This is a genomic window from Amycolatopsis sp. PSD-21, from assembly GCF_055561455.1.
Genome location: NZ_CM145712.1, coordinates 3842004 through 4303376, shown reverse-complemented (window position 1 = coordinate 4303376; position 461373 = coordinate 3842004). Strand labels below are relative to the sequence as shown.

Here is a 461373-nt window from a genome sequence, read left to right as displayed (position 1 = left end):
TGCGCTGGATCCGGGGGCGCCCGTCGGCGGCGGCGCCCGGGAACACGTGCGGCAGCGCGGCCGCCCGGACGGCGGCGACGGCGGTGTCCAGCCGTCCGGACACGCAGTTCTTCATGCCCACCGGCATCGGCAGCCACGACGCCAGCTGCCGGTGCGGCTGGCTGGCGACGGTCCGCGCGCCGATCGCGCCCCAGCTGATGGTGTCCGTGAAGTACGGCGCGAGGAACGGGTCGACGAACTCGTACGCGAGCGGCAGCCCGGTCGCGGCGGCGTCGTCCAGGAACCGCCGACCGATGCGGACACCGGCCGCGAGATCGCCCTTGCCGTCCAGGGTGGGGTCGGGCACCAGCCCGGTCCAGCCGGCGATCGTCCGCGGTTTCTCCAGGTAGGCGCGCAGGACCACGACGAGGTCGTCGGAGAGCCGGCGGGACGCCTCCGCGAGCCGATTCGCGTACTCGAGCGCTCCGTCGGTGTCGTGCACGGAACACGGGCCAACGACGACGAGCAGCCGGGAGTCCCGGCGGGCGAGGACGTCGGCGACGGTTTCCCGGTGCCGGGTGATCTCCTCCGGGACGAACCCGGTCGTGGCCACCTCGGCCGGGCTGGGCAGCTGGTCAAGCATTCGCATGACCTCTCTTCTTGTCGGGGGCGGCCCGGGGCAGCCGCGTCGCACCGGCCACCGCCACGACGGCGAGGCCGAGAACACACCAGAAGGCGTCGGCGAAGGCCGCGGCGACGTCCGGGCCGCGGGCGGCCAGCCGGGCCTGCAGCACCACGGCCAGCACCGCGGTGCCGATCGAGCCGCCGAGCATGTTGAGCAGGTTCAGCGCCCCGGCGGCGCGGGGCAGCCGGGCGGGTTCGACCCGGTGGTAGACGATCGTCATCACCGGCGCGCCGATCATCGCCGCGCCGAAACCGCGCAGCAGCAACGAAATTACGATGACCCAGTCCGGAAGACCCGGGCCGAGCTGGGTGAAGGGCGCGGTGCCGAGGGCGACCAGCCCGATCCCGCTCAGCACCAGGGTGCGCGGCGAGATCCGGTCGACAAGGCGGTTCACCAGTACGGAACCGGCCGCCGCGCCGATCCCTTGGGGCACCAGCAGCAACCCGGTGTCCCAAGCGGACAGTCCGGGGCCGCGCTGCAGGTAGAGCGGGAGCAGGAACATCGTGCCGAACACCGACGCGCCGAGCAGGACCAGAGCCAGCGCGGCGACCCCGAACGGCGGACGCGTGAACAGGCGTGGATCCAGCAAGGGCGCTTCGGCGCGCAGACCGTGCCGGACGAACGCCGCGAGCATCACGACGCCGAGCGCGACGGCGATCCCGGCGACCATCGGCGTTCCCTGCTCGAACCAGGTGAGCCCGAAGACCAGGACGGCGAGCCCCGGCGAAAGCAGCATCGCGCCCCGGAAATCGAAGCGCTCCCCCTTGCCACCGGGTTCGCTCGCCGGAACCCAGCGCCGGGCCAGGATCACCGCGACCACGCCCACCGGGAGGTTGACGTAGAACAACCACGGCCAGTCCGCGACCGCGAGGATCGTGCCGCTCGCCATCGGGCCGAGCACCGGCGACAGCAGCGGTACGAGACCGACGACGCTGATCACGCGTCCGATCCGGTCCGGTCCCGCCGCCCGCGCCAGGAGCGCCTGGCCGGTCGGCGGGAGCAGACCGCCCGCGAGCCCTTGCAGGACGCGGAAGGCGATGAGCGCGGGCAGCGTCGGCGCCAGCGCGCACAGCAGGGACGCCAGCAGGAACACGACGACGGCGGTGAGCCAGACGCGCCGTCCGCCGAAGCGGTCGGCGAGCCAGCCCGACGCCGGCACCGCCGTGACCACGGCCAGCAGATATGCCGTCGTCACCCATTGGACGCCGGTGACCGGCGCGCCGAACTCGTCGGCGAGGGTGTCGACGCCGACCGACACGATCGTGCTGTCCAGGGTCGCCATGAACGTGCCGAGCACCAGCACGGCGGCCGTGCGCCACAGGGCGGCGTCGATCGGGCGCGCGGTCACCGCTCCCCCACGAAGCCGGCGGCGTCGCCGTCGAGCCAGGACGGCAGCTTCCGGAGATACCCGGCCAGGTCCTCGGCCAGCGACCGGGCGTCGGCCTCCCTCGCGTACAGAACGCCATCCCACCCGTGCTCGCCCGGGACGACGGTGACGCTCACCGGGTGATGCGTGCGTTCACGGAACCTCGTCCCGGTGACTGTCAGGCCGGGCGCGGGTTCGCGCAACTTCGCCGGGTCCACCGGGTAGTTCTCGAACACGAGCAGGCTGTCGAACAGGCGCTCGCGCCCGGCCAGCGAAGCGAGTTCGGGCAGGCCCATCCGGTGGTGCGCGGTCATCGCCTGCTGCCGCGATTGAAGGTCGGCGAGCGCCTCGGCGACCGTTCCGGTGAACCTGGCACGGACCGGGACACTGTTCGCCAGCAGGCCGATGATGTCCTCGACACCGTCCACATCGGACGTCCGGTTCGAGGTCATCACCCCGAAGGTGACGTCCCGTCGTCCGGCGTGCGTCGCCAGGACGGCCGCCCACGCACCCTGCAACAGGGTGTTGACGGTCAGCCCGCGTGAGGCACCCAGCCTGGTCAGTTCAGCGACCACTGCACTGTCCACAGTGAACAGAGCGGGTTCGGCGGACCCACCGGTACGCGGCAGGTGGTCGCCTTCGGGCAGGCCGTCGAGTTCCCTGCGCCAGGCCCGGACGTCGGCCGAGTGATCGGCCGCGGCGAGCAGGCGGGTGTACCGGGTCGGCGGCACCGGCTCGGGTAACGGCTTGCCCGCGTACAGCGCGAACAGCTCGCCGAGGATGCGCGGCGCCGACCAGCCGTCGGACAGCAGATGGTGACTGGTCAGCACGAGGGTCTGACGGCCTGATCCGTGCCGCAGCACCGTGACCCGCCACAAAGGACCGTGCGCCAGGTCGAACGGCTCCGCGAGTTCCTCGTCCAGGGCCGTGTCCAAATCGGACACTTCGCGGACACTGAATCCGGCCCGCGGCTCGGCGGGGATCAGCTGGACCTCGTGCGACGCCGGGAACACCGCGCCCAGGTTCGGTTGCCGTCGCACCAGCGCCGCCGCCGCGGCCCGCAGGGCCTCGACGTCAAGGTCACCGGACAGCGTGAACGCGGCCTGCACCGGATACGGATCCTCGTCCGCCGCGCGGGACTCGCGCAGGATCACCTCCTGCAACGGGGTCAGCGGCATGATCTCGCCGGGCCCCGGCGCGTCGGCGGCGAGAGCGTCCAGCTCACGCCGGAAGTGCTCGCCCAGCACGACGATCTCGTCTTCGGTGAACAGCGCGGACGGCCAGGTGAAGCGGACCCCGAGAGTGCCGCCGTCGGGGACCATCGCGTTCACCGTCAGCGCGTACGGCAGTGGCATCTCCGCGCCACCACCCGAACCGAGCGGCTCGGCGTCCGGCGGGCGCTGCCACAGGGTCTCCTCGGCCGGGGCCTCGGGAAACCGGCCGAGATAGTTCCAAGCGATCTCGGGCCGCGGGCCTTTGACCTCGAGAATCCCGTGGCCAAGGCCATCGCCTGCCGCCCGGAGGTGATCACGGACCGCCCGCAGCGCGTCCGGCAACGGCCCGGGCGGCGGGGCGATCCGCGCCGGATGCACGGCGGTGAACCAGCCGGCGGTCTGCGCCAGATCGACCTTGCCCGTGAAGTCCGGCGTGTGTCCCGGACGTCCGTGGCTCTCGACGGCGACGACCAGATCGGCGCCGGTCCCGCGCCAGGCGGCGACGGCGCGGGCGAGCGCGGTCAGCAGCACGGTGTCCGGGCCGGTGCGATACGCCGTGGGCAGCGCGGTGAGCACGGCGTGGGTGGTGTCCTCGCCGATGTCGAGCCGGTGATGCCGGGCGGTCGCCACGGTGTCGCGCGCCGGATCGAGCCGGGTGCGGCCGAGCGTGGTCTCCGGCGCGGTGGTGATCCCGTGCCAATACCGCGTTTCGTCCTCTCGATGCGGAGCGGCGGCGCGCAGCGATCGCGCCCAGCCCAGGAACGACTGCCCGCGCCGGTGCAGGGTCTTGCCGTGGAAGGCCTGTTCGACGTCGTCGAGCAGGACGCGCCAGGTCACCGCATCGGCGACGAGGTGGTGCGCCACCAGCAGCAAGCGTCCGGGACGGTCGCCAACGTCGGCCAGCACCGCCCGCACCAGCGGTCCGGTGCGCGGGTCCATCCGCGCGACGATCTGCTCGACGTGGGTGTCCAGCGCCGCGCGCGGCTCACCGGTCACACGGATCGCGGTGAGCACGTCGGCACCGGTCACGGCGCCGACGTCCGGAACCCGAAGCGCGTCCTCGACCAGATGCGCGCGCAGGACGTCGTGGCGGGCGAGAACGGCGTCGAGCACCGCGGTCCAGCGAGGAATGTCGTCCGCCGACGGCACGCAGATCTCGACCCACTGGCAGAACCCGTCGGCCGCCTTTCCCGCGCGCCGCAGCAGATCGCGCATGATCGGCGTGAGCGGGGCGTCGCCGACAGCGTGGGCTTCCTCGGCCTGTTCGGGTTCGCCACAGCGCGCGGCGATCCCCGCGGCCGTGCCGCCTTCGAGGACGTCGCGCGCGGTCAGGTGCAGCCCTTCGCGGCGGGCGCGGGAGACGACCCGCAGTGAGGCGATGCTGTCGCCGCCCGCGTCCAAGAAGCCGTCGTCCAGGCCGATATCGGGACCGAGCAGCTCGCGGACCACCCGAAGCAGCACCGCTTCCGCCGGGGTGGCGGGTTCCCGTCCGCCGTCGGAGCGGGCTTCCGGCGCGGGCAGCGCGGCGCGGTCCAGCTTGCCGCTCGGTCCGAGCGGAAGCCGGTCCAAGGGCACGAACGCGGTCGGCACCATGTACGCGGGCAGTTCGGCGGCGAGGTACTCGCGCAGTGCGGCCGGATCGGGTTCGGCTCCGTCCACGGGGACGACATAAGCGACCAGCCGGTCTTCACGGACGATCACCGCGGCGGCGCGCACGTCGTCGTGCGCGGTCAGCGCGGTCTCGATCTCACCGAGCTCGATCCGGAATCCGCGCAGTTTGACCTGGTGGTCGGCGCGGCCGAGGAACACGATCTGCCCGTCCGGGCGCCAGCGGACCAGGTCGCCGGTGCGGTACATCCGCTCCCCCGGCGGCCCGAACGGGTCGGCGACGAACCGTTCCGCGGTCAGCGCGGCGCGGCCGACGTAGCCCTGTGCGAGCTTCGGCCCGGCCAGGTACAGCTCGCCGGTGACGTTCGTCCCGACCGGGAGCAGCCCGCCGTCGAGCACATACGCGCGGACCTCCGGGTCCGGGCGGCCGATCGGGAGCGGCCCGGGGTCGGCCGGGTCGTAGTGCCAGGTCACCGAGTTGATGGTGACCTCGGTCGGGCCGTAGGCGTTGAACAGCGCCCGCCGGTTCCCCCAGCGCCGCGCCAGTTCCGGGTCGAGCCGTTCGGCGCCGACGACGAAGAACACGTCCGGGTCGACGGTCGCGTCGTCGGGCATCGCGGAGAGGAACGAGGGCAGCAGGTTGAGCCCGGTGATCCGGTGTTCGGCTGCGTAGGCCAGCAGGTCGTCGCCGGAGGTCCGCACCTCCTCCGGCGCGATCACCGACGTGCCGCCGGACAGCAGCGGCAGCATGAACTGCCAGAACGCGACGTCGAAACTGGTCGAGGCGAAATGCAGGTACCGCTCGGCGGTCCCGATCCCGACGATGTCCTCCTGCAGCGCGATCAGGCTCGGAACGCCGCGATGCGGTACTGCCACGCCCTTCGGCTTGCCCGTCGTGCCGGAGGTGTAGATGACGTACGCGATCGCGTCCGCACACAAGGACACGCCCGGATCGGTGTCCTCAGTGGACAGAGAAGCCGGGTCGATCACCGGCAGGCCGTCGACGTCCGAAGTGGACACGACGGCGGCGGGCGCGATGTCGTCCAGCATGTACGCGAGCCGGTCGGCCGGGTAGTCCGGGTCCATCGGCACGTGCACGGCGCCCGCCTTGACGACACCGAACAACGCGACCACGAGGTCGACGTCGCGGCGCAGCAGGACCGCGACCGGGTCCTGCGGTTTCACTCCCGCGTCGATCAGGGTGTTCGCGAGCCGGTTGGCGCGGCGGTCCAGTTCGGCGTAGGTCAGGCTCCGGTCCCGGCACACGACGGCTTCGGCGTCCGGGGTCTCCCGGACCCAGCGGCCGAACTCCTCCAGCATGCCGCCGCGTTCGCGGTTGGGTTCCGGGCCTTCGCCGAGGCGCAGCATCGCGCGTTCTTCCTCGGCGTCGAGCGCGCGCAGCCGGGAGACCGGGCGCGCCGGATCGGCGACGATCTCGTGCAGCACCGCGCGCAGCCAGCGGCCGTAGGCCTGGGCCTCCTCGCGGGTGAACGCCTGGGGCTGGTAGCCGAGGCCGACGGTGAACTCGTCGCCGGGCAGCACGATCACCGTGAGCGGGTAGTGCGTGGCGTCGGTGATGTCGACGCCGACGAGGTCGAGACCGGGGGCCAGCGTGGTGCGGGCGCGGCTGGAGAGCGGGAAGTTCTCCATCACCAGCATGGTGTCGAACAGGTCGCCGACGCCGGCCGCGCGCTGGATGTCCGGCAGCCCGGCGTGATGGTGATCGGTGAGCCGGACGCTTTCGGTGTGCACACGTTCGAGCACGGTGGCCGCCGTGTCGGCGGCGTCGAAGCGCACGCGCACCGGAATCGTGCTGCCGAGCTGGCCGATCATGCGCTCGACGCCGGGGACGTCGGCCGGGCGGCCGGAGACCGGGCAGCCGAAGACCACGTCACGCCGGCCGGTCAGCCTGGCGAGCAGCACTCCCCAGGCGGTCTGGAACACCGTCGTCGGGGTGATCCCGCGTTCGCGGGCGAAGGCGCGCAGCCGTTCGCTGAACTCCCCACCCAGTTCCACGGTGACGCGTTCCGGGCGGTCCACAGTGGACTCGATACTCGCCGGGGCGAGCCGTGTGCCCTCGTCGAGCCCGGCCAGCGCCTCGCGCCACGCCTCCAGTGCCGCGTCCGGGTCGCGTTCGCCGAGCACGCGGTGGTACTCCGAAAGCGGGGGCGCGACCGGGGCCACCGGGCCGCCGCCGAGTTCGGCGTAGGTCGCCAGCAGGGTGCGGCCGACCAGCGGCATCGACCAGCCGTCGAGCAACGCGTGGTGATTCGTGAGCACCAGGCGGTGCTCGTCCGGGCCGAGGGTCAGCAGCAGGAACCGGATCAACGGCGGGGTCGCCGGATCGAAGGGCCGGGCCAGTTCGGCGCGGCACTCGGCCTCGACCTGCTCAGGTGAGACCTGCGCGAACCGCCAGTCCAGCGTGACTTCGGCGGGGACCACCTGGACGACCTCGCCCGCATCGGTGGTGTGCAGGTGGACACGCAGCGCGGGATGCCGCCGCAGGACCTCCTTCGCGGCTTCGCGCATGCGGTCCGCGTCGAGCGCGCCGCTGAGCAGCGTGACGGCCTGCACCACGTAGACGTCGGTGTCCTCGGTACCGCGTGCCAGGGTGTGGAACGAAAGCCCTGTCTGCAACGGGGTCGCGGGCAGGACGTCCTCGACGCGGCCGAGGCTTTCGAGTGCGTCGATGTCGGCCTGGTCGAGGCCGACCAGCGGCAGATCCGACGGCGTGAGACCGCCGCCGTCCGGTCCGATCCAAGTGGCGTGCGCGGTCAACTCCTCGAGGGCGAGTGACCACGCTTCCTGGAGCGCCTCGACGCTTTCCGGCGGCAGGACCTCGCCCGCCGCGGTCCACTCGACGGCGAGCCGGGGACGGCCGTCCTCGCGGACGAAGCAGTTCAGCGCCAGCACTTGTTCCAGTGACTTGTCGTCCGGTTCGGTGACCGCGAACGGGTCTTCCTCCGGCAGCCGCCAGCCGGTGCCCGGCAGTGCCGCGAAGCGACCGAGGTAGTTCAGGACGACGTCCGGCGGCGGGACGGCGGCGAGTTCGTCCATGGTCAGCGGGTCGAGATACCGCAGGACGCCGAAGCCGACGCCGTTGTCCGGGACCGCGCGTTTGGCCTCCTTGGCGGCTCGCAGCAGCCTTCCGGCCTCCGCTACGCCAGAGGGAACGCGCAACGGATACTCGGCGGTGAACCAGCCGACGGTGCGCGAGAGGTCCAGGCCGTCTTGGTCCCGGCCGTGTCCTTCGATGGACACGGTTTCGGCCTCGACCGGCGCGCCACGCCACGAGCGGAGGGCGAGCACGAGCGCGGCGAGCAGCACGTCGTCCGGTCCGGCGCGGTAAGCCGCGGGCAACGCGGTGAGCACCGCGTCGGTCTGCTCCGGGGTGGCGAGGGTGACCGAACGCCGCGCGGTCGCGACCGTGTCGGCGGTCCGGTCGAGCGGACGGTGGCCGAGGCGCGGACCGTCGAGCGCGGCGCGCCAGTGGCCGAGTTCACCGCGCCTGGCACCCGAAGTGCCTTGTTCGGCAAGGAGAAGCGCGTGCCGCCGCCAGGAGGTGCCGACCGGTTCGAGCGGCTCACCGGCGCACGCGGCGCGCAGATCCGGCAGGAGCACCCGCCACGAAACCCCGTCGATCGCCAAGTGGTGAACGACGATGACGAGGTGGTCGGGAAGCAACGCGACCTTGAGTACCCCGATCCGGAGATCAAGGGACTCCGCGAGTTCCGCCGCGACCTCGGCCGGTTGACCGGTCGTCTCGACCACGACGTCCGACGCCTTCACCGTGCCGCGTTCCCGGACCCGCATTTCGTCCTCTAAACGCAGACGGAGGACGTCGTGGTGGTCCAGGAGCGTTTGGACGCCCTCGATCAGCAGGGTGGGCGGAAGATCCTCGTCGAGCCGGAGCGCGGTCCACTGCGTGTACCCGGCGATCGTCGCGACGTCCGGATGCGGGTCGAGCAGGGCACGGACGATCGGCGGCGCGGGCACCACGCCGACTGGCTCGTCCGGCGGAGCGGCCGGGGCGCCGATCTCCGCGCTCGCCGCGGCCAGCGCCTCGAAGCTGCGGCGGGCGAGCAGGTCACGTGGGCGCAGGTCGAGGCCGTGCGCGCGCAGCCTGCTGCTGACGCTGATCGCGGTGATGCTGTCGCCTCCCAGCGCGAAGAAGTCGTCGTCGACCGCGACTTCTTCGACGCCGATCACCTCGGCGATGGTCGCGCACAGCAGCCGTTCGCGTTCGGTGGCGGCGGTCCTTCCGGCCGCCGCGCGCGGGGCGGGCAGCGCGGGACGATCGATCTTTCCATTGGAGGTCAACGGAAGTGCGTCGAGAACGACGACCGCGGCTGGCACGAGATGCTCCGGCACGCGCGCGGCGAGCTCCGCACGGACGTCGTCCGGGACGACCTCGCCGACGACGTAGCCGACGAGCCGTGGCCCGCGCACCGCGGCGGCGGCCGCCCGCACTCCGGGAACGGCGGCCAGCGCGGCCTCGACCTCGCCGAGTTCGACACGGTGACCGCGCACCTTCACCTGGCCGTCGCGGCGGCCCAGATACTCCAGACCGCGGCCAGGCACCCAGCGGGCCAGGTCGCCGGTGCGGTACATCCGGTCGCCGGGCGCGCCGAACGGGTCGGCGACGAACCGTTCGGCCGTCGCGCCGGGGCGTCCGAGATAGCCGCGCGCGAGATGCGGGCCCGCGAGGTACAGCTCACCCGGTGTTCCCACCGGCGCGGGACGCAGCGCGGCGTCGAGCACCCGGACCGCCGTCCCCGGCACCGCGGTGCCGATCGTCGGCTCGCCGTCGTCCAGCCAGGATCCGGCACCGTCCACAGTGGCCTCGGTCGGGCCGTACATGTTGCGGGCGCGGACACCCGACTCCGCGACCTTGCGCCAGAGCGCGGGCGGAGTCGCCTCGCCGCCGAGGACGAGCAATACGGGCGGGTGCGGGCCGTCGAGCAGTCCGGCGTCGACGAGCGGCGCGGCCATCGACGGCGTGGTGTCGACGACGTCGATCCGGTCGCGGGCGAACGCAGCGAGGAGTTCGTCGGCGTCCCGGGCGACGTCGGTGCCGTAGACGTGGAGTTCGTGCCCGAACAGCAGCCACATCAGCTGGTCGAGCGCGGAGTCGAAGGCGAACGAGTAGGTGTGCGCGACGCGCAGCCGCCTGCCCGCGGCGCGTTCGGTCTCGGCGACCGTGGTCGCGCGGTGGTGGCGCAGCAGCGTCGCGAGCCCGCCGACCCGGCCCAGCACGCCCTTGGGGCGGCCGGTGGAGCCGGAGGTGAAGATGACGTACGCGAGATGTTCCGGATGGCGGGGAATGTCCAGCGGCGAGGAGTCCAGTGTGGACAGATCGGTCTCGCCGAGCACCAGCTGGGGGCCAGGCACGATTTCCGGGTCGTGGGTCACGGTGAGCACCGCGCCGGCTTCGGCGACGAGTTCCCGCAGCCGTTCGACGGGATGGGCGAGATCCAGCGGCAGGAAGCCGGCCCCGGCGTCGAGCACCGCCAGCAGGGCGACGACGAGATCCGCGGACCGCGGCAGGGCCAGCGCGACGACGTCGTCGGTCCCGGCACCGCGTGCGCGCAAGGCGCGGGCGAGACGGTGGACGCGCGTGACGAGTTCGCCCGCGGTCAGCCGTTCTTCACCGAAGACCAGGGCGGTCTGTTCGGGATCGAGGCGGTCGAGAAGTTCAGTTACGCCAAGGAGTTCGGCGTCAGGCGCGGGTGTCGACCACGCTTCGAGGAGCGTGTCCCGCTCCCCCGGCGGCACCAGGTCGGCGGCGGCGATGGCCGGGCCGTCCGGTTCGGTCAAGGCGGTGATCAGGCAGCGCAACGCGGTCAGCTTGGCGTCGACGGCGGCCTGGTCGTGGGTCCGCGCGTCGACCTCGAAACCGAGCAGCAGCCCACCGTCGGAGGTCGGCAGCACGGACAGGCCCATGTCCTCCGGCGGTCCGCCCGCGACGTTGCGCATCGTGCCGTGCGAGCCCGCGAAGTCGAGCTTCAGGTCGAACGCCTTGAGGTTGATACCCCGCCCGTGCAGCAGTGCTCCGGCGCCGGGCACCGCGAGATCCTGGGGCAGGTCCTCACCGCGATATCGCTGATGCGTGCGCATCTCCTTCAGCGCGCCCGCGACCCGTGCGGTCAGCTCGGTTCCGGTGTCCTGCGGCAGCACGCCGACCCGCAGCGGCAGCACGTTGACCGCCATCGCCGGAGTCCGCAGCGCCGCCCCCTCGCGGCACATCAGCGGCATCGCGAACACGACGTCGGTCCAGCCGAGCACGCGGTGCAGGAAGGCGGCGTAGCAGGCGATCAGCGCGTCGCCCCAGGTCGTCCCGGCACGTTTTCCCAGCTCGCGCAATCGGGCCACGTCCGTAGCGGGCAGGACCGCGCGTGCGGTCACGGTGTGCTCGGGCGGACCCGACGCGCCTCCGGCGTCGTCGAGCTCCGGCAAGGGCGTGAACCGCTCCCGCCAGTACTCGCGGTCCTGGGCGAACCGCTCGCTCTCGCGGTAGGCCTGGTCGGCCTCAACGAGATCGGCGAACCGGGCGAACGTCGAGGGCGGCACTTCCTTGCCCTGGACCGAAGCGGTGTAGCGGGCGGCGGTCCGGCGGGCGAGCATCGCCGCGGTGTAACCGTCGAACACCAGGTGGTGCCCGAGCTGGGTGAACCACACTTGCGAGTCGGACAGCCGCAGCACGAGGTGGGCGAACAACGGCCGCTCGACCATGCCGCGGCAAGCCTCGGCGACGCGGCGGCGTTCGGCGTCCACCCGCGTGTGCGCGGCGGCCACCGGATCGGCCTCACCGCGCAGATCCACGATCTCCGGCAGCGGCATCTCGTCGTCCGACACCACCTGACGTGGCCCGTCCGGCGTCTCGAAGACCCGCAACCGCAGGCTGTCCGCCTCTTCGGCGGTCGCCCGGATCGCCTCGGTCAGCGCGGCGACGTCGACCGGCTTTTCGCCGGCGATCTCGATCACGTCACCGACGACGTAGTAGGGCGAGTCGGGTTCGAGGCGTTGCGCGGTCCAGATACCCAGCTGGGCACCGGTCAGGTTCAGCATGTGGGCACCACCATCGGGGTTCCGGTCACCGGGTCGGGCACGACGACGCTGGGGAGATCGAAGACCTCCTTCATCAGCTCGGCGTCGACGATGTCGGCGGGCGCTCCTTCGGCGACGATCCGGCCGTCCCGCAGCGCGACGAGGTGGTCGGCGTAGCGGCACGCCTGGTTGATGTCGTGCAGGACGGCGATCACCGTGCGGCCTTCGTCGCGCAGGCGCGCCAGCAGGCTCAGCAGCTGGTACTGGTGCGCGATGTCGAGGAACGACGTCGGCTCGTCGAGCAGCAGGTACGGCGTCTTCTGCGCCAGCACCAGAGCCACCCACACGCGCTGACGCTGCCCGCCCGAAAGTTCCTGCACCGGCCGGTCGGCCAGCCCCGCCACCCCGGCCGCGGTCATCGCCTCGATCACCGCGCGTTCGTCCTCTTCGGACCACGACGCGAACAGCGACTGGTGCGGGAACCGGCCGCGCGCGACCAGCTGCCGGACGCGGACGTCCTCGGGTGCCACCGGATCCTGCGGCAGGAACCCGAGTTCCCGCGCCAATCCCTTGCCGGGGAAGGAACCGACGTCCTTACCGTCGAGCAGGACTTCGCCGTCCGACGGGCGCAGCAGCCGGACGAACGCGCGCAACAACGTCGACTTGCCACACGCGTTCGGTCCGACGACGGCGGTGAACGCGCGGTCGGGCACGTCGAGGCTCAGCCGGGTCGACACGACCCGGTCGCCGTAGCGCAGGGTCAGATCCCGGGCGGTCAAGCGGGCACTCATGTGCGCCGCACCTCCTTGGTGAGCAGCCAGATCAGGTAGCCGCCGCCGATCACGGTGCTGATCACACCGACCGGCAGCGCTTCCGGCGCGAGCAGCATCTGGGCGGCCAGGTCGGCGCTGGTCAGCAGCACGGCGCCGGTGAGGGCGGCGGGCAGCAGGGAAATCCCGGGCGTGCGGGCCAGCCGCCGCCCGATCTGCGGGGCCGCCAGCGCGATGAACGCGATCGGACCGGCGACGGCGGTGACCGTGGCCGTGCAGCCGACCCCGATCAGCACGAGCGCCAGCCGCAGCCGGTCCCAGCGGACGCCGGTGGTGACCGCCAGCGCGCCGCCGAGCGCGGCCTGGTGCAATGCCGGCGCCCTGGTGAACAGCACGACGAACAGCACCGCGAGCACACCGAACGGGATCGCCACGTCGTCCCAGCCGATCCCGTTGAGGGAACCGGCGTTCCAGCCGACGGCCGCGATCGCGATCTCGAGTTCGGCGCGCAGCACGATCCACGAGTTGAGCGCCGTCAACATCGCGTTGATCGCGATGCCGATGACGATCAGCCGCAGCCCGGACAGCCCGCCGCCGAGTGACAGCGCGTACACGATCGCCGCCGTGAGCACGCCGCCGAGCACCGAACCGACGGTCAACTGCGTGGACGTCCCCGAAAGCACCGTGATCGCGAACAGCGCGCCGGTGTACGCGCCCGCGTCGAGGCCGATCACGTCCGGGCTGCCGAGCGGGTTTCGGGTGATGTTCTGGAAGATCGCGCCCGCCAGGCCGAGCGCGGCGCCGAACACCAGCCCCGCCATCACCCGTGGGAGCCGCCATTCGCGGATGACCACGCCGGGGCCGCCGCCGGAACCGGTGAGCGCGGCGAACACGCGGGCGGGACTCGCCCACGCCGCGCCGTAACAGAGCCCGAGCAGCGTCAGGCCGGCGATGACCACGAGCATCGCCACGAGGAAGACGAGGGTGCGGCGTTCGATCCGGGCGGAGAACCTCCCGCGCCGCAGGACGAGTGTGCTCATAGCGGCGCCGCCCCGTATTTGCGCACGGCCCAAATCAGGACGGGGCCACCGAGGAACGCGGTCACGATCGCGACCGGGACCTCGCCGGTCGGCAGCAGGATCCGGGAGCCGACGTCCGCGGCCAGCATCAGGACCGGGCCGAGCAGTGCGGCGAACGCGATCAGCCACGGGATCGACGCGCCGGCCACCCGCCGGGCCAGATGCGGCACGATCAGCCCGACGAACAGGATCGGCCCGGCCAGCGCGGTCGCCGCGCCCGCCATCAGCGTGATCAGCAGCAGGGTGATCGTCCGGACCCTGGCGACGTTCGCGCCGAGCGTGTGCGCGACCGTCTCGCCGAGCGCGATCGCGTTCAGCTGGCGGCTCACCGCGAACGCGCCCAGCAGGGACAGGCCGATGATGATCAGCGGGACCGTGGTCGGCGCCTGTTCACGGCCCGCCAGGGAACCCACCGACCAGAACCGGTAGACGTCGAAGGTGTCGGGGAACAGCAGCCGCAGGCCGAGGGTGAGCCCCAGCAGCACGGCGCTCAACGCGGTACCGGCGAGCACCAGCCGCAGCGGCGACTTGCTACCGACCGCGTACACCAGCGCCGAAGCGCCGAGCGCGCCCACCACCGCCAAGCCCAGCTCCACGGGCGCCGACGCGGCGAGCCCGAACGAGGACCCCACCGCGATGGCGAACCCGGCCCCGGCGGTCACGCCGAGCACGCCGGGTTCGGCCAAGGCGTTGCGGGACAAGGCCTGCACGAGCACACCGCCGACGGCGAGCGCCGCGCCGACGCCGATCGCCAGCACCGCCCTCGGCATCCGGATGTCCAGGACCACGGCCCGGTCACTCGGATTCCCGTCGCCCAGCAGGGCGCGCACGACCTCGCCGGGGGCGATGGCGTGCGCGCCGATTCCGACGCTCAGCACGGCGACCACGACGAGCCCGAGCAGTGCGGCGCCGAGCAGCGCGGACCGCCCGGTGGTGGTCACTTCTTCAGCAGCGGCGCGAACGCCTGGTCGACGGCGTCCAAAGTGGACGTCGCGGCCCGGTAGGTGGCGGCCTCGGTGTAGCGGAACGGGTAGACCTTGCCCGCCTTCACCGCGGGGAGTTCCTTCCACAACGGCGAGTCGAGGACGTACTTGACCGGCGCGGGCACGGAACCGTCGGCGGCGACCGAGTAGGTGATCGCGTCGGCCTCCGCGAACGCGGTCGGCAGCTCTTCGATCGACGGGTACTCGCTGACGTCCTTGGAGCCGCCGCCCTTGACCTTGACCTGGCCGTAGTAGGTGGCGCCGACGTCCTGCGCGATGTTGGTGCCCCAGGAACCGTTGAACTCACGCTGGAAGTTGCCCTTGGCGACCTCGCCGTAGGCACCGACGTGGCCCAGCTTCAGCTGCGGCAGCACGGCCTTGTACTTCTCGGCCAGTCCCTTGGCCTTGGTGTCGTACGCGGTCTTGAGCGCGTCGAACCCGGCGATGGCGCCGGCGGCGTCTGCCTGCTTGCGGGACAGCTCTCGCCACATCGACGGCACCGACGGGCCGATCGCCACGACCGGCGCGATCGCTTCGAGCCGCTTGATGTCGATGTCGGCGAGCACCGGCTTCGGCACGCCGATGACGATCAGGTCCGGATCCGCCTGCGCGATCGCCTCGTAGTTCGTCTCCGCCGCCGATTCGCCCGCGACCTTCGCCAGCTCGTCGTACTTCTTGCGCTCCTGCTCGTTGAACAGCGGGATGCCGCGCTTCCAGCTGGACACCCCGACCAGCGGCGCGCCCGCTTCGAGAAGGGCGGGCACGGCGTAACCGGTGGCGATGACCCGCTTCGGCGAGACCGGGATGGTGATCTGGCCGTTGTCGGCGGCGAACACCCGGGTCGGACCGCCGTCCGCCTGCCCGGCGTCGCCGGAGCCACAGGCGGTGGCCGCGGTCACGACCGTCAAAGCGAGCGCGAGCGCTCCGGCGAGACGGCGGGTTCTGGTGGTGCGCATGGATTTCCTCGTTCTTCGATGAGTGGGGATCAGTGGTCGTGCTCGTCGTCGAAGTCCGCGACGCCGCGTTTCCAGTAGCCGGTCACGTCGTGGTCGTCCTTGCCGAGCCCGAGGTCGTTCTTGAGCCAGCGGCGCAACGGCTTGATCTGCCCGGCTTCACCGGCGACCCAGGCGTAGAGCCGTTCACCGGCGGGGACCTCGATCGTCATGACCGCGCGCGCGAGCATGTCCGAGGCGCCCGGCGCGACGTCGCCCCGGTGCAGCCAATGCACCTCGACGTCTTCGGGCGCGGACAGCTCGATCTCCTCGCTCGCGTCGGCGACCTCGATGAACGCCCAGCCCGCGGCGGTGCGCGGCAGCTCTTCGAGCCAGCGCGCGATCGCGGGCAGCGCGGTGAGATCACCGGCGAGCAGGTAGCGGTCGTAGGTGTGCGGCACGATCAGCCCGCCGGGCGGACCGGCGACGTGCACCGGGGTGCCGGGAGTGACCTTCTCGGCCCAGCCGGAACCGAGGCCGCCTTCGTGCAGTGCGACGTCGAGGTCGAGTTCCCCGGAAGCCGGGTCGTACCGGCGGACCGTGTACTCGCGCGACGTCGGAGAGGGCTTGGGCCAGCGCAGCATGTCGCCGTCCTGGACCGGTAGCTTCGGCTCGGGATCCAGCTCGGGGAACAGGACCTTCACGTGCTCATCGGGCGAATGCGCCTCGAAACCCGCGGTTCCCGGCCCGCCGAGGGTGACGCGGAGCAGTCCGGAACCGATCATCTCGGTGCGCACGACCTCGGCCTGCCGGACCCGGATCGGGTACGGGACCTTCTCCGCGTGCGCTCCCCCGCGCACCTCGGCGATGCGTTCGAGGTGCCGGTGGCGATGGTCGGCGCGGCTCACGCGGTGCTCCCGGTGAGGACCTGCGTCCAGTGGCCGAGGGTCGGTTGTTCGGCGAGGTCGGCGAACTCCAGGGTGTCGGCGCCTTCGGTGCGCCACTGCTCGACGAGGCCCATGATCCGCATCGAGTCGAGTCCGAGGTCGGTGAGATCGGTCTCCGGCTTCAGCTCGGCCGGATCGCAGCCGAGCAGCTCGGCGACGTCGGCGTGGATCTTTTCGACGGTGAGGCTCATGAGCGCGCTCCGGCGTGGATCGGGGCCAGCGCGGCGAGCGCGGCGGCCGTGGTGGTCAACGCGCCGCAACGCTGGGCGACGTACTCGCAGGCCTGGTCGTGGCGCTCGCGGGAGAAGTCCGCGACCGCGTCACCGACGAGGAACGGCTGGATGTCGCGCATGAAGGCCTCGACCGCGGTGGCCTGGCAGCCGATATGCGCGTAGACACCGGTGATCAACAGCTGGTCCCGGCCCGCTTCGGCGAGCTGCTCGGTGAACGTGCTGCGCTGGAACGCGCTGTAGCGCCACTTCGTCAACACCTTGTCCCCCGGCTTCGGGGCGAGCTCGGGCACCACATCTGCGGCGGCGGGGTCTTCGTCGATGACCGCGCCGATACCGTCGCCCCAGAACTCGGTGAGCAGTCCACGATCCTCGGCGGCCTGATGACCGGGCTGCGCGGTGTAGAACACCGGGACACCCGCGGCGCGGGCGGCGTCGGCCAGCGCGGCGATGTTCGCGACCATCTCCGGCACCGGGGATCCCGCGTACGGCGCGAGGAAGTACCGCTGCGCGTCGTGCACCAGCAGCGCGGCGCGCGCGGAGTCGGGCTTCCAGCCGACCCGGCCGGCGGGCAGCTCGGCCTCCGTCGGCAGGGCGTACGGCTCGATCTTGGGCAGTGACACGTTCACTTCTCCTTCGCCAGGGCGGCCAGTGCCGCCCGCAGCTCGCGTTTGCTGGTCTTGCCGACCCCGGTCACCGGGAACTCCGGCACGATCTGGACCAGATCGGGCACCTTGAACGCCGCGACCCCGCGCTCGCGGACGAACCGGCGCAGCTCCGCCGCGGCCGGCTCGGCACCGGCCGCGGGCACGACGTAGGCGCAGGTGCGCTCGCCCAGGTACGGGTCCGGCACCGCGACGACGGCGGCGTCGAGCACGCCGGGATGGGCCATCAGGTGGTTCTCGACCTCTTCCGCGGCCACCTTTTCCCCACCGCGGTTGATCTGTTCCTTGGCCCGGCCGACGACTTCGAGGTGTCCCGACGGGTGCTGCCGCACGAGATCCCCGGTGCGGTAGAAGCCGTCCTCGGTGAACGCGGTCTTGTTGTGCTCGGCGGCGCGGTAGTAGCCGCGGATCGTGTACGGGCCACGGGTCAGCAGCGCGCCGACCTCGCCCGGCGCGACCACATCGTCCGAAGTGGACAGAGGGTCGTCCGGGTTCACGACGCGGACCTCGTCGTCCGGCGAGATCGGCCGCCCCTGTGTCGCGAGGACGTACTCGTCCGGATCGTCGAGCCGGGTGTAGCAGACCAGTCCCTCGGCCATGCCGAACACCTGCTGCAGACGGCAGCCCAGCGCGGGCCCGATCTTCTCGGCAAGCTCGCGCGCGCATTTGGCGCCGCCGACCAGCAGGACGTCCAAAGAGGACAGATCACGGGTGGTCCGCCCGGCCGCCTGCGCCCACGCGGCGGCCAGCGGCGGCACGAGCCCGGTGATCGTCACACCCTCGGCCTCGATCAGCCGGAACGCGGTGTCGGCGTCGGGACGCGGCGCGAACACCGTGGCCGCGCCCGCGTGCAGCGCGCCGAGCAGACCCGGCGAGCTGAGCGGGAAGTTGTGCGCCACCGGCAACGCGGCCAGGTACACGCTTTCCGGGCGCAGGCCACAGATCCGCGCGCTCTCCCGGACGCTGTAGAGGTAGTCGTCATGCGTGCGCGGGATCAGCTTGGGCAGTCCGGTGCTGCCGCCGGACAGCTGGAGGAACGCGACCCCGGCGGGATCCGGATCGGGCAGGGCACGCGGGGTCGCCGCTTCGAGCACGGCGAACTCCTCCGTGCCGACGACGAAGACGTTGCGCACCGATGGGATTTCGGCCGCGACCGCGCGTGCCATGGCGGCGTGGTCGAACCGTTCGTGCTCGCCGACGGTCAGGATCGCCGCGGCCTCGCTCTGCCCGGCGAAGTGCCGCAGCTCGCTGGCGCGGTGCGCGGGCAGCGCGAACACCGGCAGCGCGCCCGCCCGCCACAGTCCGAACACGACGGACGCGAACTCCGGCACGTTCGGCAGCTGCACGACGACCCGGTCGCCCGGGTGGATCCCGGCACCGGCGAACCCGGCCGCGAGCCGGTGCGCCCGCTCGTCGAGTTCGGCGAAGGTCCAGCGAGCGTTCTCGCCGATCACGGCGGGGCGCTCGGCGTACGCCTCGGCGAGGCTGGTCAGCAGTTTGCCGAAGGTCTGGCCGCGCCAGTATCCCGAAGCCCGGTAGCGCGCGGCGGTTTCGGGCGGCCAAGGCACGTGATCGGGATTCATACCGCCCCCTCCAGGCCGAGCGCCCGCAGCATGGTGCCGAACTTCGCGCCGGTCTCGGCGAGTTCGGCCGCCGGGTCGGAACCCGCCACCACGCCCGCGCCGGCGAAGAGCCGCACGGTGCGGTCGCGGACCTCGGCGCAGCGGATGGTGACGACCCATTCGCCGTCCCCGTCCTGGTCGGTCCAGCCGACGAGACCCGCGTAATAGCCGCGATCCTCGGGTTCGAGCGCGGCGATGGTGTCGCGGGCGAGCGCGGTCGGGACGCCGCAGACGGCGGGTGTCGGATGCAGTGCTTCCGCCAGCCCGAGTGCGGACGAACCGGCGTCGCCCGGGTCGGCGAGCCGTCCGCTGATCCTGGTCGACAGATGCCACATCGTGGGGGTGCCGATCACCTCCGGTTCGCCCGCGACGTCGAGGTCGTCGCAGAACCGGCCCAGCACCTCGGCCACCTGCGCGGCGACGTGGGCGTGTTCGGCACGGTCCTTTTCGGACGCCAGCAGATCCTCGACGCGGCGGGCGTTTTCGGCGTCGTCGGCCACCCGCGGCCGCGATCCGGCCAGCGGGTTCGCCGTCACCACCCGGCCGCGGCGGGAGACCAGCAGCTCCGGGCTCGCGCCGACCAGGGTGCGCGGTGCGGGATCCCCCGGTGCGCTGACGTCGACCGCGAAGGCGTGGGCCGCCGGGTCCGCGTGGACGAGACGGGCCAGCAGCCGCGGCACGGCGATGGGGTCTCCACCGGTGACGTCGAGGCAGCGGGCCAGCACGATCTTGCGCAGGTCACCGTCGCGGATCTCGTCCAGCGCCTTGGCGACGGCGGTGGTGTAGACCTCCGGCGCGGGCCGCGGCGAGACCGACCAGTCCCCGCCGCCGAGCGGGGCGACCGGACCACTCGCCATCGGTGGTCCGGCCCGGCGCACCACGGCGGGGACCACCAGGCTGCTCGGCGCGTCAGGCCGGAAGCCGATGGCCCCGGCCACCACCGGTTCGGTCACTCCCGCCACGAGGGCGGCGTCGAGGACTTCGGCGGCGGCACGGGCGCGTTTGCCCGGCACCGCGTGGACCGGGGAATACACGCCGTCGGCGAGCAGCGATCCGCGAGCGGACGAGTAGTAGAACGATCCCGGCAGGTACGCCGCCAGCAGATCGGCCGCCTGGTGGACCGGCCTTGGCCGAGCCGGTGCAGGTGAGGACACGACTGGATTCCCTTTCGCGAATACTACTGACCGAACAGGCGCTGGTGACACCCCAGTACGCAAGCGCCGACCACGACTTTTTGGTTAGCCTAACCTAATCGTACGGACCCGAAAAGTCTTCGTTGCGTCATCGAGATCACGCACGGAGCGTGGCCCCGCCGTCGACGTACAGGTTCTGCATCGTGATATGCCGCGCGCGATCGGAGACCAAAAACAGGACGGCATCGGCGATATCGGCGGGCTCGGCTATCCGGCCCAGTGGTATGCCGACACGATATTGCTCCGGATTCCCCGCGATGACACGGTCCGCGCCGTTCTCGTCCGTCCACAGTAGACGTTGCATGTCGGTGTCGGTCGAGCCGGGAGAGACGATGTTGCAGCGGATGCCGGAACCGGCGAGTTCGAGCCCGAGACAGCGGGTCAGCATCGTCGCGGCCGCCTTCGAGGCGGCGTACGCGGCCATCCCGCTGCGCGGGACTCCCGCCGCGTTCGAACCGACGGTCACCAGCACACCGCTCCGACGGGGCGCCATCCGGCGAGAGATCTCGCGGAGCACGGTGAAGACACCGGTGGAGTTGACCGCGAAGGTCGCCGCCCAGTCTTCGTCGCTCGTGTCGCGGACGGATCCCGGCTTCAGTACACCCGCGACGGAGGCGCCGATCCCGATCGGCCCGAGTTCGCGTTCGACCTCGTCGACGACCCGCGCGACGGCCACGGGATCCCCGACGTCCGCGACGAACGAGGTCACTCCGTCCCTGGAAGCGCTTTCGGCCAGGTCCATCGACGCCACGGTCGCACCCGCCCGGGCGAGCCCGTCCACGACGGCCGCCCCGATCCCGCGCGCGCCTCCGGTGACGAGTGCGACCTTGCCCTCGATCCCTTCCACGCCACAACCACCCCCGTCTCATTTGCTTAGCCTTGCCTAAGCTAGCGGTCGGATCCGGACAAAGCGAGGGACCGACACCGGTGATCCGGGACACTTCCGGTGCGGACCGTGCGGGTAAAAATGCCGTGGTATGTGCCATCCATGTGTGCTGCCCCAGAACCGAGTGGGTCACCGTGGTCGTGAGTGGCGTTTCGTGTTCTAACCCGAAACGCCACTCACGACCACGGTGACCCACTAGCCGGGCAAGGGACACGACAGCGGACCACGCACGGTTCCCTCACCCCGCAACGTGATCTGCGCGCTCCCGCCGAGCGAATCCCGCGCGGTGCACACGATCTGGTCCACCGCGCGCGCCGACAACCCGGCGACGCCGACCGAGAGGGTCACCGTGACCCCGTTCGGCGCCGGCGTCTGGTCCAGGACCGCGGTGCCGGGCGGGACTTCCGTGGTGTACTGCCGTTCCCGCTCGCTTTCGTCCGGTCCGGCGGCGAGCAGATCGACGGGGCTCGCCGGCGGCAGTTCCTGCGCCAGCGGGCGCAACACGCGGACCGGTTGCCCGCCGGACAGGAAGTAGAGCACCGCGCCGTTGGCGGGCCCCGACGGCGCGGGCGCCCCGGAGATCACGGCGCTGGGCCGGACGCCGCAGCCCGCGACCACGGCGGCTATCAGGAACATCGAAATCCAGTTCTTCCTCATGCCGTCACTCCCAGCCGGGGCAGGCGCAGCGTGAAAACCGCGCCGCCGTCGACGCCGTTGGCCGCGCTCAAGTCACCGCCGTGCAGCCGGGCGTTCTCCCAGGCGATCGCCAGCCCGAGTCCGCTGCCGCCGGACCTCGCCCTGGCCGAATCCGCCTTGTAGAACCGGTCGAACACGTGCGGGAGCACCTCGGGCGCCAGCCCGGGCCCGCGATCCGAGACCTCCAGCGTGATCTGCTCCCCCGCTTCGGTAAGCCGGAGCGAGACCGGCTTTTCCCCGTGCCGCAACGCGTTCCCGACCAGATTCGCCACGATGACGTCCACCCGCCTCGGATCCCACTCGGCGAAGATCCCGGCGGGCAGGTCCTTCTCCACCTCGCCCGTCCAGCCCCGGATACGCAGGCTCGCCGTGACCACCTCGGCGACATCGACTTCCTCCCGCGCCAGCGCGGCCGCCCCGGCGTCGAAGCGGGAGACCTCGATGAGGTCGTTCACCAGCCGCGTCAGGTTGTGCGTCTCCTCGATGCTCATCTTCGCCGCGCGACCGGCGTCCCCCGGCAGCTTCGACGCCTCCTGCTCCAGCACGTCCGCGACCGCGGTCATCGCGGCGAGCGGGGTGCGCAGTTCGTGGGAGACGTCGGCGACGAACCGCCGCGCGTCGGATTCCATCCGCTCCAGCTCGCCGACGTGCCGCTCCAGCGATTCGGCTGTCTCGTTGAACGTGCGCGCCACCCCGGCCAGCTCGTCCGAACCGCGGACGCTGATCCGCGCCCGCAGATCACCCTCACCCAGCCGCCGCGCCGCGTCGCCGAGTTCCCGCACCGGCCGCAGCACACCGCGGGCGGCCAGCAACGCCAGCCCGATCGCGAAGACGAGCGCCACCCCGCCGATCAGCCAGGCCCGGGTGGCGAGTTCGTCGATGCTCTTCGCCTCCGGCGCCATGCTGCGCGCGACGTAGGCCTCGATGCCCGAATCCCGTTGCTGCCCACCGGGGAGCACGACGGTGAACCTGGTGCCCACCACCAGCATCGGTGCGCCCCGCGAGTCGACTCGCTGCCAGGCGACGTTTCCCGACCGGACCCGCTCGCGAAGCTCGGGCGAGATCAGCGACCGCATCTGCTCGCTCCCGCTCGCCTTGTCCTCGTACAGGACCAGGGAGCTCAGGTCGCGGTCGGACAGCTCGCCGCTGATCCGGCTCAGCGTCCCCTCGCCCGGCGGCAGCGGGCCGAGCGGGAACAGCGCGGTGGCCTTGTCGACCAGGACGCGGGCCGTGGCGTCCTGCGCCTGCTTGAGGATCACGGTGCGGGACTGGACGTAGGCGCCGCCGGCGACCGTCGCCGCGGTGATCACGACCAGCAGGCTGAACGCCAGGAGCAGCCGGGTGCGCAGGCCACCGAGCTTCACAGTGGCCCGAAGCGGTAGCCGAACCCGCGGACCGTCTGCACGTACACCGGCGCGGACGAGTCGTCCTCGATCTTCGCGCGCAGCCGCTGCACGCATGCGTCCACGACGCGCGAGTCGCCGAAGTATCCGTGCTCCCACACGCTTTCCAGCAGGTACTGACGGCTGAGCACCCGGCCGGGGACCTGGGTGAGTTCGAGCAGGAGCCTCAGTTCGGTCGGGGCGAGGGCGACGGGCTTGTCCCCCTTGGTCACGGTCAGCCCGGCCCGGTCGATGCCGAGGTCGCCGTGCCGCTCGATCTCGGCAGGCGTGGGCACCGACGGCGCGGGTTGCCCGCTGCGGCGCAGCACCGCGCGGATCCGTGCCTCCAGCACCTGGGCCCTGGCGGGTTTGACCACGTAGTCGTCCGCGCCGGCGGCGAGGCCGGCCACCACGTCGATGTCCTCGTTGCGCGCGGTGAGCATGATGATCGGCAGATCCCCCGCCGCCCGGATCCGGCGGCAGACCTCGAACCCGTCCAGTCCGGGCAGCATCAGGTCCAGTACGACGATGTCCGGCGGCCGGGACGCGAGCCGGGCGAGGCCTTCCTCGCCGGTGGCCACCGCGTCGACCGCGTGGCCACGGCCGCCCAGCGCCATGCTGAGCCCGTCACGCACGGCTTGATCGTCCTCGATGAGCAGCACCCTGGGCATGCCGACGACTATCGCAGCGCCGGACGGAATCCGCTCGTCCATGACACGCCATGGTGCCCGTCCCGTTTCCGCGGAACGTCCACGGAATGTCATCGTTGCGTCACGACGTCCTCCGTGCGGAACGGTGACATTTTCGTCGGCGTCCGCGCACGTCGCCGCGATCGGGTTCGCACAGGCGTCGGCGAAGGTCGACGGCATGAAAGAACTCGTGCTCGCGGCGATCACCCGCGTCCTCGCGATACTGCTGCTGATCCCGGCGTGGCTGCGGTGCCCCGGCCAGGCCCGGCGGATCGCCTGCGGCTGGGCGCTGTCACTGCGGTTCCCCGCCGAAAACCTCGCCGGGCTCACCGCCGGGACGCTCGCCGCGTTCACCGCCGCCAGGACCGAGGCGTTCTGGCGGCACCGCACGCTCCTCGGCGTCACCTCGGGGCATCGGGACGCCGCCGAACAGCATCGGCTGTACCTCGCTGAGACCGCCCGCGGCGGCAAGCGTGTCCTGCCGCCGCAGGATTCCGCACACGTCGGCGGTACCGCGCTGGACGTCCGGCCGCGCGAAGGAGCGCAGTGGCTGGAGGACCACGGCGCCCGCTTCGCGCTCTACCGGATCTACGACAACGAATGGTGGCATTTCGAGTACCGGCCCGGGGATGTTCCGCCCGCCAGGCTGCCGCATCCGGGCTGGCGGGCCGGTGTCACCCCGTGACGGTGATCCGCGGCGCCAGGGCCGCCAGGAAGTCGGCCGCGTCGAAGACCTCGCCCGCCGAAACGACCCCGGTCGCCTTGGTCCGGCCGTCGAGCACTCGCTGGACGGCCTCCACCACCAGCGGAGCCGTGATCGCGTAGATATCCTGCCCCCGCGCGACGATCCGCCGTTCTTCGCCGCCGGATCGCACCACGACGTCGACCACGAACTCCTGCGAGGACGGGCCGTCGGCGGGAGGCGCGGGGGTCTCGGGTGTCACGACCTCGCGGGCCGCGTTCACGGTCATGTACGTGGTCACTTCGGGAATGTCGAGGTGACTGGGGACGGTGACGACGTCGGCCATCGTGAACTCGCCGAGCACGGCGCGGGTCCCGAACGGTGCGGGGAAGTCCCAGTCCAGCTCCGGCAGCGCGTCGTCACGGTGTTCGATCCGGCCGCGCGCGAAGCGGATCCGCTTTCCGTCGCGCCGCTCCCGCGAGACCTTGCCCGCCGCGCGGGTCCCTTCCGTCGGGTACCAGCTGCTCAGCCCGTAGGCGACGTGTGCTTCGTCGGCGGACGTCCAGTCCCCCATCGCGGCGGTGACCATCAGATCGCCGAGGCCGCCGAAGAACGCCATCGCCGGGATCACCGTCGCTCCCGCGGCGCGCTCGCCGAACTGAGCGAAAGTGTCGATGTTCGCTTCGAGCTCCGCGGCCACGTCGAGGTACGGGACGCCCGCCCGCAGCGCCGCTTCGATCACCGGAGCGGCAGTGTCGGCGAACGGCCCGGCGGCGTTGATCACCGCGTCCGCGCCCGCGAACGCGCGGTCGAGCGAAGCCGGGTCGTCGACCGACGCCTGCCGGACGTCGAGATCGGGCAAAGGCAGGCCGCGCAGTTTCGCCTCGTCGCGTCCCACGGCCAGCACACCGAATCCGCGTTCGCGCAACTCCGCCACCACGAACCGCCCGGTGTGCCCGTAGGCCCCGAACACCGCGACGTCGTACGTACCCATGGTTTCTCCTGCCCTCGGTCGATCCACTGTGGACCATCCTGTCGGCCGATCCGGCCGATCGACAGTGTCCGGAACGCCATCATGCGTACACTTTCGGACATGAGTACGGTCGCCCTCGCCGCCACGGACGGGATGCTGCAGTTCGAGCTGTCCATCGCCCACGAGGTCTTCGACACCGGCCTGTACGAATTCGGCGTCTACGGCTCGAAAGCGGTGAAGGTCGGGCGATTCCTGCTCGAACCGGACCACGGGCTCGACGAGCTGAAGCGCGCCGGCACCGTCATCGTCCCCGGCTGGGCGGACATCGACGTCGATCCGCCGCCGGATCTGGTCGAGGCCGTGCGCGCCGCCCACGAAGGGGGCGCGCGGGTGGCGTCCCTGTGCACGGGCGCGTTCGTGCTGGCGGCCGCCGGGCTGCTCGACGGCCGCCGGGCGACGACACACTGGGCGCACACCGACGTCCTCGCCGCCCGGTTTCCCTCGGTGGAGGTCGATCCGGACGTCCTCTACGTCGACAACGGCAGCGTGCTCACCTCCGCGGGCAAGGCCGCCGCGATGGACCTGTGCCTGCATCTGGTCCGGTCCGACCACGGTTCGGCGGTCGCGAACACCATCGCCCGCCGCCTCGTCGTCCCGCCGCACCGCGCGGGCGGGCAGGCCCAGTTCGTCACCGCACCGGTGCCCGATCAGGACGACCACCCGCTCGGCGGCCTGCTCCCCTGGGTCACCGAGCGGCTCGACCGGCCGCTGACCGTCGAGGACCTCGCCCGGCACGCGAACATGAGTTCACGCAATCTGGCGCGGCACTTCCGGTCGGCGACCGGTACGACCCCGCTGCGCTGGCTGCTGACCCAGCGCATTCGCCGCGCTCAGGAACTGCTGGAGCGGACCGACGACAGCGTCGACCTGATCGCGGAGGCCACCGGGATGGGCACCGCCGCCACGCTGCGGCGGCACTTCAACCGCACGGTCGGAGTGCCGCCGGACAGCTACCGCCGTACTTTCCGCGCGGCTGTCGGTCGGTAAGGCCAAGCGGCGGGCCGGGTGTCGCGAAAGCCACTTTCGCGACGTGTGATGTCCCGAAAGTGGCTTTCGCGACACGGTCGGCCGCCCCGCGCCTCTCAGGAGTGCAGCCGGGCCGTGACCAGGTCCGCGACGGCCGCCATCCCGGCCTCGTTCGGGTGGTACGGCACGCGTCCCGGCGCGGCCACGTACCGCTCCATCCACGGGACGGTGGCACAGGCGTCGTGGTCCGCGCTGATCGCGGCCGCCGGGACCAGGGTGGCCCGTTCGGCGCGGGCCGCCCGCCGGGTCGCCGCCGCGAGACGGTCCGCGACCTCGCGTTCGAAGACCAGCTGCTCCGGGGTGAGGGGAACGCCGTCGCAGGCGGGCGCCGTGCGCGGCACGATCGTCAGGTAGTCGACGACCAGCACCCGCGCCCGCGGCGCGCGCCGGTGGACCTCCGCGACGACGGCGCCGATCTTCTCGTGCACCGTGCTCAGCGCCGCGCGGACGGCGTTCTGGTCGACCTGGCCGCAGTTCGCGCCGCCGGTGTTCTGACAGCCGTAGGTGAACAAGCTCCCGACGTAGCCGACGTCGTTGCCGCCGATGGTGACCGTCACGAGCCGGGTGTCCCGGGTGACGGCCTCGATCTGCGGCGGCTGGCCGGCCTGCCCCGAGGTGAGGATGTTCGCCGTGGTCGCGCCACTGCAGGTGACGTCGGTGAGGGCGAATCCGCGTTCCGCGGCCACGAGAGTCGCGTAGTTCTTCGTCGAACGTCCGCAGGCCGCGGGGGTTCCGGGCTGCTGCGGCGGGATTCCCGGCCCCGCGGCGAAGGAGCTGCCCATGGCGACGTAGCGGGCGGCCCCGGCGGCTTGGCCGGGCGGCGTGACCAGGAGACCGAGCGTGACCGCGGCGAGCACCGCGACGGACATCCGCTTGAACATGTCGAACCCCTTATCTCAGGAAGGTGACCGGTTCCGGTCCCGCGATGCCGTCGATGACACCGAGGGCGAGCAGATCTTCGGGACGTGGCTTCAGCGCGTCGGCGAGGGCGGGGATCTCTTCGGGACCCCGTTTGAGGATCCCGGCCGCCAGTTCCGGGGCGATGACGGAGAAACAGGCGTCCGGGGTGAGCCAGATCCGGTCCGCCGAGCAGAGGGCGAGCGCGCCGCCCGAGCCTCCTTCCCCGATGACGAGAGTCGTGACCGGCACCTCCGCCGCCGCGATCGCGCCGAACAGTTCGGCGATGGCGTTCCCCGCCCCGGCCGTTTCCGCGGCTGGATCGGCGGCCGCGCCCGGGGTGTCGACGAGGGTCAGCACCGGCAGCCCCAGCCTGCCGGCGAGGCGGATCAGCCGGGTCGCCGTCCGGAAACCGCCGGGCGTGGTGGCGGTCCCGTTCTGCGCCGCGAAAGCGATCGGCCGCCCGCCCCTGTTTCCGAACCCGCAAAGAATTCCGTCGTCGGCGCCGCCCCGGAGGGTGACACGGGTGTCGAAGTAGTCGTCGAGGTAGGCGTCCGCGCGGGGCCGGTCCGCCGACCGCGCGCGCTGGACGGCTTGCCAGCCGTCGGCCGCGGAGTCGAGGGCGCCGAGCGCGCGGGGCAGATCCGCCGGGCGGTTCCGGGAAGCACCGGTCAGCAGCCCGAGCCAGACCTCCAGCCGGTCGGCGATCGCGTCCTCGGCCACGAGTTCGTCGACATATCCGGCCGCGTACTGGTTTTCCGCCGTGTACGCGGGATCGTCGGCGTACCGCTCCGGCCGCACCCGGCGTCCGGCGAACCCGACTTGAGCTCCGGGGACGGCGAGCACGACGTCGGCGTCGGCGCCGAGGGACGCCCACACCCCGCCGGTGGTGGGGTGCCGTGCGACGGTGATGTGCGGCAGCCGCTCTTCGCGCAGCAGTGCCAGACCGCGCGCGATCCGCTGCAGTTGCCGCAGCGCGGGAACGCCCTCCTGCATCCGGGTCCCGCCCGTGGACAGCAGCGAGACGACGGGAAGCCGGTGCGAGCGCGCCTCGTCGAGCGCCCGCTCGATGAGCGCGCCGGTGCCGGTCCCGACCGAACCGCCGAGGAAGCCGAACTCGAAGCGGATCACCACGACCTCGTGGCCGCCGATCTTCGTGCGTTCCCAGACCACCGACTCGTCCGCGCCCGTGCGTTCCCTGGCGCGTGCCAGGGAAGCGGCGTAACCGTCCCAGCCCAGCGGGTCAGTCATGGAGAGCCCGCTTGAGGACCTTGCCCATCTCGTTGCGGGGCAACGCTTCCAGGTAGTGCACGACCCGCGGCCGCTTGTGCGGGGACAGCAGTCCGGCGACGTGGTCGGCGAGTTCTCCCGGCGATGGCCTGTCCCCGGCGGGGACGATCCAGGCCACGATGCGCTCGCCGAGGTCTTCGTCCGGCTCCCCGGTGACCGCAGCCTCCGCGACCCCCGGATGTTCCAGGAGCGCGTTTTCGATCTCGCCCGCGCCGATCTTGTAGCCGCCGCTCTTGATCAGGTCGGTGGCCCGGCGGCCGACGATGCGCACGTAGCCGTCCGGATCGCGGATCGCCATGTCTCCGGTCTTGAACCAGCCGTCGCGCAACGCGGCTTCCGTGGCGTCCGGCCGGTTCAGGTAGCCGAGGAACAGGTTCGGGCCGCGGACCTCGATCTCGCCGACGGACTCGTCGGAGAGCGGTTCTCCGGCGTCGTCGACGATCCGCAGTTCGACGCCGGGCACCGGCGGGCCGACCGCACCGGGCCGCCGGTCCCCCGTGACGCGGACACCGCAGTTCATCAGCGTTTCGGTCATGCCATAGCGTTCGACGACCCGTTGCCCGGTCGCGGCGGTGATCCGCTCGTGGTCGGTCGCGGGCAGGGCCGCCGAACCCGAGACCAGCAGCCGCGCCGCGCCCACTCCGGCGGCCAGCGCGGGATCGGCTTCGCAGTCGGCGGCGAGCCGGTGGTACATCGTCGGGACACCGAAGAGCATCGTGCCCGCGCCGGCTAGTTCCTTCGCGGCCGCTTCGGTCGAGAACCGGCCGAGGTGGTGCAGCGAGCCGCCCCGGCGCAGCGGGCCGACCACGCCCAGGATCAGGCCGTGCACGTGGAAGAGCGGAAGGGCGTGCACGAGGACGTCGGCGTCGGTCCAGTCCCAGATCTCCGCGAGCGCGTCGAGATTCGACGCCACCGCCCGGCGCGGGAGGAGGACACCCTTCGGCGGTCCGGTGGTGCCCGAGGTGTAGATGACGAACGCCGGGCTCTCCGGATCCGGTTCCCCGCCTCGCCACGGTGTGCCCGAGGTGTCCAGCTCGACCGGGAGCCGCGGCAGCACATCGAGTTCCGGCGGCAGCTCCGCGTCCGGTGCGGCCAGCACCAGGTCCGGCACGCTGTCGGCGACGATATGCGCCAGTTCGCGTGATCCGGCCTTCGGGTTGATCGGTACCACGGGGACGCCGGCGGCCAGCGCGGCGACGATCGCGACACAGGTCCGCAGGGTCGGTGTCGCCCACACCGCGACGCGCGGGCGTCCGGCCAGCCTGGCGGCGAGTGGTCCCGCGACGCACGCGAGTTCGCCGTAGGTCAGGGATTCGTCGCCGAACCGCAGGGCGACGCGGTAGCTCTTCCCGGCAGTCAGTCCGGACAGCATGGATCTCCTCCTCAACCCCAGTTGGGCACGACGAACACGAGCCAGGCGACCAGCGGCACGACGGCCACCACGAGCGCCCCGTAGACCAGAAGTTGTTTGAAGAACTTGTCGCGGTCGACGTCCTTCGCGTTGGCGAGGACGAGCGCGCCGTTGGTGGAGAACGGACTGACGTCCACCATCGTCGCCGAGACGGCGAGGGCGGCGATCATGCCGACCGGCCCGATCGTGCCCTGCGCCAGGAACGGCACGGCGAGCGGGATGAGCGCACCCATCAGCCCGACCGACGACGCGAAGGCGGACACGACACCGCCGATGTAGCAGAGCAGAAGCGCCGCGAGCAGCGGGATCCCGACGGTCGTGACCGCGTTGCCGACGTAGTCGATGGTGCCGATCTCCTTCAGCACCGCCACGTAGGTCAGCACGCCGCAGATCAGCAGCACGGTCGGCCAGGTGATCTCGGAGACGGCGGAGCGGCTGGTCTTGGGCCACGCGACGCTCAGCAGGACGGCGACGGTGATGGCGGTCAGGCCAGGGTCGAGGTCGAACACGAGGGTGCCGACCACGAGCGCGACCAGGCCGGTCAGCGTCACGATCTTGGGGCCGTCCAAGGGAATCCGCTGTTCGTGCGGCAGCGGTTCCTCCTCGGTCTCCGCTCCGCCGGCGCCCGCCGTCACGAGCTGGCGGCGACGCAGTTTGGTCCCGCCGAGTACGACGAACAGGACGCCCGCGATGGCGAGGTTCATGCCGAGGCTCGCGAGGAACAGCACCACGGGGCTGCCCGCGATGTGGTTGCGTTCGACGATGCCGTTGACGATCGAGCCGTAGACGCTGATCGGCGAGAATCCGCCGCCCTGCGCGCCGTGCACCACCATCGCGCCCATGAGCAGCGGACTGATCTTGTAGCGGGCGGCGAAACCGAGCGCGATCGGCGCGACGATCGCGCAGGCCGCCGGGCTCACCGCGCCGATCGCGGTCAGCGCGCCGGTGACCACGAACATCACCCACGGGATCAGCGCGATCCGGCCGCCGACCAGGCGCACGGCCGCGGCGACCAGCCAGTCGGTGGTGCCGTTGGCCCTGGCGATGGCGAACAGATAGGTGACGCCCACCAGCACCACGAAGATGTCGCCGGGGAATCCGGCGAAGATGCCGTCGGTGTCCAGGCCACCGGCGAGGGTGCCGACGAGGAACGCACCGGCGAAGGCGAGCGCCCCCATGTTGATCGAACGGGTCGTGGCGAGAGCGAAGATCACCACGAGAACGAGGATCGAGATCAGCTGGGCGGACATGACCGTCCTCCTTGACGGCGGGAGCCCCCTGGCGAGTGGCCGAGTGGACTAGTGGCTGAGCCACTTTCCCTGTGACGGCGACCACCTGTCAAGCCATGAGTGGTAAATTGGCTAAGCCACTTGTCCAGTCGTGGGAGGGGACCGAGTGCCGGAGGCGTTGAGCCGGTTGAACCGGGCGAAGCTCTACGAGCAGGTCGTCGAGCGGATCAAGGCGCACGTCGAGGAGTCCGGCCTGCACGCGGGCGACAAACTCCCCAGCGAACGCGACCTCGCCGAGCGGCTCGGGGTCAGCCGCGCGTCGATCAAGCAGGCGATCGTCGTGCTCGAGGTGCAGGGCCTGCTCGAGTCCCGGCACGGCGGGGGCACCTACCTGCGCAACGATCACCTCGACGTCGAACCGGTCGACGAACTGGTCGCCCGCCGCAAGCGGCTTCCGGAAGTACTCGAAGCCCGCGAGGCGATGGAGACCAAGCTCGCGGAGCTGGCCGCGTCGCGACGATCCGACGCGGATCTCGCCGCCATCGACGCGGCACTGGAGTACATGAAGACCGAGATCGAGGACGGCGGGCACGGCGCCGAAGGCGATCGCCGGTTCCACGAAGCGATCACCGCCGCCGCGAACAACGCCATCCTCGCCGAGTTCATGCGGTCGATCGACACACAGATCGCGGAAAGCCGCAACGAGTCCTTGCGGCAGCCCGGCAGGCCGTGGCGTTCACTGAGCCAGCATCACAACATCGCCGAGGCCATCCGGAACGGCGACCCGAAGGCGGCCGCGAACGCGATGCGACGGCACGTCCAGACCGTCAGCAAGGTCCGGCTGCTGACCTGGGACCCGCAGGCCGACTAGCGCTTCAGCAAGCCGTTCGCGGCGATCCCGGTCGCCGCGGCGAGCAGGGCACGCAGCTGTGCTTCGTCGCGACGCAAGGCGTCCGGCCGCCAGCCGAGGCTGATGATCCCGTTCCACGCCGCCCACAGCACGGTCGCGGTCTCTTCCGGGTCGACGTCCCGCAAGTCGCCGGCCTCCACCCCTTCACGCACGGCGCGCACGAGCCGCGCGTTCTGCTCGGCGACCGACCGGGCGAGCCGTTCCGCGAGTTCGTGCCCCGCCGCGTAACCGCCGGGCTCGCGGGGGAACGCCAGCATCCGGAAGTAGTCGGGGTTGGCCAGATAGAACGCCAGGTACTCGTCGGCCGCGGCGTAGATCTGCTCGATCGGCTTGCGACCGGGGACATAGGCGCGGTCCATGTACTCGCGATCCGCCTGGAGCGCGCGCTCCACCACCGCCGCGTGCAGGCCCGCCTTCGAGCCGAAGTGGTTGTAGAGGGAGCCGACCGAGACCTTCGCCCGCTCGGCGATCTCCTCGACCGTGACGTCGTCGGCCGGACGTTCCCGAAAGACCTCGTCCGCGGCACGCAGCAGCGCGGCGATCGTCCGTTCCTTGCGCGGGTCCACCCTGGAAGCCTAGCGGTTCTTGTAACCATTGCAAAAACCACGCTACAGTTCTTGCAACGGTTACAAGAACTATCCCGGCGAAAGGCGGCGGGCATGACGAACTGGGCGGGCACCGGCTGGCGGGATCCCCGGCTCGGCGCCGCGAAGGAGGCCGAACTCCCCTCGGGAACCGTGCGCTACCACGAGAGCGGGACCGGGCCGACACTCGTGTTCGTCCACGGCTACCTGGTGAACGCGAACCTCTGGCGCGCGCTCGTCCCGTTGCTCTCCCCCGCTTTCCGTTGTGTCACACCGGATTGGCCGCTCGGCGCTCATCTGGCCCCGATGCGCCGCGACGCCGACCTGACCCCGCCCGGGATGGCCGCCGTGATCGCGCAGTTCCTCGACGCGCTCGACCTGACCGACGTCACGCTGATCGGCAACGACTCCGGTGGCGCCTACAGCCAGATCACCGCCACGACGTATCCCGGCCGCATCGCGCGACTGGTCCTCAACAGCTGCGAAACCCCGGAATGCTCTTGGCCGCCGGAACCCGGCGGTTTCGGGCTCCTCAAGGCGACCGCCGCCCATCCCGCGACCTACCGCGCGCTCTATCAGGCGTTGCGGATCCGCCGAACGTGGCGTTGGCGCAACACGTATGGGTGGCTGGCCAAGTACCCCGTCGACGCACGGGCCATGGAGAGCTACATCGGCCCGGTGCTGACCGATCCGGCGATCCGCCACGACGGCCGCAAGGCCATCGGCAGTGTGTCGGCGCGGTACAGCCGCGAGGCAGCCGCCCACCTCGCGGCCGGGTTCGGCAAACCGATCCTGCTGGCCTGGGCCGCCGAGGATCGCGTGTTCCCGCTCGCCAACGCCCAACGGTTCGCCGAACGACTGGACGCGCCCTTGAAGACCATTCCCGACAGTTACGCGTACACGGCCGAGGACCAGCCGGTGAAGACGTCAGCCGTGATCACCGAATGGGCGCGGCAGCTTCTTTGAGAGGCCTCGCGTGACCGGATGGACGACACGCGTGATCAGGCGGACGACACGCGTGACCGGCCGGACGGCACACGTGATCAGAGGGACGGCACACGCCCGCGGCCGGTCCGCCGCGTGTCGTCCATCTGGACACGCGTGTCGTCCGTCGGATCACGTGTGTCGTCCCTTGAGACACGGTCGGTTCCAACCCGCATCGCCCCTCGCGGCCGGGCCGGTACGAGACCCCGGACGACGCTTACCTCACTGCGCCAGCGCTTTGCCCAGCCGCCGCAAACCCTCGGCGATCGTCTCCGGCGCGTGCGTCGCGAACGACAGCCGCAACGCCGACCGATCCGGCTCCCCCACCTGGAATGCCGAGCCTGGCACGAAGGCGACGTCCTGCCGCAGCGCCTCGGGAAGCAACCGGTCCGTGTCCGCGCCGCCGGGAAGGGTGACCCAGACGAACATCCCGCCGTCCGGGTCGGTCCACGTCGTCCCGGGCGGGGTGATCGCGGGCAGCTCGGCCAGCATCGCGTCACGGCGCACGCGGTATGTCGCGCACAACTTCCGCACGTGCGCGTCGAGATCCGCGATGGCCAGATATTCGGCCGCGGCCGCCTGATCGACGGTCGAACTGTGCAGATCGGTCGCCTGCTTGAGGATCGTGACGCGGCGCAGGAGGTCCGCGGGCGCGCGGAACCAGCCGAGCCGCATCCCCGGGGCGATCACCTTCGAGAAGCTGCCGAGATAGATCGTGCGCCCGGCGAGTTCCGGACGGGCCGACAACGGTTCCTCGCGTTCGCCGCGATACCGCAGCTCGTGGTACGGATCGTCCTCGACGAGCCAGAACCCGTGGCGCGCGATCACCTCAGCGAGCGCACGCCGTCGCTCCGGGCCGATCGTGCGCCCGGACGGATTCGAGAACGTCGGGACGAGGTACAGCAGCGCAGGCCGTTCCCTGGCCGCGATCTCGTCCAACGCGGCCGGGTCGATCCCCTCCGCGTCGCCGGGGACGGGCACGACGCGCGCCCCGGCGAGCTGGAAGCATTGCAGCGCCGACAGGTACACCGGTTCCTCCACCAGCACGGTGGCTCCGGGATCGAGCAAGGCGGTGCTCAGCAGTTGCAGGCCCTGCTGTGAACCCGTGGTGATCAGCAGATCGTCCACAGTGGTCGCGAGCCCGCGACCGGACAGGCGCCGCGCGAGCAGCTCGCGCAGCCGCGGATTCCCTTCGGTGGGCGAATACTGCAACGCGGACTCGTCGGCGAGCGCCCGGCCGAAGGCGGCACGAAGGCCGTCCACATCGAACAGTTCCGGCGCGGGCATGCCACCGGCGAACGAGATCACGCCAGGGCGGGCGGTGAGCGCGAGCAGGTCGCGCACGGGAGAACTGGTGACGCCGTCCATACGACGGGCGAGGGGAAGAGACATGAAGGCTCCTCGGGAGAAACGTGCGGCTCCAGTGCAGCAGCCGGGGATCTTCCCGCGCGAGCAAGCAACTGCCGCCACGATAGCAGTTTCGCCCGCCCCTAGGCTTGTGCCGTGCCTCTCGTGGAAATCACCTACGCGCCCCATCTTCCCGATGCCAAGCTGCGTGAGCTCGGCTCGGTTCTCCCGCATCTCGTGTCCGTCGCCGTGGAGTGCCCTGAGGAGCCGTACGACGGCGACCTCCAGCCGGGCGACGTGGAACTGCGTTTCCGCGCACCGGGACCGTTCGACCGCTTCGGGCTCGATCTCCTGGTCGAGGTCCGGTCGAAGTGGTTCCCGAGCCGGGCGGACAACCGCCAGGAGCGGGCAGACCTGCTGCGCACGAGTATCGAGGCCGAGACCGGGATCGACGACGTCGGCGTGTACCTCTCCCTTCCCGTCGCGGCGTGGTCGCAATCGGACTAGCTCTCCCCGAACACGTGCCGCCGGGCGAACGGGTTCCGGAACTTGCCGTCCGGGTCCAGTTCGTCGGCGAGCGCCCGGAAATCGGCCAGCTTCGGGTAGTCCGCGCGCGGTGGAAGAGCTTCCCCCAGTGCGGCCGGACGTCGAACGGGGCGAGCCGTTCCTCCATCACGGGTAGCAGCTCGCGGACCGCCTTCTCGTCCGGCAGCCAGGTGAAGTGCAGCGCCAGCCGGTCGCCCCCGTGGAACGGGCTGAGCCACAGGTCGTCCCCCGCGACCGTGCGGATCTCCGAAGTGAGCAGGACGGGTGCCAGCCGGTGCCCGAGTTCGCGCATCGCCTCCATCGCCGCGACGGCGTGCCGGATGGGCACGAAGTACTCGGTCTGGAGTTCGTTCCCGATGCTGGGCGTGAAGTCCAGGCGGAAATGCGGAATCCGTTCGTGCCACGGTCCGGTGATTCCGAGCTGCCGCGTGCAGTTGTCCGCCGGGATACCCGCCGCGTGGGCCGGATGCCGTGGCCCGTCCGCCGCCGTCGCGCCGAAGAAATCCTCGCCAGGCTGTCCCGGTCCTTTGACCCAGACCTGGTCGACCTCGTCGCGGGCCCAGTTCGTGAACAGGCTGACGCTGTACCCGGCGTCCTGGATCTCGTCTAAGTGCTCGTACACCGCTTCCCAAGCCAGGCCGTCGAAGACGTCCTGCCGGAGGTCGAACGACGGCACCAGGTCGAGGGTCAGCCGGGTCACCACCCCCAGCGCGCCGAGGCCGACGACCACGCCGTCGTGCCGGGAGAACGTCTTCAGCTCGCCGTCGGCGGTCACCAGCTCCAAACCGGACACCGCCGACGCCAGGCTCTGGTTGCGCCGGCCGGAACCGTGGGTCGCCGTCGCGACGGTGCCCGCCACCGTGCAGTGCGGCAGTGACGCGAGGTTGGCCAGCGCGAACCCGGCGGCGTGCACCTGGACGGCGATGTCGCCGTAGCGGGCCGCCGCGGGCACCGTGACCGTCGCCGACTCCGTGTCGAGGCCGGCTTCCACGTCGAGCGTGGACAGATCGAGCAGGACGCCACCCGGACTGTCCGCGATGTCGTTGAAACAGTGCCTGCTGCCGAGCGCCTTGACCGCGCTCGCGCCGGCGACGGCCTCCTGCACCTCCCCGATCGTGCGTGGCCGGAGGATCCGCTCCGCGGAGAAGGTCTGATTTCCCGCCCAGTTCGTCTCTCGCACCAGGCCCAGCCTAGATTGCCGACGTCGGCTTCATCCGGAGGAGGTTCGCCCTGACAGGCATTCCCGGCGAGATGGTGTCCATCGCGCTCTTGCTGGTCGTCCTGGCCTTCGCGGTGATCCGGCCACGCGGTCTCCCGGAGGCGGTCGCCGCCGTCCCCGCCGCGGCGATCGTCCTGGTGACCGGAGCGATCTCGTTCCCCGACGCCCTCGACGAGGTGACCAGGCTCGCCCCGGTCGCCGGCTTCCTCGCCGCGGTGCTCGTCCTGGCCAAACTGTGCGACGACGAGGGGCTGTTCCAGGCGGCCGGGACGCTCATGGCGCGGTTCAGCCGGGGACGGCCGCGACGGCTGCTGCCCGCGGTGTTCGTCGTCGCCGCGGCGGTCACCGTGGTGCTCAGCCTGGACGCCACCGTCGTGCTGCTGACCCCGGTCGTGTTCGCCACCGCCGCGCGGATGGGCGCGCGGGCCAAACCGCACGCCTACGCCTGCACGCATCTGGCGAACTCGGCCTCGCTGCTGTTGCCGGTGTCCAATCTGACCAATCTGCTCGCCGTCGCCGCGACCGGCATCTCGTTCCTGCGGTTCACCGCGCTGATGGCGTTGCCCTGGCTCGCGGCGGTGCTCACCGAATACCTGGTGTTCCGCCGGTTCTTCGCCGCCGACCTCGCGGCCCGGCCGCGGGGCGGGAAAGCGGTCCCGGCCGGGAAGGTGCCGACGTTCGTCCTCGTCGTCCTCGGCCTGACGCTGGCGGGATTCGTGCTCACGTCGCTGCTGGACGTCAGCCCCGCGTGGGCCGCGTTCGCGGGCGCCGCGGTCCTCGCTTGCCGTGCCCTCGTGCGGCGGCGGACCTCTCCCGCCGCGATCGTGCGGTCGGCGAGCATCCCTTTCGTCGCTTTCGTGCTCGCGCTGGCGATCGTGGTCCGCGCGGTCGTCGACAACGGACTGGACGAGGCGCTGAGCCACCTGGTGCCGACCTCCACCTCCTTCCCAGCCCTGCTCGGCGCCGCCGCGGTGGCGGCCGTCCTCGCCAACCTGATCAACAACCTGCCCGCCGTGCTGGTGCTGCTGCCGCTCGCCGCCGCCGGCGGGACACCGGTGGTGCTGGCCGTGCTGATCGGGGTCAACCTCGGGCCGAACCTCACCTACGTCGGCTCGCTGGCGACGTTGTTGTGGCGGCGGATCCTGCACCGCCACGACACCCGGCCGGAGCTGGGCGAGTTCACCCGGCTCGGGCTGCTCACCGTCCCGGCGTCCATCGTGCTCGCCGTCGGCGGGCTGTGGCTCGGGCTCGCCCTGACTTCCACTCAGTGAGAAGATGGGCGGATGTCCGGGAATCTGTCGACACCCGGCGCCAGCGTCACGTCGCGGGCGTTCGCGCTGCTCGGCGCCTTCGACGTCGACCATCGTGAGCTTTCGCTGACCGAACTCTCGCAGCGGGCCGGCCTGCCACTGCCCACCGCGCACCGGCTCGCCCGCGAACTCGTGGGTCTGGGCGCGCTGGAGCGGCGCGAGGACCGGTACGCCGTCGGCAGACGGCTGTGGGACCTCGGGCTGCTCGCGCCCGTCCAGTTCGAACTGCGGCAGGTCGCCGCGCCCTTCCTCCAGGATCTCTACGGCGCGACCGGCGCGACGGTGCATCTCGGCGAGCGTGACGGCGACCAGGTGCTCTACCTCGACCGGCTCTCCGGTAACGCGTCCGTGCCGGTGGTCAGCCGGATCGGAGGACGCCTGCCGCTGCACGCCACCGGGATCGGGAAGGTCCTGCTGGCCTGGGCACCGGAAGACGTTCAGCGGCGAGTGCTCGCCTCGCTGACCCGCGTGACGCCGTACACCATCACGCAGCCCGGCCGCCTGCGCGAACAGTTGCGCCGCGTCCGGCGGGAGGGTTACGCGCAGACCGTCGAGGAGATGAGCCGGGGCGCCTGCTCGGTCGCCGTCCCGATCCGGCCGTCGGGCGGCGACGTCGTCGCGGCGCTCGGCCTGGTCGTTCCCGATCTGAGCCGGGGCCGGGCCCGGCTGATCTCCGCGCTCCAGGTCGCGGCCGCCGGTATCGGCCGGAGCCTGTCAGTTTCACTGAGTGGAAGCGACCGCTAGCGGTCCGGCCGACGGGCGACCAGACTCCGGTCATGCGTACCCCAGTCGCCATCGTCGGCGCCGGCCCCGCCGGACTGCTCCTGTCGCATCTGCTCGATCTGGCGGGGGTCGAATCGGTGATCGTCGAGACCCGCTCGCGCGAGTACGTCGAGGCGCGGATCCGGGCGGGCATCCTCGAACAGTCCACAGTGGACCTCCTTCGCGAGACCGGACTCGGCGAGCGGCTCGACCGCGAAGGCGACGAGCACCGCGGTATCTACCTGCAATGGCCCGAAGAACGGCACCACCTCGACTTCGTGGACCTGGTGGGCCGAAGCGTCACCGTGTACGGCCAGACCGAGGTGACGAAGGATCTCGGCAAGGCGCGCGCGGCGGCCGGGCAGCAGATCCACTACGAAGTCACCGACACCGCCGTACACGACATCGAGACCGAGCGCCCCTACGTCACCTTCTCCGACGCAGACGGCGTACAACAGCGGCTGGACGCCGATGTCGTCGTCGGCTGCGACGGCTCCTTCGGCCCCTGCCGCACCGCGATTCCCGACGCCGCCAAGCAGACTTGGGAACGCACTTACCCGTACTCGTGGCTCGGGGTGCTCGCCGACGTCGCCCCGTCGACCGACGAGCTCATCTACGCGTGGCATCCCGACGGTTTCGCCATGCATTCGATGCGTTCGGCGACGGTCAGCAGGCTCTATCTCCAGGTGCCCAACGGCACCGACATCGGCGACTGGTCCGACGACCGGATCTGGGAAGCGCTCGCGGCGCGGCTCGGCCACGGGCAGCACGGCTGGACCCTCACGCCGGGGCCGATCACCGACAAGAGCGTGCTGCCCATGCGCAGTTTCGTGCAGCAGCCCATGCGGCACGGCCGGCTGTTCCTCGCCGGCGACGCCGCCCATATCGTGCCGCCCACCGGCGCGAAGGGGCTCAACCTCGCCGTCGCCGACGTCGCCCTCCTCGCCCCCGCCCTGGCCGCTTTGCTGCGGGACAAGGACTTCGCGCTCGCCGACGCCTACTCCGACACCGCGCTGCGCCGGGTCTGGCGGTGTACGCACTTCTCGTGGTGGATGACGACGATGCTGCACCAATCCGGCGACCCGTTCGACCGGCAGTTGCAGCTTTCGCAGCTGCGATGGCTGGCGCGGAGTGAGGCGGGACGGGCGGGTCTGGCGGAGAACTACGCGGGTTTGCCCATCGGCTTCTGAGGATCGCCGTTTCGCGGCGACATGCGAGGCCGGCCGTCGATCCACCGGCCGAGCGGGCCACGGACGTCGGCTGGATCCCTTCGCCACGGAATTCGCGCGGGATGACCGCGGCCGCCATTTTTCGGTGACGATGAAAGTCTCGCGACCTTCGGACACTTTCCGGCAGGCAACGATACCTTGATCGTCCTGTAGCATGGAGCCGACGCCGCGACGAGGGGTTGATCGCATGGTCTATTCCAGACAGCCCGGCCACCGGATACTGCTGGTACTCGACGTGGAGGGATTCGGCAGCGCCGAACGCCAACGGAACCCCGTTCAAGAAGCCGTTCGCGACGGACTGTATCAGGTTTTGCGCTGGGCACTCAACGCGGCGAATATTTCCTGGGAAGACTGTTATCACGAGGATCGCGGCGACGGTGTCCTCGTACTGGTGGCACCCCAGGTGCCCAAGGCGCCGTTCGTCGAATCGCTGCCGCAGATGCTCATCAAGGCTCTACTGCAATACAACGAAAGCGCTGCACGGCCCGAAGAACGCATCAGGCTCCGCATGGCTCTGCACGCTGGCGAGATCAAACACGACCCTCAGGGCGTCACCGGGCCGTCGATCATTCGCGCATTCAGGCTGATCGAAGCACCCGCGTTGAAAACATCGCTCGCGCAGTCGCCGGGCGTGCTGGCGTTCATCGTATCCGACTGGTTTTTCGAGGAAGTCGTCCAGAACAGTTCGATTGACGATCCCAGCCGCTATCAGCCGGTGACCGTGAAGGTAAAGGAGACGAACACCCGCGCCTGGATCTGCCTTCCCGACCATCCGTACCAGCGCGAATCCGAACAATTGACGGAGATTTCCGCACCGAGGCAGTTGCCAGCCAGATCGGGACTGTTCACCGGTCGCATTCGTGAGCTTGCCGAACTGACCGCTTCGTCGATCGTCGACGCCGAGTTCAAGGGCACCACGCCCATCATGGTGGTCAGCGGCATGGGCGGAATCGGCAAGACCTGGCTGGCGTTGGAATGGGCGCACGAGAACATCGACCGGTTTCCGGACGGGCAGCTCTACGTCAACCTGCGCGGCTACGACCCGTCCGGTGCGCCGGTGGCGGCCGAGGTCGCCATCCGCGGTTTCCTGGATGCCCTGTGCTCCTCACAACGGGACATCCCCGTCGGTACCGCCGCGCAGGCCGCGCTGTACCGGCGCAAGGTCGCCGACCGGCGCATGCTGATCCTGTTGGACAACGCCCGCGGTGGCGCTCAGGTGGTACCGCTGCTTCCTCAGAGTTCCAGCTGCACCGTGCTGATCACGACCCGGCACCAGCCCACCGAACTGATCGTCGCCCACGGCGCACGACCGCTGAGCCTGGGCACCCTGAACGACGCCGAAGCACGCGAACTGCTGACCAAACGTCTCGGACCGCACCGCGTCGAGGCCGAGCCCGCCGCGGTGAAGGACCTGGTGGGCTACTGCGCCGGGCTGCCGCTGGCGCTGAGTATCGTCGCCGCCCATGCGGCCGCCCACCAGGACTTCCCGCTCGCGGCGCTCGCCACGGACCTGGGTGATGCCTCGGCCCGGCTGGACGCGCTGGACGGCGGTGGGCTCTCCGCGAACCTGCGCACCGTCTTGTCCTGGTCCTATCAGACGCTCGACGCGCAGACGGCCGAGGTGTTCCGGATGCTCGGGCTGGCCCCGGGCCCGGATATCGGCGAGGTCGCCGCGGGGGTGCTCACGAATCTGAAGACCGACCAGGCACGCAACCTGCTGAGGCGGCTGGAGGAAGCGCACCTGTTGCAGCGGTACTTGCCGACCAGGTACCGCATGCACGACCTGGTCCGCCTCTACGCCGCCGAATGGGCTGGGCAGGACGACCAGGCAATGGGCAAGCTGCACAGGCTGATCTCGTACTACATCCACGCCGGCTACGCGGGCGAACGAATGCTCTACCCCGACCGGAAGAAGGTCGAGATCGGCGACGCTCCGGTCGGGTTCGAGCTGCCATCCTTCACCGACGACAGCTCCATTCTCGCTTGGTTCGACCAGGAACACCCGTGTCTCATCGCCGCTCAAACGACCGCCGAACGACTTGGCTGGCAGACGCAGGTGTGGCAACTGGCGTGGATCCTGCACGGATATCTGTGGCGACGCGGCCACCTCCACGAACAGCGGACCACCTGGGAGGCCGGGCTGGCCGCCGCACGCGCGCTGGAAGACGCCACGATCGAAGGACTGGCCCACCGGCTGCTGGGTCAGGCATACGCGCGGTCGCAGCGGCTCACCGAAGCCTTGGAGCACCTGTACCGGGGGCGCGAACTGGCCAAGGAGACCGGTGACACACACGGCGAGGCTCGTTCGTACTACGACCTGATCATGGTCTGGCGGCTGCAGAACAACGACCAGCTCGCGCTCAACCACGCGAAAGAGGCGTTCCGGTTGTTCGAGCCCCTGGACAACCTCGTGTGGAAGGCGGAAGCACTCGATCGAATGGGGTGGCACCAAGCGCGGCTCGGTCAGTACGACGAGGCCCGCTCCTCATGTGAGCAGGCACTGGCCTTGTTCCGGGACGCCAGCAATCGGCAGGGCCAAGCAGTCACCCTGGACACACTCGGCTACATCGCCCACCATTGCGGCGAATACGATCTGGCGCTGGACCACTTCCACGAATCCTTGGAACTGTGCCGGGACCTGGGGGCGACGTACTACGAAGCCGACACCCTCGAACATCTCGGCCAATCCTTGGCAGCGCTTCGGCGCCGAGCCGAGGCTCGCCTGGTGTGGCAACAGGCTCTACGGCTCAACCGGACCCAGGAACGAACAGCCGACGCGGACCGCGTCGCGCAGCAGCTCGCCGCACTCGACGACGAGTCCGTCAGCTGACGCGGCCCCGGCCGAGGTTCAGCGCGTCAGGCTGAGCCGCCGTTCCCGATGCGCGGTCATGTACACCGGCGTGTTCACGACCCCGTATCCGCGATACCCGCCGATCCGTTGCACGACCTCGAAGAACACCCGCGAGCCGACCAGTTCGGTGCAGAAGTGCAGGAACTCGCCGGACGAGTCCCGGTCGTACAGCACCGAATTCTCCCGCAGGGCGGCCGAAAACGGCAGATCGAACCGCGCGTCGAGGTCGTCGTAGTAGTTACCGGGGATCGAAAGCAGTGGCGCACCCGCCTCCCGCATGGCCCTCGCGACGGCGATCGCGTCGTCGCACGCGAGGGCGATGTGCTGGGGCGAGGGCACTCCCGGTGCCCACTCCCCTCGCCGCACCAGGGCACTGTCCAAGGTCAGGCGGACGTCCCGGTTCCCGACCGCCCGGCTGCGCACGAGCCCGAACGGCGCCGCGAATTCGGACACCGGCTCAGGCTCCAGGCCGAGTACCGAACGGTAGAACAGCGTCGCCTCGTCGAAGTGGTCGAAAGGCTGGGTCAGGGCGACGTGGTCGATGCCGGTGATCCCCGTCCCCGCCGGGGCCGCTCCGGTGGGAACGAAGTCGCGAAGCCATTCTTCGTTGCCACAGAAGAAGATCTCGGTCCCGTCCGGGGCGGCGACGGCGGACAGGTCCGCCTCGTCCGGGCCGTGTTCGCGTGGCAGCACCGGCGCGAGCAGGTCTTCCGCGCGCCGTGCCGATCCGGCCGGGTTGGCGCTGGTCAGGCCGAGCGCGCTGATCGTGCCCTCCGCGGCGGCTTCGTTCACCAGCAGCCGCGCCGATCCCTGTCGCCACAAGTGGACCGGTTTCGAGCGATGCGTTCCGACGTGCGTGAAACCGAGTTCCGCGAGCACGGCGCCCGGAACCGCGAGCTCCGCGAAGGCGTGCCCATCCAGCCGGGGCGCCTCGGGAACCGCAAGGGCACCAACGGATTCGCGCAGAGCCACCAGTGATCGCATCGCGTCGACGGCCGCGGGCCGCGGATCCGCCTGCCGGAAGACGTCGTTGAACACCTCCAGCGAGAGCGGCCCTCGATATCCCGCCGCCAGGACGTGGCCGGTGAACGTGGCCAGGTCGAACGCGCCTTGTCCCGGGAAGAGCCGGTGATGCCTGCTCCAGTGCAGCACGTCCATGTCCAGCAGAGGCGCGTCGGCCAGTTGCAGGAAGAAGATCTTCTCCCCCGGGATCGTCCGGATCGCGCGGGGATCGCTGCGCCGCGACAGGATGTGGAAGCTGTCGAGGCAGACTCCCAACGCCGGATGGTCGGCCCGCCGCACGATCCGCCACGCGTGCTCGTAGGTGTTCACGAACCGGCCCCACGCGAGCGCTTCGTAAGCGACGCGGATTCCGCGCGACGCGGCCAGCGAAGCCAGCTCGTGCAGTTGCTCGGCGGCGAGATCGTCGTCGTCGACGGCGTCGGGCGAGACCGACGAACACACCAGGACGGTGTCGGCCCCGAGTTCGGCCATGAGGTCGAACTTCCGCCGTGCCCGGCGGAGATTCGCGCGGAGCACGTCCGGCGGCACCGCCTCGAAATCGCGGAACGGCTGGTAGAGATCGATCGTGAGGCCGAGGTCGGCGCACAGCCGCCGGATCTCCGACGGCGTCCGCCGGGACGCGATCAGGTCGTTCTCGAAGATCTCGACGCCGTCGAAGCCGGCCGCGGCGGCCGCGGCGAGCTTGTCCTCGAGCGTGCCGGAAAGGCAGACGGTCGCGATGGCGGTGTCACCGGACATGGGCGGGTTTCCCTTCCAGCGCTTCGAAATGCCGGAGCATCCGGTCGGCGTCCGGCTCCGCGCCGGTGAACAGGCGGAACGAGTCCGCCGCCTGGAAGACGACCATTCCGCCACCGTGCAGCGTCCGGCAGCCCCGCTCCCGCGCCTGCTTGAGCAGCGCGGTCTCCAACGGGCGGTAGACGATGTCGGCCACCCACATCCCTGGGCGCAGCGACTCGGCGGGAACGGGCGAACCCGGATACGCGGCCATCCCGGTCGGCGTGGCGTGGACGAGGCCGTCGGCGACACGGATGTCATCGAGGGAACCGGTGAGGGCCCGGTCGTCGCCGAACCGCCGCAGCAGCGCGGAGACCAGGGTCCCGGCACGCGCCGAGTCGACGTCGTGGACGATCAGCCGCCCGGCCCCCAGTGAAAGCAGGGCGTGTGCCACGGCCGCGCCCGCCCCACCCGCGCCGAGGAGGACGACCGTGTCCATCTCGGCGTCCGGCAGGCCCTGGATGAGGTTGCGGGCGAAACCGGTCGCGTCCGTGTTGTGCCCGGTGGCGAGCCCCTCGCGGAACACCACCGTGTTGACCGCGCCGAGTGCCGCGGCGTCCGGCGCGACCTCGTCGAGATACGGCAGCACCTGTTGTTTCACCGGATGCGTCACGTTGAGACCGTCGAAGCCCGCGGTCCGCGCCGCGGCCAGCACTTCGCCGATCGGCCGCCTCAGCACGTCGAGGTCGAGCCGCCGGTAGAGATAGCGCAGCCCGAGCTCGTCGGCTTCCCGTTCGTGCAGCGCCGGGCTGAGCGACGGCCCGATACCGGTACCGACCAGGCCGATGAGGTAGCTGGTCACCAAGATCCTCCGTTAATGTACGAACTAGTGAGTTCACTGTAGCGCGGACCGGTCGGCACGAGAAGGGCTGCGCTAGAGTGAGGCCTCCACCAGCGGTTCGGAGGGAGTCAGGTGGCCGCACCGTCGTCCGAGGTCGAGCGCCAGCGCGACAAGGAACGCACCCGCGCCGAAATCCTCGCGGTGGCCACCAGGGAATTCGCCGACAAGGGCTACGCCGGCGCCAGAGTGGACGAGATCGCCGCCCGCACGAGCACCACCAAGCGGATGATCTACTACTACTTCGGCGGCAAGGAACAGCTCTACGTCGCCGCGCTCGAACGGGCGTACGCGACCATCCGCGCCCTCGAACAGGATCTCGACGTCGACCATCTCGAACCCGAGGACGCGATCCGCCAGCTCGCCGAGCTCACCTTCGACCACCACGAGGCGAACCCGGACTTCATCCGCCTCGTGAGCATCGAGAACATCCACCACGGCGAGCACATCGCCCGCTCGGAAGCCCTGTCCGGGATGGCGAACCCGGCACTGGACGTGCTCACCCGCATCCTCGACCGCGGCCGCGAGGCCGGCCGGTTCCGCGACGACGTCGACGCGCTCGACGTGCACATGGTGATCAGCTCGTTCTGCGTGTTCCGCCTCGCGAACCGGCACACCTTCTCCGCGATCTTCGGCCGCGACATGCTCGACCCGGCGCGCCGCGATCACTATCGCCTGATGCTGGGCGACCTGGTGATCGACTACCTGACGGCCTGAAATCCCGGCTCTTGACAACCCGGGCACCGTCTCGCAGGCTGTATTAACTAACTAGATCGTACATTGCTGGATCGCACCTTGGAGCGTCGACGTGGCCTCTCCCTCCCCTGTCACGCAAGGCATGCCCCGCAAGGCGGCGTTGGCCGCCTGGATCGGCAGCGCCTTGGAGTACTACGACTTCTTCATCTACGGAACCGCCGCCGCACTGGTGTTCAACAAGGTCTTCTTCCCCGCGTCCTCCCCCGCCACCGGAACACTGCTCGCGTTGGCGACCTTCGGCGTCGGCTACCTCGCCCGCCCGGTCGGCGCGTTCGTGCTCGGGCACGTCGGCGACCGGCTGGGCCGCAAGACGGTCCTGGTGTTCACGCTGGTGCTGATGGGCGTCACGACGTTCCTGGTCGGCTGCCTGCCGACGTACGCCTCAGTCGGGGTGCTCGCGCCGGTCCTGTTGGTGATACTTCGCCTCCTGCAAGGGCTTTCGGCCGCCGGGGAGCAGGCGGGCGCCAACTCGATGTCGCTGGAGCACGCACCGTCCCACCGGCGCGGCTACTACACGAGCTTCACCCTCAGCGGCACCCAGGCAGGCCAGATCCTCGCGACCGCGGTGTTCCTGCCGATCGCCGCACTCCCCCAGGAGCAGCTGCTCACCTGGGGCTGGCGGATCCCGTTCTGGTGCAGCGCCGTCGTGGTGGTGGTCGGCTTCGTGATCCGTCGCAAGATCGACGAGACCCCGGTGTTCCAGCAGAACCGGGCCGACGTCGCCAAACTGCCCGTCGCCGTGCTGTTCCGGACGCACTGGAAGGACGTGCTCCGCGTCGTCGTCGCGGCCACCATCGCCTCCGTCAGCACGATCTTCACCGTCTACGCGCTGAGCTACGCGGTCAACACGGTCGGGCTGGAACGCGGGCCGATCCTGTGGGTCGGCGTGCTGGCCAACGTCGCCGCGCTGCTCGCGATCCCTTTGCTGGCTGGGCTTTCCGACCGGATCGGCCGCAAGCCGGTGTTCATCGCGGGCTGTCTCGCCTGCGCGGTGCTGATCTTCCCCTACCTGTGGTCCATTTCGGACGGTTCGTATCCGCTGATCTTCACCGTCGGCATCCTGCTGTTCGGTGTCGCCTACAGCGCCGTTAACGGGGTGTGGCCGTCGTTCTACGGCGAGATGTTCAGCGCCAGGGTCCGCCTTTCGGGGATGGCGATCGGCACGCAGATCGGGTTCGCCATCGCCGGGTTCGCCCCGAGCGTGGTCGCCGCGATCGGTTCGGGGAAGGACGACTGGCTCGGCGTCGCCGTCTTCACCGCCGCCGTCTGCCTGCTCAGCGCCGCGGCCGCGCTCACCGCACGCGAAACGCACCGCGTCCCGACCGAGGAGCTCGGCGAGACGCACGTTCGGTGGGCGAAAGAGCCCGCTTCCGCTACGCGTGGCGGGTGAATCGCCCCTGCTCGCCGGCACCGCGCTCGCCGCCCGATCATGGGCGGCGAGCGCGGACCTCATACGGTGACGTCGGTCGAATCCGGTGTGGACCGGCCACGGGACCGCAGGCCCAGCAGCAGGTCGATCACCAGGAACGCGAGCAGGCTGATCCCGAGCAGCGGCACGAACCATCCGATCGCGGCGGCGGCGACGAGCAGCCCTGCCACCAGGGCGAGCGGGGCCTTGCGCCACTGACCGCGCGGGATGGGCCGCCCGAAGGTCAGCCCGGTGGCCCGGGTCGGCCTGCGCCGCCACCACATGCGGTAGCCGAGCACGACCAGCGTGACCAGACCGGCGCCGAGCAGGAGCAGCACGATCTGGTTGGGCCAGCCGAACAGCACGCCCATATGCGCGTCGATCCCCCAGCGCGCGAGCTTGGCCATCAGCGGATAGTCGTCGAACCGCACCTCGTCCAGGATCTGCCCAGTGGTCCCGTCGACCGCGACGGCGTCGACCTGGGTCGGCCAGCCTCGCTCGATCTCCGCGACCTGCCAGGGAGCGCCGGGTTTCGCGGGCAGCCCGATCTCCACCGAGGACGCGTCGATCCCGGCGGCGCGGGCCGAAGCGAGCATCGCGTCCACGCTCTCGGGCTTCGCGGCGGGAATTTCACCGTGACCCGAGTGCCCGGTGTGTCCGGCGTGCTCGTCGGCACCGGTCACCTTCAACGCCGGAGTGGCCCAGCCGAGGGATTCTCGCAGCGCCGAGACGTTCTCACCCGCGTACGCCGACCACGTCAGCCCCGTCGCGGAAAGGAACAGCGCGCCGAGCAGCACCCACAGGCCGATGGATCCGTGACGGCGCACGGACTTCCCACGCTCGGACTCGGCCTTCTCGTTCCGGCGGGCGCGGCGGCGGCTCACCCACAGCACCAGACCGCCCAGCGCGACCACCCACAACCAGGACGCGGCCAGCTCGCTGTAGAGCCGTCCCGGCTCGCCGAGCATCAGATTCCGGTGCAGGTGGTCGAGCGTGGTCCGGAACGGCAAGGCACCGCTCGAGCCGTACGCGACGAGATCCCCGCGCACCTGCGCGGTGGCGGGGTCGACGAAGATCGCGCGTCGTTCGGACTCGCCGAGCCCCTCCTCGGCGAAGAGCACGCGGGTCGTGTCGCCCGGTTCGGGGGCGGGCCGGACGGCGACCAGGTCACCGCCGGGGTTGGCCGCTTGGGCCGCCTTGACCTGGTCGGCGAGGGAGACCTGGTTCAGCCCGACGGGTGCCCGGAGCTGATCGGCGTAGATCCAGGACTCCATCTGCGGCGTCGCCGCGTACAGAACGCCGGTGAGCGCGGCGATGAGGACGAAGGGGCCGACGAGGACGCCGGCGTAGAAGTGGAGACGGAGGAAGAGTCCACGCCAGCCCGACGCGCGCGGTGGGCTGGTGGTCGATTCGATTCGCGTTGCCATGGGGAACTCCTGAGGCGTCGGTGGGGAGGCGTGCGCCTGCGCCGCGCGCCGGGGTGGTCACGGCACGCGTGCTGAGCCCTGCCGCGACAGGGTGTCTCGGCAGGGTTTCGGGGTCAGGCGAACGTCACCGGCGGGCCGCGCCGCGAAAGCACGTTTCGCAGGAGCGCCTCGGTCGCGGGGAACTCCACCGCGAGCGGGACGTGGATCCGCAGCGGCGCCGTCGCCGGCCGCGGGGTCAGGCGGCGCGGAAGGACCGAAGCGATCAGAGCCGTGAGCGCGAACACGACGTGCTCGGCGCCCGCGAGCACCATCGCCACCACGAGGGTCGCGGCGGCGTGCCCGGCGGCCATGGCCAGGCCGTTGCCCGGGGTTTCGGCGTGATGGGCGTGCGACTGCCAGGTCAGGAAGGTCAAGCAGGCGTGCATCGCCAGCTGCCCGCCCGCCACCAGGCACAGGATGGCGAGCGGACCGCGACGGCGTCCGGCGAACGCGTACGCCACCCAGCTCAGCAGGGCGACGAGCAGCACGACCACGCCGAGGTCGGGGACGCGTCCGCTGGTCCCGGCGTGGGCACCGGTCGCCAAAGTGCCGGTCAGGACCCCCACGGCCCCGCCGCGGAGGCGCCTGACCGGGCCCCGGGACGAGGTCGGCGTGCGCACGGGAGGCAGAGTAGAGCGCGACGGGGCCCGTTGTCTCTCCTTGCTATCGTCACCCCGGTGTTCCGCAGCCTGTCGTTCCTCCGGCTCTGGACCGGGAACACCGCCTCCGGGCTGGCGACCTGGGCCCTGCCGTTCATCCTCGGGCTCGCGGTACTGGAACGGTCGCTTTCGGCCGTGGACCTCGGCATCGTGCTCGCCGCGCGGACCGCGGGATTCCTCGTGGCCGTCCCGGTGGCGGGGGTACTGGCCGACCGGTACTCACGGCGCGGGGTCGTGCTGTGGGCCGGTCTCGTCGCGGGTGCCGCCACTCCCCTGATCGCGGCCGGGATGGGCCGTTCGGTCCTGGTGACGGCCGCCGCGGCCGCCGTCGTCGGCGTCGGGCAGGGTGCGTGCCGCCCGGCGTTCCAGGCACTGACCGCGGAAGTGATCGCCGGGGACCGGCGTCAGCAGGCCAACGCCGCGATGACGCTCGCCGTCCGGGTCACGACCCTGGTCGCGCCCGGGCTCACCGCCTTGCTCTCCCAGTTCGCTTCGACGTCGGCTCTGGTCATCGCGACCGGGGTGCTGTGGCTGGGCGCGGCGCTGATCCCGCCGCGGGGAACGTTCGCGCCCGCCCCGGCCACGACCAAGACCCGCTTCTTCGGCGAGTTCGCCGACGGCCTCCGCGAAGCCCGCCGCCACCCGTGGTTCCTGGCCGGGCTCGGCGCGCTGACCGCCGTGATCGCGACCGGCTATTCCGCCACCGGCGTCGTGCTGCCCTTGGTCAGCCGCGACCGCTACGACACCGAAGCCGTCCTGGCCGCCGGGCTCACCGCGTACACGCTCGGCGCGCTCGCGGGCGCGGTCGTCATCGCACGCTGGCGCCCGGAACGGCAGGGCTGGGCGGCGCTGATCGGGCTCGGCTGCTACGGCTTCGCGCCGCTGAGCCTGCTGTTCCCGGTTCATCCGGCCTTCGTCGTCGCCGCCTACGCGATCGCGGGGATGGGCATCGAACTGTTCAACGTCCCGTGGTTCACCGCGACCCAGCGGGAGGTCGAGCCGGGGAAGCTCGCGCGGGTGTCCTCTTTGGACTTCCTGTTCTCCTACGGCCTGGCGCCCGCCGGGCTCGCGCTCATCGCTCCCGCGATCGACCGGTTCGGGGCGACGCCGGTGCTGGCGGCTTGCGCGGTCGTCTGCTTCGCCGCCCCGGCTGCCGCCGCCCTAGTTCCTTCTTCGCGGGATTTCCGGGCCGCCGCACCGATCAAGAGTGTCTAGTTCTTGCGCTCGCTTGCGGTAATGTTTCACCCATGACGCGTCGTCTTGCCGAAGTCGCCCGCAAGGTCGGGGTCAGTGAAGCCACGGTCAGCCGGGTTCTCAACGGCCGGTCCGGGGTCTCCGCCGGCACCCGGGCCGCCGTCCTCACCGCGCTGGACGTGATGGGCTACGAACGGCCGACCCAGCTGCGCGGGGATCGCGCCCGCCTGGTCGGACTGGTCCTTCCCGAACTCCAGAACCCCATCTTCCCCGCGCTGGCCGAGATCATGGGCAACGCACTGGCCCAGCAGGGTTTCACCCCGGTGCTGTGCACCCGCACGGCGGGCGGCGTCTCCGAGGCGGAGTACGTCGAGCTGCTGCTGCAACAGCAGGTGTCCGGCGTCGTGTTCGCCGGCGGGCTCTACGCGCAGGCCGACGCGGTGCACTCCCACTACCACCATCTCGCCGAGCGCCGCCTGCCGACGGTGCTGATCAACGCCGCCGTCGACCATCTCGGGCTGCCGCAGATCTCGTGCGACGACGCGGTCGCCGTCGAGCAGGTCGTCGGGCATCTGAGCTCGCTCGGGCACGAGAAGATCGGTCTCGTCCTCGGCCCGAACGACCACGTGCCGTCGCAGCGCAAACTCGAGGCGTTCCGCGCCTACGCGGCGAAACTCGGGCTCCCGGTCCTGGACGAACTCGTCGAACACGGCATGTTCTCCATCGAAGGCGGGCACGCGGCCGCGGCCAGGCTGTACCCGCGCGGCGCGACGGCCGTCCTGTGCGCGAGCGACCTCCTGGCCCTGGGCGCGATCCGCGCGGCCCGGCGGCAGGGCTTGTCGGTGCCCGAAGACGTCTCAGTGGTGGGCTACGACGATTCGGCCCTGATGAACTGCACCGACCCGCCGCTCACCACGACCCGCCAGCCGATCGAGGCGATGGGCCGGGCCGTGGTCGAACTGCTGGTCAAGCGCATAAACGGTGGTGAGGTCGCGGCCGAGGAGCTGCTGTTCGCCCCCGAACTCGTCGTCCGGGGCTCCACCGCCCGCCGCACTTAGCCGGCCAACTGCGGGATCCCCCAGCGCGTGAAGGCCCCCTTCCCTCGGCTGAGCCGAGGGAAGGGGGCCTTCACGCGCTTGAGGCACCTCCGGACAGTGCCTGTCGAAAAGTTGCAAGTTCTCATCCAGTTATTGCGTTGATCCGGGGCTTCACTTTAGAGTGACCGCAATCACGTGACAGCCGTCGCGATCCCCGAGATGAGGCTTGAAGATGAGCAGCACTTGGTCCCCCACCGTGCGCCGCCGGATGTTCTGCCTGCTCCTCGCGGGTGGACTCACCCTGGGGGTGGCCGCCTGCGGTTCCGGTTCCGGTGAAAGCACCGGGGGCAAGGTCAAGATCACCGTGACCGGCCAGCCCCCGACCAGCCAGCCGTTCGAGCGCGGCGTGTTCGACGCCGACGTCAAGGAGTTCGAGGAGTCCCACCCGGACATCGACATCGAGCCCCACGAGGGGTTCATGGATCCGAAGACGTTCTCCGCCAAGCTCGCCGGCGGACAGCTCGAAGACGTCTACTACGTCTACTTCACCGACCCGGCGCAGATCATCGCGCGCCGTCAGGCCGCCGACATCACCGAAGCGGCCAAGGGCCTGAAGAACTTCGGCGACATCAAACCGGAATTACTGGACAACTTCCGGGACGCCGACGGCAAGCTCTACGGCCTGCCGACGATGAACTACAGCATGGGCCTGGTCTACAGCCGCCCGCTGTTCCAGAAGGCCGGGCTCGACCCGAACAAACCGCCGCAGACCTGGGACGAGGTGCGTGCGGCCGCGAAGAAGATCGCCGCGCTGGGCAACGGCACGGTCGGATACGCCGACTACAGCAAGAACAACCAGGGCGGCTGGCACCTGACCGCGTGGCTCTACTCGATGGGCAGCGAGGTCGCCCGCAAGGACGGCGACAAATGGGTCGCCGCGTTCGACAACGACAAGGCCAAGGCCGCGCTGGACCAGCTGCGTGCCATGCGGTGGGAAGACGACACGATGGGCAGCAAGCAGCTGCTCGAAGCCCAAGACGTCCAGCGCATGATGGGCGCGGGCCAGCTCGGCATGTACATGGCCGCCCCGGACAACGTGCCGGTGCTGGTCAAGCAGTTCAACGGCAAGTACGAGGACTACGGCGTCGCCGGGATGCCGGGCGGACAGGGAACCCTGCTCGGCGGCGAGGGCTACATGATCAACCCCAAGGCCTCGCCGGAGAAGATCAAGGCCGGCCTGGAATGGGTCCGCTGGAAGTACCTCAACCCGGAGCGCTTCGAGAAGCACGTCCAGCAGTACGTCGACGGGAAGCAGCCGGTGGGCCTGCCCGCCGAGCCGACCCCGGACGTCTGGCAGGGGGCCGTCCGTGACCAGCAGCTCGCGATCAAGGCCAAGCACGCCAACGTTCCCGCCGAGAACTATCAGTCCTATGTGGACGCAAGTTCGCGGATCAAGGGCAGTATCGAACCGCCGAACGCGCAGCAGGTCTACGCCATCCTCGACAGTGTGATGCAGGCGGTGCTCACCGATCGGAACGCGAATATCGATCAGCAGCTGTCGTCGGCCGTGTCGAAGGTCAACAGTGTCCTCGCCCAGGTCAAGTAGCGTCCTCGACTGGCCCGCGACAGCGTCGTCGCGGGCCGGTCGCCCGGTCGCTTCGGCCGCCGAACGCCGCCGGAACCGGTTGCGCCGCAAGCTCAAGGAGAACCTCACCGCGTACGGCCTCTTGTGCGCCGCGCTCGTGGTGTTCGCGCTGTTCTCCTGGTACCCGATCGTGCGCGGGGTGCTGCTGAGCTTCCAGCAGGTCGACTTCGTCAACCCGCCCACCTGGGTCGGGTTCGACAACTTCACCCGCCTGTTCGAAGACCCGCTGTTCGGCGTCGCCTGGCGCAACACGCTGTTGTTCACCGTGCTCGCGCTGGTCTTCGGGTTCGTGGTGCCGTTCGTGACCGCCGTGCTGCTCAACGAACTGCGGCACGCCAAGGCGTTCTTCCGGCTCGCCGTCTATCTGCCGGTGATGCTGCCGCCGGTGGTCACCGCCCTGATGTGGAAGTGGTTCTACGACCCGGGCGCCGGTCTGTTCAACTCCGCGCTCGGCGCCGTGGGCCTGCCCGGCGGCCAATGGCTCGATTCGAGCGACACGTCGATGCTGTCGCTGGTGTTCGTGTCGACGTGGGCGAACATGGGCAGCACCACGCTGATCTACCTCGCCGCGCTCGGCACCATCCCCGGTGAGCTCTACGAAGCCGCGGAACTGGACGGCGCCGGACTGTGGAAACGCCTGATCCACGTCACGCTGCCGCAGACCCGGTTCGTGTTGCTGGTGCTGCTGTTGCTGCAGGTCGTCGCGACCATGCAGGTGTTCACCGAGCCGTACGTGATGACCGGCGGCGGCCCGGACGACTCGACCGTGACCGTGCTCCTGCTGCTGTACCGCTACGCCTTCGTCTACAACGACTTCGGCTCGGCCAGCGCGTTGAGCCTGCTGCTGTTCGTCGCGCTCGGGGTGTTCTCCGCGCTGTACGTGCGCCTGACCCGGAAGGCGGATCAGTCATGAGGACGCTCGTCTCCCCCAGCACGCTCCGCAGCCCCGGCGGCAAGATCGGGTACGCCGTGATCTTCGGCTGCACCCTGCTCCTGTTCGTCATCGCGTTCCTGTTCCCGCTGTACTGGGCGGTGACCGGCGCGATGAAGTCACCGCAGGAACTGGCGCAGACACCGGCGACGTTCATCCCGAACGAATGGCATCCGGGGACCTTCGCCGACGCCTGGGACCAGCTGAGCCTCGGCAAGTACTTCCTCAACACCGTCGTCGTCGCGGGCGGCGCCTGGCTGGCCCAGCTGGCCATCGACGTCCCCGCGGCGTTCGCGTTGTCGAAGCTGCGGCCGAAGTTCGGCAACGTCGTGCTCGGGCTGATGCTCGTGACGTTGATGCTCCCGGCGGCGGCGCTGCTGGTGCCCACCTACGTGACGATCACCGACCTGCCGCTGCTGAACGTCAATCTGATCAACTCGCCGGCGGCGGTCTGGCTGCCCGCCGCGGCGAACGCGTTCAACATCTACCTGCTGAAACGGTTCTTCGACCAGATCCCGGACGAGCTGATCGAGGCCGCTCGGCTCGACGGCGCGGGACCGGTGCGCACGCTGTGGCGCATCATCCTGCCGATCTCCCGGCCGATCCTCGCCGTGGTGTCGATCCTCGCGGTGGTGGCCGCGTGGAAGGACTTCATCTGGCCGCTGCTGGTGTTCCCGGACACCGAGAAGCAGACGCTGTCGGTGATGCTGCAGCGGGTGGCCATCGACATGCCGCTGAACGTGCTCGTCGCCGGCATGGTGCTGGCCAGCCTGCCGATGGTGGCGCTGTTCCTGGCGTTCCAGCGGCACATCCTCGCCGGGCTCACCGCCGGCAGCCTCAAGGGCTGAATTCTTCGCCGCATTTCGGGGTATCCACGAACAACTGAGGAGGGCACTTCCGTGACCGCATTGGGGCAGTCCGCCGGATGGTGGCGGAGCGCGGCGATCTACCAGGTCTACATCCGCAGTTTCGCGGACGGGAACGGCGACGGTGTCGGCGATCTCGCCGGCGTCCGCGCGCGGCTGGACTACCTGGCCGAACTGGGGATCGACGCGATCTGGTTCACCCCGTGGTATCCGTCGCCGATGGACGACGGCGGCTACGACGTCGCCGACTTCCGGGAGATCGACCCGCTCTTCGGCACGCTCGCCGAAGCGGAGGACCTGATCGCCGCGGCCCACGCCAAGGGGATCCGCGTGATCATCGACATCGTGCCGAACCACTGCTCCGACGAGCACCGCTGGTTCAAGGACGCACTCGCCGCCGAGCCGGGATCACCGGAGCGGCAACGGTTCTGGTTCCGGCCGGGGCGCGGGCCGGACGGCTCCGAGCCACCGAACAACTGGAAGTCGCGCTTCGGCGGCTCCGCGTGGACGCGGGTCCCGGACGGCGAGTGGTACCTGCACCTGTACAGCTCGCGCCAGCCGGACTTCAACTGGGACAACCAGGACATCCGCGCCGATTTCGAGGACGTGCTGCGGTTCTGGTTCGACCGCGGGGTCGACGGCTTCCGCATCGACGTCGCCGACGGGCTGGTGAAGGACCCGCGGCTGCCCGACGTCGATCCCGGTGACGAGACGCCGTTCTCGGATCAGGAAGGCCTGCACGAGATCTACCGGTCGTGGCGCAAGATCGCCGACAGCTACCCGGGCGACCGGGTGATGGTCGGCGAGATGTGGCTGCCGGACATGTCGCGGGCCGCTCGATACCTGCGCCGCGACGAACTGCACGCGGCGTTCAACTTCGACTTCCTGGTGTGCCCGTGGGATTCCGCGCGGTTCCGCGACGTCATCGAGCGGACGCTGGCGGCGCACGACGAGGTCGGCGCGCCCGCGGCCTGGGTGCTGTCGAACCACGACGTCACCCGGCACGTGACCCGGTACGGCCGCGAAGGCGACACCGGCTTCGCGTTCGCCGACCGGCTGCACGGCACGCCGGTGGACCGCGAACTCGGGACCCGGCGGGCACGGGCGGCGGCGTTGCTGACCATGACGCTACCCGGTGGTCTGTACGTCTACCAAGGGGAAGAGCTCGGGCTGTGGGAGATCGAGGACATCCCGGACGGGCTGCGCCAGGATCCGGTGTGGACCAGGACGAACGGCGCCGATCCCGGCCGGGACGGCTGCCGGGTCCCACTCCCCTGGTCCGGTGACGCGCCGCCGTTCGGTTTCGGCGCCGGCGGGGCGTGGCTGCCCCAGCCCGCAGAATGGCGCTCCAGCACGGCGGAGGCGCAGGCGGCCGATCCGGCGTCGATGCTCCGGCTCTACCGCGACGGCCTGCGCCTGCGGAGTGGACTTCCCGCGCTCGGTCCTGGCGAACTGGAGTGGCTGGCACTGGGCGACGGCGTGCTGGCGTTCACCCGGGAGCCGGGTTTCACCTTCGTGCTGAACTTCTCGGACAAGCCGGTGGCGTTGCCGCCGCACCGCGAAGTGCTCATGGCCAGCGGTCCCGTCGAGGGCGGACTCCCGACGGACACGGCGGTGTGGCTGCGCACCTGATCAACGACCGGCCGTGACCCGGCTGATCCGGCCGCGTATCCGCGCGCGGCCCGCCGGGTCACGCCACCGGAGGTGGTGGTCGAGCGCTTCGCGGAGCACACCGCCGAGGACGAGGCCGTGGGTGGCGGTCTCGACGCAGGGGTGGTCGCGGAGCCAGTCGAACAGCTCCGACGACCGTCCTCCCGGCAGCACGGACCGGAGGAGGTCTTCGGTGGTGTGCTCCGCCTGCGCGCACACATAGAGCGCCCACCGGTGTGCCTCCGTCGGCGGATCACCGGCAAGATGCGCGTACACCGTGTCCACCACGTAGCGTGCCGCGTCGGACCGCGGTGACCTGCCGATCTCGGCGGCCAGCGAGAGCGCGAACGGGTTGCCCGCCGCGAAGTCCACAATGGACTTCCGCCGGGCGGGGTCGACACCGCGTGCTTCGAGCAGCGCCACGGACTCGTTCTCGCTCAAGGCTTCGAGCTTCCGGATCCGGATCCTCCCCGCCCACGCCGGATCGACCAGCAGTGTGGCGTCCGGCCCGCTCCGGCCCGCGATCACGACCGTGACGTCTTCGGGCAGGCGGCGCAGGACACCCGCCGGATCGTCGAGCCCGTCGTACAGCCGCACGGGCTTGCCCATGGTCGCCGCGTCGTCGGCGAATTTCCGCAGCAGGGTCGACTTCCCGATGCCGGGCGGTCCGGTCAGGAACAGGATCTCGGCGCCCATGGCCGGGTCTCGCGCGAGCAGCCGCCGGAATTCCGCGCGTTCGCGCTCGCGTCCGACGAACAGCGGCGCCGGGTCGCGGAGCCTTGGCGCCGGATCGTCCTCGGCGCGCAGCACCTTCTCGTGCAGCGCCCGCAGTTTCGGCCCCGGCCGGATCCCGAGTTCTTCGTCGAACAGGTCGTGGATCGAGCGGTAGAGTTCGAGTGCCTCGGCCCGGCGCCCGCCTCGATGAAGGGCGAGAAGGTAGATCTCGTACAGCGGTTCTTCGAGACGGTTCCGCTCGATCAGCACGGGCACCTCGGCCAGCACCTCGTCGTGTTCCCCGAGTTCGAGGCGCAGCCGGAGCAGCTCCTGGGTGGCGATCAGTTTCAGTCGTTCCAGGCGCGCACGCTCCTGTTCGGCCGCTTCGCCGGGGACGCCGGCCAGCGCCGTTCCGGTCCAGAGACCGAGCGCGCGTTCCAGCAGCTTCGCCGCCGTGCCCACGTTGTGCGCCTGCCGCGCACTCTCGATCAGCCCGGCGAATTCGACGGCGTCCACCTCGAACCGATCCGGGTCCAGCCGGTAGCCGCCGGACCGCGAGACGATCGCCGAGCCGAGCCCCTGCAAGGAGAGCAGCCGCCGGAGGCGGGAGATGTAGGTGCGGATGACGGCCTCGCCGGTGGCTGGGGCCCGCTCGCCCCAGAGGCCGTCGATCAGCTCACCGGTCCGGACGAAACTGCCCGCGTTGGCCAGCAGCAGCATCAAGACGGCCTGCTGCTGCGGCGAGCCGAGGTCGAGCCGGGTGCCGCCGCTGGTGAAACCGGGCGGGCCGAGCACGGTGAAGCGATACCGGAATTCCTGCGGCAGGCTGGACATGAACGGGAAAGTAGGCGGGCGCGCGGGACGGCCGCGAGCGTCGGACGACGTCATCGGCGTACGTCGTCCAGCCATGACGTACAGGGATGACGTCATCCGACGGTCGCCGCCGTCAGGCCGGGATTCCTACGGTTGCGGCATGTCTGAAACCACGTACACCGCCGTCGCCACTTCGACCGCGGAAGGCCGCAACGGCGGCCGGGCGACCTCCGACGACGGCGTGCTCGACGTCGGCCTCGCCGTCCCCAAGGCCTTCGGCGGCTCCGGCGACGGCACGAACCCCGAGCAGCTGTTCGCCGCGGGCTGGGCGTCGTGCTTCGTCGGCGCCGTCCGCCGCGTCGCGGGCGTCAAGAAGGTCAAGCTGGAGGACCTCGCCGTCGTCGCCGAGGTGACACTGCACCACGACACCGAGGCGGGCGAGTTCCACCTGAGCGCCGCGCTGCACCTGGAGGCCACCGGTATCGACCAGGCCACAGCCGACGAGCTGGTCCAGGGCGCGCACCAGGTGTGCCCGTACTCCAAGGCGACGCGGGGGAACGTCGAGGTCACCCTGGACGCGACGGTCGCGTGACCCATCGCTCTCGTGAGTGGTAAGCCCTGGGGGTCTGGAGGCGGTGTCGCGAAAGCCACTTTCGGGACGTCTGATGTCCCGAAAGTGGCTTTCGCGACATGCTCACCAGGACGGTGCCGGGCCCGGCCACGGCCGACGTTGCGAAGGCCACTTTCGCAACGTTGAAGGTTGCGAAAGTGGCTTTCGCAACCCGGGCCAGGCCCACCACCCGGCAGACCCCCGCCCGCCGAGTACATGAAGGTCCCCTTCCTTGCGCCTGGCGCAAGGAAGGGGACCTTCATGTACTGCCGTGGCCTTTGCAGGCTGCCAGGCCAGAGCTGTCCGTGAAGGCCCCGAATCAAACCTCAGCCGGAAGCCAGTAGGTACCTGAGACACCCATGGTCCTAACCGTCTTTACCATTCACGAGGCCCAAGGCTTTCTTGAGTTCAGCCCGCGAACTCACCCCGAGCTTGGGGAAGATCCGGTGCAGATGCGTGCCGACCGTCCGGTGCGACAGGTAGAGCCGCTGCCCGATCTCCCGGTTCGTCAGGCCCTCCGCGGCCAGCTGCACGATGCTCAGCTCGTGCGGCGTCAGCTTCTCCCGCGCGTCGGGGCCACGGTGGGGGCTGGACTCCCCCGCGCTCCGCAATTCCCGGCGCGCGCGTTCGGCCCACGCGGTCATACCGAGCGCGTCGAACGTCTCCCGCGCGGTGCGCAGATGCGCCCGTGAGTCCACGGCGCGCCGCTGCCGCCGCAGCCATTCGCCGTAGGCCAGGTGCAGCCGCCCGCGTTCGGCGGGCCAGCCGTCCAGCTCCGCCCCCAGCGCGGTCTCGAACAGTTCGTCACTCGGGTCGAGCACGGCGCGGGCGAAGCGCAAACCGATGTGCAACGCGGGCGCCGGGGTCTTGAGCGCGAGCTGTTCCATCTCCGCGACGATCTCGCGCAGCGCGTCGACCTGGCCCGCCCGGATCGCGACCTCGGTGAGCTCCGCGACGAAGTACACGCGCAACGCCTGCTGGAAGGCGGGATCGGCAGGGTCGAACAGTCGCCGCAGATCAGCGAACGCGTCGTCGAAACGGCCCTCGCTCGACGCGGCGATCCCCCTGGCGAGCTGCACGGTCGCCAGCACCGGCCGGGCACCGGCGGCGAGCGCGGTCCGCTCGGCCTCGTCGGCCAGCGCCTTGGCCTGTTTGTGTTCACCCCGCAGTGCGGCGATCTCGGCCTGGACCGCGGTGGCGAAGCCGTACATGAACGGCTGCCCGGTCTCCTTGGCGAATCTGGCCGCTTCCGCCGCGACCGGCACGGCCGCGGCGAGGTCACCGAGCCGCACCCGGCTCCACGCCTGGACCGCCAGTGCCCGCGGCAGCAGGCCCAGCCTGCCCTGTGCCCGCAGCCCCGGCGCCGCGGCCGCCGAGAACCGGGCCGCCAGATCGACCGCGCCGACCTGCAGCGACGCGCTGCCGAGGAACCGGTCGGCCTCGGGATCGGCGCCGGCGCCGGCAGCCAGTTCACGCAGCTCCCCGAGCACCGATCCGGCCCGGTCGAACGGCGCCACATACGCGGCGACGGCGACCAGGCGCGGGTCCGAGTTCTCGACCGGGAGGCGGTCCACGACGGACAGCAGCGTGCGCCGCGTGTCCTCGCCGGGTTCGGCCCAAAAGCAGCGCATGGCGGCGCCCCACAGGACGCGCATCGCCGGATCCGGCTGCCCGTCCTCCGCGACCGATTCGGCCAGCCGCGCCAGTTCCCCGATCCGCGACAGGTCTTCGCGGACACCGTCCTCGAACCCGCTGAGCAACCAGCTCGCGGTCGCTCGTTGCCGCGGCGTCAGCTCTCCCGCGCGTGCGTCCCGGACGAGCCGTTCCGCCGTCTCGCGGCCGCCGGATTCGACGGCCAGCTCGGCCGCGCGCAGTAATCGGTCCGCCCGCCGTTCCGGATCGGCGCTCATCAGCGCCGCTTGTTCGAGTGCGGCGACGGCCGCCGTCGCTCCGCCGCGCTGCCGGGCGCGATCGGCGGCGTGCTCCAGTTCGCGGGCCACGTCCTCGTCGGCGCCGGTCGCGGCGGCCGCCCGATGCCAGGCGCTGCGATCCGGCTGCCCGCGGAGAACCTCGGCGAGGGCCAGGTGCGCACGACGCCGTTCCTCCGACGGGACCGAAGCCGGAATCGCCGAGCGCATCAACGGATGCCGGAACGAGACTGCCCTGGCTTCGAGGTCGATCAGCCGGGACTCGGCGGCCGGTGCCAGCGCCGACGGCTCGACGTCCGCGCCCAGCAACGCGCCCGCCGCCGCGAGTGTCTCGGCGAGCGAGCCGGTTTCGTTGAGGGCGGCGACCAGCACGGCCGTGCGGGCCGGTTCGGGCAGCGCGGTGAACCGGGCCCCGAACGTTCGCTCGAGCCGTTCGGTCAGCGGCGGCACGGGTTCGGGCGCCTCGGTCACAGCCGATGGCAGCTCTGTCAGGGCCAGCGGGTTCCCGGCCGCCTCCGCGAGCACCCGGGACCGGACGGGCGAGGAAAGACCGGGGGCGACGGAGTCGAGCAATTCGGCCGCCACGTCGCCGGGAAGACGCTCCAAGTCCATTGAGGACAGTCCCGCGTCACGCAGCGGCGACGGCTCACCATCCCGGACGGTCGCGACCAGCACGATCGGCTCCGTCTCGATCCGCCTGGCGACGAACGCGAGCGCGTCGGCGCTCTCGCGGTCCATCCAGTGGACGTCCTCGGCGACGACGAGCAACGGCTTGACCGCCGCTTCGTCCGACAGCAACGTCAGCGCGGCGAGCCCAACCAGGTACGCGTTGGGCTCGTCCGCTTCGGCGAGCCCCAGCGCCGCCCAGAGCGCGGAACGCTGCGGCGCGGGCAGGTTGTCGGCACCGGCGCGGACCGGATGGAGCAACTGGTGCAGGGCGGCGTACGCGAAGTTCCGTTCGGCCTCGACGCCGGTCGTGCGCAACACCCGCAGGCCCCCGACCGTCGCCGCGGCCACCGCCTCCGCCACGACGGCGGATTTGCCGATGCCAGGTTCGCCCTGGATCAGGACACCACCGCAGCCCGCGGCCGGCCCGTCGACGAGCTCGGCCAGGTCCTTCAGTTCGGCTTCCCGTCCGAAAAGCGGCATGGTGCGGCATTCCTCCCGTCGGCCGTGGGCGGCCGCCCGTCCGACGATACCCAAACGGTCCCATTAGGACTCCCCGGCGGCGTCCACAGGATGTAGACGGCGTGTCAATACGATCGACCTAGCTTCGGCGAAGTGATCAGACGTAAGAAGTTGTTCCTCGCGGCGGCACCGCTGGCCGCCCTGCTGCCGCTGGTGCTGACCTCGGTCACGCAGACGGCGCCCGCCCAGGCGGCGACGTCGTGCGCGGCGGTCCCCGTCTCGGCGCCCGAAGGCGCGCGGATCGAATCCGTCCGGGCCGAGCCGAAACCCGGCGGGACCGTCACGTTCCCGCCCACCCCGTTCTCGGCCCCCGCCGCGATCACGGACGTGCCCGCGTACTGCGAAATCACCGTCACGCTGACCCACGGCAAGGCGGGCGACCACGTCAAGGTGGCCGTCGCGCTGCCCCGGACCGGGTGGACCGGCAGGCTCCAGGCGGTCGGCGGCAGCGCCTACACCGCCGGTGACTTCGGTGCCCCGCTGGTCCAGGCCGTCAAGGACGGCTACAGCGGCGTGACGACCGACGCCGGTGTCCCCCTGACCTTCCTCGACACCTCGTGGGCGCTCACTCCCCATGGCGAGATCGACAAGACCCTGGTGACGAACTTCGCGACCCGTTCCGTGCACGAAGCCGCCCTCGTCGGCAAGGACGTGACACAGAAGTTCTACCAGCGGGAAGTCAGCTACTCGTACTGGAACGGCTGCTCGACCGGTGGCCGTCAGGGCTACTCGGAAGCGCAGCGGTACCCGGGAGACTTCGACGGCGTACTGGCGAACGCTCCCGCCGTGCACTGGGCGGAGTTCGCGGTCGCGACCCTGTGGCCGCGGGTCGTGATGAACCAGGAGAAGACCTTCCCGGCGACCTGCGTCTTCACCGCCTTCCAGCAGGCGGCGATCAAGGCCTGCGACGGCCGGGACGGGGTCACCAACGGCATCGTGGACCGGCCCGACGAATGCGGTTACGACCCTCGATCGCTGATCGGCACGAAGGTGCTCTGCGGTGGCAAGGAGGTCACCGTCACCGCGGCGGACGCCGAAGTCGTCCGCAAGATCTGGGCCGGGCCGGCCGACGAGCACGGACGACGGCTCTGGGCAGGTCTCCCCAAGGGCGCGGACTTCGGCCCGGTGACCAACGCGCCCGGTTTCCCGGTGGCCGTGGGCTGGGTTCAGACGTTCTTGAAGAAGCAGCCCGGATTCGACACCGAGAAGATCACCTATCGCCAGTTCGCCGACCTGTTCCGACAGTCGGTGCGGGAGTACGACGACGTCATCGGGACCTCGGACCCCGATCTGTCGGCGTTCCGCCGGGCCGGTGGCAAGCTGATCACCTTCGTCGGCTCCGACGATCAGCTGATCCCGCCGGGCGGCACGCTGCAGTACCGCCGCGAGGTCGAGCGCGAGATGGGCGGCCCGAAGCGGGTGAACGACTTCTACCGGCTGTTCCTCGCGCCGGGTGTCGCGCACTGCTCCGGCGGCGCGGGCGCCGCGCCGACGAACGCGCTGGGCGCGCTCGTCGACTGGGTCGAACGCGGCAAGGCACCGTCGACCCTGCCCGCGGCGAACGGCGACAAGACCGTCACCCGCGATCTCTGCCCGTATCCGCAGGTGTCGCGATACCGCGGCCACGGTGATCCCGCGGTGGCCACGAGCTATCGCTGCACCGGCCACTGAGGCCACGCACACCAGTGCCCGTCGTGCCGTCGCCCCCTCCGGCACGACGGGCACTTCCCCACAGTGTGAGAACTTCCGGCGTTCTCTTTGCCAGACCCCTCAAAAGTACGGTATTGACGACAATGGACACCGGATCGCGAGCCGGCGCCACCTTTCTCCCGGCAGCGACTGAACCGTTGCACCGCAACGAAAACGCCTGCCGGATCCGCACGGACCACCGCCATATCACCCCACGTTCCAGCCGGGCGATATGACCAAAATGGTATGTACCAGTTGCGTGATCCGCCTCGTACGGTCGGGGACGAATCCCCCTCCCCCGCCCGTTTCGAGGAAAGCGTCGAAATGAACAGAAAGATCTTAGCCGCCACAGCCGCGGCGATAACCGGGGCCGGCCTGGTCACCGCCATCGCCCTCACCCCCAACGCGAGCGCCGGTCAGCAGGCCACCGCCGGTGACCAGGCCCAGTCCGAAATGCTGGCCGCGATGGCCCGCGACCTGAAGCTCACCCCGGAGCAGGCCAAAGTCCGGATGGCGAGCGAACAGCGCGCCGCGGTCGCCGACAACACGCTGAAGAAGCAGCTCGGCACGTCGTATGCCGGGTCGTGGCTCGACGGCAGCGGGACCACGCTGACCGTGGCGGTCACCGACGCCGCCGTGGGCGACCTGGTGCGTGCCGCGGGCGCCATCCCGAAGACCGTCGCCCGCAGCGCCGCCGATCTCGACGCGGCGAAGCTGCGGCTCGACGCCAAATCCGCCAAGGCGCCGAAGACCGTGCCGGGCTGGTTCACCGACGTCACCACCAACTCGATCGTCGTACTCGCCAACGCCGGTGGCGAAGGCGCCGCGAAGTCGTGGGCGGCCGAGTCCGGCGTGCCGTCCGACCTGGTCCGCGTCGAGGCCAGCACCGAACAGCCGCGCGCGCTGATCGACATCATCGGAGGCAACGCCTACACCTTCGGCTCCGGCCGCTGCTCCATCGGTTTCGCCGTCGACGGCGGCTTCGTGACCGCCGGACACTGCGGCAGGACCGGCACCCGCACCTCGAACCCCAGCGGGTCCGTCGCCGGTTCCAGCTTCCCCGGCAACGACTACGCCTGGGTCCGCGCCGACGCCGGCAACACCCCGCGCCCGCTGGTGAACCGCTACCCCGGCACCGTGCCGGTCGCCGGTTCGACCGAGGCCCCGGTCAACTCGTCGGTGTGCCGCTCCGGCTCCACCACCGGCTGGCGCTGCGGCACGATCCTGCAGAAGAACACCTCGGTCACCTACCCCGAGGGCACCATCACCGGCCTGACCCGGACCAACGCCTGCGCCGAGCCCGGCGACTCCGGCGGTTCGTGGCTCACCGGCGACCAGGCGCAGGGCGTCACCTCCGGTGGCTCCGGCAACTGCACCTCCGGCGGCACCATCTACTTCCAGCCGGTCTCGGAGATCCTGAGCGTCTACAACCTGCGTCTGACGGTCAGCGGCAACCCGCCGTCCAGCACCACCACGACGCCGACCACGCCCACCACCCCGACCAGTCCGACGACGTCGAACCCGCCGGGCGGCACCTGGGCGCCGTACACGTACTACGGCTCCGGCGCGACCGCCAGCTACGGCGGCAGCAACTACCGGGTCATCCAGCCGCACACCTCCATGCCCGGCTGGGAACCGCCGAACGTGCCCGCGCTTTGGGAACTCGCCTGACCTGGACCGCCCCCGGCGACCTCACCTCGCCGGGGGCGGCTCCTCCCCCTGACGACGGCGCGCTGACGGCGGATCTCGAGTCTCTCGTCCCGCGCGCCCGCGGCGGCGACCCCGCGGCGACGAACGAGCTGATGAACATCGTCCAGCCGGTGGTCGCGGACTACTGCCGGAGCCGGATGGACGGAACGGACGCGGACGACGTCGCGCAGGAGACCTGTCTCGCCGTGCTCACCGCACTGCCCGCCGCGCGCGCCACCGGCGGTTCCTTCCTCGCCGCCGTCCTGGGGATCGCCGCCCGGAAGGTCGCCGCTGCCTTCCGGAGGCGAGCCCGGGACCGGTCGGAGCCCACGCCCGATCCGCCCGACCACGCGACGCCCGAACCCAACGAACCCGAGTGGCAGGCCCTCGCGGCCGATGGTCACGACCGGTTGACACGGCTGATGAGCAGCCTGCCCGATATCCAGCAGGAGATCCTGCGGCTGCGGATCACGGTCGGCATGACGGCGCCCGAGGCGGGCGCGGTCCTGCGGGTGAGCCCCGGCCTGGTACGGGTCGCCCAGCACCGCGCCCTGCACAAACTCCGCACGCTCATCAACGAGGACGACCTGTGATCAGCCCCCTCATCGGTCCCGGGGACGGCCACACCTGGCCGGCGGAAGTCGACGTCCGGCATCTGCGCCTGCTCGACGCGATCGCGTCGGCGGGCAGCATCGCGAACGCCGCGACCGCGCTCGGGCTCTCCCAGCCCGCGTTGAGCGCGCAGCTCCACCGGGTCGAGCGGGCACTCGAACGGACGGTGTTCGAACGCGACCGGCACGGCGTGCGGCCCACCGAGCTGGGTGAGGTGCTGCTCGACCACGCGCGCCGGGTACTGGTCGCGGCGGACGACCTCGAACGCGCGATCCGCCGATTTCGCGGCGCGCCCTCCGAGGGACTGCTCCGGATCGGCGCGTTTCCGACCATCTTCGCCGAACCGCTGAGCGGCGTGGTCGCCGCGGCGGCCCCCGGCCGTCCGGTCGAGCAAGTGGCGGTGACGAGCCGGGCGGCGTTGTTCCCGGCGCTGCTTGACGGCACCGTGGAATTGGCGCTGTACGTGGACCATCCGGGACAGGAGATCGTCCCGCCCGAGGGCGTCCACCTGCTTCCCGTCGGCACGGAGCCGGTCTTCGTCGTCGTGTCACCGGACCATCCCGCCGCCGGACTCGGCGAGGTGTCCCTCGCCGAGCTCGACGGCTCGATCTGGCTGCTGCCGGCGGGCGAGGACGACGAGTTCCACGACCACCTGACCGACCAGTGCGCCCGCGCCGGACTCGGTGCGATCACCGTACGGACGCTGGACCCGAAGGCGTTGCGCCGGACCGTCCGGCACGAACCCCGCGCGGTGGCACCCGCCCGCTCCCTCGATTCCGGTTCCACGATCCCGGGCACGCTGGTGGCGCTGCGGGGCGTGCCGCTTCGGACGCGTCATCTCCTGTTGTGGCGCGACGGTTCGCCCGTCGACGTCCCCACTGTCCGAAGTGGACTGACGCACTCCATCGCCGAGTCGGCCGTGATCCGGCATCGGCTTCCCGAGTGGGCGGCGGCCAACCCCGGCTGGCTCGGTACGTGACCGGATTCAGCGCTGGATGCAGTCGAGGCCCAGCCCGAAGGCCGTGAGCACGTACTGACAGATGTGCGTCGCGTGCTCTTCGTCGGTCTCGAGGCACCCCACCGGGACGCCCAGCAGATCGACCGCGCAGGACGCGTAGAACTGGTTCGGGCTGCCGGGCACCGGGTCCGCCATGGCGGGCGAGGCCGTGACGGCGCCCAAGAACGTGACCGCGGCCGCCACTGCGGCGATTCGAGTCTTCATCGTGCACTCCTTTTCCGTCGATGCCCCCGGATTCCCCGGATCCGGCCGGTTCACGGGGGTGATCACCGGAAAGTGTCATGGTGACGTACACCGATGACGTCGTCCGACGGGCGCCGCGGCCCCTTCCGCGGTCCTAGCGTGCATTCATGCCCGCATTTGGGAAAGCCGCTCTCGCCGCCGTTCTGCTCACCGCCGCCTGTAGTGCTCCCCCGCCCGCTCCGCCGGCGCCCGCTCCCCCTGCCGCCGCGTCCGCCGCCGGCTGGACGCCCGCTCCCGTGGTGCCCCTGCCGTCCCAGCCGCCGCCGTCGCTGATCGTGGACGAGCCGCTGCCCGAGCAGCTCGCGATGGGCCTGGTCGTGTTGCGGTACCGGGCGGAAAACCTCCGGATCGTCCCGGTGTACGGCCCGGCCGCCCTGGACGTCTCACCCCGGATCGGCCACATCCACGTGACCGTCGACGACGCGGCTTGGCACTGGGCGGACGGCAGCGGGGAACCGCTGATCATCCAGTCGCTGCCCGCGGGACCGCACAAGGTGTGGATCGGTCTCGCCGACCCGACGCACAAGATCCTCGACCAGAAGACGGTGAACCTCGTCGTTCCCGCCAACGCCGGACACCACTGAAAGGCACGTCCATGACACTGGATCAGTACTACCTGCTCGGCCGCTCCGGCCTGCGCGTCAGCCGGATCGCGCTCGGCACGATGAACTTCGGTACCGGCGGGTTCCACGCCGCGTACGGGAAATCCGAGGACGAGGTCCGCCCGATCTTCCGCAGGTACCTGGAGGCGGGCGGGAACTTCATCGACACCGCGGACTTCTACACCGCGGGCGAAAGCGAGACCATCCTCGGCCGCCTCGTCGCCGAGGCGAAGGTGCGCGACCGGGTCGTGCTCACCACCAAGTACACCAACAGCGTCGACCCCGGCGATCCGAACGCGGGCGGCAACGGGCGCAAACATCTGATCCGGGCGCTGGAAGGGTCACTGCGACGGCTGGGCACCGACCACGTCGACCTCTTCCTGCTGCACACCTGGGACCGCGTGACCCCGGCGGAAGAGGTGATGCGCACGTTCGACGACCTGGTGCGCGCGGGAAAGATCCGCTACGCCGGGCTCTCCGACGTACCCGCCTGGTACGCCGCACGGGCGCAGAGCTTCGCCGAGGCGAATGCGCTCACCCCGGCCGTCAATCTCCAGCTGCCCTACTCGCTCGTGGAACGGACGATCGAGACCGAACACGTGCCGATGGGGCGGCATCTCGGGCTCGGCATCACCGCGTGGAGCCCGCTGGCGGGCGGGTTTCTCACCGGCAAGTACCGCCAGACCGGCGAGACGCCGTCCGGTGAGGGCAGGCTGAGCGATCCGGGCAACCCCGGGAAGTCGTGGACCGACCGCGACTGGGCGCTGCTGAAGCCACTGGAGAAGGTCGCGACCGAACTCGGCGTCACGATGGCGCAGGTAGCGATCAACTGGGTCGCGACCCAGCCGGGCGTCGCGGCCGCGATCGTCGGGGCGAGCAGCGCGGACCAGCTGGGCAAGAGCATGGCCGCGCTGGACTTCGAACTGCCGCCGGACCTGCGCGCGCTCCTCGACGAGGCGAGCGCCGTGCCGCCGGAGTCGGTGTACCGGATGTTCACGCCGGAGTACCAGAACTGGGTGATCTCGCCGGGGGTGAAGGTCGGGGACAAGCCGGAGGGGTATGCGCCTGTGGTGCGGAACTGGTGACTTTTCCGCTGGTGGTCGCGGTCTGTTGCCGTTTTGTGGCGACGGGCCGTGGACGTTGCCGCGGAGGGTCTCACACCCGCCGATCGGCGTCGCCGTTTCACGGCAACTGGGCACCAGAGACCAGGTCGCGTCGCCGACCGATCCCGCCGCCATCCGTCGCCGTTTCGCGGCAACGGGCCGTAGGCGTTGCGAACCGACCTTAGCGTCGCCGATTCCCGGCGACAGGCCATCCGTCACCATGCCGCATGGCCGCCCGATCTCACCGCCATCCGCGAGCCGTCGCCGTTTCGCGGCAACGAGGTGGGGTCACTCAGATCGTCGCCGTTTCGCGGCAGCAGACCGTGGGCGTTACCGAAACTGTTCCCGGCACCCGAACCGTCGCCGGTATTCGGCGACCACCTCCACCGGCTTGTCGCCGAATACCGGTAAGACCACCGGCAGGTGGTATAGGTCGTTATACGGCCAGCTCCGCGAGACCGTCCCACGGGGCGGCGCTCACCCGGTCGTAGATCGCCCGCAACCACGGCTGCCGAACGGCCGGGAGCCGCGCCAAGGTATGTAGGAATACGTCCGGCGCGGGGCGGAAAAGGTCGCGCGGGCGCTTCGGCAACGGATCGTCGCGCAGGACACCCGTCGGCATCGCGCCGGAGACCGGGGCCGTCACTGGGTCGTGGCCGAAAGCCAGCCACGTCCACACCTCGGCGGCGACCGGCACCACGTCGGCCGCGCCGGGGTGCGGCCACGACCGTCCGGTCACCGGATCCCGCGGCACGAGCGCGATGTCGTCGGTTTCCGGCAATCCGGGGCCCGCGAGCGCCAAGTTCCGGCGCGGTGGTCCGTGCGGAAGCAAGGCGAGCGCGGGGCGGAACATCTCGGCGACAAGGCCGTCCTCGAGGGCGATCGCCCTCCCGCAGGAAACCGCGAGCAGATGCGCCAGCGCCTCGGCGATCGCCGCCTCCCAATACAGACTCCACGCTCCCTCGGGCCCGACCGGCGGCACACCTTCGACGGTCTCGTCGAGAGTCCCGGAAGTTTCCTCGCGCCGCACGGCATCCGGCAGGAGCCGCACTGCCTGCCAGAGCGAGCAGTCGTCGATCCGGGTCCCCACCTCCAGGCCACACCGGGCGCAGGCGAGATTGGAGCCGTCACGACCGTCCACTCCGTAGCAGTCGCCGTCGCATCGCTCCGGGATCAGCACGGTTCCCCGGGTGTCACCCGGCGCGACCACGATCGTTCCGGAGGGCCCGTACGAAAGCGAGCCGAGAGGAGCGAACAGTCCACGGGCTTCACCCTCTGCCTCGTCCCAGGGCCGCCAAGGCGGACCGAACGGCTCGGGATCGACGGCATGAGTTCCCGCCCGCATGAGCGGCGGAAGCAGGACGTGTTCAAAACGGCTATGAGCATGCACAGGGAGAGCGACCCGGGAAACCGGCACGGTCAGGTCAGCGGCACACCCCGCACAGGTGAACACGGCCACCGGTCCTCCCCCAAGCCAGGACGCTCAGATTACGCCGGCCCGAGCAACTCCCCGCCACCGCCGCGAACTCCTCCGGCCACACGATGCCCCGCGTCCTCGATCGTCACCAGGCGGCAGCCCAGGATCAGTCCGCGCATCCGCTCCAGCGACTCCCCGAGTGACATGACTGGACGGCCCGCCGCCGACCAACAGGGGCGTCGCGGCGAGCCGGACCCGCCAGCCGGGGTCGGGCGTCCGCAGTTCAGCCATGATCGGGTCGACCAGCCACCGCAGTCGCTGGGCGAGCAGCACGGCGACCCGGCCACCCCAGCGAATGACCGACCAGATCCACCCACGCCCCAACCACCCAAGGCGTGCAGCAGGACCACGGGCACACCGGTCCGCGAGCATCAAGCCCGCAAGTGTGCCCGATCTGGCGCGACAGCATGCTCCAGCGGCTCCCCGAGCACGAACCGCCGCAGCTCCGCCGCCACCAGCTCGCCCATCCGGGCACGTTCGGCGCCCAGCGCGCCCGCCAGGTGCGGGGTGAGCACCACGTTCGGCAGCGTGTACAGCGGCGAGTCCGGTTCGGGCGGTTCGGGCCAGGTGACGTCCAGGATCGCCGTGAGATCGGGGCGTTCGCGCAGCACGGGGACCACCGACGGCTCGTCGACGACGGCGCCGCGAGCGGTGTTGATCAAGGTCGCGCCGATGCCCATCCTGGCCACCAGCGTCCCGTCGACCAGCCCTTCGGTCTCCGGGAGCAGTGGCGCGTGCAGGCTGACCACGGGACACGTGGCGAACAGTTCGTCCAGGCCAACCAACCGCACGCCGAGACTTTCCGCCGTCGCCGGGTCGACGACGGGGTCGCTCGCGAGCACCTCGACGTCGAAACCGCGCAAATGCGACGCGACGAGAGCACCGATCTCGCCGAGGCCGAGCAGCCCGACCCGGGACCGGTAGGCACCCGCGACCCGCGGATCCGGCGGATAGGCCCGCCGCTCCCGGATCTCGCGGGAGATCCGGTGCACCTGCTTGAGTCCTAAGAGGACCTGGGCGAGGGTGAACTCGGCGACCGGGACGGCGTTCGCGGCCGCGGCCGACACGATCGGCAGTTCTCGCGCCCAGAACTCGGGCGTGGTCAGCGGCCGCACCGAGCCGGCGGCGACGAGCACGGCCCGCAGGTCCCGCGCGTGTCCCAAGAGGACGGAGTCCAGCACCGGGGCACCCCAGCCGGACAGCAGGATTTCGACGCCTTCCAGCGCCGCCGGGTCCTCCGCCAGTCGCTCACGGGTGAGCGGCTCACGCAGGTCCGCCAGCGTGCCGATCTCCTTCAGCACCGCCTCGGGGTAAACGTCGTCGCGGCGGCGCTCCTCCATCACGAGAAGGGCCGTCGGCCGGTGTTGCAGCTCGGTCATTCCTACCTCCGGCGGCGACCATACATCGGATGCCTGAGCCGGTCCACGCACGGCGACTCCCGAACAGAGGCAAACACGGGAGATTGAAATTCGTAATGATCGGACCATTGACCGGAGACCGGGAAAGCGCTTACCGTCCCCTCCGAGGTAGACAGCGTGGTCCACAGTGAACAGGAGAAGCGATGCGGAAATCGCGGTGGATCGGCGTGGGACTCACTGTCTCAGCGCTGGTCCTTTCGGGCTGCTCGGCAGGCCCCGCCGGAACGAACGTCGCGCAGGACACCAAGGCGCCGTTGGAACTGTGGACCCGGACGACCCCCGGCGGCGCCGGTGAGCAGGCCACCAAGCGGCTCGCCGAAGCCTTCGAGAAGGCCACCGGGTTCAAGGTGCAGGTCACCGCGATCTTCGACGACTTCGAGACGAAGCTGGCCCAGCGCGCCGCCCAGCGCGACCTGCCGGACATCGTGATGAACGACCTCACACAGCTGGGCACGATGAAGACCCAGGGTCTTCTCCGCGAGGTCGAGCAGGGCAAGATCAAGCACGCCTCGGAGCTCACCGAGCGGGCGCTGAAGTCGAGTCAGACCGCGGACGGCAAGCTGTACAGCCTGCCCTTCAGCGCGCAGGCATCGGCGCTGCTGATCCGCAAGGACTGGCGGGAGAAGCTCGGCAAGGGCGTCCCGCAGAGCTGGGCCGAGCTGGCGGACCTCGCCAAGGCCTTCACCACCGGCGACCCCGACGGCAACGGCAAGGCCGACACCGCGGGCCTGAACGCGACGCTGTCGACCAAGCGGGGTTACGCCTCCTGGTACTTCTCGAACTTCCTCTGGGCCGCCGGCGGCGACTTCATCTCGGAGACCGGGGGCGGCAAGTACAAGCCCGCGATGAGCACGCCCGAATCCGTGGCCGCGGTGCAGTGGTTCCGCGACCTCGGCTGCAAGGAGAACGTCATCCAGCCCGGTTCGGTCACCATGCCGACCCCGGCGACCAACGAGACCTTCGAAGCGGGCAAGGCCGGCATGTACGTCGTCGGTCCGTACCTGCTGCCGCGGTTCGACAAGGCGCTCGGCAAGGACAAGTACGAGGTCGTCCCGATGCCGAAGGGTGCCAAGAACGCCGACGTCCTCGCCGAGGGCGCGTCGATCTACCTGATGGCCGGTTCGCCGAACCAGGCCGGGCAGGACGCCTTCGGTGACTTCGCGATCTCCGCCGAAGGCCAGAAGATCGGCATGGAGGGCGAGACCGCCTTCATCGTGCAGCTCCCGGTGAACAAGAACGTCGACATCGCCCAGGTCCGCCCCGACCCGCGCTGGAAGACCTACGCCGAGATCTACGCCAAGTCCGGCCACTACACGCCGTCCATCCCGAACTGGACGCCGGTCCGCCAGGACACCGCCGACACGATCAGCGCGCTCGTCGCCGACTGCAAGCTCGACCTCAAGGCGGAACTGTCCAAACTCGACACCAAGCTCACCGCGACGTTGCAGCAACAGGGGATCAGCGCGTCATGACCGTAGATCACGCCAAGCCGGCGGTCGTCGGCGCGGACCGTCCCGCCGTCGAGCGGACGCCCGCGCCGAAGGCCCGCAGGCGCAGCGACCGCGACGGGAAGTGGTGGACGCCGTGGCTGTTCCTGGCGCCCGCCCTGATCCTGTTCGTGTACTTCAAGTTCATCCCGATGTTCACCGCGGTGACGATGTCCTTCCAGGACGTCCAGCCGTATCTGGGCAACACGTGGGTCGGCGGGCAGAACTACAGCACCGTCCTCGGTGACGAGGCGTTCCACTCCGCGATCTGGCACACCGTCGTGATCGCGGTCGGGCAGACCGCGGGGTCGATGATCATCGGCCTCGCGCTCGCCCTGCTGATGGAGGGCCAGAGCAAGCGGCTGAAGTTCCTGCGGTCGGCGGCGTTCCTGCCGGTGGTCGTGCCGATCGCGGTGGTCGCCGAACTCTGGCGGATCATGTACCACCCGACCGAGGACGGGATGCTGAACTCCATCCTCGGCCTGGTCGGGCTGGGCCCGTCCGGCTTCATCAACGATCCCGGCAGCTCGATGATCTCGGTCATCATCACCGGGATCTGGCGCGGTGCCCCGTACGACATGATGATCTTCCTCGCCGGTCTGGCGGGCATCGACCGTGGGCTCTACGAAGCGGCCACTGTGGACGGTGCCTCGCGCTGGCGCAAGATCCTCCACGTGACGCTGCCGGGCCTGCGGTCGGTGTTCTCGATCCTGTTCGTCCTCGCGGCGATCCGCGGCCTGCGGGTGTTCACCGAGGTGTTCCTGCTGACCAACGGCGGGCCGAACGGCTCGACGGAAGTGGCGATGACCCTGATCTACAAACTCGGCCTGGAACAGAACCGGCTGGGCGTCGGCGCGGCGGGCGCGGTCCTGCTGTTCCTCGCGACGCTCGTGCTGACCTTGTTCGTCCAGGTGCTCCGACGGAGGCGAGACGCATGACCGCGGCCAACGATTCCGCACTCGGCCTCGACGCCGTCAAATCGCCGGGCGGACGGATCCTGAAGTTCGTCCTGTACGCCCTGCTGCTCCTGGTGTTCGCCGGGCCGCTGCTGGCACTGCTGGTCAGCGCGTTCAACAACGTCTCCGACCCGACGGCGCTGAGCGTCGTCCCGTCCAGCCCGACCCTGGACAACTTCGGCATCGCCTTCGACCTCGGCGTGGGGATGTATCTCCTCAACTCGTTCCTGGTGGTCGGCTTCGGCCTGCTGCTGCAGGTCGTCGTCTCGGTGCTGGCCGGATACGCGCTGGCGCGTAAGAAGTTCCGGTTCATGACCTTCGTGCTGGTCGCGATCCTGGCGACGCTGATGCTGCCCGAGGAGATCCTCGCGATCCCGCTTTCGCTGATCCTGTCGGATCTGCCGGTGGTGCATCTGAACCTGATCGGCAGCCTCGCCGGGATGATCGTGCCGCTGGGCGCTTGGGCCTTCTCGATCCTGGTGATGACCGAGTTCATGAAGGACGTCCCGCGCGAACTCGAAGAGGCCGCACGGATCGACGGGGCCGGCGACCTGCGGATCTTCGCGCAGATCATCCTCCCGATGTGCAAGCCCGCGCTCGGCGTGATCGGCGTCTTCGGCTTCACGATGATCTGGGATCAGTACCTGCTGCCGTTGCTGGTGTCGACCGACGCTTCGACCTACACCCTGCCGCTGGCCCTGCGGACCCTGCGGATCGACACGGACGTCACGCCCGGTGTGATCATGGCCGCGTCGCTGCTGGCGCTGCTCCCGTCGGTCGCCGCGTTCCTGTTCTTCCAGCGTTCGTTCGTCCGCGGGCTTGCCTCGGGCGCGCTCAAGGGCTGAGTCACCAAAGAAACCAAGGAGCGATCCTGCAGTGAGTTCCACCGCCTGGTTCACCCACGACCGGTTCGGGATGTTCGTCCACTGGGGACTGTATTCCCTCGCCGCCCGGCACGAATGGGTGCAGAACCGCGAAAAGCTGACCGACGAGCAGTACCGGGCGTACTTCGACCACTTCGAGCCGGACAAGTACGACCCGCGGTCCTGGGCACGCGCCGCGAAGGCCGCGGGGATGACCTACGTCGTGCTGACCACCAAGCACCACGACGGTTTCTGCCTGTGGGACAGCGACCTCACCGATTTCAAGGTGACGAACACGCCGTACGGCAAGGATCTGCTCGGACCGTTCGTCGACGCCTGCCGCGAAGAGGGTCTGAAGGTCGGCTTCTACCACTCGCTGATCGACTGGCACCACCCGGCTTTCCCCGTCGACGGCACCCATCCCCGCCGTGACGACGCGGAGTACATCGCGGCGCACCAGTACGCCGACATCGCCGAGTACCAGCTCTATCTCCACGGTCAGGTGCGCGAACTGCTCACCCGCTTCGGCACGATCGACTACCTGTTCTTCGACTTCTCCTACAAGGGCCGCAAGGAATGGTGGGGCGGCAAGGGGCCGGACGACTGGGACTCCCCCGGCCTGCTCGCGCTGGTCCGCGAACTCCAGCCCGGCATCCTGGTCAACGACCGCACCGGGATCCCCGGCGACTTCATCACCCCGGAGCAGTATCAGCCGTCCGGCCCGATGACCCGCGACGGCGTCCCGGTGGTGTGGGAGGCGTGCCAGACGCTGAACGGCAGCTGGGGTTACGACCGCGACAACCTCGATTACAAGAGCCCGGAACTGCTGATCCGGATGCTGGTCGACGGCGTCTCCAAGGACGGAAACCTGCTGCTCAACGTCGGGCCGAACGGCCGGGGCGAGATCGACCCGCGGGCGCTCGAGGTGCTCGCCGAGATCGGCCGCTGGATGGACCGGCACGAACGCTCCATCCGCGGTTGCGGCCCCGCCGAGTTCACCGCGCCCGCCGACGGCCGCTACACCCGGCGCGGCGACCGGCTGTACCTGCATCTCTTCAGCTGGCCGATGAACCACGTCCACCTGCCGGGGCTCGCCGGGCGGGTGCGCTACGCCCAGCTGCTCGACGACGCCTCGGAAATCCGGCAGGTGCACACGGATCCCGGGCAGACCGCGCAGAACACCCAGATGGGCGGGCAGCCGGAAGGCACGCTCACCCTCAAGCTCCCCATCCGGAAACCGGACACCCCGGTCCCGGTGATCGAGTTGTTCCTCAGCACCGAAAGCCCCGCCGCCGCAACCCTCCCCACCGATTGAGCACGGAGGCATCATGGATCGCAGAAGGTTCCTCAGCGGCGCCACCCTCGGCGCCGCGCTGGTCACCGTCCCCTGGGTCACCGCGGGCACGGCGTCGGCCAAACCGAAGAGGCTGTGCGCCCAGAACGTCAGTTCGCTGACCGAACTGCAGAACGCGATCAACCAGGCCGGTCCCGGTGCCGTCATCACCGTGAACAACGGCACCTACACCGTGCCGACGGGCAAGCCGATCAGCATCAAGGGCAGGCGCGGCACGAAGGACCAGCCGATCACCATCGTCGCGCAGTCCCGTGGCGGCGTGACACTGAACGGCGAGCAGAGCTTCGTCTTCGACGACTCCACCGGCGTCACGATCAGCGGGTTCAAGTTCCGCCAGAGCACCACGCTGGAGATCCCGGCGAACTGCTCGCGGATCCGGCTGACCCGCAACGATCTCCAGTTCGCCGACCTCCCCGACCTGCACTGGGTGATGGTGCGCGCCGACAACAGCAAGATCGACCGCAACCACTTCCACCACAAGACGACGCTCGGCGTCATGCTCTGCATCGAGGGTGCGGACGAGGACAAGATGGCGGCGGACGTCGAGGTCTTCCGGAACTACTTCTCCGACCACACCTTCCCCGGCGACAACGGTGGCGAGCCGATCCGGCTCGGCGTCAGCCCGCGCGCGCTGACCACCGCCGGCGCCAAGATCGAGTTCAACCTCTTCGAACGCGCGAACGGCGACCCGGAGGCGATCTCGGTCAAGTCGTCGGGCAACTTCATCCGCAACAACACCATCCGGAACAGCCTCGGCGGCATCGTGCTGCGCCACGGGAACAAGTCCGTCGTCGAATCCAACTTCATCCTCGGCGGCAAGGAGGGCATCCGGATCTACGGCAACGACCACAAGATCGTCAACAACTACGTCGCCGGGGTGTCCGGCACCGCGCTGGTCGTCGGCAGCGGCTCCGTCCGGGACCACTTCCCCGGTGAATCGAAGGAATCACGGCGCGGCAACGACGCGGCGGACCGCGTGCTCATCGCGCACAACACGCTGCTGAACAACGGCGGCACGCTCGCCGGCGAGACCAAACGGACGATCGAACCGCGCGACTGCACGATCTCCGACAACATCTTCGTCGGCGGCAACGGCGACCTGGTCGCGATGAGCACCACGGGCAACTTCACCTGGTCCGGCAACATCCTGTGGGGTGCGGGCGGGAACGGGAACATCCCGGCGGGCACCTTCCGCCGGGTCGACCCGAAGCTCGTGCAGGGCAGCGACGGGGTCTCGCGGCTCGCCGCGGGCAGCCCCGCGATCGACGCGGCGACCCTGTCGACCGCACCGGTCACCCTGGACCTCGACGGTCAGGCCCGCGGCAGCCTGCGTGACGTCGGCGCCGACGAGTACTCGACGGCCGCCATCGCCAACCGGCCGCTCACCACCGCGGACGTCGGCCCCGGCGCTCCGTAGTGAAAGCCGGGCTCACGCCGGCGGCAGCCCCCGCCGGCGTGAGCCCACCGCACCACCGAGGAGGAACCATGGCGCAGCGCGCCGCGGGTTCGGCCACCCTGGCCGACGTCGCCCGCGAGGCCGGAGTGTCGCTCGCGACGGCGTCGAGGGCGCTCAACGGCGGGACCAGACAGGTCAGCGTGACCCTGCGCGAATCGGTGCTGCGGGCCGCGGAACGGCTGCAGTACACGGCGAACGTGCCCGCGCAGGCGATGGCCCGCGGCCGCGGCAACGTCGTCGGACTGCTGGTGCACGACATCGTGGACCCGTACTTCTCCTCGATCGCGTCGGGCGTGATGCGCGTGGCGGCGCGGCACGGGCTCACGGTGACCATCGCGAGCACCGAGAACCATCCGGAGAAGGAACTCGAGTACGTCACGACGTTGCGCGGGCAACGGGCGCGAGCGGTCATCCTCGCCGGGTCGCGGAACGAAGACAATGCCCTGCAACGGAATCTGACCAAGGAACTCAAGGCGTTCGAGGCCGCCCACGGTCAGGTCGTGGTGATCGGCCAGCGGAAACTCCCCTTCGACACCGTCATGCTGGAGAACCGGGCCGGAGCGGCGAATCTGGCGGAGAACCTCGCCGCGCTCGGGCATCGCGACTTCCTCGTCCTCGCCGGGCCGCCCGGCCTGCTGACGTCGAGGGATCGCGTCCTCGGCTTCCGTGACGGACTCGCCCGGCACGGGCTCCCGCTGCCCGAGAACCACGTGCTGCGCGCGGAATTCACCCGCGACGGCGGCTACGCGGCGATGGTGCGGGCGATCGAGAGCGGCTTCCGCGGCTGTGTTTTCGCGGTCAACGACGTGATGGCCGTCGGCGCGATGGCCGCCTGCCGCGACCACGGGCTGCAGGTCCCCGCGCAGATCGCGATCGCCGGGTTCGACGACATCATCACGTTGCGGGACATCAGGCCTTCGCTGTCGACTGTGCGCGTGCCGATCGAGCGCATGGGCGAACAGGCCCTCGACTTCATCCTCGACGCCCGCGCGGCCGCTCCCCGGGTCAAGCCGATCACCGGAGAGGTCGTGCTGCGCGAAAGTACCCGACCGTTGGAGGGAAAATGATCCGCCCGGGACTGTGTTCGGTGACGCTGCGCCGGCTGGACGCCGACGAAGTCGCCCGCCGCGCCGAGAAGGCGGGCCTGCAGGTGATCGAGTGGGGCGCCGACGTCCATGTGCGCCCCGGTGACGACTGGGCGGCCGAGCGCGCGTTCGAGGCCATGGCCCGGCACGGGCTGACGTGCGACTCCTACGGTTCCTATTTCCGCGCCACCCCGGTCGAGGCCGGGAAGTTCGGCGAGATCGCCGCCACCGCGGTCCGGCTCGGTGCCTCGCGGATCCGGGTGTGGGCGGGCAAAGCGGGCTCCGCGGACGTCGACCCCGACGAACGCGAGCAGGTCGTCGCCGGTCTCCGCGAGGCCGCCGACGTCGCGAACGAACACGGTCTGGAGGTCGCGCTGGAGTTCCACGGCGGGACGCTGACCGACACCGCGGAATCGACCGTCCGGCTGCTCGAAGAGGTCGGCCGCGACAATCTCGGCACCTACTGGCAGCCGCCGCAGGACCTGCCGGACGAGCAGGCGCTGGCAGGCCTGGAACTGGTGCTCGACCAGGTGCGCGCGGTGCACGTCTTCTCGTGGTGGCCCAGCAACGAGCGGCATCCGCTGACCTTCCGGACGGAACTGTGGACGAGGGTGTTCGCCCTCCTCGCGAAGGCCGGGCGGCCGCTCGACGCGTTGCTGGAGTTCGTCCCTGGCAACGATCCGGACCTGCTCCCCGGCGAGGCCGACTCGCTGCGGAAGCTGATCGAGGCGGGCGCGTGAGGTTCACCGAAGCCGACAGGCTGCTGTTCGCCGGCGACTCCATCACCGACTCCAGCCGTGACCGCACCGACCCCGCGTCGCTGGGCAAGGGCTACGTCCGGCAGATCGCGGATCTCCTCGGCGACGGGCCGGAAGTGGTCAACCGGGGGATCAACGGCAACCGGATCTACGACCTCGAAGCCCGGTGGGCCACCGACGTCCTCGCGGCGCGGCCCACGGTGCTGACGGTGAAGATCGGCATCAACGACACCTGGCGGACCTTCGATCGCGGCCTGTCCAGCCCGATCGGGAAATTCCGGGCCGCCTACTCCCGGCTGCTGGCCGGTGCGCGGGAGCACCTCCCGGCCGAGTTGTACGTGATCACGCCGTTCCTGCTGCCGGTGGAGCCGGAACAGCAGGAGTGGCTCGGTGATCTGGCGCCCCGCGTCGAAGCGGCGATCGACGTGGCGACCGAGTTCGGCGCGCGGCTGGTGCGCGCGGACCTGTTCATGCCGCGCGCGGCGGCCGAGCACGGGGCGGCGACACTGGCCCCGGACGGCGTCCACCCCAGCCCGCTGGGTCATCGGCTGCTGGCCGAAGCCTGGCTCGCGGCCGCCGGGGCGCCGGTCGAGGAGGCCAAGCTCTCGTAGCGGATACAGTTGCCCGGTGAACCGGAACGCCATCATCGCCGGTCGTTACCGGCTGGAGCACAAGGTCGGCCGGGGCGCGATGGGCGTGGTGTGGCAGGCGCGGGACGAGCGGCTCGACCGCACGGTCGCGGTCAAGCAGTTGCTGCCGGACAAGTCGCCGGGCGACGCGCCGTTCCGGTCGATCGTGCGCGCGATGCGGGAGGCCAGGGTCGCCGCGCGGCTCAAGCATCCGCACGCCGTCACCGTCTACGACGTCGTGGAACAGGACGGAACCCCGTACCTGATCATGGAGTTCCTGTCGTCGTGGCCGCTGACGGAGCTCCTCGCCGACGACGGCCCGCTCCCCGCGGGCCGCGTCGCGGAACTCGGCGCGCAGATCGCCTCCGCGCTGGCCGCCGCCCACGAGGACGGCATCCTGCACCGGGACGTAACACCCAACAACATCCTGATCACCGAAGACGGCCAGGCGAAGATCGCCGACTTCGGCCTGTCCCACGTCACGGGCGAAGGGACGATGACCGGCGATGGTCTCGTCGTCGGTACCCCGGCGTACCTCTCCCCCGAGGTCGCCGACGGTGAGGAACCCGGCTACCCGTCGGACGTGTTCTCGCTCGGCGCCACGCTCTACACCGTGCTGGAAGGTGCGCCGCCGTTCGGCACCGACGGCAACCAGATCGCGCTCCTCAAACGGGTCGCCCGCGGCGAGATCACGGCGCCGAGGTCCACCGGCCCGCTCACCGACGTCCTGCTGCGGCTACTCCGGCGGGATCCACTGGAACGGCCGGACATGGCAGAGGCGGAGCGGATGCTCGCCGCCGTCGCCGACGGCCGCCCGGCGATCCTGTCCGGCACCAAACGGCTTCCCGCGCCCACCCGCCGTTCGCGGTTGCCGTTCGCCATCGCGGGCGGGGTGGTCGTGGCGGGCGGCGTGCTGGCGGGGGCCCTGCTGTTCGACGGCGACCCGCCCGACGCCACCGCCCCGGCGCCCGCGCCGCTGCCGTCGGCCACGAAACCAGTGTGCGAAGCGCGGTACGAGGTCGCCAACCGCTGGCCCGGCGGCTCCGAGATCCGCGTGTCCGTCCGGAACGCCCAGGACACCCGGCTCACCGGCTGGGAGGTCAGCTGGACGCTGCCGCAAGGCACCCGCATCGCCAACCTGTGGAACGGTTCCCTGGCACAGGACGGCGACCGCGTACGAGTGTCCGAACTGGACTGGAACGCGGTACTGCCCGCCGGCGGGACGACCGCCTTCGGGTTCATCGCGACCACCGAGGACGACGGCGGGGCCGTGCCGGTCGCGGCGTGCCGGAGTTCTTAGCGAGCGGTCGATTCCCGCGCGTTCAGCCGCACGGGGACTTCGATCCGGCGCGGCTCGCCGCCGGACGCCTTTCCCTCGACGAGGTCCATCAGCGCCGTGGCCGCGCGGCCGCCGACCTCGCGCGGATGCACGAACATCCCGGTCACCCGCGGCGAAACGAGCTGGAGCGAACCGCTGTCCACCGCACTGCAGATCCCGAGCTCGCCGGGTACCGCGAGCCGCCGGCGGCGGGCCTCGTGGAGGACACCGAGGGCGAGGTTCTCCGATGTCGTGAACACGGCGTCCGGGCACACGCGCCGGTCGAGCAGCCTGCCCAGCGCTTCTGCCGTGCCTTCGGTGGTCGGCGGCTCGTCGATCTCGACCACCACCGGCTCCAGCCCCCGCTCGTCCATCCAGCCGGTGTAGCCCGCGACCAGATCGGCCGCGTAGGAGCGGGCGGTGTCGGTGGTGATCATCGACGGCCGCTCGTAACCGTTGTCCGCCAGGTGATCCAGCATCTGCCCGGCGGCCGCGACCAGGTCGTTGTCGACGACGACCGGCACCGGGCACGGCGCCGCCATCGGACGTCCGACGGTCACCAGCGGCCGGTCCTGACACCATCCGGTCGCGAAAAAGGGCTCATCTCCACGGGGATCCACCAGAATCGCGCCATCGACGGCGAAGGCGTTCAGCCGGTCGAGGTCGGCGTCCGTCGGGGTCAAAAGCAGGGCGTACGAGCGTTTCGAGGCGGCTTCGGCCGCGCCGTTGAGGACTTCGAGGAAGTAGTCCGAATTGGGCACGAGCGCGCAGGCGCTGCTCGCGTCGACCGAGTTCGCGAGCTGGATCGCCAACGTGCGGCTGCGCCGGGTGACCAGCTGCTGCGCGTGCACGCTGGCCTGGTAGCCGAGTTCGGCCGCCGCCCTCGCGACGCGCTGCCGGGTCTCCTCGGAGATCCGGCCCTGGCCGCTGAGCACATGGGAAACGGTGGTGATCGAAACCCCCGCGGCGGCGGCGACGTCACGGATGGTCGGCGACACTCAAGCCTCCACAGGCGGTCCCCAAACGCGGTTCGGCCGGTCGGTGTCCAGCCGATAGTCGGTGACATGGGCGTCGCCCAGCCTACGGCCGAGGTCCGCCGCGGCCTCCAGCGGCCGCGCGGGATCGCGTTCCACCTCGCCCCGGCTGTTGCCGACGCCGACCACGATCCCGGCGAGATCCTGACGCAGGTATCGCGTGAGCTCCTGGAACTGGGCCTCAAGACCGAGTGTCGCGCCCCGATAGCTCTCCTCGCACGAGATCAGCACCGCGGCGCGTTTGTGCATCAGCCCCGGCACGACCTCCGCGGTATGCGGGGAACTGCCGGAGGTGTAACAGAACAGCCGGTCGAAGAAGGACTTCAGCCGTCCGGTCATGCCGTACCAGTGCAGCGGTGTGGCGTAGACGATCGCGTCCGCCGGGAGCACGTGGTCGAACAGCAGGCGCTCGTAGCCGTCGCCGATGCCGCAGGACCGGTCGCTCAGCCGGCAGTCACGGCAGTCCCCGAGCGGCGACTCGACGAAATCGGAGAGGCGGACGAAGCCGACCGTGTGGCCCGCTTCCTCCGCCCCCTTGGCCAAAGCCTGCGCGAGCGCCCAGGAGTTGCCTTCACGACGCGGGCTCGAATCGAGCACCAAGACCTTCACGTGATTCTCCCCGGAGAGACTGCCAAAACGTTTTAGCAGTCTCTCCGGGGAGGGTTTCACCTGTCAAGCGACCTTGGCCGCCGCGGCGAGGAGAACCTCCGCGACGACGTCCGGCCGCGACACCGAGACAGCGTGCGAAGCGTCGACCCTGGTGATCTCCGAACCGGCACGCTCGGCCATGAACGCCTGCGCCGCGGCGGGGATCGCGTGGTCCTGCTCGGCGATCAGCGCCCACGAGGGCAGGGTCTTCCACGCCGGCTCGCCGTCGAACGGGGTACCGAGCGCGCGCTCGGTGACCGGACGCTGGGTGACCGCCATGACGTCCGCGGTCTCCACCGGGACGTCGGCCGCGAACACGTCCGAGAAGTGCTCGGGCTTGATCGACAGCTCACCTTGCGCGGCCAGGACGTTCGTGGTGTCCGGGCCGAGCTTGCCGCCCTCGAACCGGCCCGACAGCTCGAACACGCTCTCCCCCGCCTCCGGCTGGAAGGCGGCGATGTAGACGAGCGCCTTGACGTTCGGCGCGGTGGCGGCCGCGCGGCTGATCACCACGCCGCCGTAGGAGTGCCCGGCCAGCACGACCGGGCCGTCCACGCCGTTGACGACGTCGGCGACGTAGTCCGCGTCGGACTCGATGCCACGCAGCGGGTTCGAAGCGGCCAGCACGCGATAACCCTGCTCACGCAGCTTCGGGACGACGCCGTTCCAGCTCGACGAGTCGGCGAAAGCGCCGTGGACCAGGACGATGGTGGGCTTCTGGTTGCTCATGATGACTCCTTCAGGCTCAGGGAGAACGATCGGTCTTTCTGCCTGAACAATGCTCGTCCGGGAGCCCTTCCGCAACGTGACGAAGGCAACCTGGTGGAATGACCGTTCTTTCTCTAAGGTTGAGAGATGCCGACTGTCGACCGGGACGTCCACCCGAAGATCCGGCTGCTCGAGACAGCGTCACGGCTCTTCTACGCCGAGGGCATCCATGCCGTCGGCGTGGAGCGCCTGGTCTCCGAAGCGGCCGTGACCAGGGCGACGTTCTACCGCCACTACCCCACCAAGGACGACCTCGTCGCCGCCTACTTGAGCACCACGAGCGAACAGATCCGCGCGGGTGTCGGCGCGGCGACGCAGGGAAAACCCCCACGCGAAGCCCTGCTCGCCGCACTGGGCATCGTCGGCGACCGGACGCTCGACGACGACTTCCGCGGCTGCCAGTTCCTCAACGCCGCGGCCGAATACCCCGATCCCGCACACCACGTGCGCCAGGTCATCGACGACCACCGGGACTGGTTCTTCGGCGTGCTCCGCGACTTGGCCCGCGACGCCGGTCACCCCGATCCCGAGCACGCCGCCCGCACCCTCGTCCTCCTCCGCGACGGCGCGCTACACGGCGGCAACCTCGACGACGCAGAGACCGTGCGCGCCACTTTGCGCCGCGCCGTGGCCGAACTGGTTCCCTGAGGTTCATCGCGTCTTCTCGACGGTCGTAACGAGTGCTACCTTCGCGAAGGGGGCACGGCCGGACCGAGGAGCGGCGACGATGAGGCTTTCTCCCAGCGCGCATGTCGACCCGTTCTGTCGTGAGCGTCTGCCGCCCGCCGATCAGTGGCCGGAGTTCGTGTTCGATCTGCCGGAACTCCGGTATCCGGACCGGCTCAACGCCGCGACCGCGTTGCTCGACGACACCGCCGCGCGGCTCGGCCACGACCGGCCGTGCCTGCTCTCCCCCACCGAAACGTGGATCTACGGCGAAGTTTTGGCCCGCGCGAACCGCGTCGCCCACGTCCTGGTCTCCGATTTCGGCGTGGTTCCCGGCGACCGCGTGCTCTTGCGGGGCACCAACACGCCCTGGCTCGCGACGGCGTGGCTGGCCGTGCTCAAGACGGGCGCGGTGGCCGTCACGACCATGCCGATGCTGCGGCGTGCCGAACTCGACAAGATCGCCGGCCGTGCGAAACCCGCGGTCGCGATCTGCGACGAACGACTGCTGGACGAACTCCCGCCCGATCTCCCCGTGGTGTCCTACGGACCCGAACTCGCCGCCCGCGCGGACCGGTATCCGGCGACGTTCGCCGACGTCCCGACCGCGGCCGACGACGTCGCCCTGCTGGCCTTCACCTCCGGCACGACGGGATCCCCGAAGGCGACGATGCACTTCCATCGCGACCTGCTCGCGATCGCCGACACGTTCTCCCGGCACGTCGTGCGCCCGACGTCCGACGACCTCTTCTGCGGTACACCGCCCCTGGCCTTCACTTTCGGACTCGGTGGCTTGCTGGTCTTCCCCCTGCGCGCGGGCGCGGCGACACTGCTCGTCGAACGGGCCACTCCGGCGGAACTCGCCACCATCGTCGCCGAAAAGAGCGTCACCGTCCTCTTCACCGCCCCGACCGCGTACCGGGCGATCCTGAACGCCGGCGACGGACGACTGCTCGCCGGAGTACGCCGGGCCGTGTCGGCGGGCGAGTCGCTTCCCGCCCCCGTGGCCGAGCAGTACCGGGAAACCGTCGGGCGGCCGCTGATCGACGGGCTCGGCAGCACCGAAATGCTGCACGTGTTCATCTCCGCCGCCGACGATGACGCGCGCCCCGGCGCCACCGGCAAAGTCGTGCCCGGTTATCAGGCGGCCGTTCTCGATGTCGACGGTTCGCCCGTTCCCGACGGCACTCCCGGTTTCCTCGCGGTGCGAGGGCCCACCGGCTGCCGCTACCTCGAAGACCCGCGCCAGCAGGATTACGTCCGCGGTGGCTGGAACTTCACCGGCGACACCTACGTCCGCGACGCCGATGGCTACTTCCGGTTCGTCGCGCGCAGCGACGACATGATCATCTCGTCGGGGTACAACATCGCCGCCCCCGAGGTCGAGGAGGTCCTGCTCACCCATCCGGATGTCGACGAATGCGCCGTGATCGGCACGCCGGATCCCGATCGCGGCTCGGTCGTGACGGCGTTCGTCGTCCCCCGGCCCGGTATCGAGCCGGACGCGGATCTGGTGCGGGCATTGCAGAACCACGCCAAGGCGACCGCGGCGCCGTACAAGTATCCGCGGCGCGTGCGGTTCATCGAGGCGTTGCCGCGCAATGCGAGTGGGAAGTTGCAGCGGTATCTGCTGCGGGAGCTGTGAGGAGTTCGGCGGCGCGCGCCGACAAGGTCCCCTCCAGCAAGGAGCGAGGAACGTCCGCTCGTCCCGCCTTCGCCGATGTTGCGAAAGTGGCTTTCGCAACCCGCTTCGTTTGCCTTACCCGTGAATAGCCGCCGAAACACTTCCCCGGTAGATGAAAGCGATTCCAGAGCAATTTTCATATTCGCACACCTGTTCGATTCATGGTATTCTTGCGGGGTGTCCAGTCAGCGAATCCTCGAACCGCCGCACGAGTTGTGGCGCGCCGGTGCGCGTGAGCTCGCGCACGGTGTGGTCGAGCGGTTGTCGGTGGCACGGCAGGCGTTGGCGGAGGTCGGACAGTTCCTGGTCGAGATCGAATCGCGCGGCCCGATGGAACTGTTCGGGCACGGATCGACGGCGGGTTGGTTCGCCGAAACCGCTCGCATCAGCCCCAAAGAAGCCGGCGACACCGTGACACGGGCGCTGGCGCTGAACGAGAGCCGAAACCTCGACGGCTCCCCCGCTCCGGCGTTCGCGCCGATCGCCGGGGCCGCCGCCGCGGAAGGCGACCTCGGGCACCAGCAACTCGACCCGATCCTCGCCGTGCTGAAGAACATCCCCGCCGAGGTGTCGGCCGAGGACCGGTCCGGCGCGGAACAGATCCTGGTCAACCTCGCCCGCCACGCCGGGCCCCAGGAGATCACCAACGTCGGCGCCGACCTCCTGGCGCACATGGATCCCGACGGCAACGAACCCAAAGACGAAGACTTCAAACCACCCTCACGCGAGGTCCACCTGCGGAAACGCGACGACGGCTAGTGGCGATTGAACGGCCTGCTGGACCCCGAATTCGGGGCCCGGGTCAACGCCCTGTTCGACACCTGGGGACAACGAAGACCCATCGACGAAGACGGCAACCGCGACCCCCGCACGCCGGGCGAGCGCAATGGCGACGCGTTGTTCGACGCCATCCACTACGCCATGACCAACGAGAAGGCGCCTACGTTGTCCGGGGATCGTACGACGGTGGTGGTCACCATTCCTCTGGAGACCCTGACCTCCGGACTCGGAGCGGCCTGCGTTGACGAGGTTTCGCAGATCACCGCACGGCACGCGCGGATGCTGGCCTGCGACGCGAGAATCATTCCCGCGGTCCTCGGTTCCGAGAGCGAGCCTCTCGACATCGGCCGCGCCACCCGGTCCGTCAGCCCCGCCCAACGCCGCGCCCTGAACCTCCGCGACCACGGCTGCGCCTTCCCCGGCTGCCACCGCAAACCCAAACACTGCGAAGCCCACCACATACTGCCGTGGGGCCAACTCGGCGACACCGACCTGAACAACCTCTGCCTACTCTGCCGCTACCACCACATGGTCATCCACGGACAATCCGGCTGGAAAGTCCAAATCACCAACGGACGACCCGAATTCATCCCACCCCAATACCTCGACCCACTACAAACCCCACGCCACAACCACCGCTGAAACCGAAGAGCCCGCCGCACACCACCGGCGACGGGCCCTTCGGCATGCCCACGTGCCAAGAAACCGACGGCACTGCCTGTCACCTCGTCGCGGGCCGTCCGGACTGGGCCCCGAGACAGGTCGCGAAAGCCACTTTCGGGACATCTAACGTCGCGAAAGTGGCTTTCGCGACAGGCCTCGCCACACGTGGGAGCACACCGCCCTCGCCGAACCTCCGAACAAGGTTCCGCCGTCCGTCCACTCTGGACTCAACGCCGACTTCAGCGAATCCCCCGCCGCCGATTCGCCGCGACCAGCGCGACGATGCTCAGCGAAGCGGTCGCCAAAAGATAGTAACCGGGCGAAACCGGGGATCCGGTTGCCGCGATCATCGCGGTCGCGATGGTCGGCGTGAATCCGCCGAAGATCCCGACGGTGGCGTTGTAGGCGAACGAAAGCCCCGTCGCCCTGGTGTGCGCCGGGAACGCGTCCGCCATCACCGACGGAAGCGCGCCGAAGTAGGTCGCCTTCAGCAGCCCCAGGATCGTCATCGTGATCGTGAGGGTCAGGAACGACGGCGACGTGGTGACCCACAGGTACAGCGGCACCACGCCGGCCCCGATCACCGCCGCGGCGCCGATCATGATCCTGATGCGGCCGTGCCGGTCGGTGAGCAGTCCGACGATCGGCGTCACGACGGTCAGGATCGCAGCGGTGATCATCAGGGCGACGAACGACAGCGAGTCGTCAAGGCCGAGGTTCTTGATCGCGAACGTCGGCAGCGACTGAAGGATGAAGTTCAGCGAGGTCGAGACGACCAGCGCACCTCCGGCGATCAGCAGGCCGCCCCACTGGAAGCGGAACAGCGTCCGGACCGGCGTGGACTTCGGCTGTTCCTCCTTCGTGGTCTCGGGTTCGTCGACGTGGCGCCGGATGTAGTAGCCGACCGGGCCGACGAGCAGCCCGAAGACGAACGGGATCCGCCAGCCCCAGGACGTCATCGCGTCGGCACTGAGCGAGGCGGTCAGCCCGGCGGCGAACCCGGCGGACATCAGGGTCGCGAAACCCTGGCTGGCGAACTGGAAACTGCCGAGGAACCCTTTTCGGCGATCGTCCTGTTCGATCAGGAACGACGTGGCCGCCCCGAATTCGCCGCCCGCGGCGAAGCCCTGGATCAGCCGCGCCACGATCACACCGACCGGGGCGAGGAAACCGATCGTCGCGTAGCTCGGCATCACCGCGAGCAGGAACGTCCCGGCGACCATCAGCCAGATGGTCAGCACCAGCGCCTTCTTGCGGCCGAACCGGTCGGCGTAGGCGCCGAGCACGAGACCGCCGAGCGGACGCACCAGGAACGTGATGCCGAAGACCGCGTACGCCTGCACAAGCTGGACGGCGGCGTTCCCGCCCGGGAAGAAGGTCTTGCCGATGTAGGCGGCCATGAGCGCGTACACGCCGAGGTCGAACCATTCGAGCGCGTTGCCGATGGTCGCGGCGGCGATCGCGCGCCGAGTGGACGACGGCGTGCGCGGCCTCGCCACCGTCCGCTCGCTCATCATTCCTCCCCGCCGCGCCGTCCGAGCGCGTGGAACAGTGCCGCGGCCAGGACGATCCCCTCGCGGGCGATGGGCGCGAGCAGGTGTTCGTCGGGCGCGTGCTGCAGGCATCCGGGATAGGAGTGCGGCAGCCACAGCGTCGGCAGGCCGAGGAGGTCGGTGAACACGTGGTTCGGCAGTCCTCCGCCGAAGCTCGGCAGGATCGCGACTCGCCGGTCGGAAACCTCGTCGAGGACGCTCTTCGCCCAGCCCACCCACGGGTCGTCGACCGGCGTGCGGCTGGCGCGGAAACTGCCCTCTGCGGTGACGTCGACCATGGAAAACCCTTGTGCGGCAAGGTGTTTCGTGATCGCCCCGCCCACCCCGTCGACGTCGGTGCCCGCGACGTAGCGCAATTGCAGCATCGCCCGTGCGCGGCCGGGGATGGCGTTGACCGGCCGGTCGATGTCCGCGGCGCCGAGCGAGAGGACTTCGAGAGTGTTCCAGCCGTACAGCCGCTCCGCCGCGGTCAGCCCGGTATCACCCCAGTTCGCGTCGAGCGCCGGGTCGCCCGGCTTGTCGCCGATCTCGAGTTCGGCGAGCGCCGCGCGGACGCTGTCCGGGAGCTCGGGCGGCAGGAGTTCCGGCACCTGGACGCGGCCGTGCCCGTCGACGAGACAGGCGATCGCCCCGGCGAGGGTCGTGGCGGGGTTGCGCAGCACACCGCCCCAGTTCCCCGAGTGGTAGGCGTCGGGGCGGAGGTCGACGTCGAGGGCGATCCGGACACTGCCCCGCGCGCCGAGGAACAGCGTCGGCGTCACCGCGTCCAGGCGTGGGCCATCGGACGCGATGAGGACGTCGGCGCTCAGTGCCTCCCGGTGCGCCGAAACGAACTCGTCCAGGCCCGGCGAGCCGATTTCCTCCCCGGTCTCGAACAGGAACTTGAGGTTGAACCCGAGCGAACCCTTCTCGGCGAGGAGCAGCCTGAGCGCGGTCAGGTTGATCAGGTGCTGCCCCTTGTTGTCCGCCGAACCGCGGCCGTACCAGCGCTCGCCGTCGGCGGTCAGCGTCCACGGGTCCCGGCCGTCGCTCCACCGGCCCTCGTGCCCGTCGACGACGTCGGCGTGGCCGTAGCACAGGAGTGTCGGCAGTTCGGGCGACTCGACGCGGGTACCGACCAGGAACGGGCCGCCGTCCGGGTCAGGATTCGGGTACGTCTCCACGGAACAGCCGAGCGCGGTGAGCGCCGGAGCCAGCACTTCGTCCAGGTATGCCTTGATGGCAACGCGACCGCTCGGATGATCACTCACGGTCGGATACCGGACGAGCTCGGCGAGTTCGGCGAAGAACGCTCCGGAATCGACGTGCTCGCGGGCTTTCGCGACCAGTTCTGCAGGGATCACCGCGTTGTCTCCCGATTCGCTCGACGGGTGTCCAGTGGAGCGTAAGTCGGTTTGCGCACCCTGACCATTGCCGTTTACCGTGCTCCGCGTTCTCATTGCGGCAAACCTGCGGAGATCTGATGCGACTACTGCCGATCGCGTTGACGTACTTCCTCGAAGTCGCGCGCACCGGCTCGGTGTCCGAGGCGGCGACGGAACTGACGGTGGCGCCTTCGGCGATCAGCCGCCAGATCGCCAAACTCGAAGCGGGTCTCGGGGTGCCGTTGTTCGTCCGGCATCCCCGCGGCATGGTGCCGACCGAGGCCGGCACCCGGCTGCTGGACCACGTCCGGCGCAGCGAGGCCGAATCGGCCGTCCTCGTCGACGAGCTCCGCACCGGCCGCGGCCTGCACGCCCGGTCCCTGACGGTCGCCTGCTCCGAGGGGTTCGCCCGCCGCGTGGTCCCGCAGGCGGTCGCCGCCTTCCGGCGCGACCACGACGTCACGTTCCACATCGACGTCGTCACCAGGGACGAGGCGACCCGGCGGGTGCTCGAGGGCGCGGCCGACGTCGCCGTCACGTTCGCGACCGGGCCCCAGCACGGGGTGCGGGTCGAGAGCGCGGTCGTCGTCCCGGTGTACGCGATCGTCCCGCTCGATCATCCGCTGACCGGCCGCGAGTCCGTCGGGCTCGCCGAACTGTGCCGGCATCCCCTCGCGCTCCCGGCGCCCGGCCAGAGCCTGCGGGACCTGTTCGACATCGCCGCCCGGATCGAGAATCTCACCGCCCAGCCGGTGCTGGAGTGCAACGAACTGAGCCCGAAGTACGAGTTCGTCCGCTGCGGCGGCGGGATCGCGCTCGTCGGCGGCCTGGGTGACATCGAGCAGGACGCGGCCACCGAAGGCGTCGCCTACGTACTGCTCGACAACGCCGTGTTCCGCAAACGCGAAGCCCAGGTGCAGACCATGGCGGGCCGGACGTTGTCGTTGGCGGCCATGCGGTTCACCGCGTTGCTGACGTCGTTCGTCCGCCCGCCGGTCAGCCGATCAGGACTCCGGGATTGAGGATCCCGGCCGGGTCGAGCGCGGATTTGGCGGCGGCGAGCGCCGCGGCGAACGGTGCCGGACGCTGCCGGTCGTACCAGGGCCGGTGATCGCGGCCGACGGCGTGGTGATGGGTGATCGTGCCACCGTGGCAGGCGATCGCTTCGGAGACCGCGACCTTGATCTCGTCCCATTGGGCGACCGTGCTCCCCCAGCGCCCGGCGGCGTAGATCCCGTAGTAGGGCGCGGGACCGTCGGGGTACACGTGGCTGAACCGGCACGTGACGACACCGGCGCCGCCGCACACGTCGTCGATCGCGGCGCGTGCCGCCGAAATGATCGCGTCGTGGAACTCCGGGAAGTCGTCCCAGGTGCAGGCGGTCTCGAAGGTCTCCACGATCAGCGACCGGCGGGCGAGCGCGTCACGTTGATAGGGCATCCGCAGGAACGACGACCGCCACGTCGAAGCGCTGTCCTTCCCCGTGGATTCCTTGCCGCGCCTGGCTTTCACGACACCGCCGTGACCGGCGGTCAGTTCCAGCGCGCGGTCGAGCCAGATGTCGACCGGGTGATCGGCGGATTCGAACGCGACCAGCAGGAGCCCTCCGCCCACACTCGCGCCCGCGTTGATGAACGCCTCCGCCGGGTCGAGCAGCCGGCAGTTCGACGGATGGAGCCCGGACTGCGCGATCGCGCGGGTGGCGGCGACCGCGGCCTCCTGCCGTTCGAAGGCGACGGACGCGGTCACCTGCCACACCGGCCGGTCCTGGAGGCGCATCCAGGCTTCGGTGATCACGCCGAGCGTGCCCTCGGAACCGAGGAACATCCGGTCCGGCGAAGGTCCGGCACCCGAGCCCGGCAGGCGTCGCGATTCACTGATCCCGGCGGGTGTGACGACGCGCAGCGATTCGGTGAGATCGTCGATATGCGTCGCGAGGGTGGCGTAGTGCCCGCCCGCGCGGGTGGCGAGCCAGCCGCCGAGTGTCGAATGGGCGAACGACTGCGGGAAATGCCGCAGAGTCAGCCCCAGCGGACGGAGGCGGTCTTCCAGAGCCGGCCCGAAGATCCCGGCCTGGATCCGCGCCGCGCGGCTGACCGTGTCCACTTCGAGTACGTCGCCGAGGCCGGCCAGATCCATCGAGACCGCCGGGCCGTCGAACCGCGGCTCGACCCCGCCGACCACGGAACTGCCGCCACCGTAAGGAATCAGCGGCGTACCGGAAGCGGTGCACCAGTCGAGGAGGTCGACCACGTCCTGCTCCGTACGCGGACGCGCGACCAGATCCGGGACATGGTCGAGCTGCCCCAGCAGATTGCGGACGACGTCGCGGAACGCCTTGCCCCGGGCATGGGACAGCCGGTCGGCCGGTACGTCGCTGCACAACGCGGCGAGTGTCGCGGGCGGGCGGATCCGCGATGCCGGGACGCCGAGGTCCGCCGGGTCGGGCGGGGCGTGGTCGGTGAAGTCGTGACCGGGCAGCACACCGGAGGTGCGGGCCACCAGCGCGTCGGACTCCTCGCGGGACAGTGCGCCGTCGAGGGTGCCCCAGCCCCACCATGACCGCTCTTCGGTCGGCATCGTCGCCTCCGGTTGATCTGACTCCCCAGTAAGTTACTTATCGGTCAGTTACCGTGTCAACGAATACCGCTAACGTGTGCCGTCGTGGCACCAGGCCCGCTGATCTACCTCGACGTCGATGGCCCCCTCATTCCGTTCGGGCTGGAACCTTCCCGCTACCCGTTGTTCGACCCCTCGCCGCGGAATGACGAAAATCCGCTTCTCGGCAGGCTCGACCCCTCGCACGGTGCGCACCTGAAGGCACTCCCCGGAGAACTCGTCTGGGCCACGACCTGGCTGCACGACGCCAACGACTCCCTCGCCCCGAGACTCGGCCTGCCGCGCTTGCCGGTGCTGGACTGGCCCGAGCCGTCCGACACCGATGAGGCCGACGCCCGCATCGGCCTGCACTGGAAGATCCGGCCCCTGCTGGAGCACGCCCGGGGCCGTCCGTTCGCCTGGGTCGACGACGAGATCTCCGAGATCGATCGCGAGTGGGTGGCCTGCCACCACGCCGGGCCCGCCCTGCTGCTCCGCGTCGATCCCCGGCGCGGCCTGACCGGCGCCGACTACCGCGAACTCGGCGAGTGGCTGCGGGAATCCCGCCACACCTGACACACAGGACAGCTCTCCCGCCCAGGACCGATTCGAGGCCTTCGACGCTTTACAACGTTGTATCAACGATGTAAAAACATCCTGACGGCCCGCCGTGGCCCGGCTCACACCGGTTCCCCCCGGCCACGGGGTCGTGGTTTCACGCCTGCACAAGTCCAGTGGGAGGCGCACCTCCGCCGAGGCGGCCGCCCCCGGAGAAGGGTGTCGAGCAGATGTTGCCAACGTTGTCACAACGTCCCCGGAGGCCGAGACGCTTCCGGAAGCCCCTGACCGCCGCGGTGGTCGCCATAACCGCCCTGGCGTTGACGTCGGGGGCCGCGACGGCCGCGGAGAGCGGCTGGAAGATGGGCAAGCCACGCCTGACCACCCCGTGGACGAACCAGGTGTCGCCCACCAACGCGTTGCCCGAGTACCCCCGCCCGCAACTGGTGCGCGAGAACTGGCAGAACCTCAACGGGGTCTGGGAGTTCGCCGGCGCCGCGCCCGGCGAGGTCCCGCCCTTCGGGGAGAAACTCGCCGAGAAGATCCTGGTCCCCTACCCCACCGAATCGGCGCTTTCCGGGATCCAGCGGCACGAGGACTTCATGTGGTACCGGCGCACGTTCACCGTGCCCCGGCACTGGAACGTCGGCAGGGACAACACGCTCCGGATCAACTTCGGCGCCGTCGACTACAAGGCGAAGGTCTACGTCAACGGCAAGGAGGTCGCCGCGCACCAAGGCGGCTACGGCGCGTTCTCCGCGGACGTGACCTCGGCGCTGAAACCCCATGGCGAACAAGAGATCATCGTCGGCGTCGAGGATCGCGCCGACGCGACCTGGCAGCCCGTCGGCAAGCAGCGGCTGGTTCCCGACCGGGGGATCTTCTACGAGGGTGCCTCGGGCATCTGGCAGACGGTCTGGATGGAACCGGTCGCGGCGAAGCACATCGGCACGCTCGGCATGGTGCCCGATCTCAAATCCTCGACGCTCAAGCTCACCGTCGACACCGGTGGGAACTCCGGGCTCACCGTCGAGGCCGTGGTGCGCGACGGCAGGAAGGTGGTGAGCCGCACCAAGGCGTCCGCTGGCGGGACGATTTCCCTGCCCGTGCCCAAGGCGAAGCTCTGGTCACCGGATTCGCCGTTCCTCTACGACCTCGACGTCGAACTGAAGGACGGCCGCCGCACCGTGGACAAGGTGTCGTCCTACTTCGGCATGCGCGAATTCGGCACCGCCAAGGGCGCCGACGGCAAGCTCCGCTTCACCCTCAACGAAAAAATCCTCTTCCTCCAGTCCACTTTGGACCAGGGTTACTGGCCGGACGGCATCTACACCGCGCCGACCGATCAGGCGCTCCGCTTCGACCTCGAACAGCACAAGGTCCTCGGCTTCAACACCGTCCGCAAGCACATCAAGACCGAACCCGACCGCTGGTACCACCACGCCGACAAACTCGGTCTGCTCGTCTGGCAGGACATGCCGTCGATGCGCACCGGCGGACGGCCGCCCGCCGACGCCCAGCAGCAGTTCCAGGTAGAGCTGAAGGAACTGGTGGAGCAGAAGAAGAACTGGACCTCGATCGTCGGCTACGTGCCGTTCAACGAGGGCTGGGGCGAGTGGTCGCGCGAGACCACCGGCAAGATCGCCGACGACGTCAAGGCCCAGGATCCGACGCGGCTGGTCAACGCGCACAGCGGCGTCAACTGCTGCGACTCGCTCGGCGACTCCGGCAAGGGTGACGTCATCGACTGGCACGCCTACCCCGGCCCCGCCAAGCCGATGCCCGACGCCAAGCGGATTTCGATCGACGGCGAACACGGCGGCTACGGCCTCGAAGTCGAGAACCACATGTGGTTCGGCGAAGGCCACGCCTACGAGATGGTGAAGGACCAGGCGACGCTGAACAGCCGCTACGTCCAGAACCAGCGCGATGTACTCGCGTCGGCGCAGAGCTGCGGTATCAGCGGCTCGATCTACACGCAGATCACCGACGTCGAGCACGAGGTCAACGGCTTCTTCACCTACGACAGGCAGGTGAAGAAGATGGACTTCGCGCAGGTGCGCGCGGTCAACCAGGCGATCATCCGCAACGCCGACGGCAGCGGCTCCGGCGCTCCGGACCCGGGCCCCGGCACCCCGGGGATCGACGGCGTGCACGCCTACAAGTTCGACGAGGGCACCGGATCCAGCGCCAAGGACTCGGTCGGCACCGCGCACGCCACGCTGACCAACGCGCAGTGGGCAGGCGGCGTCCAGGGTGGCGCGCTGGCCTTCACGGGCAACGGGCAGGCCGACACCGGGACGAACCTCGTGAACACGGCCGGCAGTTACTCGGTTTCGGCGTGGGCCAAGCTGGATGAGGCCGGCGGCGCGTTCCAGACCGTCGTCAGCCAGGACACCGGCCGCGACAGCGCGTTCTTCCTGCAGTACTCCGGACAGGACCAGCGGTGGGCGATGAGCTTCATCGGCCTCCGTGCCCTGTCCCCGGAGAAGCCGGAGGTCGGCCGCTGGTACCACCTGACCGGCGTCCGCGACGCCAAGGCGGGCACGTTGTCGCTCTACGTCGACGGCAAGAAGGTCGCCGCGCAGAACGCCTGCTCCGCCGCACCGAGCACCGGGCACACGGTGATCGGCCGCGGCCAGTACGGCGGTCAGCAGGTCGACTTCCTGCGCGGCGCGGTGGACGACGTCCGGCTCTACGACCGGCCGCTGACCGACGCCGAAGTCGCGACGCTCGCGAAGCGCGACTAAGGCAGGACACGCGGCGCCGGGGTCACTCCCGGCGCCGCGTGCCGTCCACCCACTCCCGCACGATGTCGCCGAGCACGGGAAGCGGCACCTGCCCGTTCCTCAAGACGACGTCGTGGAAATCCCGGATGTCGAAGGCCTCGCCCAGCCGCTCCTCGGCGAAGGCGCGTAACCGCTGGATTTCCAACCTGCCCGTCATGTACGACAGGGCCTGACCGGGCCATTCGATGTACCGGTCGGTCTCGGATCGCACCTCCACATCGCTGAGCACACAGTGTTCGGCGAGGTAGTCCACGCACTGCTGCCGGGTCCAGCCCAGCGCGTGCAGTCCGGTGTCCACCACGAGCCGCGCCGCGCGCAAGGAGTCCTCGGCGACCATGCCCAGCCGCATGACGTCGTCGGAGTAGAGACCCATTTCGTCGGCGAGCCGCTCGGTGTAGAGCGCCCAGCCTTCGTCGAAGGCCGAGAGCGGGACGAGTCTGCGCAGCCGGGGCACGTCCTCCAGCTCGTAGGACACACAAGCCTGGAAATGGTGCCCTGGAACGGCTTCGTGGAAGGCGACCGACTCGGCGATGAACCGGAACCGTTCGGTCACCCGGTAGGTGTTGGTGGAGTAGACGCCGGGCCGGGCGCCGTCGGCCGACGGCGGCATGTAGTACGCCTGCGCGGCCGAGGGCCCGTCGGCTTCCGGCACGGCCCGCACGACGCATTCGGCCGAGGGCACCCGGCGGAACCAGGCGGGCGCGGCGGCGGTGGCCCGCGCGACCGCTTCCGTCGCGGTCGTGATCATCTCGTCCGCGTCCCGCCAGCACAGCGAAGGATCGGTGCCCATCCGTCGCCGGACCGCGACGGGGTCGTCCTCGCCGAACACGGCCGCACCGAGCCGCCGGTACTCGTCGTCCAGCGCCCGGCCGAGTGCGAGACCGGTCTCGTGCAGTTCCTCGGGCGAGATCCCGGTGGTGGTGTGCGTCTTGACCAGGCCCGCGTAGCTCTCCTTGCCGCCGTCCAGCCAGCAGAGACCCGGCCGGTCGTCGGGACGGCCGTGTCCGGCGATCTCGCGGGCGAGCACCTCGCGATAGGCGATGAGCGCCGGCCGCACCTTCTCGGCGAACAGCCGCTCTCGTCGCTGCGCGCGGTCGCCGGTCAGCGGCGGGACGAGCAGCGGGTTGGGCTCGGCGGCCAGGAACCGGTCGACGTGGCCGATCGCGCCGCGCACCGCCCGTTCCACCGGGGTCCGGCCCGCCGCGACCCCGGCGCGGTGGCGGTCGGCCAACGCCGCGAAGAACTCCGGGAACGCCGCCAGCCTGGCCAGGTAGTCCTCTTCCGCCTGCTCCCCCGAGGGCGCGAGCTGCGGAAGCCAGGACAGCACCCCGGTCCCTTCCGCGGTCATCTGGTCGGCGAGGACGAACTCGGTCAGCCGCGAGTCGAGCCTGGTCAGCAACGATTCGGCGTGGTGGGCGATCACCGCGAGGGTGATCCGGTCCGGATCCGCGGACCGGGCGGCCTGCCCGGCGATGCGGACGGCTTGCTCCCTCAGCCGGTCGTCACCCGCCTCCGAGACGTCCCGCAGCTCGTGATCGTGTCCCGGGACGTTGTCGAAGGTCGCCATCAAGGGCATCTCGGCCGCGAGGACGTCGAGAAGTTCGTCGGCAAGCTCCGCCGCTGTGGGCTGTTCGCTCATATCCGACGACTACCAGAATCAGCGCGTCGTCCGCCCGCAGATGTTCGCACTCGCAAAAACGAATCGGCGTCGAGAGCGTCACGACATCTCATCGGTCACGTATGCGGGTAACCCCTTCTCCGGATACGCCGACCTCTTCGCAGGGAGGCACCGATGACCACAACGAATTCTTCCGTACGTCCGCGCGATCTCCGCCTGGCCCTCTGTATGCGTGGCGGTGTCAGCCTCGCCGTATGGATGGGCGGCGCCTGCCGGGAAATAACGGCACTCCGCTCCGCCGACAGTTCCCAGGCGGCGCCGGACGCGGTGACCGCACGGGATATCACCCAGCGCGCCATTTACCGGAAAATCCTCGCGGTCGCCGATTACGAACACGTCGATGTCGACGTCATCGCCGGGACCAGCGCGGGCGGGCTCAACGGCGCCCTGCTCGCCAGCCATCTCGTCTACGGAATGCGTTTCGACGACGGAATTCGCGACATCTGGCTCAAGCTGGGCGATCTCGAGTTGCTCACCCGGCATCCAGGGCACGGGATACCGCCGTCCCTGCTCGACGGCGACGGCGGTTTCTACGCGAGGCTCTCGGAACAACTGAAACAATTGCTCGACACCTCGACGTGCCGCCGCTTGCGCACCGACGACTCTCCCCGTCTCGTCCGCCTGATCCTCACGGCGACGAGATTGTTTCCCCGCAACGAATACCTGCGTCCTTCCGTCGGGCAGGCCCTGCTGGCGAGCTGGTCACAGGCCCACCTCGCCTTCCGTCACTACCGGACCGAATGCGGTGTCGCGCACCCGATCTTCAGCGATTTCCCCGCCGGTTCGACGGCGCATCTCGACCGGCTCGCCTATGCCGCGCGGACGACGTCGTCGTTCCCCGGTGCCTTCGAACCGGCGAGGCTGACGGTGACCGGGCCCGAGATCGTCGACGACAAGCCGTGGCTCGACGCCGTCGGTACCTGCAGCGAGACCGGCGTACCGGACGCCGGCGGTACGCAGGCGCAGCTGATGGACGGCGGAGTCCTCGACAACATCCCGCTCTCCTGGGCCATCCGCGCCGTCGCCGGTGCGCCCGCGCAGGCACCCGTCGACCGCTGGCTGCTCTATCTGCAGCCGGTTCCCCCGACCCCGGCCAAACTTCCCGCCAACAGCAAGGAACAGGGCTCGCTCGCCCGGCTGGCGCGAGTGGTCAAAGCCTTGATCCGGACCAAGATGAACAGCGAGACCCTGCTGGACGACGCGGCCGAACTGAGCGACGCCTGGACGTCCGCGCAACGGCTGCACGGCACCGCCGGAGGCCTTCCCGGCGACCCGGGCCTGACGAACCTTCCCGGCAAGAGAGCCCGCCGGAAGCTGATGCCCCGCTATGCCGATGCCGTGGCGTCCGTGGAGGCCGACCGCCTCGCGAGGCTGGTCGACGACCCGATCTCCCTGACCGGTCCCGATCCCCTGCCGATCCCCGACAGCCGCACGTTCACCTCCGGCCAGGCCGCGGCTCCGATCCTCGAACTCCTGCGGGGTCCCGCCGTCGCCGACCTCGTCTGCGTGCCCGGCGCGAACAGGCTCACCGTCTCGTGGTTCCGCTCCCTGCTGGCGCCCGCCCGCGCCGTCGCGCTGGTCCTGGACTGGGTCCAGGCCATCGAAGCAGGGCAAAGCCTGGACCCGGTCCAGGAGACCGCTCTCAGTACGATCCGCGACAAACTCTATGAGACCCGCTTCGCCTGTGAAGTCCTCCTCGCCTGCCGGGATCGGCTGCTGCTGCGAGGCGGCTCACCGGACTTCGAGGTCTTGCCCTGGGTCATGGCCGCCTGCCGGCGGCTCTCCGGCTTCATCACCGCCGCGGGAGGGCTCCTCCCTGGCAAGAACTGGTGCTGCGTCATCGCCGACGTCGCCGAACACGCCGTCCAAGCGGACCTGCTGCCCGTCGAACCGGACTTCCCGGAGCCGTTCCTCACCCCGATCTGGAACCGGGTGGGGGAACTGGCCGGTGACCTGGTCGCCGAACTGGGCGAACGCGCGAAGGTCCCCGGGTTCACCGCGCTCTACGAGGCGGCGTGCATCGACCTGGCCAGGACGCTCGACGTCTTCGCCGTGGCCGAGATCCTGATCGGCCCGCTCCGCCCCGATCCGCTCTCCGAACCGAGCCGGATCCGGGTGCACGCCATGTCGGCGATCGCCAAGAGCCCGTTGGAGCCGATCCTGCTGGCCGAGGAGCCGGTCGACGACGTCCAACGCGTCGAGCGCAAACTCAGCGGCAACCAGTTGATGAACTTCGCGAGCTTCCTGTCCTCGCGCTGGCGGCTCAACGACTGGACCTGGGGCCGTCTCGACGCGGCCTGCTCGCTGGTCGACGTCGTCGCCAGGAGCGAGCGCCTGCAGGCGAAAGGGGAAGCCGAACTCGTCGAGTGGCTCCGAGAGCTCTACGCCGAGCACTACGTCCATGTCTTCGGCAAGACCTCGGACGATCTCGACGCGCCCCGAACTGGCGAGTCTCATCGGCCCCTGGGAAGCACTCGGCGTGACCCCGGCGAACGTCCGGCACAAACTCCCGATCCTGCTCACCACCTGGCTGCACTGGAACATCCTGCAGCAGGAGATCCCGCTGCTCACCGGACTGGCCGACCTGCGGAACAACGGTGACGTCCCGCCCACCGCCGAGCAGCTCAAGGAAGCGACCGGGACCTCGGTCGCCCGGCTCTCGGACAAGGCACAGGTGCTGGGGAAGGTCGGCGCGGAAACGGTGCGCGTGCTCTTCAAACGCCCCCATCTCCGGCGGGCAGGGCTCCGCCTCGGCCTGGTCACCTGGCGCGCGATCCAGCCGGCGGGCACGAGCAAGGGCGCCAAACTGGGGCGGACGCTGTTCGCGCTGGCCAAGCCCATGGTCGTGCCACCGCTGCTGATCGGCTTTCTCGCTCCCTTGCTGAGCGTCGCCGCCGGACTGCTGGCCTGGGGCGCGGTGTCCGTCGCCACGGACGAGTGGTTCAGCATGCCCGGTCACCTCTTCCTGGCGATCGGGATCGGCTTCGCGGGCGGGTACTGCTGCTGGCACTACCTGACCGACAAAGGCGGCGCTACCCCGTTCCGCAGAGTGGCCACGTTCGCGCTGGGCTCGCTCCTGTACCTGCTCGGCCTCGGCCTGCTCCTGCGGGGCGCCGATTTGCCGTGGGAATTCGGGCCCTGGGCACGGGCCGTCTGGGTCGGCGTGCTGAGCGCTTCGAGCGTCCTGGTCTCCTTGTGGGGTGTCACCGCCATCAGCATCCGGAGCGGACGCGGACGGCGGCTCACCTTCGTCGGGCTCACCGTGCTCATCCCGGCGCTCCTCGCCTCGACCTTGACCGCGCTGGCGTCCGTGCAGTTCTGGCCCGGAGATCCGCTCACCGGCTGGGCGGCGGCGGGGATCCTCTACGCCACGATCGCTTGGGAGACGATCATGCTGACCAGGTTCTTCCCTGATCCGCCGTCCGCGCAGTTGTCCGAGGCCCGGCGCGAACGCTGAGGCGTGCGCCACAAGCTCCACATGGTCGGACTTCCGACTTTTAGGGTGGCTTCGTGAACGACGTCCAATTCCTCGTCGAGAGCGGAATCGGCCGGATCACGCTGAACCGGCCGCGTGCGCTGAACTCGCTGAACCACGGCATGGTCCTCGCCATGCTCGACCACCTCGAAGCGTGGCGCACCGACCCGGGTGTCCGCGCCGTGCTGATCGACGGCGCCGGTGATCGCGGGCTCTGCGCGGGCGGCGACATCCGCGCCATCTACGAGGATGCCCGAGGTGGAGGCACCGCGTCCCTGCGGTTCTGGGCCGACGAATATCGCCTCAACACCGTGATCTCGCGCTATCCGAAGCCCTACCTCGCGCTGATGGACGGGCTCGTCATGGGTGGCGGGGTCGGCGTCTCCGCGCACGGCAGCCATCGGATCGTCACCGAACGCTCCCGGGTCGGCATGCCCGAGACCGGGATCGGCTTCGTCCCGGACGTCGGCGGCACGTACCTGTTGTCCCGCACGCCCGGCGAACTCGGGACGCATATGGCGCTCACCGCCGGCGCGATCTCGGGGCCCGACGCGATCCACTGTGGACTGGCCGACCATTTCGTGCCCAGCGAACGGATCCCGGACCTGCTCGACGCGCTGGCTGCCCGCACACCGGACGACGCGCTGGAGCTGATCGCCGAACCCGCGCCGCCGAGCACGCTGGCCATGGACGCCGGCTGGATCGATCGGTGCTACGCGGCGGACACCGTCGAGGAGATCCTGGCCAGGCTCCACGCCGAAGGTGACGCCGCGGCCACAGCGGCCAAGGAGATCGAGGCGAAGTCGCCGACCGCGCTGAAGGTGACCCTGCGGGCACTGCGGTCGGCCGCCGCGATGCCCGATCTGGAAACCGCGCTGGCGCAGGAACTCCGGATCTCGACCCACGCGCTCTCGACCGCCGAGTTCGCCGAGGGGATCCGAGCGCAGATCATCGACAAGGACCGCTCCCCGAAGTGGTCCCCCGCCACGCTGTCCGAAGTGGACGACGAGCTCGTCGGCGCCTACTTCGCCTGACCGGTGATCGCCCGGTAGAGCGGCCGCAGCAGGGCGGTGACCGAGGTTCCGTCCACTGTGGCCTTCAGTGGCGGGACCTCATCGAGCAGTCCCAATGGGTCCCCGGCCCGCGGCCGTCGCGTGTTCGTGACGTCGCCGGCCGGGCCCCAGCCGAAGAAGTCGTCCATCACCTCGTCGAGCGCTGGGGTCTCGGCCTCCGCCGGCGGGGCGGTCACCCGGGCGCCCGCCTGCCGCCCGATCTCTTCGAGCAAGGCCGTGCGGTCGCGTCCGCGGAGCGCGAAGATCGCGAACGGGTCCGCCTCCTCCTCGAGCGCGATCAGCCCGGCGACGAGGTGATCGCAGGGAACGCGGGTGCCGGGGCAGGTACAGTCCAGCGACAGCTCCCACGCCGCCTCGGGGAACAGCGGCACCTGCTCGGCGGCGAAGAAGCGATCGATATCGTCCGGGACCCGGCCGTCGAGCAAGGCCGTCTTCGCGGCCTCGTCCGCGACGATGGCGGCGGCGACCGCCGTCCACACCTGCTTGCCGAACGTCGGCAGCCCGATGCGGACGTCGTAGAACCGTTGCCGGGTCACCCGGACGACCGCGACCGCGGCGCCGGGACCGATCGTGAGCGTGTCGACCCGGCAGGGCGGCACAAGTCCTTTGTGGACACCCAGTTCGCCGAGCGCCCGGCGGAATCCGTCAGTCATCGGCCGCCTCCCGCCCGAGCGCGAAGACCTCGCGCAGCGAATCGGTGGACAGCTCCGTGAGCCAGTCCTCCCCGTCGGTGACGACGAGGCCTGCCAGTGCCTCCTTCTTCGTGATGACGGCGTCGATCCGTTCCTCGATGGTGCCGGGGCAGACGAACTTCCGCACCTGGACGCTGTGCCGCTGGCCGATCCGGAAGGCGCGGTCGGTGGCCTGCTCCTCGACCGCCGGATTCCACCACCGGTCGAGATGCAGGACGTGGGTGGCCGCGGTGAGCGTCAGCCCCGCTCCCCCGGTCTTCAGTGACGCGAGCAGGATCGACGGGCCCTCGCCCGACTGGAAGTGCTCGACGATGGAGTCGCGGCGCCGCTGCGAAAGGCCGCCGTGCAGGAAGGCGATCTTCGCGTTCAGCCGATGCGAAAGATGCGGTACGAGCAGGTGCCCGAATTCCGCGAACTGAGTGAAGCACAACGCGCGATCACCGGCGTCCAGGATCTCCGCCAGCAGCTCTTCGAGCCGGTTGACCTTGCCGGAGCGGTGCCCGATCGGCGAGCCGTCGTGCAGCAGATGCGCGGGGTGGTTGCAGATCTGCTTGAGCTTGGTGATCGCCGCCAGGATGTTGCCGCGCCGTTTGACCCCGGCGCTGTCGGCGATCTTGGTCATCATCTCGTCCACGGTGGCGCGGTACAGCGTCACCTGCTCGCGGGTGAGTCGGTACTCCTGGAGTATCTCGATCTTCTCGGGAAGATCGGCGAGCACGGTGGGATCGGTTTTGAGGCGCCGCAACAGGAACGGCCGGGTCAGCCGGCGCAATTCGGTGGCCGCGGCGAGATCGCCCCGGCGCTCGATGGGCACCTCGAACCGCTCGCGGAACTCCTGCCTGCCCCCGAGCACACCGGGGTTGAGCAGATCCGAAAGCGACCACAGATCAGCGAGCCGGTTCTCCACCGGGGTCCCGGTCAGCGCGATCCGGTGCCCGGCGGGGATCCGGCGCAGGGCCTGCGCGGGCCCGGTGTTCTGGTTCTTGACCGCCTGCGCCTCGTCGAGCACGAGCCGGTGCCATCGGATGGCCGCGAGTTCGTCGGCGTCGCGGGCGGCGGTCGAGTAGGTGGTGACGACCAGGTCCGCGCCCTCGGTCCGCACGCGTCCGCGATCCGCGCCGTGGTGGATGTGCACGCGTAGTTCCGGCGCGAATTTGGCCGCTTCCCGTTGCCACGTCCCGAGCAGCGACATCGGGCAGACCAGGAGGGTCGGCCGCCGGTCGCCCAGTGCCCGCTCGATCGCTTCGAGTGCGAGCAGCTGGACGGTCTTGCCCAGCCCCATGTCGTCGGCGAGGCAGGCCCCGAGCCCGATCGACGTCATGAACGAAAGCCAGGCGACACCGCGGCTCTGGTACGGCCGCAGGGTCGCCAGGAATGTCGGCGGCGGCTCGACCGGCTCGATCGTGCGCTGAACTCGGCCGGCGAGGAAGTCGTCGATCCAGCCGTCGGTGGTGACCTCGGTGACCGGCAGCGGTGTTTCGAAGCCGCCGCGGAGCAACGCCAGCAGGTCCGCCGGGGTGGGCAGCGGCGGCTTCTCGCGATCCGGGTCGCGGCGGAGGTATTCGAGGCCGGCGCGCAGCAGTTCGGGGTCCACGCTCACCCAGCGGCCGCGCAACCGGACCAGTGACGACTTCGCGGCCGCGAGCCCGGCGAGTTCTTCGTCGGTCAGCGCGTCCTCCCCGACCGCGAGCGCCCAGCGGTAGGAGGCGAGCTGGTGACGCCCGAGGCGGTGCACGGCGGCCTGGTCGACCGGCGCGCCGCGGACCGAGAGCTTGAGCGCGAGCTTGCGCCTGCCGCCCCAGCTCGCCGGAAGCTGGACGTCGAATCCGGCCGCCACCAGCCGGTCCGCGCCGCCGTCGAGGAACTCCACGGTTTCGGCGACGGTGAGGTCGTAGCTGCCCGGCTTCTCCACCTCGACCGCGGGGCCGAGCAGCGGCAGCACGCCGGCGGCGCGCTCCAGCTCGGCGCTGAACAGGCCCTCGGGATCGGTGAACTTGGCACCGGCCCTGCCGGACCAGACGTCTTCCGCCGGGAGCAGGAGGCTCGGGTCGGCGGTGGAGCGCAGGAGGAACCGCAGCTGCCACTTGGTCCCGTCGCCGGTTTGGTCGTCTGGGTCGTCGGCCGGGCCGTGCAGCGTGGGAACCTCGTCGAGCCGGAAGCAGACGGTGCCCTCGGTCAGATCGGTGTCGCCGACGGCGTCCCAGGCGGTGATGCCCTCGGCGACGATGCCCATGCGCCCCGGCGCCTGGCCGATCCGGTCGTCCGCGCTCTTCAGCGCGTGGAGCCACGACCCGAACGGGCCCTCGCGGCCGTCGCTTTCCGTGACGTGCCCGGCGGCGGCGAGGCGATCGCGGACCGCGGCGTCGACCAGGGTGTGGAGCGCGTCGGTGACGAGCGCCGCCGGATCCGGCCCGGGATGTTCGGCCCGGCCGACCGGCGGCGTGGCCGCGATCAGCGCCCGGACCGCGACCGCGTCACCGCCCCTGGCGACAGGCCGCCAGCGCGCCCGCGCCACGATCTCGTCACGCACGAGCGTGGGCAGCACCCGGCCGCGGCGTACCAGATCGTCCGCCAGCCGGACGACGGCGCGCAGATGGCGGACCGAGGTGCCGTAGCCGACCGTCTCGGCCAGGTCCTCCAGCTCCGACGGGTCGACCAGGAGCGCGGGCACCGACCAGGGTTCCAGCGTCAGTTCCTGTTGCGGACGACCGCGGACGCCCAATTCGGGCGAGGCGACCGGGCCGCCGCGCCGCGACGGAAGCAGCAGGACGGCCGACGCCGGTTTGCCGGGGTGCAAGGCGGTCAGGTCCGCGACCGACGCGGCGAACGGATGCGGCCGGGCCGCGCTCGACGGCCGCATCGACGTCGTCGCCGGACGGTCGCCGTGCTCGCCCCAGAGCACGATCCCGCGGCCGCGGGACCACAGGCCGTGCACGACGAGTGGCGACATGGTCCTCCTTCCGCGGTCTGGTCCCTCCAGCATGCCCGGGACCGATCAGCGTCCGGTCAGCGAGGGGTTGGGCCGACACTTTAGAGTTCTCCGGTGACCGTTCTGAACGCGATCGATCCGCGTGAAGCACTGACGATCCTCGGCTGTTCGAAGGGTAAGAACCGAGGTGGGGAGGCCGCTGGAACCGGGACCGCCTGGCCGGAACCGCTGCTTCGCGCCCGGGCCGATGTCCTGGTGAAGTCGAAGGTCGACAGCGGTGGCTTGCGGCCCGCGTGGCTCCGGTACAGCGGGAACTTCTATCGGAATGTCGGCAGCGCACTGGGCGAGGCGGTCGAAAACGGGCGAACGCTGATCCTCAGCGGCGGCTACGGGATCCTGCGTGCCGACGAGCCGATCTTTTACTACGACCGGAAGCTGAAGCTCACCGACTGGCCGTCCGGTGTGCTCGAAGACGCAGTCATCGAGGAGGCTCGCCGGATCGGTGCGACGAAGGCGGTCACGTTCGTGTCCGCCAGCGCCGACTACGCGAAGCTGATCCGGCGAATCCCTTGGGCCGCCGCGGAAATCGATGCCGTGCTCGTGACGATCGACTTCCACGGCGGTGGCGCACAAGTCGAGGTGCCGCGACGGCTGGCACAGGCTTTCAGCGCGTGGTGGCGCCAGTCACCGTCGGACTATCCGGCCGGAATGGTCGTCGAGGAACTGGGATGAGGGACGCGGATCTCGCCGAGTTCTACGCCTTGCTCGGCAGGTTGGGCACTCCACGACGGCTGCACGGGGCGACCGCCAAAGACGGCTGGCCGAGTCACGGCGTCTACTTCTTCTTCGAGGACGGCGAGCTGCGCACCGACGGGTCTCCGCGGGTGGTGCGCGTAGGCACGCACGGCCTGGGCAGCGGTAGCCGGACGAAGCTGTGGCAACGTCTGGCCCAGCATCGCGGCACGCTCAAAGGCAGCGGAAACCATCGCGCGTCGATCTTCCGCCGTCACGTCGGAACGGCGTTGATCAAGCGCGACCAGGGGTCCGGCGATCTGCTCACCGCGTGGACCGGCAAGCGCCGTCTGCCCGAGTGGGCCGCGGCCGAAACCGAGATCGAGCGGCAGGTGAGCGAGTACGTCGGTCGAATGCGGTTCGTCTGCCTGGCAGTACCCACCGAAGCTGACGGCAGCAGCCTGCGCGGCGACATCGAACGGAACAGCATCTCTTTGCTCTCGAACCGGCGTGACCCAACCGATCGCCCCAGCGCAGGATGGCTCGGCCAGTACGCGACAAGCGAGAAAGTCCGCGCGTCTGGACTGTGGAACATCAACCACGTCGACGAGGACTACGAACCGGAGTTCCTGGCGTCGTTCCGGGCGTTCACAAGCCGCTGACTCACGGCCACTCGGCTTCGGACAGCACACGCGCGGCGCGAAGGAAGGCTTCGCGATCGGCGGCGGGCAGCTGTCCGAGCAGCCGCTCCTCCTGCTCCTGGATCTTCGACTGGGCCGACCTTCGCGCGGCGCGGCCGGCTTCGGTGATCCCCAGCAGCCGGACCCGGCGATCCTTCGGGTCCGGCTCGCGGGTGATCAACCCGTCCTCCTGGAGTTTGTCGAGGGTGCCGATGATCCGGGTCTTGTCCGCCCCGATCGCCTTCGCGAGGGCGGCCTGCGTGCGGACGGGGCCGTCGTCGAGCGCGCTCAGCACCACGTAACCCCACATGGACAACCCGTGCCCGGCCAGCACCGGCGTCTCGGCGTTCATCAGCCGTCGCATCAGCCCGCCGAGCATCGCCGCGAGATCCGGCCTCCCCTGCTCCGCCATGCGCAGACCATACCGACCCCGTTCGCGAAACCTGTTGACGAACTCGTAAGCACATGTAGATGATATGCGCATGCCTATCGATGAACTTCGCATCCTCGACGCCCTGGTGACCCGCACCAGCCTCGACCTCGTCAGCAAGATCACCCCCGCGGATCTGGTCAAGCCGACCCCGTGCAGCGCTTGGACCCTGCACGGCCTGCTGGCGCATATGACCACTCAGCACCACGGCTTCGCCGCCGCGGCCGAGGGCGAGAGCCACCTCGACCATTGGCGCCTGCTCCCGCTGGGCGACGATCCCGTCGCCACCTACCGCGCCTCGGTGAACCGGGTCCTGAACTCCTTCGTCCCCCACGACCTCGCCGATCGGAGGTTCGCCCTTCCCGAGTTCTCCACCGAAGTCACTTTCACCGCGGAGCAGGCGCTGGGCTTCCATTTCGTCGACTACCTGGTGCACTCCTGGGACGTGGCCAAAACCCTCGGCCTGCCACTCGAGTTCCAGCGAGAGGTACTCGACGCCGGACTGGGTTTCGCCAAGGCGATCCCGGACGGGAAGAACCGGACGGCTCCGGGCGCCGCCTTCGGCCCGGCCGTCGACGCGACCGGACAGTCCGATTTGGACACGATCGTCGCACTGCTCGGCCGTCCGCCGTCATGGCCCGATCAGGTGGCCGCGGCCTGAACACATCCCGGGTGCGACGGCCGAACACCGGTCGTCGCACCTCAGGCCCCAATACTCATCGGCACCGGAAAAGCCTTCGCCCGGCCGGACACCGCCGGTGACGGGCCTCCGCGCCCGCCCCGCCGATCCACTCACAGGAGCCTCATTTCTCGCCAAGGGTGAGTGGTTCTTGCTCTTTCAGTGCGACAGGGACCGGCATCGGTGTGATGACCGGTGACACGTTGGCCGAGGTACCTCACCGTGAAAGGATGGATCATTCGCTGGACGCGCTCCGCGGGCGCCTGTTGATCCAATGCAGGTCGACCAAGGTGGATTCGATTCTCGATATCGCCGACAAGGCACACGCGGGCATCGTCCTCACCGGCACCTCTCCCGAGTCCACCGTCCTGCGCCTCCGTGATCAAGGATTCCGCGGCCCGATTCTGTGCGACGCGGATCGATACTCCGGCAAACGAAGGGTCACAGCACGGCGTGGAACCCATCCTGCCTGGATCCGCCGTCAGCGAGACCTCGGATTGATGCCGCTCACCGACTCCGGATACCTCGCACCACGTGATTGGCCTGGACTGAGAACGATCCTCAAGGCTGCAGCAAGGGAAACCGCGCCGGTCGTCGCCGTACTTCCCCTCGCCACGAAATGGTTCTCCAGTCCACCGGTTCACGTGGCGATCACAAGGGAGATCAACAAATACGGAGTGCCGGTCGCGTTCGTCTTCGAACACGACAAAGATCCCTTCGGGGTCCAGTACCTTCTGACGGGATTCCTCCAGGTATTGGCCACTGCGAGTGTTCCCGTTTTCCTGTTGCGGTGCGACGTTTCCGCCATCGGCGCACTCTGCCATGGCGTACACACCGCTGCCGTGGGCACGAGTAGTTCACTTCGCCATCTCTACCCGGCAACGGCCCGCCGCTCCCCACGACCGCCTGGCGTATCGGCCTTCGTGACTCGACTACTCAGCTACCACCGGCTCGAGACCTGTGAACGTATCTTCGCCGGCACACCGGACATCCACCATTTCTGGTCCTGCGAGTGCACCGTCTGCGAAGGCGCCACCCCGGCCCGACTCGACGCGGCCGGACAACCATGGCTCGCGGCATCCCGGCATTCACTCTCTTGCCTGCTCAGGCTCTACGCGGAGATCTTCCGCGGCCTGCGAACGCCCGACCAACTCGTCAGTTCCTGGCATGAGACGGTCAGTCACGCCCTCTACGTCCACGATCAGGTCGCCGAGACCGCCGAGCACTGGCGGAAACCGGCCAACCTCCGCGCCTGGTACGCGATCACCGAGGATCCCTTGCCGCATCGCGGCGAAATCCCCCGCCAGCCGGCAGATCACCAGCCGAGAGTCACGATGCCGCGTCGGCGTGATGCGCGGCCTCGAGGATCCGGGCGGTGACCAGCTCCGGTTTCTCCAGGGAAAGCCCATGAGTCGTCTTGGGCACGACTTCGACCTCGATGTGCGGGCTCAGTGAGCCGAGCCGGGCCGCCACCTCGCGGGCACGGTGGATGACGCTGCGTTCGGCGACGATGATCCGGGTGGGCACGTCGATCCTGGACAACTCTTCCGCGCCGAACAGGTGCATCTCGGGTAGCCGCTGTTTGTACTTGAGCGCGGCGAACAGCAGGGGCCGCACGGTGTGCCGCACGTCCGGATCGCCGGACGCCACCAGCCGCAGGACCCACTTGGGCAGGAACCAGAGGAAGATCTCCCGGAAGCTCCACCAGATGAAGCTCCGGTCGATCACGCCGAATCCGGCGGCTTCGATAGCGACCACACCGGCGATCCGGTCGGTCGTCCGGGTGGCGAGGTTCAGGGCGAGCCAGCCGCCTCGCGAAACGCCGGCGAGGTGGACCTTTTCGTGGCCGGTTCCCGCGAGCACCCCGTCGACGATCTCGGTGAGCCAGTCCGCGCAGTCCTCTGTGGACTCGATGGGCGCGGTCTGGATCGACCGCCCCGGCTCGCCGATCGAGTCGACGGCGTGGATCCGGTGCCGGGCGGCCAGTTCGGCGATATGCGGGTACCAGGACAGCGACGTGCCCATTCCCCCGGAAAGCAGCACGATCGGCGGACCGTCTTCCGGCCCGCAACTACGGACCCGGGTCGGGCCGAATCTCGTCGCGACGTCCAGTTCCTCGGCGGGGAGCGGCCACTTCCGCAGGATCGCGTCATAGGTCGCGAAGAACCGCTCTTCGGCTTTCTTGTCGACGAATTCCCCCAGCATCGGACCTCCTCGAAGTTTTATGGTGCACTTGCACCATAACAGCGGGTGGTCGTTCCGGCCACCCCTCGCCGACATGGCAGAGTGATCGCGTGCCGAAACGTGTCGACCACCAAGAGCGCAGGCGCGAGATCGCGGAGGCCCTGTTCCGGATCGCCGCCGCCCAAGGCCTGCAGGCGGTCACCCTGCGTGCGGTGGCCGCGGAGGCGGGCATCTCGATGAACCTGGTCCAGTACTACTTCCCGACCAAGGAGGAGATGCTGCGGTTCGCCTGGCAGCGGGTCGTCGACCTGACCGCCGAGATCGCCGGGAAGAGCATCGGCGAGGCGATGAAGACCGGGGACGAACGCGCCATCGTGCGCGCCTACCTGACCGCCGTCCTGCCGGACGGTGAGCGCCGCCGCATGCTGGCCGCGGTCCAGATCGCATACTTCGCCGTCGACGTCACGCGCGGGAGCCAGGATCCGGATCAGGAACCGCTGCTGCCCCACCTGGTCCACGCGATCGCCGGCCTGCTCCAGGCCGCCCAGGAGAAAGGTGCCGTCCCCGCCCACCTCGACGCCGGACTCGAGGCGGACGCGCTCGCGACGATGTCCGCCGGCCTCGTCACGGGGATCATGGTCGACGCCTACACGGCCGAGCGCGCGGCGGAGATCGTCGACTACCGCCTCGACGGGTTGTTCACCGGCGTTCGATGAGCGCCTCGATACCGTCCAGGATGCGACCGAGGCCGAATTCGACGTCAGCCTCCTCCATGCCCTCTTCGCCGTACGACTCACCGGAAACCACGGCGGCGACGCGCGCATAGCCTCGTCCTTCGAGGCGCGGGCCGAGAAAAGCGCTCAGCGCGCGGACCTGATCAGGCGGGCTCGCGTTCACGTCCCGAAGCAAGGAAGCGGTACTGCGCACCCAGCCGTCGACCAGGACGGCGCAGCCGGTCACGTCCTGGACACCCAGACCCGAGCTGGCCATCCCCTCCAGGAAGTTCTCCAGCCACCCCAGCAGATTCGGCGTACTCGGCACACTCCGGACCGGCAGGTCGATCAGCCACGGATGGCGACGGCAGCGTTCCAGGAGTGCGCGCGCCCAGGCGGTGACCGCCGCGCGCCAATCGCCGGCGGCCGGCTCCGGCGGCGGACCCCACGCCGCCTCGGCCACCAGGACGAGTAACTCCTCTTTGGAGTTCAGGTACCGGTAGAGCGCGTTCGCGGTGATACCGAGCCGTTTGGCGATCGACGGCATGGACAGCGCCGCGTAGCCCTCCGCGTCCGCCTGCGCGATGGCCGCGTCGACGATCTGTTCGAGGCTGTATCCCGGTTTCGGCCCGCGCCGGGGCGCCGGGGTGCGCCCCCACGCCAGCACGGTGCCCGGCGGCAGCAGCTCGATCTCGACGTCGTCCATGGCCGCATTGTTGCACCCAAAACAGGTAAAGGCATACACTGTTTATGGCATACACAGTTACTTGACGATCTGGGGGATCGACCATGACCGAACCGACCAGGCGGAACGTGCTCCGCGGGGCGGCCGCGCTGGCCGTCGGCGGAGCCGCCGCGACCTTCGCGAGCAGCGAATCCGCCTTCGCCGCGCCGAATCCGCGCCACCCGTTCGTCGAAGGCGCCTTCGAGCCCGTGAAAGAGGAGGTGACCGCGTTCGGCTTGCCGGTCACCGGCCGGATTCCCCAGGATCTTTGCGGGCGATATCTGCGCACCGGCCCGAACGTGCTCGGGCTCGAAGACCCGCGCGCCCACCACTGGATGCTGGGCGAGGGGATGGTGCACGGCGTCCGGCTGCGCGACGGGAAGGCCGAGTGGTACCGCAACCGCTGGGTGCGTTCGTCCGGCGTCGCGGCGAAACTGGGCGAGCGGTACCCGTGGCCGGTGCCCGCCGAGGACTTCGCGCCGAACACGCACGTGATCGGTCACCATGGCCGCATCCTCACCCTTCAGGAGTCCGGCGCACCGCCGTACGAGCTCGACGGCGAACTGAACACGTTGGGGCCGTTCGACTTCGGCGGTTCGCTGCAGGGTTCCTACACCGCGCACACCAAGCTCGACGCCCGCGCCGACGAGCTCCACGCGGTGACCTATCACCCGACGTGGGATCACGTACGGCATCTGATGGTCGACCGGACCGGCCGCGTCGTGCGCACCACCCGGATCCCGGTCAGCGACAGCCCGATGATGCACGACTTCGGGCTCACCGAGAACTACGTGGTCGTCTTCGACGTGCCGGTCACCTTCGATCCGCGGCCGGGAAAGGTGGTGCCGTACAAGTGGAACCCGGACCATCCGGCCAGGGTCGGGGTGATGAACCGCGACGGCGGCCCGGTCCGCTGGTTCGGGGTGGATCCGGTCTTCTACTCGCACACGCTCAACGCCTACGAACGGGGCTCGACGGTGGTGATCGACCTGACCACGATGCCTGCCCCGTTCGAAGTGGCGGGCAAGCAGGGCTTCGGCGGCCCGTCGGCGTCGGGCCCGCCGGTGTTGGAGCGCTGGACGATCGATCTCGCGCGGGAACGGGTCCGGCGCCGTGTCCTCGACGACCGGCCGCAGGAATTCCCGCGGGTCAACGAAAGCCTGGTGTCGCGGCGGCACAGGTACGGATACTCGGCCTCGCCCGGCGAACTGTTCGACGTCTACCTGGACAAGCCCTCCGGTTCCTTCGGCAACGCGCTGATCAAGCACGACCTGCGGAACGGGCGGTCAGAGGTGCACCGCTTCGGCCGGGGCGCCGACGCGAGCGAAGCGGTGTTCGTGCCGTCGTCCCGCAGCAAGTCCGAGGACGACGGTTACGCCCTCGCCTACGTGAACGATCCCGACCGCAACGCCTCGGACCTGGTGATCCTCGCGGCACAGGACTTCACCGCCAAGCCACTCGCCCGCATCCACCTGCCGAGGCCGGTGCCGCTGGGCTTCCACGGCAGCTGGGTCGCCGACTGACGGATCGGGCGGTCGCCGGACATCCGGCGACCGCCCTCGGGTTCACACTCCGGTGAGCACCTCCTCCAGCGCGGCGGCGGACTCCGGATACCGCTGGAGCAGCGCCAAGCCGGCGGGCACTGCGCTCCCCCACGGCTCCTCGCAGCCCAGCAAGCCCGCCACGGCGTCGCAGGAAGCCGGATGCGCTGCGAGCAAAGCGAGGCCGCCGCCCCCGCTCTTCCTCGTCACCGCACGGGGTTCCGGCTGGTCCTTCCACGGCGGGACCCATTCGTCGAGAGCCGCGAGCCTCCCGGGGAAGATCCGGCCCGCCTCACGCACGAGCAGCGGCACCAGCTCCGCGCCGCGGGACCGCAACGTGGTGATCAACGTCGGCAACCACGGCAGCAGCAACCTGTCCGGTAGCTCGGCGAAAGCGTTCGACACCGCCTCGACGACGAAGTCGGCCAATCCGGGCGCCGGTTCCAGCGCGTGGACGAAACCGCTCAGGTAACGCGGATAGGCGGGCAGCACCATCGGGTTCGCCAGCAGTCCGGCGCACCGCTCACGCAGTTCGGCACGCGTGAGGCGGCCGAGCTGGACCTGCGCCGCCCACAACAGCGCCACCTTCGACGGCTCCTCCGGATGCGATCCGGCGATCGCCAGCTCCAGCTGCGTACGGTCGCACCCCAGCGACAGGGCGAGCGACTCCATGCTGAACAGGAAGCCCAGCATCGCGGCGACCTGCTCGACGCCGGCCTCCTCGTCGGCGAAGGCGGCCGGGAGCAGCGTGCAGTAGTGCGCGTACCCCGTCCTCACGAACTCCTCGATCCACCGCGGCAGCACCGGCTCGCTGGTCCGGTAATGCGCCAGCAGCCTCCGCACCCGTCGCAGCACTTCCGGGGCGCCGTCGACGGTGCGTTCGGTGGCCAGGACCTCCAGGGCACGTGTGCCCAGCTCCCCCGCCAGCCGGGCGCTGCGAAGGTAGAGCGTCGCGTCCTCGACCGCGCCGAGCACCTTCGCGGCGGTGGCCTGCGGATGGTAGGCCGCTCGCCGAAGCCGTTGCTCCAGCACCTGTTCGACGCTGACGCCCTCGTAACCCAGCTCGATGAGGGCCCGCTGGTGAGTGCCGAGCGCCAGATCCCACGACTCCTGGATCGGCCGTTCGCCGAGCCGCCGCTCCCCCATGATCGGCCGCGCCGCGCCGCGCGGCATCAGGTAGCGCAGCATCCACAGGAGATCGGAGCAGGGCTCCAGCTCCGGTCTCGACGCGATGTCGAGCAGCGCCCGCTGCACACCTCGTTGCTGCAGCTTGAGGTTCAGCGGCTCCAGCCTGTCGTGCACGTCGCGCGCCAGCGGCGGCAACGCGTCGTAGCCGACCTGGCCGATCCGGTCGCCGCCCATCATGATCTCGACGAGACGGCGCACGTCGCGCCTGCCGGGCACGACGTCCTTTTCGATACAGGTGACCGCCGCGTCCTGGAAGTCGTACGGCGTCGGCTTGGCCCGGTCGCGCAGGCCCGCCAGCAGGATCGAGGTCTCGAACACCGCGATGGCGTCGGCAGTCGAGGCCAGGTACCCGTTGCGGCGCGCCGCCCGGACGATCTCGACCGACCAGCCCAGCAGTTCCGCCTCGTCCAGCCGGTCGAGCACCGGAGGTCGTTGCAGGAAGCCGGAAAGCTGGTCCGATGGATCCACTGCCACCGGATCCGGCGCCGGCGCGGGCAGCGCCGCGGCCTTCTTCCGCTTCGGCCCGCCTACCTGACCTTCGAGCTGGAACTGCTTCACCTTGGTGCGCTTCAGGTTCTTCGCCCACTCGGTCGCGGCGATCGACACCGATCCCCCGGCGAGCCCGAACTGTGCCTCGATCGAGGCATGGCTCGACGGGATGAGCCCGTACTGCCACGTGCTCTCGCTGCGCGGGCTGATCACGAAGCCGTCCGTGCCGTCGACACCGAACTCCGCGACCCGGCTGGCCGCGTGGAACGCGCCGCAGATGTAGAGACAGTCCGCGGGATCCGCGCCCGAGGCGGCGAGGTGCTCGCGCATGCGGGTCCACATGTAGCGCTCGCGGTCTTCGTCGACCCGGACGCGCCGGGTGTCGCCCGGCGCGAGACGGCGGAACAGGCTGCCGATCAGGAACATGACCTGGCGGTAGGTGTCGTGGTCGCTGTCGCCGAGCGGCAGCTCGACGTACTGGTGCCACCACTCCGACCAGTGCCGCACCCGCCCGTGCCGCAGCAGGTGTTCCTCGAGTTCGGCGAACCGGGGCCGGAGATCACCGATCTCGACGCCGACCGCGTCACCGTGCAGCGCGGCCTCTTCCTCGGCGGGCGGCGTGTCCGGGTCGGAGGGCGGCTCACGCTCGTCCCACTGGAACACGTGATCCGCCGACCGATCGACGAGGACGAGCTCGACACCCGGGGTGTCGAGGGCGTACGCGATCGCCTGGTACTCCGCCGACGCTTCGGTGATCGGCGCGACCACGGACAAGGGCGCCCACTCCGCGGGGAATCCCTTCACGTCCGTCGCGAAGGCCTGGACCGCCACCGGGAGACGGCAGTTGCGCAGCTCGGTCAGCAACGGCGCCATGTCTTCGCACAGTTCCAGGTAGACGACCTTCGGCTGCTTCTCCCGCAGGCGCCGTGCCATCGCCACGGCCGACGCCGGGGAATGGTGGCAGACCGGGAAGATCTCCAACGGCTCGCGCACCGCGCGATCGACGTCGTCGACGAGCCCGAGGAGGATGCCCTCCAGTGCACCGGGCCCGTCGGCGAAGGCGGCCGCGGCCTCCTGCAACTGGCCGCGCAACGCCTCGAAGGCGCCGCTCACGAGAGGGAGGCGATCGCGTCGCGGCCGCCGTCGAGGAACCCGGGCCAGTCACCGCCCTCGTCCTTGCTGCGCGGCTCGACGACGCCGTGCAGGTACTTGTTGAGGATCGCCAGATCCTCCGGCTCGCGACGGGCGAGCGAACCGACCAGCGAGGACGCCAGCGTGCGGGCGGTCAGCTCGCGTTCGCCGAAGAAGTTGCTGTGCAGCACCGCGTCTTCGAGTACGCCGATCTGCTCGGCGGTGGACAACGCGGACTCCAGCTTCTCGTCGTCGCTGCCCGCCGACGCCGCCGCGGCACGCAGGTCGCCGAAGCTGCGCAACAGTACGTCGAGCAGCGTGGGCGGCACGTCCAGCTCGATCTGGTGGCGGCGCAGGAGTTCCTCGGTGCGGAAGCGGACGATCTCCGCCTCGCTCTTCTTGTTGGTCACCACCGGGATCCGGACGAAGTTGAAGCGGCGCTTGAGCGCGGACGACAGATCGTTGACGCCGCGGTCACGGCTGTTGGCGGTGGCGATCACGGAGAACCCGGGTTTGGCGAAGACGATGCCGTCGCTGTCCAGCTCCGGTACCGAGATGTACTTCTCCGACAGGATCGAGATCAGTGCGTCCTGCACGTCGCTGGTGGAACGGGTCAGCTCCTCGAAACGGCCGATCGAGCCCGCCTCCATCGCGGTCATGATCGGCGACGGGATCATCGACTCGCGGGACTGGCCCTTGGCGATGACCATGGAGACGTTCCACGAGTACTTGATGTGGTCCTCGGTGGTGCCGGCGGTGCCCTGCACGACGAGCGTGGAGTTGCGGGAGATGGCCGCGGCCAGTAGTTCGGCGAGCCAGCTCTTGCCGGTGCCGGGGTCGCCGATCAGCAGAAGGCCGCGGTCCGAGGCGAGCGTGACGATGGCCCGCTCGACGATGTTCCGGTCGCCGAACCATTTCTGCGAGATCTCGCGGTCGAGGCCGTCGGCGCGCTCGGAGCCGAGGATGAACAGGCGCAGCATCTTCGGGGACAGGCGCCAGGCGAACGGCTTGGGGTTGTCGTCGACCGACTCCAGCCAGTCCAGCTCTTCGGCGTACTTGATCTCGGCGGGGGCGCGCAACAGGTCGGACATGTCTTGCCTTTCGGGAGGTTCAGGAGGTGAGGAAAGTCTTGAGTTCGTGCACGAGCTTGGTGATGTGCCCGGAGATCACCGGCGTGCCGAGATCCTTGAAGCGTTCGCGGAACCACGGGTTCACGCTGCCCCGGCCGGCACTGGTGACCGAGCCGACCGGGATGAACTTCGCCCCGGACCGGTGGATCGCGGCCATGCTCTCGAAGAGCTGCTCGACGCGGGTCTCGTAGAAGTCGGAGATCCACACCACCACGGTGTTCGCCGGTTCGGCGATCTTCGGCTGGGTCAGCGCCATCGCGACCATGCCGTCGTTGCCGCCGCCCAGGTTCGTGCGCAGCAGCGTTTCGAACGGATCGTGCACCCACGGTGTGAGGTCGAGCGCCTGCGTGTCGTAGGCGATCAGGTGAACGTCCACTTTGGGCAGTCCGGCGAAGATCGAGGCCAGCACCGCGCAGTTGACCATCGAGTCCACCATGGAGCCCGACTGGTCGACGACCGCGATGAGCCGTTGCGGCGTGGTCTTCTTCGCGGTCTGCTTGTAGTAGAGGCGATCGACGTAGAGCCGTTCCTCGTCGGGGCTCCAGTTGGTGAGGTTCTTCCAGATGGTGCGATCGAGGTCGAGGTTGCGGAACACGCGCTTCGGCGGGACCGAACGGTCCACCTTGCCGGTCGAGGCCTTCTCGACCTGGGTCCGCAGGACCTCCGCGATCTCGTCGACGTAGCGGCGGATGAGCGATCTTGCGTTGGCCAGCGCCACTCCCGACAGGTTGTCCTTGTCCCGCAACAGCTGTTCGATGAGCGACATGCTCGGGCTCAGCTTCGCGGCGAGCGCCGGGTCGGCGAGGACCTCACGCAGATGCATCCGTTTGACGAGGTCCGCCTCGATGCCGCCGAGCTCCGGACCGATCGCCGGGAGCAGGGTGCTCAAGTCCGGCGCGGCGCCACCGCCGGTGCCGCCGAGGCCGGTCGGGGCGCCGCCGGGACGACCTCCGCGCAGCTCGCCCGGGCGGCACCCCAGCGCACGCTCGAGCCAGCCCGCGTCGGCCTGCCAGCGGGACAGCTGCCCCGCCGTCACCGTGGGCGGCGCCGGAGCGAAGACGTTCAGCAGCACCTTCGACACGAGCGCCGCGCGCCGCACTTCCGCGGCCTTGTCCCGGCCGTCCTCGGCTTCGGGGACCATCAGCCCGTCGAACTCGGCGGCCAGCTCCGGATGACGCTGGACGACCGAATCGACCGCGACGTTCGGATCCAGCACCGCGGAGGGCAGGCCGATGTCCTCGACCACGGCGACACTCGCCGATTCGAGCGTGGCCTGTTCCTCGGCGTCGAAGAGCCGGGCGAGCAGCCGCCAGTACAGGACCTGGCGGCGGTTGTCCTCGGGTTCGGTCATTTCCGCAACAGCCTTCCGGCGCGCTCGCGCAGCACGGCCGCGGCGTCGGTGGCGGCCTTCTCGGCTTTCACCCCGGCCTTGTCCGTGGTGCCGCCTGCCCAGGCTCCGGCGTGCACGGCGGTGGTCTTCTTGCGCACGGTGGTCTCGACGGCGAGCGGCTGGAGGCGGAATCCGCCGTCCCACCGGAACAGGCCGATGCACGCGCTCGAACCCGCGACCGCCTTCGGGGTCAGCGGACCGGCGGCCGGAATGCGATCGGTCTCGACGGAGAGCCGATTCCCGGCGAAGGTGAACGTGAGCGTGTCTTCGTCGCCCTCGACGCCGTACCCCTCGAGGAAAACAGGAACGGCGAGCCGCGCCGGGTGCCGATCCAGCGGCGCGACCGTCGGCGTGACGGCCTTCGGCAGAGCGACACGCGCCGTGGAGAACGCGTCCGCGGGCTCTCCTGGACGAGCGTGTTCGTCTCGCCAGAGCAGGTCGCCCTCCGCGGTGACCGGCATGCCGGCGAGGTCCATCGAGCGGCCCTCACCGATCGCAGTGAGCAGCGAAAGGTGCGGGCGCAGCAACTGCCAGATCCCGGCGCCGATGATCGTGTCCGGCTTCGGCACGGTCACGTTCGCGCGCACGAGCCGCGGGGTGGTGCCGTCATCGGGCTCGAATACGGCGTGGACCTGGGCCTGCGCGGCCGTCGCATGTTCCAGGAGGTCGACACCGATGGGCAGCAGGCGGCCGGTGACCGTGCCGATCGCCGGCGTCGCCGCCGCCCCTGGCAGGGTCAGCAGCATGCCGCGCGACCACAAGTCGCCCCAGCGCCGGGCGGGGATCCGCTCCAACGCCGCGCCGGGACAGGACGCCGCGAGTTCCGCGGCGAAGCCGTCGAGCAGGACAGCCAACCTGCGCAGACTCGGTTCCGCTAGCAGCGCGGAGATCACCTGCGCCGAGGCCGAGATCAAGTCGTGGTCGATACCCTGCCAGCCCGCGCGGGCCAGATCGGCCAGCCAGGACCGTGCGGCGACCAGAAGATTGGGCGATTCCGCCTCGGCGGCCTGCCCGGCGGAGTCTTCGCCCAGCGGACGACCGGTCGCTTCGACGAGCCGCGTGAGAACCGCGTCGTGCACGGAGCCGAACACCGCTATCCTCGCCGCCGCAAGGGAAACGAAGTGCTCCTCGCCCGCGGCACCGGCAGCGGTCTTCTCCGCTGCCTCCGCGACCCGCGCCGCCAGCGGTGACCCGGCGACGGAATCGGCCAGCTCGGTCAGGCCGGCGATCCTCTGTGGACGGAGCAGGCCGGTGACGAGCACGTCGTCGAAGGCGTCGACGACCGCCAGCGCCTCGTCGAGACCGGCGATGGGATCGGTGAGCAGATCGACGCGCATCAGACCACCGCCCTCGTCGGCGGGAACCACTGCAGCTCCGGCACCGGTGCCGTCGACGGCTCGAATTCGAGATAGGCCAAGTGGCGCAAGAACTGGCTGAACACGGAGGCGGCGGCGGTGCTGTCGCCTTGAGACGGACGCGTCGCGCTCATGGTCTGGGAAATGACCTGCGCGGTCGGCTCCGCCACCTCGACGCGCAAGTACCGCGCTACCCGCTCGGCACCGTACTGAAGGGTGGATTCGTTGATCAGGGCGAGAATATGGTTGCAGAACATGCCCCGCGCCCCGCCACAAGGCCGGTTGTTGTTGGTGCTGCAGGAGAATTCGTACGTGCTCGCCGCGACCGACGAGACGTACACCCGGCCGATGTCCGATCCGCTGGACACCACGCCCTGCACCCGTCCGTCGGCCAGTTCGACGAACGGGACCTTCGCGAGCTTGCGCGGGCGAGCGGGTGGCAACACCCTGGCCGTGCTTGCTCTTTCCCAGTCTGACAACGCATCTTCTCCTTGAGGGGTGCCTCGGTGGGGACTGGGATGAACCTAGCGGGAGGCACCGACAGTTTTGCTCACATCCGCGGTTTTGCGAGCTGAACGGCCAGATCGGCGAGTCCGTCGGCCTGGAGATCGAACCGGTCCGCCGCCGAGGGCGGGTCACCGACGGGCCGGGCGACGTACGCCGTCCGCAGGCCGACGCCCTGTGCACCCCTCAGGTCCCACGCGTGGGCGGCGACCATCAACAGCCGATCCGGCGGTGCACCTGAGGCCGTGACGGCCAGCTCGTAGACAGCCGGGTCGGGTTTGTAGGTCCGCGCCTCCTCGGCGGAGAGCGCCTGGTGCCAACGGAGACCGGCGTGGGCGTTGATCCGGAGCAGGCTCGACCGGCCGGCGTTGGATAGCCCGATGATCGGGTACTGCTCGGCAAGCCTCGCGAGTCCTTCGGCAACGTCAGGCCAGGGCTCGAGCTTCGGCACCACGTCCGTGTTAGTGATGAGCTGAGCCGCTTCGCGGTCGAGGACGTCACTCGGGGCGTACGGCCGCTCCCCCGCGACGATGCGCCGCTGCTCGGTCTCGACGTGGCCCAGCCACCGGTCGGCCAGCTCATCCGCATCGGCATCCGGCGCGGCTCGCCGGACCGCGTCGCGAATCCCGGCCGGTTCGTCGACGAGCGTGCCGAGTATGTCGAACACCAGGGCGTCGATCTCCACGGACAACCTCCCGGTAAGGGTTAAAGTGACGGTTAACCGCGAACGTACGAGAGGTCGGTAAGGGATGCAAGTAGCTTTGGACGATTACGTCTGGGCGGCGGGTGTCGCTACCGACCTGGTCAACACCGCCCCAGAGGTCTGGCGCGGCGAAGACAAGCTGTCCGACCTGGCGTCTCTCGCCGCCTTCGCCGAGCTTCGCTCATTGCCCGAGCCCACCCGGCCCGGGGATCTTCGCGCCGTTCACCGGCTACGCGTCACGGTGCGCGATCTGGTCGACCACCCGGACCAGGCGCGCCTCGTCGCCGGAGCCACCGCGCTCACCTCTTCGGTCGGCGACGTCACCCTTCTGACCGGCAGCGCACGGTGGGCCGTTTCGGTCCGGCCTGGCGCGAAAGTCGCGGATTCCCTGGCGCTGGTTTGCGGCGTCGGAATACTCGGCGTCGTCCAGTCCCTCGGCGTGGAACGGTTCCGCGCCTGTGGCGCGCCTACCTGCCGGGGCGCGTTCATCGACACGACACGCCCAGGACGGCGTCGCTATTGCATGCCGGGGTTATGCGGAAACCGCGTCAATGTGGCGAACCATCGGGCACGCAAGCTTTCCCAAGAGGGTTTCGAGACGTCGTAGGCGAAATGCCGTAGCACCGGTTCGCGAATTCGGCCCATCAGCGAATGGTGTCCGCTGCGAAGTATGATGCACGAGAGTGAACTTTCTCGACAGCGGCCGGTCCATGTCGGAAAATCGTATGCGCGCGACACCCTGCAGCCAACTCTTGCCGCGTGCAGTTCCCTTACTCCCATCATTCGGCGAAAAGGAACCCCATGCATGACGATGATGAGCCAGTAGGCCGGGTACTCGGCAGGCGACAGGCGTTGATCCTCCTCGGCGCCGCCGGCGCGACACTCGCCGCCGCCGGATCCGCCACCGCGAGTGCCACCACCTCCAGCCCGGGCGCACCCGATATCTGCACGCTGGACTGCGTGGTCAAGCCGGAACAAATGGAGGGCCCGTACTTCGTCGACGAACGGCTCAACCGCTCCGATATCCGCAGTGAGCCGTCCACCGGGCAACTGGTTCCCGGCACCGCGCTGGCGATCAATTTCACCGTTCAGCAGATCCGTCAGCAGCAGTGCACGCCGCTACCGGGAGCCATGGTCGACCTCTGGCAGTGCGACGCGTTCGGCCTGTATTCCGACATTCCGTCCCAGGGAAGTCGTGGCCGCCGTTTCCTGCGCGGTTATCAGAACACCGACCAATCGGGAGCGGCCCGGTTCACCACCATTCTTCCGGGGTGGTATACGGGACGCACGCTGCATATCCACGTCAAGATCCGGACCGTCGGCACGAACGGCAGGCCGTACGAGTTCACCTCGCAGCTCTACTTCACGCCCGAATTCGGCGCGGCCTATCTGCGGACCGACCCGTACCGGCGGAAAGGCCCGGCCGACACGACCAACAGCCGGGACGCCATCTACCGCAACGGCGGGGCACAGATGCTGCTGCGTCCCCAGCAGACCGGAAGCGGCTACACGGCCGACTTCGCGATCGGTCTCGACCTGTCGAACACCCAGGTCGGTCGTCCCGATTAGGGAAACCCCCAAAGGGTCCTCCCCGGCAACCGCCGGGGAGGACCCTTTGGGGATTTCTACGACAAGACAAACCCGGCGTGTCGCGAAAGCCACTTTCGGGACGTCTGGTGTCCCGAAAGTGGCTTTCGCGGCACCTTCTGCCTCAGACCCCGGCGATCTGCTGGATCCAGGGCCGGTACCGCGTGATGTTCGTGTACGCGGTCGTCGTCTGCCGGTCGCTCGTCGACGCGACGCCGACCTGACGGCCGGAGGCGAACATCGGGCCACCCGAGTCCCCGCCGGCGGTGATGCCGTCGCCGCGGCGCGCGCACACCGCGATGCCGCCGTTGTAGTCACGGCAGGACACCGACGTGACCGACACGTTGGCGACCTTCAGGTAGCGGGACTGGCAGTTGATCTCCGAGCCGCACTGGCTGGTCGCGCCCCAGCCGTAGACCTGGACGGTCTGCCCGACCGAGACGTTCGCGGTGGTGCCCAGCGGCGAGTACGTGGCGTTCACCGGCGCGGTGAGCCGCACGATCGCGAGGTCCGCGCTCGGGTGGCGGGTGACGGTGGAGCCGGTGGCCATGGTGCCGCCGCTCTGCTGGTCGAGGCTGCCGATCCGGAAGGTGAACGTGCCACTGCTGGCCACGCAGTGCTTCGCGGTCAGGATGTACTGCGGCGCGATGATCGTCGAAGTACAGGTCTGCCTGCCGTTGGCGAAGAGCCTGGCCGCCCACGGCCCGCTCGTCGCGTTCTGGCCGCCGATGATCATCGGCTGGACGTCGGAGGACGGTTCCGCGGCGGACGCCACGGGGGCGGTGACGCCGAGCAGCGCCGCGAAGGCGGTGCCGGCGATCAGGGCGAAGGAGCGCAGTCGCATGGTTCCGACTCATTTCTGCGGCCCGGGTTCGGCCGCGCGATGGGGACGGGTGTGCTGATTCTGGGGCGCCGCAAGAGGAACCTGACACCGACGAAAGTCGTGCAGTGGATACCTATCTCCACGCCGCGACGACCACTAAGTGGCGCTCTGGGTACCGGAAACGCCCGCCGGTTACGACGACCGGTGTCCGTCCACTTGAGACAGACGGCGGCATAACCCCGGGGACATAACCCGGCTCCGGGGCTTTCCGAAATCCGGGTCCACCGCCAGAATCGCAGCATGACCACAGCACAGTGGACCCCGACCTACGGCGACCCCTTCGAGCCGGTGCCCTACCGTCCGGCGCGTGTGTCCGCGGAAGAATCGCTGGCCACCGCCGCCGAGTTGCGCCGCCGCATGGACACCCGCCGCACCGTGCGGATGTTCTCGACGGACCCCGTGCCCGAGCAGGTGGTGGTGGACGCCATCGCGGTGGCGGCGACGGCACCCAGCGGCGCGCATCAGCAGCCGTGGACGTTCGTGCTCATCAGCGACGCCGAGACCAAACAGCGGATCCGGGAAGCCGCCGAGGAGGAAGAACGCGTTTCGTACGAGGGCAGGCTCGGCGAGGAGTGGTTGTCCGCCTTGCGCCCGCTCGGAACCGACGCCGTCAAGACCCATCTCACCGACGCCCCGTACCTCATCGTGGTCTTCCAGCAGCGTTACTTCCTCGACGAGGACGGCACCAAGCACAAGCACTACTACGTCGACGAGTCGGTGGGCATCGCGGTCGGCATGCTGCTCACTGCGCTGCACCTGTCCGGGCTGGCCGCGTTGACGCATACGCCGTCGCCGATGCGGTTCCTCGGCGAGCTGCTCGGGCGGCCGCAGAACGAGAAGGCGTTCGCCGTCATCCCGGTCGGCTATCCGGCGGACGACTGCGTGGTGCCGAACCTGGTGCGCAAGTCGATCGACCAGGTGCTGATCCGCCGGTGACCGTCGGCGCGGCCCGGGTGTACGCGCACCCGGGCTGCGCGAAACACCCAGGAACACGCACTCAAACTGCTCATTAGTGCAGTTTACTGCGCACTTTGGCGCATCTCTTGACATATCCGGCGGCGATTGGACAAGGTCTGGGCACCGAAGGCGACACGAAGGAGTGTTCTTCATGGCCGACCTGCCCTCAGTCTCCCGGCGGACACTGTTCGGTGGCGCGCTCGCCGCCGGGGCGCTCGCCGCGATCCCCACGAGCGCGACCGCCGCGGAAGAGGCGGAAAGCGCGCCCCGCCGTCCCGGCCAGCGCAGCATGATCGGGGTCCCGTTCGAACGGCACCAGACCGTCCGGATCGCGCTCATCGGTCTCGGCAACCGCGGCATGTCCATGATCGGCGGGTGGAGCGCCGTACCGGGCGCCGTGGTCACCGCGGTCTGCGACATCCGCGCCGAGCGCGCGAAGGCCGCCGCGGACAAACTCGCCGCCGTCGGGCGCCCGCGCCCGGCCGAGTACGGCGGATCCGCCGACGCCTACCAGAAGATGCTCTCCCGCGACGACATCGATCTCGTCTACATCGCCACCCCGTGGGAGTTCCACTACCCGCAGGGCAAGGCCGCACTCCTGGCGGGCAAGCACGTCGGCGTCGAACTGCCCATCGCCACCGAGCTCGACCAGCTGTGGGATCTCGTCAACACCAGTGAGCAGACCCGCAAACACCTGTTCCTCGCCGAGAACTGCAGTTACGGCCGCAACGAACTGGCGATCCTCAAGATGGCGCACGCGGGTGTCTTCGGCGAGGTCACCAACGGACACGGCGGTTATCTGCACGACCTGCGCGAACTGCTGTTCTCCGACACGTACTACACCGACGCGTGGCGCCGGAAGTGGCACACCCGCAGCACCGCGAGTTTCTATCCGATGCACGGTCTCGCGCCGATCGCCGCGTGCATGGACGTCAACCGCGGCGACCGGTTCGCCACGCTGCGCGCCACAGCGACCGAGCCGAAGGGGCTCGCCGACTACCGGAAACGCCACATGCCGCCGGGTCATCCGTCGTGGAAGGAGACCTACGTCAACGGCGACCTGGTGACCTGCCTGATCGAAACCGAGCAGGGGCGGATCATCCGCGCCGAGCACGACGTCAGCTCGCCGCGTCCGTACAGCCGCATCAACAGCCTTGCCGGCAGCCGCGGCATCGTGGAGGACTACCCCGCCCGCATCTACGTCGAGCCCGACCACAGCGGCCACGCGTGGAAGGACTTCGGCCCGTATCGCGAACGCCACGACCACTGGCTGTGGAAGAAGCTCAAGGACGACCCGAACCTCGGCGGGCACGGCGGCATGGACTACGTGCTGCAGTGGCGGATCGTGCAGCAGATGCGCGCCGGGCTGGTGCCGGACATCGACGTCTACGACTCGGCGGCCTGGTGCTCCCCGGTGCCGTTGAGCGTGGTCTCCCTCGCTCGCGGCGGGAAGCCGGTCGCGGTGCCGGACTTCACGCGCGGTGGCTGGACGAAGCCCCGGCCGGGGCTGGACTCACAGCCCTCGGAGATGCCCGGCTAGGAGTGCGGCCATTCGTCGGGTAAGGCAGCGGTGGCACGTTGCGAAAGCCACTTTCGCAACGTTGAAGGTTGCGAAAGTGGCTTTCGCAACGTCTGCGGGGACCGCGAGAGCGACGGCGCGTGTCCCGAAAGTGGGCTTTCGCGACGCGGCCTCACCGCGATCCGACACGTTGCCTTAGCCCTCAAGACAACACGACTGACCACTCACGAGGAGTACCGAGGCACGACCCGGTAGACACGGAGGTCCTTCGGGGTCCCCTTGGCGCGGAAACTCCGGCGCGGTCGCACGATGACCGCGCCGGGGTCCAGCTCGTCGACGACGCTTCCGCTGGCCAGCACCTCGTCGCCGTCGGCGGCGGCCATGATGCGGGCGGCGATGTTCACGTCGACGCCGAGGTAGTCGTCGCCGACCCGCCGCGGATTCCCCCGATGAAGCCCCGCGCGCAGATGCGGGAGATAGCCCTCGGCCTTGATCACACTGACGGCGGAGCACGTCTCGTAGGCGGCGTTCACCGCCTCGCCCGGATCGGCGAACACGGCCATCACGCCGTCGCCGAGTCCCTTCACGATGCTGCCGCGATGCCCGGTGACGACCGATTCGGTCACCTCGGCGACCGAACGCAGCAGCTCCAGCACGCGCTCGTCCCCCGCCTGCAACGCCCAGGTCGAGAAGCCGACCAGATCGGTGAACAGCACCGTGATCCCGTCCGCGGACACCGGCGGCGCGCCGGACCGGCGGACGGCCTGCCAGGCCTGCACGGCGGCCAGGCCCAGCTCGCGGGTGGCACTGGGCCGATCCGCGCCCGCCTCGGCGAGCAGCCGGGCGAGCCGGTCGGACGAGCGGCCCGTCGACGGCGCCAGCGGGTCACCCGGGACCAGCCCGCGGAGGAACCGCGCCCCGCGCACCAGTTCGCCGCGCTGATCCGTCGCGCGCAGGAACCTGCGGGTCCGGCGGTGCCACGGCTCGGGTCGTTCGGTCACGATCAAGACACTAGCCCGCTCGCCTCGCGGCCGTCGCACCTGTCACCGAGGTGACAAGAATGCCGCCGGAATTTCCCTTTCCGCCTCCACGTGACAATTACCGAACTAGCCATTCCGCCTATACATGACAAGATCGAAGCGTAAAGAAAACGCGAGAGATCTTTTCCTTTCCTCGTTGGTGACTTTCCACCTACATTCGGTTTCGAGCCCATTCAACGACGAAAGGACCAGACATGACGAAAACCCTCGTACGGAAGGGTGTTCGGCGGTTCTGCGCGGCCGGGATCGCGGCCGCGGTCGCCGGGACGGTCATGCTCGCCGCGGCGGGAACCGCTGCCGCCGTCGAAAAGAATCTCACGTACAAGGGCGGCTTCCCCATCATCGGCGACCAGAAGGTGGCGGTGGTCGTGAAGGCGGAAATCCCGGCGGCCGCGAAAGCCGGGGAGCCGGTTTCGGTGCCGTTCACCCTCGACGTCGACGCCGGTCAGGCCGCGGGCGACGGGCTCCGGCTCGTCGGTGCCAAGAAGCTCTCCGGCACGATCAGCTCGAAGGTGAACATCGCGCTCGGCGAGCAGAAGATCTCGATCCCGATCGAGCTGCCGATCCCGGACACCGAGGTACCCGCCGAAGGACCGCTGAAGTTCACCGCCCAGGGCAAGGTCGACTTCACCGTCCCCGCGGGCACCCCCGCCGGTGAGGCGACCAGCAGCGTGGACGCCGCGGCGACCTCGCATATCGTCACCGACAGCTCGCTCGGCGAGTTCGACGTCCAGCTCGCGCTCGACCCGCCCGACCAGGACGCCGTGCTCGGCAAGACGACCATCAGCTGATCCCCGCGTCTTTCCCCCGGCTCGGCGAGCCGGGGGAAAGACGCGTCTTGACCTCCAGCGCACTGGAGGTCGCAAGCTGTCGATCATGTGGATTTGCGACAGGTGCGGTATCGAACATCCCGCCACCCCCGAGCCTCCCCGGTGCGTTCTCGACCGCGGCGAGGTCGGCATCGAGGAAGCCGGCGACCTAGGCGCGCACACCGGCCGCTGGTGGACGCACGAGGAACTGATCTCCGCGCCGCACAAGACCGTGCACCGCGATCACGGACGCGGCTTGCACAGCATCAAACGGGAGCCCAACTTCGCGATCGGGCACTGGTCGTTCATCGCGGTGACCCCGGCGGGCACCCTGCTGTGGGATCCGCCGTCCTGGTTGGACACCGAGGTGCTCGACGTCGTGCGCGGGCTCGGCGACGTCGCCGTGATCGCCACCAGCCACCCGCACATGTTCGGCGCCCAGCTCGGCTGGAGCCGCGCGCTGGGCGGGGTCCCGGTGCTGGTCAACGAACGCAACCGCGAATGGCTGCCCGCCCCCGATCCGGCGTTCGAGTTCTGGGACGAGCACGTGGAACCCTTGCCCGGCCTCGAACTGATCCGGCTCGGCGGGCATATGCGCGGCAGCGCCGTGGCCAGGACGCCGGACGGCAGCATCCTGGCCGGGGACACGATCTCGGGCGGGCTCGCGCCGGACTGGGTGTCGTTCCAGCGCAACTTCCCCAAGCACATCCCGCTTTCGGGGGCCGTGGTGCGACGGATCGTCGACCGGCTCGACGAATTCGCCTACGACCGCCTCTACACCCTCGGCGGTGACACCATCGACCGGGACGCCCGCGCGGTGGTGCGCCGAAGCGCCGAAACCCATATCCGGTGGGTGAACGGCGACTTCGACCACCTCACTTGATCGCGCGTTTGTCCTTCCCGCGGAAGGTCAGCGCGATGACACCCGCCATCGCCATGAAGAACGCCACGGCCCACATCCCGGCGCGGAAACTCCCGGTCAACCCCTGCAACCAGCCGGTGAGGTAGGGGCCGACGAAGCCCGACAGGTTGCCGAAGGAGTTGATCAGGCCGATCCCGGCGGCGGCGCCGACTCCGGTCAGGAAGGCGTTGGGCAGCTGCCAGAACACCGGGATCGCGGTGAACACGCCGACCGCGCAGAGGGTCACCGCGATCATCACCCACAGCGGCGAGCCGAGATACAGCGCGCCGGCGATCGCGACCGCGCCGACGAACGCGGCGATGGCGACATGCCCGGCCCGTTCGCCGGTGCGGTCGGAATGGCGGGCCCACAACACCATGGCGACGGCGGCCACGGCGTACGGGATCGCCGTGATGAGCCCGATCTCCACGATGCTGTAGTTGGTCTGGAACTGTTCCTGGAAGCCCTTGATCACCTGCGGGAGGAAGAACGCGAGCACGTAGAGACCGAAGATGATCCCGAAGTAGACGGCGCTCAGCGCGAGCACGCGCGGGTCGGTCAGCGCCGATCGGGTGCTCACCTCCTTGCCGACCTCACGGACGTCTTCCGCGTCGATGGCCGACTGCAACGCCGTGCGCTCCCCCGGGGTCAGCCACTTCGCGTCCTTCGGTTTGCTCGGCAGCAGGAAGAACACCGCCACGCCGAGCAGGATCGAAGGCACCCCTTCGGCGAAGAACATGAAGCGCCAGCCGGCGTCGAAGCCGAGGACACCGTCGCCGTGCTTGATCAGCAGGGAGGAGACCGGGCTGCCGATGACCGACGAGAGCGGCACCGCGAGGAAGAACAGCGCGACGATCTTGGCTCGCTGCTTACGCGGGAACCAGTAGGTCAGGTACAGGATGATGCCGGGGAAGAACCCGGCCTCGGCGATCCCGAGCAGCACCCGGACGATGTAGAAGCTGACCTCGCCCTGGATGAACGCGGTGGCCGAGGCGACGATGCCCCAGGTGACCATGATCCGCGCGATCCAGATCCGGGCGCCGACCTTGTGCAGGATCACGTTGCTGGGCACTTCGAAGAAGAAGTACCCGACGAAGAACAGGCCCGCGCCGAGCCCGTAGGCGGCCGAGCTGATGCCGAGGTCGGCGTTCATGGTGAGCGCCGCGAACCCGACGTTGACCCGGTCCAGATAGTTGAGCAGATAGAGCAGCCCGAGTAACGGGACCAGCCGGATCATCGCCTTGCGCACCGCCGGGGCGGTGGACACCTCTGCCGTCTGTTCGTCCATCCGCGGGAGTGTAGAGGGCGATCAGAACAGCGGAGGCAGGAACGCACCGAAGTTTCCTCCGGCGGCCCGATCGGCCGGATCCGGATCCACCTGGACCGTGTCGGGATTCCGCGGGTCGTAGGTGACCTTCACCGTCGAGCCGCGGGCGGGGGCCTGCAGCGGCGGGGTGATCATCGTGGTCACGACGGTCCGCTCGCCGCCGTCCGTGGGGAACCGGACCCGCACGGTGAACCGCGGATTCCCCATCACCCAGACGTTCGTGAACTCGACGCCGAGCACCTCTCCGAGCACCTGCCTGCCGGTCTGAGCGAGTGCCTGCGCGCGGTCGTCCGCCTCCGCCTTGGTGACGAACGCCCGCCCCAGCACCATGATCATGACCAGCGCGGTCACCCCGGCCACCGCCGGGACCAGATACGGCTCGTAGTAGACGATCCAGTCCACTTCGGTCCATGGTTCGGACGGCAGCCGCTTCCCCACCGCCTCGGGTGGCGTCCAGGACGGGATCGCGACGCCGCTGCCCAGCGCGATGCCGAGGGACGCGGCGAGGCTGCTCGCCCGGAAGCCGACACCCATCCCCCGCAACGACATCCCGCCGCCCCACAGCATCGCGAACCCGAGCGACGAAGCGACCGTGATCGAGACGCTGAAGAACAGGACGAGCGAAACCGCCGGGCCCGCGTCGGGCCCCCACGCGTCGACGCGGTTCAGCGACATCAGCCGGAAGCCGTCCAGCAGCCCGAGTGCGCCCGACCAGCCGACCGCCGCCCAGGCGAGCGTCGTCGGCACGCCGAGCAGCCACAGGCGCAGGCCGGGACGGCGGTTCTGCCGGGGGTCTCCCGGCAGGCCGAACTCGAAGGTCCCGAACATCGCGGTCACCTACGCGATCGGGCCGAACACGGCGACCTTCGCCGGGTCGGCGGGGTCGACGCGGGCTTCGTGGCGGGTGCCCGGCGCGTACTGCTGGATCGTCGCCAGCGGCGTGATCAGCTGCGTCACGGTCCGGTACGTGGTGCCGTCGGCGCGGGTGACCTCGAGTGTCGCGGTGTACTGCGCCTGCCCGGCGATCTTCCGGCCGGTCGGCTCCAGCTCGCGGATCACCAGGGTGGCGGGCTCGCAGGTGTCGTAGAGCCGCCGCAATTCGGTGCCGTAGGCCTGGAGTTCCTGCTGCTGACGCAGTTGCTCGTCCATCGGCAGGGCCAGGAACGCCGCCATGTCCGGGTCGGCGTTCAGGCTCCGGAAGGCCTGCGCGGCCAGCTGCGGGGTCGGCAGCTGCGGGGTGATGTCGTGGCCCTGCGCGGCGGCCGCCTGCCGGAACTGCTCCGCGTGGCGCTGGAAGTCCTGCGCGCCCCGCGCCATGCCCTGCTGCGTCGCGTCGTTGATCTTGTCGCGGATCTTCTTGAACATCGGGTGCCGCCTCTCGCCGTGTCGTTCGTGCTGGACACAGCTTCGGCGGACCGGTCCGCTACCGAACCCAGGTTTTCCCGTCGTCGGTCGCGTCGAGGCAGGTCAGCGCCGCCCAGAAGACCGGCGAGGCCGCGGGTTCGGGCTTCTCGCGCCAGCGGGCGAGCCGGGACCGCTGCCAGGCGCACAGTTCGGTGACCGGATCCTCGCCGGCGAGCGCGGTGTCGACGGCGATGACGAGTTCGGACATCGGGTCCGAACCGGGCACGGCGGCGGAGGTCGGCAGCGCCCAGACCGTGGCGGCGACCAGTCCCGCTCCGGCGGCGACGGCGGCGAGCAGTACTCCGAACGGTTCGGCCAGGCCGAAATCGCTCGCGCTGGCGCAGCCGATCAGCGCCACCCGTGCGGGCATGGTGTCCATTTCGGACAGTGCGAGATCGGCGGCGGTGAACGGCCGGTGCGTTCCGATCGGCGCGGCGGTGCCGGGAAGATCGGCGGAACAGGACAGATGCAGCGCGGTCTGCGCGCCGTACTCGTCGCGGACCCGGCTGACGTGCCCGACGAACACCAGCCGCGAACAGGGGCCGGCGAGGAGTTCGGCGAGCAGACGGCGGTCGGTGTCGGTGCGGCGGACCAGATCGAGCCCGCGTCCGGCGGCGGGCAGGACGGGGCCTTCCGCGAGCCGCGCGTCGAGGTGGCAGATCAGTGGCGACGCCGGCTCCTGCTTGCCGAGCACGGAACCCAGCTCGCCGAACGCACTCTGGCCCGGGATCCGCGGGTCGAGCAGGTAGATCGGCGGGCCGTCGGCGGCGGGCGGACGGCGCGGGATCGCGGCCGGGGCGAGCAGCGAGACGTCGGCGACGTCGAGAACGCGCTCGTCACCATCGAAACAGAGGCCGATCTCGTCGATCTCCAGCACGTGGCCGGCCCGCCGGTCGGGCAGGGCCAGCAGTCCCCACGGGACACCGGCCAGGCTCGGAGACGGCTGGATCCGCAGGAGCGGGCGGGTTTCGGCGCGCCGAAGCCTCTCGACCAGGTCCGCGGGCAGAAGGTTGAGGGCGAGGACACGCGCCAGGCGTTGCTCACCGGCGAAGCTGCCGAAGGCGTCTTCGCTCAGTGAGCGGCGGACGGCGTCGGCCACGCTCTCGCCTTCCCGCGGTGTGGGGGACGCGGCGTCCAGGCACTGGCGAGCAGTCGCGACCAGGGCGAATTCGATCGGATGGGTGTGGACGGTGTCGAGGTCCTCGGTGGTCCGCCAGGTGAGGAAAGTGTGGCCAGCGTCGGCGTACCGCAGGAGGAACGTCTCGCGTCCGGGCTTCGCGGACGGCCAGGTCTCGACGGTTTCGGCGACCGCGCGCGGCAGCCGATACCGCTCGGCGGCGAGCCGGAGCCACGGGTCCAGCTCCATGGGCGACGAAGGTGACCAGCGCAGCGCGGGTGGCGGGGCGAGCCGCAGCGGAAGCGACGACGTCACGGAACCCAGTGCCGCCAACGGAAGTCCTTCGGCGACCGGACCCACTTCGAGAGCCGGCAGTCCGCCGGTGAGATCGAGCGAACGACCCTCCACGCCCGTGTACGCCCCGACGGCGCAGGTGCGCTCGATCAGCTCGGCCGCCAGCCTCGGTTCCTGGAGCCGGGCCAGCAGCGCCATCAGCATTTCGGTCGCGGGCCCGGCGACGTCGCGAGCCCAGGCCGCGCGTGCCTGCGGCGAGGTGAACTCGAACCGGTACTCCGCCGCCGCGAGCGCCAGCGGGAGCAGCAGATCCAGCACGGCCGGGAGGTCTTCGCCGTGGGCGAAGCCGATCGTGGCCGCCACGAAATCCGTGTGCAGGCGGTCCGGCCAGTCCCCCGACGTGCGCGTCGACTCCCGGGCCCGGGTCACATGGTCGTTCGCCCTCGCCCAGTCGCCTTCGGCCATCGCGCAGCGGGCCAGCGCCACGTCGAGACGCCGCAGGCCCGGAACGTCGGCGTTGGCCGTCCAGATCTTTCCCGCGTGCTCGAACTGCGCTCTGGCCTGCGCGACGTCACCCGCCATCAGGAGCAGGGTGCCCAGCGCGTGGCTCGCCTCCGCGACATCTCCGTTCAGGCCCGCGTCCGCGAGTTCGTCGCGGGCGGCGACGATCGCGGCGACCGCTCCGGGGAAGTCACCTCCGAAGGCCCGGTCGGCCGCCAATTCGATACTCGCCCTTGCGGCCAAGGGACGGCCTTCGTGCTGCGCGCTCAGCCGCAGAAGATCCGCGCGCGCGTCGGCGTCTTCGCCACCCGCTTGCCGGACACGGGCCCGCTCGGCTCGTGCCATCGCCTGCAGCGCCGCCACTTGCCCGCGGACCTCGTCGATCTCCGCGATGGCGTCCAGCGCCGCCAGGATCTCCTCGATCGCGGCCCGCGCGCTCGCCATGTCCCCGGCGGCGATCTGGACGCGCACGTCGAAGATCCGCAGCTCCAGTTCGTCCGCGCCGTGCACGTCGAGCAGCTCGGGCGGGTACTGGTCCGGCCCCTCGGCCTTGCGCAGCGCCGCCCGGTGGCGTTGCCCGGCGATCAGCTCACGCGCCTTGGCGACGTCACCCTCCTCCGTGCACAACGAGATGAGCACGCGCTCGGCGACCTCCCGGGAACCTTCGATCATCCGGAGTTCGACATACTGTCCATAGTGGACAATGGCGGTGGTGCTCACCTTGAAGGCCTGGAGGACGGCCTCGGCACACTGTCTCGCGTTGCGGAGGTCACCCGCCGAATAGCAGACGGTGGCCAGGTCGCTGACGGCGGCGAGGTCCAGATCCGTCCGGTCGAGCCGCTGCGCGATCTCCCGCATCTTGCCGTACGCCCGGTGCGCGCCGGCGACGTCCCGGGTGACGGCGAGTCGTTTGGCCTTGTCCTGGAGCTTGACCGCGTCGACGAGCAGCTTCCGGTACTGGCGTTCCGACAGCGAGCACGCGGGCAGCTCGCCGTACGGTGCCGGGTCGAGCCCGAAATACCGCGCGACACAGCGACAGTTGTAGCCGTGCGAGGTCGCCGGACCCAGCTCTGGCGGGAGCGGCCGGTCCGGCCGGTTCCGGGGCGGTGGCATGCCGACGAGCACGTCAGAACTCCTCGTCGGCGGAAGCGGCCGCCGCCCGTTCGGCGAGCGTCCTGGCCGCCGGAGGACGCGCCCGGACGAGCGCGACCACTTCGGCCCGGTCTTCCACCGTGGTCCCGGCGACGCCCTCGTCCGCGACGCCGACGGCGACCGTGATCTGTCCACTATGGACTCCGGCGGCCAGCCTCGTCGCGGTTTCGTCCAACTCCGCCGTGCCGGAGAAACGCCCCGGGCCCAGCTCCAGCGGCACCTCGGCGAACAGCTCGCCCGCGTGCCTCGCGAACGCGGTGATGGCCGCGTCGGCGAACGCGCCCGCGACGACGACTTCGAGCCTGGCGGCGGCCGCGGCGGCGACGATCCGCCAGGTCACCGTGTCCTCGCCGGCGTCCAGGATCCCGGGTGGGACCCGCGCCCAGTCGATGCTCGCGTGTCCGGCCGCCAGTACTCCTTCGCCGGGTGCGAGCGGATCGAGACCCGCGGCCAGCGCGTACGCGCGTTGGCCGGGTGTCGCCTTTTCCAGCCGTGCCGACATTTCCGCCGCGGCCTCGGCGCGCACGACGTCGTCCTCGCCGTCGAACCAGGCGGCGAGACGGGCGCACAGTCCCCGGACTTCCTCTGCGACCGGCGAGGCCGCCGCCAAGAGGGCGTCCTCCGCGATCGCCGCGTCGAACAACTCGGCCGGGGAAGCTTCGAACCCGTCGAGAAGACCTTCGGCCAGGTCCTCGACGTCGGCCGTCGCGACCGCCGTTTCGAGGTCCAGCAACGCCGGGTCCAGCGAAGGAATCCCGAGCGACGGGCCGGCGGGCCACCAGCGACGGAGCCACAGCAGCAAGGCGAGCCTGCCGAGTTCCGGCCGGGCGGCGACTTCCGCTTGGCCTCGGCCGAGTGCGACGAGAGTGGCTTCCGGGCCGACGAGCCGGGTGAGCCACGGTTCGGCGACCCCGGCATCTGTGAGTTCGACGTGCATCGTGGCGGTACGGCCGGCGAGGAGGTCGGCCAGGGCGAAGCGGATGAGCGCTCCGTCGGCCGCGATGACGGGTGTGTGCACCGGATGCGTCACGACACGGCCTCCAGATCCGGCAGCCGGGCCATGAGCGCGCGCCGCACCTTCGTCCGCAAGTCCAGCGAGGTCGAGCGGACCACCCCGGTGACGAGGTCGCGTACGTCGGAGGCATCGGCGGGCAGATCGCCGCGGACGTCGAAGCCGTGCAGCCGGACCCACAGCCTGCCGAGGAAGTGCTTGGCGAACTCGCGAAGATCGCGCAGGAGTTCGGCGTCGGGCCGCGGAGTGAGCGGCGTGGCACCGGCCAGGGCTCGGCGTGCGTGCAGGACGTACCCCTCGCGGGCGACCTGCGCATTGAGCTGCCGCGCGAATTCGGGAACCTCGGCGGGAGCCGTGCCGTCGAGCGGCCGAAGCGCGGGCGCGAGGACGACACCGAGCGCGAAACACGCGGCCAGCGCGGGTAAACCGAGCCCGAATCCGGCGGCGACCCTGGTGAGTTCGTCGTCGACGAGGTCTTCGACGGAAATCCGCTCGTCCGGCGGAAGACGGCGCAGGGTCGCGCGTACCCGCCGCTCGACACTGCGCTCCAGGAGTTCGGTGCCGATTTCGCCGCTGCGGTTCAGCGGCGGGACGGCGGTGCGATCCCCGCGCTGCAGACCGAGATCCGGTGTGCGCCGCCCGGAAATCCCTTGGACGACTTCGCTCAAGGCGCGGGCTCCGCCCGGCTCCCGCAACATCAATCCGAGAGCGTGCCCGGCGGCCGAATCGGCGAGAGCACGCCAGGTGGAGTCGGAAAGCCCGTCGACGAACGCCCGGAGCGCGGTGATGTCCTGTGGTACGGCGGTTTCGGCGTGCCAGCGGCGCCGCAGTTCGGCGGTCAACCCAGCCGAGTGCCGCGGATCGGCGAGGTACGCGGTGAGCTGATCGACGCCTACCGCGCCGCCCTCACCGTGCAGGTCCCGCAACGCCGCCGCGGCCGTCTCCGCCGCGTCCGGTCCCGGCGACCCGAACCCTGTCGCCAATTCGTACGCCAGCGGGAAACACACGTCCTGGACGTTGCCCGCCGTGATGCGCAGAGCGCGGCGCTGCCGTTTGAGGTGGGTGAACCACGCGGCCGTCGCGCGCAGCCTGTCCGCGTCGGCCAGCAGCATTTCCGTCAGCTCGGCCGCCGTGGCCGGATCCAGCACCGGGCGGCCGAGCCGGGGCCGCGCTGCGGTGCGGATCACCAGCGGGTCGATGATCTTCTTGATCGTCCGGGTCAGCGGGCCGCCGTCGGCCGAGGACAGGACCTCGACACCGCCGATGCGTTCCCAAGCCTGCGCGAGAACGGCCGAACGCAGCCGGGACTCGTCCGATCCCCTGGTCACTCGCCCTCCCCACGCTCCGGCCGCAACTCTAGCCGAGGGACCGTTCGGACTAACTTTCGTCCGTTCTGTACACACTTTCGTTGACTTCAACCGAAAGTCCTCTTAGGTTCAGCGTCGTCACAGAGTGCTCCGCCGCCGACCCGAGGAGCAACGATGCTTCCGTCCGTCCGCAAGCGCTTCAGCCGGTCCATCGTCGCCTCGCTGGCGCTGGTCACGGCAGTGTCCGGGCTGGTGACAGCCCCGGCACAAGCGGCCATCCCACCCCAGCAACCCGGTGTCACGCTCCGCACGTACGACCTCCAGCGCGAGCTCACCAAGCTCTGCGCGATCAAATCCGGCCAGACACCCAACGTCGACAAGCTGATGCCGACGATCAACTGGACCGCCACCGCCGACTTCGGGCTCAACGAGCAGTTCGTCTCCGAGGTCATCGGCAACATCAACATCGCCACCGCCGGGCAGTACGAATTCCGGCTCACCAGCGACGACGGCTCCCGGCTCCGGATCGACGGCCAGACGGTGATCAACCACGACGGCCTGCACGGCGCGACCCCCGCGACCGGTTCGGTCCAGCTGGGCACCGGGTATCACGCGCTGCGGATCGACCATTTCGACAACCTCCACGACCAGCAGGTCACCCTCGAATGGCGGCCACCGGGCGCGGCGGACTTCGCGCTGGTGCCGAATTCGGTGCTCAGCACCGACGCCGACGTCGTCCGGGTGACCTCGCCGGGGCGCAAGGAATGCGAGGGGGCCACGGATTCGCCCGGTGACGGTCTGCCGCTGAACGGCGTCCACCCCGGTTTCACCCTGACGAATCTGCGTCCCGAGGGTTTCCAGCCGCAGGTCACCGGCATGGACTGGCTGCCGGACGGACGGCTCGCCATCGCGACGTGGGGCGGCTCCGACAAGGTCCTCGGCGAGGTCCACCTGCTGAGCAACGTCAGCGGGAACACCGACCCTAGCAAGGTCCGCACCCAGCGCGTCGCCAGCGGGCTGAAGGAACCGATGGGCGTCAAGTACGTCGACGGCAAGCTGTATGTGTCGGAGAAGACGCGGCTTGTCGAACTGAACGACACCAACGGCGACGGCGTGACCGACGACTACCGCACCGTGGCCACCTGGCCGTTCGGCGGCAACTTCCACGAGTTCGCGTTCGGCCTGCTGTACAAGGACGGCTTCTTCTACGCCAACCTTTCCGTGTCCATCAACTACGGCGGCGCCACCACCGACCCGCAGCCCGCGCCGAACCGCGGCACGACGATCAAGGTCGAAAAGGCCACCGGCAAGGTTTCCTACATCGCCGGCGGGCTGCGTACGCCGCACGGCATCGGCTGGGGACCGGAAGGCGACGTCTTCGTCACGGACAACCAGGGCGGCTGGCTGCCGGTGAACAAGCTGGTGCGGGTCAAGCAGGACCGGTTCTTCAACCACTACACCAATCCCCCTGGCCCGTTCGACTCGAAGCCGGTCACCGCGCCGGTGTTGTGGTTGCCGCACAACGAGATCGCGAACTCACCGAGCAATATGGTCCTGTTGTCGCAGGGTCCGTTCGCCGGGCAGATGGTGTACGGCGACGTGACCTACGGCGGGCTTCAGCGAGCGTTCCTGGAGAAGGTCAACGGCGAGTATCAGGGTGCCGTTTTCCGCCTCACGCAAGGGCTCGAGTCCGGTGTCAGCCGGATCAGCCTCGGCCCCGACGGCGCGATCTACACCGGCGGGATCGACGGCGGCGGCAACTGGGGCCAGCCCGGCAAACTCGCCTACGGCCTCCAGAAGGTGACCCCCAACGGCACGAACGCCTTCGACATCCGCGCCATGCGGGCCGTCGCGGGCGGGTTCGAGCTGGAGTACACCCAGCCGCTGTCGGCCGAGACCGCGCAGAACCTCGCGGCGAAGTACCAGGCCCAGCAATGGCGCTACCAGCCCACTTCCGCGTACGGCGGACCGAAGATCGACGAGCAGACCCTGTCCGTCACGTCCGCGAGCCTCTCGGCCGACCGCAAGAAGGTCACGCTGCAGATGTCGGGATTGAAGGCAGGGCACGTGGTCCACGTGCGGTCGCCGCGCCCGTTCGCGGCGGAATCCGGTGCGGCGCTGTGGAGCACCGAAGCCTGGTACACGTTGAACTCGCTGGTCGGTGGACCGGCGGCGAGCACCACCTACGAGGCCGAGCGGGCCGCGCTGAGCGGTGGCGCCGGGACGAACACGAACCACGCCGGCTACACGGGCACCGGATTCGTCGACGGCTACTGGAATCAGGGCGCCGCGACGACGTTCACCGTGAACGCGCCGAAGTCCGGGGCCTACAACGCGGCCTTGCGCTACTCGAACGGCCCGGATCCGGCGCCGGGGACCAAATCGGTGACCGTCTACGTCAACGGGACGAAGGTGAAACAGGTCCGGCTCGCCAGTACCGGCAACTGGGACACCTGGAACACGCAACCCGAGACGCTGAACCTGAAAGCCGGGTCGAACACGATCTCCTACCGCTACGACACGGGCGACGCGGGCAACGTCAATCTCGACAGTCTCACCGTGACCGAGTCCAAGCGGATCCAGTTGTTCAAGGGCACCGATCTGAACGCGTGGGAGAAACGCGCGGGCGGCGCCGCGACCTGGCCGGTGACCGGCGGTGCGATGGAGTCGTACGGCGGGGACATCCGCACGAAACAGCAGTTCGGTGATTTCCGGCTGCACGTCGAGTGGAACGAACCGAACTATCCGCCCGAGGTCACCGGACAGGCCAGGGGCAACAGCGGCGTCTACCTCCAGGAACGCTACGAGCTACAGGTGCTCGAATCCTTCGGGGACACCACGCTCGCCAACAACGAAGCGGGCGCGATCTACTCGAAGAAGGCACCTGACCGGAACATGGCGACGGCTCCCGGAACCTGGCAGACCTACGACGTCACCTTCCGGGCCGCACGGTTCGACGGTGCCGGGAACAAGACCGACAACGCCAGGGTGACCGTGGTCTGGAACGGCGTCGTCGTCCACAACGACGTGGCGATCGACGGCGGGACGGGCGACAGCATCCCGGAAAGCGCGGCACCGGGCGCCATCCGGCTGCAGGATCACGGGGATCCCGGCGAGAACCCGCGGTTCCGCAACATCTGGATCGAACCCATCGGCTAGGACGTCCTGATCCGTGAAGGCCTCCTTCCCTACCGTGAGGGTAGGGAAGGAGGCCTTCACGACGGTGCGCGGATGGCGCTATCGCGTGACTGACCGGATCACGCGTGTCGTCCATCCAGTCACGGGACAACACCTGCTGGACCTCGTGAGTGGTCCGGGTCGCTGGAACGACCCGGATCACTCACGACCAACCTGCCTCAGCGGCGGCAGGGGCCGAGGTCCACTCCGCCGGTGGTCTGCCCGGCGATGACCGGAATCGGTGTGGCGGAAGCGAAATCGGCCGCGTCACGGTGCCAGCATTCGCGGTCGGTGTAGTACCTGATCTTGACCTTCTCCGTGGTGAGGCCGTTGACGGTGTACTGCCCGTTCGAGTCCGGCGTGGTCCAGTCGACGATGTCTCCGGTGCGCGCGTTGTAGGTGTACACGTACCCGAAGGTGGGCTTGCCGTCCGCGCCGAGGATCCGCCCGGTGACCGAGCCGTTCGGCACGAGCGCGGCGTTCTCGGTCACCGTCGTGCCGGGCCGCACCCGCACCGGAGAGGCGGCGAACCGGTCCGCGGCGCCTCCCGACCACTGCCACGCATAGTCGCCTCGGGACGACGCGAACTCGAGCGGCCACTTGTACGGTCCGAGACCCTTGATCGTGTAGGTCCCGTCGCTCCGGCTGCAGTTGACGTCGAAGCGGAAGCCGATCCGGGGGTCGACCGCGTACGGATAGACGCAGACGCCGCCCACCGGAGCCGCCGTGGCGCGATCGGTGACCTTGCCGGTGATCGTCCCGGCGGGATCCATCCTGATGTCCGGCGTCGTGACCACCTTGCCGAGTTCGGCGGTGACCGTGCGGGCCTGCCCGATGTCGCCGGTGCCGCCGTCCGTCCCGGCCCACTGCATGCCGTACCGCTCGTCCAGCGACTTGACCAGCAGCTTGTACGCGCCGGGCTCGATCGGCCCGATCACCAGCTTCCCGTTCTCGTCGCTGCAGTGGTACAGGTAGTCGGCGTCGAGGACACCGACGACCGGAAGGGCGTAGGTGTCGACGCAGACCCGCGCCAGCGGTGCCTTGGTCTTCGCGTCCCGCACGGTGGTCACGATCGAAGCGGCGGGTTTCATCGACGCCCGGAATTCGGTCGTCTCCCCCGGGGCCAGATCGACCCGCTCCCCGTTCACCGGCTGGTAGGAACCGTCCGGCCCCCAGACGCTCAGCGTGTAGTAGCCGAACGGCGGCATGTCCTCGTAGAGCATGACACCGTCCGCGCCGGCGCATTTCCGCAGCTGCGGCGGGTGCCCTTGTTCGACCTGCGAGCACGCACCCGCGACGGGCGCACCGGTCTTCTCGTCCGTCGCGACGACCCGGAGCTTTCCGTACGGTGCGATGGCCTCGTCGACGACGGCGACCTGGTCATCGGCGACGGTGAAGGTCTCCGCCTCCGGGAAGCTCGCCTTCTGCCGGATCCATTGCGTGCGATCGCCGTAGGTGATCGCCATGGTGTAGGTGTCCGCCTTCACGCCGCTGAAGGAGTACGTGCCGTCCGCCGCGGTGAGGACCGTCGACCACCACCGCTGGTTCTGGTCGGTGAGGCTCACCGACGCGCCCGCGGCGGGCTTTCCCTGGTCGGTGATCTGCCCGCGAACGGTGGCCGTGCCCTTCCGCAACCCGAAGTCCAGTCCGTGCGGCAGGTCCAGCACCTCCGCGGCGAGCGCGCTTCCCTTGTTGTAGGCCCAAAGTTCGGCGTATCCGGCGGCGGTCGCGCGTGCCTTGTACTTGCCGGGAACGACGCCGGGGATCTCGTAGCGGCCGTCCGTGCCCGCGCATCCCGAGCCCGTCTCCTTCAGGTCGAGATCGAACAGCGTCACGCAGGCTCCGGCGATCGGCTCTCCGGAGTCCGCGGCTTTGACCACCCCGGACACGACTCCTTCGACGGCGACGGCCGGACCGGTCGTCAGCAGGGCCGCGATCGGTATGGCGGCGGCCAGGAACAGTGCTCTCTTCATCGGAAGCTCCCCTCAGTGTCCGCCAAACGATGGCGCCGGGGAGCCGCGGTGTCTGCGTCATCTGACACAGACGAAGCTCAGTCCGCCTCCGCCGCGAGGACCTCACGGGCGACGAGCACGCCACCGACGAAGCCCACCGGCATCACGATCAGCGCGGCGAACGGGATCAGGCACAGCAGCGACACCGGAAGCCCCAGCCCGAGGGCGAGCGCGCGGTGCCGTCGCAGCAGCGGCCGCCGCTGCTTCAAGCCCATCCCGCGCCGGTAGAACGGCACGGCGATCAGCTCCAGCGCGAGGAACCACGCCGTCACCAAGGCCAGCAGGACCGGCACGACCGTTTGCCCCACCACGGGGATGAAGCCCGCGATCAGCAGCGGGATCGTGAACAGCAGCGAGCGGAGCACGAGCGCGAGGCCGTCCTTCAGGCCCAGCACCAGCAACCGCCACCACGAGAGGTCCACCGCGCCCGGCACGCCACCGAGATCGTCCTCGACCTTTTCCGCGATGTGCTCGTAGAACGGACCGCCGACGGCGAGGGTGATCGCCGTGAACCCGATCATGGCGATGGCCAGCACCGCCCCGAACACCGCGACGCCGACCGCCACCCGGATCGTCGTCTGCCAGCCCGGCGACCAGTCGTCGGCGAACGGGGTGATCAGGAGCGAGAGATCATCGATCCAGAACGCCAGCGCGACGATGCCGCCGATGAGCAGCAGCGTGGTCAGCAACGCGGGCAGCGCGCCGATCAGCAGCAGTCTCGGCGACCGCAGAAGGATGCCCAGGCCTTGCCCGAACATCCGGAAACCCCTGAAGAAATCCCGCATCGGACATTTCTACCAGTGGCCGCGGACCTCAAGGCACCCGCAGGCACTGGCCGGGGTTGAGCAGGTTCCCCGGCGCGTACCGGGCCTTGGCACCGGCGAGTTTCGGCCAAGCCTCGCCGAAGTGCGCGCGCCAGTCCTCTGTGGACATCGGCAGCGCGTTCGACGGGTAGACCTTCCCGCCGAGGTCGCGTGCCTTCCGGTAGAGGTCCACATTGAGCTCCAGCAGGCGTGCGTTGTGCAGCGGATCGCGGGGCGAACCGACGCGCAGCGGAGAGAACAGCCAGGAGATTTCCCCCGGCGGCACGGCGAACAGCGGAGTCTTCAACCGGTCGTTCCGCACCGGGTAGAGCAGGACCAGCCCCGTGGCACCGAGTTCGCGTTCACCGGTGGCGGCGAGAATTTCGGCGACGAACCGCTCGACCGTGTCGTCGGTGAGGAACACGTTCAGCCACGGATGCGGATGGAACCAGCTTCCTTCCGCACGCAAGGCCGCCTCCCCGTCCGCCATCCGGTTCAGGAAGTCGAAATACCCCGTGTCCTCGGCTTCGGATTCGCCGAAACCGAGCGAGTCCAGCAACGCGGCCTCGTCCGGCCCGGCGGGCGGCGAGTAGTAGGCGACCGCCTCCAGCATGTACCGCCACCCGTCGCCGACGGGGATCAGCTGGCCCTCCACGTAGTCGAAACGGCCGTCACGGACGACGGCGCGCTGGTCCGCCAAGAACGCCGGAAGCAAGTCGTAGTAGAGCTTCCACCGCCGGGCCCGCGCCGGGGCCGGGGTCAGCCGCAGGGTCGCGCGGGTGATCACCCCGCATTGCCCCAGGCCGCCGAGGACCGCGTCGAACAGATCCTCGTCGCTCTCGCGTGAGCAGGTGATCACCTCTCCGGCACCGGTGACGACCTCCAGCGCCTCCACGCCGTCGGTCTGCGTGCCGTGATGGTGGGTGGCGCCGCCGATCCCGCCGACCACCAGCGTGCCGGCGACCGTCAGTTCGAGGTAGTCGGTGAGCACCGGAGGTGCCAGCCCATACGGCAAGGTCGTCTCGAGCACTTCCCGCCAGCGGGCGCCCGCGTCCACCGACACCAGTTCGCCGGTGACCACCCGGTGCGGCGGCAGCGAAGTCATGTCCAGCAGGATCCCGCCCTCGACCTGTCCCTGCCCGTACGGCGAATGCCCGGCTCCGCGAGCGGCGACCCGCAGTCCTCGCGCGGCGGCGAACCTGAGCACGACGGCCACGTCGGTCACCGAGGCCGGCCTCACGACCAGCCCCGGCCTGGTGTGGATCAGGTTCCCCCAGTCCTTTCCCGCGACGGACAAGGCGGCTTCTCCGGTGAGGATCTCTCCGGCGATGGCGGGCAGGATCTCGTCGGTCATGCCCGCACGCTACCGAGGGCGGGCGGACATAGGCGATTTTCACCGACGCGAACCCCGGTGTCCCGCTGCGAGATTGATGGCGTGACGAACACCTTGGCGCCGACGCGGCGAGCCCGCGGCACCGTGCTGGCCGCGGCACCGCTGACCATCATGGCCGCGGCGATCATCGCGCCCAGCCTGCCCGCGATGCGGGAGGTCTTCTCCGGTACACCCGGTTCCGATCTTCTCGTGCGGCTGACGCTGACCGTGACCTCCCTCGCGATCGCGATCAGCGCGCCGCTGTCCGGGATCGTCGCCGACCGCGCCGGACGCCGCCCCCTGCTCTTGACGGGCCTCGGCCTCTACGCGATTTCAGGTACGGCCGGATTCTTCGTCGACGACCTCGTTCTGCTGCTGATCACCCGGGTGGGGCTCGGTTTCGCCGTCGGCGGGATCATGACGGCGGTCAGCACCCTGATCACCGACTGGTTCTCCGGCGAGCGCCGCGCCTCGTTCCTCGGGTTGCAGCAGGCTTTCGCGAGTCTCGGCGGGGTCGTCTTCCTCCCCTTGGCGGGAGTCCTGGCCACCGTGAGCTGGCAGGCGCCGTTCTGGATCTATTCGGTCTCGGTGATCGTGGCGATCTTCGCGATCACGTCCCTGCGCGAGCCGGTCCGGAGCGCTCCAGCGGTCGGTGAGCGCGAGCGGACCCGGCTGCCCGCTCGCGTCATCGGCGTCTACGTCCTCGCGTTGGTGGTGACGCTCGCCTTCTACATGGCGCCGACGCAGTTGCCCTTCCTGCTGGAGGCGTTCGGCAGCGGTCCCGCCGTCGTCGGAGCCGTGGTCGCCGGGAGCACGCTGACCAGCGTCGCCGGTGCCCTGGTGTTCCCTCGCCTGCGTGAGCGCTTCAGCCCCACGGCGATCACCACGGCGAGCGTCGCACTCATGGGCGCGGGCTGGCTGGTGATCGGCACGGCGGGCACCGTCGGCCAGGTCGTGGCCGGGCTCCTCGTCGGAGGCTTCGGGGTCGGCCTCGTCGTCCCGAACCTCAACCTGCGCCTGGCCGACCTCGCCCATCCCGCGCACCGCGGCCGCGTGCTCAGCGGCCTGGTCGCCGGGATCTTCCTCGGGCAGTTCCTGTCCCCTCTCGTCGTCCAGCCACTCGTCCAGGGCATCGGCATCGCCGGCGCGTTCACCTGGACCGGTGCCGCCCTGGGCGCCGGAGCGGCACTCGCCGCTCTCCTCCCGAACCGGAACAACGGAAAGGAAACACGATGATCTACCACGGAAACCGTTTCACCCTGCGCCCCGACGCTTCCCCGGAGCAGGTCGAAGAAGCCTTGGAAAGCCTCCGCAACCAGGGCCGGGTCATCCCCTCGGTGAAGTCCTTCGTCGTCGGCCGCGATTTCGGCGGCGACTACGAATGGGGCGCCGTCTTCGCGATCGAAGACCTCGACGGGTACTGGGAATACCTCATGCACCCGGCGCACCGGAACACCGACCGGGTCGGGCTGCCGCTGGTCGACCGGTTCGCTTCCTTCGACGTCACCGACGACCCGGATCCCGAGATGGGCGCGAAGATCGCCGAACTGCACCAGCGCCGCTACGACAACGACGCCGAGCTCACCTCGCTGATCTCCGATCTCGGCGAGTACTCGGGCAGCGCGGCGCCGGGAAAGCACGGAAAGGCTTCAGCCACCATCCGCGAGTGAGCCACTGCCGTCGGGGCCGGTCACGATCACCCGGGTGCTCACCGCGGTGCCGAACGGGACGATCGTGACCTGCCACGTCCGCGGTTCCCCGACGTCGATGGTCTCGTTCGCCCGGCGCACCAGTGCGGGGACGCGGTCGGCCTTCAGCGCGCGGAGGTCGAACCGCGGCACCTGGGCGCCCGTCGGCGCGAAGACCACGGTCAGCCGCCGGTCCTCGACGACCGCGGTGATCACCTGCGATACGTCCGCGGCCTGCGCCAGCGAGTCGATCACCCGGCTCAATTCCCCTTCGCCCAGCAGGGATCGGCCGACGTCGACGGTCGCGGATCCCGACGAGGAGGTGGTCACGCCGGGCTGGGTTTCTTCCGCCCGGGCAGGCTCTTCCGGCGCGAACAGCTCCACACGGAACAGGAACAGCACCAGCGCCGCGCCGAACAGGAACCCGAGGATGGCGAGCGCGGCGAACCCGCAGCCCTCCGGCGGTTCCTGCACCAGGCTGGACTCCGGAGCGGATTCGATCGTGGCTTCGGCCGCGCGCCGTTCCCACGACGGTGACGGCCGTTCCACGACCTCCGCCTTCCACGGCCGGTCCGGCGGGTACCGGACGACGAGGAGGTCGCCCGGCCGGTAGTTGGGGATGTCGACCAGGTTGATGTGGTGGGCGACCTTCAGCCGGAAGGTCGCCATGTCTTCGGGGGCGACGGTGAAGACGAAGTCGACCGGGATGTCCCCGGTCTCCGTGCCCCCAGCACGGAGGCTTTCGATCTTGGCGAGTGCGACCACCGGAACGATCTTCGCCTCGCGAGCACGTCGCGGGGCTCCGGCGAGGTGGAGCAGGATCCCGTAGACGATCGGGAGTCCGACGCCCGTGACGATCAGCGGAACGTACTCGATGACGATGCCGGCGATGAACGCGCACAAGGTCGTCCCGCTGATGATCCCGGTCAGGAATCCTCGGACAAGGGTGAGCGGCATGAACACTCCAGTTCAGTTCGCGGGCAGCCAGTCGCTGAGGGCGGGGTGGCGGCGCAGCGCCACGAAGATCTTCTTGTCGTCGCCGGGAGCGGCGGGGTCGAACAGCACTTCCGCGCCGGAGATCGCGGTATCGCCGGTGCGGCGGGTCACCCAGTGCCGGACGCCCGCGAGGTCGGTGAACGACACCGTCACGTCCGCGCCGACGACACGGGTGCCCGACTCGTCGCCTCCCCTGCGCACCTTCACTTCGACGATCGCGGCGGGCACCCGGCAGCCGTACCTCAACAGCCTTTCCCTGGTACGCGCCAGTTCGGCTTGGTGCCGCGAAAGCCGGATGGCGTACCACAGGACCAGCGATGTCAGGACGAGCAGGACAGCGGGCGCCCAGCTGTCGGCGTAGTACAGGAACCACGCCCAGATCCCCCACTTTTCGTCTTCGTGGAACACGGGGTCGACCGCCGTGCCGACGGCGAGCGGCGGAAGCCACCCTCGTGACGATTCCCAGAAGCCGAGCGTGCCGGCCGCGAAAGCCAGCACGGCCGGGAAGGCAGGCCCCGACCGCCGCCCGTGGTAACGCCGCATCGCGGCACTTGCGAGGTTGCCCGCCGCGAGACAACCGAGCAGGCCGAAGGTCCCCCAGATGGGGCCATACGGCGGCTCGCCGTCACCGCGGTCGTCGAAAACACTGTCGATCGCCATCGTGCGGAACTGCTCGAAGAGCGCGCCGAACCCGTGGCCTGCCAGGAAGCCGCAGGCCAGGGTGACCACCGAGGCAAGGATCGCGCCCACGAGCAGGCGGCGATCTCCCCGCCACCGTTCGAGCCGGTCATGCCGGGCCTTGGCCGGGTCCACCGTGTTCATCACGTCCACCTCCGTTCGTCCCGGCCCCAGCCTCCTTCGACCCCGGCGCTACCGAACCCACGTTTCGGCTTCCTAATTGCGTTAGGCAATTCCCAAATGGACTATGGTAAGGTGGTGACCATGGCGCGAGCGGGACTGACGACGGAACGGGTGATCCGGGCGGGCGCGGAGCTTGCCGACGAAATCGGCTTCGAGCACGTGACCCCGACCGAGCTCGCGAAACGATGCGGCGTCAAGACGGCCAGCCTGTATTCGCACGTGAAGAACGCCCACGAACTGAAGACCGAGATCGCCCTGCTGGCCCTAGCCGAGCTCGCCGATCTCGCCGCCACCGCGGTGGCGGGCCTGGCGGGCAAGGACGCGCTGATCGCCTTGGCGAACGTCCACCGCGACTACGCCCTCGAACACCCCGGCCGGTTCACCGCCGCGAGGTTCCGGCTCGCACCGGACAAGGCGGCCACCAGCGCCGGCGTCCGCCACGCCGAAATGACGCGGGCGATCCTGCGCGGCTACGACCTCGCCGAACCGCATCAGACGCACGCGGTCAGGCTGCTGGGCAGCGTGTTCAGCGGCTTCGTCGGCTTGGAAGCGGCCGGCGGTTTCAGCCACAGCACCCCCGGCTCGCAGGAGAGCTGGACCGAGATCCTCGACGCGCTCGACGTCCTGCTGCGCGCCTGGCCCCGAACGAAATGAACGGAAGAATGCTCACCACCCCGATCACCGCCGACCTCGTCCGCGGCGCGCTCGACCTCGAATCCACCGGACGCGGCGTGCTCCCCCACCGGCTGCCCGCGCGGGCCAGGCGGCAGATCCCCGACGGCCAGCTGACCATGGCGGAGTCACAACCTTCGGGCGTGCGGCTGGTCTTCCGCACCACCGCCTCCCTCGTCGAGCTCGACGTGCTTGCCACCAAACGGGTCTTCGCCGGCACCCCGCCCCGGCCCGACGGCGTCTACGAACTGCTCGTCGACGGCAGGCTCTCGGGGCAGGCGAGCGTGGCCGACGGCGACACGATCAGCGTCGACCTGGCCACCGGTGCCGCCCGGCACGAACCCGGCCCCGTGCGCACCCTGCGATTCGACGGCCTGCCCGGTCACGAGAAAACCGTCGAAATCTGGCTGCCGCACAACGAGACGACCCGCCTGGTCGCGCTGCGCACCGACGCGTCCGTCCACAGTGCACGGTCGAACGGCCGGAAGACCTGGTTGCACCACGGCAGCTCCATCAGTCACGGTTCCAACGCGGCGACCCCGACCGGGACGTGGCCGGCCACGGCCGCGGCCCTCGCCGGGGTGGACCTGGTCAACCTGGGCTTCAGCGGCAGCGCGCTGCTCGATCCGTTCACCGCCCGCGCGATGCGGGACACACCGGCCGACGTCATCAGCGTCAAGATCGGCATCAACGTCGTCAACGCCGACCTGATGCGGCTGCGCGCGTTCGGCCCGGCGGTGCACGGTTTTCTCGACACCATCAGGGAAGGCCACCCCGCCACGCCGTTGCTGGTCGTCTCGCCGATCCACTGCCCCATCCACGAACACACGCCGGGGCCGGGCGAATTCGATCCGGACGCCCTGCGCGAGGGGAAAGTGCGGTTCAGGGCCACCGGCGATCCGGCGGAGACCGCCTCGGGAAAGCTGACGCTCACCGTGATCCGCGACGAACTCGCCCGCATCGTCAAGGAACGGAGCGCGGCCGACCCGAACCTGCGCTACCTCGACGGCCTCGAACTGTACGGCGAGGCGGACCACGCCGAGCTGCCGCTGCCCGACGCCCTCCACCCGGACGCGGCCACGCACCGGCTCATCGGGGAACGCTTCGCCCGGCTGGCCTTCGACACCGCACTCACGTGATCAAAGGCGTAACTCGCGTGATCAAAGGCCGCACACCCGAGTTCCGCGGCCGATCACGTGAGTTACGCCCCTGATCACGCGAATGACGCGTCTGAGCACGCGAGTCGCGCGTTTGCTGTGCGCGTATCCGTCGGTAGCCCGAACGGCGGGTACCTATTTTTCTTCCTGTCCAACGAAAGTCGGTATCCGCCACCGGGGCGGCGGATCACCATGATCGGCACCGGATCACCGGCGCCGGGTCGCCTTGGCCGTGCCCGGCTACCCCACCGTGTCCAGCGCGGCCATCCCTCGCGCTGGATGTCCCCTCGCGAAAGTGAGACACCGGTATGCGCACAAACCCCTTAGCCCGTACCGCCACGACACTGGTGGCCGCGGCCGCGGTCGTCGGCTTCCTCGCCCCGTCCACGGCCACCGCCACCACCATCGCGGGCTACTCCCCCACGGTGCAGCACGAGGCGGTGACCTCCCTCGCCGCCGAAGCCGGGATCAGCCAGGCCGCCGCCGTCGAGTTCCTCCGGACGCAGACGGCGAGCGTCGAGAAGCTGCAGCAGGTCACCGCTTCGCTCGGCTCCCGTGCCGCGGACGGGTATCTCGACGACTCCGCCAAGCCGGTGGTGAACGTCCTCGACCAGGCCGCCGCGGACCAGGTCACCGCGACCGGGGCGCAGGCCCGGATCGTCAAACACTCCAGTGCCGCGCTGGCGGGGGCGCAGAACGCCCTCCAGGCGCTGCCGTCGGTCGCGCACACGTCGATCGGCCTCGACCCGAAGGCCAACCAGGTGGTCTTGACCATCTCCGACGCGGCGAAAGGCACCGAAGCCCTCGTCAAAGCCGCCGAAGCACTCGGCGACCGCGTGCGCGTGGAGCGGACCACCGGCGAAATGCACACCGCGATCTACAACGGTGAGGCCATCACCGGCGGCGGCACCCGGTGCTCGGTCGGGTTCAACACCAACCGCGGCGGCCAGAACTACATCCTCGACGCCGGTCACTGCACCCGCGCGGTCTCGCAGTGGAACGTCGGACCGTCGCAGGGAGCCAGCTTCCCGACCAACGACTACGGCCTGATCCGCAACACCACCGGCAGCGCCCCCGGCGCCGTCACCCTGTGGAACGGCTCCACCCAGCGGATCGCCTCCGCCGGTACCGCCACCGTCGGGCAGCGGATCAGCAAGAGCGGCAGCACCACCCGCCTCACCTCGGGTTCGGTGCAGCGGCTGAACGTCACGGTGAACTACGCCGAAGGCTCGGTGTACCAGCTGATCCAGACCAACGCGCTGGCCAACCCCGGCGACTCGGGCGGCTGCCTGTTCTCCGGCAGCGTCGGCCTCGGCATCACCTCCGGCAAGGGCAGTGGTACCTCGTACTACCAGCCGATCGGCGAGGCACTGAGCGCCTACAGCGTCACGCTCAACCCGTAAGCGCGCCCCACCGGGCCCCGGTCACCTCGACCGGGGCTCGGCCCGCGCGAGGAAGTGGCCGACCAGGTGATCGCGGAACCGTTGGGCGGCAACGGAAAGGTACGTGTCTTCGCGCCACGCGACGCTGAGCACGCGGCGGCAGTCGGGATCGTCGACGTCCAGCCAGACCACCGCCGAACCGGTGACGGCGCGCAGCCCCAGCGAAGGCACCAGCGCGATGCCGAGCCCCGCGTCGATGAGCTGGAAGAGCACCGCAGCTTCGTCTCCCTCGCAGACGACGTGCAGTTCGAGCCCGGCCTTCGCGAACAGCCGGTCGACGAGCGCACGCTGCCAATAGCCGGGTCGCGTGGTGAGGAACGGCTCGCCCTCGAGATCCGCCAGGCCGACGCGGCCACGGTCGGCGAGCCGGTGGCCGGCGGGCACGCAGAGCATCACCGCTTCGTCGAGAAGCACGCGGCTGCGGATGTCGTTGCCCGTCAAGGGTTGCGAGGTGACGCACAGGTCGACGTCGCCGGCTCGCAGCTTCTCCGCCATCCCCTCCCCCGACGCCTGGGAAAGCCGCACGTCCACCAGCGGATGGCCGGGGACGAAGGTGCGAAGCGGTTCGGTGAGGACGAGCAGGCTTTCAGCCGCGACGGCGACGGTTCCGCGTTCGAGCCCGGCGGCGTCGTCCAGTTCCTGACGGGCGTCGTCGAGTTCGGCCAGCGCCCGGTCGACGCGGCGGAGGAACGCGGTGCCGAACCGGTTGAGCCGGATCCGGCGGCCGTGCCGGTCGAACAGCGGGACGCCGAGCTCGTTCTCCAGCCTGGCCAACGTCCGGCTGAGCGACGGCTGCGCGACACGCAGCTTTTCCGCGGCGCGGCCGACGTGTTCGAGCCGGGCGACCGTCTGGAAGTACCGGAGCGCCAGAAGATCCACTGCTGATACCCCACCTGTTATGAACAGATAACCGATCTTGTCTTGGACAGCATAAGGCGTCGGCTCCTACGTTCGATCACGTGAGTGAAACCCTGACCAGCCCGAGCCGGAAGGCGAACGGGACGCTGGTGGTGAACCGGGTGCTGGTGAGCGCCCACGCCGTCGCGATCATCGGCCAGCCGGTGTTCGCCGGCGGCTATCTCGGCGGCGATTACGACATGCTCTGGCTGCACCGCTGGGGCGCCGACGCCGTGTCGTACCTGGCGTACGCGCAGATCCTGGCGGCGCTGGTCCTGTGGCTGGTCCGCGGACCGCGCTGGCTGTTCTGGATCAGCCTGCTGCTCGCGCTGGGCGAGACCGGGCAGTACCTCGCCGGGATGACGGGCGCGCTCGACCTGCATATCCCGCTCGGCGTCGCGCTGGTCACCGCGACGGTGCTGACGACCATCGCGGTCTGGCGGCCCCAGACCTGGCGGGTCGACCGATGAGCGGGCGACTGCCCCGCCGGACCTTCCTCGGGCTCGCCGGCGGTGCCGGTGTCCTCGTCGCCGCGGGGATCGCGGCGCCCCGCCTGCTTGCGCAGGGCGCTCCGGGGACCGGCGAGTTGCTGCGCAGCGCACTCCCGTTGCCGGAGCCCTTTCGCGTACCGCTGCCGATCCCGCCGGTCCTGCGTCCACAAAGGACCGCCGACGCCGATCACTACACCATCACCCAGCGAGCGGCGACGGCCGAGATCCTGCCCGGCGTCCGGACACCGATCTGGGGCTACGAAGGGATCTTCCCCGGTCCGACGATCGAGTCGCGGCGGGACCGGACGGTCGTGGCGCACCACCGCAACGAACTTCCCGTGCCGACCGTGGTCCATCTGCACGGCGGGCACACCCCCGCCGACTCCGACGGCTATCCGACCGACCTCGTCCTGCCGCGGTCCGGCTGGACCACCGCGCACACCGGGCACGGCATGGCCGATTCCCGGGCGCGGATCTCGAACGGGGAACGCGACTACGTCTTCCCTCTGCGGCAACGGGCCGCGACCCTCTGGTACCACGACCACCGCATGGATTTCACCGGTCCGGCCGTGTACCGGGGACTGGCCGGGTTCCACCTGATCCGCGACGACGAGGAGGACTCGCTCGGGCTCCCGTCCGGGGAGCGCGAACTGCCGCTGATGATCGCCGACCGGTCCTTCGACGAGCACGGCGCCTTCGCCTATCCCTCACTAGACCGGACCCTGCGGACCACGCCGGGAGTGGAAAGTGCTTACGTCGAAGGCGTTTTCGGCGACGTCGTGCTGGTCAACGGCGCGCCGTGGCCGGTGCACGAGGTGGCGGCCGTCAAGTACCGCCTCCGGGTACTCAACGGCTCCAACGCCCGGCGCTACGACCTGGCGCTCGACCCGCCACCGCCCGGCGGCGGCGGTTTCGTGCAGATCGGCGCCGACCAAGGCCTGCTGGACGCGCCGCGCGAACACGACCATCTCCCCATCGCGCCGGCGGAACGGTACGACCTCGTCGTCGACTTCGGCCGGTATCCGGTCGGCACCGAGGTCACCCTCGTGAACCGGCTCGGGACCGGGTCGACCGCTCAGGTCATGCGGTTCGTCGTCGCGCGCCGCGCGGCGGACGACAGCCGGGTTCCGGCGAAACTCAGCGAAATCGCGCCGCTCACTCGCGAACAGGCCACGACCACGCGGGAGTTCTCGTTCCGGGCGGGTACCGTCCACGGCCGCGCGGGCTGGGTGATCGGCGGGGAGCCGTTCTCGCCGGACGTGATGTCGGCGAGCACGCGCCTCGGCGACACGGAGATCTGGCGGTTCGTCGCCGACATCCACCATCCCGTTCACCTGCACCTGGTGGGCTTCCGGATCCTTTCCCGCGGCGGGCGTCCGCCGGGGCCGTTCGACGGGGGCGTCAAGGACACCGTGGACCTGGCCCCCGGCGAGTCGGTGGAGGTCATCGCGCGGTTCGACGGCTACCGCGGCCGCTACGTCTTCCATTGCCACAACGCCGAACACGAGGACATGGCGATGATGGCGAACTTCGAGGTCGTCTGAGCGAGGCCGGGAAAGGGCCGTTCGGAACGGCCCTTTCCCGATCCGTCCGGACCGGCTCAGCTCACGCCGAGCAGGGCCGCGAGCGCCTCGACCAACGACGCGGACAGGCCGGCGATGGTGCTGTCGAGATACTCGGCGATCGGCGTGAGTTCCGCCGCCGACGCCGAGCCGCCGAAGACGGCGAGCATCGGCACCGCCAGCAGGCCGGCCGCCAGGCCCCGCTTCGTCCAGCGGCGGGTGGTGCTCTGGGTGTCGCGCATGGTGTACATCCTCTCGGCTGTGGATGTGCGGACAGGGACCGCACGCCGAGGAGGCTGCCTTGATCACCGAAGGCCGGACAAGGCGGTTCACCGCCATTTGACGATCATGAAACAGCGGTCGCTCGTCCGAGTGAAGCCCGTTAACCCGAGCGACTACCCGCGAGTAACACCGCGTTCACCAGGTGAGCGGTAGGTCACTTGATATCTCGTTGGACTTTCCGTCCAGGGCTTATACAGTCAGTCTCGTGACCAACGAGCATCCGTATCCGCCCGCCTTCCGCAGCGGCGACCTGGTTTCCGTGTCCGGGCGGCTCGGCGTGACCGAGACCGGCGCGCTGGTGCCCGGCGGCTTCGACGCCGAATGCCCGCAGGCCTTCGCCAATCTCGACGCCGCGCTGCGTTCGGTGGGTGCGACGAGGGCCGACGTGGTGAAGGTCGTCGTCTACCTGACCGACATCGCCGACCGCGACGGCCTCAACCGGGTCTACGAAGAGTTCTTCGCCGAGCCCCGGCCCGCCCGGACCTGTGTCGGGGTCGCGTCCCTGCCCTACGGCGGCGTGGTCGAGGTCGAGGCCCTCGCCCGAGTACGCGATGTCTGAGCAGGACGCCATCCTCGACGCGCTCGCCCCGGTCGCCGACGGCATCGCGGCGACGCTCGGCTCGTTCTGCGAGGTCGTGGTGCACGACTTCCGCCGTCCGGAGCGGTCGGTGGTCGCGATCGCAGGCTCGGTCACCGACCGCACCGTCGGCGGATCGATGAGCGAGATCGGCATGAGCCTGCTCGCCCGCGGCGACGACGCCGAAGACCAGCTGAACTACGTGACAAGGACAGCGTCGGGGAAACTCGTGAAGTCGTCGACCATGCTGCTGCGCGACAGCGGCGGCTCGGTGTTCGGCGCCTTGTGCGTGAACCTCGACGTCACCGCGCTGGGTCAGCTGCGGACCCTGGTCGGCGAACTCGCCGACGTCGGCGCCGCCACCGAAACGCCGACCACCACCTTCGGCGACGACGTCGACGCGGTGGTGGACGCGATCGTCGACGAGCATCAGCTCCGGCTGAACAAACCGTGGGCCGCGCTCAGCCGCGACGAACGGCTCGACCTGTTCCGCAGCCTGCACGCGCGCGGTGTCTTCGCCGTGCGGCGGGCCGTGCCGCAGGTCGCGGCGCGGATCGGGATCTCCCGCGCCTCCGCTTACAACTATCTCGCCGAAATCCGTGATCAAGGAGCATCATGACCGCCCCCGTGACCATCGACGACATCCGCGACGCGGCCGCCCGCCTGGCCGGGGTCGCCCACCGGACCCCGGTCGTGCGTTCCCGTACCCTCGACGAGCTCGTCGGCGCCGAGGTCTTCGTCAAGTGTGAGAACCTCCAGCGCGTCGGGGCTTTCAAGTTCCGTGGCGCGTACAACGCCGCTTCGCGTCTCTCGCCGGAACAGCTGGCCAAGGGCATCGCCGCCTACTCGTCGGGGAACCACGCCCAGGCCGTCGCGCTCGCCGCGCGGGAACTCGGGAGCAGCGCGGTCATCCTGATCCCGGAGGACACCCCGCAGTCCAAAAAGGACGCCACCGCGGGCTACGGCGCCGAGATCGTCACCTACGACCGGTACACCGGCGACCGCGTCGCGATCGGCGAGGCGCTGGCGGCCGACCGCGGTCTTGCGCTGATCCCGCCGTACGAGCACCCGCACGTGATCGCCGGACAGGGCACCGCGGCGCGAGAACTGCTGGAGGACACCGAATCCCTGGACACCCTCGTCGTCCCGGTCGGCGGCGGTGGCCTGATCGCGGGCAGCTCGACCGCCGCGAAGGCCGTGCGGCCCGGCATCCGCGTGATCGGCGTCGAACCCGCCGAGGGCGACGACACCAAGCGCTCGCTGGACGCCGGGGAACGCGTGTCGATCCCGGTGCCGCGGACCATCGCCGACGGCCAGGCCGCCTCCATCCCCGGCGAACTGACCTTCTCGATCAACCGGCGGCTCGTCGACGACATCGCGCTGGTCACCGACGACCAGGTCCGCGACGCCATGCGGTTCGCGTTCGAACGGCTGAAGCTCGTCATCGAGCCGAGCGGGGCGACCGGGCTCGCGGCACTGCTCAGCGGCCGGGTGCCCGCTTCGGGACGGGTCGGGGTGATCATCAGCGGCGGGAACGTGAGCCCGGAACGCTTCGCCGAACTGATCGCCGGCTGACCTCACCGCATTTAGCCCCTCTCGATGCGGTGCCCCGTGGACGACCTGCGGTGCGCTGGCGTCGCGAAAGCCACTTTCGGGACGCCTGATGTCCCGAAAGTGGCTTTCGCGACACCACCCGGCAAGCGCTGACATCTCGTTTCGCCACCGCGCCCACCGGCCGACGTTGCGAAAGCCACTTTCGCAACGTTGAAGGTTGCGAAAGTGGCTTTCGCAACGCCTTGCGAGGGTCTAGCGCGTGACTCGCGTGATCAGACGCCGCACTCGCGTGTTTGGAGACGTAACTCGCGTGATTGAAGGCGTAACTCGATGTGCGGCCTTCAATCACGCGAGTTACGCCCCCAAGCACGCGAGTTACGCCTCTGATCACGCGAGTGCGGCGTTCGGTCACCTCACAGGCCGAGCCCGCCCGCCAGGACCGGCCAGGAGTTCCGCAGCGCCCGTTGCCAGTAGGGCCAGCTGTGCGTCCCGTCGCCGTAGTAGTCGACGGTCGCCGGAATCCCCCTGGCCTTCAACCGATCCGTGAAACTCACCGAGGAGGCCAGCGCCTGGGGCTCGAAGATGTCGGACTGCCCCGGCGGGTCGAGCGGGCCGGTCTTCCCGTTCCCGCAGGAGATGTACAGCGCCGTGCCGCGAAGGCCGTCGACGTTGTCGTACGGGTTGTTCGCCGTCCAGATCGGCCGCATCCCCCAGCTGTCGCCCCAGAGTTCGAGGTAGTTGAAGATCCCAGCGCGGGCCAGGATCCCCTGGATGAACAGCGGAGCCCCCTGGTTGAGGGTGTTCGGCACCCCGCTGTAGGACGCCGCCGCGGCGAACATCCCCTTGTGCTTGTACGAGTACGCGAGCGCGCCGTAACCGCCGATCGACAGGCCCGCGACCGCCCGGCGCGTCCCCGCCCGGTACCCGCGTTCGACGATCTGCCGCACCTCCAGGGTGTGGAAGGTGTCCCAGTCGGGAGTGCTCCGGAGCCCGAAGTTCCACCACTTGGTGTACATCCCGGCGGGCCCGCCGGTCGGCATGACGACGAGGGCGTCCTTGTCCGCGGTGAACGCCTTCACGTCGGTGAACTGGTCCCACGACCGGTAGTCGACCGGTTCGCAGCAGCCGTGCAGCAGGAACAACGTCGGCCAGGTCCGCGTGGGCTGCGCGGCCCACCCCGCCGGGACCAGCAGGCGGACCATGCCCGTGGTGCCGAGCGCGGGCGAGCTGATCTTGAGGTCGACGGTGCGCGCGTCCAGCCAGGTCTCCTCGACGACCTTGGCGCCGTTGTCGGCGGTGACCGGCGCGGGCGCCGCGCTCGCGGGGACCGGGCTTCCGAGCAGGGTCACCATGGCCAGCGCCAGCAGACCCCACCGCCGGGTTCGCTTCATCGTTTCTCCTTGCTCACAACGGGATGTTTCCGTGCTTCTTGGCCGGGAGGGTCTGCCGCTTGGTCCGCAGCGCGTGCAACGCCCGTGCCACCTGAAGTCGGGTTTGCGACGGCGCGATGACCTGATCGACGTAGCCGCGTTCGGCCGCGAGGTAGGGATTCGAATGCCGTTCGCGGTACGCCTCGGTGAGCCGTCGCTGTTCGGCCGACCGCTGTTCCGGGGGCAGGGCGGCGAGTTCGTGCCGGTGCAGCACCCGCACCGCGCCCTCGGCGCCCATCACCGCGATCTCCGCGGTGGGCCAGGCCAGGTTGACGTCCGCCCCGAGATGTTTCGACCCCATCACCGCGTAGCCGCCCCCGTAGGCCTTGCGGATCACCACGGTCACCTTCGGCACCGTCGCTTCGGCGTAGGCGTAGATCAGTTTGGCGCCGCGCCGGATGATCCCGTGCCGTTCCTGTGTCTCGCCGGGCAGGTACCCGGGGACGTCGGCGAGGGTGAGGATCGGGATGCCGAAGGCGTCGCAGAACCGCACGAACCGCGCGGCCTTCTCCGAGGCGTCGATGTCGATCACGCCCGCCTGATGGCGCGGCTGGTTCGCCACGACCCCGATCGTGCGGCCCCGCATCCGGCCGAACGCGCAGATCATGTTCGGCGCGAAGCCGCTGTGCACCTCCATGAAGTCGCCGTCGTCGACGAGACGGACGATCACCTCGGCCATGTCGTACGCCTGGTTCAGCGCGTCGGGCACCAGCCGGTCGAGTTCGAGGTCGGCGGCGGTGAGTTCGGGCGCGGTCTCGTCGGCGTATTCCGGGACGGTGTCGAGGTTGTTGGACGGCAGGTAACCGAGCAGGGTCCGCACCCAGTCGATGGCGTCGTGTTCGTCGGTGGCCCGATGGTGGGCGTTCCCGGACACCTCGCTGTTCACCGCGGCGCCGCCGAGCCGCTGGGCGGTGACGCGTTCGCCGCTGACGGCGTGCACGACGTCCGGCCCGGTGACGAACATGTGCGCGGTCTCGTCCACCATCACGGTGAAGTCGGTGATCGCCGGCGAGTAGACCGCCCCGCCCGCGCAGGGGCCCATGATCAGCGAGATCTGCGGGATGACACCGGACGCCAGCGTGTTGCGCCTGCCGAGTTCGGCGTAGTAGGCGAGCGAGACGACGCCTTCCTGGATGCGCGCGCCGCCGGAGTCGTTGATCCCGACCACGGGGCAGCCCAGCGTCATCGCCAGGTCCATCACCTTGAGGACCTTCTCGCCGAAGACCTCGCCCATACTGCCGCCGAACACGGTGAAGTCCTGGGAGAACACGCAGACCTGCCTGCCGTCGACGGTGCCGTGCCCGGTCACCACGCCATCGCCGTAGGGCCGGTTGGCGTCCATCCCGAATTCGGTGCACCGGTGCCGGGCGAACTGGTCGAGTTCGACGAAGGAACCCTGGTCCAGCAACAACTCGACGCGTTCGCGCGCGGTCAGTTTCCCCTTGGCGTGCTGCCGGTCGACGGCCCGCTTCTCCGCGGTCCGCAGATCCTCCCGGCGGGCGGCGAGGTCGGCGATCCGGAACGCCGTCGTGTCGGTCACGGCCGCGCCGCCTTGGGCGCCCCGAGCCGGGCCGCGAGTGCCGCGGCGACCCTCTCGACATGCGGCGGGTCGATCATCGACAGGTGATCGCCCGGCACCCGCACGACCTCCAGATCCGGGCAGAAGGCGTCCCAGCCGAGAGCGTCGTCGGTGCGCAGGTAACGCGGATCGAGGGAGGTGGTCAGCGGATGCGGCTCCTGCGCGCGCAGCAGCAGTACCGGCCCGGCATAGGATTCCGGCTCGTACCGTTCGGCGACCCGGGCGTCCACATAGGACTCGTACTGGTGCCGCAGGACGCCGTGCCCCAGCTCGGGAACCCGCGCGGCCAGGTGGGCGATCACCAGCCGGATCTGTTCCTCGTCGCCGAGCCTGGCGAGCTCTTCACGCGGGATGTCGAGCGTGACGCCGTAGGTGCGCTCGATGTGCTCCGCGAACCGCTCGAACCGGTCCAGCAGGATCTCCTGGGCCGGTTTCCCCGGCGCGGGCAGCGGCAGGATGCTGTCGATCAGGAACACGAGAGCGACGCGCTCCCCGGCCGCCGTCAGCCGCCGCGCGGTCTCGTAGGCGAGGCAGCCCCCGAACGACCAACCGCCCAGCCGGTACGGGCCCCGCGGCTGGATTTCCCGGATCAGCTCGAGATAGCACTCGGCCTTGGCCTCGACGGTGTCCTCTTCGTCGATCCGTTCGAGCCCGTAGACGGCTCTGCCCTCGGGCAGCAGGCGGACGAGTCCCTCGTAGACACTCGTCGGACCACCCGCCGGGTGGAACAGGAACAGCGGGTCCGTGCCGCCTTCGCGCAACTGCCGGACAGGGCAGCCTCCGCGTCCTTCGATGTCGTCGCGCAGAAGGTCGGCCATCGCGGCGATCGTCGGTGTGGCGAAGAGCCGTTCGGGAACGGCTCCCAGCTGCCCGGTGAACACGGCCCGCAGCCGATCGGCCGCTTCGGCGTCGCCACCGGCGGCGAAGAAGTCTTCGTGGACGCCGGGTTCCGCGCCGCCTAGCTGCGCCTGCCAGTGCCGGGCGATCCAGCGTTCGGCCGGATCGCGTGGGCCGACGGCCGTCACCGGTGCGGTGGGCCGGGCTTCTCCCGCACCGAACCCCGCCTGATCGGCGAGATGATCCGCGATTTCGGCCAGGCCCGCGCCCCGCAACAGCAGCGGGATGGGCAGTTCCAGGCCGAAGTCCCGTTCCACGACTCCCTTCGCACGCAGGGCGGCGAGCGAATCCAGGCCGAGCCGGGTGAGCGGGGTCCGCCGGTCGATCTCGTCCGCGGCGAGGCCGAGCATCCCGGCGACGAGCCCGGCGAGGTAGTCGGCCAGCATCTCCCGGGCGGCCTCCGGGAGGACCGCCCGCAGCGCGTCCAATCCGTCCCAAGTGGACGGTCCGGCGGGCTGCTCCTCCCCCGGTACCAGGATTTCGAAGAACGGCCGTCCGGCCAGCCGGGGGAAGAGGGCGAGGACGGTCCCGGCGTCGACCCTGGCGATCCCGGTCGACACGCGGTCACGGCGCAGCACGGCGTCCATCGCCGCCAGCGCCTCCTCCGTGCCGAGTGGTTCGAGGACGGGGTTGCGGCTGCCGACGGCCGCGCCCGCTTCGCCCCAGGCTCCCCAGCCGATGGTCGCCGCAGGCAATCCCGCGGCGCGGCGCCACGCGACGAGGGCGTCCACCCACGCGTTCGCGGTGGCATAGGCGGTCTGGCCCGGCGATCCGAACAACGCCGCCGCCGAGGAATACGTCAACCACCAGTCGAGTTCGTGTCCGGCCGTCGCCTCGTGCAGTCGCCATGCCCCCAGCGCTTTCGGGCGCCAGACCGCCTCGACGGCGTCGGTGTCGAGGCTGACGGCGGCCCCGTCGGACAGCACGCCGGCCGCGTGCAGCACCCCGCGCAACGGCAGGCCGCCTTCGGTCGCCGCAGCGACCAGCGCTTCGGCCGTCCCCGGCTCGGCGATGTCCCCCGTCACCACGCGGACGTCGGCTCCCTGCTCACGCAGATCCGCCAGAAGCGGCTCGACGGCAGGGCTCGCACCGCGCCGTCCGGAAAGGACGAGCCTGGTCGCGCCGCGCGCCGCCAGCCAGTCCGCCGCGACCAGGCCGAGGCCGCCGAGACCACCCGTGATCACGTATGCGCCGTCACGCACCACGGTTTCGTGGCGAGGTTCGCCGAGCTTCGGCCGGGCCAGCAGCCTGGTGTACCGGACTCCCTCGCGCCACGCGATCTCGTCGTCGGGCGCGTCCGCGCGGATCTCCGCCACCAGCCTGACGGGGTCCGGTTCCGCGTCGAAGTCCACCTGGCTCGCCCGCAGTTCGGGGTGTTCGAAAGCGAGGACGCGGACCAGTCCACGCAGCCAGGCCTGGCCCGGATCGCCGCGCTCACCGGGTTCGGCGGCCCAGGCATCCACGCTGACGAGCCACAACCGCGGCGCGGTCTCGACCAGTTCGGCGAGGACACCGGACAACTCGGTGACCCGCCGCGCCGCGCTCATCGGATCCGGCCCCGAAGTGCCGGACCATACGAGGACTCCCGCCACCTCGCGGGAACTCAGAGCGCCCGCGAGGGTCTTCCGGTCCCCGGGCCGGACCGTCACCAGCTCGTCCCCGGCCTCGGCGAGCCGGTCACGCAACGCCGTCAGCCACGGCACGTCGTCGTGCAGGACGACCCAGCAGCGTGAGCCCGCCGCCGGGGCGGGCAGCCCGGCCTCCCGCCAAACCGTTTCGAACAGCAGGTCCGCCATGGGCACCGGCAGCGCCGAACGCTGGAACCGGCGGCAGTAGACCTCACGGAACTCGACCAGGACGACGCCGTCCGCGTCGACCAACTGGACACCACCGACCAGGCCATCGCCGGCCGGATCAACCGAATCGAGGACCGCGTCGACCCGGACACCCCGGCGCGGATCACCGGCGAGGACGACTTCGCCCAAGGTCAGCGGCAGGAACACGCCGTCGGCTTCGCGGAGCGCGTCCCCGGCCGCGGCGGCGAGCGCGTGCAGGCAGGCGTCGGCGATCACCGGGTGCAGGACGTAGGCCGGATCGTCGGCGGGCAGGGCGATCGACGCCGAAGCCCGGCCCGGCGCGGCCAAGACGTCGCGCAGCCCACGGAAAGCGGGACCGTAGCTCTGCCCCGCGCCGGCCAGCACCTGGTAGAGGTCGACCGGCCGGGCGTCGTCCCCGACCGGGCCGAACGGCACCACCGCGGTGTTCCCCTCGCGGACACGGGCGGTGGCGTGCCGTACCCAGCCGCCGTCCGCGGACCGCGCGTACACGTCCACGCTTCCAGCGCTCAGGCTGGTCGTCACCTCGGTGTGCGCGGCGAGCGGGAGGACCCGGTGCAGTTCGAGACCGCCGATGCGCAGCAGTCCGGGACGCAGCACCGTTTTCGCCGCCGAAAGCGCCAGTTCCAGGAACCCGGCGGCGGGGAACAACGGGACACCCATCGCCGCGTGGTCGGCCAGCCACGGCAGTACCTCGGTCCCGACGTCCGCGTGCCACAGGTGCCCGCCGCCGGTCGGCTGTTCGATGTGGACACCCAGCAACGGATGTTCGCCGGCCGTCCGGGTCGCCGGGCGCCGCGGCCAGAACCGCCGGTGCCGCCAGCGCGGGCCGGGCAGGTCGACCGGAAGCGGACGGGGACCGCCGTCGTCGAGCAGGACGGGCAGCCCGAGGGTGTGGAGCCGGGCGAGCGTGGTCAGGAACGCCACCGCCTCGTCGCTCTTGCGGCTCGCCGTCGGAAGCGCGAGCGAGGCGGTGCTCTGCTCGATCGCGGCCAGTGCCACCGGATGCGGGGAGATCTCGACGAACACGCCGTATCCGTCGGCGGTCGCCGCCGCCAGTGCCTGGCTGAAGCGCACGGGACGGCGCAGATTCGCCGCCCAGTACTCGACGTCGAACACCACCGACCTCTGTGGATCGTCGAGAACGCTGCTGTAGCAGGGAATCTCCACCGGTCGCGGGGAAAGGCCGCCGAGCTCGGCGCGGAACCGGCCGAGAACGGCGTCGACGGCTTCCGAATGACCCGCGCCCCCGACCGGCAGCCGCTTCGCCAGCCTGCCCATGCTCTCGACGTGCGACACGAGCGCCTCGACCTGTTCGGCGCCGCCGCTGACAGTGCACTGGACCGGCGAGGCGTAGACCGCGACGGTGATTCCGGGGAAGTCCGCTTCCAGGTCGGCGAGTTCGGCCGGGGACAGCTCGACCACGGCCATCGCGCCGTCGCCGGAAGCGTCGACCTCGGCCAGCAGCCGGGCGCGGGTGGCCATCACGCGCAGGCCGTCGGCGACGTCCAGCGCCCCCGCGACGACGGCGGCCGCGACCTCACCCATCGAATGCCCGAGCACCGCGGCCGGGACGACGCCGTGCGCGCGCCAGAGCCCGGCGAGAGCCAGCTGCATGCCGAACAACGCGAGCTGTGTCGCCGCGAGATCCGGAAGATCGCGCGTGCCGGAGAACACCTCGCTCAGCGTGAAGCCCGCTTCGGCGCGGAACACCGGATCGAGTGCTTCGACCTCGGCACGGAACGCGGGCTCGGTGCGCAACAGGACGCGTCCCATCCCGGGCCACTGGGAGCCGTAGCCGGAGAAGACGAACACGACATCGGAGACAGGTCTGGCCTCGCCGAGGACGGCGGCACCACCAGCACGTCCGGCGGCGAGTTCCCGCAACGCGGCGGCCACCCGGTCGCGTTCCTCCGCGACGACCGCGCCACGGACGGGCAAGTGGTCGCGGCTCCTGGCCAGTGTCGCGGCGACCGCGTCCAGCGGGACCGTCCGGTGGGCGGGGTCTTCGAGCCAGTCCGCCAGATCGGCGGCCCGCGCCCGGAGCACCTCGGCCGACCGCGCGGACAGCGCGAAGATCCGCGGCCGCCCGGTCTCCGTCCCGCGAGCGGCGAACGACGCGGCGGGCCATTCTTCGAGAACGACGTGGGCGTTGGTGCCACCGAAGCCGAACGCGGAGACCCCGGCGCGCACGACGTCGGAGTACCGCGGCCAGTCCGTCCCGGTGTTCACGACCCGGAGGCCGAGACCGGCGAAATCGACGTGCGGGCTGGGTTCGTGATGATGCGGGGTCGGCGGCAGCCGCCGGTGGACCATCGCGAGGACGACCTTGATCAGCCCGGCCATCCCGGCCGCGCCCTCGAGATGGCCAAGGTTCCCCTTCACCGAGCCGATCAGGAGCGGGCGGGCGGGTTCGCGTCCGGCTCCGAGCACCTCGCCGAGCGCGCCCGCCTCGATCGGATCCCCCACCGCCGTCCCGGTCCCGTGCGCCTCCACGTAATCCACAGTGGACGGATCGACGCCCGCCGCCGCGTACGCGTCCCGCAACAGGTCCGCCTGCGCGCCGGGATTGGGCGCGACGAGACCGTTGGACCGGCCGTCGGAATTGACCGCGCTGCCACGGATCACCGCGAGCACCCGGTCCCCCGCACGGCGGGCGGCCTTCAGCGGTCTGAGCACGATCACGCCGCAGCCCTCGCCGCGGGCGATGCCGTCGGCGGCGGCGTCGAACGGTTTGCAGTACCCGTCCGGGGCCAGCACCCCGGCCCGCTGGAAGGAGGCCGTGACCGCTGGTGAGAGCAGCAGGTTCACCCCGGCGGCGAGCGCCGTCCCGCATTCGCCGCTGCGCAGGCTCTGCACCGCTTGATGCACCGCGACCAGCGAGGACGAGCACGCGGTGTCGACGGTGAGGCTGGGCCCGCGCAGGTCGAACAGGTACGACAGCCGGTTGGCGGCGATACTCGTGGCGGCACCGGTGGCGGACCAGACGTCGACGGTGGCGGGGTCGGCCATCGTCAGGTGGCCGTACTCGCCGGCCGAAAGCCCGACGAACACCCCGGTCCGGCTTCCCCGCAGCGTGGACGGCGGGATCCCGGCGTGCTCCAGCGCCGCCCAGGTCACTTCGAGCAGCATCCGCTGCTGGGGATCCATCGCTTCGGCCTCGCCCGGCGTGATGCCGAAGAACTCGGCGTCGAAACCGGCGACGTCGCCGAGGAATCCGCCACGCGCGGGGATCTCCCAGCGATCCTCCGGAACCTCGCGGATACCGTCGCGTCCGGCGTCCAGGAGCCGCCAGTAGCCCTCCGGGGAGTCCGCGCCTCCGGGCAGGCGACACCCGACGCCGACGATCGCGATCGGTTCCTCCTCGCGGCCTTCGCCGCTCACGACCGTGGATTCCTCCACTGTGGACAGACGGGCGGCGAGGGCGGTGATCGTCGGATACTGCCACACCAGGGTCGGCGGCAACGGACGGCCGACGTACCGGCCCAGCTCCGCCGCCAGTTCCATCGACTCCCGCGAGGAAAGCCCGCTTTCGTGCAGCGGCCGGTCCGGATCGACGTGGTCCGCGGGCGAGCCGGTCACCTCCGCCACCCGCGCGATGAGCCAGGCACGGATCTCCGCGGTCACCCGAGCCGCCGCGCGGTCAGCGAACCGTCCGAATAGGACTTCCGGCACAACGCACGGCTGATCTTGCCGCTGGAGGTGCGCGGCACCTCACCCGGGGCGACGAACACGACGTCGTGCGGCCGCAGACCGTGCGCGGCCGAGACCGCCCTCCGGATCTCCGCGGTCGCGACGGCGAGGTCGGCCTCGGCGCCCTTCGCCCGCTCCACCAGCACGACCGCCGCTTCACCGTCTTCGCGCTCGATCGCGAAAGCCGCGGCGGAATGCGGCCGGACCGCGGGATGCGTCTCCACGGTCTGTTCGATGTCCTGCGGGTAGTGGTTGCGGCCGTCGACGATGACGAGGTCCTTGAGCCTGCCGGTCATGAACAGTTCGCCCTCGTACCGCACGCCGAGGTCCCCGGTCGCGAGCCAGCCCGCACCGGAGTCCGGATCGATCGGGGGCAGGCCGAAGACGCCCTCGGAAGCGGCGGGCCGCCCCCAGTAGCCAACGCCGACGTTCGGGCCGTTGACCTGGATCTCTCCCACCCGGCCCGGTTCGACCAGCGCGCCGGTGGCCGGATCGGCGATGCGGATCCGTTGCCCCGCCGGGAATCCGCAGGAGACGAGCGTGGTGGACGCCGCGCCGGGCAATGCGGGCGTCGCGAGTCCGGCGGCGAGCCGGTCGCGGTCGAAGGCGACCTGCCGTGGTGCCTTGCCCGCTTCGGTGACGGAGACGAGCACCGTGGCCTCGGCCAACCCGTACGAGGACCGGTGCACCTCCGGGCGCAGCCCGCATTCCTCGAAGGCGCCGTGGAACTTCGCGATGGTCGACGGAAGAACCGGTTCGCTGCCGTTGATCAGCGAGACGACCCGGCTCAGTTCGAGATAGCTCTTCTCGGCCTCGGTGACCCGGGAAGCGGCGTAGGCGTACGCGAAATTGGGTGCCGCGCTGATCGCGCCCGGGCTGGCCGAGAGCGCGCGCAACCACCGCGACGGACGTTCCAGGAAGGCGTGGGGATCCATCAGGACCGACGCCGCACCCGCCGCCAGCGGCGCGCCGATCCCGAGGATCAGGCCCATGTCGTGGAAGAGCGGCAGCCAGCTGACAGTGGAGGTCGTCGCGGTCTCGACCGCGTAGGCGTCACACGCTTGACGGGCGTTGGTGAGCGCGTTGCGGTGGGTCAGCAGCACGCCCGCCGGCGTTCGCGTGGAACCGGACGTGTACTGCAGGTACGCCACTTCGTCCGGTTCCGGTCGCGGCCAGGAGCGATCACCGGCCGCGACCGGAGCTGTGGTGTCGACGGCGAGCACGGCGGGGCGCTCGAAATCCGTCGAGGCGAGGAAACCGGCGGCGTCGTCGAGTCCGTCGGTGGTCGTGAGCACGACCCTCGGTGCGCAGTCGGCGAGCACGGCGGCCAGCCTTCCCGCGTGCCCGGGGAGACTCGGGGAGAACAGCGGGACCGCGATCAGCCCGGCGCGGATCGCGCCGAGGAAGGCGACGACGTAATCGACGGACTGCCGGGCCAGGATCGCGGCCCGGTCACCCGGGCCGGTGAACCCGGTCAGCCGGGTGGCGAGCGCGTCGACCCGGTCGTCGAGTTCGCGCCAGGACAGGGTGATCGCCCGGCCGTCGGCCCCGGCTCGATGGTCGAGGTAGGTGACCGCGACGTCGTCGCCGAGCCGCCACGCCCAGTACCTCAGCAGCGTCGCGAACGACTCCCCGCCGCGTGCGTCGTCCGGCCCGTGGACGGCGACGACCGATTCCGAAATGGTTTCCATGGCCCCTCGTTGTGACGATTCGTACAGGAGCGGGTGAATTCGGAACGGCGCCGTTGCCGAAAGCGGATTCCATTCCGGAGACCGTTCTTTATCTGACCGGAACTGTATGGACGTCGCGGGAAGAGTGTCAATGAAAGGATGATGGAACGCCGCCGGAAGCGCGGACGTGCTCACGGGGACGTGAGAAAGGGGGCACTCCCCTTGTCACTTCGGCACGAACTTCGGGGGTTCAGGAGCCGGAGCGCGAGGAGCGCTCCGGCGAGTTGCAGCGCCGCCGCGGTCAGCAGCCCCGCCGTGTAGCCGTCGGCCAGCGCGGCCGGGGCGCCCTCGTCGAGCCGGGCCGTGCGGACCGCCGACAGCACGGTCCCGATCAGCGCGACCCCCAGCGCGCTCGACAGTTCACGGGACGCGGTGAGCAGGCCGGAGGCGGTGCCCGCGTGCCGTTCCGCGACGATTTCCAGCGCGTACGAGGTCAGCGGCGTGGTCAGGGCCGATCCGGCGCCGATCAGCACCAGCCCGGGAATCCTCGGCGGCACTTCCGGCAGGTGGTTGACCGCGGCGATCGCCAGCAGTCCGGCGGCCACCGTGACCAGCCCGGCCGCGACTGTCCGATGTGGACCCCATCGTGGTACTGCCCAGGGCACGAGCGGCGTGGCGGCGACGACCGCGACGGCCACCACGACCAGCGGTAGTCCGGCGAGCATCGGCCCGAGGCCGAGGGATTCCTGATGCAGCAACGGTGTGAAGAAGAAGACCCCCGAAACCCCCAGTCCCCACAGCAGCTGCACGGTGAGCGCGCCGGTGAAGACCCGCGTTCTGGTCAGCTCCTTCGGCATCAGCCGCACGCGCGCGCGTCTTTCCCTGAACAGGAACCAGATCGCGAAGGCCGCCCCCACCGCACCGAGCACCGCGCTCGGTTCGACCACGGCGGCGGTGATCAGGACCATCGCGGTCGTCACCACCAGCATGGAGCGCACGGCAGGTCGTCCGGCCGCCGGGTCACGCTTCGCGAGGGCGACCTTCCGTACCAGCGCCAGCATCGCCGCCACGAAGGGGAGATTGACGAAGAAGATCCAGCCCCAGCCCAGATATTCGCTCAGCGCCCCGCCGAGCGTCGGGCCGAGCGCGAGGGCGGCCGCCAGGCAGGCTGTCCAGACCGTCGCTCCGAAAGCCCGTCTTCGCGCGTCGAGATCGGTGCGGAGCAGGCTGAGCAGGGCCGGGACCAGGAACGCCGCGGCGGCACCCTGCAGCACCCGCGCGGAGATCACGAGCCACGCCGTCGTGGCGAACCCTCCGGCGGCCGCGCCGGCGCCGAACGCGAGCAGCCCCGCCCGCAGGGTCGCGGCCTGGCCCCAGCGGTCCACCAGCGTTCCCGCGACCGGCAGCAACCCGGCGAACGGAAGCATGTAGCCGATGCTCACCCATTGCAGCGTGGGAAGATCGAGCCCGAGTTCGCGGGCGAGCGAAGGCGCGCCCGCCGCGACGATCGTGTTGTCGAGGGTGGTGACGAAGGCCCCGAGCCCGATCATGAGCAGCGTCGCTCTCATTGTCCATCCTCGTGAGTGGCAAAGACGGTTCTAACCGTCCTTACCACTCACGAGACGCGACCCCCCACCCACGTGACAATTCCCGCCCGCCCTCTTCACACTCGCGCTACAACCAGCCCTGGCGCGAAGCCTGCGCTCCGAGCTGGAAGCGGGTCCGCGCGCCGAGCAGTTCCTGCAACCGGCTGATCCGCCGCAGCACCGTGCGCTCGCTGATGCCGAGCTCGCGCGCGATCGCCTCGTCGGTCAGGCCTCCGCTCAGCAGCGCGAGCAGGCGGCGTGTGGCGACGGTCGGTTCCTGCGCCGCTTCGGCGTCGTCCGGGCCGCCCGCCCGCACGGGCACGGCCATCCGCCAGAAGGATTCGAACAACTCGATCAGCGCGCTCAGCAGCATCGACGGATGGATCAGCAGGGCGAGGACGTCACCGGCGTCGGAATTCGGGACCGCGATCAGCGCCCGGTTGCTGTCGGCGATCACCAGCTTCAGCGGCAGCCCGGGGAACACCCTGGCCTGCTCCCCGAGCGCGATACTCGACTGCACCTGGGCGAATCCGTCGTCGTGCTGCAGCACGGACGAGTCGTAGACGACGCGGTACGCGATGCCGCGCGCCATCGAACCGGGCTGCACCGTGCTCACTTCGGCCTTCGGGCTCATGTACGACCCCGGGTCCAGCGCGACGATGTCGGCGCCCGCCTGGGTCTGCATGGCTTCGAAGGTGGCGATCACCTCGTCGCGGCTGCGCAGCACCTCGACGAAGTCCGCGTCCCGGCCCGTGCGCAGCGAATAGGCGGCGCCGAGCACCTCGGCCGCTTCCCGCGCGCGGATCGCCGCGGCCTCGTGCTGCGCCGCGAACGCCGACAGCGCCGCACGCGGCGGGCACACCTCGACCCCGGACGCGCCGGCCCGGATCAGGCCGAACCGCTCCAGCTCCGCCAGCTCGGCGCCGGGCGTGATCGGACGCCCGTCCAGCAGGGCCCGGTACAGCTGCTCGGCCTCCATCGACAGGCCCCGCGACTCGGCGAGCATGACGCTTCTCCTCCCCCACCCCAGGATCGATCGACGTGACATCGATGTCACGGCTCATGGTTCTTGAGCGGGAAAACGGCCGGATCGTGCGCCTGGACCGATAACGAAACCGTCACAGATCATGACGGAGAGGCTCCCGCGAACCGCGGGAGCCTCTCGTCGACACCATCCGAGACTAGGCGTTGGCGGGCATGCCCTTCTCGTCCGCTTCCGGCGTCGCGGTGCCTTCCAGCAGCTCACGGACGATCTCGTTCGCCTTGCGCACCTGGGGCGTGATCATCTTGATCTTGATCTTCCCGTCGTGCCCGAGGTGACCGCCGACCTCGACCGTCTTGTCCTCACCCGGCAGCGGGAGACCCTGGCAGCCGGTGAACTTCTTCTTCGGCGTGAGCCCGGTCTGGAAGTAGGCGACGATCGGGTCGTCGACGCAGTCGGTGTTGTACGGGAAGATCCCGTGGCTGCCTTCGTTGTCGACGCTGATCATCTTGGCGCCCGGCAGTCCGTTCGCGGTGGCCAGCGCGCCCTCGTACGGCGTCGCCGCGTCGAGTTCGGTCTGCGCGATCAGCACCTTCGGGAACGTCTTGGCGTCCGGCGCCGGCTTGGCGTTGGGGGTCGGCCAGAACGCGCACAGCGGCGCACCCGACAGGGCCATGATCGGCGCGATGAACGGCGCGTTCACGGTCAGATCGGCCTGCCAGAAATTCCAGTAGTGCAGGTTCTGGTTCCACTGGCCGTCCTGGCAGCGGATCGCCTCGAACGCGGCGTCCCACGTCTCGACCTCGGCGCCACCCTGGTAGGAGGCCTTGCGCTCGACCGAGTCCTTCTTCGCGATGGCCTCCAGCGCGTTGCCCTTGGCCTTGGTCAGGAACGCCTTGTTCGCGTCGGTCAGCCCGGGGGTGGCGAGCGCCTTCGCGACGACCTGCTCCAGCTTCTCCGCGTCGGTTCCGGTGGGCGCCGGTCCCTTCGCGAGCGCGGCGACCATGGAAGCCGCCGACGGGTACTGGCTGGTGTCGTACATCGCCGGGATGATGAACCACGCCGCGTAGAGCATGCCCGCGAATTCCCGGGTGCCGCCCGCCTTCTCCCAGTTGCGGCGGATCTCGAGCGGATCGGTGCCCGCCTTGTACTTGGCGTCGTTGCGCGCGACGTAGGGCAGCAGCGCCTCCTGGAACTGGCGGTCACGGCTGCGCGGCTGGAGGTCCCAGGTCTTCTCCAGCGTCGAGCGGCTCGCGTCGGTCGAGGAGTCGAGCAGGAACCGGTGCGCCTTGGACGGGAACGTGGTGGCGTACCAGGTGCCGAGCCAGGTGCCGTACGAGTAGCCGATGTAGCTGGTCTTCTTCTCCCCGAGCAGCACCCGGATGAAGTCCATGTCGTAGGCGGTCTGCTCGGTGGTGATGAACTTCGTCAGCGGGTTCTTCAGGCAGCCCTCGACCTTCGCCCGGCTGATCACGTTCTGATCCGTGCTGTCCGGGACGGTGTAGCTACAGGTCAGCGGGGTGCTCTGGCCGACGCCGCGGGGGTCGAAACCGACGAAGTCGTACTGCGAGGCCAGCACGGGGCTGCGCATCGCCATCGCGGCGCCCCACGGGAGACCTTCGCCGCCGGGCCCGCCGGGGTTGACCAGCGCGATGCCCTGCCTGCCGGTGCCGGGGTAGGCGGTCGCGGTCTTGGAGACGCGGACGCCGATGGTGTTGCCGTCCTGCGGGTTGTGCCAGTCGCGCGGCACCTGGACGGTGGCGCAGGCGAGGCCCTTGACCTTCTTCAGTTCGGCTTCCGTCGCCGGCGCGACCGAGGGGAACGAGCACTCGCCCCAGGCCACGGCCTGATTGGTCAGCGCGCCGGCGAGCACCGCCGTGTCCGGATCGGCCTTGACCGCGGGTGCCGCACCCGCGGCCGGGGCCGGCACCAGGCCGGAGGCCAGGAACGCACCGGCGACCACGGCCACCGTGCCCCTCCGCGTCTTTCTCGTACTACTGATCACCATGATCCCTTTCGACAGGAGCCCCCCCGACGTCCGTACGTGAAGTAAAGACGGGTGATCAGCTTTCCCACACGGCCGGAAGGTGGCGGATACCCGACATGGCAGGATCTCGACACTCGCGTGATCGGACACGTAACTCGCGTGATCAGAGGCGTAACTCGCGAGTTACGCCTTCAAGCACGCGAGTTACGCCTCTGATCACGTGAGTTACGGGTGCAGGCCCGGTCCGTGGTCGGGGTCCGGCGACGGCGCGATCGGGGTCGGGCTGAGCGACGACTCGTCCTCCCCCTCCTCCAGCAGGGTCGCCGCGGCGCCGACCACTTTCAGATCCGGGTCGCCGACGGCGTCCTCGTCCTTGTCGGCGTAGTCCACGCGGGCGAGGACGCTGCGCATCGCCTCGACGCGCGCGCGTTTCTTGTCGTTGCTCTTGACCACCGTCCACGGCGCGATCTCCGTGTCGGTGGACCGGAACATCGCGACCTTCGCCTCGGTGTAGGCGTCCCAGCGGTCGAGCGACTTGATGTCGTTGGGGCTCAGTTTCCATTGCCGCACCGGGTCGACCTGCCGGATGAGGAACCGGGTCCGCTGCTCGGACCTCGACACCGAGAACCAGAGTTTGACGAGGATGATCCCGTCGTCGACGAGCATCTCCTCGAACGTCGGCGCCTGTCGCATGAAGCGCTCGTACTGTTCGTCCGTGCAGTACCCCATCACCCGTTCGACGCCGGCGCGGTTGTACCAGGACCGGTCGAACAGCACGATCTCGCCCTCGGTGGGCAGGTGGTTCACGTAGCGCTGGAAGTACCACTCCCCCTGCTCGCGTTCGGTGGGCTTGCTCAGCGCCACCACTCGCGCGCCGCGCGGGTTGAGGTGTTCGGTGAACCGTTTGATCGTGCCGCCCTTGCCCGCCGCGTCGCGCCCCTCGAACAGGATCACCATGCGCCCGCCGGTGTCCTTGATCCAGTACTGCAGTTTCAGCAGTTCGATCTGCAGCGACCGTTTCACGACGTCGTATTCCTCGCGCGACATCCGCGTCGTGTACGGGTAGTTCTCCCGCCACGTGTCGATCGGCGATCCGTCGGGGCGGAGCAGGACCGGGTCGTCGGCGTCGTCGTAGTCGACGACGAGACGCTGGTCCCTCAGTTCCGGGAAGTACGAATGATCGAGCACGCGCCGCTGATACCCACGCCGGACGGAGCGCAAACACGGTGCGTCACCCACCGAGCCCGGCGGCGAACCGTCGCGCCGCTTCGAGATCGGCCGTACCAGGCCGGTTCTTGGCGATACCCCCGACGAGCCGGAACGGGAGCCAGGTGTCGAAACCCCGGCACGAGAACGTGTCCACCACGTCGAAGCCCTTGCGGCGGAGCGACCGTGCCAGACGACGGGTGTACCGCCGGAATCGCGGTTCCGGCAACCCGCTGGTGCTGAACACGAACGCCTTCCTCCGCTGCTTCGGCGGCATCTCTTCGACGAGACGCCGCAGGCGCGGATGGAAGTCCATGCCGAAGATCCCCGAGCCGAACCCCACGAGGTCACAGGAATCGAGCTCGGCGGCGTCGATCTCCTCGGGACTGACTACGCGAGCGCCGAGAACCCCCGCCAGCACTTCGGCGACCCTCGCCGTATTGCCGTGGGACACCGAAACGCACACGATGACGACCTTCATGCCGATCCTCCACTTCGCCGGTTCTCCCCCTTGAGAACAGGGCGGCGGCGGAAAACGTGACGTCACCCTTCGCGCAGATGATCCCGCAACGCCCGCGCCACTCGGGCCATCAGCACTTCGGCCTCCGGCTGGATCGCGGCGGGCACCCGGGATCCGGTCAGCGCGGCGATCGCGTACAGCCCGCCGTCGGCGTGTTCGACCACCCCGACCTCGTGCCGCAGGTTCAGCACCGTGCCGGTCTTCGACGACCATTTCGTGGCGTCCGAGACGAAATCGGGGCTGAGCCGCTGACGCAGCAGGTTCAGTCCCATGAGTTCACGCACCCGTGCCGCGACCCCTTCGTCCACTTTGGACGGTTTCCACAGTGCTTCGAGGAGGTTCACGAACGCGCGCGCCGAACCGGAACTCGCCCGGGTGACGTCGAGCTGCGGAACGGGATGGCCCCGCCCGGCGGTACCCGCGCTGATCGCGAGCGCGTGCGCGAGGTGGACGTCGGCCGGGGCGAACCGTTCGGCGGGCGTGTCGCTGAGGTCCGCGGCCGGATGCCGCGCGGTGATCCCGGAAACGCCCCATTCGCGCGTCATCCTGGTGACCTCGGCGGGCGGGGTCAGCGCGAAGAGCGCGTCCGCGGCGGTCTCGTCGCTGATGGCCATCGTCAGGTAGAGCAGGTCGTCGATCGCCACCCTGGCCGGGTGCCGGAACCGCGTCAGCCCGGTCGGTCCGGGGGCGGTGGCCCGTCCCGGCTCGACGTCGATCGGCGCGGAGCCGTCCAGTTCACCCCGGCGGATCCGCTCCAGGGTCGCCGCGGCGAGCGGGATCTTCACCAGCGAGGCGCTCGGGAACTCCAGGTCCGGGTCGATGCCGATCTCGTGTCCGGTCCGCAGATCGCGCACGAGGAACGAACCGCGCAGGCCGCCGTCGTCGAGTTCGGCGCGCAGCCCGAGGAGCAGGGTCTCCGTGTTCATGTCGTCTCCTCCGCGCCGAGACACCGGGCGATGTCCGGCCACAATCGTGCCCGGAGCCGCTGCGCGTCCTCGCCGGGCCCCGCCGTGATCTCGAACCCGCGCGCGAGCCGGATCTCGCCGATCGGCCGCCAGCCCAGTCCGAGGTCGGTGGCCTGGGCCGCCGAGCAGAGCAGCAGATCGTCCGAACCGAACACCGCCGCGGCGGCCGCGGTGAGCGCGCCGGCGACGGACACCTGCGCGGGCCGCAGGCCCACCGAGTCACGGACGCGGAAGAGGCGATCCCGGATATGCGGGACGTCGTCCTCCGGCTGGATCCAGACCCGCCGGGGCGACCGGCCGGACCGGCCGACGCGCAGCGTTTCCAGGTGGAGGGCGCCCGCCCGCGGCCTGCCCCCGCCCGCCAGCCCGAGCGGCACCGTCCAGGTGCCCTCTTCGGCGGGAACGGCGGCGAGCGCCGCGCGGACCTCCTGGGTGCGCACGAGTTCCGCCCGCTCTCCCGGTGGCGCCTGCCGGAACTCCAGGAAGACGTCCAGCGTTCGCGCCGCGGCGTCGAGTTCGGCGAGCTCCCGGACGGTGCAGGTGTCCGGCATCGCCAGCCGCATCGGCCGCAGTCTGGCGCGCTGCGCGTCGTGCTCCATGGCGTCGGCCAGCGCCACCAGCCGTTTCGCCGACGGCAGCATGTCGCGGCCGAACGGGGTGAGCACGGCGCGGCGGGTGGAGCGGTCGAACAGCCGCTCACCGAAATGCCGTTCCAGCGCGGCGATCCGGCGGCTCGCCACCGGCTGCGGGATGCGCGCGATCGCGGCTCCCGCGGTGAAGGTCCCGGCTTCGCTCACGCTCACGAACGCCCGGCAGCTCCCGATCAGGTCCACGACCACATACTATGCCGATAATGCATGAAAGGGGCCGTTCGTGTCTTGGACAGCATGAATGGTGCCGGACAGACTGCGTGCATGTCCGTCACTTCTCGCCGCTGGGCCGCCCTGCTGGCGCTCTCGGTCGCGTCACTCGCCGCGTGTTCCACACCCGCCCCAGCGCCCCCGCCGGCCGCCGCTACTCCGGTCGCGGCGACCGGGCGCGCCGACTTCGAACAGCTCGAACGCACCTATCGCGCCCGGCTCGGGGTGTACGCGGTGGACACCGCGACCGGTCGCGAGGTCGCCTTCCGCGCCGACGAGCGTTTCGCCTACGCCTCGACGCACAAGGTGTTCAGCGCCGGCGGTGTCCTGCGGCGGACACCGGTCGCCGAGCTGGACCGCACGGTGACCTACGAGCGTAAGGACCTGGTGGTGAACTCACCGGTCACGGAGAAACACGTGGCGACGGGGATGCCGCTGCGCGCCGTCATGGACGCGACCCTCCGGTACAGCGACAACACCGGCGGGAACCTGCTCTTCCGCGAACTCGGCGGCCCCGAAGGGCTCAACGCGGTGTTCCGCGGGATCGGCGACACGACCAGCCACGCCGACCGGATCGAACCCGAACTCAACGACACCTTCCCCGGTGACGCCCGGGACACCAGCACACCCCGTGCGCTCGCCGTGGGCCTGCGCGCCTTCGCGCTCGGCGACGCCCTCCCCGAGGACAAACGCAAGATCCTGGTCGACATGATGCGGGCCAGCACCACCGGCGACCAGAACATCCGCGCCGGGGTGCCCGGCTGGCCGGTCGCCGACAAGACCGGGACGGCGGCCTACGGCACGCGCAACGACATCGGGGTCGTGTGGCCGCCGAACCGGGCGCCGATCGTCATCTCGGTGCTGACCGACCGGTCCGAGAAGGACGCCAAGATCGACAACAAGCTCCTGGCGGACGCCACCGCGGCCGCGGTGAAGGCCCTTCCCTGAGCAGCCCGCCGGGACGGACGAGGTTCCGTCCGTCCCGGCGGGATTCACCGGCTCAGCGACGGCAGGGGTTGCCCGCCGGATGCGCCGAGGTTCCGTGCACGTCGGCCTGGGACTCCGCGAGCACGATCTTCGCGAGCGCGGTGTCCAGCGCGACGGCCTGCTGCTTCACCACGCCGTTCGCCACGGTCTGGCCGTTGAGCTTCAGCGAACCGATGACCAGCGGGATGGTCAGCGGCGCCGAGCCCACGGTGATCGACTCACCGTTGATCTTCAACGAGGCGACGTTCGAACTGCCCGCCAGCACCGGGGCGAGCCCGCCCGGAGACGGCTGACAGGTCGCGGTCGCCTGCGACTGGATCACACCGAGTTCGACGGTCAGCCCGAGCGTGCTGATCACCGTCTTGTCGATCTTGGCCGACGCCAGCGCGCGATCGCCCGCGGCCGGGGCCGCCGACTGGTCGTCCGGCGTGAGATCGGTCGACGCGGTCAGCACCTTGGTGTCGACCTTGATCAGGCCGGCGTTGAGCGTCGCGGCGGCGACGGTGCTGCTGTCGTCGGCACAAGGCAGGTTGGCCGGGTTCGCCCGCGCCGCGGTCACCCCGAGGACGTTCGCCGCGGTGCCGGTGCAGGAGAAGACGCCGTCACGGTCGTCGTCGACGATCGTGCCGACCCCGGTCGCGTCGATGAGACCGGCGCCCGACGGGGCCGAGAGGTTCACCGTGAACGTCTCGTTCGGCTCGTCGACGGTGTCCGGGTTGACCAGGACGGTCACCGGCCTGGTCGTCTGGCCCGGGGCGAACGTGACCGTCCCGCTCGTCGCCGTGTAGTCGGCGGGCGCGGACGCGGTGCCGTTGGCGGTCGCGTACTGGACGGTCACCGGATTCGGGCTGGGGCCGCCGAGCAGCGACACCGTGAACGTCGCTGGCACCTGCGCGCCGCCGGTTCCCTCGCCGACGGTCACGTCGTCGATGCTCAGGCCGAGCACGCGCACGGTCGTGGTCTCGATGTATCCCCGCGAAGCCCCGTCGACCTGGTAGTCGACGACGCACCGGTAGGTGCCGGGAGCGGCACCGGCGGCGGCCGAGATCGTCTCGGTGAACGTGGCGACCCCGCCGCTGGCCACCGTGACACTGGCCGGGGCGTTGGTGACGGTGAGCTGCGGATCGCAGCTGGTCACCTTCGGGGTCACCGTGACCTCGATGGCCTTGATGCCGTCCAGGATGGCCTGGGAGACCTGACCGGCCGGGACGTTGTTCAGCAGCACCCCGCCCGTGGCCGAGGTGATGGCGGAGGCCTGGCCCGTGGCGTCGAGGGCACCGACGTTGACGGCGACCACGCGGATCTTCGCCGCCTGCAGCGCCGCGATGGTCTGGGCCAGGGTGTGCCCGCCGCTCGGGTCGTGCGACGGCGCGTCGCCGAACCACGCGATGATGCGGGTGCCGTCCGGCCGGAAGGCCACCGCGCCGGTGGCCAGCTGGTAGAGCGCGTTCAGGTTCGCCTCCGGCGTGTCCCCGCCGCCCGTGGCCACCCACTGGTCGATCCCCGCCTGCACGGCGGTCGTGTCCCCCGTGATGCCCTGATTGACCTTGAACGGCACCGAGTCGGTGAAGTCCTTGTACTCGGCGACACCGAACTGGGCGGTCGGCTGCGCGGCGAGGACGTCACCGGTGATGGCGCCGGCGTTCGTCCGCACGTTGCCGATCGGCCCGCCCATGCTGCCGGTGGTGTCCGCGAGCAGGACGAGATCGGGATTCGGCGGTACGGCAGAGGTCGTCACGTTCTTGGTCACGGTCGTGCTCTGCCCCGCGTTCAGGGTGAGATCGAGCGCGGCCGGATCCACTCCCGGCGGAGCCGCGGCGGCGACCGCGGTGGACGCGAGCATCGCCGAAACGGCGGCCAGGACGACGAGCGATGGTCTTCGTGACATGGACTTCCCTTTCGAGACCCGGCCGGAGCCGGAATTCCTGTGGGCTCGGTGAAGAAGACGGAATATTTCGTTTTTCGTTAGCGCGGGTGCCGGGCTTCACCCGGGTGCCCTGAGCTAAGGCGCCCAACGGGCTGTTACCGCGAATCCGGGCTACGCGGACAAGGTCCGCATTGCGCCGTCCAGCCGAAGGGACTTCGACACCTTTCACTCTTCAGCGTGAAGGGTGCCGAAGATTCAGGCGTTTCCGTGAACACCTCGGCGGACGGAAACCGGAATTCAACGGCGGATGATCACCGAATGTCGCAACGGTCGATACCTCGGCGAGACCTCGGTCAGTAGACGCATTGGATGATCGCGTCGTCCAAGCGGATGTACTTCGCCGGTCCGCCGTTGTTGCCGTAGATCGGCTGGAGATAGACGGTACCCACGCCGTTCAGATTGAGATTGGTCAGTGTGATGAGCTGATAACCCGCCCGGTCGTCGATCCACTTCACCGTGTGGGAGATTTTCCGCCAGCCGTTGGGGTCCCAGATCTCGAGGCCGATGTTCGCCCCGCCGCCGACCGGGTCGGCGTAAATCGCGGCGGCGCAATTCGATCGATTCGCCGGGAAACCGGCGAGCGATTTCGCGGTCCTCATCGCCGACCATCCGTTGTCGGCGAAGAGCCAGCCGTTGTTGTTGCCGGTCCGCGCCACTCCCATACCGATGTCGAACCAGGAATGCCCGTCACCGCCTTGGATCCCCCGCTCCCATACGCCATGGGGATTCGATTCGTAACCGTCGGACCATTGCACGATCCCGGCCTGCGCCGTTCCCGCGAGCCCCAGGAGCGCGATCGAAAACACCGACACGACGGCGGATAGTTTCTTGAACACGAGAGTTCCCCCTCTTCGCGTGAACTGAACCCCGTCAGAGGACCAGAGTCCGGAACGCGTGCACAAGGTCCCTTCGCGCACACGATCGACCGCCTCGAAGTACCTAGGCGAGGTCGGCGGGCCGCGTCCGCAGTTTGGCGGCGATCCGGGCCAGCGCCCGCTGATCCTCCGCGGTCAGCGGGTCGAGGACGAGCTCCCGCACCGAACGGACGTGCGTGGGCGCCGCCGCGGCGACCACGTCGTAACCGTCGTCGGTGAGCATGGCGAGTGTGTACCGGCCGTCGGCGGGATCCGGCATCCGCTTTACCCAGCCCCGCTGCTCGAAGCGTTTGACCACATTGGACAGACGGGAGAGCGAGCCGTTGGCGAGGTAGGCCAGCTCGCTCATCCGCAGCCGCCGTTCCGGGGCCTCCGAAATATGACTGAGGGCCAGGTACTCGAACAGCGTCAGCCCGGCGTCGTGCTGCAACGGCGACTCGAGCCGCCCCGGCAGCAGGAGGACGAGGGAGACCAGCCCGGTCCAGGCCTCCTTTTCGGCAGGGTTCAGCCAGAGCGCTTCGTCGGGGTCCGGGGCGGCCATGGCGGAACCTTACCCAGAACCCGGCGACTTCACACGTGAAGTCAAATCGTGGTAGCTTGACTTCAAGCATGAAGTCAACGAGAGGATCCACCATGACCGAGCCGGAGTTCTTCGCCACGCCCGGATACGGCGACCGGCAGCTGAAGGTGATGCGCTACAGCCAGGCGGTGCGCGTCGGTGATCGCGTCGAGATCTCGGGACAGGGCGGCTGGGACGACGACTTGAACTTCCCCGAATCGCTCGAGGAGGAGATCGTCAAGGCCTTCGAGAACGTCGGGCGGACACTCGCCACGGCGGGCGCCACCTGGCGCGACGTCATCGCCGTGAACTCGTACCACGTGCCGGAGACCCCAGGTTTCATCGGCGAGACCCACAACCGCGTGATGGTCGAGCAGTTCCGCGAGCACATGGGCGACCGCGCACCGATCTGGACCGAGACCGGCGTGCCTGCCCTCGGCGCGCCGAAGATGCGGGTCGAGATCAGGGTCACCGCGATCGCCGGCAGCTCCCGCGTGTGAATCCCGCGTTCCCTGGGTACTCCCTTACCGCGCCCATGCTCTTGGCCAAGCTGGGAAACCCGCTAAGGAGAACGCGTGGGTATCACGAGAACACGACAGGCTTACGAATTCCCCGCCGGCATCGCCCCGCCATTGGGGGAGATCCGTGCCTGGCTGCGAGAGCGGCTGAGCGAGGTCGGCCGCACCACCATCGCGGACACCGAGCTGCTGACCACGGAACTGGTCACCAACGCGCACGAACACGCGGACGGCGTCGCCGAGCTCAGGGTCTCCGTACCCTCGGGCCGGGACGTCGTCCGGGTCGAAGTCGACGACCATCGGCCGCGCCTGCGGCCGTACCGCGTGACGAAAGCGGATCCGACGAGCCCCCGCGGGCGAGGGATGGCACTGGTCGAGGCGATCAGCGCCCGATGGGGTGTGATCGCCCGCGCGGGACGCAAAACGGTGTGGGCGGAGATCCCGGTGCTCTGACACGATCATCCGGTGACAGCCTCACGCGGCACCGTGGTCGCGCCGACCCCACGACCGGGTGATCACGTCCGCCTCGTCTCCCCCGCCAGCTTTCCCAGCCGCGAGCTGGTCGCCGAGACCGCGGCGGTCCTGGAAAGCTGGGGACTGGTCGTCGAAATCGGCACGCACGCGCTCGATCGCTGGGGCTACATGGCGGGCCGCGACGAAGACCGGCTGGCCGATCTCGACGACGCGTTCCGCGACCCGGCCATCCGCGCCGTGATCGCCACCCGCGGCGGCGCGGGCGCGTACCGCATCGCCGACGACCTCGATTTCGCCGCGATCCGCGCCGATCCCAAACCGATGGTCGGCTTCAGCGACATCACCGCCCTCCATCTCGCGCTCTGGCGGCGCTGCGGGCTGGCGGGGATCCACGGTTTCCTGGCGGGTCCCCGTTCCGCGGCCGCTACCCGGCGGCTGCTGATGGACGGCGAGCCCGCCGTCCTCCACCGCGACCCGCGGGCCATGACCGTCGAGGCCGAAGTGCCCGGCACCGCCACCGGCGACCTCGTCGGCGGCAACCTCGGCACCGTCGCCCACGCGGTCGGCGCGGGCCTGCCGTCGCTGGCGGGCACCATCCTTTTCCTCGAAGCCGAACGGACGATCGGCCTGGGGCAGATCGACCGCCAGCTGACCCAGCTGATCCGATCCGGCGCGCTCGACGGCGTACGAGGGGTCGCGCTCGGCCGGTTCCCCGGTTTCGAGGACTACACCGATCGCGGCTGGACCCTCGTCGACGTCTTCAAGGACCGCCTGGGCTCACTGGGCGTTCCGGTACTCGGCGGCATCGACGTCGGGCACGGCGCGGACCCGCTTTCCCTTCCGCTGGGACCGCTCGCCGTACTGGACACGGCCGCGGGCACGCTCAGCGTCGAACCGGCGGTCAGCTCACGAGACGCGGATCCACGGTTCCCCCGAGCCAAGCGCGAAGAACGCCGTTGAACAGTTCCGGGTCCTCCACGTTCCAGATGTGGTGCATCCCCGGCGCGAACCGGGACCGCGTCTGCGGCGCGGCCCGCGCGATTTCCGAGAGCGAGCGTCGCACCGCCGAGGAATCCTTCTCCCCCGCTATCGCGAGCAGCGGCCCGGTATAGCGACGCAGGTCCGCGGGCATCCCGCCCGCGCATACGTCGGCGGCCATCGCGGCCGCGGTTTCGCGGCGCACCGAGAGACCGTGCTCGATATACCGGGCACGGCTGTCCCCGGGGAGCCCGAAGACAGCCGCCTGGGCGCGCCAGTACCAGCGGGCTCGCGAGAACGCCGCTTGCAGCGCGCAGTACAAGCGCATCCCGGCACCGGCGGGCGTGAGCGGCGCGCTGGTCAGGAACGCCGAACTCACCCGGTCCGGGTGCCGCGCCAGCACGCGCAGCGCCGTGAGCGCTCCAAGGGAAAGCCCGACGAGGTCGAACGGACCGTCGACACCGTGTCCGGTCACTCTCGCGACGACGTCGTCCGCCACCGCGTCCAGCCCCGGCCAGTCCTCGCCGACCCGTTCGCCGAATCCCGGCAGATCCGGCGTGAGCACCGTCCGATCGTCGAACGCGGACAGTTGCGGCTCCCACATCCAGTTCGCGACGTTGCCGCCGTGCAGCAGTACCACCGGCCGCTCCGTCGTGGCCGTCCCGGCGGAATGCACTTCGGGGAACGTGTTCACGCGAGCTCCTTCTCGAGCGCGTCGAGCCAGTCCAGTTCGACGCGCAGGTTTGCGATTCCGTAGTCCAGTGTGGACAGTCGCAGCCTGGCCGCCCGGTCGGGCGTGCCGGCCTCCGCCCGCGTCCGTTCGAACCGCTCCAGCCGCGCCCGGGTCGCCTCGCGGCGGGCCGCCAGGAGGGCGCGGAAGGCGTCGTCGTCGAGATCCGCGCCGAAGAACACCCGCGCGAGGAACGGGTCGCGTTCGACATGCCGCTCGGGCTCGCTCGCCAGCCACTCGGCGAGCGCCGCCCGCCCCGCGGCGGTGATGCGGTGCTCCTGCCGGTCCGGCGCCCCGGAGCCGGCCACCTTCTCGACCTCCGCGAGCCCGTCCGCGACGAGCCGGGCGAGGGTGCGATAGATCTGCGCCTTGTCCGCCGCCCAGAAATGCCCGACGGTCGACTCGAAATGGCGTTTGAGGTCGTAGCCGGTCATGGGCGTGAGGGCGAGCAACCCCAGGATGAGGCGGGAGAGAACCATGGCACTAGTAGACTAGTCACCTATGGGATTTGTCAACTAGGGCGCTACTTCACTTGGACCTGCCCGGCCGGATCGGACCCGGCCGCCAGCGCCTTGTCAAACACCCCTCGCCCGGTCCGCGAGAGCGCGCGCGAGCGAGGCCACCTCGGCCGAAAGTCCGGCCCAGTCGTCGGAAGCCGTACCGAGGTAGCCCGCTCGCGCACGGTCGAGCAGAGCACGTCCGTCACCGTCGAGCGTCGGCGCCACGGCCGCCGCCGCGACGTCCTTCGAGACGATCGCGCCCGTCTCGACCGTCACGACGATGCGCGCGAGGGTGAGCAGGACATTGCGTTCGTCGCCTTCGATCTCGGAGAGCAGACCGGGGACGACGCCGAGCGCCGCGTCGCGGAGCAAGCCCCGCGGCACCGGATCGAGGAGATCGGTGAGCGTGGGGCCGCGCAGGACGCGATGCGCCGCATGGGCGGTGGCCGCGAGGATCACGACGTCGAGATCCTCCGCGGGGCGGGGAAGTCCACCTTGGACGAAGTCTTCCCGCAGCCATTCCCCGTACTGGAAATCCCGGCGCGACAGCCTGTCCCCGGCCACGATGCCGGTCAACTCGATCGGACGGCGGCCCGCCGCGCCGGGGAATCGGGCGGCGTGGCCACGCCATCCCGAAACCCGCAACAGCAGGGACACCAGCGCGGCGCGTTCCGATTCGCCGAGCGAGCGGCGGGTGACCAGCAGCAGATCGACGTCGCTGTCCGGTTTGAGTCCGCCCGCCACGGCGGAGCCGTAGAGGTACAACCCGAGGACACCGCCCGGATCCTCGCGGTCGAGATGGTCCAGCAGAGGCTCGATGCGCATGCCTCGACGATCACGTACTACGCAAGGGATTTTCGCGCCCACTCGGCGAATCCGGTGAGCGGGAGACCCAGTTCGCGGGCGAATTCCGGACGCCCCGGCTGGCCGACCACGTTCAGCCACTCGTGCGAGGCACCCATCGGCGGCATCCCGGCGGCGACCGCCTGCTCGACGGTCATCTCCGGCGCCGTCAGCGCGGTGCCCAGCACACTGGACAGGACTTCGGCGATCTCCGCCATGGTCAGGAAGTCGCTCGCCAGCTCCAGTTCGACCCCGTCGAACCGCTCCGGTTCGGCGATGGCCGCGGCGGCCGCGGTGCCGATGTCGTCGACGGCCGCCAGCGACAGCGACGTCGACGGCTTGATGACGCTCACCAGACCGCCGTCCACCCCGCGCGGGAACAGGAACTTCATGTCGGGCAGGAAGTTCTCCATGAAGAAGCCCGGCTTGAGCAGTGTCCACTGGGGAAAGCCGGCTTCACGGAGACGGTCCTGGATCGCGGCCTTGGCACCCAGCGTGGGCTCCATCGACGTCCAGCGACCTTCGGCCCAGCCGTCCGCCTCGACGTGCTGACCGGCACCCGAAACGGAGGTGTGCACGAACTGTGGCACCCCGGCCGCCTTCGCGCCCTCGATGAGGTTGACGCCTTGGGTCACCTCGCCGTCGAAGTCGAAACCTTCGGCACTGATGCCCGGCATCTGTACCGAGAAGACGGCGCGCGCCCCCTTGGCCGCGCGGATCACGGAATCGACGTCGTGGAGATCGCCGACGACGAGTTCGGCGCCGAGCGCTTCGATGGCTTTCGCCCTGGCCGGGTCGCGCACCAGCGCGCGGACGGGAACACCGGCCGCGAGCAGGGCCTTGGCGGTCGCACCGCCCTGCCTGCCGGTGGCGCCGGTGACCAAAACGGGTGCTGGGGACATGGGGACTCCTTCGGTCAACTAAGTGGCGGGGCCCGCCACTTATCGTCCGCTACGATATGGCGGGGCCCGCCACTTACGCAAACTCCGAGGTGAAGACATGTCCGACGGCCGGCGCGCCGACGCACGGCGCAATTACGCGCGCATCCTCGCGGTCGCCGAGGAGGAGGTCGCTGCCCACGGCTCCGGCGCCTCCCTGGAGCAGATCGCGCGGACCGCCAACGTCGGCTCGGCGACCGTCCGGCGCCACTTCCCCACCCGCCGGGCGCTGCTGGAGGCGGTCTCCGCGAGCCGGATCGCGGCGTTGTGCGCCCGCGCCGCCGAGCTGACCGGCGAGGACGACAGCCGGACGGCGCTCCTGACGTGGCTCGACGAGGTCGTCACCTACTGCGTCTCCGCCCGCGGTCTGGCCGCCGCGCTCTCCTACGACGGCCCCACGCACGAGAACTCGTGCTCCGCCGCCATCGAGGAAGCCGGGGATCCGCTCCTGCGGCAAGCCGCGCGGGACGGTGTGGTGGCGCCGGAGGTCACCGTCGCCGATCTCATCACGCTGATCGTCGGCATCGTCCTGGCCACCGAGCAGCACCCGGATCCCGCCGCACAGGCCGGCCGCCTGTTCCGGCTGGCCGTGGCGGGAGTGACCGCCCGGACGTGAAAGGGGCCGGAACGGTCTCCCGCTCCGGCCCCCGCAACACCTTTCGGCCTACCGCGTACCGCGGCGTCCCGACGAGACCACCGCCGGCACCGGTCCGCCGTTGATCACGAACTGCGACCCCGGCTCACGGACGACGTCGCCGTTCGCGGAATTCGAGATCGTCACGTTCGTCAAGGTCGCGCTGCCGCGGGCACCGCTCATCGCGAGGATGCCCGCGCCGTTGTTCGACTTGTCGATCTTGACGCCGCTGAGGGCCGCGGTCACGACGCCGCCGCCCGTCTTGAACTGGACACCGTCGTAGGTCGAATCGTGGATCTCCGTGTCCCGCAGCACGACCCCGGGGATGTCCTTGCCCTGCGCGAAGAACGTGATCGCGCCGAACTCCTGCTGCTCGCCCCAGAACACGCCGCCGCAGCGGTACAGGGCGTTGTTCGCGATGAGCGTCTCCCCGGAGAACGGCAGCGGATCGTGATCCGTCGCCAGCATGATGCCCGGGTAGTTCATCGTGTCGTGGACGATGTTGTTCTCGATCTTGTTGCCGTAGCCGCCGTAGATCGCGATCCCGTTGGCCCGCCACGGGAGCTGGATCGTGTTGTTGGCGAACACGTTGTCGTGCGCGATGTCCTGCGACGGATCCTTCACGTACTGGTTCGCCCACACCGCGAGCGAATCGTCACCGGTGGTGCGGAACGACGAGTTGAACACCTTCGAGTTCCGGGTGCCGTTGGTGAAGTTGATGCCGTCGGCGTAGGTGTTCCGGATCCGCATCCCGCTGAACTCCAGGCCGTCACCCGGGCCCCAGAGCGCCGGGACGTTGCTGTAGTCCCGGCCGACCCACGCGCCGACGTTGGCGTGCTCGATCCACACGTTGGTGATCTTCGTGCCGGTGCCGAAGCGGCCGTTGAGGCCGACGCCGCCTTCCGCGCCGCCGTCACCGCCGCGGATCCGGCCGGAGCCGAAGATGGCGATGTCGGAGATCTGCGTGTTCTTGTCGATGTCGAACCCGAAGTTTCCCTCGTGCGGGTGGTTGATGCCGCCCGCGTTCTGCGGCTCGATCTGCGAGTACAGCTGCGAATGCCACATGCCGGCGCCGCGGATCGTCACGTTGGAGATGCCGACCTGGTTGTACTGGCCGCCGCCGTTGGGCACGTTCGGGTCGTCGGTCAGGATCTTCTTCTCCTGCCGCCACTGCCCTGCCGGGATCCAGACACACGGGATCACGCCGTTCTGGTCGTCGGTGACCGCGCGCTGGATCGCCGCCGAATCGTCGTTCCCGTCGTTCGGCACGGCGCCGTACTCCGTGATCGACACGCAGTTCGCGGGCTTCGCCGACGCCGGGGCGACCTCCTCCAGATCGATGAGGTCGACGATGTAGAACGCCGCGTTGTCACCGCTGTCCCGCTGCAGCTTGAACTTCGTGCCCGGCGGGTACGAGCGGGACAGCAGCGCGTGCGACTCGTCGAACAGCCGTCGCGCGTTGGCCTGCGGGGTGTTGGTCAGGCCTTCGGGATCGTCGGTGCTGCCGTAGAGCCAGCTGTGCTTCGACGACAACGTGAGCTTCTGCGCGAAGGTCCCGTTGACGTACAGGCTGAGCGTCGCGTCCTGACCGCCACCGCCGGGGACGTCGGGGATGGAGTTGCGCACGACGATCGAGTTCGCCTGGTTCGCCGACGTGAACTCCACGTACTGCCCCTGATTCGCCAGCCGCACGGATTTGCGGCCCGAGGATTCGGTCGCGAAGTTCGTGTGGCCGAAGGTGCGAAGCGGGTCGGCTTCCAGCAGTTGTCCTTGGTACTGCGCGGCTTCCGCCTCGTATTCGACGTACGGGACCGCCGCGCCGCGGCCCACGACGATCGCCCGCGAGAGGCTGTTGTTGGACTCGTTGGTCTCCGTGACCGCGCCGTCCGCGTCGGCCGTCGCGGTCAAGGTCGCGCCACCGTCGGCGGCGGTCCACGTGCCCGAGATCGCGACGTTCGCGGTCGCGCCCGGTTCGATCGCACCGGTGGCGCCGGTCAGCGTGGTGCCGCCGACGGCCAGCCGCGTCACCGAAGTGCCCGCGGCGCTCGTGCCCCGGTTGCGCACCGCGACAGTGAAGGACACCGCCGAACCGGCCGCCGGATTGGGCGGGTTCGAGGTGATGCCGGTGACCTCGAGGTCGGGTCCCGGCGCCTGCGCGACGACCAGCGATGTCGGCGAGGTGTAGGTGTTGTTGGTTTCGTCCTGTTCGGCCACCGTGCCCGCCGGGTCGGCGGTGGCGGCCACGGTGTAGGTCCCCTGTGGACGCGTTCCCGCGTCGACGGTCACCGTGGCGGACTCGCCGGCGGCGAGCGCCCGGACCGCCGCGTCACCGACGACGGTGCCGCCGAGGCTGACGTTCACGGTGGAGGCGGCCGCGTTCGCGGTCCCGCCGTTCTTCACCGTCGCCGACACGGCGAGCCTGCTGGTCTCCGTCGGGTTCGACGGCGTCCAGGTGGTGCCGGTGACGACGAGGTCCGGGTTCGGCGCGGGCGTGCCGATCACCTGGAATTCCGCGACCTGGCCACCGGGGGCACCGGAGTTGGCGAAGAACTGCAGGCGCACCTCCGACGCGCGGCCGCTGACCGGGATGACGACCGAGTTCTGGTTGCCGGCCGGGTCGAAGCGGTGGTCGGCTCGCGCCGACAGCGCGGTGAACGCGGTGGAACCCTGCGGACGACCGAGGACCTCGAAGTTCTGTGTCCGCGCGCCCCAGATCGAGTCCGGGTTGAGCTTCACCACGACCGAGTCGACGTCCGCGTCGACGCCGAGCTTCACCGTCAGCGCGTTCGGGTATCCCGCGGCGGATTCCCAGTACGTGGCGGTGTTGTTGTCGTTGGCGTTCGCCGCGACGAACGAATGGACGGTCGACGTCGCCTCGATCGGTTTGCCCGCCGCCAGGTTCGCGCCCGCGCTCGTGCCGGAGCGCACGACGTGGTTGCTGTCGCCGGATTCGTTGCCCGCCGCGTCCTTGGCGCGCACGAAGTACTCGACCCGTGTCCCCGTGGGCCTGGCTTCGGTGAACGTGGTGCCGGTGATCGTGGTGACCGGCGTCCCATCGCGATAGACGGTGTAGCCGGAGACGCCGACGTTGTCCGCCGAGGGCGACCAGGTCAGCCGGATCTGACCGGCGGCGGGCTCGGTCAGCGCGAGATTCGACGGCGCGCTCGGCGCCTGCGTGTCGCCGGTGTCCGGCCCGTACAGCTCGAATTCCGAGAGCTGCGCGGCGGGCCACCGCGAGTTCGCGGTGACCTGCAGCCGCACGTACCGGGCCGACGACGTCATCGGGATGGTGACGGTGTTGGTGCCGGGAGCGAACGCGTAGCCGGCCGGCGCGGCGAGGTCGGTGAACGCCGTGCCGTCGGTGCTTCCGCGCACCGCCAGCGTCTGGGTGCGGGATTCCCAGCCCGCGGGCAGTTTCAGCACGATCCGCGAGAGGGTTTTCGCCACGCCGAGGTCGGCCTGGATCCACTGCGGGAACGCGTTGTTGGCGGATTCCCAGTAGCTCTCCTGGTTTCCGTCGACGGCGTTCGCGACGGGATAACCGGGCAGCGCGCTGCTCGCCGACACCGTGCGCGTCAACGGCACTTCGGCGAGCGCGGCCGGAACGGGGGTGGCGACGGGATCGGGTGGTGGCCCGCTCGCGGCGGAGGCGAGGGAGAGCCCGGCGACGGAAAGCCCCGTGACCAGGAGACCGGCGATGAGCCGGGACAGGCGCATACGTGTCATGGCGTCTTCTCTTCTTTGAGACGGCGGGGAGGAGCCAGAGCCGTACGAGCATGCAACAACTCGGAGACAAAATGCAAGAAGTAGACATGATTCAGAAATTTTGCGACTGTCCACCCGGGCAGCTCTCACGCGACCACTGATCGAGCACACCGCTTACGCGCGTTCTCCAAGACTTGGCTTCTTTTGTTCCCTGGCAGATCACGTATTCCGAAGATCCGGTGTACAGCTGTACACTGAGCGCAGGCTAGCCGCGTGGAGGTCGATCCCTGATGGACGTGACGAAAACCCTGAGGTCCGCGCTCACCGGGACGGCGAACGAGTCCAGGTGCGCGGTCCGGGAGCTGCGACGCGAGACCGAAGACCTCGTGGCGCGCCGCGCGGGCCGGACGGCGAACCGGCTGACCGAACTGGGCGAGCGGCTCGCCGATCTGGTGCTGCCCCCGCCGCCGTCGCGGCCCCCATCATCGACGGCGAATACGCCCGGTCCGGCCCGTGGGCGGCCATGATCGAGCAGAACGGGCAGCAGTGGTGCTCCGGTTCGATCATCAGCGCCCGCTGGGTGCTCACGGCCGAGCACTGCGTCGACGAACCCGGCGCCGACTACTCCGTCCGGGTGGGCGACGTCGATCACCGGGCCGGGACGTACGCCGTGGTGACCGCCATCCACACCCCCTCCAGCGGCGCCGACATCGCGCTGCTGAGGCTCGACCGTTCGGTGAGCACGACGTACGCGTCCCTCGGGACTTCCGTCGCCGTCGGCGACACGGAACACGTTTACGGCTGGGGCTACAACGAAGACGGCGACCTGCAGCGTTATCTCAAGGTCGCCAGGATGACGGTGAGCAGTGTCGCGAATGGACTGATCAAGGCCCGGCGGGGCGACGGGCTGACCAACGGCGGTGACTCCGGCGGTCCGGTCTTCGTCGGTGGCAAGCAGGTCGGCGTGCACATCGCCGGCAACAAGGTGGACACCTCGACGCACACCAGCATCTCGGCGAACCGCACCTGGATCCGCGACACCTCGGGCGTCTAGGGTTCGGCGAACCGGTCCGGGAGCGGCGGCCCCACCGCTCCCGGACCGCTGAGAGGCAGGTGGAAAGTGATACCGACGGCTTCCCCGGACGGGCTCGGCGCGCAGCTGACCAGGCTGGGCATCGGCGAGACCGCCGCCCGGATCTACCGGCGGATGCTCGAAAACGCGCCCGTCACCGCCGCGGAGCTCGCCTGGCGGGAGGGCGACGCGGAGACCGTCCAGCTGGCACTGAAGGAGCTGGCGGACGGGGGGCTCGCGGTGCCGTCCGGAGTGGACGGGTCCGAATACCTCCCCGCGAACCCCAGCGAAGCGCTCACCGCGCTGACCACGCGACGGCAGGCCGAACTGCACGACGCGCGGCTCGCGGTCCAGACCGCGTACCGTGCCTTCCGGCGCGCTCATTCGGGGATGCCGGACGCGCAGGACCTGCTCGAAGTGGTCACCGGCGACGCCATCATCCCCCGGCTCCAGCATCTCGCGACCACGGTGCGGCATCAGGTTCGCCGTCTCGACTCCCCGCCCTACTTCACCGGCGGCCGCCGGAATCTCCTGGAGGAGGAGCAACTACGGCGCGGGATCACCTACCGGTGTGTCTACAGTGGAGCGTCGCTCGGCGATCCCGGCTACCTCGCCGCGAACATCCTGCCGTGCCTGCGGGCCGGCGAACAGGCCCGCCTGCTGCCCGAGCTCCCGGTGAAACTGACGTTGTTCGACGACCGTGCGGCGACCATCGCGCTGACCATCCGCGAGGCGGATCGCAACCAGTCCATCGTCATCGTGCGTCCCTGCAGCCTTTTCTCGGCGCTGGAGGGACTGTTCGAAACCTCCTGGGCGGCGGCGCTTCCGCTCGACCGGCAGGCACGGGCGTCGGAGCAGCCGATCCGGCCGGTCGAACGGGAACTGCTGCTCCTGCTCGCCGCCGGGCGCAAGGACGACGAGATCGCCGCCGAACTCGGCGTCAGCAGGCGCACCCTGTTCCGGTATCTCGAGAACCTGATGGATCGCGCGGGCGTGTCGAGCCGGTTCCAGCTGGGAGTCTTCGCCGCGCACAACGACTGGTTCTGAGCTCCCCGTATTTCGTCCTCTGAATGCGGTAGTCGGCGATGCGAACGACAGCATCCAGAGGACGAAACGCGGACCCATCGCGCTCTGCCGGCCTTCACGGGCTTCCGCCAGTCGAACGTGTCGCGAAAGCCACTTTCGCGACGTCTGATGTCCCGAAAGTGGCTTTCGCGACACGGGCGCCAGCGGCCGGGGTCGGTGCGGGTGGTCGCGCACAACGACTGGTTCTGAGCTCCCCGCATGTCGTCCTCTGAATGCGGTCGAACGACAGCATCCAGAGGACGAAACGCGGGCTCACCCGGACGGGGTCACCCGGGTAGCGGCGAAGGCGCCGACAGCGGATGGTGGGCTGGGAAGGAGGGCGGAATCATGGGGAATCACCGACACCACACCGGCACCGCGTCGCTCCGGATCGCCACCGCCGGCCTGCGGGTGGTCGCGGTCGTCGTCGCGGTCGCGGCCTGTGCCTGGCTCGCGCTCTGGCTCGCGTTCACCCTCTGAGTCCCGCCGGTCCCGGCTGGGCTTCCGGCGGGCTCTCGGGCTCGGGGATCGGGCGGTCCGGCCCCGGATCGGGGACCCGTTCGGGCACTCCGGGATCCGGGACCGGCTCCGGCTTGCCCGGGTCCGGCACCGGTTCGGGAATGCCGGGGTCGGGAACGCCGGGGTCCGGCGGCATGGGGTTGGGCGGCGCCGGAGGCGCGGTCATTCGAATACTCGTCATCGCACTACCTCCTGCCCACGCCACTACCCGGTCCGCCGCCGGACGAAACGGCCGGTTAGCCCGTTCGGGTGGCGATCCAGTCCGCGATGACATCGGCGCGCGAGGTCGTCTCGATCCCGGCGTGCGGGCAGTCCGGTCCGGTGGCCTCGATCGACACCAAGGTGCCGCTCTTGCCTCCCGGGACGAAGTACGGCGCGCCCGAGTCGTACGTGCAGGCACTGGTCGTGATCGAGGGCGCCGCGCCGCGGACGCCGATCGTCGTCGGGGCCACCGTCGCCACCTGGACCGTGCCCTGCTGCATCCGGGTGGCCGGAGCGGGGTTCTTGGCGGTCAGGCTGCCCCAGCCCGCCAGCGTCAACTGCTGGCCGATCTTCGGGAGAACGCGGTTCACCGTCAGCGGGGTCACCGTCGTCACCGGGGTGTCCAGTTTGATGAGCGCGACGTCGTTTTCCTTCGCCTGCAGCACTTCGGTCGCCTTACGGGCCACGCCTGACTCGATCGCCTCGTCGACGAGGCCCAACGTCACCAAGGTCGGATACGGCACCTTGCCCGCGACGCGTTTGCGGTTCGCGTCGTGGAAGCAGTGCCCGGTGGTGACGACCCAGCCGGGCGCGACCAGCGCACCCGTGCAGTAGCTGCTGTAGGTCGAGCCGTCCGGACGTGGGATCTTCGTCATCGCGATCTTCGCGACGAACCCGAACTGCCCTGGTGGGACATCGGTGCCGTGCGCGACGTCCGGCGCGGCGAGCGCGGCCGGAGCGGTGGTGATGGTCAGGACAGCAGCGGCCAGCAGGGCGCGCAGACGCAATTTCTTACCCTTCGTCGATGAGGTGTCCGAGGCTAGGACCCCTGCGCGACAAGGGGAATTCCCCGACCAGGTGTCACCCGATGGCACGCCGGGCCGGTTGTTCGCGACGTTCGAGCCAGCGCCGGTAGGGGTGGCTGCTTTCGGTGTCGGACCGGTAGGCCGCTTCGGCCGCGGCGATCAGGACATCACTGTCCGCGCCGAACGCACCTTCCGTGCTCCAGGCGATCAGATACCGCATCCACAGCGGATCCCCCGAGAGTGGCCGGATCGCGATCCCGGGTGTGGTGGGAAAGGTGACCTGGCACGGGGAAATCGCCCGGCCCGCGGCGATCAGGCGTTGCAGGGGCCGCAACTCGGTGCTCCGGTGCGCCACCTGCGGCCGGAATCCCGCTTGGGCACAGGCTTCCTCGAAGCACTCCGGCCAGCCGGCACCGTCGGACGGCCCGAGCACCCACCGCTCCCCGGCCAGGTCCGCGAGGTCGATCTCGGCGCGGTGCGCGGCCGGATGGTCCGCGGCGATCGCCACGAACACCGGTTGCGTGGCCAGCGGCCGCCACGCCACGCCAGGGGCAGGCGGCAGGACGTGCCCGGGGTAGTCGGCGACCACGGCGGCGTCGAGTTGCCCACCGGCCACGAGATCCAGCAACCGCAGGGGCGAGAACTCGGTGGTCACCGAAACCGCTTGTCCCCGGCCGGAATCACCGAGCCGGTCCGCCAGCTCGACGACCATCGAACCGCCGATCCCACCCAGCGCGACAGGACGTTTTTCGCCGTCCGCCAGGAAACGCGCCGCGTCCCGGTGCATCGTGTCGGCCGCGGTGAGGACGGCGCGGGCACGGACGAGTACGCATTCACCGAACGCCGTCGGGAAGACCCCGTCCCGCCCGCGGACGAACAGGGTTCCGCCGAACGCGCGCTCGATCCGTTGCAGGGCGGCGGTCAACGCGGGCTGAGTGCTCCCGAGCCCGATCGCCGCACGCGTGATGCTGCCCGCGTCGGCGACGGCGCACACCACTCGCAGGTGACGTAACTCGACGTCCATCACGCGGACCTTATGGCCACTTGGGATGTGCCGGAAGCCGTCGAAAGTCGGGATCGTTTTTCGTACTCCCCTTCCTCCCCGCAAGGAGTACGCATGCGACGCGCCTGCCTGATGGTCGCGCTGACCGCCGCTCTCGTCGCCGGGTTCGTTCCCGCGACGGCGTCCGCGGCGCCCGGATTCACGACGTCGATGGAGGCCTTCGAACCAGGAGGGACGATCACCCGGGTGAACGTCACCCGGCCCGCTTCGGACCGGACCGCGGCGCCGCGGCAGGTCGCGAGCGCCGCCGCGGTGACCCCGATCGAAACCAACGGCCCGAGCGAGACCACGTTCGACCTGGTCTTCGTCGGTGACGGCTACACGTCGACGCAGCTGGGCACGTACTCGCAGCACGTCCGCAACAGCATCGCGGCGCTGTTCGCCATCGAGCCGTACAAGAGCCACCGCAAGCAGTTCAACCTCTGGCAGGTCGACGTGGTGTCACCGCAGTCCGGTATCACCAACGACCCGACCCAGGGCATCCGGCGCAACACCGCGCTGGGCTCGTACTTCTGGTGCGGCGGCATCGAACGGCTGTTGTGCGTCAACGAAACCAAGGCGAACCAGTACGCCGCGGCCGCGCCGGACGTCGATCAGGTCATCATGCTGGCGAACACCACGAAGTACGGCGGGGCCGGCGGCGGCGTCGCGACCTCTTCGGGCGGCAACATCCAGGCCAGCCAGATCGTCGCCCACGAACTCGGGCACTCCATCGGCGGACTCGCCGACGAATACGACTACGGCACCTGCGACGCCCGCGAACCCCGCGAGCCCAACGCTTCCGCGCTCACCGCCCAGCAGATGAAGGACCGCCGCGCCAAGTGGTACGCCTGGCTCGGCAAGCCCTCCCCGGACGGCGGCACGGTCGGCGTCTTCGAGGGATCCCGCTACTGCAAGACCGGGATGTACCGCCCCAGCGTGAACTCGCTCATGCGCACCCTCGGGCAGCCCTTCAACCCGCCGAGCACCGAAGCGATGATCGCGGGCTTCCACCGCGAAGCCGCCCATCGGCACTGATCCCCCGTCATGGCCTGTGGACCGGGCTCCCGGCGTGGGCTGCGAGCCCGGTCGCCATGTCGCGCATGAAGCGGCGGAGGTACCAGCGGAAGATCCACGCGTTGCCCTTGCCGACGCGATACGTTCCGTGCCAGCGGATCCGGGTCCCGCCGCCGGGTGTTTCGCACAGATCGACCGAGGCCTGGTAGTCGACCATCACCGGCACGTCCACGCCCTCGTAGGAGAACCGTCGTTCGGGGTCGAGCGAGGTGATCCGCTCCTTGGTGACCGTCTTGCCGGTCCGGAAGGCCCGCACCGCACCGACGCCGTCGCGTCCGTCGGCGGAAAGTCCTTGCGACGCGGCGACTTCCAGGGAACCGACCCGTGACCAGACCGGCCAGCTGCGGGCGTCGAGCAACAGAGCCCACACCGCTGCGGGCGGCGCCGGCGATTCGGCGGTGACGTCGTACGACTGCGTTCCAGAACTACTCACACGTCTCACCCTAGGAAGGGGCGGACGGGCCCACCATGCGCCGGATTGCGGGGCGGCGATCAGGAATTGCGGTACTCCGACGGACGCGATCCGGTGTGTTTCAGGAAAGCGGCCGACAAGGCGCCCGGGGTGGCGAACCCGCATCTTCCCGCGATACGGGCGATCGGGAGGTCGGTGTCGCGCAGCAGCCTTCGTGCTTCCTCGATCCGCAGCCCGCCGAGAAAACGGTGCGGGGTCTGGCCGGTCTTCTCCTTGAAGACCCGGATGAAGTGGTAGACGCTCAAATGCACTTCCCCGGCGATTTCGGCGACGGTGAGCGGTTCGGCCAGCCGCTCACGCATCATCGCCACCGCGGCGCGGACCCGGTGATCTTCGCGTCCCCCGTCCGGCGGCTCCGGCTTCCGCGCGTGGCGGGTGAGCAGGTGCACGGCGAGGAAGGCGGCCGCGGATTCGGCGTAGAGGTCGTCCTCCTCCTTCGCGTTCCCGACCGCACGGACCAGCTCGTCGAGCAGCGGGTCTCCCCCGGCGACGGACGCGGCCATCGCCTCGTGATCCACCGCGCGGCCACCAAGCCGCGCGGCCACCGACTCCACCGTGGTGCCCGGGATGTGCACCTGCAGGCTTCGCATCGCTTCGTCACCACGGTAACGGCGCTGCAGCGGCATGCCGGGAACCGCGAGTTCGAGCCTCCCCCAGGGGTGGCGGTCCCACCGGCCCGCGCCGCGGGTCTCCATCACCGCCCGCCCCGAAAGCGGCAGGACCAGATGCAGATCCGCGACGCCGGGCAGCCGCATGTCCTCGGCGACGGGAACGTGGTCGAATCGCTGGACGAGCAACGACTCCCAGCCGGAGTCCTCCCAGCTGCAATACGTCCGCCGGACATAACGGGACATGTCGAAACCGGTGTACGGCTGAAGGTCGAATCGCTCGGAATCGAACACCACGGCTTCGAGGCTAGCCGAGCAGCTCCTTCACGCGCGGGACGACCTGCTCGCCGTAAAGCCGGATCGAGTTCAGGCGCTGCTCGTGCGGAAGCGCGCCGACGCTGTATTTGAGCTGGAACCGCGACAGGCCGAGTGCTCGCACGGCCCACGCGATCTTCCGCGCGACGGTTTCCGGGGAGCCGACGAACAGCGCACCCCGCGGTCCGGCCATGGCGTCGTAGTCGGCCCTGGACATCGGGCCCCAGCCTCGTTCGGCACCGATCTTGGCGAACGCGGCCTGGTGATGCGAGAAGTGCTGGGCGACGGCGAGTTCGTCGGTCTCGGCGACGTGGCCGGGGCTGTGCATCGAGATCGGCAGCTCCTGGTGGCCCGCCTCCTTGACCGCGCGCCGGTACAGGTCCGCGAGCGGGGCGAACCGCTCCGGAGACCCGCCGATCACGGCCATCACCAGCGGCAGGCCGTACGCGGCGGCGCGGACGACCGACTGCGGGGTGCCGCCGACACCGACCCACGCGGGCAGACTGCCCGATTCGGTGACCGGGAACGCCTGCGCGCCCTCCAGCGCCGGGCGGACGGTCCCGGACCAGTCGACCGGCTTCTCCCCTTGCAGATGCGTGAACAGGTCGAGCTTCTCGGCGAAGAGCGCTTCGTAATCCTCAAGCGAGTAGCCGAAAAGCGGGAACGACTCGGTGAACGAGCCCCGGCCGAGCGTGACCTCGGCGCGCCCCCGGGAAACGGCGTCCAGTGTGGCGAACCGCTCGTACACGCGCACCGGGTCGTCCGAGCTGAGCACCGTGACCGCCGTGCCCAGCCGGATCCGGTCGGTCCGGCCCGCGATCGCGGCCAGCACGACGTCCGGCGAGGACACCGCCATCTCGGCGCGGTGGTGCTCGCCGACGCCGAAGTAGTCCACGCCCACCTGGTCGGCGAGGACGCCCTCGGCCACGACCTGGCGGATGGCCTCGGCCTGGCTCACCGGCTGGCCGTCCGCGCCGTTCTCGACGTCGCCGAACGTGTCCAGGCCGAAGGTCGGCCGCTGCGGGGTGCCCAGGATCTCGTAACCCATGTCCAACTCCTCAAGTAGTTGAACGCTCAAACGTCGGGTCCGGTGATCGTATTCCGGGGTGGGCGGGTCAGGCGCCGGCGATGTCCCGCGCCAGCTGACGGGCGTCGTCCATGGTGAACTTTCCGGTGATCTGGGTTTCCCCGCCGGTGATGGCGGACTGGATCATCGGCGCGGTCAGCACCCGGCTCTTCAGCACCATCGCGACCTGCTTGCCGACGTTGCCCGCGGTCCAATCGGCCCATGTCCGCGCGCCCGCGTCGGTGAAGCTGAGCCCGACGAGCGGACCACCCGACTGCGAATCGAGCCGGGCGTTCGCGCGGCTGAGGTCGGCCCCGGTGAGGAAGGCCGGCCCCAGCAGGTACTTGGTGCCCTGCACCCGGTCACAGCTGACCAGCGGAAGCGCCGGATCGTCACGGCCGTCCAGCGGGTCGGGTCCCGCCGAGCAGTCCAGTGCCGCCGCGGCGGCCTGCTGCTGCGCGGGATCGGTGCTCTGCCGGTCGGTCGCCGCGCCGGTCGCCGGACCAGGCGGGAACTCCGTCACGACCGGGCGGAACCGCAGCCGCGACCCGTCCTTGATCGCGAAACTGTCGCCTTCGGGCTCGGCTTGGCCGGAAACCCCGCCCTGGCATCCGGTGACACCGAGCAGGACGAGGGTGACCGCTACGAGGATGTTCCGCACGGAGGCATTCTGCCGTGTTCAGTGCCCGCGCGTGGGCGAAACGGCGCGACGCCGCACGGTCCGCTCGAGAATCCCGAGCGTGGCCTTGAGCGCGGACTCGGGGACCACGGGGAAGGTGATGCGCTCCTTCCACTCCTCGCCGACCTCCGACCAGTCGTAATAGGAAGTCACGAGCGTGCCGCCCTCGGCGGGCTCCAGCCGGTAGCCGTAGATGTGCCGGGCATGCGGGCGGACCCGGCCCTCGACGGTCCAGGCGATCTCCTCGTCCGGGACGAGGGTGGTGATGACGACCTCGACGTCGTACTTGCCCAAGGGCACGTCACCGAGCGCCTCCCGGTCCATGTGCACCACGAACCGGTCGCCCGCGCGCTCGACCGGATCCCCTTCCGCGTCGAGGAGCATTCCCGACGCGTCGATGTCGACGTGGCCCTTCGGGTCGCTCAAGACCGCGAAGACGTCCTCGGCGGGAGCCGGGATGAGGCGGGAGACCTCGATCCGTTCGGGACCGGGGGTTTCCGCCGTGGCGACCAGGACCGCGCGACCGAGTACGTGCTGGGCGATGGTGAAGCCGAGGAACGCGGGCGTGCAGTCGGCCGGGACGCCGAGCGACTCGACGTCGAGGGCGTGCACCACGACGAAGTAGCGGTGCACGCCGTGCCCGGCAGGCGGCGCGGCACCGAGGAAACGGGCCAGACGGGCGTCGTTCGGCACCTGGAAAGCACCTTCGGGAAGCCCGGAGCCGGTGTCGTCGCCGGCACCTTCGGGCAATTCCGTGACGGCGGCGGGGATGTCGGCGACCGCCCAATGCCAGAAACCGGAACCGGTCGGGGCGTCGGGATCGTAGACGGTGACGGCGTAGCTCTTGGTGCCGCGCGGCGCGCCGCTCCAGCTCAGCTGGGGCGAGACGTCCTTTCCGGCCCATTGTTCAGGCGCCCAGGCGGCGCCGTCGGCAACGGAAGTACTGGTGACGGCGAAGGAGGCCACCTCGGGCAGCCGGGCGAAGGGATCGTTGGTCATGAATCGACCATAACACAGATAATCGATTATCTTGTGGTTCGTCTATGCTCCATGGATGGCTTCACCGGACAAGCAGATGCTCTCCGAGCAGGTGTACACGCGCCTGCGGGACGCGATCATGCGCGGCGACCACGCCCCCGGCGCCCCGCTCAAACCGCAGGACCTGGCCAAGGAGCACGGTGTGAGCCTGGCGGTCGTCCGCGAGGCTCTCGTTCGCGTGGTCGGTGACGGCCTCGCCGACCGGCTCCCCAACCGCGGTTTCGCCGTCCCGGCCTTCTCCGACCGCCGCTGGCAGGAGATCACGGAGGCCCGCCGGACCATCGAACCGCTCGTGCTGCGCCTCTCCATCGAGCGCGGCGACCTCGACTGGGAGGCCCGGGTTCGCGCCGCGCACCACCGGCTGAGCCGCACGCCGCCGTTCGTGCCCGAAGAAGGCGAATACATCAGCGGCGCCTGGTCGGAAGCCCATCGCGTCTTCCACCGGACCTTGCTGGAGGGGTGCGGAAACCCGGTCCTGCTGGAGACCTTCGACCGGATGTGGACCGCGAGCGAACTGGCTCGCCGTTGGGCGGCGCACCGCTCCCCCGGCCGCGATCATCTCGCCGAACACCGCCTGCTGGAGGAAACGGCGCTGGCCCGCGACGCCGACGCGGCGGCCGAGGCGCTGACCCGGCATCTGACCCTGACCGCGGCCGCGCTGACCGAGGAGTCGTAAGCCGGACCGGCATCGGGTGTTCCTTGCGCACAGAACGTCGTCGAACGACGTCAGCCCACCGCGACCGTGATGGCCGCCGTGTGCACCCGCCCGCCATGGGAGAACTCGAGGAACAGCCGATACTCCCCGCGTTCCGAAAACAGCGAGTGGAAGGTCAGCTCGCCGTCGGCGAGCGCCGCGCCGGGCGGCTGCACCGGATGCAGATGCGTGGCCGACAACAGCATGGTGTGGAATCCGGTCATATGGCCGTTGGCACCCAGGTGCGGGTCGACCGCGGTGACGAGCGCGCCATCGGGGCCGCGGATGGCGAAGCGGAGGACCTGCGCCCGCATCGCCGGGATCCGGGTCTCCCCGTCCACCCGCGTCACGCGGTACCCCGTGGACGTCACGGTGTCGGCCGCCGGAGCGGGCACCGGCACGAAGGTGGTGTCACCCGGCACGGTGAACGGAACACCGAGCACCACCGGATGCTTCGGATCCTTGGTGTCGAGCGGCACGAACTCGGCGAACATCCGGTAGGCGCCGCCGTCGGTCAGTGCGAGGCTCGTGTGCCAGGTGTCGCCGTCCAGTGTCGGATGCACGTGCTGGAAGACGTTCATGTCGTCGCGTACGGCGAAGAAGTGCAGCTGTTTGGTCTGGTTGTCCAGGAAGCGGGTGACCGGACGCCCGTCGGGCCCGAGGATCCGGAACGCGACCGGCACCTCCGGCCCCCGGACGGCCGGCGTGGTCACCCGCTCGAACCGGTACCCGCTTTCCGCCTCGGACAGCCCGTCGCTGTGCGCGGCGGGAAGCAGATCCGCCGTCACGACGGGCTGTCGGTGAGCCGAGTGCGCGGAGCCGGGAGCCGGCCGGAGCGCGACGAACACCGCGGCCGCGCCGATCACCAGTGCCAGCGCGAGGAACAACCAATCCGTGAACCGGGGCTTGCGCACGCCTGCCCGCCGGTCACTTGCCGCCGAGGTTCGGCTTCACCACGACCAGGCCCTGTTCGATGCCGTTGACGATGACGATGCCGCTGGAGAAGTACGGGTAGTTGCTCCACGCGCCGTTGAAGTTCGCCGCGTTGCCCGCCGGGTAGATGTCGAAGTAGCCGACCTCGGACAACCGCGCCGAAGCGACGCCGCCGACGTCCAGGATGCGCAGACCGGCCTGATAGTTCGCCTGGTAGGAGTACTGGCCCTTGATGTACTGGTTGTGGTCGATCGCGGTGGCGGGCGAACTGTAGACGCCGGTGTGCACGGGGGCGGACAGCTTCGCCAGGTCCCAGATGTAGGTCTTGGTGCGCTTGTCGGTGCCGCGCGACTCGTCCAGTTCGTCGTCGAGCAGGAAGTAGCGCTGGTCGCCGGTCAGCCAGCCCTGGTGCGAGTACTGCGCGCCCGAGTAGCCCTTGCGCGAGATCTGGACCGGCCTGGCCTTGTCGGTGACGTCGACGATGGTGAGCGTGTCCTCGTTGGCGTTGAAGCAGATCTCCCGGCCGCTGTACGCCGTGTCCGGCCCGCGGTAGACGACGCACTGCGTGTCGTGGGTGTAGCCGTCCTGGGACACGCAGCCCGCCTTGGCCGGCGCCTTCGGGTTCTGGATGTTGACGATATGCGGTCCGCCGCTGCACGTGTTGGAGCCGATCGCGTAGGCGAATCCGGTCTCCTCGTTGATGGCGATGTTGTGCGCGGGACCGAATTCCCGGTACAGCGCGTCGGCGGTGAAGGTCTGTGGCGTGGTGACGGTGCGCAGCCTGGTCAGGTCGAACACCTGCATCCCGTGCCCGGTGATGAAGTCGGCCACGATGAACGCGTGGTTCTTGTACACCTTCATGTCCCGCCACGAGCTGCTGCCGCCGTTGGAGGGCAGGTTGCCGAGGAACCTGGGCGAGGTCGGGACGCTCAGGTCGACGAACGCGGTGCCGTTGGTCCGTCCGACGATCGCGTATTCCTTGCCGGACGACGGGTCGGTCCAGCCCCAGATGTCGTTGCCGTTCCCGCCGCCGAGGCCGGACAACGGAAGCACGCTGAGCAGGTCGACGTTCTTGCACGGGTACTTGTCGGCCATGCCGTTGACGCACGGCACACCCGCCGCCGTGCCGGTGACGGCGTGCCGTTCCGCCGGAACATGGTCGGCGAGGAAGGTCCGGGCCGCCGCCTGTCCCTCCGCCGTCTCGGGATCGTGCGCGGACGCCGCCGTCATCGAAAACACCAACGCGGAGGCCGTCAGGACGGCCAACCCCATCATGCGCACGAGTTTCATGGAGGTGCTCCTCACCGGGTTTCGGTCGGCCTCCGACGTTAAGAGCACCCGCTCCCGGTGTATCCCCCCGAACGTCGGGGGTTTTTAACCGTTTACCGGCGGATCCCGAAATGCTTCCCTGATCTCGGAAACCAGCAGCTCCGGCTGCTCCAGTCCCGGGAAGTGCCCGCCGCGATCGAGTTCGGTCCACCGGTGCAAGTTCCGGTAGCGGCGCTCCGCCCAGCGTCGCGCGGTCGGCCACGGGTCGGCGGGGAAGATCGAGACCGCGGTGGGCACGGTCACCGGCCGCGCGTTCTCCTCCTCCGCGCTGCGTGGCACCCACCGCATCGCCTCCCAGTACCAGCGAGCACTCGAAGCGCCGGTGCCGGTGAGCCAGTACAGCGCGATGTTGTCGACCTGCTCCGCCAAACTCACCCCGCCGCCGCACTCCGGCCGGTCGTCGGCGTAGGCGGCGAACTTCTCACCGAGCCAGGCGGCGAGCCCCGACGGTGAATCGAGCAGGGAGTAGCCGAGCGTCTGCGGGCGCGTGCCCATGAGCATTCCGAAGCCGTATCCGTCGGACAGGTGCAGATCACGCCGGTTCAGCATGCGGCGTTCGGGCTCGCTCGGCGCCGCCAGGTCCTCCGGGAGCGGCGACGCGGAAGGCATCGTCAGGTGCAGGCCCACGACCCGCTCGGGAACCTGGCACGCCAGTTCCGTGCTGACGACGGCGCCCCAATCCCCGCCGTGGGCCCCGAACCGCCGATAGCCGAGCGCGGTCATCAGGCCGGCCCACGCCTTGGCGGTCCGGCCCGGATGCCAGCCGCGCTCGCTGGGCCGCTCGCTGAAACCGAAGCCAGGCAACGAAGGCACGACCACGTCGAAGGCGTCGCTCGCGGAACCGCCGTGGGCCACCGGATCGCTGAGCGGCCTGATCACCTTCTCGAATTCGAGGATCGAACCCGGCCAGCCGTGGGTCAGGATCAGCGGGAGCGCCGTGCGCTCGGGCGAGCGGACGTGCCAGAACCCGATGTCCAGCCCGTCGACCCGGGTCCGGAAGTGGGGAATGGTGTTCCACCGGATCTCCCTCGCCCGCCAGTCGTGTCCTCGCCATTCCCGCAGCAGCGCCGTCAGCCGGGCCAGCTCGATCCCCTGGGTGGCGTCGGGAACCGTCTCCGCTTCGGGAAGGCGTACCTGGGCCAGGCGAGCGTGGAGATCGGCCAGCTCGCGATCGGGAACGCGGATGGTGAAGGGTTCGATATCGGGCACAGCGCCGAAACTACGGGCGGGTCACGAGGTTTCCCATGCTCGGAATTGACGTTGGCCGGTCGAGGATTGCGCAGTTTGGCACGGCAAGAGTCGGCGCTGCCGGCTGAAGGCATGCCGAAGGGCCCGTCGCCGGTGTGGCCGACAGGCTCCTCGGGTTCAGCGGTGATGCAAGGTGTTGCGGCGGGGTTGTCGGAGCGGATCCCGGTATTGGGGCGGGATGAACTCCGGTAACCCATCGGCCGCCATCCGGACTTCCCAGTCGCCGTGGTGGATCAGGCGGTGGTGGAACCCGCACAGCAGCACGAGATTCCGGAGATCTGTCGGTCCGCCGTCTGCCCAGTGCTCAATATGGTGGGCGTGACAGTTCTTGGGTTTCCGATGGCATCCGGGGAAGGCGCAGCCACCGTCGCGGATGTTGAGTGCCCGTCTCTGGCCTGGGGTGACGAAGCGTCTGAGTCGTCCCACGTCCAGGGGTTCTCCGGCGGTGCTCATCACGACCGGGAGCATGAGGCAGTCGCAGGCGGCGAGTCGGGCTTCGCGGGCGGTCATCGTTCCGACGAAGTCGAGGCAGGCGGTGCCGAGGCCGGATTTGAGTTCGTCGAGTCCGATGGTGACGTGCACGAGGGTGCGGTAGCCGCTGGTTCCGGGCTGGTCCGGGCAGGCGATCGCGAGATCGAGGAGTTCCGCCCAGGCGTCTCCCAGGCGTTCGCACTTCATCCGCAGATCCGCCTGACCGAACTCGTCCACTGGCCGCGGCTGGGCATACGCCTCCAGAGCGGCCGCCGTCCGGGCACCGGTCTCGTCATCAAGCAGCCCGGTCAACTTCCAGAACCCGTCCCTGCGCCGCTCCAGCGTGATCTCCCGACGCGGTTCCTTGGGCTCAGGCTCCTTGGGTTCGTTGCCGTCGGGGTCCAGCCAGCCCAGCAGGTTCGCTTCAGCGTTCACCAACTGGTGGGGACCGGCATTCGGGGCGAGGTCGGCGAGGATTTTCTCCGCGACCGCCTTATCTTCGGCGGAGGTGTCGGCAGGGAGTCTCTTCAAGATCTCCAGAATCTGGTCGATCCGTTCGTCTCCGACCAATCCCTCGGCGGCGACTGCGGCGGTCGCAGGCGCGACCGGACGAACCTCCGTGCCATCCAAAGCCCGGGTGGGATTCAAAGCGACCGCCCGCTTCACCACCGCACCCGCCTCAGCCCGCGACAACCCCGCCATCTCCGCGAACCAACTCGCCGTAGTCCCATGCCCGAACAAGTCTTTCGCGCCCCGAGACTCGACCTCCGCCAGAAACCGCCCCAAACCCGCGGTGGCCATCCGAATCACCTGCAATGACTGCTGCACACCGTGGGCAAGCTCCAGCTTGCCGGCACGCCACAGTTCCTGCGGCAACTCGGGAAGGAAGGTCTCGGACACACCTCCATAATACCCGAAAAAATCGAACAGATGTTCGTAATTTTAAGCAACAATGAAAAGGGCCGATTTCCCACTGAAGAGTGACAACTAGTCGTGGCCCATGGCCGGACGATCACAAACCACTATCCAAGCAGTCGAGTAAGCGCTTACTCTGAAGCGATGTCGATCACCGGAACTCAGGGAATCTCCCCGATGCGCCGGGCAAGAACCGAAGCGACAGTGAACCAGGACATGACCCGCCAAGAAGGAGAACAGCACGCAGTGACCTCACCGGCAGCACAGCTCGAATCAGCACTGGCCGCCACCATCACAGAGAAGACGGCACGCGGCTCGACAGACGTCCTACCACCCCCTCGGGGATGGCATCCCGGCGCCAGGATCGGGGCCACCGCCGAACAAGGGGCGCTCATCGCCTACAACGACGACGGATCCGCCGGCATCTGCGTTCTCGAGAACGGCAGGGGCAGGTGGCTGAACCTGCAATCCGAGGGCCAGGCCCGGGATTTCGCCGGTCGCCCGTATTCGGTATGGCACTGGATGCCCGCCTACAACGGCCGCCCCGCCTGGCTGCTGGGCGCGCTCACCCGTGAAGCGGCCCGATTGGAACTGGTCGGCAACGACGGCACGGTGGCCGAAGCCGACATCGTCGACGGCACCTTCGCGGCGGAAATAGCCGTGGACATGGTCAGCCTCCGCGACGCGAAGGGGAGGCTGGAAAGCCACGAACCCGGCTCCGACGAAGGGCGCGCGGAGTTCGAGCGCCTGATGGCGGACTCGCGAACGGAAATGACCAAGCTCAAGGTCCGGGTCTACGACGGCACCGGAGCGCTGCTTTACGACGGCGCGGCGATCGACGGCACCGATTAGGCGAATCCGTTCGATGGGCTCCACACCCAGGAGCCCATCGAACGGATTACGAGACCAGCCGCCTTAGCAACGACCCGGCGTCCTCGGCGAGTCCGTTCTCCTCGCCGGCGAGATGGTGGAGCAGCGCCTGCTGGAACAGGCCGTCGAAGGCGGCGTAAGCCACCTGCCTTGTCACGACAGGCGCCGCGTCGGCGAGTTCGGCATAGCGCTCAACGACGCGCCAGATCATCGCCTGCCGCTGGGTGTCGATCTCCAGCACGTCGGCGCGGAACGCGGCCTCGAAAAGACTCTGATTCCGCAGGTCGTACCACAGCCGGTGCATTTCGGCGTCCGCCCGCAGCGTGTCCGCCATCGCGACACCGAAGCCCCGCTCGAGCTCCTCGGCCGACTTCGCCATGGCCACGGCCTCGTCGTAGCGGGTCACGCACACTTCTTCGAACTTCCGGACCGCGTAGGTCAGCAGCTCCACCTTGTCGGTGAAGTAGTAGTGCAGCACGCCGTGCGAGAAGTTCGACTTCTGCGCGATCTCCCGCAGGCTCGTCCTCGCGTACCCCAGCTCGGACAACGCCTGCAGCGCGGACTCCGCCAGTTCCGCCCGCCGCTGGGCGAACTTGTCGACGCTCCGGCGTGCGATCCGCTCGCTCGTCTCGGTCACCACGAGTTCCTGTCCGGTCCGGGAGCCCGCGCCTGCCGCGGGTCCCACAGTCTAGCGTCGCCGAATTCTTGACGACTGTCCAAGGAAATCTTGACGACTGTCCAAAACTGGCTCAGGATGTGACGCACGCCGCAACCGCGGACCGTCTCAAGGAGGAGAAGTCCATGGGTTCGTACGACCTTTCGGGCCGGAAAGCCCTGGTCACGGGTGGAGCGCAGGGCCTGGGAGCCGGAATGGCCGAAGCGCTGGCCCTGGCGGGCGCCTCGGTGGTCATCGGCGACGTCCAGGAGGACCTCGGGCGCGCCACCGCCGATCAGATCAAGCAGAAGGGCGCCAACGCGGGCTTCGTCCGGCTCGACGTCACCGACGAACAGAGCTGGGAGCAGGCGGTCGCCGCGGTCATCGGCGAACTCGGCGGGCTGGACATCGTGGTGAACAACGCCGGCGTCGAGATCACCGGCCTCGTCGCCGAACTGGACCCCGCCGACGTGCGCAAGATGCTCGACGTCAACGTGCTCGGCACCGCGCTCGGCGTGAAGCACGCCTTCCGCGCGATGCGTCCCGGTGGCCCCGCGGGCACCGGTGGCGCCGTCGTGAACATCGCCTCGGTCGCCGCGACCATCGCCTTCCCCGGGATCGCGGGCTATTCGGCGACGAAATCGGCGGTCGACCGGCTGACCAGGGTCGCCGCGATGGAGGCCGGGAAACTCGGCTACGGCGTCCGCGTCAACTGCGTCTACCCCGGCCTCGTCCCCACCCAGATGGGCAACCAGCTCGCGCAGGACGTCGTCGAGGTCGGCCTGTTCCCCAGCGTCGAAGAGGCCATCGGCGCCGTCATCGGGCAGACCCCGGCCGGGCGGCTCGGCGAGGTCGCGGACATGGCCGACGCCGTCGTGTTCCTCGCTTCCGACGCCGCCCGCTTCATCACCGGCGCCGGGCTCCCGGTCGACGGCGGAATGGGCATGTGACCAGCACCGACCCGAAAGGAATCACCATGAGCAGCCCCAAACCCGTCGTGGTCTACGGCGCCTCCGGCTACACCGGACGGCTGATCTGCGAGTACCTGCGCGAGTACAACGTCCCGTTCATCGCCGCCGGCCGGGACAAGGCCCGCATCCAGGAAGCGATCGACCACGTCCCCGGCCTCGACACCATCGACCACGAGGTCGTCGAGGTCTCGCACGACGTCGAAGCGCTCACCGAACTGTTCCGCGACGCCAAGGTCGTCTGCAACACCGTCGGCCCGTTCAGCGAGTACGGCCACGAGGTCGTCGAAGCGTGCCTGCGCACCGGAACGCATTACCTCGACACCACCGGCGAACAGGACTGGCTGATCTCCGCCGAAGACCGGTACGGCGAGCAGATGGCGGAGCAGGGCCTCCTGCTCTCCCCCGGTATCGCGCAGATGTACACCACCGGCGAGATCGCGGCGAACCTCTGCCTGGAGACCCCGGGACTGGACACTTTGGACATCCTGGTGTTCTGGAAGGGTTATCCCACGGTCGCTTCCACGAAGACCATCCTCGTCAACGCCGCGCTCTCGGCCGCGTACTACCTCGAACAGAACGAGTACCTGCCCTGGCCCGCGGACGGCGGCCTGCAGGACGTCACCGTGCCCGGCCACCACGAAACCGGGCTGGCCCTGCCTTGGGGCGGTACGTCGCATCCGGTCTGGTTCAAGAACGACGCCCGCGTGGCCAACGTCAAGGCCGTCGGCGGCGTCTTCGACCGCGCGCTCATGCAGGGTGTGCCGCAGATCGTCGCTGCCGTGCTGGAACAGGTGAAAGACCTGCCACTGGAGGAAAAGATGCGCGTGCTGGCCGAGCAGGCCGCGGCGGTGCGCGACGAGATGCCGCCGCGGGAGAACCAGCGGCTCAACACGTCGCTCGATTCGGTGCACGCCTCGGGACCGCTGGGCCGCGCGCACTGCGTCATCCACGGCACGTGCAATTACAAGCAGACCGGGCTGATGCAGGCTTACGGCGCTTACTCGCTGCTGCAACAGCCGCCCAAGCGGGTCGGGTTCGCGTCCGGGTGCCAGGCTTTCGGTCACCGCGAACTGCTCGGCGTGCTACGAAGCTTCGGGCTGGTTTCGAAGCCGGTCTTGACCGTCCACGACTGACCCGGGAGGACGAGCGCGTGCGACTGACCGACTACCTCGACAAGGGCGCTTCACTCGATCCGGCGGCGCCCTGCCTCACGATGGGCGACACGTCCCTCAGCTACGCCGACGTGCGGGAACTGTCCTGGCGGGTGGGGCGGGCACTGGCCCGCTCCGGGGTCAAGCCCGGCGACAAGGTGGCGATCCTCTCCGGGAACGATCCCCTGTCGTTCGCCTGCGTCTTCGGCATCAGCCGGGCAGGCGCAGTGTGGTGCCCGGTCAACCCACGCAACGAGGCCGCCGAGAACAGGGAGCTGCTCGACCTGTTCGACTGCACCTGCCTTCTGGTGCAGGAGTCCTTCGCACCGCTCGTCTCCCGGATGCTCCCCGATTTACCGAAACTGTCTACAGTGGTCTGTCTCGACGGTTCGATGCCCGGCGCGGTAACGTTTTCCGATTGGCTCGACGACGCCGAGCCTTGGGAGGAGAGCCCACCGGACGACCTGGTCCTGCTCGTCGGCACCGGCGGCACCACCGGACGGCCCAAGGCGGTGATGCTCAGCGGCACCAACGTCGAGACGATGTCGGCGCTCACTCTGATGAGCTATCCGTTCACCGGGCGGCCGCGTTACCTGGCGCTCGCCCCGCTGACGCACGCGGCCGGCGTGCTCTGTTTCCCGGTCCTGACGCTCGGCGGCGAGATCGTCGTGATGCCGTCGCCGGACCTCGGCGAATTCCTCGCGCTGGTCGAAAGCCGCCGGATCACACACACCTTCCTGCCGCCGACGCTGATCTATCTCCTGCTCGACAATCCGGCGCTGGACGGCGCCGATCTTTCATCGCTGCAATGCCTTTGGTACGGCGCGGCGCCGATGTCGGCCACCAAGCTCGCCGAAGCGATCACCCGGATCGGTCCCGTCTTCGGGCAGTTGTTCGGCCAGAGCGAAGCGCCCATGATGATCTCCACGCTCGCCCCCGCCGACCACGTCCATCCCGACGGCTCGCTCGCCCTCGAACGGTTCACCTCGGCGGGCAGGCCCACCCCGCTCACCCAGGTCGCGATCATGTCCGGGACGGGCGAGCTGCTCCCACCCGGCGAACGCGGCGAGATCGTCGTCCGCGGTTCTCTCGTGATGCTCGGCTACTACAAGGATCCGGACGCCACGGCGGAAGCGAGCGCGCACGGCTGGCATCACACCGGCGACATCGGGTATCTCGACGACGACCACTACCTCTACATCGTCGACCGCGCCAAGGACATGATCATCACCGGCGGCTTCAACGTCTATTCGGCCGAGGTCGAGCAGGCGCTCATGGCCCATGAAGCGGTGCGGGACTGCGCCGTCATCGGTCTGCCGCACGAGAAATGGGGCGAGCAGATCACCGCCGTCGTCCAGCTCCACGCCGGGAAGACCGTCGCGGCGCGAGAACTCCGCGCCGCCGTCAAGGAACGGCTGGGCGGTATCAAGACCCCCAAGGAGATCCTGATCTGGCCGGATCTCCCCCGGTCCAAGATCGGCAAGGTGCTCAAGACCGAGATCCGGAAATCCTTGCTGGGAAACGACTAGCGGCGCGCAAGTTCTTCCGCGGTCGGCAGCGGCCACTCGTAGCGTTCCTTGGCGATGCGGAGGTGGACCCACGTCTCCGCGGTCACGACGTCGGGCCTGCCGCTGATCTCTTCGAGCGCCCGGTCGAGGTCGCGGGCGGACTGCGCCGCGATGGTGGCGACGACGTCGAACCGGCCGATGGTCCTGGCCAGGAACTCGGTGTCGTCGCGCGCGGCGAGCGCCGCGGTCACCGAGTCACCGGCGCCCCGCACGTTGAGGCCGATCCCGCAGACCAGACCGGCGTCCGGGCGGGCGCGGCTGAGCACCGGCGCGATCCGGATGACGTCGTGTTCCAGGAGGAAGCGCACGCGGGTGCGGGTGGCCGACGGTGAAAGCCCGACGTGCCCGGCGATGCTCGCGTAACTTTCCCTGCCGTCGGCCTGCAACCGCAGCATGATCGCGAGGTCGCGGTCGTCGAGCCGCAGCCAGGGCGGCAGCGGACGGCCGGGCATGAACAGGCCCTTGACCACGTCCACGTAGACGAGCGTGTTGACCTGCTCCACCTCCGGCAGGCCGCGGATGTCCGCCACCGTGCGGTACAGCTCCGGGGAATCGGGCAGGCGCAGCTCGGCGACGGTCTGGTACTCCCCGCTCACCGCCGAGACGAAGGCCGCGGCCGGCAGCGCCGCGATGGCGTCCGTCGTCGCCTGCGAGCGGCCCGAGGTGCGGATCGCGAGATGCGCGTACGCGGTCAGGCCGAGGAACTCGGGATGGACAGCCGCGACCACGTTCAGCGAGCCGTCGGCCTTCAGCTGCTCCAGCCGCGCTGATACGGCCGACCGTGACGCCCCGATGCGGTGAGCCAGGTCGGCCACGCTCATCCGGCCGTCCGCGCGCAAAGCCGCGACCAACGCGTCGTCCACGGCGGTTCTCCTCTGCTGAATTTCCGACGGTGTGCCGCACCATATCACCGACGAGAACCCCTCTCGAACCGCAGAGATAGCGCGTTATGTTCATGATCGCCGTCAAATCAATCGTGAACACCGTCCGTGCACGACCGATCTGATTGCGCTCAGGGTTTTCGTCGCTTACCTTCGCCCCACTTCACCGTCGAACCCCTGGAGTCCGCGCGATGCGTCTGCTGCCCCTCGATCGTTCAGTCCTCGACGCGAGAGCGACGATCCTGCATCCCGACGAACTGGTGACCGTCGACGACGCCACGGAAGGCGCCGAAGCGGTACTCGTGTTCGCCGAGGAGATCGCCGCGGTCGGCTCCGTGGACGAGTGCCGCGCCCGCGCGGCGGGTCTCGGCCACCCCGAGCCGGAGGTGCGACGGCTGCCGGGCACGCTCCTGCCGGGCTTCGTCGATCCGCACGCGCATCCCTTGATGTACGGGCAGATGATGACCTGGGTCGACTGCGGTCCCGAGCGCGCGTCGACCATTCCCGAGATCGTCGCGCTGCTGCGCGAAGCGGCCGAGAGCACCCCGGCGGGCAGGCCCATCCGAGGTTACGGCTACGAGCACCGCAACCTCGCCGAGAAACGCCACCCCCGCAAGGAGGAGCTCGACGCGGTCGCTGAAGACCGCGAGGTCTACCTCATGAACGCGAGCGGCCACGGCGGCGTGGTCAACAGCTTCACGTTGCGGCGCAACGGCGTCACCCGCGACACCCCGGATCCCGACGGCGGGGTGTTCTTCCGGGACGAGCAAGGCGAGCTCACCGGGGAACTGTCGGACGCGGCGTGCAACATCCTCACCGGCGTCACGGGGGTGAAGGTCGGGCGGCACGGGCCGAACTTCCACCTCGAGGACGAGCCGGAGGAGCACGCGCGGCAGCTGGCCGCCGCGCAGGAGAAGTTCCTCGCCGCGGGGGTGACCGCGATCGGCGACGCCCAGGTGACACGCCGCGAGTTCGACATGTATCTGCGGCTGGACGAAGCCGGGCAGCTCAAGACACGCGTCCACATGTACCTGCTGTCGCATTTGCTCGACCAGGCCTTGGAAATGGGGCTGCACGGCGCTTTCGGCACCACGCGTCTCGCGTTCGCGGGGATCAAGTTCTACGCCGACGGCACGCTCGGCGGCTGGACCGCGTACTTCCCGGACGGCTACGTCGGTGATCCGTGCCGTACCGGGCAGCTCTACCACGACCCGAAGGACTACTCGGCGCTGATCGGCAAGGCGCATGAGGCCGGGCTCCAGACCGCGACCCACGCCCAGTCCCCCGACGCGATCGCCATGGTGCTCGACGCCATCGAGGACGCGCAGCAACGGAATCCCCGGCCCGACGCCCGGCACCGCATCGAGCATTGCGGGCTGCCGTCCCCGGAGCAGATCGAGCGGATGGCCGCGCTCGGCGTCCACCCGGTCAACCAGCCGCAGCACTACTACAACTGGGGCGAAGGCGTCACCGACGCCGTCGGCACCCCCGGCGAGCGGTTCAACCCCCTCGGCGAGTTCCAGGCGGCGGGCGTCCCGGTCACGCTGAGCTCGGACGCCCCGGTCGCGGAGCCGAACCCGCTCGAAGCCATCCAGACCGCGGTGACCAGGACGACCCGCCGCGGTCACCGGCTCGGCGGCGACGACCTGCTGATCGACGTCCGGTCGGCCGTCGCCGCCCACACGATCGCCGGCGCCAGGGTGCTCGGCCGTGAACGCGACCTCGGCTCGATCACCCCCGGCAAACGCGCCGATTTCGTGCTGCTCGGCGAGAATCCCCTCACCTGCGAGCCGGACCGGATCGCCGGTATCCGCGTGCTCGAAACCTGGATCGACGGCGAGGTGGCCCGATGACCGTCCAGACCGACACCCACTCGCTCCGCCGCGCGCGCCGGGCCGGGCTCGCGGCCTTCGTCGGCACCACGATCGAGTGGTACGACTTCTACATCTACGCCACGGCGGCGAGCCTCGTCTTCGGCACCGTGTTCTTCCCCGAAACCGGCGACCGGCTGACCGGCGTCGCGGCGGCCTTCGCGACGTACGCGGTCGGGTTCTTCGCGCGGCCGCTCGGCGGCATCGTGTTCGGGCACGTCGGTGACCGGGTCGGCCGCAAGACCGCGCTCGTGGTGACCCTGACCATGATGGGCGCGGCGACCTTCCTCGTCGGCTGTCTGCCCGGCTACGCGCAGATCGGCACGTGGGCGCCCATCCTGCTCGTGGTGCTCAGGTTCGTCCAGGGGCTCGCCGTCGGCGGCGAATGGGGCGGCGCCGTGCTCATGGCCGTCGAACACGCGCCGCCGGACAAGAAGACCTTCTACGGCGCCTTCGCGCAGGCGGGGAACCCGGCGGGCGCACTACTGGCCACCGGTCTGTTCAGTCTTCTGAGCACCGGCGGCACCGAATGGCTCACCACGTGGGGCTGGCGGATCCCGTTCTTCGCGTCGGTGCTCCTCATCGGCGTCGGTCTCATCGTGCGCCTGAAGGTCGAAGAGTCCCCGGTCTTCGAGGAGACCGTCGAAGAAACCGGCGTGCCGATCCTGTACGCCGTCCGGACGAACTGGAAGCCGATCCTGCTGGGTATCTGTGTGCTGCCCGTCGCGGTCGGCGGCTATTACCTGGTCACCACCTTCGCGACGGCGTATGCGACCGATCCGGCCGTCGGCGTCTCCGAATCGCTGGTGCTCAACGCGCTCACCATCGCCGCGTTCGTCGAACTGGTCGTCAGCTTCGGCGCGGCCTGGCTCGGTGATCGCTTCGGCCGGGTGCGGGTGGTCGTGATCGGCCTGGCCGGTGTCGCCGTGCTCGCCGCTCCGCAGTTCCTGGTGCTCTCGACCAAGAACGCGGCGCTGATCATCGCGGCGTTCGTGGCGATGCGCCTGGCGATGACGGCGACCTACAGCCCGATCGCCGCCGTGCTGTCGCAGATGTTCCGGCCGCGGGCGCGGTACACCAGCATCTCGCTGTCGTACCAGCTGGCGGGCGCGCTCTTCGGCGGGCTCTCGCCGCTGGTGTCGACGCTGCTGTTCCAGGCGACCGGCAGCATCTGGCCGGCGATCGGCCTGCTGGTCGGCATGTGCGTGCTGAGCATCGTCTGCGTGCTGGCCGCGCCGCAGCACACCGACTCCGTGGACACGGTCTAGCGCGGCGGACGAGTGCGTCCGGCATGTCGCGAAAGCCACTTTCGGGACGTCTGGTGTCCCGAAAGTGGCTTTCGCGACACGGGACCGCAGGCACACCGACGACGTTCAGCGGATGCGCAACCGCCGCATGAGTTTCAGCCCGGACAGCATCCCCTCGACGTACTTCTCGTAGGTCTGGCCGCCGCGGGGACCCATGACCTGCTTCTTGAGCACCGCCACGTTCTTCACGTCGGTGTACTTGAGCAGGCCCTGGTCCCCGTGGCGGGCGCCGACGCCCGAGTTCTTGACCCCGCCGGACGGCGTCCCCTTCGAGGCGTACGCGGTGGCCAGGATGTCGTTGATGTTGACGTTGCCGGACTCGATCCGCGCGGCCACGGCCCGCGCGGCGCCGACGTCGGTGCCCCAGACCGAGGCGTTGAGGCCGTACTCGGTGTCGTTGGCGAGTGCGACGGCCTCGTCGACCGTGCGGTATTTGTGCAGTGCGACAACGGGTCCGAACGTTTCGGTGACACCGCAGAGCATGTCCTTCGTGACGCCTTCGAGGATCGTCGGTTCGAAGAACGCCGGGCCGAGGTCGGGCCGCGGCTTTCCTCCACAAAGGACGGTCGCGCCCTTGGCCACGGCGTCGTCCACATGGGACTTGACCCGGCTCATGTGGTCGACGGAGACGAGCGAGCCCATGTCCGGCCCGAAGTCGTAGGCGGCGCGGACGTCGAGCGCCTTGGTCCTGGCCACGTACGCGTTCTTGAACTCGTCGTAACGGGACTCGGGCAGGTAGATCCGCTCGATGTGCATGCAGATCTGCCCGGTGTTGCCGAAAGCGCCGAAGATCGCGCCCTGCACGGTCTCGGCGAGGTCGGCGTCTTCGAGCACGATCATCGGGTTCTTGCCGCCGAGTTCGAGACAGCAGCCGATGAGGTTGCGGCCCGCCCGCTCGCCGATCACCCGGCCGGTGGCGGTGGAACCGGTGAACATCACGTAGTTCGCCTGGTCGATGAGCGTCGGGCCGACGTCCGGGCCCTCGCCGCACACGACCTGGAACAACCCCTTCGGCAGTCCCGCCTTCTCCAGCAGCTCGACGCCGTAGAGCGGGGAGAGCGCGGTCTTGTTGTCGGGTTTCAGCACCACCGCGTTGCCGGCCATCAACGCCGGGACGGCGTCGGAAATGCCGGTGGCGAACGGGAAGTTCCACGGCGCGATGATCCCGACCACGCCCTTGGGCTGCCGGATCTCGGTGGACGTCGTCAGGAACGGGACCGGCCCGCCTCGTTTGGTCGGCGCCAGCAGTCTGGCGGCCCGCGTCAGGTAATGGCTCATGACCATCGCCGGGTCGCAGGTCTCCTCGATCGCCATCCGCCGGTTCTTGCCGCTCTCGACCTGAATGAGGTCGGTGACGGCCGGCGCGTTGTCGACGAAGAGCGTGTGCGCCCGTTTGAACACCTCCAGCCGCTGCTTGAGCGGTGTGGCGCCCCATTTCTCCTGCGCGGAGCGCGCGGTGGTGAACGCCTGCTCGATGTCGGCGGGGGTCGACTGGGGCAGCTCGACGAGCACGTCACCGGTGTAGACCTCGGTGAGTTTCCAGGTCGCGCCGGACGAGCCCGGCACCCGGGCGACGAGCCGTTGGAGGAACGCGTCGGTCACCGACGCCGGTCGGGTGAGCGCGAGCGGTGTGACGGTCATGGCCCTCTTTCCGTCAGTTGTCCTGAAGAACGAGTTGCGCGCCCATCTCGCCGATCATGATGGCGGGCGCGTTGGTGTTGCCGCCGGTGATCGACGGCATGATCGAGGCGTCGCAGACCCGCAGGCCGTCGACGCCGCGGACCTTGAGGTCGGGACTCACGACGGCGAGCTCGTCGACGCCCATCCGGCAGGTGCCGACCCCGTGGTAGACCGACGTCGCGCGGTTCAGGATCGCGTCGCGCAGCTCCTGGCCCTGCAGCGACTTGCCCGGGTGGAGTTCTTCCTTGATCGAGCCGTTGAAGGCCCTCGACGCGAAGATCTCGCGCACCATCTCCGAGCCCTCGCCGAGCAGTTCGAGATCCGCCGGGTCGGACAGATACTGCGGGTCGATCAACGGCGGGGCCGTGGGATCGGCCGAAGCGAGGCGCAGCGTGCCGCGGCTCTTCGGGTAGATCAGCGTGGTCAGCACGGTGAGCGCGGGCCGTTTGTCGACGTCGTGCCGGATCGGCGCGTCCTGGTTGGGCGTCACGTACGCCCACGGCAGGAGGTGGAGCTGGAGGTCGGGCACCTCGGCGGCCTGGGAGGTCTTGAGGAAGGCGACCGCCTCGAAGACCGAGTTCGCCAGGAACGTCGTCCCGGGCCGCATCAGTTCGCTGACGAGGCCACGCGCGAAGTACGGCGGCGTGCCCCGGTTCTTGCTCGACGACGCGCGGAAGGTCAGCGCGTGGAACATGTGGTCGTGCAGGTTGTCGCCCACCGGCAGGTCCGCGACGACGTCGATGCCGTGTTCCTTGAGGTGCTCGGCGTGGCCGATCCCGGACAGCATCAGCAGCTGCGCGGACCCGACGAAACCCGCCGAGAGGATGACCTCCTTGCCCGCGCGGAGGATCCGCTGTCCCCCGTTCGCGTCGACGACCTCGACGCCGACGGCGCGGCCGTTCTCGATGACCACCTTCTTCGCCAGCACCCCGGACTGGACCTCCAGCGTGGCCGGCGCGAGATGGTGGATGTAGCCGCGCGAGGCGCTGTAGCGCAGGCCGTCGGCGGCGTTCTGCTGCATCCGGCTGACGCCCTCTTGCGACCCGGCGTTGTAGTCGTCGAGGATCTCGCAGCCGATCGCTTCGGCGGTCGCCTGGAGGAACTGGAGCGTGCCCTCCTGCGGGGTCTTGTTGCGGGTGACCCGGATCGGGCCGCCCGCGCCGCGGAACTCGCTCTCGCCGTCCTCGAAGTCCTCCATCCGCTTGTACGCGGCGTTGACGCTGTCGGCGTCCCAGCCCTTGTTGCCCTCGGCGGCCCAGGAGTCGAAGTTGGCGCGGTTGCCGCGGACGTAAACCATGCCGTTGATGGAGCTGGAGCCGCCGACCACCTTGCCGCGCGGCACCGGCATGCGACGATCGAGAACGTGTTTCTGCGGCACCGAGTAGTAGCCCCAGTCGAACGGTTTCTTGAGCTGGGGCACCGCGTGCATCGGGCCGACCAGCCCCGGCTTCCTGACGAGCAGCTTGTCGTCGCTCTTCCCCGCCTCGAGCACGATCACGCTGGCACCGGACTCCGCCAGCCGCCCCGCGATCGCGGCGCCCGAGCTGCCCGATCCGACGACCACGTAGTCGGCCTCGTCGCCGCGCGCAGCCCTGTTCGCCATGTCCGCTCCTCGGTCCGCCCACCGTGCAGAACTGTAACCTGTTCTAGTTCTGTCACCGTATAGCGAGACCGGCCGGTTCCGCAACGGGCGGTCGCTCCCCGGCCGGTCTTCGAGACCTCGGTGTCTGTTGGTGAACCCGCGTCGGCAGGGCGCGACCTGGTCATATCTCTCACGCCCGGCCCCAGCTCCGCCAACAGGCTCTCAGCGCAGCGGTTCGAGCACCTTCGCCAGCGGCTCCAGCACGGCGGGGGTGTGCGGCGGCGGCAGGTAGATGATCGCCAGGTCGAGGCCCACTTCACCGAGGGCTTCGGCGTCCGCGGCGACCTTGGCGTAATCCCCGTCCGTGCCGAGGCGGACGTGCGAGGACAAGGTGATCTCCTTCGGATCCCGGCCGATGTCCGCGCAGTGCCGGTGCAGCACCTCGCGCTTGTGCGCGAACTCCTCCGGCGTGCCGCCGACGAAGTTCCAGTGCTGGGCGTACTTCGCGGCCGTGCGCAGGGTCCGCTTCTCGCCGCTGCCGCCGATGCAGATCGGCGGATGCGGTTTCTGCACGCCCTTCGGTTCACAACGGGCGTCGGTCAGCTGATAGTGCTGACCCTGGAACGTGGTGGTCTCCTGGGTCAGCAGGCCGACGAGCACCTCGCACGCCTCCTCGAACCGGTCACTGCGTTCCTTGATCGTGCCCAGTTCCATGCCGTACGCGCCGGATTCCTCCTCGTTCCAGCCGGCGCCGACGCCGATCTCCAGCCGTCCGCCGGAAACGATGTCCAGTGTCGCGGCCATGTTCGCGAGAAGCGCGGGGTGGCGGTAGTGGATCCCGCTGACCAGCGTGCCCAGCCGGAGCCGTTTCGTGGCCTGCGCGAGCGCGGTGAGCGTCACCCACCCTTCCAGGCACGGACCGGTCGAATCCGAGAAAATGGGATAGAAGTGATCGAAGGTCCAGCCGGATTCGAAGAGCTCGATCTCGTCGGCGGCCTGCCAGACGGCGAGCATGTCGGCCCAGACGGTGTCCTGCGGCGAAGTCTTGATGGCGAATCGCATGATCTCGAGCGTAAACCTGGAGTTCCTCCAGTCGCTCCCGGAATTCAGCGGGCGATGCCCCGGCGAAGGTAGTCGTCGGCGTCCACTCCGGACTCGACGAGCAACGCTCGCGTGTGTTCGCCCAGCGCCGGGACGTCGCCCATGCACGCCTCGAAATCGTCGAAGGTCACCGGTGGCAGCAAAGCGTCGATCCGGGCGGATTCGGTGCCGACCTTGCGCCACCGGTCGCGCGCCCGCAGCTGGGGATGATCGGCGACCTGGCCGACGTCCTTGAGCTGGGCGGCGGGAACCCCGGCCGCGGCGAGCTTTTCGTCGAGTTCGCTGTTGGACCACAGGGAGGTCCGGGCCGCGACGGCGGCGTCGCATTCCGCGCGGTGGGCCACGCGCCGCACGTTCGTGGTGAAGCGCGGGTCGTCGGCGAGCTCGGGCGCGTCGAGGACGTCGGTGACGAGGGTGCGCCAGCCGGTGTCGTTCTGGACGCCGATCAGCATCTGGCCGTCGCGCGTGGGAAAGGCGTCGTACGGCGCGATCGAACTGTGGCTCAGCCCCATCCGCTCCGGCTCGGTCCCGGCGTACATCCGGGTGTTGAGCGCGTATCCCATCCATTCGACGGTGGCCTCCAGCATGGAGACCTCGATCGTCGCGCCCTCGCCGGTGCGCCAGCGGCGCAGCAACGCCGCCAGCACGGCTTGCGCGCAGTACATGCCCGAGGCGATGTCGGCGGTCGGGATGCCGGTCTTCGCCGGGGCTTCCGGGGTGCCGGTGATCGCGATGAGCCCGGCCTCGGCCTGGATCAGCATGTCGTAGGCCTTGCGCTGCTCCATCGGCCCGCCCGAGCCGAAGCCGGACAGGTTCACCACGACCAGCTCCGGGTGATCCGCCCGCGGATCACCGAAACCGAGCCGCTCCGCCGCGCCCGGGGCGAGGTTCTGCACGAACACGTCGGCCTTCGCGACCAGTCGCCGGACGACGTCGCGGCCTTCGGCGGTCTTGAGGTCGACGGCGAGCGACTCCTTGCCGCGGTTGAGCCAGACGAAATGCGCGCCGCTTCCGTGTACGGCGTGGTCGTAGGCACGCGCGAAATCCCCGCCGTCGACGCGTTCGACCTTGATCACGCGCGCGCCGAGATCGGCGAGGTTGCGGGTGGCCAGCGGAGCGGCGACGGCCTGCTCGATGGCGACGACCGTGACCCCTTCGAGTGGCCGGGTCATGCTTTCTTCTTCGCGGCCCGCACCAGGCCACCGCCGATGATCAGCCGCTGGATCTCACTGGTGCCCTCGTACAGCCGCATCAACCGGACGTCGCGGTAGATGCGTTCGACCGCGACCTCGCGCATGTAGCCACTGCCGCCGTGCACCTGCACCGCCAGATCGGCGGCCTTGCCCGCCATTTCGGTGCAGAACAGCTTCGCCGCCGACGGCGCGATCCGCCGGTCCTCCCCCGTCACGTACGCCCGAGCCGCCTCGCGGGCGAGCGCCCGGCCGGCGAGCACACCGGTCTGCTGATCCGCGAGCATCGCCTGCACCAGCTGGAAATCCCCGATCGGCGTACCGCCCTGGGTCGCGGTGGCGGCGTCGGCGACCGACTCGTCGAGCGCCCGCTGCGCCGTCCCGACCGCCAGGCCCGCCATATGGATCCGGCCGCGCGCCAGCGACGTCATCGCCGCCTTGTACCCGACCTCACCGTCCCCGCCGACCAGCGCCTCCGGCCCGACGCGGACCTGCGAGAACGTCACGTCCGCGGTACGCGAACCCTCCTGCCCCATCTTGGCGTCCTTCGCCCCGACCGTGATGCCAGGCGCGTCCGCGGGCACCAGGAACACCGCGATGCCGGTGTCGATACGCGCGAAAACCACGAACAGCCCGGCCTCGGGGGCGTTGGTGATGAACTGCTTGCCACCGTCGATCACCCAGCCGTCGCCGTCCGGCTTCGCGCTGGTCCGCAGACCGGCCGGGTTGGAGCCGGCACCCGGCTCGGTGAGCGCGAACGACGCGACGACCTCACCCGACGCGATGCCCGGCAACCACCGCGCCCGCTGTTCGTCCGTGCCGAACCCGACCAGTACCTGCCCGGCGATCCCGTTGTTCGTCCCGAACATCGACCGCAACGCCAACGACGTGTAACCCAGCGTCATCGCCACCTCGACGTCCTGCACCAGATCGAGGCCGAGCCCGCCCCACTCCTGCGGGATCGCGTACCCGAACAACCCCATCTCCGCGGCCTGCGCCCGCAGGTCGGCCGGGATGGCGTCCGTGCTCATGATCTCCAGCTCGCGAGGCATCACGCGGGTGCGGACGAAGTCGTCGATCTGGGCGAGGACGTCCGCGAAAACGTCGTCGGGGACGTCGGGGTTGCCGGTGTACATGCCGCTCACTATCGATCACCGACCGGACTTCGGTCCACCTCCAAGAGTGGATCCGGCCGCGAGACCTACCGGAGATGTTGATCACCGTCCTAACGTCGAACCATGCGTACACGTACCGCTTTCCTCGCCGTCGCCAGCGCCGTCGCCCTGTGCTTCACGATCCCCGCGGTGGCTTCCGCGGCCGAGGGCGAATTCACCTACCGCTACTACGACGAAGACGAAGAGCTCCAGATCGGCGTCCTGGTGGACCCGCCCAGCGGCGAATGCATCGAAATCCCCGAAATCGCCGACTGGGACGTCGACGCGTTCCGTCCGCGCAACGACACCGACTCGACCGCGGTGGTGTTCCTGGACGACGACTGCAAGAGCGACTCCTACTTTTCGCTCCGCCCTTACGGCGGCCGCGGTTCGGACCGGCTTCTCCTGCGCTCGGTTCTCTTCAGTTAGGCCGACCGGACCTCGACACTTCACCCGGCGCGGCGAAAGATGAGCCGCGGGGGTGGTCGTCATGGCCCGACGTGGTCTCGTTCTCCTGGCCCTGTTCACGATCTTCCTGGGGCTGCTGGTTCCCCGCGCCGCGGCCGCCGAGCCGGTCACCAGGTACGAGGGCGAACTCGAAGGCGCGCGCTATCTGGTGCTGGTTCCGGAAAACTGGAACGGCACGCTCATGCTGTGGAGTCACGGGATGTACTCCCTGGCGTATCCGGAGCCGGAGCGGATCGCGCTGACCTCACAGCCCACGACGGAGTCGTATCTGCTGGAGCAGGGGTACGCGCTGGCCGCGTCCCAGTACCGGACCGTGCGCGGCTGGTCGATCGAGGAGGCGCTGACCGACCAGATCCGGTTGCACGACTGGTTTTCCCGCACGGTCGGCAAGCCGCGGCGGACCATCGCGACGGGCGAATCGGTGGGAGCGATCACCGCGACCCTGCTCGCCGAGCGGAACCCGCGGCGGTTCGCCGGGTTGATGACCTTCTGCGGCAACCTCGCCGGCGGGGCCGCGCACTGGAACTCCGGTCTCGATCTCGGGTTCGCGCTGAACACGCTGCTCGACGCGCGGCTGGACCTGGTGCGGATCGCGGATCCCGCGGCGAACGCTGGCCGGTTCACCGACGTGGTGCGGGCCGCCACCGCGAACCCGCATGGCCAGGCCCGGCTCGCGCTGGCGAACGCGCTGGCCGAAATCCCCGGCTGGTTCGACGCCACCCGGCCCCGTCCGCAGGCCGTCGCCGATCAGGTTTTCTGGCAGGGCGTATGGGATCGCTTCTACCGCGTCAGCGCTTTCGGCGTGGACAGGGTCGCGCTGGAGCAGCGCGCGGGCGGCAACCCGAGCTGGAACGTGGGCGTCGACTACCGGCGGATCCTCGCGAAGGCCGGCGAGCGGCCGCTCGTGGAACGGGCCTACGCGGAGGCTGGACTCGACCTCGACGCCGACCTCGACAGGCTGGCGAAGGCACCGCGAATCGCGCCCGATCCGGCCGCGGTCGGCTATCTGGCGCGGTTCGGGCTGCCGCTCGGACGCACGCCGGTCCCGGTGCTGACCATGCACACCGTCGCGGACGGCACCGCGCCGGCGGCGCACGAACGCGCCTACGCCGAACGAGCCGGGCAGGGCGGCGATCTCCGTCAGCTGTTCGTGAACCGCGCCGGGCACTGTGTGTTCACCGCGTCCGAGGAGATCACCGCCCTGCGCACGCTGGAGCGGCGGCTGGACGCCGGACACTGGCCGTCGGACGGGCCCGCCGCGCTGAACTCCGAGGCCGGCAAGCTCGCGCCGGAACACCAGACGATCTTCGACGCCGTCGGGGAAGCCCGGGTGACGACCACCCCGGCGTTCGCCCGGCATTCCCCTCCCCCGTATCCGAGGGTCCTGCCGTTCTAGGTGCCGGTGACGAGCGTCAGGCCGTAAGCCGACAGGACGCGGTTGACCGGGTAGAAGTAGGTCGTGCCGCCGCTGGAGCAGTTCCCGCTGCCGCCGACCAGCACTCCCTGCGCCTGCGTCCCGCTGACGAACGGTCCGCCGTGGTCACCCGGCTCGGCGCAGACGGACGTGCGGGTCAAGCCGGTCAGCGTTCCTTCGGGGAAAGTGATCGACACGTTCTTCGCCTGGATGATCCCGCAGTGCCAGCCGGTGGTCGCGCCGTACCGGCACACCGACGATCCGACCGGGGCCTCGACCGACCCGGTGATCGTCACCCGGCTGTCGACGGGCGGGATCGAGCCGACCAGCCGCCAGTCGGTCGTATTGGTCACGCGGATGACGATCGCGCCGGTCGGCGGGACCTGAGTGCCGACGACCACCCCGACCACCCGGCCCGCACTGCGGATGGTGTCGCCGGGTCTGCCGCAGGCGGAACTCGCGATCAGGTAGCCGGTCTTGCCCGAGACGGCGGCGAACCCGGCCGTGCACCGAGTCGCGGCGCTGCTCTGCAGCACACTCCCGCCGCCGAGCGGGGCTTGAGCGCTCGCGTGCGCGGTCGCCGGGAGCGCCAGGCCGAACGCCAGGACCAGGCAGGACAGGGATCGGGGCAGTCTCACGGGGCCCTCCGCTGGCCGGGGATGCCCCGATCGTAACGAGCGGGACGGCCTCTACCCACCGCCGAACCGCGCATTCTCAGCGCCAGCCGAGCTCCGGTGCCACGTGCGTGAGGATGCTCTCCAGGACGTGCGCGTTGTAGTCGACGCCGAGTTGGTTCGGGATGGTCAGCAAGAGGGTGTCCGCGGCCTCGATCGCCTCGTCCTCCTTGAGCGCCCGCACCAGCTCGTCCGGCTCGGCGGCGTACGACCGCCCGAAGATCGCCCTGGTCGTCTCGTCGATCATGCCGACCTGGTCCCGAGAGTTCCGGTCACGGCCGAAATACGCGCGGTCCAGGTCGTTGGTCAACGCGAAGATGCTGCGGCTGACCGACACCCGCGGCTCGCGCCGGTGGCCGGCCTCCTTCCAGGCTTCGCGGTAGGCCTCGATCTGCTTGCGCTGCTGAACGTGCAGCGGCTCGCCCGTCTCGTCGTCCTTGAGCGTGGAACTCTGCAGGTTCATGCCCTGCTCCGCCGCCCACACCGCGGTCGCGTTCGAGCTGGAACCCCACCAGATCCGCTCGCGCAGCCCCTCGGAGTACGGCTCCAGCCGCAACAGCCCCGGCGGGTTGGCGAACATCGGCCGCGGATTCGGCTGCGCGAACCCCTCGCCCTCGAGCAGCTTGAGGAAGACCTCGGTGCGCTGCCGGGCCATGTCCGCGACGGTCTGCCCCTCCTCCGGCCCGTAACCGAAGTACCGCCAGCCGTCGATCACCTGCTCCGGGGATCCCCGGCTGACCCCGAGCTGAAGCCTGCCCCTCGAAATGAGGTCGGCGGCGCCCGCCTCCTCGGCCATGTACATCGGGTTCTCGTAGCGCATGTCGATCACGCCGGTGCCGATCTCGATCTTCGACGTCCTTGCCCCGATCGCCGAGAGCAACGGGAACGGGCTGCCCGCCTGCCGCGCGAAGTGGTGCACCCGGAAGTACGCGCCGTCCACGCCGAGCTCCTCGGCCGCGACGGCCAGGTCGATCGACTGATGCAGGAAGTCGGCGGCGGACCGCGTCTCGGAGTGCGCGCTCGGCGACCAGTGGCCGAAGGACAGGAAACCAATCTTCTTCACGCCGTTGTCAGCGCCCGGTGCCCGGGTTTGATTCCCCATGGCCTGCTACTTACTGCGACAAGCCGTCACGCTTCGCACTTTATGCTTCCGACCTGGGGATATGTGACCATTTGGGCACGCGGAGGTTGCCAGAGGGTAACCGATCATCATCTCAATGTAGGTCTGCGTGACGATACGGACCCCCCTGATTGAGGCCTCCAGGGCGACGTATACTCTTCTCACATCAGCAAGTCCGAGTGGCGGAATGGCAGACGCGCTAGCTTGAGGTGCTAGTGTCCTTAACGGACGTGGGGGTTCAAGTCCCCCCTCGGACACACTTTCGTGGCATCACTGCTACGACGAACGTATCGGTGCTTCAACGCACTCCAACACCCTGAATCGGCATTCTGCCGGACCACGCGACGCCTGCGGCGGCGGTGGTGGGCATGACCGGCGCTGTGATTGCCCCGGTCGCTTTCCCGGCTACGCGTGCCCAGGGCGGGCGTGGCCCGATGGCCGCGTCGAACCGGCCGCTGCCGTTACCCACCGTCCCCACGCCGCGCACCGAGACCGCGGTGTACGGAATGGCGGCCGTGGACTGCCGCGGGCGGGTCGCCGACCGCACGGTGTTCGCCGCGCTGGACTGGGTGGCCGGGACACCATTGGCCATCAGCGTCACCGACGGAACGCTGGTGATCGGCACCGACCCCTGCGGCGTGTTCGGCATGACCAGCCAGGGACATCTACGCCTTCCCGCACATGTACGGCACAGCTGCGAACTGGGCTCTGGCGATCGCGTGCCGCTGGCCGCCTACCCCGATCGCGACGTGCTTCTCGTGCACCCACCGACGGTGCTCGACCTGCTGCTCACCGACTGCCACGTAACGCTGCTGGGCGGTGGTCCCGCATGACCGCGGAACATCACCAGAGCGCGACGGCGGACCGGGCCGCCGATCTCGACGCCGCCAGGCTGCTGCTGGCCCGGATGGGCGTCACTGCCGAAGACCTCATCAGCGAGCCGGTCACCCGGCCATTGCTGCCGACCTTCGCCGAATACATCCCCGTCGTGCCCGACGCAGTCTCTGACGGCACCCGTCGCGTATACACCTCCTACTGGAACCGGATCCTCGAACACTGGGGGCACCGCCGCCTGGACGAGCCGACACCGTCGCAGATCAAACACCTCGTCGAGCACATCAAGACCAACGTCGTCGCCCGCCGCAACGCCCGCGGTGGGCGCAGCGCGGGCGAACACCTCATCGCCGCCCTGCGCTGCCTGTACCGGCACGCCGAAGACGACGAACTCATCGACCCCGCCAACAACCCGGCCCGTAAAGTCGCCAAACCCCCGCGACTGCCGTCCACGCGCCGCGCGGTCGCGGGTAACCGGCTGGCCGAGATCAACCACACCGCCACCACCACCGGCAACGACCCAGCATTGGACACCCTTCTGCTGCGCTTGCACACCGAAACCGCGTGCCGCCGCGGTGGCGCCCTCGCACTCCGGCCGCAGGACCTCGATCCTGCCCAGTGCCTGATCTTCCTCCGCGAAAAGGGCGAGACGGTCCGCTGGCAGCCAGTCTCGCCCACCCTGATGGCTCACCTGCAACAACACGCACACGACCGTCGCGCGCCACGCGACGGGCAACTGCTGCGTTATCGCAACGGGCAACCGATCACCAGCCGCCGCTACGACCACCTCTGGACACGGCTGGGCAAGCACCTCCCCTGGGTGGCGACCCAGCAAATCTCCACCCACTGGCTGCGCCACACCACCTTGACCTGGGTCGAGCGCAACGTCGGGTATGCCGTGGCCCGTGCCTACGCCGGACACAGCGACCACAGCAGCGATACCGGAACCACCACAACCTACGTCCGCGCCAGCATCAACGAAGTCGCAGCAGCGCTGGCCACGCTCACGGGAGAATCACACCCCCTCGCCGCGTAGTTCATGCTCTCCCACAGGCCGCGTGAAGTTCACCCCATCGAGTGTGTTCCGGTGGTCCTAGACGGGCCTGAGCCGCCTATCTCGGCTGCTCTGGACCGAGTAAGGCGGTCGGCCCCGTCGTCAACTGTGCCCCTCTAACCAGCGGTAACAGCGCACTATCCCAGTCTTAAGGCCGCACAGTTCGTCATCAGCGGCGGAGTACCGGCGTCCTACGTTCCCCTATCCTCGGTCCACCTTCACGGTCCTGCGAGACCGGATCTCGAAACGTTCCCCGTGGGCTGTCGGGGGTGGTGAGTACCTTCTCGGCAACAGTCATGAGCAGTATCCAGCGGATCTTCGTTCCGGAGGGAAGTCCTGTGGCCCAACACAAGACGGTTACCAGCCAGACGATCATCGGCGAGCAAGGAGTCACTTTGATTGCGGCTCGCTGCCTTGATATGGGGTTTCTCTTCCATCCTCGTCGAATTGATCATGGCATTGACGGGCATATCGATCTTGTCGATCGATCCAACGGGAGGTTGCTGAATCGGGCGTTGCTCGTGCAGAGTAAGGCACAGAACCGCCCATTTTCTTCCGAGACAGATGAGAAGTTTCGGTATGTCTGCAGACAATCCGATCTTGAACTGTGGTTGGCCGGCAACGTTCCAGTCATCTTGATCTTTTCACATCCGGCCGAGGGCGAAGCATGGTGGGTCGACGTGCACGCGGCTTTCCCTGATGCCGCGAGTCGTCAGTCTCGAGCTGTTGTAGTCGATAAGCGGACTCAGCGTTTCGACGCGAGCGCGGCGCCCGCACTCCTGCAGTTGACCGGCAGCAATCATGCAGGATGGCAGCCTGCCGCTGACGCGTCATCGCCTCTGGCGGGGCTGTCCGAAGGAGAGCTGCCTGTTCCTCGCCTGGAACCGGGGCCCGACCAAGATCTTTGTCGGAAGTTCTCTGTCGGACCGCTGTTGTCGCCGGAGTCTTCCTTCTGCGGCCTCCCACGGGATGTATCCAGACTGGTCGGCCGAGAAGAGCCGCTCAAACTCGGGATGGGGTGGTTGTCGGATCGTGGTGACAACGGTGGTGGAGGCCCGGTTGCCGTGATTACCGGACCCGCCGGTGTGGGTAAGACGGCCTTCGCCGTTCATCTTGCGCGCAAGGTCGCACACGTCTACCCCGACGGCCAGTACTTTCTGAGCCTGACGTCGCTTGCGGTTGAGCAGGGAGAGGTTAATCTCCCGGAAGCAGTCCTGAATGTCCTCGACACTAACTCCGCGCAGCGTTGCCAGTCTCGACACGAAACGCTGATGCGGCTACGTGCGCTTCTCAGTGACCGTAAGACGCTGATTGTGCTTGACGATGTGCCGTCCGAAGGAGCCGTACGTGATCTTTTCACGATCGAGGGACCTTTCGCCCTGGTCTGCACTAGTCGATCCCGATTGACTGGGTTGGCCACGACCGGCGTGCGATTCCTCGAACTCGGTCCCTTGACTCAGGATCACGCGGTGCAGTTGGTCACGGACACCGTGCCCGCTGACCGACTGACTGAACAGGAGGGCCAAGTCCTCGCGGACGTCTGTGGCGGGCTACCGCTTGCGATCCGGATCGCGGCCTCGCGTATCGCCTATCGTCCGCGGTTGAGCGTCGAAGACTACCTGCACCAATTGGCAGACCCCGATCACGGCGTGCATGCGCTACGGACGGGCGACAGCTCGATGCAAGCTATTCTGGAAGACGGTTTCTGTTCGCTACCGGACGAGCAGGCCAATCTGCTTCGGCTGCTGGGCATGCTGCCGAATACCAGTATCCCTGTGAACGTAATTGTGGCGTGCATGTCCGTGGACTCCGACGCCGCAAACGCGGGACAGGTGCGATACACGAACGATCAGATCGATTATTTGTTCGAGCGCAATCTTCTCGAGCAGACCCATACCGATAGGTATCGTCTACACAGCGTGGTGCACCGCTTCGCCCGCGGTAAGGCTCTGGATGCTGACCAAGGCTGGCGTGAACGCGTTCTTGATCACGGTTGCCTTATGTATGCCGCACGAACCCATCATGCGCTTTCGGCGATCGGCTTTACCGATCAAGAAGCTCGCACTCCTGCCGTCAGCAACTCTCACGCGCTGGCCCAGCTGGAAGAGGACAGGCCAGCAATGGTTGCACTGGTTGGCTTAGCGCGCCGAGCTGAACGCTGGACAGCAATGGCCAGCCTTGTAGCCAGCATCACTCCCGCGCTACACCACCGTAGCTGCTGGACCGATCTTCAGCGCGTGTACGAATACCTGCGCGAAGCTGCCTCACGGACCGGCAACGCCGAGTGGAAAGCCGTCGCCCTACTCAATCTCGGCGTCATTGCAAGTCGCCGCGGCGATGCCGAGGACGCTGTTTCACTATTCCGTCGCAGCGCTGAGCTCGCTGGCGAGGTCGGCAACTTTTTCCTCGCGTACTCAGCCGCGAGCGCGTACGGTACCCTCTTGATCAACCAGGGCCGCCCTGCAGAAGCAATTCCCGTGTTCCGTGAGCAACTCACGGCATGGCGAGTCCTCGTCGCCGATACCCAGTTGGCACGCACGCTGGAAAATTTGGGGATCGCCTACTCGCTTACCGGCGACTGGCGACGCGCGGAACGGTACCTCCGTAACGCACTCGGAGTCGCCCGGCGGAGCAAGTTGGCTGGACTCTTTCCCACCTTGAGTCTCAGGCTTGCGTCGCTGCTCCGCACCACCGGGCGCCGCGACCAAGCTCAGCAAGAATGCTGTACGGCCCTTGAGTGTGCTCGCGCCGTCGGTGATCGAAATGGCGAGGCCGCCGCACTCACTGAGCTAGCCCTACTGCAACAAGGCCGCGAATCTGCAACGACCTCGACTGAGTCCTTGGCAAACGCTCTTCGGATCTATGAAGAAGTTGACGACCTCTATGGTCAGGCCAGCACCCATCGCCTCCTCGGTGCCATTGCGACGAGGGACGGAGACATTGACGAGGCCTTTACCCGCTTTCACCGGTGCATTGAGATCGCTGACAGTATCGGCGCAACCACACAACTGTCTTTGGCTCTTTCCCAGCTGGCCACACTCTATGGCGAGGCGGGCCGTCACGAGGAGGCAGAAGAACTCTTCCAACTGGCAGAAGAAGCCTCCAGCGGATCAGGAAGCCATCTTGTCCTCTCTCAACTCCGCGACCGTCGCGCAAACCTCTTCCGGCAATCAGGCCAGACCAATAAGTCCATCCCGCTACTACGAGACTCCGTCCGGATGCTCGAAAAAACAGGAAACTCCGATGCGCTCGCAAATGCGAGAGCGCTTCTCGGTGAGGCATTAATCCACGTCAACCAATGGGAGGAAGCCGCGCAAACTCTCCGCTGCGTAACCGAGGCCCCATCGGACACTGTCGATCCTGCAATCCGAGCATCAGCCCTGCGCTTCCTTGCCATACTTTACTCGAGTCGGCAACTCTGGCACGAAGCACTGGACACCGCAAGGCAGGCCCTTGCATTGGCGCAAGACTGCGGAGCAACAGGTGAAGAAATGCACTGCCGGATCACACTCGGCGGCGCACTCGCACGAATGGGCCAATGGCAGGACGCACTCACAGAATATGACGCGGCCCTACCTTCCGCCGCTGACCGAAAGGATCTGCAGGCCTTGCTGGCCGCGTCTTCTAACATGGCGACGTGCTATTTCAAGCTCGGCGACGTCGATCGTTCGGTCACGCAGCTGCGGCACGCCATCGAGCTCGCTCACGATCTAGGCTCCGCCGAACGTGAAGCACAACTCCGCAACAATATCGGCGCCAACCTGGCGACCATCGACAGGACAGCTGAAGCATGTGAAGAATTCAACAAGGCTTACACCATTGCGCGCGACCTGAAAAATGTCAGCCTACGCGCAACGGCGGCACTAAACCTTGCTCGAGCATTCAAAACCTCTGAAGACAGAGAGGTTGCCGAAACGCGGGCCCATGAGGCGCGTAATCTATTCCAGTTAGTAAAAGAATGGCGATCCGCCGCCGAAGCGCTCTCGCTTGAGCTGTCGATTAAGTATGACTCTCCGGATGGGATGGACCTGGACGGCGCGATGTCCTATCTCGCCTCCGAGGCGGAGGATATCCCTTCACAGGTCAGGTCCGCGTTCTGGGCATCGCCTGAGATCAGGCAAGCAAACCTCGAACGCGCGGCAGACGTAGCTGGGACCCTGCGCACGCAAGTACACATCAGCGATATGGTTCGGCGCGCTTTGGCAGGATTCGACCTAGATGCCCTGCGCAGGATGGTCACCAACTCACGTAAGTCGTGCTGCATGTGCGGACTTCCCATCGTCGATGCGGGGATAGCCGAACTCATGCTGGTACATCACATAGAGCGGGCACCCATGAGAGCCATGGTGGCACACCCCGCATGTGCCACCTCCTCAATCGTGCAGGCCACAAGTGATCCAAAACCACTTGAGTCAGTTCGATTCGAAGTTGAATGCAGCATTATTCACAATAATATCCCCGCGATCCTTATTGATTGCCACGGCGCCGAGACCTTCGATTCTGACGGTAAACCCCTTGACCTGATGCTGGATCTACTCCGCCGACGCGGTTTCGCCGACATTCAGGACGTTATCTCTTTCGACGCGCCAAAGTCCGGCCAGTCACCAATTCGCCAGGTACCCCAGAAGCAGATGTCCGCTCATCTAACCGGCGACCGACTAACACTGCAAGTCGACGGCAAGCCCTTGCTGCCCGAAATGCAACTATCTTTCCTGTCCAACTGGTACCTAGCCACCTGCAATGGAACGTTGCTATGCGGCTTCGGGCGCAACCTACGAGGCATGTCCTGGGAGAATCCCGAGTTTCTAGCCCGAGCTATTCAAAGAAACGAATTTGTCGCAGCTGCCGTCAGACTCGATGTTACCCACCCCGGCCGGAACGCTGCATGTGTCTGCACACCAAGAACGGGACTAAAGTACAAAAAGTGCTGTGGGCGACCGTCCTGAACGGCACGGGTGATGTCTTCCCTAGTACCCCAGCCGGACTTCGTGATGTCGCTGGTGGACCGCTTGTAGGCAGGTGCGGCCACCAGTTGATCATGGTCGGTTGTGTGGACTAACCCTGATCGGCTGGTGGCCGCGGGTCCCAGCGCCCTCCCCCTGACCGGTGGGCGGTGATGTTCGAGGAGATGATCAGCCAGATCGCCGACAGGTTCACCCGCGTCGAGCCCTGCCGACAAGCACGAACCCTGCTACTCGGGCTGCTGTCGGACCTGCCGCACAAGAACTGCTGGACCATCTCCGAACACGCCGACGACGACACCCCCGATGGGATACAGCACCTGCTGCGCAAAGCGGCCTGGGACGCCGAGGAGGTCCGCGACGACCTGCGCGACTACGTCACCGGACACCCTCGGCGACACCGGCGCCGTGCTGGTCGTCGACGAAACCGGCGACCTCAAGAAAGGTGTTCACACCGTCGGAGTGCAACGCCAATACACCGGAACCGCGGGTCGCATCGAGAACGCCCAGGTCGCGGTCTACCTCACCTACGCCACCGACACCGGCCACGCGTTCATCGACCGGACCCTCTACTTGCCTAAGTCCTGGACCACCGATCCCGGCCGCCGCACCGACGCAGGAATCCCCGAGGACACCGCGTTCGCGACGAAACCGGCGCTGGCGACCACCATGATCGGGCGCACTCTCGACGCCGACGTCCGCGCACAGTGGGTCGCCGGGGACGAGGTTTACGGAGCCGCCCCCACCTGCGCAAGGCCCTCGAACAGCGCGGTGTCGGCTACGTTCTCGCTATCGGCCGCGACCGCCGGGTCAGCACTCCAGCCGGTGTGCTGCGCGCTGACGGTGTCGCCGCGAGGCTGCCCAAACACGTCTGGCAACGCCTCTGCGCCGGCCCTGGGGCAAACGGGAATCGCTACTACGACTGGGCTTTCACCGACATCGACACCGACGAGCCCGACGGGCACCGGTGGCTGCTCATCCGCCGCCACCGCACCACCGGCGAGCTGGCGTTCTACCGCTGCTACGCACCCGAACCCATGCCGCTACGGGTCCTGGTCAAGGTCGCGGGCCGCAGATGGACAGTCGAGGAATCCTTCCAAACCGGCAAAGGTCTCACCGGGCTCGATCAGCACCAGGTCCGACGGTGGACCTCCTGGCACCGCTGGACGATCATGGCGATGCTCGCCCACGCCTTCCTCGCTGTCGTCGCATCCACCGAACGAAACCCCAAGTCCTCGACCGCCGGGTGGATCTCATTAGCCTGCACGAAATCCACCACCTCTTCACCACACTCATCAGCCGACCCGCTCTCGACGCCGCACACCGAATCGGCCGCTCAAGATGGCGCGGACGCCACCAATACCGCGCCCAGCAAGGCCACTACCAGCGACAATCAACCCACGAACCATGACCATCACGAACTACGACTGGAGTACTAAGCAGCGCCACGCCGACCCGTCCCGCCCTGTCGAGTTCCTTCAGTATCACCCGGCACAGCGTCATGGACCTCATCGCTCACTGTCACCGGAGGCCTTGCCCGCCCGATCCGCGCCTCGTGCTGCCGCATAGCCCGATGCCGCGCGAGCGTCCTTGCACAGTTACCGAGCCGCCAGACGGTGCCGCTGCGCCATCTCGTCAGCCTTATCCGCTAAACTGAGAAGGAGGACTTTGTCGACCTCAGGGCCTGTCCATACTGCAGGTCTGGACAGGCCCAACTCTTCGACATGAGTCGAGTGGTGGCCCACTCACGTGCCCCCTGCGAGCCGACAACGAGATCGGCGCATCGGGTTATGGCGACTGACCCCGCTCGCCGTCGACCACTTCATCAGAGTCGACATTCAGATTCAAACCAGTACGTTCGCCGAGAAGACCGCTTTAGGTAAGCGAGTTTTGCTTCCTGCCATCCGCTGGGAAAGCAATCGGACGAACGAGCAATTTACTCTCTGCAACCGAACGCATCAACGTCGACCATGCGTCGCTACCGCCGCACAAGACACTCCATCAGATGTGACGGGCATCACGCTTCATTGACTCTTATTGCTCGCCCTCACCGTTTTCCGTAACGTCGATCACGCCTGTGGGTGACGTGGGGGTGGGAAGTCCTGCAGGGTATCACCGGAGGGGGATTCCGCGCTGGCTGCGCGCGGTCGTGTGCTGATGTCTCCCTTACACCATCCCCTTTCCAGCGTGCCCGCAGTGCGGGCACGCCGACGTGTGAGGAGGGAATCATGACCGCCAACCTTCGCCCGAAGGTCGTCATCAAGAAGAAGTGATCGATGCGGGGGCGGGACGTCCTTGTCCCGCCCCCGCGCGTCGCACCGAGATCGAGGGATACGTGTTGGGACAACAGGAGTTGACCGCCAAGCTACTCGACGCACATGTGACGGCGGAGGTCGCTGCCGCCCTCGTCGAGTCCGACCTGGTCACGACCGTCGGCGACATGCTCATTGTGCTCACTCCCGCCGTCGACGAGATCACCGGACGACCGCGGATACTGGCCACGCCTGTGACATCGAAAGTCCTGGCACATAAGGGCGTGGTGGATGAACTGGTCCGGATCGCACTAGATCGTGATCCCTCCTGCACCGAACTGCTGCTAGCTGTCCACGGCACGCCTCCGCACCCCGACGCGTCACCACACATGAGGTGCGTCCTTGCAGGTCCCACGGTCGCGTACTCCACGCCTCCACCGGGGTGGTCCGTACGCCCGGCCGCCGTCTCCGACCGAGTGGATGTGGTCCCACTTTTGATCAGCGCCCTGGTTCGCGGCTATGCGAACCACGGCGCCGATGTCACAGAGGACGAAACCCGTTCCCACGCCGAGGGTCTCTTCGACTCAGCTTTGGCTGAGGGCGCCGTTTTCGTGGCATATAAGGACAACAAGTTCGTTGGGCACGTGACCGTGCTAGCCGACGCCGACGAACTTACCGGCGAGCAACGCCTCGAACTGTTCGATCTCTATCTTCTGCCTTCCGGCCGTGGCGGCAGCGCGTGTCTGACTTCGGCCGCGATCCGCCTGTCCAGGGAGCGCGGACTTCCCTTGCGCGGCCACGTTTCCGGCAGCGGCGAGGAAGCGGATGCGGTACATGCAGCTCTGCTGAAGAAGGGTTGGTTGCCCGACACCGGCTATTGGTCGGTCCACCTGGCCGGGGCCTTGACATGACGGCCCTCATCTACCGGCCTGTGACAGACCCCCGCTTGAGGACCGCGGCGATCTGTCTGACAGTCGGTTGTGGCTCGCGGGATGATCCGGACACGCTATCCGGCGTGGCACACCTGTTGGAACACTTGCTGATGACGACCCCGTCGACGCGAGAGCTGCCCGTAGTTGAACAGGTGGAACGCCGCGGCGGCCGGGTCGACGCTGAGACCGGAATGGACCGCCTCCGCTTCGAGGCAAGGGTGCCCGCCGAGCACGCACGTGAGACCGCCCGTCTGCTCGTGGACGCGGTGTTGCGTCCGTCGTTCACCGAGGAGACGCTGCGGACCGAGCGCAATGTAGTGCTGACCGAACTAGCCGGCGACGCCGCTGATCCGGCCGACTCCGCGCAACGCGCCGTGCTGGACGCTCTGTTCCCTGGTCATCCGTTGGGCAAGCCTGTCGCGGGCGATGAGGCTGGTGTACGAGCGACGGGGCTCGCCGACATAACACAGCACCACAGTATGATCTTCACACGCCGACCAGCCAGCCTGGTCGTGGTCGGTCCGCACACCCTGGTTTTAGACGACCGCCCGGAAACCCCATGCGCCGCTCGGCAGCCGACCCCATTGCCGCCGGCTGTCCACCGTCCCCTGTGTTGGCCGGTTACGTTCGGCTGGCTTTGCTTGGGTGCCAGGTCTCCAGCTATCGGCGATCCCCGTCGACCAGCCTTCGACCTACTGGCCCACCTGCTGGGTCCCTCCTCGGCTTCACCCCTGTTCCGCGAGCTACGTGGGGTGCTGGGGCTGGGGTACGCCTTTGAGGTGTGGGACCGGGCATACGAAGAGGCAGGCGCCTGGCGGGTCATTGTCGGGGTTGAGCCAGGGACGGGTCCCCGTGTGCTCGACGCGGTCACCGGGGTCCTCGACCAAGTGGCCGCGGGAGCCGTCGCCGAGGACGACTTCACTGCGGCCTTGCACCGCGCCGGCATGGAGTTGCTGCTGCGCGCGGAGAACCCAGGGCTTCTTGCCCGCACTGTCGCTGACCGCTTGCTCGACGGTGAGCCGGATCGGTCGGCCGACGACGAGCTCGACCGCCTGCGGGCGGTGTCCATCCCGGAACTTTCCCGCGCCGCCGCCGAGGTTCGCGCGGGCCTCGTGACTGTAATTCGCCCGGAAGGCAGTTCGGCATGACATATTCGCCCACAAAGGACCAGGCAACCCTAGACCTGGAGCTGTGCCTGCGGGTACTGGGTCTGGAGCCGGACGAGCACCCACGACAGGTCGTCCGCGCGGCTCGCGAGCAGGGGTGGTCCTTCCCTGTGCTCGCGTTGTCGCTATTGAAGCTGGCGGGCGTAGCTCTGGGCAGTGGCTCAGCCGACGAACTGCGCCGGGCCCGCGCGCGGAAGGCGCGGTACGCGGGAATCATCGATGAGTTGGTCGCGGTCTCCGCCGGCCGTGTCGTGAAGGGCACTTCTCTTGCAGAGTTGTACCCCGTCGGAGTGGAGCGAGCCGTCGGCGACGTCGACTTCGTCGTCTCCGACGAAGGGGCTCTGTGGCGGGCCGCGTCAGTGGTGCTTGAAGGGAACCCAGTCGAGACGATCAACATCTCGCTGTTCGGACAGCCCGACCCCAGCGTGCTGGTCGTGCTGGAATGGCCGGGCGACGACCCGGTTCTCGACAACGACTACCAGATCGAGATCTGCACTACGGCCTTCGCAGGCAACGCCGGAGAGGTCAGTGTCCGCCGGGGCCTTCCGGAGGACCGTACGCAGGCCGACCTGCTCGCGTTGGCAGAGGAACGCTTCCAGCGGCCCTTCAATGCCAAGGACGTCTTGGACGTCGCCGTGCTCGGCGCGCGGACGCCTATTGACACGGCCGGGATTGTAGAAGCGGCACTACGCTGGACGTTGGCGCCGGAACTGGTCGAATTGTTCGAGAAGGCGGAAGAGTTCGGTGTGCTTGGCGGCCTGGCACCCACGCTTCCCGATCTGCGCGCCCACGCGAAGCAAGAACTGGTGCGGCGGGCAGAGTGGACCCCACCGACCGTTCCGGCTGGCACAGACCGGATCACGGCAGCGCTGTCAGCGGGCAAACCCGTCGGCGGTCTGCTGCTGCGCCGCGTCGACCGTCGAGATCTTCCTGTGGTCCGAGTCCACCACCACCGTGACGGCGCGCTGTTAATCACGCCCATCGGAGATTTCATGCTGACCGACGTGTCCCTGGTCGACGAAGAAGACCACGCCGCCGCGCTGGGCGAATTGGCCCGGCTCGACGCGACGGGTGCGCTGTCGTGAATGCGGTAGAGACACAAGAACTGACCAGGGTTTACAAAACCAAGTCCAAGCCGCCTCGAGTCGCGCTCGACGCCTTCTCACTCACTGTGGCTGAGGGCGAGGTACACGGCCTGCTCGGCCCGAACGGTGCGGGCAAGACGACGCTGTGCAAGATTCTGTCGACGGTTCTACTGCCCACCTCCGGCACCGCCCGTGTACTGGGCCACGATGTCGTCGCGGACACCAAGGCCGTACGCCTCCTGATCGGCATCGTGTTCGGCGGGGAGCGCGGCCTTTACGGCAGGCTCACCGCCCGGCAGAACTTGCGCTACTGGTCCGCGTTGTACCGTCAGCCAACCGCTGTTGGGCGAGAACGTACCGAACGACTACTGGCGCGAGTGGGTCTCGCCGACCGCGCAGACGAACGGGTCGAACGGTTCTCGCGCGGCATGAAGCAGCGCCTGCACCTGGCCCGTGGCCTCATCGGCGACCCGCGCATGGTGATCCTCGACGAGCCGACCGTCGGCATGGACCCGGTGGCCGCGCACGACTTCCGCACCTTGGTGGGCGAGCTGAGCGCCGAGGGGCGCACCGTGCTCATCACCACGCACGACATGGCCGAGGCGGAAGCCGTCTGCGACCGCGTGTCCCTTGTGGATGGTGGGCGGCTGGTCGCGACAGAGAACCCGCGCACCATCGGCCGCTGGCTGAGCGTGTACGAGCGTGTGGTGGCCGAGGGTGTGCCGGCCGACACCGTCACTCGGCTGCGGGCGTTGCCCGGTGTCACCGACGTCGTGGGCGACACCGGCCGAGTCACCGTGGAGACCAACGCCGAAGGTGCGAGCGGCGAGGTGCTGAGGATGCTGGTCGCCGCAGGCGTCACCTCGGTCAGCACAGGCCGGCCTTCGCTGACCGACGTTTACTTGCACGTAATCGGTGACCGGGGCAGCGTGGTGCGCTGATGCGGGTCTTCGTCGCCGCCGCAGTGTTCCAGGGCCTGACGGCGCGCAGGCTAGCTGACCTTCACGCCCTGGTGACTGTGCCGCTGTTCACGCTCGCGCTGGTGTCCATCATGATCGCCGCCGGCCGGGACGATCTCGCGCCGAACGCCGTCGTCGCCGCGTCCGTGATCGCGGTCTGGAATATGGCGTTGCTGGTATCCGGCGAGATCATCAGCGGTGAGCGGGAGAACGGCTCGCTGGAGGCGTTGATCGCGGCTCCAGCGCCGCTGTCCGTCGTAGTGCTGGGCCGAACAGTCACCACCACAGTCGTGAGTCTGCTGTCGCTGTTGGAGAGCGTGCTGGTAGCCAGGCTGGTGTTCGGCGTCCGCGTTACGGTCGAGCACCCCGGGGTCTTCATCTTCACCCTGCTCGCGACCACCGTAGCGATGGTGGGCACGGCGACCGCGTTCGCCGGTCTGTTCGTGCTCGCACGGTCGGCGCGAACCTTCCAGAACTCGCTGTCGTATCCGTTCTATCTACTCAGCGGCGCGGTGGTGCCGGCAGCGCTGCTACCGGAGTGGTTACAACCACTCTCCCGCCTCATCTTCCTGTCGTGGTCGACTGACTTGATCCGAGACTGCCTACGGGCGACGGCCGTACCCAACTCCGCGGTCCGGCTGGTAGTCGTGCTCGTCCTCGGCGCGGCGGCCTACGCCGCCGGAGCTTTCGCGCTGATACGCATCGTCAACCGGGTGCGTGCCGATGGAACGGTGGGATTCGTGTGATCGCCGACCACACCCGTGTCCTGCGCGGAGCACTGATCAGCGCGTTCGCCGACTTCCGTTCCATCTACACCTGGCGGACGTGGGCTTTCGCCTGGTTGAGCCGGATCCTGGTTCAGGTGGCGTTCTTCGCCGTCGTTGGGCGTCTGCTGGAATCACCGGAGCGGACCCAATTCCTGGTGGTAGGCAACGCGGTCTACATCGCCGCGATGGTGGCGATGCTGGTATGCGCCTCGACGGCGTGGGAACGCCAGGCAGGGACCCTGTCGCTGCTGGTCGCCTCACCGAGCCACCCCTTCACCGTGTTCGCCGGACGCAGCGCCCAGTGGGTCGTCGACGGCACGGTGTGCGCATCGGTGTCGCTGCTCGTACTCGGCCCGCTGTTCGGCCTGTCCGTGCCCGTCGGCCGGCTGCTCGCAGCCGTTCCGCTGATCCTGCTGGTATCGGTCTCGACGTACTGCTTCGGCCTGGTGTTGGCGGGATTGGTGCTGCGCAGGATGGAGTTACGCAACCTGGTCGGCAACTTGGCCAGCCTGTCCCTCATGGTCTTCTGCGGTGTACAGGTACCTGCGTCGTTCTGGCCCGCGCCGGTCGCCGCCGTGACCTCGGGCCTGCCACTGACCCACGGCCTCCAGGCGGTACGGGAACTGCTGGCGGGTGCGCCCGCTGGCCACGTGCTGGGACTCGCGGCTCTGGAGGCCGCCGTGGCGGCGGGCTGGCTGCTGATCGCACTGCTGACCTTCCGGTGGTTCGCCGAGAGCGGGCGAGCCGACGGGTCGATCGAGTATGGGGAATGACCGCCTGTAGGCGGAGCACGAGGAGGTCTCATGGATGCCGTCGATTGGTCGCTGCTGACCCGCATGCCGGAGAAAGTGCGGTATTACGCGGACGAGGCCCATTTTCGCGAGTCGTCAGCCGACGCCGCCGAAGTGTTCGGCACGGACGTCGCCGACCGCCTGTGGCGGTCCGCGCTGCTCATCGTACGTCCTGAGGGACTCGTCGCGGGCAAGCTTCCCGTGGTGCGGGACTTCCTGGCCGATCACGGCTACACCGTGGTGGGTGCCGAGTGGTTCCGCTTCACACATTTGTCGACTCGGGAGCTATGGCATTACCAGCACACATTGGCCAGTCTTGACCGGCTGGCGGTGAACGACCGCGTGCTGCTGTCGGGTCCTGCCCTGCTGCTGCTCATGCACTCGCCAGGAACACATGACCTGCCCGCCACAGTGAGGCTGAACACGCTCAAGGGGTCGGCGAACCTGGGCACGGCCAAGCCCGGCACGCTCCGCGCCCGGCTCGGACAGCCCAATCGGCTATGCAGCCTCGTTCACTGCGCGGATGAACCCGCCGACCTGGTTCGGGAACTGGGGTTACTGCTGTCTGAGTCGCCGCGCCGCCGGGTGCTGGCCGCTCTCGCTGCGGGTACCGCGCCCGAGGCCGACGCGGCGACGTTCGAGAAAGCCCTCGCCCGGTATGCGGAGGCAAGCCACTCGCTCGACCACGTCGAAGCGCTCGACCGAATGCGCGAGGCAGTGCATGCAGCGGCCGATCGTGTGGACACTCCAGCGTGGATAAAGGTGTCCGCCGAGGTCGACCGGATGCGCGCGGGTCACCGGATCTCCTGGCGGCCTTTCGCACGTGCGCTGGACAAACTGGACCTTGACCTGTCCCCCTGGGACGTCGCGGCGGTAGGCAGCGCTTCCATCGAGTACGACGAGCTGGGCGGGCGCAAGCTGATCGGCAGTCCGGACTCCGAGCAGTGGCGGCGCGCCTCTGTCGCGGCAACGGTCAGCGACTGACGGGCGCCCCGGCCACCAAGTCGCACAGCCGGCGGTGGTTCGCGTCGAGGTCGGGCTCCAAACCGAACTCCACCAACGACATTCCGGAGAACCGGGCTCGCACGTCCGTCTCCACCCGGTCGAGCGCGTAGTCCGGCTTTCCAGCGGCGAAATCGGATCGGCACCGCGCCACGGCCTCGTCCAGGCCGAGTGGGACCACGTCCACGTGGGCTCTGGTCAGCACCAGCAGCATGTCCGGCGTACCCGAGGCGACCAGGTTCCGCGCCACAGCGTCGGCCCACTCGACACGAACCTTGTCCCGCCCGGGCACAGGCGCTATGGCGGACGTCGCGAGTTCTGGCCATCCCGCCACCAGGTCAGGTGCCAAGTACGCCGCGCGTGAATAACCCGAGAAGCGACCGGATTCGTCTGCCAGCTTGCGGAACAACGCATCCTCGCCGATGAACCCTGCGCCACGACGCAGTCCCCAGGCAGCAAAGGTCGACTTGCCGACGCCGCTGTCCGCAGTGAGCACCACGGTCCTGCCGTCCACCACTAACCCGCCGGCGTGCAGGCCATAGTGGTTGGGCGAACGCAGCGTCAGGACCAACAGCGCCTTTTCCAGCAGCCACCGGCCCCACACGATGGGGTTTTCAAGGTCGAGACGCGCCAATTCCAGCCGCACTGTCCACCCGTCGGGGGATATGAAAGCGCGAGACCGCCCCGCGTCGATCTCCAGCAGTGCGCCGTTCTCCCAATCAGGAGGAAAGTACGGCGGCTGGATCGACGCGTCGGTCCGGTCGTGCACCTCGATCTGAACGGCGATCTCTGGGAGCGAATTCGACGTCGCCGGTGGACCGAAGAACCGGCTGACGACAGTCGCCGCGGACGGATCGGCCGCGCAGGACACCAGGTAGCCGCAGCACTCGTGAATGCTTGTGATCATCGTCGGCTCCTGGCGGCTAGCCGGTCGGCTTCGGCGAGGAACTCGCGGAGCCACACCAGGGTGTGCCGCATCGCGTGATGGTTGGAGTTGGGTTTCATCGCTCCGCCCTGAAAGAACTTGCGGCCCTCGACTGCTGGGCCGATAACACCGATCCTGCGGTCCTCGACGCCGTCAGCTCGCACCGGGTGGTATCGGTCGCTCAGATCGAGCCCACCAGGCTCGAACGGCTCCGGACCGGGGTTGCGCCACTTGCGGACCAACCCTCTGCGCACGAGGTTCGGATACAGCGGGGCGGCGTCGCGGTCGGCATGGAACCCGGGCACCCTCGCGTCGACGAGCACGTCGAGCGGCAGGCGGACGCCGGTGTGCGGTCCGACGACGATGTAGCCGTCGTCGTCCGGCTCGGCCCGCGCCCCCGGGCCTGCTGTCACGTCGAGCAGGCCGTGTTCGATAAGTGCCTGCAGCTTCTCCAGTAACTCCGGCGCGGGTCCATAGGCGAGGCGGTTATGCTGCCGCAGCCACTTGCCGAGGAAAGCCCGGTGGGATTCGGCGAGCAATCCGCCGTTCTCCACCGCGTAGACGATCACTGGCCGCAGTCCGCGCCATACCCCGTCGGCGGAAGTCTTGGCCGGGTTGACTCCGTTGCCCTGCCGTGCCCACGCGAGGTCGGTCGTCATGAAGTCAACCAATGCGGATCGGTACCGCTCGCCGGAGCGGCACGCGGTGTCCGGCAGGGGCGAGATCGTGCGTTCCCAAGAGAACAGGTTGTCCTCGGGGGTACGCAGGTGCCGCCAGGGAGTAGGCAGCGCGGCTGCCATCGCCGCGATGGCAGCCGGGTCGTGCAGCAGGGCGGTGAGCCGATCCACCGCCTCGGGGCCGAACACGACCCGGGCGAACGTTCGCAAGGCCGCGTCAGGGTTCCACCGCGCGTCCCCGTCGACTTGTGTCCACGGTGCCTCACCACGGAGGACGCGCCCCAGAGTTACAGCGATCTCCTTGGCCGTACCGTGCAGTGGGGCGAGCAGCGCGGCCGTCGATGCCGTCGGTTCACCGGCCGCGCCGGTCAAGAATGCTTGGTATGCCTCGAAGTTCACGTCGCGAAGATGTGCGCCGGCAGCCGGGCCGAACAGCGCCGTGTAGTAGGTGTGGGCCATCTCCAGCACGACGAGCGGCTGCAGGTGCCGGTCGTAGTCGAGCTGCGCGCGTGCGCTCTCGTCCACCACCGCCGACCGACCATAGGTCGCGCGCAGCCGGTCGACAGCCTCCTTGGTGAGGAAAACGCCTTTGCGGCGGGTCCGCGGCACCAGACCTTCCACGGGACGCGCGAACGCGAACAGGCCCGTCTCCCCGAATGCGACGATCGAGCCTGGTTCGGCCCCCGAGGGCAGGTACTCGAGTCGTCCGTCGGCGCTGCGGGCGAACGTACCACCGCGTCCCTCGGTCAGGTGCAGGATGAGATCGACTGCCGTGAGCATGGTGCCCGCGCAGCCGACCACGGAACCGGGCGAGGCGAACGACTCATCGAGCCGGGACAGCGGGTAGGCCGACGGCAGGAATCGGGGTGTCCCTGCCCAGGGACCGAACCGAGGGTCGTGGTAGGAGTGGCCGGTGACCAGCAGGACATGGTCGACAACTACTTCTTTCCCGGAAGCGGTGACCACGCGCAGTGGACCGTCGTGGTCATCCAAGTCCACGACCTCCTCGTGGTGAAGCGCTAGGCTCACGTCGGGATGGCCTCGCAGGATGTCGGCATAGCGTTCGAACGCCGCGCGCAGTGCGGCACCGTGCACATGGCGGCGGGGCCAATCGGTCGGCGCAAGGTCGAAGTCCGCGTCTCCGGTCTCGCCATGCCTCGACCGCGCCCACTCGGCGAGAGTGGGCCGCCACTCCTGCGGCAGCAACGGACCCGCGCCCTCGACGCTCTCGTCGGCAGCGAAAGACAACTCTCCTGCGATCCTGTTCAGGAAACTGGTGCGCGGCTGAGTCGGGCTGTGCACGGCACCAGCACCGAATTCGCCGGTGCGGTCGAAGACATGGACCTCCAGGGGGACCGGCAACTGCTCGGCGATGGCCGTGGCCGCCAGCCGTTCCAGCGCGTATGTACCGCTGGGACCGGCACCCACAATGGCCAGCCGCATGGATCTGTCCTCCGCGACGGCGTCAGGCATCTCGGTGCTCGCGCTCACGGGCGCCTCAGATCGGCGAGAACAGCGAGCGCCGCCGCGTTCTCCATCGGCTCCGGTGGCGCCTTCATCAGCACCGCGGACACCGCGTTCAGTACACCGCCCATACCGTGCTGCTGGGCGGCGCGGGTGTAGCGAACGGCGTCGAGCACAGCTCCCGCCGCGCTGGGCGAATCATCCACGGCCATCCGGACATCGATCTCCAGTGGCGTGGCCCCGAACCCCGCCGCTTCGATCCGGATGAATGCCACCTTGCGGTCACCGAGGAACGGGATGTACTCCGCGCCCACGTGGACAGCCGTGGTGCCATCGGACGCACCCGCTGCCTTGGTCCGCGCTTTGGTGGCCATCCGCTCCGGATCTTGCATGTTGAGGAAGTCCGTGTTGCCGCCGTTGTTGAGCTGATACGTGCTGGTCGGTTCAACACCGTTGCGCGCCAACGCCTCCATCAGCGCTCGGTGCACCACGGTCGCGCCGAACTGGCTACGCAGGTCATCGCCCACCAGAGGCACTCCGGCGGCGGCGAAGCGGTCACGCCACTTCATCGAACGCCCGAGCACTGCAGGCATGCAGTTGACATAACCGCAGCCTGCCCGGCATGCCGCTTCGGCATAGACCTCGGTGGCACGCTGGGCACCCACCGGCAGAAAACTCACCAGGACGTGGGTCCCGGTCGCAAGCAAGTGGGTAGCGATGTCCTCGACAGATGCCCCACCACGCACGTTCACGACCTCGGCGTAGCGCCCGGCCACACCGTCCTCCAACGCCCCCTCCACCACGGGCACCCCCAAATTCGGGACTTCGGCGAAGCGGCGCGCGTTGTTCGGTGGCGCCCACACCGCCTCGGCGAGATCCGTGCCGACCTTGCCAGTGTCGACGTCGAAGGCGGCCGTGAACCGCAGGTCCTCGACGGAGTAGCCCGCACAAACCTCGTTGACCAAGCCTGCGGGGTCCGCGCCCGGCAGTCCGTAGTACGTCACTCCCTGCACCAGCGACGAAGCGCAGTTGCCTACTCCGACAATGCCGATGTTCACCGTCTCCACACATTCCTCCACAACCGTCACGGCGCCGGGCTCCGGCGATTCGCCGTCAGCTCGGCGCGGTCGAGCTTGCCCGATGGCGTCAGCGGGATCTCAGGGACCACCACGACCCGGCCTGGGACGAGGTGGGTGGGCAGTTCTGCCCGGCAGGTCTCGCGCAGAGCCGCGATGTCGAGGTCGCAGGACGCGACCACGTACGCCACCAGAACACTCTCACCCCCGCCTGCCGGCTCGATGTCGACAATCGCGTCCAGCACAGTCGGCACGCGGCGCAGAACTGTCTCCACCTCGCCTGGTTCGATGCGGTACCCACGGAGAGCGATCTGCCGGTCGTTCCGTCCCAGGTATTCGAACGACCCGTCGGCCAGCTGTCGCGCCATGTCGCCGGTGCGGTACCAGCGATGCCGCGTGCCACCGACCGCCAGCACCGGAAAGGCACGCGCGGTGGCGCCGGGCATGCCGCGATAGCCGAGAGCCAGGCTTTCGCCCCTGACATGGATTTCGCCGGCTTGTCCCTCCGACACCACCGCACCGGACGCATCGAGCAGCACCATCGCCAGGTGTGGCAGCGGGACCCCGATCCGGGTGCCGCCGGTGTCCGCGGCGACGTCTTCCGGGGTGAGCCGCCGATGTGTCACGTGCACCGTGGTCTCGGTGATGCCATACATGTCGACCAGCGCCTCGGAATCGGGTCGCAGGGCCATCCACCGGCGCACCGACGGCCGATCCAGCGCTTCGCCCCCGAACACCACGTAACGGAGAGCCAGGTCGACCGGCGTCCGCTCGTATGCCTTGACGAGGTACTTGAACGAGCTGGGCACCTGGCTCATCACTGTCACGCGCTCGGAAGCAAGCAGTTCCAGCAGCAAATCGGGCCGCCTTGCCGTGGCAGTAGAAACCACGACGATTCGGCCGCCGGTCGACAGCGGTCCCCAGATCTCCCACACGGAGAAGTCGAAGCTATGACTGTGGCACCAGGACCATACGTCCTCCGCGGTGAAATCGAACACCTCGGCCACCGACCGGCACAGGGCTCGCACCGCCGAACCCGGTACCTCGACACCTTTGGGGGTGCCGGTCGAACCCGATGTGTGAATCACATAAGCCGGAGTGCCGGATGGCGTAACGGCCACCGAACGCGGCGACGAGCTCAGAGGATCGGACACGGGCGGCGCAACGAGTGTCATGCCGGCTGGCAGCCGGTGTCCGTCCGGCTCGGCTACCACCGCGAGCAACCCCGTGTCAGCGACTATGAGTTCCAGCCGCTCGGCGGGATAGTCAGGGTCGAGCGGAACGTATCCGCAACCGTGGGACCAGATCGCGAGGATCGTGGCGACCACGCGCCACCCTCGAGGCAACGCGATGCCGACCAGATCGCCGGGCCGGACACCGGCTTCGGCAAGTCTCTCGCGCAGCACCGACGCAGCTCGGCACAACTGCCCGTAGGTGACCATGTCGGCGCCGTCGACGACGGCGACCGCTTCCGGGTGCCGCACCCTCACCAGCTCGACCAGCTCAGCCGTCGACACGCAGGCCCCCGACGTACGCTCGCAGCCGGTCGTAACTCTCGTCCAGATCCGCCGCCACCGGAAACTCGACCACCTCGGCACCGGTGAGCAACGCTCGCAGATCCGCCTCGACCAACGCGAGATCCTCGCCCTCCTTGGCGATGGCGAAGTCCGCGCGGCACCGCTCCAGTGCATCCTCTCGATCGATCGGTAGAATCGGCGCGCCCGGATCGCCACGGGTGAGGAACGCGAAAGCGGTCGGCCGGGCGGCCGGATGCAGGCGGTCGCGCACAGAATCCGGTATCGGCAAGCGAAGCTTCCGCCCTCCGTCGACCGATGCTCCCTGGACCGCGGCCCAGGCGGGGGCGCGGTCGCGTAACTCCGGTGCGACGTAGACCGCCTGCGGGTAACCGCACAAGCGGCCCGAGGCATCATCCAGGTGACGCACGAGGATGTCCTCACCGACCAGCTGGGCACCCCGATGCAAGGCCCAGAAGGCAAAGGTGGACTTGCCGACGCCGCCCGCAGCCGTCAGAACGATTGTCCTGCCGTCGATGACAACGGCACCTGCGTGCAACGGGTAGCGGCGCGGAGAACGCATGACAGCGTAAAGGAACATCCGCTCCAGCAGCCACCTCCCCCACACCACCGGGTCGGTGAGATCTTCACGGCACAGCACCACATCGATCGTCCCCAGTCCCGGATCCAAGGTCGCCCGGGAGCCGCCGGTATCGGCCACTACCGGGTCGCCCATGAGTACGGACGGGTTGTGCGGTGGCTCGCTGCTAGGACGTTGGCGTTCGTCGGTTACCGCGATCCGCACTCGCAGCACAGGCAGCACCGTGTCGGGCTCAGCCGTCGGCGGCCTACCGAAGAAGCCCGACACGACCTGCGCCGCCGCCGGGACAAAGGAACACTCGACCCGATAGCCGTAACACCGATGCACGACGGTTTCCCATGGCGCGGACATCGTTCCCCTTCTCGGTCCTCAGTGGACCCATTGTTCGGCCAAGGCTGGCGCGTCCAGGCTCATCACGGCGGACGCCTCGATGCGTTCGGGAACAAGGTGCAACACCCGTCCGCCGCCTGCCGAGGCCAGGTCGCCGCCACACCCGTCGCAGGGCGCGTCGGTGAATCCAGCAAAGCCGTAGGCGACTTCCATCACCCGGTTGCGCGCGGTCCTCCGGAAATCGGCCTTGAGGTGCACGCCACCACGCGCGGCCTGATCGATCAGCCAGCGCAGGACCACTCCTCCGATGCCGAATGACACGACGCGGCACGAGGTGGCCAGCAGCTTGAGCCGCCACCAGGACAATCCGCGTTCCACGAGCACAACGCCGATCGCACCGTGCGGCCCGAACCGGTCCTCCAGCGTCGCCACGAGCACGTCGTGCGTCGGATCAGTCGTCAGCGTGCGCAGGTCGGCCTCGCCGTAGTGCACGCCTGTGGCGTTCATCTGGCTGGTGCGCAGGGTCAGTTCCTCCACTCGTGCCAGGTCCCGGCTCGCCGCGTGTCGGATGGTCAACCTCAGGTCCAGCCCCTTCAGGAACTCCTCATCCGGCCCCTGATTGCTCGCACGGGCGGCCTCCCTGCGCTCGGCCGCCCGATACATCAACCGCCTGCGACTCGCGTCCTCGGTAACGACCGCCGGGCTGAACTCGGGCAGCGCGGTCAACTGTGCCGCCTCGCTGGCGTCGTAGCAGCGCACTTGTGGCAAGTGAAAGACGACCTCAGCACGTTCAGTGGCCTGGTCGTCGATGAACGCGACGGCGGTCTCGGCGAACCCGAGACGCTGCGCGATGGTACGCACCGCATCCGACTTCCGTCCCCAGCCGATCTGCGGCTCGATGAAGTAGTCCGCCAGCCCCAGCCGCCGAACATGCGGCCAGACGTCGTCGTGGTCGTTGCGGCTCGCCACCGACTGAAGCACGCCCCGCCGGTCGAGTTCGAGCACGGTGTCGCGCACGCCTTCGGCAAGGATCGGATCGTCGTTCTCCACTACCGTGCCTCGCCACAGCGTGTTGTCCAAGTCCCACACCAAGCATTTGACCAGCTGACCAGCCTCATCCACGGTTGCCTCCTGTTCCGGCTTCACAGCTGCCACAACGTCACCGCCCACGCCGCGACCGGACTGTTGTTCAACACCAGCACGTGATCGCCGCGGGAAAGGTCGCCACTGGCCAGCAGCCGGTCGAGATTGAGCACTACGTCCATCGCGCCGAGGTGGCCCCAGTCAGCCAGATGCTCGCGGCACACAGGATGGATGGACAGACCCAGCAACGTCTCGTAGAACTGAAAGGCACCCGCGGTGACGTTCTGCATCAAGGTCGCGCCGATATCCCCGTAGCCGAGCCCTACGTCGGCGAGGACGGTGTCGGTGAGCGCACGCAACCTGCGGCTGCTCTGCATTGCCAGGTCGAAGGTGTACCGATCCGGCGAACTGCATTCCTCGCGCCATTCGTATACCGGAGCCTGCCGATAGTCGACGTGGAACAGGTCGTGGAACGACCCGTCGGTCTGCATCCGATGGGCACGCAACATCGGCCTACCGCCACGCACGAGGCTCATCGCGAACGCTCCGTCGCCGATGACAGTGACGGGCGCGCGCACCCTGTCCAAGCCTGTGGGTCTACTCGCGTGCGCGATCACGACGCCTTCGCGGGCTGGGTCGGCCACCAGCAGGTCCCGCGCCAGCGCCCACGCCGCGCTGGATCCGGCGCAGCCCAGGCCGTCGACGGTGAGCGCCATCGACGGTGCGAGTCCGGATTCATGCTGAACTCGGCCCACGTCCGACCCCAGCAGCACATCCGGCGCGCGTGCACCAACCAGCAACAGGACGTCCGCTTGAACCGGCTCTTGCGCGAGCAGACCCCGCACAGCGCGGGCAGCCAAGGGAGCGGTCAACTCCTCGGTGAACTCGCCCACTGTGCGGACGCCCGACCCGACTGCGAACCGCGAGTCGGCTTCAGTGAGCATTCGGTACTCGGGCAGGTCTGCTACCGGGATCCGCTGGTCCGGCATCAGGCAGTGAATACCGCCAATACCGATTTCCGCGTGGGTCACGACCACACCGCCAGCGCCCGGTCGGCGAGCAACAGTCTGCTGATCTCCGAACTGCCCTCGATCAACTCCATGATCTTGGCGTCGCGATGGGCACGGGCGACCACGTGGCCGTCGCGGGCACCCGCGGAGGCCAGCACCTGCACGGCCGTGGACGCCCCGCGTGCGGCGTGTTCGGCCGCGAAGTGCTTGGCCAACACGGCTTCCGAGACGTGTTCTGGCGCGCGTTCGTCCCACAACCTGCTCGCGTGCTCGCAGACCAGCGTGGCGGCACGTTCGGCGGTATGCAGATCGGCGAGGTGGGCACGGACGAGTTGATGCCCGGCCAGCGCCACGCCTGAGACAGACCGACGCGTGACATGCCGCGTCGTCGCGGCGAGGCAGGCGCGAAGGATGCCGACGCACCCCCAGGCAACGGACAGCCTGCCCGCCGTCAGCGCGGCGGTGGCTAGAAACGACACAGGCATTCCCGCGCCGCCGAGTAGGTGATCGTCAGCGGGCAGCCGCACCTGCGACAGCCGCACGTCGGCGTGGCCGGCTGCGCGGCATCCCAGCGGGTCCGGGATGGGTTCCACGCTCACGCCCTGCGCGGTCACAGGCACAACCACCAGCGCCGTGCCGGTGCCCGACCGGCCGAGGATCAGCAGGGCGTCGGCGTACCGCGCACCGGTCACCCACACCTTGGTTCCCTCGATCACGACATCACCACCGTCCACCGTGACCGTGGTCTCGACTGCGGACAGGTCGCTGCCCGCGCCCGCCTCGCTGAACGCCACGGCGGCCAGGCTTCCCGCGGTGAGGTCGCGCAGCCACCGCTCGCGTTGCGACGCGGTACCGAACCTGCGGATGGCCCATGCCGCCATGCCCTGCGAGGTCATGATGCTGCGCACCGAGCTGCACAGTGAACCGGCGTGGGCTGTCAACCGGCCGCCCTCGAGCCCGGTGAACCCGAGACCGTTGTGTTCCTGCGGCACCTCGGCGCACAGAACGCCGGACGCACCGAGTTCGCGCAACAGCGCGACCGGGAGGACGCCCGAGCAGTCCCAGTCACCCGCCTGGTCGCCGATGGCCTCCGTGAGCAGAGCCGTCGCCTGGTGTCCGGGGTCGGCGCTCACGATTGTGTGCCCGCGGCCTGTAGCCGCCGCACCAAGGCGGTGATCGTCCGCACAGAGCGGAAATTCGCTAGTTTGAGGTCCTCGCCACCGACTTCCACGCCAAAGGACTGCTCGACGTGGATCACTAGTTCGAGCGCGAACAGGGACGTGACCGCCCCGGACTCGAACAGATCGTCGTCGGGGGCCCACTCCAGGCGGGTGCGCTCGGCCAGGAAAGCGAGCAGGGCAGCCTCCATCGAGGCGATGTCATCGTGGGCGAAATCGGTGGTCACGCTGTGCCTCTCGTATCGTGGCGGCCCGTGGTCGGGGCTGCGCCGTAGTCGTGAAACCCGCGCCCGGTCTTGCGTCCGAGGTCGCCGGCGCCGATCTTGGTCAGCAGCAGTTCTGCGGGCTGGTAGCCGGCATCACGAGTGCGGTCGTGCAGCACGCGCAGGCTGTCCGCGACGTTGTCCAGCCCGATCAGGTCGGCAGTGGCCAGCGGTCCGGTGCGGTGGCCAAGACAGCCAGTGAAGAGAGCATCCACGGTCGCGGCGTCGGCGAGGCCGTCTTCGACGATCCGCGCGGCCTCGTTGATCATCCGCTGGAGCACGCGATTGAGGACGAACCCGGGTCCGTCGCCGACCACGATCCCTTCCCTCCCGAGCCGGTCGAGCAGCGCCAGTGCCGTTGCGAGGGCGTCGGAAGAGGTGCGTGGGCCGCGGATCACCTCGACCGCCCGGATCAGGTACGGCGGGTTCATGAAGTGGGCGCCCACCAGGTTGTCAGGGTGACGCGCGTGTTCGGCGAGCTCGTCAATGGGAATAGCGGAGGTGTTGGACACGATGGGGACGCCCGCCGGAAGCACGTCGTCGAGTGCGCGCAGAGCGCGGGCCTTGGTGCCGGGCGACTCGGTGACGGCCTCCACCACAGCAGTGCATCCCGCGACAGCCTCGATCTCCCGGCTGACGTATAACGAGCCGGCGGGGACGCCATCCGGTAGGTGCCCGAGCAGCGTCGCCAGCCGCAGCTGCTTGGACACGCGTGCTTGCGCATTCTCCACCGCGTCGGGTTCTGCATCGACAAGCACCACCGGCACGCCGTGGCCCACCGCCAGACAAGCGATGCCGGTACCCATCACTCCTGCCCCGAGGACGCCGACAGGGCCGTCGTTGCTGGTCGCCGTGGTCACGATCTCTTCCCTTCGTCGCCGACGAGCAGGGGGGCGGCGAGCAATTCGTGGAACGCGGGGTCCCGGTCGGCCAGATACCTCAGCGACGCCAACAGCAGCGCCCCGGTCGGCTGTGGGTCAACGGAGCCGAGCCAGTCGGCCCATCCCCGTGCTTGCACGACTTCGGCTGGACTCTCCACAGTGGACGTTTCGTACAGTGCCATGCTGGACAACACCGCGTTGTCGCCGTCCAAGGCACGTTTGCCGACCGCCTCCTGCCAGTCGGCGGGAACCAGCGGTGTGGTCCGAAGTCCGGCGTCTGCGAGCAGTTCGAAAAGGCCGCGCGGACTCAGCGGGTCGGGACCGACAAGGTGGAACGCCCTCCCGACGGTGCCCGGCTGCGTGTCCAGCTCGACGATCGCTCGCGCGACCAGGTCCACAGGCGCCATCGGCAGGGACCGATCGTCGAGGGGATGCGCGCCAGCCGCGACGCCAGAGGCCAGCATCCGCCCCAGCAGGTCGGCCGGGTTGCACACGCCGGTGCCGGTGGCGCCGAGCAGGAGACCGGGCCGGTATACGCGGACCCGTAGACCGTCGGCTTCAGCCCGATCAAGCAGTCGCTCGACAACCCACTTCGTCGCACCGTAGCCACCGCTTGCCGGCTCCAGCGGCTGTTCTCGGGTCTCCAGGACCCTTCCGTCGCCCAATGCCGGACCGGTCGCGGCGAGCGACGACACCAGACCGAATTCGGGGACACCATGAGCGCGCACCCAGCGCAGCAATCCCACGGTTGGCAGCACATTGTCCTCACGCAGCACTCGGTACGGTTCGGTGAACACCACACGCGCGGCACAGTGCAGCACTCGGCCCACACGGCGGCCCAACTCCCCGCCCCCGTGTCGGCGCAACGCCGTCTCGGCGTCGCGCAGGTCCACGGGCACCACTCGCACTCGCTCCGGATCGGGCGTAGGCAGGCCATGCACGGCCGCGGCTTCGGTCAGTCGCCGCCATCCGGACGCCTCGTCGGGCGCACGGACCACGCAAAAGATGACTCCATCGGTTGAGGCCAGTGCGTGGTGCAGCAGGAACGACCCGACGAAACCTGTCGCCCCGGTGAGTAGCAAGTCCGTTCCGTAACCAGGCCGCTTACCTACGCTGCCCAGTGACAGCAACAGGTCAGTGTCGACGAGAGCACCATCACCGTCCACGGGCAGATCCGGCGCCCGCCCCGCACCGCGCACGATGTCTGCCAAGGCCCGTACCGTCGTACGGCTACCGCCCGCCCGGTGCAGATTGACATCGACGCCGAACCGCTGCCGGATCTCCAGCCCCATCCGCACGGCTAGCAGCGACGTGCCACCCAGTGCGCCAAACTCCTCGTCCGAATCGATGCCGGCTGCTCCGAATAGTTCTCGCCACAGCTGTAGCAGACTGGCTTCCACGTCGTCAGTGCCCGCCTCGTGCGGTACCGGACGCTCTAGTACGGGTGTAGGCACTGGGCGCTCGAGCGCCCAGTGCCGAGTGCGCCGGAACGGATAGGTCGGTAGCACGACACGCCGTGCGCCTGGCTCCGGAGGCCACCTCACGTCCGCTCCGTACAGCCACGCTTCCGCCATAGCCGCGTCGAATCCATCCGCATCTGCCCATCCGTCCTCGTCCACCGGCACGACATGGCGGCCGGGGCCGGGTTCGCCCTCGCCCAGTAGCACCTGGAATGGTCCTTCGGCAGTGCTTACCCCGGTTGCTTCGGTCGCGGAGGGAAACGCGCCGCGGAGGCGCTGCGCTGCCGGAGAGTCGGCGAGGTGGTCAGGCACGACCAGCCGAACCCGGCGGTACGAGCTGCGCTGGGTGCGCGCGGCAGGCGGCCGTGGCAGTCTCAGCACGGCGGCGAGCTCGTCGGCGGCACAGGTGACAACACGCCGATGCTCGAAAGAGTGTCTGCCCACCCGCAACGTGTGCACGACGTCGGCAACCGGCGGGCCACCAGTGTCCAGCGCGTCGGCGAGTGCACGGCATGACGCATCCAACTCGACCCTGGTACGAGCAGAGACCACGAGCCGCACTCGCCCTGGAGGTGGGGCGGCTGGTGCCGGGCGGGAAGGGGGCGGGCCGAGCACTGCGCAGGCGTTGGAGCCACCCAGCCCCATCGATACGACCAACACGTGCTGACCACCATCCGGCGCACCGGTTGGCTCGGTAGGTACGAAGAACGGGCCGTCCTCCAGCAAACCTGTGTCGCGTGCCCTCGTGAAGGCTGGATGTGGGGGCAGCACACCACTACGGGCGGCGTCGACGGCCTTGATGAATCCAGCGATACCCGCCGCGGCGCCGGCGTGGCCGATATTGGCCTTCACAGATCCCAGCCCACAGCCACCGATTGGTTGCGGGCGACCATCCCCCGCCGCGCGCAGACCGTCGATCAGCCCCCGAAGTTCGATGCGATCACCCAGCGGCGTGCCAGAACCGTGCGCCTCCACATAGCGCAACCTGTCGGGTGGCAGGTCCGCGGCGCGAAGTGCACTGGCTACAAGGTCCGCGAGCTTCGCAGGGCTCGGCGCGGTGAATCCGGGGCGCGCTGAGCCGTCATTGCCGATTGCGCTTCCGAGCAGGACCGCCAACACGGGATCGCCATCGGCGACGGCGTCGGACAACCTGCGGAGCACAACGACCCCAACGCCCGAGCCCGCGCCGGTGCCCGTGGACGCGGCGTCGAACGGCCGGCAGTACCCGTCTTGTGACATCACCCCGCCTTGAGTGTGCCGGTAGCCAGTCATCGGCTCACCGACCGCGGCCCCGCCCGCGAGCGCAAGGTCGCAGTCGCCCACACGCAGACTCGCTGCAGCCAGATGGATCGCGGTGAGCGACGACGAGCAGGCTGTCTGAACGGCCACGGCCGGCCCACTCAAGCCCAGTTTGTAGGCAACTCGAGCGGCTAGGAAGTCGGGGGCACCGCCGAGGGTCGCGTCCAAGTCGTGCACTGCCTCAGGGAAACCAGCCACACCAGCTTTAGCCAACCGCAGCGCGAGTGTGTACGGGTCATCGCCGCCGGCCGCGAATACGCCCACCACAGGCCCATCCGGTTCGGCGGCGTGGCCCGATGCCTCCAGCGCCTCCCAGCACGTCTCCAGGAATAACCGGTGTGACGGCGCGATAGCGTCCGCCTCAGCGGGTGGAAAACCGAAGAACTCCGCGGCAAAAGCCTCGGGCTCCGGCAGAGTTGCGGCGACCGTCACGAGCGCCGGATCCGTCTCGATGTCGATCTCGGTGACCCCCGCAGCCCGCAGTCGCTCCGGCGCTATCGGGCGCAGCGACACTCGTCCCTTCCGGATGTTGTCCCAGAACGACGCCGGATCCGGCGCGTCGGGGAATCGGCACGCGACGCCGACCACGGCGACGGGCTCGTGTGCCGTCATGCCGTCTCTTCCGCGCTGAGCAGTTCGGCCTGCGCACGAACCGTCGTGTGTACGAACAGGTCCTCGATGGGCACCTGCCGACCTGCCACGTCGGTCAACTGCTCCTGGAGCACCAGCAGCAGCAACGAGTGCCCGCCCGCGTCGAAGAAGTTGACGTCGATAGGCACCGAATCGACCCCGAGCACATCTGCCCAGACCCGGCCGACCAGATCCACCGCCTGATCCCCGGTTTGCGATCGCATCATGCCCCCAGCACTCCCCTCTGCGCGGCCACGCACACCAGCGTCTCTGGATTCGCGGTCAATTCCTCGGCCGCCCTGCGCAGTTCCTCCAACAAGCCGGCAACTGTGTTCCGGTCGAACAGTGCGACGCGGTAGGACACAGCCAGTTCCAGTTCGTCCGGCCCGTCGGCCACACGGAACTCCAATTCGAACTTTGTTCTCGGCTCGGGCACCGGCCGTTGTCGCGCGATGGACCCGGGCCCGAAGTCCTGTGGCTCTCCGCTGGCTGGCAGCGGGTCGACCAGGACCGGCGTGACCGGCGGCCTACTCAAATCTCGCCTGGGGTGTAACGCGGCTGCCACCACGTCGAACGGCACGTCGGCCGCCGCGTGGGCGGCCAAGGTGTCGCGGCGCACTGCGGCGAGCAGGTCGCTCCAGGTGGTCGAGAGGCCGATACGGACGCGCAACACCACCGTGTTGATCTGCATCCCCACGGCGTCCACCGCTCCCGGTTCGCGCAGCGACCACGGCACGGCGAGAAGTAGATCGGTCTGCCCGGTCACACGGGCGAGCGCCACCGCGGTGAGCGCGACCGCCGCCATCGCCGTCGTGGCACCCGCCCCCGCGAGGACACGCCGCAACTGCGCGGAGGCATCCCTGTCCAGCCGCGTCGCGCAAACGGCTGCCTCGGGCGCTTGCACCTCTGACCGCGCGCGATCGTGCGGCAGAGCGATATCGATCGGTGCGCCCTCACAGAACGCGCGAATCCGATCGAGATGCTCGTTCCTCACCTCGATCGGCGCCGCGAGCCACGGATCGGGAAACCTCGCCGGGTGCACGGCGGGCGGTAACTCCAGGGCGTCCCCCGCCTGCACAGCCTTGTACGCCGTCGCGATCTGGCGCAGCAGAACGTCGTGGGACCAGGCATCCGTCACAGCGTGGTGGACCACGAGAAGCAGCATCGCCGCGTCTCTGCCCAAATCGAGCACCTCCGCCTTGGCGGGGGCATCCACACCGAGGTCGAACGGTGTCCAGCAGGCTCGGCGTATGTGCTCGTCGAGTGCGGCCGCCGACCACCCCGCCGCGTCGATCATGGCCACCGAGGGTGGTGCTCCATCGGTTCGGTAGACGATTCGCCGCAAGTCACGATCGAACGAGAAGCGAGACCGCAGCGCCGGATGCCTGCCCAGTACCATCCGCGTCGCTGTCACCAATGCGGCACTCTCCACTCCGGCCAGGTCGACAACGGCGGGTGACAGGTAAGCCCGGCGCAGCGCCGCCACACGATCCAGGAAGAGAAATTGCTGCTGCCCGGACGTGGCCGGGTGCGGGCCGTCGCCAGGCTCGGCACGTTGTTCCGGCGCAGCGTCCGCCACGCGGCTCGCGAGCGCGGCGACCGTCGGATCCGGTAGGAAGTCGCGCAGCGGCACCGTTACAGCGAACCGGCGTTCAACCTCGGCCAGCAGTCTCACCGCCAGCAGCGAGTGGCCACCTAGAGTGAAGAAATCGGAGTCCGGCCGTAGCGCCGCAGCCTCCACCGGGCGACCGTGTGCGGTCAGGACGGCAGCGACGAGGGCGGCGGTATCTCGCTGCCCTCCGGTCAAGGGCACAACCTGCGTCAGGTCAGGCAGCAGCCTGCTGGGTAAGGTGCGCAGGCTTGCGAGATCTGCTTTGCCGTTATCCGTTGTCGGGATGCGGGACACGACGTTGACGCCCGCCGGTACGACAGCTGTGGGCAGCAAACGTCGCAACGGGTTTACGAGGTCCCCGTGGGACGGGAGGACATCGGGATCGGCAAGCACTACCCACGCGGTCAATCGTTCCGAAGAATCGTCGACAGCGACTGCGGCGGCACTGACTGCCGGGTGTTCGGTCAGCAGAGCGGCGACCTCGGCAGGTTCGACCCGGTTGCCGAGTACCTTGACCTGATCGTCGGTACGGCCCAGGAAAAGCAGTCTTCCTTCCGATGTGACGCGGACCCGGTCGCCGGTGCGGTAGCCGGGCGTGCCGTCGGGCGCTATGCGGAACGCTCGAGCTTCGCTCTCTGGATCGCCCGGGTACCCAGCGGATACCCCGTGTCCGGCCAGCATCAGTTCTCCTGGCAGCCCCTCCGGCAGCTCCTCTCCGTGGCGACCCACGACGAAGGCGCGGGTGTTGGCTATCGGCGTGCCGATGTCAGGAGTTCGCCCGTCGTCGACTATCCGTCCGGATGTGCTGGTGCAGCTGACCTCTGTGGGACCGTACACATTGCACACCCCCGCCCCCCAGCGCCGCAGGACGGCGTTGGCCGTGCCTCGGTCAAGGGGTTCACCGCCGACGTAGAGCAGCTCTGGACAACGCCATCCCGTGGGAGGCTCCAGTGCCAGAACCGCGCGTAGCATTGTGGGAGTGATCTCGGCCGAGGCGACGCCGTCCATCAGGCGCAGCAGGGCAGCCGGGTCCCTGCGCTCCTCGTCATCTGCGAACACCAGCTCCGCTCCCGCGGTCAGGGTGCGGAAAACCTCGAACGCTGCCGGATCGAATGCGGTGCCGACCGTGCACAAGACCTGGTCCCCGGGGCGGACGCCATCCTCGTCCGCCCACCAAAGCACGGTGTTGGCCAAGCCTCGGTGGGTTGTATGGACCAGCTTCGGCTTGCCGGTAGTACCGGAGGTATGAAAGACGAACGCCGTGTCTCCGCCCAGGACAGACTTGTTGTCTCGCAGCATCGTCTCCGGCAAGTTCGCCAGGCGCACGAGGCGCGCAAGACCGGACGCGACCGGTTCGCCGACCTCGTCGACCACCGCGATATCGGCACTGACACGGTCGAATAGGAAGGCCAGCCGGTCAGGCGGGGTGTCGAGATTGATCGGCACGACCGCGGCGCCCGCGCGCAGAACCCCCAGCCAGGCTGCCACCAGAGGGCCTCCACGAGCGGCCAGAACCGGCACGTGGTCACCTCGCCCAACACCGGCGGCCACGAGCGCGGTGGCCGTCCGCCACGCCATGGCATCCAGGTCGCCCGCCGTGGTTTTTCGGCCGGTCGCACCGACCGCAATGGCATCCGGGGACTTGGCTAGCCGGGCGTTCACCACGCCGAGGATCGACTCGGGCACCTCCACGACCGGACCGATCAGGGTGTTTGCTCGGCCATGCTCGGTGACCGGCAGGTCTCGCACGGCGCGCTCTGGGTCGGTCAGTGCCGCCGCCAGCAGTATCCGATACGAGTCCACGAACCTCTCGACCAGCTCAGCCGGGTAACACGCGGCGTCGTACTCGACGAGGCCGCACAACTGCCCAGAGCGGGGCTCCAGCACAAACGTGAGGTCGGTCTTGGTCCCTCCCGCGGGCAGCACGTCAGGCTCACGCCAGCGAACCGGAACCGCTGGCCGCGGTGGTGGCGTGTTCTGGAAGACGAACGAGATCGAAGTCAACGGCTCACGCGCACGCCCACGCATCTCGGCGACGGCGGACGTGAGGAAATCGTACGGAACCCGCTGATGCGTCAGCGCTCCGAAAACCTCGGCGCGAACATCAGCACACAGCTCGGCGAAGGACGCGGATGGCTGTGGCGCACACCGCAATGGCACGGTGTTGACGAAGAAGCCGACCACTCTCTCCAGGTCAGGGTGGTTACGGTTGGCCGCCACCAAACCGATGAGGAAATCGTCGAGACCCGACCATCGCCTCACCACCTCGGCGAACGCGGCGAACAGCACCACCGATGGGGTGGCGCGCATCTGCCGCGCCACCACCTCCACCTCGGCAAGGACGCCAGCCCCGATGGTGAAGTCGTACCGGCCGCCAACCCGCTCGGTCTGTCTCGAACGCCGCCCACCGGCCAGCCGCACGTCCCCCGGCACGTCGCGCAGCTCCGCCGCCCTGGTCGCCAACAACTCCCGAGCCTCGGACGTCCGTGTGGCTGCCCGGTCAGCGGCGGCGAAGTCGGCATAGCGCGGCCCACGCGGCCCGAACTGCGGTGTGCGACCTGTCACGGCCGCGTCGTAGGACTCCGCCAAGTCATCCAACAGCGGGCCGAGAGACCAGCCGTCAACCGCGATGTGGTGCAGCGTCAACAGAACTGCCTCCGGCCACGCGACACACCGCAACGGCGGTCGCGCAGCCAGGTCGAACGGCTCCCGGACCAGGGCGTCCAATGCGGCCGGGGCCGGCTCGGCGGCCAGCGCGACTACCGCGATCTCTTCGATCGCACCTACCACTTGGATCGGTTCACCATCGCGCAAGTGGTAGGTGGTGCGTAACACCTCGTGGCGTTCGGTCAACGTCCGCAGAGCAGCGGCAAGCGCGACAAAGTCCACCGGTTCCGTCCAGCGCAGTAGCAGCGGGACAATGTATTCGCTACCGCCCGGCGATGCGGAGTGAAGAAACCACAACCGCTCCTGTGCGAGGGACAGCGACGAACCCTGTCCGGTCACGTCCGCACCCCCGACCGCCGTTCGATTCGGATGACGAGGTCGGTGAATGTGGCGGCAAGGAGAACGTCCGTAGGCTCGCAGCGCAGTCCGAAATCGACGCCAAGGCGAGCGGACAGTTGGACGGCCAAGATCGAATTGCCGCCCACATCAAGGAAGTTCGCGTCGGGCGCCACGTCGGGCACCCTGAACAGCTGGCACCAGATGTCACGGACACCCTCTGCGGTCGAGCCGCCCGGACCCGGAGCAGTCGGAGCGTCCGTGGTCGGAGTGATGCGCCGCAGGGCATCCCGGTCCAACTTTCCATTCGGGCCCAACGGTAGTGCGTCCAGCAATACCCACCGCGACGGCACGAGATAAGAGGGCAGTCGCGTCTGCAGTGCGGCAGTGAGCCGGTCTGCGAGATCCGTTCCCTGATCGGCCGCCGGGACGACGAAGCCGACAAGAACGGCCGCCGCGTCACGACCGACTTTCTCGACTGCGACGACGTCGGCGAGCCCGGTGTCGTACACCGCATGTTCAATCTCCGCCGGTTCGACCCGGTACCCGCGCAGCTTGATTTGCCGGTCCTGCCGGCCTACCAAGTCGAGTACACCGCTCGGCAACATGCAGGCGATGTCACCGGTGCGGTAGCGCAAGCCTGGGAGGAAACGTTGCGCAGTCTCGTCCGGCAAACCGAAGTAACCAAGGGCCACACCGGGTCCGCCGACCACGAGCTCCCCTGCTTCGCCGTCTGGCACTGCTCGCAGATCGTCTCCGAGTATCTCGACTGTGGTCGCTCCGATTGGCCGGCCCACTGGGACGCGATGCATCCCGGTGAGGTCCGCAGCGGTGCAGTCGAACCAGGTGGCGAAAGTGGTGGTCTCGGTTGGTCCGTAGACATTGAGCAGCCGCTGTGGACCGCCCGCCGCGAGCACGCGGCGGACCGCACCGGGGTCGAGCGCCTCGCCCCCGACGAGCAGGTCTCGTAACGAGGCGAACGCTCCGGGGCGTTCGCTCGCAATGGCATGGAACAACGAGGTCGTCATGAACATCGTCGTAATCGCGGCGGTCCGCAGCGTTCGCATCCACTCGTCGAGGCCGCCGTCGGCGACGTCGGGCAGGACCACGATCGCGCCGCCGGACGTCAATGTGCTCCACACCTCGAAAGTGGTCGCATCGAAAGCCGGGTTCGCCAGACCCGCGACGCGGTCACCGGGAGCGATCGGACAATACTCAGGGGCGGTGGCCAATGCACTAACCGCGCGGTGTGGCACTACCACCCCCTTGGGCTGCCCGGTAGATCCGGAGGTGAAACCGATGTAGAGCGGGTCCTCGGGCCCGATCGGCGCCTCCCAGCCCGGATTGGGAGCCCCGACGTCGACGGCGACGATCGGCAAGTCCCCGTCGGAGTGCACCGACCCGACTACCGCGACCACGTCCAACGCTTGCAGCGCCTGCGAGACCCGCCTCGCTGGTGCCTGCCGGTCGATCGGCACGTAAGCCGCACCGGTGCGGGCGATCGCGAGAAGTGTCACGACAAGGTCGATCGACCGGTCGAGAGCCACGGCCACGGCCCGAGACCCTCCCGCACCGAGCGCGGCCAGCCGGGCGGCGAGTCCACCTGAGCGGGCCCACAACTCGCGGTAACTGATCTCGCTGCCACTCAGTGCCTCTTGGACAGCCAGCGCGTCGGGGCGCATCCGGACCGAGGCCTCCACCAGCCCAGGCATATGTCCAAGGGCGGCAGCCCTGCTGGCGTCAGCCACGAGCGGCTCCGGCGTGCGCCTCGGTCCGCTCGATCGCGCCAAGATCGAGTAACCGCTCGACGTCGGGCGTCTCGGGTGAGCCAACGGCCTCTGTTCCATTCAGCGATAGCCACAGGCGTGCGGCGCTCTCGCTAACGCGGTACGCCTTGTCCGGTCCGGTTAGGACGATTCTGTCGCCATAGCGCATCAGACAGTGGAACGCATCGCGCATCAGCCCGGATGTACCGAGCCGATGCTCGGGCATCACGGACATCACTTCTGACCATCCACCAAGTACAGCAGCACTCGCCACGTACCCGGCGAGTCGTGCACGATCTCGTACGACATCTCCCAACACCGTCACGTCACCGATTGCAGGCCGAGCCGCCCATGGAACGTCCAGCCCAGCGAGAAGATCGGGCACCACCGTGGAAAGTTGCGGCACCCTGTTCAAGCGCCGCGGCAAGAATTTCCGCCCGACGTAAACGTCACCGCACGCGGCCAATGCGGCCTCGCAGGCATGACAGAGTGCGATTCGTGCCGCCCAAAGGGCGGTGTCGAGATCATCTGCGACCAATGCACCCGCGACGTCTTCCAGATGGATTCCGGTGTCGCGGGCTTGGCGGGCGAGGACCCTGCGGCGAATGACATCGACGTCGAACTGGCCGAGCATTCTGTGGCCCTCATCGTCTGCGTGCACTACATGACCGCGGGTGAGACTGATCGCGATCTTGCGGACGTCGTCTTGAACATCGAGCATGTGCCGGTTGGCGCTCGTGAATTCGCTGTCGTCTCCCGCCCACGCGATTGCAGCAGCGAGTTTGGCCGCGGTAACGACGTTGACTTGGACCGCGCATCCGCCACGCTGGTGCGTTCGGGCTTCGATCGGCACGTCACCGACTGTTCGGACATAGAGGTCCACGTCCGAAGTGCCGTGCCCGAGGCCGAAGGCGAGACTCCCGGACACCAGAGCGATCGAGACGTCGAGGCTATCGCTCAACTCCCGGTACAGCGCGGTAGCTGCAGCGATGTGCTGTTCGTTGAACGTGCTCGGGTACCTCATACATTGCGCCTTCCGACCAAAGTTGATCGTGGGATACCAGTGCAGAGAGCAATACTCGACGCGACCTTATGGCGGACTGACTGTCACCGGAGAGCGGTGGTCGCAGTCGTGCTCAGCGAAGCCGCTTGACACAACGACCGCAAGATCGACGACCGCTACATCGGACCAACAGGCGATTCAAGACACCCAGCAGGAGTCAACCGTCCGCTCGCTACAAGCACATGATCGCACCCCGAGCCCCGCGACGAGCCAGTAAAAGCAGTGCTAGAACCATTGCACGGCAGCAACTTGTCAACCCACGAGCCACTATCCCAGTCAGAACCGCGCACAGCGCGTGAGCCCACCGCGAAACCCCCCCCGGTTTCATCCCCCTGAAGTCCGAACATCAACATGCCGTAGCTACAGGACACTTGTCAACCAAGACCCCAGAGCAGCGGCCGACAGTCCGGCAATGACCTCACCTGATGTGACGTCGAAGGCGAGGTCGAGGCCGGTTGTTGCTGCGGTGACTGTCAGCGGCCAGTCCCCACGATCATCCCGCCTCGATCGACCATGAGCACGGCACGGCTGGCGGCCTCGTCGACCGCGGCGGTTCTTCCCGTTCCACGACTCCCAGAGCCGCCCCGATCGGGCTCGATGCACTACGGGCTGGCCCGGATCGATGCCTCAGGGCGTGTGTCGGACCGTTCGATGCTGAAGACCCTCGGCTGGGGCCCCGGTGACGCGCTCCAGATCACTGTGATCGACAGCGCCGTCGTGGTCCATCTCCATCCGACGGGTGTCTTCATTGTGCCGCCGCGGCCGTATCTCGTGCTGCCCGCCGTGGTGCGGCGCCGGTGTGGAATCCATGCCGGCGATCGGCTCCTCCTCGCGGCCGATCCTGGCCCCGATGTCCTCGTCGTCCACCCGCTTGCGGCCCTCGACGCGCTGCTCGTCGCTCACCACGCCTCCCTGGCAGGAGGTGAGCGCGATGAGCGTCAATCCGGATGACAGGTCCGGTTCGCCGGTCCTGTCATCCAGTCGCGTTCCGGGAATTCTCCGCCACCCGGCGGCCCTGTCTTCCCACGCGACGCCCATCCAGGGAGCAAGCACGTGTCACACAACCTCACCGACGTCGACGTGCGCGCGGTCCAGCGACGCACGATCACGATCCTCCTCGGCACGCAGATAATCTTCGCCGTCGTGATGGCGGTGGCATCCCCTGTCGCCGCACTACTGGTCCAAGACTTCAGCCACTCCTCGACCCTCGCCGGTATCGCCCAGGCCGCGACGATCGCCGGTGGCGTCCTCGCCGCGGTTCCCGCTCCGAGAGCCTGCCGAACCTGTCGCTACGCCACAGCTCGGTCATGACGACAAGTGGCGCCCCGAAGATCGTCGGCCAGCCCGAGTGACCTGCTCTTCTCAAAGCGACAGGCTCCATGGTGTCGACCGCGGCTTCCAAACCAGCTCTCCACCCCGACAGTTCGGCTCGCTCTCGCATCCCGGCATCACCGTTGGCTCGACGCAGCGCCGTCGCGAACCGCTCAGCAGTGTGATGTCGAGCCGGATCGGCGGCGTGCATCCCCCGGAGGCGTTCCCTGGCGCCACGACATGTACCGATGATCAATTTGAGCGGCCTCGCAATCCAACGCGCTCGAGCTGCACACCCGGTCGCGCCCAGCGAGAAACCTTCACCGTTTGTGTCCGTGAAGCGCACCAACGGCGCCAATTTCACTGAGCCTGATCACACACCGCATGACAGCAGACCTACGTTCAGACGAGAATCACACTCAGCCGGGTACTAATGTCGCGAAGCTATTTCGGCCGCTTACGAACGCCACTACGTTTCGGGTTGATATGGATCACACTCTTTCAAAGAAGGACGGTACCGCATTCCGAACTTCTTTCGCGAAATACTTGATTGAAGCATTCACGCGTACGGAGGCCGTCTCCAACCATGCGACAGCCAGGTCGGCCGATCCGACCTGAGACCGAGCCGGAACGGCCGTAGGCCAGCAACCTCTTCAGACAAGGAAGATCGATGTCTCGCTACGAATGGGAAGTCACTCACCCCGGAATCGACATGATCCGCGCCAAGAGCCAGCCTGAACGCGACAAGGTGACCACTCACAGAATATACGGCAGCTTCGCGTCAGCCTTCGACATCGCCGTCTTCATGGAACACCATGTGTTCGCGGTCTGGGATTTCATGTCCCTGCTGAAAACTCTGCAGCGCCAGCTGACCTGCGTGGAGGTGCCCTGGATTCCACGGGGACACCCGACCAGCAGGCGACTCATCAACGACATCGTCCTCGTCGAGGAGAGCGACGAGCTGGAGTCGGGATTCAGCAGCCATTTCGAACTCTATCGAGCGGCCATGACGCAGGTCGGCGCGAACACGAGGGCCATTGACGAGTTCCTCGGCGCCCTGAGGATGAGGAAAACCGTACCGGACGCACTACTCCTCGCCCGCGTACCGCGGCCGTCCGCCGACTTCGTCTCAGCGACCTGGCGAATCATCACCGACGCCCCTGTGCATTGCCAGGCCGCCGCGTTCGCCTTCAGCCGGGAAGACCTCATTCCGGAAATGTTCGACAAGGTGATCGGCGCCGAGCCTGCCGACGACCGGCTTCGACTGCTGCGCGGCTACCTCGAACGGCATATCGAGGTCGATGCCGACGAGCACACGCCGATGGCGATGCAGATGCTCGCCGACCTCTGCGGCGACGACGAAGTCAAGTGGGAGCAGTGTCTCGCCACCGTCCGCTCGGCGATGCGCGACAGGGCCCGCTTTTGGGACGGGACCGTCGCCGCGATGGAGACCGCGCTCGCCGGCGCCCGGTGACCTTCACACCCGGCCGAACAAGGTGTGCTTGAGCTGCTCGAACGGTGCCGGTGTGACGCTGAACTCCCCGAGGAACGGATTGTCCATCGCGACGATGAGGAAGATCATCATGGCGATGAACACGGCGAACAGGCCGGAAATGACGAGATGCGGGCCAAGCCGCTCGACGGAGAGCATCGACATGAGAACCAAATTGATCAGAGCACCACCGATGAGCACCCACCATAGCGCGGCCGGCAGGCTGGCCGACACCGCGTTCATCACTTTCCTTCTGGCCTCGACGAACATGTTGAACTGAGCGTAGGACTCCGCGTGCAGGATTTCCTGGCCGGGCGTGGCCGGTTCGAAGGTGGTCATCGCGCGCTGGATCGTGTCGACAAGGTCGGTCGTTTCCGGCGTTGTCTCGCCCCGTTGCTGGTTCGGCCAGCTGACGTTGATGAGGGTGTCGACATAGTTCTCGATGCCACCGCGGAGCTGGCTGCGCAACGGCTCCGGATAGGCGGACACATCCCGGTAGAGGGCGGAGATCGCGGTGGCTTCGTTCGCGACGCTCATCTCGGCCTCGGAATAGGTCGTGTAGGTGGCGGCCGCGATGAGCCCGAGCAGCAAACCGTAGAACAGCCCTGTCCCGGAGAGCACCAGATCCAGCAGCGAATTGCGCTGCTCGCGATCTTCGGCACCGAACAACCGATCCATGACCGGGCGGAGCAGGAAAACCGAACCCCAGCACACGCCCAGTGCGACCACGACGAACAAAAGGAACATCCCCCAGTTCGGCAGGTCATAGAGCCACGAGAACATGGGTTTCCTTCGCGTAGGGCTGAAGGGACCATCTCAGTGAACCGGTCACTCCCATGCGGCGAAAGTCGTGTGCAGCGATCGAGGGAAGACCAGTAGAGATCAGTCACGCTTTCAGGTAGTAATCTCAGTCATTTCCTCGCGCCGAGCAACTGCTGTCATTCAACGAAAATCGCGCAGTCAAGCACGACAGGCCGGACGCCAAGCGGACGAAAGTGAGACGGCCTGGCCAATAGGGAATCGCGGGTCAGCACCTCTCGTGACCGCCAAATCGGCGGCTTGGAGCGGCCTGACCTCCATGGTGATCCGGTGCGAAAATCGGCGCGTGGTCGTCGATATGGCCGATTCTCTCGATGGCCCAATAAGCTCAGTCGACCGTGCGGATCGTGATCGCCGCATGAGCCTTCGCCAGCGCGGTCACCACCTCCGCTCGGGTCGCCCCGCGGGCGATGACGTAGCCGAGCCGTCCGTAGGCGTCGATCGCCGGAGCGACCTGATCGCCCGGGCGAGCCGTGACCGTCATTTGGGTGACCTCGGCGATTCCGCGTGCCTCGTCGGTCCCGTCGACGGAGCGGAGCACTCCCTCGTGCGGGGCGGTCAGAAAGCGGATGCCCGCGTAGCCGGTCGGCACGCACCTCGGCTGATGCGGAACACCGGCGGCGAGGTCCAGTTGCGCCGCGAGGAGGTCGACCCCGGTGGTCAGGCGGAACAGTTCAGGGATCATCCCGCCCGCCAGCCTCGGGTTGATTTCGACGATCTTGGGCCCGGAGGAGGTCAGCCGCACCTCCGTGTGGCTCGGCCCACGACTCAGCCCGGCGGCGTCGAGCGCGGTCCGGACCGTCCGCTCGATCCGGTCGGTGTCGGCCTTGGACAGGTCGGCGGGGTGGATATGTTGCTCCTCCACGAAATACGGGGGTGCGCCCACGGACTTGGCGACCACGCCGAGCAGGATGTGCCGACCGTCCATCCCGAATGTCTCGACGCTGTACTCGGGGCCGGGCAGGTACTCCTCGACCAGTGCGGCGCGGGGCACCGGTTGGCCGCGTACGTTGGCCGTGATGGACAGGAGCCGTGCCACGTGCGTCTCGGCGGCTTCCCTGTCCGCACAGAGCACCACGTTGGTCGATGCCGAGTCGCTGACCGGCTTCACCACACACGGTAGGCCGACGGCGTCGAGGGCGGCGTCGACCTCGTCGGGATCGGTCACGACCTCGAACCCGGGTTGGGGCACGCCTGCCTTGGCGAGCAGGCGCCGCATCGTGGATTTGGCGCGGCAGTCGGCGATGACCTCCCAAGATTCGCCTGGCATGCCCAGTGTCCCGGCCAGTCGCGCGGCCGCGACGAGCGCGAACTCGCTTGTGGTGGTGACTCCGGCGATACGGCCTTCGAACGGTTCTGCCGCGGTGCGCAGCGCGGCCGGGTCGTCGGTGTCGCAGGTGACGATGACGGCGCCGGTGTCGTCGAGTCCCCGGTAGCGACCCGGTTCGCTCGTGAGGAACACCGGCTCGAAACCCTTGTCCCGTGCTAGGGTCAGCGCCCGCATTCCCGTCCCGGTGGTATTGGATTCCACGAAAAGCAGGGCGGGCGGTGGCGCGCTCTCGTCCCTGCGCAGGTGCGACCACGAGGTCACCGGCGTGCCGGGCAGGACACGTCGTGGCCGCGCCGTGCCCGGCTGCTCGGGCAGCCCGTGCGCGATCCAGTGCTCGTCGGCGTAGACGGTGTCGGCGTAGCGGTCGCCGCGGTCGGGGAAGATCCCGACGACGGCGGTGTCCGGTGCCGACCGCAGTGCCACCTCGCACAGCACCCGGTAGACCGAGCCGGATGTGTTGCCCGCGAACAGTTTCTCGGTGCGGGCCAGCTCTCTCGTCGCGTGGAAGGCTTCGTGGTCGGCGAGCCAGTGCACCTCGTCGATCTGGTCGTGGTCGAGGTTGGGCGGGTGCAGACTGTTGCCCAGGCCGCTTTGCAGTCGCTGCGGCCAGTCCTTCTGTCCGAAGAGGACGCTGCCGACACAGTCCACCCCGACGACGTGCAGCGCCGGGTACCGGGCTCGGAGCACTCGGGCCGCCCCGCACAGGGAGCCGCCGCTGCCGACCGCGCCGACCAGCACGTCGACCCGGCCCAGGTCGGCCATCAACTCCTCCGCGAGCGCGCGATAGGCGGCCGGGTTCGCCGGATTCTCGTACTGGCGCGGCCAGAACGCGCCGGGATGCCCGGCCATCAGCTCACGCAGCCGCGTCAGGCGTGCGCCCTGCCAACCGTGTTCGTCCATATCCGGCACCACGTGCACCTCGGCGCCCAGCGCACGCAGTTTGGTGAGCGTGATGCGGTCGATGCGGGGGTCGGTGACGATGTGCACCGGATGCCCGAGTGCCGTCCCGACCAGTGCCAGGCCGAGCGCGAGTGTGCCGGAGGAGCTCTCGATGACCGGCGCGCCTTCCGCGAGCAGACCGTCGCGGCGAGCGGCCAGCACGACCTCCTTCGCGACTCGGTCCTTCATCGCGAAGGGGTTCTGCATCTCCAGCTTCGCGTACACGGCCACGCCATGGTCGGCACCGATCCGCAACCGGACAAGAGGAGTGTTGCCGATCGCGTCGACGACGCCATGGTTCAGCACGAGAACAGTCCGGTCCGGTCGGTGCCCATGGTCCGGTGAATGGTCACGTTTCCGGCGATCGCCGCGCACCGGCCGGCGGCCGCGACCAGTTTGTCGGAGTAGGCCGGGTCGGCGGTGTCGAGCAGCACGCCCAGCGTGGAGCCACTGTGCGCGGCGACCACGCCGAGCCCGCCGACCAGGCGGCTGACCTCGATCACCTGCTCGAGTGTTTTCTTGGGCCACAGCATCTGGTTCAAGTGCGCACTCCTGGTGGCGACCTCGCCGACCGCGGCGAGGTCCTTCTTCCGCACGGCTTCCGTGATCCGGTCGAGCAGTCTGCCGTACTCGCGGCGGTCGGCGCGGGTGAACGGTTTGGGGATGCGGTTGAACTCCACGGTGTCGACCTGCCCGCCCTCGTCGACGCCGACGATCGTCATCGACGGCAGGCTGCCGAGCATGGCGCGCAGCCGCACCGCGCGGTGGTGGTAGGCCACGATGCCCGGGTACAGCACACCGTCCGTCGGCTCGATATGCCGCAGGTAGGACTCGATCCGTGTGGCGGGCATGGCGATTCCGAGCGCGTTGGCCACGGCGCGCGCGGTGGCGACGAGATCGGCCGACGAGCTCGCCAGCCCTTTGCCTTCAGGAAGGCTGCTGTCGATGGTCAGCTCGCCGCCCACCGGGTGTTCGGCACCGGCCATGATCAGGTTCGCCAGACGGCGAGCCTTGTGCTTGTGCGCCGGCCGGACGTTGATCGCGCGAGATGCCGGATCCGCCCAGAACGTCGCGACCGACCACCGCGCGATCGGCAGTGTCACGAGGAAGTCGCCGTCGTCCTGCGGCAGCACGCCCTGCAGCAGTTCACCGAACGTGCCGAACGCGGAGCTGACCCCCGTCGGTCCGATGTAGGGCCGCGCGGTCCGGCCCGTGGCCTGTGCCGCCGTCATAGCGCCGTCAGTTCCAGGTCCAGCGCCGCGGAGGCGTCCGTGAGGTGTCGCCGATGCGCGTCCCACGTGGTCCGCGCTGCCCGCAGTTCGTCTTGCTGCTCGGCGAGCATGGCGCGCACCGCCTCCGGGTTCGTGGAGCCGAGGGTCCGTTTCATCGCGAGGGCACCGTCGACCGCGAACGCCTCGGTGAGCAGCGCGCGAGCCCCCTCGATCGGGTACCCGGCGTCGGCGGCGGCCCGGGTCAGCAGGTCGGCGTCGGGGGCGGTGGGCGGGACCGCGCGCCGCAACGCCTCGGTGAGGTAGCGGCCCGCGATCACCTGCGCCGGCCGCCACGGCACCAGCGCCCGCGCACAAAGCAGGTTCGCCAACGTGAACCCGCCGAGGTGTTCTGCCTCGCACGCCGCCCGCATGGAGTCCGGCCGAAAGGAGATCTCGCCCAAGACAGCCGTCAGCAGTCGTGCCACCGAGCCCGCCGTGCCGAAAATCGCGGGCAGCCCGTCGCAGGATTCCTTGCCCACCTCGACGCCGTTGCTGTACGGCGTCGACCGCTGGCCGACGGCGAGGTCGGCATAGTAGGCGGTGAGATGTCCGGTGCGGGACCGGATCCGTTCCAGGACGGGGAAGTTGCGCTTCTGCGGCATGGCGGAGGAGATACCGGCCCAGGCGTCGGGCAGGTCGACGAATCCGTACCGTCCGCTCGCCCAGGTCATCAGGTCGGTGGTGAACCGGCTCAGCGCCACCCCGAGCGTGGACAGCTCGGCAGCCACCTCCAGCGCCCAGTCGCGGCCTGCCACCGCACGCAGCGCGTGCCGGACCGGGCCGTCGAACCCGAGCCGCACGGCCATCCGCACGCGGTCCCACGGCAGCTCCTGGCCCGCCATGGCGCCCGCGCCCAAGGGACACCGGTTGGCGGCCCGGTAGGTCAGGTCGAGCCGGTCGAGGGCGTGCAGGACCTGATCCGCGAGCGCGGTAAGCCAGAACGCGGGGCTGATCACCTGTGCCGCCTGCAGCTGGGTGTACCCGGGCATGACCTCGTCGACGTGCCCGGCCGCGACGCGGGTCGCGGTCTCGGCCAGCGCGACCAGTTCCCCGGCGAGGACGATGATCCGATCGCGGCCGTGCATCAGCTGCGCGCATGCCTGAAGGTCGTTGCGGCTGCGGTCGGCGTGCCACCTCGGCGGGACCGTGCCGAGCCGGGCCGACACGACCTGCTCCAGCGCGAACGCGATGTCGCTCATGCCGTGTTCCGCGGCCGACGCGACGGCCGTCGCGTCCACTCTGGACAGAGTGCCGGAGACGGCGCTGACCGCTGCCTCGTCGAGCATTCCCATCCGCAGGTACTCGAGCAGCAGGACCTGCTCGATCCGCACGTAGGCGGGCAGCAGGTGCGCGAGTTCGAACTCGAGCCGAGGGCGTAGCACCTCGGCTCGCAGCAGCTCGTGCGGACCCGTCGTGAGCCGCCCGGTCAGCTCGGTGGCCGTCACGCCGGCCCCCGGGCGGACGACGGCAGCGCGGCCAGGATCGCGGACGCGGTCGCCGGGGCTGCCGTCCGGGTGAAGTAATGGCCGCCCTCGGTCAGCACCCGCAGGTCCACCTGTTCGGCCACCAGCTCCCACGAGAAGTACCGCGTGAGATGTCCTTCGGTGGTCGGGTCGTCCGCGGCGACCACCGCCTCCACCGGGATCCGGAGCCGCTCCGCGGGCGGGGTGCGCCGGTAGGCGAGCAGCCGAGCGTTGGTCGTCACCACGTCGTGGCGGTAGGCGGCACCGACGAACTCGGTCCGCTCGGCCTGGAGCCCGTCCAGCTCGACGTACGCCTGATCGGTGCGCAGGTTCGCGGTGATGTCCCGGTTGCTCGTCCCGGTCACCTCCGCCGACTCCGCGGCCAGTTCCCAGGCCTCCGGCAGCATGGCGGCCGCGAGGAACAGCCGGTGCGGCGCGGACAGCGTGCCCTCGAGCCGGCGCGCGACCTCCACGGCGTGTACCGCCCCGGCGCAGTGGCCCCACAGCACCAGCGGGGTGCGCACCACTCGCGTGATCTCGGCGGCCACCAGATCCGCGATCTCGTCCACGGCGGCCAACGGGTCCTGGGGGCGTGCGATGTCATGCCCGGGCAGCTCGACGCCGTAGACCACGACACCGGCCGGCTCCAGTTCCTTGGCGAGCCGCTGGAAGTTCACCGCGTTCCCGCCCGCGTAGGGGAAGCAGACCACCGTCATCGCGGCGTCCTCGGTGCCACCGAGCCGGTGCAGCAGTTCGCCGCGTCTTTCGACGGCGGCGTCGAGTGTCTCGGCGAGCGCGCCGAGCACCGGGGTGGCGACGAGGTCGGCGAGCGACACCCGGCGGTCCAGTCCGACGACGAATCTGACCGCGGCGAGCGAGGTTCCGCCCAGGTCGAAGAAGTCGTCGTCACGTCCGATCCGCTCGATCGGCACGCCGAGGACCTCCGCCCACGCGGTGGCCAGCACGCGTTCGGTCGCGGTCGCCGGCGCCACCCGCCCGTCGCCGTGCCCGAGGGTGCTCGCGAGGCCGGCCAGCACCTTCTTGTCGATCTTGCCGTTCTCGTTGAGCGGGAGGGCGTCCATCCGGTGGATGTACCGCGGCACCATGTAGTCGGGAAGTGCGCCCGCCACGTGTTCCCGGACCCGCTCCGGCTCGATGTCCCGCGGCGCGCCGTAGAAGCCGACCAGGTTCGGCGGGTGTCCGTCCAGGACGACGGCCGCGCCGAGGACGCCGGGAACACCGAGCATCCTGTTCTCGATCTCGCCGATCTCGATGCGGAAGCCGCGGATCTTGACCTGCTGGTCGCGCCTGCCGAGGAACTCGACGCGCCCCTCCGGCAGCCACCGGCCGAAATCACCGGTGCGGTACATCCGCGTGCCGGGCCGGTACGGGTCGGTGCCGAACGCCTGCGCGGTCCGTTCGGGGTCGTTGATGTAGCCGCGGCCGACCGCCACGCCGGAGAAGACAATCTCACCGGGTGAACCGAGCGGGACGAGTCGCTGTCGCTCGTCGAGGATGTAGGTATCGACGTTGCGCAACGACCGGCCGACGGTCACGTACTCCCGCGGCGGAGGGCCGTCGAGGACCTCGTGCATGGTGTCGTCGGACACCTCGGTCGCACCGTAGGCGTTGACCAGCCGGATGCCCTCGTACCGCGCGAACCACCGCTGCACCAGCTCGATCTTCAGTGCCTCGCCGGTGATGGACAGGCAACGCAACGCGCCCAGATCGCGGTGTCCCTTCTCCAGCCGGGTGAGCAGCACCTCGAAGTAGGAGGGGACGAGCTGCGCGACCGCGACCTCGCTGCCGACGATCTCGTCGAGGAACGCGTCGGTGTCCAGCTGCGTGTCCGTGTCCACGATCCGCGTGGATCCGCCCACCAGCCACGACGCGACGAGCTGCCACAGCGAGATGTCGAAGCACTGCGAGGCGGTCTGCGCGACGACGTCGCCCGCGCCGAACCGCAGGTCGTCGATCTTGGCGTAAAGGTGGTTGATGAAGCCGGCGTGTTCGCACATGGCGCCCTTCGGCGCACCGGTCGAGCCGGACGTGAAGTAGACGTAGGCGAGACTGTCTGGTCCGATGTGGACGTTCGGCGCGGTCGCCGGCCCCTCGCCTTCGCACACCTCGCCGGCGATCAGCACAGTGGCGCCCTCGGCATGTCCGCCGTGCGCGGGATCGGCCGTGACGATGAACCGGCAGTCGCTTCGTTCTAGCTGGGTCGCGATCCTGGCGCCGGGGAAATCCGGGCGCACCGGCAGGTAAGCGCCGCCGGCCTTGAACACGCCGAGCGTCACCGCCGCCCACTCCAGCGTCCGGTCCATGATGACGGCGACGACCTGCTCTTCCCCCAAGCCGGCGGCCAGCAGCGCGTTCGCGACCCGGTTCGCGCGCTCGTCCAGTTCCCGGTAGGTCCACCCTCGGTCGCCGTGCGCCACGGCCGGAGCGGCCGGGTGACGCCGCACGCTCGCCTCGACCTGCTCGACGAACAACCCGCCGTCGATCGCACGCCTCGGGCCGCCGAGCGTGTGGAGCTGCGTGCGCGTCTCCTCCTCCGACAGGAGAACGGCGTCGTCGTGTGCGGCGTCCGGATCGGCCAAGGCCTGGCGAAGTGCCTCGAGGTGGTAGCCGATGAAGCGGATCACGTAGTCCTCGGTCACCACATCGGTGCGGTATCGAACGCGGATCACCCGGTCGGTCATCCCGATCCAGGCGACGATCCCCTCCGGTAGGCCGCCGGAATCGGAGCACCAGAGGTCAAGGATCGTCTCGGTGGCGTCACCGGGCGTACCGCCGGTCTCCAGCGCGTCCGCGGCGACTGTGACGAGGTCTCGCCAGCTGCCGCCTGCCACGTCGGCCCGGACCGGGATCGGCGCGTGCCCCTCGCCGAGGATCACGCCGGTGGTCACCGTGGGCTCGCTGGTGACCGTGGCGAGCACTTTGAGGTGTGCGGCCGCCAGGATGGCGGCGACCGGCCGCCCGGATGCCCTGGCGAGCCCGCGGATCGCGGACGAGAGCTCGGCGGGCAACCGGATCTCGTGCGCACCGAAGCCGACGGAGTGTGTTCCGGGCGGCGTCCACCTCGGCAGCCGGGTGACGTTCTGCCTTGCTGTTGTCGACATCGTGCCTCGCGGGTTCGTGGGTCAATGGGTCAATACCAGCAAGGACATCGGCCCTTGCGGTTGGACGACCTCGGCCAGCCGCAGCCCCGCGCCGCGGGCGAGGTCGGCGAACTCCTGACGGGTCCGTATTCGGGCGTTTCCCACGCACAACAGGAAGAGATCCACCGCCCTGCCGAAGTGGAAGTCAGGTCCGGCACGGCCGCCGGGAAGATCCAGCAAGCAGTCCAGGGCGAGGATCCGCCCATCGGCGGGCAGGACCGCCGCCAGGTTCCTCAGCAGAACACCGGCGTGTTCGTCGTCCCAGTCCGCGAGGACGGCGGACAGCAGGTACGCGTCCGCGCCTTCCGGGACCTGCGAAAACATGTCACCGGCGACCGCGGTGCACCGTGAGCCGAGTCCGAGCTGATCGAGGCGCTTCCTCGCTTCCACCACGGTCGCCGGGAGGTCGAAGAGCGTGCCGTCCAGGTGAGGGTTGGCCTTGAGCACAGCGGCCAGCAGCTCCCCCAGGCCGCCGCCGACGTCGACGACGCGCCGCAGTGACCCGTAGTCGTACGACAGGGCCAACGGGATCTGCAGGTTCCGGGCAAGCGCGACCATGCCGTCGTTGAACACGGACTGAGCGCGCGGAGTGTCCTCCAGGTAATCCCAGTAGTGGTCGACACCGAGTACCGACCGCACCCCGGGCTCGGCGTCGACGATCGTATCCGGCATCCGCTGGAAGGATTCCCGGATCCACGGCTCGATCTGCAGGATCGCCAGCTCGCGCAGGGAATGGGGATGGTCGCGGCGCAACAGCTCTCCCATTGAGGTGAGCTCGAACTCCTCGAAGTCCGTCTCGGACACTATCCCCACGGCGGCCAGAGACCGCAGCAACCGCCGGAGGGCCGACGAATCGCAATCGAGCGCGGCGGCGAGGTCTGCCGTCTTCTTCGGTGAGGCTTCGAAAGCGTCGGCGACACCCAGCTGAGCGAAGGTTCCGACCGCCTGAGTGATCCAGTTCGACGTGGTGATCTCGATCAGTCGCGTCGCGTTCTCATCGTACTCGATCACATCGTCCATCAGGATTTCCCCACCTTTCCCACCGCTCGGGCGAAATCGTGTGCCGGGACGCAGTCGGCCAGCCGGATCGGATCGCACATCACCACGCCCAGTTCACGCTGCCCCTCATAAGGTTCACGGCCGTGCGCCATGCGGAGGTTGTCGATCAGGAGGACATCCCCGGCACGCCACGGCACTCGAAGGGTGTTCTCCTCGTATATTTCCTCGATCAGCCGCACGGTCACCGCGTCGATCGGGTCACCGTTTCCATGCCGGGTCATGAACGGAAGGCCGTTCGCGCCGAACTCGAACAGCAGGTACTCGCGCACCGCGGGGTCGAGCGACCACTCGCTCAGGAAGGCGATCTGGTTGAACCAGACCGCGTCGCCGGTCTCCGGGTGGTGGATGATCGCCGGGCGATGCTGGGTCGTGCGCAGACCGCCGTTCGGGAGCCACTCGAACGCGATTTCGTTGGCCCGGCAGTAGGCTTCCGCGGCCTTGCGGTCCGCCGCGTCGAACGCCTCCCGCCATGGCACGCCCACCACATCGTTGTACGAGCGGACGAGCAGCCAGCCCTCGCGGGAAAACCGCTCTGCCAGCTGCTGCGGCAGCGCGGCGAGAACCTGCCGAGCGTCGGCGAGCCCGGTGGCCCCGCCCCGAGGGGGCTCCACGAAGCAGCCGATCACCAGTAGCCGGGGGAACTCGAGCCGGTGACTCGACTCGTGGTGCATGCACATCGGCTGATCCGGCGGCCATTCCGGGGAAGAAACCACTGGACCGCCGAGCGGCTTGCGGCGAGCGAAGGATTCGCGATCCGGCAGCGTGGCGCCGGAGATCCGCTCGCTGAGCTGGCCGAGCCTGGCGGCGTCGCGCACGCCCAGTCCGCGGATCAGCACCGCGCCGTGCCGGAGCAAGGCGGCCGACAGCATCCCGCGGTGCTCGTCGAGCCAGTCCGCGATCCGGTGCTCGGCGACCGTGTCGGCGACGTGCGGTATCGGTGGTTCACCGGCCGTGAGTTCGAGCGAGTCGGTCATGGCCGATATTCCCGTTGTGCCGCGATCTTCGCGGACAGCGCCCTGATCGTCGGCTCGGCGAGGAAGTCTTCGACGGCAAGGGTCACCCCCCAGTTTTCGTGGACGGACACCAGGACTTTGAGGGCATGGATCGAGTGACCGCCCAGGAGAAAGAAGTCGGTATCCGCTTGCACGGACTCGACACGCAGGACGTGGCACCACAGTGCGGCCAGCCGCTCCTGAAGAAGGTCTGATTTTCCTGAGACATCGGGTGATTCTCGCTGGATCATGGCTCCACCCCGGCCGGAACGCTTGTGGGAGCCACTGTCCTGGCGATGTCCTCGATGATCAGATCGCGGTCGTCGCGGAGGCAGAAGTGTCCTCCTGGCAACTCGACCATCCGGAAGGCGCCCTGTGTCTCGTCTTCCCACGCCGCGAGTTGTCCTGGCGTGATCCGAGCATCGCGTCGCCCCACGAACAGGGTCATCGGGCACTCGAGGCGTGCCTCTCCCCGGTAGTCGTAACGTTCCGCGAGCAGCAGGTCGGCACGGAGACAACGCAGGTACGGCCGCATGAAGGGACGACTCTGCAGGATCTGCTCAGGGGTGCCACCCAGCTCGCGGAGGTAGTCGATGAGCGTGTCGTCGGTGTCGTCGCTTCGGGCGGTGTCGCCTTGAGGATGCCGGGGTGCGGCCTGGCCGCCCACGAAAAGATGGAGCAGGTTGTCCCGAAAGGGCCGGGGCAGCGACCGCGCCGTCTCGTACATGGTCAAGGCTCCGAGGCTGTAGCCGAACAGGGCGAACGGTCTGCTGAACAGCGGTTCGGCGATGTCGATCATCTCCGCGACGAGGGTGCGGAGGTCGAGGTGCGGGGATTCACGGACGCGACGGTCCCGTCCGGGTAGCGCTACGGCTACCACCTCGACCCGGCCGTGCAAGGCGTTCTTCCAGGCGTGGAATTCTTGCGGCCCACCGCCCGCGCCCGCCAGACACAACAGCACCGGCGGCTCTCCTTGAGGCCGCGCGCCGGGAAACCACCGTTCGAACGCGGTGGTGGTGGCGATCACGCCGGCATCTCCTCGGGCTCGCCGGTCTTGCTCAGGTGGTCGAGTTCCTGCGCGAGCAAGGCGAGAAACGCCTCCGCCTGGTGGCGCTGGAAGAAGTGACCGCCGGGCAGCAGGTGGCGCCGGAACCGGGAGGTGGTGAACCGAGACCAGGCGTCGAGGTCGGACTCGCCTGCCTCGATGTCACCGAGCCCGCCGAACGCCGTGATCGGATACGGGAGCGGCGTCGAGGAATCGGGCCGGTGGTTTTCCCGGATGCGGTAGGAGGCACGCAGATCACGCAAGAGCCAGGTCGTGAAGCGGTCATCGCTCAGCAGCTCCGCCGGGGTGCCGTCCAAGGTGCGGATCCAGGCGAGGATTTCCTCGTCGTCGCGGCTGCTCAGCGTCGGTCGCAGGGCAGGACGCCCGGGAGCGGCCAGGCCGGAGACGATCAGGCCGCGTACCCGGCCGGGGTCGTCCGCTGCGATCCGGCGCGCCAGCTCGTACATGACCAGCGCCCCGAAACTGTGGCCGAAGAGGACGAGAGGCAACGCCCCCTCGCGCTCGGCCGCGTCCAGCGCGGACCGCAGAGCGGTGACCAGCGTGGGAAGATCGGACCATGGCTCCTCCCGCATCCGTTGCTCCCGTCCTGGCAGCTGCACGGGCCAGATCTCGGTGTGCTCGGGGAGGGCCGTGCGCCAGCGGGCAAACTCCGACGGCCCGCTGCCGGCCCCGGCGAGGCACACCAGCCGTTGCCCGGGGGCGACCCGCCTCGCGACGTAGTTGAACCACGGCCCGTCGCCGTTCGACGGCCCTGGAGAGCCGCTCATCGTGGCCTCCCGTCACGCGCGTCGATGAGAACGGCCAACCCGGCGACGGTCGGCTGTTCGAACACGTCGACGGGTTCGATCTCGGCCCCGAGGTCATCCAGGACCCTGCGGAGAAGCCGAGCCATCGACAGCGAAGTCATGCCGAGCATGAACAGGTCGTCGTGGGGCGAGACCTCCGGTGTTCGCAGGACCTCCATCACGATCTGCGTGAGACGCGCCTGGACCGTGAAAGGCGGGGCCGAGGAGGAGCGGCGCAGGCCGGCCACCGCCTCCGCGGGCGTCGGCAAAGCCGCGACATCGACCTTTCCCCACGCGGTCTTCGGCAACTCCGCCAAGGGGACATACAGGCTGGGGACCATCGGGAGCGGAAGCCGGTCTTCCATCCACTGGACGAAGCCGTGCTGGTCGACGTCGCTTCCCTTCTCGACGACGACGTAGGCCACCAGCCGGTCGTACTCCGGATCTCGGCGCACTGAGCACTCTCTGACCGAAGGGTGGCCGGTGAGTACTTGGCGCACCTCACCCAATTCGACCCGCAGGCCCCCCAGCTTGATCTGTTCGTCGTCGCGTCCGAGAAAGCGCAGAAAGCCCGCGTGGTCCCGGACAGCCCGATCACCGGTCAGGAAGACGCGTCCTTGCGGAGTGGTCTTGAAGCGCTGGGAGGTCAGGTCGTCGCTGTCCAGGTAACCGGCGGCGACGCCGGCCCCTCCCAGCCGGATCTCACCCGGTTCGCCCGGGGGAGAATCGCAGAGCTCCGGGTCGACGACGTCGAGTGTGCAGCCCGGGATCGCCGTGCCCAGCGGAACGGCGTCGGCGCGTTCCACCGTGTCCGCGGTGATTTCGCTGTAACTGGTCCAGATCGTGCCTTCGGTGACTCCGTACGCGTTCACCAGGCGTCGGCCGGTGACCCAGGCGCGCGCCAAGTCGGGAAGCAGTGCCTCTCCCGCGCTGACCACAAGCTTGAGACCGGGCAATTCGTCCGGCCTCAAGCTGCGCAGGGAGGACGGTGTTACGACGGCCGTGGTGGCCTTCGTCCGGGCGAGGAACCGTTCAAGGGGTGCGCCCGGGTAGCGGTCGTCCTGGCCTGCCACCTGGAGGGAAGCTCCGGCCGCCAAGGCGAGTGTCACCTCGAAGATCGCCGCGTCGACGGACCACGGCGCGAGCTGCGCCACCCGGTCGGTGTGCCCGACGCCGAAGACCGCACGCTGGGCTCGGACCATGTTCGCCAACCCGGTGTGCCGGCACAGCACCCCCTTCGGACGGCCACTGCTTCCGGAGGTGTGGATGACGTAGGCGGCGCCGCGGACACCGTCGAGCGTCCGTGGTGCGCTACCGGTGTCGGCTACCACGACCTCCCCTGGCCGTTCACTCGCCGACAGAACAAGTCTGGTCCTGGTGTCGGCGATGAGCTGCTCCTGGCGACGCGGGGGCTGCGAGGGATCCAGCGGCATCAGGACTCCGCCGGCGTGCAGCGCCCCGAGAAACGCACCGACGGCCGCGCAGGAAGGGGGAACGCGCAGCGCGACCAGCTCGCCGGGCCGGATCCCGTTTTCCGCCAACGACTGCGCGTACTCGTCGATGACGGTGGCGAGCCGGGCATAGCTCAGGTTGCCGTCGGCGGCCGAAACCGCGGTGGAGTCGGGGGTACGGCGTACCTGTTCCGCCACCATGGCCAGAACGTCCGCGCCGTCGATGTCGGCGAAGGCACACGTCGGTCCGTCTACGATGCTTGTCATAGCCACACTTTCCGGGTGGTTTCAGGCCCCGACGGAGATGCGCAGGCGCACCGGGCAGGGCAAGTTGACGTTGTCCGACCACCGCACTTCCTCCTCCGCCAGCCGGGGGGTACGGCCGGAACCGAGAAGGTTCTTCAGCAGGAGGCGCCCTTCGAGGCGGGCCAGCCGGGCACCGGGGCAACGATGGCGCCCGAGACCGAAGGCGACGTTGGCGGTTCTCGGCGTTCCCGGCGAACGGTCGGCCAAGTCACTCCAGTTGATGGCGGCGAGGAGCACGAGCACCGATTGGCCGGCGCGGACCTGCCTGCCGCCCAGTTCGATGTCCTCGGTCACGGCTCGTCCGACAAACCGTGACGGGGATACGCGGGCGAGTAATTCCTCCACCGTCTCTTCGGTGGCCTGCGCGTCGAGCGGGCCGAACGACGGGGACAGCCATTCCAGTACCGCACCGGCGAGGAAGCCGGTAGTGGTCTGGTGCGCCGCGGCGATGAGCATCAGAAGGTTCGCCGCGATGTCGGTGTCGGTGAGGGTTCCGGTGGCGTCCGCCGCACCGACCAAGGCGCCGAGACCGTAGCGACCCTGAGCGCGACGGCTGTGCCGGATGAGGTACTGGGCGTAGTCCAGGAATTCCGTGATCGGCGCGTTGCCACTTGCTCCGGCTTTCGGTGTGAAGCCGGTGATGACCCGGGTGTAGGAATCCGACCAGGCGCGGATCTTCGGCAGGTCCGCGCAGGGCAGGCCGAGGAGCCGGGCCACCACCTCGAGAGGAAGCGGCCGCGCCACATCGCCGACGATGTCAAGCCGATCTCGATCGCTCGACCTGACCAGCTCGGCGATCCGGTGCTCGATCCAGGGCGCCAGGGCCGCGATCCGCGCGGGCGTCAGGACCTGGCGGTTGATGAGACGCCAGGTGGAGTGTGCCGGCTCGTCCAGGAACAGCGCCTGCCGGTTGATCGCGTCGTCGGCCCGGTCGCCCGCGACATCGGTGCCGGACAGGCGCCGCGCGCTGAACGGCTCCGCGGTACACACCTTCAAGGCTTCGGCACGGCGCGAGACCAGCCAAGTGCCGGCGTAACGGTCCCAGTGCACGGGATCCTCCCGGCCCAGGCGGCTGAACAGCTCTCTCGCGTTCTGTCGCTGCCCGTGGGCCGACAACGTGTAGATGCTCAGTGAGCGATCGTGATGAACGAGCGACGGCAGGTGCCCATGACCGGTCATACGCCCGATCCCGGTCCGGTCTCGCAGTCGACGATCAGCGTGTGCGGGTAGGCGAGGTAGTTCTGCCAGTGACCGTCGCCCAGCCGGCGGCCGGTGGCGGACACTTCCGGCCGGATCCAGGTGACGGTGGAGAAGCCGGCCTCTCGCAGGGCACGCTCGTGGGTTTCGGTGGACCAGCGATACGCGTCGAGGGTGACGGGCTGCTCGCGAACCTTGATCACCAGCCGGATCGGTGTCCCGTCGGCCCCTGATTCCCATGCCCCGCCGGAGGTGTCCGTGACCTCGAAGTCGTAAGGGTCGTACCAGCCTGGGTCTGTCCTCACCTCGGGGTTGAGGCATGCGGCGACGAAGCGTCCTCCCGTGGCCGACAGGGCGCGTCGAGCCGTGCGGCACATCCCGGCGAGTTCCTCTTCGGACCTCGCGTAGGGAAACATGTACACGCTGACAGCGAGGTCGAAGGCGGACCCCAGGTCGGTGTCCGGCTCAGCCGACGGACAGGCCACGTCCCGTTTGAGGTAACGAATGGAGTCTCCGTGGCGCCGTGCGTACTCCAACATCCCGTCCGAGACGTCGATACCGGTGACCTGCTCTGCGCCCTGTGACCGCAGCAGCCGCGAATAGAAGCCGGTCCCACAGCCGATATCGAGGGCCTTCTTACCGCGCAGATCGCCGAGTAGGCGCACCATGGAATAGCGCTCGACGTGAACGCGGACCGGATGTTCCTCCGCCATTGTTTCGTAGGCGTTGGCGAGCGAATCGAACTGGCTGACCATCGCGGGTTCTCCTGCCCCGCCGCGTGCCCGTGACGTCAAGTCCACCGCCCGGTGCCGATGGCCTTCGCGCCGGAGAGAAGCTGCTCGCGCAGGGCGACGCGCCGGATCTTGAAGGTGGCGGTGCGGGGGAATTCATCCCATCGAATTTGAATGGGATCCTCCAACGGGGTAAGCGTGGCCACGGCTTTTGCCCATGCTTGCTGGTTTAGCGGGTGATCGTCGGCCACGGACAGCACTGGTACCGGCTTGTGGCCGTCGACCGCAAGGAGCACGACCTCGGTGAGTTCGGGCAGGCGGTCGAGCAACACGTCTTCCAGCGCGATCGCACTGCAGGAGGGAATGCGGTCGATCTCACGATCGACCAGCCGGACCGCTCCCCACCGGTTGATCACCCCGAGGTCTCCGGTATTCCACCACCATCCGTTGCATTTGAGGTCGTGGCGGTGTTGTTCGCCCACGTAAGCCAGCGATCGCCCAGGCTGCGATATCTCGATCAATCCGACCTGCCCGCGCGGCAACTCCTCGCCGGTGTCCGGGTCGACCGCGCGCAGCTTCGACACCAACGGCACCGGCCAGCCCAGGACCGGCCGACGACGGCCCACGCGCCGGACGAAAGGTCGCAGGTACGCACAGAGGGCGATCGCGCCCGCCTCGGTTTGGCTCCAGGACTGCGCCCAGACAGGCAAACGCTGCTTGCTGGCATCAAGAAACGTACGGATCGTTCGGGTGTGAATGGCGTCGAACGAACTCATGAACACGCGGGTGTTCCGGAAGGGGGCCGCCTCGTCACGGGCAAGCTTTTCCCAGACGAGGTAGATATTGGGCAGAGCGTCGACCACGGTCGGTTTGTGGTCGACGATCAGTCGACGGGTGGCCTCGGAGAACGGCTCGGAGATCATGAGCATCCGTGGCGTGACCGTGGCCATGCTCGCGAGAGCGGTGGCCATCCGCTGGTGGCAGAACGGCTCGCAGTAGGCCACGGTGTCGGTGGACCGCAACCCGATGACCGGCCATCGATCCACCTCCACGAGGGCCAGTGAGTAAATGGAATCCGCCGAGTGCAGGACGAGTTTCGGACTGCCAGTTGTGCCCGACGTATGGGTGATGACCATCGGTTCGCGGGCTTCGCGGAGGGCGACCGGGGCGGGCGGAGCGCCCTTCAGGTCGTCCAGCGCGATCACGTCCTCACGATCGGTGCCGTCGGTGCAGATGGTGCGCGTGACCAACGACGCCAGCACGTCCGATCCGAGGTCGCAGGACGCGAGTTGCGCTTGGTCGGTGACGAGATACGGCCGCTCCAACCGCGACAGCATCAACCGGGCGTTCTCCGGGGAGTGGGTCCAGGCGAGCATCGCGGGGATCGCGCCGATCCGGGCCGCCGCACATCCGAGCAGGGCGACGTCGAGGTGGTTGGCCTTCAAGATGGCCACCCGGTCCCACGGTCGCACGCCGGCGGAGTGGAGCCACGCAGCTGCCTGGTCGACCAGGCCGGCCCAACCGGCGTAGTCACGGTCGGCCGGGCCGGTCGGGTCGATATCCGCCGGCCGGTCGACGATCACCCGCCCGGCGCCGGCACGTGCGGCGGCGACCTGCCACACTTCACCCATTCTCGCGGTCACCGGAACGCGAGAGAACGGTGTGATGGCCCGCCGGTACCTGGTTGGCGTGTACTTGGTGAGGAACTCTGGCTTAGCGGGTGACCTGGATCCGTCCACCGCGGATTCGATGTTCTCTAGCAAGGGAATAGTCCAATTGATCCGTGGATAGTGCGGGCCATCGACATTCTGCGAGGATCATCAGCGACCGCGTCGTACCTTGTGCGTCACTCGAGCATGCCGAGGTCCGACTTCCCGGTGACGTACTGCTTGAACGCCTCGATGAATTCGTCGACGGACACGATTCCGTCGTGATCCACGTCGATCCGATCGAAGGATGCCTTCGTGTCAACCTTGCGTGCGGTGTCGGCGCTGGTTTCGATCATGGCGGCGATCCACTTGCCGTACTCTTCGCGGCTGATCTGGCCGTCGCCGTCGCTGTCGCATACCGCGGCCGCGGCCTGCGCATACGGCTTCAGCACCTGGTTGAACCCGACGTCACCCTGGTTGACCACGGACTTCCACACGGCGGTGTAATCCTCGAGACTCAACCCTTCCTCACCCACGCCGGCCTTGCGCGCGAAGTATTCGTACACGGCTATGTAGGCCTGCTTCAATGATTGGCCATGCGGCAGTGCCGGGTCCTGCCCCAGCGCTCGCATGACGTCATCCGCCTCTTGCTCGAAGTCGGAACGCTCGAGCCGTCCGTCGTGGTCGTTGTCGAAGCCCTTGAAACGCAGTTCGATGACCTTGTCCAGGGTTGCGGTAGCCATTTCTTTTCCTCCGGATAACTCGTGTACGCGTACCTGCAACTGCCAGTTTCCTGAGTACCTGGGTTTGCAGTTTCACGTCAAGGAGCGTCTTGTCGGCGAACGAGTTTTTACCCAGTGGAGTGACTGCTACGACTTCACTCTTCCGCAAGCGGCGCCATTTCCCGGCTACCGCCACACAGAAGCCCCTACGCGATAATCACCCACCACACCCCCATTCGGCCTACGACGGGCGCCTTCATTCAGGTTTCGCTCCGTCGCATTCACAGGCAGGGTTTTAGTCATATCGCCGAACCTTCGGCACCGTCGGGGCAACACAGGTAGCGGAGCGTAGCCCGATCACTTCGACATGCGGCGTGGAGCTCAGTTGCTCAGGGCGACGAATACCATTTGGTGCGCACATGAGTCTGGCCCACTGCGCCAACTACGCCGTGGAAAGACCTGAACATTCCTCATTTCGGGCCTTTCATGTTCGTGTTCATCCAGCAGAACAAGCCGTCCAAACGGAGGCCCGCCGAAACCGTGAACCGCGCTACTGAGATCAGCCGACTCGAGGACCGTCAACGGCTGCCCTTGCGGTCCGCATGACCAGCGTCATCGGCGGTGTCGCCTGCTTGACCGCCCCCGCAGTCGTTGCCGTCGCCCTCATGGGGCGCTCAGTCCGACCTTCTGCTGGTAGCCGGCTCAGCCGATCGGCAACAGGTCCGATAGCCCAGTACGCAGCAACAATCGGCGGATCGGCGCTGAGGGCAGGAATTGAAGGGCGACACGGTCGGCGACACAGCGATTGTTGAGACCGATCAGGGTCGACAAGCCGGTTGAATCACAGAAGTCGACCCCGTTCAGGTCGACGACCACGCTGGCCGGCACCGGGTCAAATGCCCGCCTGAGTTCCCCATCGAGGATCTTGGTCGTCACGAGATCGAGGCCACCGGACACGGTGATGATCACCTGCCCCTGACCTGCGCTGGTGGTCACCACCGACAGCGGCTCCACCCAGCCACCACCGTCTCCGCCCGACACCGCAATTCCTTCCCTTGAGCCTCCTCGAAAATATCGCAAGACCAGGTGAAACGCCGCGTGAAGGACAGACCTCGAAGGATTTCGCCCACACACGGTGGGACAGCCGGTCATCGCACGACCGCCGGTCTTCTCCATAGCGCTGGTCGACCGGATCGCTCAGAGCTGGGAGCTACGCGAGGTGCGCGCGTTCGACGTGGCGAAGCCGGCGAGCTGATCGCGCCACTGCCCGAAGCCGACGTCAGCGCACCACGCGGCGATAGCGCATCGCGCGACGTCCGGCGGGCAGCGCGAGACGGCGAATGAGGTAGGTGAGAAACGCGCCGATGGCCAGCCAGGCCAACGCGGCCAGGCCGTCGTTGAGCAGTACCTGCAGCTTCGCGTCTCCGGGGGTGAACAGCCCCCGCAGCCCCAGCGAAACCGCCGCAGACCAGCTGTCCACAAAGGAGGCGAAACCGTTGCGGGGGTTCGCCTCGCCCAGGACGAAGACAATGTGCAGCGCGAGCACTATCGCGAACAGGGCGCTGATCACGGTGACCACCGTGCAGACTATGGTGACGGTCCTGATCCGGCCACGATCCGGGTCGACGACACCTTCCTCGAAGGCCGCCGGCGCTGGTTCCTCGATGGGCCTGATGCGTCGGGTCTGATCGTCTCTGTGCGGGTCCGGCATGTTCATGGCAACCTCGCAGATCAGCGGATTCACCCTGGTGTGGTCAGTGTAGGCCCGCCCCCGCCCGGCCGCCGATTGCGGCGCGACCGAAGGACCCGAGATGACCACGTAGCCGCCGGCCGGGTGGCTCTAGACGATGCGGGATCCGGTTTTGGTGGAGAACCGGAATTCGATGGTGACCGGCAGGGCGTCGAGGTCGAGTGCCTGGCGCAGCCGTGGAAGACCTTCCGCGTCGAGCTGCCGCCGGATCGCGGTGAGATCGCCGTCCTGTTCGACGCTGATCACCATGGCGGCGGTCGGCGCGTCGCGCGTTCCCGCCAGCGTCGAGTGCACCGCGTGCACGCCGGGATATGTGCCGACCTCGTTCACGAACGGCTCGATCGCCGTGCTCGCGGCCAGTTCGGTGCGGCCGATGTCCGGATCGGACTCGAACCGCCAGGTGTGGGTCTTGGGCTTGCGGACCAATTGCGCGACGAGCCACCGCAAGAGAAGAAGCCCGAGAACGACAGCGGAGGCCGCGGCGACGTACCACACCCAGGTCGGCGGCGTCCCGGTTCCTGGCACCAGAGTCGACTCCGGTGCTAGGACCGGGAGTTCGCCGAAATAGGTCAGCACGGCGAAGGCTCCCGCCGCCAGCAGTACCAACCCGGTGAACGCGAGCAAGGTGCGGTTGAGCCGGGCGGGCCGGTTGAGACTGGTCATGACGCGCTCCTCGCGGAATGAACCTTGACCTTGACGGACGGGCGGTCGGCGGGGGCGATCTGATCCAGCCGGTGCTCGAGCGCGCCGCGGACCGCGTCGGCCAGCCCCTCGGTGCCGGCGCGCCCGGTGACGACCTTCGCCGTGACCTTGCGCCGCTTCAGTTTCACCTTCGCGTTCGCCACACCGTCCACTGTGGACGCGGCGGTCCTGAGCGTGGAGCGGTAGCTACGGCGGGACGCGCCCGAACTGGGCGTCCCGTCCAACGGCAGAACGGTGAGTTTGCCCGGCATGACAGCGGCCAGCAGCAAGATCAGTCCGAGCAGGCCGATGACGCCGCCGGCGATGGCGGGGATCAGCTCGTTCCAGCGAGTGCCGTGCAGGGCTTGCGCGACGGTGTCGTAGCTGACCCATGGTGGTCGGCCGAGCAGGGTCTGGATCGCGACGACCGCGACGAAGACGCACGCGGCGAGGAGCAGGACCGCGGTGATCGTGGCCGGAACGGACCGGCGTGGACGACGTTTCACTGGACCCTCCTCGTTTCGGCGGTGACGGAATGCAGCGCGCTGACGGTGATGTCGACCCGGGAAACGGTCAGCCCGGTGAAGTCCCGCACCTGCCGCATCAGATGCCGGCGGACCTGCTCGGTGGTCTTGGCGACCGAGGCGGGATACGAGATCGACAGCCGGACGTCGAGGGTGGCGGTATCACCGTCGACTTTCGCGCTCACCTTGGCGGTGTTGTCGAGGTCTTCGCCGCCGACGGCGACACCGAGCACTCGACTCGCGGCACCGCCGGCTCCGTCGACCTCGGTCACCGCGTGAGCCGCGATCCGTTCGACGGTGGTGTCGGAAATGGTGAGCAGGCCGCGGTCGCCGACGTCCTCCGGGGCCGTCTCGGACGCGGGGGCGGGCAAGGTGACGGTCATGGTGGTCAGCCCCTGTCGCGACCGGTGAGCTGGGACAGGTCGAGCTTGCCGTCGAGGACACGGCCGGCCAGGAGGCCGAGCGCACCGAGGACCAGCACGATCAGGAAGGCGCCGAAGCCGCCGAACGCACCGGCGAGGCCGAGCGCGAGGCCGGTCAGCAGGCCGAGTTGGGTGGAAGACATGGTGTCTCTCCTTGCGGTGACGATCGGCCCGCGAAGAACCAGAGGGCCGTTCGGAGAATCAGGAAGGTGACGCGGAGGCGTCCGGGTTCACCGGCTGGGCCGGGACGACGGGCGGCGTCACGATGTCACCGACCCGCACGTTCACCGGGTGATCGCTCGGGCCTACGGCGGCCCGGACCTCGTCGCCGATCTGCGCGACAGTGGCCGGGTAGCGGCCGATGACCCCGATGGTGATGCCGTCCGGGCGGATCCGGACTCCTGCCACGCGGCGGCCGGGCAGCAGGGTGGCGATCTCGCCGAACCGGCCGCTGTGCAAGCCCGCGACGGTGGGCTGGGCCCGCACAGCGGTGGCGATCCGGTCGGCGTCGATCTCGACGCCGTTCGTCACTGGACGCGGCCGGCGCCGTTCGAGCTGTCGTCGTCCTCGTCGTCGCCCGGGATGTGCACGTCGGAGACGTTGATGTTGACCTCGACGACCTCGAGACCGGTGGTGTGCTCGACCGCGGTGATGACGTTCTTACGGACCGAACGCGCCAGGTCGGCGATCGACACTCCGTACTCGACGAGGATCTGGAGATCGACCGCGGCCTGCTTTTCCCCCACTTCGACCGACACACCCTGCGCGACGGACGCCGACGCGCCCGGGATCCGCTCGCGAATCGCGCCGAACGCGCGGGCCGCGCCGCCGCCGAGGTCGTAGACCCCCGACACTTCACGGGTCGCCAGGCCCGCGACCTTCGCCACGACGACGTCGGCGATCGACGTGGTCCCCTGCGACGTGACGAGGGAGCTGTCGCTGTTGCTGTTGCTCTTCTCGGCCGCGTGGGACGGAGTCTTGGTGATGGCCGGGTTCGTCATGATCTCTCCTCTGGTCGAATTCGCTGTCGGGTGGGTATGTTCGCGACGTTCCGCGTTCCCTCCACACCACTACAGACCCGGCCGCGGAGAAATCGTCACGACCTGATCGTGTGGCCCACGCCACCCTCTGGAGTAGAACCGGTGGTGCGGCTCCGGTCGGCGAGAACCAGGGCGGAATACGGCATTTTCGTGACTGTCCGCGAGTGGACGTTGCGCCGATCGAGGTATGGCCGCCACTCACCTTGGTACGAGTGGCACACGCGGGTTCCAGGACAAGGGCGCTTTCGTAATTCTTGTCCGGTGGCGACCGACGAGGATGACGACGTAGAGCGACGTGCGTCCCTGTGGCGCGAGATGGCGGCGATCGAGCGTGCCAAAGAGGTACTCATGGCGCGGCACGAGATCGACAGCCGGGCCGCCGCTTCCTTGCTGGCGCTCTGTGCCGAGCAAGGCGGGGTGGAGATCGCCGAAGCCGCTCGGCGCGTGGGGTGAATTCGATCCCTCACCGCTGAACATCGCGGGTCCGCTCCCGACGGCCTGAGAAAGATCGGCGAACGACCAATCCACGTCGCCTGCCGCCGCGAATCACTTCCGAGAAGCCAAGAAGCTACCCGTCCACAGTGGACGAATTCAGCCGCCTTCAGCAATGGAGTGATTTTCGTGAACAAGATTCGTGTCGCAGGTATCGGTTTCACCGCGGTCGCCGCACTGGCACTCTCCGCATGCAGCGGTGACGACGGCGCTTCGTCCGGGAATGCCAACACCCCCGCGCCCGCTCCGTCCTCGTCGGCCCCGATGTCCAGCTCCGGCTCGACCGGTTCGCCCGACGGTGTGACCACCAACGCCGACGTGTTCGGCCCGGCCTGTTCGCAGCTGCCGCAGGGCAGCGAGCCCGGTTCACTGGACTCGATGGGCCCGCAGCCGGTCGCCAGCGCCGCCTCGACCAACCCGCTGCTGACCAAACTGGTCGCCGCGGTCAAGGCCACCAACCTGGTCGACACCCTCAACAGCCAGCAGGCCATCACCGTGTTCGCCCCGGCCGACCCGGCCTTCGCCGCACTCGGTGACGCCAAGTTCAACGAGCTCGCCGGCAAGCCCGACCAGCTGGCCCCGATCCTGCAGTACCACGTCGTCGGCAAGCGCTACGACGCCAAGGGCCTCGCGACCGCCGGTTCGGTTGAATCCCTCAACACCGCCGGTGGTCCGGTGAAAATCGAAGGCACCGGCGAGAACATGACAGTCAACGGCGCCAAGATCCTGTGCGGCAACATCCCCACCAAGAACGCCACCGTCTTCGTCATCGACAAGGTGCTCACCCCGGGCACCAACAAGAACTGACCCTCGTCCGGGCCATCGCTCACCCCCGTCGATGACCCGGTCAGGGTGGCCGCCGCGGCTGTCGAACTCTTCAGCCGCGGTGGCCACTTCCATGCCCACACCGCCATCCGGGGTGTGGGCTCCAGCCACGCGGCAGGATATGCACGATCTGCCGCATGGGGAACGCTGTAGCGGCGGCGTTCCGCCGGTCGTCGCCGTCGCTGGTTCACTCCATGGCCGCGGCGACGGCCGGCTCCTTCCGCCCTTCCGGCAGCTGCCGCGCACGGATCAGAAGTCGGAAATGAGCACGACCCTGCCCTGGGCGTCGAGCACCCGGAATCCACCGGCGCTGGCGCGCAATACGGAACTGTTGAGGTTGCACCGCATCTCCACGGCGCCCGTTCCGATGAACTCGCCCGCCGCCGTCTCCGCACCGGTCTCGTCCACGATCATCACCCGATAGCGTGCGTTCGTCTCGAATCCGGTCGCGGTCAGCTTGATCTCGACGCCCCAGGTGTGCGGAACCACCCCGGCGGACGCTTCTATCGCGGGAATCGACGTAGTCACCGTTACGGCTTCGTACGGCCCTGGCCCCGGTACGTCCGGGTGCGCGATCCAGCCGGCGCCGGCACCGAAGACCAACGCGATCACCGCGGCCGCGGCCCAGCGCGGTGGACGCCGACGGGGCCGTTTCCGGCCCTCGGTGCCCCTCCGCACGACCGCGTCGCCGAGATCGGGCGGGACGATCACCTGCTCCTGATCGCTGAGATGCGCGGCGTCGGCCAAGCTGAGCGCGCGCACGACCGGCCTCAGCTCTCGCAGTTCCGACCGGCAGTCCGCGCAACCGGACAGATGCGCGTCGATCTTGAGCCGTTCGTGCTCGTCAAGCCGGTCGAGCGCGTAGGCTCCCAGGGTTTCCCGCAGGACGCGGTGATCGTCGGGATTCACAGCTCGACCCCCATTTCCTCCATCGTGACGCGGAGCGCCCGCAACCCGTAGAACAGCCTCGTGCGCAGTGTGCCGACCGGGATCCCCAGCTCGGCGGCGACCTCCGCGTACGGCCGGCCACGTAACTGGGTTTCGACCAGGCACACCCGATGCTCCGGGGTGATCCGGCGCAAGGCCTCTTCGACCAGCCAGGCGTTGATCCGCCGTTCGTCGAACCCCGGTTCGGTCGGTTCCTCGGCCAGCCCGAGCTGTCTCGCCGGCCGGACGGACCGGCGGCGCATCTCATCGACGATCACGTTCCGCGCGATCGCGAACAGCCACACCCGCAGGCTCGCCACCTCGGGATCGAACCTCTCCGCCGCCCGCCACGCGCGCAAGAACACCTCCTGCACCACGTCCTGGGCCGCACCATCGTCGTTCAACTGCCGCATCGCGAACCGATACAGCTCCGGTCCGTGCGCGTTGTACACCGCACGAAGCGCCTGCTCCCCGGTCAGACCGAGGCCACCGCCTGCCGATCCACCCATCCCGCGTCCCTCCTACCGACCTGTGTTCGGAGCGGGTGGGGTGAACGTTCATCCGATCGTCGAATTTCTTCGGAGCAGGTGAACGCGGAGGACACCACGGACGTAGACACCGGCCGAACCACTCGACGACAGGAGCCGACCATGGGCAAAACCACCCGCATACTGCTGACCGGCGGTATGGCGCTGGCCTTGATGGCCAGCGGCACCGCCGCTTCCGCCGCGCCGACGAAGAAGGGAGACTGCGGCGTCCTCATCCTGAGCGAGAACGGCACGCTGAGCAGACACCACTGTGAGAGGCCGCTGCTGCCCGCTTCGTCGAAGCGGGTCTCCGGTCTGCTCGATGGCGACCGCCTGATCGGCCTGGACACCCGTCCGGCCACTGGTTCGCTCTATTCGCTGGCCGCCTCGGGCCGGCTCTACCGAATCGAGGCCAAGACCGCGAAGGCCACCGCTGTCGGTTCGCCGATCTCCCTGCGGGGCAAAGCGATCGGCTTCGACTTCAACCCGGTCGTCGACCGGATCAGGCTGGTGACCGACAGCGGCCTCAACCTCCGCCTGCACCCGGACACCGGCGCGATCGCGGGCACCGATTCGCCGCTGAGCTACCCGGACCGGTCACAGACTCCCCGGGTGACCGCGTCCGGCTACACCAACAGCGTCGCAGGAGCGACATCGACGGCGCTCTACGGCCTCGACTCCAGGGACGACACCCTCGTCAAGCAGGGCAGTCTGCCCGGGGAGACACCGGTCGTCTCGCCCAACACCGGCCGGCTCGCCACGATCGGCGGACTCGGCCTCGACATCGGCTCGGTGAACGGGTTCGACATCGCCGGCGCCGCGAGTACCGGTACCTACGACCCACGCGACTACAAGGCCGTCGCGGCCGTCCGAGCGCACGGTATCCCGCTACTGGTGCGCATCGACTTGGCCACCGGCCGAGCCCATGTCCTGTCGCCGCTGCTCACCCGCCCGATCGGTCTCGCTCTGACCCTTTGAGCGGCCCCTCGGCGAACCGCTGTTTCGCCGGATCCATGGCAGGGCCGAGCGGAGGCGCCCGCTCGGCCCTGCCCCAGCGTCAGCCGTTGGCGGCGCTGGTGTTCACGTCACCGTTGACGCCCTTGGGGAAGAATCCGCCCGAAGTGGCCGCCTTGGGCGTCAGGTAGACGATGTTCAGTACCTGGCCCGGCGACCGGCTGAAGGCGATCCCGTTGCCGTCGGTGGGAACGATGTTCGCGCGGCCCTGCCCGTCGACGACGCCCTGGTCGAGATCCGTGGTGCCATCGAGACTGTCGCGCGCGTGGGAAAGTTTGACGCTGGCTTCCCGGAGATCACGGCCCAGCAGGCCGAGACCGAGAATTCCGCCGCTGTGCTGGTAGAGCGCGGTACGGATGTTGGCGGCGTGATACGCCTCGACGGCGAGAATGCCGGCGGCGGCCTCGAGGTAGGTCTTGTTGCTGATCAACGGCGCCGCGCCCTTGTAGGCGGTGACACCGACGTCCTCGAACAGGTACGCGGCGAGCAGGAAATTCTCCTCGCAGGCGAAAGCGTCGAAGCTCTGGCCTTTCCTGACCAGACCGGCCGCCTGAGCCGCCGCGGTGAAGCTGGCCTGCAGATCGATCGCCGGACGGCTGACCGCCGCCGAGCCGAGCGCGGCGCGCAAGAACTCCACATGCGCCTTTTCGTCGGAGGCGATCTCCTGGGCGTACTGGCGGGCCGCCTTCGTCTTGAACCGCACCGCACGGCCCCCGGTGACCCCGCCACGGGTCCCGGTGCCGGTGGTCATCGCGTCGGCGAGCCCCTTTCCGGTGACGGCGTGCAGGTAGAACTCGGCTTCCAGATACTCCAGGTTGAGAGCGAAGTTGAGCACGGCACCGTCGCTGACCCCCTCCGCCGCCGCTTCCTCCGCGGCCTGCCGGGGAGTGGCGGCGGCAGCGGGACCGGCCAGGCTCCCGAGAGCTCCCGCCCCGACGACCCCAAGACCCGTCATCCCGGCAGCGCGCAGGAATCGACGCCGATCCCGCGGGTTCTCCGCACTGCGGTTGATCATCGCTGCGGCATAGCGTTTGCCGAACACGTGTGATCTCCTTCCCGCCCGTGTCCTGGCTACGCACGACAACGGGCGTACCCCACCACCCTCGGGCGGACCCCGACGAGGGCATGGTTGACCTTCGCGGACACTCTGCTTTCGTACTCGCGGGTGGCGCGGCTTGGCGCCATCTGGAATCCACGAGAATCCGGTGCTGGAAGGAGTGGGCCCGGCTCCGACCGGGCCCCACCCGCTTTCCCGTGAGATCAGCCGAGGCCGAGAAGACCACCGTGGCCATCGCAGTCGTCGTGGTCCCAGCCGTTACCGGTGAAGTGCAGGCCGAGCAGGACGTTGAGGTTCAGGTTGAGGCCGATGCCATGGTGATGGTCATGGTCGTGGCCGGTGGACGACGAAACCGCGGCTGCCGGTGCGGGAGCCGCGGCCGCGACGCCCGCACCGGCCAGCGAGAAACCGAAGGCCACGGCAGGCAAAGCGGCAGCGACGATGATGCGACGACGAATGGTGCTCACGGTAGTGCTCCTTCTCCTCGGGCGAACATCGGACACGACCCTCGTCCAGGCGTGGAGCCCTGAACCGGATCATGAACGATTCGCCGCCGGAGGGTGCAGGAGTAGGCCAGGAAAGGCAGGACCATGCCTGTGGGTGACACCTACCAGGGAACGACCACGACCATGCCACAGCCTGATGTGTCAGCTCAAGCTCACGCACCGGCATACCCACGCACCAGTCGACCGCGCGCTCGTGGAGGGGAACGTCCGCTTCGAGGGGCTGACTCCCGTTCCCGTGCTACCGCACGAAGGCCGACGGCTGAACCCGGCGACGGCGCGGCAGGCACTGCTGAGCGGATGGGCCTCCGCGGACCGTTTCGAGCTTCCGGTCGAGACGGTCCCGGCCGAAGGCCACCGCTGAGAGCGTGCAGGTGGCGATCGAGCAGGTGGCGGCACCCGCGGTGTCCGGACCGGCGACCGTACGGGGCGATGGCCGAGAGTTCACAGTGTCCGCGCCGACCATCGCGGAGGCCCTGACGTTCACCCCGTCCGAGGATGGGGTGGGACAAGACGTTGCCCACCTCCTCAAGGCCATCTCCGAGGACGGGAACCGGACCGCCGTCGCCGAGTACCGGAACACCCAGGCTCAGGTCACCACAGAGGAGATCTCCAAGCTCGGCATCAAGGAGGTCGTCGGGGAGGTTAGGACCCGCGGTTTCGCCCGGGACTCCGGGGGCAACATCCGCGTGGTCGCCGAGAAGGTCAACGGCGCGATCGTCAAGCCCGGAAACACGTTCAGCCGCAACGACTTCACGGGCCCGCGTGGCCGCGCCCAGGGCTACGTCGACGCCGGCGTGATCGAAGAGGGCGTGCCCGCACGCGCTGTCGGCGGCGGAATCTCGCAGTTCGCTGCGACGCTCTACAACGCCTCGTATTTCGCCGGGATGACCGACGCCGGCCATCGTCTGCTCCGGATCCGACTGAACACCGAGTGCTACGATCCTGACTAGTAGAGCTGGGGCCCGGCATCGCGCCGCCGGGCCCCAGCGGTAAAGAAGGTGGTCTTATGCACGGTCTGGGAAACCTTGAGAGCGCCGTGATGGACATCCTGTGGCGCGCCGACACCCCGCTGAAGGTCCGTGAAGTCCTCGAGCAACTCGACACCGGCAAGGATCTCGCCTACACCACGGTGATGACGGTGCTCGACAACCTGCACCGCAAGCAATGGGCGCAACGCGAACGGCAGGGTAAGGCGTTCGCCTACCACCCGGCGCAGAGCCGCGCTCAAGCCGCCGCGAAGTCACTGCGGGAGATCCTGAACGAGTCCGGCGATCCCGAAGCCGTCCTTCTCCACTTCGCCACGACCGTGTCTCCCGAGGAATCGGCGGTGCTGCGCAACGGTTTGCGCAGAACGGCCCGCGAATGACCGCGGCTCTGGCACTCGTGCTGGGCGCGGGTCTGACCGGCTGGCTCACGCCCGGCCTGCCGAACAGGATCAATCCGGCCCGTGCAGACCCCGTGGCACTACTCGTCGCCTGGCTGCTGGCCGCCGTCGGCGTTCTTGCCGCGACCGTCGCGGGCACCGTGCTACTGCTGTCTCCAGGCCACGGTGCCGGCACCACCGCGATGTCGATCGTCAGCGAGTGCCTGGCGGCGATCTCCCATGACACTCCCCCGCGCGCCGAGGTTTTCGCGGGCCTGACCGGCATCGTGCCCGTCTCGCTGCCGACTCTCCGGTTCGCCGTCATCGTCGTGCAATTCGCGCGACGACGTGCTCGCACTCGCCGTCAGCACCTCGAGACCCTGCAAATGGCCGCCCGCTGCGACGACCGGTGCTCCCGGACCTGGTGGCTGGACCACGATGAACCGATGGCGTTCAGCTACGCGAACACGGCGCCGAAACGGTGCGGACGGCGCTGCTCAGCGTGGCCGGGCACGGCACTCCGGATGGCACCCTGACCATGGGCGGCAGCGGCGTGGAGCCCCGGCTCGCCGCACTGACGAACGGGAACGCACCCGCGGGACCGGTGAAGCGGGCTTTGGCGTGCGTTCTCGCCGCGGCGACGATGACCTGAGCGCGCTCAAGAGCGGGCCACTGACCACGACTGCATCAACAACTCGGCGTTCCACTGCCGGCGAACCGACAAGGCTGCCATCGCGACGATGAGAACCACGAGGGCGCCACGTCGCCATCGTCGCGACACTCGGATCTCCAGCCAACGACCGGTGACCAACCCGATACAGGAGCGCGCCACCACGCAGAGAACCGCTGCGGCGAGCGGGAAGACCAGCGGGTTGTAGCGGGCGGCAGCAGCCGCTTCTCCTGTGAGCAAAAGGAAAGTCGCCCGCGCGCCACCACACAGCGGGTCCATGACGCCCAGATAGTGCAGCGGTCCGTGATGGTCGATCGCCGGCACGCCGACCACCCGCAACGTCACTGACCCCACCACTAAAGCAGCGGCAGCGATGGTCAATCCACGCTGATGGTCGCGATCCGGGAAACGAGAACATGATCGATCACGCCCGCGCCATCACTTCTCTGGAAAGCGGAACCGGCAACGGGCGGTGCGAACCTGGGGTACAGGAACCAGGCCCGCGCCCGCCGCGCCGTAACGAGTGACCAGCAGGGAAACTCGCACGAATGCGATACTAGCCACGATAGTACCCAGTGTGCAATCGTCACTCCTCTTCCGGTCGCCAGCACTCTACTAAGGTTTATAGTATAGCTTGGTGCCAGACCGAGGAGGCGCGATGGCCAGCTTCTGCCCACTGGGCATCTCAGCGGCGGCCTACTTGATCGGCAGCCTCAATGAGACCGAACGCGCGAACTTCGAACGACACATCCGGTTCTGCCGGAGCTGCCGCCAGGAAGTCGATGACCTGACACCCGTTGTCCAGTTGCTCCAAGCCATGAAAGCCGACATCGCAGCGAAGAAGCGAACCCGGCCTGCCCGGAGCCCCTGAGCCTCCCCTGAACCGACGAACGCCACACCGGCGATCTACCTACTAGAGCCCGCAGTAGAGAGGTCGGCGTGTGATGACCTCACCACGCGGACGACAGCGAGGAGCGACCGTGACGGTCTTCGGCACCCACGTGCCCATTTCGGGCTGGACACTGGTCGCCCTGGTCGTCGGCCGCCTGGTGCGTGCCGCTGGCCAGACTGCTCGCGGCACGCACCAGCTGGGGCAGGAACGCCACCTTGGCGACGCTCATGCTGCTCGCCGCCAGCCTGGCCATCACCCTGACCCCCGGTGAAGACTCGGGCGCCTACGAGTTCCACCCATGCCTGTCGCTCGGTACCGCGGACCCGATCGACGGACTCCTGCATTCCGGCGGCGGACTCGGCGGCACTCTGCTCAACGCTCTGCTGCTACCCCTGACCTGCGCGGCAACCCTGGCGACCAGGCGTGCGCTGCCGATGTTGCTTTTCGCGTTCCTGCTCCCCGCGCTCATCGAGCCGTTGCAGACGCTGGTCCCGGGCCGTTACTGCAGCCTGTCCGACCAAGCCAACACGGTCGGTGCCGAGCTGGGCGTGGCGCTCGGCTACCTGCTGCTGCGACGAACGAGCAGGCATGGATCCGATGACGCCACGCCCGAGCAGGCCCCCGGTCAGGGCCGCGGGGAGGCGCGGTAGCCCAGGTCCTCGATCGCCTTGACCACGTCGTCGACACTGCTTCGATCCGCGTCCAGCTCGACGGTGCTGGTCCCCTTCTTCACGGTCGTCTGCGTGCTCAGCACGCCAGGGAGGTCTTCCAGCGCGTCGTCGATGAGCAGTGCGCAGCTGCCGCAGTGCATTCCGTCGACCCGGAAGACCAACTTCTCGGTTGATGCCATAGTGGACTCCTTGATTCAGATGACGGTGATGGCGCCGGTGTACATGCCCATGCTGCAGGCGTAATCCAGTCGCCCCGGCTGCAGGACACCCAGGTCGATCCGGGTCTCGCCCCTGACGGGCAGGATCTTCTGCTCGTCGCGGATGACGAACGACCGCACACAGCCCTGCGCCCCTTCCGTCTTGACCACCAGCGTGGTGGGCACCCCGGATTTCGCCTGAACGTTCTCCGGACTGTAGGAACCGGTGCGCGCGGTGATCACCACAGTCTGCTTCCCGTCCACCGTGGACGCTGCTGCGGTGTCGGCAGCCGCTTCCGAGCCGCCGACGGCTTGGGCGATGCGACTGGCGGCCAGCGGTGATCCGGCGAGTTCCAAACCTCCGTTGAGGGTGTAGAAGCCCATCGCCAGCACAACGAGCCCGGTCACCAGGGCGAGCCTTCCCTGCCACGCGGTCGCGGCCTTGCGGGCGGCATAGCCGAGGATCGCGAACAACGGACCGGTACCGAGTACGAACACCGCCATCGTCGCCGCGCCGGCGAGCGCGCTGCCCGAGGTCAGCGCCAGGGCTTCGACCGACAACGTCACCCCGCACGGAATGAGGACGGTGGCCAGGCCGAGCAGTGCCGGCGCCAGCGCGGCCTGGGACCGAGCCCGGTTCCGGACGATCTTCATCCACGAGATCGGCGGTTCGACGACCACCCGGCGGAATCCAGGCACACCGAGCTGCGCCAGCCCGAAGACGATGATCAAGAGACCGGCGCCGATCTGGAGCCAGGTGCGGGCGCCGACGGACAGTTCGACGGCACCGCCGACGGCTCCCAGGAGCGCTCCGAGCAGCGTGTGCGAAACCAGTTTGCCTGCGAGGAACCCGCCAACCGGCGCGAGGTCGTCACCGAGCTGGGCGCGCCAGCCCCGCTGATCCACCTCTTGTTCGGACCGGACTCGGCGAGCCGGTGCTACGGTCGCCGCTTTTTGGCGGGTGATCAGCCCGGTCAGCAGTCCACCTTGGACCGCGGCACAGGACACGCCGCCGGCGAACAGGCCGGTGACGAGGACAGCAGCAAGATTCATGGGAAAAGCCTCCTACGAGGAAGTAGAGCGAAGTCGACGAGCGCCGGCCCGGCACGGCGATCGCGTCGACCGGCCGTGATGCGGGCAGACTTCTCCTACACGCGCAGAAGGCAGAGTTCCTCAAGCCTCGGGGTACGAGACCGGACGGCGGTTGTCACCACAACGCGTACTCGCCTGGAAGCCGTTACCAGGCACCACAACCCTGAAGGTGGCAACGCCGCGACGGCCGCGACGACCGCGAACAGGAAGGCGAGACAGGTCGCCAGCGTCCCACCCGAACCCCGATGGCCGGGCATTCCGCCGCTCTCGGCCGCACAAGGGGCGGCGACCCGCATCTCCGTCGACGATCCCTCGTGGCTCGCCGAGGAATCGCAGGCGACGTGCGGCTCTGTCTGGCCCATGCCATGCGCCATCGGCATGGCCATGCCTTCGGCGCATTGCAACCCGACCGCGAACGCCACCCCAGCGAGGACGGCCAGCACGGCGACAAGCCGCGCGAGCTGTCCTCGCACGGCTGTCGTCCGGCGGGCTGTCCGCGTCACGACGGCGATGATACGGAGCCTGGTCGTGAATTCCGCGTTCGGCTCCACCGTCGCTCCGCGCTCGCCACCTTCTGTCCAGATCGCTCTTCCCGGACTGCTTCGCCCACTGCGCAACGACTTGCCAAGCAACTACTATTACACCTAGTATCAGCAACGCGAGAGCGCTCTCGTAGCGTTCCGCACTGCCCGCGTCGACCCTCCCCCTCGGCGACGCGTGTCGGCGGGTGCGGGGTCCCGCATGACCCCGCACCCGCTTTTTCCTGTCAACAACAAGGAATACTCAATCTGATTACTCGGCATTCCCGCATCCCGGGACATGCCAGACCGCTCGATCACACTGCGTTCAATTGGAGTTCACTATCAACTACCACGGGTAGTAGTCAGACGCGAAATCGAGTGAATTTTTCGCTACTAGTAGAACTAGTACGATCGAAGGTGGCAGACGGAAGATCTTTGCTGATACGGTCCGATAACTGTGAGGGGCTATCCGACTACGCCGCGTCGCAGAGTGAAGCCAATGCTGTGGCTCATCACTCTGCTCTTTTGGCTTCTTTCGCTGCAGCTGGGCCAATGTTTCCCGCAGGCACACGCCTACGCGGACGAGCATGTCGCCACCAGTTCAGCGACGCATGCCCCACTGGCCGACGACTGCGAACCTGAGCACCACGCGCACCAGCAGCACACGACCACCGACGCCATTCATCGCGGTACGCGAGGAACGACGGATACGACGTGGTCGGCGATTCCCGTCGAGAATACGTTTACCGGATTATTCCACTCACCGGTTCATTCCCCCGGCCGTGGAAGCCCGGGACGAGATCCGTGCTCAACCGGACGCGCCTTGCTCATCGAGATCTGTGTCACGCGAACGTGATCGGGCTGAACGACCCAGCCGACCCCGTTCCGTTCGACCGTCGCGCCCCGCGACGATTCACTGAAAGAGATCTCGATGAGGACACCCCTGTCCGCCAGTGGCTCGACCGTGGCCGGGACCACCCTCCCCGGCCAAAGGACCAGCACGCACGGCCGCAATCCGGCCAATGCGGTCGGCAACACCCCGGTGCTGTGGATCGATGAACCGGACGCGGCGCCGGGCCGCGGCTTCTGGGCGAAGCTCGAAGGATTCAATCCCGGCGGCATGAAAGACCGCCCGGCCTTGCACATGATCGCCCGCGCACGGGAGCGGGGCGACCTGGCTCCGGGGGCGAGGATCGTGGAGTCGACCAGCGGCACGCTGGGTCTCGGCCTCGCGCTCGCCGGAATCGTCTACGGCCACCCGGTCACCGTGGTCACCGACCCTGGCCTCGAACCCATCGTGCACCGGATGCTGGCCGCGCACGACACCCGTGTCGAGCTCGTCACCGCGCCGCACCCCACCGGTGGCTGGCAACAGGCCCGCCGGGACCGCGTGCAGCAGCTCCTGGCCGAAGAGCCCGGCGCTTACTGCCCCGACCAGTACAACAACCCCGACAACGTGGACGCCTACGAACCGCTCGCCCTGGAACTGGTGGACCAGCTCGACCGCATCGACGTCCTGGTGTGCTCGGTGGGCACCGGCGGCCATTCGGCCGGCGTCTCGCGGGTCCTGCGGGAGCACTACCCGCGGATGAAGGTTGTCGGCGTCGACACCATCGGTTCCACGATCTTCGGGCAACCGGCGCGCCCCCGGTTGATGCGCGGGCTCGGCTCGAGCATCTACCCGCGCAATGTGGACTACCGCGGTTTCGACGAAGTCCATTGGGTCGCACCGGCCGAGGCGGTGTGGACCTGCCGCCGGCTCGCCGCGTCGCACCACGCGACCGGCGGGTGGAGCGTCGGGGCGGTCGCACTCGTCTCCGGTTGGCTCGCGAGGACCGAAGCCGCCGACACGAGGATCGTCACGATCTTCCCCGACGGCCCTCACCGCTACTTCGACACCGTCTACAACGACGACTACTGCGCGGCGAACGGCCTGCTCGGACAGACCCCCGCGGACGAGCCCGACGTCGTCGACGACCCCGCCGACCAGGTCGTCGAGCGGTGGACACGCTGCGCACACGTCATCGACCCGTCCGAGGTGCGGGCGTGAAGGATCTGGCCGTCAAGTTCCGGTCGTTCGACCGGCCTTCCCAGCTGTTGATGCTGAACCAGTTCACCATCAACCTGGGCTTCTACATGCTGATGCCCTACCTCGCCGGGCACCTGTCCGCGGATCTCGCGCTGGCGGGTTGGGCGGTGGGGCTCATCCTGGGCGTGCGGAACTTCTCCCAGCAGGGCATGTTCCTGATCGGTGGCACGCTGGCCGACCGGCTCGGCTACAAACCGTTGATCGTGGCGGGATGCGCGTTGCGGACGGGCGGGTTCGCCCTGCTCGGCCTGGTCGATTCGGTTCCGGCGCTGATCGTCGCGTCGGCGGCCACCGGGTTCGCGGGTGCGTTGTTCAATCCCGCGGTGCGGGCCTACCTCGCCGAAGACGCCGGCGAGGAGCGGCGGGTCGAAGCTTTCGCGTTGTTCAACGTGTTCTACCAGGCGGGCATCCTGCTGGGCCCGGTCGTCGGGCTGGTCCTGACGAGCTTCGCCTTCCAGGTGACCTGCCTCGTCGCGGCCGCGGTGTTCGCCGTCCTGACCGTGCTGCAGATACGGTCCCTGCCACCTCGTTCGCGTGCCAAGAGCGACCCGGCCGCACGCACCTCGATCCGGCAGGACTGGGCGACCGCGTTCGGCAACCGCTCGTTCGTGCTGTTCTCCCTCGCGATGATCGGCTCGTACGTCCTGTCGTTCCAGGTCTATCTCGCGCTTCCCCTCGAGGCTCGCCTGGTCGGCGGCCCCGGAGTGGCCGGAACCACCCTGGTGGCACTGCTGTTCGCGGTGTCCGGCGGCCTGGCGATCGCCGGACAGTTGCGGATCACCGCGTGGTGCAGGCGACGGTGGGGATCCGGCAAATGCCTCGCCGTCGGCCTCCTGCTGATGGGAGCGGCGTTCCTCCCGCCCATGCTCACCGCGGGCGCGACGGCCGGCCCAGCCGCGTTGAGCTGGGCATCGCTGATTCTCTCCGCCGCCCTGCTCGCACTCGGGACCATCGTGGTCTTCCCGTTCGAAATGGACACGATCGTCGCCCTCTCCGGCGGCAAACTGGTCGCGACGCACTATGGGCTCTACAACACCGTGGTCGGCGTGGGCATCCTGCTGGGCAACCTGCTCACCGGCACCGCGTTGGACATCGCGAGAAATGCCGGTGCACCAGCGGCACCATGGGCCGTCCTCGCCGTGATCGGAGCCGGCTGCGCCTGGTGCCTCCGCGCACTCGACAAGGCCGAACGCCTCACCCCGGTGGCGGCGTGAAAGCCGTGACCCCGCCGCATTCGCCGAAGCAGATAGGTAACCTTGGGCCATGACGGCGAGCGCGCTCAGCAGAACCCAGCGGGTCTTCCTGCTGGGTGTGCTCGCCTTTTGCCTCGTGGCGATGCACCACTTGACGACGTCGACAGGCATGCCGGAGATGGCTCCGGCGGCACAGGTCACGAGCGCCGGGCACGGTGAAGGAACCGCGGCCACCGAGCAGGATGGCGACCATCCCACCTCCCCGCACGACGACCACGGCTTTCTGCACCTGTGTCTCGCCGTACTCGGTGCGATCGGCGCCCTGATCGTCGGACTGGGACTGCTTTTCCGGTTCCGCCGCGCCCATCCGGTATCCCGGGCGGCCGAACCGGCCGGCCCCCGTGCCCCGCCGCCACCGTCCAGACCTCCGGACCGACCCGGCAGAATGCTTTTGAACTCCTTGTGCGTATTGCGCGTGTGATGGACGGGTTTCCTCGTCGATCACATTCATTTCAGCAAGACAAACAAGGGTATATTCACCATGCGCAAATCACTGATCGTCAGCGGTGTCGCCATGGCCGCCGCGCTTGTTCTCGCGGGCTGCAGCGGCAACGACGCCGGAATGTCCGGCATGGACCACAACAACTCGGCGGCGGCTCCGTCGTCGGGGCAGCAGGCAGGCCAGAACGCGGATGACATCGCCTTCGCCCAGCAGATGATCGAACACCACAGCCAGGCGCTGGACATGTCCGAGCTGGTGCCATCGCGCAGCACGAATCCCCAGGTCATCGACCTGGCGAAGCGCATCGAAAAGGCTCAAGACCCGGAAATCCAGCAGATGAAGGCGTGGCTGACCGCCTGGGGTGCGGGCCCCGCGGCGAGCTCGAGCATGCCCATGGACCACGGATCGATGTCCGGCATGATGACCGAGGCCGAAATGAAGGAACTCGAGCAGGCCAGGGGTGCCGACTTCGACAAGGTGTGGCTCGGCATGATGATCCGGCACCACCAGGGCGCCGTCGACATGGCGAAGACCGAACTCACCAAGGGTTCCAACGCCGACGCCAAGGCACTCGCTCAGAAGATCATCGACGCCCAAGAGACCGAGATCCGCGAGATGCAGGGACTGCTCCCGCAGGGTTGATCCACTGCCGCCGGGCGCTTTCCGCGCCCGGCGGCCGCCCGCCGGGTCTCGACGGGATCCCTCGCCAGTAGGTACTATTACGTCTAGTACTACTTGCCGTAGATCTCCCCGACTCGGACGACAGGTGATCGATGTCGCGTCATGCGCTCCGGATCGTCACACCGACCCGAAGCCACCTCGTGCGGCTCCTGCACTCATGGACACAGGAGCCTCGCGTCCTGCACATCGGCGTGGCAAGCGAGGACATGAAGACAGCTCTCGCGGATGCGGGATTTCTGGTGACCGTCACGTCCAATGTGGACGATCTCGACATCACCTTGCCCGCGGGAACCTACTTCGACTCGATCCTGCTGAGCCCGGAAGCCTTGACCAGCCGGGAAAGTCTGCGCTCTCAGATTCACTTGCTGCGCAAGGCCGCCGAACACGTCACACCGAACGGCGTCGTTCTCGTGGAAGTGCGTCCAGGGCGAATCGAGCCACAGCACGGCGCGCACATCCACATCGCCGACGAGCTCGATCTGATCGCCGAGATGGCTGGACTGCGCCGCGTGCACCGTTCTGAGCTCAGCGAAGACTCCCGCGAAACGACCTTGGTGAGCCTGTACCAGCATAAGCGGTAGCGACCATCACATTCTGACGTCTCACTACTCTATGCCACCTACCTAGTACTAAGTGAAATAGTGGACAAGTGCGGCTCGTTACCTTACGGTGACCCGCGGGCCTTCGGGGCGGTCCGTGACCAGGCTCGAAAACACGACAGGAGATCCAGCACCCGTGACACCGCACCGACGCCGTACGGCTTCACTGCGCGTCTTGACTGCCGCCGTTGTTCTCCCGCTCGGATTGAGCACGATCCCCGCGAGTGCGCAGCCGGCACCGCCGCCCACCGAGGCGCAGGATCCGATGTCTCGCTACCAGCGCCTCGGCGCCGACGCCGCGAAGGCCGAAGAGGATTTCTCCGCCGCGCAGGATGACCTGGCCGCGCGGAAAGCCACAAGCGCCAAAGCTGACGCCGATCTCGCCGCCGCCAACAAGGCGTTGGCGGACGCGGAGGGCTCCATCACGAAGTTCCGGGGCGAGGTCGACAAACTCGTCGCCGCGAACTTCCAGGGAGCTTCTTCGGTCAATCAGCTCGCGGCCTTGCTCGACAGCAGCAGCCGGACCGAGTTCCTGCAGAAGTCCGCGGCCATCTCCCTCCTGTCCGGACAGAAGGCCGACGCGCTCGCCGGGCTGAAGACCGTACTCGATCAGGCCGCCAAGGGCCGGGCACAGGCGGCAGAAGCCCAGAAACGCGCGAGCGAGGCGACAGCGGCCGCGCAGTGGGCGGTGGACCAGGTCACCAACCGGAAGAACGACCTCGACCGGCAGATCAAGCAGGTTCGTCAGGCGCTGGGAGCACTTCCGGCGCAGGACAAGGCCAAACTCGGCAAGGTCCAGGACACCGGTTCTTATCTCGGCCCGCCCGGAGCGGCGAACGACGCACTGCAAGCCGCACTGTCCAAAAGGGGCTCGCAATACGAATGGGGTGCCACCGGCCCCGCCGAATTCGACTGCTCCGGCTTGACCTCCTGGGCCTACCGCCAGGCGGGCGTCACCATCCCCCGCACCAGCCGTCAGCAGTACACGGCCGGAAAACCGGTCTCCCTCGACCAGTTGCAGCCTGGCGACCTGCTGTTCTATGACGACGGGACCGGCAATCCCGGCGCCATCCACCACGTCGGCATGTTCGTGGGCAGCGGGAAAATGGTCGACGCGCCGACCGAAGGACAACTCGTCGACGTCCGGTCCATGAAGGGTGACGGGCACCTGATGGGCGCGAGGCGCATAGTCGGCTGACCAGGACGGTATCCTCGCTCCCCAGGAGGTGTCATGCGTCGGTTGGGCGAGCTCGAAGCCACGGTGATGGACGTGCTGTGGCGCGGTTCGGAACCCATGCTGGTCCGCGAGGTGCTCGAGGAGATCGCCAAAGAGCGGGACCTGGCGTACACCACGGTCATGACCGTGCTGGACAACCTGTACCGCAAGGAATGGGTCGTCCGGGAAATGGAAGGCCGCGCGTACCGCTACCGAGCGATCACGTCGCGTGAGGAATCCACCGCTCAAACTCTTCGTGACGTGCTCGACTCGGCGGACGACCCGGAATCGGTGCTGCTGCACTTCGCGCAGTCGGTCTCCGAGGAAGAGTCGGACATCCTGCGCCGCGCCTTGCGACGAAAGCAGCGAAAGCGGTGATCCCCGCCGCCGCGCTCCTCCTCGGCGTCCTGATCGTCGGCTGGTGTTCCCCACCGGTCCTGGCGAGATTCGGGACGCCACAGGGCAGCCCGGCGGCGGCGATCACCTGGTGGCTCATGACCGCGATCGGCCTGCTGCTGGGCGCGGTCGGCGGCGTGCTCCTGCTCGCCCTGCCCGGTCATGGTCCCGCGGATCAGATCACCCGCTTGATCGACGCCTGTCTGTCCACGATCAGTCACGACGGGATTCCGTCGCTTGACCTGGTGGTCGGTGGTACGGCCGGAATCCTGCTGACGTTCGCGCTCATCCGCCTGCTCTCGTCGTCGATCAGGCGGCGACGGCGCCGCAACCAGCTGCATGAGCGGCATCTCGACGCACTGCGGCTGTCCGGCTCCCGGCCATCGGATCGCGTCCGGACCCTGTGGCTGCCCCACGAACACCCGATCGCCTACAGCCTGGGCGGACGCCGCGCCATGATCGTCGCGAGCGACGGGTTGCGTGCCCGGCTCACAGCCGCTGAGCTTCAAGCGGTGTTCGCCCACGAGCACGCTCACGTCCGCAGCCGTCATCACCTGCTCACCGGCTGTGCCGATGTACTGGGCAGGACCCTGCGCTTCGTCCCGCTCATGCGCGAACTACCGAATGCGATCGGCCTCTTCGTCGAGCTCGCCGCCGATCGGACGGCGGCCGCGGAATGTGGAGCCGGACCGGTGCGGTCGGCGTTGCTCACCATCGGGGCCACCGGGGGGCCGAAGAAAGCGCTCGCGATGTCGGGCGGTGACACTTCGATCCGGGTCAGCAGGCTCGAAGACCGTCAACGGCTGCCCGTGCGGTCCGGCATGACCAGCATCATCGGCGGTGCCGCCTGCTTGACCGCCCCCGCAGTCGTCGCCGTCGCCCTCATGGGGGCATTCAGCCTGGCCTTCTGCTGACAGCCGGCTCAGCCGATCGGCAACAGGCCCGACAGTCCAGTACGCCGCAACAACCGGCGGATCGTCGCCGAGGGCAGGAACCGAAGGTCGATGCGGTCAGCGGCACAACGATTATTGAGACCAACCAGGGACGTCAGGCCAGTGGAGTCACAGAACTCCACCGCGTTCAGATCGACGATCACGCTGCTCGGCACCGGGTCGAGTGCCCGACTGAGCACCGCATCGAGGAACTTGGTCGTCGCGAGATCGAGATCGCCGGACACGGTGATGATCACATGCCCCGGACCTGCGCTGGTGGTCACCACCGACAGCGGCTCCGCCCTGTCACCACCGTCTGCGTCTGACACCGTCGTTCCTTCCTTTGGGCCACCTCGAAAACATCGCAAGGCCAGGTGAAACGCCGCGTGGAGGGCGGACCTGCAACAGTCTCACCCTCCACACGGGATACAGCCGGTCATCGCACGACCGCCGGGTCACCTCCGGTGACTTCGCTCGGCGAGCTCCGGGGGAAGCGCAGGGTGGCCATGGCCAGGAAGCCACCCGCGACCGCGATTCCCGCGGCCCCGAGGAACGCGGCCGAGTATCCGCCGGTCAGCGCGACCGGGTCCCCGATCCGCCCCGCGCCGAACGACACGCCGACCGCGGTCATCGCGGCGAGGCCGAGCGCCGAACCGATCTGGTACGAGGTGTTCACGATCCCCGACGCCAGCCCGCCTTCCTCCGGCTTCGCGCTGGAAATCGCGGTGCCGAGCGACGGGATGAACGCCAGCGCCTGGCCCAGAGCCGCGACCAGCGACGCGGGCAGGACGTCGACCAGGAAATTGCCCGTCGGGCTGACGAACGACAGCCACACCAGACCCGCGGCGAGCGCCCACAGACCACCGATGATCATCTTCTTCGGCCCGAACCGGCCGATCAGCCGGGGCGCGACCGCGACCATCAGCACGACGATCAGCACCGTCATCGGCAGCAGCGCGGCACCGCTGGCGAACGCCCCGTATCCCAGCACCTGCGCACCGGCGATCGGCTGCGGCTTACCACCCGACAAGTCTCCGCCGGTCCCAGCCGCAGCGAAGACAGGGACGGCTAGGCCCTCGGTGATGGAGGGCCTGGCCGTCGTCGATGGGGCTATGCCGTCGCGGTGGCGACCAGGGCGAGGCCCCGACTCAGGCGGCCGATCGGGGTGCCGGGGTTGAGGATGGCGACGCGGCCACCGGAGTCCTTGCCCCTTCCGTCGCCGAAGGTGACCCCGCCGGCGCGGTCCGGCGCCTGGCGACGCTGTCCCAGATTTCGGTCTGTCGCTCCTACACGGTGTCGTCGAGCAGGCGGCGCACCCCCGGCTTACACCGTTGCCGTGCCACGCCCGCCATCAACGAACCGAGGTCGGATTTCACCCAGCCCCACGACCATTCTAGGCAGGCGACTTCATTTCCGCGTACCTCGCACCGACGATCGATCGCTGTCCGGTGAGCGACCTCCTCTGCGCCACGGCCGTCCTTGACATGGAAACCCCCTCGCCTGGGACGGATCTACGGTCTCCATTTTCGCACGAGCACCGGGGGCCAAGACACATCGAAATTGACCCAGCTCAACGCAACACCCGAACTACCACTGAAGATCTTGAGTCGTTCGAACAGCGGCAACCTGACGAGTGAGAATCCGGATGTCATGACAGCGTCGACGTGCTCGACCAAGTCCATTTCGCTCAGCGAATGGGCCTCACCGGGCTCAGCGCCGCGTTTACGGCTTTCGACTTCCTGCTCGAGGTCGACTGGCGATCCTTCGAACTCGTAGGCCACAAACACTCCCTGCACAGAGTCGATCGACAAGAACGCCTGCACCTCTTCGACGACGATCGTCAGAGAGGGATCCCCTCGACGCGCAGAGCTGACCCGGACAGTCTGCGGAAGATCCGAGACCCCGCTGTCAAGGACCGCTTCGAACAGCCCCTCGGTGGCGGGCGCCAGCGCGTTTATCGCGCGGACCAGCGCTTCAGCCCACAGACGTGCCATTTCAGCCGATGTCATCTCCTCGTCGCTCATCTCAGTAGCGCTTCGGCCCCTTCATGATGTGATAGTGCCGATACTTTTTCGGCAGCCTCGAGTATGAGATGCGGAACGTGGAGTTCCTCGGCTTCTTGGCTACACTCCAACCGATCCGCAGCGTACGGTTCTTGTTGTTCCACGTTCCGCCGGGAGCGATCTTGTGCATCGACTGGCGGACACGGTTCGGCATGGCACCGTTGTTGCCGAACCGCTTGCTCATGAACCCGAGCCTTCGAGAGCGTGACACGACACTGCCGACGATGCGAGTGTAACGGGAGACGCCTTGGGTGAGCGCGACGGCGGCGAAGCTGGCGGCCCGGGCCCAGTTGCCTTGGATCGCGTTCCCCGCGGCCGCGATCCCCGCGGCGACAGTCCCAATCGGGCCCGGCACCCAGGAAACCCATTCGGCGACGGGGGTCACCACTCGGGCAACCGCCTTGACACCATTCCAGAGCGACCCCCAGAAGCCATGACCGTCAAGGTCCACGCTGTTGATGGGATCGCCGGCGACGTAGTCGTAGTCGTTGGCGGAGCCGCCCTCTTCGGGGTCGACGGACAGGAACCGGCCGAGCAGTGGGCTGTACGGGCGTGCGCCCATCTGCACCAGGGCCAGGGCCCCAGTGTGTTCGTAGGGCCGCTGGTGCTGGCCGAGCCACCCGTAGTCCATCGAACCCGGTGAGTTGTCCGGAACGTTCTGCGGATCGACAGCACCCGCGGTGGTCAGTGGCTGGCCGTATGGGTCGTACGAGCGCAGGTCGCCGACCTGGTGTCCGGCCGCGTCGGTGGACAGGACCAGGTCACCCCGGACCGACGGGTGGTCGTACGACGGGGTGAACGCGCCGTCGTTGCCGATCTTGCTGGTGTAGAGGACTCCGCCCGGAAGGGTCACTGACAGCGAGGTGAGGCGGTTGTCTGCGTTGAGGGTCAGGTCTGCGGAGTCGCCGTCGCCGGTGAAGCCGTAGCGGACGACGGTGTTGTTGTCGCAGTCACGCGGGTCGCGGCGGACGATGCGGTCGGTGGCGTCGCGGGTGTAGGCGATGTCGGCGTTCTGCGCGGGGTTGGGGCCTATGGTGCGGGCGCCGGTGTTGCGGTCGGAGCCGTCCCAGGTCAGGGTGGTGGTGCTGCCGTCCGCAGACTTCCAGCCGGTGGTGTTGCCGTCCGCGTCGTAGGTGAATCCGGTGAGGGTGGTGGCGCCTTCGGTGGCCAGGATCCGGTCTGCGGCGTCGTAGCAGTAGCGGGTTTCCGCGGTTCCGGCCGCGGTTTGGTCGAGCAGCCGCATCCGGTTGGTGTTGAGGCCCGCGTTCGCCTGGGTGCCGACGGGGCAGGTCGCGGACGCGGTGGAGGTGTAGTCGTAGGTGTAGTGATGGCCGGTGACGTAGGCCTCAGTCAGGCGGCCGGCGCCGTCGTAGAGGTAGTTCGGGGCGTTCGGGCGAGCGTCGGTCCCGGCGAGGGACTCGTCGATGATCGTGCCCGCTGTGGTGCGTCCGACTTGGGAGACGATGTCCTTGCCGTCGCTGGTCTTCCAGCCCAGCGACAGCGCGCGGGCTGCGTTGTCCTTGGTCACCGAGGCCAGCGAGGTGCCGTTGGCGTAGGTGACGGTGGCGAGTTCGCCGGCGTTGTCGTAGCCGACCGTGGCTAGGGTCGTGCCGTCGAGCTTCTGGGTCTGTACGCGTCCGGCGTCGTCGTAGGTGAATGAGAGAGTCCGCGGTGCGTCGGCGGTGTCGGGCGGGGTGACGGTGGTCGAGGTGACGCGCCCGGCCTGGTCGTAAACGGTACCTGTGTGGACACCGTTGACGTCGGTGTAGGCGGTGACCCGGCCGAGCAGGTCCGACGTGGTGGTGATGGTGCCTTTGTCGTCGGAGACCGAACGGGTGAGCGGGTCTCCGCCGACCGCGTAGTCGTGCTTGACCGTCACTGCCGGCGAGGTCGCCGATGCCGGGACAAGTATCTCGACGGGACGGTCGCGATTGTCGTAAGTGGTGCAGGTCCAGCCACCGCCGGTGGACTCGGCCAGCACCCGGCCGGTCGCGTCGTAGACCTGCTCGTCGATCCGTGCGGGCCCGGCAGCAGGTGCGGTGGAGGTGATCAGTTTGACCATCCCACCCTGGTTCACCGCGGCGCTGCCTGGAACGCACGGGTTCGCGCGCGTTTCGGTGTCGCCGTAGTAGGCGTAACCGGTCTTGGCACCGGTGGCCATGGTTTTGCCGGTTTTGCGCAGGTACCCGCTGCCTGGCTGCTCGTAGCCGACCGAGCCGTTGATCTTGAGCCCACCCGGGTTGCCCTGGCCGGAGGTGGCGAGGCCGTAGACGGGGTCGAGCCCGTTCTCGTCGAATCGGGTGGTGCCGACCTTGTCCGCCACCCCGGCGGACTCGGCCGCGGTGGTGGAGGTGGTCAGTCCGTACCGCGGCTTGAGCTGCGCACCGGGGACGGGTTCCTGCGTGCCGGAGGGGTTGGTCCAGTGCAGTTCGAGCTGGGCGGTTTGATCGAACTCGTAGTAGTCGATCCGGATCCGCTTCGCCGCCCCCGGGGTGGGGTTGTTGACGACGCCGGTGCGCCACTTCGGCGTGGTGTTGATCCAGTCGTCGATGACGATCTGGTCGTCCACCCACACGCGGACCCCGTCGTCGGCCAGCACTCGCAGGGTGTAGTTCCCGGCGGCCGGGAACACGATGTCACCGGTGGCGCGCAGGGAGAAGTGATCCGCGGGGATACCGTCGGCCGGCGCGGCGGTGTTCCAGTTCTTCACCAGTTGCCCGCCGGGGCCGCCGATGCCGGTGGTGTAGGTCTTCGGGGCGCCGGAAAGGCTGTCGTTGTCGTGATAGGCGACGGACAGGCCGTTGATGCCCTCGTCGTAGCCGGTGTGTCCGTGCGACATCCCGCACGTGCCGTTCGGCTGCTGGCCGTTGAAGCACGACGCCGGCGCGGGGCCGTATGAGTCGGTGGCGCGGTCGGCGTAGTCGTAGACGGTGGTCGCCTTGCGGCCGGCCGCGTCGGTGGTGGACAGGGATTGGTCCTTCGCGCCCCATTCTTGTGTCGAGGTCTTGCCCGCGGCGTCCGTGGTGGACAGTGTGCGGTCGGCCTCGTCGTAGGTGACCTTGCTGGCGAACCCGGTGGCCGGGTTCAGGCCTGCTGTGTCGGTGAAGGACGTGCGGTTGGCCGGGTCGTAGCGGTAGGTCGTCTTCGGTCTCGGCTGGCCGGGTGCCGGAGCCGGTTCGGTGACGGTGACGACCTGGGTTTTGCCGTTCTGGTCGGCGTAACCGATGGTCGTGTAATAGTCGATCAAGTTGCGGCTCGCCGGGTCGGCGGCGACCCAGTCGGTGACCAGCGGGCCGCGGACGGCGGTGATTCGACCGCCGCTGTCGTAGAGGTAGTCGTTGTTCTCCGAACCTGGGTCCTCGATCCGGGCGAGGCGGCCTTGGGCGTACCACAGGAACGTTTGGCTACCGTCCCAATAGGACACCCGGCAGAGCATCTGCGAGGGCGCGAGCGCGTCAGTCCCCGCAGGTGCGTTGGTGCCGCCGTAGCAGTCGTCGCCGGCGCGGTTGTAGTGCAGGGTGTGAGCCCGGCCGGAGACCGGGTCCTTGATTTGCGTGAGCCGCGACGGGGTGCCGGTGTAGATGTTCTGCAGTGCCGCCGGCTTGCGCGAATCCGTGACGGAGGCTTGGGTGTCGAGCTTGCCGTCCGCGCGGAAGGTGAACACGTCACCGCCGTCGCGCAGGGTGACGCGGCCGGTGGTGTCGAGGCCGAGGACGCCGTCCTCGCCCACCGGCGGGGTGTATCCGCCGGTGGACTTCTTGGTCCAGGTGTGCTTGGCGCCGGTGGCGTCGGTGAGCACGATGTTCTGGTCGGTGACCTTGGCTTCGGTGTAGCTGGTGCCGTCACCGTCGAGGTCTGCCGAGAGAGTCCAGCCCTGCGGCAGCGCGGGCAAATCGCTGGAGAACAGCCAGTCCGCCGGGACAATCTGCGGGGCGACGGTGGTGTTGTCGCTGGTCCGGACGAACAGCCGCATCTTCGCCGCGCCCGTGGCCTCGGCGTTCTCGACCTTGATCGGGACACGCTGGCCGGCGGTCAAGGTGACGTTGGTGGACTGGGTCCAGTTCACGTCGCTCGGGGTGCCGATGTCGTAGACCTTGTTCCCGTTGATCCATACCACCGCGCCGTCGTCATGCACCCCGGCGAACTGGTAGGTCCCGGCGACCGGGGCCTGGAAAAAGCCCTCCCATCGGGCGACGAACCAGTCCGTGGGCAGCGCCGGCGCGAACGGCGAGTCGGTGCCCCAGTCGACGTTCACCTGCGGCTCGGTGCGGGTCAGCACCGGCTGCTGAGCGTCGCTGATCAACCCGTTGTGCGACAGGTCGACGAAATAAGAGGCTTTGAGCCCCTTGTTCTCCCGTTGCTGGGAGTTGAAGGTGAAGTTCAGCCCGGCGTTGCCGCCGACGGTGGTGAACGACGGAGTCTGCTGCGAGAGCGAGGCGTTGCCGTTGGCGAGGTTGACCGTGACCGGGCCGGCGTCGTCGGTCGGGGACGGCCCGTGGTCACCGATGCGCTGGTCGACCTTCAGATGCGCGACCCAGGTCGGGGTGATCGTGGTTCCGCCACTGAAGGTCATCGCTTGCCAGGTATAGGCGACGCCGTCCTGCAGGATCCCCGCCGGGACCGTCCACGTCGGCGTGGCCAGGCAGCCGGACTCGACCACGACACCGGACTTGCCGTCCGCGCCGGTGGCGACGCGGAAGCAGTACTTGACAGCGTCACCATCGGGATCGGTGACCGGCTTCACCGACAGCGTCGGGGTCAACGTGGTCGACACCGAGTTGTCCGCGGGGCTGACGAGCGTGGTCGCCGGCGCTGGGCTGCCGGTGTCGACGGTGAGGGTGGCGTTGAGGTTCTTGTACGTCCAGGTTCCAGGGTTCTCGGCGCCGATCAACATAAAGAACACGCTGCCGTCACGGGCATTCACGCGATCGCGGATGAACCCGGTCAGGCCCTCGCCGACAAAGCTGCCGACGTCACCGACCAGGGCGCTGGTCATATAGCCGCCGACGCCGTTGAAGTTGAACGCGGACGCGTGGTGAAGGTTCGCGTTCCAGGTCTTCACCGACCCGACCACGCTGGTGTTGCGGGTCAGGTCCATGCGGGCACCGACAACGGTCTTGCCGAACAACGGCGTGTAGTCCACGTTGAACACGCTGCGGTTGTAGGTGTCACCCTTGGCCTGGCTATTACCGATCCGCAAACCACACGCGTCACAGTTCGTACCATCCGAACGATACGAATGAGACTCCTTCACCCCATAAGTGAAGGTCGGATCCACGTACACGGGGTAGACGCGCTGGGGATCGCGCAGCCAGTTCGCGTCGACGGCGACGGTCAGCCACCAGTCCGCCCCGGCCCGCTCGAGAGAATAGGTGCCGCCGGTCATCGCGGGCGAGGTCTCGCCGTTGCCCGCGGAGTCCCAAGTCTCGATCGGCGGCATCACGATCTTCGCGACACCAGCCTCGTCTGCCAGAACGACGGTGCCGTTGTTCTCCAGTTTCGGTGTCAGACCACCGGTGTTGAGCTTGAACCTCCACGACGAGCGACCATCGGCGGGCGGGCGCTTCAGTTTGATGGTCTCCTTGACCGCACCTGGTGTGACCTCGTATTCCAGGTCCGTGCCCGCGGCGACTTCGGGGTAGGTGACCGTGTCGCCCTTCACCGCGGCCGTCGAGCCGAGGGCCTTGTCGAACGCGAGACTGGCAGTGCGTCCGCCGGCTTCGACCTGCAGCACAGCGCTGTCGTCGGCCTTCGTCGCCAGTGACGGACTTAGGGGATGCTGGTCCGCGTCGGCGCGCTTGGTCGCGGGATCGGTGGCCAGCGTGGTCTGGACCGGCTGCCAGTTTCCGGCGGCGTCCTGGACATTCAGCGGCTGGTTCGACTGCCGCACCGAACGCGTGCCGTCAGGGTTCTCGTACTCGGTGACGAACGTCGACCGGGACACCACTTTCGACCGCTGCGGGTCGAAATGGCTGCCTGCACCGCTGTCCAGACGTGCCTGTGCTCCGAAATCCGCCGTGGACGGCGACTGCGGTGTCTCAGTGGCCACGGCCGCCGACCCCAGCACGGGGATGTCACGGGGGTCGATGGGTGCGGGAGCCGCGGCAGCCTGGGGCGGTGCCGACACCGCTTCAGTACTGCTGATGACCAGCACCGCGATCAGCACGAAGACGACGACTCTGATCCACCGGGTTCTTTCGACAGCACGACGCAGCAGAAACACGAGCAGTCCCTCCCTCGCAACGGGCGAGCCCGCTGCACCCATCCGGCCGCGTAGTCAGCGAGGCGTCGGGAATTCCACGCACTACGTTGCGAGCCGGTTGGCTGGCAACTCCCAGCCGAACCGTGCATCGCTGCAACCACACACAGTCGTTACACCACTGCGTGAGGTGCAGCTCACAGTTGTCAACCCGGCACCTGATCCAGTAGAAGCACAGGCCACAGAATGCCTAAGTCGAACGCAGGCACGCTACGCTCGCTCGATCAACCGCCATTGGGTGGACGAGGCCGCAACCCGCCTGGAGATCCGTGAACCAGCACTCCCCCGCTCCGCCCTTGTCCGGTAAGCGACACACACCGACCGAGTCGGCGCGCTCTGTTTTCCCACCCATCTGGAGCCGGTTCGGTCTCGTCGGGCTGTGGTTGTTCACGTTGGCGCCGTTCGGCCTGGCTTTGTTGGCGGCAGTGCGAGCCCCTCGGATGCATGTGCTGCTCGACTACTGGCATGTCCTGGCGAAGATCACGAATGACGACGGCAGCCTAGTGCTGGGACAGGTCTTTACCTACCACCTCGAGCAGCCGTTTGTGTTGCCATCATTGCTGTTCTGGGCGGACGCGGCGTGGTTCGGCGGAAACAACCGGGTCCTCACCGTCCTGACCGTCGTTTTGACGGCAGGTATCGTTCTGCTTCTGCGGTCGATGCTGCCCCCAACATTGTCGCCGGCAGCTAAGGCCGTCATGACCGGCGGATTCTCCTGGCTCTTGTTCAGTTCGCACGCCATGGAATTGTGGCTTCAGGCAACGAATGGCATCAGCTGGGTACCAGCAGTGTTCTGTTGTGTGCTCGCCATCGCCTGCGCGCACCGCGGGCACTTCTGGGCAGCCATCGCCGCCGCTGCGCTGGGGTGTCTCAATTTCGGTGCCGCACTGCCGATTTGGTTTGTACTGGCCGTGGTCTTCCTGTTGCGCAAGGAATCTCGGGTACGCGTCCTCGCTTCCGCCGCGATCGGTGTAGTCGTTATCGGCGCGTGGCTTCTCACTAAACCCTCCGGCTCGCAATCCCTGGCTAGCACAGCCTTCGATCCCGACGGCCGGATCTCCGTTCTAGCCGCCGCGATCGGCGGTCTGTGGTCTGCCGACCTCGCCATCGTCGCCGTGATCGCGGGCGCCGCAACCATCGCCGCACTGTCCCTACTTGTCGGCAGATCGCTGACCAACCGAATCGACGATGCTGAGCGATCACCTGCGGACGCAGGCTGGATCGGCATAGCAACCTACACCATCGCACTCGCGGGCATGCTTGCCTTCAGCCGGACTACCAGCCAGGTACCCGGCGGCAACGTCGGCCTCATTAGCCGCTACGTCATCATCGCTGCTCTCTCCACTAGTGCGTTGCTCGCCTTAGCCGTCATGCACCGTCCACAATGGCCGCTACGGTATGTCGCCACCATCGTCATTACCGTCAGCCTTGTCACCCATGCCGTCGGCGGTAGCAAGGCCGATAACGTCCGGCGCGACTACGCACCACTGAACCTCGCCGCCATGGCCCTACGAGTCGACGCACCCACCGTTCTCGATATCCTCCACATCCAACGCGGAGCCTCCCAGGCAGCCCGCGCACTCGGCGCGTATCCGTTCAACGACTACTTCACTCTCGGCTGCCACGGTCCGGAACTTGGCGACCAGCTCAATACCTCCACCGCCATAGAGCTGTCCAGCAAACAGCCAGCAAGCGGTGCCGTCGGCGTGGTCGATAACCCAACCCTGACCGGAGACACACTCATCACCGGGTGGGCCATTTTCAACGGAGCACCACCTGACTGCATCCTCATCACCGACACCAACAACACGGTCATCGGCGGTGGCGTCACCGGCGTTCCCAACGGCACCGCGACAACCATGGCCAGGCCTGACCGCACCGCCTGGCAAGCAGTCGCACCACCCGGCGCGACCATCAGTGCCGTATTCGCGGCACACGTTGGCAAGCTCTACAAGCTCCAACCCGTGCGCTGAAGCGTGCTATGGCCGGGCCCCGCACAGCTGACCGCAGGGCCATACCGCGATGAGAAAGACGCCTAGCCGAACTGCACCGCGCCCAGCGCGATCCGGACCAGACCGATCGCTCGAGTCAAAGATGATCTCGCCATACGGCTGCCAGCCAAACAATATGCCGAGATCGACGTCTGGATCCGCGCGCGCCCACGCGTCGAATAGGACATTGTCACAATCTGCGACAATGAAAAGCGCTCGGATGCAGCAATCTGGGCGGGATTCAGAACGCCTTGATACAACGACCAACGTTCACCACCAGACACGGGCAGCGCGGCGGTTCAAGCAGAACGAACACGCGCGGCCCTTCCAGACGAGACGGCCTTGGATCCCCGAGACATAACAGGATGAGCGCCGGCGGCGCTCGGCAGCGGTCCCCTTGGAGCCGATCTGACTCGCCGCCCGTACCACGCCGGCGCCAGTTCGTCTGAACCAGCTTCATCTGTATCTCACGCTTGGCCTCAGATGGTCAGTGCACCGGCTGGGGATAATGCTCATTCTGGGTAGTGAAGGGGTGTTCCGTGTCGCTTGGTGTTCCGTTGCAGTCGGTGGAGCGCGAGTTGATCGCGTTTGGGTTGAGGCGGGGGAAGTCGTTTCGGGAGATTGGGGCCTGGATTGGGCGGGATCATTCGGTGGTGTCCCGCGAGGTTGACCGTAATGGTGGGCGGGAGGTGTATTCGCCGTTGGTCGCGCAGCGCCGGGCGGATCGGCTACGGAAGCGTCCAAAAGAACGCAAGGTGCTGAAGTCGCCGTTTCTGACTCGCATGGTGTATCAGGGGCTACGGAAGAAGTGGTCGCCGATGCAGATCGCGTACAGGTTGCGGCTCGACCATCCGATGGATCATTCTCGCTGGGTGTCACATGAAGCGATTTACCAGGCGTTGTTCGTACAGGCGAAGGGGGCGTTGCGGACGGAGGTGGCCGAGGGGTTACGCCAAGGCAGGATCAAGCGACGGGCCCGGTCCCGAGGGGCGGAGCTGCGGGGCAAGATCAAGGACATGGTCTTGATCAGCGAGCGGCCGGCCGAGGCTGAGGACCGTGCCGTGCCTGGGTTCTGGGAAGGCGATCTGATCGTCGGCGCGAACAATCAATCGCAGATCGCGACCTTGGTCGAACGGCGCACTCGATTCGTCATGCTGGTGCGTATTCCTCACGATCGCACGGCCGAGAATGTGGCCCCACGGCTGGCCGCCAAGATGAACACCTTGCCTGACGTTTTCAAAAACAGCGTCACTTGGGATCAGGGTGGCGAGATGGGCGGCCACAGAAAGTTCACCATGGCCACCGGCATGCCGGTGTATTTTTGTGACCCGCGCTCACCCTGGCAACGCGGCAGCAACGAGAACACCAATGGATTACTGCGCCAGTACCTTCCCAAAGGAACCGACCTATCAGGGTATTCACAGGACGAACTCGATGCCATCGCAGACGAACTCAACGACCGGCCGCGGCAGACGCTGAGCTGGCTTAAGCCGATCGAAGCGTTCGGCAAAGTGTTGCTAGAATATAGGCGGTGCACTCACCGGTTGAAACCACCCTACAGTAAGGAGCATGCTCCAATGCGCAAGGTTGCTATAGCGCGTACTTGCCTGCAGTGCAGTTAATTGATGCTCCTTGTATATCTCCTTTTGAGACTCGATCGAAGACTTTATGAGCGCAGGCTCCGCATTTGACCTGGTTGATAATTGAAGCTTGCGACTCTGCAAGACGGAGTCTGCATCGTTCGCATCTTTCTGCGACTTGACCTGCGAAGATCGAACCAACGAATAGCCGGATCCTGCGAGTCCAATCGCTGCCGCGATGATGCCTAGTATTCCGAAGCCGCCCTCATTATTTGAGGTCGCAAGGGTCATTATTGACATTTGATGAGATTATCCTATGTCGACTGGATGGTGTTGGTGCTTTACAGTTCTCACAATCTGCCAGCTGCTCACTCGCCTTCCCGCCAACCCACCTGGCAGGACGAGCGCCACCCGAGGCCACGCAGCTGTGGACGGCTATCCGAACGTCAGGCCAAGAGATCTCCGCGCTACTCAGCACCTTGCGGTCATCTGCCTGGTAGTCGTAGGGCACCGGCCCCTGCGACGTTCCGCCAGAGTTGCTGGTGACGCTCGTCTCGTGCTTGCCCGTGTAGCCGACGAACCCGCGCGTTGTGGTAGCCGTGCGCACGCCCAACCGAAGGATCGACCAGTTACCCACGCCGCTTTGGTCAATCTGGGCCACCAAGCCCGCCTCGACCTCCGGCGACTCGGCCTCGGCCTCCATCCGCTCCAGCAGTCCACTGCCCGCGAACATTGTCCGATTACGGCATCGTCATGCGTCGCAACGATGATGGTTTTCCTCGCCTTCCTCCTCCTTGGCGCAGGCGCGGACCTGCCACCAGAAGCTCCGCAAAAGCACCACATGAGACACGTCCTTAGATCGACATACCAGTGCTCCGTGTCGACGCGACTGCAGGCCCTCTACACGTCAGCTCTATGCACCGGCGAAGCGTCGGTCTACGTTGCGCTCATGCCGCTGGCCAGTTAAAGACCAGCGGCCACCAGGTCACGGAGAATGGCCGCACCGATGACTACGCGGTCCGCCGAGTCCACGGGACCGTCACCATGGTCGCGCTGAGGTACCTTCAACACGATGCGATCGCCCACCGCCTCCACGTTGTGCTGGCTATAGATGTCGGCGAGCTTTGCTTGCAGAGCCTCGCCCGCGGGTGCCAGAAGCTCGAATCCGTCGCTCACACTGCGCATGCCGACGCTGCTGCGCTCCAAGCGCAGCCAACGGGGATTGGTCTCGTATCCGGTGAACCACGGGTCACAGACCCGATCGCCGACGCCACTGGATTTCCAAACCTCGAGGAGGATCGGGTCACGGTAGTTACCGTTGCGCTGCTTGGTGCGCAGCATGCACATCGAATAACCGAGCTCTCCGTCGACTCCGTAGTAGATGCCGGTGGCGCCCGTCCGCATGGACGAGTACTTGATAAGGTAGTAACGCCAGTCGAACACCTCGGCCGTTTCGCGCTCGGCGAGCCATTCACCCATCACAGTCTCGAAGTGCTCCGCCGCGCTGCTGCCGGACGCCGCCAATCCGTCGAGGAACTCACCCAGGACGGCTCGCGTCGTGGAGAGGGCGTCGAACGTGGTCTCCGCGAGAAGATAGCGCCACACCCCCTCCTGACCGGCGGAGCCAGTTCCGAACTGCCAGGCTGAGGACTTCGGCCGTCGACGCTGGTAGTCACCCGTAGCGAGCAGCGCACCGGTCAGTTCCCGCCAATACAGCGAATCATCGAAGGCGGTCTCGAATGCTTCCGCTCGGCGACGGAAGCTGTCGCTGTCGAACTCGAACGCGCTGAGGGTGCCTCTCAGGATTGGATGGTCCTCCAGCCTGAACAGCGCGTCCGCGAGCTCGGGATTGACATCAAGGAACTTCTGCTTGCGACGTTCGTCTTCGACCTGGTTACCGCTGAATCTGGTCACCGCGTCGAGGTCGCCGTGGACGATGACCTCCTCCACGTCCGTGATCAAGGCCGGCATGCTGGAACGGCGCATTTCGTCTTCGGAGGCCGCGATAAGATTCCGCAGAACACGCAGTCTGCGTGGGAACTCTTCGGTGCCTTCGATGACGTGCAGCAGGACCGCGTACAGGAACAGGGTCTGTTGCAACGTGAACGGGCGGTGGAAGGCCCCGCGTCGAAGGCATTGTTCGAACAAGTTGACACCGATGGCGCCAAAGAGGAGAACCTTCTGCGAGTCATAGCGGCGCAGACCCGGGAGCGCCGTCGACAGGACCTTGTCGAAGGTGTCGCTGACATGCTCGCCGTCCTGCCAGCTGTCGAATGCGCCGAACAGGAAGTTCAGATGCTCGTCGGCTCGCTTGTTCTCCCGCCCGAAAACGGCACGTGCACGGGGCCCGAGCCGGGTCTCCGACACCACCCGGCCCTCGCGCAGCTCGCAGAGCTCGGTGATGAACCCGATGTAGTGGATGAGTTCGTCGTCGACAATGTTGTCGCCGCCGTGGTATGGCCAGAGGAGATCCGACCATGAACCGTCGATCTTGTGCGCGAACTCGTCAGCCCGGTCCGAGTGCTGGATGTCCTGCTCGAAACGCGCCTTGAAGTTCTCGAACGGAGTAAGCGGCTTACCACGAGAGTTCATCTTGATGTACAGATCCTCGTCGGACTCCATGTCGTCCAACGGCAACAGGTAGAACGAGACCGCGGGAGACTCGGCGTGGGTGAGCCGCATCCACGCGGCCTGGGCGTCCAGGTCCGGATAGAGGCGCCTGACGTCCCGATGAATCGCATCGATCATGACGAGCATAGCCTGGATGGTCGGGTCGTTTCGCCACACATGCAGGTACCACGCCTGGTCGATGATCCACGCGGATGGCACAGCCTCGTCCTGAGGCAGCGGGTTGAGGGCCAGCCGCTGGCAGAATAACCGCGCGCTCGCGCGTGTCGCATAGGAAAAGCGGGTCCAGGCCGCATGGGGACGAAGCTCACCTGCGGCGGAGGCGAGATACCAGTGAAGCAGGAACAACGTGGTCAGCCGTTGCTGCCCATCGAGGGGATGGAACGTGGCGCCCTCGATCTTGCCGTACACGAAGTCGAGTCCGACGGGCTCACCACCGGCTACCGCGTCGAGGAGGACTTCGAGGAAGTCGGTCCGGATCTCCTTCACCCAGGCACTCGGGCGTCCCTGCGCGTAGTCGCGCTGGATGAGCGGTATTTCGATGCTGCCGATCCCCGGCGCATCACTCGCCTGCGCCTCGAACATCCCGGCGTACGAAGTCAGAAACCCCTTCATCGGGTTGCCTCCTTGTCGGGCAGCAGGTAGTCACGAAGCACCGAGACCATCTCGTCGAGGTAGTGTTCCCGGTCCTGTGGGCTCCAGAAGTGCATCTGATGCTCGTCAGCAGGCGAGTAGTACTTCAGGAACACGTTCCTGGTGCAGACGGGGATGTAGGCCCCCTGCCGGTCGCGGTCGAGAACCGCCGCCCGTTTGACCGCGAACACCGAGTTACTCAGCGCGCTGTTGTCACCCGCGTCGAGCAACGCGAGGTTGGCGATCGAGTCCACTCCGCCATCGCTCGCGTCCGCACCGACCGAGAGCAGTTCGGTGAGCTGGAGTTCCAGCGGGCGGAAGTCGGCTTCGGTGATGGCTGACTTCGCGAGCACCTCGTCCACCATGCCCAGGACCGGCTCTTTCTCGGCCTGGCCGACCTCGTCGAGCGCAACCAACGCCCGGCGATGCAGGCGAAGCCATTCCTTCCACTGCTCCGCGCGGTTGAGCCGTTCCGCGTTCTGCGCGTGTACGTGCTCCAGGGACCATTGGCCGATAGCGTGTTCCCGGAACGAATACCGCTCCGACGAGTGCTTGCGCCGCCGTACGGTCTCGATATTCATCAGCAGCAACGCCCGACTCGCCTTGTCGCTGTGATAGCTCAGGTCCCGCAGCTCGGCCTCGGAGAGCATCAGGTCGTCGCGGATGAGTCTATCGAGCTCCGCCTCGAACCGTGATTTCGGCTTGTCCTTGGAGAGCTCGATCAGTTCGCTGAACGGGGTCCGCCGTGCGATGAGGAAACCGATCTTGTGGAAGAGGCCCCGGCTCTCAAACCATCCCAATACAAGAGAGTGCAGGTCGACCACCTCGTTCCAGAACTCCTGAGGGGCGGCCTCGATCCGCTCCCGAAGAGTCTCGAACGTATGGAATGGCGGCCGGCCCCGCCCGGTGGGCCCACCCGCGACCGTGTCCAGCAGCAGGCTGATGTGCGTCGGGTCCTGCGCCCCCTTGCCGGTGATGAACGCCCACAGCTCCGGATCGCGCAGATCTCGCTCGATGACATCCCACTGCGCCGCGATCTCGAGCGCGCGGTCGGTCACGCCGATGCGGCCGCGGCTGCGCGACAGCAGGAGGGCCTTCACGAGCTCGGCATCGGTCAGCGGGATGCGGCCGACATTGAGCCGCGTGAAGAGCGTGGCAGAGTCCAGATCACCGGCGGCTTCGTACCAAATCACCCGGACGTGTTCGAAGAGTGCGCCGTAGAACTTGTTGGCGACATATTGGCGCCGGTTCCCGTGGGCATCGAACCAGGCAGCGATGCACCGGTAGGCCTCGTGGATGTGGAAGAAGTCGATGTTCTCCTGGCTGCGTTCAGGATCGAGCTCCTCCAGGTAAGCGGCGCTGTCCACCCGCGTCTCATACCGGAGGCGGTAGTCGGCACCTGAACTCTGAAGCCCCTCGGCCTTCATGTACTGGAAGATCAGGAACAGTGTCGTGAGCCGCTGCTGGCCGTCGACCAGCTCCCACTCCTCGCCATACCGCTTCACCACCACCGGCTGCAGGTAGTACGACCTGTCCCGGCTTCCCCAGATATCGTCGAGAAGCCTCCGCACCTCGACCTCACCCCACCGGTAGCCACGCTGGTACGCGGGAACGTAAAAGCGCCCGGAAATCTCGCCCACGAGCAGGGGCTCCAAATAGGCTTCGCCCGCTGATGCCGTCACAGCCACTCATACTAGTGAAGGGATCCGACACAAAGCGCCATACCGACGGAAACCCTGAGGCGGACACGTGCGTGACCAGCGCACCACCGACAACAGTTCCACACGTGGCGCTGGCTCTCCAGCGCGCGAAGTGATAGACGACCTGGAAGGCCGTGACAGTCTTGGCAGAGCTGGAGAACTCGTCGGTACTTGGCCGGCTGCTGGAGGAGCTGTCGTGGGAGGGCAGCAAAATCAGCCAATACCGGGCTGGCGGCCGGGGCTTCGAGAACGTCTTGACCGCCGAGGTGCTCATCGCACTGGACTTCCTACCCCGAACACAGTTCCTGGGCGCTATCGTGCGCGGTGCGCATGGAGCCGACCAGGCACGTGAACACGTCGCGCGTGAGCTGGAAACGGCGTCCATCACCCTGCTGCCCGAGGAACTCGTGCTCAATTCCCGCGGTCGCAGCCGCGGGGAACGTCGGATCGTCCAGCCTGACGCGTGGATCTCCACCCCAGGCACGATGACACTGGTCGAGGCCAAGCGGATCCGCTCCAGTCGCTTTCAACCTGAGCAACTCGCTCGCGAGTATGTCGCGCTGACCCGTGAAGCCGGCGATCGAGTGCCGCTGCTGCTGTTGATCCTCGGCGCGCCGCCACCGGTGGCGCTGCCTGGCGAGCGGCTGGACGTCGGCGTCGCCATCGAACGCTACCTTCCGACGGTGCTCGCCGGCACCGAAGCTCACCCCTGGCCGGACAGCGAGATCTGGCGCCGCGTCCCTGAGGTTTGGGCCTGGACCACCTGGTCGGAAATCAGCACCAGCGTCAGCGACCAACTAGCCGCCTTCACCAACACCGACCCCTCCGTGCACGCGGCAGTGAGCCGAGCGGCCCACTCCGTCGCCCGCGCGATCGCATGGCACGCTTGACCGGCTGTGTGATCACATCACGTCATTCTCTGGACTCAGGCGGATGGGAACAGCATGGTCGTCGCTGAAGCTCGGCAGGGCCCCACCGGACTACTGCGCATTTACGCTGCCGTCGCCGGATACCGGCAGGTCAAGTGCATATCACGGCCATGTTGAAACCCACAGGAGCGTTGCAACCAAGGCTGCGCAGTACCGATCTCTGAGCCGACTGCCTGTCCGACACCTGACTGAGTCACGTCTCCTCTCGAGAGTGACGCGACGTCCTGGCTCGTCACCGTTGCCGGTTACGTGTTCACGTTCGCGCGGGGTTGTGGGGTCTACTCGGTAACGGCCAACCAGGAATCGTGAGCAGAGGGGCTAAGGCATGACTGTCAGTAACGAGCTTGACCATCCGGTCGGAGCACCGCCGGGGCGACGACCTCGATCCGGTTCGGATCCGGGTCCGGGTCCGGGTCCGGTGTTGGTTGTGGTGGACGGCGTGATCGCGGCGCTTGCCGGCACCTATGTCGTCATCGACCAACATCACCGCCGCTGGCCCGCGAACGTCCGCTAACCGCAACGAGCAGAGCGATCCCTGGGCACTGAGGCGCTCCGCGCCCAACATCACCAGCGCGCGCCTCCGCGTCGCCCACCCAAGATGGAGTGGACGGCTGCCTTGCACCAGCCGCGGGAAATCCGTGTCACTGAGACGTGCCAACTCGTGCCAACCATCGTCTGTACCCAATCCGACAACACCAGGTCAGCGTGAATTGCCATGCCAACTAAGTTCTGTTGTCACATGTCGGTGGCTCGCGGAATAACAGATGTGGAGCCATGTCGACATACGCAGCGCAGGCGGCATGCTCAGCTCCGACATCAGTCGCGATCGGCGCCGTTGTGGGTCGGCGACCCCGAGGACTGTGCGGTCGTTCGGCAGACGCCCCGCCCACCTCTGATGTGCCCAGAGCCTGGCTGCGACGGCGAGTTGACCTCGTGCGGAAACCGCGAAATGGCAGGCCTGGCGAGCCCGATAATCAGCTCCCCACGCTTGTCGTGCTCGGAACGGCAAGTTCTGGTGCTCGCAACGGCGGCTGGTGGGACGAGCGTCGCAGGGAACACGCGATCGTGTGGGAATCCCATAGCAACTCGCGGATTCCGGGAAATTATTTTCACGTCCGCGTAGAGGTCAGCTGACGTTCCCACGCGCACAACGCGGCGAAGACCGTGTGGCGAACACCGTCCTGGATCGATCGCAGGTGGGCAAGGTCCCGGCCGGAATGCTCGCACGCGCGGCCCCTCAACGACACCAAACTAAGTGTCGGCCAGGCCGATCCGCCGTGCCTCGACCCGGTACTTCGGCGGCGCACAGTCACCCGTCGCCCTGGGACGCCGTAGGTTGAATTTGAACGCGCACCCTACGCGTTCGGCAACCGGTCAGGCTTCTGGGGGGGCCAGGTAGTCGACCAGCTTGGCGAGTTGGTCGGCATAGCGCTCAACGAACTCAGGGGACTCCGGATCGAGCTGTAACAGCCCCTCGATGACGCGCTGCAAGATCACGGGTGCCATCGCGGCGGCCACCACCATCACCGTCAGGCACCCCGGATCGACCCAATCCGGCAGCTTCCCGGCGTCCCGCAGCTGAGTAACGTGCTCCACCGTCTCGCCCAAACGCCTCATCCCGGACGCGTCGTCCGAGTCGTTCTGCGGGCCGTCGTACTCCAAACCTGACCAAGCCAGCAGCCGCAGCTCATCTCGACTGGAGAGAGCCTCCAGTACGCGGCGGCGCAACTGCTCCGACAATGGCACCCCTGGCGGCATCAACTCATTCCGGGGTCGACTCAATCTCTCCGAAGTCGACTGATACAGGCCCTCTTTACCCCCGAAGTAATACGAAATCAGCTGCTGGTTCACACCGGCACGCGCCGAAATCGCAGCGATCCGCGCGCCTGCGTATCCGTGCGCCGCGAACTCCACTACAGCCGCATCCAGGATCGACTGGCGCGTGCGGTCCGCATCTCGCCGCCGCTCGTGCGGCTTCGGCGACCGGCGAGGCTTCGAATCGGTCACAAGCGCGACTATACATGCACCAAAGGTCTTGCCAATCGATCGGCGAGATAGATCAGACTATCGGCCCAGTCGATAGTCCGATCTGACGATGATTGACCGACTCAGCCAGAGTAATCGCCTTCATTCCACCAGCACACATGCGAGTGCGGAGACCGAATATCGATTTGAATCGGATTCAGGGCTTCACCAAGTGACATCAGGCGTACGAGCAGCCCCGTGCCTCCGACAGCCCACAGACCGACGTGCTGTGCTGTAACACAACCAGAACCGCACGGAAACATCACTACCAGACGGGCGACGCTGCGAATTCGACTCATCGGCAGCTTCGTCGCCAGGGATATCATCGTGACCGACACGCGAACCGCGGTTTCCGAGTCCACCAATCGCCCTGGAAACCGAAGGCCGTCCATCCTTTCTCGACTTCCTTGACACAGTGATCCTTTCCGCTATATTATCGAGCCACGGCATGATATGCGTGGAACAAGAAAGACGCTACCCCTTTATCGTGCCCATGGGGAGGATCAGTCGGTGGATTTGCAATGCAGAATTCTGGGGTCTTTGAAGATCGAAATAAACGGGCAAGATGTCACACCGAGTGCGCCGAAAATGCGAAGGATACTGACACTTCTGATACTTCGGAGAAACACACCGGTCAACATGGATGATCTCGTTCTGGAGCTCTGGGGCGACCATCCCCCGCCGACCGCGCGCACGACGGTCCACACATATATTCACAAACTACGTTCTCGACTTTTCCCCGCACATCTGTCCAGGCACGGTTTCGCACTGCAGACCAAACAGCAGAGCTATTTCCTCGAGATGCCATCACAGTCTCTCGATCTGCACCGGTTCGAGTACTTGGTACGACGCGGAGAGGGCGCGCTGGAGCGTGGCGAACCACGGCTGGCCGCGGAATCGCTACGTGAGGCTCTGGGCCTGTGGCGAGAACCGATGATGAGCGCCACGGAGACCGGTGCCCTGCTGGCCGCACATGTCACCGGTCTCGAGGAGAGCAGGCTCCGCGCCCTTGAGCTCCGCATCGGAGCGGACCTGCAACTGGGCCGGCACCGGGAGCTACTGAGCGAGCTGAAGGAACTCGTGATCACACATCCACGCAGCGAAGTGTTTCACGGCCATCTGATGCTCGCACTGCATCGCTGTCACCGGCGTGACGAGGCTTTGGAGCTCTACCAACGATTTCGGCGCGAAATGGTCGCGGAAATGGGTCTCGAGCCCTCCCAACTTCTGCAGCATGCGCATCAGGCCGTCCTGGCGGGTGAACCGTTGCCTGATATCACGCCCCTGAAATCGCAGGTCACCACGGCGACCGAGCGCCCCGCGCAACTGCCGAGTGACAGTGCGGACTTCGTAGGCCGCGGTGGCCTCGTAGAGGACGCGGTCATATGGCTGACTTCGGCCGGGCTCGCGGACGTCGCGCCGAGGGTGCTTTCGGTACATGGTATGCCGGGGATCGGCAAGACCGCCTTCGCGGTACGTGTCGCGCAACGTGTGCGATCGCGGTTCGAGGGAGGGCAGTTCTACGCGTGCCTGGGTGTGAGTGGCGACGGAGCGAGAGATCCGGCGGACGTTCTGGACGGTTTTCTCAGGGCAGCGGGTTTCCCTGCGGATCGATTGCCTGCCGACGATGAGGACAAGGCAGCACTTTTTCGCACTTGGACTTCGATGAAGCGGGTGCTCGTCGTGCTCGACGACGTCCGTTCCTCGGAACAGATACGGCACCTGATGCCCGCAGGGGCGCGTTGTGCGGTTGTTGTCACCGCCCGGCGCGGCATTCACCCCGCTCCAGGATCTCGCTTGCTCCGTCTCGATCCGCTCGAACCGAACGAAAGTACCGGACTGCTGTCGGCGATGATCGGCACGGAGCGGATAGCAGGCGAACGCGAGCACGTGGACCGGATCGTCCAGTTGTGCGGAGGCCTGCCCCTGGCCGTGCGCGCGGTCGGTACCCAGCTTGGTTCCGTGTCCGGCTGGCCCATCAGGACCGTGCTCCAACAGCTCGAGAACGGTTCCCGCCGGCTCGACGCGTTGTCCTTCCACGATCTGGACGTGCGCGGGCGCATAGCCGGCAGTTACCACGTCATGCCGAGACTGGCTCAACTCGCGCTCCGGAAGTTCGCTACCCTCGGTAAGGCCACGTTGACCCAAGCCGAGGCGGCCTCGCTGCTCGGCTACGACGGGGTGGAGACCAGCAGAATTCTGCTCAACCTCATCGATCACGGACTTCTCCGAATATTCGGAGAAGCGGATTCCGCGGTGAGCTACGAGCTTCACCCCCTTATCCGCTGCTACGCCGAAGAAATCGTCGCTGACCGGACTCACGGGCATTCGGTGATCCGGCGTCGCCGAACGCGGTTCTGTGCTCGCCGGCCCCGAACCATCATGCGGCCGCGGCGACGTCGGCCCGGCTGAGTCCGGGCCGACGTCGTTTCAGGCCATCAGGCAGAGTTCCTCCCGTGCGCTCAGCACGCGGCCGATCGCACGTATGCTGGGAAGGAAACGGTACTGGGTATGGCCGATCCGCTCGTCGAATGCCGTCACGTCGAGAAGCCACAGTTCGGCCAGGTCCTCCAGCAACGACTCGGCATGGTGCTCGTCCACCTCCATTACCCTGGCCGTAAGAGCCGCCGAGACGCTCCTGGTATCGAGCTTCGCCAGCCTACGAAAGGCGTCCTGCGCGCCCGGACGGACCAGCGAGTAGCTCCGTTCGACACTGGCCTGCAGGCCCAGGATGTCGGCATCGACCGAAGGGTCGTCGATGACCGTACTGAGCCGGTGGACCGATCTGGCGATCGCCCAGTGCTGACGGACCTGTAACAGCCCGGCGGCCGAACGCAATGCCAGCGGGAGCCCGTCACACAATTTCACCAGTTCCTTGGCCGCCTGATCGTCCCTGGAAACCCGGTCACTGCCGAGAACTCCGGTCAGCAACTGAATTCCTTCAGGCTCGGTGAGCGGCCGCAGTTCCACGGTCATACTCGTCGCCGCGACGAAGAGGCGGCGACGGGTGGTCACCAGTACTCCACACTCCGCGCTCGAGGGGAGCAACGGCAGCAACTGTTCAGCACTGACCGCGTCGTCCAGCACGAGAAGGACCCGGTGTTCCGTGGTCCACGTACGGAACATCCTGCTGCGCTCGTCCGTCGACGCCGGGATCCGTTCGTCGGTCATTCCAGCCGCGCGCAAAAAGCCGGCGAGCACCTCACCCGGTTCGACCGGGCTGCCATCATCGTCGAGCAGCTTGGCGTAGAACTGCCCATCCGGGTATCTGTCCACGACCTGATGCGCCACATGGTTGCACAGCGATGTCTTGCCGACCCCGGGAGGACCGACGATGACGACCACCGTCGCCGCCCGGCCACGACCGGTGCACAACGCCTCAAGAGCCGCTGTGCTCTCGGCTCGCCTGCCGACGAGAACCGTGCCGTCGGGCGGGAGCTGCCGTGGTGGTATCGACCGGCGAGTGACGACTGTGCCCCCGCCGGGCATCGGCGATGACAGGCTCTGGTCCGCGCTCAGTACTGCCCGCTGCAAACGTTGCAGTGAATCGGTGGGATCCAAGCCGAGCTCGGTCGCCAGCGCGTCCCTGGTGCGGTGGTACACGTGGAGCGCCTCGGCTTGCCTTCCCGCTCGATAGAGTGCCAGCATCAGTTTCGCCTGGAACCCCTCATGGGTGGGATACTGCGCCCCCAGCATGGTGAGCTCACCGAGCAGTTCGTTGTGCTTGCCCAGCTGGAGATCCACCTCGATCCGCTGTTCAAGGACGCCCTTGCGAAGTTCTTCCAGACGTCGTGTTTCGGCATCCAGAACCGGCCCTGTGCTGACGTCGGCAAGCGCGGGACCACGCCACAGCCGCAGCGCTTCCGCAAGCGTCTTGGACGCGTACTCGACCGTTCCCGATTCCAGTTCGCTTCTGCTCCGCTTCGCCAGTTGCTCGAACAGGTTCGAGTCAAGCGAATTCGACGGCAGCGCTAGGACATAGCCATTGGCCAACGTGTGCAACGCGGCGCCGTCGGCGCCGGCTGGGCGGGAAGAGCGCACGCCTTCGGCCGGCGACAGCTGCAACAGCTTGCGCAGTTGATAGATGTAGGTTTGCAAGGTCGTAGCGGCACTCGCCGTTGGCCTGTCCTCCCAGAGCTCGTCGATGATCTGATCGGTCCGGACGAGATTGTTCGCCTGTAGTGCCAGAAGACTGAACATCCGCCGAAGTTTCGGCGCGGACGGAGTGATCGTCACTCCGTCGCGGAAGACTTCGAGCGGGCCCAGCAGATTGACCTCCATCGTCAGCACGCTCCCCCAGTTGTCAGTGACTCGATGGCCCGTGCTCGAAGCACGGGATATCGATTCTTTCGGGCGTCCTTGTGAGTCCCTTCAATCTATCGGCCGGTACGGGCCCCGCCCTTGAAGATCGGTGGTGGCTTACTAAAGCGATCCTGATGCGGTTAACCACCCACCAAAGCCGTGCTCAAAGCAGCAGTCGGATACGGCATGCGACGCGTTGACCAGTACTTATCAGTAGAACGACGTCGACCACGACGATTCTTCCCTGGCCCGCCGGATTCGATCTGCTCGCGCACGGGTCATCCGATCGATGTAGCCGGGTTCCCGCGCCTCAAGACTTTCTGTACTGAATCGGGCGACCGAAGGCCGATGTCCACGCGTGGAAGCGCGCCTAACGTTGACGGCATGGGACACGCTGAAGAAGGGAATCGCTGTGGCGCCGGCCAACGCACCACGGATAGCGGTCATCGGTTCGGGGCCCGCGGGGGTGTTCACCGCGGAGGCCCTGCTGAAATCCGACTGTCACGCGGCCGTCGACGTGTTCGACCGCCTGCCCGCTCCGTACGGCCTGGTCCGGTACGGCGTGGCGCCCGACCATCCGAGGATCAAATCGGTGAGCACCGTTCTGCGGCGCGTGCTGGAAAGTCCCGCCGTCCGGTTCTTCGGCAACGTGACATTCGGCGTGGACCTCGGTCTCGACGACCTGCTCACCCACTACGAGGCCGTGATCTTCGCGACCGGGGCTCCCGGGCATCGCGACCTCGGAGTGCCAGGCGAGGACCTGGGTGGCAGCTGGCCCGCCGGCGAATTCGTCTCGTGGTACAACGGTCATCCGGACGCGCTCAATGACTTTCCACTGCACGCGAGCAAGGTCGCCGTGCTCGGAGCTGGCAACGTCGCACTGGACGTGACCAGACTGCTGGTGAAGGATCCCCGCGAGCTGGCGGATACCGACGTACCGGATCACGTCCTCGACGGATTGCGGTGCAGCAGCGTCACCGACGTGTACCTGGTCGCCAGACGCGGTCCCGCCCACGCCAAGTTCACCACTGTCGAGCTCAGGGAACTCGGCCTGTTGCGCGGGGTCGACGTTCTAGTGCGGTCCGAGGACTTGCGCTTGAACGAGGCGGACGAGCAATTACTCGAAACCAACAGGCAGACCCGAGCCAACGTCGACCTCCTGCGGGAGTGGGCGCGACGACCCATGACCGACGCCACCCGGCGGATCCATCTGATGTTCTGGCGGAGCGCTGCGGCGATCGAGGGGGACGGCGAGGTGCGCGAACTGCGTTTGTCCCGCACTCGCCCGGGTGAACACGGCCCTGCCGAGGTACTTCCGGTCCAGGGTGTCCTCCGTGCCGTCGGCTATCGCGCCGATCCGTTGCCAGGTCTCCCTTTCGAATCACGAACCGAGACCCTGCCCCACCGTAAGGGACGGATTGTCGATGGCGGCGCACGGCCGGTCGCCGGCTGCTACGTGGCGGGATGGCTCAAGCGTGGCCCTACCGGTGTGATCGGCACCAACAAGGCGGACGCGGCGGAGACGGTACGCAGCGTCGTCGAGGACCTCGCGGCGAGCAGCCGTTCCCGGTCGTCGGACCCGAACTCCGTGCCGCGGCTGTTACGCCGCCGTGGCACGGAGTTCGTGGACTGGTCGGACTGGCTGCGTCTGGACTCCTATGAGATCAGCCGGGGCCAGGCGCAGGGCCGGGACCGCAGCAAGGTGTCGGATCTCGATTCCATGCTGGCCATCAGCAAACGAGGTCTGTGAGTGGTACGGCACCAGACGTTCAGTGCACCGCACCGTCGAGCAGTTCCAGCTGGGACAGTTCGGCCGAACACGGCATGAGGATCAGTTCGGTACAACCCGCTTCGGCGTAGGCCGCCACGGCTTCCCGCACTCGCGCCGGATCGGTGAGCACACCCTTGGTGATCCGGTCGGTCGCCCTCTCCCCGAGAAAGGCGTAATACTCGCTGACGTAACGCCGTGCCAGTTCTGTGCCTTCAGGGCCGAGCGCGAAGTAGGCCAGCGCCAGCAGCCTTGGCTGATCCAGCCGTCCTTCGGCGGCCCAGCCGCGCCGGGCGCGCTCGGCGAGCTCCCGGTATCCGCTGGCCGAGCTACCGCCGGAGATCCAGCCCTGCCCATAACGCGCGGCTCGCCGGATGGCGGTGTCGGTATGCCCGCCGAAGATCAAGGGCGGGCTCCCTCGATACGGCGACGGGCCGATCCGGCCGTCGGGTTCCGCGCCCGACCAAATGGAAACCATTCGCTCCACCGCGCTATCGAGGGTGCGGCCTCGCCGCGCGTAGGGCAGGTCAGCGGCAACGAAGTCGTCCTCCCGGCCGCCGGCAGCGAGACCTGCCACCAAACGCCCCTCACTGATTGTGTCGAGTGTGGCGAGCTGCTTCGCGAGCAGCGCCGGGTTGCCTCGATACGGCGCGAGCAGGACCGTCGCGGCAAGGCGTATACGCCGCGTGACACCGGCGGAAGCGGCCAAGGCGATCAACGATTCACAGTTGCCGTACACAAGCCGGTCCAGCGTCGCCAGTGAGCTGAACCCGGCTTGGTCGGCATACCGGGCCCAGTCCAAGAGCTGATCGCCCACCACGCCGCACACCGCCGCAGGGAGGCCGACTCCGATCTCCACTCGATCATCCCGCCTTGTGGCCGATCACGACGGTGTCGTTCTCGCCGAGCGGAGCGACCTCTGTCGAGCCGAAGCCGGCTTCCGTGAGCCATCCTTGGTACTCCGACGGCGGGTACTCCGCTCCGCCCGGCGTGGTCAGCATCATGTCGAGGCTGATGATTAGGTTGGTCAGGTCGGTGCCTTCCTCGTCCACCATCCGGTCGTACACGACTATCTTGCCGCCGGGTCGTACCGCGTCGAACGCCTTGCGCACCAATGCCCGGCATTCGTCGGGTGACCAGTCGTGGAGGACGTGGCCGATGACCACCACGTCGGCGGACGGGATCGGATCGGTGAAGAAGTCGCCCGCCTGGAAGGTGGTCTTCTCCTCGAGACCGAGCGCGCGCATGTGCTCGTCGAACGGTGATCGCATCTCCGGCAGATCGAACACGGTGCCCGAGAGATGGGGGTGCGCCTTGACCAGCCCACCCGTGAGATTGCCGCGCGCGCCCCCGACGTCCACCATCGAACGGTAGGCGGTCCAGTCGATGGCCTTGGCCAGTTCAGGCACGATCAAGGTGGTGAGCGCGTCCATCATGCCGAGGAAGCTGCGAAGCCGCTTCGGTTCCTTGATCATCTCCATGTAATCGGCTTCGGCAGTGGGTTTGCCGGTCCGCAACATTTCCCCGAAGCGGCCCCACGCCGGATAAAGCATGTGATTCGCCCGTTCGAGAAATCCACCGATGTACCCGTCGCCGGTCCGCACCAGGTGGCGCCCGGCCAATGCGCTGTTGCGGTATCGCCCGTCGTTCTTCTCGAGAAGGCCGAGGGCGGCGAGCACATCGAGGAAATCGCGCGTTCCCCGCGGATGCAGATCCAGCTTCACCCGCAGTTCTTCCGCGCTCATCTCGTCATCGCCGAGTACGGTGAACAAACTCAGTTCGAGTGCCGTCAGGAGACATTTGGCGGTGCAGAAGGCGGTACCGAGTTCGAAGACGACGCTCGGGCCCGCGCCGTCGACCCTCGATGCTGTTGTGGTCATTGCTGGTGTTCCTCCTTGACTCGGGGGATTGCGTCTTCGTGTGCCGCCAGGACCACGGCCGCGTCTTTGTCACCGTCGCCGGCCGCGACAACGCCGGCATAGCGACGGGCGAGAGTGTCCGTCAGTGGGAGGGCCAATCCCGCGTCCTGTGCCTCGGCCAGCAGGAGCCGGACGTCCTTCTCCATCAACCGCGCCCGGAACGCGGCGGGTTCGTAGCACCCGGTGCGCATGAACTCGGCCCGGAAGGCCAGGACCGGCGACCTGACACCGCTCTTCAGCACGGTGTCCAGCAGCGTCTCGCGGTCCAGCCCGGTGACGGCGGCGAACGAGACCGCCTCGGCCAAGGCGACCGTCTGCGCGCCGAGAATCAGGTTGAAGGCCAGTTTGAGCGCACTGGCCTGACCGGACCGTCCAAGGTGGACAAAGCCGTCACGGCTCAAGGTGTTCAGCACTTCGCTCGCGGACTCGACGTCGTCTTGCTCCCCCGCGGTGAAGACCCGCAGGCCGCCGGACCGGGCCATCCCTGGGTTGCCGATCACGCTGGCCTCCACCCGCCGTATCCCCGCGTCCGCCAGCCGCCGCGCGGCCTGGCGGGCATACCCCGGCGATACCGCGGATGTGTCGAGCACCAGGGTTCCTCGCCGCAGGGCGGGAAGCAGCTTGCCGAAAAGAACCTCGTCGACCGCTGACTCGTCACTCAGGCTGAGCAAGATCAGCTCCGCCTTGGCAACGGCGTCGATCGATTCAGCGAGCACCGCTCCAGCGGCGATCAGCGGCGCCGCTTTCTCGGCCGTGCGGTTGTGGACCGTCAACGCGAACCCGGCTTCGATCAGCCGGTGCGCCATCGCGGCACCCATGTTGCCCAGTCCGACGACGGCGATCCCCGCGGACTTCATGACCGAATCAGCCCGCGGCGGGGGAATGCCTCGGAGCGCTGGGTATTTCGTCGCGATCCCTGTCTGCAGAGGACCTTTGACATCGAATGCCTCCGTCCGTCGATCCGGTGCGGCCTCGGGACGAAGGTTCGCGCTCCGTGGTCCAAACGCGCTGGGGCGCCGTTGAATCCCCGCCGATCGGACATGCCCAGCGAGTTTCCATCGGCTCTACAACGCATGCGACCACCGTGGTGCTTCGCCGTCTGTCGCGGATCCCGATGAGGAGAACGCCATGCCTGCCGAGCCAGCACCGTCATTTCCGTTCCGTGCGGCCGATCCGGTACTTCCACCGGCCGAGTACCGGAAACTCCAGGTCGAACGGCCGGTCTGCCGGGTGACGCTGCCGACCGGTGACTTCGCCTGGCTCTTGCTCCGCCACGAAGACGTGCGGAACGTCTTGGCGGACACCAGGTTCAGCCGGGAGGCGATCACCGCACCCGACGCACCGCGGATCCTGCCGATCGCTCGCGGCTCACGGTCGATCTTCGTGATGGATCCGCCGGAGCACAGCAGGCTGCGCAAGCTGGTTTCGAGGGCGTTCAGCCCCCGGCGGATCGAAGCGCTGCGACCTCGGGTCGAAGATCTCACGCGCGGATGTCTCGACACGATGGCCGAGTCGGGGCCGCCCGCCGACCTCATCACCTGCCTCGCCCAGCCGCTCCCGATCACGGTGATCTGCGAAATGCTGGGGGTCCCCGTGGCCGACGTCGACCAGTTCCGGGTGTGGACCGACATCATGCTCGGCTTCACACCTGACCGGCAGGCCGAAGTACTGGCCGCGAAAGACAGTCTCTCCACATACTTGACGGAGCTGATCAAGGACAAACGACGGACCCCGACCGACGACCTGCTGATGGTGCTGATCTCCGCGCAGGACGAGGGCGACCGGCTCAGCGAGGAAGAACTGGTGGCCTTCGGCTACACACTGCTCGGCGCCGGGTACCACGCGACGACCGCGAGCATCGTGCATGCCTTGCTGACCTTGCTGCGGAATCCGGCGCGGCTCGACGATCTGCGCCTCGATCGCGGTCTCCTTCCTGGCGCGGTGGAGGAGTTGTTACGCCTTTCCCAGGCAGGCGGCGGCATCGGAGCGCTGCGGATCGCGACGGAGGACGTCGCGATCGGTGACGTGGTGATCCGGGCGGGGGAAGCCGTCCTGCCCTCGATCAACGCCGCGAACCGCGACGACTCGGTATTCCCGGAACCCGATGAGCTGCGGCCGATCCGCCCCCGGAACCCCCATGTCGCCTTCGGGCACGGCATTCACCATTGTCTCGGGGCCCAGCTGGGCCGGATCGAACTGGAGGTCGCACTCGGTTCGCTGCTGGCGCGTTTCCCGGGTCTACGCCTCGCGGTCGCGGAAGACGAGCTCGACTGGAGTGTCGGGCTGGCGTTCAGCAGGCCGGACGAGCTCCCGCTCGCCTGGTGAAGTCCACAACAGACGGTAAAGGGGCGCACGAATGGATCTCGGGCTCGCGGGCAGGTCGGTCCTCATCACCGGCGGCAGCGGTGGTCTCGGCGGAACGATGGCGCAGGTCTTCGCTGCCGAAGGAGCGCGCGTGGCGCTTACCTATCACCGCAACAAGAACGCTGCGTCAGCGGTGGTCGAGGCGGTCGAGAAGGACGGCGGGCAAGCCTTGGCCCTGCCGTACGACCTCGGCGACGAAGAGTCGATCCGATCGGCGGCGAAAGCCGTGACCTCCGCCTGGGGTGGTATCGATGTCCTGGTGGTCAACGCGTCGCCGGCGCGAGGGCCGGACGAACGCCGCGGTCCTTTCGAGACGGTGCCGGCCGAGCTCTGGCGAGCACAGCTGCGTGAAGAGATCGAGGGCGCCTTCCATACCGTCCAGGCGGTGCTGCCGGGCATGAAGGCCCGTGGCTGGGGCCGGATCGTGTTGATGTCCGCCAGCATCGTCAACCGCGGGATGCGCGGCGAGGAGGCGTACGTGGCGAGTAAAGCGGCACTGCACGGACTCAACCGGACGTTGGCCACCGAACTGGTGGGTCACGGCATTCTCAGTAACGCCGTGGCACCCGGGCCGACCGTGACGGCCAATCTGCTGCCGAAGGTGCCGCCGGAGATCCGGGCCACTTTGGCCGGTCTGAGCCCGGCGGAGATCCAGAGCGTGCTCAACGAGCGGATCCCGCATCTGCGGTTCGGTCTCCCCGAGGACGTGGCGAACGTGGTGGCGTTCCTGGGATCCGACGCGAACCGCCAGGTGACCGGCAGTGTGGTCAACGTCGCGGGTGGCCATTGACGAGGAGGCCGTGTGACGGCGACACCGCCACACGGCCTCCTCGTCATTCTCGCTCGGCGGCCAGCTTCTCCAGCACGTGTACCACGTCCGCGGGTGACGGCCGGAGCCGTGACTCGGTGGCGAGCGCCGCGGCCGATTCACGGTGGCCTGACTCCGCGAGCAGTGCGGTGACCGCGTCACGGACCGACTCCGGCTCGGCGTCCTCCTTCGTGATGACCCGCCCGGCGCCGGTAGCGGCGAGTTGCCTCCCGTGGAGCGCGTGGTCGGGCAGTTGCGGGATCACCAGCTGGGGTACGCCATGGGTCATCGCGGTGAGCGTCGTCCCGGCGCCGCCGTGATGCAGCACCAGATCGCAGGAGGGCAGCACCAGGTCCAGTGGTACTCCGGTCAGGACCCGCACCTCGTCCGGTAGCCCGCAGAGGAGCTCCTTGTGCTCCTCGGCGACCGCGACGACGATCTCGGCGTCCAGGACCGCCACGGCCTTCGCCATTTGCTCCGCGAGCATTCGCCGCGATTCGAGCTTGGCCATCGTCGTTCCCCACGTCACACAGACCCTCGGCCTCGATCCCCTGTCCGGTATCGAGGAAGGAACCGTGCCGGGACCGTTGTACGGGACATAACGGATCTCCTGCGGGCGGTATCCGGTGGCGACCTGCAGCCGCGGAGGGCAGGGATCCACGGTCAGTCCGCCACGGACGTCCACCTCCGGGAGCCGGAGCCGTTCGGCGAGTGGGCCCACCGCGTCCGGCAGAAAGCCGGCCGCCCGCTCCAGAAGATCGACGCCGTAGAGCATGCGCACCGCGGGTACACCGACGGCGGCGGCCGCGAGCGGGCCGGCCAAGGTGGTCAGCTCGTAGACGATCACGTCCGGCCGCCAGCGCTTGGCTTGCCCGACCAGATCATCCACCATCGAATCAGCCAATTCGACCAGCATGTCCAACGCCCTGGGCCTGCCCTGCGGCCGGCCGCCCGGCCGCAGCACGTATTCACGGACGAAACCCGGTACGTCGACGTCGTGTCCGACCGGAACCGCGTCCAGACCCGCCTGGCGGATCACCTGCGTCAGGCCGGGTTGGCTCGCGACCCGCACCTGATGCCCGGCGGCGCGGCAAGCCCAGGCGAGCGGGACCATGGGATAGAGATGGGACTGCCAAGCCCAGGTGCAGAACAAGATCCGCATTGGCTCACTCCCCGACGATCGCTTCGATCAGGCGAAGCGGCGTTCCGGTCTCGGTGACTCCCCGGTACCGCAGCCCGGCCCGTTCGAACAGCTCGGCGTACTCCTGTGTGGTCCGTTCCCTGCCGTCCATGACCAGCAACATGTGCAGGTCCATCAGCGCGTCCCAGGGGTTGGCGGGCGGATCTGAGATCAACTGCTCCAGCAGGATGACCCGGCTGCCCGGTTCGGCGACCTTCGCCACGTTGCTCAACGCCTGCACACACCTGTCGTCCTCCCACATGTGCAGGACCTGACGGAACAGATAGACGTCGGCCTTCGGCACCGTCACCAGGCAGTCCCCCGCCTCGATCTCGCATCGGTCCGCGAGCGCGCCGGTGCTCAGCACCGGATCCGTGTGCTCGATGGTGTGCGCTCGGTCGAAAAGGATCCCGCGCAGGGCGGAGTTCGCTTCCAACAGCGCGCGCAACAACGAGCCGTGTCCGCCACCCACGTCGACCACCGTGTGCGTCCCGGAGAGGTCCAGTGCGCCGACGAGCGCGGGGTGCATCGCGACGGACTGGGCGGCGTAACCGCGCAAGGTGGCAGCGCCCGCCTCGTTGTCGTCCTCTGCGAAGTAGCTGAAGAGGTCCTTGCCGTAGGTGGTCCGGAACGCGCATTCGCCGGTGCGGACGCTTTCGTCGAGCTTCGCCCACATCTGCCAGCCCCAGTACGAGCCGGTCAGCATCACGTCCCCGATCCGCACCGGCGCGTCGGAGCGCATGGCCCGGGATGCCTCCGTGTGTTCGTAGCGCCCAGGTTCGAGCTGGCGATAGACACCGTAAGCGGAAAGCGCGCGCATCAGCCTCGACAAGGCGCCCGGGTCGGCATCGATCTCGTCCGCCAGCCGATCGACGTGCACCGGCACGTCGCCGACGAAATCCGCGATCCGCAGTTTCGCCGCGGCCTGGATCACGCCGCTCGCCCACATGCCCCAGGCCAGCTCCATCACGTTCTGGACGGCCGGCGGGCCGAGTACCGGAGCACCGTCGAAGGCTGTCGTCCGCACCGTCTCAAGATCAGCTTCACGCATGGTCATCACCTTGGAATCGATCGTCGGATTCCGTCGTCCTTCGTGGACGACGGACGGTCGTCGGCCGCGGTGGCGGGCACCCCACCCGGCGGGAGCAGGAAACTCATCACGAAGCTGGCGAAGAACAACGCCACGCAGACCCAGAGGCCCGCCTCGATCGCCTGCCGGTGGTCGCCGGTGCCGGTGAGCGAACCGAAGAAGACCGTGCCGAGCACCGCGATGCTGATCGCCGAACCGACCTGCAGAGCGGTGGTCATCAGCCCGGACGCCGCACCGGCGTCCTGGACGGGGACCTTGCTCAGCACGATGTTCACCAGCGTCGCGCTGACCATGGCCATGCCTGCCCCGAGGACGATCGCGCCAGGCACGAGCGCCCACGGGGTCAACGCCGGTCCCAGGACATGGATCGGGTAGATAACGCCGACCACCCCGGCGATCTTGACCAGGGCCGCGATCGACACCACCCGCCTGCCCAGCCTCGGGGCCAGCCGGATGGACAGCATCGAACCCGCGACGATGCCCAGTGAGGACGGGAACAGCGTGATCCCGGTACGCCAGGACGAATAGCCGAGGCCTTGTTGCAGGTAGAGCGAAAACACGAAGGTATGGCCGGTACCCGCGAAGAAGACCAACGCGAGCGCAAGCCCCGCGCGCAGGCTGCGATGGCGCGATATCCGAGCCGGGATGAGCGGGGCTCTCCCGCTCCGTTCGCGGAATCGCTGATGCCACAAGAACAACAGAAAGATCGGTATCGTCGCCGCGAACGAGAGGAACGTCCACGGTGGCCACCCGGTCTCGTGACCTTGTACCAGCGGGTACATCACCGCCACCAATGCCAGCGTCACCAGCAGCACGCCGACCAGGTCCAGTCCCGGTGCCGTGCCGGATCGCGATTCCGGCATCGACCGCACCGCACCGAGCAAGGCGACGGCCCCGACCGGAAGATTGATCAGGAAGACGGCACGCCAGCCCAGCCCGGCGATATCGGCCTGGATCAACAGGCCACCGAGTACCGGGCCGGTCATCCCGCCCAAGGCCAGCGATATCCCGTACATCGCCAAGGCCCGCGGCCGCTCCGGCGAAGGGAACTCGACCTGGATGAAGCTGAGCACCTGCGGGATCATCATCGCGGCCGCGGCCCCTTGCAGCACACGGGAAATCACCAGCATTTCCGGGTTCCTCGCCAGGCCGCACAACACCGAGGTGAGCAGAAAGGCGGCCATCCCGGTGACAAAGGTCCGTTTCCGGCCGAAGATGTCCCCGACCCGGCCACCGGTGATCAGCAGGACTGCGAAGGCCAAGGTGTAACCGGCGGAGGTCCATTGCAGCGTGGCCGGGCCGGCGCCGAGGTCTTCTTCGAACGCCGGCAAGGCGACCGTGACGATGGTCGCGTCGAGCAGATCCATGTAGCAGGCGAGCAACGCGGGAACCAAGGCCGCCCAGCGTCGCGGATGGTGTGTCCTAGGGGTGGTACGAAGGTCCAAGGGAGTCATCGGCCGACTTTCCTGAGGCGTCAGCGTGCTGACCGATGCTCAGGGGACGGCCTGGGATCGTGCTGGAAACTCGGTGGACCACGCTTCTCCTCAGCCAGCCAGACCCGCGCGGTGCGCGAGGATCGCGGCCTGCACCCGGTTGGTCATCTTCAGCTTGCTCAAGATGCGGCTGACATGGGTTTTGACAGTCGCCTCGCTGAGGTACAGCTGGCTCGCGATGTCGGCGTTGGCCAGCCCCTCCGCCAGCGCGACGAGGACCTCGCGTTCCTTGTCGGTCAGCACGTCCAACCGTTCCAGTGCCTTCGCCTGACGGGACGGCTCACGTTCGGTGAAGGTGTGCAGCAGCCGGCGAGTGATGCTCGGCGCGAGCATGGCATCGCCGGCGGCGACCGCCCGGATCGCGGTGATCATGTCGTCGCCCGCGGAGTCTTTGAGCAGAAAGCCGACGGCGCCGTTGCGGAGTGCGGTCTGCACGTACTCGTCCAGATCGAACGTGGTGAGGACGATGACCCTCGGCGGTCGGGGCAAGGACTGCAGACGCGCTGTCGCGGCGAGACCGTCGGACTCCGGCATCCGGATGTCGACCAGCGCGACGTCCGGCTGGTGGCGTTCGGCCTCTTCGACGGCCGATATCCCGTCGGGCGCCTCGGCCACCACCGACATGTCACCCGCCGCCTCCAGGATAGTGCGCAGCATGGAACGCACCATCCACTCGTCGTCGACGACCATCACCCGGATCATGAGCCGGTTCCCGTCGACGGAAGCGGAATGACCGCCTCGACCTCGTATCCGCCGTTGAGGGTCGCTCCGCAACTGAGCGTGCCTCCGATCAGCCTGATCCGTTCCTGCAGGCCGATGATCCCGAAGCCCCCGACCGGGAGCGACTCCGGAGCAGGCGACGATGGCGGTCTCTGATTGGTGATGATCAGCCGGAACTCCTCCGGACCGTGGATCATGCGGATCCGTGTATCGGCGTTTCTCGCATGCTTGTGCACGTTGGTCAGTGCCTCCTGGGCGACACGATAGCTTGCCTGTTCGACGATGGACGGCAGGGGACGAACCTCACCGACGGTCTCGACGTCGACGTGGACTCCCGCTGCCCGTGACTGAGCGGCGAGCCCGGCGATGTCCTCGATGCGGGGCTGGGGCGACAGTGGCGCGTCACCGACCCGCAACACCTCGAGTACCTGGCGGAGTTCGCTGAGCGCGTCCCGGCCGATGGACCGGATCTTTTTGGTCAGCAGGAGCCTTTCCCGATCCCCCGAAACCTCCGCGGTCGCGGCGTGCAACACGATCAGGCTGACCCTGTGCGCGACCACGTCGTGCATGTCGCGAGCGATGCGGGTGCGTTCCTCGGCACGAGCCTGTTCGGCGAGCAGATCGCGTTCGCGTTCGAGCCGGGAAGCGCGTTCGAGCAGGTTGCCGACCAACTTGCGATGGGTGAAGCTCCACAGCCCGAGCAGTGTGGGTGCGAGGCACAGTGCCGTACTGATCGGAACGCTCGCATCGAAACCGCCGAGGCGCCAGAACGGGAGGCCGACCGTCACCAGCGCGACCGCGGCGATGACGGCCATCATTCGTCGCGACCTTTCGAAAGCCGCCAACGCGTACAGGCCGAAGACCACACCGGCGATCGCCGAGAGCATCGTCCAGCTCACCAGGCTCACGATCACCAGAAAGACCGGCTTGCGCCTGCGCACCATCGCAGCGGCACCCGTCAGCAGAGCGAGCGGGATCGAGGCGATCAGCCGGTTGTCGCTGCCGAGGAGAGGAAACCCGAAGTCGGGGGCGAACTGCTGGGGTCCCGACCAGACGAAGGTGCCGATCACACACGCCAGTGCCACCGCCGAATCGATGATCACGTGACGGCGGTCCGATGGTTTCCACGCCCACCACCGTGGGGTGGAGCTCGGCGAGGTCATTCTCGGAGTCTAGAGGAATGATCAAGTGGGATCGGAACATACTGCTCTCCTCACCTGATCGGTCGCTCTCTGGAGTGAGTTCCCAGTGTTCCGTGATTCCCGGGGAAGACGCTGCCCAGACTCGGCGGTGCGAAGAATCGATCAGGAGGGGACATGTCCGAGGGAGTGCCAGCGGATCCTGCGGGAGCGACGAGAACTCCCACGCTTTGGCAGGCGAGTGCGGTCGTCGCGCTGGCCGCACTGGCGATGACCGCACTGGCGGTGCCGTTGTTGCGGGAAGCACCGCTCTGGATGGCTGACTTCCAGGTCTATCACGAGGTCGCGCAAGCGATATTCGACGAAGTTGCGCTCTATGAACTGCGAGTCGACACCGCTTTGTTGGCAGGGGTCGCGTTCACCTACCCTCCTTTCGCCGCAGTGGTGTTCGCCCCCTTGTCGTGGCTGCCCGCCGGCTTCGGGGAGGTGCTCTGGACGTACGCCAGTCTACTGAGCCTTGGTGTGCTTCTTTGGGTTTCACTCGGCCTCGCGGGGGGCAAGGCGCGGAACCGACGGCTACGGCTGGTGGCGCTCGGAATGACCGCAGCACCGCTGCTCACACCGGTTCTGATGAATCTCATGCTGGGACAGGTGAACATCTTCATCGTTCTCCTCGTACTACTGGACTTCTCGCCGCTGATGCCTCCGAGATGGCGGGGTCTGCTGATCGGAATCGCTGCCGGGGTGAAACTCACCCCTCTGATCTTCGTCGGCTATCTGCTGTGCACCAGACGGTGGACGAGTGCGTTACGCGCCACGGCTGCATTCGGTGGCACGATAGTCGTCGGATTTCTCGTCCTTCCCAGGGAATCAGGTGCGTACTGGCTACAGGGCTTGATACTGGACACCGGCAGGGTGACCGATATCAGCGCAGTGGTGAACCAGTCGTTGCCCGGTCTCTTCGCGCGGTTGGCGGGTACGACCACAGCACCTGGTTGGTGGTTGCCGGTCTGCCTGGTGGTCGTCCTGCTCGGCCTGTTCGCCGCGAGGTGGGCCCATGGCCTCGGTCACGACCTGGCGGGTGTCCTGGTGGCGGCGTTCACCGGGCTGGCGGTCGCGCCGATCTCGTGGCCGCATCACGCGATCTGGATCGTGCCTGCGCTGGCCTGGCTCCTGGTGGTGACCTGGCGTAAGAAGTCCACGTTGCCGAAGTTCGTCTTGGCTGGGGTGACTCTCTGGTGGCTGGTTCCCGTTTACTGGCTGCTGGCACCCGACAGGGCCACTCCGGACTTGACCCCCCGTGACCATTTGCTGATCGCGCTGACGGGCTATCTAGCGGTGACCGCGCTCGCGGTGGCACTGCTGCCTATATGGCTTCCCAGGGTTCGAACTGCGGCGTCCGAGCCAGGGGTCAATCGATCGATGTAGGCGACGGTGGCATTCGAGAGACTTCCGGCCCATCGGTGAAATCACTTCGCGCGACGCGGACGGCGCCGCCCCGCTCCTAGATTCGAACCCACAGGCAAACGGACCACGAGACGACGTACGCCTGGGATGAGAAACAGGAGAGGTGACCAGCATGGATCCCGCGAACAGGACGAGCGCCGATGTCCCTGAAAGGCCGGCGATCGCTCCAGGCGGGCCGGGACTGACCACCCGGCAGACGCGAGCGCAGTGGGCGTTCGCCGTGTTCTCGGTCGTCAACGCCGTACTGATCTTCCCCGGCGAGAACGCCATCCTCCCGCTCATTCAGAGCCTGGGATTCGCAGGTTATCTCCTCGCCGCCGGGATCACGGCCTACTGCGCACTGCGCTCCGGGACCTCGCGGGCGCGCGGAATCTCCATCGTGTTCCACCTGCTGTTCATCCCTGTGCAGTTCCTTTTCAGCTTCCCCGGACCGCTTCCGCTCGCCGGGATGGTGTTCTCCGCGGTGATCCTCGGCCTGCTGCGGCCGACTTTTCCGAGGTTGTCCCCCGGAAAACGGAGGCTCTGGGTGATGCTGCATGTCGGGCTGTCCGTGAGCTGGCTCGGTATCGCGGTGTCCATGGTGGTGCTCAGCACCGTGGGCTACACCACGGAAAACGCCGGATTGCGCCATGGCGCCTACGAATTGATGCACGTCTTCGATCTGTTCATCGTCATTCCGACGATGATGCTGTCGATTATCACCGGCCTGGTGGTCTCCCTGGGCAGTAAATGGGGCCTCGTCAAACACTGGTGGGTGCTGCTCAAGCTCGTGATCGCGCTGGGCATTCCGGCGGTCGCCATCGTGGAAAGCCAATGGGTCCAGGAACTCGCCGAACGAACCCTCGACCCGTCCGCCGAACCCGGCGGCACAGGACTGACGCTGATGATCTGCATGATCGTCTTCTCCGCCGCGTTGTGGACGGCGACCTACCTGTCCGTCTTCAAACCTGGCGGCAAGACCCGATGGGGGAAAAAGAACATCGAACGCGAACGCGCCATGCGGGCGGGCCGGTCGGCGGCCCCGGCCGGAGAACGAGCAGCAGGTCAGCGTGTCGGCGGTCTGGAGTACGACGCTGCCGAGCACTATCGAGGAGGAAAGAACTGATGGGGGAACCGAAACCGCCTGCCGCACGAGCCCGCGCGCTCGTGAAGGTCTACGGCCGGGCGAGCGCGAGCGTGACCGCGCTCGACAACGTGAGCCTGGACATCCAGGCTGGGAGATTCACCGCGATCATGGGGCCCTCGGGCTCTGGCAAGTCCACGTTGATGCATTGCCTCGCCGGCCTGGACACCCCTACCAGCGGCCAGGTCTTCGTCGGCGACACCGAGCTGACCGGTCTCGATGACGATCGGCTCACGGTGCTGCGCCGCACAGAACTGGGGTTCATCTTCCAGGCCTTCAACCTGGTGCCCACCCTGTCGGCGCGCGAGAACATCGTGTTGCCTTTGACGATCGCGGGACGGAAGCCGGATCCCGGTCACTTCGCAGATCTCGTCACGGCCTTCGGGCTCGCCGAACGGCTCGATCACCGGCCTGGGCAGCTTTCCGGTGGTCAGCAACAACGAGTCGCCTGTGCGCGCGCCCTGATCACCCGGCCGAAGGTGATCTTCGCCGACGAACCCACCGGAAATCTGGATTCCCGCAGCAGCGGGCAGATCCTGCGATTCCTGCGGAGCGCGGTCGACGAGTTCGGGCAGACCGTCGTGATGGTCACGCATGACCCGCTTGCCGCCGCGTATGCCGATCTAGTCGTCTTCCTCGCCGACGGTGCGTTGCTGGACAGGCTGGAGGCACCGACGGCCGAGCGTGTCCACGCACGGATGCTCCAGTTCGATCACGGCTCCGGGCCGAGTGCTGTGTCGTCCACCGCACGTACCATCAGGGCGTTCTGACCATGTGGCGAACCGTATTGGCGACGTTGCGGGGAAACTGGTCCCGCCTGGCACTCACCTTCATCACCGTGCTCTTGGGCGCGACCTTCGTGTCAGGAGCACTGGTCGTGAGCACGAGCCTGTCCGAGGGGCAGCAGCCGTTGAGGGACGGTTTGGACGCCTTGGTCACGCCGCTGGGCCGTGGTGTGGGCGAAGACGAGGCGCAGCTCAGCCAAGGTGGGCAGAACCGGGTATTGCTCGACGAGGGACAGCGGGCGACGCTGGCCGGGCTTCCCGGCGTCGCCGCCGCGACCGGGATCGTGGAGGGTTACTCCGCGGTAGCGGGCGCGGACGGCAGGGTACTGGTGTCCCAAGGCTTCGAAGTCAGGATGACCGGCAGCAACTGGACCGGGACGGACCGGATGTCGCTGGTCACCGGCCGCGCCCCGGTCGGGCAGGCCGAGGTGGTTCTCGCGGAGTCCGTCGCCACCGATGGCGGTATCGCCGTCGGCGACACGACGACCGTGCTCTACGCCGGCGGCAAGCTCCAGGCCGCGGTGGTGGGCGTCTACGACTACCACCCCCATGGCCGGGAAGCCGGCTCCTCCCCCACCGTGGCGTTCGACACCGCGACCGCGCAGCGACTGCTGCTGCGTTCTGGAAGCTTCACCAGCGTGGAGGTCACCGCGACGCCCGGAACACCGGAGAGCTCGCTGATGACGGCCGTCTCGGCGGCCGCGCCCGCCGGTTTCGCCACCGTCGACCGGACCGAACTCAGCGCCACACTTCGCGCGGCGACTTCGGAGATCACCTCGGCGCTGTCCGCCACCGTGCTGGCCTTCACCGGGATCGCACTGGTCGTCGGGATCACGTTGATCGTGAACACCTTCTCGATGCTGGTGGCCCGTCGCGGGCGTGAGCTGGCACTGCTGCGCGCGGTCGGCGCGACCCGTCGGCAGGTCCGGCGATCTGTGCTCCTGGAAGCCGCCGTGATGGGAGTGCTCGGTTCGGTGACCGGCCTGGTCATCGGCAGCCTGCTTGCCCTTCCGGTGGTGTCCTACGCGGCGGAGCTGAACCCCGCCCTCGACGGCGGCGTGGTGATCGGCCTATCCGCGGTACTGGGGACGCTCCTGGTCGGGACGGGTACCACGGTGGTGGCGGCCTGGCTGCCGGCGCGCCGTGCGGCGTCGGTACCTCCGGTCGCAGCGCTGGGCGGTGAACAGCTGGAGGAGGAAAAAGGATCTCGGTGGCTGCTGTGGTCCGGGCTCGCGATGGCGAGCCTTTCACTTCTCCTGCTGATCGTCGCCACGGTCGGCGAGGGCACCGCGAGCCGGGCGTCCGGCATGCTCGGGGCACTCGGGCTGTTGCTGAGCGCGGTGATCTGTGCCCGCTGGCTGAGCGGACCGGTCATCGGCCTGCTCAGCAAGCCACTGCGCCGCGGGACGCTCGGCGGGATGGCGGTCCGCAACACCTTGCGCAGTCCCCGGCGGACGGCCGCGACAGCGACGGCGTTGACGATCGGCGTGGCCATCGCCATCGGCATCACCATCTTCTCCACGACCATCTCGACGATCAGTGAACGAGATCTCGGTGGCGCCTTTGTCGGCAGGACCGTCGTCACCAACGTCGCCGGCGGTCAGATCGGCGAGGACACCCGGCGGCTGGTGCAGGCGGTGCCGTCCGTGACCGCGGTCAGCACGTTGCGCACCGACCAGGTTCTCCTCGACGGCAAGGAAACTCGCGCGGGCAGCATCGACGTCTCCGCTCTCGGCCGCACCATCGACGTGAAACTCGAGCAAGGCGGCACCGCGGATCTGACGCGGGGTGTGTTCGTCGCCAAGCCGGTCGCCGAGGAGCAGGGCTGGTCGCTCGGACAGCGGGTGACCCTGAGCTCGGCCGGCGGTGGCAGCACTCCGGTCGAGATCACCGGGATCTTCGCCGAAGCGACCGTCCTGGGGCAGGTCGTCTTGCCACCCGCGCTGGCCGACGTGCATTTCCGGCCGGGTGATGGCAACCCCATGGTGGTGGCGACGGCGCCGGGCACCGACGGGGCCGCTACGGAAGAAGCCTTGCGGCAAGCACTCGCCGTCCGCTCCGATCTCGCCGTCATGAGCGCACCGGAGTACGTGCGCAGCCGTATCAGCGAGGTGGACGTGTACCTCGGTGCCGTCACGGGACTGCTGGGGCTGTCCGTGTTGATCGCCTTCTTGGGCATCATCAACACCTTGTCGCTCTCGGTACTGGAGCGAGGACGGGAATTGGGGCTGCTCCGCGCGACCGGGATGACCCGGCGACAGATCCGCGGGCTCATCCGGGTCGAATCCGTGTTGATCGCCGCGCTGGGCGGGGTGATCGGAATGGTGGTCGGCGTCGTACTCGGCGCGATGATGCAGAACTTCATCTTGTCGCGAGGAGTCTTCGACCTCGTGGTGCCACCGACGATTCTGCTGGCACTGCTCGGGATCTCGCTGGGTGGCTTGCTGGCCGCCGCGTGGCCGGCCCGCCGGGCGGCACGGGTGAACGTGATACGCGCCATCACCGTCGACTGACGGTGCGTCCGGACGAGTTCGCGTCGCGAACCGAAATCAGTTGAGGAGCGGTCCTGTGACCTATGTGATTACCAGTCCGTGCACCGACGTCAAAGACCGGTCGTGCGTGAACGTGTGCCCTGTCGACTGTATCCACGACTCAGGAGCGCAGATGGTGATCGACCCGGTGGAATGCATCGACTGCGGCGCTTGTGTACCGGAATGCCCAGTGGAGGCGATCTTCTTCGAGGCCGACGTGCCGGACGGCGAGCAAGAATCTGTTGCTCGTGCCGAGTCGTTCTTCGGCCAAGGGGCCGGATAGCGAAACCACTTCCGGACGGGCGGTTCGCACGCCCGTCCGGAAGCCGCCGGCTCAATAGCGCTCGGCGGTCACAGTCGTCTCCGAGACCCGCACTATCTGCCCATCGGCGTCCACTGCCGTACCGGTCCCATGCGAGGTGAATGTGTCCCCCGACGTGAGCCTTCCTTCGTGGTCCACGTGCACGTCGAAAGCGAACACGTTGTCGTCGTCGAACGCCTGCTCGCGGAAGGTGAACCGGAACCCCTCCCTGGTCCGCCTCCATTTTCCGATCCCGGTGGTCTGGCTGCCGGTGTTGGTCTGGATGAGCAGCCCCTCGGCGGTGAAGGCGAACAAGCCGCGTTCGTTCCGCGTCCCGTCCGCGAAAGTCACTCGCACCGCCCAAGTCCCTTCCGGACTCTGCGGGCGGGTTCTCAGATCAGTGTCGGCTTCCGCGCCTCTCGCCGGCGCCAGATCCTCTTCCTGAGTGGACATATCCCCTCCGTGATCGCTGGTGGTAATGGTTTGTGCCCCTGCATGGCCCAATTTAGCAAGGCGCCGACGACTCGGGCGCACTTTGAGGGTTTTCAGGAACTTGAACCAACCGGCCGGAGGAGTACGTGATTCACTGACGGTTTCGTGTCACCAACGCACCGGCAAACTCGCCAGCGCGCGGGCCGTCAGTCCGGTCTTGAGTTCGACCTCCGCCGGCGCCACCGCCAGGCGGAGCGTGTCCGGGATATTGCGCAAAAGTGCGTAAAGAGCCTCTTGCATCTCCAGTCTCGCCAGTTGCGCACCGAGGCAGTGGTGGATTCCGTAGCCGAAGGCCATATGCGGATTGTGCGGCCGAGCCAAATCGACACGGTCCGGCCGGTCGAATACCTCGGTATCGTGGTTGGCCGAACCGAGCGCGGCCAGCACGGCGTCTCCGGCGCGGATCGTGACGTCGCCCAGCCGAACGTGCTCGAGTGCCACCCTCAGCTGAGTACCGGTCAACGCGAAAATGTTGTGCCGCAGTAGTTCTTCTACAGCGCTCGGAACGAGGTCGGGCTGGGCGTACAGTCGCGCCAACAGCTCGGGCAGGCGAAGTAGGGTGAACAGCGCGGTACTCAGCGTGCTCGCGGTACTCATATGGCCGACAGTGATCAAGATCAGCGCGAAGCTGACCAACTCGGTCTCGGACAGTTTGTCCTGCTCGTCACGAGCGGCGATCAGGACGCTGAGCAGGTCGTCGGCCGGGTGAGCGCGCTTTTCCGCGACCAACTCGACGAGGAACCGCTCGATACTCGCTCGCGCCGCCGTCACCTCGTCGCGAGAGTGCGAGGACAGGCTGAAGATCACGTCTGTCCAGCCGTGCAGCGTCCCGAAATCCGAATAGGGCACACCGAGCAGTTCGAAGATGACTTTGCTCGGCAGTGCGGCGGTGAACTGCCCGAGCAGGTCGGCGGGCCGAGGGCCACTCGCCACCTTGATCATCAGGTCGTTCGCGAGCTCCTCGACCCTGGGCCGCAATGCCTCGATCCGGCGGGTCGTGAAGGCAGGAGCGACCAGCCGGCGCAGCCTGGTGTGATCGGGCGGGTCCATACCCAGAATGGTTTCTGGGCCAGGACTGGTGTTCCCCATCCGCGGACCGCCCGGCAGTTCGGCGGCCGCGCGGCTGAACCTGGCGTCCGCCAGCACCTTGCGGACGTCGGCGTACCGAGTGACCAGCCAGGCCCGGTCCCCGGACGGCAGGGTCACCTTGGCGACAGGTTGCCGCGCACGCAACAGAGCGAACTCGGCGGGAAGCGTGAACTCGGGTGGCTGCGAGAACGGGAACGTGAGCCCGGTGAGTTCCGTGGACATGGCGCACTCCTTAACGAAGGCGGTCAGGCGAGCCCTGCGCGGTCCAGCGCTTCCGCGGCGACACGCAAGATGGACTGTTGTTCCTCGATCGTGCGCGCGAACGGCGACAAGGCCAATGTGGTCACTCCCGCCTCGGCGTACGCGGTCATCTTTTCCGCGATACGTTCGCGGGGCCCGAGCAAGGCCGTCGCGTCGATGAACCCGAATGGCACGGCCGCGGCGGCACCTGCGTGATCACCGGCTTCATACCGGTCGTGCACCTCATCGGCCTCGTTCGGGTACCCCATGGTTTTCATCAGGCTGTGGTAGAAGCTGTGTTGCTTGCTACCGAGGCTGACGAACCGCGCGATGTAGTGCCGGACGGCGTCCGCCGCCTCCTCCGGCGACCGGCCGGCGACGACGGGTACTGAGGGAGCGACCTCGAATCCCTTGTATCGCAGCCCCGCCTTGTCCCGCCCGGATCGGATATGGGAAAGCGATTCGGCGATGCGGTCCGGTGAACAGAACACACCGAACCAGCCATCGGCGACCTCGCCCGCGAGTTCGAGACTGTGTGGGCCGATTGCCGCCAGGTAGATCGGTACGGCCGCAGCGTGCGACGAGCCGAATTGGTGAAAGGGTTCGCCTCGTGCATCCGGAAGCGGCAGTTCGTTGAGTTCGCCTCGATAGTGCACGGGATCGTCGTTCAACGCGAGCCGTACGATCTCGATGTACTCCCTGGTACGGCGCAGCGGGCGATCGAATCGGACACCGTGCCACCCCTCGGAGATATGCGCGTTGGAGACCCCGAGTCCCAGCCGGACACGCCCAGGGGCCAAGGTCTCCAAAGTGGACGCCGTCATCGCGGTCATCACCGCCGATCGCGCGGGAATCTGGAGCACGCCGGCTGCGAGACCGATCCGCTCGGTTCGCCCGGCCAGCATCCCGAGCACGCTGATCGCGTCCGTACGGTACCCCTCGGGAACGAACGCGACGTCGTAGCCGAGCCGTTCCGCGGCCGACGCCACTGCCGGTGCGCCGTTCGGCGCGATGTTCACCCCGAGCTTCAACGGATTTCCTCCAAACGCGTCAGTGGTGATCAGGCGATGGTGACAGCGACGGCGGTACACATCAGTGCGAGCATCGCCAGCGTGGTGCGCAGGAAATGCCATCGCCGCCACAGGGGCCTCGGATCATGCCAGTCGTCGGGCATCCGATCCGGATCCAATTCCCTTGTCTGCCGGTTGATCGGCACGTTGCACCAATGGGAGACCACGGACACCCCGATCAGCGCGACAGCGGCGCCGCCGAACAGGAGAACTGCGGCCATTCCCGGCATCAGTACTGCGAGCACGATTTCGATCAGGGTCGAGCCCAGCACCAGCACCGGCATGGTGGGGTCCCAATTGCGCCCGAGCAGTTTCTGCGCGTAGACGTAGCGGCTGGGTGGCATCGCGACCAACGCGGGCAAGGTGCTCAGAGCGACTGCGAACAGCACACCTGCCACCGTTCCGCTGCCCATCAGGGCCAGCACGCTGAGCAGGTCGGCCACCGTGGCGCTCATCAGGGGACGTCTGGCTTGTCGGCCGAGAGTTGGGAAATGCAGCGCATAGTGCTCCTCTCGAAGGTCTTGGTGAATCCTTCGACCGATCCCGTGTCTCTCGGCCGGGCGAGGTATGGCTTGAGCTTGCGCTCGACCTCGCGCACTCCAGGCTGAGTCGCCATGAATCGTGCGATGTCGGCGAGTTCGCCCTCATATTCGACGAACCGCACCATGATGTCGTTCTCGATGAACACAGCGGTGGACAAGATGCGTCCGACTTCGTTGCCGTCGGCGTCGAGCACCACTGGCGAACCGGTGCGCTTGAAGTCGGCGAAGATCTCGGCGATCTGCTCTTCGCAACCAGCCTTGATACCGTATCTGATCGCGGTGATGGGCATTGTGGACTCCTTTGTTCGAGGGTCAACTCGCCGACATGACGGACACGTCGGTCATTCGGTCCAGCAACGAAGTGTCGTGAGTGCCTTCACGAAAGGACGGGTTCCGGATGATCTCGCGAAGCGCGTCCCTCGTGGTGCGGATGCCAGGACCATCGATCCGGAACTCTGCCAGCGCGCGGTCCATCCTGGCGAGCGCCTGTGCCCGATCCGGTGCCCACACGATCACCTTGGCCAGCAAGGAATCGTAGTCCGGCGGAACGCGCCAGCCGGGGTAGGCGTGCGTATCGACCCGGACGAACGGGCCGGCGGGCGGAGAGAACTCGATGAGCTTGCCGGGACAGGGGGCGAAGTTCCGGCTGGGGTCCTCCGCGTTGATCCGGCACTCCACCGCGACGCCACGCGGTTTCACGTCTTCTTGCCGAAGGGAGAGCGGTAGTCCCGCCGCGACGAGGATTTGTTCACGGACGAGATCGATACCGGTCACCATTTCCGTCACCGGATGCTCGACCTGGATACGCGAGTTGACCTCCATGAAAGCCGCCTCCTCACCGGAGACGAGGAACTCGAAGGTGCCCGCGCCGGTGTAGCCGACCGCTCGCGCCCCGCGGGCCGTGGCTTCGGCGAGTATTTCGGACAGCCCTGCGGCCAACTCAGGTGCGGGGCTCTCTTCGACGAGCTTCTGGTGGCGCCGCTGCACCGAGCAGTCCCGCTCGCCGAGGCAGACGACGTTGCCATGCTCGTCGGCGAGCAACTGGATCTCGACATGTCTGGCGTTTTCCCAGAAACGTTCCAGGTACACCCGCTCGTCGCCGAACACCGCCCGTGCGGTCGCCCTGGTCGACCGGTAGGTCGGCAGCAACTCCGCCCACTCCCGGACGATCGCCATGCCGCGGCCGCCCCCGCCCGCTGATGCCTTGATGATCAACGGCAGGCCGATTCGCCGCGCCTCGGCCAGGACCTCGGCCGAGCTGTTCACCGGCTTCGTCGTCCCGGGGAGCAGCGGCAGGCCTGCCTCGCTCATCAGGCGCCTGGCCAAGGACTTGTCCCCCAGCCTGGCCATGACCTCGGGCCGCGGACCGACGAAGACGAGCCCGTTACTCACGCAGATCTCCGCGAAATCCGGGTCTTCGGACAGAAAGCCGTAACCAGGATGAACCGCTTGCGCCCCGGTCCGCAATGCGACCTCGATCAGCGCGGGTGGATACAGATAGCTCTGTTTGGCCGCACCCGGGCCGATCTGGACCGCCTCGTCTGCGGCGAGCACGGCGGCCGATTCCTTGTCGACCGTGGAGTGCGCGACCACCGTGCGGATGCCCATCTCGCGGCAGGTCCGAACCACCCGGAGGGCGATTTCACCACGATTGGCCACCAAGAGAGTGTCGAAGACGGGTTCGGTACGCCGTTTCCCGACCGGCCGCGGCTGCGGGCTCATTCCGGCGCCTCGGGTTCGATGGCGATCAGCGCTTGGTCGTACTCGACCGGCTCGGCGTCGGCGACGAGGATCCGCGTCACCCGCCCCGCCCTGTCCGCGACGATCGGGTTCATCAGCTTCATCGCCTCCACGATCGCCACCTGTCGGCCGCGTTCGATCACATCACCGACGACCACGAACGGCTTGGCACCGGGTTCCGGCGCGAGGTAGCAGGTGCCGACCACCGGCGTGCGTATCGTCGGAGTTTCGGTCGGAGGTGGCGCCGCGGCGGGCTTCGCCGGCTCCGCGACGGAAGGTGGCCGCCCGGCTTCGACGGCCGGCCATTCCACATCGATGGTCGCGCTGCCCAACCGCACCGTCGCGCGCTTCGGCACCCGCTCGGTCGTAGTGACGATCTCGGCCAAGCTGCGGCAGAGGATCTCCATCGCGTCCTCGGCGCCGAGCTTGAGCATTTCGGTCTCGATCCCCAGCACATCCGACAGATCCCGGCTCGCAGTGAACTCGGGATGCCTTTCGATCATTTCACCGTCTCCCTGGTCTTCGGCCGGACTTCGGCCGAGCCGAATCGCCGGAACCGTGCACGTCTCGCCGCCACCAGGTCGTCACCGTTCCGCCCGTGCAGTTCACGTAGCGCGCAGACCACTGCATCACGTACTAACGCACTCGCGGCCACTGGATCCCGGTGCGCGCCACCCTGCGGCTCGGGCACCACTCCGTCCACCACCCCCAGGGACAGCAGCGACTTCGCCCCCACCTGCAGCGCCTCGGCGGCGGCGGACACAGCGGCCGTGGCAGAGCTGCGCCACAGGATGGCGGCACAACCCTCAGGGCTGATTACCGAGTACGTGGCGTTCTCGCACAACAGGACGCGGTCCGCGACGGCCAGCGCCAGCGCGCCGCCACTGCCGCCCTCCCCGGTGATCACGGTGACCACCGGCACCGGGAGCCCACCCATGACCCGCAAGCATTCGGCGATCGCGTTCGACTGCCCGGTCCGCTCTGCCTCCGGCCCCGGATGGGCGCCGGGGGTGTCGACCAGGGTGACCACCGGTATTCCCAGTTTGGCGGCCAGCCGCATCAAACGGATCGCCTTGCGGTAGCCGGCCGGGGACGGCATCCCGAAATCGCGCCGCACGAGCTCTTCGGTGGTACGGCCTTTCTGGTGGCCGATCACCATCACCGGCAAACCGTTGAGCTCAGCAAGCCCGCCCACGATCGCGGGGCTGTCCTGCCCAGCGCGATCCCCATGCAGTTCTACGAAACCGTCGGTCCAGTTCGCGAGATGATCGAGTGTGGTCGGCCTGCCGAGGACGCGGGCACGCCGGACCACCTCGTCGATGGCCAGGGAAGACAGGGTTTCCGGGTCTCGCAGCACAGGGTCTGGTACACCGTCACTCCAACCGTCCGCAGGCGGAGCCGCCGCGCCCACCAGGATCGCCAGCAGCTGCGGTAGTTCCTTCCGAGGCGAGACGCCGTCGATCAAGCCGTGCTCGAACAGGAACTCGGCGGTCTGGAACGACTCGGGGAGGCTCTCCCGGATGGTCTGCTCGATGACCCTGCGCCCGGCGAACCCCATCCTCGCGCCGGGTTCGGCGACGATCACGTCCGACAGGGTCGCGAATGACGCCGCCACCCCGCCGAAGGTCGGATCAGTGACGAGGGTGATGGTCAACAGGCCCGCTTCGTCGAGGGCGGCCATGGCGTTGCTGGTTCTCGCCATCTGCATCAGGGAGAGAGCCCCCTCCTGCATCCGCGCCCCGCCAGAAGCCGTGATCACGAGCAGGGGCACCCTGCCCGCCAGCGCGGCTTCCGCGGCGGTCACGATCGCCTCTCCCGCGGCCGAGCCGAGACTGCCGCCGAGGAACCGGAAGTCCATCGCCGCCACGACGAGCGGGCGACCGCTCAAGGTCGCCGACACCACCTGGACCGCGTCCTCCAGCCCGGTTTCCCGCCGGGCGCGGTCCAACCGTTCTGTGTAGGGCACCAGGTCGGTGAAGGCCAGGGGATCGTGTACCGCCGCCGCGGGTTTCAACGGCCTGGCCGATCCGGGATCCAGCAACGAATCGAGCCGATCGCGCACCGTCAGTCTGCTGTGCCAGCCACAGCCGGGGCAGACCTTGCCCGACCGCGTGAAGCGTTTGCCGTACAACAGCATCCGGCACCGTGCGCAGGACACCCACTCGGGTTCCGGCTCCCGCTGTACGCTGTCGGTGGCATCCATGGTCGCCGTCATGAGGTCCTTCCCTCCTTGGAGACCTTGGCCGATGACGGATGATCGCGGTCATCGGACGGGGGTAGGAGTCCGCCCATGCAGCCGCCCAGGGCTCCCAGCGACCACACCAACATCCCGCCTGCCCTGGTCCACGCCCGGCGGGATCGCTGTTCCTGTTCGCGGTGCTCGGGTACGGGTGACCGCATGACGGCTCTCCTGCTCAGTAGGTGGCTCGCACCTGGTAGATGTCGAACGGCCTGGACAATCGCGTGTCGCGGAATGGACGCAAGGGTGCGGTCTGGGCCCGATGCTCCGGTCCGCGCTCCCACTCCGCGAAGGCGGTGACATCAGTCCACGAACTGACCACCACGAACCCGCTCGGGTCCGAAGTGGACCGAAGCAGCTCGTTGCCGAGCAGTCCGGGAACCCCGGCCAGCCGGGCACTGGCCTCGTGGTAGGCGTCCTCGATCCGGTCCGGCTCCTCGGCCGCGTGGTAAAGGAGGACCCGCAATCCGCCGCTCACCGCGCTCGTTCCCAGTCGTGATGGGACTCGGTGCTCGCCGTGCCCGGCAGGTACGCCACCACGCGCATCGTGGTCATCGAGCCGCCGGAGCGGAACGGGTGCAGCTTCCGCCGATGCTCCAGATGGCGGTCGCTGGTCTCGAACTCACGGAACAGTGCCTCACTCACCCAATCGCTGACGATGTAGTAGACGCCTTCGTCTTCGGACCGGGACAACCACTGTCCGAGGTTGGCGGGGTGGGATGTCACGGAATCGCCTATCTCCAGCCAAACCCGCTCGAAGTCGCCTTCGGCGCCGGGATTGATCTGCATCCGCAGCATCACGCGGAAGACGTCGCCCGTCATGAGATCCCCCCGTCCACCGGGATGACGCCACCGGTCACATACCTGGCCAGATCGCTGGCCAGGAATCGCACCACGTCGCTGACCTCCTCCGGGGAACCGAGCCTGCCGAGCGAAGTCTTCTCCGAGTAACGCGTGACCATCGCGTCGCGCTGCTCGGCAGGCAGAGCCTCCAAGGCCTCCGTGTGGATCATGCCCAGCGACAGGACGTTGAACCGGATTCCCCGCGGGCCGAACTCCCGCGCCAGCGTGCGGTTCAGGCCGTGCAACGCCGCCTTGGTGGCGGTGTAGTGCGCCCGCAACGGAATGCCGACCTCGATGGACTTCGAGCTGATCCCGATGACCGAGCCGCCGGCGGTGAGTAGCGGCAACGCCTGCTGGACGACCAGGTGTACCGCGGTCAGGTTGGTGTCGACGATGCGCTGCCATTCGGCGACATCCAGTTCCAGGTACGGAACGTGGCTGATCGCGGCGGCGTTGTTGACCACGATGTCCAGCCTGCCCGACCGCGACTTGCATTCGCCGAGCAGATCGGCGACCTGCGCGGGATCAGCGAGGTCCGCCGGCAACACGTGGTGCGCGCCGCCGATCTCCTTGAGTTCCCGTTCGAGCGAGGCGGCCGCTTCCTTGTCCTGTCGGAAGCAGGTGACGACGTCGACGCCGTCCCTCGCGAGAGCCAGCACGATGCCGCGGCCCACTCCCCGGGTTCCCCCGGTGACGAGAGCCTTCTTGCCTTTCAAACCGAGATCCATCTTCCCCTCCGCGTCCTGATCGGATCGATGATCTTTCACAACAGCAGCCCCACCGCGACGCAGTTGGCCAGCAGCGCCGACGTCGCCGACACGGTCCTGGCACGGTTCCAGCCACCCCAGTGCCGTCGCGGATCCCTTTCCGCGAAGTCGTCCGGCAGGTTCTCGGGATCCAGCGTGCGAATCCACTTGTTGACCGGAACGTTCTTCGCCAAGGAGATGAGGACCGTACCCGCGGCCAGTAGGCCTGCCGTACCGAACAGCAGCTGGGCGCCTGCCCGATCCGCCGCCAGTGCGAGCACCCCATCGCCGAGCACCGTGCCGAGGAAGCAGAGCGGCATGAACGGGTCATAGCGTGTCGAGAAGAACCCGTGCGCTTGCACATAGCGCGCGGCCGGCAACGTATCGAGCAACGGCCAGCCACCGAGCTGAGTGCCGACCAGCACTCCCGCCGCCAACCCGTTCGCGAGCAGGACCACCGGGATCACGATCTCGAGCACCGCGCACCTCCAGCCGGCGTGTCCGGGTCAGCCGACGGCGGCACTGGCGCGTGCAGCCGCTTCGACCTTGTCCTTGATCAACCGCATCTGCACCGGGGTGTTGCGGTCCAGTCGCTCACGCATCGCCTCGTCACCGACCGGTGCCTGCGGCTTCATCTCGAAGTCCTGCACCCAGCGCATGCGGACGCCCCGCTCGGTCTCGAGGTACTCCCAGAAGATCCACATGTACTTGAACGGACCGGTTTCCACCCGCTGAGAACGCACCGTCCTGGTCGCCGCGTCCGGTGTCCTCGCCGAAACCCAGCTCCACACCTTCCCGTTCTCGTCCGGATGCAACGAAAGCCGGAACACGACGGTCTCACCACGTTGTTCCAGGATGGTCGCCTCCGAATACTCACTCAAGAGCCGCGTCCACGATTCGATGTCATTGGTCATTTCCCAGACCAGGTCCATGGGCGCGTCGATGACGATCTCGTTCTCGGTGTGCCCTGCCATTTCAGATCCTCGCCTCAACGAACTGGGCATTGATGAATTCGACGGCCTTCGCCGGCGTGGGCATCTCCGCCATCGCGGAATCCGGAATCGAAAAGCCGTAGCGGCGCTCCACCTGCCTGGCGAACTCCAGTACGGCCAGGGAGTCGTAGCCGAGGTCACCGAACTCGACATCGGCGATGTCACCGTTCAGATCGACTTCCTCGTCGACTCCCCCGCTCGCGCGCAGGATCTCTTTCAATTCCTCGAAGGTGAATCTGTCCGTCATCTTCACGTCCTTTCACTGTTCACTGCGCCTTGGCCTGGGGAGATCCGTGAGTACGAGCGCCGAGTTGAAGCCACCGTGACCGCGCGCGAGGACCAACGCGGTACGTACCCTCCCGTCCCGGGGCTGGTTGGTCACCAGATCGAGATCGCAACCGGGCGCCTGCCGGGTCGGGCCGACCGTGTGCGGGATGACGCCGTCCCTGATCGCGAGGAGCGCCGTAGCTACGTCCAACGAGGCACCTCCGCCGTACAGCCGTCCGGTCAAGGTCTTCGGTGCTGTCACCGGCACCCCACGCGAACCGAAGACCGCGCTGATGGCCTGGGCTTCGGAAAGATCGTCCGCCCGCACGCCCGCGGCATCGGCGAAAACGACATCCACCTCCTCCGGATTGACACGCGCGTCCACGAGTGCCCGCTCGATCGTGCGCCGGAGCGCCGGCGGTCGTGCCGACCCCCGAGGGGGATCGAAACCGGCGGCGTGGCCCGCTATCGCGCCGTAGCCGGATCCCTTGTCGCGGTCCTGAGCACTCCGCACGCTTTCCACTATCAGGATGGCTCCGCCTTCGCCCGGCAAATAGCCGCTCGCTTCGGCGTCGAATGGCAGGTAGGCGCGGTTCTGATCATCCACAGTGGAGAGCTTTCCGTTCGAAAGCTGAGCGACCAGGCCATAGGGGCAAAGAGAAGCGTCGGTGCCACCACTGACCACCAAACGAGAACCACCGTGGACGAGCCTGCGGGCCTGGTTCAACGCGTCCAGGCCACCTGCCTGTTCACAGCACAGCACGCCGCTGGGACCACGCATGCCGAAGCGGATGGAGATCTGTCCCGTGGTCGCCGCGTAGAACCAGGCGATCGACTGATAGGCCCCGACACCCGACGGACCGTCGAGATACAGGCGCTCCATCTCGTGCTGGCCGAACTCGGTGCCGCCGGACGAACTCGCGGTGACGACGGCCATCTCGTAGTCGGAAAGCTCCGCGGGTCGCACGTCGGCGTCGGCCAGTGCCGCTTCGGCCGCGGCGAGACCCAGGTGGGTCCAGCGATCCGTCTGTGGGATCAGCCTGCCGGGTACTCGCTCTTCGGCGAGGAAGTTCGGCAGCTGCCCGGCAAATCGGACCGGATAGTTCGAAGGGTCGAACCGGGTGATCCTGGTGACGCCGGATTTGCCCGCCAGAACCGATTGCCAGTGTTCCGCAACGCCGATACCCGTCGGCGCCACCACACCGATACCCGTTATGACCGGGCTGGTGGCCGCACCAGATGCGTTCATCGAAAGACCTTCCCGAATATCGGTTCCGCGTGTTTCCATCGCCTTCTCAAGACTGGTCGGCCTGCCTGGAAACTCCCTCCAAGCCCGCTGAACGGCCGAAATCGCGAGGTCTCATCCCGCCGCGGGGTGCGACTCCACAGAGAACTGGGAGATGACCTGCATGGTGGCGTCGCGAAAGTAGGCGCCGAAGGCGGCCGGGGTACTCGTGTCCCGTGGCGTCTCGAGATAGGGTGCCAGTTTCTCTTCGATCAGGTGGACACCACGCTGACTCGCCATATGTTCGGCGATCGCGGAGAAGTCACCTTCATAGTGGATCACCCGGACCATCACGTCGTCCTTGATGAACACGGCGGTCCCGAGCAGTCGTCCAGCCTGCCTGTCATCCGCGTCCCGGAACCGGGGATCGTCCACTCGCTGGAAAGCGGCGAAGATCTCGGCGATTTCGGCCTCATGGCCTGGTTTGACCCGATAGGTGATAGCGGCGTACATCAGATCCCTCCATCCACGTTCAAAGTCGCCCCGCTGATGAAACGGGACGTGTCTCCGCTCAGGAAGAGCACAGCGCCGGCGACGTCCTCCGGACCGCACAGCCTGCCGAGCGCGGTCATCCCGGTGATGCGGTCCACGACGGGCGCAGGCAGCCCCGCGCCCGGTTCGGTCTCGGTCAGCCCCGGCGCGACGAGGTTCACGCGGATGCCTTGCGAGCCGAGGTCTTTCGCGAGAGCCCTGGTGAATCCCGTCAGCGCGGTCTTGGAGGCGGAATAGTGCACTCCGCCGACCCGGCCGCGCTGTGCCACCGAAGATCCGACGTTCACCACTGCGCCACCGGCCCCCAGCAGGCTCAGCACTGCCTGGGTGACCAGGTAGGCGGAGGTGACATTGTGGTCGAAGACACGGTGCCATTCCTGTTCCGGAAGCTCCCCGAAAGGCGCCGATCCATCCACTCCGACGTTGTTCACCAGCACGTCGAGTCCGCCGAGCGCATCCGCCGCGGCTGATGCCAGGACGGCCGCTCCCGCACGCGTGGTGACGTCGGCCTGGACCACTCGATGCCCGGCTCCACGCTCCTTGAGTTCCCGGGCCAGGCTCTGCGCGTCTTCATTTTCCGTACGGTGCCCCGCGACGACGGTCGCACCGACGTCGGCGAAGGCCAGCGCGGTGGCCCGCCCGATTCCTTTGCTGCCTCCGGTCAGCAGCACGCGTTTTCCGGATAATCCCTGATCCACCATCATCTCCTTGACTTAGGAACACAGAGGTTCACGGGTTCGCAGTGAGTCGTGTCAGGACAACCCGCGTGCCAGCGCTCGGCGCCCCACCCAGAAGGCGAATCCACACAGGATCGCGACCGAGCCGAGAAGGGAGTAGTAGAGCGGTTCCGGCATGACCGTGCTGAGCCGGACCACGCCACTGCCGAGGCCACCGCCCAAACCGGCGAACAGCCACAGCATCCCCAGCGTTCGTCCCAGAAACCCCGCGGGCAGCACGTCAGCCGCGGCGGAGATCGTCACCGCGGCGATGATCACTTCCCCGCAAGCGTGCGTCAGGTAGACGAGTACCATCCACCAAGGCGAGATCCTGGTGCCGTCGGTGCTCACCAGGGAGGTGGCCACCGACATGACCAGGAAGCCGGCGCCCACCAGAAGCAGGCCGACACTGAACTTGGTGCCGATATTGTGCCGTCCTCCCCAACGCGGCAACGCCGAGGCGATCACCGGCGCCAGCAGGAGAATGAACAGCGGAGTCGCCGCCTGCAACCAGCTCGCGGGCAGAACGAACCCGAGCACGTCGAGGTCGACGTGATCCCGCGCGAACAGGTTCAGGAGCGACGCGGCATGGGCGACGATCATCCAGAACAGCGCGGAACCCAGGTACACGAACAAAAAGAAGGTCAGTCGCCTGCGGTCGTCCGGCTCCAGTGCCGGATCAGCTCGTAGCCGGGCAAAGCAGACGATCGGTGTCACCACGCTGAGCAGGCCGATCAATCCGATCGCTACCACGGCGCTGAGCAGACCCGCCATCGCGAGCCCTGCCAGCACCACCACCGTCGCCGCGGACCAGAGGGCCAGCCGCCGTACCAGCGTCCGGCGTTCCGGCACGTCGAGCGGCCGGATCGCCGTGGCACCGACACCGTGGAACTGGGCGGAGGTCACCCGGAGCTGAATCGTGGTGGCCAGTAGCACCAAGGCGATTGCCAGAAAGGCGAGATGCCAGCTGACCCGCTCGCCGAGGTAACCGGCGATCAACGGTGCGAGCAGCGCCGACACCTGGGAAGCGACGTACATCAGGGAGATGCCGGCCTCCCTGCTCCGGCTGCCACCGAACATCATGTTGATCATCGCCTGGTGGTTCGGCTTGTAGACCGCACCCCCGATCGCCAGCAAGGGCAACGCCACGGCGGCCGGCCATCCGGCTGGAATGGACAGCAGGAGGTAGCCGACGACGTTCACCGCGCAGCCCGCGAGCAGCGCCGTCCGGTTGCCGAGCCAGCGGTCACCCACCCAACCGCCTGCCAGCGACAGCATGAACATCAATCCGATCCATGCCCCGAACAAAGCGGCCGCGTCCGCCATGGCGAGGCCGAGGCCCCCACGCTCCGCCGGAGCCGACGCATACAGCACGAGAATCGCCTGCAGGCCATAAAAACCGAACCGCTCCATCGCATCGCTCGTGAACAATGTCACGTACCAGCGAGGCATTCTCCTCACGCCGAGCGGTCGGTCGTCCCGCGTCCCGCGCTCGGCCCGAGTGGTGGGCACCGCCGCGTCATCCACACCCTGTCCCTCCGCCGTAAGCCATGCGGAGAAAGGGATACCGACGTGGCCTGGGGAATCCCTGGGTTCCTGATCCGCCCCAGTGCTCGACTCCACCGCGGCCCCAGCCGCGTCTCACGTCTCCAGGTCACGGTGTTCCGGACATTCAGTCAGGTAGAGAGGAGCACCATGTCCGAACAACGCACCGCCTTGGTCACCGGAGCCAACCGAGGGCTGGGGCAAGCCGTCGTCGCTGAACTTTCCCGGCGAGGGCTGAGGGTCGTGCCCACCGCACGGCAGGCCGGAGGGAAGAACGGGGCGCAGGTACTGGACGTCACCGACGCCGAGAGCGTAAGAAGGGCTGCGGCGCAGGTCGGCGAAGTCGATGTGCTGATCTGCAACGCGGGTGTCCTGCTCGACGGCGGCACCGATCCGCTGTCGGTGCCGCTGGATCTCGTCGAACGCACCCTGGCGGTGAACCTGCTGGGCGGCTGGCGGGTGGCTCAGACGTTCGTCCCGGGGATGATCAGCAGAGGATGGGGCCGAGTGGTCTTCGTCTCGAGCGGGACCGGAACCTTCGACGGAGGGCTTTTCGCCGGCGCACCCGGTTATTCGGTGTCGAAAACAGCGATCAACGGGCTGACCACGATGTTGGCGGCGCACACAAAGAACACCGGAGTGCTCGTCAACGCGGTGAATCCAGGGCCGACACGGACCAGGATGATGCCGTCGGCGCGGCGATCCGTAACGGAGTCCGCCGACGACATCGTCCATGCCGCAACACTCTCCGACGACGGGCCCTCCGGGACGCTCCTCCGGAACAGGCGACCCGCCCCCTGGTAGCACCCGCGTGTGGAGCACGACTTCAGATGTTCCCCACCGCCGCTGGGAATCATCGGCTGGTCCGCGAAAACCGATCAGAAGGGACGACCGTGCACCGCACCTTGATCGTGGCGAAGCTGCGGACCGACAATCCACAGCAGATCGCCGACGCCTTCGCCGAATCCGACGCTACCGAACTTCCGCACATGATCGGTGTGTCGCGACGAACGCTGTTCACCTTCCATGACCTGTACTTCCATCTCGTCGAAGCCGACGAGGACATCTCGCCCGGCCTGTACCAAGCCCGCAAACACCCGCTGTACCAGAAACTCAACACCACGCTCGCCGAACTGGTCTCGCCGTACGACCCAGGCTGGCAGGAGCCGAAGGACGCGATGGCCGACCCGATCTACGTATGGACCACCGAGAAGGGGCAGACCACGTGACGACGACCCAGCCGACGAAGGTACGCGCCGAGGATGTCGCGTCCAATCGCAAACGCGGTGGTGACATCCGTGTCACCCTGAGTCCGAAGACCGTGGGATCCACCTCGGGTTTCGGCGGCTTGTTGCGGCTCGCCGCCGGTGAGGTGGTCACCGAGCACTACCACCCCTATTCCGAGGAGTTCCTGCACGTCATCACGGGCGATCTCGAGATGAAGTTGGATGGTGAGGCGGTACGGCTCGCCGCGGGGGAATCACTTCTCGTGCCGATCGGCGTGCGCCATCGGCTGGTCAACGTGGGCGAGACCCCGGCACAGGTGGTGTTCCACTTGTCACCACTGGCTCCCAGACCCGACCTCGGCCATGTGGACACCGAAGCACCGGCACATCCGGATCAGCCGGGCCCCGACGTCGGAGCCGCCCGATGAAGAGGACGCCCGTCATCACCGGTATCGGCGTCGTGGCGCCAGGCGCGTTGGGCAGCACCGCGTACTGGGACCTCCTGTCCGGAGGACGGACCGCCACGCGCCCGATCTCTCTGTTCGATGCCGGCGGTTTCCGGTCCCGGATCGCCGCGGAGGCGGACTTCGACCCGGCCGCGGCCGGACTGTCCGCCCAGGAGATTCGGAGGATGGACCGCGCCGCCCAGTTCGCGGTCGTGTCGGCCCGGGAGGCGGTGGGAGACAGCGGGTTGCGCTTGGACGCGCTCGAGCCGGAACGGGTGGCCGTCGCCATCGGCAGCGCGGTCGGCTGCACGATGGGCTTGGAGGAGGAATACGCCGTACTGGCCGACGATGGCAGGCGGTGGCTGGTCGATCACACCTATGGCGTTCCTCATCTCTACGGTTACATGGTTCCGAGCACGCTCGCCGTCGAGGTCGCACAGGACGTGGCTGCCGAGGGGCCTGTGGCACTGATCTCGACGGGGTGCACCTCGGGCCTCGACGCCGTCGGGCACGGAGCGGCGTTGATCCGGGAAGGCTCGGCGGACGTGGTGCTCGCGGGCGCCACCGATGCTCCACTGTCACCGATCACATCCGCTTGTTTCGACGCGATTCGTGCCACGTCGGCGAATAACGACGACCCGGCCCACGCTTCGCGCCCCTTCGACGCACATCGGGACGGGTTCGTCCTTGGAGAGGGAGCCGCCGTCCTGGTTCTCGAGGACAAGACCGAGGCCCGCCGCCGTGGAGCACGAATCTATGCCGAGGTATCGGGTTTCGCCAGCCGCAGCAACGCTTTCCACATGACGGGGCTGAAGCCCGACGGCGTCGAGATGGCCGAGGCGATCACACATGCGCTACGGCAGGCCGAAATCGACCCCACCGACGTCGGATACGTCAACGCGCACGGATCCGGCACGAAACAGAATGACCGCCATGAGACCGCCGCGTTCAAGCGCAGTCTCGGCGCTCACGCGTATCGAATCCCGGTGAGCTCGATCAAGTCGATGATCGGGCACTCTCTCGGGGCCATCGGCTCTCTCGAACTGGCGGCCTGCGCTCTGGCCTTGGACCGTCAGGTCGTTCCTCCGACCGCGAACCTGCACAACGCCGACCCCGAGTGCGACCTCGACTACGTGCCGAACACGGCGAGGGATCACACGATGGACGTGGTGCTGAGCGTGGGCAGCGGATTCGGAGGCTTCCAGAGCGCGGCCGTCCTGACCAGGGTGTGAAGGCCTGCACTGCGCGACGCTGGAAACCTGGGTTTCCGTGCCGATCCACGAAAACGTCTTCCAGCTACTTAATTCCACCTTTGATCCGCCATCGCACAGCATGGGCGGGCCGTGGGCTGCGGCAGGAGTTACCGTTTCCTGGATGATGTCCACCTACCGGGATCGCTCCGACCCGAAGCCACGCTTCGGGTCGCGTGCTTGCGCGGGAAGAACGGTGCTCGTCCGTGGTCGTGGTCACCCGCACTTTGACCATAGAATTGCTACAGCGTCCCGAAAGCGGCGTGGTGACCAAGCATCAAAGCCAGGTCACCTGGAGTGTCGGTTACACATGCCACCGCAACCTTCGCCTGGCGAACGGCCGCAACTGGAGCCCCGATCTACTCGGCCACCTGCTACTTCAGGTTCGACACGTTGCCGGAACCCGGCAACGTGCTGTACGACTCGATGTCGATGAAAACTGCCGTCCGCGCCAAAGCCGAGACCGCCAAGTCCGACCGCTGTGATCGCCCTGCACGAGCAAGACTTGAGGACTAGGAAGCAGATTCCACTGCGACTTGCGACGGCTCTCGCCATTCCGCGCGAACGACGCGGGTCAGGATTCGGGAGCGCTCAGCTCCAACACCCAGAGTTTTGCGAAGCGCCTCTGCCGAGATCGGCCGCTGGCGCAGCTCCCGATGCCGAGCATCCATCTCCTTTGCTCGCTCAATCAAGTCGTCGTCAAGTCTGGCCAGGTTCCAGTCTGATGCCTCCGGTGAGACCTCCCGCACCACGGTCATCGATGCAACAACAGCAGGGGGCCGTGTGCCCTCCCGAAGGTCAGCGAGCGCCTAAAGTAAACCCGGCCCGACCTCGGACCAACCGATCAACAATAGCGGTCCCACCGCGTCGAACAACGCCTTGCCGAGGCGTCTGGGGCTCCTTTCTCGGCGTCTTGCGGGTGCGGAGTCGCGGGCTCCTGTTGCCCTACCTCGCGCACATCGGTGCCGACGCGACCATCGCCGTCATCACGGTGGCCGGTACAAGGTGACTGGCTGTCAGGCGAAGTACTCGGCTGCTGCGGCCAGTTCACCTCTTCCAGCGATGTCGACCAATCCGATACCGCGACGGCCCCGAAAGCGGAGGTCAACGTAGACCCACGCCCGCGTGCCGGGACGACGCGCGGGACACATCCGGTGTGTCGTGTGACGGCCGGGTGGGAAGGAGATCACTCGTGTTTGGCAAGCGCTATGCCGCGTCGATGATCAACCGGAGTGCGGAGAACCAGCAAGACCGGCGTCGTTTTCTGCGCGCGGCCGGGGTAACGGGCCTGGGGGTGGTCGGAGCGGGTGCGCTCGGTGGCCTTGCCGGGCCCGCCGCGTCGGCCGGGACCGTTCGGCAGGCCGCGGGGGAAGCGGCGGCCGCCGAGGGAATCAGTGACGGCGCGGTGCTCAACTTCGCACTCAACCTCGAATACCTCGAAGCCGAGTTCTACCTCCACGCCGTCACCGGCAAGGGACTCGCCGACTCACTCACCACCGGCACCGGCACCCGCGGCGGCGTCACCGGCGGCCGCGCCGTCCGGTTCAAGACCAAGGCGGCGAAGCAGTACGCCCAGGAGATCGCCGGCGACGAGAAAGCGCACGTGGAGTTCCTGCGCACCGCGCTGGGCTCCGCCGCGGTCAGCCGCCCGGCAATCGACCTGCAGGCCAGCTTCACCGCCGCCGCGCAGGCCGCTGGGCTCGTCCGCAAGGGGCAGAGCTTCGACGCGTTCGCCTGCGAGGAGAACTTCCTCCTCGCCGCCTACCTCTTCGAAGACGTCGGCGTCACCGCCTACAAGGGCGCCGCACCCCTGATCACCAACAAGACCTACCTCGAAGCCGCGGCCGGCATCCTCGCCGTCGAGGCCTACCACGCCGCCAATATCCGCACCGCGCTCTACCAGCACAGCGGCGGCATCCTGGGGCTCGGCCTGCTCGGCCGCGACCTCCGGGAGGCCAGCGTCAAACTCTCCAACGCCCGCGACAGCCTCGACGGCACCACCGACCTCGACCAGGGCGTCGTCGACAGGAACGGCCAGGCGAACATCGTGCCCACCGATGGCAACGGCATCGCCTACAGCCGCACGCCGGGCCAGGTCCTCAATATCGTCTACCTCAACCCCAAGGCCGTCACCTCCGGCGGATTCTTCCCCAAGGGCGTCAACGGAGACGTCAACACCAGCGATCCCAACGGCTAGTCCCGCCGGACCCCGAGGTGGTGCGGGTCGCGCGCGAGCCGCACCACCTCGGCGACGCCGATCGAAGGCGGAATCCATCTGGCCAACGCTTCCAGGTAGCCACGACTGGAGCGATCCGCGGTGGAAACACGCCATGCCGATCCCGGTATCCGTTGGTCCCACCGGCGTGTCCGGCTCGGCCGTGCGGGCGCGATCACCAGTCCAGGGCACTGTCTTCGGCGACCGATTTCAGCGGGGTCACCGTCGCGTGGCCCTGACCGAGCAGATGGGCGTCGCTGCCCGGCGACAGCTCACCCTCGCCCGTGACGGCGGTGAGGGTGAACGCGCCGTCCTCGCCATTCTGGACGTGACTGCGCACCGCACCGAATTCGGCCAGCCCGGTGCGCTTCACCGGTCCCGTCTCGGCACGATCGGGCACGTTGAGGTTCAAGACGGTGCCGGCGGGCAGTCCCGCGAGCTTGTCGAACAACGTCGCGGCGACCGAGACGGCGGTATCCCAGTGTGGTCGCGGGCCGGGATCCAGTCCCACGTCGAGGGACACCGCGAGTGCCCTGGCGCCGTTGATCGAGGCGGTCAGCGCCGCGCCGACCGTGCCCGAATGCAGGATCGCGCGCCCCACGTTCGCCCCGTGGTTCACCCCGGACAGGACGATCTCCGGGGGCTCACCGAACGATCCCTGCGCGGCCGCCAAGGCGATCAGGCCGGGGTGCGCGGTTACGGCGAACACCGGGACAGCGGGCAGGCCGGGCAATTCCCGCCGTTCGACCGCGACGCGGCCCTCTCCGCCGGCGCCGGTCAGGCCCGCGCTGGTTCCGCTGGCCTCCGCCGCGGGCGCGGCCACCACCACGTCCCAGCCGTGGTCCACCGCACCGCGGGCCAGCGCCGCCAGGCCCGGCGAGTCGATACCGTCGTCATTGGTGATCAGGGCGCGCATCAGGACGCCTCCCACGGTTTCAACCGTACTCGTCCGGTGAGTTCACGCACGGCCTCATCGCTCCCCGAACCGAGACCGTGCCGGGTCACGTTGATCGCGCCGGCCGCGGCCCCGAGCTTCACCGCGTCCTCCAGTGACCGGCCTTGTGCCAGGCCGACCGCCAGCCCAGCGGTCATCGAGTCGCCGCCGCCGCGGGTGTCGACCGGGGTCAGGTCGGGCGACTCGACCAGGACCAGCTGTCCTTCGAGGTAAGCGAGCGTCTCCTCGGCCGCACGGGACACGACGACGGCGCGCGCGTTGCCCGACGCCAGCTCTCGGCAACCGTCCGCGAGATCGGTCAGCGAATCAGACTTGGCCAGCCCGTCCTCGACCATCTCCTCGTGGCTGACCTTGATCACCGCCGGCTCACCCGCGAGCGCACGGGCGAGCCGCTCCCCGGACAGGTCCACCACGACCGGAGTGCCGTGGGTGCCCAGATCGCGGGCGAGCCGCTCGTACACCGAATGCGGCACGGGCACGTCGTCCTCGTCCGGCCCGCTGAGGATCGCCACGTCCGCACGCAATGCCTGAACCAGAGTCAGCTCGTACAGATCGTCGAGTTCGTGCCGGGTCAACGCGTCGGCGGGCATCCTCACCACCTCGTCGCGACGGCCGTCACGCCGATCGTGCACGTAGGCGCCGTTGCGCGCCGCGACTTCACGAACCTCGGCGGCCACGCCGATCAGATGCCGCAACACCCGTCCCGTCTCCCCGCCGAGCGCGCAGCACAACACCGCTTGCCCGCCGAGTGCGTCGATCATCCGCGATTGCCATACCCCCTGTCCGCCCGCGTGCACGTGGACGTCCGGCGCCCCGTCCAGTTCCTCCACCGTCACCGTCAGCTGCGGAGACGGCGCGAACACCGCCACTCGACCTTCCGTCATACCGGTCTCTTTACCCATTTCGCCGGGTTCCACTCGTGGGGGCGGTGCACTCCTGGCGGGTGCCCGTCGGAAAGCCCGCGCAGCGTGCGGTTGAAGGTGGCGAGCAGCGTGACGACCGCGACAGAGCCGGGCAGGAACTCGACCAGCCCGCCGCCCAGGCCGGTCAGGAGTCCGGAATGGACACCGGAGCCGGTGATCGCCAACACCACCAGCGGAAAGGCGATCATGGTGGTGCTGAACCCGGCACGCAGAACACCGCTGTCCCACAACGGATCACGCCGCGGACAGTGGATGCGTCGCGGCGAAGGCGCCGTGGCCGGCCCTCACCACGCGTCGACCACCGTGGCATCCGGCCGCGACATCGGTCAGCCGAGGCCTTCGACGATGCGGAAATCGCGCTCGAAGCCGTCGGGGAGTTCGGCCAGCGCCTTCTGGTAGGCCGCGCTCGCGCGTGCGGCGACCGCCTGTTCGAAGCTGTCGAATTCGATCAGGACGACGCGTTCGGCGATTCCGGCTTCGTGTGCCTCGACCCGGCCACCGATACCGGCGAGCAGCCGCCCGCCCGCGCCCGCAACGGCGAGACCTGCCAGCTTGTTGTAGACATCAAGCCTCTCGGGATCCTCGATGGTGGGGTAGACGCTGACCCAGTAGCCCTTGGGCATGGAACCTCCAGTGTGGGGATGAGTGCATCCGACTTACGACCAGGGCAGCTGGACAGGCGAGCCGCCCTGCCGAACGGCATGTGTTCGCGCGAGCGTCCGGCGGTGCCATCCGAATCCGCCGATCGCGCTATGCGGCGATCCCAGTTGACGCTTCCATGGGGCTGGCCACGAACCCATGGTCAGACCGGCGGGCGGGCGTAGGTGACCGAGTACGGGTTGCCGTGGATGACGAACGGCAACGTGCCGCCGTTGTCCTGCACGAAGGCGTTGATCCGCCAGGTCCCGCAACCGCTGGCCGGCTGCGTCACCGTCAGCTGCCCGAGGAGCCGCAGGTGGTGCAGATTCCCGCTCACCGCCGCGGTTTGCGAGGACGTGGCCTGGGCGACGCAGCCGGGTGCGGCCGAGGACGGCGTCGCGACCGTCCGGAACCGCACCATCGCGGTATTGGCCTTGCCCGGGTAGGTGGTGCCGTCGGGGCAGGCGTTGCCACCGTCGCCGTAACAGCTCGTGGCGAAGAGATCGGTGGTCGCGAGGAAACTGGTGGTTCCCGGCAAGGGGGTGTAATCCACCGGGTTCACCTGCTTGCCGGGCGCGTCCATCCCCAGGAAGGTGTTCTGCGAGGACCCGAATGTCTGCGCGACGCCCTCGGGGCCGATGGCTCCGTCGATGTCCCCGATGAAGCCGCTGTACAGCCTGGCGGTCTCGCGGCCGGGCTGCCCGGCCGCGTACCCGTTGAGGACGTACGCCCGCAGCAGGCACTCGTAGTTGCCCGTAGTGGCCGGCTTGAACAGCATCCGCACGACGAGCGTGACCCTGCCGCCGCCGTGCAGCAGGTTCTGGCCGCTCCAGATCTGCCCGTGCTGGGTCGCCGTGTTCGGCAACGTCGTGCCACCCACCGGCTGACAAGTGATCTTGTGCCCGATCGCGATGGCGGACACCGCACCGTCCACCCGGCCGTCGCCGACCTCGATCTCGCTACGCAGGTTGTGCGAAGCGCCCGCGGTGACCGTGCCGAGCACGAGCCGGGCGCGGACTTCGCCTTCGCCGCCGGGTGACTCCACCATCGTCGCCGGCGCGGCCTCGGCGATCTTGTCGTAGGCATGGGCGGTTCCGGCGAGCACCGGCATCAGGAACAGGGCGCTGAGTATGGCCAGAAGGGTTCGCACACCTCCACCATGCCGCAGGCGACTACACTTCGCACCCGGTTCGACACGAATCGGGTCAGGCCAGGTGCCTGCTCCGCTGGCCGAGCCGATGGTGAAGTTCGGCGGCCATGTTCCCGCCGGAACACTCGATCTTGATCGGCCACGACGGGTATCCAGGCCTTCAGGAACTCCGTGGCATTCCCCTCATCGACTACGGGGCGGGCGGTGCGTGGTGAGTGGACACTGTGGGCATGGAGTTCTTCTGCTACCACCGCGATCGGCCCGACTCCCTGGCGTTGCGCGAAGAGCTGTTGGAAGAGCACTGGTCCTACATGGACCGGTACGCGGCAAGGATGATCGCCCGCGGTCCGACCTTCGCAAGCGACGGCGAGACCCCCACCGGCAGTGTGCACATCGTCGACCTGCCGAATCCCGCGGCCGCACGGGCGTTCGCCTTCGACGAGCCGAACTATCAGGAGGGGGTGTACCGGGACGTCATGTTGCGCCGGTGGGGCAACATGCTCGGGCGCACCATGTGGGACTTCCCCGGTGGTCGTGCCGGTCACAACCGGTACCTGGTGCTCGGTCTCGGCACGGGGCGGGCCGCCGACATCGACGTGCCGTCCGATCAGGACGATCTGATCGCGTATGGGCCGCTGCTGTCCGACGACAGCACCAGTTGGCTGGGCAAGGCGGTGCTGGTCCAGGCACCGGACCCGGAGGCGGCACGCACCGTCCTGATCCCGGACCGGTTCGCCCACATCGAGGTCCAAGAATGGAGGTTCGGCGGGCGGCCGTCATGAAGTGCGACGTCGCCGGAGCGAACGGGACCGGTGTGTACTGGCGCCACGCCGTTCCGCTTCCCCTCGGCTCAGGTCGCTTGACCGGCGAACCTGGTCGGATCCTCAGACTTCCGCGGGCCGACCGGCTTCGGCTGGATGGGGCAAGGTCAAGGGCAGCCGGAAGCTTCGCAGCACCTCCTTTTCGAAGCGGGTCATGACACGGATCCGGCTGCCGGCGAGGGTGAGCACCATCAGCCCGTTCGCGTGGCAGACGCCCGCCTGGGGATCCGGTATATACATGCCGAACGCGGGCTGGCCGTTGGCCCTGGTCGCCACCAACCGGTAGGTCCGGCCCCGGCGGAAGGTCACCGCGGTGTGGAATCGGGCCGCCAGATCGCGGCCCTGGTATTCCAGCGGCAGTGGCGGCATGGTCAGCCAGACGTCGTCGGTCAGCAGGGCGACCAAGCCGTCCACGTCGCCGACCTCGAAGGCCCGGGTGAAGCGGATGACGAGTTCCCGCTCGGCGGCGGAGTTCGCCGGCGGCGGCTCAGGCGCGGCTGACGGGCGCTGCCGCAGCGTGGTTCGTGCGCGTTTGAGCGCGCCGGCGACCGACTGCTCGGTGGTGTCCATGATGTGCGCCACCTCGCGTGTGGGGAATTCGAGGACGTCACGCAGGATGAGGACGGCGCGCTGACGGGGCGGCAGCAACTGCACCGCCGTCACGAACGCCAGAGAGATGGATTCCTTGGCCTCATAACGCTGTCCGGGGCCGGGAGCGGTGTCCATCCGTTCTGCCAGCAGGATGTCCGGATAGGGCTCAAGCCATTCCACCTTGCCGAGGCGAGTGGGTTCCGGCGGGTCGAACCCGGGCACCGGCCCGCCCGCGTGTGGGCGCCGGCCCGCCGATCGGACCGCCTTGAGGCATCGGTTGGTCGCGATCCGATAGAGCCAGGTCCTCACCGAGGAGCGCTCCTGGAAGCCGTCCAGACCTTGCCAGGCAGATACCAGGGTCTCCTGCAGAGCGTCCTCGGCATCCTGCATCGAACCCAGGATCCGGTAGCAGTGAACGTGCAACTCGCGCCGATAGGGATCGGTGAGCTCACGGAACGCCTCCCCATCCCCGTTCCGCGCTCGCGTGATCAGGTCCCCGGTCATCCGGCACTCCCACGAAATTCGCCGTCAGCCGGCGCCGACGGAGTCGTTTCCGACAAGGTAGTTCAGTACGACGACGCCCGACTGGCGAGAATGCGTGCCGATCAGCGTCAGCGGCGTTTTGGGATTCTCGCGGAACGGCCCCGAAGCCCGGCCCACGACGACGGGGTGCACCGCGAAGCGAAGCCGGTCCAGGAGGCCGTGTTCCAGCAGGGTGTGCGACAGCCGCCCATGGCCGAAGACGACCAGGTCGCCGCCGCCCTCCTCCTTCAGCTTCCGCACTTCGGCGACCACGTCACCCCGTACGACCACCGAGTTGTTCCAGTCGGCCCGTTCGAGCGTCGAGGAGAACACGTACTTGCGGATCCCGTTGATCGCATCGGCGAAGTCCCCCGTCTGACCCGGCCAGCGCCAGGACAGGTCCTCGTAGGTGCCGCGGCCCATCAACATGGCGTCGCATCCCCGCAGAAGCTCGAACGCCTCCTTGAGGAACTCGTGGTCGAAGTAGTCCAGTGCCCACGATCCGGGGTCGTCGACCACTCCGTCGAGGCTGCTCAGCGTCGACTCGACGATCTTGCGCATGCGTAGTCCTTTCGGTTGTCAGCTCTGCTCGGCGACGGGTACGGGCGGCCAGAGGTAGACCCTGTCCGCGGCGACGCGCACGGCCACCCGCGCCGATTCGGGCTCCGGCGGCGGTTCCGCACCGTCCAGGTAGCGGTCGTACATCTCGCGCAGGAGCACCTTGCCGGGGTCGTCGGTGATCGTCACCGTCCCGCGGATCTCCACGTACGCGGCCGTATTCGCCACCACGAGCAGGCTCACGCGGGGATCGCGCTCCATGTTGCGGGTCTTGAGCCGCCCCCTGATCGTGCTGAACACGATCTCGTCGCCGTCGCGCTTCACGAAGATCACCGAGGACTGCGGCCGTCCGTCGGCGTTCGTGGTCGCGAGGATCGCGGTATGCGGCCCATCGAGCATTTCCCGGGCCACTGCGGGCAGCGTGACGGTCAAGGGGTCCCCTCCAAGGTCGGCGTTCTTTTTCGGGCAGACCCCGCGCACGGCCAGGATGGGGCGGCCGCCAGGCGGATCGTGACCTGGATCACATGACGGGAGGCTGTCGATCGACGGCGCGGGCCCTCGGCATGGAGGAACCGCCGGAAGGCCGCGCGAGTATCGTGGCGCGGTGTTCCTTCCAGTTCCCCACGAACGAGTCGAACTCGTCGAGGTGCTCGGTCCCGACGGCACCGGAGACGATCAGCTGGTGGCAATCTGGGAAGCGGACGAAGCCCAAGCCGCGCTGACGCTCGTCGCCGGCCTGCCCGAGGGCGAGCTCAAACGGTGCTTCATCCCCGTCTGGAAGATCCGGGCGCACGGCGGCACGCGGTTCCTTTTCGAGATCAGCTTCTGCTTCCGGTGCCATGGCGCACGGCTGCGCGGGCCCGCCGTTCCGCCCGAGCAGGACACGATTCACGCCTTCGACTCCGAGGATTCGACCAGCCGAGAACTGCTGGCGAGACTGAAAGCGGCAGGGCAGCGCTGACCTCACCCGGTGGATCCGGGCGCCGGGCATCGAGCGACACGCGCCGACGGCTATCCGGCGGTTCGCTCGATACGGCCGAGGATGACACCGGTCAAGGCCGCGACCGCGTCGGCGGCGCTCGTGGTGCCCCGGTTCAGTTCGACGGCGATCGCCTCGGCGGCTCCGAGCGCTCCGACGCAGTGCAGTCGCAGCGCCGCCCGGTCCAGGCCGGAGTACGGCGTCAAGGCGTCGGCCATCAGATCGGTGTAGCCCCCGTGCAGCTCGCGCCGGCTGGCCTCCATCTCCGGATTCCCTTTCAAGGCCGAGGAAACGGCGTTGAACTCCGGAATGTCAGTGGCGCAGGCGAAGTAGGCGACGCTGATGGCTTCCGCGACGTCCACCGCGGTCGGCGAGGTTTCTTCCAGTGCCCGCGCGATGGCGGCGCGGTGCCGTTCGTCGAGTCGCCGATAGAGCGCCAGCAGCAGTCCGGGGCGGGTGCCGAAGTGGTCGTACACGATGGGCCTGCTCACCTCGGCCGCCTCGGCGAGGGTGGGCAGCGTCAACCCGTCGGCGCCGTCGGCACGCACGATCTCCAAGGCCACGTCGAGCAACTGCTCGCGCCGGGCCTGTTTGGACAGACGGGTCACCATCGCCCTCCTCTCACGATCCACCCCCCATCCCACCCCCCATCCTAGCTACATCGTGTAAGTTACAAAATGTAGGTTACTGGGATCGAAGGGGACGACATGGGACAACGGGGATCGGTTCTGCTACTGGGCGGGGCGGGACAGGCGGGCTCGGATACCGCCACTCTCCTACGGCGGCGGTACCCGGAGCTGCTGTTGACCATCGCGGGCCGGAATCCGGAACGCGCGCGGAAGGTGGCAGGCGAACTGGGCGGCGCCACCGCGGTGAGGGTCGATCTCACCCGCGGTGATCTCGGCCTGCCCGCCGGCCGGGAGTACGCGGCGGTGGTCGCGACGCTGTGGGACAGCAGGCTGAACGGGCTGCGTTTCGCCCAGGACCACGGCGTGCCCTACGTCAGTCTCTCCAGCGGCATGATCGACATCGCGCCGGAGGTCACCGCCGCCGCGCAGCGCCCGGCGGCCGCGCCGGTGCTGATGGCCAGCCACTGGGCCGCGGGCGTCATCACTCTCACGGCATTGGCGTGGGCCGAGGCATTCGACCGGGTCGACACGATCCGGATCGGCGCGATCCTCGACGAGAAAGACGCGGGCGGCCCCGCGGGACTCGCGGACCTGGCGCGCTGGGCGGAGGTCACCTCGGCCGGGTACGCGCGGCGTGACGGCGTGTTCGCCTGGTCCGGCGCGGCCGACGCCCGGGTGGAGTTGCGCGGCCTCGACGGCACCACGGTCACCGGGCAGACCATCCCGATCCTCGACGTGACCAGCCTGGCGTTCGCGACGGGCGCGCCGGACGTCGAATTCGCGTTCGCGGTCGGTGAATCCGCGGGGACGCGCCGGGGCGACGGCCCGTCCGTCGAAGTCCGGATCGATCTCGACGGGACGGGCCCGGCGGGCGCCCCGCTGAGCGTCAGCCGGTACCTGGTCCATCCGCGCGGCCAGCGTCCGCTGACCTCGCTCGGCCTCGCCATGGGGATCGAACGGCTGCTCGGCCTGCGCGCAGATGCGGTCCCGCCCGGCTTCTACACCCCGGAGACCTTGCTCGAACCGGCCCACGTGGTCGAACGACTCGCCGACGCGGGCACGCTCTTCGTCGACGCATGAGATCGATGCCGGGCGGCGGCGTGCGCACGCCGCCGCCCGGACCGCTCAGCCAGGATAGGAGACGTACCGGCCCGCCCAGTAGCCGTCGAAGCCGACCGGTTTACCCGCCATGTCCCAGCCGAGGATGTTGTCCTCGCCGGTACTCTCCAGCAGCTCCAAGAGGACCTTCGTCATCGGCCCGGAATGCTCCTCGTGCCAGGAGTCCCGGTCGTTGTAGGCGACCGCCCACTCGTCCGGATCGGCCGAGCCGGGCACCCACCAGAACGATCCCCCCGCGCCGTTGGTCCCCCACGGGTAGATCCCGCCCGGCTCCGGGAAGAGCCGGTACGGGACACCCCGCAGGTAGTCGAGGTCCTCGTCGCCGAAGATCTCGAGCAGTTCGGCGTTCTCCTTCTTGACGTTCCCGCACGCCTCGACGCTTTCGGCGGGATTCGAGAAGGAGATGACGCCGCGGAATCCACCGGAGGGGAAGCGGGTCAGCAGCTCCTTGTAGTCGCCGGGGAGCGGTGTCCCCAGTTCGCGTTCGACGGTGGTCCAGTCCGTCCCGGGCACGAAGTCCCCGGGCCGCCATCCGACGAGCTCGCAGATTTCGTCGACGTACGACCGTTTCGGCACGTCCGTCCTCCGTTCATTCGATCGTCAGGCCGTCCGGAAGGCGGGACAGGTTTCCTTGACGAGGTTACCGGTGGGGATGTTCTCGATCTTCGCGAAGCACTTCGCGCCGTTCGAAGCGATCGCCTCGATGAAGATCCACCTCGGCATCGCCGCGGTCTTGGTCGCGTACTGGACGTGGACCTCGTAGATGACCGAGACGTCCCGGTTGGGATACCGGTCCAGCATGTCCCCCACCGCGTTCTCCACCTTCTTGACGTCGGAGAGGTTGACCTTCGACCACTGGGTCACGATGTTGTCCACCAGCATGGAACCGTGGAGCCTGGCGGGCACCAGGTGTCCCTTGTGGACAGCCGTACCGTTCAGCTTCGGCGGCGAGGTGTCGGGATGCCCGACGGGCGCCGCCGGTTCTCCCGATCGTTTCGCGGTCTGGTTGACGCAGACGATGCCGCCGGTGGCGCGTTTCGCGTCGTTGCCGAGCCAGGTGAAGTCCTCCATGGGGTAGTTGAAGGAGATGTTCGCCGGGATCACGCTCTTGAAACAACCCTCCACCTCGCGCTGCCGGGCGATGGTGCTGAGCCGCTGTCCCGGTTGGGGATTGACCGCCGGCTGTTTCTTGTGTTCGTCCTCCACCTTCTTGCGCAGTGCTTCCCTGTCCACGACCTGGCAGGCGGGCGGTGCCGCCGACGCCGCCGCGGCGGGGTTCTTGCATCCCTTGAGCTGCCTGATCAGGTCACGCAGGTTGTCGGTGATGCGGCGGCCGAGCATCTTCACGTCCTTGAAGGTGCGGATGCCCTTCACGATGCGCACGGTCGCCCCGACCGCGTCCGGGATCTTCCGCAGCACCGACGCGATCTTGAGGATCGGCAGCGCGTTGATCACGGTCATCACGCAGGAGATGAAGTCGCCTTCCATGAAGCACCGCTTCGCGTCGGTGTAGCCGATCAGGTCGAGGATGACCTGGCCGCCTTCGTCGACGATGAGGTCCATGAGGTCCCTGTTCGCGTCGGCACGGGCACGGTTGTACTCGTCGACACCCGCTTGCCCCTTCTCCGCGCGCAGCAGTTCCACTTCCTCCGGCGTCAGCTCGGGAACCTCGCTGTCGTCGGTGATGGCTTGTTCGGCCTCGGCGCGTTCGCGTGCTTCCTCCTCCTGGCGAAGCAATTCCTGCATCTCGGCCAGCTGGTCCTGGATCGCCTTGGCGTCCGCCGCCGCGTTCGCCGCCCGGTCCTCGACGTTCTTCGCGTACTTCTCCGCGTTGGTGGCCGCGGAATCGGCGTCACGGGCGTAATCCGCGGCCCGGTTCGCGGACTCGCGAGCGGCGTCCGCGTCACGCTGGGCCTGCTCCGCCGCTTGCTGGGCGGCGACCGCGTCCTGCTGGGCCCGGGTGGCGGCGGCGGTGGCTTCGTTCGCCGCGCGGGTCGCGTCGTCGGCGGCCTTCCTCGCCGCGACGGCGTCGGCCGCCGCCTGATCGGCCGCCCGCCCCGCCAGGGCGGCATCGGCCGCCGCCTGGTCGGCCGCCGCACGTGAGGCCTTGGCGTCGGCCTGTGCCGCGGCGTCGACGGCGTCAGCCTCGGCCGATGCCGCCCTTGCCGCGGCCGCGGCCACCGCCGCGGCTGCCGCGGACTGCTGGGCGGCCGCCGCCGAGTTCGCCGCGTTGGCCGCCGAAGTGGCGGCCGCCGCCGCGGCCTCGAACGCCGGCTTCACCTCGAGCCCGGCGTTCCTGGCCGCCTCGGCGGCCCGGCTCGCCTGCGCGGCGGCATCGGCCGCGGCGGCCTGCGCGGCCCGGACCTGGGTGTCACCGACGTCCTTCGCCCGGTTCGCCACCATGAGCACGAAGTCCGCGTCGAGGTCGTCGCCGGTGAACGGGCTCACCAGGTTGATCGCCTGGTCGGCCGGGGCGGCGATCCCGGACCCCGACAGCCCCGCCGCGACCGCCGCACGGGTCGCGATACCCGCCTGGGTGGCCGCGGTGGCGGCCTCCGCCGCGGCGGCGTTGGCCTCCTCCTGGGTTCGATGCGCGGCGGTGAGCGCCTGCTCCGAGTGCACCGCGGCTTCCTGCGCCAGATTCGCCGCGTTGCGGGCGTTCTCGGCGGCACGCGATTCCGCGGCCGTCGCCTCCTCCGCCGACGCGCGGGCCTTCAGCGCTTCCGCGTGGACGGCGGAGGCTTCCCGCTCGGCGCGCGCCGCCGCCTCGTTGGCGCGCGCCGCCGCGGCCTCCGCTTCGTTCGCCGCCGTACGGGACTTCTCCGCCGCGACTTCGGCTTCCCTGGCCGCCGCCCGCGCCTGCGACGCCGCCGCCTGCGCTCGATCCGCGTGTGCTCGCGCCCTGCCCGCGGCGGCCTGTGACTCCGTCGCCGCGGCACGAGCCGACGCCGCGGCCTGGCCCGCCTGGGTGGCGAGGCCGTCGGCCGCCTGCGCGGCGTCCCTCGCCGTGTTCGCCTCGGCCCGGGCCTGAGTCGCCGCGGCCCGCACCTTTTCCTTTTCCTCTTGGAGGATCTCCGACGACGCTTCCGCCCGCGCGGCCAGCTGTTCGAGCGCCTGTGCCTTCTTCGCGGTCGTCTCGGCCGACTGCCGCACCCGTGCGGCGTCCTCCCGAGCCTGATGGGCCTTGCCCTCCTCGACACCGGCGTTCTGGTCGATACCCGCCGCGATCTGTTCTTGACGCCGGGCCTCCTTGGCGGCGTCGGCGGCGATCTGTTCCTGTCCTTGGGCGGCGACGCGCTTCTCGGAAGCGATCCGCTGCTGCGATTCGGCCTCCTGCCGCTTCTGCTGGGCGATACCCGCCTCGCGTTTGGCCTTGTCCCGCTCGCTCGCGGCTTCCCGCTGCTTGGCCTCGGCCTCCTGCCTCTTGAGGGCCGCCTGACCACGCCACTGTTCGGCTTCACGCCGCTTGGCGTCGGCGATATCGCGTTCCCGCTCGGCGTCCGCACGTGCCTGCTTGACCTTCGCGGCGTGTGCCTTGGCGTTCCGCAGCGCGGTTTCCGCGTCGGTCTTCGCCTGCTGTGCCTGTGCCGCCGCTTGGGCGGCCGCCGCGGCCTGTTCACCGGCGGCCGTGGCCAGGCGCTCCGCCGCGTCGGCGTGGGACTGCGCGTTGGCCCGCCAGCGGCGGGCGTTCTCTTCCCGGGCCCTGGCCTTCTCCGCGGCGTCGGTGGCCGCCGCGTCGGCGGCGATCGCGTCGATCGCGTGCGCCGCGGTTTCGGCGGCCTGCTTCGCGGCGTTCGCGGCGGCCGCCATGCCTTGGACGACCTTGGCCCACTGGGTGCCGTGCGGCATCTGGTTCTGCACGAGGACGTCCACCTGGGCGCTCGCCAGCGCGGCCGCCGACTGTGCCTGCTGAGCGTCGGTCCGCGCGTCCCGGACGAACCGGGCGGCGTCGTCCTTCGCCCGCTGGTAAAGCTCGGGGTGATAGCTGTTCCCCGCCTGATCGGCGGCCAGCGCCCGCGCGGCCTCCCGGGACGCGTTCGCCGCCAGTGTCATGTCGTTGGCGGTCCGCTCCAGCGCCTGAACGCCGCTCGCGTGCGCGGAGAGCAGGTTCTGCCGCGCCCGCATGACCCGCGCGATCCGTTGCGCCAGTTCAGAGTTCGCTTCGGCTTCCTTGCGCTGTCGTTCGAGTTCGGCGAGCCGGCTCTCCCGAGCCTCCGCGTCGCGTTTGGCCGCGGCCAGGTAGCCCGTCTTGAGGTATTCCTCGATCGCGGCGTCGCCTTGGGCCAGCGCGGCCTTCGCGGCGGCGGAGACCTCGGGTGTCCCCCGGTCCGCGGCGATCTGCACATGGGCGCGCCGCCGGTCCCGGATCTCCTTCTCGTAGGCGCCGGAACGGCGATCCTGTTCCGTGGCGATGTCCCGCCCGAAGGCCAGGAAGTTCTCGCGGTCGTAGGCGTTGCCCCGCAGCGCGCGGTCGACGGCGGCGTTGAACGCCGGACCGCCGGTGCCCGCGAGGGACTGGATCACCGCGCGGTTGCGGTCGTCGGCCTCCTGCTTACGGCGTTCCGCCCGTGCCGTGGCTTCCTGGTGCCCACGCTCGAAGAACGTCGTGATGGCCGCGTCGTCGCCGGCTTCGGCCTTCTTCAAGGCTTCCCGCGCCGCCACGCGGACTTCCTCGTGCTCGTCCAGCGCCGCGATGTCGGCGAGGAGGTCCAGTTGCAACTGCCGCAGCAGCGCCTCCTCTTCCGGATCGATCGTCGCCGTCGCCGGGGCGGGCGGCGTCGCCGCGCCCGGCGGTGTGGCGGGCGCCTGCCGCCCGTCCGCCACCACCGGGACGGCGGGCGCGGCTGCGGCGAGTTCCAGGCCCGCGCCCGAGACGACCAAAGCCGTGGTCACGGTCAGCACGACCGCGCCGCGGCACCATCCGGAGGCGAGTGGCCCCCGTCTGGCGCGTCGCGTCTTCCTTTTCATGGCACACCACTCCCCAGTAGCAGAAAGATTTCGTGAATCGCGCACGAGAAAGAATCCCGGGAGGGTTTCCGGGCACCGGAGAAAACGGGACGGGTGCAGCTGTCCGCCACCCCGCCCCGTCGGCCGTCGATTACCCGTCTCGGCGTTGAATCGAGCACACTGGAGCCTTTTTCGAATTTAATCGAAAGAAGAAGGCTTTCAGTGCTTGAAAAGAGGTGCCCGGCTGAGCTCAGCCCGCGGGCGACATTTGGTCTCGATGCTCTTTCGCATGCTTTTCGACACTCGCCCAGTACTGGGTCTGCCCGTCGGCGAACGTTCCGTCGGCGGCCCAGCCGGCACGATTCTTGTCCGCCCTGGTGGCGATCATCGCCCAGACCGGGTCGACACCGGCGTTGGCCCGGTCGATCACCGTCCGCCAGTACCGGGCCTGCTCGGCACAGGCCAGCGCTTCGTTCTCCCAGACCGTACGGGCTTCGTCGGCCTTTTCCCTGGTCGTGGCCCATGCCCGGGCGGCGACCGCGCGGGCTTGCTCCGCCGCGGCACCCTCGGCCGCGAGCGCTTCCCGCTCGGCCTCCTCCGCGTCCGCGATCAGCTGCGGGATCAAGGCGTAGAAGCGAACACCCGCCTCCTGCGTGCGGATCCGGTAGACCTCGACATCCGTCGCGGCCGCGGCCATCCACTCGGAGGCGAAGAACGCCCGAAGGTGACTGTCCGTACCCCCGGCCCGCAAGGCGTGCTGGGCGGCCAGGCGCACCTGCTCACCCGGATCGAACTCCGCCAGCAGCCGCACGAACGCGCGGTCCTGCTCGAGAATCTGCTGTTTGTGCTGCTCATCGGCCTCACGGGCGGCATCGTCGAGCGCCTTCGCCGCCGCGAAACCGGTCCGGAAGAACTGTTCCTGCTGCGCGGCACTGCCCTTGTACGCCGCCGTGGCCTCGGCGTGCACGTTCGGCGAATATTGCGCGCTGTAGTTGGTCATGACCCGCCGCGCGAACTCCTTGTTCCGCGCGTGATACCCCTCGGCCCGCTTCCTGGCCTCGAAGAACCCCGTCCGGACGAACGCCCGCAGCGCCGGCTCGCCCTCGTCCGACCGCAGCGCCTGCCACGCCGCCACCCTGACCAGATCCTCCGAGTGGTACAACGCGTTCTGACGGACGATCGGATAGTAAATCGAATTCTCGATACCGGGAACACTCGAACCAATGGCCGTTTCCGTTACTCCATTCGCCGTAGCGACATTTGCGCCGATCCCGATGATCGACACCACGAGGGCGCCGAACAGTGCACGAAGTCTCATCCCCAGAACCCCAGACCCCAGAATTGCGTGCTCGCGCACGCCTGAAGACGACTATGGCACAAGGACACAACGCCCGTAAAGGGCGTGATCCACATCACAGTCACGGTCTTTTTTTCGCCATTAACTGGTCTCCTATTCGAACTCGCGATGGAGACCGAATGACGGTCTCGCGCGTTACATCCAAGGAGAGGATGTCTTGAACGGATACTGGGGTCCCTCCGGCGTGCCATCGGCACGGCGAAGAGGGGTTTTCAAGAGATTGATCATCGCCACCGCGATCGTCGCGACGACGGCGGGCGTCGCGGCACCCGTCACGGCCTCCGCCGCCCCGCCATCGGCGCCGTCGGCAGCCGCGCAGTCCACGGACATCGACAAGGGCAACGCCGCCGCCGTCCTGAAGATCGTGGCCGGACCCGATCTCCTGGTCCTCAGCGACCGGGGCTTCGTCGCCGCGATGTATTACGCGGCCGACGACATCGACAAGCAGCATCCGCTCGAACCCGAGCACCAGAAGCTCAAGGAGACGGCCATCGCCGCGCTCGCCGCCGACGGCGAGGCGGCGTCCACGCAGTGGATCAAGGTCGGGATCCACGACGCGCACCGGGAAGATCAGAAGATCGTCACCGACCGCCGTCAGCAGCAGGAGCAGGAACGCGCCGCCAAGGCGCTGGCCGCCTCGACTCTCGGCATCCCGGTGGACAACACCGTCCTGGCGAAGTCGATCTTCGACTTCATCGTCCACTTGGAACTCAACGCCGACGGCTACAAGGACATGGCCGTCAAGGAGGCCGCCCGCGCGGCACTGCGGGGTACCGCGGACGATCAGTGGCGCTTCCTGACCGTCGTGCTCTTCGCCGAGCACAAGAAGGACGTCGACCGGGTCATCCAGGACGACGCCACCAAGGACGAAGCGGCCAAGGCCGCTGAACGGGCGAAGGCCGCCAAGGCGAACGCCGTGTCGCACACGCTGGGATCCGTGCCCCCGGCGCGGCTGGAGTACCTGATCAACCTGAAGGACCGGGATTTCGTCGTCGAGATCTGGAAGTCGGTCCCCCGTGACACCGAGGTCCACGGCGCCGCCGAAGACGCCGTCGGCAGCCTCGACCCCGCCGACTGGGCCTTCTTCATCAACCAGGGTGCCGAGGAAGCGCACCTGCGGGACATCGTCAACGAGCTCGCCAAACGCGACCAGGAGTACATCCGGCTGATCACCGAACTGCGCACGCGCGCGGCGAACCAGCTGATCCGGCCGGCGCTGGTCGCCGCCGCGGACGCGGCACTCGCCGCCAAGCGCAGCGATCGCGAGAAGTTCCTTCGCACCGGCCAGTACGAGAACCTGGTCCAGACCTTGCGGGTCGACGCGTACAGCGGTGTCGACGTCTACCTCACCGACCGCAACGGCGACGTCGTGCTCGAGCAGTGGCAGCCGGGCGACCGTCCGGAGGCGCGGTGGAGGATCGAGCCGGGGCTGAGCAATCCCGAGTGCTTCTCGTTCCAGTCGGTCAGCCGCCCCAACCACTACCTTCGCTGGCGTTCGGGAGCGTCTTCCGCGGCGAACACGGCGATGATCCCCCCGCAGTCGCAACGTGTGCGGGCCTACGTCGACCCGACCGACGGCTCCAACGCCTTCAAGGGTGACGCGACCTGGTGCGTGCGGGGCGACGCCTCCAGCGTCTCCATCCGCCCCTCGCGCAGTTCCGCCAAGTACCTGTTCGTCACCGGCGCGATCGATGACGACGCCTATGCGATCGCGACGAAGTGGCACGCCGAGGCTCCGCTGGCCCCGCACCCGATCGACCGGCGCTACGCCGCGGAGCAGCCGCTGCGCGACAAGCTCGGCAAGCCCGTCGGCGACTTCGTTCCCGAAGGGACTTCCAACGGGGTCGGCCTCGGCCACCGGTTGTACGAACGGGGCAGGCTCTACCTCACCGCCGGGAACGACGGGACCACTCAGCGCTTCGCGGTGCAGGCGGTCTACAACGGACCGGTCCTCGACAAGCTCCTGGCACTCGGCGGGCCCGCCGGCGTCGGCGGCGCGATGACCGACCAGGTGCCGACCAAGGACGGCAACGGCCAGGTCCTGCGGGTCGTCAAACCCACGATGGGCGGGCCGCACCTCCACATCGTGTGGAGCGCGTCGACGGGTGTCCACATCGTCTTCGGCCTGATCGGGGAGATCTGGGCGAATTCGGGCGGGGAAACGGGTCCCTACGGCTACCCGCTCGCCGACGAGGGCACCGTCAGTGGCACGAACGTCCGCTACAGCCGGTTCGCCGCGGGCACCATCTACTACGTGCCCGGTAGCGCGATCCGGCAGGTCAAGGGTGAGCTCCACCGGAAGTTCGCCGCCATGGGCTTTGAGGCGGGCATGGGTTATCCCCTGGCGGACGCCGGCACCTACGGCCCCGACGCCAGCCCCATGCAGCGCTTCACGTCGGGCTCGGTGTACATCACCCGCAACGGAACCGTCGCGATCAACGGTGACATCCACCGGAAGTTCGCCGAGCACGGTTACGAGACCGGTCCTCTCGGGAATCCGACGGGCGATATCCGGTCCACTTCGGACGGTGTGGGCAAGGTCGCCGACTTCGCCGTCGGTTCGGGCTCGATCTACTGGCATCCCAGCACCGGCGCACGCCTGGTCTACGGGAGCATCAGCGCGAAGTACAAGTCGCTGGGGGCCGAGCGTTCGTACCTCGGCTACCCGAAGTCCGACGAGACCGCCCTCCCCATGGGCAGGCGCAACCTGTTCCAGAACGGCCGGATCGACTGGAGCAATGAGACCGGCTCGACCGTCGCATACCGGGTCGCGGCGGTCCCCCACAAGACGGTCGATCTCAGGGGAGCCAAGTCTGGCCGCTGCATCCAGACGGCCGGTCTCATCGGGGAAGGCGCGTTGAACGACCTCGCCGGCATGGAACTGTGGGACTGCGTCGGCGGTGTCAAACAGCTTTGGGACGTGACCCATCTCGGCAACAACGTCTACGTCCTGAAGAACCGCCACTCGGGGAAGTGCCTCGACCTGCGGTACGGCGAACTGCACAACGGCAACTCGATCGTCCAGTACCAGTGCCACAACGGGACGACGCAGCAGTGGGAGTTCACCACCACCGCGGACGGCTCGGTCGCCCTGCGCAGCGTGCATTCGGCGAAGATCGTCGAAGCCGCGGGTGGCGCGGACCCCAACGCCACCGCCGTCGTCCAGCAGGTGGACAGCGGTCAGGCGCACCAGCGATGGACCGTCCGGCCCTACTGATCGACGACAACGCTTCGTGAGGAGCGAGTGCGATGACGGCCGCGACCCGGATCAGGGTCGCGGCCGTTCCGCACCTGAGGCCGTCACGAATCCCGGTGTCCCGCCCAGCCTCCTTCTTTTTCGGCGGCGTCCACATCGGCATCGGCGGTCACGGTGTGCGCGAGCGCGGCAACGGTCTCCTCGAGCCCGCGCTGCACCTCCTCGTCATCCGCGTCCCGGACGCTGTGCAGTGTCACCGTGAGACGGGACGCCGCGGGACCGGCGTCCTCGATCGACAGTTCCCCCTGATAGTCATGCGGCCCTTGGGCTCCCCAGCGCAGTGAACGATTGGCCTCGTCGACCTTCAGCCACGCCTCGCCTTCCACATGTTCACCGTGGACGTCGGCTTCGACGTGCACCGCCTCGCCGCCTTCAGGCTCGGCACGACTCATCCGAGGGAAGTAGCGAGGCAGGTTCCGCGGCTCTCGCAAGTAGGCGAACAGATCTGCGGCGGGCATCTCGATGGTCGCGGTGTGCCGGTATTCGGTCATGCGGCCGGGTACCCCGCGGCTTGTGCGCGAAACGGCACCGAGCCGGACGATCAGCGGAACCGCGAGGACGCCCAGCACGATCACGATCAGGATCGTGATCCCGAGTACGTTCGCCGGGACCAGCGGCGCGATCACGAACAGGGCGACCAGCATCCAGCCCGCCGACGTGACGATCCCGACGGCGAACGATCGCCACTTCCGGTCGCTCGGCCGGCGCATCAGCAAGCCGCCGACGACCATCACCCCGCCGATCGCGCCCCACCACCACTGCTCCCCCATGGGCTCCCCCACCTTCCTGGCGGCCCCCGGTCAGTACCGGAGATCCACCAATTCGACCACTCTTATCGTCCGCACGGGCTCGGACGCGCACGTGAGCCGCCTGCCCGCCGGGATTCGGCCTTCGCGCAGGTACACGGTGCAGTCGGGTTCGGCGAAGCCCACCTGCCAGGTATCACCTGCACGCGTGGTCTTCGTCAGCCGGAGATCGTCGATTCCAGCGGCGCCCGTGGCGGCGCGGGCGTGGTGGTGAGCCGCTTGGACGATCGGCGGATACGAGGAACGGCCGCGCAGGAACCTGGGATCGAGGATGCCGTCCACGTACTGGTGATAGAGACCGATCGCGTCGTCCGGACGCAGGCCGCCGAAGGTGAAACCGTGTGGCAGCAACACCATCGAGGGAGCGAAGCGGCAGCCGCCGAGGTGGCTGCATTCCCAGGTGGCCCCGGGGAACTCCGCCGCCAGCGCGGTCGCGAGCGAGCGGCCGCGCACCGCGCAGCAGGTGTCGTGTCTGCCGTGGACGCATACCAGCGCGAGGGGTTCCGGCCACACGCTCCCCGCCGCGGAGGTGACGCGGGAGAGTTCCGCGGCGTCGGTGAATTCCCCGGTCCGGATCTGCTCGTGGCCGGGGCGAGCGTCGACCCGGAACCAGCGGAAGGGGCGGTCGCGAGTGGACGGACGCCGGGCGACCCGGCGGACCAGGGCGATCCGGCCGCCGACCCGCGCCGCCCACGAGCCGAGGTGGGCGACCGCCGCCGGATCGATCCCGGACTCCTTGAGCGCGAACCGGCCCCACGGGCCCGGATGCTCGATCAGGAGCCAATGCTCCGCGGGCGGGGCCGTTCCTTCCCCGGGATCGCCCGCGGCTTCGGCCAGTTCCGCGCACCGTTGCGCCGCGGTCATGCGGTCGAGGCCATCAGCACGCCTTCCCGGAGCAGGCGGCGCACGAGTACGAGCTGGTCGGCCCGGTCCATTCCCGGGATCTCTCCCAGCCGCCACGTCCTTCCGTCCAGCAGCGCCGCCAAGGCGGTCGAGGTGGAGGCAGGCAACGAGAGGCGGCGATCCGGGAGTTCGAGAACGATCCGGCCGTCCGCCGGCTCACCGATACGGAAGCGCAAGCCGTCGCGACGCCGCACCGAATCCCCGTCGCCCAGGCCCAGCACGAACCTGGCCGTCGCGATCGGCGCCAGCGGTTCCGGACGATTTCCGTGCCATGTCCTGTCCCGGACGTGCCGTGCGACGGCGTCGCCGGGCACCGCCCGCAGACCGGCGATCAGGTCTTCCCGGACGGACTCGACATGGGCTTCCAGCAGGCTCGGGTCCGCGACGTCGATCCCCAGCGGGAGCGATTTGCGCAGCCGTTCCTCGGAACCGGCGAGCGCGGTGAGCGCTTCCACCAAGGCGAAGGCGGTGATCACGTGGACGCCGACGGTCAAATGCGCGGAGACGTCACCCAGCGCCGTCGCCGAATGCAGCCAGCCGCGAGGCAGATACAGCACGTCCCCGGGCTCGAGGACTTCGTCGATGACCGGAGCATCGTCACGGGCCCGCCCGGCGACGGCGTCGGCGTGCTCGCCCCACGGCTGGTCACGCAGAGGCGACGGGTGGACGGGCGTGTGCACCTTCCACCGCTTGCGGCCCGCCGTCTGAAGCACGAAGACATCGTGCACGTCGTAGTGCGCCGAGAAGCCCTGCGACGACGGCGGGGTGATGTAGGCGTTGACCTGCGCGGGGTGGCCGAGTTCGCCGGTCAACCGCGTGGTGAAGTCGATGATGGCAGGCCAGATGCGGTGCAATCCCTGGAGCACGATGGTGCTGCCTTCGGCGAACAGGGCGGCGACCCGGTCGTCACGGACCTGGTCGCCGATTTCCGCGCCGACACCGGCTCCACCGGTGAACGAACGGGAATCGACCACCGCCCCGTCGCGGGCCAGCCGCAGGAACGGCGTCCGCAACCCGCGGCGGGACAGCATATCGTCGACGCCGTCCAGATCGAGCAGATCACCGAAGTCGCCGCCGGTTCGCCGCAGCAACGGTTCCCTGCCCCAGTGCCGGGTGGCGAACTCCTCGACGTCGGAACCGACCAAACGCGACAGGACACTTGCCGGCACGTGGCCGTCCACCGGCTCCGGGACGTTTTCCCCGGTGCCGGTGGACGGCCCGCTCAGCTCAGCTCGCGCCACTGTCCGCGCCGCCGTCGGCTCCACCGTCGTGCTGGCCCGCGGTGCCTTCGCCGGCGCCGGAATCGGCAGGCCCCTCGGCGCCACCGTCGGCCCCGCCGTCGTGTTCGCCGGGAGTCCCCTGGCCGGCACCGGCGTCGGCCGGCCCTTCCCGGTCCTCGCCCGAGGTGGTGGAGATGTCGTCGTCGTTCAGGCTCATGTCGATTCCCTTTCCCATGATCCGGATGAATCAGTGGCCGGTTACCCCGGTTCTTCCCGGAGCACACGTGCGCGGCCATCACGATCGGCTTACCCGCCACCACCCGTCGCAAACCGATTCGAGACCGATTCACCGCGTCGGATTTCCTTGTCCCGCAGACTGCGGAGGCGGCTCCGGCGACGTACGGTGAGAGCACGTGAGGTTCAACTCGCAGCTTCGCGTGTTCGGCGACCTTGCCCGGCCTCGCACCGTCCGGCCGAAGACCGGGTGCGTCCGGCGACGTGCTGCTGCGGGCACTCGAAGTGCGCGTCATACCGCTTCCCGAGGAGACCTCCATGCCATCACCGCACCGAAAAACACCTGCCCCCGTACTGGGGCACGAGCACGCCACCGGTCTGCTGATCCTCACCGTGACCGGCGAGCTGGACGCGAGCACAGCCCCGCTACTGGACCGGCATCTGGACGGGAACCTCCACGATCGGACGGTGATCGATCTGTCCCGGGTGACCTTTCTCGGCGTGGCGGGGCTTCAGGTGCTGGAGGCCGCCGTCACCCGGGCCGGTCACGAGCGCCGCCGGCTGGCCTTGGTCAGTTCGTCGCCGACGGATCTCAGGATCTTGCGGCTCTTCGGCCTCGACGTGCGGGTGCCGGTGTATCCGCGGCTGTCGGACGCGATCCGGGAAATCGCCTCACAGGTCCCGTAGCACCGCGCGAGCGGTCCGTCCCCCGGAGGCGAGCGCGCCCTGCAGCGAACTGGTGTCGCGGTGATCCCCGCAGACGTAAAGCCGTTCACCGAACCGGATCTCGCCGCGGACGTCGTGCGGCGGAGGCATGGCCGGGAGCGCGCGGGGGATCTCGTAGCGCGCGACCAACGGCCAGCGCGAAGCGTCCACACGGTACATCCGGCTCAGTTCCCGCCGCACTTCCGATTCCCCCAGCGGCATGAGCGCCGAGGCGCTGACGAGCGCCGAGCCTTCCGGGGCGTAAGCCGGGCAGACCTCGCTCAGTACAGAGGTGTTGAGGATCGGGCCGCCGCGGGCGTCGACCACGATGACCGGCTCTCGCAACGGTGACCGTGGTGGCGCGAAATACCAAGTCGTGACGCTGTTCCACCGCGGTTCGGGGACGCCGTCGACCAGGCCCGCGGCGGTGGTGCCGTCCGTGGCGACGACGACGGCGCGCGCGGTCCAGACGTCTCCGCCGGAGGTGCGTACCTCACCGTCGCCGACTCGCTCGACGCGCATTCCGGTCCGCACCGCGGAAACGGGCAGCAGCCGGGCGAGTTGCCGGGGCAGCTCGCCCATGCCCAGCGACGGCAACGACGGCGCGGATCGCAGGAAACTGCGCCAGACGAGCCGGAAGAACCGCGAGGAGGTACTCAACCCGGCCTCCAGGAAGACCCCGGACAGGAACGGGCGGAGCACGGTTTCCACAGCGCGGTCCGACAATCCCGCACCGCGCAGTTGGTCGGCGGTCGTGCCGTCGCGTCCCTGGACGATCGACCGCGCCGGACCGCCCGCCGCCCGCGCGGTGAAGGCACCGAGCGCGGCTAGGTCCTTCGCCGACAGATAGCGCCTAGCCGCGACGTCCCGCAGCGCCTTGGGTGTGTCGAGCGGGTTTCCGAGGAGGCTGAGCCGGTCGTCGTCGGCCACCCGGACCGCGCGCCAGAACCTGCCCAGCCGCAGCGCGTCGACGTCCACCAAGCGCTGGATCGCGGGGTACGCGGGATTGAGGATCTGGAAGCCGCGGTCCAGCCGGAAGCCGTCGACGACGTCGGTCCGCACGCGGCCACCGACCTCGTCCCCGGCCTCCAGGACGGTGCAGACGACGCCGGCGCGGTGAAGGTGCAGCGCGGCCGAGAGACCGGCGAGTCCGGCACCGATGACCACGACTTCGGTTTCGTGCACAGGCATCGGAAACGCTCCTCGGTGTCACGGTGGACGCGAACTCAGACGTGTCCTGCTCGCAAGGCATAGCGGCGTTCCGCGTACGCGAGATCGTCCCGCCACAGCCGCGCGGACGCCCGGCGCATCAAAGGCCGCAGTGCCGGGGCGATCCGGGCGGCCTTCGCGAACCCAGGACGATCGGAGGTCGCGATCGTCGCCTCGATCACGGCGGTGCGCGGACGGCCGTCCGGGCCGGTTCCGAGCGGGGTGGCATGCGTCTCCACCACGCTTCCGGTGCCCTCGCCTTCGACGATGGTCATCAGCACGGTCCGAGGCTCGGGGCAGGTGAATTCGGCGATCACCGGCACACCCAGCTTCCCGGCGAGCCGGAAGGTCACTTCGACCACGAACTTGTCGTCCGCGTCGGCGACCTCGTTTCCTTGCGGCGCCGAAACAACCCGCAGCCGCGTGAAGGAATACGGGTGGAACCAGGCGCCGTGCCAAGGGTCGAGCCGGTTCGCGACGACGTCCATCGGTTCACAGATCCCGGTCAGCGTCGCGACCGCGTCGACCGCGAGGTCTCCTAGCGGGCGGTCCGGCACGACCGGCCGTTCCGTCGGAGCCTCACCGCCGAAGCGATCGAGGCGGACCCAGGCGAGCACACCGTCGTCATAGGACGGCAACGGCGTCCAGCCCGGCCGATCGGACCCGACCCGAAGGCCGTGCCATCGGCAGACCAACTCTCCACAATGGACACGCGCCTCCGCCAGCGGAGCGCCCAGATGAGGACAGGCACCGGGACCGATGGTCAGGGCACCGTCCGGACCGCGCCAGGCGACCAGTTCCCGGCCGCCCGCCCGCAGGCCGAGTGGCTTGTCCGCACGGATTTCACGGCTCGCCGCGACGACGAACCAGTTGCCCGCCACCCGGGCGTCGGCGCGTTTGACCGCGGCGTCGATCAGCGCGGGAGCGCATTCCCGGTACGTCGGTTCCTGCCGCGCCCAGGCCGGTTCCCGGAAGGGCTGGACCGGCCAGTTCGACGGCCACCGCTCGAGCACCTGCCGCCTGAGATCCACCACAGACTCTCCCGTCCCGCGATATCCGACGGAACCATCCTCTGGCACTTGGAGCGATCTCGCAACGGTTCAGGACTTCAGCCGCTCGGCGGCGACCTCCAGCGCGCCGTCGAGATCGTTGACCCACGGGGTGCCGTGCACATCGAGTCCTTCCCAGCCGGGCCCCGCGACGACGACCTCGAAACCCTGCTGCTGGAGACGACGGCGGAGCAGGTCGTCGACCGTGGTGACGGACATCGACCAGAGCACGATCAGCACCGGATCCAGCTTCGAGGCCATGCCGGCGACGGTCTCCGCGGGGACCATCTGACCGAGATAGACCGCGGGGATACCGATCTCGACCATCGACGCGCGAAGGATCTCGACCGGCAGACTGTGCCGTTCGTCCGGACAGCAGGAGAGGAGCGCGCCGCGTTCCGAAGGTGCCGTGGCGAATCGGGCGACGTAGCGCTGCAACGCCAGGGAGACCTCGGTGGTGAGCGCCCATTCCGATTCGAAGCAGACGTCGCCCCGCTGCCAGCGGCCGCCGAGGTTCCGCAGGATGGGCAGGAGCACGTCGGTCCACGTCGCCGCCGCGCCGAGCGAGTCCAGCGTTTCGTCGAGCAACGCGGCGATGGAGGCGAACTCCAGATCCTCCGCGGCCCGTTCCAGTTCGTCGACCCGCCGGTCGGCCGGGACTTCGGGGAGCGCGGCTGCGGCGCCGGAGAACGCGGCCGCGGCGGCCTCACGGGCACGGATACCGCGGTCGATCAGCCGCTGCATGTACTGGAGCCTGCGGACGTCCGCGTCCGAGTACCGGCGATGACGCCCGTCGGCCCTCAGTGAAGGTCCCACGCCGTACCGCGTCGCCCACGTCCGGAGCGTGACCGGCGAGATGCCCAGCACTTCGGCGACCTTGCCGGGCGTCCACGAACCCGTGGGCCGAAGGCCGTTCTCCTCGTCGACTTCCATTCAGTACCACGTTTCGCACGAAGACATCCGATGCCCGAGCTTACGTTGCTCACCGTCGGTCGAACCTCGAACACGGTACGTATGGCGTCCACTGAGGAACGAACGCCCGGCGGTGCCGAGGGCGATCGGGAGGGGACCGATCCGCCAGGCACCGCCGGGCGTCCGGAACCCGGCTCAGGGGAGGGGCGCCGGATTCCCGGAGGGTGGCGAGGTCCCGGCCACCTCCGTCGCTGGGCGGTCATCTTCGATTCGTGAGCGATCCGGGGTTTGAGCCCGGAACTCGAGGGAACCCTGGCTTCTGGTGTCTACCGGAGGATCCCGCTCGAGTTGCGAGGCTGTCACCCGATCCAGTAGACAAGGTACACCGGCAATGAAACGGTTGCGAATCGAATCACCGGATGGCGGAAGGGACGGTCGGATGGCGTCGATCATGGCGGAAGAGGCGCCGGCCGCCTGGCTGGACACCCTGGGCCGACGGTGCCTCGCCGAGGCGTACGGTTTCGTCGAGGCACGGGCCGCCGAACATTTCGCCGGCCACGGCGAGGGTGAACTCGCCGAGACCGCCATCCCGGAGTTCGTCGCGGGTGGGAAATTCCTTCGCCCGATGTTCGCCTACGTGGGCTGGCGATGCGGCGGACCGGAATCGGACGCGGCCTTGCGGGCCGCGGCGAGTTTGGAACTGCTCCACTGTTTCGCGCTGGCGCAGGACGACGTCATGGACGGCTCACCGCTGCGCCGCGGCCGCCCGGCGCTGCACGTCCGGTTCGCGCGCTGGCACACCGAACAGGGCTGGAGCGGATCCGCCGACCGCTTCGGGGAATCCGCGGCGACCCTGTCCGGCGATCTCTTCCTGGTCTGGTCGGAGCGGATGCTCCGGGAATCCGGCCTCGACGCGGCGGCGCTGGCCCGCGGCTGGCCGCGATACGACCTCATGCGCGCGGAATTGGCGGTCGGGCAGCTCGCCGATCTCGTGAACGACGCCAGGACGCTCCCGGACTGGGAGACACTGCTCGACGTCCTGCGCCGGAAGTCCGGCAACTACACCGTCCGCAGACCGCTCGAATTCGGCGCCGCGCTGGCGGGGTGCGGGCCGGACGTCCTGGCCGCCCTCGCCGAATACGGCGGCCTGGTCGGTGAGGCGTTCCAGTTCCGGGACGATCTGCTCGGCGTCTTCGGCGATCCGGCGGTCACCGGCAAGCCCGCGGGCCAAGACCTCCGTGATCGCAAGGCGTCCAGTGTCGTGGTGCTCGCCGCCGAGATGGCCGACCGGCGGCAGCGCGCGGAACTCGGCGAACTGCTCGCGCCGTCGACGGTGGACGACGAAGCCGTGGCCCGCTGGCGCGCCCTGATCACGGCGACCGGGGCGCGGGAACGCCTCGGCGAGCTCATCCGGGAACGGGCCGAGAAGGCCCAGGCCGTGATCGACCCGGCCGTGTTCCCCCGGCACGCCGCGGATTCGCTGGCCGTCCTGGCCACCAAATGCACGGAGCGCGACCAGTGAAAACGGTGCCGGGGCCCACGGACCGGGTCGTCGTGGTGGGAGCGGGGCTGTCGGGACTCGCGGCCGCCCTGCACTTGGCGGGCCGTGGACGCTCGGTCACCGTTCTCGAACGCGATCCCTGCCCGGGTGGTCTCGCGGGACGCGTGGAGCGCAAAGGCTATCTGCTCGACACCGGGCCCACGGTGCTCACCATGCCTTCGATCCTGCGGGACACCTTCGGCGCCGTCGGTGCCGAACTGAGCGAGGAATTGCCGCTGATCCGGCTCGACCCGGCGTACGTGGCGCAGTTCGCCGACGGCAGCACGCTGCCCGTGCACACGGACGCCGCGGCGATGACGGACGCGGTCCGCGAGTTCGCGGGCCCGGCGGAGGCCGCGGGTTACGTCCGGCTCCGCGAATGGCTGACTCGCCTGTATCGCACCGAGTTCTCCCGGTTCATCGACTCGAACATCGACTCGCCGCTGGGCATGCTCCGGCCGGAACTGGCGCGGCTGGTGGCGCTCGGCGGCTTCCGGCGGCTGGATCCCAAGATCGGCTCGTTCCTGTCGGACGAGCGGCTGAAGCGGGTGTTCACCTTCCAGGCCCTCTACGCGGGCGAGTCGCCGATGCGGGCACTGGCGCTCTACGCGGTCATCTCCTATATGGACACCGTCGGTGGCGTGTATTTCCCGCCCGGAGGTGTCGCGGCGCTCCCCCAGGCCCTCGCCCGCGTCGCCGCGGCGAACGGCGTCGTCTTCCACTACGGCGACCCCGTGAACGCGCTCGAACGGGACGGCGGCCGGATCCGCGCGGTCCGCACCGCGGGCGGCGAACGCCACCCGTGTGACGCCGTCGTGCTGACGACCGAGCCACCCGAGAGCTACCGGCTCCTCGGCCGGCACCCGAAGCGGCCCGTCCCGCTGCGGCCCGCGCCGTCCGCGCTGATCCTGCACACCGGAGGCCCAGGTGAGCACTCCGCCATCGGCCACCACACGATTTCCTTCGGGCAGGGCTGGGCTTCGACCTTCGACGAGCTCATCTCCACCGGGCGCCGCATGACCGATCCGTCCCTGCTGATCACCCGGCCCACCGCGACCGATCCGGGACTCGCCCCGCCGGGGCGGCAGCTCTTCTCGATCCTCGCGCCGGTACCCAATCTCGACCGTGGCCCGGCGGACTGGACCGCCGATGCGGGCCCGTACGCCGAGGAGATCCTTTCCGTGGCCCGGGAACGCCTGCTGCCGGATTTCGAACCCGAGTTCACCGAGGTGATCAGCCCAGCCGATTGGGCGGACCGCGGCCTGGTCGCCGGGACCCCCTTCGGCTACGCGCACTCGTTCGGTCAAACCGGACCGTTCCGTCCTCGGAACTTCCCGCGCGGTAACGAAAACGTCGTCCTCGCCGGTGGCGGGACGGTACCCGGTGTCGGCGTCCCGACCGTGCTGATCTCCGGCAGGCTGGCCGCCGACCGGATCACCGGGACACCGGGGCGCGGCGCACGCGTGCTCGATCTGGCCGCGGAGGCGAACCGATGACCAAGCACGAACTCGACGCCGCCGGCATCCGCGATCCACACCTTCGTGCCGCCTATACGTGGTGCCGCGGCCTCAATGCCCGCCACGGGCGCACGTACTTCCTGGCGACCCGCATGCTGACCGCGCCGCAGCGGCCCGCGGTCCACGCGCTCTACGGTTTCGCCCGATGGCTGGACGACATCGTCGACGAACCGGATCCCGCCGCCACGCCGCGGTCACTGGCCGCGCGACTGTCCGAAGTGGAGGGTCGCTTCCGCGCCGATCTGGCCTCGGGCACGAGTACGGATCCCTTGCTCAGAGCGGTGATCGACACGGCGGCCAGGTACGAGCTCGAAGAACACCTCTTCCGCGCCTTCTTCACGTCGATGCGGATGGATCTGAGCGTCACCGACTACGCCACGCGAGACGACCTCGACGTCTACGTGCACGGCTCGGCCGAGGTGATCGGCCTGCAGGTGCTGCCGATCCTCGGCGCGGTGACCCACCGCGAGGAGGCCGCCCCGCGAGCGGCCGCGCTGGGCAAGGCGTTCCAGCTGACCAACTTCCTCCGCGACGTCGCCGAGGATTTCGCGCGAGGACGGGTCTACCTGCCCGCGGACGAGCTCAAGGTGCACGACGTCGACCGGGACCGGCTGGCCTGGTGCGCCGAGCACGGCCGGGCCGACGCACCGGTACGGGCGGCGATCAGGGACCAGATCGCGGTCACCCGGCGGATCTACGCCGAGGCACGGCCCGGAATCGCGATGCTGCACCCGGTCTCGCGCCCTTGTGTCGCCACCGCCGCGACCCTCTACGGGGAGATCCTCGACCGGATCGAGGACGCGGGCCACGACGTGTTCGCCCGCCGGGTGAGGGTGACACGCCGCCGACGGCTCGGGGTCGCCTGCGGCGCATTCGCTCGTTCCCAGTGGGCCCGCAGGCGGCATCCGGCGCCCGCTCCCCCCACGGCGGTGAGCTGAGTGGGCAAATTCGAGTACCTGATCGTCCTCGCGGCCTGTGTCCTGGTGACCCTGCCGCTGGAAATGGCGGGCGCCCGCGTCTACCGGCAACCGAAACGGCTCGCCCGCGCCCTGCTCCCGGTGGCGCTGGTCTTCCTGGTCTGGGACGCGCTGGCGATCGCCGCCGGGGTCTGGGGCTACGCGCCGGAATTCATGACCGGCGTCCATGCCCCGTTCGCCATCCCGCTGGAGGAGATCCTGTTCTTCGTCGTCATCCCGATCTGTGGCTTGCTCACCTACGAAATGGTCCAGCTTTCGCTCACCGTGGCCCGGCGCCGCGGCGAACGGGCGGTCCGCCGGTGATTCCCTGGGGTTACACCGTTCCGGCCGTCGTCGCGGTGGTCGTGGTCGTGCTCGCCGAGGTCGTCGTGCTGAAGACCGGTCTGTTCCGGAAACCCGCCTACTGGATCACGATGGCCATCGTCCTCGGCTTCCAGATCCCCGTCGACGGCTGGCTGACGAAGTTGTCCGCGCCGATCGTCCTCTACGCGCCCGAGCACGTCACCGGCTGGCGCTTCCCCTGGGACATCCCGGTCGAGGACTTCCTCTTCGGCTATGCGCTGGTGACCGCCGTATTGCTGCTGTGGGAACGGTCCCGGCCACGCGAGGAGGCGCGGTGAACGCCTTGGCGCGAGACGGCCTGCCGCGGGACACCGTGCCGTCGGCCTTCGACACCGAAGCCCGCTTCTACGACCGTCTGGTGGGGGCGAATCCCGGCTATCACCGGCATCTGCTGCTGTCCGCCCAGCGGCTCGATCTGCCGTACGACGGCCAACACCTGCGCTTGCTCGACGCGGGCTGCGGCACCGGCGCGTCCACCGCCGCGCTCGTCGCCGCGGCACCCGGAGCGAAGATCACGGCGTTCGACGCCTCCCGCGAAATGCTGGCGCGAGCCCGGGACAAGACCTGGCCCGAAGGGGTCGAGTTCGTCCACACGCCGGCGGAAGAGCTGGCGGGGGTGGAGGGGCCGTTCGACGCGATACTGGCGGCCTATCTCCTGCGCAACCTCGCCGACCCCACGAGCCAGTTGCGCCGCCTGCGTGGCCTGCTGCGCCCGGGCGGCCGGATCGCCGTGCACGAATACTCGGTCCGGGACTCCCGGCGAGCCCGCTGGGTCTGGAACGCGGTCTGCGCGGCCGTGATCATCCCTCTCGGGAAGATCGTCACCGGCGACGCCACGCTCTACCGCCATCTTCGCCGCAGCGTCGCCGAGTTCGACGGAATCGGCTCTCTCGCCCACCGTCTCACCGACGCCGGCTTCACCGACGTCCACACCGCCACCGTCCCCGGCTGGCAACGCGACATCGTGCACACCGTCGTCGGCACAGCTCCCGAGGAGACTCCGTGACCTCTCCCCTGGACCGCCGCCTGGTCACCTATCCGGCGTCGCGCGGCCTCGCGGACGCCGGGCAACTCGGCGCGCGCCCCACGGTGGCCGTCGTGGGCGGCGGCATCGCCGGTCTCACCGCGGCGACCGGACTGGCCGAACGCGGCGTCACCGTCACCGTCTTCGAACGAGAAGACCATCTCGGGGGCCGGGTCGGCGGCTGGCGGGAGCGGCTGCCGGACGGCACTCCGGTGACGATGAGCCGGGGCTTCCACGCCTTCTTCCGCCAGTACTACAACCTGCGTACCTTGCTGACCCGCACGGATCCGCATTCGGAGCGGCTCACCCCGCTCTCCGACTATCCGCTGTTGGACGCGCACGGCCGCATCGACACCTTCGCCGGGCTCCCTCGCACACCGATCTGGAACGCGGCGGTTTTCGCCTTGCGGAGCCCGACTTTCACCCCCAGGGACCTCCTGCGGCTCAGTGGACGCGAGGCGTTGCCACTCGCCACGGTCAGCGTGCCCGAGACCTATCACCGGCTCGATCACATCGACGCGTCGACCTTCCTCGAAGCGATCAACTTCCCAGCGGCCGCACGGCATCTCGCGTTCGAGGTGTTCTCGCGCAGTTTCTTCGCCGACCCGCGGGACCTGTCCGCCGCGGAACTGGCGGCCATGTTCCACCTCTATTTCCTCGGCTCCAGCGAAGGACTCGTCTTCGACGTGCCGACCGAGCCGTTCCCGCAGGCACTGTGGGATCCGCTCGCGAGCTACCTCGCCGGGCGCCGCGTCGAAATCCGCACCGGCGCGGCGGTCACCGCCCTCGGCCGGACGCCGGACGGTTTCGAAGTCGAGACCGGTGGCCGCACGGAGGGCTTCGACGGGGTGGTGCTCGCCTGCGACATCGCCGGGCTGCGCGACCTCGTCACCGCATCCCCGGACCTCGCGACCGAGTCCTGGCGGCGCGCGATCGGGGAACTGCGCACCGCGCCGCCCTTCCTCGTCCGGCGGCTCTGGCTCGACCGGCCGGTCGAGCGACGACGTCCGCCTTTCCTCGGCACCGGCAGCGTCCCGCCGCTGGACAACATCAGCCTGCTCGACCGGTACGAAGGCGAAGCACGGCGCTGGGCGGCGCGCACCGGCGGCTCCGTCGTCGAACTGCACGCCTACGCGGCCGCCACCGCAGATCAAAGCGGCTTGGAGAAAGCCCTCGAACAACGGCTTCACGAGATCTACCCGGAGACCCGGGACGCGCGAGTGGCCGGGGAAAGCACGTTGTGGCGCGAGGATTGCCCACTGTTCGGAGTCGGCGACTTCGCCCGGCGGCCGGCCGTGCGGACTCCCGACCCGCTCCTCGCGCTCGCGGGCGACGGCATCCGGATCGACCTGCCGGTCGCCCTCATGGAGCGCGCGGCCGCCACCGGCTGGGCCGCGGCCAACACCCTTCTCGGGCATTGGGGCCTCGCCGGTCACCCGCTTCGTTCGGTCCCCAACCGAGGACGGATCGGCCTGTTGAACCGGCTGGCCGCCTCGAAGTACCTCGGCGGGGGCCGGAGACGGCGTACCGGGCTCGCCGCGGGCTGAACGGCCGCCGTCCTGATCTTCAGCTCAAGAGGTCGAGGCCGCGCTGCCACCGCTGCCGACGCTCCGCGCGATCCTGCTCCCACCACGGAGTTCCACGCTCCCCCAAGGCGACCTTGGCGATGTGCACCCGCGCCCGGGCCTCCCGCTCGGCTTCGGGATCCTGAGCTCGCCGGGCCGCGCCGACGTCCCGGCGGGCCCGCATCAGCAGGCCGCGCAACCGGGCCGCCGTCTCCTCCGGTATCTCCGGATCGGTCGCGCGCCAGCGCCGGCCGCCGATCACGACGAAACGCCCGTCGGGGGTGCGGTCCGGCTCAGCCATCCGCGTCCCCGGCCAGCCGGATCCTGATGGGCCCCTCCCATTCCGCGTCCGGGTCGAGCGACCGGGTGCCCTGGGTCAACCGCACCTCCCCCGCCCGCGCGAGTTCGCGCGCCAGTTCCCGAGCCTGCGGCAGCAACGGACGCCACTCGTCCGCGAGCGCCCGGGCCGCGTCGGAAGGGCAGCAGCTGCCGCCTTTGCCTCGCGCGAACGCCAAGGCGAGGATCGCCGCCCGCAACCGATCGGGCACCGGCCCGGTACCCAGCGCCGTCCGGGCATGAACCGCGCCCGGCCCGGCGTTCTCCAGGATCCGCTCCAGTTCTCGTCGAGGCCCTGACCTGCTCGTCATACCGCCAGGATCGCACCGCCCCGCCGCGTCAGCCCGGTCAAGACCGGTCCGTGGCGCCGCGTTCGACGACTTCGGTGGCGCCTCGTTTGCTGAACGCCGCCCACAGGTTGAACCCCACCACCCCGACGCAGAGGGCCGCCCACAACCAGACGAAGCCGTTTCCGCGGCCGGTTCCGCTGACCAGAACGAACACCAGCACCGCCATCCCACCGACCGCTCCGAACACGGCGACCGGTTTGGAGGGTTTCACCTTGAACGACGCCACCCGGAGACTCCTCGCGTAGAACGAATTACGGCGAGACCGTGATGCCCCTGCCCGGTACCGCCTAAACACCTTTCGTCCGGCAGCTCGGACGCGAGGGACATCCAGCGCTGACGTGAGCCGAAGGGAGCCATGCCCGCATCTGACGCGACGGAGGGCGCCTTCACCGCACGACATGGGGCGAAGGACGCTTTCAGCCCACCGCGGGGGCCTGGGTCAGGCCCTGGTCCAGAGGGTGACGTCGCTGCTGGTCGCCACGACCAGCGTCGCCCCGGACGGCGAGAACCCGGCCGCCCGCAGTTCGGAGTGGCGCGAATGGAAGATATGCCACCAGGTCTCGCCGTGCGCCCCACCGGTGTACGGATTCCCGGTGGACAACAGCACCCGCTCGTGCGGCCAGTCCGGGCCTGCGACATGCACCGACCACCCCGTGGTGCCGGTGTGCAGGCCGCCGCCGTCCAGCCCGGCCATCGGCACGCGATGCCCCGCGATCGGCCCGATCCCTTGGCACGTCAAGTCGTTGCCCTCCGGCTGATCCGGATCGGGGTCGCGGACCAGCCGTTCACCGGTGACGGTGTCGAACAGCCCGAGCCCGTTCGTCGACTCCACCAACAGCAAGTCGCGGCCAGTGCCGGGGTCAGCGGCGAAACCGACACCGAGCAACCCGCCGACAGCGGCCACGTGGCGGTCGGCTGGACGCCACGGCGGGGGCGCCGCCACCGTCGGCGCGGCCAGGATCCTTGCCCGCAGGCCTCGTTGATAGCCGGTGAGCGAAAGTTGTTCCGCCATCCCGCGAGTATGCCGGAGGCCGGGCGCTGGATCAGCGCGTATTCACCCGGCTCACCGCCGGAATGCCGGCACCTCGGCCAAGAGCGGCAAAGAAGGGTGCGCTCCGTGCCGCGTCACGACGACAGCGGCCACCCGTGCCGCGAAACGGCAAGCCGCCACCACGTCCGCGGTCGCCGGCTCACCGGGAACTTCCGCGAGCCGGGCGGCGAGCGCTCCGACGAACGAATCGCCCGCGGCGGTGGTGTCCACGGCCCGTACCGGGACGGCCGGGACGCGCGTGGACGACGACGCGTCGAGGACGGCACATCCTTCGGCGCCCAGCGTCACGATCACCCACCGGCATCCCGCGGCGAACAGACCGGCACCGCCGCGCCGCAAACCGTCGTCGTCGAACGGATCCTGACCGGTGAGCTGACGGAACTCGATTTCGTTCGACACCACGACATCGCTCAGTGGCACCAGTTTCCCGGCGACGTCGTCGGCGGGCGCGGTGTTGAGCACGGTCAGCACGCCCCGTGAGCGAGCGGCCGCGAAAGCGCGTTCCGTCGCTTCGGGTGCCGCCTCCAACTGGCCCGCGACGACCCGAAGCCCCGGCAGTTCGAAGATCGCCGCTTCGGCCGCCTCCGCTGGGATGTCGCCATTCGCCCCGGACACGACGACGATCGAGTTGACGCCCTCCGCGTCGACGGTGATCGCCGCCCGGCCGGTGGGCAACGCGGACCTGTGCACGTGGGTCACGTCGGCACCTTCGGCGCGCAGTGCTGCCAGGTACTCGTCGCCGTCCTCGTCCTTGCCGACGCACCCGATCACGGCCACTTCCGCGCCGAGCCGGGCGGCGGCGACCGCTTGGTTGCCGCCTTTACCGCCCAGCTCCCGGCTCGCCGAAAATCCCATCAGGGTCTCCCCCGGCTCCGGGATGCGCGGCGCCTGGACGATGTGATCGACGTTGAGCGACGCGACCACCGCGATCGCGCGGCTCATGCGGTCAGCCATCGGGCGGGGACGTCCCGCATCAGCCGGGCGACGGCTTCGGCCGCGATTCCTTCTGCTACGAGCAGATCGGCGAAGATCGTCGGCACGAACACGAGCCCGTTCCCGCCGTTGCGCGTCCACATCTGCTTCAGGAACAGGTCGTGCGACAGCATGATCTGGTCACCGAAGCCCTCGTTCACCCACCGGGCCACGGCGCGAGCGGTCTGGGAAACCGTCGGGGCGACGCCTTCGCCCGGGAACGCGATGTCGAGGCCGATCATGTCGAACTCCAGCAGCACACCGCGTTCGAGAAGACCCCGCTGATATCCCGGGTCTTCGCCGGACGGATCGCTGTGCGCCAGCGCCACTTTTCCCGGAAGCGCACCGCATTCGTCCAGCACGAGGTCGAGCACTTCGTGCCCGCGACGCTGCCAGCCCGGCATGTGGATGTTCAGCCCCACGGTCGGCCGCGCCGCCTGCGCGAGCGCGGCGGCCCGCAAGGAGGCCCGCTCCCCGTCGGTGAAAAGCGGCGAAACACCGACCTCGCCGATGACCCCGGCCCGGATCCCCGTCTCGCCGACACCCTCGTCCAGTTCGGCGAGGATGCGCTCGGTCTGCGCGTCGACGGCGACCGCGGTGATGCGCTCCCCCTCGAACTTCTCCAGATACGCACCGGTGCCCATGACGATGGTGACCCCGGTGGCCTCGGCGACCGCCGCCAGGGCGAGCGGATCCCGGCCGATCGCCGCGCTTCCGGTCGCGTCGACCACCGTGCCGCCGCCCGCCGCGGCGAACGCGGTCACCTCGCGCACGACGCTCGCCCGGTCCTTCGCCGCCACGTTGTCGGCGCAGCAGTAGGGATCCTGACGGAGGAGGAACTGCCAGCCCGGCCCCACTTCCGCCTCGGCGAGCCGCCGCGTGGAGGCATAGGCGGGCTCGGCGACCGCGGAGGACAGATCGTTGAAGAGGTGCTCGTGCGGCAGCACCAGCCCGAGATCCGCCGCGTCGACCGCGCCGAGGACACCGCGCACCTCAGCCACGGCGCACCTCGGCGGGCTGGGCGAGGACCACCGGTTCGGCCGTGTGCCGGGACGGGATCATCGCGATCGCCGCGGCCGCCAGCGCCACGACCGCGCCGATGACGGTGACCAGGTGCAGGCTGGAACCCGCCGCGGGAGCGACGACTTCGAGCAGCAGCGACCCGATGAGCTGACCGGCCGTGGAGGCCAGCCCCAGCAACAGGAGCCCGAGACCACGCACCAGCAAGGCCATCAACGCGATCGACAGGAGGCCGAGCGGCCCGCCGAAGTACATCCACCAGGTGCCCGGCAACGCGAAATGCGCGCCCGAGACCACCATGCGCACCACGTACACGAGACCGAGCGCCGCGAAGCCGATGAGGAAGTTCCAGGTGATGGAAACGAACATCGAGCCGGACAGCAGGCCGACCTCGGAGTTGCCCGCGGGCTGCCAGCCGGCGAGCAGGCCGCCGACGAACGGCATGATCGCCAGCGCGATCATGTGCGGGGCCGACCAGTTCGGGGACACCACCAGCACCGTGGCGCAGATGGCGAGGATCGCCCCTGCCACGCGCGGCGCGCTCATCGCCTGCTTGAACGGGACGCCGATGCCCAGGCGGTCGCACACCACGCCGGAGATGACCATGCCGGAGATCAGCGAAGTCTGGAAGATCGCGACTCCGAGGAAACCCACCGTGACACCTTCGGAAAGCACGATCACCGCACCGCACAGGCCGGCGAAGAAGTTCCACCGCGGGATCTCGCCGCGCACCAGCTGACCGGGCAGCCGGAAGAACGCGTCGCGTGTCCGGGCGCGCGCCAGCACGATGATCAGCATCAGCACCAGGCCGGTGCCGAAGGACACCAGCGCGGCGGCGTGCCCGTCGGCGAGCGCGGTGCCGAGATGCCCGTTGACGAGTGACTGCAACGGGCCGAGCATTCCGGCGAAGACGGTCGCGATCGTCAGGACGACGACCGAGGCCGCGCGGCCGGTGGGTGACGTACTCATCGAATCCTCCTTGATCCCGAGTGCGCGCGGCTCAGAGTTCGCGGCCGGCGAGCCAGGTCATCGCCTGCGCGAAGAGTTTGCGGTAGCCGTCCCAGTCCATGAACTCCTCCGGAGCCCAGTGCGGGGAGATGTCCGAGGTGAACGCGAGCGTGCGACCGCGGCCGACCTGACGCGTGGCCAGCATGACGTCGCCTTCGACGGTGGCGAGCAGCTCCGCGTCGGGCTTCAGCGTGGTGTGCTGGTAGCCCAGGAGGATCGGCCACTCCTGGTCGAGACCGGCGACCACGGGGTGGTCGGCCCGCACGACGCGGGCACGGACGCCCTCGGGCGTCTCGACGCGGTCGTCGTACGGGTCGATGTCGACCGGCAGGATCTCCTCGATCGGGGTCCGGTGGTAGTTGGCCTTGCCCTCGAAGCCCTGGAAGCTCAGGTAGCCGCCGGCCATCATCAGGCCGCCGCCGTTCGTGACCCACTCGCGCAGCAGCTTGAGCCGGTTGGGGGTCGGACGGCCGCGGGTGAAGGTGTCCGGATGCAGCAGCAGCGTGTTGGAGCCGACGTCGGAGAGCAGGACGACGTCGTAGGCGCCGAGTTCCTCCAGCGTCTGCGGGAACTTCTCGGCCACGTCGTGCGAACGCAGGTGAGTCACCTCGACCCCTTCCGCCGCCAGCGCCGCCAGCAGCCGCTCGCACCCGATCTCCACCTGCGTGTGCGCGAACGGGTCGTATCCCTTGTGGTCGATCGTCGCACTGACCCACGACTCCCCGGCTAGCAGGACCTTGACCATCGACGACTCCTTCGGGCGAAAGCGGTAGCGTTTGTTGCGCAACATAGCGCAACGCCGCCAATATAAGATGCGCTGCAGTCGCCGTCAACGCTCAACGGGGAGGAGCCGGATGTCGCTGGCGAAGGTGGCCCGAGAGGCCGGAGTGGCCGTGTCGACCGTGTCGAGGTACGTCAAGGGAGAGCTCAACGTCGCCTCCGAGACGGCCCGGCGCATCGACGCCGCACTGTCGGCCCAAGGGCATCCGCCCGTGCAGAAACAGGTGACCGGCCTCAGCCTCGGCCTGGTGGTCCCGTCGCTGGACAATCCGTACTTCTCCACGCTGGCGGACGCGGTGGTCGACGCCGCCGCGGCCGACGGCATCGACGTGCTCACCACGCTCACCGGCTCGTCGCCGTTGCGGGAGCGCGCCGCCGTCGAGCGCCTGATGCGGGTGCCGGACGTGGGCGGGCTGGTCTACCTGGGGATGCACAACACCAACGAAGCCTTCGCGAGCCGGCTGGCAGGCGACTTCCCGGTCGTCTTCCTCGACGAGTACGTCGAAGCCACCGGGCCGCGGATCGCGCACGTCACGGCGAACGGTTTCGGCGGCGCCTACCAGGCGACCACCCACCTGATCTCCCTGGGCCACCGGCGGATCGCCCATGTCGGCGGGCCGGCCGGGCTGCGCACGGCCGACCAGCGCGAGGCCGGCTACCGGGCGGCCATGAAGACCCACGGGGTCGAGGTGGACGAGTCGATGATCGTGCGCGGCGCCTTCAGCTCGGCGTTCGGCATGAACTTCTTCGCGCATATGGCACGGGCCGGCGCGGAGCCGACGGCCGTGTTCACCGCCAGCGACATCGCCGCGGTCGGCCTGCTCGAAGCGGCCCGCCGCGCCGGGGTGTCGGTGCCTGGAGACCTTTCGGTGATCGGCTGCGACGGGATCACCCTCGGTGAATGGACGTCGCCGCGGCTGACCACCGTCGCGCAGCCGACCGAGCAGATGGCCCGCAAGGCGGTCGACGAGATCACCCGGCTCGCGGCCGGCCGCGTCCCCGCCGACCACGTGCTCTCCATGCAGCTCGTCGTCCGCGAATCGACCCAGGAGTACCCCGCATGACCGACGAAGCCCTCGCGTTCCTGCGCGACCTGGTGCGCCACGACACCACCTCCGGCGACAGCGCCGCGCAGGCCGCCGCGCAGGAGCTGGCCGTCTCCTACGCCACCGCCACCGCGGGCGTCCGCGTGCTGCGACGCTCCACCACCGGGCGACCATGGGTGCTGCTCGGCAGCCATTCCGGCGACGGAGCGCTGTTCGTGTGCCATATCGACACCGTCCCCGTCGGCTCCCCCGCGCTGTGGGAACGCGCGCCTTTCTCCGCGGACGTCGACGAGGAGTTCCTGCACGGCCGCGGCAGCGTCGACATGAAGGGCGGGCTGGTCGCCGCACTGGCCGCGTTGCGCAACGCCGCGGAAGCCGGTGCCGGCGCGCAGGTCCTCATCACCAGTGACGAAGAGATCGGGTGCCTCGGCGCGACCGAGGCTTCGGCCTCGCTGGACTTGACGCCGCGGATCGTGGTGGTTCCGGAAGCGACCCGGAACCGCGTCTCACTCGGACACCGCGGCGCCACCTGGCTGCGGCTCACCGCGGAAGGGAAAGCGGCCCACGGCTCCACGCCCCAGCTCGGCCGCAACGCGATCCGGTTGCTCGCCGACCGCGCTCTCGGCGCGCTCGATTCCCTCCCGCTGGCCGCCGACGACTATCTGGGCGGGGAAACCGTCAACGTCGGCACCTTCGAGGGCGGGACCGCGACGAACATCGTGCCCGCGTCGGCCGTTCTGACGCTCGATGTGCGCACTGTGGACGGTGGGGCACCGGCGGCCGCCTGGGCTTCGTCGCTCGATCCGGCCATCACCGCGGAGGTGGATCTCGATCTGCCCGCCGTCCGGACCGCGCGCCTGCCCGAGCTGCTCGCCGGCCGGACCACCGCACCCGCCGCCACCTATTTCACCGATGCGTCGGCCTTGGCCGGATCGGTGGCCGGAGCCCCGATCGTGATCTGGGGGCCGGGAGATCCCCGGCAGATGCACGCGGCCAACGAAAAGCTGGAACTGGAATCCTGGCGGCAGGCTTCGCGCGACTATCTGCGGCTGGCGTTGTCCGCCGCGGGCTGACCGGTTCGGTCACCCGTGCCGGATCCCGTCGATCAGCATGCGCACGAGTTGCTCCACGCTGACCTGCCACGTGTCCTTCGCCAGATGACCGCTGAGTTCCAGTCCCGCGATGCCGTGCGCACTCGACATCAGCAGCGCGCCGTACCGAGGCGCGTCGGATTCGCCGACCATGTCCGCCACCAGTGCCAGGAACACACCCTCGAGACGGCCCGCGGCCTCCCGGGCGGCGGGGGTGCCGGCCGGAGTGCTGAACATCAGCGCATACCGGTGCGGCCACCGGCGTGCGACGCCGATCAACGCCAGGATGGCTCGCTCCAGCCGGATGTCCGAAGTGGACTCGACGGTCGCGCGAAGGTGCTCGACGTCGTCCGCCAGGGAATTCCACGCATTGATGGCGAGCTGAGCCAGCAGATGCTCTTTGTTCTCGAAGTGCCCGTAGGGCGCGCCTCGTGAGACTCCGGCCCGGGCTCCGACCGCCCGCAGGGTCACGGCGTCGGGGCCGCCCTGATCGAGCAGTTCGGAAGCCGCGCGGACGAGGGCTTGCCGCGTGGCCTCGGCGGTCTCGGTGCGGGTCACGCCGGCCATTCTAGTTGACAGTGTCATCCGAACTGGGCAGGCTCGTTCATATGACACTGTCACATGAGGCGCCCGACCTGACGGGCCGCACCATCGTCGTCACCGGGACGACCTCCGGACTCGGCCTCGCCCTCTCCGGCGCGCTGGCGGCGGCAGGCGCCCGGGTCCTGATGACCGTTCGCGACACCGCCCGCGGAGCGGCGGCCCTCGACCAGGTGCGAGCCGGGATCGACGGCCCGGGTTCGGCCGAACTCGTCCTGCTCGACCTGGCCGACCTCTCCTCGGTACGGGCCGCCGCCGCGGAGCTCCGGGAACGCACCGGGGACCGGGTCGACGTGCTGATCAACAACGCCGCGGTATCGCTGGGGCCGCCCAGCCGGACCCGGGACGGGTTCGAGCTGCAGATCGGGACCAACCACCTCGGTCCGGCCGCGCTGACCTGGCTGCTGATGCCCGCGCTGCGGGCGGCCGGAGACCACGGGCGACCCGCCAGGGTCGTGACGACGTCCAGCCTCGGCCACCGCACCGGCGGACTCGACCTCACCGACCTGCATTGGGAACGCCGGCGCTACTCGCCGACCCGCGCCTACGGAGCCTCGAAGCTCGCGAACCTCCTGTTCGCCGCGGAGCTCGATCGACGGCTTCGCGCCTCCGGCGACCCGGTGCTGTCGATCGCCGCCCACCCGGGACTGACGACGTCGCAGCTGCTGACCAACGCCCTGGCCCGCGGGAGCACGTGGAGGTCCCGCCTTCTGGTGCTACCGGACCGCTACCTCTCACAACCGGTCGCCACCGGGATCGCGCCCCAGCTCGTCGCCGCCACCGGACCGGTCGAGGGCGGCGCCTACCTTGGCCCGACGGGACCGTTGGAGATCCGCGGACCGGCAGGTCCGGCGCGCCGCTCGGCGGCCGCCGAAGACCGGGAGCTCGCGGCCAAGCTGTGGCAGATCACGAGCGCCGCCACCGGGGTCACTCCCGACCCGTGATTTCGGCCGTCGCCGCGGTACCGGCGTCGCCCGGATCCCGCAAGCATCGGCACAACGCGGAAAGCGCGGCAGCCGCCCGTCGCCGAAATTCGGCACGGCCTGCGACCGAGGCGTGGACACACAGCCCGGCGCATGTTGGCCTGCGCCGACGATTTCAGGCCGCTTCGCCGACTGGGCCGCCGTGCCTGTAGTCCAAAAAGGACGATCCTCGGGGACAACGTCGCGAAAGTGGCTTTCGCGACACCCCTCGCCACCAGCGGCCCACCCCATGTCCCGAAAGCCACTTTCGGGACACCAGACGTCGCGAAAGTGGCTTTCGCGACACCCTCGCCACCAGCGTCTTGCGCCTTGCTCAGCGCGTTCGGACGACGACCGTCGATGCCGTGCGCAAAGCCCACTGGGCGGCGGGGGTACGTCATCAGCCGCGACCGTCTCGAAGTGCTCCACCGCTGCCGCCGCACGGCCTCCCCTCGAGGGCCGAGAACGGAAAGCGACCGTCAAGCTGTGATGATAATCATTACCGATTATCTGTTGATAACGATTATCGGGTGCAGTTAGGCTCCGGTGTCCTCCCACCACAGACCGATCGGCGTCCCCCATGGTTGTTCGTTCGCGGCCGTCCGCGTCGCCCTCGGGCGTTCGCGACCGGCAGGCGGCACTCGCCCGGTCCCGCCTCCTGCACCGCGGGACGGTCACGGTCCTCGCCGTCGCGATCCTCGTACTGCTGGTCGTCTCCGGTTCGGTGGGGACGGTCGAGGTCGGGCTCGCGGACGCGGGCCGGATCGTGATCGGTCATCTGGTGCCGGACGTGCCGTGGATGTCGGACGGCAGCCTGACCGTCTTGCAGGACCAGGCGGTATGGCAGTTCCGGCTCCCTCGCGCGCTGCTGGCGGGGCTCGCCGGGGCTGGGCTGGCGCTCGCCGGAGCGATCATGCAGGTGATCGTGCGCAACCCGCTCGCGGAGCCGTACCTGCTCGGCGTGTCGTCCGGGGCGGGGGTCGGCGCGGTTCTCGTGATCACCCTCGGTTCGGCCGCCGTGGGCGGGCTTCCCCTTGGCGCGGCGGCCTTCGCCGGGGCTTTGGTGGCCAGTGTGTGCGTCGCGCTGGTCGCCAGGCATCGCGGCATCCTGTCGCCGACCAGGATGATCCTGTCCGGTGTCGCGCTGGGTTCCCTGTTCAGCGCGATCACGAGCTATCTGACGCTGACCACCGAGGCACAGAACGTGTTCAGCGTCCTGTTCTTCTTGCTCGGCAGCGTTTCCGCCGCCTCGATGGCTTCCTTGGCCGTGCCGGCGGTGGCGTTCGCGGCCGCCTGTGTCGTCGTGGGACTGCGGACCAGGGCCATGAACGCGCTGCTGAGCGGCGACGAGTCCGCGACCGCGCTGGGAGTCGACGTGAACCGCCTCCGCGCCGTGCTTCTCGTGACCGCCGCCCTCCTGACGGGGTCGATCGTGTCGGTCAGCGGCGGCATCGGTTTCGTCGGTCTCGTGATCCCGCACGTGGCGCGGATCCTCGTCGGCTCGGACCATCGCCGGATGCTGCCGGTCGCGGTACTCGGCGGCGCCCTGTTCCTCATGGTCGCCGACCTGCTCTCGCGCACGGTCGCGGCGCCCGGCGAAATACCGATCGGGATCCTCACCGCGGTCGTGGGCGCGCCGTTCTTCCTGTGGCTGATGCGCCGGGACACGGCCACGCGGGCGGGGTTCGGCCGGTGAAGGTCCATTTCCACGAGGTCAGCGCCACGCTGGGCGGCGACCGGGTGCTGCGGGACGTGGACATCGAGGTCCGCTCCGGCCGTTTCCTCGGTCTGGTCGGCCCGAACGGCAGCGGCAAGTCGACCTTGTTGCGCACGCTCTACCGCGCCGTCGCGCCGTCGTCGGGCCGGGTGCTGCTGGGCGAGCACGACGTCTGGCGCACCGACCGGCGGACCGTCGCCAGGGCGGTGGCGGTGATGACTCAGGAGACGTCGTCCGAGTTCGACCTCACGGTCCTCGACGTCGTGCTCCTGGGCCGGGTGCCGTTCCAGCGCGGATTCGGCCGTGACACCGAAGCCGACCTCGACCTCGCCTGGGCCGCGCTCGACCGGGTCGGCGCCACCGACATCGCCGGACGGCCCATCGGACGGCTCTCGGGTGGACAGCGGCAGCGGGTGATGCTGGCCCGCGCGCTGGCGGCCGACTCCCCCGTCCTCGTCCTCGACGAACCGACCAACCATCTCGACATCGCCTTCCAGCTGGAACTCATGCGGATCGCGGCCGGGCTCGATCGCACCATCGTCGCCGCCCTGCACGACCTCAACCTCGCCGCCACCTACTGCGACGACATCGCCGTCCTCGACGCCGGCCGCGTCGTCGCCACCGGAACGCCGGACGAAGCGCTCACCCCACGCGTCGTGGAAGACGTGTTCGGTGTCGACGTCGACCAGCTCACCCATCCACGCGACGGCAGGCCGGTGCTGGTCTTCGGCCGTCGTTCACCACTCAGCACACCCGGGAAAGAGAATCATGCGTAAAACCCTGTCCCTTGCCGCGTTAGGTATCAGCATGTCGCTGGTCGCCGGTTGCGGCTCTTCGGTCACTCCGGCCGCGCCGTCGAACAACGCGAGCACGGCGGTCACCGTCTCCAACTGCGGCCGGGAGGTCACCGTCGGCGCCGCACCCCGCGCCGCGGTCGGGCTCAGCCCGTCGCAGACGGAACTGTTGCTGCGGCTGGGTCTCGCGGGCTCGCTCGTCGGACAGGCACAGACCGCCACCGCACCGCTCCCGGACGACGTGGCCGCCCAGGCCGCCGCCATCCCGGTGCTGAGCGAGTCGGGACCGCCGAGCCGGGAGAAGCTCCTTTCCGTGAAGCCGGACTTCGTCTTCTCCCCCACCACCTACGAATTCACCGCGGAGAAAGGCTTCGCCAGCCTGGAGCAGCTGCAGCAGGGCAACGTCGCCGCCTATGTCGCCGCGGGCGGCTGCGCCGAACGCCGGATGAACGGCACGGTCGAAGATCTCTTCACCGACCTGGAGAACCTCGGCAGGATCTTCGCCGTACCGGACAAGGCGAAGGCACTGGTCGATCAGGGCCGAACGGATCTGGCCGCCGTCGACAAGGCCATCGCGGGCCGCCCCCGCCCCACCGTCGCCCAGGTGTTCCTGGAGGGCACCACCGTCACCGCGATCGGCGCCGGCATCGAGTACGACATCATCCGCAGGGCGGGCGGCGACAACGTGTTCTCGCCGAAGGACCCGCAGTTCGCCAAGTTCTTCGCCGCGCAGATCACCCCCGAGGCGCTCGCCGCGAAGAATCCCGACGCGATCGTGTTCGCGGTCAACGGGCCCGCGCAGAAGCAGGCGAGCATCGACTACCTCACCCGCACCTTCCCCGCCATGACCGCCGTCCGCGAACAGCGCTTGATCGCGATCGACGCCGCCGACACCTATCCCGGCACCCTCGGGAACATCTCGGTGGTGCGGGAGATCGCGCAACGACTCCACGCGGACGCGTTCACCCGGTGATCCATCGCAGGCTCCTGCGCCTGGCGGGTGTCGTCCTCGCGCCCGTCCTGCTGCTCGCGCTGCTCTCGATACTCGTGTCGGCCTGCTATGTCGGCGGAGCCGTCCTGACGGCGTCCGTCCTCGCCGATCTCACCCGTGGCGGGGACTTCGCGGCGGTGGCACCCGCGTTCGCGGCCTTGTCCGGCGTCGTCGGGGTGCGCGCGATCCTGCTGTGGACGCGGGAGGTCGCCGCGGCCAGGTTCGGCATCGCCATCCGCACCCGGCTGCGCGGAGAGCTACTGCGCCGCATCGCCGCGCTGGGACCGGCCTGGACGCGGGGAGAGCGCGCGGGCGCGATCACGCACACGGTCGTCGACGGGGTCGAAGCCCTCGACGCCTACTACAGCCGCTATCTGCCGCAGCTGCTCGTGACCTGTCTGGTTCCTGCCGCCATCGCCGGGTGGTTGTTCACCGTGTCGGTCCCCGCCGCCGCGATCCTCGCGACGGCGGTCCTGTGCGCCGTGGCCGTCCCCCGTTTCTGGGATGCCCGGCTGCTCCGGACGGGCCGAACCCGGTGGAGCGCCTACGAAAGACTGGCCGCCGACTATCTGGAGGCGACCCAGTCGATCAGTGTCCTCCGGCTCTTCGGCGCGGGACGCCGGGCAGGCGAGGCACTCGCCCACCGCGGTGACCGCCTGCACCGCGTCACGATGGCCCAGCTGCGCGTGTCGCTGGTGGAAGCAGGAGTCAGCGCCCTGGCACTGCACCTCGGCCTCGCGGCCACGATCGTCGTCGCGTGCGCCGGGGTCGTCGGCGGTCAGGCCCCCGCCGCGTCGGTGTTCCTGTTCTTGTTGTGCGCCAGGGAATGTTTCCGCCCGGTACTCGACCTGTCCGCCCACTGGCACGTCGGTTACCAAGGGCTGGGCGCGGTCGAGGGCATCGACGAGATCATGACGGCGCGGCCGCGGGTCGCCGACACCGGCACGCGCACCGAACCCGCTCGGCACGGGGCCCGGCTGCGGCTGCGGGACGTCGGATACCGGTACCCGAACGGCGCGGGCGTTTCCGGCATCGGCTTCGACTGCGCGCCGGGGAGCACGACCGGGATCGTGGGCCCGTCGGGTGCCGGGAAGAGCACGATCGCCCGGCTGCTCGTCCGCGAGGCCGACCCGCAGCAAGGGACGATCGAACTCGACGGAACCCCGATCACCGGGTACACGCTCGCCGCGCTTCGCGCGAGCATCGGCGTCGTCGGCCAGCACACCTATCTTTTCCATGGCACCGTGGAAGAGAACCTCCGGCTCGCCCGGCCCGGCGCCACGCACGACGAGATCCGCACCGCCGCCCACGTCGCGGACGCGATCGAGTTCGTCGAGGCACTCCCCCAAGGCTTCTCGACGGTCCTCACCGAGAACGGGACCCAGCTGTCCGGCGGCCAGCGGCAACGCCTCGCCATCGCCAGGGCGGTGCTCGCCGCGCCTCCGGTGCTGCTGCTCGACGAAGCGACCTCGGCACTGGACATCGACACCGAGAGACGCGTCCTCACCCGGCTCGCGGAGCAGTGCGCCGGCACCACCCGGATCGTGATCGCCCACCGCGAGACCGCCCTGCGTGACGCCGGCGCGATCGTCACGATCGAGTCCGGCCGCGTCACCGGGCAGGCGGTCCACTCGTGAGCGGGCCGCTCCGGCGGCTTCTGCCGGTCATCGGCGAACAGAGGGCCACCTTCGTCTGGACGGTCGTGAGCAACGCGGCCGTCCAGCTCGGCGCGCTGACGACGACCGTGCTCGGCACTTGGCTGGCCGGGCGGGCCGCGGCGACCGGCACCGCGCCATTGGCCGTCGTCGCGACCGTCCTGTGCGGGCTGGCCGTGGTGACCGCGGCGATGACCTGGCGCGAGTCCTGGGTCTCCCACGATCTGGCCTACCGGCTGATCGGCACCTTGCGTGCCAGGGTGTTCAACCGGCTGCGCGTGAGCCTGCCCGACCGCCGGAAGCCCCGCAGGAGCGGCGATCTCGTATCCGTCGCCTTCGCCGACATCGACCGTCTCGAATGGCTCTACGCCCACACCGCGGCCCAAGCACTCACCTCGGCCATGATGCTCGCCGCCACCGCGACCCTGTCGCTCATGGTCACGCCGTGGCTGCTGCTGGCGTGGGTACCGTTCGTCGCCGTGACCGCGGCGCTGCCGTGGCTGTCCGGCCGGGCGGGAACCCGGCAGGGCACCGAACTCACCGAAGCCGCCGCGACCCTCAACGCCGAACTCGTCGACACCGTCCGCGGACTCGGTGAACTCAGCAGTGCGGGCGCCCTGGACCGCCGCACCGCCGCGCTGGCGGAACGGACACGTGCGCTGACCTCCGTGCAAACGAGGATCGGCTCCCGGATCGGCGGGGAACGCGCCGTCACGGACGCGGCTCTGGCGCTCGGCGCGCTCGGCGCGCTCGCGGTCTGCGCGGCGAATCTCGACACGATCGACCGCGCGCTCGCACCGGTCGCCATGGTGCTGGCCACCGCGGCGCTCGGCCCGATCGCGCAGATTTCGGACCTGCTGCGCAACGTCGGCACGTTGCGCGCCGCCGGTACCAGGATCACCGGAATCCTCGACCGGGCACCGGCGGTCCACGAACCCCGCGTACCCCGGCCGTTGCCGCCCCGCGAGCGCGCGACCGGACTCGTCTTCGATCGCGTGTCCTTCGGTTACCGCGACGACGCTCCACCGGTCCTGAGCGACGTGTCGTTCACCGTCCGCCCCGGCGAACGAGTCGGCCTCACCGGGCCGTCCGGCGCGGGCAAGACCACGTGCGCGCTGCTCGCGACCCGGATGTGGGACCCCGACGCCGGCCACCTCACCCTGGACGGCGTCGACCTCACCGAGCTGTCCGACGACGACCTCCGCCGCGCGATCAGCGCCGTTCCCCAGGAACCAGGCCTGCTCACCGGGACGATCGCCACCAACATCCGGCTCGGAAAGCCCGAAGCCGGCGACGCCGAAGTCGAACGGGCCGCGCGGCGGGCGGGGATCCTCGACCCGGGAGCCGGATTCCCCGCCGGACTCGCCACCACCGTCGGTGAATCCGGCGCCGGACTGTCCGGTGGCCAGCGAGCACGAGTCGCCGTCGCCAGGGCGCTGCTGGTGAACCCCCGGATCCTCATCCTCGACGAGGCCACCGCCAACCTCGACCCCGAAGCCGACGAAGCCATCACCGCGGCACTCGCCTCGGCCGGGGACGACATCGGTGTCCTCGTCATCGCCCACCGCCCCGCCACCTTGGCCGGCTGTCACCGGGTGGTCGCCTTGCGAGAGGGTGGAGGCGAGGCGAACGTGTCGTGATCGCGGCCCTGACCACTGACGACCACCCGCACCGACCACCTCACCGCCGGCGCCCATGTCGCGAAAGCCACTTTCGCGACGCCTGATGTCCCGAAAGTGGCTTTCGCGACACGTTCGATCGGCGGAAGCCCGTGAAAGAGCGCGGCGGCCCCCTGCGCCACGTTTTCCTTACCCTCAATAATCTCGTTCGTGCTCGGTCGGGGGAGGGTTCCTGTGGCAGATTCAGGTCGGCGCGGCACCGGCTGGCTGAGCGTCTTCGCGATCGCGACCATCCTGCTCATCGGGTTGGTGGTGTTCTTCGGAGGCCCGGCGACCAGCGTCGCGGGGAAGGACGTCGGCTACGTCTCCGGTGACGAGGCGAATCTCCGGCGATGCCCGTCGGTCGACTGCGAGCCGACCGCGACATACCACCGGGACCAGCAGCTGATCATCGTCAAGGCCGATGTCACCGGTGGCGAGTCGCACGGGTCGCGGCGATGGCTGGAGGTCCAATACGGCGACGAAGTCCGTTACGTGCACTCGTACTTCGTCACCGAAAAGTCGGACTCGCGGGCAGCGTCGCTCGAACTCCTGGTTTCCGGAGGGGCCGCGCTGCTCGCCATCGCGATGGTCGGTCTCGCCGGCTGGCGACGGGGCCAGACCTGGGCGGCCATGAAGGAGAAAACGGCGAACACCCTGCTCGCCGCGGGTACTTTCGCGGCCGGGCTGATCGTCGGGATCGTCGCCTTCCTGGTCGCCGGTGCCGACGGCCAGTCCAGGGCGGCCTTCCTGTCGAGCGCGCTCGCCAACGTCGGTGCCGGGCTGGTCGGTGCGGCGGTGACCTTCGTTCTCTTCCAGGTCTTCCTCAGCCGCCGAGCGCCTTCACGAGAACAGGTGGTGGAACTGCGGGCGCACCTGTCCGAGCTGAGCCGCGCCATCGAAGGAACCCGTGTGGCGGCCGCACCACCGACCCCGCCCGCCCCGCCCGCCGAGGAACGGCGTGGCGGTTCCCGGATCCTGCGCTTCGCTCTTCTGGCGACGGCGGTCGCGTGGATCCTGCGGCGGACGCGAGGCTCCGGCAGCTCCTTCCGGCGCTGATCGGCTCGCACCCAGCGTCATCCCGTCGTCAGGGCCCGCTGCGACACACTGCCGGAATGCACCGGGGCGACGAACACACTGCGAGGCGGCGCCGGTCTCTCGTCGTCGGGCAGGTCGAGGGCCGCCAAGCCGTCCTGCCATCGCACCCAGTCCTGGACGCACAAACCCAGCCAGAACTCCACACCGTCACAGTCGCGGCGGCGGCAACGGTTTCTGCCGCTATCGATCGTCATGAACTCAAGGCACCCTCCTCCCCCCATTCGTCTCCACACAGTACTGCGACGACCTGGCCATCCGTTTCGCGACTCGCGCCTCACCGCGACGGGTCGTAAGGCGCCAGGTCGATCCCCGGATCGGCCTGACGGGCCAAGCGGGCCGCGATCGAACCGACGTACGGGCCCATCGTCAGCCCCGACGCGCCCAGACCGTTGGCCACGACCAGTCCGGCCACCTGCGGGACGGTGCCGAGGAGCGGGCGGATGTCTGGTCCGGCGGGGCGGAACCCGACCCGGGTCTCGACGTACGTCGCGTCGGCCAGCCCCGGCGCCACCGATAGCGCTTCGGCCAGTACTTCCGCCATCCCGGCGGCGGTGACCCGGTGATCGAAGCCGGTGCCGTCCTCGCGGGTCGCGCCGACCACGATCCGGGAATCGTCGAAGGCCAGGAGGTAGTGCCGCGACCGTGGCAGGATCACCGGCCAGTGCGCGGTTTCCACGCCCGGCAGCCGGAGATGGACGATCTGGCCGCGCTGCGGCTCGACCCGCACCTCGACACCGATCGGTTCGAGCAGATGCGGCGACCAGGCACCGGCCGCCGCGATCACCGCGTCCGCGCCGACGACCTCCCCGTCCACCCGCACTCCCCGAACCGCGCTGCCGGCGACCAGGGACGCCGTGCCGTCGACGATCCGTACGCCGTGCCGCACCGCCGCCCGGCGCATCGCGTCGCGGACCGACCGGCCGTCCAACCGCGCCGCGCCCGGGATGTGGATCGCCGGACCGTCGTGCGCGAGGGGCGGGAAGAACTCCCGCGCCCGGCGAGCTTCGATCAGCTCGACCTCACCGGCCTGCGGCGACTCCGCCGCGCGTCGCGTCACCCGCCGCAGTGCTTCCTCGGATTCGGCTTCGGTGACCAGGCTCAGCGAGCCGACCCGCCGGTAGCCGAGCTCGGTTTCGCCGTCCTCGGCCAGCGCCGGCCGCAGCTGTTCGTAGTACTCCGCGCCGGCCACGGCGATCCGGTACCAGTCCGGATCGTCCACTTGGGACGACCAGGGGCAGATGATGCCCGCACCCGCCGACGTCGCGCGGCCCGGCGCGGGCGAGTCCACCATGACCACGTCCACCCCGGCCCTGGCCAGTTCGTATCCGGCCGCGGCACCGACGATCCCGCCACCGACGACGACCACCCGCATCTTCTTCACTCCTTCTCGCCGCATCGACCAAGGCGAGGTAAGTATCGGGCCCAAACCGTTACCCGGCCCGGCGGCGGGCGGGGAAACGCCGGGGCGGCGTTCCGCGACTAGTACAGCGAGTGAGCAGAACGCTACGCGCGATCGAGACGCCGAGGCATCCAGGTCCTGCTGCCGGACGGGGAGAAAATGCGCCGGACATTCGTCGTCACCGACGTAGTCCGTCCTGCCGGGTACGAAGACCGGCTCAGGACGGTGCTCAACGATCTCCACGACGGCCTCGGGCCGACCCTCGCCGTCGCGGTGCTCGGGCTGCGCGCGGCCCGTGATCTGCTCGTCCGCGACCGGGCCGGGGCCGAGCGCCTCCTGGCCCGGCTCGAGGAGGAACTCCACGGCGCCATCACCGAATTGCGCCGTATCGTGACCGACGCGCGCCCGCCCGCGCTCGACGAGACGGGCCTCGTCACGGCCGTGCGCCGGTATGCCGGGCTGCTCGCCGACCGGGTACCCGCCGAACACGGCCCGCTGGCGGTGGCGGTCGAGGTCCGCGGTGAGCTGCCGCCGCTGTCGGCCGAGGTGGAGGTCACCGCGTACCGGATCATCCGCGAGGCGCTCGTGAACATCGCCCGCCACTCCGGTGCCCGGCAATGCTCGGTGCGCCTCTGGCCGCTGGACGGCGACCTGCGCGTGGAGATCGTCGACGACGGTGTCGGCCTCGGCGGCGAGGCGCTGCCCGCGGTCGGCGGGACCGGGCTGCGGTCGATGCGGGAACGCGCCGGCGACCTCGGCGGCGGCTGTGTGGTCGAGCCGGTGTCCTCGGGCGGTACCCGGATCGCCGCTTGGCTGCCCTTCGCCACCAAGGAGTGAGCGATGGTCCGGGAACTCCGTGTCCTCGTGGTGGACGACCATCCCGCCTTCCGGGCGGCCATCTGCGCGATCCTCGACGGTACCGACGGCATCGAGGTCGTCGGCCAGGCGCCGGACGGCCTCACCGCGGTCGCGGAGGCGGGCAGGGTGGCGCCCGACGTCGTCCTGATGGATCTGAACCTCCCGGACCTCGACGGCGTCGAGGCGACCCGCCGGATCGTGGCCGCCGCCCCGCACACCGGTGTGCTCATGCTGACCATGTTCGAGAACGAAGCCGCGGTGTTCGCCGCCATGCGCGCGGGGGCGCGGGGTTATCTGCTCAAGGGGGCGCGCAACGAACAGGTCGTCCGCGCGGTACGGGTCATCGGCGACGGCGAGGCGATCTTCAGCCCGGCGATCGCGACCCGCGTGCTATCGCTGCTGGGCACGGAATCCCCGCGCGACGAGTCCTTTCCGCAGCTGACCGCGCGCGAACGGGAGATTGTGCGGCTCATCGCGCAGGGCATGGGGAACGCCTCCATCGCCGACCGCCTCGTGCTCAGCCCGAAAACGGTGCGCAACCACGTGTCCCACATCTTCCGCAAGCTCCAGGTCACCGACCGGGCTCAGGCCATCGCCAAGATCCGGAAGGCGGGCGTCGCCCGATCGGAGTAGCGAAGCGGGACAAATCGGGACACCGGGTCCCTGTTCGCGGAACCCTCCCCGAACGATCCTTGAAGAGGACGAAACGCCGTTCGCGGGGAGGGGCTCATCCATGCTCGTCGACCAGATCCCGGTGCTGCTTCACGCCACCGACACCATCACGCACGCGGGTGTCACCGCCGCGCTGCGCTCACGCCCTGAGATCCGCTTCGCCGAAGACTCCGACGAGCCGGCCGTCGTCCTGGTCATCGTCGAGCGGCTGAACGAGGAGGCACGGCAGTTGCTGCGCAGCCTCCACTGCGCCGGACGCGCGGGAATCGTGCTGGTCGCCGGAGAGGTGGAGGACTCGGAGTTGCTGGACGTCGTGGGCAACGGCGTCTCCGCCATCATCCGCCGGGGTGACGCCACCCCCGACACGCTGGTGCGGCTGGTGAAGGCGGCGGCCGCCGGGGAAGGCGCGCTGCCGCCGGATCTGCTGGGCCGTCTGCTTTCCCGGGTGTCACGGTTGCAGCGGGACGTGCTGCAACCGAACGGCTGGGATCTGGCGGGGATGTCGCAGCGCGAGACCAAGGTGCTGCGGATGATCGCCGACGGGCTCGAGACGAAGGAGATCGCCGACCGGCTGAGCTATTCCGAGCGGACGGTGAAGTCGATCCTGCACGACATCACCAACCGTTTCCAGCTCCGCAACCGCGCTCACGCCGTCGCGTTCGCCTTGCGGGAGGGGCTGATCTGATCCGGTCTATTCGACCCGGCCGGAGAAGGAGACCGACGGCGTGCACCGGGCACCGCCTCCCGGTGCCTGGCAGCTGACGGCGAGCACGATCTTCTCCCCCGGGGCGAACCGCCAGGCCTGCAACCAGTGGTGGTCGAGGTCGCGGAAGTTCGCGAGGCCGACCTCCAGCAGGACGGTCTTGGTGCCGCCGGCGTCGCGCAACAGCCGCAAGGTTCCGTTGTCGCCACGCGGGTTCTGCAGGATCAGGTCCGTGACGACCAACGTTTTCGCGGCGTCCGGCAAGGTGTAGGGGAATTCGGCGAAGCGGTTGACGTTCGAGTCGACGGCCGCGTCCGCCGCCACCCGGAAGTCGGTCGGTGTCCCGGCGGCGTTGCCCGCCGGATTGGGGACGCCGTTCGACGGCCGGGGGCCGGGAGCCGCGCCGTCCACGGGCGGGGTCAGCCCGACGGCCTTCATCGCGTCTTCGGAGTTCTGCTTGGCCTGACCGGCGTCCTTCTTCGCCTCGCCGGCGGCGCCACCGGCCTCCTGCGCCGCCTTGATCACCTCCTGGTTCTGTTCCTGAGCGGCTTCACGAGCGGCCGATTTCACCGCGGGCCTCAGCACGGTGAACCACAGCGCCACCAACGCCAGCAACAACAGCAGCAACGCGGCCAGCGCGGGCAGCAGCCATTTCGGCAGCAGCTGCCGCTGCACCATGGTGCCTTCGGTCTTGAGCGGTTCGGCGTCGTCGGCGATGACGAACACCTGGAAACGATGCCGTACCGGCTGACCTCGCAGGAACCGTTTCCGCGGCCTGGCCCGGAGACGGACGAACGCGGCCGTGCCCGGTGCGAGGTCGGCCCGGTTCCGTTCGAGCTCGAAGTCGAGTTCGTCCTCGGGGTCGAGCGCGCTCAGTTCGACGGCGACCGGATGGTTCCCGCGGTTGTCGACGGCGACTTCGAAGTCGGCCTTGGAACCGGCCTCCACCTTCGCCGGAACGACCTCGGCGGTCACCTCGGTGAAGGCACCGAGCCGGAGGGTGCCCTCTTCGACCACCGACCCTGCCGGGTCCTCGCTCGAAAAAACCCTGACGCCGAAAGGAATCACGCCGGCCGGGACGTCGGAAGACCGCGGCGGCGCGAACCGGACGACGACCGTGCCCGCCTCCCCCGGCATCAGGTTCACCGTCGCCGGTTCCGCGGTGGCCCAGGCGCCCGGGTCGCCGACCACCTCGATCGCGAACTGATCGACCACCCGTCCGGCATTGCGAACGGTCACCGAGCAGCTGATCTCCTGGCCCGGTTCCGCGACCAGGCCGGCCTCCGACAGCGTCGCCGTTGCTCCCATACCCGGAAGTCTGCGCGTCCGGCGCTCCCACCGGCACCAGCGGACGGGTGTGCGGCCGTGCGCCGGTCGTTGCCCATAGGGGCAGTGCCCTCCTCGGCCTGGTGGCGGGATCTCCGTTGCCGGTCTGGCCGGTGTGCGGAGTGGCTGACATGTCGCGAAAGCCACTTTCGGGACGTCTGACGTCTCGAAAGTGGCTTTCGCGACATGTCAGGACGGGTCAGGAGAAGATCAACCGTGCCGTGTTCGCGGGCAGGGCCGGTGGTGGGCTGAAGGCTCCCATCGCCGCGTCCGATGCGACGAAAGGAGCCTGCAGCCCGGCGGCGGGAAACCGTGACTTCCCCGACCCGAATCCACCGACGGACACTCAGCCCCGGGTGATGAACGGCGGTTGCAGGGTGCGGAGCACCACCAGGATCGGCTCCGATCGCGCCTGGCCGAATTTCGGGCCGGCCACCGAGGTCACGTTCACGGTGCGCGGGCCGATCAGGTCGTGGTGGAAGATCAAGAAGCGCGCCTCGAATCGTCCGTCCGCGCCGACCGTGACCAGCCCCGGCGCGGAGATTCCGGCCGACCAGGCCAGCCGGACCATCGCGCCCGGCGGGAAGTCCGTTCCCCGCACGCGTGGGACGAAGCCGAGCGTGCCGACCTTCGGATCCAGTTCGACCACCGGCTGCCGGACCACCACTCGCGCGTTCGCCGTGTTGTCCGCGGCGTTGTTGTCCGGTCCCGTCGTGCTCACCGTTCCGGACACCTGGCCCTCGAAAGCGGCCTTGGCGGCCAAGGAGATCCGGACCGTCACGGTCTGACCGGGCGCCAGTGTCCCGAGCGCGCAACTTCCGCCGCCCGGCACACATCCGGGCCCGGCCGAGGTCGCCGGCAGCTGCGGTGGCAGCTGGGTCACGAGCCGGACAGCCGGCATCGGGGCCTGGGAACCGTTGTGCACCAGGTACGTCAGCACCACGTCGTCGCCGCCGGTGAACAGCGGGACCGCCGAGACCGACATGCCGACCGACAAGGAGCCGGGAGTCACCGGCGGTGCCGGTTTCCCGCCGACCGTCACGACCGCCGTCACGGAGTTGTCCCGCGGGTCCGCGTCCTGGCCGGTGGTGGTGATCGTGCCGGTCGCCGCCTGCGTTCCCGCCGCCAGGCCCGTCGCGCCGAACCGCACCCGAACTTCCTCACCCGGCACCAGCGTGCCGAAGGCGCACACCGGTTCGGGGGTGCAGGTGCCCTTGGTGGGAAGGATCGCGGACGGCCGCAGCCCGGCGGTCAGCCGGACGAACAGACCCACCGCGGGTGACGCGGTGGCCCCGCGATTGGTGACCACGAACTCGAACGTGGTGAGCCCCTCGAACGGGATCGCGGCGGGTACGGCGCTCGCGCTCACAGCGAGGTCGGGAATCCGCTGGAACGCGGGCTGTTCGGCCCCGCCGGGGCCGTCGATGAGGATCCGGCCGTCGCCGCCGGTGAACGGCACGACCGCGACCCGTGGCGGGGACTCGCCCGGGGAGTTCGTGTAGGCGATGAGCCCGCCGTCCGGTGACCACGCCGGATCGTCGACGAATCCCGTGCGCTGCACCAGGATCCGGCCCGGTCCGCCGTCCGCGGGAGCGACACAGACCAGCGTGTTGCCGCTCTGGAATGCCAATGTGGCCCCGTCCGGCGAGACGTCCGCCGCGCCTTCCGCGCCCGCGCCGCAACCCGGCCCGAACTGCGACGAAAGATCCCGCTGGTCTCCCGGCACGACGACGTCGGGCGAAGGCTGGGACAGGGCGACCTGCCACACCAGCTTCCGCCGCTCCTCTCCCGGCGGGACGACGGCCATCACCGCGGTCTCGACCGCCGTGCCGTTCCTCCCGGTCGCCCGGCACGTCACCGTGGTGGCACCGACCGGGAAAAGGCTGCCGGACAAGGGAGTACAGCTCGGACTGAGCCGGCTCCCGTCCGCGTCCACCGCGCTCACGGGGTACTCGATCACCGTGGGGCCGGTCCCGGCCACCGTCCGGTCGTGCAGCGTGATCAGTGGCAGCGCGGGATCCTTGACGCGCACGGTGACGTTCTCGGTGTAGCCCGGCCGCACGGTGGTCTCCCCGTTCAACCGGAACTCCACGCGGCAGCGCAGGAAGGAACCCGGCGCCGCCGCCGGGGACACCGTCACCGTTTCGGTGAACCGCGCGTCCGTGCCGCCCGGAACACGTTGCGGGCCCGCGGGATCGAACGTCATCGTGAGGCCGGGATCGCAGAAGCTCACCGGCTGGACGCTGACCGGGAGGTCGCCGATACCCGCGATGATCGCCTCCGAGATCTGGCCGGGGTCGGTGCCGGGGGTGAGGACACCCTCGGTCGCCTTGGTGATCGCGGTCGCCTGTCCCCGCGCGTCGAGGCCGCGGTCGGGATCCTCGCTCGACCCGCCGGTGACCGCGGGCACGGCGACCACGCTGATCTTCGCCGCGTTCAGTGCGGCGATCACCTCCGCCCTCGGTGGGGTCTCGTGGCTCGCCGCGTCCCCGACCAGCACGACGACCCGGCTGCTGCCCGGACGGAAGGTGATGGCTCCGGTCGCGACCTTCTGCAGGGCGAGCAGCCAGTCCTCGGCGGTGTCTCCGCCGCCCGTCGCCTCGATCCGGGCGAACGCGTCGGACAGGAGCTTCCGCTCGGCTTCTGTGCCCGCCGGGGTCAGCGGCTGCTGCACGACGAACGGCCGCGGGGCGGGGTCTCCCACGTCCCCGAACGCCGCGACCGCGAACCATGCGTCCTTCTCCCGGTCCCGCACGCTGTCGACGACCTTGCCGAGGTTCGTCTTGACCTCCTCGATCACCCCGCCCATGGAACCGGTCTGGTCCATCAGCAGGACGACGTCCGGCAGCGACCGGATCCGGTCGGTCTGCACCGTCTTGCCGATCCGCGTGGAACCGCCGCGACCGACCGGGACGTCGACCATCGCGGGGTCCACTCTGGACGGTCCCGGTGGCCCGATCCGGGTGGCGGCCCGGGTGAACGTGATCTTCGTTCCGTCCGCCGACCATGCCGGCTGCGAGTCGTCACCGCGCAGATGCGCCGGGATCGGGATGTCGGCGAGAAGACGGCCGTCCGCGACGCGCACGATCCGCACGAAACTGTCGGAACCATCCCCGATGAACACGGTCCGGGTGAACGCGATCTTCGTGGCGTCCGGCGACCATGCCGGGTGGCGCTCGCGCTTACCGTCCTCGGCCCCGGTCAGCGGCCTCGGCGCGCCGCCGTCGGCGTTCGCCACGACGATCCGGCTGCTTCGGAACTCCCCGGTCCCGAATTCCGTGTAGGCCAGCGAAGCCCCGTCCGGGGAGAAAGCGGGGTCGGCTTCGTCGGCGTCCGGCCGGTTCGTGAGGTCGCGGCGATCGCCGCCGCGCGCGTCCGCGCTCCAGATGTCGGTGGTGTCCCCGCCGCGGAGCTGGGTGAACACCGGCTGGCCACCGGCGCGGAACGTCGGTTCGGTCTCGCCGGTCCCGGGCTGCGCGGAGATCACCGAGACCTGACCGCCCACGACCTGTTTGACGTCACCGAGCGGATCCGGTTGACGAGTGGTGAAGGCCAGCCGCGCACCGTCCGGCGACCACGCGGGCTCGGACGAATCGCCCGGCTCCGGGACCGCCCTGGTGACCGCGCCGCCGGTGTCGGCCATGACCACGACGTCCCCGGCCGGGTCGAATCTGGTGGTGGTGAACGCGATCCGCGAACCGGTGGGAGCCCACGCGGGTTGGGTGTCCGCGCCGGGGTCGTTGGTCAGGCGCGTCGGCGGGCCTCCGCCCGCCGGCACGATGTAGAGGTCACCGGCCGGGTCCTCGCCCGTGCCGCTGAACACGAGACGGCCGCCGTCGGGCGACCAGCTCGGCGAATCCTCCACCGCAGGCCCGGAGGTCACCTGGCGCAGGCCGCGGCCGTCGACGCCGATGACGAAGATGTCCTTGCTGCCCGTGCGTTCCGAGACGAACGCGACCGACGAACCGTCGGGCGACAACGCCGGACGCGTGTCGGCGGTCGCGTCGTCGGTCAAGCGGGCCGGAACCCGGGTGCCGTCCCGCAGGTACCAGATCTCGCCGTCGCGCTCGGCACCGTCACGGAGGGCCCGTTTGCTCACCCACACCAGGCCGCCGTTGCCCGCGGACGCGTCGGAATCGACGCTCGCGGCACCCGCGGGCAGCGCCTCCACCACGCCCTCGCCGGTCGCCTGGACCAGGCCCGTGGTCGCGGCGCTGACGTAGCCGACACGGTAGGGCGCGGCGGGCGGCGCGGGCTGCTGCGCCGCGGTCGGCGCGAACACCCCGGTGATCGCCGCTCCGCCCAGCACCGCGACCAACGCGATCGCCGCCACCGCTCGGTTCGGGCGCATGGTCATCCAGTCCTTCCTCAGGTTTCGAGGGCCTCGATCAGCCCGTGAAAGGGCGAGGTGGCGTGTTGCGAAAGCCACTTTCGCAACGTTGAAGGTTGGGAAAGTGGCTTTCGCAACGTCGACGGCCTCAGCGGCCTGCCCACATGACTTGGACGCGTGTCGCGAAAGCCACTTTCGGGACGTGTGGTGTCCCGAAAGTGGCTTTCGCGACACGCGCGCCGACGGAGCCACGAGCCGACTGCCCACCCCATCAGCAACATTTCCCTTACCCCTCACTACAACGGCCATTCCCACCCACGACCCCCACGCAAAGCGCGGTCTGGTGTGGACGGTCAGCCCGCCTCGAACAGCTCGATCTCGGAGATCGCGACGTCCATGCCGTCCAGCGAGCGATGCAGCCCGGCCACGTGCAGCTCGACGCCGGTCGCACCCGCGCTGTTCTCGATCGGGACCTCCTGGGCGTCCGGCGTGTCGGCCAGCACCATGTCGTAGGTCTTGCCGGTGGAGAACACGAGATGCAGGGTCTTCGGCCGGTGCGCGGCCTGGAAGTTCGCGCCGTTGCCGGAATGCACGATCGCCTTCCGCAGATCGACCGGACGGTCGAAGGTGAACACCAGTACGGGTTCGCTCTGGGCGGGCGCCGCCCAGAAGGTGTTCGTGGCGTTGTCGCCCGCCAGGTTTCCCGGATGCCCTGGCGACTGCGCGGTCGCGGTCACCTTGCTCGGGCGTACCGGGTTCAGCTTCGTTTCGAAGATCCCCGTCGTCTGATTCCACAGGCCGACGGCGGCGGTGTTGATCGCGCCCCGGAACGGTTGATACAGCGCGTAGAGCAGCGCCGAGAGCAGCAACATCACCGCGATCACGCGGCGGACGGCCTTGCCGACGCGGCGTCGCGCGGCACCGGCACGGCCGGCGCGACGGCGGACACCGTCCTTACCGGGCCGCTCCCCAGCCTTGTGTTCCTTGGCGCGGCGGCCGAACAGCCGTCGCCACCACGACGTCTTCACGACCTCCGACTCGGCGAGGGAAGCGCCGCACCGGCCGCAGAAGTTGCGCGTGGGCACGTTGCCCTTGCCGCATCTGCCGCAGATCAGGTCGCCCGGGTTGAGCACCTGCTCTTCGGCCGTCCGCTGCTGCGGCTGCCGGACCGGGGCGAGCTGCTCGCCGGGCTGCACGACGTGCTGCTGGGCGGCCGGTTGCCGCGCCGCGACGGGTTCCTCGTCGTCCCATTTCAGGTACCGCCCGCATTCGCCGCAGAACTCGACGTCGGCGGGGCCCTGATGCCCGCACTCCCGGTAAATCACCATCGCTACCCCTCCACCACTTCCACCGTGACGCGCACGTGTGCGGGCACCGAGTCCACGACCGTCGCCGTCAGCCGTCGTTCGTCGATCCGCCCCCGCTCGGGCACCCGCACCCGCACGTGGACCCACGGCGGTCCCGGATCCGGGAGCGGCGCCCCGGGCTCCGGCGACGCCACGACACCGCCGCTGTCGGTCACCTCGACCGCGCCGCCGGTCAGCAGCCGCACGTGCTCGGCGAGCCCGCGCTGCGTTCCGCGCCACCGATGCAGCTCGACCGACCGGAGCACGAGTTCGCGCAACCGGGCCGGGCTCCAGCCCTCGTCGACGCGCAACGCCACCCAATGCGCCAGCCAGCCGACGAAGTCCTCCGGCGCCAGTTCCGGGTCGAGGTATCCCGGGAAGTTGTCCAGCGTGGCGAAGACCGGTGCGAGCACTTCGTCGAGCGCACCGGTGAAGCCCTGGACGAACCGGTCCTCGGCGTAGACCGAGGGCAGTTGCTCGCCGATCGGATGCGGGCTCGCCAGCCCGGGCACGGCCGCTCTCATCCGTCACTCTCCCGGACCCGGACCTGATGCCCGAACGAGAACGCGAGCGCGTGCGGCGGCAGGTCGAGCCGGTCGACCTGCTCGCCGCGTTCCCGCGTGATCGGATTGGCCGCGAACAGGCGGACGTCCTCGACCATCTCGACCCCGGGAAGCCGTTGCAGCACCGCGAACACCTCACCGGACCGCACCGGCCGCCCGAACGGCCAGCCCTCGCCGTCCGGCCCGCCGGTGAGCGGGTTGAAGTAGTCGTAGAGCGCCTGCGTCGCCCGCGGGCCGAGGGCGCCGGGGCTGGTCCGGCGGCGCGCCTTCAGCCGGGCGACGACCGTGACCCCGTGGTAGAACGGCGCTTCCACGGAAACGAGCGCGCCGACGCAGCGGCGTTCGTCCAGATACCGCTCGATCCGCGTCCGCATCCCGGATTCGAGCATCAGCGTCGCGAAGTTCAGCTCGCCGGTGTCGGGAACGGCGGGCACGACGAGGACGCGGACCGCTCCGGTCTCGCGGCCGTCGGGGCCGTGCGCGGGTACACAACGAACTCTCGCCGCCTCGGGCGCCGCTTCGCGCGCGAGCTGTTCGTAGTCCTCGGCGGTGACGGCGCGGTCGCGGGTACGCAGCAGCAGCGGGCCGCGGACCGCCGCGTCCCGTACCGACTCGCCGTCCACCCCGCCGGTCGCCGGGCGGCGGTTCACCACGGTGCTGACGAACGGGATCGGATCCCGTTGCACCTCGAGTACTTCGCGGGCGACGTTCCCGCGCCGGCCGCCACCGGCCCGGTACGCGGGCACCCGGATCGCGGCGGACTTGGCCGGAACGGCACCGTAGTACCTCAGGCCGCCCTCGGGCTGGCGCACGGCCGGGCCGAACGCGATCTCACCGTTCACCCGGTCGAGCTGGACGTGCCGGTCGTCCGGACCCGACTCGGCGAACGAGGACACCTCGGTCCACTCCTGCCAGCCGTCGGGACCGGACACCTCCACGATCAGCTCGTCCCCGCCGGCGACCACCGGACGCCTGCCGAGCGGGAACCGCTGGCCGGGCAGGCCGTCCGAGGTGCCGACGACCTCGCCGCGCACGACCTCGGCGTGCACCGCGCCGACCGTGCCGCCGATGGTCGACGCCTCGACCGAACGCAGCCGCGGTGGCCGCTGGAAGAACGGCTGATACCGCTTCGGTTCCGTCAACCGGCACCGGACCCACCCCGCGTGCCTGCCGGCGAGCACCGACACCGCGTGCCCCTGCGGCACGTGCAAGACGACGTCACCAGGCCGGTTGAACGCGCCGGTGCTGTCCCGGTCGATCTCACCGGCCACCCAGCCGTGCCCGTCCCATGCCTCCCACACCCACGGCGGGTCTTGCGGGTCGACGCCCTGTCCCTCGACCTCGCAGTCCATCCGCAGCAGCACCGCGCAGCCGGGCACGGCGTCCGACAGTCCGAAGTAGACGGAATCGCCGGGCGCGGGATTTTCGGCGAAACACGCGGGTTCGCCGCCGACCAGCAGCTCGTCGGTGCGGTCGACCGGTGGCGCACCGGTGTCCGAACCGCCGGTCGCCAGGCCCGCGAGCGAACAGGGCACGATCGTCAGCGTCCGCTCCACGGTGAACACGACCGGGTCCTCGACCTCGTCGCGCACACTCGCGACCTGGTTCCCCGCGGGGACGACCACCGGGACGTCGCGCGCCGCCGAGAGCCAGAACGTCACGTCGGCGCGCGCGGCGGCCGGTGGGAACAACCGCACGCCGATGAGGTCGAGGAACCGCAGGTAGTGCAGGTCCGGCACGCGGTTGAGCCGGTAGAGCAGCTGGTCGACCATCTGCGCGAACGTCTCGATCAGTGTCACGCCGGGATCGGAGACGTTGTGGTCCGTCCATTCCGGACAGTTACGCTGGACGAGGTACTTGGCTTCGTCGACCAGGTCCTGGAACCGCCGGTCGTCGAGGTTGGGCAGGGGCAGCGACATCACACACCGTCCTGAACGGACTCGTGCGGCGGGATGACGTAGAACGGGAAGACCAGGTTGCGCGGGTCATTGGTCCCGCGCAACCGGTACTTGATGTCGATCAGCAGCGTGCCGCGATCGGCCTCGGAGAACCCGACCACGACGTCGGTGAGCGTGATCCGCGGCTCCCACCGTTCCAGCGCGGTGCGCACCTCGTAGGCGATCTGCCCGGCGGTGGCCGAATCGGCGGGCGCGAACACGAGATCGTGCACCGCGCAGCCGAATTCCGGCCGCATCGGCCGTTCACCGGGGGCGGTGGCCAGTATCAGCCGGATACTCTCGACGACCTCGCGTTCACCGCCGACCAAGGCGATCGAACCCGTCGCGTCGGTGCGCACCGGGAACGCCAGTCCCCTGCCGAGGAAATCCACGTCAGCCTCCGATCAGGACGGTCGGGCAGCCCAGGACGATCGGCGCGCCGCAGGCGGCCAGATCGCCCATCCGCGCCGCGGGCAGGCCGCCGATCAGCACCGTCGGGCAGCCCGGAGGCGCGATCGGTGTCGGCGGATGCACCGCGGGCGGCGGGAACGAGCAGGTGTGCACCGTGCCGACGGTGGCGGCGGGCATCCCGCCGATGAGCACGGTCGGCACGCCGGGCCCGGCGATGACGCCCGGATGCCCGGTCGGGTCGCCGACCCTCGCTGCTGGTGGCATGCCCACTCCTCTCAGTTGCTCAAGACCCGGCGGGTCTCGGTTGCCGGTCTGCCTGGTGCGCGAGGTCGCCGGCGTGTCGCGAAAGCCACTTTCGGGACGTCAGGTGTCGCGAAAGTGGCTTTCGCGACATGCCACGACCGTTGAGCGGAAGGTCGACCGCGTCGTGCCCGTGGGTGGGGCCTCCGGCCCAGGCGAGGCCGGTTTTCGCGTACATCTCAGCTCCACCCTCCCCTAGTTGATCTTGACCACGCTGCCGCGCACGGTCACCATGCCGCTCGCGGTCAGCTCCGCCTGGCCCTGTCCCTTGACCGCGACCGTCGCGCCTTCGACCTGCACGCCCGCCGTGCCCGACAGCTTCAGGCTGCTGCTCGCCTCGACGGTCGCCTCGGTCATCGACTTCACGGAAACCTTCTGGCCCTTGAGCTCCAGCGGACCGCTGCCCGCGTCGATGCTCACCCCGTTCCGCGCCTTCACCGTGACGCCCTTGCCGCTGGTCACCTCGATCATCTGGTTCTTCTGGTCGAGTTTGACCACCAGCTTCCCGTCCCCGGAGGCGACGACGATGCCGTCCTGTTCGGCGAATTCGAGCTTGTGCCCCTTGCGCGAAACGAAGCCCCGTACGGCGATCTCGCCGCTGTTGCCGTCGATCGGCGACGCGGTGAACTTCGGGACCGCGTCTACGCCGTTATACAACCCGCCCAGGACGTACGGCGCCTCGAAGTCGCCTTGCTCGAAGCCGACGAGCACTTCGTCGCCCACCTCGGAAAGGACCATCGCGCCCCGCCCGTTCCCGGCGCCGGGCTGCACCGTGCGCGCCCAGTTGCTGGTGAAGTTCTGATCCAGCCAGGGAAAGGTCAGCTTGACCCGGCCGAGCCCGGCGGGGTCTCTCGCGTCGCTGACCACCGCCGGCACCACTCCGGGCCACGCCGGCGTCCCCTGGCCACCGGCGACCAGCCCGTAGAGGGAGCGTTCCTGCCTGCCGGAGACGGTGAACTCGGTGGTGTAGCCGACTTCCGCGTTGAACAGGTGCCGGGTGCTGGTGAGCGTGTACTTGCCGGCGAACGGCTTGCCGACGCCGGTCAGCGTCACCGCCGCGCCCGCCCGGAGTTTCGGATTGCCCTTGGCCACCCCGTCGAGTTCGGTGCAGGCGCCGCCGAGCCGTTCGGACAGCGCGACCGCCGCGGCTTTCGCCTCGGCCTGCGTCCGCCGCGGTGTGTCCGCCGAAACGTATTTGGGGCTGGCGAACTTGTTCGCGAGCGCGACCGGGTCGACGCCCTCGACCTCGGTTCCCGCGTTCGTCGGCTTTTCGACGGCCACCAGGGGCTTTTTCCGCTCGATGTCCCAGCCGCGGGCCTCGACCTCGGGCACCTGCTCGGCCGCGGTGACGCTGGCGCGCAGGCTGACCAGCGTCCGATGTGCTTCGAGCACCAACGGATCGGTGTTGGCCTTCGCGGTGATCGCGGGCGCGGCCGAAGGCTTCTCGGCGAGGCTGAAGTCCAGCGCGCCGCCGCGTACCGCGATCTGGGCGCCGACCGATTCGGCCAGCCGGGACAGGAACTCCCAGTCACTGACGTTGTCCTGGCTGAACTGCGTATGCGGGCGGCCGCCGACGCCGCGGACCGCGTCGATCTTGCCGACCTTCAGCCCGGCCCGCTGGGTCACCTTCCTGACGACGTCGGCGAGGCTCATCCCCGGGTAGACCGCGACCCGGCGGCCGCGGAACAGCCGGTGCGCGTGGTCGTAGCCGCGTACCTCGGTGAAGGTGCCGATCCGGTCGAGGTCGATCGCGACCGCGGTGACCTCGCCGGAAAGCAGCTCCTGCGGCCCTTCGGGATCGGAGGTCTGCACCTTCAGCTTGACGGGCACCCCGACGGTGAACTTCCCCTTGTCCAGCACCACGTGCCCGGAGTCGCGGAAGCGCAGGACGAACATGTCCGGCAGGTTCCGGCTGTCGTCGACATAGGCGTAGGAGAGCAGCGTCTTCACGTCGTCGGGCAGCGGTCCCCCGGCGACCTCGACGATGAGGTTGTTCGCGAAACTCTCGTTAGCCATCGAGTTCCTCCAGCGCCGGCAAGAGCAACCGGGTGCCGGGCCGCATGCGCATCGGGTCGTCGATGTCGTTGGCGTCGGCGATCTCACGCCACTTCCCCGCGTCGCCATAGGCCCGGAACGCCACCGCCTGCAGGGAATCTCCGGCGACGAAGACATGCGTGTCCCGTGCCGCCAGGGCGCCCGAGGTCGGGTTCTGCCCGCTCAGCTCACCGGCGATCTCCTCCAGGTTCACCGTGCACACCGCGCGCACCGGCGTGCCCGACGGCGTGAACAGCGTGTACTTCGCGGTGACGTTGGCGACGTAAGCGGGAAATCCGGTCATACCGCCCCATTTGAAGATCACCCACGGCGGCGAACCCTTGCCGTGCTGCCGGCTTTCCTCGGTGGCGACGCAGCAGGTGAAGAGCTGCTCGACCTTCTTGACGACGGCGTCGTCCATTTTGTCGGTGGCGTCGAGGAACATCTCCAGCGCGAGCTTGCACGGGTCCGAGCCCTTGAACTCGGGTGGCCCGCTCTTCTTCGCGTTGCGCTGCGGGTCACGGCCCCATTTGGCGTTCTTGGTGAGCGAGAGTTCCTTGGGGTTGAACTGGAACTTGATCTCGAACAGCTTGGCGCCGGGCTGCCCGGTGCCGCCGGACTGCGGGGGTTTGCGGACTTCGAGCAGCGCGCGCTGAAGGTTGTTCGGCGCCGGTTCGCCGGAGCCGTACGCCGCGGGCGGCTGGGATCCGGCGGAGGTGAACGTGACGGGCGAGGACATGGCTAGCCCTTCTTCGCCGGGCTGAGAAAGCCGTGGTGGGCCAGTTCGAGGGTCTCGGTGGCGACCTTCGGCGAGTCGGGTGAGAGTTGCGGCCCGCTCCAGCGCACGGGGACGACACCCTCCAGCGACCAGCTGGCGATCACGGTGCCTTCGAGGGTGCGCGCTTCGATGGTCGCGGTCTTGCGCTGGATGCCGCCCGCCATGTCGGCGAACCATTTCGTGATCTGCGAGCTCGCCTCGGTGACCGGACGGGAGAGCTTGACGTTGGAGTACTTGATCCGCGTCGGGAGCTGCCAGACCATCCCGTTGTTGCCGCCCTCTTCCCGTTGCTCCATGACGAACTCGCAGCCCAGCCCGTCGCAACTGCTGAAGGCGCCTAGGTTGCCGAGGTTCTTGTCGTCGAGCTTGACCACGTAGCAGACGGCGACGGCTTCTTCCGCGTCCGGCATCGGTTCCTCCTTCAGTGCGGGCGATCGGTGAGCGCGCCGCGGCGCTCACGGTCGAGGCGGAGTTCGGTCTTCAGCCGCCGGAGCAGCGGGTCGAAAAGCTTCTTCACGAGTTCCTCGGTCTCCGGCTGCGCGGCCGGTACCGCCGCCGCGGCCGGCGTCGTGACCGGCGGTGCGACGGGCTCCGGTGGGGGTGCTTCCGGCTCGCGCTGGAGGACCGGGGCCTCGGACTGCCGCGACACGACGACGGGCGGCACGTTGAGCACGAGGCCCGTGCCGTGGTCGACGGTCTCACCCTGCGCGGTGCGTTGCACCGTCCGCAGGATGTCCATTGTGGATGGTCGACCGGTCTGTACGGGTGGCGCGGCTTCGGCGATCCTCGCCACCGGCAACGGTCCGGTTCCCTCGGCGGTCACCGGGTTGCCGTTGCGCGGCAACAGTGGCCGCGGAGCCGGGTCGGGACGGTCGGCGATTCTCGAGACCGGAAGGGTCGTCATCGACGGCTGAGCCACTGCCCCGTCCTCCCGGGGAGCGGCCACTGTCAGAAGGACCGTGCTGGTCGTTCGCGGCTCCGGGCTCGGTTCGATCTTCGGCGGTGCCGGGCTGTCCAGGACCCGGACCGACGGCGGTGGGTTCGTGTTCCGGCGAGCCTCGACCGTCCGGGACACGGTGAGTGTGGGCAGCTGCGCGCTCCCACCGGCCTGGCCGGTGAGCGTCGGCCGGCTCGCTGGTACGGGTGATGTGACGGTCGCGCCTTCGATGGCCCGTGCCACCGGCAGCGGCGCCGTCCGCTCCGGTGGGGATGAAGCACTCACTGAGCCGCCCGGTGTCCCGGGCGGCTCCGCGGCTTCGGGGGAATCGAAGGTAGTGATCGGCGAAGATCGCGACGAGACCGCGATCGGCGCGCCTTCTTCGAGCGTCCCCGGCGGTCCGGCACCGGCAGGCCCCGGTAGCGGTGATTCGTCGCGGAGACGTTGCACCGGCTTGAAGACCGTCGGCATGTCCTGTCGCTTCGGCGGCGGCATCTCCAGCGCCGATTCGACAACCGAACGCTGAACGCCCTCCCCCGCCGATGTCCGCATGGTCTGCCGCTTCGGCGACGACACCTCCAGCGCCGATTCGACGACCGAACGCTGGACAGCCTCCCCCGCCGCTGTCCGCATCGCCTGCCGCTTCGGCGACGACACCTCCAGCGCCGATTCGACAACCGAACGCTGAACGGCCTCCCCCGCCGATGTTCGCGACACCGTTGCCGAGGTGCCCAGCGTCGGCGTCTCGACCGGCCCTGCCGGCGGAATCCGTTCCGCTCCCTCCGCGATCCGTGCGACCGGCCGCGGAACGTCGTCCGGGACCGGCGCGGTCTCTTCGGCGGGCAACGCGGGAAGCACCGGGGTTTCGACGGCACCCGTCAGTGGCGCGTCCGGCTCCGCGGCACCGTCTTCGGCTGCCAGTACGGGCGGCTCGGGTTCGGCGGCGGTCGGCTCGGCGGCGGTCGATTCGACGTTGGTCGGCTCGACAGTGGCCGGCCCGGCGGGCGGCGAAACCGGCGTTCGCGGCTCACCCGCGTCCGGCACGATCGGCGCGCCGAGCCCGAGCCGACGCGGCGATAGCGCGGCTTGCTCGGTCCGTTGGACGACCGGTAGCGCCGGCCGCATCGGCTCACCCGGAGCCTTCGTCGAGGCAGCTGGCCCGATGACGGAGAACTGTGCGGAATCCGGCACCGGCTGGACAGGCACCGTATCGAACGACCGGGTATCCGCCGGCTCGGGCTCCGCATCCACCGAGCCGTGGTCCGGTGTCGCAGTGTCCACCAGTGGCAGCTCGGACGGCGCCGGACTGTCCACAGGAGACTGCTCGACCGCCGAAATCCGCGGGTGAGCCGGAGGCATCGGGGCTTCCTGCCGGACGGCCTGGACGGTCCTCACCGGCGGATTGGCGGACGGCGACGGCATCGTCGGCCGGTCGGCTTCACGCGACGCGGCCGCGACGACCGGTAGCACGAAAGCGGGCGTCGGCTCCAAAACCGGCCCGGGCTCGCCTGGCGACGGCTCGTCCGGATGCACGGTCGTGGATTCCAGTTCCGGGGCAGGACTTTCGGCCACAGGAGAGCCCGGCTCGGCATCGCGTTGCACCGACATCCCCCACAGGCGTGACAGCACGCCACGTTTGCGGGCCGACCGCTGCACCACGGGCATGTCCGGCGCCGGCATCGGTGCCCGCGCGAGACCACCGATGACCCCCGCAGGCTCCGCCGGACCGACGCGATGGCCCAGCGGTTCCAGGTAGGCCGGACTACGCCAGGACGTCAACGAGGAACTGAACCGCTGCACCGGGTTGATCAGCGGATGCTCGGCGACGACGCGCTGGATCGGCGGCAGGCTTCGCCATTCGGCACGCGTGACCGGCAGAACGGCCGGAGCCGTCGCGGGCCGCGAGGGCGAGTCCGGCTCCCTCCTGCGCCACCTCCACATCGCCACGTCACCGTCCCTCGCTCATCCGCGTGTTGATCCGGGCGATCTCGGCGACGTAGGTCAACCGGTCGGGGTGTTCGAGGTCGAGGATGTCGTCGAGCGACCAGTGCAGGTGATAGGCGACGTACGCGACTTCCTCGTGCAGCCGTCCGGCCGCGTACGTCACGATTCCCCCAGGCGGCCACCGGCGACGTCGACGACGAACTCGTGGCCGCACTCCGGGCAGGCGACACCCGCCCGCGTATGGCCTTCGCTGTTGATCCGGCGGTACATGTCCTGCAGGAACGCCAGATCCGAAGCGAACAGGTTCTCGATGACCCCGGCGTGCACGTCGGTGACGTCGCCGATCCGGGTGATCACCCTCGCCAGCAGCACCACCGTGAGGAAGGCCGAGTTCTCGCGGACCCGGTCGTCCCGCAGCGGGACGAGCTCGTCCCGCGCGGTCGCCAGCCGCATCACCCCGGAGTGGTGCACCTTCCCCGCGTCGTCGACGTACCCGCGCGGGAGTTCGAAGGCGAACTCGGTCCGCAGCTTCGGCCGAGCCTGCTCCTCCGGCACGACGGGGGCTTCTTCGGCCGGTGCCGACGCCATCACCCTGCGCATGGGCTCACTCGACTTCCATCTGCTCGTAGGTGACCACGAGCTTCTCGGTGAGCACACTGGTGTCGCCCGCCTTCAGCGCACCGATCTCCAGGCTCTTCGGCCACGCGTTGGTGAGCTTGTAGCGTTTGAGCGGGGTGCCTTCGTAGTCGTAGACGATGATCGCGCCGCCCTTACGAGCGGAACCCATCTTGCCGAAGTGCGCGTCCTTGACCCATTTCTCGAAGCTGCTGTCTTCGGTCAGGCCGCGGGTCAGCGTCACCTCGCCCGCCTTCGGGCGGCCGGGGAGCTTCTTGATGACGTACTTGCCGTCCACGGTGTTCTGCTTGAGCTCGATGACGTCCTGCTCCATCTTCAGTCCGGAGACCTCGGAGATCTGCTTGATCTGAACGCCGTCGATCTCGAGCCCGAAGGAGCAGCCGACGGCCTTGTCAAGATCGGGAAGTGCCATTTCGGAGCCCTTTCACTATTCATTGACCAGGCTGGTGCCGCCGGACATCTGGGCCAGCCGGAAGATCACGAACTCCGCCGGTTTGACCGGCGCGATGCCCACTTCGCAGATCACCTGGCCGAGATCGATCCCCTCGGCCGGGTTGGTCTCCCGGTCGCACTTCACGAAGAAGGCTTCGTCGGGAGTGAGGCCGAACAACGCCCCCTTGCGCCACTCCATCACCAGGAAAGCGCTGATCGTGCGCCGGATCCTGGCCCACAGCGCGTCATCGTTCGGCTCGAATACGACCCACTGGGTGCCGTTGAGGATCGACTCTTCGAGGTAGTTGAACAGCCGCCGCACGTTGAGGTAGCGCCACGCCGGGTCGCTCGACAACGTGCGCGCTCCCCAGATCCGGATCCCCTTGCCCGCGAAGGAGCGCACGCAGTTCACGCCGATCGGGTTGAGCAGCTCCTGCTCCGCCTTGGTCAGATGGGTCTCGAGCGCCAGCACGCCGCGAACGACCTCGTTGGCCGGTGCCTTGTGGACACCGCGGGTCGCGTCGGTGCGCGCCCAGACCCCCGCCATGTATCCGCTCGGCGGCACGAACGTGTTGGTCCCGCTGGCGGCGTCGAGCACCTGCACCCACGGGTAGTACAACGCCGCGTACTTCGAGTCGTACCCGGCCTGGTCCATCCGCCAGGAGCGGATCTCCTGCGGGTTGAGCCCGGGCGGCGGGTCGACGATCGCCATCCGGTCGCCCATCAGCTCGCAGTGCGCGATCATCGCCAGCTGGACGGCCTTGACGCCGTCGAGATCGATCAGATCGCGCTGGTGGGCGGCCATCAGGTCCGGCACCGCGACCATGGTGATCTCGTCGATCGCCTCCAGGCCACCGAAACCGGTGCGGTCGGCGACGTCGCCGACGTAGTCGTCCGCCGCGATGCGACGCGGGACGGGCGGTGGCTGCGGCGGCTCGGTGAGCACCGCGGTGCCCCGGTCCGGTTTCGCCACCGCGCCACCGGTCGCGAGCTCTTCGATGGTGATGAAGCTCGACTTCTCGCGCACCGACGTGACGACGTTCTCCTTGGTGCGCTTGGTGGTCACGTTGTGGGTCTCGACGACCTTGCCGTCCTTCTTGACGAGCACGGTGAACCGGTCGTCGCCGGGGTTCTCCCCGGCCGGTTCCGTGACCTCGACGGTGAGTTCACCGGGCTGGCCACCGCCCGAGAGCTCCTTCGCGACGAATCGGTAGCCGCCGAGCACGGCCTGGCGCGTCGCGGCCTTCGGTGCCGCACCGTTCTCCTGGCCCCGAGGGCCGCCGATGCGGACGATGTAGCAGTTGGCCCCGCCGTTGAGGAAATAGCCGTAGACCGACTGGGCCAGATAGCAGCCTTCGACGAAGTCGCCGAAGGTCTGGGTGAACTGGGTCCAGTTGGACACCAGGGTCGGCGTGTTGAAGGGGCCGTCCGCCGCGAAACCGACGAAGGCGGCGACGGCGGTGCCCACACCCTCGATCGGCCGGGCGCCCGCCTCGATCTCCTCGACGTACACACCCGGGGTGAGATAGGTGGGCATGCGAGCCTCCCATTTCGACACTGTCGGCGCACTCTCTGTCATCGGCGATGCTCCGGTGTGGGCGCGCACGGCGGAACGACCGAGCGGATAGGTCAGCGGGAACCAATCTCTGCCCGAAAAGGCAGCTGCCCGTTCGGGCAGCGGGGCCCGCCCTTCCGGCTGTTGGCAATCGGGACGGCGAAGCCGAAAGTGAAGGCATGCCGGCGGGCCGGGACAAGGTGGTACAGGCCCCGGCCGCGCGACCCGCGCGGCCGGACAAGCCCGCGCGCCGTGCCACCCCGCCGGCACTGCTTCGGCTGCAGGCCGCCGCGGGCAACGCGGCGGTGACCCGGCTCGTCGGTCTGCAGCGCAGCAGCTGCCCCGCTCCCCCGGTCGCGCCCACCGGGGTGACGCCCGCGTCGGACCCGAAGTTCGGGTCGCTCAAGAAGGACGTCAGCGGACAGGCGAAAGCGGCCAAGGCGCATCCGCCCGCCGCCGCGGAGGTCAAGAAGGCGCAGGACGCCGCGGTCGCGCCCGCCGACGACAAAGAGGCCCAGGCCAAGGCCGCACAGGCGGACAAGATGGCCGCCGCCAAACCGGCCGGGTTCGACAAGGCCGCCTTCGTCGCCGCGGTCAACGCCGCCGTGGCCAAGCAGGCGCCCAAGAATCTCGACGAAGCCGACAAGTTCGCCTCCTCCGGCAAGGCGGACCAGATCAAGTCCGAAGTGATGGGCAAGGTCACCAGCGGCAAGGACGCTTCCGCCAAGGACGTCACCGACCGCACCAAGGAGGCCCCGGACACCGGCAGGGCCACGGAAAAGCCGGTGAAACCGCTACCGGAAACCCCGCCGCCGCCCGCGTTGTCCCCGCCGGACCCCCGCAAGGCCACACCGGACAAGGCCCCGCCCGGCCAAACCGATCTGCGCGCCGATCAATGCGAGACCCACGGCAAGATGGCCGAAGCCGGAGTCACCGACGAGCAGCTCGCGCAGTCCAACGAGCCCGAGTTCACCGGCGCGCTCGCCGCGAAACGGGAGGGCGAACAACACACGGCGGCGGCGCCCGCGGCGGTCCGCGAGTCCGAGGCGGGCCGGCTGGCCGCCGTCACCGGTGCGGCGCAAGCGTCCGGACAGGCCGCGATGGCGGGTATGACCGGCGCGCGGTCGTCCGCCGGGCAACGCGGGCAGGCGGCGAAGACCGTCACGAAGGCCAAGGACGAACAGGACCGGGCCCGGATCACCGCGGAGATCAAGGCGATCTTCGACGAGACCAAGACGAAGGTCGAGGGTGTCCTCGGCGCCCTCGACGACCAGGTGGCCAAACGGTTCGAGACCGGCGAAGCGGCGGCGAAGGCCGCGTTCACCGCCGATCACCAGGCCCGGATGAAGAAGTACAAGGACGAACGCTACGACGGCGTCACCGGCGCGGCCCGCTGGACCTACGACCTGTTCGCCGGCCTGCCCGCCGAGGCGAACAACCTCTTCCTCGAAGCCAAGAAGGTCTACGAGTCGAAGATGCAGGGCGTCATCGGCGAGATCGCCGATTTCGTCGGCCAGCAGCTGACCGAGGCGAAGCGGCTGATCGCCGAAGGCCGCGAGCGCGTCCGGCAGAAGGTCGACTCGCAGTCCCCCGCCCTGCGCAAGATCGCGGGCGAGGCCGCCAAGGAGTTCGGGAGCCAGTTCGACGAACTCGAGAGTTCCGTCGACGAGAAACAGCAGTCGCTGGTCGACGATCTGGCCCAGAAGTACAGCGAAGCCCGCAACGCCGTCGACGAGGAGATCAAGGCGCTGCAGGCGGAGAACAAAGGCCTGTGGGACAAGGCGAAGGAGGCGGTCGGCGGCGCGATCGACACGATCCTCAAGCTGAAGGACATGCTGCTGGGCGTGCTGTCGCGGGCGGCGAACGCGGTCGGCCTGATCATCGCCAAACCGATCGAGTTCCTCGGCAACCTGGTCAACGCGGTCAAGACCGGTGTCATGAACTTCGGCGCGAACATCGTGCAGCACCTCAAGGACGGGCTGAAGGCCTGGCTGCTCGGGAACCTGGCGAGCGCGGGTATCGAGATCCCGGAGACACTGGACGCCAAGGGCATCCTGAAGATGATCATGTCGCTCCTCGGGCTCACCTGGGCGAGCGTCCGCGCGCGGATCCTCCGCTTCATCCCGGAACCTGTGCTCGCCAAACTGGAGCAGACCTTCGAGGTGGTCAAGATCCTGATCACCGAGGGCGTGCCGGGACTCTGGCGCTGGGTGGTCGAGAAACTGGGCGACCTCAAGGAACTGGTGCTCGGCCAGATCAAGGAATTCGTGATCGAGAAGATCGTCAAGGCGGGGATCACCTGGATCATCTCGATGCTCAACCCGGCGGCCGCGTTCATCAAGGCCTGCAAGGCGATCTACGACATCGTGATGTTCTTCGTCGACAAGGCAGCCCAGATCAAGGAGTTCGTCTCGTCGGTGCTGGACTCGGTCGAGTCGATCGCCCGGGGCGGGGCGGGCGCGGTGGCGGGCCTGATCGAGCGGACCTTGGCCAAGGCGCTGCCGATGGTGCTCGGGTTCCTGGCGAGCCTGCTCGGGCTGGGCGGGATCTCGGAGAAGATCAAGTCGATCCTGGAGAAGGTCCAGGCCCCGGTCGGCAAGGTGATCGACACGGTGGTCGGGACGATCGTCAAGGCGGGCAAGAAGATCTGGACGAAGCTGAAGGGCAAGGGAGCCAAGGTCGTCGAAGGCGCGAAGTCCCTCAAAGACGCGCTGTTCGCCAAACTCAAGAAGAAGACCGCGGTCACCATGAAGGGCAACAGTCACTCCCTCTACATGGAAGTCCGCGGCGGCCGTCCGGTCCTGATGATGGCGAGCGACGCCGACCCCCTGGTGGACAAGATCGACCGGGCACTCGAGCACAAAATGATCAAGAACAGGCCTGCCGTGGCGACCCAGCTGTCACAAATGCGCGGCGTCGTTGTCGGGCACGAGACGAAACTGAAGGACGCCCTCGCCACGAACGCCCGGGAGGAAATCCAGAACGCCGAGGCCGCGATCTGGCAGGAGCGGCGCCTCATCGCCTCCACTCTGCAGGCGATCGGTCACGAGATCGACCTGGACATGCTCAAAGAGTCCACCTACGTACTGGGCGGCGAGGTTCGCTCCGAGTTCCGCACCGACGGCAAGTTCCGCCCCACGTTCTACGGAAGCTTCAACGGCCCCGCCAAACTCAAGCGCCAGTCGGAACTCAGTCGCCTGATGAGCCAGAAACTGCGGGAAGCGGCTCGCTGGCAGCACGACCCGGTGTTCAAGATGAACACCTCGTACATCTGCCCCGGCAAGGACTACAAGTCGCCACACCTTGTCCCAGGAATAGGAAACTCCGCGATAAACCTCGATCACAAGGATCCTTCCGTGATCAAGCACTGGAACGACACCGGACGCAAATCCGATCAGGATGCCCGCACGAAGTTCTTCAACAAACTCGACAATCTTCACGGCATGTGCGGAACCTGCAACAAATCCAATGGCGCCGCGGAAAGCGGAACGGGAATCTGGACCATCCAGCCTGGGTTCAAGGGACCGGACGGCACCTGATGGTCTTACACCGGGAGTCGTGAGTGGCAATGATCGTTCTAACCGTCATCATCACTCACGAGCTTTCGGCGACTGTCGGTGCCAGGCCCTTGTCCGTCATGGGGAGTGGTGTCGCGAAAGCCACTTTCGGGACACCAGACGTCCCGAAAGTGGCTTTCGCGACATGTTCACAGGGTGGTGCCGGGCCCGGCCACGGTCGACGTTGCGAAAGTGGCTTTCGCAACCCGGGCCAAGGGCGGCACTCAGCAAGGCTCCGGCGAGCAAGAAACGCCGATACAGACTGGGCCGCCCGTCCAGTCACGTGTGTCGTTTCCTCGGTCACGCGAAACCGCCCGACCGCAGGTATCCAAGAAACCCTTGACTCTAACCGTCATCACCACTCACGACCCGGAAACTATGCCTCTTCTTCGGCTTCTTCCTCGCGCTGCACGTACGTCTGCGCCATCTTCTCCTCTTCGCCTTCCTCGGCCTCAGGAGCTTCTTCGCGCTGAACGTGCGCATCGCCGTCGTCCTCGCAACGCTGGACGGCAGGAGAAGGTGCAGGCGCAGGAGCCGACATCAGCCGGTCCGCGTTCGCGACGGCCTCGCGCTCGAACCGATCCGAGGGATCCGAGACCTTCACCCCGCCGCCGGCGTCGGTCCCGTCGACCGGTCCGCTCCGCTGCTGAACGACATGCGTCAGCTCGTGCGCCAGCATGTGCTTGCCCGCGTCCGACCCCGGGTCGTACTTGTCCCGCTGGAACACGATGTTCGAACCGACCGTGTAGGCCTGCGCGTTGACGGCCTTCGCCGAGTCGTGCGCCGCGCCGTCGGTGTGCACCCGGACGTCGCCGAAGTCGTGCCCGAAACGGCCTTCCATATCCGCCCGGGTCTCGGTGTCCAGCGGCGAACCGCCACCGGAGCCGACGACGTCGTGCACCGGCGAACGTTCTTCTTCGACCAGGGTGCTCGCACCGGCGTTTCCGACCGCGCGCTGCAGATCCAGCATGCCCGCGGGGCCGAGGACGTCGGGGCGCCCGGCCGCGGCGGCGCGGCCGAGCAGGCCGCCATCGTCCCGCTCCGGCCGGTCGCCTTTCGGCCGCAGGCTCGCTTCGAAGTCGTTGTCGTGACTGTGCCCGCGCATGGTCCGCTCCCTCGGGTCGCTACGCCGCCTGTCCAGCTTGCGCCGTCGCGGCGCCGCGCGCCAGGCTGCCTCGCACGGCCGAAGGGGCGGCATCGGCTGCCCGAACGGGCAGGTCAGCCCTCGGTCACCATCGCCAGGTACGGGCCGAACTCGCGGTCCAGGCACAGCCGGCCCAGCTTGCGATACTCCCGCGCGACCGCGCCGACCAGATCCGGCATCGCCACCGGGCGGCCGGCCTCCGCGGCCAGATACGCGCCGGTCACCGCGGCCGAGCGGATATGTCCTCCGGCGAGCTCGAACGCTTCGGCCAGGAAACCCAGGTCCAGGTCGTCGGCCCGGGGCAGCCGAGCGCCGAGGCAGCGGTCCCACAACTGACGCCGCAACTCGACGTCCGGCAACGGGAAGTCCACGATCACGTCCAGCCTGCGGGTGAACGCCTCGTCCAGGTTCGCCCGCAGGTTGGTGGCCAGCACCGCGATGCCGTCGAAGGTTTCCATCCGCTGCAACAGGTACGCGCTTTCGATGTTCGCGTACCGGTCGTGCGCGTCGCGGACCTCCGACCGCTTACCGAAGATCGCGTCCGCCTCGTCGAACAGCAGCACCCCGTTGACACCGGCGGCCTCGGTGAAGATCCGTTCCAGGTTCTTCTCCGTCTCGCCGACGTACTTGTCGACCACGGTCGCCAGGTTCACGGTGTACAGATCCATCCCCAGCGAGGCGGCGATGACCTCGGCGGACATCGTCTTGCCCGTCCCCGAATCCCCGGCGAAGAGCCCCGTGACACCCCGGCCGCGGCCGCCACCCGGCCGCATCCGCCACTCGTCGAGCACCTGGTCCCGGTAGCGTGCCCGCGCGGCCAGTTCGTCCAAAAGGGACAGTACGCCCGCGGGCAGCACGAGGTCGCTCCAGCCGACGACGGGTTCGATCCGCCGGGCGAGCCGTTGCAGACCGGCCGCGTTCTGGCTCCGCGCGCCCGCGCGCAGGTGGGACGTCCGCACCGGCCCGCCATCGGCCAGCGCCGTCACCGACGCCGCCTTCGCCGCACGGGCGATCTGCCCCGGCCCCAGCACGAAATGCGCGGTCGCCGCTCCCGGGTCGACATCCGGCGCGAGCACACCGTCGAGATGGCCGCGCCAAAGACCCACCCGGCTCGCCGCGGACAGGGGGAACGCGTCGAGCTGCAACGGCGGGATGGCGCTCCACCGTGGGTCCCAGGCCCCGGTGCCGTGCACGATCACCGGGACCGCCGGATGAACGAGCTTCTCCAGATGCGGGGAATCGTCGACCGGCCCCAGCACCAAACCCGCACCGCGCAGCAACGCCTCCCGCACGAGCGAACCGGTCAGCTCGCCCTGCCACCGCGCCGCGTCGACCACCAGCGCGGGAAATCCGGCCCCGGTCAGCGCGGCGGCACCGAGTTCTTCCGCGCCCCCGCCGGGATGCTCTCTCAGGTAGACCAATCCGACCTGGCCCCTGATCGCCCGGGCGAGCCGATCCGCACCGGACACGTCGGTGAGCTCCGTGCCGAGGCGGGCGCATCCGGCGAGTTCCGGGGCGAGCCGATCGTCGCCCAGCAGGTGGTTCACCACCCGGTCGGGTACCCGAAGCGTGCGTGACAGGAAGGGACGGTCCTGCTCTTCGAGGGTGAGCAGGCCACACGTGATCAGCGGAGCGTCGGCGTCGAGCCGCGCCCGGCCGGCGGCGGACGCTTCGGGGATGCCGCACAGGCGCAGGGCCAAGCCCGCTGTCGCCCGGCGGCGGGTCACGTCGTCGTTCAGGTAGCCGTAGAACTGCTCGAACCGGCTGTCGAGGTCGGGCGCGAGCGCGACCAGCAGCAGTTCGACGTCGACACCGGTGAGTCCCGCGCGCTTCGCCAACGGGTTCAGGCGGCCGTCCGGCACGGAGTCCGTGAACGGCGGGAACGGCTCACGGTGGCCTTCCAGCAGCGCGTCGATCGTCTCGTCCGACAGGTACAGCCCGCGGAAGGGGTCGTCGGGGTTCGGGTCGGCGGCCCGGCGGCTCTCGACCGCGTCCCGGATCCGCTGTTCGAGCCGGGCCAGCCGCTCGAACAGATACTCCAGGCTCATCGCGACTTCCGGTGGGTGCGCGCCATCGCGACCCGGCGTTGTCCTTCGACCGCCCCGCTCTCCGCCACCCGGTGCCCGACCACGTCGCCGTCACCGGTATCGAGCTTCAGGCCTTCCTTCGGCGGCCGTTCGGCCGGGTACACCCGTCCACTGTGGACAGGAGCGGAGATGACGACGTCCAGCGACGGTTTCAGCTCGCCGCCCAAGGCGGTCCAGACGTCGGCGAACGCCCGGTCTTCGGGCGGCGGCAACGCGACCGTCATCGGCACCGGCAGGCCCATCCGCGCCAGTGACCCGGTGAGCACCGACTCCGGGACGGCATCGTGGGCGAGCAGGCCGAGCAACAGGTCGGACAGCACGCGATGCTCGTCTTCCGGGCGCTGCGTCCAAGCGGTGACCAGATAGGACAGCTTGATGTGCCGGGGCGGAAGGTGCCGAGCCGCGACCTTGCCGAGCGGGTCGTACTCGTTGAGCAGGCCCCGCGAGCGGCGGCGCAGGTCCTCACGGACGTCGTAGAGGTAGACGTTCACCGTCGGAGCGTTGCGCCGCGACGCCCACTCCTTGGTCGGCGCGTCGAACGCGACTTCGATCTCGCTGCCGCGCCGGGCCTCACCCCGGACCAGCCGGCGCAGCGCCTCATCGACCTCATGGATCACTGCGGACCTCCTCGGACGGCGGTCCTCCCACGATGGTCGGGGCAGCGCAGGCAGGCCAGCCGCGCGACGGCAGACCTTCGGGTACGCCCGGCTGCCCCTACGGGCAAAGACGCGGCAGACGAGCTGGTCACCATCGGGGTCATCCGCCGGATATCGGGAGTAGCCTGGGTGTCGGAGCCTCCTGCCAGGACGCCGACGACCGACCTGCCCTCGTTCGTCGACCGGAGTCAGGCAGCAGGCCTGACCCGGCCGGCGGCACCGGTTCCCCCGTTCCACCCGCACGCCACCGCCGGTTCTGGCCGGTCCCACTCACCCCCACAGGAGATCCTCCATCAGTGTCCCCGTAGTTCTGCCGTACGCCGTCAGCGCTCCTCGTTCCCTCACCGATGTGTACGGCCCGGGCATCGCCCTCTGCGCGCGGCCCGAGCTGGCCGCCGCCGAACCAGTGAACAGGCACCGTCACAGCCGTGACGTCGTCTCCGCACGACCGATCGCCGTCGCGGCCGACATGCCGGTGATCTGCAGCGCCGGTGGCACCGACCCGGATCTGCTGGCGCTCCTGCGGGCCGGCGGCCTGCCTGTCGGCACGGATCTGCGCGAGTTCCGAAGCGAACGGGAATTCGCCGCCCGCGTGACCGAAGCGATGTCCGACGGCCTGCTGATGTCGATGGAGTACCCCCAGCCGACCACGCTGTGCCCGGACGCACGCGCGCTCAAAAGCGCGCAACTGGTCGGCTACTTGAACAACAAGGCCAGCATCACCACGTTGGTCGATCCCCGGTTCCAAGCGCACCGCAGCGTCGTGACCCGCGCGCAACTCGCGGAGGCGGCGCCGGCGGAGAAGTCGTGGGTGCTCAAGGCCGCGACCAACGACGCGCACGGCGGCAGCCTCGACGTCTATCTGCACGAGGCAGGCGAGCGGATCGTCCTGCCGGCGTTCACCGACGTGCTCGGCGAGTTCGTCGTCGAGGAGTACCTGCAGATCGTGCACAACTGGGGACTGCAGTTCTACGTGGGAGCGGACGCGCGGGCCCGCCTGCTCGCCGTGACCGAACAACGCGTCGACGCGACCGGGATCTACACCGGCGGCATCTTCGGCGCGGTCACCACTCCTCCCGCCGAACTGCTCGCCGAATGCCTGGCGATCACCCAGCGCGCGGCCGATGTCGGCTACCGCGGCCTGTGCAGCCTCGACTGCGCTCTGACCAGGGACGGCCAGCAGGTCGTGCTCGACCTGAACTTCCGGATCACCAGTGGCTCGATCCCGTTGCTGGCGATGCAGTCCGTCCGCCCCGACGCCCTCGACCGCCCCGCCGAGTCCGTGAAGCTGACCGTCGCCGGCGCACTCACCGACCTGCTCGCCGAGGTTCGCCCGGCGCTCGCGGACGGTGGCCTGCTCATCGTGGCCGGTCATGACACCGGCCGCACGGACGCTCCGATCAGGCGGAGCACCTTGCAACTGCTGGTCCTCGGGGACGACCCCGACGAGGTGACCGCTCGGCGCCGGGCGCTGGAAGAAAAGACCCGCCGGTAACGCTCGTCAGGGACGTGCCGCGAAAGCCACTTCCGCCTGAAGGTGGCTTTCGCGACACGCCCCCGAGATCACGCCACGGCCGGCGTCCGGCCAGTCTGCTCGGCGATCCAGTCCCGGTACACCGTCACGTCGGTCCAGATGCCCAGACCGCTGGCGCATTTCGGATCCGCGTCACCATCGCGGCTGGTGGCACCGACCAGTTCCCACTCACCGGGCCTGCCCTTGATCTGCGGCCCGCCCGAGTCGCCGTAGCAGCCCATCGCGTCCGGCGTGTCGGAACCGGTGCAGATCTCCTTGCCCGCGACGAGGCTGCGGCAGTCTTCGGCCGGCCTGACCTTGGTGTCCAGCTCCTGGAGGAGCTCCGGCGCGCCGCAGTTCTGCTCGGCGCAGTGCTCGCCCCAGCCGAGGATCCGGGTCCCCGTCCCCGTGCCGCCGACGGCTTCGGCGATCTTGATCGGCTGCTCGGTCACCGGCTTGTCCAGCCGCACCAACGCGATGTCCTGGCCAAGCGGCTCCTCCCCGGTGAAGTCCGGGTGCACGATGATCCGACTGACCCCGGTCTCGGTGCCCCCGCTGTTGTGCTGCCGTGCCCCGATCCTGGTCCGGATCTGCCCCGGCTGCGCTCCCCGCACGCAATGCGCCGCGGTCACCACCCAGTCCTCACTGATCAGCGAGCCGCCGCAGAAGTGCCGCCCGCCCTCCTGCAGCGACACCATGAACGAATAGTCCTCGGTGGCGTCGCGCCCGCCGATGACGTAGGGCGTCGGCCCGTCGGCCGCCGCCGCGATCCCCGGTACCAGCACCGCTCCCGCCGCGGCCAGCCCGACCATCAGTACGCCTGTTTTGCGAAGCATTATCGTGAACTCCCCGTAGACGACGAATTGCTGACAGTCGTCACGCTATGGGGTGATGATCACAGCTGGATCGGCTCATCGGCCGGGGGTACCTCGGCCGAATGGCCGACCCATCGTGACAGCGGGACCGGCAGGTCGGACCCGGTCTGGTGGCGAGCCGGGCGAGGTCGCGCTCGGGGTGACGGCTCCTTTCGCCGCGTCCAATGCGGTGAGGGGCAGCCTTCGCCCCGGCCACTCACCCGCGCCGGCCACCTCGCCGCCGGCGCCGGTGTCGCGAAAGCCACTTTCGCGACGCCTGATGTCCCGAAAGTGGCTTTCGCGACACGTTCGACCGGCACCCCGTTCGGCACTCCCGACCCGGCGGGCGGCCTGGTTCGTCACGATCCGCATTCCGAAACCCGGATGACCTCGATCGGGTCCACCAGTAGTCTCCAGCGGACAGTGCGAGGGGGAATGATCATGTCCAGCCATTTCGACGCGATCGGGATCGGCGTCACCGACCAGGACGAGTTCGGCGAGCGAGTGGTCTCCTTGATCAGTGCGGGCACGGCCCGGCAGGTCGGCAAGAAGACCAGCGAACACGTCTGGACGGACCCGTCCGGGGCCCGGCTGGTCGCGCAGGTTCGCAAGGGCGAGATCGACTTCCTTCTGCCGTGCCTGGCGGGCACGGCGCCCGCGGTGCCGGTGAGCGACGTTCACCTTGTCGACGACGAGACCGCGATGCTCGACCTCCTCGACGGCGTCGGCGGGGAGATGGTCTGCCCCGTCGCGGTCGAACTGGAAGACCGGGCGGTCCTCGCCCACTCCGGCGGGCGGCTCGAGTCCGGCTCCCTGGTGCTGGCGGCCTTGGCCGAAGACATCACCGTGCACGCCGACGCCGATGCCTACTACGCCTCGCAGGACGACGACGGACCGAAGTTCGCCGCCGACTACTTCATCCCGTCCGGCACCTTCGCTCTCGAGGAACCCTCGCCCGGCTGGACGCCTTCCGCCCACGCGCTGTTCGCCGGCGAGGTCGTCAAGGCCGAAACCCCTGTGAACACGGCCACCGGCAAGGCGTTCCATCGGATCCGGGTCCGCACCATCGCCGCGATCGAACTCGACGTCGCCATCGCGGCCACCGATCTGGAGCGGCCACCCGCGCCCGGCAACATCGTGACGGGGACCTTCTTCCTGACCGGAAGCTTGGGACTGCAGGAAAGCGCCGTGAAGCGACGCCGCTGGTTCTAGGCCGTCCGTTCGCGGCGATAGTGACGAGCGGCCTTCGCCCGGTTGCCGCAGGTTTCCATGGAGCACCATCGCCTGGTGCCGTTCCGGGTCGTGTCGTCGAAGTACAGCGTGCACACCGGATACGCCGAGCACCGCTTGATCCGTTCCGGGCGCGCGCGAAGCAGGCTCAAGTAGCCGTACGCCGCAAGCCACGCGGGCCGCCAAGCCGCTTCCTCGACCTCGATCACTTCTTCGGGGCCGCCTTGCCCCAGCTCCGGCCGCAAACGCCCGCGCGCCAGCACTTCGTTCAGGGCGCGTTCGGCGGAGGCGCCCGGGCTTTCGAGCACCTCGCGCAGGACGGAACGCGTGTGCCGCAACGGTTCCTCCGCCCCCGGGGTATCCGGTAGGCCCCACTCGGCCAGCCAGGCGGCGACCCCGCCGGGTTCGTCGAAGACGTCCCGCTGCTCACCACGTTCGGGCCACGTGGTGTTCAGCAGGTCCAGGGCGATCGGCTCGCCGATCAAGGGGCGTTGCGACACAGCCGTCATCCTACCCTCCGTCGACCGCTTGACAGGTTAGGTCTCCTCCTGCTTACCTCTAACCGTTCTCAAACATTTAGACGGTTAGACGCAATCGCGAGGAGCACCCACCCATGTCCGAAGCCACCTTGCACCGCACGGCGACCATCGACGGCCGCAGCGTGTTCTACCGGGAAGCCGGCGATCCGGCCGCGCCCACCGTGGTGCTGCTACACGGTTTCCCCACGTCGTCGCATATGTTCCGCACGCTGATCCCGGCGCTGGCCGACCGGTACCACGTCATCGCCCCCGACCACATCGGCTTCGGGTATTCGGACGCTCCGCCCGTCGACCGGTTCGACTATTCGTTCGAGAACCTGACCGCGATCACCATGGGCCTGATCGACACGCTCGGCCTGGACCGTTTCGCCCTGTACATCCAGGACTACGGGGCACCCATCGGGCTCCGCATCGCGAGCCGTCACCCGGACCGGGTCAGCGCGCTGCTGGTCCAGTCCGGCAACGCCTACGTCGACGGCTTCACGCCGTTCTGGGACGTCCTGTTCGCGCACGCCAAGGACCGCGAAACCCACGAGGAAGCCGTGCGCGAGCTCCTGAAACCCGCCGCGACCCGCTGGCAGTACACCCACGGCGTCCCCGCCGACCGGCTGGACCGGCTCACCCCGGACACCTGGACCCTCGACCAGACCCTGCTCGACCGCCCCAGCAACCAGGAGGTGCAGCTGCAGCTGTTCTGGGACTACCAGTTCAACCTCGACGCCTACCCGGACTTCCAGCGGTACTTCCGCGAGCACCGGCCGCCGACCCTCATCACCTGGGGCGAGCACGACGAGATCTTCGGCGCCGACGGAGCCCGCGCGTTCCTTCGCGACCTGCCCGACGCCGAACTGCACCTGCTCGACGCCGGGCATTTCGCGCTGGAGACCCACGGCGCGGAGATCGCCGCCCTCGTCAGGGACTTCCTCGGCCGCGTCCCGCGCTGACCGCGGCCGTATCCTCGAGGTGAGGCGGAGGTGGGAAGTGACGGACGAACAGCTGCTCATCGAATTCGCGCTGACCCGCATGGACCATCCCGACCTCGACCTCGAGGAAGTGGCGACGCTGACCGTCCGGCGTCTCGGCGAGGACCGGATGCTGGACTTCGCCGGGCGCACCCTCGTCAGCCGTGGCGAACTACGCGGAGCCGCGTTCCCGGCCGCGGTCGAACACGTGCTCCGCGTGGTCCTCACCCTGCGCGGCCCGGACGACTGACCGGCGACGTCAGGAGATCTTGCGCCGGTAGCTGATCGTCGCGAACGCGTACGCGACGATCAGCAGACCGGCGCACCAGGCAAGGGCGATCCAGATGTCGTCGCCGACCGGTTGCCCGCCGAAGAGGTCCCGGATGGCGTTGACGATCGACGTCACCGGCTGATGCTCCGCGAAGGCCCGCACGGGGCCCGGCATGGTGGCGGTGGGCACGAAGGCCGAGCTGAGGAACGGCAGGAAGATGAGCGGGTAGGAGAACGCGCTCGCCCCGTCGACGGATTTCGCGGACAGGCCGGGGATGACGGCCAGCCAGGTCAGCGCCAGGGTGAACAGGAGCAGGATGCCGGCGACCGCGAGCCAGGTCAGCACGCCCGCGGTGGACCGGAAGCCCATGAGCACGGCCACGCCCACGACGATGACGAGCGAGATGAGGTTGGCGACCAGCGAGGTCAGCACGTGCGCCCACAACACGCCCGAGCGAGCGATGGGCAGGGATTGGAATCGCTCGAAGATCCCGCTCTTCATGTCGGTGAAGAGCCGGAGCGCGGTGTAGGCGACCCCCGACGCGACGGTGATCAGCAGGATGCCGGGCAGCATGTAGTTCACATACGAATCCGTCCCCGTTTCGATCGCGCCGCCGAAGACGTAGACGAACATCAGCATCATGGCGACCGGCATCATCGCGGTCGTGACGATGGTGTCCATGCTGCGCGTGACGTGTTTCATCGAGCGGCCGAGCAGGACGGTCGTGTCGCCGAGGAAGTGCTTGGTCATCGTCCGCTCCCTTCCTTGTCCGCGCCGACGATGGCCAGGAAGACGTCTTCGAGTGACGGCTGTTTCTCGACGTATTCGACCTCGGCGGGCGGCAGCAGCCGTTTCAGTTCGGCGAGCGTGCCGTTCACGATGATCCGTCCTTTGTGGAGGATCGCGATCCGGTCGGCGAGCTGTTCGGCCTCCTCCAGGTACTGCGTCGTCAGCAGGACCGTCGTGCCGCGGGCGGCGAGCTCCCTCACCGCGGCCCACACCTCGGCACGGGCCTCGGGGTCGAGCCCGGTGGTGGGCTCGTCCAGGAAGATCACCGGCGGATTCCCGATGAGGCTCATGGCGATGTCCAGCCGCCGTCGCATACCACCCGAATAAGTGGACACCTTCCGCGCGCCGGCGTCGGTCAGCGAAAACCGTGCCAGGAGGTCGTCGGCGATCTTGCCCGGCTGTTTCACCTGCCGCAGCCGGGCGACCAGCACGAGATTCTCGCGTCCGCTGAGGATCTCGTCGACGGCGGCGAACTGCCCGGTGAGGCTGATGCTTTCCCGCACGTCGGCCGGCCGCGTGGCGACGTCCCAGCCGGCGACGCTCGCCGTCCCCGCGTCCGCCTTGAGCAACGTGGACAGGATCCTCACGACCGTGGTCTTGCCCGCCCCGTTGGAGCCGAGAAGGGCGAAGATACTGCCCCGCGCCACCTCGAAATCGACGCCTCGTAAGACATGCAGAGCCTTGTACGACTTCTCCAGGCCTCGCACCCGGATCGCCTCGGTTTGCCGCGTGACCATCATCCACCCCTTCTTGAGCACTACTCAGTAGCACTGACTACTGGTAGATAGTAGCACTGACTAGTGGTCACGCAAGGGCGTCAGTTTGCTGTCGGGTTCACCCGGATCGGTGTCAAGAACCCGTCAACGCCCTCGAACCGCAGTGCGGCAGAACCCCAGGCTGACGGGCGTGACCACGACACTCACCCGCCCCGAGCGCGGTACCGACCGCGCCGAACGGCACCGGCTCTCCGTCGTCGGCGGGCTTGCCGCGCTGTCCTTGGACGCCATGGCGTCGGTCGCCTACGGACCCGAAGCCATCGTGATCGTGCTTGCCGTCGCGGGCGGCGCGGGTCTGGGCTTCACCCTGCCGGTCACGCTCGCGATCGCGGTACTGCTGGGCGTGCTGACGCTGTCCTACCGCCAGGTGATCTCCGCGTTCCCCGACGGCGGCGGCGCCTACGGGGTCAGCCGGACCTATCTCGGACGGCGGGCGTCCCTGGTGGCCGCGGCTTCCCTGATCGTGGACTACGTGCTCAACGTCGCGGTCTCCGTGGCGGCCGGGGTCGCCGCGCTGACGTCGGCGTTCCCCGGCCTGCTGCCGTACAAGCTGTGGTTGTGCCTCGGCGTCCTGGCACTGGTCACCGGCGTGAACCTGCGCGGCATCGCCGAAAGCGCCAGGGTGTTCGTCGCGCCCACGGTGATCTACGTCGGCGCGATCCTGACCGTGGTCGTCACCGGCCTCGTCCGCGACGAGCCCGCCGCGGTGATCGCCGCGCCGGATCACTCGCAGAACCTGCAGACGGTCGGAATCCTCTTGCTGCTCAAGGCTTTCGCGAACGGCTGCGCGGCGCTGACCGGTGTCGAGGCGATCGCCAACGCCGTGCCGTCGTTCCGCGAACCGCGGGTTCGCCGCGCTCAGCACGCGGAGATCGCACTGGGCGGCCTGCTCGGCGTCATGCTCATCGGGATCGCCGTGCTGATCGGGAAGTTCGGCATCCACCCGGTGGACGGCGTCACCGTGCTCTCGCAGGTGACCACGGCGTCCTTGGGCGACGGCTTCGGCTTCTACCTGGTGCAGTTCTCGACCGTGGTGCTGCTCGCCCTGGCCGCGAACACCTCCTTCGGCGGGCTGCCGGTGCTGGCGCAGTTGCTGGCGAAACACAACAAGCTGCCGCACGTGTTCGCGCTGCGCGCCGAACGCCAGGTGTACCGCCATGGCGTCGGTTTCCTCGCCGTCACCGCCGCGCTCCTGCTCGTCGTCACCGACGGCGACATGAACACCCTGGTCCCGCTGTTCGCGATCGGCGTGTTCGTCGGGTTCACGCTCTCCCAGCTCGGAATGGTCCGGCACTGGCGACGCACCCGCCCGGACCGCTGGCGCGCCAAGGCCACGCTGAACGGCTTCGGCGCGCTGCTCACCGGAGCCGCGGCGATCGTGGTGACGACGACCAAATTCGGCGAGGGTGGCTGGCTGATCGTCCTCACGCTGCCGCTGCTGGTGGCGGCCATGGAATGGGTCGAGCGCAGCTACCGCCGGATCGGCGACCGGCTCGAACTCGGTGTCACGCCGGCTCCCCCGCGGCCGGACCGTTCGCTCGTGATCGTCCCCGTCCACACCGTTTCCCGCCTGACCCGGGACGCCCTCGCCGCCGCGTTGTCACTCGGCGACCACGTCCAGGCGGTGAACGTCACCCATCCCGACGACGAACAGTCGTCACGGGATTTCGTGGCAGCCTGGGAAGCGTGGCACCCCGAAGTGGCCCTGGTTCAGCTCCACGACGAACGCCGCCGCCTCGGCGAACCGCTCGTGGAGCACCTCCGCACCGTCGGCGGGCGGCACGTCTTCGTGCTGATCGCCGAGGTCGAACCGGAGCACTGGTGGCAGCGGATCCTGCAGAACCAGCGCGGAGCCGTGCTCGCCCGCGCGCTGCGCCGCCGCTCGGACGCCGTCGTCTGCCGGATGCGCTTCCGGATGAGACGGCGTCACTTGCCGAGGGACTCCTGATAGAGATCCGCGTGGGTGGGCGTGTCCTTGATCAGCTCGTCACAGAACGCGGCGACGTCTTCGCCGATGAGTGCCATCACACCCTTTCCGGACGCCGCACCCTCCTCGAAGAAGTCCACGATCCCGGGCAGCAGCGGCCCGTCGGCCAGGTCGACCGGTCCCACCTTGAAGAGGTACTTCTGCATCTCCTTGTAGACGATCTGGTAGTCCGGCGGGAGCGCCTTGACCCGGGCCACGTGCGCACGCCACTGCTTCTTGCCCTCGATGATGTCCTGGATGCCCACGTCAGCCTCCCAGCTGCTTCAGTTTCCTGGCGACGTTCCTGTTCAGCTGCTCCCGCCAGCGGTCGCGGTAGCCACGGCGGCGCTCCCCTCCGGCCAGCGCCGCGCAGAAGCCCTCGATGTCGTCGCCCAGCACCTCGCGCGCGCTCTGGCCGTCCGCGGCCGTTTCCTCCAGCAGCCCGAGGGCGCCGTCGAGAATCGGCAACAGGTTCCTGCCGGTGAAGTCCGAATAGGACGAAAGATGCGCGGTGATCTCCTCCCACGCCGCCCGGTGGTCGGCGGGCAAGGCCCCGGCCCTGTCCTCGAAGGCCTTCCATTCCCTGGTGAGATCGTTGCCCGTGACGGTGTCCCAGAACTTCATTTCCCGCCCTCCTTGAGTTCGTCGATCCGCGACGTGACGAATTCCCATTTCGCCCAGAACTTCGCGAGCTCCTCGCGCCCGGCGTCGTTCAGCGCGTAGAACTTGCGCGGCGGCCCCTGCTCGGACGGCCGCTTCGTCACCTGGACCAGTCCGTTCTTCTCCAGCCGCAGCAGGATGGCGTACACCGTCCCCTCGACCACTTCCGCGAAGCCGAGCTCGTTCAACCGGCGAGTGATGGCGTACCCGTAGGTCTCCTCGCCGCCGACGATCTCCAGCACGCAACCCTCGAGCGTGCCCTTCAGCATCTCGGTCAGACCGTCCATCGTGACCCTCTTCGATCCAGTACTCAGTGACACTGACTACTGGAGGAAAGTATCACACGCGCCGGAAGGCGGCCCGGTAGTCGCCTGGCCGCCGTCCCGTGTGCTTCGCGAAAAGGGCCGCGAACGTCCCCGGATCCCGGTAGCCGACGGCGGCGCAGATCGCGGCGACCGTCCGATCCGTCGTTTCGAGGAGGTGGCGGGCGCGCCGGACGCGTGAGGAATGCAGGTATTCGAGCGGTGTCTGCCCGGCCTCCTCCGCGAACCGCCGCAGCAACGTCCGGGTGCTGACGTTGAACCGTCCGGCCAAGGCCGCGAGGTCGTAGCGGACGGCCAGGTTCTGGTCCAGCCATCGCATGACCCGGCGGGAGAAGGCGTTGCCCGACTGAGGCAGGAGCCGCGTGTCGACGTACGGCGTCTGCGACGACCGCGCGTCGTCGACCAGCGCCACCCGCGCCGTCGTCCGCGCCACTTCGGCGCCGCTGTGCTCGCGGATCAGCCCGAGCGCGAAGTCGTACATGGCGCTGAACGCCGCCGTTGTCGTGACTCCGCGGTCGGTGACGACGAGCCGCTCGGGCCGGACTTCGGTTTCAGGGCACCGTTGCGCCAGTTCGTCCGCGAAAAGCCACGAGGTGGTGGCGCGGCGATGGTCGAGCAGCCCGGCCGCGGCCAGCAGGAACGCGCCGACACACAGCGAGACGACGACGTGGCCCGCGGCGGCGTGCGACCGGATCGCTTGGATCTCCGGTGCGAGGTTCGCGATCTTCGCGTCGATGTCCTGCCCCGGTACGAGCTCGAATCCCGGCACGACGAGGACGTCGACTTCACGCAGCGGCGCGACGACCACCCCGGCACCGCCCGACACCGTGACCCGGCGGCGAGGGGAAACGACGGAAACCTCGTATCCGGCGTGGTCCGTCCCCGCGACGTGCGCGGCCATCGTGAGGAGATCGGGGACACCGAACACCTCTGACGCGAAGCAACCCGGGTAGGCCAGGACCCCCACTCGCAGCATGTGGCGAGATTACCCCGGAATCCGGCGATCTGGCCTATCCCCGCGAAGGCCGCGCAGGTCGAGGCTTTCGCCATGCGTGGACACTCCGACGATGCCCTCACCGACTTCTCCCACCGGCTCGTGGAGGTGGACGGCGTGACGAAGACGGTGCACGTCGCGGGATCCGGCCCCGGCGTGGTGCTGATGCCGGAAATGCCCGGCATCAGTCCCGACGTCCTCCGGTTCGCGCGATGGATACGAGACGCAGGCTTCACCGTCTACGTCCCCTCGCTCTTCGGGCGCGACGGCGCCTATCCGACCGCGGAGGACGGCGAGCAAGTGGTGCGCCGCGCGTGTGTCAGCGCGGAATTCCGAGCGTTCGCCGGAGGCGGGACCAGCCCCGTCACGCGGTGGCTGCGGGGGCTCGCGCGGATCGCGCACACCGAATGCGGCGG

General features: G+C 68.8%; 403 protein-coding genes, 1 tRNA gene and 3 pseudogenes (2 of these 407 running past the window's edge). 162 read left to right on the top strand and 245 right to left on the bottom strand.

The annotated features are described in order from the left end of the window. From ACZ1DY_RS20270 to ACZ1DY_RS20195, 16 genes are all read right to left on the bottom strand, one after another. On the bottom strand, window positions 1-628 hold the 5' portion of the coding sequence (locus tag ACZ1DY_RS20270; protein WP_465485367.1) for a 3-deoxy-7-phosphoheptulonate synthase. The gene continues 416 nt to the left of window position 1, outside the view; the window shows 628 of its 1044 coding nt (coding positions 1-628); it begins with the start codon at window positions 626-628; its stop codon lies off the left edge, out of view. Then, window positions 615-2012: a DHA2 family efflux MFS transporter permease subunit gene (locus ACZ1DY_RS20265; protein WP_465485366.1), complete on the bottom strand. Its 1398-nt coding sequence runs from the start codon at window positions 2010-2012 to the stop codon at window positions 615-617. Before ACZ1DY_RS20265 ends, ACZ1DY_RS20270 begins: the two co-directional genes overlap by 14 nt. Beyond that, complete coding sequence (locus tag ACZ1DY_RS20260) at window positions 2009-11920, bottom strand: amino acid adenylation domain-containing protein (protein WP_465485365.1); 9912 nt, start codon at window positions 11918-11920, stop codon at window positions 2009-2011. Before ACZ1DY_RS20260 ends, ACZ1DY_RS20265 begins: the two co-directional genes overlap by 4 nt. After that, window positions 11914-12690 carry an ABC transporter ATP-binding protein gene (locus tag ACZ1DY_RS20255; protein WP_192744619.1) on the bottom strand — a complete coding sequence of 259 codons (777 nt, stop codon included), beginning with the start codon at window positions 12688-12690 and terminating at the stop codon, window positions 11914-11916. Before ACZ1DY_RS20255 ends, ACZ1DY_RS20260 begins: the two co-directional genes overlap by 7 nt. Further along, window positions 12687-13709 (bottom strand): FecCD family ABC transporter permease, encoded by a 1023-nt coding sequence (locus ACZ1DY_RS20250; protein WP_465485364.1) that lies wholly within the window; start codon window positions 13707-13709, stop codon window positions 12687-12689. Before ACZ1DY_RS20250 ends, ACZ1DY_RS20255 begins: the two co-directional genes overlap by 4 nt. Then, window positions 13706-14689: a FecCD family ABC transporter permease gene (locus ACZ1DY_RS20245; RefSeq protein ID WP_465485363.1), complete on the bottom strand. Its 984-nt coding sequence runs from the start codon at window positions 14687-14689 to the stop codon at window positions 13706-13708. The genes ACZ1DY_RS20250 and ACZ1DY_RS20245 overlap by 4 nt, the downstream gene beginning before the upstream one ends. After that, window positions 14686-15687: an ABC transporter substrate-binding protein gene (locus tag ACZ1DY_RS20240; RefSeq protein WP_465485362.1), complete on the bottom strand. Its 1002-nt coding sequence runs from the start codon at window positions 15685-15687 to the stop codon at window positions 14686-14688. Before ACZ1DY_RS20240 ends, ACZ1DY_RS20245 begins: the two co-directional genes overlap by 4 nt. 29 nt (window positions 15688-15716) lie before the next feature. After that, window positions 15717-16571, bottom strand: coding sequence for a siderophore-interacting protein (locus ACZ1DY_RS20235; protein ID WP_465485361.1), 855 nt, complete (start codon window positions 16569-16571; stop codon window positions 15717-15719). After that, window positions 16568-16801 carry a phosphopantetheine-binding protein gene (locus ACZ1DY_RS20230; protein ID WP_192744624.1) on the bottom strand — a complete coding sequence of 78 codons (234 nt, stop codon included), beginning with the start codon at window positions 16799-16801 and terminating at the stop codon, window positions 16568-16570. The genes ACZ1DY_RS20235 and ACZ1DY_RS20230 overlap by 4 nt, the downstream gene beginning before the upstream one ends. Next, window positions 16798-17469: an isochorismatase family protein gene (locus ACZ1DY_RS20225; protein WP_126732218.1), complete on the bottom strand. Its 672-nt coding sequence runs from the start codon at window positions 17467-17469 to the stop codon at window positions 16798-16800. Before ACZ1DY_RS20225 ends, ACZ1DY_RS20230 begins: the two co-directional genes overlap by 4 nt. After that, complete coding sequence (locus ACZ1DY_RS20220) at window positions 17466-19088, bottom strand: (2,3-dihydroxybenzoyl)adenylate synthase (RefSeq protein ID WP_465485360.1); 1623 nt, start codon at window positions 19086-19088, stop codon at window positions 17466-17468. Before ACZ1DY_RS20220 ends, ACZ1DY_RS20225 begins: the two co-directional genes overlap by 4 nt. Then, window positions 19085-20281, bottom strand: coding sequence for an isochorismate synthase (locus tag ACZ1DY_RS20215; RefSeq protein ID WP_465485359.1), 1197 nt, complete (start codon window positions 20279-20281; stop codon window positions 19085-19087). The genes ACZ1DY_RS20220 and ACZ1DY_RS20215 overlap by 4 nt, the downstream gene beginning before the upstream one ends. A 136-nt stretch (window positions 20282-20417) precedes the next feature. Beyond that, window positions 20418-21167 (bottom strand): 2,3-dihydro-2,3-dihydroxybenzoate dehydrogenase, encoded by a 750-nt coding sequence (dhbA, locus tag ACZ1DY_RS20210; protein WP_465485358.1) that lies wholly within the window; start codon window positions 21165-21167, stop codon window positions 20418-20420. A gap of 234 nt (window positions 21168-21401) precedes the next feature. Continuing rightward, window positions 21402-21863 carry a GerMN domain-containing protein gene (locus tag ACZ1DY_RS20205; protein ID WP_465485357.1) on the bottom strand — a complete coding sequence of 154 codons (462 nt, stop codon included), beginning with the start codon at window positions 21861-21863 and terminating at the stop codon, window positions 21402-21404. Continuing rightward, window positions 21860-23266 (bottom strand): ATP-binding protein, encoded by a 1407-nt coding sequence (locus ACZ1DY_RS20200; protein WP_465485356.1) that lies wholly within the window; start codon window positions 23264-23266, stop codon window positions 21860-21862. Before ACZ1DY_RS20200 ends, ACZ1DY_RS20205 begins: the two co-directional genes overlap by 4 nt. Beyond that, on the bottom strand, window positions 23263-23997 hold the full coding sequence (locus ACZ1DY_RS20195) for a response regulator transcription factor (protein WP_306856030.1): 735 nt from the start codon (window positions 23995-23997) through the stop codon (window positions 23263-23265). Before ACZ1DY_RS20195 ends, ACZ1DY_RS20200 begins: the two co-directional genes overlap by 4 nt. Window positions 23998-24151: 154 nt before the next feature. On the opposite strand from ACZ1DY_RS20195, the gene ACZ1DY_RS20190 reads away from it, so the two are divergent. Continuing rightward, a complete protein-coding gene (locus tag ACZ1DY_RS20190) occupies window positions 24152-24658 on the top strand; it encodes a M15 family metallopeptidase (protein WP_465485691.1) in 507 nt (168 codons plus the stop codon). On the opposite strand, the gene ACZ1DY_RS20185 is transcribed toward ACZ1DY_RS20190, so the two are convergent. Beyond that, complete coding sequence (locus tag ACZ1DY_RS20185; RefSeq protein ID WP_465485355.1) at window positions 24648-25649, bottom strand: saccharopine dehydrogenase family protein; 1002 nt, start codon at window positions 25647-25649, stop codon at window positions 24648-24650. The two genes, ACZ1DY_RS20190 and ACZ1DY_RS20185, sit on opposite strands and share 11 nt — an antisense overlap. A gap of 99 nt (window positions 25650-25748) precedes the next feature. On the opposite strand from ACZ1DY_RS20185, the gene ACZ1DY_RS20180 reads away from it, so the two are divergent. Beyond that, a complete protein-coding gene (locus ACZ1DY_RS20180) occupies window positions 25749-26675 on the top strand; it encodes a helix-turn-helix domain-containing protein (RefSeq protein WP_465485354.1) in 927 nt (308 codons plus the stop codon). 95 nt (window positions 26676-26770) lie between these two features. Here ACZ1DY_RS20180 and ACZ1DY_RS20175 read toward each other — a convergent pair whose 3' ends face one another. The 4 genes from ACZ1DY_RS20175 to ACZ1DY_RS20160 are packed head-to-tail and all read right to left on the bottom strand — an operon-like array spanning window position 26771 to window position 31562. Further along, entirely contained in the window at window positions 26771-27595 is an 825-nt protein-coding gene (locus ACZ1DY_RS20175; protein WP_465485353.1) for an SGNH/GDSL hydrolase family protein, read from the bottom strand. Between the two features lie 10 nt (window positions 27596-27605). Beyond that, window positions 27606-28862 (bottom strand): carboxyl transferase domain-containing protein, encoded by a 1257-nt coding sequence (locus tag ACZ1DY_RS20170; RefSeq protein ID WP_465485352.1) that lies wholly within the window; start codon window positions 28860-28862, stop codon window positions 27606-27608. Next, window positions 28855-30273 (bottom strand): acyl-CoA synthetase, encoded by a 1419-nt coding sequence (locus ACZ1DY_RS20165; protein WP_465485351.1) that lies wholly within the window; start codon window positions 30271-30273, stop codon window positions 28855-28857. Before ACZ1DY_RS20165 ends, ACZ1DY_RS20170 begins: the two co-directional genes overlap by 8 nt. 11 nt (window positions 30274-30284) lie before the next feature. Further along, window positions 30285-31562 (bottom strand): SLC13 family permease, encoded by a 1278-nt coding sequence (locus ACZ1DY_RS20160; RefSeq protein ID WP_465485350.1) that lies wholly within the window; start codon window positions 31560-31562, stop codon window positions 30285-30287. A gap of 145 nt (window positions 31563-31707) precedes the next feature. Between ACZ1DY_RS20160 and ACZ1DY_RS20155 the strand changes: the two genes are divergently transcribed. Next, window positions 31708-32412 carry a FadR/GntR family transcriptional regulator gene (locus ACZ1DY_RS20155; protein ID WP_126732230.1) on the top strand — a complete coding sequence of 235 codons (705 nt, stop codon included), beginning with the start codon at window positions 31708-31710 and terminating at the stop codon, window positions 32410-32412. On the opposite strand, the gene ACZ1DY_RS20150 is transcribed toward ACZ1DY_RS20155, so the two are convergent. Then, on the bottom strand, window positions 32409-33017 hold the full coding sequence (locus tag ACZ1DY_RS20150) for a TetR/AcrR family transcriptional regulator (protein WP_465485349.1): 609 nt from the start codon (window positions 33015-33017) through the stop codon (window positions 32409-32411). The two genes, ACZ1DY_RS20155 and ACZ1DY_RS20150, sit on opposite strands and share 4 nt — an antisense overlap. A gap of 93 nt (window positions 33018-33110) precedes the next feature. On the opposite strand from ACZ1DY_RS20150, the gene ACZ1DY_RS20145 reads away from it, so the two are divergent. Continuing rightward, window positions 33111-34001 carry an alpha/beta fold hydrolase gene (locus ACZ1DY_RS20145; RefSeq protein ID WP_465485348.1) on the top strand — a complete coding sequence of 297 codons (891 nt, stop codon included), beginning with the start codon at window positions 33111-33113 and terminating at the stop codon, window positions 33999-34001. 240 nt (window positions 34002-34241) lie between these two features. Here ACZ1DY_RS20145 and ACZ1DY_RS20140 read toward each other — a convergent pair whose 3' ends face one another. Beyond that, window positions 34242-35411, bottom strand: a complete 1170-nt coding sequence (locus tag ACZ1DY_RS20140; protein WP_465485347.1) for an aminotransferase-like domain-containing protein — start codon at window positions 35409-35411, stop codon at window positions 34242-34244. A gap of 111 nt (window positions 35412-35522) precedes the next feature. Here ACZ1DY_RS20140 and ACZ1DY_RS20135 point away from each other — a divergent pair, with 111 nt between their 5' ends. After that, window positions 35523-35873 (top strand): hypothetical protein, encoded by a 351-nt coding sequence (locus tag ACZ1DY_RS20135; RefSeq protein ID WP_257487223.1) that lies wholly within the window; start codon window positions 35523-35525, stop codon window positions 35871-35873. Here the strand turns inward: ACZ1DY_RS20135 and ACZ1DY_RS20130 are convergent. Next, a pseudogene (locus tag ACZ1DY_RS20130) lies at window positions 35870-37092 on the bottom strand (FAD-binding protein). The gene ACZ1DY_RS20135 and the pseudogene ACZ1DY_RS20130 sit on opposite strands and share 4 nt — an antisense overlap. A 71-nt stretch (window positions 37093-37163) precedes the next feature. Here ACZ1DY_RS20130 and ACZ1DY_RS20125 point away from each other — a divergent pair. The 4 genes from ACZ1DY_RS20125 to ACZ1DY_RS20110 all read left to right on the top strand — a co-directional run bounded on the left by ACZ1DY_RS20125 (window position 37164) and on the right by ACZ1DY_RS20110 (window position 43262). Further along, the gene (locus tag ACZ1DY_RS20125; protein ID WP_257487225.1) at window positions 37164-38402 is read left to right on the top strand and encodes an ArsB/NhaD family transporter; all 1239 of its coding nucleotides are present in this window, start codon (window positions 37164-37166) and stop codon (window positions 38400-38402) included. 12 nt (window positions 38403-38414) lie between these two features. Continuing rightward, window positions 38415-39185: an IclR family transcriptional regulator gene (locus tag ACZ1DY_RS20120; RefSeq protein WP_465485346.1), complete on the top strand. Its 771-nt coding sequence runs from the start codon at window positions 38415-38417 to the stop codon at window positions 39183-39185. 32 nt (window positions 39186-39217) lie between these two features. Continuing rightward, window positions 39218-40393 (top strand): 4-hydroxybenzoate 3-monooxygenase, encoded by a 1176-nt coding sequence (locus ACZ1DY_RS20115; RefSeq protein ID WP_465485345.1) that lies wholly within the window; start codon window positions 39218-39220, stop codon window positions 40391-40393. A gap of 193 nt (window positions 40394-40586) precedes the next feature. Continuing rightward, the gene (locus ACZ1DY_RS20110) at window positions 40587-43262 is read left to right on the top strand and encodes an ATP-binding protein (RefSeq protein ID WP_257487228.1); all 2676 of its coding nucleotides are present in this window, start codon (window positions 40587-40589) and stop codon (window positions 43260-43262) included. Between the two features lie 18 nt (window positions 43263-43280). Here the strand turns inward: ACZ1DY_RS20110 and ACZ1DY_RS20105 are convergent, their stop codons facing one another. Further along, window positions 43281-45044: a bifunctional sugar phosphate isomerase/epimerase/4-hydroxyphenylpyruvate dioxygenase family protein gene (locus tag ACZ1DY_RS20105; protein ID WP_465485344.1), complete on the bottom strand. Its 1764-nt coding sequence runs from the start codon at window positions 45042-45044 to the stop codon at window positions 43281-43283. After that, the gene (locus ACZ1DY_RS20100) at window positions 45034-45882 is read right to left on the bottom strand and encodes a shikimate dehydrogenase (RefSeq protein WP_257487230.1); all 849 of its coding nucleotides are present in this window, start codon (window positions 45880-45882) and stop codon (window positions 45034-45036) included. The genes ACZ1DY_RS20105 and ACZ1DY_RS20100 overlap by 11 nt, the downstream gene beginning before the upstream one ends. A gap of 111 nt (window positions 45883-45993) precedes the next feature. Between ACZ1DY_RS20100 and ACZ1DY_RS20095 the strand changes: the two genes are divergently transcribed. Both ACZ1DY_RS20095 and ACZ1DY_RS20090 read left to right on the top strand, forming a co-directional pair. After that, entirely contained in the window at window positions 45994-46635 is a 642-nt protein-coding gene (locus ACZ1DY_RS20095; RefSeq protein ID WP_126732242.1) for a TetR/AcrR family transcriptional regulator, read from the top strand. A 121-nt stretch (window positions 46636-46756) separates the two neighbouring features. Further along, window positions 46757-48064 (top strand): MFS transporter, encoded by a 1308-nt coding sequence (locus ACZ1DY_RS20090; protein WP_465485690.1) that lies wholly within the window; start codon window positions 46757-46759, stop codon window positions 48062-48064. Window positions 48065-48123: 59 nt separating this feature from the next. On the opposite strand, the gene ACZ1DY_RS20085 is transcribed toward ACZ1DY_RS20090, so the two are convergent. Next, entirely contained in the window at window positions 48124-49509 is a 1386-nt protein-coding gene (locus ACZ1DY_RS20085) for a PepSY-associated TM helix domain-containing protein (protein WP_465485343.1), read from the bottom strand. A 113-nt stretch (window positions 49510-49622) separates the two neighbouring features. Beyond that, a complete protein-coding gene (locus ACZ1DY_RS20080; RefSeq protein WP_465485342.1) occupies window positions 49623-50168 on the bottom strand; it encodes a hypothetical protein in 546 nt (181 codons plus the stop codon). A 57-nt stretch (window positions 50169-50225) separates the two neighbouring features. Here ACZ1DY_RS20080 and ACZ1DY_RS20075 point away from each other — a divergent pair, with 57 nt between their 5' ends. The 6 genes from ACZ1DY_RS20075 (at window position 50226) to ACZ1DY_RS20050 (ending at window position 57512) form a co-directional block, all read left to right on the top strand. After that, a complete protein-coding gene (locus ACZ1DY_RS20075; RefSeq protein ID WP_465485341.1) occupies window positions 50226-51422 on the top strand; it encodes an MFS transporter in 1197 nt (398 codons plus the stop codon). Between the two features lie 32 nt (window positions 51423-51454). Then, the gene (locus ACZ1DY_RS20070; RefSeq protein ID WP_257487234.1) at window positions 51455-52459 is read left to right on the top strand and encodes a LacI family DNA-binding transcriptional regulator; all 1005 of its coding nucleotides are present in this window, start codon (window positions 51455-51457) and stop codon (window positions 52457-52459) included. 211 nt (window positions 52460-52670) lie between these two features. After that, window positions 52671-54044 carry an ABC transporter substrate-binding protein gene (locus ACZ1DY_RS20065; protein ID WP_465485340.1) on the top strand — a complete coding sequence of 458 codons (1374 nt, stop codon included), beginning with the start codon at window positions 52671-52673 and terminating at the stop codon, window positions 54042-54044. Then, on the top strand, window positions 54022-54996 hold the full coding sequence (locus tag ACZ1DY_RS20060) for a carbohydrate ABC transporter permease (RefSeq protein ID WP_257487236.1): 975 nt from the start codon (window positions 54022-54024) through the stop codon (window positions 54994-54996). Before ACZ1DY_RS20065 ends, ACZ1DY_RS20060 begins: the two co-directional genes overlap by 23 nt. Then, on the top strand, window positions 54993-55862 hold the full coding sequence (locus ACZ1DY_RS20055) for a carbohydrate ABC transporter permease (RefSeq protein ID WP_126732249.1): 870 nt from the start codon (window positions 54993-54995) through the stop codon (window positions 55860-55862). Before ACZ1DY_RS20060 ends, ACZ1DY_RS20055 begins: the two co-directional genes overlap by 4 nt. Before the next feature lie 51 nt (window positions 55863-55913). Next, window positions 55914-57512: a glycoside hydrolase family 13 protein gene (locus ACZ1DY_RS20050; protein WP_465485339.1), complete on the top strand. Its 1599-nt coding sequence runs from the start codon at window positions 55914-55916 to the stop codon at window positions 57510-57512. On the opposite strand, the gene ACZ1DY_RS20045 is transcribed toward ACZ1DY_RS20050, so the two are convergent. Continuing rightward, complete coding sequence (locus ACZ1DY_RS20045) at window positions 57513-59078, bottom strand: BTAD domain-containing putative transcriptional regulator (protein WP_465485338.1); 1566 nt, start codon at window positions 59076-59078, stop codon at window positions 57513-57515. It abuts the gene before it with no gap. 139 nt (window positions 59079-59217) lie between these two features. Between ACZ1DY_RS20045 and ACZ1DY_RS20040 the strand changes: the two genes are divergently transcribed. After that, on the top strand, window positions 59218-59649 hold the full coding sequence (locus ACZ1DY_RS20040) for an organic hydroperoxide resistance protein (protein WP_034316469.1): 432 nt from the start codon (window positions 59218-59220) through the stop codon (window positions 59647-59649). A 383-nt stretch (window positions 59650-60032) separates the two neighbouring features. Here the strand turns inward: ACZ1DY_RS20040 and ACZ1DY_RS20035 are convergent, their stop codons facing one another. Further along, complete coding sequence (locus ACZ1DY_RS20035; protein WP_465485337.1) at window positions 60033-62744, bottom strand: helix-turn-helix transcriptional regulator; 2712 nt, start codon at window positions 62742-62744, stop codon at window positions 60033-60035. Between the two features lie 135 nt (window positions 62745-62879). Here ACZ1DY_RS20035 and ACZ1DY_RS20030 point away from each other — a divergent pair, with 135 nt between their 5' ends. From ACZ1DY_RS20030 to ACZ1DY_RS20015, 4 genes are all read left to right on the top strand, one after another. Beyond that, entirely contained in the window at window positions 62880-64454 is a 1575-nt protein-coding gene (locus ACZ1DY_RS20030) for a tannase/feruloyl esterase family alpha/beta hydrolase (RefSeq protein ID WP_465485689.1), read from the top strand. A 342-nt stretch (window positions 64455-64796) separates the two neighbouring features. Continuing rightward, entirely contained in the window at window positions 64797-66143 is a 1347-nt protein-coding gene (locus ACZ1DY_RS20025; protein WP_465485336.1) for an alpha-lytic protease prodomain-containing protein, read from the top strand. Continuing rightward, window positions 66128-66754 (top strand): sigma-70 family RNA polymerase sigma factor, encoded by a 627-nt coding sequence (locus ACZ1DY_RS20020; RefSeq protein ID WP_465485335.1) that lies wholly within the window; start codon window positions 66128-66130, stop codon window positions 66752-66754. Before ACZ1DY_RS20025 ends, ACZ1DY_RS20020 begins: the two co-directional genes overlap by 16 nt. Next, window positions 66751-67752 (top strand): LysR family transcriptional regulator, encoded by a 1002-nt coding sequence (locus tag ACZ1DY_RS20015; RefSeq protein ID WP_465485334.1) that lies wholly within the window; start codon window positions 66751-66753, stop codon window positions 67750-67752. The genes ACZ1DY_RS20020 and ACZ1DY_RS20015 overlap by 4 nt, the downstream gene beginning before the upstream one ends. 6 nt (window positions 67753-67758) lie before the next feature. Here the strand turns inward: ACZ1DY_RS20015 and ACZ1DY_RS20010 are convergent, their stop codons facing one another. After that, window positions 67759-67995: a hypothetical protein gene (locus ACZ1DY_RS20010; RefSeq protein WP_126732254.1), complete on the bottom strand. Its 237-nt coding sequence runs from the start codon at window positions 67993-67995 to the stop codon at window positions 67759-67761. A gap of 146 nt (window positions 67996-68141) precedes the next feature. On the opposite strand from ACZ1DY_RS20010, the gene ACZ1DY_RS20005 reads away from it, so the two are divergent. Next, window positions 68142-68618, top strand: a complete 477-nt coding sequence (locus ACZ1DY_RS20005; RefSeq protein ID WP_465485333.1) for a DUF6130 family protein — start codon at window positions 68142-68144, stop codon at window positions 68616-68618. 11 nt (window positions 68619-68629) lie between these two features. Beyond that, on the top strand, window positions 68630-69721 hold the full coding sequence (locus ACZ1DY_RS20000; protein WP_465485332.1) for an aldo/keto reductase: 1092 nt from the start codon (window positions 68630-68632) through the stop codon (window positions 69719-69721). 454 nt (window positions 69722-70175) lie between these two features. Here ACZ1DY_RS20000 and ACZ1DY_RS19995 read toward each other — a convergent pair whose 3' ends face one another. The 3 genes from ACZ1DY_RS19995 to ACZ1DY_RS19985 form a co-directional block, all read right to left on the bottom strand. After that, on the bottom strand, window positions 70176-70949 hold the full coding sequence (locus tag ACZ1DY_RS19995; RefSeq protein ID WP_465485331.1) for a hypothetical protein: 774 nt from the start codon (window positions 70947-70949) through the stop codon (window positions 70176-70178). A gap of 278 nt (window positions 70950-71227) precedes the next feature. Then, window positions 71228-71362 carry a hypothetical protein gene (locus ACZ1DY_RS19990; protein ID WP_257487246.1) on the bottom strand — a complete coding sequence of 45 codons (135 nt, stop codon included), beginning with the start codon at window positions 71360-71362 and terminating at the stop codon, window positions 71228-71230. 225 nt (window positions 71363-71587) lie between these two features. Further along, window positions 71588-72595, bottom strand: a complete 1008-nt coding sequence (locus ACZ1DY_RS19985) for a hydroxyacid dehydrogenase (protein ID WP_257487247.1) — start codon at window positions 72593-72595, stop codon at window positions 71588-71590. Window positions 72596-72777: 182 nt separating this feature from the next. On the opposite strand from ACZ1DY_RS19985, the gene ACZ1DY_RS19980 reads away from it, so the two are divergent. The 9 genes from ACZ1DY_RS19980 to ACZ1DY_RS19940 all read left to right on the top strand — a co-directional run bounded on the left by ACZ1DY_RS19980 (window position 72778) and on the right by ACZ1DY_RS19940 (window position 82522). Then, window positions 72778-74106 (top strand): sugar ABC transporter substrate-binding protein, encoded by a 1329-nt coding sequence (locus tag ACZ1DY_RS19980; RefSeq protein ID WP_257487248.1) that lies wholly within the window; start codon window positions 72778-72780, stop codon window positions 74104-74106. After that, window positions 74103-75059, top strand: coding sequence for a carbohydrate ABC transporter permease (locus ACZ1DY_RS19975; RefSeq protein ID WP_257487249.1), 957 nt, complete (start codon window positions 74103-74105; stop codon window positions 75057-75059). Before ACZ1DY_RS19980 ends, ACZ1DY_RS19975 begins: the two co-directional genes overlap by 4 nt. Continuing rightward, window positions 75056-75922 carry a carbohydrate ABC transporter permease gene (locus ACZ1DY_RS19970; protein WP_126737756.1) on the top strand — a complete coding sequence of 289 codons (867 nt, stop codon included), beginning with the start codon at window positions 75056-75058 and terminating at the stop codon, window positions 75920-75922. Before ACZ1DY_RS19975 ends, ACZ1DY_RS19970 begins: the two co-directional genes overlap by 4 nt. 31 nt (window positions 75923-75953) lie before the next feature. Further along, complete coding sequence (locus tag ACZ1DY_RS19965; protein ID WP_465485330.1) at window positions 75954-77255, top strand: alpha-L-fucosidase; 1302 nt, start codon at window positions 75954-75956, stop codon at window positions 77253-77255. 13 nt (window positions 77256-77268) lie between these two features. Continuing rightward, window positions 77269-78711, top strand: a complete 1443-nt coding sequence (locus ACZ1DY_RS19960) for a chondroitinase-B domain-containing protein (RefSeq protein ID WP_465485329.1) — start codon at window positions 77269-77271, stop codon at window positions 78709-78711. A gap of 68 nt (window positions 78712-78779) precedes the next feature. Continuing rightward, a complete protein-coding gene (locus ACZ1DY_RS19955) occupies window positions 78780-79817 on the top strand; it encodes a LacI family DNA-binding transcriptional regulator (protein ID WP_465485328.1) in 1038 nt (345 codons plus the stop codon). Continuing rightward, a complete protein-coding gene (locus ACZ1DY_RS19950; RefSeq protein ID WP_465485327.1) occupies window positions 79814-80575 on the top strand; it encodes a sugar phosphate isomerase/epimerase family protein in 762 nt (253 codons plus the stop codon). The genes ACZ1DY_RS19955 and ACZ1DY_RS19950 overlap by 4 nt, the downstream gene beginning before the upstream one ends. After that, window positions 80572-81204 carry an SGNH/GDSL hydrolase family protein gene (locus tag ACZ1DY_RS19945; RefSeq protein ID WP_465485326.1) on the top strand — a complete coding sequence of 211 codons (633 nt, stop codon included), beginning with the start codon at window positions 80572-80574 and terminating at the stop codon, window positions 81202-81204. The genes ACZ1DY_RS19950 and ACZ1DY_RS19945 overlap by 4 nt, the downstream gene beginning before the upstream one ends. A gap of 16 nt (window positions 81205-81220) precedes the next feature. Further along, window positions 81221-82522: a serine/threonine-protein kinase gene (locus ACZ1DY_RS19940; RefSeq protein WP_465485325.1), complete on the top strand. Its 1302-nt coding sequence runs from the start codon at window positions 81221-81223 to the stop codon at window positions 82520-82522. Here ACZ1DY_RS19940 and ACZ1DY_RS19935 read toward each other — a convergent pair. The 3 genes from ACZ1DY_RS19935 to ACZ1DY_RS19925 all read right to left on the bottom strand — a co-directional run bounded on the left by ACZ1DY_RS19935 (window position 82519) and on the right by ACZ1DY_RS19925 (window position 84951). Continuing rightward, complete coding sequence (locus ACZ1DY_RS19935) at window positions 82519-83538, bottom strand: LacI family DNA-binding transcriptional regulator (protein WP_465485324.1); 1020 nt, start codon at window positions 83536-83538, stop codon at window positions 82519-82521. The two genes, ACZ1DY_RS19940 and ACZ1DY_RS19935, sit on opposite strands and share 4 nt — an antisense overlap. Further along, window positions 83539-84183 (bottom strand): flavodoxin family protein, encoded by a 645-nt coding sequence (locus tag ACZ1DY_RS19930; protein ID WP_126737763.1) that lies wholly within the window; start codon window positions 84181-84183, stop codon window positions 83539-83541. A gap of 63 nt (window positions 84184-84246) precedes the next feature. Beyond that, window positions 84247-84951, bottom strand: a complete 705-nt coding sequence (locus tag ACZ1DY_RS19925; protein WP_465485323.1) for an alpha/beta fold hydrolase — start codon at window positions 84949-84951, stop codon at window positions 84247-84249. A 126-nt stretch (window positions 84952-85077) separates the two neighbouring features. Here ACZ1DY_RS19925 and ACZ1DY_RS19920 point away from each other — a divergent pair, with 126 nt between their 5' ends. From ACZ1DY_RS19920 to ACZ1DY_RS19910, 3 genes and pseudogenes are all read left to right on the top strand, one after another. Further along, a complete protein-coding gene (locus ACZ1DY_RS19920; RefSeq protein WP_465485322.1) occupies window positions 85078-85638 on the top strand; it encodes a TetR/AcrR family transcriptional regulator in 561 nt (186 codons plus the stop codon). Between the two features lie 79 nt (window positions 85639-85717). Continuing rightward, the gene (locus ACZ1DY_RS19915; RefSeq protein ID WP_465485321.1) at window positions 85718-87301 is read left to right on the top strand and encodes an AMP-binding protein; all 1584 of its coding nucleotides are present in this window, start codon (window positions 85718-85720) and stop codon (window positions 87299-87301) included. Between the two features lie 216 nt (window positions 87302-87517). Then, window positions 87518-88762, top strand: a pseudogene (locus ACZ1DY_RS19910) (HNH endonuclease signature motif containing protein). A 260-nt stretch (window positions 88763-89022) separates the two neighbouring features. On the opposite strand, the gene ACZ1DY_RS19905 reads toward ACZ1DY_RS19910, so the two are convergent. Both ACZ1DY_RS19905 and ACZ1DY_RS19900 read right to left on the bottom strand, forming a co-directional pair. Further along, window positions 89023-90297: an MFS transporter gene (locus ACZ1DY_RS19905; protein WP_465485320.1), complete on the bottom strand. Its 1275-nt coding sequence runs from the start codon at window positions 90295-90297 to the stop codon at window positions 89023-89025. Further along, on the bottom strand, window positions 90297-91679 hold the full coding sequence (locus ACZ1DY_RS19900; RefSeq protein WP_465485319.1) for a M20 family metallopeptidase: 1383 nt from the start codon (window positions 91677-91679) through the stop codon (window positions 90297-90299). Before ACZ1DY_RS19900 ends, ACZ1DY_RS19905 begins: the two co-directional genes overlap by 1 nt. 119 nt (window positions 91680-91798) lie before the next feature. On the opposite strand from ACZ1DY_RS19900, the gene ACZ1DY_RS19895 reads away from it, so the two are divergent. After that, window positions 91799-92722: a LysR family transcriptional regulator gene (locus tag ACZ1DY_RS19895; protein ID WP_257487259.1), complete on the top strand. Its 924-nt coding sequence runs from the start codon at window positions 91799-91801 to the stop codon at window positions 92720-92722. Here the strand turns inward: ACZ1DY_RS19895 and ACZ1DY_RS19890 are convergent. Further along, complete coding sequence (locus ACZ1DY_RS19890) at window positions 92697-94280, bottom strand: FAD-binding oxidoreductase (protein WP_465485318.1); 1584 nt, start codon at window positions 94278-94280, stop codon at window positions 92697-92699. The genes ACZ1DY_RS19895 and ACZ1DY_RS19890 overlap by 26 nt on opposite strands. A gap of 84 nt (window positions 94281-94364) precedes the next feature. On the opposite strand from ACZ1DY_RS19890, the gene ACZ1DY_RS19885 reads away from it, so the two are divergent. Both ACZ1DY_RS19885 and ACZ1DY_RS19880 read left to right on the top strand, forming a co-directional pair. Further along, window positions 94365-94874: an HAD domain-containing protein gene (locus ACZ1DY_RS19885; RefSeq protein ID WP_465485317.1), complete on the top strand. Its 510-nt coding sequence runs from the start codon at window positions 94365-94367 to the stop codon at window positions 94872-94874. 278 nt (window positions 94875-95152) lie between these two features. Continuing rightward, window positions 95153-97606, top strand: a complete 2454-nt coding sequence (locus ACZ1DY_RS19880; RefSeq protein WP_465485688.1) for a LamG-like jellyroll fold domain-containing protein — start codon at window positions 95153-95155, stop codon at window positions 97604-97606. Between the two features lie 22 nt (window positions 97607-97628). Here the strand turns inward: ACZ1DY_RS19880 and ACZ1DY_RS19875 are convergent, their stop codons facing one another. After that, on the bottom strand, window positions 97629-99284 hold the full coding sequence (locus ACZ1DY_RS19875) for a DUF885 domain-containing protein (protein ID WP_465485316.1): 1656 nt from the start codon (window positions 99282-99284) through the stop codon (window positions 97629-97631). Between the two features lie 153 nt (window positions 99285-99437). On the opposite strand from ACZ1DY_RS19875, the gene ACZ1DY_RS19870 reads away from it, so the two are divergent. Then, complete coding sequence (locus tag ACZ1DY_RS19870) at window positions 99438-101924, top strand: DUF3376 domain-containing protein (RefSeq protein WP_465485315.1); 2487 nt, start codon at window positions 99438-99440, stop codon at window positions 101922-101924. Window positions 101925-102833: 909 nt separating this feature from the next. Continuing rightward, window positions 102834-103832 carry an enoyl-CoA hydratase/isomerase family protein gene (locus ACZ1DY_RS19865; RefSeq protein ID WP_465485314.1) on the top strand — a complete coding sequence of 333 codons (999 nt, stop codon included), beginning with the start codon at window positions 102834-102836 and terminating at the stop codon, window positions 103830-103832. Here the strand turns inward: ACZ1DY_RS19865 and ACZ1DY_RS19860 are convergent. Beyond that, a complete protein-coding gene (locus tag ACZ1DY_RS19860) occupies window positions 103820-104524 on the bottom strand; it encodes an SWIM zinc finger family protein (RefSeq protein WP_465485313.1) in 705 nt (234 codons plus the stop codon). The genes ACZ1DY_RS19865 and ACZ1DY_RS19860 overlap by 13 nt on opposite strands. Further along, complete coding sequence (locus ACZ1DY_RS19855; RefSeq protein WP_465485312.1) at window positions 104517-107513, bottom strand: DEAD/DEAH box helicase; 2997 nt, start codon at window positions 107511-107513, stop codon at window positions 104517-104519. The genes ACZ1DY_RS19860 and ACZ1DY_RS19855 overlap by 8 nt, the downstream gene beginning before the upstream one ends. 93 nt (window positions 107514-107606) lie before the next feature. Here ACZ1DY_RS19855 and ACZ1DY_RS19850 point away from each other — a divergent pair, with 93 nt between their 5' ends. Both ACZ1DY_RS19850 and ACZ1DY_RS19845 read left to right on the top strand, forming a co-directional pair. After that, window positions 107607-108224: a YaaA family protein gene (locus ACZ1DY_RS19850; RefSeq protein ID WP_465485311.1), complete on the top strand. Its 618-nt coding sequence runs from the start codon at window positions 107607-107609 to the stop codon at window positions 108222-108224. Next, complete coding sequence (locus tag ACZ1DY_RS19845; RefSeq protein ID WP_465485310.1) at window positions 108221-108886, top strand: GIY-YIG domain-containing protein; 666 nt, start codon at window positions 108221-108223, stop codon at window positions 108884-108886. The genes ACZ1DY_RS19850 and ACZ1DY_RS19845 overlap by 4 nt, the downstream gene beginning before the upstream one ends. 1 nt (window position 108887) lies before the next feature. Here ACZ1DY_RS19845 and ACZ1DY_RS19840 read toward each other — a convergent pair whose 3' ends face one another. Continuing rightward, the gene (locus ACZ1DY_RS19840; RefSeq protein WP_465485309.1) at window positions 108888-109316 is read right to left on the bottom strand and encodes a MarR family winged helix-turn-helix transcriptional regulator; all 429 of its coding nucleotides are present in this window, start codon (window positions 109314-109316) and stop codon (window positions 108888-108890) included. 70 nt (window positions 109317-109386) lie between these two features. Here ACZ1DY_RS19840 and ACZ1DY_RS19835 point away from each other — a divergent pair, with 70 nt between their 5' ends. Both ACZ1DY_RS19835 and ACZ1DY_RS19830 read left to right on the top strand, forming a co-directional pair. Then, a complete protein-coding gene (locus ACZ1DY_RS19835; RefSeq protein WP_465485308.1) occupies window positions 109387-109995 on the top strand; it encodes a TIGR03086 family metal-binding protein in 609 nt (202 codons plus the stop codon). 248 nt (window positions 109996-110243) lie between these two features. Further along, entirely contained in the window at window positions 110244-111392 is a 1149-nt protein-coding gene (locus ACZ1DY_RS19830) for a hypothetical protein (protein WP_465485307.1), read from the top strand. Here ACZ1DY_RS19830 and ACZ1DY_RS19825 read toward each other — a convergent pair. Beyond that, window positions 111343-112218 (bottom strand): alpha/beta fold hydrolase, encoded by an 876-nt coding sequence (locus tag ACZ1DY_RS19825; protein WP_465485306.1) that lies wholly within the window; start codon window positions 112216-112218, stop codon window positions 111343-111345. The genes ACZ1DY_RS19830 and ACZ1DY_RS19825 overlap by 50 nt on opposite strands. 89 nt (window positions 112219-112307) lie before the next feature. Here ACZ1DY_RS19825 and ACZ1DY_RS19820 point away from each other — a divergent pair, with 89 nt between their 5' ends. Next, window positions 112308-112913 (top strand): TetR/AcrR family transcriptional regulator, encoded by a 606-nt coding sequence (locus ACZ1DY_RS19820; protein ID WP_465485305.1) that lies wholly within the window; start codon window positions 112308-112310, stop codon window positions 112911-112913. On the opposite strand, the gene ACZ1DY_RS19815 is transcribed toward ACZ1DY_RS19820, so the two are convergent. Further along, a complete protein-coding gene (locus ACZ1DY_RS19815) occupies window positions 112897-113616 on the bottom strand; it encodes a TetR/AcrR family transcriptional regulator (protein ID WP_465485304.1) in 720 nt (239 codons plus the stop codon). The two genes, ACZ1DY_RS19820 and ACZ1DY_RS19815, sit on opposite strands and share 17 nt — an antisense overlap. 83 nt (window positions 113617-113699) lie before the next feature. On the opposite strand from ACZ1DY_RS19815, the gene ACZ1DY_RS19810 reads away from it, so the two are divergent. Continuing rightward, window positions 113700-115157, top strand: a complete 1458-nt coding sequence (locus ACZ1DY_RS19810; protein WP_465485303.1) for a carotenoid oxygenase family protein — start codon at window positions 113700-113702, stop codon at window positions 115155-115157. Window positions 115158-115199: 42 nt separating this feature from the next. On the opposite strand, the gene ACZ1DY_RS19805 is transcribed toward ACZ1DY_RS19810, so the two are convergent. The 6 genes from ACZ1DY_RS19805 to ACZ1DY_RS19780 all read right to left on the bottom strand — a co-directional run bounded on the left by ACZ1DY_RS19805 (window position 115200) and on the right by ACZ1DY_RS19780 (window position 123047). After that, window positions 115200-117965: a DUF5682 family protein gene (locus ACZ1DY_RS19805; RefSeq protein ID WP_465485302.1), complete on the bottom strand. Its 2766-nt coding sequence runs from the start codon at window positions 117963-117965 to the stop codon at window positions 115200-115202. Continuing rightward, window positions 117962-119074, bottom strand: a complete 1113-nt coding sequence (locus ACZ1DY_RS19800) for an ATP-binding protein (protein ID WP_126736964.1) — start codon at window positions 119072-119074, stop codon at window positions 117962-117964. Before ACZ1DY_RS19800 ends, ACZ1DY_RS19805 begins: the two co-directional genes overlap by 4 nt. Window positions 119075-119093: 19 nt before the next feature. Next, entirely contained in the window at window positions 119094-120464 is a 1371-nt protein-coding gene (locus ACZ1DY_RS19795; RefSeq protein ID WP_465485301.1) for a vWA domain-containing protein, read from the bottom strand. Beyond that, window positions 120461-121840: a hypothetical protein gene (locus ACZ1DY_RS19790; protein WP_465485300.1), complete on the bottom strand. Its 1380-nt coding sequence runs from the start codon at window positions 121838-121840 to the stop codon at window positions 120461-120463. The genes ACZ1DY_RS19795 and ACZ1DY_RS19790 overlap by 4 nt, the downstream gene beginning before the upstream one ends. Further along, window positions 121840-122337 carry a hypothetical protein gene (locus ACZ1DY_RS19785; protein WP_465485299.1) on the bottom strand — a complete coding sequence of 166 codons (498 nt, stop codon included), beginning with the start codon at window positions 122335-122337 and terminating at the stop codon, window positions 121840-121842. Before ACZ1DY_RS19785 ends, ACZ1DY_RS19790 begins: the two co-directional genes overlap by 1 nt. A 71-nt stretch (window positions 122338-122408) precedes the next feature. Then, on the bottom strand, window positions 122409-123047 hold the full coding sequence (locus ACZ1DY_RS19780; RefSeq protein ID WP_465485298.1) for a haloacid dehalogenase type II: 639 nt from the start codon (window positions 123045-123047) through the stop codon (window positions 122409-122411). A gap of 64 nt (window positions 123048-123111) precedes the next feature. On the opposite strand from ACZ1DY_RS19780, the gene ACZ1DY_RS19775 reads away from it, so the two are divergent. Continuing rightward, window positions 123112-123672 (top strand): CGNR zinc finger domain-containing protein, encoded by a 561-nt coding sequence (locus tag ACZ1DY_RS19775; RefSeq protein WP_126736968.1) that lies wholly within the window; start codon window positions 123112-123114, stop codon window positions 123670-123672. A 152-nt stretch (window positions 123673-123824) separates the two neighbouring features. Next, the gene (locus ACZ1DY_RS19770; protein WP_465485297.1) at window positions 123825-124634 is read left to right on the top strand and encodes a dioxygenase family protein; all 810 of its coding nucleotides are present in this window, start codon (window positions 123825-123827) and stop codon (window positions 124632-124634) included. 142 nt (window positions 124635-124776) lie between these two features. Here the strand turns inward: ACZ1DY_RS19770 and ACZ1DY_RS19765 are convergent, their stop codons facing one another. Next, the gene (locus ACZ1DY_RS19765; RefSeq protein ID WP_126736969.1) at window positions 124777-125496 is read right to left on the bottom strand and encodes a S1 family peptidase; all 720 of its coding nucleotides are present in this window, start codon (window positions 125494-125496) and stop codon (window positions 124777-124779) included. Between the two features lie 279 nt (window positions 125497-125775). Between ACZ1DY_RS19765 and ACZ1DY_RS19760 the strand changes: the two genes are divergently transcribed. Both ACZ1DY_RS19760 and ACZ1DY_RS19755 read left to right on the top strand, forming a co-directional pair. Continuing rightward, the gene (locus tag ACZ1DY_RS19760; protein ID WP_126736970.1) at window positions 125776-126471 is read left to right on the top strand and encodes a nitroreductase family protein; all 696 of its coding nucleotides are present in this window, start codon (window positions 125776-125778) and stop codon (window positions 126469-126471) included. Window positions 126472-126643: 172 nt separating this feature from the next. Beyond that, window positions 126644-128032, top strand: coding sequence for a Gfo/Idh/MocA family protein (locus ACZ1DY_RS19755; protein WP_257487285.1), 1389 nt, complete (start codon window positions 126644-126646; stop codon window positions 128030-128032). 203 nt (window positions 128033-128235) lie between these two features. Here the strand turns inward: ACZ1DY_RS19755 and ACZ1DY_RS19750 are convergent, their stop codons facing one another. Next, window positions 128236-129018, bottom strand: coding sequence for an adenylate/guanylate cyclase domain-containing protein (locus ACZ1DY_RS19750; RefSeq protein ID WP_465485296.1), 783 nt, complete (start codon window positions 129016-129018; stop codon window positions 128236-128238). 227 nt (window positions 129019-129245) lie between these two features. Here ACZ1DY_RS19750 and ACZ1DY_RS19745 point away from each other — a divergent pair, with 227 nt between their 5' ends. Both ACZ1DY_RS19745 and ACZ1DY_RS19740 read left to right on the top strand, forming a co-directional pair. Next, window positions 129246-129842 (top strand): DUF6801 domain-containing protein, encoded by a 597-nt coding sequence (locus tag ACZ1DY_RS19745; protein ID WP_257487287.1) that lies wholly within the window; start codon window positions 129246-129248, stop codon window positions 129840-129842. A gap of 85 nt (window positions 129843-129927) precedes the next feature. Beyond that, window positions 129928-130743, top strand: coding sequence for an MBL fold metallo-hydrolase (locus tag ACZ1DY_RS19740; RefSeq protein WP_465485295.1), 816 nt, complete (start codon window positions 129928-129930; stop codon window positions 130741-130743). On the opposite strand, the gene ACZ1DY_RS19735 is transcribed toward ACZ1DY_RS19740, so the two are convergent. Genes ACZ1DY_RS19735 through ACZ1DY_RS19710 form a run of 6 tightly spaced genes read right to left on the bottom strand, consistent with a single transcriptional unit; the run spans window position 130736 to window position 138896 of the window. Continuing rightward, a complete protein-coding gene (locus ACZ1DY_RS19735; RefSeq protein ID WP_126736974.1) occupies window positions 130736-132049 on the bottom strand; it encodes an MFS transporter in 1314 nt (437 codons plus the stop codon). The genes ACZ1DY_RS19740 and ACZ1DY_RS19735 overlap by 8 nt on opposite strands. Window positions 132050-132070: 21 nt before the next feature. Further along, complete coding sequence (locus ACZ1DY_RS19730; RefSeq protein WP_257487289.1) at window positions 132071-132916, bottom strand: DUF3592 domain-containing protein; 846 nt, start codon at window positions 132914-132916, stop codon at window positions 132071-132073. Between the two features lie 9 nt (window positions 132917-132925). Next, window positions 132926-133453, bottom strand: coding sequence for a hypothetical protein (locus tag ACZ1DY_RS19725; RefSeq protein ID WP_126736976.1), 528 nt, complete (start codon window positions 133451-133453; stop codon window positions 132926-132928). 58 nt (window positions 133454-133511) lie between these two features. Continuing rightward, window positions 133512-136529 carry an ATP-binding protein gene (locus ACZ1DY_RS19720; protein WP_465485294.1) on the bottom strand — a complete coding sequence of 1006 codons (3018 nt, stop codon included), beginning with the start codon at window positions 136527-136529 and terminating at the stop codon, window positions 133512-133514. Between the two features lies 1 nt (window position 136530). Continuing rightward, window positions 136531-137586 (bottom strand): hypothetical protein, encoded by a 1056-nt coding sequence (locus ACZ1DY_RS19715; protein ID WP_465485293.1) that lies wholly within the window; start codon window positions 137584-137586, stop codon window positions 136531-136533. Continuing rightward, entirely contained in the window at window positions 137583-138896 is a 1314-nt protein-coding gene (locus tag ACZ1DY_RS19710) for a hypothetical protein (protein ID WP_465485292.1), read from the bottom strand. Before ACZ1DY_RS19710 ends, ACZ1DY_RS19715 begins: the two co-directional genes overlap by 4 nt. Window positions 138897-139049: 153 nt before the next feature. Here ACZ1DY_RS19710 and ACZ1DY_RS19705 point away from each other — a divergent pair, with 153 nt between their 5' ends. After that, entirely contained in the window at window positions 139050-142034 is a 2985-nt protein-coding gene (locus tag ACZ1DY_RS19705) for a 3-keto-alpha-glucoside-1,2-lyase-like domain-containing protein (protein ID WP_465485291.1), read from the top strand. 197 nt (window positions 142035-142231) lie between these two features. Here the strand turns inward: ACZ1DY_RS19705 and ACZ1DY_RS19700 are convergent, their stop codons facing one another. The 3 genes from ACZ1DY_RS19700 to ACZ1DY_RS19690 form a co-directional block, all read right to left on the bottom strand. Beyond that, a complete protein-coding gene (locus ACZ1DY_RS19700; RefSeq protein WP_465485290.1) occupies window positions 142232-144025 on the bottom strand; it encodes an MSCRAMM family protein in 1794 nt (597 codons plus the stop codon). 77 nt (window positions 144026-144102) lie between these two features. Further along, the gene (locus tag ACZ1DY_RS19695) at window positions 144103-144849 is read right to left on the bottom strand and encodes an EI24 domain-containing protein (protein WP_257487295.1); all 747 of its coding nucleotides are present in this window, start codon (window positions 144847-144849) and stop codon (window positions 144103-144105) included. A gap of 28 nt (window positions 144850-144877) precedes the next feature. Beyond that, a complete protein-coding gene (locus tag ACZ1DY_RS19690; RefSeq protein ID WP_465485289.1) occupies window positions 144878-146221 on the bottom strand; it encodes an FAD-binding protein in 1344 nt (447 codons plus the stop codon). 81 nt (window positions 146222-146302) lie between these two features. On the opposite strand from ACZ1DY_RS19690, the gene ACZ1DY_RS19685 reads away from it, so the two are divergent. Both ACZ1DY_RS19685 and ACZ1DY_RS19680 read left to right on the top strand, forming a co-directional pair. Beyond that, on the top strand, window positions 146303-147475 hold the full coding sequence (locus ACZ1DY_RS19685) for an MFS transporter (protein WP_465485288.1): 1173 nt from the start codon (window positions 146303-146305) through the stop codon (window positions 147473-147475). Further along, window positions 147472-147909, top strand: a complete 438-nt coding sequence (locus tag ACZ1DY_RS19680) for a Dabb family protein (RefSeq protein WP_465485287.1) — start codon at window positions 147472-147474, stop codon at window positions 147907-147909. Before ACZ1DY_RS19685 ends, ACZ1DY_RS19680 begins: the two co-directional genes overlap by 4 nt. Here the strand turns inward: ACZ1DY_RS19680 and ACZ1DY_RS19675 are convergent. Beyond that, complete coding sequence (locus ACZ1DY_RS19675; RefSeq protein WP_465485286.1) at window positions 147889-148884, bottom strand: hypothetical protein; 996 nt, start codon at window positions 148882-148884, stop codon at window positions 147889-147891. The genes ACZ1DY_RS19680 and ACZ1DY_RS19675 overlap by 21 nt on opposite strands. Before the next feature lie 12 nt (window positions 148885-148896). Further along, window positions 148897-149745 carry a hypothetical protein gene (locus ACZ1DY_RS19670; protein WP_465485285.1) on the bottom strand — a complete coding sequence of 283 codons (849 nt, stop codon included), beginning with the start codon at window positions 149743-149745 and terminating at the stop codon, window positions 148897-148899. Between the two features lie 120 nt (window positions 149746-149865). On the opposite strand from ACZ1DY_RS19670, the gene ACZ1DY_RS19665 reads away from it, so the two are divergent. The 3 genes from ACZ1DY_RS19665 (at window position 149866) to ACZ1DY_RS19655 (ending at window position 153016) form a co-directional block, all read left to right on the top strand. Further along, complete coding sequence (locus ACZ1DY_RS19665; protein ID WP_465485284.1) at window positions 149866-150438, top strand: TetR/AcrR family transcriptional regulator; 573 nt, start codon at window positions 149866-149868, stop codon at window positions 150436-150438. Window positions 150439-150446: 8 nt separating this feature from the next. Then, the gene (locus tag ACZ1DY_RS19660; protein WP_257487302.1) at window positions 150447-151595 is read left to right on the top strand and encodes an SGNH/GDSL hydrolase family protein; all 1149 of its coding nucleotides are present in this window, start codon (window positions 150447-150449) and stop codon (window positions 151593-151595) included. A 326-nt stretch (window positions 151596-151921) separates the two neighbouring features. Further along, complete coding sequence (locus ACZ1DY_RS19655) at window positions 151922-153016, top strand: S1 family peptidase (protein ID WP_126736989.1); 1095 nt, start codon at window positions 151922-151924, stop codon at window positions 153014-153016. 21 nt (window positions 153017-153037) lie between these two features. On the opposite strand, the gene ACZ1DY_RS19650 is transcribed toward ACZ1DY_RS19655, so the two are convergent. Next, complete coding sequence (locus ACZ1DY_RS19650) at window positions 153038-153934, bottom strand: LysR family transcriptional regulator (RefSeq protein WP_257487304.1); 897 nt, start codon at window positions 153932-153934, stop codon at window positions 153038-153040. 80 nt (window positions 153935-154014) lie between these two features. Here ACZ1DY_RS19650 and ACZ1DY_RS19645 point away from each other — a divergent pair, with 80 nt between their 5' ends. Beyond that, a complete protein-coding gene (locus tag ACZ1DY_RS19645) occupies window positions 154015-154422 on the top strand; it encodes a hypothetical protein (RefSeq protein WP_126736991.1) in 408 nt (135 codons plus the stop codon). Next, window positions 154419-155987, top strand: a complete 1569-nt coding sequence (locus ACZ1DY_RS19640) for a multicopper oxidase family protein (protein ID WP_465485283.1) — start codon at window positions 154419-154421, stop codon at window positions 155985-155987. The genes ACZ1DY_RS19645 and ACZ1DY_RS19640 overlap by 4 nt, the downstream gene beginning before the upstream one ends. Before the next feature lie 56 nt (window positions 155988-156043). On the opposite strand, the gene ACZ1DY_RS19635 is transcribed toward ACZ1DY_RS19640, so the two are convergent. Further along, entirely contained in the window at window positions 156044-156247 is a 204-nt protein-coding gene (locus ACZ1DY_RS19635) for a hypothetical protein (protein WP_126736993.1), read from the bottom strand. Between the two features lie 245 nt (window positions 156248-156492). Here ACZ1DY_RS19635 and ACZ1DY_RS19630 point away from each other — a divergent pair, with 245 nt between their 5' ends. The 3 genes from ACZ1DY_RS19630 to ACZ1DY_RS19620 are packed head-to-tail and all read left to right on the top strand — an operon-like array spanning window position 156493 to window position 158439. Continuing rightward, entirely contained in the window at window positions 156493-156846 is a 354-nt protein-coding gene (locus ACZ1DY_RS19630; protein ID WP_126736994.1) for a RidA family protein, read from the top strand. Then, a complete protein-coding gene (locus ACZ1DY_RS19625) occupies window positions 156839-157483 on the top strand; it encodes a helix-turn-helix transcriptional regulator (RefSeq protein WP_465485282.1) in 645 nt (214 codons plus the stop codon). Before ACZ1DY_RS19630 ends, ACZ1DY_RS19625 begins: the two co-directional genes overlap by 8 nt. Further along, window positions 157480-158439, top strand: coding sequence for a pyridoxal-phosphate dependent enzyme (locus tag ACZ1DY_RS19620; RefSeq protein WP_465485281.1), 960 nt, complete (start codon window positions 157480-157482; stop codon window positions 158437-158439). The genes ACZ1DY_RS19625 and ACZ1DY_RS19620 overlap by 4 nt, the downstream gene beginning before the upstream one ends. A 392-nt stretch (window positions 158440-158831) precedes the next feature. Here ACZ1DY_RS19620 and ACZ1DY_RS19615 read toward each other — a convergent pair whose 3' ends face one another. The 11 genes from ACZ1DY_RS19615 to ACZ1DY_RS19565 all read right to left on the bottom strand — a co-directional run bounded on the left by ACZ1DY_RS19615 (window position 158832) and on the right by ACZ1DY_RS19565 (window position 177607). Beyond that, window positions 158832-159809 (bottom strand): alpha/beta hydrolase, encoded by a 978-nt coding sequence (locus ACZ1DY_RS19615; protein ID WP_126736997.1) that lies wholly within the window; start codon window positions 159807-159809, stop codon window positions 158832-158834. A gap of 13 nt (window positions 159810-159822) precedes the next feature. Beyond that, window positions 159823-161388, bottom strand: coding sequence for an acyl-CoA carboxylase subunit beta (locus tag ACZ1DY_RS19610; protein ID WP_465485280.1), 1566 nt, complete (start codon window positions 161386-161388; stop codon window positions 159823-159825). Continuing rightward, entirely contained in the window at window positions 161385-167786 is a 6402-nt protein-coding gene (locus tag ACZ1DY_RS19605) for an SDR family NAD(P)-dependent oxidoreductase (RefSeq protein ID WP_465485279.1), read from the bottom strand. Before ACZ1DY_RS19605 ends, ACZ1DY_RS19610 begins: the two co-directional genes overlap by 4 nt. Next, on the bottom strand, window positions 167783-169543 hold the full coding sequence (locus tag ACZ1DY_RS19600) for a fatty acyl-AMP ligase (RefSeq protein WP_465485278.1): 1761 nt from the start codon (window positions 169541-169543) through the stop codon (window positions 167783-167785). The genes ACZ1DY_RS19605 and ACZ1DY_RS19600 overlap by 4 nt, the downstream gene beginning before the upstream one ends. A gap of 170 nt (window positions 169544-169713) precedes the next feature. Next, window positions 169714-171090: an MFS transporter gene (locus tag ACZ1DY_RS19595; protein ID WP_465485277.1), complete on the bottom strand. Its 1377-nt coding sequence runs from the start codon at window positions 171088-171090 to the stop codon at window positions 169714-169716. A gap of 106 nt (window positions 171091-171196) precedes the next feature. After that, the gene (locus tag ACZ1DY_RS19590; protein ID WP_126731328.1) at window positions 171197-172114 is read right to left on the bottom strand and encodes a helix-turn-helix transcriptional regulator; all 918 of its coding nucleotides are present in this window, start codon (window positions 172112-172114) and stop codon (window positions 171197-171199) included. A gap of 175 nt (window positions 172115-172289) precedes the next feature. After that, window positions 172290-174059, bottom strand: a complete 1770-nt coding sequence (locus ACZ1DY_RS19585; protein ID WP_465485276.1) for an alpha/beta hydrolase — start codon at window positions 174057-174059, stop codon at window positions 172290-172292. Between the two features lie 243 nt (window positions 174060-174302). Further along, window positions 174303-175298 carry a polyphosphate kinase 2 gene (ppk2, locus tag ACZ1DY_RS19580; RefSeq protein ID WP_465485275.1) on the bottom strand — a complete coding sequence of 332 codons (996 nt, stop codon included), beginning with the start codon at window positions 175296-175298 and terminating at the stop codon, window positions 174303-174305. 10 nt (window positions 175299-175308) lie between these two features. After that, window positions 175309-175764: a flavodoxin family protein gene (locus ACZ1DY_RS19575; RefSeq protein WP_465485274.1), complete on the bottom strand. Its 456-nt coding sequence runs from the start codon at window positions 175762-175764 to the stop codon at window positions 175309-175311. 62 nt (window positions 175765-175826) lie between these two features. Next, window positions 175827-176729 (bottom strand): serine hydrolase, encoded by a 903-nt coding sequence (locus ACZ1DY_RS19570; RefSeq protein ID WP_126731323.1) that lies wholly within the window; start codon window positions 176727-176729, stop codon window positions 175827-175829. Then, window positions 176726-177607, bottom strand: a complete 882-nt coding sequence (locus ACZ1DY_RS19565) for a LysR family transcriptional regulator (RefSeq protein WP_465485273.1) — start codon at window positions 177605-177607, stop codon at window positions 176726-176728. The genes ACZ1DY_RS19570 and ACZ1DY_RS19565 overlap by 4 nt, the downstream gene beginning before the upstream one ends. Before the next feature lie 75 nt (window positions 177608-177682). On the opposite strand from ACZ1DY_RS19565, the gene bla reads away from it, so the two are divergent. Further along, window positions 177683-178576 (top strand): class A beta-lactamase, encoded by an 894-nt coding sequence (gene bla / locus ACZ1DY_RS19560; protein ID WP_257487318.1) that lies wholly within the window; start codon window positions 177683-177685, stop codon window positions 178574-178576. A gap of 52 nt (window positions 178577-178628) precedes the next feature. Here bla and ACZ1DY_RS19555 read toward each other — a convergent pair whose 3' ends face one another. The 3 genes from ACZ1DY_RS19555 to ACZ1DY_RS19545 all read right to left on the bottom strand — a co-directional run bounded on the left by ACZ1DY_RS19555 (window position 178629) and on the right by ACZ1DY_RS19545 (window position 181958). Continuing rightward, entirely contained in the window at window positions 178629-180503 is a 1875-nt protein-coding gene (locus tag ACZ1DY_RS19555; RefSeq protein ID WP_465485272.1) for a Calx-beta domain-containing protein, read from the bottom strand. 332 nt (window positions 180504-180835) lie between these two features. Further along, window positions 180836-181378, bottom strand: coding sequence for a hypothetical protein (locus tag ACZ1DY_RS19550; protein WP_465485271.1), 543 nt, complete (start codon window positions 181376-181378; stop codon window positions 180836-180838). Between the two features lie 103 nt (window positions 181379-181481). Beyond that, a complete protein-coding gene (locus ACZ1DY_RS19545) occupies window positions 181482-181958 on the bottom strand; it encodes a MarR family winged helix-turn-helix transcriptional regulator (protein WP_465485270.1) in 477 nt (158 codons plus the stop codon). 92 nt (window positions 181959-182050) lie between these two features. On the opposite strand from ACZ1DY_RS19545, the gene ACZ1DY_RS19540 reads away from it, so the two are divergent. From ACZ1DY_RS19540 to ACZ1DY_RS19530, 3 genes are all read left to right on the top strand, one after another. Beyond that, window positions 182051-182476 carry a Rid family hydrolase gene (locus ACZ1DY_RS19540; RefSeq protein ID WP_465485269.1) on the top strand — a complete coding sequence of 142 codons (426 nt, stop codon included), beginning with the start codon at window positions 182051-182053 and terminating at the stop codon, window positions 182474-182476. 75 nt (window positions 182477-182551) lie between these two features. Next, complete coding sequence (locus tag ACZ1DY_RS19535; protein WP_465485268.1) at window positions 182552-182947, top strand: ATP-binding protein; 396 nt, start codon at window positions 182552-182554, stop codon at window positions 182945-182947. Between the two features lie 12 nt (window positions 182948-182959). After that, window positions 182960-183928 (top strand): S66 peptidase family protein, encoded by a 969-nt coding sequence (locus ACZ1DY_RS19530; RefSeq protein WP_465485267.1) that lies wholly within the window; start codon window positions 182960-182962, stop codon window positions 183926-183928. Here ACZ1DY_RS19530 and ACZ1DY_RS19525 read toward each other — a convergent pair. The 4 genes from ACZ1DY_RS19525 to ACZ1DY_RS19510 all read right to left on the bottom strand — a co-directional run bounded on the left by ACZ1DY_RS19525 (window position 183870) and on the right by ACZ1DY_RS19510 (window position 186921). Beyond that, window positions 183870-184640: an alpha/beta fold hydrolase gene (locus ACZ1DY_RS19525; protein WP_465485266.1), complete on the bottom strand. Its 771-nt coding sequence runs from the start codon at window positions 184638-184640 to the stop codon at window positions 183870-183872. The genes ACZ1DY_RS19530 and ACZ1DY_RS19525 overlap by 59 nt on opposite strands. Next, window positions 184637-185155 (bottom strand): PadR family transcriptional regulator, encoded by a 519-nt coding sequence (locus tag ACZ1DY_RS19520; protein ID WP_465485265.1) that lies wholly within the window; start codon window positions 185153-185155, stop codon window positions 184637-184639. Before ACZ1DY_RS19520 ends, ACZ1DY_RS19525 begins: the two co-directional genes overlap by 4 nt. A 96-nt stretch (window positions 185156-185251) precedes the next feature. Next, on the bottom strand, window positions 185252-186001 hold the full coding sequence (locus tag ACZ1DY_RS19515) for an aminoglycoside adenylyltransferase domain-containing protein (RefSeq protein ID WP_465485264.1): 750 nt from the start codon (window positions 185999-186001) through the stop codon (window positions 185252-185254). Between the two features lie 17 nt (window positions 186002-186018). After that, window positions 186019-186921 carry an NmrA family NAD(P)-binding protein gene (locus ACZ1DY_RS19510; protein ID WP_465485263.1) on the bottom strand — a complete coding sequence of 301 codons (903 nt, stop codon included), beginning with the start codon at window positions 186919-186921 and terminating at the stop codon, window positions 186019-186021. A 97-nt stretch (window positions 186922-187018) separates the two neighbouring features. Here ACZ1DY_RS19510 and ACZ1DY_RS19505 point away from each other — a divergent pair, with 97 nt between their 5' ends. Beyond that, on the top strand, window positions 187019-187573 hold the full coding sequence (locus ACZ1DY_RS19505; protein WP_465485262.1) for a TetR/AcrR family transcriptional regulator: 555 nt from the start codon (window positions 187019-187021) through the stop codon (window positions 187571-187573). 48 nt (window positions 187574-187621) lie between these two features. Here the strand turns inward: ACZ1DY_RS19505 and ACZ1DY_RS19500 are convergent, their stop codons facing one another. Further along, window positions 187622-191317, bottom strand: a complete 3696-nt coding sequence (locus ACZ1DY_RS19500; protein ID WP_465485261.1) for a CARDB domain-containing protein — start codon at window positions 191315-191317, stop codon at window positions 187622-187624. A 269-nt stretch (window positions 191318-191586) separates the two neighbouring features. On the opposite strand from ACZ1DY_RS19500, the gene ACZ1DY_RS19495 reads away from it, so the two are divergent. The 4 genes from ACZ1DY_RS19495 (at window position 191587) to ACZ1DY_RS19480 (ending at window position 193913) form a co-directional block, all read left to right on the top strand. Next, on the top strand, window positions 191587-191823 hold the full coding sequence (locus ACZ1DY_RS19495) for a hypothetical protein (RefSeq protein WP_465485260.1): 237 nt from the start codon (window positions 191587-191589) through the stop codon (window positions 191821-191823). Further along, on the top strand, window positions 191820-192350 hold the full coding sequence (locus ACZ1DY_RS19490; RefSeq protein WP_465485259.1) for a S1 family peptidase: 531 nt from the start codon (window positions 191820-191822) through the stop codon (window positions 192348-192350). Before ACZ1DY_RS19495 ends, ACZ1DY_RS19490 begins: the two co-directional genes overlap by 4 nt. Before the next feature lie 66 nt (window positions 192351-192416). Next, entirely contained in the window at window positions 192417-193415 is a 999-nt protein-coding gene (locus ACZ1DY_RS19485; RefSeq protein ID WP_465485258.1) for a LuxR C-terminal-related transcriptional regulator, read from the top strand. Window positions 193416-193781: 366 nt separating this feature from the next. Beyond that, the gene (locus ACZ1DY_RS19480) at window positions 193782-193913 is read left to right on the top strand and encodes a hypothetical protein (RefSeq protein ID WP_257487333.1); all 132 of its coding nucleotides are present in this window, start codon (window positions 193782-193784) and stop codon (window positions 193911-193913) included. On the opposite strand, the gene ACZ1DY_RS19475 is transcribed toward ACZ1DY_RS19480, so the two are convergent. From ACZ1DY_RS19475 to ACZ1DY_RS19465, 3 genes are all read right to left on the bottom strand, one after another. Then, window positions 193903-194133 (bottom strand): hypothetical protein, encoded by a 231-nt coding sequence (locus ACZ1DY_RS19475; protein ID WP_126731296.1) that lies wholly within the window; start codon window positions 194131-194133, stop codon window positions 193903-193905. The two genes, ACZ1DY_RS19480 and ACZ1DY_RS19475, sit on opposite strands and share 11 nt — an antisense overlap. 55 nt (window positions 194134-194188) lie before the next feature. Beyond that, entirely contained in the window at window positions 194189-194941 is a 753-nt protein-coding gene (locus ACZ1DY_RS19470; protein WP_465485257.1) for a trypsin-like serine protease, read from the bottom strand. A gap of 73 nt (window positions 194942-195014) precedes the next feature. Next, window positions 195015-195983, bottom strand: coding sequence for a LysR family transcriptional regulator (locus ACZ1DY_RS19465; protein WP_465485256.1), 969 nt, complete (start codon window positions 195981-195983; stop codon window positions 195015-195017). 93 nt (window positions 195984-196076) lie between these two features. On the opposite strand from ACZ1DY_RS19465, the gene ACZ1DY_RS19460 reads away from it, so the two are divergent. Next, entirely contained in the window at window positions 196077-197039 is a 963-nt protein-coding gene (locus ACZ1DY_RS19460) for a M64 family metallopeptidase (RefSeq protein ID WP_257487336.1), read from the top strand. 7 nt (window positions 197040-197046) lie between these two features. On the opposite strand, the gene ACZ1DY_RS19455 is transcribed toward ACZ1DY_RS19460, so the two are convergent. The 5 genes from ACZ1DY_RS19455 to ACZ1DY_RS19435 form a co-directional block, all read right to left on the bottom strand. Further along, window positions 197047-197511, bottom strand: coding sequence for an SRPBCC family protein (locus ACZ1DY_RS19455; RefSeq protein WP_465485255.1), 465 nt, complete (start codon window positions 197509-197511; stop codon window positions 197047-197049). Window positions 197512-197570: 59 nt separating this feature from the next. Further along, window positions 197571-198455, bottom strand: coding sequence for a helix-turn-helix domain-containing protein (locus tag ACZ1DY_RS19450; protein WP_465485254.1), 885 nt, complete (start codon window positions 198453-198455; stop codon window positions 197571-197573). A gap of 10 nt (window positions 198456-198465) precedes the next feature. Further along, complete coding sequence (locus ACZ1DY_RS19445; protein WP_465485253.1) at window positions 198466-199521, bottom strand: LLM class flavin-dependent oxidoreductase; 1056 nt, start codon at window positions 199519-199521, stop codon at window positions 198466-198468. A gap of 67 nt (window positions 199522-199588) precedes the next feature. Next, on the bottom strand, window positions 199589-200200 hold the full coding sequence (locus tag ACZ1DY_RS19440; RefSeq protein WP_465485252.1) for a SecDF P1 head subdomain-containing protein: 612 nt from the start codon (window positions 200198-200200) through the stop codon (window positions 199589-199591). An 18-nt stretch (window positions 200201-200218) separates the two neighbouring features. After that, window positions 200219-201217 (bottom strand): YbhB/YbcL family Raf kinase inhibitor-like protein, encoded by a 999-nt coding sequence (locus ACZ1DY_RS19435; protein WP_465485251.1) that lies wholly within the window; start codon window positions 201215-201217, stop codon window positions 200219-200221. 76 nt (window positions 201218-201293) lie between these two features. On the opposite strand from ACZ1DY_RS19435, the gene ACZ1DY_RS19430 reads away from it, so the two are divergent. Then, a complete protein-coding gene (locus ACZ1DY_RS19430; RefSeq protein ID WP_465485687.1) occupies window positions 201294-201932 on the top strand; it encodes a GntR family transcriptional regulator in 639 nt (212 codons plus the stop codon). A gap of 50 nt (window positions 201933-201982) precedes the next feature. On the opposite strand, the gene ACZ1DY_RS19425 is transcribed toward ACZ1DY_RS19430, so the two are convergent. From ACZ1DY_RS19425 to ACZ1DY_RS19410, 4 genes are all read right to left on the bottom strand, one after another. After that, window positions 201983-202864, bottom strand: a complete 882-nt coding sequence (locus ACZ1DY_RS19425) for a hypothetical protein (protein ID WP_465485250.1) — start codon at window positions 202862-202864, stop codon at window positions 201983-201985. A 13-nt stretch (window positions 202865-202877) separates the two neighbouring features. Continuing rightward, window positions 202878-204173: a choice-of-anchor B family protein gene (locus ACZ1DY_RS19420; protein WP_257487342.1), complete on the bottom strand. Its 1296-nt coding sequence runs from the start codon at window positions 204171-204173 to the stop codon at window positions 202878-202880. Window positions 204174-204257: 84 nt separating this feature from the next. Then, window positions 204258-205421 carry an epoxide hydrolase family protein gene (locus ACZ1DY_RS19415; protein WP_465485249.1) on the bottom strand — a complete coding sequence of 388 codons (1164 nt, stop codon included), beginning with the start codon at window positions 205419-205421 and terminating at the stop codon, window positions 204258-204260. A gap of 156 nt (window positions 205422-205577) precedes the next feature. Further along, window positions 205578-206831: an HNH endonuclease signature motif containing protein gene (locus tag ACZ1DY_RS19410; protein ID WP_465485248.1), complete on the bottom strand. Its 1254-nt coding sequence runs from the start codon at window positions 206829-206831 to the stop codon at window positions 205578-205580. A gap of 261 nt (window positions 206832-207092) precedes the next feature. Here ACZ1DY_RS19410 and ACZ1DY_RS19405 point away from each other — a divergent pair, with 261 nt between their 5' ends. Next, window positions 207093-207698 (top strand): hypothetical protein, encoded by a 606-nt coding sequence (locus ACZ1DY_RS19405; RefSeq protein ID WP_465485247.1) that lies wholly within the window; start codon window positions 207093-207095, stop codon window positions 207696-207698. A gap of 46 nt (window positions 207699-207744) precedes the next feature. Here the strand turns inward: ACZ1DY_RS19405 and ACZ1DY_RS19400 are convergent, their stop codons facing one another. Next, window positions 207745-208353, bottom strand: coding sequence for a TetR/AcrR family transcriptional regulator (locus ACZ1DY_RS19400; protein WP_465485246.1), 609 nt, complete (start codon window positions 208351-208353; stop codon window positions 207745-207747). Between the two features lie 164 nt (window positions 208354-208517). Here ACZ1DY_RS19400 and ACZ1DY_RS19395 point away from each other — a divergent pair, with 164 nt between their 5' ends. The 3 genes from ACZ1DY_RS19395 to ACZ1DY_RS19385 are packed head-to-tail and all read left to right on the top strand — an operon-like array spanning window position 208518 to window position 212022. Then, window positions 208518-209321: an SDR family NAD(P)-dependent oxidoreductase gene (locus ACZ1DY_RS19395; RefSeq protein ID WP_257487347.1), complete on the top strand. Its 804-nt coding sequence runs from the start codon at window positions 208518-208520 to the stop codon at window positions 209319-209321. A gap of 26 nt (window positions 209322-209347) precedes the next feature. Beyond that, window positions 209348-210475, top strand: a complete 1128-nt coding sequence (locus tag ACZ1DY_RS19390; RefSeq protein WP_465485245.1) for a DUF5938 domain-containing protein — start codon at window positions 209348-209350, stop codon at window positions 210473-210475. A gap of 17 nt (window positions 210476-210492) precedes the next feature. Then, the gene (locus tag ACZ1DY_RS19385; RefSeq protein ID WP_465485244.1) at window positions 210493-212022 is read left to right on the top strand and encodes an AMP-binding protein; all 1530 of its coding nucleotides are present in this window, start codon (window positions 210493-210495) and stop codon (window positions 212020-212022) included. Here the strand turns inward: ACZ1DY_RS19385 and ACZ1DY_RS19380 are convergent. Next, window positions 212019-212924, bottom strand: a complete 906-nt coding sequence (locus ACZ1DY_RS19380) for an Lrp/AsnC family transcriptional regulator (protein ID WP_465485243.1) — start codon at window positions 212922-212924, stop codon at window positions 212019-212021. The genes ACZ1DY_RS19385 and ACZ1DY_RS19380 overlap by 4 nt on opposite strands. A gap of 209 nt (window positions 212925-213133) precedes the next feature. Here ACZ1DY_RS19380 and ACZ1DY_RS19375 point away from each other — a divergent pair, with 209 nt between their 5' ends. Continuing rightward, a complete protein-coding gene (locus tag ACZ1DY_RS19375) occupies window positions 213134-214795 on the top strand; it encodes an amidohydrolase (protein ID WP_465485242.1) in 1662 nt (553 codons plus the stop codon). Then, window positions 214792-216081: an MFS transporter gene (locus tag ACZ1DY_RS19370; RefSeq protein ID WP_465485241.1), complete on the top strand. Its 1290-nt coding sequence runs from the start codon at window positions 214792-214794 to the stop codon at window positions 216079-216081. The genes ACZ1DY_RS19375 and ACZ1DY_RS19370 overlap by 4 nt, the downstream gene beginning before the upstream one ends. Window positions 216082-216186: 105 nt before the next feature. Here ACZ1DY_RS19370 and ACZ1DY_RS19365 read toward each other — a convergent pair whose 3' ends face one another. From ACZ1DY_RS19365 to ACZ1DY_RS19345, 5 genes are all read right to left on the bottom strand, one after another. Beyond that, the gene (locus tag ACZ1DY_RS19365; RefSeq protein ID WP_465485240.1) at window positions 216187-217761 is read right to left on the bottom strand and encodes a succinic semialdehyde dehydrogenase; all 1575 of its coding nucleotides are present in this window, start codon (window positions 217759-217761) and stop codon (window positions 216187-216189) included. 13 nt (window positions 217762-217774) lie between these two features. Continuing rightward, window positions 217775-219403, bottom strand: a complete 1629-nt coding sequence (locus tag ACZ1DY_RS19360; protein ID WP_126731264.1) for a GMC family oxidoreductase — start codon at window positions 219401-219403, stop codon at window positions 217775-217777. A gap of 201 nt (window positions 219404-219604) precedes the next feature. After that, window positions 219605-220444, bottom strand: a complete 840-nt coding sequence (locus tag ACZ1DY_RS19355; protein WP_465485239.1) for an LLM class F420-dependent oxidoreductase — start codon at window positions 220442-220444, stop codon at window positions 219605-219607. Between the two features lie 44 nt (window positions 220445-220488). Continuing rightward, entirely contained in the window at window positions 220489-221655 is a 1167-nt protein-coding gene (locus ACZ1DY_RS19350; RefSeq protein ID WP_465485238.1) for a CaiB/BaiF CoA transferase family protein, read from the bottom strand. Then, window positions 221652-222809 (bottom strand): acyl-CoA dehydrogenase family protein, encoded by a 1158-nt coding sequence (locus ACZ1DY_RS19345; protein WP_465485237.1) that lies wholly within the window; start codon window positions 222807-222809, stop codon window positions 221652-221654. Before ACZ1DY_RS19345 ends, ACZ1DY_RS19350 begins: the two co-directional genes overlap by 4 nt. A 102-nt stretch (window positions 222810-222911) precedes the next feature. Between ACZ1DY_RS19345 and ACZ1DY_RS19340 the strand changes: the two genes are divergently transcribed. Then, window positions 222912-223256 carry a hypothetical protein gene (locus ACZ1DY_RS19340; protein ID WP_126731258.1) on the top strand — a complete coding sequence of 115 codons (345 nt, stop codon included), beginning with the start codon at window positions 222912-222914 and terminating at the stop codon, window positions 223254-223256. Between the two features lie 61 nt (window positions 223257-223317). Next, a complete protein-coding gene (locus tag ACZ1DY_RS19335; protein WP_465485236.1) occupies window positions 223318-224691 on the top strand; it encodes an alpha/beta hydrolase in 1374 nt (457 codons plus the stop codon). Here the strand turns inward: ACZ1DY_RS19335 and ACZ1DY_RS19330 are convergent. Together ACZ1DY_RS19330 and ACZ1DY_RS19325 are read right to left on the bottom strand one after the other, a co-directional pair. After that, a complete protein-coding gene (locus ACZ1DY_RS19330) occupies window positions 224688-225347 on the bottom strand; it encodes a S1 family peptidase (RefSeq protein ID WP_257487359.1) in 660 nt (219 codons plus the stop codon). The two genes, ACZ1DY_RS19335 and ACZ1DY_RS19330, sit on opposite strands and share 4 nt — an antisense overlap. Window positions 225348-225423: 76 nt before the next feature. Further along, window positions 225424-226446, bottom strand: a complete 1023-nt coding sequence (locus ACZ1DY_RS19325) for an LLM class flavin-dependent oxidoreductase (RefSeq protein ID WP_465485235.1) — start codon at window positions 226444-226446, stop codon at window positions 225424-225426. A 230-nt stretch (window positions 226447-226676) separates the two neighbouring features. On the opposite strand from ACZ1DY_RS19325, the gene ACZ1DY_RS19320 reads away from it, so the two are divergent. The 12 genes and pseudogenes from ACZ1DY_RS19320 (at window position 226677) to ACZ1DY_RS19265 (ending at window position 242288) form a co-directional block, all read left to right on the top strand. Continuing rightward, window positions 226677-226760 (top strand) — tRNA-Leu (locus ACZ1DY_RS19320). 111 nt (window positions 226761-226871) lie between these two features. Continuing rightward, entirely contained in the window at window positions 226872-227336 is a 465-nt protein-coding gene (locus tag ACZ1DY_RS19315) for an AbrB/MazE/SpoVT family DNA-binding domain-containing protein (RefSeq protein ID WP_465485234.1), read from the top strand. Then, window positions 227333-228373 (top strand): tyrosine-type recombinase/integrase, encoded by a 1041-nt coding sequence (locus ACZ1DY_RS19310; protein WP_465485233.1) that lies wholly within the window; start codon window positions 227333-227335, stop codon window positions 228371-228373. Before ACZ1DY_RS19315 ends, ACZ1DY_RS19310 begins: the two co-directional genes overlap by 4 nt. A gap of 314 nt (window positions 228374-228687) precedes the next feature. Then, window positions 228688-233337: a tetratricopeptide repeat protein gene (locus ACZ1DY_RS19305; RefSeq protein ID WP_465485232.1), complete on the top strand. Its 4650-nt coding sequence runs from the start codon at window positions 228688-228690 to the stop codon at window positions 233335-233337. Window positions 233338-233507: 170 nt separating this feature from the next. Next, window positions 233508-234763, top strand: a pseudogene (locus tag ACZ1DY_RS19300) (IS701 family transposase). A gap of 927 nt (window positions 234764-235690) precedes the next feature. Continuing rightward, window positions 235691-236515, top strand: coding sequence for a hypothetical protein (locus ACZ1DY_RS19295; RefSeq protein ID WP_465485231.1), 825 nt, complete (start codon window positions 235691-235693; stop codon window positions 236513-236515). After that, complete coding sequence (locus ACZ1DY_RS19290; RefSeq protein WP_465485230.1) at window positions 236512-237684, top strand: M16 family metallopeptidase; 1173 nt, start codon at window positions 236512-236514, stop codon at window positions 237682-237684. The genes ACZ1DY_RS19295 and ACZ1DY_RS19290 overlap by 4 nt, the downstream gene beginning before the upstream one ends. After that, on the top strand, window positions 237681-238787 hold the full coding sequence (locus tag ACZ1DY_RS19285) for a hypothetical protein (RefSeq protein ID WP_465485229.1): 1107 nt from the start codon (window positions 237681-237683) through the stop codon (window positions 238785-238787). The genes ACZ1DY_RS19290 and ACZ1DY_RS19285 overlap by 4 nt, the downstream gene beginning before the upstream one ends. After that, entirely contained in the window at window positions 238784-239728 is a 945-nt protein-coding gene (locus ACZ1DY_RS19280; protein WP_465485228.1) for an ABC transporter ATP-binding protein, read from the top strand. The genes ACZ1DY_RS19285 and ACZ1DY_RS19280 overlap by 4 nt, the downstream gene beginning before the upstream one ends. After that, on the top strand, window positions 239728-240492 hold the full coding sequence (locus ACZ1DY_RS19275) for an ABC transporter permease (RefSeq protein ID WP_465485227.1): 765 nt from the start codon (window positions 239728-239730) through the stop codon (window positions 240490-240492). Before ACZ1DY_RS19280 ends, ACZ1DY_RS19275 begins: the two co-directional genes overlap by 1 nt. Continuing rightward, on the top strand, window positions 240489-241286 hold the full coding sequence (locus ACZ1DY_RS19270) for an ABC transporter permease (RefSeq protein WP_465485226.1): 798 nt from the start codon (window positions 240489-240491) through the stop codon (window positions 241284-241286). The genes ACZ1DY_RS19275 and ACZ1DY_RS19270 overlap by 4 nt, the downstream gene beginning before the upstream one ends. A gap of 30 nt (window positions 241287-241316) precedes the next feature. Next, complete coding sequence (locus ACZ1DY_RS19265; protein WP_465485225.1) at window positions 241317-242288, top strand: nucleoside-diphosphate kinase; 972 nt, start codon at window positions 241317-241319, stop codon at window positions 242286-242288. Here ACZ1DY_RS19265 and ACZ1DY_RS19260 read toward each other — a convergent pair. The 16 genes from ACZ1DY_RS19260 to ACZ1DY_RS19185 all read right to left on the bottom strand — a co-directional run bounded on the left by ACZ1DY_RS19260 (window position 242278) and on the right by ACZ1DY_RS19185 (window position 265044). After that, window positions 242278-243213 carry a hypothetical protein gene (locus tag ACZ1DY_RS19260; RefSeq protein ID WP_465485224.1) on the bottom strand — a complete coding sequence of 312 codons (936 nt, stop codon included), beginning with the start codon at window positions 243211-243213 and terminating at the stop codon, window positions 242278-242280. The genes ACZ1DY_RS19265 and ACZ1DY_RS19260 overlap by 11 nt on opposite strands. After that, window positions 243210-245351: an FAD/NAD(P)-binding protein gene (locus ACZ1DY_RS19255; RefSeq protein ID WP_465485223.1), complete on the bottom strand. Its 2142-nt coding sequence runs from the start codon at window positions 245349-245351 to the stop codon at window positions 243210-243212. The genes ACZ1DY_RS19260 and ACZ1DY_RS19255 overlap by 4 nt, the downstream gene beginning before the upstream one ends. Before the next feature lie 44 nt (window positions 245352-245395). After that, entirely contained in the window at window positions 245396-246439 is a 1044-nt protein-coding gene (locus tag ACZ1DY_RS19250; protein WP_465485222.1) for an inositol-3-phosphate synthase, read from the bottom strand. A gap of 17 nt (window positions 246440-246456) precedes the next feature. Next, window positions 246457-247965 (bottom strand): amino acid adenylation domain-containing protein, encoded by a 1509-nt coding sequence (locus tag ACZ1DY_RS19245; RefSeq protein ID WP_465485221.1) that lies wholly within the window; start codon window positions 247963-247965, stop codon window positions 246457-246459. Then, window positions 247952-248914: a hypothetical protein gene (locus tag ACZ1DY_RS19240; protein ID WP_465485220.1), complete on the bottom strand. Its 963-nt coding sequence runs from the start codon at window positions 248912-248914 to the stop codon at window positions 247952-247954. The genes ACZ1DY_RS19245 and ACZ1DY_RS19240 overlap by 14 nt, the downstream gene beginning before the upstream one ends. An 18-nt stretch (window positions 248915-248932) precedes the next feature. Continuing rightward, entirely contained in the window at window positions 248933-250015 is a 1083-nt protein-coding gene (locus tag ACZ1DY_RS19235; protein WP_465485219.1) for an HAD-IIIC family phosphatase, read from the bottom strand. A 20-nt stretch (window positions 250016-250035) separates the two neighbouring features. Next, window positions 250036-251007, bottom strand: a complete 972-nt coding sequence (locus ACZ1DY_RS19230) for a 3-oxoacyl-[acyl-carrier-protein] synthase III C-terminal domain-containing protein (protein ID WP_465485218.1) — start codon at window positions 251005-251007, stop codon at window positions 250036-250038. Beyond that, window positions 251004-252119 carry an acyl-CoA dehydrogenase family protein gene (locus ACZ1DY_RS19225; RefSeq protein ID WP_465485217.1) on the bottom strand — a complete coding sequence of 372 codons (1116 nt, stop codon included), beginning with the start codon at window positions 252117-252119 and terminating at the stop codon, window positions 251004-251006. Before ACZ1DY_RS19225 ends, ACZ1DY_RS19230 begins: the two co-directional genes overlap by 4 nt. Continuing rightward, window positions 252116-252391 (bottom strand): acyl carrier protein, encoded by a 276-nt coding sequence (locus ACZ1DY_RS19220; RefSeq protein ID WP_465485216.1) that lies wholly within the window; start codon window positions 252389-252391, stop codon window positions 252116-252118. The genes ACZ1DY_RS19225 and ACZ1DY_RS19220 overlap by 4 nt, the downstream gene beginning before the upstream one ends. Next, complete coding sequence (locus ACZ1DY_RS19215; protein ID WP_465485215.1) at window positions 252388-253287, bottom strand: 3-hydroxyacyl-CoA dehydrogenase family protein; 900 nt, start codon at window positions 253285-253287, stop codon at window positions 252388-252390. The genes ACZ1DY_RS19220 and ACZ1DY_RS19215 overlap by 4 nt, the downstream gene beginning before the upstream one ends. Continuing rightward, complete coding sequence (locus ACZ1DY_RS19210) at window positions 253284-256679, bottom strand: beta-ketoacyl synthase N-terminal-like domain-containing protein (protein ID WP_465485214.1); 3396 nt, start codon at window positions 256677-256679, stop codon at window positions 253284-253286. Before ACZ1DY_RS19210 ends, ACZ1DY_RS19215 begins: the two co-directional genes overlap by 4 nt. Beyond that, on the bottom strand, window positions 256676-256924 hold the full coding sequence (locus tag ACZ1DY_RS19205; protein ID WP_465485213.1) for a phosphopantetheine-binding protein: 249 nt from the start codon (window positions 256922-256924) through the stop codon (window positions 256676-256678). The genes ACZ1DY_RS19210 and ACZ1DY_RS19205 overlap by 4 nt, the downstream gene beginning before the upstream one ends. Next, on the bottom strand, window positions 256921-261315 hold the full coding sequence (locus tag ACZ1DY_RS19200; protein ID WP_465485212.1) for a non-ribosomal peptide synthetase: 4395 nt from the start codon (window positions 261313-261315) through the stop codon (window positions 256921-256923). Before ACZ1DY_RS19200 ends, ACZ1DY_RS19205 begins: the two co-directional genes overlap by 4 nt. Then, the gene (locus ACZ1DY_RS19195; RefSeq protein ID WP_465485211.1) at window positions 261312-263060 is read right to left on the bottom strand and encodes a non-ribosomal peptide synthetase; all 1749 of its coding nucleotides are present in this window, start codon (window positions 263058-263060) and stop codon (window positions 261312-261314) included. The genes ACZ1DY_RS19200 and ACZ1DY_RS19195 overlap by 4 nt, the downstream gene beginning before the upstream one ends. After that, complete coding sequence (locus ACZ1DY_RS19190; protein ID WP_465485210.1) at window positions 263053-264102, bottom strand: hypothetical protein; 1050 nt, start codon at window positions 264100-264102, stop codon at window positions 263053-263055. The genes ACZ1DY_RS19195 and ACZ1DY_RS19190 overlap by 8 nt, the downstream gene beginning before the upstream one ends. A gap of 666 nt (window positions 264103-264768) precedes the next feature. Further along, window positions 264769-265044: a hypothetical protein gene (locus tag ACZ1DY_RS19185; RefSeq protein ID WP_465485209.1), complete on the bottom strand. Its 276-nt coding sequence runs from the start codon at window positions 265042-265044 to the stop codon at window positions 264769-264771. A gap of 150 nt (window positions 265045-265194) precedes the next feature. Between ACZ1DY_RS19185 and ACZ1DY_RS19180 the strand changes: the two genes are divergently transcribed. Both ACZ1DY_RS19180 and ACZ1DY_RS19175 read left to right on the top strand, forming a co-directional pair. Beyond that, window positions 265195-265452, top strand: coding sequence for a hypothetical protein (locus ACZ1DY_RS19180; protein ID WP_465485208.1), 258 nt, complete (start codon window positions 265195-265197; stop codon window positions 265450-265452). 670 nt (window positions 265453-266122) lie between these two features. Next, the gene (locus tag ACZ1DY_RS19175; protein ID WP_465485207.1) at window positions 266123-266926 is read left to right on the top strand and encodes a DUF3050 domain-containing protein; all 804 of its coding nucleotides are present in this window, start codon (window positions 266123-266125) and stop codon (window positions 266924-266926) included. A 3-nt stretch (window positions 266927-266929) separates the two neighbouring features. On the opposite strand, the gene ACZ1DY_RS19170 is transcribed toward ACZ1DY_RS19175, so the two are convergent. The 23 genes from ACZ1DY_RS19170 to ACZ1DY_RS19060 all read right to left on the bottom strand — a co-directional run bounded on the left by ACZ1DY_RS19170 (window position 266930) and on the right by ACZ1DY_RS19060 (window position 290263). Beyond that, the gene (locus ACZ1DY_RS19170; protein WP_465485206.1) at window positions 266930-267727 is read right to left on the bottom strand and encodes a bestrophin-like domain; all 798 of its coding nucleotides are present in this window, start codon (window positions 267725-267727) and stop codon (window positions 266930-266932) included. Window positions 267728-268091: 364 nt separating this feature from the next. Next, entirely contained in the window at window positions 268092-270338 is a 2247-nt protein-coding gene (locus tag ACZ1DY_RS19165; RefSeq protein WP_465485205.1) for a pyridoxal-phosphate dependent enzyme, read from the bottom strand. After that, window positions 270332-271264: a GHMP family kinase ATP-binding protein gene (locus ACZ1DY_RS19160; RefSeq protein ID WP_465485204.1), complete on the bottom strand. Its 933-nt coding sequence runs from the start codon at window positions 271262-271264 to the stop codon at window positions 270332-270334. Before ACZ1DY_RS19160 ends, ACZ1DY_RS19165 begins: the two co-directional genes overlap by 7 nt. Further along, the gene (locus ACZ1DY_RS19155; protein ID WP_465485203.1) at window positions 271261-272748 is read right to left on the bottom strand and encodes a lyase family protein; all 1488 of its coding nucleotides are present in this window, start codon (window positions 272746-272748) and stop codon (window positions 271261-271263) included. The genes ACZ1DY_RS19160 and ACZ1DY_RS19155 overlap by 4 nt, the downstream gene beginning before the upstream one ends. Continuing rightward, window positions 272745-275888, bottom strand: coding sequence for a non-ribosomal peptide synthetase (locus ACZ1DY_RS19150; protein WP_465485202.1), 3144 nt, complete (start codon window positions 275886-275888; stop codon window positions 272745-272747). Before ACZ1DY_RS19150 ends, ACZ1DY_RS19155 begins: the two co-directional genes overlap by 4 nt. 21 nt (window positions 275889-275909) lie before the next feature. Continuing rightward, window positions 275910-276947, bottom strand: coding sequence for a methyltransferase (locus tag ACZ1DY_RS19145; protein ID WP_465485201.1), 1038 nt, complete (start codon window positions 276945-276947; stop codon window positions 275910-275912). Next, window positions 276947-277960, bottom strand: coding sequence for a TauD/TfdA family dioxygenase (locus tag ACZ1DY_RS19140; RefSeq protein WP_465485200.1), 1014 nt, complete (start codon window positions 277958-277960; stop codon window positions 276947-276949). The genes ACZ1DY_RS19145 and ACZ1DY_RS19140 overlap by 1 nt, the downstream gene beginning before the upstream one ends. Then, entirely contained in the window at window positions 277957-278229 is a 273-nt protein-coding gene (locus ACZ1DY_RS19135) for a phosphopantetheine-binding protein (protein ID WP_465485199.1), read from the bottom strand. The genes ACZ1DY_RS19140 and ACZ1DY_RS19135 overlap by 4 nt, the downstream gene beginning before the upstream one ends. Next, window positions 278226-279005, bottom strand: coding sequence for a thioesterase II family protein (locus ACZ1DY_RS19130; RefSeq protein WP_465485198.1), 780 nt, complete (start codon window positions 279003-279005; stop codon window positions 278226-278228). The genes ACZ1DY_RS19135 and ACZ1DY_RS19130 overlap by 4 nt, the downstream gene beginning before the upstream one ends. After that, on the bottom strand, window positions 279002-279811 hold the full coding sequence (locus ACZ1DY_RS19125; RefSeq protein ID WP_465485197.1) for a thioesterase II family protein: 810 nt from the start codon (window positions 279809-279811) through the stop codon (window positions 279002-279004). The genes ACZ1DY_RS19130 and ACZ1DY_RS19125 overlap by 4 nt, the downstream gene beginning before the upstream one ends. Then, a complete protein-coding gene (locus ACZ1DY_RS19120) occupies window positions 279808-281547 on the bottom strand; it encodes a non-ribosomal peptide synthetase (RefSeq protein ID WP_465485196.1) in 1740 nt (579 codons plus the stop codon). The genes ACZ1DY_RS19125 and ACZ1DY_RS19120 overlap by 4 nt, the downstream gene beginning before the upstream one ends. Window positions 281548-281568: 21 nt before the next feature. After that, window positions 281569-282765, bottom strand: a complete 1197-nt coding sequence (locus ACZ1DY_RS19115) for a cytochrome P450 (protein ID WP_465485195.1) — start codon at window positions 282763-282765, stop codon at window positions 281569-281571. Next, window positions 282762-283538 (bottom strand): class I SAM-dependent DNA methyltransferase, encoded by a 777-nt coding sequence (locus ACZ1DY_RS19110; protein WP_465485194.1) that lies wholly within the window; start codon window positions 283536-283538, stop codon window positions 282762-282764. The genes ACZ1DY_RS19115 and ACZ1DY_RS19110 overlap by 4 nt, the downstream gene beginning before the upstream one ends. 35 nt (window positions 283539-283573) lie before the next feature. Further along, entirely contained in the window at window positions 283574-285136 is a 1563-nt protein-coding gene (locus ACZ1DY_RS19105; RefSeq protein ID WP_465485193.1) for a class I adenylate-forming enzyme family protein, read from the bottom strand. A 224-nt stretch (window positions 285137-285360) separates the two neighbouring features. Then, window positions 285361-285906, bottom strand: a complete 546-nt coding sequence (locus tag ACZ1DY_RS19100; protein WP_465485192.1) for an EF-hand domain-containing protein — start codon at window positions 285904-285906, stop codon at window positions 285361-285363. Window positions 285907-286587: 681 nt separating this feature from the next. Next, window positions 286588-286899 (bottom strand): STAS domain-containing protein, encoded by a 312-nt coding sequence (locus ACZ1DY_RS19095; protein WP_465485191.1) that lies wholly within the window; start codon window positions 286897-286899, stop codon window positions 286588-286590. Window positions 286900-287164: 265 nt separating this feature from the next. Then, a complete protein-coding gene (locus tag ACZ1DY_RS19090) occupies window positions 287165-287629 on the bottom strand; it encodes a hypothetical protein (RefSeq protein ID WP_465485190.1) in 465 nt (154 codons plus the stop codon). Between the two features lie 96 nt (window positions 287630-287725). Then, window positions 287726-288298, bottom strand: coding sequence for an alkaline shock response membrane anchor protein AmaP (locus tag ACZ1DY_RS19085; RefSeq protein WP_465485189.1), 573 nt, complete (start codon window positions 288296-288298; stop codon window positions 287726-287728). Then, window positions 288295-288822: a DUF6286 domain-containing protein gene (locus ACZ1DY_RS19080; protein ID WP_465485188.1), complete on the bottom strand. Its 528-nt coding sequence runs from the start codon at window positions 288820-288822 to the stop codon at window positions 288295-288297. The genes ACZ1DY_RS19085 and ACZ1DY_RS19080 overlap by 4 nt, the downstream gene beginning before the upstream one ends. Then, window positions 288819-289232, bottom strand: coding sequence for an Asp23/Gls24 family envelope stress response protein (locus ACZ1DY_RS19075; RefSeq protein ID WP_465485686.1), 414 nt, complete (start codon window positions 289230-289232; stop codon window positions 288819-288821). The genes ACZ1DY_RS19080 and ACZ1DY_RS19075 overlap by 4 nt, the downstream gene beginning before the upstream one ends. Then, window positions 289229-289405: a hypothetical protein gene (locus ACZ1DY_RS19070; protein WP_465485187.1), complete on the bottom strand. Its 177-nt coding sequence runs from the start codon at window positions 289403-289405 to the stop codon at window positions 289229-289231. The genes ACZ1DY_RS19075 and ACZ1DY_RS19070 overlap by 4 nt, the downstream gene beginning before the upstream one ends. 58 nt (window positions 289406-289463) lie before the next feature. After that, on the bottom strand, window positions 289464-289793 hold the full coding sequence (locus ACZ1DY_RS19065; protein ID WP_465485186.1) for a hypothetical protein: 330 nt from the start codon (window positions 289791-289793) through the stop codon (window positions 289464-289466). After that, entirely contained in the window at window positions 289790-290263 is a 474-nt protein-coding gene (locus ACZ1DY_RS19060; RefSeq protein ID WP_465485185.1) for an Asp23/Gls24 family envelope stress response protein, read from the bottom strand. The genes ACZ1DY_RS19065 and ACZ1DY_RS19060 overlap by 4 nt, the downstream gene beginning before the upstream one ends. 300 nt (window positions 290264-290563) lie before the next feature. On the opposite strand from ACZ1DY_RS19060, the gene ACZ1DY_RS19055 reads away from it, so the two are divergent. Both ACZ1DY_RS19055 and ACZ1DY_RS19050 read left to right on the top strand, forming a co-directional pair. Next, window positions 290564-290755, top strand: a complete 192-nt coding sequence (locus ACZ1DY_RS19055; RefSeq protein WP_465485184.1) for an ANTAR domain-containing protein — start codon at window positions 290564-290566, stop codon at window positions 290753-290755. Window positions 290756-290923: 168 nt separating this feature from the next. Continuing rightward, complete coding sequence (locus tag ACZ1DY_RS19050) at window positions 290924-291601, top strand: fasciclin domain-containing protein (RefSeq protein WP_465485183.1); 678 nt, start codon at window positions 290924-290926, stop codon at window positions 291599-291601. A 267-nt stretch (window positions 291602-291868) separates the two neighbouring features. Here ACZ1DY_RS19050 and ACZ1DY_RS19045 read toward each other — a convergent pair whose 3' ends face one another. Then, entirely contained in the window at window positions 291869-292528 is a 660-nt protein-coding gene (locus ACZ1DY_RS19045) for an anti-sigma factor family protein (RefSeq protein ID WP_465485182.1), read from the bottom strand. Beyond that, on the bottom strand, window positions 292525-293055 hold the full coding sequence (locus ACZ1DY_RS19040; protein WP_465485181.1) for a sigma-70 family RNA polymerase sigma factor: 531 nt from the start codon (window positions 293053-293055) through the stop codon (window positions 292525-292527). The genes ACZ1DY_RS19045 and ACZ1DY_RS19040 overlap by 4 nt, the downstream gene beginning before the upstream one ends. A gap of 141 nt (window positions 293056-293196) precedes the next feature. Between ACZ1DY_RS19040 and ACZ1DY_RS19035 the strand changes: the two genes are divergently transcribed. Further along, window positions 293197-294051, top strand: a complete 855-nt coding sequence (locus tag ACZ1DY_RS19035; RefSeq protein WP_465485180.1) for a DUF4394 domain-containing protein — start codon at window positions 293197-293199, stop codon at window positions 294049-294051. Between the two features lie 79 nt (window positions 294052-294130). Here ACZ1DY_RS19035 and ACZ1DY_RS19030 read toward each other — a convergent pair whose 3' ends face one another. Further along, complete coding sequence (locus ACZ1DY_RS19030; RefSeq protein WP_465485179.1) at window positions 294131-295129, bottom strand: ferritin-like domain-containing protein; 999 nt, start codon at window positions 295127-295129, stop codon at window positions 294131-294133. A gap of 218 nt (window positions 295130-295347) precedes the next feature. Continuing rightward, a complete protein-coding gene (locus ACZ1DY_RS19025) occupies window positions 295348-295611 on the bottom strand; it encodes a hypothetical protein (protein WP_465485178.1) in 264 nt (87 codons plus the stop codon). A 232-nt stretch (window positions 295612-295843) separates the two neighbouring features. Here ACZ1DY_RS19025 and ACZ1DY_RS19020 point away from each other — a divergent pair, with 232 nt between their 5' ends. From ACZ1DY_RS19020 to ACZ1DY_RS19005, 4 genes are read left to right on the top strand one after another with little or no spacing between them, the layout of a single operon-like run. After that, on the top strand, window positions 295844-296011 hold the full coding sequence (locus ACZ1DY_RS19020) for a hypothetical protein (protein WP_465485177.1): 168 nt from the start codon (window positions 295844-295846) through the stop codon (window positions 296009-296011). A gap of 10 nt (window positions 296012-296021) precedes the next feature. Next, complete coding sequence (locus ACZ1DY_RS19015; protein ID WP_465485176.1) at window positions 296022-296600, top strand: VanW family protein; 579 nt, start codon at window positions 296022-296024, stop codon at window positions 296598-296600. A 56-nt stretch (window positions 296601-296656) separates the two neighbouring features. After that, window positions 296657-297016, top strand: a complete 360-nt coding sequence (locus ACZ1DY_RS19010; protein ID WP_465485175.1) for a BlaI/MecI/CopY family transcriptional regulator — start codon at window positions 296657-296659, stop codon at window positions 297014-297016. Then, window positions 297013-297549 (top strand): hypothetical protein, encoded by a 537-nt coding sequence (locus ACZ1DY_RS19005; protein ID WP_465485174.1) that lies wholly within the window; start codon window positions 297013-297015, stop codon window positions 297547-297549. The genes ACZ1DY_RS19010 and ACZ1DY_RS19005 overlap by 4 nt, the downstream gene beginning before the upstream one ends. A 122-nt stretch (window positions 297550-297671) precedes the next feature. Here ACZ1DY_RS19005 and ACZ1DY_RS19000 read toward each other — a convergent pair whose 3' ends face one another. Continuing rightward, a complete protein-coding gene (locus ACZ1DY_RS19000) occupies window positions 297672-298028 on the bottom strand; it encodes a DUF2752 domain-containing protein (protein WP_465485173.1) in 357 nt (118 codons plus the stop codon). Window positions 298029-298736: 708 nt separating this feature from the next. Here ACZ1DY_RS19000 and ACZ1DY_RS18995 point away from each other — a divergent pair. Further along, complete coding sequence (locus ACZ1DY_RS18995) at window positions 298737-299225, top strand: hypothetical protein (RefSeq protein WP_465485172.1); 489 nt, start codon at window positions 298737-298739, stop codon at window positions 299223-299225. On the opposite strand, the gene ACZ1DY_RS18990 is transcribed toward ACZ1DY_RS18995, so the two are convergent. The 3 genes from ACZ1DY_RS18990 to ACZ1DY_RS18980 form a co-directional block, all read right to left on the bottom strand. Continuing rightward, window positions 299201-299425 (bottom strand): heavy-metal-associated domain-containing protein, encoded by a 225-nt coding sequence (locus ACZ1DY_RS18990; protein ID WP_465485171.1) that lies wholly within the window; start codon window positions 299423-299425, stop codon window positions 299201-299203. The genes ACZ1DY_RS18995 and ACZ1DY_RS18990 overlap by 25 nt on opposite strands. 15 nt (window positions 299426-299440) lie before the next feature. Beyond that, window positions 299441-300496: an urease accessory protein UreH domain-containing protein gene (locus tag ACZ1DY_RS18985; RefSeq protein ID WP_465485170.1), complete on the bottom strand. Its 1056-nt coding sequence runs from the start codon at window positions 300494-300496 to the stop codon at window positions 299441-299443. 95 nt (window positions 300497-300591) lie between these two features. Beyond that, window positions 300592-301038 (bottom strand): DUF6153 family protein, encoded by a 447-nt coding sequence (locus ACZ1DY_RS18980; protein WP_465485169.1) that lies wholly within the window; start codon window positions 301036-301038, stop codon window positions 300592-300594. Window positions 301039-301555: 517 nt separating this feature from the next. On the opposite strand from ACZ1DY_RS18980, the gene ACZ1DY_RS18975 reads away from it, so the two are divergent. From ACZ1DY_RS18975 to ACZ1DY_RS18935, 9 genes are all read left to right on the top strand, one after another. After that, complete coding sequence (locus ACZ1DY_RS18975; RefSeq protein ID WP_465485168.1) at window positions 301556-301912, top strand: hypothetical protein; 357 nt, start codon at window positions 301556-301558, stop codon at window positions 301910-301912. A gap of 75 nt (window positions 301913-301987) precedes the next feature. Further along, the gene (locus ACZ1DY_RS18970) at window positions 301988-303106 is read left to right on the top strand and encodes a PLP-dependent cysteine synthase family protein (RefSeq protein ID WP_465485167.1); all 1119 of its coding nucleotides are present in this window, start codon (window positions 301988-301990) and stop codon (window positions 303104-303106) included. Continuing rightward, window positions 303103-304359, top strand: a complete 1257-nt coding sequence (locus tag ACZ1DY_RS18965; protein ID WP_465485166.1) for an MFS transporter — start codon at window positions 303103-303105, stop codon at window positions 304357-304359. The genes ACZ1DY_RS18970 and ACZ1DY_RS18965 overlap by 4 nt, the downstream gene beginning before the upstream one ends. A gap of 49 nt (window positions 304360-304408) precedes the next feature. Further along, complete coding sequence (locus ACZ1DY_RS18960) at window positions 304409-304819, top strand: DUF6153 family protein (RefSeq protein ID WP_465485165.1); 411 nt, start codon at window positions 304409-304411, stop codon at window positions 304817-304819. Between the two features lie 60 nt (window positions 304820-304879). Continuing rightward, on the top strand, window positions 304880-305482 hold the full coding sequence (locus tag ACZ1DY_RS18955; protein WP_465485164.1) for a DUF305 domain-containing protein: 603 nt from the start codon (window positions 304880-304882) through the stop codon (window positions 305480-305482). A gap of 131 nt (window positions 305483-305613) precedes the next feature. Further along, window positions 305614-306102 (top strand): hypothetical protein, encoded by a 489-nt coding sequence (locus ACZ1DY_RS18950; protein ID WP_465485163.1) that lies wholly within the window; start codon window positions 305614-305616, stop codon window positions 306100-306102. 193 nt (window positions 306103-306295) lie between these two features. Next, a complete protein-coding gene (locus tag ACZ1DY_RS18945) occupies window positions 306296-307318 on the top strand; it encodes a C40 family peptidase (RefSeq protein ID WP_465485162.1) in 1023 nt (340 codons plus the stop codon). 33 nt (window positions 307319-307351) lie between these two features. Then, window positions 307352-307714 (top strand): BlaI/MecI/CopY family transcriptional regulator, encoded by a 363-nt coding sequence (locus tag ACZ1DY_RS18940; protein WP_465485161.1) that lies wholly within the window; start codon window positions 307352-307354, stop codon window positions 307712-307714. Further along, window positions 307711-308646 carry a M56 family metallopeptidase gene (locus ACZ1DY_RS18935; RefSeq protein WP_465485160.1) on the top strand — a complete coding sequence of 312 codons (936 nt, stop codon included), beginning with the start codon at window positions 307711-307713 and terminating at the stop codon, window positions 308644-308646. Before ACZ1DY_RS18940 ends, ACZ1DY_RS18935 begins: the two co-directional genes overlap by 4 nt. An 8-nt stretch (window positions 308647-308654) precedes the next feature. Here ACZ1DY_RS18935 and ACZ1DY_RS18930 read toward each other — a convergent pair whose 3' ends face one another. The 4 genes from ACZ1DY_RS18930 to ACZ1DY_RS18915 all read right to left on the bottom strand — a co-directional run bounded on the left by ACZ1DY_RS18930 (window position 308655) and on the right by ACZ1DY_RS18915 (window position 316950). Further along, on the bottom strand, window positions 308655-308993 hold the full coding sequence (locus ACZ1DY_RS18930; RefSeq protein ID WP_465485159.1) for an STAS domain-containing protein: 339 nt from the start codon (window positions 308991-308993) through the stop codon (window positions 308655-308657). A gap of 107 nt (window positions 308994-309100) precedes the next feature. Next, window positions 309101-309748 carry an MFS transporter gene (locus tag ACZ1DY_RS18925; RefSeq protein ID WP_465485685.1) on the bottom strand — a complete coding sequence of 216 codons (648 nt, stop codon included), beginning with the start codon at window positions 309746-309748 and terminating at the stop codon, window positions 309101-309103. Window positions 309749-310175: 427 nt separating this feature from the next. Continuing rightward, window positions 310176-310688, bottom strand: coding sequence for a hypothetical protein (locus ACZ1DY_RS18920; protein ID WP_465485158.1), 513 nt, complete (start codon window positions 310686-310688; stop codon window positions 310176-310178). A gap of 1 nt (window position 310689) precedes the next feature. Further along, window positions 310690-316950 carry a PA14 domain-containing protein gene (locus ACZ1DY_RS18915; RefSeq protein WP_465485157.1) on the bottom strand — a complete coding sequence of 2087 codons (6261 nt, stop codon included), beginning with the start codon at window positions 316948-316950 and terminating at the stop codon, window positions 310690-310692. 476 nt (window positions 316951-317426) lie between these two features. Here ACZ1DY_RS18915 and ACZ1DY_RS18910 point away from each other — a divergent pair, with 476 nt between their 5' ends. Together ACZ1DY_RS18910 and ACZ1DY_RS18905 are read left to right on the top strand one after the other, a co-directional pair. Further along, window positions 317427-318959, top strand: a complete 1533-nt coding sequence (locus ACZ1DY_RS18910; RefSeq protein ID WP_465485156.1) for a DUF2079 domain-containing protein — start codon at window positions 317427-317429, stop codon at window positions 318957-318959. Between the two features lie 557 nt (window positions 318960-319516). Further along, window positions 319517-320599 (top strand): IS30 family transposase, encoded by a 1083-nt coding sequence (locus ACZ1DY_RS18905; RefSeq protein ID WP_465485155.1) that lies wholly within the window; start codon window positions 319517-319519, stop codon window positions 320597-320599. Window positions 320600-320825: 226 nt separating this feature from the next. Here ACZ1DY_RS18905 and ACZ1DY_RS18900 read toward each other — a convergent pair whose 3' ends face one another. From ACZ1DY_RS18900 to ACZ1DY_RS18890, 3 genes are all read right to left on the bottom strand, one after another. Then, window positions 320826-321260 (bottom strand): Imm1 family immunity protein, encoded by a 435-nt coding sequence (locus ACZ1DY_RS18900; RefSeq protein WP_465485684.1) that lies wholly within the window; start codon window positions 321258-321260, stop codon window positions 320826-320828. A 260-nt stretch (window positions 321261-321520) separates the two neighbouring features. Then, window positions 321521-323800: a DUF262 domain-containing protein gene (locus ACZ1DY_RS18895; RefSeq protein WP_465485154.1), complete on the bottom strand. Its 2280-nt coding sequence runs from the start codon at window positions 323798-323800 to the stop codon at window positions 321521-321523. Next, window positions 323797-325500 (bottom strand): DUF262 domain-containing protein, encoded by a 1704-nt coding sequence (locus ACZ1DY_RS18890; RefSeq protein ID WP_465485153.1) that lies wholly within the window; start codon window positions 325498-325500, stop codon window positions 323797-323799. Before ACZ1DY_RS18890 ends, ACZ1DY_RS18895 begins: the two co-directional genes overlap by 4 nt. Window positions 325501-325661: 161 nt before the next feature. On the opposite strand from ACZ1DY_RS18890, the gene ACZ1DY_RS18885 reads away from it, so the two are divergent. Continuing rightward, window positions 325662-326408 (top strand): hypothetical protein, encoded by a 747-nt coding sequence (locus tag ACZ1DY_RS18885; protein ID WP_465485152.1) that lies wholly within the window; start codon window positions 325662-325664, stop codon window positions 326406-326408. Between the two features lie 1413 nt (window positions 326409-327821). Here the strand turns inward: ACZ1DY_RS18885 and ACZ1DY_RS18880 are convergent. Continuing rightward, complete coding sequence (locus tag ACZ1DY_RS18880) at window positions 327822-328454, bottom strand: TetR/AcrR family transcriptional regulator (protein ID WP_465485151.1); 633 nt, start codon at window positions 328452-328454, stop codon at window positions 327822-327824. A gap of 471 nt (window positions 328455-328925) precedes the next feature. On the opposite strand from ACZ1DY_RS18880, the gene ACZ1DY_RS18875 reads away from it, so the two are divergent. Next, window positions 328926-330884 (top strand): AfsR/SARP family transcriptional regulator, encoded by a 1959-nt coding sequence (locus ACZ1DY_RS18875; RefSeq protein ID WP_465485150.1) that lies wholly within the window; start codon window positions 328926-328928, stop codon window positions 330882-330884. 18 nt (window positions 330885-330902) lie between these two features. Here ACZ1DY_RS18875 and ACZ1DY_RS18870 read toward each other — a convergent pair whose 3' ends face one another. Continuing rightward, window positions 330903-332753 (bottom strand): AfsR/SARP family transcriptional regulator, encoded by a 1851-nt coding sequence (locus tag ACZ1DY_RS18870; protein ID WP_465485149.1) that lies wholly within the window; start codon window positions 332751-332753, stop codon window positions 330903-330905. A 433-nt stretch (window positions 332754-333186) separates the two neighbouring features. Here ACZ1DY_RS18870 and ACZ1DY_RS18865 point away from each other — a divergent pair, with 433 nt between their 5' ends. Further along, complete coding sequence (locus tag ACZ1DY_RS18865) at window positions 333187-334524, top strand: FAD-dependent oxidoreductase (RefSeq protein WP_465485148.1); 1338 nt, start codon at window positions 333187-333189, stop codon at window positions 334522-334524. 19 nt (window positions 334525-334543) lie between these two features. Here ACZ1DY_RS18865 and ACZ1DY_RS18860 read toward each other — a convergent pair whose 3' ends face one another. From ACZ1DY_RS18860 to ACZ1DY_RS18850, 3 genes are read right to left on the bottom strand one after another with little or no spacing between them, the layout of a single operon-like run. After that, a complete protein-coding gene (locus ACZ1DY_RS18860; RefSeq protein ID WP_465485147.1) occupies window positions 334544-335401 on the bottom strand; it encodes an LLM class flavin-dependent oxidoreductase in 858 nt (285 codons plus the stop codon). Window positions 335402-335405: 4 nt separating this feature from the next. After that, window positions 335406-336422: a methyltransferase gene (locus ACZ1DY_RS18855; RefSeq protein WP_465485146.1), complete on the bottom strand. Its 1017-nt coding sequence runs from the start codon at window positions 336420-336422 to the stop codon at window positions 335406-335408. Beyond that, window positions 336419-337318: an NAD(P)-dependent oxidoreductase gene (locus tag ACZ1DY_RS18850; RefSeq protein ID WP_465485145.1), complete on the bottom strand. Its 900-nt coding sequence runs from the start codon at window positions 337316-337318 to the stop codon at window positions 336419-336421. The genes ACZ1DY_RS18855 and ACZ1DY_RS18850 overlap by 4 nt, the downstream gene beginning before the upstream one ends. A gap of 271 nt (window positions 337319-337589) precedes the next feature. Here ACZ1DY_RS18850 and ACZ1DY_RS18845 point away from each other — a divergent pair, with 271 nt between their 5' ends. Continuing rightward, window positions 337590-338786 carry a cytochrome P450 gene (locus tag ACZ1DY_RS18845; protein WP_465485144.1) on the top strand — a complete coding sequence of 399 codons (1197 nt, stop codon included), beginning with the start codon at window positions 337590-337592 and terminating at the stop codon, window positions 338784-338786. 31 nt (window positions 338787-338817) lie between these two features. Then, complete coding sequence (locus tag ACZ1DY_RS18840; protein WP_465485143.1) at window positions 338818-339615, top strand: SDR family NAD(P)-dependent oxidoreductase; 798 nt, start codon at window positions 338818-338820, stop codon at window positions 339613-339615. A gap of 43 nt (window positions 339616-339658) precedes the next feature. Here ACZ1DY_RS18840 and ACZ1DY_RS18835 read toward each other — a convergent pair whose 3' ends face one another. The 5 genes from ACZ1DY_RS18835 to ACZ1DY_RS18815 form a co-directional block, all read right to left on the bottom strand. Further along, window positions 339659-340795: a nucleotide disphospho-sugar-binding domain-containing protein gene (locus tag ACZ1DY_RS18835; RefSeq protein ID WP_465485142.1), complete on the bottom strand. Its 1137-nt coding sequence runs from the start codon at window positions 340793-340795 to the stop codon at window positions 339659-339661. 4 nt (window positions 340796-340799) lie between these two features. Continuing rightward, entirely contained in the window at window positions 340800-341864 is a 1065-nt protein-coding gene (locus ACZ1DY_RS18830) for a methyltransferase (protein WP_465485141.1), read from the bottom strand. Window positions 341865-341869: 5 nt separating this feature from the next. Beyond that, window positions 341870-343357 carry an MFS transporter gene (locus tag ACZ1DY_RS18825; protein ID WP_465485140.1) on the bottom strand — a complete coding sequence of 496 codons (1488 nt, stop codon included), beginning with the start codon at window positions 343355-343357 and terminating at the stop codon, window positions 341870-341872. Window positions 343358-343447: 90 nt separating this feature from the next. After that, the gene (locus tag ACZ1DY_RS18820) at window positions 343448-344098 is read right to left on the bottom strand and encodes a response regulator (protein WP_465485139.1); all 651 of its coding nucleotides are present in this window, start codon (window positions 344096-344098) and stop codon (window positions 343448-343450) included. Further along, complete coding sequence (locus ACZ1DY_RS18815) at window positions 344095-345279, bottom strand: sensor histidine kinase (protein ID WP_465485138.1); 1185 nt, start codon at window positions 345277-345279, stop codon at window positions 344095-344097. Before ACZ1DY_RS18815 ends, ACZ1DY_RS18820 begins: the two co-directional genes overlap by 4 nt. A gap of 153 nt (window positions 345280-345432) precedes the next feature. Here ACZ1DY_RS18815 and ACZ1DY_RS18810 point away from each other — a divergent pair, with 153 nt between their 5' ends. The 5 genes from ACZ1DY_RS18810 (at window position 345433) to ACZ1DY_RS18790 (ending at window position 351444) form a co-directional block, all read left to right on the top strand. Next, complete coding sequence (locus ACZ1DY_RS18810; RefSeq protein ID WP_465485137.1) at window positions 345433-346683, top strand: glycosyltransferase 87 family protein; 1251 nt, start codon at window positions 345433-345435, stop codon at window positions 346681-346683. A 151-nt stretch (window positions 346684-346834) separates the two neighbouring features. Further along, the gene (locus tag ACZ1DY_RS18805) at window positions 346835-347827 is read left to right on the top strand and encodes a hypothetical protein (protein WP_465485136.1); all 993 of its coding nucleotides are present in this window, start codon (window positions 346835-346837) and stop codon (window positions 347825-347827) included. Beyond that, window positions 347827-348615 (top strand): ABC transporter ATP-binding protein, encoded by a 789-nt coding sequence (locus ACZ1DY_RS18800; RefSeq protein ID WP_465485135.1) that lies wholly within the window; start codon window positions 347827-347829, stop codon window positions 348613-348615. The genes ACZ1DY_RS18805 and ACZ1DY_RS18800 overlap by 1 nt, the downstream gene beginning before the upstream one ends. 107 nt (window positions 348616-348722) lie before the next feature. After that, window positions 348723-351143, top strand: a complete 2421-nt coding sequence (locus tag ACZ1DY_RS18795) for an FtsX-like permease family protein (RefSeq protein WP_465485134.1) — start codon at window positions 348723-348725, stop codon at window positions 351141-351143. A gap of 151 nt (window positions 351144-351294) precedes the next feature. Continuing rightward, window positions 351295-351444: a 4Fe-4S dicluster domain-containing protein gene (locus ACZ1DY_RS18790; RefSeq protein WP_465485133.1), complete on the top strand. Its 150-nt coding sequence runs from the start codon at window positions 351295-351297 to the stop codon at window positions 351442-351444. A 51-nt stretch (window positions 351445-351495) separates the two neighbouring features. Here ACZ1DY_RS18790 and ACZ1DY_RS18785 read toward each other — a convergent pair whose 3' ends face one another. From ACZ1DY_RS18785 to ACZ1DY_RS18700, 18 genes are all read right to left on the bottom strand, one after another. Beyond that, on the bottom strand, window positions 351496-351819 hold the full coding sequence (locus tag ACZ1DY_RS18785; protein WP_465485132.1) for a hypothetical protein: 324 nt from the start codon (window positions 351817-351819) through the stop codon (window positions 351496-351498). A 243-nt stretch (window positions 351820-352062) separates the two neighbouring features. Continuing rightward, entirely contained in the window at window positions 352063-353265 is a 1203-nt protein-coding gene (locus tag ACZ1DY_RS18780) for a cytochrome P450 (RefSeq protein WP_465485131.1), read from the bottom strand. 23 nt (window positions 353266-353288) lie between these two features. Further along, a complete protein-coding gene (locus ACZ1DY_RS18775; protein WP_465485130.1) occupies window positions 353289-354314 on the bottom strand; it encodes an LLM class flavin-dependent oxidoreductase in 1026 nt (341 codons plus the stop codon). Window positions 354315-354343: 29 nt separating this feature from the next. Beyond that, entirely contained in the window at window positions 354344-354808 is a 465-nt protein-coding gene (locus ACZ1DY_RS18770) for an anthrone oxygenase family protein (protein ID WP_465485129.1), read from the bottom strand. Next, on the bottom strand, window positions 354808-355185 hold the full coding sequence (locus ACZ1DY_RS18765) for a SchA/CurD-like domain-containing protein (protein WP_465485128.1): 378 nt from the start codon (window positions 355183-355185) through the stop codon (window positions 354808-354810). The genes ACZ1DY_RS18770 and ACZ1DY_RS18765 overlap by 1 nt, the downstream gene beginning before the upstream one ends. A 22-nt stretch (window positions 355186-355207) precedes the next feature. Further along, window positions 355208-356617, bottom strand: a complete 1410-nt coding sequence (locus tag ACZ1DY_RS18760) for an acetyl-CoA carboxylase biotin carboxylase subunit (protein ID WP_465485127.1) — start codon at window positions 356615-356617, stop codon at window positions 355208-355210. After that, entirely contained in the window at window positions 356614-357138 is a 525-nt protein-coding gene (locus ACZ1DY_RS18755; protein ID WP_465485126.1) for an acetyl-CoA carboxylase biotin carboxyl carrier protein, read from the bottom strand. The genes ACZ1DY_RS18760 and ACZ1DY_RS18755 overlap by 4 nt, the downstream gene beginning before the upstream one ends. After that, a complete protein-coding gene (accD, locus tag ACZ1DY_RS18750; protein WP_465485125.1) occupies window positions 357135-358850 on the bottom strand; it encodes an acetyl-CoA carboxylase, carboxyltransferase subunit beta in 1716 nt (571 codons plus the stop codon). Before accD ends, ACZ1DY_RS18755 begins: the two co-directional genes overlap by 4 nt. Before the next feature lie 199 nt (window positions 358851-359049). Then, window positions 359050-359352 (bottom strand): antibiotic biosynthesis monooxygenase family protein, encoded by a 303-nt coding sequence (locus tag ACZ1DY_RS18745; protein WP_465485124.1) that lies wholly within the window; start codon window positions 359350-359352, stop codon window positions 359050-359052. Then, window positions 359349-359696, bottom strand: coding sequence for an antibiotic biosynthesis monooxygenase family protein (locus tag ACZ1DY_RS18740; protein ID WP_465485123.1), 348 nt, complete (start codon window positions 359694-359696; stop codon window positions 359349-359351). Before ACZ1DY_RS18740 ends, ACZ1DY_RS18745 begins: the two co-directional genes overlap by 4 nt. Continuing rightward, the gene (locus ACZ1DY_RS18735) at window positions 359693-360445 is read right to left on the bottom strand and encodes an SDR family NAD(P)-dependent oxidoreductase (protein WP_465485122.1); all 753 of its coding nucleotides are present in this window, start codon (window positions 360443-360445) and stop codon (window positions 359693-359695) included. The genes ACZ1DY_RS18740 and ACZ1DY_RS18735 overlap by 4 nt, the downstream gene beginning before the upstream one ends. Window positions 360446-360480: 35 nt before the next feature. Beyond that, window positions 360481-360942: an anthrone oxygenase family protein gene (locus ACZ1DY_RS18730; protein ID WP_465485121.1), complete on the bottom strand. Its 462-nt coding sequence runs from the start codon at window positions 360940-360942 to the stop codon at window positions 360481-360483. A gap of 27 nt (window positions 360943-360969) precedes the next feature. Beyond that, window positions 360970-361437 (bottom strand): SRPBCC family protein, encoded by a 468-nt coding sequence (locus tag ACZ1DY_RS18725; protein WP_465485120.1) that lies wholly within the window; start codon window positions 361435-361437, stop codon window positions 360970-360972. Between the two features lies 1 nt (window position 361438). Beyond that, window positions 361439-361702 (bottom strand): acyl carrier protein, encoded by a 264-nt coding sequence (locus tag ACZ1DY_RS18720; protein WP_465485119.1) that lies wholly within the window; start codon window positions 361700-361702, stop codon window positions 361439-361441. A 12-nt stretch (window positions 361703-361714) separates the two neighbouring features. Continuing rightward, window positions 361715-362971 (bottom strand): ketosynthase chain-length factor, encoded by a 1257-nt coding sequence (locus ACZ1DY_RS18715; protein WP_465485118.1) that lies wholly within the window; start codon window positions 362969-362971, stop codon window positions 361715-361717. Between the two features lie 111 nt (window positions 362972-363082). After that, window positions 363083-363460: a SchA/CurD-like domain-containing protein gene (locus ACZ1DY_RS18710; RefSeq protein ID WP_465485117.1), complete on the bottom strand. Its 378-nt coding sequence runs from the start codon at window positions 363458-363460 to the stop codon at window positions 363083-363085. Beyond that, window positions 363460-364203 (bottom strand): SDR family NAD(P)-dependent oxidoreductase, encoded by a 744-nt coding sequence (locus ACZ1DY_RS18705; RefSeq protein ID WP_465485116.1) that lies wholly within the window; start codon window positions 364201-364203, stop codon window positions 363460-363462. Before ACZ1DY_RS18705 ends, ACZ1DY_RS18710 begins: the two co-directional genes overlap by 1 nt. Window positions 364204-364251: 48 nt before the next feature. Further along, window positions 364252-365667, bottom strand: coding sequence for a peptide MFS transporter (locus tag ACZ1DY_RS18700; RefSeq protein ID WP_465485115.1), 1416 nt, complete (start codon window positions 365665-365667; stop codon window positions 364252-364254). 120 nt (window positions 365668-365787) lie between these two features. Here ACZ1DY_RS18700 and ACZ1DY_RS18695 point away from each other — a divergent pair, with 120 nt between their 5' ends. The 5 genes from ACZ1DY_RS18695 (at window position 365788) to ACZ1DY_RS18675 (ending at window position 370879) form a co-directional block, all read left to right on the top strand. After that, the gene (locus ACZ1DY_RS18695; protein ID WP_465485114.1) at window positions 365788-366564 is read left to right on the top strand and encodes an SDR family NAD(P)-dependent oxidoreductase; all 777 of its coding nucleotides are present in this window, start codon (window positions 365788-365790) and stop codon (window positions 366562-366564) included. Between the two features lie 89 nt (window positions 366565-366653). Further along, window positions 366654-366989: a TcmI family type II polyketide cyclase gene (locus tag ACZ1DY_RS18690; protein WP_465485113.1), complete on the top strand. Its 336-nt coding sequence runs from the start codon at window positions 366654-366656 to the stop codon at window positions 366987-366989. Beyond that, complete coding sequence (locus ACZ1DY_RS18685; protein ID WP_465485112.1) at window positions 366986-367414, top strand: cupin domain-containing protein; 429 nt, start codon at window positions 366986-366988, stop codon at window positions 367412-367414. Before ACZ1DY_RS18690 ends, ACZ1DY_RS18685 begins: the two co-directional genes overlap by 4 nt. Next, window positions 367411-368664 (top strand): beta-ketoacyl-[acyl-carrier-protein] synthase family protein, encoded by a 1254-nt coding sequence (locus ACZ1DY_RS18680; protein ID WP_465485111.1) that lies wholly within the window; start codon window positions 367411-367413, stop codon window positions 368662-368664. Before ACZ1DY_RS18685 ends, ACZ1DY_RS18680 begins: the two co-directional genes overlap by 4 nt. Window positions 368665-369874: 1210 nt before the next feature. Beyond that, complete coding sequence (locus ACZ1DY_RS18675; protein WP_465485110.1) at window positions 369875-370879, top strand: ferritin-like domain-containing protein; 1005 nt, start codon at window positions 369875-369877, stop codon at window positions 370877-370879. A 193-nt stretch (window positions 370880-371072) separates the two neighbouring features. On the opposite strand, the gene surE is transcribed toward ACZ1DY_RS18675, so the two are convergent. From surE to ACZ1DY_RS18650, 5 genes are all read right to left on the bottom strand, one after another. Then, window positions 371073-371828 carry a 5'/3'-nucleotidase SurE gene (surE, locus tag ACZ1DY_RS18670; protein WP_465485109.1) on the bottom strand — a complete coding sequence of 252 codons (756 nt, stop codon included), beginning with the start codon at window positions 371826-371828 and terminating at the stop codon, window positions 371073-371075. Continuing rightward, the gene (locus ACZ1DY_RS18665; RefSeq protein WP_257487390.1) at window positions 371813-372736 is read right to left on the bottom strand and encodes a 1-phosphofructokinase family hexose kinase; all 924 of its coding nucleotides are present in this window, start codon (window positions 372734-372736) and stop codon (window positions 371813-371815) included. The genes surE and ACZ1DY_RS18665 overlap by 16 nt, the downstream gene beginning before the upstream one ends. Then, complete coding sequence (locus ACZ1DY_RS18660) at window positions 372733-372963, bottom strand: hypothetical protein (RefSeq protein WP_465485108.1); 231 nt, start codon at window positions 372961-372963, stop codon at window positions 372733-372735. Before ACZ1DY_RS18660 ends, ACZ1DY_RS18665 begins: the two co-directional genes overlap by 4 nt. A gap of 138 nt (window positions 372964-373101) precedes the next feature. Continuing rightward, window positions 373102-373398, bottom strand: coding sequence for a DUF1330 domain-containing protein (locus ACZ1DY_RS18655; protein WP_257487392.1), 297 nt, complete (start codon window positions 373396-373398; stop codon window positions 373102-373104). 179 nt (window positions 373399-373577) lie between these two features. Further along, window positions 373578-374564, bottom strand: coding sequence for a hypothetical protein (locus ACZ1DY_RS18650; protein WP_465485107.1), 987 nt, complete (start codon window positions 374562-374564; stop codon window positions 373578-373580). A gap of 230 nt (window positions 374565-374794) precedes the next feature. Here ACZ1DY_RS18650 and ACZ1DY_RS18645 point away from each other — a divergent pair, with 230 nt between their 5' ends. Continuing rightward, entirely contained in the window at window positions 374795-375346 is a 552-nt protein-coding gene (locus ACZ1DY_RS18645) for a YciI family protein (RefSeq protein ID WP_465485683.1), read from the top strand. A gap of 102 nt (window positions 375347-375448) precedes the next feature. Here the strand turns inward: ACZ1DY_RS18645 and ACZ1DY_RS18640 are convergent, their stop codons facing one another. The 3 genes from ACZ1DY_RS18640 to ACZ1DY_RS18630 are packed head-to-tail and all read right to left on the bottom strand — an operon-like array spanning window position 375449 to window position 377488. Then, a complete protein-coding gene (locus ACZ1DY_RS18640; RefSeq protein ID WP_465485106.1) occupies window positions 375449-376480 on the bottom strand; it encodes an RNA polymerase subunit sigma-70 in 1032 nt (343 codons plus the stop codon). Window positions 376481-376504: 24 nt separating this feature from the next. Beyond that, window positions 376505-377059: a dihydrofolate reductase family protein gene (locus tag ACZ1DY_RS18635; RefSeq protein ID WP_257487395.1), complete on the bottom strand. Its 555-nt coding sequence runs from the start codon at window positions 377057-377059 to the stop codon at window positions 376505-376507. Window positions 377060-377077: 18 nt separating this feature from the next. Next, the gene (locus ACZ1DY_RS18630; protein ID WP_465485105.1) at window positions 377078-377488 is read right to left on the bottom strand and encodes a PPOX class F420-dependent oxidoreductase; all 411 of its coding nucleotides are present in this window, start codon (window positions 377486-377488) and stop codon (window positions 377078-377080) included. A gap of 172 nt (window positions 377489-377660) precedes the next feature. Between ACZ1DY_RS18630 and ACZ1DY_RS18625 the strand changes: the two genes are divergently transcribed. Then, window positions 377661-378017: a hypothetical protein gene (locus ACZ1DY_RS18625; protein WP_465485104.1), complete on the top strand. Its 357-nt coding sequence runs from the start codon at window positions 377661-377663 to the stop codon at window positions 378015-378017. A gap of 50 nt (window positions 378018-378067) precedes the next feature. Here the strand turns inward: ACZ1DY_RS18625 and ACZ1DY_RS18620 are convergent, their stop codons facing one another. After that, on the bottom strand, window positions 378068-378646 hold the full coding sequence (locus ACZ1DY_RS18620) for a TetR/AcrR family transcriptional regulator (protein WP_465485103.1): 579 nt from the start codon (window positions 378644-378646) through the stop codon (window positions 378068-378070). A gap of 96 nt (window positions 378647-378742) precedes the next feature. Here ACZ1DY_RS18620 and ACZ1DY_RS18615 point away from each other — a divergent pair, with 96 nt between their 5' ends. Beyond that, on the top strand, window positions 378743-379744 hold the full coding sequence (locus ACZ1DY_RS18615) for a saccharopine dehydrogenase family protein (RefSeq protein ID WP_465485102.1): 1002 nt from the start codon (window positions 378743-378745) through the stop codon (window positions 379742-379744). Between the two features lie 45 nt (window positions 379745-379789). On the opposite strand, the gene ACZ1DY_RS18610 is transcribed toward ACZ1DY_RS18615, so the two are convergent. From ACZ1DY_RS18610 to ACZ1DY_RS18600, 3 genes are all read right to left on the bottom strand, one after another. Beyond that, window positions 379790-380359 (bottom strand): SMI1/KNR4 family protein, encoded by a 570-nt coding sequence (locus ACZ1DY_RS18610; protein ID WP_257487416.1) that lies wholly within the window; start codon window positions 380357-380359, stop codon window positions 379790-379792. A gap of 24 nt (window positions 380360-380383) precedes the next feature. Beyond that, window positions 380384-384685, bottom strand: coding sequence for a DNA/RNA non-specific endonuclease (locus tag ACZ1DY_RS18605; protein WP_465485101.1), 4302 nt, complete (start codon window positions 384683-384685; stop codon window positions 380384-380386). A 295-nt stretch (window positions 384686-384980) separates the two neighbouring features. Next, entirely contained in the window at window positions 384981-385865 is an 885-nt protein-coding gene (locus ACZ1DY_RS18600; protein WP_257487418.1) for a hypothetical protein, read from the bottom strand. Between the two features lie 442 nt (window positions 385866-386307). Between ACZ1DY_RS18600 and ACZ1DY_RS18595 the strand changes: the two genes are divergently transcribed. Then, a complete protein-coding gene (locus ACZ1DY_RS18595) occupies window positions 386308-389304 on the top strand; it encodes an RICIN domain-containing protein (protein ID WP_257487419.1) in 2997 nt (998 codons plus the stop codon). A gap of 83 nt (window positions 389305-389387) precedes the next feature. Here the strand turns inward: ACZ1DY_RS18595 and ACZ1DY_RS18590 are convergent, their stop codons facing one another. From ACZ1DY_RS18590 to ACZ1DY_RS18575, 4 genes are read right to left on the bottom strand one after another with little or no spacing between them, the layout of a single operon-like run. After that, entirely contained in the window at window positions 389388-390113 is a 726-nt protein-coding gene (locus tag ACZ1DY_RS18590) for an SRPBCC family protein (protein WP_465485100.1), read from the bottom strand. A gap of 30 nt (window positions 390114-390143) precedes the next feature. Beyond that, window positions 390144-391013 carry a sucrase ferredoxin gene (locus ACZ1DY_RS18585; protein WP_465485099.1) on the bottom strand — a complete coding sequence of 290 codons (870 nt, stop codon included), beginning with the start codon at window positions 391011-391013 and terminating at the stop codon, window positions 390144-390146. Beyond that, window positions 391010-392293, bottom strand: a complete 1284-nt coding sequence (locus tag ACZ1DY_RS18580) for a cupin domain-containing protein (protein WP_465485098.1) — start codon at window positions 392291-392293, stop codon at window positions 391010-391012. Before ACZ1DY_RS18580 ends, ACZ1DY_RS18585 begins: the two co-directional genes overlap by 4 nt. Continuing rightward, window positions 392280-392489, bottom strand: a complete 210-nt coding sequence (locus tag ACZ1DY_RS18575) for a hypothetical protein (protein WP_126731016.1) — start codon at window positions 392487-392489, stop codon at window positions 392280-392282. Before ACZ1DY_RS18575 ends, ACZ1DY_RS18580 begins: the two co-directional genes overlap by 14 nt. Window positions 392490-392824: 335 nt before the next feature. Between ACZ1DY_RS18575 and ACZ1DY_RS18570 the strand changes: the two genes are divergently transcribed. Further along, entirely contained in the window at window positions 392825-393193 is a 369-nt protein-coding gene (locus ACZ1DY_RS18570; protein ID WP_257487423.1) for an STAS domain-containing protein, read from the top strand. Here the strand turns inward: ACZ1DY_RS18570 and ACZ1DY_RS18565 are convergent. The 3 genes from ACZ1DY_RS18565 to ACZ1DY_RS18555 all read right to left on the bottom strand — a co-directional run bounded on the left by ACZ1DY_RS18565 (window position 393179) and on the right by ACZ1DY_RS18555 (window position 396402). Further along, entirely contained in the window at window positions 393179-394402 is a 1224-nt protein-coding gene (locus ACZ1DY_RS18565; protein WP_465485097.1) for an NAD(P)/FAD-dependent oxidoreductase, read from the bottom strand. The two genes, ACZ1DY_RS18570 and ACZ1DY_RS18565, sit on opposite strands and share 15 nt — an antisense overlap. A 35-nt stretch (window positions 394403-394437) precedes the next feature. Next, complete coding sequence (locus ACZ1DY_RS18560) at window positions 394438-395451, bottom strand: DUF5914 domain-containing protein (RefSeq protein WP_465485682.1); 1014 nt, start codon at window positions 395449-395451, stop codon at window positions 394438-394440. A 69-nt stretch (window positions 395452-395520) separates the two neighbouring features. Beyond that, the gene (locus ACZ1DY_RS18555) at window positions 395521-396402 is read right to left on the bottom strand and encodes a MerR family transcriptional regulator (RefSeq protein WP_465485096.1); all 882 of its coding nucleotides are present in this window, start codon (window positions 396400-396402) and stop codon (window positions 395521-395523) included. A 418-nt stretch (window positions 396403-396820) separates the two neighbouring features. Between ACZ1DY_RS18555 and ACZ1DY_RS18550 the strand changes: the two genes are divergently transcribed. Genes ACZ1DY_RS18550 through ACZ1DY_RS18520 form a run of 7 tightly spaced genes read left to right on the top strand, consistent with a single transcriptional unit; the run spans window position 396821 to window position 403328 of the window. Next, window positions 396821-397903 (top strand): polyprenyl synthetase family protein, encoded by a 1083-nt coding sequence (locus ACZ1DY_RS18550; protein ID WP_465485095.1) that lies wholly within the window; start codon window positions 396821-396823, stop codon window positions 397901-397903. Next, window positions 397900-399417, top strand: a complete 1518-nt coding sequence (gene crtI, locus ACZ1DY_RS18545; RefSeq protein WP_465485094.1) for a phytoene desaturase family protein — start codon at window positions 397900-397902, stop codon at window positions 399415-399417. The genes ACZ1DY_RS18550 and crtI overlap by 4 nt, the downstream gene beginning before the upstream one ends. Further along, window positions 399414-400376 carry a phytoene/squalene synthase family protein gene (locus ACZ1DY_RS18540; RefSeq protein ID WP_465485093.1) on the top strand — a complete coding sequence of 321 codons (963 nt, stop codon included), beginning with the start codon at window positions 399414-399416 and terminating at the stop codon, window positions 400374-400376. The genes crtI and ACZ1DY_RS18540 overlap by 4 nt, the downstream gene beginning before the upstream one ends. After that, window positions 400377-400718, top strand: a complete 342-nt coding sequence (locus tag ACZ1DY_RS18535) for a lycopene cyclase domain-containing protein (RefSeq protein ID WP_126731004.1) — start codon at window positions 400377-400379, stop codon at window positions 400716-400718. After that, entirely contained in the window at window positions 400715-401035 is a 321-nt protein-coding gene (locus tag ACZ1DY_RS18530; RefSeq protein WP_126731003.1) for a lycopene cyclase domain-containing protein, read from the top strand. Before ACZ1DY_RS18535 ends, ACZ1DY_RS18530 begins: the two co-directional genes overlap by 4 nt. After that, window positions 401032-401763, top strand: coding sequence for a class I SAM-dependent methyltransferase (locus ACZ1DY_RS18525; protein WP_465485092.1), 732 nt, complete (start codon window positions 401032-401034; stop codon window positions 401761-401763). Before ACZ1DY_RS18530 ends, ACZ1DY_RS18525 begins: the two co-directional genes overlap by 4 nt. After that, window positions 401760-403328, top strand: a complete 1569-nt coding sequence (locus ACZ1DY_RS18520; RefSeq protein WP_465485091.1) for an FAD-dependent oxidoreductase — start codon at window positions 401760-401762, stop codon at window positions 403326-403328. Before ACZ1DY_RS18525 ends, ACZ1DY_RS18520 begins: the two co-directional genes overlap by 4 nt. A 19-nt stretch (window positions 403329-403347) precedes the next feature. On the opposite strand, the gene ACZ1DY_RS18515 is transcribed toward ACZ1DY_RS18520, so the two are convergent. The 8 genes from ACZ1DY_RS18515 to ACZ1DY_RS18480 form a co-directional block, all read right to left on the bottom strand. Next, window positions 403348-403647 carry a hypothetical protein gene (locus ACZ1DY_RS18515; protein WP_465485090.1) on the bottom strand — a complete coding sequence of 100 codons (300 nt, stop codon included), beginning with the start codon at window positions 403645-403647 and terminating at the stop codon, window positions 403348-403350. Further along, on the bottom strand, window positions 403640-403993 hold the full coding sequence (locus ACZ1DY_RS18510; protein WP_465485089.1) for a DUF3253 domain-containing protein: 354 nt from the start codon (window positions 403991-403993) through the stop codon (window positions 403640-403642). The genes ACZ1DY_RS18515 and ACZ1DY_RS18510 overlap by 8 nt, the downstream gene beginning before the upstream one ends. A gap of 37 nt (window positions 403994-404030) precedes the next feature. Beyond that, window positions 404031-404258: a hypothetical protein gene (locus ACZ1DY_RS18505; RefSeq protein WP_465485088.1), complete on the bottom strand. Its 228-nt coding sequence runs from the start codon at window positions 404256-404258 to the stop codon at window positions 404031-404033. A gap of 213 nt (window positions 404259-404471) precedes the next feature. Beyond that, window positions 404472-405044 carry a hypothetical protein gene (locus tag ACZ1DY_RS18500; RefSeq protein ID WP_465485087.1) on the bottom strand — a complete coding sequence of 191 codons (573 nt, stop codon included), beginning with the start codon at window positions 405042-405044 and terminating at the stop codon, window positions 404472-404474. Window positions 405045-405095: 51 nt separating this feature from the next. Continuing rightward, a complete protein-coding gene (locus ACZ1DY_RS18495; RefSeq protein WP_465485086.1) occupies window positions 405096-406037 on the bottom strand; it encodes a ribokinase in 942 nt (313 codons plus the stop codon). After that, window positions 406022-407056 carry a phosphotriesterase family protein gene (locus tag ACZ1DY_RS18490; RefSeq protein WP_465485085.1) on the bottom strand — a complete coding sequence of 345 codons (1035 nt, stop codon included), beginning with the start codon at window positions 407054-407056 and terminating at the stop codon, window positions 406022-406024. Before ACZ1DY_RS18490 ends, ACZ1DY_RS18495 begins: the two co-directional genes overlap by 16 nt. Further along, on the bottom strand, window positions 407049-408044 hold the full coding sequence (locus ACZ1DY_RS18485; protein ID WP_257487437.1) for a DMT family transporter: 996 nt from the start codon (window positions 408042-408044) through the stop codon (window positions 407049-407051). Before ACZ1DY_RS18485 ends, ACZ1DY_RS18490 begins: the two co-directional genes overlap by 8 nt. Before the next feature lie 31 nt (window positions 408045-408075). After that, on the bottom strand, window positions 408076-408828 hold the full coding sequence (locus ACZ1DY_RS18480) for a glutamine amidotransferase (RefSeq protein WP_465485084.1): 753 nt from the start codon (window positions 408826-408828) through the stop codon (window positions 408076-408078). 109 nt (window positions 408829-408937) lie between these two features. Between ACZ1DY_RS18480 and ACZ1DY_RS18475 the strand changes: the two genes are divergently transcribed. Next, a complete protein-coding gene (locus tag ACZ1DY_RS18475; RefSeq protein ID WP_257487439.1) occupies window positions 408938-409927 on the top strand; it encodes a LacI family DNA-binding transcriptional regulator in 990 nt (329 codons plus the stop codon). Then, a complete protein-coding gene (locus tag ACZ1DY_RS18470; protein WP_465485083.1) occupies window positions 409924-410982 on the top strand; it encodes a M20 family metallopeptidase in 1059 nt (352 codons plus the stop codon). Before ACZ1DY_RS18475 ends, ACZ1DY_RS18470 begins: the two co-directional genes overlap by 4 nt. A 9-nt stretch (window positions 410983-410991) precedes the next feature. Here the strand turns inward: ACZ1DY_RS18470 and ACZ1DY_RS18465 are convergent, their stop codons facing one another. After that, entirely contained in the window at window positions 410992-411567 is a 576-nt protein-coding gene (locus tag ACZ1DY_RS18465) for a TetR/AcrR family transcriptional regulator (protein WP_465485082.1), read from the bottom strand. Between the two features lie 41 nt (window positions 411568-411608). Here ACZ1DY_RS18465 and ACZ1DY_RS18460 point away from each other — a divergent pair, with 41 nt between their 5' ends. The 7 genes from ACZ1DY_RS18460 to ACZ1DY_RS18430 all read left to right on the top strand — a co-directional run bounded on the left by ACZ1DY_RS18460 (window position 411609) and on the right by ACZ1DY_RS18430 (window position 420436). After that, entirely contained in the window at window positions 411609-412544 is a 936-nt protein-coding gene (locus ACZ1DY_RS18460; protein ID WP_465485081.1) for an SDR family NAD(P)-dependent oxidoreductase, read from the top strand. A 598-nt stretch (window positions 412545-413142) separates the two neighbouring features. Beyond that, the gene (locus ACZ1DY_RS18455) at window positions 413143-414258 is read left to right on the top strand and encodes a FecCD family ABC transporter permease (RefSeq protein WP_257487443.1); all 1116 of its coding nucleotides are present in this window, start codon (window positions 413143-413145) and stop codon (window positions 414256-414258) included. Next, window positions 414255-415055 (top strand): ABC transporter ATP-binding protein, encoded by an 801-nt coding sequence (locus ACZ1DY_RS18450; RefSeq protein ID WP_465485080.1) that lies wholly within the window; start codon window positions 414255-414257, stop codon window positions 415053-415055. Before ACZ1DY_RS18455 ends, ACZ1DY_RS18450 begins: the two co-directional genes overlap by 4 nt. After that, window positions 415048-416046: an ABC transporter substrate-binding protein gene (locus ACZ1DY_RS18445; protein ID WP_465485079.1), complete on the top strand. Its 999-nt coding sequence runs from the start codon at window positions 415048-415050 to the stop codon at window positions 416044-416046. The genes ACZ1DY_RS18450 and ACZ1DY_RS18445 overlap by 8 nt, the downstream gene beginning before the upstream one ends. Then, window positions 416043-417701, top strand: coding sequence for an ABC transporter ATP-binding protein/permease (locus tag ACZ1DY_RS18440; RefSeq protein WP_465485078.1), 1659 nt, complete (start codon window positions 416043-416045; stop codon window positions 417699-417701). Before ACZ1DY_RS18445 ends, ACZ1DY_RS18440 begins: the two co-directional genes overlap by 4 nt. Then, window positions 417698-419359, top strand: a complete 1662-nt coding sequence (locus ACZ1DY_RS18435; RefSeq protein ID WP_465485077.1) for an ABC transporter ATP-binding protein — start codon at window positions 417698-417700, stop codon at window positions 419357-419359. Before ACZ1DY_RS18440 ends, ACZ1DY_RS18435 begins: the two co-directional genes overlap by 4 nt. Before the next feature lie 213 nt (window positions 419360-419572). Then, window positions 419573-420436 (top strand): hypothetical protein, encoded by an 864-nt coding sequence (locus ACZ1DY_RS18430; protein WP_465485076.1) that lies wholly within the window; start codon window positions 419573-419575, stop codon window positions 420434-420436. 17 nt (window positions 420437-420453) lie between these two features. Here ACZ1DY_RS18430 and ACZ1DY_RS18425 read toward each other — a convergent pair whose 3' ends face one another. Together ACZ1DY_RS18425 and ACZ1DY_RS18420 are read right to left on the bottom strand one after the other, a co-directional pair. Beyond that, entirely contained in the window at window positions 420454-420669 is a 216-nt protein-coding gene (locus ACZ1DY_RS18425; RefSeq protein ID WP_126730977.1) for a hypothetical protein, read from the bottom strand. Between the two features lie 80 nt (window positions 420670-420749). Then, complete coding sequence (locus ACZ1DY_RS18420) at window positions 420750-421871, bottom strand: NAD(P)/FAD-dependent oxidoreductase (RefSeq protein ID WP_465485075.1); 1122 nt, start codon at window positions 421869-421871, stop codon at window positions 420750-420752. 162 nt (window positions 421872-422033) lie between these two features. Between ACZ1DY_RS18420 and ACZ1DY_RS18415 the strand changes: the two genes are divergently transcribed. The 3 genes from ACZ1DY_RS18415 to ACZ1DY_RS18405 all read left to right on the top strand — a co-directional run bounded on the left by ACZ1DY_RS18415 (window position 422034) and on the right by ACZ1DY_RS18405 (window position 424089). Then, window positions 422034-422711, top strand: a complete 678-nt coding sequence (locus ACZ1DY_RS18415) for a sensor histidine kinase (RefSeq protein ID WP_465485074.1) — start codon at window positions 422034-422036, stop codon at window positions 422709-422711. 3 nt (window positions 422712-422714) lie between these two features. After that, window positions 422715-423365 carry a response regulator gene (locus ACZ1DY_RS18410; RefSeq protein ID WP_465485073.1) on the top strand — a complete coding sequence of 217 codons (651 nt, stop codon included), beginning with the start codon at window positions 422715-422717 and terminating at the stop codon, window positions 423363-423365. Window positions 423366-423465: 100 nt separating this feature from the next. Further along, window positions 423466-424089: a helix-turn-helix transcriptional regulator gene (locus ACZ1DY_RS18405; protein WP_126730972.1), complete on the top strand. Its 624-nt coding sequence runs from the start codon at window positions 423466-423468 to the stop codon at window positions 424087-424089. Window positions 424090-424095: 6 nt separating this feature from the next. Here the strand turns inward: ACZ1DY_RS18405 and ACZ1DY_RS18400 are convergent, their stop codons facing one another. The 15 genes from ACZ1DY_RS18400 to ACZ1DY_RS18330 all read right to left on the bottom strand — a co-directional run bounded on the left by ACZ1DY_RS18400 (window position 424096) and on the right by ACZ1DY_RS18330 (window position 442618). Continuing rightward, entirely contained in the window at window positions 424096-425415 is a 1320-nt protein-coding gene (locus ACZ1DY_RS18400; RefSeq protein WP_465485072.1) for a COG1470 family protein, read from the bottom strand. A 364-nt stretch (window positions 425416-425779) separates the two neighbouring features. Beyond that, a complete protein-coding gene (locus tag ACZ1DY_RS18395) occupies window positions 425780-429784 on the bottom strand; it encodes a DPP IV N-terminal domain-containing protein (protein WP_465485071.1) in 4005 nt (1334 codons plus the stop codon). A gap of 332 nt (window positions 429785-430116) precedes the next feature. Then, a complete protein-coding gene (locus ACZ1DY_RS18390; protein WP_465485070.1) occupies window positions 430117-431091 on the bottom strand; it encodes an NADase-type glycan-binding domain-containing protein in 975 nt (324 codons plus the stop codon). 2 nt (window positions 431092-431093) lie between these two features. After that, the gene (locus ACZ1DY_RS18385) at window positions 431094-431633 is read right to left on the bottom strand and encodes a phage tail protein (RefSeq protein ID WP_465485069.1); all 540 of its coding nucleotides are present in this window, start codon (window positions 431631-431633) and stop codon (window positions 431094-431096) included. Then, on the bottom strand, window positions 431630-433591 hold the full coding sequence (locus ACZ1DY_RS18380) for a putative baseplate assembly protein (protein WP_257487455.1): 1962 nt from the start codon (window positions 433589-433591) through the stop codon (window positions 431630-431632). Before ACZ1DY_RS18380 ends, ACZ1DY_RS18385 begins: the two co-directional genes overlap by 4 nt. Continuing rightward, window positions 433591-434001 carry a GPW/gp25 family protein gene (locus ACZ1DY_RS18375; RefSeq protein ID WP_465485068.1) on the bottom strand — a complete coding sequence of 137 codons (411 nt, stop codon included), beginning with the start codon at window positions 433999-434001 and terminating at the stop codon, window positions 433591-433593. The genes ACZ1DY_RS18380 and ACZ1DY_RS18375 overlap by 1 nt, the downstream gene beginning before the upstream one ends. Before the next feature lies 1 nt (window position 434002). Further along, entirely contained in the window at window positions 434003-434284 is a 282-nt protein-coding gene (locus tag ACZ1DY_RS18370) for a PAAR domain-containing protein (protein WP_126730963.1), read from the bottom strand. Window positions 434285-434515: 231 nt separating this feature from the next. Beyond that, on the bottom strand, window positions 434516-436336 hold the full coding sequence (locus ACZ1DY_RS18365) for a VgrG-related protein (protein WP_465485067.1): 1821 nt from the start codon (window positions 436334-436336) through the stop codon (window positions 434516-434518). Then, window positions 436329-437093 carry a CIS tube protein gene (locus ACZ1DY_RS18360; protein WP_465485066.1) on the bottom strand — a complete coding sequence of 255 codons (765 nt, stop codon included), beginning with the start codon at window positions 437091-437093 and terminating at the stop codon, window positions 436329-436331. The genes ACZ1DY_RS18365 and ACZ1DY_RS18360 overlap by 8 nt, the downstream gene beginning before the upstream one ends. 2 nt (window positions 437094-437095) lie before the next feature. Continuing rightward, a complete protein-coding gene (locus tag ACZ1DY_RS18355) occupies window positions 437096-437542 on the bottom strand; it encodes a phage tail protein (RefSeq protein ID WP_126730957.1) in 447 nt (148 codons plus the stop codon). An 11-nt stretch (window positions 437543-437553) separates the two neighbouring features. Further along, the gene (locus ACZ1DY_RS18350; RefSeq protein ID WP_465485681.1) at window positions 437554-440010 is read right to left on the bottom strand and encodes a hypothetical protein; all 2457 of its coding nucleotides are present in this window, start codon (window positions 440008-440010) and stop codon (window positions 437554-437556) included. Between the two features lie 7 nt (window positions 440011-440017). Next, window positions 440018-440176 carry a DUF6760 family protein gene (locus tag ACZ1DY_RS18345; RefSeq protein ID WP_125684692.1) on the bottom strand — a complete coding sequence of 53 codons (159 nt, stop codon included), beginning with the start codon at window positions 440174-440176 and terminating at the stop codon, window positions 440018-440020. Next, entirely contained in the window at window positions 440173-440613 is a 441-nt protein-coding gene (locus ACZ1DY_RS18340) for a hypothetical protein (protein WP_126730950.1), read from the bottom strand. Before ACZ1DY_RS18340 ends, ACZ1DY_RS18345 begins: the two co-directional genes overlap by 4 nt. A gap of 4 nt (window positions 440614-440617) precedes the next feature. Then, window positions 440618-441061, bottom strand: coding sequence for a phage tail protein (locus ACZ1DY_RS18335; RefSeq protein WP_191250584.1), 444 nt, complete (start codon window positions 441059-441061; stop codon window positions 440618-440620). 15 nt (window positions 441062-441076) lie between these two features. Continuing rightward, the gene (locus ACZ1DY_RS18330) at window positions 441077-442618 is read right to left on the bottom strand and encodes a phage tail sheath family protein (RefSeq protein WP_257487459.1); all 1542 of its coding nucleotides are present in this window, start codon (window positions 442616-442618) and stop codon (window positions 441077-441079) included. Between the two features lie 197 nt (window positions 442619-442815). On the opposite strand from ACZ1DY_RS18330, the gene ACZ1DY_RS18325 reads away from it, so the two are divergent. Next, window positions 442816-446175 (top strand): phage tail protein, encoded by a 3360-nt coding sequence (locus ACZ1DY_RS18325; RefSeq protein ID WP_465485065.1) that lies wholly within the window; start codon window positions 442816-442818, stop codon window positions 446173-446175. A gap of 394 nt (window positions 446176-446569) precedes the next feature. On the opposite strand, the gene ACZ1DY_RS18320 is transcribed toward ACZ1DY_RS18325, so the two are convergent. From ACZ1DY_RS18320 to ACZ1DY_RS18310, 3 genes are all read right to left on the bottom strand, one after another. Beyond that, window positions 446570-447298, bottom strand: a complete 729-nt coding sequence (locus ACZ1DY_RS18320; RefSeq protein ID WP_257487461.1) for an eCIS core domain-containing protein — start codon at window positions 447296-447298, stop codon at window positions 446570-446572. A 113-nt stretch (window positions 447299-447411) separates the two neighbouring features. Then, a complete protein-coding gene (locus tag ACZ1DY_RS18315) occupies window positions 447412-449385 on the bottom strand; it encodes an ATP-binding protein (RefSeq protein ID WP_257487462.1) in 1974 nt (657 codons plus the stop codon). Then, complete coding sequence (locus tag ACZ1DY_RS18310) at window positions 449382-450041, bottom strand: Pvc16 family protein (RefSeq protein WP_465485064.1); 660 nt, start codon at window positions 450039-450041, stop codon at window positions 449382-449384. Before ACZ1DY_RS18310 ends, ACZ1DY_RS18315 begins: the two co-directional genes overlap by 4 nt. 388 nt (window positions 450042-450429) lie before the next feature. Between ACZ1DY_RS18310 and ACZ1DY_RS18305 the strand changes: the two genes are divergently transcribed. Further along, window positions 450430-451575, top strand: coding sequence for an ATP-grasp domain-containing protein (locus ACZ1DY_RS18305; protein WP_257487464.1), 1146 nt, complete (start codon window positions 450430-450432; stop codon window positions 451573-451575). 68 nt (window positions 451576-451643) lie between these two features. Here the strand turns inward: ACZ1DY_RS18305 and ACZ1DY_RS18300 are convergent, their stop codons facing one another. Beyond that, complete coding sequence (locus ACZ1DY_RS18300; protein WP_465485063.1) at window positions 451644-452429, bottom strand: S1 family peptidase; 786 nt, start codon at window positions 452427-452429, stop codon at window positions 451644-451646. Window positions 452430-452888: 459 nt separating this feature from the next. Here ACZ1DY_RS18300 and ACZ1DY_RS18295 point away from each other — a divergent pair, with 459 nt between their 5' ends. Further along, on the top strand, window positions 452889-453659 hold the full coding sequence (locus tag ACZ1DY_RS18295) for a hypothetical protein (protein ID WP_126730935.1): 771 nt from the start codon (window positions 452889-452891) through the stop codon (window positions 453657-453659). On the opposite strand, the gene ACZ1DY_RS18290 is transcribed toward ACZ1DY_RS18295, so the two are convergent. Beyond that, on the bottom strand, window positions 453656-454186 hold the full coding sequence (locus ACZ1DY_RS18290) for a CGNR zinc finger domain-containing protein (protein WP_257487466.1): 531 nt from the start codon (window positions 454184-454186) through the stop codon (window positions 453656-453658). The two genes, ACZ1DY_RS18295 and ACZ1DY_RS18290, sit on opposite strands and share 4 nt — an antisense overlap. Before the next feature lie 104 nt (window positions 454187-454290). On the opposite strand from ACZ1DY_RS18290, the gene ACZ1DY_RS18285 reads away from it, so the two are divergent. Together ACZ1DY_RS18285 and ACZ1DY_RS18280 are read left to right on the top strand one after the other, a co-directional pair. Then, window positions 454291-455160: an alpha/beta fold hydrolase gene (locus tag ACZ1DY_RS18285; protein ID WP_465485062.1), complete on the top strand. Its 870-nt coding sequence runs from the start codon at window positions 454291-454293 to the stop codon at window positions 455158-455160. 37 nt (window positions 455161-455197) lie between these two features. Beyond that, window positions 455198-455428, top strand: coding sequence for a hypothetical protein (locus ACZ1DY_RS18280; protein ID WP_192744960.1), 231 nt, complete (start codon window positions 455198-455200; stop codon window positions 455426-455428). Window positions 455429-455437: 9 nt separating this feature from the next. Here the strand turns inward: ACZ1DY_RS18280 and ACZ1DY_RS18275 are convergent, their stop codons facing one another. Further along, window positions 455438-456199, bottom strand: coding sequence for an ABC transporter permease (locus tag ACZ1DY_RS18275; RefSeq protein ID WP_465485061.1), 762 nt, complete (start codon window positions 456197-456199; stop codon window positions 455438-455440). Next, on the bottom strand, window positions 456196-456975 hold the full coding sequence (locus ACZ1DY_RS18270; protein ID WP_465485680.1) for an ABC transporter ATP-binding protein: 780 nt from the start codon (window positions 456973-456975) through the stop codon (window positions 456196-456198). Before ACZ1DY_RS18270 ends, ACZ1DY_RS18275 begins: the two co-directional genes overlap by 4 nt. Before the next feature lie 169 nt (window positions 456976-457144). Between ACZ1DY_RS18270 and ACZ1DY_RS18265 the strand changes: the two genes are divergently transcribed. Continuing rightward, on the top strand, window positions 457145-458962 hold the full coding sequence (locus ACZ1DY_RS18265) for an APC family permease (RefSeq protein WP_465485060.1): 1818 nt from the start codon (window positions 457145-457147) through the stop codon (window positions 458960-458962). Here the strand turns inward: ACZ1DY_RS18265 and ACZ1DY_RS18260 are convergent. From ACZ1DY_RS18260 to ACZ1DY_RS18245, 4 genes are read right to left on the bottom strand one after another with little or no spacing between them, the layout of a single operon-like run. Then, window positions 458941-459246: a DUF1048 domain-containing protein gene (locus ACZ1DY_RS18260; RefSeq protein WP_465485059.1), complete on the bottom strand. Its 306-nt coding sequence runs from the start codon at window positions 459244-459246 to the stop codon at window positions 458941-458943. The two genes, ACZ1DY_RS18265 and ACZ1DY_RS18260, sit on opposite strands and share 22 nt — an antisense overlap. 1 nt (window position 459247) lies before the next feature. Continuing rightward, window positions 459248-459604: a DUF1048 domain-containing protein gene (locus tag ACZ1DY_RS18255; protein WP_126730922.1), complete on the bottom strand. Its 357-nt coding sequence runs from the start codon at window positions 459602-459604 to the stop codon at window positions 459248-459250. Further along, window positions 459601-459927 carry a PadR family transcriptional regulator gene (locus tag ACZ1DY_RS18250; protein ID WP_126730920.1) on the bottom strand — a complete coding sequence of 109 codons (327 nt, stop codon included), beginning with the start codon at window positions 459925-459927 and terminating at the stop codon, window positions 459601-459603. Before ACZ1DY_RS18250 ends, ACZ1DY_RS18255 begins: the two co-directional genes overlap by 4 nt. A gap of 52 nt (window positions 459928-459979) precedes the next feature. Then, entirely contained in the window at window positions 459980-460939 is a 960-nt protein-coding gene (locus ACZ1DY_RS18245; RefSeq protein ID WP_465485058.1) for a GlxA family transcriptional regulator, read from the bottom strand. A gap of 72 nt (window positions 460940-461011) precedes the next feature. Between ACZ1DY_RS18245 and ACZ1DY_RS18240 the strand changes: the two genes are divergently transcribed. Beyond that, window positions 461012-461373: the start of a dienelactone hydrolase family protein gene (locus tag ACZ1DY_RS18240; RefSeq protein WP_465485057.1), read on the top strand. It continues 451 nt past the right edge of the window; the window shows 362 of its 813 coding nt (coding positions 1-362); its start codon is at window positions 461012-461014; the stop codon falls past the right edge of the window.

What these genes read in the sequence shown, in the direction of transcription:
- ACZ1DY_RS20000 (WP_465485332.1), top strand. Translation starts at nt 68,630, where the DNA reads ATGACACTGGATCAGTACTACCTGCTCGGCCGCTCCGGCCTGCGCGTC.
- ACZ1DY_RS18370 (WP_126730963.1), bottom strand. Translation starts at nt 434,284, where the DNA reads ATGCCACCAGCAGCGAGGGTCGGCGACCCGACCGGGCATCCGGGCGTC.
- ACZ1DY_RS18920 (WP_465485158.1), bottom strand. Translation starts at nt 310,688, where the DNA reads ATGAGCGACGAGGAGATGACATCGGCTGAAATGGCACGTCTGTGGGCT.
- ACZ1DY_RS19570 (WP_126731323.1), bottom strand. Translation starts at nt 176,729, where the DNA reads ATGAACACGGAGACCCTGCTCCTCGGGCTGCGCGCCGAACTCGACGAC.
- ACZ1DY_RS19625 (WP_465485282.1), top strand. Translation starts at nt 156,839, where the DNA reads ATGTCTGAGCAGGACGCCATCCTCGACGCGCTCGCCCCGGTCGCCGAC.
- ACZ1DY_RS18790 (WP_465485133.1), top strand. Translation starts at nt 351,295, where the DNA reads ATGGTGATCGACCCGGTGGAATGCATCGACTGCGGCGCTTGTGTACCG.
- ACZ1DY_RS19725 (WP_126736976.1), bottom strand. Translation starts at nt 133,453, where the DNA reads ATGTTCAAGAAGATCCGCGACAAGATCAACGACGCGACGCAGCAGGGC.
- ACZ1DY_RS19835 (WP_465485308.1), top strand. Translation starts at nt 109,387, where the DNA reads ATGCCTATCGATGAACTTCGCATCCTCGACGCCCTGGTGACCCGCACC.
- ACZ1DY_RS18840 (WP_465485143.1), top strand. Translation starts at nt 338,818, where the DNA reads ATGGATCTCGGGCTCGCGGGCAGGTCGGTCCTCATCACCGGCGGCAGC.
- ACZ1DY_RS19370 (WP_465485241.1), top strand. Translation starts at nt 214,792, where the DNA reads ATGACCGTCCAGACCGACACCCACTCGCTCCGCCGCGCGCGCCGGGCC.
- ACZ1DY_RS18715 (WP_465485118.1), bottom strand. Translation starts at nt 362,971, where the DNA reads ATGAACGCATCTGGTGCGGCCACCAGCCCGGTCATAACGGGTATCGGT.
- ACZ1DY_RS20195 (WP_306856030.1), bottom strand. Translation starts at nt 23,997, where the DNA reads ATGGACGAGCGGATTCCGTCCGGCGCTGCGATAGTCGTCGGCATGCCC.
- ACZ1DY_RS18645 (WP_465485683.1), top strand. Translation starts at nt 374,795, where the DNA reads ATGGAGTTCTTCTGCTACCACCGCGATCGGCCCGACTCCCTGGCGTTG.
- ACZ1DY_RS19240 (WP_465485220.1), bottom strand. Translation starts at nt 248,914, where the DNA reads ATGTCCGCGCCATGGGAAACCGTCGTGCATCGGTGTTACGGCTATCGG.
- ACZ1DY_RS18565 (WP_465485097.1), bottom strand. Translation starts at nt 394,402, where the DNA reads ATGCCTGTGCACGAAACCGAAGTCGTGGTCATCGGTGCCGGACTCGCC.
- ACZ1DY_RS18705 (WP_465485116.1), bottom strand. Translation starts at nt 364,203, where the DNA reads ATGATGGTGGATCAGGGATTATCCGGAAAACGCGTGCTGCTGACCGGA.
- ACZ1DY_RS19745 (WP_257487287.1), top strand. Translation starts at nt 129,246, where the DNA reads ATGACGAAAACCCTCGTACGGAAGGGTGTTCGGCGGTTCTGCGCGGCC.
- ACZ1DY_RS18640 (WP_465485106.1), bottom strand. Translation starts at nt 376,480, where the DNA reads ATGACCGGGGACCTGATCACGCGAGCGCGGAACGGGGATGGGGAGGCG.
- ACZ1DY_RS20025 (WP_465485336.1), top strand. Translation starts at nt 64,797, where the DNA reads ATGAACAGAAAGATCTTAGCCGCCACAGCCGCGGCGATAACCGGGGCC.
- ACZ1DY_RS20205 (WP_465485357.1), bottom strand. Translation starts at nt 21,863, where the DNA reads ATGAGGAAGAACTGGATTTCGATGTTCCTGATAGCCGCCGTGGTCGCG.
- ACZ1DY_RS18970 (WP_465485167.1), top strand. Translation starts at nt 301,988, where the DNA reads ATGAGGACACCCCTGTCCGCCAGTGGCTCGACCGTGGCCGGGACCACC.
- ACZ1DY_RS19925 (WP_465485323.1), bottom strand. Translation starts at nt 84,951, where the DNA reads ATGAGCAACCAGAAGCCCACCATCGTCCTGGTCCACGGCGCTTTCGCC.
- ACZ1DY_RS19350 (WP_465485238.1), bottom strand. Translation starts at nt 221,655, where the DNA reads ATGACCCGGCCACTCGAAGGGGTCACGGTCGTCGCCATCGAGCAGGCC.
- accD (WP_465485125.1), bottom strand. Translation starts at nt 358,850, where the DNA reads ATGACGGCGACCATGGATGCCACCGACAGCGTACAGCGGGAGCCGGAA.
- ACZ1DY_RS19515 (WP_465485264.1), bottom strand. Translation starts at nt 186,001, where the DNA reads ATGCGCATCGAGCCTCTGCTGGACCATCTCGACCGCGAGGATCCGGGC.
- ACZ1DY_RS18455 (WP_257487443.1), top strand. Translation starts at nt 413,143, where the DNA reads ATGGTTGTTCGTTCGCGGCCGTCCGCGTCGCCCTCGGGCGTTCGCGAC.
- ACZ1DY_RS19830 (WP_465485307.1), top strand. Translation starts at nt 110,244, where the DNA reads ATGGATCATTCGCTGGACGCGCTCCGCGGGCGCCTGTTGATCCAATGC.
- ACZ1DY_RS18510 (WP_465485089.1), bottom strand. Translation starts at nt 403,993, where the DNA reads ATGACGAGCAGGTCAGGGCCTCGACGAGAACTGGAGCGGATCCTGGAG.
- ACZ1DY_RS18950 (WP_465485163.1), top strand. Translation starts at nt 305,614, where the DNA reads ATGTCGCGTCATGCGCTCCGGATCGTCACACCGACCCGAAGCCACCTC.
- ACZ1DY_RS19615 (WP_126736997.1), bottom strand. Translation starts at nt 159,809, where the DNA reads ATGAAGCGAACCCGGCGGTGGGGTCTGCTGGCGCTGGCCATGGTGACC.
- ACZ1DY_RS20175 (WP_465485353.1), bottom strand. Translation starts at nt 27,595, where the DNA reads ATGTTCAAGCGGATGTCCGTCGCGGTGCTCGCCGCGGTCACGCTCGGT.
- ACZ1DY_RS18275 (WP_465485061.1), bottom strand. Translation starts at nt 456,199, where the DNA reads ATGACCAAGCACTTCCTCGGCGACACGACCGTCCTGCTCGGCCGCTCG.
- ACZ1DY_RS19345 (WP_465485237.1), bottom strand. Translation starts at nt 222,809, where the DNA reads ATGTACACCGGCAACCCCGACGTCCCCGACGACGTTTTCGCGGACGTC.
- ACZ1DY_RS19765 (WP_126736969.1), bottom strand. Translation starts at nt 125,496, where the DNA reads ATGCGACTGCGCTCCTTCGCCCTGATCGCCGGCACCGCCTTCGCGGCG.
- ACZ1DY_RS18295 (WP_126730935.1), top strand. Translation starts at nt 452,889, where the DNA reads ATGTCCAGCCATTTCGACGCGATCGGGATCGGCGTCACCGACCAGGAC.
- ACZ1DY_RS18475 (WP_257487439.1), top strand. Translation starts at nt 408,938, where the DNA reads ATGTCGCTGGCGAAGGTGGCCCGAGAGGCCGGAGTGGCCGTGTCGACC.
- ACZ1DY_RS19590 (WP_126731328.1), bottom strand. Translation starts at nt 172,114, where the DNA reads ATGCTCGCCGAGTCGCGGGGCCTGTCGATGGAGGCCGAGCAGCTGTAC.
- ACZ1DY_RS19665 (WP_465485284.1), top strand. Translation starts at nt 149,866, where the DNA reads ATGGCGCGAGCGGGACTGACGACGGAACGGGTGATCCGGGCGGGCGCG.
- ACZ1DY_RS18550 (WP_465485095.1), top strand. Translation starts at nt 396,821, where the DNA reads ATGGCGTCGATCATGGCGGAAGAGGCGCCGGCCGCCTGGCTGGACACC.
- ACZ1DY_RS19150 (WP_465485202.1), bottom strand. Translation starts at nt 275,888, where the DNA reads ATGTCGACAACAGCAAGGCAGAACGTCACCCGGCTGCCGAGGTGGACG.
- ACZ1DY_RS19135 (WP_465485199.1), bottom strand. Translation starts at nt 278,229, where the DNA reads ATGATCCAGCGAGAATCACCCGATGTCTCAGGAAAATCAGACCTTCTT.
- ACZ1DY_RS19510 (WP_465485263.1), bottom strand. Translation starts at nt 186,921, where the DNA reads ATGTCCCCAGCACCCGTTTTGGTCACCGGCGCCACCGGCAGGCAGGGC.
- ACZ1DY_RS18590 (WP_465485100.1), bottom strand. Translation starts at nt 390,113, where the DNA reads ATGGGGGAGCAGTGGTGGTGGGGCGCGATCGGCGGGGTGATGGTCGTC.
- ACZ1DY_RS19975 (WP_257487249.1), top strand. Translation starts at nt 74,103, where the DNA reads ATGACCGTAGATCACGCCAAGCCGGCGGTCGTCGGCGCGGACCGTCCC.
- ACZ1DY_RS20105 (WP_465485344.1), bottom strand. Translation starts at nt 45,044, where the DNA reads ATGTCCGGTGACACCGCCATCGCGACCGTCTGCCTTTCCGGCACGCTC.
- ACZ1DY_RS18765 (WP_465485128.1), bottom strand. Translation starts at nt 355,185, where the DNA reads ATGCCCATCACCGCGATCAGATACGGTATCAAGGCTGGTTGCGAAGAG.
- ACZ1DY_RS19275 (WP_465485227.1), top strand. Translation starts at nt 239,728, where the DNA reads ATGCGGGTCTTCGTCGCCGCCGCAGTGTTCCAGGGCCTGACGGCGCGC.
- ACZ1DY_RS18485 (WP_257487437.1), bottom strand. Translation starts at nt 408,044, where the DNA reads ATGAGTACGTCACCCACCGGCCGCGCGGCCTCGGTCGTCGTCCTGACG.
- ACZ1DY_RS19790 (WP_465485300.1), bottom strand. Translation starts at nt 121,840, where the DNA reads ATGCGCGTCGATCTGCTCACCGATCCCATCGCCGGTCTCGACGAGGCG.
- ACZ1DY_RS19620 (WP_465485281.1), top strand. Translation starts at nt 157,480, where the DNA reads ATGACCGCCCCCGTGACCATCGACGACATCCGCGACGCGGCCGCCCGC.
- ACZ1DY_RS19460 (WP_257487336.1), top strand. Translation starts at nt 196,077, where the DNA reads ATGCGACGCGCCTGCCTGATGGTCGCGCTGACCGCCGCTCTCGTCGCC.
- ACZ1DY_RS20190 (WP_465485691.1), top strand. Translation starts at nt 24,152, where the DNA reads ATGAAAGAACTCGTGCTCGCGGCGATCACCCGCGTCCTCGCGATACTG.
- ACZ1DY_RS19970 (WP_126737756.1), top strand. Translation starts at nt 75,056, where the DNA reads ATGACCGCGGCCAACGATTCCGCACTCGGCCTCGACGCCGTCAAATCG.
- ACZ1DY_RS18845 (WP_465485144.1), top strand. Translation starts at nt 337,590, where the DNA reads ATGCCTGCCGAGCCAGCACCGTCATTTCCGTTCCGTGCGGCCGATCCG.
- ACZ1DY_RS20040 (WP_034316469.1), top strand. Translation starts at nt 59,218, where the DNA reads ATGTCTGAAACCACGTACACCGCCGTCGCCACTTCGACCGCGGAAGGC.
- ACZ1DY_RS19445 (WP_465485253.1), bottom strand. Translation starts at nt 199,521, where the DNA reads ATGGGTTACGAGATCCTGGGCACCCCGCAGCGGCCGACCTTCGGCCTG.
- ACZ1DY_RS19595 (WP_465485277.1), bottom strand. Translation starts at nt 171,090, where the DNA reads ATGAGAGCGACGCTGCTCATGATCGGGCTCGGGGCCTTCGTCACCACC.
- ACZ1DY_RS18720 (WP_465485119.1), bottom strand. Translation starts at nt 361,702, where the DNA reads ATGACGGACAGATTCACCTTCGAGGAATTGAAAGAGATCCTGCGCGCG.
- ACZ1DY_RS19120 (WP_465485196.1), bottom strand. Translation starts at nt 281,547, where the DNA reads ATGACAAGCATCGTAGACGGACCGACGTGTGCCTTCGCCGACATCGAC.
- ACZ1DY_RS19190 (WP_465485210.1), bottom strand. Translation starts at nt 264,102, where the DNA reads ATGAGGTACCCGAGCACGTTCAACGAACAGCACATCGCTGCAGCTACC.
- ACZ1DY_RS18985 (WP_465485170.1), bottom strand. Translation starts at nt 300,496, where the DNA reads ATGAATCTTGCTGCTGTCCTCGTCACCGGCCTGTTCGCCGGCGGCGTG.
- ACZ1DY_RS18740 (WP_465485123.1), bottom strand. Translation starts at nt 359,696, where the DNA reads ATGACGGGCGACGTCTTCCGCGTGATGCTGCGGATGCAGATCAATCCC.
- ACZ1DY_RS18910 (WP_465485156.1), top strand. Translation starts at nt 317,427, where the DNA reads ATGCATGTGCTGCTCGACTACTGGCATGTCCTGGCGAAGATCACGAAT.
- ACZ1DY_RS18445 (WP_465485079.1), top strand. Translation starts at nt 415,048, where the DNA reads ATGCGTAAAACCCTGTCCCTTGCCGCGTTAGGTATCAGCATGTCGCTG.
- ACZ1DY_RS18335 (WP_191250584.1), bottom strand. Translation starts at nt 441,061, where the DNA reads ATGGCACTTCCCGATCTTGACAAGGCCGTCGGCTGCTCCTTCGGGCTC.
- ACZ1DY_RS18355 (WP_126730957.1), bottom strand. Translation starts at nt 437,542, where the DNA reads ATGCCGGACGCGGAAGAAGCCGTCGCCGTCTGCTACGTGGTCAAGCTC.
- ACZ1DY_RS19680 (WP_465485287.1), top strand. Translation starts at nt 147,472, where the DNA reads ATGATCTACCACGGAAACCGTTTCACCCTGCGCCCCGACGCTTCCCCG.
- ACZ1DY_RS20125 (WP_257487225.1), top strand. Translation starts at nt 37,164, where the DNA reads ATGGTGTCCATCGCGCTCTTGCTGGTCGTCCTGGCCTTCGCGGTGATC.
- ACZ1DY_RS19285 (WP_465485229.1), top strand. Translation starts at nt 237,681, where the DNA reads ATGACATATTCGCCCACAAAGGACCAGGCAACCCTAGACCTGGAGCTG.
- ACZ1DY_RS20180 (WP_465485354.1), top strand. Translation starts at nt 25,749, where the DNA reads ATGAGTACGGTCGCCCTCGCCGCCACGGACGGGATGCTGCAGTTCGAG.
- ACZ1DY_RS18515 (WP_465485090.1), bottom strand. Translation starts at nt 403,647, where the DNA reads ATGGCTGAGCCGGACCGCACCCCCGACGGGCGTTTCGTCGTGATCGGC.
- ACZ1DY_RS19915 (WP_465485321.1), top strand. Translation starts at nt 85,718, where the DNA reads ATGAGGCTTTCTCCCAGCGCGCATGTCGACCCGTTCTGTCGTGAGCGT.
- ACZ1DY_RS19870 (WP_465485315.1), top strand. Translation starts at nt 99,438, where the DNA reads ATGACCACAACGAATTCTTCCGTACGTCCGCGCGATCTCCGCCTGGCC.
- ACZ1DY_RS18425 (WP_126730977.1), bottom strand. Translation starts at nt 420,669, where the DNA reads ATGACGATCGATAGCGGCAGAAACCGTTGCCGCCGCCGCGACTGTGAC.
- ACZ1DY_RS18755 (WP_465485126.1), bottom strand. Translation starts at nt 357,138, where the DNA reads ATGATCGAAAGGCATCCCGAGTTCACTGCGAGCCGGGATCTGTCGGAT.
- ACZ1DY_RS19335 (WP_465485236.1), top strand. Translation starts at nt 223,318, where the DNA reads ATGGCCCGACGTGGTCTCGTTCTCCTGGCCCTGTTCACGATCTTCCTG.
- ACZ1DY_RS18830 (WP_465485141.1), bottom strand. Translation starts at nt 341,864, where the DNA reads ATGCGTGAAGCTGATCTTGAGACGGTGCGGACGACAGCCTTCGACGGT.
- ACZ1DY_RS19365 (WP_465485240.1), bottom strand. Translation starts at nt 217,761, where the DNA reads ATGACCGTCACACCGCTCGCGCTCACCCGACCGGCGTCGGTGACCGAC.
- ACZ1DY_RS20240 (WP_465485362.1), bottom strand. Translation starts at nt 15,687, where the DNA reads ATGCGCACCACCAGAACCCGCCGTCTCGCCGGAGCGCTCGCGCTCGCT.
- ACZ1DY_RS20085 (WP_465485343.1), bottom strand. Translation starts at nt 49,509, where the DNA reads ATGGCAACGCGAATCGAATCGACCACCAGCCCACCGCGCGCGTCGGGC.
- ACZ1DY_RS20220 (WP_465485360.1), bottom strand. Translation starts at nt 19,088, where the DNA reads ATGAATCCCGATCACGTGCCTTGGCCGCCCGAAACCGCCGCGCGCTAC.
- ACZ1DY_RS19170 (WP_465485206.1), bottom strand. Translation starts at nt 267,727, where the DNA reads ATGTTCTCGTGGCTCTATGACCTGCCGAACTGGGGGATGTTCCTTTTG.
- ACZ1DY_RS18330 (WP_257487459.1), bottom strand. Translation starts at nt 442,618, where the DNA reads ATGCCCACCTATCTCACCCCGGGTGTGTACGTCGAGGAGATCGAGGCG.
- ACZ1DY_RS19705 (WP_465485291.1), top strand. Translation starts at nt 139,050, where the DNA reads ATGCTTCCGTCCGTCCGCAAGCGCTTCAGCCGGTCCATCGTCGCCTCG.
- ACZ1DY_RS18760 (WP_465485127.1), bottom strand. Translation starts at nt 356,617, where the DNA reads ATGAGCCCGCAGCCGCGGCCGGTCGGGAAACGGCGTACCGAACCCGTC.
- ACZ1DY_RS18480 (WP_465485084.1), bottom strand. Translation starts at nt 408,828, where the DNA reads ATGGTCAAGGTCCTGCTAGCCGGGGAGTCGTGGGTCAGTGCGACGATC.
- ACZ1DY_RS19810 (WP_465485303.1), top strand. Translation starts at nt 113,700, where the DNA reads ATGACCGAACCGACCAGGCGGAACGTGCTCCGCGGGGCGGCCGCGCTG.
- ACZ1DY_RS19600 (WP_465485278.1), bottom strand. Translation starts at nt 169,543, where the DNA reads ATGGAAACCATTTCGGAATCGGTCGTCGCCGTCCACGGGCCGGACGAC.
- ACZ1DY_RS19070 (WP_465485187.1), bottom strand. Translation starts at nt 289,405, where the DNA reads ATGTCTTCCACCCAACTCGGCCTGCTGACCGGCCTCGCGCTCGGCCTC.
- ACZ1DY_RS19005 (WP_465485174.1), top strand. Translation starts at nt 297,013, where the DNA reads ATGACCGCGGCTCTGGCACTCGTGCTGGGCGCGGGTCTGACCGGCTGG.
- ACZ1DY_RS18810 (WP_465485137.1), top strand. Translation starts at nt 345,433, where the DNA reads ATGTCCGAGGGAGTGCCAGCGGATCCTGCGGGAGCGACGAGAACTCCC.
- ACZ1DY_RS18960 (WP_465485165.1), top strand. Translation starts at nt 304,409, where the DNA reads ATGACGGCGAGCGCGCTCAGCAGAACCCAGCGGGTCTTCCTGCTGGGT.
- ACZ1DY_RS19310 (WP_465485233.1), top strand. Translation starts at nt 227,333, where the DNA reads ATGACCGCGGAACATCACCAGAGCGCGACGGCGGACCGGGCCGCCGAT.
- ACZ1DY_RS19675 (WP_465485286.1), bottom strand. Translation starts at nt 148,884, where the DNA reads ATGCCGCTCACCCTTGTCCGAGGATTCCTGACCGGGATCATCAGCGGG.
- ACZ1DY_RS19035 (WP_465485180.1), top strand. Translation starts at nt 293,197, where the DNA reads ATGGGCAAAACCACCCGCATACTGCTGACCGGCGGTATGGCGCTGGCC.
- ACZ1DY_RS20035 (WP_465485337.1), bottom strand. Translation starts at nt 62,744, where the DNA reads ATGCCGCTTTTCGGACGGGAAGCCGAACTGAAGGACCTGGCCGAGCTC.
- ACZ1DY_RS18325 (WP_465485065.1), top strand. Translation starts at nt 442,816, where the DNA reads ATGCCGGCGGGCCGGGACAAGGTGGTACAGGCCCCGGCCGCGCGACCC.
- ACZ1DY_RS18415 (WP_465485074.1), top strand. Translation starts at nt 422,034, where the DNA reads ATGCGCCGGACATTCGTCGTCACCGACGTAGTCCGTCCTGCCGGGTAC.
- ACZ1DY_RS18955 (WP_465485164.1), top strand. Translation starts at nt 304,880, where the DNA reads ATGCGCAAATCACTGATCGTCAGCGGTGTCGCCATGGCCGCCGCGCTT.
- ACZ1DY_RS19490 (WP_465485259.1), top strand. Translation starts at nt 191,820, where the DNA reads ATGATCGAGCAGAACGGGCAGCAGTGGTGCTCCGGTTCGATCATCAGC.
- ACZ1DY_RS18850 (WP_465485145.1), bottom strand. Translation starts at nt 337,318, where the DNA reads ATGAAGTCCGCGGGGATCGCCGTCGTCGGACTGGGCAACATGGGTGCC.
- ACZ1DY_RS18585 (WP_465485099.1), bottom strand. Translation starts at nt 391,013, where the DNA reads ATGACCGCGGCGCAACGGTGCGCGGAACTGGCCGAAGCCGCGGGCGAT.
- ACZ1DY_RS18470 (WP_465485083.1), top strand. Translation starts at nt 409,924, where the DNA reads ATGACCGACGAAGCCCTCGCGTTCCTGCGCGACCTGGTGCGCCACGAC.
- ACZ1DY_RS19420 (WP_257487342.1), bottom strand. Translation starts at nt 204,173, where the DNA reads ATGAAACTCGTGCGCATGATGGGGTTGGCCGTCCTGACGGCCTCCGCG.
- ACZ1DY_RS19840 (WP_465485309.1), bottom strand. Translation starts at nt 109,316, where the DNA reads ATGGCGGAGCAGGGGAGGCCGGATCTCGCGGCGATGCTCGGCGGGCTG.
- ACZ1DY_RS18320 (WP_257487461.1), bottom strand. Translation starts at nt 447,298, where the DNA reads ATGCGCGGGCACAGTCACGACAACGACTTCGAAGCGAGCCTGCGGCCG.
- ACZ1DY_RS19305 (WP_465485232.1), top strand. Translation starts at nt 228,688, where the DNA reads ATGAGCAGTATCCAGCGGATCTTCGTTCCGGAGGGAAGTCCTGTGGCC.
- ACZ1DY_RS19950 (WP_465485327.1), top strand. Translation starts at nt 79,814, where the DNA reads ATGATCCGCCCGGGACTGTGTTCGGTGACGCTGCGCCGGCTGGACGCC.
- ACZ1DY_RS18270 (WP_465485680.1), bottom strand. Translation starts at nt 456,975, where the DNA reads ATGGTCACGCGGCAAACCGAGGCGATCCGGGTGCGAGGCCTGGAGAAG.
- ACZ1DY_RS19845 (WP_465485310.1), top strand. Translation starts at nt 108,221, where the DNA reads ATGAGGGACGCGGATCTCGCCGAGTTCTACGCCTTGCTCGGCAGGTTG.
- ACZ1DY_RS19435 (WP_465485251.1), bottom strand. Translation starts at nt 201,217, where the DNA reads ATGACCAACGATCCCTTCGCCCGGCTGCCCGAGGTGGCCTCCTTCGCC.
- ACZ1DY_RS18250 (WP_126730920.1), bottom strand. Translation starts at nt 459,927, where the DNA reads ATGGACGGTCTGACCGAGATGCTGAAGGGCACGCTCGAGGGTTGCGTG.
- ACZ1DY_RS20160 (WP_465485350.1), bottom strand. Translation starts at nt 31,562, where the DNA reads ATGTCCGCCCAGCTGATCTCGATCCTCGTTCTCGTGGTGATCTTCGCT.
- ACZ1DY_RS18735 (WP_465485122.1), bottom strand. Translation starts at nt 360,445, where the DNA reads ATGGATCTCGGTTTGAAAGGCAAGAAGGCTCTCGTCACCGGGGGAACC.
- ACZ1DY_RS18635 (WP_257487395.1), bottom strand. Translation starts at nt 377,059, where the DNA reads ATGCGCAAGATCGTCGAGTCGACGCTGAGCAGCCTCGACGGAGTGGTC.
- ACZ1DY_RS19855 (WP_465485312.1), bottom strand. Translation starts at nt 107,513, where the DNA reads ATGTCGCCACTCGTCGTGCACGGCCTGTGGTCCCGCGGCCGCGGGATC.
- ACZ1DY_RS20055 (WP_126732249.1), top strand. Translation starts at nt 54,993, where the DNA reads ATGAGGACGCTCGTCTCCCCCAGCACGCTCCGCAGCCCCGGCGGCAAG.
- ACZ1DY_RS18495 (WP_465485086.1), bottom strand. Translation starts at nt 406,037, where the DNA reads ATGGCTGACCGCATGAGCCGCGCGATCGCGGTGGTCGCGTCGCTCAAC.
- ACZ1DY_RS18420 (WP_465485075.1), bottom strand. Translation starts at nt 421,871, where the DNA reads ATGCGGCGAGAAGGAGTGAAGAAGATGCGGGTGGTCGTCGTCGGTGGC.
- ACZ1DY_RS18300 (WP_465485063.1), bottom strand. Translation starts at nt 452,429, where the DNA reads ATGCTTCGCAAAACAGGCGTACTGATGGTCGGGCTGGCCGCGGCGGGA.
- ACZ1DY_RS19670 (WP_465485285.1), bottom strand. Translation starts at nt 149,745, where the DNA reads ATGAACACGGTGGACCCGGCCAAGGCCCGGCATGACCGGCTCGAACGG.
- ACZ1DY_RS18700 (WP_465485115.1), bottom strand. Translation starts at nt 365,667, where the DNA reads ATGCCTCGCTGGTACGTGACATTGTTCACGAGCGATGCGATGGAGCGG.
- ACZ1DY_RS19255 (WP_465485223.1), bottom strand. Translation starts at nt 245,351, where the DNA reads ATGCGGCTGGCCATTGTGGGTGCCGGTCCCAGCGGTACATACGCGCTG.
- ACZ1DY_RS18710 (WP_465485117.1), bottom strand. Translation starts at nt 363,460, where the DNA reads ATGTACGCCGCTATCACCTATCGGGTCAAACCAGGCCATGAGGCCGAA.
- ACZ1DY_RS18725 (WP_465485120.1), bottom strand. Translation starts at nt 361,437, where the DNA reads ATGGCAGGGCACACCGAGAACGAGATCGTCATCGACGCGCCCATGGAC.
- ACZ1DY_RS19210 (WP_465485214.1), bottom strand. Translation starts at nt 256,679, where the DNA reads ATGACGGCACACGAGCCCGTCGCCGTGGTCGGCGTCGCGTGCCGATTC.
- ACZ1DY_RS18460 (WP_465485081.1), top strand. Translation starts at nt 411,609, where the DNA reads ATGACACTGTCACATGAGGCGCCCGACCTGACGGGCCGCACCATCGTC.
- bla (WP_257487318.1), top strand. Translation starts at nt 177,683, where the DNA reads ATGTCCGTCACTTCTCGCCGCTGGGCCGCCCTGCTGGCGCTCTCGGTC.
- ACZ1DY_RS19390 (WP_465485245.1), top strand. Translation starts at nt 209,348, where the DNA reads ATGAGCAGCCCCAAACCCGTCGTGGTCTACGGCGCCTCCGGCTACACC.
- ACZ1DY_RS19575 (WP_465485274.1), bottom strand. Translation starts at nt 175,764, where the DNA reads ATGAAGGTCGTCATCGTGTGCGTTTCGGTGTCCCACGGCAATACGGCG.
- ACZ1DY_RS20070 (WP_257487234.1), top strand. Translation starts at nt 51,455, where the DNA reads ATGACGCGTCGTCTTGCCGAAGTCGCCCGCAAGGTCGGGGTCAGTGAA.
- ACZ1DY_RS19980 (WP_257487248.1), top strand. Translation starts at nt 72,778, where the DNA reads ATGCGGAAATCGCGGTGGATCGGCGTGGGACTCACTGTCTCAGCGCTG.
- ACZ1DY_RS18315 (WP_257487462.1), bottom strand. Translation starts at nt 449,385, where the DNA reads ATGAGCCTGGAGTATCTGTTCGAGCGGCTGGCCCGGCTCGAACAGCGG.
- ACZ1DY_RS18570 (WP_257487423.1), top strand. Translation starts at nt 392,825, where the DNA reads ATGCCATCACCGCACCGAAAAACACCTGCCCCCGTACTGGGGCACGAG.
- ACZ1DY_RS20185 (WP_465485355.1), bottom strand. Translation starts at nt 25,649, where the DNA reads ATGGGTACGTACGACGTCGCGGTGTTCGGGGCCTACGGGCACACCGGG.
- ACZ1DY_RS19700 (WP_465485290.1), bottom strand. Translation starts at nt 144,025, where the DNA reads ATGAAGAGAGCACTGTTCCTGGCCGCCGCCATACCGATCGCGGCCCTG.
- ACZ1DY_RS19340 (WP_126731258.1), top strand. Translation starts at nt 222,912, where the DNA reads ATGCGTACACGTACCGCTTTCCTCGCCGTCGCCAGCGCCGTCGCCCTG.
- ACZ1DY_RS19895 (WP_257487259.1), top strand. Translation starts at nt 91,799, where the DNA reads ATGCGACTACTGCCGATCGCGTTGACGTACTTCCTCGAAGTCGCGCGC.
- ACZ1DY_RS19735 (WP_126736974.1), bottom strand. Translation starts at nt 132,049, where the DNA reads ATGGACGAACAGACGGCAGAGGTGTCCACCGCCCCGGCGGTGCGCAAG.
- ACZ1DY_RS18835 (WP_465485142.1), bottom strand. Translation starts at nt 340,795, where the DNA reads ATGCGGATCTTGTTCTGCACCTGGGCTTGGCAGTCCCATCTCTATCCC.
- ACZ1DY_RS19520 (WP_465485265.1), bottom strand. Translation starts at nt 185,155, where the DNA reads ATGGTTCTCTCCCGCCTCATCCTGGGGTTGCTCGCCCTCACGCCCATG.
- ACZ1DY_RS18365 (WP_465485067.1), bottom strand. Translation starts at nt 436,336, where the DNA reads ATGGCTAACGAGAGTTTCGCGAACAACCTCATCGTCGAGGTCGCCGGG.
- ACZ1DY_RS18870 (WP_465485149.1), bottom strand. Translation starts at nt 332,753, where the DNA reads ATGGAGGTCAATCTGCTGGGCCCGCTCGAAGTCTTCCGCGACGGAGTG.
- ACZ1DY_RS19375 (WP_465485242.1), top strand. Translation starts at nt 213,134, where the DNA reads ATGCGTCTGCTGCCCCTCGATCGTTCAGTCCTCGACGCGAGAGCGACG.
- ACZ1DY_RS18900 (WP_465485684.1), bottom strand. Translation starts at nt 321,260, where the DNA reads ATGGAGGCCGAGGCCGAGTCGCCGGAGGTCGAGGCGGGCTTGGTGGCC.
- ACZ1DY_RS19695 (WP_257487295.1), bottom strand. Translation starts at nt 144,849, where the DNA reads ATGCGGGATTTCTTCAGGGGTTTCCGGATGTTCGGGCAAGGCCTGGGC.
- ACZ1DY_RS18350 (WP_465485681.1), bottom strand. Translation starts at nt 440,010, where the DNA reads ATGTGGAGGTGGCGCAGGAGGGAGCCGGACTCGCCCTCGCGGCCCGCG.
- ACZ1DY_RS19955 (WP_465485328.1), top strand. Translation starts at nt 78,780, where the DNA reads ATGGCGCAGCGCGCCGCGGGTTCGGCCACCCTGGCCGACGTCGCCCGC.
- ACZ1DY_RS20120 (WP_465485346.1), top strand. Translation starts at nt 38,415, where the DNA reads ATGTCCGGGAATCTGTCGACACCCGGCGCCAGCGTCACGTCGCGGGCG.
- ACZ1DY_RS19355 (WP_465485239.1), bottom strand. Translation starts at nt 220,444, where the DNA reads ATGCGATTCGCCATCAAGACTTCGCCGCAGGACACCGTCTGGGCCGAC.
- ACZ1DY_RS19260 (WP_465485224.1), bottom strand. Translation starts at nt 243,213, where the DNA reads ATGATCACAAGCATTCACGAGTGCTGCGGCTACCTGGTGTCCTGCGCG.
- ACZ1DY_RS19160 (WP_465485204.1), bottom strand. Translation starts at nt 271,264, where the DNA reads ATGACGGCGGCACAGGCCACGGGCCGGACCGCGCGGCCCTACATCGGA.
- ACZ1DY_RS18800 (WP_465485135.1), top strand. Translation starts at nt 347,827, where the DNA reads ATGGGGGAACCGAAACCGCCTGCCGCACGAGCCCGCGCGCTCGTGAAG.
- ACZ1DY_RS20230 (WP_192744624.1), bottom strand. Translation starts at nt 16,801, where the DNA reads ATGAGCCTCACCGTCGAAAAGATCCACGCCGACGTCGCCGAGCTGCTC.
- ACZ1DY_RS18875 (WP_465485150.1), top strand. Translation starts at nt 328,926, where the DNA reads ATGCGTGGAACAAGAAAGACGCTACCCCTTTATCGTGCCCATGGGGAG.
- ACZ1DY_RS19480 (WP_257487333.1), top strand. Translation starts at nt 193,782, where the DNA reads ATGGGGAATCACCGACACCACACCGGCACCGCGTCGCTCCGGATCGCC.
- ACZ1DY_RS19140 (WP_465485200.1), bottom strand. Translation starts at nt 277,960, where the DNA reads ATGACCGACTCGCTCGAACTCACGGCCGGTGAACCACCGATACCGCAC.
- ACZ1DY_RS19635 (WP_126736993.1), bottom strand. Translation starts at nt 156,247, where the DNA reads ATGCGCGACACCCAGAGCACCACCCGCCGCTGGACGAAGCGGGGCCTG.
- ACZ1DY_RS19360 (WP_126731264.1), bottom strand. Translation starts at nt 219,403, where the DNA reads ATGGCGAACAGGGCTGCGCGCGGCGACGAGGCCGACTACGTGGTCGTC.
- ACZ1DY_RS20005 (WP_465485333.1), top strand. Translation starts at nt 68,142, where the DNA reads ATGCCCGCATTTGGGAAAGCCGCTCTCGCCGCCGTTCTGCTCACCGCC.
- ACZ1DY_RS19860 (WP_465485313.1), bottom strand. Translation starts at nt 104,524, where the DNA reads ATGACTGACGGATTCCGCCGGGCGCTCGGCGAACTGGGTGTCCACAAA.
- ACZ1DY_RS19125 (WP_465485197.1), bottom strand. Translation starts at nt 279,811, where the DNA reads ATGAGCGGCTCTCCAGGGCCGTCGAACGGCGACGGGCCGTGGTTCAAC.
- ACZ1DY_RS18665 (WP_257487390.1), bottom strand. Translation starts at nt 372,736, where the DNA reads ATGACGGAAGGTCGAGTGGCGGTGTTCGCGCCGTCTCCGCAGCTGACG.
- ACZ1DY_RS18975 (WP_465485168.1), top strand. Translation starts at nt 301,556, where the DNA reads ATGCTGTGGCTCATCACTCTGCTCTTTTGGCTTCTTTCGCTGCAGCTG.
- ACZ1DY_RS18465 (WP_465485082.1), bottom strand. Translation starts at nt 411,567, where the DNA reads ATGGCCGGCGTGACCCGCACCGAGACCGCCGAGGCCACGCGGCAAGCC.
- ACZ1DY_RS18540 (WP_465485093.1), top strand. Translation starts at nt 399,414, where the DNA reads ATGACCAAGCACGAACTCGACGCCGCCGGCATCCGCGATCCACACCTT.
- ACZ1DY_RS19495 (WP_465485260.1), top strand. Translation starts at nt 191,587, where the DNA reads ATGGACGTGACGAAAACCCTGAGGTCCGCGCTCACCGGGACGGCGAAC.
- ACZ1DY_RS19640 (WP_465485283.1), top strand. Translation starts at nt 154,419, where the DNA reads ATGAGCGGGCGACTGCCCCGCCGGACCTTCCTCGGGCTCGCCGGCGGT.
- ACZ1DY_RS18380 (WP_257487455.1), bottom strand. Translation starts at nt 433,591, where the DNA reads ATGTCGCTGCCCCTGCCCAACCTCGACGACCGGCGGTTCCAGGACCTG.
- ACZ1DY_RS20010 (WP_126732254.1), bottom strand. Translation starts at nt 67,995, where the DNA reads ATGAAGACTCGAATCGCCGCAGTGGCGGCCGCGGTCACGTTCTTGGGC.
- ACZ1DY_RS18400 (WP_465485072.1), bottom strand. Translation starts at nt 425,415, where the DNA reads ATGGGAGCAACGGCGACGCTGTCGGAGGCCGGCCTGGTCGCGGAACCG.
- ACZ1DY_RS19960 (WP_465485329.1), top strand. Translation starts at nt 77,269, where the DNA reads ATGGATCGCAGAAGGTTCCTCAGCGGCGCCACCCTCGGCGCCGCGCTG.
- ACZ1DY_RS18500 (WP_465485087.1), bottom strand. Translation starts at nt 405,044, where the DNA reads ATGGCGGAACAACTTTCGCTCACCGGCTATCAACGAGGCCTGCGGGCA.
- ACZ1DY_RS19730 (WP_257487289.1), bottom strand. Translation starts at nt 132,916, where the DNA reads ATGTTCGGGACCTTCGAGTTCGGCCTGCCGGGAGACCCCCGGCAGAAC.
- ACZ1DY_RS19290 (WP_465485230.1), top strand. Translation starts at nt 236,512, where the DNA reads ATGACGGCCCTCATCTACCGGCCTGTGACAGACCCCCGCTTGAGGACC.
- ACZ1DY_RS19040 (WP_465485181.1), bottom strand. Translation starts at nt 293,055, where the DNA reads ATGGGTGGATCGGCAGGCGGTGGCCTCGGTCTGACCGGGGAGCAGGCG.
- ACZ1DY_RS18825 (WP_465485140.1), bottom strand. Translation starts at nt 343,357, where the DNA reads ATGACTCCCTTGGACCTTCGTACCACCCCTAGGACACACCATCCGCGA.
- ACZ1DY_RS18245 (WP_465485058.1), bottom strand. Translation starts at nt 460,939, where the DNA reads ATGCTGCGAGTGGGGGTCCTGGCCTACCCGGGTTGCTTCGCGTCAGAG.
- ACZ1DY_RS19690 (WP_465485289.1), bottom strand. Translation starts at nt 146,221, where the DNA reads ATGACCGACGAGATCCTGCCCGCCATCGCCGGAGAGATCCTCACCGGA.
- ACZ1DY_RS20165 (WP_465485351.1), bottom strand. Translation starts at nt 30,273, where the DNA reads ATGCTGTCCGGACTGACTGCCGGGAAGAGCTACCGCGTCGCCCTGCGG.
- ACZ1DY_RS18410 (WP_465485073.1), top strand. Translation starts at nt 422,715, where the DNA reads ATGGTCCGGGAACTCCGTGTCCTCGTGGTGGACGACCATCCCGCCTTC.
- ACZ1DY_RS18385 (WP_465485069.1), bottom strand. Translation starts at nt 431,633, where the DNA reads ATGAGAGCGGCCGTGCCCGGGCTGGCGAGCCCGCATCCGATCGGCGAG.
- ACZ1DY_RS18805 (WP_465485136.1), top strand. Translation starts at nt 346,835, where the DNA reads ATGGATCCCGCGAACAGGACGAGCGCCGATGTCCCTGAAAGGCCGGCG.
- ACZ1DY_RS19505 (WP_465485262.1), top strand. Translation starts at nt 187,019, where the DNA reads ATGTCCGACGGCCGGCGCGCCGACGCACGGCGCAATTACGCGCGCATC.
- ACZ1DY_RS19555 (WP_465485272.1), bottom strand. Translation starts at nt 180,503, where the DNA reads ATGTCACGAAGACCATCGCTCGTCGTCCTGGCCGCCGTTTCGGCGATG.
- ACZ1DY_RS18390 (WP_465485070.1), bottom strand. Translation starts at nt 431,091, where the DNA reads ATGGTGATTTACCGGGAGTGCGGGCATCAGGGCCCCGCCGACGTCGAG.
- ACZ1DY_RS19890 (WP_465485318.1), bottom strand. Translation starts at nt 94,280, where the DNA reads ATGCCGACCGAAGAGCGGTCATGGTGGGGCTGGGGCACCCTCGACGGC.
- ACZ1DY_RS18855 (WP_465485146.1), bottom strand. Translation starts at nt 336,422, where the DNA reads ATGACCACAACAGCATCGAGGGTCGACGGCGCGGGCCCGAGCGTCGTC.
- ACZ1DY_RS19430 (WP_465485687.1), top strand. Translation starts at nt 201,294, where the DNA reads ATGCTCTCCGAGCAGGTGTACACGCGCCTGCGGGACGCGATCATGCGC.
- ACZ1DY_RS19920 (WP_465485322.1), top strand. Translation starts at nt 85,078, where the DNA reads ATGCCGACTGTCGACCGGGACGTCCACCCGAAGATCCGGCTGCTCGAG.
- ACZ1DY_RS19110 (WP_465485194.1), bottom strand. Translation starts at nt 283,538, where the DNA reads ATGGTCAGCCAGTTCGATTCGCTCGCCAACGCCTACGAAACAATGGCG.
- ACZ1DY_RS20170 (WP_465485352.1), bottom strand. Translation starts at nt 28,862, where the DNA reads ATGACTGACCCGCTGGGCTGGGACGGTTACGCCGCTTCCCTGGCACGC.
- ACZ1DY_RS20140 (WP_465485347.1), bottom strand. Translation starts at nt 35,411, where the DNA reads ATGTCTCTTCCCCTCGCCCGTCGTATGGACGGCGTCACCAGTTCTCCC.
- ACZ1DY_RS18555 (WP_465485096.1), bottom strand. Translation starts at nt 396,402, where the DNA reads ATGGAAGTCGACGAGGAGAACGGCCTTCGGCCCACGGGTTCGTGGACG.
- ACZ1DY_RS18940 (WP_465485161.1), top strand. Translation starts at nt 307,352, where the DNA reads ATGCGTCGGTTGGGCGAGCTCGAAGCCACGGTGATGGACGTGCTGTGG.
- ACZ1DY_RS19655 (WP_126736989.1), top strand. Translation starts at nt 151,922, where the DNA reads ATGCGCACAAACCCCTTAGCCCGTACCGCCACGACACTGGTGGCCGCG.
- ACZ1DY_RS18395 (WP_465485071.1), bottom strand. Translation starts at nt 429,784, where the DNA reads ATGCGCCCGAACCGAGCGGTGGCGGCGATCGCGTTGGTCGCGGTGCTG.
- ACZ1DY_RS20090 (WP_465485690.1), top strand. Translation starts at nt 46,757, where the DNA reads ATGCCCCGCAAGGCGGCGTTGGCCGCCTGGATCGGCAGCGCCTTGGAG.
- ACZ1DY_RS20250 (WP_465485364.1), bottom strand. Translation starts at nt 13,709, where the DNA reads ATGAGCACACTCGTCCTGCGGCGCGGGAGGTTCTCCGCCCGGATCGAA.
- ACZ1DY_RS19205 (WP_465485213.1), bottom strand. Translation starts at nt 256,924, where the DNA reads ATGATGCGATCGCAAACCGGGGATCAGGCGGTGGATCTGGTCGGCCGG.
- ACZ1DY_RS18780 (WP_465485131.1), bottom strand. Translation starts at nt 353,265, where the DNA reads ATGTCCACGGAACTCACCGGGCTCACGTTCCCGTTCTCGCAGCCACCC.
- ACZ1DY_RS20115 (WP_465485345.1), top strand. Translation starts at nt 39,218, where the DNA reads ATGCGTACCCCAGTCGCCATCGTCGGCGCCGGCCCCGCCGGACTGCTC.
- ACZ1DY_RS19905 (WP_465485320.1), bottom strand. Translation starts at nt 90,297, where the DNA reads ATGAGCGAGCGGACGGTGGCGAGGCCGCGCACGCCGTCGTCCACTCGG.
- ACZ1DY_RS18340 (WP_126730950.1), bottom strand. Translation starts at nt 440,613, where the DNA reads ATGCGCAGGGTGATGGCGTCGGCACCGGCCGAAGAAGCCCCCGTCGTG.
- ACZ1DY_RS18575 (WP_126731016.1), bottom strand. Translation starts at nt 392,489, where the DNA reads ATGAGCCTGAACGACGACGACATCTCCACCACCTCGGGCGAGGACCGG.
- ACZ1DY_RS19175 (WP_465485207.1), top strand. Translation starts at nt 266,123, where the DNA reads ATGTCTCGCTACGAATGGGAAGTCACTCACCCCGGAATCGACATGATC.
- ACZ1DY_RS18615 (WP_465485102.1), top strand. Translation starts at nt 378,743, where the DNA reads ATGGGACAACGGGGATCGGTTCTGCTACTGGGCGGGGCGGGACAGGCG.
- ACZ1DY_RS19985 (WP_257487247.1), bottom strand. Translation starts at nt 72,595, where the DNA reads ATGACCGAGCTGCAACACCGGCCGACGGCCCTTCTCGTGATGGAGGAG.
- ACZ1DY_RS19740 (WP_465485295.1), top strand. Translation starts at nt 129,928, where the DNA reads ATGTGGATTTGCGACAGGTGCGGTATCGAACATCCCGCCACCCCCGAG.
- ACZ1DY_RS19100 (WP_465485192.1), bottom strand. Translation starts at nt 285,906, where the DNA reads ATGGCTACCGCAACCCTGGACAAGGTCATCGAACTGCGTTTCAAGGGC.
- ACZ1DY_RS18680 (WP_465485111.1), top strand. Translation starts at nt 367,411, where the DNA reads ATGAAGAGGACGCCCGTCATCACCGGTATCGGCGTCGTGGCGCCAGGC.
- ACZ1DY_RS19085 (WP_465485189.1), bottom strand. Translation starts at nt 288,298, where the DNA reads ATGACCAGTCTCAACCGGCCCGCCCGGCTCAACCGCACCTTGCTCGCG.
- ACZ1DY_RS19795 (WP_465485301.1), bottom strand. Translation starts at nt 120,464, where the DNA reads ATGACCGAACCCGAGGACAACCGCCGCCAGGTCCTGTACTGGCGGCTG.
- ACZ1DY_RS19800 (WP_126736964.1), bottom strand. Translation starts at nt 119,074, where the DNA reads ATGTCCGACCTGTTGCGCGCCCCCGCCGAGATCAAGTACGCCGAAGAG.
- ACZ1DY_RS19115 (WP_465485195.1), bottom strand. Translation starts at nt 282,765, where the DNA reads ATGACCGGTCATGGGCACCTGCCGTCGCTCGTTCATCACGATCGCTCA.
- ACZ1DY_RS19145 (WP_465485201.1), bottom strand. Translation starts at nt 276,947, where the DNA reads ATGGACGATGTGATCGAGTACGATGAGAACGCGACGCGACTGATCGAG.
- ACZ1DY_RS19545 (WP_465485270.1), bottom strand. Translation starts at nt 181,958, where the DNA reads ATGGCCGCCCCGGACCCCGACGAAGCGCTCTGGCTGAACCCTGCCGAA.
- ACZ1DY_RS18895 (WP_465485154.1), bottom strand. Translation starts at nt 323,800, where the DNA reads ATGAAGGGGTTTCTGACTTCGTACGCCGGGATGTTCGAGGCGCAGGCG.
- ACZ1DY_RS20260 (WP_465485365.1), bottom strand. Translation starts at nt 11,920, where the DNA reads ATGCTGAACCTGACCGGTGCCCAGCTGGGTATCTGGACCGCGCAACGC.
- ACZ1DY_RS20065 (WP_465485340.1), top strand. Translation starts at nt 52,671, where the DNA reads ATGAGCAGCACTTGGTCCCCCACCGTGCGCCGCCGGATGTTCTGCCTG.
- ACZ1DY_RS19825 (WP_465485306.1), bottom strand. Translation starts at nt 112,218, where the DNA reads ATGCTGGGGGAATTCGTCGACAAGAAAGCCGAAGAGCGGTTCTTCGCG.
- ACZ1DY_RS19315 (WP_465485234.1), top strand. Translation starts at nt 226,872, where the DNA reads ATGACCGGCGCTGTGATTGCCCCGGTCGCTTTCCCGGCTACGCGTGCC.
- ACZ1DY_RS19875 (WP_465485316.1), bottom strand. Translation starts at nt 99,284, where the DNA reads ATGAGCGAACAGCCCACAGCGGCGGAGCTTGCCGACGAACTTCTCGAC.
- ACZ1DY_RS18990 (WP_465485171.1), bottom strand. Translation starts at nt 299,425, where the DNA reads ATGGCATCAACCGAGAAGTTGGTCTTCCGGGTCGACGGAATGCACTGC.
- ACZ1DY_RS19755 (WP_257487285.1), top strand. Translation starts at nt 126,644, where the DNA reads ATGGCCGACCTGCCCTCAGTCTCCCGGCGGACACTGTTCGGTGGCGCG.
- ACZ1DY_RS18820 (WP_465485139.1), bottom strand. Translation starts at nt 344,098, where the DNA reads ATGATCCGGGTGATGGTCGTCGACGACGAGTGGATGGTGCGTTCCATG.
- ACZ1DY_RS18255 (WP_126730922.1), bottom strand. Translation starts at nt 459,604, where the DNA reads ATGAAGTTCTGGGACACCGTCACGGGCAACGATCTCACCAGGGAATGG.
- ACZ1DY_RS19990 (WP_257487246.1), bottom strand. Translation starts at nt 71,362, where the DNA reads ATGTCACTCGGGGAGTCGCTGGAGCGGATGCGCGGACTGATCCTGGGC.
- ACZ1DY_RS19395 (WP_257487347.1), top strand. Translation starts at nt 208,518, where the DNA reads ATGGGTTCGTACGACCTTTCGGGCCGGAAAGCCCTGGTCACGGGTGGA.
- ACZ1DY_RS18815 (WP_465485138.1), bottom strand. Translation starts at nt 345,279, where the DNA reads ATGACCTCGCCGAGCTCCACCCCACGGTGGTGGGCGTGGAAACCATCG.
- ACZ1DY_RS19465 (WP_465485256.1), bottom strand. Translation starts at nt 195,983, where the DNA reads ATGGACGTCGAGTTACGTCACCTGCGAGTGGTGTGCGCCGTCGCCGAC.
- ACZ1DY_RS18620 (WP_465485103.1), bottom strand. Translation starts at nt 378,646, where the DNA reads ATGGTGACCCGTCTGTCCAAACAGGCCCGGCGCGAGCAGTTGCTCGAC.
- ACZ1DY_RS20145 (WP_465485348.1), top strand. Translation starts at nt 33,111, where the DNA reads ATGACGAACTGGGCGGGCACCGGCTGGCGGGATCCCCGGCTCGGCGCC.
- ACZ1DY_RS19060 (WP_465485185.1), bottom strand. Translation starts at nt 290,263, where the DNA reads ATGACGAACCCGGCCATCACCAAGACTCCGTCCCACGCGGCCGAGAAG.
- ACZ1DY_RS19775 (WP_126736968.1), top strand. Translation starts at nt 123,112, where the DNA reads ATGCAAGTAGCTTTGGACGATTACGTCTGGGCGGCGGGTGTCGCTACC.
- ACZ1DY_RS19500 (WP_465485261.1), bottom strand. Translation starts at nt 191,317, where the DNA reads ATGACACGTATGCGCCTGTCCCGGCTCATCGCCGGTCTCCTGGTCACG.
- ACZ1DY_RS19010 (WP_465485175.1), top strand. Translation starts at nt 296,657, where the DNA reads ATGCACGGTCTGGGAAACCTTGAGAGCGCCGTGATGGACATCCTGTGG.
- ACZ1DY_RS19540 (WP_465485269.1), top strand. Translation starts at nt 182,051, where the DNA reads ATGACCGAGCCGGAGTTCTTCGCCACGCCCGGATACGGCGACCGGCAG.
- ACZ1DY_RS19760 (WP_126736970.1), top strand. Translation starts at nt 125,776, where the DNA reads ATGACCACAGCACAGTGGACCCCGACCTACGGCGACCCCTTCGAGCCG.
- ACZ1DY_RS20045 (WP_465485338.1), bottom strand. Translation starts at nt 59,078, where the DNA reads ATGTCCAGCCTGCCGCAGGAATTCCGGTATCGCTTCACCGTGCTCGGC.
- ACZ1DY_RS18360 (WP_465485066.1), bottom strand. Translation starts at nt 437,093, where the DNA reads ATGTCCTCGCCCGTCACGTTCACCTCCGCCGGATCCCAGCCGCCCGCG.
- ACZ1DY_RS19475 (WP_126731296.1), bottom strand. Translation starts at nt 194,133, where the DNA reads ATGACGAGTATTCGAATGACCGCGCCTCCGGCGCCGCCCAACCCCATG.
- ACZ1DY_RS20110 (WP_257487228.1), top strand. Translation starts at nt 40,587, where the DNA reads ATGGAGCCGACGCCGCGACGAGGGGTTGATCGCATGGTCTATTCCAGA.
- ACZ1DY_RS18290 (WP_257487466.1), bottom strand. Translation starts at nt 454,186, where the DNA reads ATGACGGCTGTGTCGCAACGCCCCTTGATCGGCGAGCCGATCGCCCTG.
- ACZ1DY_RS18655 (WP_257487392.1), bottom strand. Translation starts at nt 373,398, where the DNA reads ATGCCCAAGGGCTACTGGGTCAGCGTCTACCCCACCATCGAGGATCCC.
- ACZ1DY_RS19265 (WP_465485225.1), top strand. Translation starts at nt 241,317, where the DNA reads ATGGATGCCGTCGATTGGTCGCTGCTGACCCGCATGCCGGAGAAAGTG.
- ACZ1DY_RS18405 (WP_126730972.1), top strand. Translation starts at nt 423,466, where the DNA reads ATGCTCGTCGACCAGATCCCGGTGCTGCTTCACGCCACCGACACCATC.
- ACZ1DY_RS18660 (WP_465485108.1), bottom strand. Translation starts at nt 372,963, where the DNA reads ATGATCGCCTTTCCGCTGGTGGTGTTGGCGATCACCGGCTCCGGTGTC.
- ACZ1DY_RS18770 (WP_465485129.1), bottom strand. Translation starts at nt 354,808, where the DNA reads ATGAGCGCCACGGTGGCCGACCTGCTCAGCGTGCTGGCCCTGATGGGC.
- ACZ1DY_RS19815 (WP_465485304.1), bottom strand. Translation starts at nt 113,616, where the DNA reads ATGGACGACGTCGAGATCGAGCTGCTGCCGCCGGGCACCGTGCTGGCG.
- ACZ1DY_RS18285 (WP_465485062.1), top strand. Translation starts at nt 454,291, where the DNA reads ATGTCCGAAGCCACCTTGCACCGCACGGCGACCATCGACGGCCGCAGC.
- ACZ1DY_RS19660 (WP_257487302.1), top strand. Translation starts at nt 150,447, where the DNA reads ATGCTCACCACCCCGATCACCGCCGACCTCGTCCGCGGCGCGCTCGAC.
- ACZ1DY_RS20255 (WP_192744619.1), bottom strand. Translation starts at nt 12,690, where the DNA reads ATGAGTGCCCGCTTGACCGCCCGGGATCTGACCCTGCGCTACGGCGAC.